The organism is Streptomyces sp. CMB-StM0423 (assembly GCF_002847285.1).
Lineage (GTDB): Bacteria > Actinomycetota > Actinomycetes > Streptomycetales > Streptomycetaceae > Streptomyces.
The window spans coordinates 920014-1381386 of the sequence record NZ_CP025407.1 but is presented as its reverse complement, the minus strand read 5'-3'; the positions used below and the strand labels follow the sequence as shown (position 1 = coordinate 1381386).

Below are 461373 nucleotides of genomic sequence, written 5' to 3'. Positions count from 1 at the left end.
GAGCACGCACACCCCCGCGACCCCGCCCTCCGGCGTCTCCGCCACCCGCACGAGGAAGTCGCGCGCGTACTCCTCCATCTGCGCCACCCGCTCGGGCAGGCCGGAGAACGGCTCCGTGCCCCACTGGTCGGTCCGCCCCTGCCCGGTCAGCCACGCCACCGCACCGTCGAGCAGCGCGAGCATGGCGGGGACGTCGGCGGGGCCTCCTGTACGTATCCTCATACCCGGAATCTAACCGGGCCCTGCCCCGCGCGACCAAGGCGTTTTCCCACCCGAACCAGGCGTTCCGCACCGCGCCGCAGGCGTTCCGCACCGCGCCGCAGGCGTTCCGCACCGCGCCGCGGGCGTTCCGCCCCGCGTTTCAGGCGTTCCCCCGCCAACGGCCCCTACGCCGTCTCCCCCTGCAGCCCCAGCGCCGGCCGCAGCCCCGCCAGGTTCTCCCGCGTCACCTTCCACAGCACCCGCTGCCGGTCCAGCACGTCCGCCACCGCCGCGCCGTGGTCGTCCAGCACCGCCTCCGCCCGCTCCAGCAGCACCTCCGCCAGCCGCTCGTCGTCCACCCGCACACCCCACTCCGGGCGGTCGATGTCGGCCAGGAAGTACGCCAGCTTCGGGTGCGACACCAGGCTCAGCACCGGCGTGCCGCAGCCGAACGGGACCATCCCCGCGTGCCCGCGCATCCCGATCACCAAGCGCGTCCGCCGGTACGCGGCGCGGATCTCGTCGTTCCCGAGGTCGTACAGCGCGTCCACGGGCAGCGCGATCCCGTGCTCCCGGCGCAGGTCGTGCGCGAACTGCTCGTCCGCCGTCATGTGCGCCGCCACCCGCACGTCCACCCGCTCGCGCAGCGCGCGCACCGTCCGCGCCATCGCGTCCAGGAACCGCGGATAGCCGTCGCCGAAGCGCATCCCCGCCCTGTCGTACGCGCAGTTGACCAGCACGGTGTCCGCGCGCTCCACCTCGGCGTCGTCCCAGCCCGGCTGCAGCAGCCGGGTCAGGGTGGTGGGGCAGGGCTGGTACGCGACCCGGTCGCGCAGCCGCTCCGGCAGCAGCTCGCGCACCCGCTCCACCGAGCCGCGGTTGCGAAGACCGAAGAACGCCGACCGCTCCACCAGCGCCGCGAGGCTCTCCCGGAAGCGGCTGCGGCGGTAGGACTGGCCGGGGAAGACGTTGTAGCCGACGGCGAAGACGGCCAGCGGCACGTCGATACGGGCCAGCAGTTCGTCCGGTACGTTCCACTGCCACGCGCTGTTGCCGTTCGGCCAGGTGTCGGGCAGGAAGAGGCCGCCGCCGCCGACGATCAGCCCGCGGCGCGCGTTGACCTCCGCCAGCGCCTCCTCGTCGAACAGCCGGTGCACGGGGACCGGGTGCCACCGGCGCGCGGAGGCGTCCTGGCCGAAACAGAGCCGGACGGCCTCGGGGAGGATCTTGTCGCCGGCGTTCTCCTGGCCGGTGGCGTACGCGGCGGCGTGCGCGAGCTGTGTGGAGACGACCGACGCCTCCCCGCGGTGCGCCGCGAACTCCGGCAGCCCGTAGCCGCCCCGGAGCAGCGCCTTGCAGGTGCGGTTGGCCGGTTCCGCGTCCAGGCCCTCGCGCGCGTACGCCTTCGACCGCTCCTCGTCGCCGCGCAGCCAGGCCAGCCGGGCGAGCTGGCTGAACGCCTTGGGCGCCAGCTCGGGGGTCGCGGCGGCGAGCAGCAGGTGGGTCTCGGCCTCGTCGTAGCGGGAGACGGCCATGAGCGCGGTGCCCATCGCGTCATGGAAGCGCGGCTGGTTGGCCTGCGAGCGGGCGGCGGACAGGGCCTCCACGGCCTCCTCGTACGCGCCGACCGCGCGCAGCCCGAGGGCGGTGCGGCGGGCGAGGTCGGTGGTGGGGCGCAGCCGCAGCAGGGGCGGGCCGTAGTGGAGGAGCAGGTCGGGGTGCTGGCGGTGGGCGGGAAGGGTGCAGTACGCGCGCCAGAACCGCTCGTCGGTCAGCTCGTAGCGGGCGCGGGTCTCGTCGGACGGGTCGCGCAGGACGGCGAGGTCGGCCGCCACCAGCCAGCGGGGGTGCAGTTCTACGAGGTCGTCGTACGCGCCGGTGAGGTCGTCGTACGTGCCGGGGGCGGCCCCCGCGTCGCCGCCCTCGGCGGGGATTTCGACGATCCGGGGGTGCAGCCGGCGGGCCGCGGCCAGGACGTCGTCCGGCAGGCCGTCGTGGCGGAGCAGGAAGTCCTCGCAGACGCCGGGGTTGGCGAGGGCGAGGCTGCGGAGCAGGGCGGGCAGCCCGGCGGCGTGCCCGGGGTCGGCGGCGTCGGCCCGGCAGACGAAGGCGACGCGGGGCGCGCGGCGCGCGGCCGCCGCCGCGGCCGGTGCGGGGCGGGCGGCCCCGGCGGCGGGCGGGGGCGGGACGGGGCCGGGTATCTCGCGGGGGGCGAAGGACGCCGGGGCGGCGGGGGAGCGGGGGGCGGAAGGGATCATCGCAGGGCGGTCCTCGTCTTCGTACGGTCCTTCGCCCGGGACGTGATCCAGCGGCGCTCCTCCGGCCGCAGCCGGCCGGCGCCGTGGACGTCGAGCCGCGGGCTGACGTCGAGGTGGTCCAGCAGCCGCAGCACGGTGAACGCTGCGCTGGTCTCCGGCCCCCAGCCGTCGTCGCCGAGCAGCGCCGGGTCCTGCAGCGGGCGGCGCAGCGACGTGTCGCCGAGCCCGTCCTGCGCGCCGGGCACCGCGCGCCTGACCGTCTCCCGCCAGGTCTCGCCGGGGTCGGCGAAGAGCAGCCGGACGCCGGCGGGCCGGTGCCACGACTCGCAGGCCGGATCGGCGACGGCGTGCACGTCGGCGCGCTCGCCGCTGCGGAAGTCGTCGCAGCGGACGACGAGTTCGTAGTCGCCGGCCTCCTCGAACCGGCCGGGCCCGACGACGACGCAGGCGGTCTTCCCGGCGACGAGGCCGCGGAAGTCGGCCACGCCGACGGGGCGGGCGCCCGCGAGCAGCGGATCGGCCATGCGGCCCTGGTCGAGGATCCGGCAGTACGTCCCGTACGCCCCGGCCAGCTCGCGCACCCGCGCGTCCCCGGCCCCGTACCGGCTCATCTGCTCGGTGACGTACGCGGTGAACGCCTCCCGCACGACCCCGGGCATCGCCTCGGCGCCGACGGCCGCGGCGAACGTGGGCCCTGCGACGGGGGTGGCCGACGCGGCTCCGGCTTCCGCACCGCCGGTCTCCAGGTCCCCGGCCGTCTCCCGGCCCCCGGCCGTGTCCGCCGGGAACAGCCCCACCGCCGTGGCCAGGCACTCCCGCTTCTCGCGGGCGATCGACAGCAGCACCGGTGTCTCGGGGTGCGTGCTGCCCAGCGCCAGCGTCCGTTCGTACGCCTCCGTCGCCGCCGCCGCGTGCCCCAGCGCGTCCAGGGCCTGCGCGCGCAGCCGCCACGCGGCGCGGGACTTCGCGCGCAGCGAGAGGCCCGTGTCCGCCAGCTCCACCGCCAGCAGCAACTCCCGCTTGCCGGCCGTCTCCACCGCCCGGTCGCCGGCCCGCAGCAGGGTGTCGAACAGCTCCGCGCCGACCGGCTCGCGGCGCGGCGGCGGGGCGGTGCCGAGCAGCTCGCCGAGCGCCGCCACCAGGGCCGTACGGGCGGGCCCCGGGCCCACGCTGGGCGGCGGCGGGTCTGCGGCGTCCTCCTCGGCCGTCAGCCCGGCCAGGTATCCGGTGCACACGCGGGCGCACTCCGCGAGCGCGAGCGCCTGTTCTGCCCGCGCCCGGCGGGACGGTCTGGATCGCGGACTCTTCATCGTGCTCCCGGTTCGTGCGAACAGGGTGCGACTGTTCCGCAGCCGCCGACGCCCGGTTTGGCCACGTGGCAGACGTGAGATGAACACTGCGCGAAGCTCGGGTCGCGGGCGCAGAATCCGGCACCCGGTGGCCGCCGCGGGGGTACGGGTAGGGTCGGACGGTGCCTGAGCGGTACGCGCCCGCCCGCGGCCGGCGCGGGCGGACGGGCCCGAACGGCCGGACGGATCGAAGAGTCGACGAAGGGAACCGCCGTGGAGCACCTGCCGCCCGAATTCCTCACCCCCGGCTCGTCGTCGTTCGTGGACTTCCTCGCCGCCCACGCCCCGGAACAGCTCCCCGCCAACCGCCGGCTCCCCGGCACCACCGGCACCGAGGCGGTCGCGGTCGACATCCCCCACGGCACCACCATCGTCGCCGCCTCCTACGCCGACGGCGTCCTCCTCGCCGCCGACCGCCGCGTCACGCTGGGCAACGGCATGATCGCGCACCGGGACTTCGAAAAGGTCTTCCCGGCCGACGAGTTCTCCGCGGTCGGCATCGCGGGATCCACCGGCATGGCCGAGGAGATGGTCCGGCTGCTGCGCCTGGAGCTGGAGCACTACGAGAAGATCGAGACCGTGCCGCTCTCCCTGGAGGGCAAGGCCAACCGCCTCGGCACCCTCATCCGCGACAACCTCGGCCCCGCCATGCAGGGCCTCGCCGTCGTGCCGCTCTTCGCCGGGTACGACCCGCGCAGCGGGACCGCGCGGATCTACTCGTACGACATCACCGGCGGGCGCGCGGAGGAGAAGGGCTTCGGCGGGACCGGCTCGGGCTCCGTGTACGCGCGCGGGGCGCTGAAGAAGCTGTACCGCGAGGGCATGAGCCGGGACGACGCCGTGACGATGGCCGTGCAGGCGCTCTACGACGCGGCCGAGGACGACAGCGCCACCGGCGGCCCCGACGCCACCCGCCGGATCTACCCGCTCGTCTACACCGTCACCGCGGAGGGCTGCCGGCGGCTGGACGGCGACCGGGCCGCCGAGCTGTCGCTCGCCGTGCTGGAGGGCCGCCGCGGCCGCCCGGACGGGCCGAACGCACCGCTGGCGTAGGGCGGTCACGGCCCCGCGGGCCCGGCGGGTCCGCGGCGTCACGCGGATCGGGGTCCGCCGCTACGGGCCTGCCCTACGCGGCGATGCACCTCGGGCCCGTACCGACTACACCCCCGCGACCTCCGCCAGCAGCCGCGCCTCGCCCAGCACCCCCGCCCCGCCCGCCGCGTCCCCGTGCTCCGCGCTCCACAGCGCCGCCTCCACCCGCCGGGCCACCGCCCACGCCGCGAGCCGCCCGCTGTCCTCGCCCAACTCGCCGGCGAGCAGCGCCAGCCGGCCGGCGACCGTACGCGCCGGGTCGGCGGTGGCGAAGGGGTCGTCGATCTGCTCCAGCAGGGGGAAGGGGTCGTAGCCCGGGTCGCCCGTCATCGGCTTGGCGTCGATGGCCAGCCAGGGGCGGCGGCCCGCGGCGAGGATGTTGCCGGGGTTGAAGTCGCCGTGGACGACCACCTCGCGCCGGGCGCCGCCCGGCAGTTCGCGCAGCAGCCGGGCGCCGTGCGCGACGAGCCCCGCGTCGTAGCCGGGGCGCAGCCGCTCCATCCGCTCCTCCAGGAGGTCCGCCCACTCGGCGCACACGTCCGCGACCCGCTCCAGACCGCAGTCCTGCGGCACCGGGGCGCTCCACAGCTCGCGCAGCACCTCGGCGCCGAGCCGCAGCCGGTGTCCGGCGCCCAGCTCGTCGGCCGTGCCGAGTTCGGTGCCCGGCTTGCAGCGCTCCAGGAGCAGGGCGTAGTGACCGGGGTCGTGCGCCAGGAGGCGTACGGCACCGCGGCCGTCCCAGATCCGCAGGCCCTCGGCCTCGCCGGCGGCCTCGCGGTGCGGCCACGTCACCTTGAACACCGCGTCGGTGCCGTCCGGCAGCCGCGCCGGGGCCACCCAGGAGCAGCTTCCGCCCGTGAAGGGGGCGCCGAACCGCAGCGACCAGCGCGCACGCAACTTCTCCACCAGGTCCGGCAGTTCCGCAAGCCAGGCGCGTCCGGAGGCGTGCACGCGCATCTCGCTGAGGACCGGCAGGCCGGGCGGGAAGAGGGCCGGGGGGAGATCGCGTGGGAGATCGGGGGAGCGCGCGGAGTCGTTCACCGTACGCACGCTACCTGCCGCGCTACGCCTCGAAGTCCCCCGACTTCACGCCGTGCACGAACGCCTCCCAGGCGGTCGCGGTGAAGACCAGCGCCGGGCCGTGCGGGTCCTTGCTGTCGCGCACCGGGACCAGAGCGGGGTGGAAGCCGTCCGCGACCTCCAGGCAGGCGGTCCCCGTACGGTCGCTGTAACTCGTCTTGCGCCACCTGGCGTCACCCAGGTCGAACCGGTCGTTCCATGCGGTCATGCCGTCCAGTCTTTCGTCCGGGACCGGAACGCGGCAAGAGATCGGCAGTTGGACAAAGCGGCACCTCGCCGCGGCCGGGATGTCCGCGGCGGAGCGCCGCACGGTGGGGGGGGCCGGGGAGGAGGTGGCCGTCCCCACGAAGGGGTCCGCCCACCCGCCCCGCGCGCAGTCAGGCGGGACAGGCGGGGCAGGTGGGCGGGGAGTGGACGGATGCACCCGGTCCGGGCGTGCCGGCGTACGGACCGGGTGCATCCGCCCGGCTTCAGGTGCCGTGCGGCGGGTGGGCCTCAGACACCGGCGATGGACTGGATCCAGGAGCGGTACCGCGTGACGTTCGTGTACGCGGTGGTGGTCTGCCGGTCGCTGGTGGACGCGACGCCGACCTGGGCGCCGTTCGCCATCATCGGACCGCCGGAGTCGCCGCCGGCCGTGATGCCGTCGCCGCGCCGGGCGCAGATGGCGTTGCCGCCGTAGGCGTCACTGCAGCCGCCGGTGACCGTGACGTTGGCGACCTTCAGGTACTGGGACTGGCAGTTGATCTCGGAGCCGCACTGCGAGGTGGCGCCCCAGCCGTAGACCTGGACGTTCTGGCCGACCGTCACGGAACCGGGCTGGCCGAGCGTGGCGTACGTGGTGGAGACGGACCGGTCGAGCCGGACCAGCGCCAGGTCGGAGGAGTGGGTGTAGGTCTGCACGCCGTTGGCGAGGGTGCCGCCGCTGGTCTGGTCGAGGCTGCCGATGCGGAAGGAGAGCCCGCCGCCGCTGACGCAGTGCTTGGCGGTGAGGATCCAGGTGGGCGCGATGATCGACGCGCTGCACGTCTGGCGGCCGTTGGAGAACAGCCGCGCGGCCCAGGGGCCGCTCTGGGCGTAGCCGCCGCCGATGATCTTTGTGGACGGCGGCCCTTCGGGCGTACGGGCCTGGGCGGCCGCAGGGGCGTCGGCGCCGCGGGCGGACGTGTGGTCCGCGGCGACTGCGGTGGTGCCGAAAGCGAGGGCGGCCAGCAGCGCGGCGACGAGTGTGGGGAGTGTCCTGGTTATTCGCAAGGTTCCTCGTTTCCGATGGCACGCGGGTTGGGTGGGCCCGCGCGTGGAGGGCCAGGGAAGTACCAGGCGTCAGGATTCCGGAAACCGGGAGTTCGCGGTAATCACAACTTCCCATAACGCGCCGCGATGGAAGCGGCGGCGGCGCTCTCTCACGCCGCTCCCGCCGCCCGAAAAGGCCGCGCGGCGCACGGGCGCCGCGTGCTTGGCTGGTCCGCATGACCACGCAACTCCTCGACCGCGTCCTCGTCGTCGACGTCGAAGCCACCTGCTGGGAGGGCCAGCCGCCGGCCGGGATGAGCCCGGAGATCATCGAGATCGGGCTCTGCGAGCTGGATGTGCAGACCGGGCAGCGGCTCTCGCGGCGGTCGGTGCTGGTACGGCCCGAGCACTCCGAGGTGAGCGACTTCTGCACCCGGCTGACCACGCTCACCCCCGGACAGGTCGCGGCCGGCGTCCCGTTCGCCGAGGCGTGCGCGCTGCTGCGGCGCGAGCACGGCGCGCGGCAGCGGGTGTGGGCGAGCTGGGGGGACTACGACCGGCGGCAGTTCGAGCGGCAGTGCGCGGCCGCGGAGGTCGCGTACCCCTTCGGCAGGCGGCACGTGAACGCCAAGACGCTCTACTCGCTCGCCCACGGGCTCGGCCGCGAGCTGGGCATGGCCGAGGCGCTGGCCCACGCCGGCCGGGCGCTGGAGGGCACCCACCACCGCGGCGTGGACGACGCCTGGAACATCGCCGGGCTGCTCGCCGGCGTCCTGTGGGGCGGGCATCCGGCGACCGCCCAAGTACCGCCCGGCGGCGGGGCGTAAGCGGCGCGACGGACCGCCTGAGGGTCGTCCGCGGGCCGTCCCGGGGGCACTTGGCGGTCGTCCGCGGGCCGTTCGCGAGTCGTTCGCCGCCCGCCCGCCGCCCGCCCGGGTGACAACCGCGGAACCCGGCGCGGCAGTTGGGTTACCCCTGGCTCGATCAGGATGCGCCCCGGGGATCGTGGCAGTACGCTGCCGTGATCGTGGAGCTGGGCGCGGAAGGCGGTACGGGCGTGGGTGCGGGCGGTCTTGAGCTGCCCCCGGCAGGCGGTCCCGAGGGTGAGGGCCGCGGGGGCGGCGGCTCGACCGAGCCGCCACCGGGCGCGCCACCGCCGCCCGGGACGGTGTCGCTGGCCCGGCCGATGGAGATCGGCGCGGAGATCGGCTGGGGCCAGGACGACTGGGACGAGGTACGCACCCGCGCGGCGCGCGCGGGCCGGGCGTACATCTGGCTGAACGTGGTCGAGCAGCGGCTGCGCTCCGTCGTCGCCTCGGTGCTGCGCCCCGTCTACGAGCCGGTCCACGGCGACGAGTGGGTCGTCGCCGCGGCGGGGCCCGCGGGCCAGGAGTGGGTGCAGCGGGCGGTCGCGGTGCGGGAGGTCAGCCGGCGCAAGGGCTACCTGCTGGATCCCGCCGACGACAACGTCATCAGCTTCCTGACGCTGCCGCAGTTGCGCGAGCTGATGGTGCAGCACTGGCCGTGCTTCGAGCCGTACCTCGACGACCGCCGCGACCTGGAACTGGCGCTCGACGAGCTGGAGGTCGCCCGCAACGTCGTCTCCCGCAACCGCGCGCTGTCCGGCACCGTGCTGGCCCAGGCCGAGCGCGCGGCGGGCCGGCTGCTGCGCCTCCTCGGCGCCGACGACCAGCCGCCGTCCGCGGACCGGCTGCCGGTGGACGCGGTGGAGGACCTGGTCGGCGACCGGTACGCGGACGTGGTCGGTGTCCACCCCGACCGGGTCGGGCTCCAGCGCGCGCTGCCCGCCGAGGACCTCTTCGGCGGCGCCCGGCGGCTCGACGCGATCGGCATCGGGCTCAATTTGCTCGTGCAGAACTACTCCGGCCGCCGGCTGGGCCGGCTCGCCGAGGGCGGCTGCCGGATCCGGCTGCTGTTCCTCAACCCGGCGAGCAGCACGGTGCGCCGGCGGGAGCGCGAACTGGGCATGAAGCGGGGCGAGCTGGCGCGGGCGGTGGAGACGAACATCATCCACATGCGCCGCGTGCGTTCCCGGCTGCGCCCGCAGAGCGGCGGGGACGTGGCAGGGTCGTTCGACATCCGGGTCTTCGACGAGACCCCGCGGTTCACGGCGTACCTGATCAACGGCGACCGGCCGGACGGGGTCGGCGTGGTGCAGACGTACCTGCGGCGGGCACGCGGCGCGGAGGCGCCTGCGCTGGTCCTGCGGGCGGCGCGGCGGGAGCTGGTGCACGGGGAGGGCGGCGGCGAGCCGGGGCTCTTCGAGGTGTACCGGGAGGAGTTCGAGAGCTTCTGGACGGACGCGCGCCCGGTCTCCTGACGGCCGCCACGCGCCCCTCCGCGCCCTTCCGCACGTCCCTTGTCTACGCGCCTTGAGCGCTCCGCGATATCCGGAATCTGCAGGTCCGGTATGTCAGTGGCGGGTGAGAGTGTGGAGTCACTGGCCACGGAGCAGGGAGGGCGCCCATGGGGTGGTACGGGGAGCTGCTGGTCGGCTTCGACCTGGAAACGACCGGGACGGACCCGGGGGAGGCGCGGATCGTCTCCGCCGCCGTCGTGGAGGCCGTTCGCGGCGTCCCGGCGCGCAGGCGGGAGTGGCTGGCCGACCCGGGTGTTCCGGTGCCGCCGGAGACGACCGCGATCCACGGGATCACCGACGAGCGGGCGACGGCCCACGGCCGCCCTGCGGCGGAGGTCGCGGACGAGGTGGCGGACGCGCTGGCGGCGCACTGGAAGCGCGGCGTGCCGGTCGTCGCGTACAACGCCACATTCGATCTGACGTTGCTGGCAGCGGAGTTGCGCCGCCACGGGCTCGCGTCGATGCGCGAGCGGCTGGGCGGCGGGGAGGAGGGCCCGGTGATCGATCCGTACGCGATGGACCGGACGGTGGACCCGTTCCGGGAGGGCAAGAGGACGCTGGAGGCGGTCTGTGTGGAGTACGGGGTGGTGCTCGGCCGCGCGCACGACGCCGCGGAGGACGCGCTGGCGGCGGTCCGGCTGGCGGTGGCGATAGCGGAGCGGTACGGGGACGTGGCGTCGGCCGGCGCGTGGGACCTGCACCGCGGCCAGGCGGGCTGGCACGCGGAGCGCGCGGAGGGCTACCGCCAGTGGCTCGCCCGCCAGACCCGCGACGCGGGTGGGGCCCCGGCGCCGGACGCGGCGGCGGAGCCGGTGCCGAAGAGGGGCTACGGCCCGGACGGGGCGGTGGCGTAGCGGAGGGGTAGCGGCGGGAGTTGACGCCCGGCCCGCCGGGGGCGGGGGAGTGACAGCATTGCGCGGTTACTCCCGCAGGACACCAGGCAGCGGCCCCCGCCCACCTCGCGGACGGAGGCCGCTGCCGCGCGTTGCCCGGGAACCCGGGTTCCGTTCAGCCCCGGGCGTCAGTGCAGGGTCTTGTGCAGGGTCAGCCACTGGGACGGGGTGGCGTAGGCCACCACCGTGGTATTCGGGAGGTCCGCCGTGCGGAAGGCCGTTGTCAGGCGGGGCGTCGAGTAGCCCGCGCGGCGCAGGGATGCGTACAGGGTGCCGCCCGCGCCGCCGAAGCCCGTCTCGACCATGCGGCGGTACGCCGCCTCCTCGGTCCGCGGCAGCAGCGGCTCCCCGCGGCGGTCGAGCCGCAGCACCGCCGAGTCCACCCGCGGCACCGGCCGGAAGGACTCCCGCGGCACCCGCCCGCGCAGCCGCCACTCGTGCCACGGCCAGGTGCGCACGGTCAGCAGGCTCCAACGCCCGTAGTCCCCGGTCCGCTTGCGGGCGTACTCGAGCTGGGTGACGAACGTCGCCGACTCCAGCCGCGGCGCGCGCAGGCACCAGTCGACGATCTCGGAGGTCCGCGCGTACGGGACGTTGCCCACCACCGCGAACGGCTCCCGCGGCGGCCGGGAGGCGAGGAAGTCCTGCCCCACGACGCGGACATGGGGGTGGGCGGCCAGCCGGGTGCGGAGGCCGGGGAGCAGCCGGCGGTCGATCTCGTAGGCGATCAGCTCCCGGCAGTGCGGCGCCAGCGCCTCGGTCAGCGTCCCGGTGCCGGCGCCGATCTCGACGACGAGCCCGCAGCCGGCCTCCGGCGCCGCGAGCCGCACCACACGCCGCGCGACGGCGGGTCCTGCAAGGAAGTTCTGGGAGAGGGAGAGGGATCGGGGGAGGGACCGGGAACGGCCGGTGTCCCGGGCCCCCTCCGGGGAGCCGCGGCGGCGGTTCGTCCGGGCGTTGCCGCCCGTGGTCGCGCGGGCGTCGGCGCGACGGTTCGTATCGGAATCCGCGCGTGCGGACATGCGTCGGTGAGAGCGGGCCACAGCCTGCCGTCCTTCCGGAAAGAAGTGCGTTCCTGGACTGGCGGATGGCCCTGGCCGGGCAGCGCGACGTCGGCCCTCGGCGGGGCACGTGAACGTGACGGGAAAAGCCCGGCGGGCGCGCTCAGCGCGCGCGGATCGCGGGGCCTGCGACGGGGTCGCTCAGCGGGAAAGCCGTCCCGGGCTGCCGGTCAGGGCGCCGGGACCACGCGCGGGCGATACGGCACGAGGGAGAAGGACGCGCGCCGCGCACCTGCGTGGCCACCGGTGCACAGACGGGTCATCCCGCCGGTGCCCGCGAAGCAGCAGCCCGCCACGCCGTCTCCTTGCCTCGGATTGCCTCAGATGCACTTCCGCCCTCACCCTAACCGCCCAACCGCCGCCCGCGCACATCCCTTTCCCGCCCCGGCCCCGCACGCTCGGTGCAGGGGCTGCTACGCTCCCGCCTGGGCCGGACCCGGGAGCGAGATGACCACCGCTGCCTTTCCCACTCCCCTGCACCGCACGGTGCTGGAGGTGGTGCTGACGGAACTGCGCGCGGACCCCGACGTCCGCGGCGTCCTGCTGTCCGGATCCCTCGCCCGCGGCACCGGCCGCCCCGACTCCGATCTCGACGTCCTCGTGGTCACCGCCCTCGACCCGGTACGCCGCGCCCCCTGGCGGTCCCGCCGCCGCCCGCTGCCCGTCGACCTCGTGCCCCGCACCGCCGAGCAGTGGCGCTCCTGCTTCGCCCCGGACCGCGTCGGCGACGAGTCCTGGGGTTACGCCTTCCTCGACGGCGTCCCGCTGCACGACCCCGACGGCGCCGTCGCCGGGCTCATGGCCGACGCCGCGACCATCCACGCCGGCTACCGCACCCCCGCACCCGTCAAAGCGCACTACGCCGAGCTGTGGGCCCACGTCGTACCCAAGATGCAGGCCGTCCGCCAGCGCGGCGACCCCGTGGAGACCGGCTGGGCGGCGGCCGTGCTGACCAACGAGCTGATGCGCACCCTCTGGGCGGCCAACGACCTGCCCAACCCCTCGCTCGACCTCGGCACCTGCCAGCGCCACCTGGACGACCTCAAGGCCCCCGCCGGCGCCACCGACCTGATGCGCGCCGTGCTGCGCGCCGCCCCGCGGGACGCGCTGCGGCTGCAGTTGGAGCTGGTCGCGGACGTCCTGCCGCTGCTGGCCGCGCGCGAGGCCGTACCCCCGCCGCCGGGCGCGAAGGGCGGAGCATACCGGTAGCGGGGCCCCCTGGGCGGGACGAACGCGCTCCGTTTTCCCCGCGCCCCGGCGGCACGGCAAGCTCCCCCCATGGCATCCGCATCCCCCTGGCGCGTGCCCGCCTTCCGACGGCTGTACGCCGCCACCGCCGCCGATCAGATCGGCATCCAGGTCGGCCATCTGGCCCTTCCGCTGGTGGCGCTCGGTCTCGGCGCGAGCCCCGGTCAGATCGGCCTGCTGGCCGCGCTCGGCACCTCCGCGTACCTGCTGATCGGCCTGCCCTCCGGAGTGTGGGTCGACCGGCTCGGCTGCGTGCCGGTGCTGGTGACCGCCGCCCTGGCGCGGGTCGTGCTGCTCACCGCCGTGCCGCTGGCCTGGTGGTTCGGCACGCTCACGCTGCCGCACCTGTACACGGCCGTGCTGCTGGCGGGCTGCGCCACGGTCTTCTTCGACGTCGCGTCGCACAGTTGCCTGCCCGCGGTGGTCGGGCGGGAGGCACTGGTGCGGGCGAACGCGGGCGTCGTCAGTCTGTACGCGGTCGGCAGCGTCGCCGGGCGCGGGGCGGGCGGGCTGCTCGTGGAGGTGCTGACGGCACCGGTCGCGGTCGCGGCGCAGGCCGTCAGCCACCTCGCCGCGGCCGTCTCGCTCACCGGTATCCGCGGCGGCACCTCGCGCCGCACCCGGTCGGCGCCTGCCGCCTCGCGCCGGCTGGCCGCCGAGATGCGCGACGGGCTGCGGCACGTGCTGGGCAGCCGCGAACTGCGCCCGCTCGCGCTCGGCGCGGCGCTCGCCAACCTCGGGGCGCAGACCGTCAACACGATGGTCCCGGTGCTCTTCGTCGGCCAACTCGGGCTGCCCGCCTGGATCCTGGGCGGCTACTGGGTGCTCTGCGGCGTCGCCACCTTCGTCGGCGCCCGGCTCGCCCGGCCGCTCTCCGCCCGGCGGGGGTGCGGGTGGACGCTGGCCACCGCGGGGCTGTGCGTGGCGCCGGCGGCGCTGCTCGTACCGCTGCTGAGCAGGCCGCCGTGGCTGTGCGTGGCGGGGGCCGCGGGGATGGCGCTGGTGTCGGTGAAGATCGGCGTCGACAACGTGCTGGGGCTGAGCCTGCGGCAGGGGCTGACGCCCGACGCGCTGCTCGGCCGGATGAACGCCACCTTCCGGTTCCTGCTGATGGGTTCCGTCGCGCTGGGCTCGGCGCTGTCCGGGGTGATCGGGGAGTTCGCGGGGGTACGGGCGGCGCTGTGGACGGGGGCGGTGATCCTGATGGTGGCGGCGCTGCCGCTGTACTTCTCGCCCGTACGCGCCCGCCGCCACCTGCCGGGCACGCCGGTCCCGGAGCCGGACCCGGTCGCCTGACGCCACCCCACCGCCGCCGCCGCCGCGCCCGCGGGGCCCGTACGCCGCGCGCCGGTACGGGCCCGCGCCCCCGTCCCCGTACGCCTCCGTCCTACGCCTCCTGCGCCACCAGTTCCCCGGCCCCGCCGTCCTCCGCGAACTGCGTCCGGTACAGCTCCTCGTACCGCCCGCCGGCCGCCAGCAGTTCCGCGTGCGTGCCCCGCTCCACGATCCGGCCCTCCTCCACGACCAGGATCTGGTCCGCGGCCCGCACCGTGGACAGCCGGTGCGCGATGACCACCGCCGTGCGCCCGGCCAGCGCCTCCGCCAGCGCCTCCTGCACCGCCGCCTCCGACGTGGAGTCCAGGTGCGCCGTGGCCTCGTCCAGCACCACCACGCGCGGCTCCGCGAGCAGCAGCCGGGCGATCGTCAGCCGCTGCCGCTCGCCGCCCGACAGCCGGTAGCCCCGCTCGCCGACGACGGTGTCCAGGCCCTCCGGCAGCCCCGCCATCAACTCGTCCAGCCGCGCCTTGCGCAGCGCGTCCCACAGGTCGGCGTCGCTCGCGTCCGGCCGCGCCAGCAGCAGGTTCTCGCGGACCGACTCGTGGAAGAGGTGCCCGTCCTGGGTGACCATGCCCAGCGTCGCCCGCACCGAGGCGGCCGACAGGTCGCGGACGTCCACGCCGCCGAGCCGGACCGTGCCGCCGTCCGTGTCGTACAGCCGCGGGATGAGCTGCGCGATCGTCGACTTGCCCGCGCCCGAGGAGCCGACGAGGGCGACCATCCGGCCGGGCTCCGCGCGGAACGACACCCCGTGCAGCACCTGCGCCCCGGCCTTGGTGTCCAGCACGGCGACGTCCTCCAGCGAGGCCAGCGACACCTTGTCGGCGGCCGGGTAGCCGAATTCCACGCCGTCGAACTCCACCGCCACCGGGCCCTCCGGCACCTGCCGCGCGTCCGGCTTCTCGGCGACCAGCGGCTTGAGGTCCAGCACCTCGAAGACCCGCTCGAAGCTGACGAGCGCGCTCATCACCTCCACCCGCGCCCCGGCCAGCGAGGTCAGCGGGGCGTACAGGCGGGTGATGAGCAGCGCGAGGGCGACGACGGAGCCCGCGTCCAGGGTGCCGCGCAGCGCGAACCAGCCGCCGAGGCCGTAGACGAGCGCGAGGGCCAGCGCGGAGACCAGGGTGAGGGCGGTGATGAAGAGCGTCTGCACCATCGCCGTGCGGATCCCGATGTCCCGTACGCGCGCCGCCCGGTCGCGGAACTCCGCCGACTCCCGCTCCGGCCGCCCGTACAGCTTGACCAGCGTGGCGCCGGCCGCCGAGAACCGCTCGGTCATCTGGGTGCCCATCGCGGCGTTGTGGCCCGCGGCCTCGCGCTGCAGCCGGGCGAGCCGGGCGCCCATGCGGCGGGCGGGCAGCACGAAGACGGGCAGCAGCACGAGTGCGAGGAGGGTGATCTGCCAGGAGAGCCGCAGCATGACGGCGAGCGTGAGCAGCAGGGTCACCAGGTTGCCGACGACGCCGGAGAGGGTGTTGCTGAACGCGCGCTGGGCGCCGAGGACGTCGTTGTTGAGCCGGCTGACGAGGGCACCGGTGCGGGTGCGGGTGAAGAACGCGACGGGCATGCGCTGCACGTGGTCGTAGACCTCGGTGCGCAGTTGGAGGATGAGCCCTTCGCCGATACGGGCCGACAGCCACCGCGCCACCAGCCCGAACCCCGCCTCGGCGACGGCGATGGCGGCGATCAGCAGCGCCAGGGAGACGACCCGGCCCCGGTCGGCGTCGCTGATGATGGCGTCCACGACCTGGCCGGCGAGCAGCGGCGTGGCCACAGCCAGTGCCGCGGTCACCACGCTGAGCAGCAGGAACCACTTCAGCAGGCGCCGGTGCGGCTGGGCGAACCGCCAGATCCGCCCGAGCCCGGCCCGCGACAGCGGGCGCTTGTCCCGCTGCGCGGTGACCGTGCTGTGGAGCGACTGCCAGGCGGTGGCCTGCATGTCCATCGGGTTCTCCCGTCTCGTGGTGCGCGGCCGGGTGCGGCGGCCTGCTCCGTAAAGCTAGAACTTCAACCTTGGTTCAGTGCAACCGCGGAGTGTCGGAGGCCGCGGGTAGAGTCGTGGGCGGCCCGGGGGAGGGGCCTCGACGGCAGGGGGACGCGCATGCGAACCGGAGCCAAAGCAGTTTTATGCCTGGTGCTCGCCGGGATGGCCGCACTGGCCGTGTTCGGCGTCACCCACATCTACCAGGCCGTCGCCGGCGGCGGCGACGGTCCCGACGTGCCGACGGGACCGCCCACCGCGGCGGAAGTGCGTACCACCGCCCGTGACTTCCTCGCCGCCTGGGCCGACCGGCGCCCCGGCGAGGCCGCCCGGCTGACGGACTACGCCGCCGAGGCCCGGCCGGTGCTCGGGGCGTACTTCACGGACGCCCTGGTGCGGAAGGTCACCCTGGAGCCGGGCACGGCCCGGGGCGCCACCGTGCCGTTTCCGGCAGCCGGTGCTGCTCCCGCGCTCGTTCAACGACCGCGAGGTCGCCACCGCCGAGCCGCTGCCGGCGCCGGTGGCGGCGGACCTGCGGCGGATGATGGAGCTGACCGCGGCCGAGGGCACGGCCGCGGGCCTGGGCCTGGGCGCCGGGGCGGGCGCGAAGACCGGCTCCGCGGAGGTCGGCGGGCAGGAGCAGCCGGACAGTTGGTTCACGGCGTACCGCGGCGACGTGGCCGCGGCGGCGGTGGTGCCGGAGGGCGGCCACGGCAGCGAGGCGGCGGGCCCGGTGGTGAGCGCGGTGCTGGCGGCGGGGTGAGGACGGGGGCACGGCCCGTACGGCATCGGCTCCGGTGCTACGCGCCCGCGCCCCCCGGTTCACCCCCGCGGTCGGAGCGGTCAGCGGGCCGTCAGCAGGTACCGGGTGTGCCCGAAGCCCAACTGGTCGCCCGGCCGGACCGGCGCCTCGCCCGTCAGCCGGCGGCCGTTGATGAACGTCCCGTTCGTCGAACCGAGGTCCCGCAGCAGCCACACCCCGCTCGCGCACCGCAGCTCCGCGTGCATCCGCGAGACCGTCTCCTCCATCAGCCGCAGCCCGTTGCGCGGATCCCGGCCTATCCGCAGCGGGATCGTGCCCGGCGCCGGGAGCATCAGCGGCGGTAGCCGCTCCGCCTGCCACGCCTGCTTCACCCGCACCCCGAGCGACGACGCCTTGGCGACCGTGCCGAGGATCGCCCGCGTCAACCGCCCCTCGCGCGGCGGCAGATCGGCGGTCAGCGCCGCCAACTGCTCGTGGGAGTGGGCGGCGAAGGCCAGGTCCACGCGGGCCAGGAACGTGTCCTGGGACAGCCGGCCGTCGGCCGCGCCGTCGCGCAGCAACTCGATCGCGCTGTCCCGCTCTTCGTCGGAGACGCGCGGGATCCCCGCCGGGTACATGGGGAACGAGGAAGACGTGGGGTGGTCGGAGCCTGACACCTTCGAATTGTCGGGCTGGGCGGCGGCGGGTGTCCAGTACGCTTCCGTTCCCGTACGTACCCGTGACAAATGATCGGCGCACAGGCCACAGCGGTTAGGCTCGGCCGCATGCGCACACCCCGCCGCGCCGCCCGCCTCGCGCTCCTCGACCCGGACGGCGCGATCTTCATGTTCCGCTACGACGACGTGGAGGCCGGCATCCACTGGGCCACCCCCGGCGGCGGCCTCGACCCCGGCGAGAGCCCGCGCGCGGGCGCGGTGCGCGAACTGCACGAGGAGACCGGCTGGACGGACGTCGCGGCCGGCGAGCTGCTGTGCACCTGGGAGCACGACTTCACCCGGCAGGGCGTGCCGGTGCGCCAGCACGAGCACATCTACCTGGCCGCCGGGCGGCGCCGCGAGCCCACCGCCGAGGCGGTCGCGCGGCACCCGGAGGACCGCATCCTCGGCTGGCGGTGGTGGTCTCCTGCGGAGGTGGCGGAGCCGTACGAGCCGCTGTGGCCGCCGCCGTTGTCCCGCCTGCTCACCGCGCCGCGCGGCGGTCCTGTGGACCTGGGCTACCTCCCCGTCGCTCCTTCGCACCGCGCGTAGCACCGGCTACGGGCCATCCGGCGTCCTCGGTCGTGACGAAGTCGCGGTCCGCCACCGACATGCCTTCCGGCGTGCCCCGGAAGATCCAGTAGCCGGACTCCTCCGGCGGGTCGCCCGCGCGGAACGTGCCGACGACCGTCCCCGCCTCCGCAGCCCGCCGCCGGCAGGGCGGCCGGGAGCACGACGGCCCCGAGTAGCCGTCCCGATGCGGCGACGGCGCCGCCTGAGCGCACGTACATGGCGCATGAGTCTGCGGCGTGCGGCGCACGGGCGCGTAACGTTCCGGTCAGGGTCGCATTCCGTCCCGTACGCCTCCCACGCACCAACACGCCCTCGCAGCAACGCGCCCCCGCGCCCCGCTCAGTGCTCCACCGCCAGCCGGATCCCCAGCGCCACCAGCACCGTCCCGGACACCTGCTCCAGCCGCTTGCGCACGCCCGCGCGCGACAGCAGCCCCTTCAGCCGCCCCACGAACCACACGTACACCGCGTACCAGCCGACCTCGTACACCGCCCACAGCGCCGCGAACGCGACCGTCGTGGCCAACTGCGGTGCCGACACGGGCACGAACTGCGGCAGGAACGACATCGCGAAGATGCCCACCTTCGGATTCGCCAGGTTCAGCAGCAGCCCCGAGCGGTACGCCCGCCACGACGTGACCTCGGGCCCCGCCCGGTCCGCGAACTCCGCCACCGCCCCCCGCCGTGCCGCCCGCAGCGCCTGCACCCCGAACCAGATCAGCACCGCCGCGCCGACCCAGCGCATCACGTCGTACGCCATCTGCGAGGCCGCCAGCAGCGCCGTGAGGCCGAACGCGGCGACCGCGCCCCACAGGAAGACCCCCGTCTCGTTGCCCAGGACGGTCATCATCCCGGCGCGGCGGCTGTGCATCGAGTTGCGGATGATCAGGACCGTGCTGGGTCCCGGCGTCGCGGCGATCAGCGTGCAGGCCCCGAGGAAGGCGAGGAGTGTCGTGAGCATGCGCCATCCTGGGCCGGGCCCAAGCGGAGGCGCCATCGAATTAACGAGACCTCTCCGGCATGGACAGCGCGCCGCGCGCCCCGGCAGGCTGGTGCGCGTGAACTCCCCGGTGGTCACTGTCATGATGCCCGTCGTCCTCGCCGTCATCATGTACGGCCTCGGGCTGGGCCTCACGCTCGCCGACTTCCGGCGGGTGAAGCACCACCCCCGGGCCGTCGCCGCCGCGCTGGTGTGCCAGGTGCTGCTGCTGCCCGCCGCCTGCTTCGGGCTGGTGCTGGCCTTCGACCTGGCGCCCGCGTACGCGGTGGGGATGATGCTGCTCGCCGCGTCGCCCGGCGGGGCCGTCGCGAACTACTACAGCCGGCTCTTCGGCGGCGACGTGGCCCTCAACATCACGCTCACCGCCGTCAATTCGGCGCTCTCCCTCTTCTCCCTGCCGCTGATCGTCAACTTCTCGCTGGAGTACTTCGACGTCGGCCGCGACGACCTCGGGCTGAACTACGACAAGATCCTCCAGGTGTTCGCGATCGTGCTGATCCCCGTCGGGCTCGGCATGCTGACCAGGGCCCGCGCGCCGCGGGTCAGGGAGCGCATCGACCGGCCGGTGCGGGTCGCGTCCCTCTTCGGGCTCTTCCTGGTGATCGTGGGCGTGGCCTGGGTGGAACGGGACCGGATCGCCGACTCGTTCGTGGACCTCGGGCCGATCACGTTCCTCTTCACGCTGGTCTCGCTGGCCGTCGGCTACGGCGCCACCCGGCTGGTGCGCGCCGCGCACCCGCAGGCCGTGGCGTGCTGCTTCGAGATCGGCATGCACAACGTCGGCCTGGCCATGACCATCGCGGTCAGCCCCACCCTGCTCGACAGCACCGCGATGGCCATGCCGGGTGCCGTGTACGCCGTCCTCAGCTACGTCGCCGCCACCGCCGCGGGCTACGTGCTGCGGGCGATCAGCCCGGAAGCCGCCGCACGTCGCCGGGGCCCAGCTCGCGCACCGAGCGGTGACCGGACAGCCCCAGGGTGAGGTCGAGGTCGGCGAGCAGGCTGCGCAGCACGTGCGTGACGCCCGCCTCGCCGCCGTGCGCGAGGCCGTAGGCGTACGGCCTGCCGTACAGCACCGCACGCGCGCCCAGCGCCAGGGCCTTGAGCACGTCGGCCCCGGTCCGTACGCCCGAGTCGAAGAGCACCTCGACCCGGTCGCCGACCGCCGCGGCGACCTCCGGCAGCACGTCGAGCGACGCGACCGCGCCGTCGACCTGCCGGCCGCCGTGGTTGGAGACGACGACGCCGTCCATCCCCGCGTCCGCGGCCCGGCGGGCGTCGTCCGGGTGCTGGACGCCCTTCAGCAGGATCGGCCCGTCCCAGTGCTCCCGCAGGAACGGCAGCCGGTCCCAGGTCCGGTCCGTACCGGTGAACATCGGCACCCAGCGCAGCACCGCCGCGCCCAGGTCCTCCTCCGGCGGCTTCTCCAGACCCGCGCGGAACGCCGGGTCGGAGAAGGCGACGGCGGTGCCGACGCCGCGGATGAACGGCAGGTAGGCGGCGTCGAGATCGCGCGGCCGCCAGGCCAGCGTCCAGGTGTCGAGGGTGACGACGAGGGCGGTGAAGCCCGCCGCGCGGGCGCGCGCCAGGATGCTGGCGCACACCTCGTCGTCGTTCGGCCAGTAGAGCTGGTACCAGCGCGGGCCCGCGCCGCTCGCCTCCGCGACCTCCTCGATGGTGTACGAGGAGGCCGTGGACATCACCATCGGGATGCCGAGGGCGGCGGCGGCGCGGGCCGTGGCCGGTTCGCCGTCGGGGTGCACGATCGACTGCACCCCGACGGGCGCAAGCAGTACGGGCGCGGGGAGTTCGGTGCCCAGCACGGTGGTGGCCGGGCTCCGCCCGGTGGCGCCGGTCAGCATGCGCGGGACGAGGCGGACCCGGTCGAACGCCGACCGGTTGGCCCGGGCGGTGGCGCCCGAGCCGGCCGCGCCCGCGACGTACCAGAACGGACCGTCCGCCAGCCGCTCGCGCGCGGACTGCTCCAGCGCGGTGAGGTCGGTGGTGAACGGCGGCAGCTCGTCCGCCAGCCCGTTCAGATAGATCTCGTTCTGGTAGTTGCCGAACGGCAGGTTCATCGGCGGCTCCCTTCGACCAACGGAGAGTCTGCGGGAACCGGCGGCGGAACGCTACCCATCGGTACCGGCTGCGGCTCGGCGTGCTCCAGGTCGGGCAGCCGGCGCAGCGCCTTCGGGAAGTACCAGTTGCGCTCGCCGAGCAGCGCCATCACCGCAGGCAGCAGCACGCCGCGGATGATCGTCGCGTCGATCAGCACGGCCGTCGCCAGGCCCACGCCCATCTGCTTCATGGACTGCATCGACAGCGTGCCGAAGATCGAGAACACCGCGACCATGATGACGGCCGCGCTGGTCACCACGCCCGCGGTGGTGATCACCCCGTGCGAGATGGCGTCGGCGGTGCTCCGCCCCTGCGCCCGCGCCTCCTTGATCCGCGAGACCACGAACACGTGGTAGTCCATGCTCAGCCCGAAGAGGATGACGAAGAGGAACAGCGGCAGCCAGGCGACGATCGCCCCGACGCCCTCGGCGCCGACCAGGCCCGCGCCCCAGCCGTGCTGGAAGACCATCGTCAGCACGCCGTACGCGGCGCCCACCGACAGCAGGTTGAGCAGGATCGAGGTGACGGCGATCGTGAGCGACCTGAAGGCCATCAGCATCAGGAGGAAGGCGAAGGCCACCACGAAGAGGAAGACCGGCACCACCGCGCCGACGAGCTGGTCGTTGAAGTCCTTGCTCCCCGCGACCTGGCCGCCGACCGGCGCCTCCACGCCGTCGACCGCCTCCAGCGTCACCGGCCGGATCTCGTCGCGCAGCAGCGCGAGGCTCTTCTCCGCCTTGTCCTGGTCGGAGCCGCCGACGAGGGGCACCTCGATGATGGCGACGTTCTTCTCGTCGTAGACCTGGATGTCGATCGGGCCCTTGGACGCGCCCGTGTCCAGCGCCTGCTCCTCGAAGTCGACGATGGCCTTGCGGACTTCGGGCGCGTTGATGTCGTCGGCCTTGACGACCACCTCGGCGGGGTCGGAGCCGCCGGGGAACGCCTCGTTGATCCGGTCGTAGGTCTGCACGATCGGCAGCGAGTCGCCGAACTCCTGGTCCAGCGTGAGGTTCGCGGTGTTCATGCCCACGGCCGGCAGCGCGATGGCCGCCAGCGCGCCGGTGGCCACGATCACCGCGGCCTTCGGCCGGCGCAGGACGCGCGTCAGCACGGCCCGCCACACCCGGCTTTCGCCGCCGGCGTTGGTCTTGCCGCGCTTGAGCCGCGCCAGGAACGGCACCCTGCCCTTCTCGACCCGCTCGCCGAGCAGCGACAGCATCGCCGGCAGCACGGTCACCGAGCCGACCATGGCCACCGCGACCACCATCAGCGAAGCGACGCCCATCGCGGCGAAGTCGGCGAGGCCGGTGAAGAGCATGCCGCACATCGCGACGATGACCGTGATGCCGGAGACCAGCACCGCGCGCCCGGAGGTGGCGGCGGCGATCTCCAGCGCCGTCCGCGCGTCGCGGCCCTTGGCCCGCTCCTCGCGCTCGCGGCGCAGGTAGAACAGGCAGTAGTCGACGCCGACGGCCAGCCCCACCAGCAGCATCACCGAGTCGGCGACGTCGCTCATCGGCTGCACGTGGCTGACCACGCCCATCAGGCCCATCGTCGCCACGATCGCGGTGATCGCCAGCACCATCGGCAGCAGCGCGGCCACGAACGCGCCGAAGACGATCAGCAGGATGCCGAACGCGATCGGCACCGCCGAGTACTCCGCCTTCTTGAAGTCCTCGCCGAAGGCGTCGTCGAAGGTCTTCTCCATGCTGGCGCCGCCGATCTCCTCGATCAGCAGCCCCCGCGACTCGTGCGCGTCCTGGACCTCCGCGACCGCGTCGGTCACCGGCTCCACCCGGTCCGCCGCGGTCTCCGGGTCGCCCTTCATCCGGAACTGGACCAGCGCCGAGCGCCCGTCCGCGGAGATCGTGTCGCTCTCGTACGGCGAGACGACGTCCGTCACCTCGCCGGTGCCCTCGACGGCCCGTACGACATCCCCGACGGCCGTACGGAACTCGCTCGCCGTCGCCTTCGGCCCGCCCTTCTGCGACTGGACGAGCACGCTCTCCCCGACCGGCTCGTCCACGCCCGCGTCTTCCAGGATCTTCGCGGACCGCCCGGTCTCGCCCGGGACCTCCTCGCTGTCGCTGACCTGGGCCCGCCCCGCCGCGGAGCCGGCGACCGTCGCCAGCACCACGAACAACACCCAGATACCCACCGCTGCCCAGCGGTGGGTGACGCTCCAGCCGCCGACGGCCGCGGCGACGCCCTGACGCCGCTTCGTATGCCTCGGCGCCCTCGGTGCCCCCATCGTCCTTCTCCCTCGTGCGCGGCGGCGGCACACTGCCCCCACCTGCCGATACGACGTTAGAGAAGGGCGGGTGCGGTCCCCATCGTGCTGGCTGGTGAACCCGAAGGTGCTCAGCTCCACCGAAAGAAGGGGGGATAACCCCACCCCGGAGGAGTCATGTCCCTTACACGCATCACGCCGGCGACCGGTCCGGGCCTTGAGCTACGGCCCGGAGCGGTCCCCGGCGGGTTCTCAGGGGAGCAGGCTCGCGGTCAGCGCGTCACGAGCAGCCCCCGGTTGCGCAGCACCCGGCGCTCCAGTGGGCCGAACACCAGCAGCTCGATGGCGACGCCGACGATCAGGATCAGCAGGATCGCGTTGAGCACGATCGCCATGTCCTGGTAGCCGCGGCCGGTCTCCAGCAACTGGCCCAGGCCCACCCCGAGATCGGGGGAGGTGGCGATGATCTCGGCGGCCATCAGCGACCGCCAGGAGAACGCCCAGCCCTGCTTGAGCCCGGCCAGATAGCCGGGCAGCGCCGCCGGCAGCAGCACGTGCCGTACGCCGTGCAGGCCGGTGGCGCCGATGACCTGGCCGGCGCGCAGATACAGCGGCGGGATCTGGCCGATGCCGGAGACCAGTCCGTTGGCGATCGACGGGACGGCGCCGAGCAGCACCACCGCGTAGATCATCGACGGGGTGAGGCCGAACCAGATGATCGCCGCCGGCACCCAGGCCACCGACGGCAGCGACTGCAGCCCGGTGAGGATCGGGCCGATCGCGGCGCGCACGAACGGCACCTTGGCGACGATCAGTCCGAGCGGGGTGCCGATGGCGATGGCGATGAGGAAGCCGAGCACGCCGCGGGACAGGCTCGTCCAGATGACGTCGAAGAGCGTGCCCTCGTACCACTGGTCGGCGAGCGCGTCCCAGACCTGGCCGGGGCCCGGCAGTTGGTAGTCGGGCTTGACCTCCAGCACGTACAGCAACTGCCAGACGGCCACGACGAGGGCGACCGCGATGATCGGCGGCAACACCTTCTGCAGCAGCACCTGGCGCAGCGGGGTGCGCGCCGCGGTCCGCGTATCGAGGGCGTCGAGGCCGGCTTCGAGCCCGGCGAGGCCGGCGGCGGAGTCCTCACCGGACTTCGCGCCAGTCTTACTACCGGACGCACCGGACGTGCCGGTGGTGTCAGTGCTTGCCATGGCGGCGGATCTCCCCTCGCAGCTCTTCGGTGATCTCCAGCGAGAGGTTGGCCACCTCGGTGTCCTCGATCCGGCGCGGCTGCGGGATGTCGATGGTCCACTCCCGGGCGATGCGCCCGGGGCGGGAGGACATGAGGATCACGCGCTCGGCGAGCTTGACCGCCTCGCGCACGTTGTGGGTGACGAAGAGCACGGAGACCTTCGTCTCCGCCCAGATGCGGGTCAGCTCGTCGTGCAGGACGTCGCGGGTGATGGCGTCGAGCGCGGCGAACGGCTCGTCCATCAGCAGCAGCCTGCTGTCCTGCGCGAGCGAGCGGGCCAGCGCGACGCGCTGGCGCATGCCGCCGGACAGCTCGTGCACCCGCTTGCCGTACGCGCCGCCCAGCCGGACGAGTTCGAGCAGGCGCTCCGCCTCGGTGCGGCGCTCGGCCTTGGCCAGGCCGCGCATCTTCAACGCCAGCTCGACGTTCCTGCCCGCGGTCAGCCACGGGAAGAGGGCGTGCTCCTGGAACATCAGCGCGGGGCGCTGGCCGCCGGGTATCTCGATGGTCCCGGCGGTCGGCGCGTCCAGGCCGGCGACCAGGTTGAGCAGGGTGGACTTGCCGCATCCTGACGCGCCGAGCAGCGTGACGAACTCGCCCGGCGCGACGTCGACGGTGACGTCGTCGAGCACCAGGAGCTGTGCCCCCGGGCGCCCGAACGTCTTGGACACGTGCGTGATGCGGGCCGCGGGCCCGTCCCCGGCCTGCGCGGAGCCGGCCGGGGCGTCGTCGGTGATGGCGGTGGACATCTCTTGCACCTCCCGGAGGTGAGGCGGGCAGAGCTACTCGACGCCGAGGCCGGCGTCCTCGACGGCGGGCCGGCCCTCGCTCTTGAGCACCTTGTTGAGGATGGACAGGTCGTAGATGCCGTCGGTCTTCGCCTCGTCGAGGAGGCCCGACTTGACGCTGTGGTCGGCCTGGTCGCCGAGGGTGGAGGCGAGCGGGTCGTCGGTGACCTCGATGTCGTCGAAGGCGCGGTCGAGCACGTCGCCGGGCAGCGGCTTGCCCGAGTACTCCTCGATCCCCTCGTTGACCAGGGTCTTGGCCTCGTCGGGGTTGTCCTTGATCCAGGCGTTGGTCTTCACCGAGCCGCGCACGACGGCCTCGACCACGTCGGGGTGGTCCTTGAGGAACGCCTGCGAGACGATCAGGTGGGTGGTGACGAACTTGCCGTCGTCCCACAACTCCTTCTCGTTCAGCAGCACCTCGCCGCCCTTGGCGACCAGGTTGGAGGCGGTGGGCTCCGGCACCCAGGCGCCGTCGAGGCCGCCCTGCTGGAAGGTGGTCGGGATCTCCTTGTTGTCCTGGCGGATGACGAGCACGTCGCCCTTGCCGGACTGCGGGTCGACCTCCAGGCCCTCGCCGGCGAGGTAGTTGAGCAGGGCCACGTCCTGGGTGTTGCCGATCTGGGGCGTGGCGATCCGCTTGCCCTCCAGATCGTCCAGCGACTTGATCTTGTCGGGGTTGACGACCAGCGAGGCGCCGCCGGAGGTGGCGCCCGCGACGATGCGCAGGTTGCGGCCGTCCGCCTGGGTGTAGCCGTTGATGGCGGGGGAGGGGCCGATCCAGGTCATGTCGACGGAGCCGGCGTTGAGCGCCTCGATGGCGGACGGTCCTGCGTTGAAGATCTGCGGCTTGACGGCGGTGCCGCCCAGCTCCTTGGTGATCAGGCCGTCGTCGCCGAGGCCGACCAGGGGGGTCGCGTGGGTCACGTTGCCGAAGAAGCCGATGTTGATCTCGTCGAGACCGCCGATCTTCTCGCCCTGGGCGGCGGGGGCCGCGTCGTCGCCCTTGTCGTCGCTGTCGGAGCCGTAACCGCAGGCGGTCAGGGCGAGCAGGGGGAGGGCGGCGGTGCCGGCGAGCAGGCGTATGGCCGCGCGGCGGCGGCGTGGTGCAGACACGGGAGGGTCATCCTCTCGGGGGTGTTCCGGGAATCAACATCGTCTTTCCGAGTATCCCTATTGACTTAGTAGGGATAAGCCCATCGGGGCGGCTCGGTCAAGGGGGTTCTTGAGGCGTGGACGAATCGTCCGGCATACGGGCCGGGTTTTCGTACGCCTTTGCACGTCTTTGTGCAGGTGAGGCGTTACGGGAGCGTGACCGGCAGCCCGGCCGCCCGCCACGCCTGGAAGCCGCCGGTCAGATCGGTCGCCCGGGTCAGCCCGAGGGACCTGAGCGAGGCGGCGGCCAGCGACGAGGCGTATCCCTCGTCACACATGACGATCCAGTGCACCCCCGTGCCGGTGGCCTCGGCCACCGATGCGCCGCTGGCCGGGTCGCAGCGCCATTCCAGATGGTTGCGCTCCACCAGCAGGGCCCCGGGCACGGTGCCGGAGGCGCGCCGCTGGAACTCGGGCCGGGTGTCCACGAGGACGGCACCATCGGCGAGGGCGGCGTACGCCTGCCGGGGGGTGAGGCGGTCCAGCGTGGCGCGTACGGCGGCGAGCGCCGCGTCGATCCCGGGGGCCTCCGCGGCGGCCATCAGCCGGTCACCGGGTCGGTACGGACCGGGCGCAGGCCGCCGCCGGGCACCTCGGCGTAGTACGACATGGCCGACAGCGCGGGCGCGTAGGCGTGGATGCTGACGGCCGGTGCCGTCCCGGCGTTGACCACCTCGTGGACGTACCGCGGGCCGAACGAGCGCAGCCCGCCCACGGCCAGCTCCCGCGCCCGCGGCGCGGCGGGCGGCGCGGGGAAGCTGCGCTCGGTGAGCACCCCCGACACGACCGTGAACGCGCCCGCGGCGCCGCCGTGGTCGTGGATCTCGGTGCCCTGCCCCGGCAGCCAGGTCAGCAGCCAGACCTCGTGGCCGCCGGTCACCTCCAGCCGGGTGTGGAAGCGGGCCGCGGCGTCGAACCGGACCGCGGGCCGCCAGCGGCCGGGCCGGCCGGCGAAGGCGCGGACCAGCTCGGCGAGCGCGGCGGGCGTCGGGCCGGCGGGTGCGCCGGGCGCGGCGGCGGGCGCAGCGGGGGAGAGCGTCGGCGGGGTGGACATGGAGACCTCGTTCCGGGGTGTGTACGGGGCGGGCTGCATGAGCGGGCGTAAAGGGCCCGTTCGGAATCGAGCACCCGCGGCGTACACCCGGGTGCGGCCGTCTACGGACGGCCGCACGGACACAGCGCGCTCGCCACGCGCACCAAGTCCACGTGGTGGCGGGCGAAGAAGCGCTGGTCGGTGGGCATGCACGCACCATCGCAGAGATACGGTCGCGCATGCAATTCCCTTGCCCGGAAACGGAATTGCCGACGTAATTCCGAAACAATATGAAGCGTTTGTTAAATCTGCCGCGAGCGCGGATACGCCGCCGCCCGGTGCCCCGTGACGGGCGGGCCCCGGGCGGCGGCGTACTACCGGCGGCGGGCTAGTGGGCGCCGCCCAGGAGGCCGCGGATGTGGGCCGCCAGGGTCTCGAACTCCGGCGCCGACATGACCTTCCCGTAGTCCCGGGCCGCCGGCAGGTCCACCGGCATGGTCTCGATGATCCGGCCCGGGCGGGCGCTCATGACCTCGACCCGGGTGCCGAGGTAGACGGCCTCCGAGATGGAGTGGGTGACCAGCACGATGGTCGTGCCCGTCTCCCGCCAGATGCGGTTCAGCTCGACGTTCAGGTGCTCCCGCGTCAGCGCGTCCAGCGCGCCGAACGGCTCGTCGAGCAGCAGCACCGGCGGCTCGTGCAGCAGCGCGCGACACAGCGCCACCCGCTGCTGCATGCCGCCGGACAGCTCGTGCGGCAGGGCGTCCTCGAAGCCCTTCAGGCCCGTCAGCTCGATCAGCTCGTCGGCCCGGCGGGCCGCGGTCTGCTTGTCCATGCCGCGCATCTCGGCCTGGAGCAGGATGTTCTTCCGCGCCCCGCGCCACTGCAGCAGCGCGGCCCGCTGGAAGGCGAAGCCGATGTTGCGCTGCGGCCCGGTCACCTGCCGGCCCAGCAGGCTGACCTGGCCCGTCGTCGGCAGCACCAGGCCGGCGATCATCTTCAGCAGGGTCGACTTGCCGCAGCCGGAAGGGCCGAGGATGGAGACGAACTCACCGGGCTCGATCCGCATCGAGACCCCGTCGACCGCCGTGGTGCGACTGCGCTTCGTCGTGAAGGTGCACGTCACATCGCGGATGTCGATGCTTGCGGACGCCGCCGCGTCGGTCGCGGCGGTCTTCTTCTGTTCGAGCTGCGGCACTGCTCACCCCTTAGCGGCGTACGACGCGTCCCAGTAGTCGGCGGGCTTCTTTGCCTCCTTCAGCATCCCGCCGTCCGACAGCAGGTCGATAGTCTCCTGCCACGACTCCTCGGAGTTGACGCCGATGCCGCCGCCGTCGCCCTGCAGCAGCGGCAGCGTGTCCTTGAGCTGGTTGGCGAGCACGTTGTCCGGCGGCGGCTCGGTCGCGGCCTCGGACATGATCTTCACGGCCTCTTCCTGGTTGGCTTCGACCTCCTGCCAGGACTTCGTGGTGGCCCGGACGAACGCCTTGGCCAGCTCCGGGTCGTCGGCCAGCATCTTGTCGGAGGCGACGATGCCGGTGCCGAGGACGTTCATGCCGAAGTCGGAGAAGAGGATGTAGTCGACGGTCTTGCCCGTGGTGTTCTCGATCGTCGGGCCCTGGTCGTGGAAGAAGCCCATGATGGCGTCGACCTTGCCGGCGGCGAGCTGCGAGATCTTGTCCGCGGGCTGGACGTTGACGACCTTGACCTTGGACGGGTCGACGTCGTTGGCCTCCAGCCAGCCGGGGAAGGTGGCGTACATCGCGTCGCCGGGCGTGCCCGCGACGGTCTTGCCCTCCAGGTCGGCCGGCTCCTTGATGTTCTCGTCGGAGACGAACTGCACGGAGGACGGGCCCTTCTGGAGGTAGACCCCGAGGCTCTTGACCCCCATGCCCTCGCCTATGCCGGCCATCAGCGGCGGGGTGTCGGCCCAGCCGAAGTCGGTCTTGTTCTGCGCGACCTGCTGGATGGTGGCCGCGGAGCCGTTGCCGGGCTTGATCTCCAGGTCGATGCCCTCGTCGGCGTAGAAGCCCTTCTCCACGCCGTAGTAGAAGGCGGCGTGCTCCCCGTACGGAACCCAGTTGAGCGTCAGCGTGACCTTCTTGCCGTTGCCGTCGCCGCCTGAGTCCCCGCCGTCGTCGTCCGACGTGTCGGGGGCGCAGCCGGCGGCGGCGAGCAGCGCGCTCAGCAGGGTGAGTGTCGCCGCGGTGCGTTTCATGTCGTTGCCTTCCTGGGTGGTCCGGTACTGCGGGATACGGGCTGCGGCGCCATGGACGCGAACGGGCGGGAAGGGGCCCCGCTCAGGTCGTCGCCATGGTCACGCTGGAGCCCTCGCGGCGGCTGGCGTGCCACGGGATGAGGAGGGACTCGGCGACCTCGATGACGACGAACAGCACCACGCCGATCGCCGACATGAGGATCAGGTCCGCGAAGAGCAGCGCGGAGTTCAGATTGCCGCTGGCGAGCAGCAGGATGTAGCCGAGCCCTTCGCTGGCGCCGACGAACTCGCCGACGACCGCGCCGACCACGGCGAGGGTCACCGCGACCTTCAGCCCGGCCATGAGCTGCGGCAACGCGCCGGGGAAGCGCACCTTGACGAAGACGCTCCACCGGCTCGCGCCCATCGTCGCGGAGAGGTCCAGCAGTTCGGGGTCGGTGTCGCGCAGCCCGGCGACGCCGGAGACGACGACGGGGAAGAAGGCGATCAGCACCGCCAGGATGATCTTCGGGGAGAGCCCGGTGCCGAACCACACGATGAGGATCGGCGCGATGGCGATCTTCGGGATGACCTGGGCGAAGAGGATGATCGGGTAGAGGGAGCGCTCGGCGGTCTTGGAGTAGACGATGAGCACGGCCGAGCCGATGCCGATGAGGGCCGCCAGCAGGAAGCCGATGACCGTCTCGTACAGCGTCACGTAGGTGTGCTCCGCCAGCATCGAGCGGTCTTCCCACATGACCTCGAAGACCGAGCCGGGGGTGGGGACGAGGTAGCGCTCGACCATCTCCCGCGCGGTGACGAACCACCAGACGAGGCCGATCACGGCGAGCACGATGAGGGGCCGCCACACGGCGGAGCCGAAGGCGGCGAGCTGGTTGCCGAGGCGCGCGCCGCGCCGCCCCGTCCGCTCGGGAGCGGTCGGGACGGCGGCGGGCGCCTTGATGTCGTCCTGTGCCGTTGTCACTCGAGATGCATCCAATCGAGGTTGAACACGTGGCCGTCGCCGGTGCGGTCTTGCGGACGGTGGAGCGGCTCCCGGCACCGGCCCGGGTGGCGTCCGGGCGGTGACCGTGGCGGCCTGTTCCGAAGGTCGTCCTGCGGTCGTGCAGTGAGGGTGGTGCCAGGTGGTGCCGAGTGGTGCCTGGTGCGGTGCTACGACAGTGGCCAAGGCCACAGAAAGCGCTTGCCATAAGCTACGGGCGGCGCCCACCCGCGGGCAAGGGGTCGTGAGGCAGATTCCTGCACCGCACCCGGCTCCGCAAGGCACCGTGCGCCGTGGTCTGATTCCCCTATGGAGAGCACCGCCCTCACCACCTGGTCACTGGAGCAGACCGCCGCGGACGATCTCACCCCGGCGGCCGCGCCGGCGACCGTCGCGGCCGGGGAACTGACCGTCGTGCGCGCCGCTATCCCTTCCCCGGGTTTCAACCGTTATCTCTACGGGGCCGTCGGCGCCGACGTGTCGTGGACGGACCGGCTGGTCTGGGACGAGGAGCGCTGGCGCGCCTTCGTCGAGCAGCCGGGGACCGAGACGTGGGTGGCGTACGAGCGCGGGACGCCCGCCGGCTACCTGGAGTTGGAGGGGCAGCCGGACGGGGTGGTGGAGATCACGTACTTCGGACTGCTGCCCGCGTTCCGCGGCCGGCGCGTCGGCGGGCACCTGCTCTCCGTCGGCACGGCGCGCGCCTGGGACCTGGCGGAGCGGTGGCCCGGGCGGCCGCCCACGCGCCGGGTGTGGGTGCACACCTGCAGCGATGACGGCCCGCACGCCCTGGACAACTACCGGCGCCGCGGCTTCCGGATCTTCGACGTCCGCACCGAGGACACGGCGGCCGGCGGACCGCAGAAATAGGGTCCTCCTAAACCCCGGTGTCCAAATAGCAAGACCTGACTGTCCGCATGGCGGAATACTGTGGACGATCCGCGGCACCCCATGCCACGCTCTCTCCATGGATCGAGCTGGAGTCGCCCTGGTGAGTCGGCGTCACGTCGATCTCGGCCGTATGTCCAGCGCCATCTGTCCGGCGGGCTGAAAGTCACAGCACCGCCGACCTCCCGCCGCCGCCCAGCCGTCCCCACCGTCGCGGACGCACGCGCGCGCCCCTGTACAGCCGCCCTGTCGAAGAACCGTTTGCGCAGGTCATCAGGGTCGTACGCGCCCATGGCCGGCTCCTCCGCTTGCCTTAAGGACACCCCTGTCATGGCTAACTCCTCCTCGCGCCCCACGGCGGCCGGTCGCCGCAAGGCGGGCCGCCACCGCGGCGAAGGCCAGTGGGCCGCCGGCCACTTCACGCCGCTCAACGGCAACGAGCAGATCAAGAAGGACGACGACGGTCTCAATGTGCGGACACGCATTGAGACGATCTACTCCAAGCGCGGCTTCGACTCCATCGACCCCGCCGACCTGCGCGGCCGGATGCGGTGGTGGGGGCTGTACACCCAGCGCAAGCCCGGTATCGACGGCGGCAAGACGGCGATCCTTGAGCCCCACGAGCTGGACGACGAGCACTTCATGCTCCGGGTCCGCGTCGACGGCGGCCGGCTCACGGTCACCCAGTTGCGGACGATCGGCGAGATCTCGCAGGAGTTCGCCCGCGGCACCGCGGACCTCACCGACCGGCAGAACATCCAGTTGCACTGGATCCGGATCGAGGACGTCCCGGAGATCTGGCGCCGGCTGGAGTCCGTGGGTCTTTCCACCACCGAGGCGTGCGGCGACGTCCCGCGCGTCGTCCTCGGCTCCCCGGTCGCCGGCATCGCGGCGGACGAGATCATCGACGGCACCCCGGCGCTGGAGGAGATCCAGCGGCGCGTGGTGGGCAATCCCGCGTACTCGAACCTGCCCCGGAAGTTCAAGGGCGCGATCTCCGGCTCGCGGCAGCTCGACATCGTGCACGAGATCAACGACGTCGCCTTCGTCGGCGTCGAACACCCGGAGCTGGGCCCGGGCTTCGACGTCTGGGTGGGCGGCGGCCTGTCGACCAACCCCAAGCTGGGGGTGCGGATCGGCGCCTGGGCGTCGCTGGAGGACGTACCGGACGTCTTCGAGGGCGTCGTCGCCGTCTTCCGCGACTACGGCTACCGCCGGCTGCGCAACCGGGCCCGGCTGAAGTACCTGCTCGCGGACTGGGGCCCTTCGAGGTTCCGCCAGGTGCTCCAGGACGAGTACCTGCTGCGCACGCTCCCCGACGGCCCGCCGCCCGCGGTGCCCGCCGAGCGCTGGCGCGACCACATCGGGGTGCACCGGCAGCACGACGGCCGCTACTACCTGGGCTTCGCGGCCCGCGTCGGCCGCGTCGACGGCGGCACGCTGACGAAGATCGCCGAGCTGGCGGCGCAGCACGGCTCCGACCGGCTGCGTACCACCGTCGAGCAGAAGATGCTCATCCTCGACGTCGAGGAGGACCAGGTCGAGCCGCTGCGCGAGGCGCTGGCGGCGCTGGACCTCCAGGTCGAGCCGTCGGCGTTCCGGCGGGGCACGATGGCCTGCACCGGCATCGAGTTCTGCAAGCTGGCGATCGTCGAGACCAAGGCCCGCGGCGCCTCGCTCGTCGACGAGCTGGAGCGGCGGCTGCCCGGCTTCGACGAGCCGATCACCATCAACCTCAACGGCTGCCCCAACTCCTGTGCCCGTATCCAGGTGGCGGACATCGGTCTCAAGGGGCAGCTCGTCACCGACGACGACGGCCGGCAGGTCGAGGGCTACCAGGTCCACCTCGGCGGCAGCCTCGGCATGGACCCGGGCTTCGGCCGCAAGGTACGCGGCCTGAAGGTCACCGCCGCACAGCTCCCGGAGTACGTCGAGCGGGTGCTCACCCGCTACACCGCCGGGCGCGAGGAGGGCGAGCGGTTCGCCCAGTGGGCCGCGCGGGCCGGCGAGGAGGACCTCAAGTGAGCGGGCGGGCGGCGCCGTTCTACTGCCCGTACTGCGGCGACGAGGACCTGCGCCCGTCCGAAGAGGGGACCTCCCGCGGAGAAGGCACAGCGTGGGAGTGCAGGGCCTGCAATCGCGCTTTCAAGCTCTCGTTCCTCGGGCTGCTGGCCGACGGCCTGCGTCCCGACAGCGATGGAGGGAACCACAACCGATGACGGTCATCGAAGACGCGGACACCGATACCGCGGCGCTTGCCGAGCGGGCCGGCCGCGAGCTGGAGGACGCCCCGGCGCTGGAGATCCTGCGCTGGACGGCGGACACGTTCGGCAAGCGCTTCTGTGTCACCTCGTCCATGCAGGACATGGTCGTCGCCCATCTGGCGTCCCGTGCCATGCCGGGCGTGGACGTCCTGTTCCTCGACACCGGCTACCACTTCCCCGAGACCATCGGCACCCGTGACGCGGTCGCCGCCGTGATGGACGTGAACGTCGTCTCGCTCACGCCCCGGCTGACGGTCGCCGAGCAGGACGCCGAGTACGGCCCGCGGCTGTACGAGCGCAACCCCGACCTGTGCTGCGCGCTGCGCAAGATGCAGCCGCTGGAGGACGGCCTCGCCGCGTACGGCGCCTGGGCCACGGGCCTGCGCCGCGACGAGTCGCCGACGCGCGCGAACACCCCGGTCGTCGGCTGGGACGCCAAGCGGCGCAAGGTGAAGGTCTCGCCGATCGCCCGCTGGTCCGAGGCGGACGTGCAGGCGTACGTCGCCGAGCACGGCGTGCTGACCAACCCGCTGCTGGCCGACGGCTACCCCTCCATCGGCTGCGCGCCCTGCACCCGCCGCGTCGCCCCCGGCGAGGACGCCCGTGCGGGCCGCTGGGCCGGCTTCGCCAAGACCGAGTGCGGCATCAACGGCTGATCCCGCCGCGACCCAACCGAGCCCCAACCGGACCGTCCTAGCGTTGCGAGCCATGCATCCCGTACTGCTGATCGTCGCCCACGGCAGCCGCGACCCGCGGCACGCCGCCACCGTCACCGCGCTCGCGGCGCGGGTGGCGGCGGCGCGGCCGCATGCGCGGGTGGAGACCTGTTACCTGGACCACTGCGCCCCGCGGGTGCCGCGGGCGCTGCGGCGGCTGTACGACGGGGGCGTACGGGACGTCGTGGCGCTGCCGCTGCTGCTGGCCCGCGCCTTCCACGCCAAGTCCGACATCCCCGCCGTCCTGGACGAGGTACGGGCCGCGCTGCCGCGGCTGCGCGTCGTGCAGGGCGGCGTGCTGGGCCCTGACGCGCTGCTGACGGCGGCGCTGGACCGCCGGATGGCGGCGGCCGGGCTGCACCTGCCCGCGGAGCGGGCCCGCACGGGCGTCGTGCTGGCCGCGGCGGGCTCCTCCGACCCGGAGGCGATCGCGAGCGTCGCCGAGACCGCGCGGGAGTGGCGGCGTACCGCTGGATGGTGCGCCGTGCGGCCCGCGTTCGCCTCCGCGGCCCCACCCCGTACGGCCGACGCCGTCCGCGCGCTGCGCGCGGACGGCGCCGAGCGGGTGGCGGTGGCGCCGTACGTCATCGCCCCGGGCTTCCTGCCCGACCGCATCGTGCGGGGCGCCACCGAGGCGCGGGCGGACGTGCTCGCACCGGTGCTGGGGGCGGCGCCGGAGCTGGCGCTGCTGCTGGCCCGGCGGTACGACGAGGCGTGCGCGGCGGAGCCGCTGCCGCTGTCCGCGTAACGCGCCGGAGCGCCGGCCGCCGGTACGGGGCCGGGCGGCGTTGTCAGTGGCGGGTGTGAGGATGCCTGGCATGACGCCGTTGCTTCTCACCGACATCGAGCGGGCCGTGCGCAGCAGTTGGGGCCCGGACACGTGCACCCCCGAGTTCCGGGAGTACTGGACGCCCGGGAATCCCGCCCGGGACCAGTGCGGCGTGACCGCGATGGTCGTCAACGACCTGCTGGGCGGCGAGCTGCTGCGCGGCGAGGTGCTGGTGGACGGGCGGCGCACGGACTACCACTGGTGGAACCGCCTGGGCCCGGGCGTGGAGATAGACCTCACCCGCGAGCAGTTCGGCCCGGAGGAGACGGTCACGGAGGGCACGGTCGTCGCCCGCCCGCCGCAGATAGTCCGCCTGCGCGAGGAGTACGAGCTTCTCCGCGACCGGGTCGCGGAGAAGCTCACGGCCGCGCCCTAGGCACTGCCCCCCGGGTCAGCCCGGCACCCGGCGCCACTTGCGGAGGCTGATCAGCTCGCGGGGCGGGGTCAGTTTGCTGCCGACCTCGACGTACGAGACCTCAGCCGCGTAGACGTCGCCCGCCGAGTCGACGGCGATGCTGTGCAGCCAGTTGAAGCTTGTCGGGGACTCGCCGGGGAGGTCCGCGCCGAAGCGGGTGATCTCGTGGCCCGCGGTGTCGAAGACGCGGATCTTGTGGCCGATGCCGGGGACGCCGTGCTGGATCGGGGGCGGGCCCTGTTCCGCCACGTAGAGGCGGGTGTCGGGCCCCGTGCCCGTGGTGCAGACGGCGACCGCCTTGTGGGCGTGCCAGGTGGTGCGGAAGTCGCCGGTGCGGGAGAAGACCTGGACGCGGTGGTTCTCGCGGTCGCAGACGACCACCGCGTCGTCGTCCGCGAGCGTCAGCGCGTGCGGGAGGCTGAAGCTGCCCGGGTCGGTGCCGGGTGTGCCCCAGGAGGCGAGGTGGCGGCCGGCGGCGTCGTAGTGGTGGACGCGGGAGTTGCCGTAGCCGTCGGTGACGAAGACGTCGCCGGTGCGCGGGCATATCGCCACGTCCGTGGGGCGGTTGAAGGGCTCGCCGCTCTGGAAGCCGCTGGGCTCGCCGGTGCCGAGGGTCAGCAGGGCGGTGCCGGCGCGGTCGGTCTTGGTGATCGTGTTGCCGACGTCGTCGACGAGCCAGAGATGGTCCTCGTGGTCGACGGTGACCGCGTGCGGCCGGGTGAAGCGGCAGCCGCGCCAGCGCGGCTGGATGTTGCCGTACGGGTCCTCGTACAGCTCGGTGCCGAGGTACGGGGTGTCGTTGCCCCACATGTCGACAACGTTGCCATCGGGGTCGAAGACGAGCACCGGCATGTTGCCGCGGTTGAAGACGTAGACGCGGTCGGCCGAGTCGACGGCCACCGAGGTTGCTTCCCTGAGCCAGATCCCGTGCGGGATCTTCGCCCAGAGGGGGACGGGTTCGTAGACGGTGTCACCGGTCGCGGGCCCGACGGGCATCGCTTCCTCCCCTGCAGACGCGTGGGCCGGTGATCATAGCCCGCGCGGGCGAACTCAGCGGCGGGCGGCCAGCACCGCGGGGGCCGTGGACCGGGGGAGCAGGTCGGCGGGGCGGCTGGGGAGCAGGAGCTGGACGTCGAGTTCGTCGGAGAAACGATACGGCCGGTGCGCCAGCAGCCCGCCCAATTTCCGGCGCAGCCGGGACAGTTCCGCCCGTACGGTCACGGTGCGCTCCGGATCGCCGAAGAGCGCGTCTGCCAGCGCTGTGGAGCTGAACCCGTCGCGGTGCACCGCCAGCAGGTACAGCAACTCCGCGTGCCGCGGGCTCACCTGCTGCGACCACCGTCCCGCGCCGCCCAGCACCGCCAGGCTCGGCGACGCCGGCCGGGTCAGGTCCAGCACCACCCGCGTCGGCGCGGTCGCGGATCCCTCCGGCTCGACCCGTACCAGCCACCCGCCACCCGGCAGCGGCTCCAGCGCACACCGCCCGAGCCCCGGCAGCACGCACTCGCCCGCCGCCGGCGACTTCGGCAGCGCCACCCGCTCCGGCGGCACCATCCCGGTGGCCGCCGCCGCCCAGCCGTGCTCGTCGACGGCCAGCGCCCGGCCGCCTATGCCGGCGAGTACGGGCGCCGCGACGGCCCGCAGCCGCCCCATCGACGTCCAGTGCCGGTCGCGCAACTCGCCCTCCGCGACCCGGCCGACGGCGGTGACGAACGCCAGCGAGATCGTCGGCATCGTGCGCGCCGGGCCGGTGACGTTGACCACGCCCAGCAGCCGCCCGTCGCGCGGGTCCGTCAGCGGCGCGGCGGCGCAGCTCCACCTGCGGCAGTTGCGCAGGAAGTGCTCGTCGCCGTAGACGCCGACGGGGCGGCCGGTCGCCAGCGCGGTGCCGATGCCGTTGGTGCCCGCGGAGTCCTCGCTCCACGCCGCGCCCTCCGCGAGGCCGATGCGGCTCACCGCCTTGAGCATCGCGCGCTCGCCCTCCCGCCACAGCACCACGCCGTCGGCGTCGGTGACCACGACGACGTGCTCGGGCACGCTCTCCTCGGCCGGGATCAGCCCGTCGCGCAGCACCTCGCGCAGGACGCCGACGCCCGCCGTACGCCGCCGCCACTCCAGCTCCGCGACACCCACCCGCCGGGGCCTGCCGTCCTCGCGGTCCAGGCCGCGCTCCTCCGCGCGGCGCCAGGAGTCGCCGATCAGCTCGCGCGGCACGTGGGCGGCCGGCGCCAGTCCGGGCAGGGGGACCGCGTACGCCTCGGCGGCCCGGCCGCCGGTCCGCCCGCCGCCCGCGCCGCCGCCCGTCAGCGCCCGCCCCCAGGCGGCCCGCGGGCCACGCGCCCGGCTCCGCTGCCGGTGCCCCCGCCCGCTGCCGCCCGCATCCGCACTTTCCGGCACAACACCCCCCGCTGGCCCGTCCGTTCAGCCGGTCCGGGGTCAATGGTGCACGCGCCACCGCCCCTCCGCCCACCTCTTGGACCAAACCGATCATGTCGCCACAGCAAGCTGCAACGGTGTGCAACCTTTGCGTACGCGCGTGCGCGCGGAGTTGAGTGGGAGCCGGGTTGACGAGTGGTAGGGGGTGCCGAGTCGGCGCGGCACCGCTTCCCGACGCCCTGACACAGCGGAAGGTCTCCTCCCCACCCTGCGGGAGGGACCTTCCGCTGTCGCGTGCCCTAGACCGCGGGCACCGGCCGGGCCCGGTCCACCACCGCCCGCAGGTCCAGCCCGTGCGGCAGTGTCCCCAGCTCCGCGCCCCACTCGCCGCCCAGCCGCGAGGCGCAGAAGGCGTCCGCGACCGCCGCGGGCGCGTGCCGTACGAGCAGCGCCCCCTGCAGCACCAGCGCCAGCCGCTCCGCCAGCCGGCGCGCCCGGGTCTCGACGCCCGCCAGGTCCGCCAGCTCGGTCAGCAGGTCCTTCACCGCCCGGTCCAGCCGGTGGTCCGCGCCGCGCGCCCGGCCGATCTCGGTGAGCACGGCGTCCACCGCCCGCGGCTCCCGTTGCAGCGCGCGCAGCAGGTCGAGCGCCTGGACGTTGCCCGAGCCCTCCCAGATCGAGTTCAGCGGCGCCTCGCGCAGCAGCCGGGGCATCCCCGACTCCTCCACGTACCCGTTGCCGCCCAGGCACTCCAGCGCCTCCACCGCCACCGGCGTGCACCGCTTCGTCACCCAGTACTTCGCCGCCGGCACCGCCAGCCGCAGGAACGCCAGCTCCTCGTCCGTGCCCGCGTCGTACGCCGCCGCCAGCCGCAGTGCCAGCGCCGTCGCGGCCTCCGACTCCAGCGCCAGATCCGCCAGCACGTTGCGCATCAGCGGCTTGTCGGCGAGGACCCCGCCGAACGCCGCGCGGTACGTGCAGTGGTGCACCGCCTGCGCCACCGCCTGCCGCATCACGGCCGCCGCGGCGGTCGCGCAGTCGACCCGGGTGGCGGCGACCATCTCGATGATCGCCGGGATCCCGCGGCCCTCCTCGCCGACCCGCCAGGCGAGCGTCGTGCCGTCGAACTCGACCTCCGCGGAGGCGTTCGAGCGGTTGCCGAGCTTGTCCTTGAGCCGCTGGAGCAGGAAGGTGTTGCGGCTGCCGTCCGGCAGCACGCGCGGCAGCAGGAAGCAGGTCGGCCCGCCGGACCCGGCGCCGTCCGGCACCTGCGCGAGCACCAGGAAGGCGTCCGACATCGGCGCCGAGCAGAACCACTTGTGGCCCGTCAGAGCGTACGCGCCGTCCCCGGCCGGCTCCGCCCGGGTGGTGTTGGCCCGTACGTCCGAGCCGCCCTGCTTCTCCGTCATCCCCATGCCCGCGAGCGCACCCGCCTTCCCGGCGGCGGGCACCAGGCCCGGCTCGTACACCCGTGAGGTCAGCAGCGGCTCCCACACCGCCGCCAGCTCCGGCTGCGCCCGCAGCGCCGGGACCGCGGCGTGCGTCATCGACAGCGGGCAGCCGTGCCCCGCCTCGGCCTGCGTCCACACCAGGAAGCCGGCCGCCCGCCGCACGTGCCCGTCCGGCCGTCCCCAGGCGTCCGTCAGCCCGGCGGCCACGCCGTGCGCCAGCAGCCGGTGCCAGGAGGGGTGGAAGGCGACCTCGTCGATGCGGTGGCCGTAGCGGTCGTGGGTGTGCAGCACGGGCGGCGAGGCGTTCGCCTCCACGCCCCACCGCTGCGCCTCGGCGGCGCCCGCCGCCCGGCCGAGAGCGGTCAGCTCCGCGTCCGCCTCGGCGTGCCGCTCGGGCGCGACGTACCGCTCGACCGCCTCGGTGAGGGCCGCGTCGGCGGCGTAGACGTCGTAGCCGACCAGGGGTGGTGCCTGATTCGTCACCGTATGAGTACCTGCTGCCATGACAGCTACGGTAGGCAGGTGGGCGCAGAACGGGAAACGGGTGCGGAACAGGGCGGACGCGGCGAACCCCGCGGCCGGCTGGGCCGGGCCCGCGCCCTGTACCAGAACCTGCCCAAGCGCCGGGTGGCCTGGCTGCTGCTGAAGGACACCGTCAATTCCTGCATGCAGCACCGCGTCATAGGGCTCGCCGCCGAGGCCGCGTTCTTCAGCCTGCTGTCGCTGCCGCCGCTGCTCCTCGGGCTCCTCGGCCTGCTGGGCTACTTCGACCAGTGGCTCATCGACGTCGAGACCATCCGGCACAACATCATCGACGCCTCCGACACGGTCCTCACGGCCAAGGGCGTCGACCAGATCGTCCGCCCGCTGCTCGACGACGTCACCCGCGGCGGGCGCCCCGACCTGATCTCCTTCGGCTTCGCGCTGGCGCTCTGGTCGGGCTCGCGCGCCGTGAACGTCTTCATCGACACCATCACGATCATGTACGGGCTCGAAGGCCACCGCGGCATCGTCAGGACGCGGCTGCTGGCGTTCGTGCTGTACCTCGTGGCGCTGGTCATCGGCGTGGTCGCGCTGCCGCTGATGGTGGCGGGGCCGGACGCGGTGGTGAAGCTGCTGCCGTGGAGCGAGACGGCCGTACGGGTGCTGTACTGGCCCGTCGTCGTGGTGCTGTCCGTCGCCTTCCTCACCACGCTCTACCACGCGGCCGTCCCGGTGCGCTCGCCCTGGCGGGAGGATCTGCCGGGGGCGCTGGTGGCGCTCGGCATGTGGCTGCTGGGCAGCGTGCTGCTCCGGCTCTACCTGCTGAACGCGGTGGAGGGCCCGACGATCTACGGGTCGCTGGCCGCGCCGGTCGCGGTGCTGCTCTGGTTCGGTGTGTCGGCGTTCGCCGTGCTGGTCGGCGCGGCGGTCAACGCCGCGTTCGACCGCGTCTGGCCGTCCGTCGCCACCGCCACCGGCCGCGCCGAGACCGCCCGCGCCCGGGAGGAGGCGGCGGCCCGGCTGGTCGCGGCGGCCTCGGCGGAGCGGCAGGCGCGCCTGCGGGGGCTCGACGGGGACGCCTCGGCGGAGGAGCGGGCGCGCGAGCCCGAGCCGGAGTGGGCGGAGGACGAGGAGGAGGCGGCGGAGGAGGACCGCAGGTCCCGGGCGAAGGACCAGCCGCTGGAACCACCTGAGCCGCCCGAGCCGCCGGAGCGGCGGCGTTGGGGCGGGCCGGGTGCGTCCGCGGCGCATGACGGGAGCGAGCGGCACGAGGTGAAGTGAGCGCGCGGAGCGCCGCCCGTCACGTCCCCTTCGCCCGTAGGAAGCGGCGCAGCTTCGCCAGCGGCCAGGTGTTGATCACGTCCGCGGTCGTCAGCCAGCCGCGCTGCGCCATACCCACCCCGTAGCGCATGTTCCCCAGGTCCGGCACCGAGTGCGCGTCGCTGTCCACGGCGAACTTCACGCCGTGGCCGCGCGCCCGCAGGATCAGCTCGTCCGGCAGGTCGAGCCGGTTGGGGTGGGCGTTGACCTCCAGCGCCGTGCCCGTACGGGCGCAGGCCGCGAAGACCGCGTCCCAGTCCGCCTCGACCGCCGGCCGCTTGCCCGCCTTGCGGGTGGTGGGGTGGCCGATGACGTGTACGTGCGGGTTCTCGACCGCGGCGAGGAAGCGGCGGGTCATCTCGTCCTTCGGCTGGGTGAAGTGCGAGTGCACCGAGGCCACGCAGATGTCGAACGTCTCCAGGAACTCACCCGGCCAGTCGACCGAGCCGTCCGGCGCGATGTTCAGCTCCGTGCCGTGCAGCAGCCGCAGCCCGCCCGAGCGCCGCCGGTGGCGCGCGTCCAGCTCCGCCACCGTCTCGCGCTGGGCGAGCATCTTCTCCTTCGTCATGCGCTGCATACGCAGCTCGGGGGCGTGGTCGGTGATCGCGTAGTACGCGTAGCCGCGCTCCCTGGCCGCCTCGACCATCGCCTCCAGCGTGTCGATGCCGTCGGTGAGGTCGGTGTGGGTGTGCAGATCGCCGCGCAGGTCGTCCTCCGCCACCAGCTCCGGCAGCTCGCCGGCGGCCGCGGCCTCGATCTCGCCGCGGTCCTCGCGCAGCGGCGGCGGGATCCAGGGCAGGCCGAGGCGGGCGTAGACGTCCTCTTCGGTGGTGACCCGGATGCGGCGTTCGCTGCGGGCGTGGAAGAGCCCGTACTCCGACAGCTTCAGCTTCTTGCGCACGGCGATCTCGCGGAGGCGGATGTTGTGCTGCTTGGAGCCGGTGAAGTACTGGAGCGCCGCGCCCCACGCGCCGGGTGGCACCACCCGCAGGTCGACCTGGACGCCGCCGGTGGTGCGGATGCTCGTCTTCGTCTCGCCGGTGCCGATGACCTCCCCGACGAGCGCCAGCCCGGTGAACGCCGCCATCAGCGGCGCGGAGTCGGCCGCGGCGGCGAGCACGTCGAGGTCGCCCACGGTCCCGCGGCGGCGGCGCAGCGAGCCCGCGTACGCGCAGCGCTCGCAACCGGTCACCGCGGACAGCCGCGCGACGATGTCGTCGGCGAGCGCGAGCGCCGTGTCGACGGGGATCCGGCCGGTGGCCGAGCGCAGCAGGTCGATGCCGTGGAGCAGCTTCTCCTCGCTCTTGGGCCCGAAGCCCTTGAGGCCGCGCAGCCGGTGCTCGCCGATGACCGTCGCCAGTTCGTCGACGGAGGACACGCCCAGCTCCTCGTACAGGACCAGCGCGCGCTTCGGGCCGAGCGCGGGGATCGCGATCAGCTCGCGGACCCCGGCCGGGATCCGCTCGCGGGCTTCGTCGATCGCCGCGATGTGGCCCGTACGCAGGTACTCGCCGACCTTGCCCGCGATGGAGGCGCCCACTCCGGGGATCTCCTTGAGCTCCTTGGCGTTCAGCCCGGCCACGTCCGCGGAGTGGTTGGCCACCGCGCGGGCGGCGCGCTCGTAGGCGCGCGCCTTGAAGGCGTCGCCGCCGGTGATGGACAGCAGGTCGGCGTACTCCTGAAGGAGCGCGGCGACCTCCTCGTTGGACGCCACGTCGGTCACCTCGGTCCACGTCGCGGAGGCTGCGGGGGTACGGGAGCGGAGCCGCGCGCGGCGACGCTCCCCTGCGCACAAGCATGCCGCCGATCGCCGCGCGCCGCCGGACGAGCGCGGCGGGGGCACCGCGGCGGCGGGGAAAACCCGTGGCGTGATACGTGCGCGGCTGCATACGCTTTCAGCGCACCACGTGACCGGTATCGACCAGGGAGGTGAGGGCCATGACCGAAGCCGTCAGGGGCGCAGTCCCCGCACGACAGCCGCACGCCCGCTCCTTTCTGAAGGGTCGCTCTGTTGACACACCTCCCCGCACCTCACCGGCTGATCGCCTACGGCTGGGATGAGGCCGCCGCCGACGCCTTCGCGCCGTACGAGTCCGAAGGGCTGATCCCGGCCCGTATCGCGCGGGTGGACCGCGGCTCGTGCATCGCCCTCACCGAGGCGGGCCCCGTCCGCGCCACCACCGCCCGTCTCGCCGCCGCCGACCGTGCCGCCGGCCGGACAGCCGACCTCACCCGGCTGCCCTGCACCGGCGACTGGGCGGCGCTCGAACCGGGCGAGCGGTTCGCCGTACAGGCCCTGCTGCCGCGCCGCACGGCCTTCCTGCGCTCGGCGTCGTCCAAACGCTCCGAGGGCCAGGTCATCGCCGCCAACGTCGACCACGCCGTCATCGCCGTCTCGCTCGCGGAGGCGAGCGCCGCCGACATCGAACCGGCCCGCCTGGAACGGCTGCTGTCCCTCGCCTGGTCCAGCGGCGCGCAACCGCTGGTCGCGCTCACCAAGGCCGACCTGGTCGAGGACCCCGTGGTCCTCGGGCACCTGGTCGCCGACACCGAGGAACTCGCGCCCGGCACCGCCGTCCTCGCGGTCAGCGCCGCCACCGGGGCGGGCGTTCCGCAGTTGGCCGCCGCGCTGTCCACCGGCACCTCCGTGCTGCTCGGCGCCTCAGGCGCCGGGAAGTCCACGCTGGCCAACGCCCTGCTGGGGGCGGACACGCAGCGGGTCCACGAGGTGCGCGACGCCGACGGCAAGGGCCGGCACACCACGGTCTCCCGCGACCTGCTGCCGCTGCCCGGCGGCGGCGTCCTCATCGACACCCCGGGCCTGCGCGGCGTCGGCCTGTGGGAGGCCGACGCCGGGCTCGGCCAGGTCTTCGCCGAGATCGGGGAACTGGCCGCCCGCTGCCGCTTCCACGACTGCACGCACACCGCGGAACCCGGCTGCGCGGTGCTCGCGGCGCTCGAGGACGGCGAGCTGCACCCGCGCCGCCTGGACAGCTACCGCAAGCTCCAGCGCGAGAACGCCCGCATCGCCGCCCGCACGGACCTGCGGGTGCAGGCGGACCGGCGGCGGGACTGGAAGCGCCGCGACGCGGCGGAGCGCGAGGCGCGGGCACGCAAGGGGAGAGGCTGAGGCAGGGGCGCGGGCGGGCACGGCAACCGGGGCCTCGCCCCGGCCCGCGGGCGGGTGCCTGCCGCCGTACGTCAGCGGCGTGAGCCGCCGCGGCGGCTCACCCGGCGGCGGCGTCCAGCGCCGGGGCCAGCGTGGCGAAGGCCCGGTCCGTCAGCTCGGCGGGGTCCTCGGCGCCGCCGCTGCCGCTCCACCGCCGCAGCACGGTGTCGAAGGCGCCGAGCGCCATCCCGGCGGCCAGTTGGGGGTACAGGCCGGTGCCGGAGCCGAGCCCCGGGCGCCGCGCCAGCTCCGCCGCCAGGTCGTCGCGCCACCGGTCCTGGTGCTCCAGGAAACGCGCCCGCAGGGCCGGCGTGCCGAGGATCAGCCGGACCACCCGCAGCGTCCTGTCGGACCGGTCGGCACAGGTGGTCAGCGCGGCCCGGACGGTCTGCCGCAGCGCCGCCGACGGCCGCTCGTCGCCCGGACGGGCCGCCAGCGCCGCGCGCATGCCGGTGCCCGGCCCGGCCAGGAACTCGACGACCACGTCCTCCTTGGAGGCGAAGTACCGGAAGAACGTGCGCTTGGAGACGCCGGCGGTGGCCGCGATCTCGTCGACGGTGACCGCGTCGAATCCCTTCGACGCCAGCAACTGCAGCGCCGCCTCGCTCAGCTCGTCTGCGACGAGCCGGCGCTTGCGCTGGGCCATGGAGACGTCGGGGCGGGAGCTCACCCGGCAACCTTACCGCGATGCCGCGCATGGCACCCGGTAGCGCGTTGACGCCGGGTGTCATCAGTCGACGGCTGCACCGAATCGGGCGGCGGCGGCTCAGGACGGCTGCTCGGCGCACCAGCCGCGTTCGTGCGCGTACCAGCCCAACTGCAGCCGCGTGTGCACCCCGGCGATCTCCATCAGCCGCTTCACGCGCCGCTGTACGGTCCGCAGCCCCAGGTCAAGTTGCTTGGCGGCGCTCGCGTCGGTGAGCCCCGCCAGCAGCAGGCCGAGGATCTGCAGGTCCACCGCGTCGGGCCCGTCCGCCGCCTGCTCCACCACCGCCGCGCCGCCGGTGGTCAGCCGAAGCGGCAGCGCCTGCCGCCACAGGCTCTCGAAGAGGCCCGTCAGCGACTCCAGCAGCCCGCTCGCGTGCACCACCAGCGCGGCGGGCTCGCCGGCCCCGGCGAACATCGGCACCATCGCCGTCGCGCCGTCGGCGATCACCAGCTTCGTCGGCACCACGTCCGCGACCCGCAGCTCCTCGTTCCGGCGCAGCGCCTCCGCCGCCTCGGCCACCGTGCCGGGGGCGAGCAGCCGGGATCGCTCCAGCACCACCCGGAACCGCACGCCGCGGCCCGCGGCCTTCTCCTCCGCGGTGTTGTCCTGGCTGCGTACGGCCAGCGGCTCCCGCGTGACGAGCGCGCACACCTCCTGCTCGGCGCCTAGCTGCAGTTGGAGGAACCGGTGCGCCACCGCGCCGGCGCCGGTCACCACCTCGACCAGGTCGTGTACGTCGGCGGGCTCGCCGGCCTCCGCGCGGTACTCCTCGGCGAGCAGGGCGGCGGCCAGCTCGGCGCGCTCCAGCTCGTGCCGCTGCTGGATCAGCAGCGCCCCCAGCGCGACCGACGGCGGCGCCGCCACCCAGCGCCCCGGCCGCGCCGACGACTGCGCCGCCAGCCCGTGCTGCTCCAGCCGCCGCAGCGTCCGCACCGCTTCCGGTTCGGGCAGCGTCAACCGCCGCGCCAGCTCGGGGACGTCGGCGGCGCCGAGTGCGACAAGCGCGCGGTAGGCCGACTCCTGTACGTCGTCGAGTCCGATGGCACCGAGCACCTGCACATCCTGACCGTACCGGTGGGTCGGGTGGAAGGCCCTTGCCGTGATCTTGCCGGTCCGGGCCATGCGGCGAGGAGCGGCGGGGAACAATAGGAGCATGGATCGCCAGGGGGAGACGGCGGGGGATCGCCGCACCGAGGACGAGTGGTGGCACGACCTGTACGAGGAGGGGGTACCGGACACGGGCGCGCAGCGCGCGGGGGACACCCTCGACGACCGCTTCGCGTCGGTGACGCGGGCGGTGGACGAGGAGGTGGACCCGGCTCCGCGGGGAGCGGCTCCGCGCGGGGCGGCTCCGCCGGGGGCGGCGGGGTCGCCGCGTCCGGCACGCCCGTCGCGGCCGTCGGCTGCGGAGCCGTACGACCAGATGCAGGACCCCGACTACCCGCCGCCGCCTGCCTCTTCGACCCCGGCGCCGTCGGTGGCGGGGGTCCCGGGCTTCACGGAGCGCGAGGAGCCGGCGGGCCGCGGCTGGACGGACGACGTGTTCGCGGGCCTGCGGGAGGACGACGGGCCGGCCCCGCAACCGCCCGAGCGCGTCCCGGACCCGGAGCCGGACCCGGACCCGGACCCGGACCCGGAGCCGGAACCGGAACCGGAACCGGTGGAGCCTCCCGGGCCGGCGGCGGGAGAGGCCGCCCCGTGGTGGGACTCGGTGGACCGGGACCGCGCGGCGAGCGCGTCTGCGCCACCGGCCCCGTGGGAAACGGTCGAACGCGCCGCGGCGGATGAGGCATTGCCGAACCAGGAGGAGCCGACGGCAGACCTGCGCGACACACCCGCCCCGGCGGACGCGGCGCAGTCCGGCACGGACGAGGCCGCCGAACCTGCCCCGGCCGACGCGGCGTTGCCGGGCCCGGTGGATGCCGCAGAGCCCGCGCCGGTGGATCCCGCGCCGCCGGGCCGAAGCCGGCCGGTGCAGCCCGCCTCCGCGGAGCTGGGGCTACCCGGCCGCGGGGAGGCAGGCGAATCCGCCCCGGCGGACGCCGTGTCGGCCGCCCGGTGGGACGCCCCGGCGGATGCTGCGTCGCCCGGTCCCCGCGAGGCTGCCGGGTCGGATGCTGCGTCGCCGGACTCGGCGAACGCCGTAGAGCCTGCCCGCGCCGAAGCAGCGCCCGCCGGGCATCGGGAACCCGCGGAGCCGGCCTCGGCGGCGCCGGTGCCGCCCGCGACGGCGCCCCGCGCGTCCGCCCGGCCGGAGGTGGCGGAGGCCGGCTTCGCTGAGGCCGCAGCTCCCGTTCCGGGGCAACGGGCCTCCGGGGCGCCGGAGTCGTCCGCGCCGGCTCCGTTCCCTGCCCCGCAGGAGCCCGTCGCCGACGGGCAACCGGCACCGCCCGCCGTTCCGGTGGCGGAGGCCGGCTTCGGTGAGGCCTCAGCTCCCGCTCCGGGGCAACGGGCCTCCGGGGCGCCGGAGTCGTCCGCGCCGGCCCCGCCGCCTGCCCGACCGGAGCGCGCCGGCTCGGAGCAACCGGCACCGCCCGCCGTGCCTGCGGCGGGGGCCGGATTCGGTGAGGCTCCTGCGCCCGTGCCGGGGCAACGGGCCTCCGGGGCACCGGAGTCGCCCGCGCCGGCTCCGCTCCCTGCCCCGCAGGAGCCCGTCGCCGACGAGCGACCGGCGCCGCGCCCCGCGTACACCGCGCCGCCCGCCTCCGGGCCACCCGCTCCCGTGCCACCGGCCGCGCCCGCGCCCCTGCCCTCCGTCTCGGCGCCCGCCCCGGCACGACGCGCCGCCCCCGCGCCGGAGCCTGACGCCGACGAACCCCCGGCCTCCACCATGCGGCTGCGGCAGGTGTCCGTCACCGACACGCTCACCGACGCCGACTGGGCCCGCCGCGGCGGGGAGTTCGTCGGTGGGGGGCCGCCCTCCTACGAGGCCGAGCCGACCGCGTTGCCCGAGGTGGCGCCAGGGGCGCTGGGGGATCTGGTGCCCGACACCGTGCTCGACGGGGCGCGGTACGGGTCGTTCACGCTACGGGCCGTCTCCACCCGGGGCGACAGCCCCCGCTACCGCGGCGAGCAGCGCCGTGACGCGCTCCTCACCGCCCGGTTCGGCGGCGGCGAGGACGCGCTCGTGTTCGTCGCCGCCGCGACCGGGGCGCGCGGCGTGCCCCGTACCGACCGGGCCGCCGACTCGCTCGTGCGGTGGATGGGCGAGGCCGTCGGCAGAAGCCGGGCGCGGCTGTCCGAGGACATAAGGACCGGGCGCCGCGCCGCCCTGAAGGGCGGGCTGCACCGGCTGACCGGGCGGACGTACGGGCTGATGCGCGCGCAGGCCGAGGAGTTCGGGGTGGACCCCGCCGGGTACACCGCCGGGCTGCGCTGCCTGCTGCTCTCCGCCGACCCCGGCTGCCGCACCCGGGTGTTCTTCGGCACCGGACCCGGCGGTCTCTTCCGGCTGCGCGGCGACGAGTGGCAGGACCTGGAGCCCGCCCCGCCGGAGGAGGAGACCCCGCAGGCCCAGCCTCCGGCCCCGCAGCCCCCCGCCGACCCCCGGCTCACCGTCGACCTCGGCGTCCAGCCGCAGCGCCCCGCCCCCGCGGGCCCGCCGCCGCCCGGGTTCGGCGCGCTCGTGGACACCCCCGACCCTGGCGAGCCCGCCCCGTTCGCCTTCCGCGCCTCGGAGGGCAGGCCCGGCGACGTACTGCTGCTGTGCAGTCCCGGGTTCGCCGAGCCGCTGCGCGGCGCGCCCGGGCTGGCGGCCGAGTTGGGGGAGCGGTGGCGCGGCGAGGAGGCGCCGCCCGGGCTCGCGGCGTTCCTCGGGGACGTCCAACTGCGCGCCAAGGGCTTCGCCGACGACCGCACCGCCGCCGCCCTCTGGGAGAGCTGAGCACGGGGGCCCGGCGCGGGCCGGGCCCCCTCAGCTCACCGTACGGGCCGCATCCTCAGCGTCAGGATCTGGAAGGGGCGCAGCCGCAGCGAGACTCCGCTGCCCTCCGCCCGCTCCGCGTCGGACGAGTCGAGCGGGCGCTCCAGCAGGTCCGTCACCTGTACGTCGCCGACCGCGAACGACGTCGTCAGCGTCCCCGACGCCCGCCCCCCGCGCGACTCGTACACCCGGACCACCACGTCCCCGCTCCGGTCCTCCGCCGGCTTCACCGACTCCACCGTGATCGCCGGGTCGGTCACCGACACCAGGGGCGCCCGCGCCGCCGTACGCGCCGTGCGCAGCGGCAGATTCAGCGCCAGGCCCTGTTCCACCGCGGCGCCGACGTCCGCGCCCGGCAGCAGCGCGTACCGGTAGCGGTGGACGCCGAGGTCCGTCTCCGGGTCCGGGAACTTCGGCGCCCGGAGGATCGTCAGCCGCACCGTCGTGCCGAGGCCCGCCTCGTGCGCCTCGCGCGTCACGTCGTGGCCGTACGTGGCGTCGTTGAGCACCGCTACGCCGTACCCCGGCTCGCCCACGTGCAGCCAGCGGTGCGCGCAGATCTCGAACTTCGCCGCGTCCCAGCTCGTGTTGGCGTGCGTCGGCCGGTGTACGTGCCCGAACTGGATCTCGGACGTGGACCGGTCCGCGTGCACGTCCAGCGGGAACGCGGCCTTGAGGACCTTCTCCTCCTCCCGCCAGTCGACCTCGGTGGTGAAGTCCACCCGCCCGCTGTCCGCCGCCAGGCTGATGTCCTGCACGATCCGCGACCTGCCGGTGGTACGCACCACGCGCACGGCCGCGCGCAGCGGCCCCGACTCGGTGACCTCCACCGACTCGGCGTCCACCAGGTCCGTGCGGGTGCGCCGGTAGAACTTGTCGATGTCCCAGGCATCCCACTGGTTGGGGTGGTCCGGGTGGAGCTGGAGCAGGTTGGCGCGGGCGCCCGGCGCCAGCACCTCGCGGCCCGCGGTCAGGTCGCGTACGGAGGTCAGCAGGCCGTCGCCGTCCACGACGACCCGCAGCAGCCCGTTGCCGAGCACGACCTGCGCGCCGTCCTGCACCGCGGACACCTCGGCCCCGGCCGCCGCGCCCGCCGTACCCGCGCCCAGCGCGGGCGCGTTCACGTGCGCCAGCGACCGGCCGTCGCCCAGCGGCTGCGTCACCGCCTCGGGCGGCAGCGCCGTGGCCTCCCCCGCGGCCAGCTCCACGACCTCCCCGCGGTCGTACGGCGACGCGTTCAGCACCGCGAACCCGTCCCCGTCCGCGGCGCCCAGTGCGGCCACCGCCGCGGCCGTGATCCCCGCCAGTTCCTCCGCCACCGCCGCGTACGTCTGCGCCGCCTCGCGGTGCACCCACGCGATCGACGAGCCCGGCAGGATGTCGTGGAACTGGTGCAGCAGCACCGTCTTCCAGATCCGGTCCAGCTCCTCGTACGGGTACGCGTACGCCGGGTCCGCCAGCGCCGCCGCCGTCGCCCACAGCTCCGCCTCGCGCAGCAGGTGCTCGCTGCGCCGGTTGCCGCTCTTGGTGTCGGCCTGGCTGGTGTACGTGCCGCGGTGGAACTCCAGGTACAGCTCGCCGGACCACACCGGCGCCGCCGCCCCGTACTCCTCCTCGGCCGCCGCGAAGAACGCCGCCGGGTTGGCCACCTCCACCCGCGGCGAGCCCTCCAGCGACCGCAGCCGGCGCGCCTTCTCCAGCATCTCGCGCGTCGGCCCGCCGCCCCCGTCGCCGTAGCCGAAGGGCACCAGCGACATGCTCGCGCGCCCCTTGTCGGCGAAGTTGCGCTCGGCGAGCGACAGTTCGGCGGCGTGCATGGTGGCGTTGTACGTGTCCACCGGCGGGAAGTGGGTGAAGACCCGGGTGCCGTCGATGCCCTCCCACCAGAAGGTGTGGTGCGGCATCTTGTTGGTCTGGTTCCACGACAGCTTCTGGGTGAGGAACCACCGGATCCCCGCCAGGTGCGCGAGCTGCGGGAACGCCGCGGTGTAGCCGAAGGAGTCCGGCAGCCACACCTCCTGGGTGTCCACGCCGAACTCCTCGGCGAAGAACCGCTTGCCGTGGATCAGTTGCCGCGCCAGCGCCTCGCCGCCCGGCATGTTGGCGTCCGACTCCACCCACATCGAGCCGACCGGCACGAACTGGCCCGTCTGCACGGCGGCGCGGATGCGCTCGTAGATCTGCGGCTGGTGCTGCTTGACCCAGGCGTACTGCTGCGCCTGCGAGCAGGCGAAGACCAGCTCCGGGTAGTCCCCGGACAGCGCCAGCTCGGTGACGTTCGCGAAGGTCCGCGACGCCTTGCGCACCGTCTCGCGCAGCGGCCACAGCCAGGCGGAGTCGATGTGCGCGTGGCCCGTGGCGTACGCGCGGTGGGCGCTGGCCGCCGCGGGCTGCGCCAGCGCCGGGGCCAGCACCTCGCGGGCGGCGGCGGCCGTGCCGGGCACGTCGTGCAGGTCGAGCACGTCCAGCATGCGGTCCAGGGTGTGCAGGATGTCGTGCCGGCGGCCGCGGTCCACCGGCAGCTCATGCATCAGCTCCGACAGCACCTCGATGTCGAGGATCAGATGCCAGACGTCCTCGTTCAGCACGGCGAGGTCGGCGGAGCGGAAGGTGTACAGCGGCGCGTCGCCCGCGGTGCGCAGCTCGCCGAGCAGGGTGGGGGTGAAGTCCTGGAGCACCGCGGGGTTCGCGGCGGCCTCCAGCAGCAGCCGTACGGGCTCGCCGCCGGCCGCGGGGGAGGCGATCGGCACATGGCGGTTGCGCGGGTGCACGCCCTTGACGGGTGCCCCGGCCGCGTCGTACACCAGCCCCTCGGCCTGGAACCCTGGCATCTCGGTGCCGAACCCCGGGTCGATCACCGCCTCGACGCGCCGCCCCGCCCAGCCCGCGGGCACGGTGCCGGTCAGCCGGAACCAACTGGTCGACCACGGCGGCCCCCAGGCGGTGCCGACGGTGAAGGGCTCGTACTCCTCCGGGGGGATCTTCAGTGCCTCGTCCGCCGGCACCGGCTCACCCGGCCGGTGCCACACCGACAGCTCCAGGGGGACGCGTTCGGTGTACTGGGCGGGTCGGATGAACTGGCGCAGCGCGCGGTCCAGCCGGCCCTCTGCCAGCAGTCGGTCGTCGTGCATCGCGGCTCCTCACAGTCGTCGCTGTGATCTGCCTAGCCTGCGCGCGGCCGACTGGGCAAGAGGACCCACCACCTCGATCGTCACCGGAGCACCGTCAGCGGTACTGGTTCTCCATTGCCGTGAGCTTCTGCTCCAGGGTGTCCAGCGGGGCCGCCAGCGCGTCGTCCTGGCCCCCCGCCGCGGCGACGGACTTCGCCGGAGCCGGGGCGCCCGGCTGCCCGCCGGCCACCGCCGGCCGGCTCTCCGGCGCCGCGCGCGACCGCAGCGGGAACCGCGCCGCCTCCGTAACCGGCTCCGGCGTCAGCGCCACCTGCGGCTCGGCGCGCGCCGCGGTCAGCTCGCCGGGGGCCAGCGCGCGCTGGTGCTTGCCGAGGGCCTTCAGCCGGGCCCGCTCCAGCCGGGCCTGCTCGCGCTCCTCGGCCCGCCTGCGCGCCTCGTCCCTGCTGTCCTGGCGCACCTCGTCGACGGCCTCGTCCAGCGTGCGTACGCCTTCGAGCAGCATCAGCGACCACGCGTGGAACGTCTCCCGCGGCGCCCGCAGCCACCGTACGAACCGGATCTGCGGCAGCGGCCGCGGCACCAGCCCCTGCTCGCGCAGCGCCGCCCTGCGGGTCTGCTTCAGCGCCCGGTCGAAGAGCACCGCGGCCGAGAGCGACATGCCGGCGAAGAACTGCGGCGCGCCCGCGTGGCCCGTACCGCGCGGCGCGTGCACCCAGTTGAACCAGGCCGCCGCGCCCGCGAACGTCCACACCAGCAGCCGGGAGCCGAGCGCCGCGTCGCCGTTGCTCGCCTCGCGTACGGCGATGACGGAGCAGAACATCGCGGCGCCGTCGAGCCCGAACGGCACCAGGTACTCCCAGCCGCCGGACAGGCCCAGGTTCTGCCGGCCGAAGCCGACCAGGCCGTGGAAGGAGAGCGCGGCGGCGACCGCGGCGCAGCAGAAGAGCAGGACGTACGCGAGCGTGCCGTACATCGCCTCCTTGCGCCGCCGGCGCTGCTCGCCGGCTTCCCAGGAGTCCGCGGGCTCGTCGGCCTTCTGCCGGCCGCGGACCACCACGGCAATGGCCGCGAGCACGCCGAGCAGCAGCACGGCGGCCGGGAGGGCCCAGCTCAGCGGTATCCCGTTGAATCCCATCGGATGTCCCTTGCCTCGCCAGATGACGGGTGACTCGGGGACCGATACTTGCGGAATTCCAGCGCGATTCCGGAGGAAACGAAATCAGCCACTCAATGGGATGGCTTCTGTGCTAAGAGCTTGCGACGAGACGGGCGACGCGCTCCGTGTCGCAGGTGCGCGGGCAGGTCACGCAGGTGTCCTCGGGCCGCAGCGTGTAGTACATGCAGCAGCTCGCGCGGTCCCGGGTGGCGAGGGACTGCCCGGCGGGCCCGGTGAGGGTGCGGAAGGCGGCGCCGCCGGCGTACGGGGCCGTGGCCGGTCCGCTGCCGGGCAGGAGCTGCCCGGTCTCGGCCATCGCCCGCTCCTCCTCGCCCAGCAGGTCCCCCAGGTACCACAGGCCCTCGACGATCTCGTCCGTCGCCATCCCCCACAGCGCCCGCGGCCCGCGGCGCATCCGCGGCCCGAACGCGGCGAGCACCGGCTCCAGATGCTCGGCCACGGCCGCCCGCACCTCGGCGCGCAGCGCCTCCTCGCCGCCGACGACGCGGGCGCCGGGCAGGCCGGCGGCCGGGTCGTCCGGCAGGCAGGCGAAGGCGCCGCCGTGGACGGCCAGGCGCATGCGGCTGCCGTCGGCGTTGCGGTGCAGGGCCACGGCGTCCAGCGGGACGCGGGGCACGCGGCGGAGCAGGAACCAGGGGAGGGTGACCAGCAGGCAGGCGGACCAGGCGTAGCGGTGCAGGCCGAAGCTGGCGACCACGTCGGGGCGGGCGTCCTCGCCGTACGTGCGGCGGACCTGCTCGGCGTCCCAGGCGAGGAAGTCGTCGAGGGCGGGACCGCCGGCGGCGAGGTCGGCGGCGGCCACCCAGCCGGGTCCCGCGGGCAGCGGGTCCGCGGGGCCGAGTTCGGTGACGGCCAGGAACGGCAGGACCTCGGTGAGCCGTGCGTACGCCGCGGTGACCGGGGTGCCGGCGGGCCGCACGGGCGGGGCTCCGGTGTCGGCGACCGGCTGGGGCACTGCGGGTGCGGACATCGTGCGGTGACCACCCTGGGCTCGGCGGGGCGTGACGTGTTCTCGACCCGTCGGCGGGTTGAGGTAAGGCTAACCTTAACCCGCTTGATCGGGGAAGGGGCAAGGGGCGCCGGGTTACCGTGGGGCGCGAGCGCCGCCCAGTGGGCGTACTTCTGTCGCGAATCGGGGGAACCAGTGGAGGACGTGCCGCATCCGCCGGCGGTACCCGGCCGGCGCCGCACCCCGGCCGGGGTGCGCCGGCACTCCGTACGCGGCCAGGTGCTCGACGCGCTGCGCGCCGCGGTGGCGGACGGCGAACTGCGGCCCGGCGAGGTGTACTCCGCGCCCGCGCTGGGCGAGCGGTTCGGCGTCTCGGCGACCCCGGTGCGCGAGGCCATGCAGCAACTCGCCGCGGAGGGTGCGGTGGAGATACTGCCGAACCGCGGCTTCCGGATCCTCGCGCCCAGCGCCCGCGACCTGGCCGAGCTGGCGGAGGTGCGCGCGCTGCTCCTCGTGCCGCTGCTGCACCGGCTGGCGGCCGGGCTGCCGGCCGAGCGCCGGCTGACGCTGAGCCGGCTGACCGGCGACGACGCGGAGTTCCACGAGGCACTGGTGGCGCTCTCCGGCAACCGCCAGTTGGCCCGCGTCGCGGGCCAACTGCGGGCCAGGGCGCGGCCCCCGGCGGCCGCGCCCGCCCGCCGGCAGGCGCTGGTCGACGCGCTCGCGGCGGGCGACGCGGCGGCGGCCGAGGCGGTGCTGCGCGAGCTGCTGGGCGCCCCGGACCGCTACGTCTGAAGCCAGGCCAGCGAGGTCACCCGGTGGTCGTTCCCGCCGCCCTCGTGGCCGTTCCACCGGTAGACCTCGATGCCCTTGGGCCCGCCCCAGTGGTTGTACGACGCGAAGACCGTCGACGGCGGGCACACCTCGTCCATCAGCGCCACCGAGTACAGCGCCGGCACGGTGGCGCGGGCCGCGAAGTTGAGCCCGTCGAAGTACGAGAGGGTCCGGAACACCCGCTCGTCCGCGTCCCGTTGCGTCGCCAGGAAGAGGACCAGTTCCTGGTACGGGTTCTTGTCGGTGATCGCGACCGCCCGGCGGAAGTGGTTGAGGAACGGCACGTCGATCATCGCCGCCCGTACCCCCGGGTGCAGCCCCGCGACCGCGGTGGCGATCGCCCCGCCCTGGCTGCCGCCGCCGACCGCGATCCGGTCGCCGTCCACCGCCGGGTGCGCGGCGGCGGCGTCCACGGCGCGTACGGCGTCGGTGAAGACGCGGCGGTAGTAGTACTCCTCCGGGTCGAGCACGCCGCGGGTCATGAAACCGGGGGTCTGGGCGTTGCCCGTGCCGTACGGGTCGGGGGTGGAGCCGGCGTTGTTGCGGTGGGCGGCGCCCTGGCCGCGGGTGTCGACGACGAAGACGGCGCGGCCGGCGGCGGGCCAGAACAGGTGGTCGTGCGGGAGTCCGCGGCCGCCGCCGTAGCCGATGTAGTGCATGACGCACGGCACGGGCCCGTCGGCGCCGCGCGGCAGGACGAGCCAGGCGGAGATCCGGTGGCCGCCCCAGCCGGCGAAGGACACGTCGTGCACGTCGACCGCCGTCAGCCCCGTCGGGTACGGGCGGAACTCCGGTGCCAGGCCGCCCGCCGCCACCTCTGCCTCGGCGAGGGTGCGGCTCCAGAAGTCGTCGAAGTCGGCGGGCTCCTCGCGCTCGGGGCGGTAGTCGCGCAGCTCGGCGAGGGGCAGATCGAACAGGGCCATGCGGATGCTCCAGTCGGTCGTGACGGCGGTGCGGGTTTGCGGGTGCGGGCGGGGGAGCGGGGGAGCCGTGCGGCGCGTACGGAACGAATCCGGCGGCGGACGCCGGGGCGCGTGCGCTCCGGGCTCAGCGGGCCGGCGGCGGGCCCGTGGACGCCCGTACCGTCAGCGTGGTCGCCAGCTCCACCTGCTCGGGCTGCGCCGCCCCGCCCTCGCCGTGCAGCCGCAGCATCCGGAACGCGGTGGCCGCCATCGCCTCCAGCGGCTGGACGACGGTGGTCAGCGGCGGTGCCGCCCACGCGGCGACCGGGGTGTCGTCGAAGCCGGTGACGCTCATGTCCGCCGGCGCCCGCAGCCCCCGTTCCGCCAGGGCCTGGAGCACGCCGAACGCCTGCCCGTCGTTCGCCGCGACCACCGCCGTGGGCGGCTCGGGCAGGTCGAGCAGCGCCAGCGCCCCGGCGCGGCCGTCGGGCGCGAAGAAGTCGGCGTTGCGGATCAGCTCCTCCTCGACCGGCAGCCCGGCCTCCAGCAGCGCGGCGCGGTAGCCGTCGAAGCGGGCGCGGGCGGACCAGATCGTCAGCGGCCCGGTGAGGGTGGCGATGCGGCGGTGGCCCAGCTCGATGAGGTGGCGGGTCGCGGCGAGGCCGCCTTGCCAGTTCGTACAGCCCACGGAGCGTACGCCCGCGCCCGGTTCTGCCGGCGGGTCGATGGCGACCAGCGGGATGCGCTTGGCCGCCAGCCGCGCGCGGGTCTCCGGCGCGGGTACCTGGTGAACGAGCAGGACGCCGTCGCTGCCGCGCGCCATGATGCGCTCCAGGGTGTGGCGCAGGATGTCGGCGCTGTCGGGCACGCTGTCGATGACGATCCGGCAGTCGGCCTCGGCGCCGGCCTCGACGGCGCCGGTGACCAGGGCGTCCGCCCACGGGCTGTTGAGGCTGCCGATGACGAGGTCGACGACGCCGGCGCCGCGGGAGGGCCGGTAGCCGTGGTCGGCGAGCAGTCTCGCGATGCGCTCGCGGGTGGCGGGGGCGACGTCGGAGCGGGCGTGCAGGACCTTGGAGACGGTCGACACCGAGACGCCGGCGCGGGCGGCGATGTCGCTGAGGGTGGCCTGTTCGGGCGGCATGGCGGAGTCCTTTTCGAAAACTTTGGCCAGCCTGACCTTCGACTTCCGACCCTGTCAAGGGTGTTGACGGAGGTCCGCCCGGCTCCTAGCGTCAACTGGCGAGCGAAAAATTGTCGAAAACGATCGCCGGAGGAGACCATGAGCCCGTCCCTGGGCGTGCAGCTCTACACCGTTCGCGACGAGATCGCCGCCGACCGGCCCGGCACGTTCGCCGCGCTGGCCGGCTTCGGCTACCGCCAGGTCGAGTGCTACGACGTGCTGACCGACCCCGAGGCGCTCCGCGCCGACCTGGACACCGCCGGCCTCGCGGCCGGCTCCGTGCACGCGCACCTGCTCGCCGGGCCGGAGCAGGCCGACGCCGCCTTCCGGGGCGCGCGCACGGTCGGCGCCGACACCGTCTTCGTGCCGTATCTGCCGCCGGAGCGGTTCGCCGACGCCGAGGGGGTGCGCGCGGTGGCCGGTGAACTGGCCGAGGCCGCGAAGCGCGCCGCCGGGCAGGGCCTCGCGCTCGGCTACCACAACCACGAGTTCGAGCTGTCCCAGCACGTCGGCGGCGTCCCCGCGCTGGAGGTGCTGGCCGACCTGCTCGCCGGGCTCGACGCCCCGGTGCAGTTCGAGGTGGACACGTACTGGGCGGCGGTCGGCGGCCAGGACGTACCCGCGCTGCTCGGCCGCCTCGGCGAGCGCGTCACCCACCTGCACATCAAGGACGGGCCCGTCACCAAGGACGACCCGATGACCGCCGTCGGCGCCGGCCGGATGCCCGTGGAGGCCGTGCTCGCCGCCGGCGCGGGCGCCCGCCGCCACATCGTCGAACTCGACGCCTGCGCCACCGACATGCTCACCGCCGTCCGCGAGAGCTTCGACTGGCTGGAAGGGAAGCGCCGATGACCGCCGGAGAACCCCTGGGCGTCGCCGTCGTCGGCTGCGGCACGATCAGCGACCAGTACCTGACGAACCTCACCGCCTTCCCCGACCTGCGCGTGCTGTTCTGCGCCGACCTCGACGCCGAACGCGCCGCCGCGCAGGCCGCCGCGTACGACGTACCGGCGCACGGCAGCGCTCGGGACGCCCTCGCCCACCCCGGCGTCGAACTGGTCGTCAACCTCACCGTCCCCGCCGCCCACCACGAGGTGGCCGCGGCGGCGATCGACGCCGGCAAGCACGTGTGGAACGAGAAGCCGCTGACCCTGGACCCCGTCTCCGGTGCCGAGCTGGTCACCCGGGCCGCCGGGGCGGGCGTGCGGCTCGGCTGCGCCCCGGACACGTTCCTCGGGGCCGGGCTGCAGACGGCGCGCCGGCTCGTCGACGACGGGGCGATAGGGGTGCCGCTGAGCGGCCTCGCGCTGATGCAGACCCCGGGCCCGGAGTCGTGGCATCCCAGCCCCGAGTTCCTCTTCCGGCGCGGCGCGGGGCCGCTGTTCGACGTGGGCCCGTACTACCTGACATGTCTGGCCACGCTCTTCGGCCCGGCCGAGCGGGTCGCGGCGGTGGCCCGCAGGGCGCGCGAGACACGGATGATCGGGTCAGGGCCCAAGGCGGGCACGGAGTTCGCGGTCGAGGTGCCCACGCATGTCGCGGCGCTCCTCGACTACGCGGCGGGTCAGACCGCCTCGCTGGTGGTCAGCTTCGACTCCCCGCTGAACCGGCAGGGGTTCGTGGAGATCACCGGCACCGAGGCCACGCTCGCGCTGCCCGACCCGAACCGCTTCGACGGCTCGCTGCGGCTGCGGCCCGCGGGCTCGGCGGAGTGGACGGAGATCGAGGCGGCGGGCGCGACCGCGGGGCGCGGCATGGGCGCGCTCGACATGGCCAGGGCGCTGGCCGCGGGCGAGCCGCACCGCGCGTCGGGCGAGCTGGCGCAGCACGTGCTGGAGACCATGGCGGCGGTCGAGAAGTCGGCGCGGGACGGGGAGTTCGTGCCCGTCCCGGGCGCCGGCTTCGCCGTGCCGGCGGCGCTGCCGGCCGACTGGGATCCGGGCGTACGGATGCGTTGACGTCCCTCCGGGGCGCGGGCACACTCCGGAACCATGGCAGAGAAAGCGCTTTCTCGACGTGGTTTGCTCGCCGCGGGCGGCGCGGGTCTCGCGCTGCCCGCCCTGGGCCCGAGGGCGTACGCCGGGGGCCGCGGCCCCTTCCGGGCCGACCTGGTGGTCTACGGCGGCACCTCGGCCGGGGTGATCGCCGCCGTGCAGATGCGCCGGATGGGCGGCACCGCCGTGGTGCTGGAGCCCACCCGGCACATCGGCGGCCTCACCACCAGCGGCCTCGGCGCCACCGACACCGGCAACACCTCGGCCATCGGCGGTCTGGCCCTGGAGTTCTACCGCCGGGTGTACGCCAAGTACCACGGCACGCCCGTCACCGACGACTCCCCGGCCCGCTACACCTTCGAACCGCACGTCGCCTCCGAGGTCTTCGCCGACCTCCTCGCCGAGCACGACGTGCCCGTGGTGCTCGGTGCCCGGCTGCGCTCCGCCGACCGCCGCGGCGACCGCATCCGCCTGCTCGTCACCGACGACGGCCGCGCGTACGAGGGCGGGGTGTTCGTGGACGCGACGTACGAGGGCGACCTGATGGCCCGCGCCGGCGTCGACTTCACCACCGGACGCGAGGGCAACGCCGCGTACGACGAGACGCTCAACGGCGTCCAGCACCGCGACAAGCACCAGTTCGTCCACCCCGTCGACCCCTACGTCACCCCCGGCAGCCCCGCCAGCGGCCTGCTGCCCGGCGTCGCCGCCGACGCGCTCGCGCCCGACGGCACCGCGGACGAGGCGATCCAGGCGTACTGCTTCCGGATGTGCCTCACCCAGGCCGCCGACCGCATCCCCTTCCCCAAGCCCGCCGGCTACGACCCCATGCGCTACGAACTCCTCCTGCGCTACGTCCAGGCGGGCTGGCGCGGCCCGTTCTACACCACCCACCAGATGGGCGGCGGCAAGACCGACTCCAACAACAACGGCGCGTTCTCCACCGACAACATCGGCTTCAACTTCGGCTATCCGACGGGCACGTACGCCGAGCGCGCCCGCATCCACGCCGAACACGTCGACTACCAGCAGGGCCTGATGTGGTTCCTCGCCAACGACGCGCGGCTGCCGGAGTCCGTGCGCGCCCAGACCGCCGCCTGGGGCCTGCCGCGAGACGAGTTCACCGGCTCAGGCGGCTGGCCGCCGCTGCTCTACATCCGCGAGGCGCGCCGCATGGTCTCCGCGTACGTCATGACCGAGCACGACTGCCGCGGCGCGGTGCGCGCCGCGGACTCCGTCGGGCTCGCCTCGTACACGATGGACTCGCACAACTGCCGCCGCCTGGTCGTGGACGGCGTCGCGCGCAACGAGGGCGATGTGCAGGTCGGGGTGCGGGCGCCGTACGGGATCAGCTACCGCTCGCTGACGCCGAAGCGCGCGCAGTGCACCAACCTGCTGGTGCCCGTCGCGCTGTCCGCCTCGCACATCGCGTACGGCTCGATCCGGATGGAGCCGGTCTTCATGATCCTCGCGCAGTCCGCGGCGACCGCCGCGCGGATGGCGCTCGACCGCGGCGGCGCGGTGCAGCAGGTGCCGGTCGCGGCGCTGCAGGCGCGGCTGCGCGCGGACGGGCAGTTCCTGGAGTGGCCGCCGAGCGAGCCCGGCGAGATCGTCGTCGACAACGTCTCCGCCACCGGCGTCACCTCCGCCGGCACCTGGAAGAGCAGCACCGCGATCTCGAACTACTACGGCTCCGACTACGTGCACGACGACAACACCGGCAAGGGCACGGTCTGGATGCGCTTCCGGCCGGAGCTGCCGGCCGCCGGCGCGTGGGACGTCGCGCTGTGGTGGACCGCCGACGCCAACCGCGCGACGAACGTGCCGGTGGACGTGGAACACGCCGGGGGCACGCAGACGTACACCGTCGACCAGCGCTCGCGCGGCGGGCAGTGGGTGGTGCTGGGCCGGCACACCTTCGCGGCGGGGACGGCGGCGGCCGTACGGGTACGCAACGACGCCACCGACGGCTACGTGGTCGCGGACGCGGTGCGCTTCACACCGGCGGCGGGCGCGTCCTGACGGAGGCCCCGCCGTCGCCCCGCGGCGGCTCCCTACCCTTCCGCGACGAGGTGGTAGCGCACGTCGACCTCGGCGAAGGGCTGTGCACCCTGGGCGTGCCGCAGCCTTACCGGCGTGCCGCCGGGGTTGTCGAAGAGCCGGATGCCGTCACCGAGCAGGACGGGCGCGATGTGCAGGCCGATCTCGTCGACCAGGCCGCGTTCGAGCAGTTGGCGGCCGATGGTCGGGGAGAGGACTTCGAGGTTCTTGCCGTCGGCGGCCGCCAGCCCGATCCGCACCGCCTCGGCCACGTCGCAGTTGAGGAACGTGACGCCGTCGGCGGGTGTGGCGCTTTCCGGATGATGGGTGAGGACGAAGATCCGGCCCTTCCAGTCCTCGGTGTAGGGCCGGGCGGTCGGGTCGCGGTCCCAGCCGTTCCGCCCGCCCAGGACCGCGCCGGTGGTCTCGACGTACTCCTCCACCACGCCGTCGCGGCCGGTGACGCCGGCCAGCCAGCCCATGGAGTGGCCGGGGCCCGCGACGAAGCCGTCGAGCGACATGCTGAAGTGGAGGAGGACCTTGCCGGCGGCCCGTTGCGGTTCGAGGTCGAACATGTGCTGCTCCTTGGCTCGTCACGCCGGTGCGAACGCACCCGCTGCACGTCAGACCAGCCGGCGGCCGGAAACTCATCGCCGCCTCCCGCCGCGACGGTGCCGACCTCCGAGGATGGGCGGGCGAGACGCCCGGCGACTCCTGGGAGGGGGCGGCCGGGCAGTGCGGACCGCCGGACCGGCGACCCGGCGCCTACTCCCCGGGTTCTCCCGGGCGGAAACGATGGCTCGCGGCCGGGCGGCCGGAGGCTCGTGCACCCCTCGCGGGCCGACGTCCGGCTACCGCTGCCACCGCGGCAGGCCGACCGGTCCGCGGGCCGGTCAGCGGGCCGGTCAGCGGGACCATGCCGGGGCCCAGGTCCCGGTAGTGTCCGCGGCTGCGTGGCGCGGGCTGCGGGCGGCGGCGTAGTCGCGCAGCAGGGCGAGGCCGGGGTGCGCGTTGTGGGTGTGCCAGTGCAGCAGGTGCGGGTAGACGGGGGTCGGGTCGAGCAGGGGGATGCGGCACAGGTCGTAGTCGACGGGCCAGACGAGCGGGGTCCGCTCGCTGAGGAAGGTGCCCACCGCGGCGGATTCGGCGATCGTGTCGAGCAGGCTCTCGACGCCGAAGTTCGGGCCCACCGCGTCGATGACGAAGCCGAACTCCGCGGCCATGTCCTCGTAGTACGCGGCCCACTCGGTGCCCGGATCGTTGCCCGGCATCCAGATCCGGTGCCCGGCGAGCTGCGCGGGGCTGACGGAACGGGCGCCGGCGAACTCGTGCGCCGGGCCGGTGACGAGCTGCAGCGGCTCGTACATCACGTACCCGACGGCGATGTCGTCGGGCAGCTTCCGGCCGGGCGGCGGTAGCGTGCGGAACGTCGCGTCGATCGTGCCGTCGCGCACCGCGTCGACGGCCGGGCCGCCGCCGTAGACCGTGACGACGTCCAGCTCCACCTCGGGGTGCGCGCGGTGGAAGTCGCGCAGCAGCCCGGCGGTTGCGACCCGGCGCCCGACCACGTCCACGCGCAGCGCCCGGCTCCCGGGCCGTACGGAGGCCGCGGCCCGCTCCGCGGCCTGCAGCAGCGCGCGGGCGTGCGGCAGGAACGCCTGGCCGTCGATGGTGAGCTTCGCGCCGCGCGCGGTACGGGTGAACAGCCGCACCCCGAGGCCCTTCTCCAGCCCGGCGATCCGTTTGGAGACGGCCTGCTGGGTGAGCATCAGCTCGGCCGCCGCCTCCTGGAACTGGCCGGTGTCGGCGGCGGCGACGAAGGTGCGTACGGCATCGAGGTCCACGCCCGGCAACCCTAGCCGCAGCCGCTACGGAACCCGCCCCCGCGCACCGCCGCCGCCCCCGGCTCCCGTCCCGCCGTCCTCCTCCGCGTAGGCGCCGAGCCCCGGCGTCCGCGGCGGCACCGCCGTCGACTGGACGATCGACGTCGTCGTCTGCCCGTGCAGCAGGAAGCGGTCGAGCACCTCCTCGAAGGTGTCGAGGTCCGTCGCGTGCACCTTGAGCAGGAAGCAGTCCTCGCCGGTGATCCGGTGGCACTCGCTGACCTGCGGCAGGCTCCGCGCCAGCGCCGCGATCCGCGGCAACTGCCCCGGCCCGGGACGCACCCGGACGAACGCCGCCACCGGGTAGCCCAGGGCGGCCGGGTCGACGTCCAGGCGGTAGCCGCGGATCACCCGGGACTCCTCCAGCCGCCGCACCCGCTCGCGGGCGGTGGGCACGGAGACGCCGGTGCGCCGGGCCAGCTCGGCCATGGACAGCCGGGGGTCGGCGTCGAGTTCGGTCAGGATCGAGCGGTCGAGTGCGTCCACCGTTTCACCTTGGCACGGGGGACGCCCGTTTCGTACCCCTGAGTGCAAAGCGATCCGCCGCCGGGCTTTCCGGTTCGCCATGGCCCGCGGAGGCGTGCGTTGCGACGATTCCTGCGTGGCCGACTCCCTGCCCCGCAGCCCCGCCGCCGCCTCCGGCGGCCGGCTCGCCCTGGCCGCCGAGCGGGTGCCGCCGCCGGCGTTCCTCGTCTCCTCCGCGGTCTTCCACTACCTCGGCCCGGCGTGCGCCGTCCTGCTCTTCGCCCGCCTCGACGTCCTCGGCGTCGCCTGGCTGCGGATCGCCTCGGCGGCGCTGGTCTTCGCCGTCTGGCGGCGGCCGTGGCGCGACTGGCGCGCGGCGACGCCGTACCAGCGGCGGCTTCTGGTGGCGATGGGCGCCGTGCTCGCCACCATGAACTGCACGTTCTATCTGGCCCTTGAGCGGCTGCCGCTGGGGACGGTCGGGGCGGTGGAGTTCCTGGGGCCCGTGGTGCTGGCCGCGGCGGGGGTGCGGACCCGGCGGAACGTCGCCGCGCTGGCGCTGGTCCTCGCGGGCGTCGCGCTGCTGACCGACGTGCACCTGGTCGCGGAACCGCTCGGGCTCGCGCTGGCGTTCGGCAACTGCGCGCTGTTCGTGCTCTACGTCGTCCTCGGCCACCGGCTCGCGGCGGACGGCGGCGCGTCCGGGGTGGGGCGGCTCGGCGCGGCGATGCTGGTGGCGGCGGTGGTCGCGGCGCCGGCGGGGCTCGCGCAGGGTGCGGCGGCCGTGACGTCGCCGGTGCTGCTGGCGGCGGCGTTCGGGGTGGGGGTGTGCTCGTCGGTGATCCCGTACGTGTGCGACCAGCTCGCCATGGCGCGGGTGCCGCGGGCGACGTTCGCGCTGATGCTGTCGCTGCTGCCGGCGACGGCGGCGCTCATGGGCGTGGCCGTCCTCGGCCAGGTGCCGGGCGCGGCGGAGGCGGCGGGCATCGCGCTGGTCGTCGCGGGCGTCGCGGTGCACCGGGAGCGGGACGCGGCGGCGGGCGCGTAGCCGCGGATACGGGCGGTGAAGACGGCCGGAAATGGACTGTCCTTACGGCCGAACTCCTCTCCGCACTGCGTCGGCCCGGCCGCTCGCCGGGACCCCGCGGGCCGCGTCAGTCCGCCGCCGCCACCCGCCGGGGCTCCTCACCCAACTGCTCCGCCAGCCACGACGGCACCCCGTCCAGCAGCCGCACGAGCCGCGTCGCCTCCGCCCGCAGCCGGCCCGCCTCCGGCTCCGACTCCACGTCGGCCAGCGCCATCAGCGCCGGCGCCGTACCGATCAGGTAGCCCACCTCCTCGCGCAGCCGCAGCGACTCGCGGAAGCCGTGCCGCGCCTCCGCGAGGTCGCCGGCGTCGGCCGCGAGCGAGGCGAGGTGGCGCCAGGTGAACGAGCACAGCAGCAGGTCGCCCTGCTCCTCCGCACCCGCGTGGGCGCGGCGGAACGCCGCCAGCGCCGCCGTCGCGTTCTTCGTCAGGTGCTGGGCGACGAGACCGCGCCGGAAGTCCAGCATCGGCCGGTACGGCGACGTCGGAGCCAGCAGCGCCGCGGCGCGGCCGAGCGCCGCGCGGGCCTCGTCGGAGCGGTCGCGCTCCTGGAACAGCGTCGAGGCGTACGCGAGATAGCCCCGCTCGCACGCCGTGACGCCGCGGTTCTCCCCGTCGATCGACAGCGCCTCCGCGTTGCGCACCGCGTCCTCCGCGCGCTCCCAGCCGGCGGCCGTGAACATGCACTGCTCCACCAGCAGCGCCGCGCGCTGCCGCGCCGCCTCGGCGTCGGTCCCGGCGGTGTCGTCGAGGAGCGCCGCGGCGTCGTCCCAGCAGCCGCGCGAGCGCAGCCGCCAGATCGCCCGCTCCAGCGGATCCTCCGACATCACCGATTCCGACCGTGCCATGGCGGTATCCGCCACTTTTGCCTCCCCAACGCGCCGTCGAGCCAAGGAACAACAAGAATCAACGCAGCCCAGTGTGAGTCGAATCTCAGCACGAAGTCTGCCCTGGGCCAAGAGCTTGCGTGAACGACTTCACAAGATCTTGGCCAACGGATTGCCCGCGACACGGGAACGACGCGCCCGAACGTTCGGCGCGGACGGCGACGTTCAGCGCGCGGAGCCGCAGCACGTGCGGGGCCGGCTCCTCGTGGCCTCCGGCGGACACGCCGCCCGGCCGGGCGGCGGCGGTCAGCGCATGCGCAGGGCGAGGAAGAAGTCGAGTTTGTCCTCCAGCCGGGCCAGGTCCCGGCCGGTGAGCTGCTCGATGCGGCCCACCCGGTAGCGCAGCGTGTTGACGTGCAGGTGGAGGCGGGCCGCGCAGCGGGTCCAGGAGCCGTCGCAGTCCAGGAACGCCTCCAGGGTCGCCACCAGCTCCGCCCGGTGGCGGTGGTCGTACGCGCGCAGCGGGTCCAGCAGCCGGGCGGTGAACGCGCGGCGTACGTCGTCGGGGACGAAGGGCAGCAGCAGCACGTGCGAGGCCAGCTCCTCGTGGCCCGCGGCGCACACGCTGCCCGGCCGGGCGGCGGCGACCCGGCGCGCGTGCCGGGCCTCCTCCAGGGCGCCGCGCAGCCCCTCCGAGGAGTGCACCGCGGCGCTGATGCCGAGCGTGAGCCGGCCGTCGTCGGCCAGCGCGCGGGCCAGCGGCTCCCGTACGGCGGCGAGCAGCACCGCGGCGCGCAGCCCGGCGCCGGCCACCGCGCCGCTCGCCGCCCCGGGGCCGCCGGTGCGCCCGCGGCCCGGCCCGGCACCCCCGGCGGCGCCCTTCCGGGACCGGCCGCCCGCCGCGCCGGGGTCCGCGCCGCCCTCCTCCGGCCGTCCGTCCGCCGCCGCCCGCGCCGGGACCGCGGGCAGCGGCACCAGCGCCACCGCCTCGTCGCCGGTGTGCGCCACCGCGATCCGCTCGGCCGGGTCCCGGTCCGCGCCCGCGAGCATCTCCTCCAGCATCGCCTGCGCCACCGGACCACCCGCGATCCCCGGCTGCCCGTACGGAACCTCCCACTCGACCCGCGCCACCACCACCTGCCACTGCGGTGCCGCCCCGATCCCCGGCAGCAGCACCGGCACCGCCACCCGCAGCCGGGCCGCGATCTCCGCGGGCTGCGCCCCGGCCTGCACCAGCTCCAGCACCTCCTGCGCCAGCCGCCGCCGCACCGACCGCGCGGCGTCGCGCCGCTCCCGCTCCACGGCGATCAACTGCGTGACGCCGTGCACCAGGTCCAGCCGCTCCGGCGGCCACTCCCCGGCATCCGCCTCCACCGCCAGCAGCCAGTCGGAGAGCACCGTCTCGCGCAGGTCCCGCCCGCCGCCGACGGGGAAGAGCGAGTACGTCACGCCCCCGCCCGCCGCCGGCAGCGTCACCCGGTGCGGCCCCGGCCGGCCGCCGCGCAGCGCCCCGAGGTGCTCGCCGGCCAACTGCGCCCGCAACTGCGCCGGCAGCCGCCCCCCGGCCGCACCGGCCGCGGTGCCGGCGATCTGCCGGCCGGTGGGGGACAGCACCCAGGCGCGCAGGTCCAGATCGGAGCCGAGGAGGTCGAGCACCACGTCGGGGCCGCCGCCCGCGGGTCCGGACGACATCAGCCGGCGGTGCCGCTCGACCACGGCCGCCAGATCGCCGGCCCGCTCGCCGGAGACCTGGCGGACGACGTGCTCGGTGATGGCGGCGAACGCGACGTCCTCGTCCACCGCGAAGAGCGGCAGCCGGTGCCGCGCGCACGCGCGCACCAGGTCCTCCGGCACCCCCGCGCCCGACAGCTCCGCCTCGCCCGCCGCGAGCCCCGCGACACCGGCCGCGGCCAGGATCCGTACGAAGGGCTCGGAGTCCTGCGGCCCGTGCCGCCAGGCGAGCCCGGTGAGGACCAGTTCGCCGCCGGACAGATAGCGGCTCGGGTCCGTCAGGTCGGTGGTCATCACGCCCCGCACCGTGCGGTCCAGCTCGTCCGCGCCGCCGAGGAGCCGCAGGCCCAGCGCCTCGGAGTCCAGGAGTGCCCGCAGCCTCATGCGCGTCCCCTTGCTGTCGGTCGTGCGTCGGCCCGCCCGCCCGTGCGCGCGGGGCGCCGGGCGGTCGTCGTGGGATGTCCCGCAGGGGAAGGATGCCCCGGACTTCGTTCGAATCTACAAGAACCGGGTTCTGGCCTGCCCCTTGCTTCATGTTTTCCGTGACTGCACCCGGACGGCGGCGTTTCTGTGTACTTGGGCCACGTTCCGTCAACAGCTCAAGCACGCACCCGCACTTTCGAGGGAAAGCCGAGAGGACCCATGGACTTCCTGCGCCCCCCAAGCTGGGCGGAAGCGCTCGCCGCCAAGGCCGAGCACCCGGAGGCCGTACCGATCGCGGGCGGCACGGACCTCATGGTCGAGATCAACTTCGACCACCGCCGCCCGGAGTACCTGCTCGACCTCAACCGCATCGGCGAGTTGGAGGAGTGGGAGACGGGCGCCGACACCGTGCGGCTCGGGGCCTCCGTGCCGTACGCGCGCATCATGGCGGAGCTGGGCGGGGCGCTGCCGGGTCTGGCGCGGGCGGCGCACACCGTGGCGTCCCCGCAGATCCGCAACCGCGGCGGCGTCGGCGGCAACCTCGGCACCGCCTCCCCGGCCGGCGACGCGCACCCGGCGCTGCTGGCCGCGGGCGCCGAGGTGGAGGCGGAGTCCGTACGGGGCAGCAGGCGGATCCCGATCGACGAGTTCTTCACCGGCGTCAAGCGCAATGCGCTCGCGCCCGACGAGCTGATCAAGTGGGTGCACGTCAAGAAGGCCACGGGGCCGCAGGAGTTCTCCAAGGTCGGCACCCGCAACGCCATGGTGATCGCCGTGTGCGCGTTCGGCATCGCGCTGCATCCCGGCACCCGCACGGTCCGTACCGGCATCGGCTCGGCCGCGCCGACGCCCGTGCGCGCCACCGCCGCCGAGGAGTTCCTGAACGCCGCGCTGGCCGAGGGCGGCTACTGGGACAGCGGCAGGACGCTGCCCCCGGCGCTCGCCCGGCAGTTCGCCGAGCTGGCGGCGGGCGCCTGCAACCCCATCGACGACGTGCGCGGCAGCGCGCGCTACCGCCGGCACGCGGTCGGCGTCATGGCGCGCCGCACGCTCGGCTGGACCTGGGAGTCGTACCGCCGGGGCGCGGCGGGAGCCACACGAGCCGAAGGAGCCGCGTGATGCGGGTGACGTTCACCGTCAACGGCCGCGAGCAGCAGGCCGACGACGTCTGGGAGGGCGAGAGCCTGCTGTACGTGCTGCGCGAGCGGATGGGCCTGCCGGGCTCGAAGAACGCCTGCGAACAGGGGGAGTGCGGCTCCTGCACGGTACGGCTCGACGGCGTGCCGGTGTGCGCCTGCCTGGTCGCCGCCGGGCAGGCCGAGGGCCGCGAGGTCGTCACGGTCGAGGGGCTGGCGGGGGACGGCCTCTCCGCGGTCCAGCAGGCGTTCGTCGACGCCGGCGCCGTGCAGTGCGGCTTCTGCACCCCCGGTCTGCTGGTCGCCGCGGACGACCTCCTGGAGCGCTGCCCCTGGCCGATGTCGCCGTCGGACGCCGACATCCGCGAGGGCCTGTCGGGCAACCTGTGCCGCTGCACCGGCTACGAGAAGATCCTCGACGCGGTCCGGCTCGCCGCCGCCCGCAGGGGCGAGGGGGCCTGATGTCCGACGTCACCCGCATCCCGACCAGCCTCACCCAGGGTTCGCAGACCGCCGGCGGCATCGGCGAGTCCAAGCTGCGCCCCGACGGCACGCTGAAGGTCACCGGGGAGTTCGCGTACTCCTCCGACCTGTGGCACGAGGACATGGTCTGGGGCCACACGCTGCGCTCGCCGTACGCGCACGCCGAGATCGTCGCCGTCGACACCTCCGCCGCCCTCGCCCAGGCCGGGGTCTACGCCGTGCTCACGTACGACGACCTGCCCGCCGCGCAGAAGAACTACGGCCTGGAGATCGCCGACACCCCCGCGCTCGCCGCCGGCCGGGTGCGCCACCACGGCGAGCCGGTCGCGCTGGTCGCCGCCGACCACCCCGAGACCGCCCGCCGGGCCGCGGCGAAGATCCGCATCGAGTGGCGGGAGTTGCCGCTGGTCACGGACGAGGAGTCCGCGCTCGCCCCCGGCGCGCCCGTGCTGCACCCCGACCGCGCCGACGGCCACGCGCGGCACGTACCGCACCCGAACATCGTCCACCGCCAGCCGGTCGTCCGCGGCGACGCCGCCGCGGCGGCCCGCAGGGCGGACCACATCGTCACCGGCGAGTACGAGTTCGGCATGCAGGACCAGGCGTTCCTCGGCCCGGAGTCAGGGCTCGCGGTGCCGGCGGAGGACGGCGGCGTCGATCTGTACGTCGCCACCCAGTGGCTGCACGCCGACCGGCGGCAGATCGCGCCGGTGCTCGGGCTGCCGGAGGAGAAGGTGCGCATGACGCTCTCCGGCGTCGGCGGCGCGTTCGGCGGGCGCGAGGACCTGTCGATGCAGATCCACGCCTGCCTGCTGGCGCTGCGCACCGGCAAGCCGGTCAAGATGGTCTACGACCGCTTCGAGTCCTTCTTCGGCCACGTGCACCGCCACCCGGCCAGGATCCGCTACGAGCACGGCGTCACCGCCGAAGGACGGATCACTCACGCCCGCTGCCGCATCGTCCTCGACGGCGGCGCGTACGCCTCCTCCACCCCGGCCGTCGTCGGCAACGCGGCGTCCCTGTCCATGGGCCCGTACGTCGTGGAGGACGTCGAGATCGAGGCCGTCGGGCTCTACACCAACAACCCGCCCTGCGGCGCGATGCGCGGCTTCGGCGCCGTCCAGGCGTGCTTCGCGTACGAGGCGCAGATGGACCGGCTGGCCGCGGCGGTCGGCATGGACCCGGTGGCGTTCCGGCAGTTGAACGCCATGTCGCAGGGCTCGCGGCTGCCGACCGGGCAGCAGGTCGACTCCCCGGCGCCCGTGGCGGAGATCCTGCGCCGCGTGCAGGCCAGGCCGCTGCCGCCGGAGCGGCAGTGGGAGAGCGCCGGCGGCGCCGCGGACGTACGGGCGCTGCCCGGCGGGCTGTCCAACACCACCCACGGCGAGGGCGTCGTACGCGGCGTCGGCTACGCGGTCGGCATCAAGAACGTCGGCTTCTCCGAGGGCTTCGACGACTTCTCCACCGCCCGGGTGCGGCTGGAGGCCGTCGGCGGCGAGCCGGTGGTCACCGTGCACACCGCGGCGGCCGAGGTCGGCCAGGGCGGCATCACCGTGCAGGCACAGATCGCCCGCACCGAACTCGGCGTCGCCCGGGTCGTCATTGCCCCGGCCGACACCCGGGTCGGCTCCGCCGGCTCCACCTCCGCCTCCCGCCAGACGTACATGACGGGCGGCGCGGTACGGAACGCCTGCGCGGCGGTGCGCGAGCAGGTCCTCGCCCTCGGCCGGCGCAAGCTCGGCACGTACCACCCCGCGTGGGCGACGGCAGAACTGCTGCTGGAGGGCGGCAAGGTCGTCACGGACGGCGGCGAGGTCCTCGCCGCCCTGGCGGACGTGCTCGACGGCGAGCCGGCCGTGGACGTCGAACTGCCCTTCAGGCACCGGCCCACCGAGCCCTTCGACATCGAGACGGGGCAGGGCTTCGGCCACGTCCAGTACTCCTTCGCCGCGCACCGCGCGGTCGTCGAGGTCGACACCGAACTCGGCCTGGTCAAGGTCGTCGAGCTGGCCTGCGCCCAGGACGTCGGCAAGGCGCTCAACCCGCTGTCCGTCGTCGGGCAGATCCAGGGCGGCACGACGCAGGGCCTGGGCGTGGCGGTGATGGAGGAGATCGTGGTCGACCCGGCGACCGGGCGGGTGCGCAACCCCTCGTTCACCGACTACCTGATCCCGACCATCCTCGACACCCCGGCCATCCCCGTCGACGTGCTCGAACTGGCCGACCCGCACGCGCCGTACGGGCTGCGCGGCGTCGGCGAGGCGTCCACGCTCTCGGCGACCCCGGCGGTGCTCGCCGCCATCCGCCAGGCCACAGGACTGGCCCTGACCAAGGCCCCTGTACGGCCGGAGCACCTCACCGGCACCTGATCCGCACCCGAACCCCACTGAACCCCACTGAACCCCACTGAACCCCACTGAACCCCACTGAACCCCACCTGAAACGGCACCACCGCACCAGCAGTTCCCTTCGCCTCGGGCCGTCCCCCGGGTCGTGCAGCACCACCCATCCCAAATCCCGCAACCGCGGGTGCCCCTGTGAACCTTGGGAGAACGCATGACCCAGTCCTCCGTCGACCGGCGCGCGGAAGCGCCGGCCGGGCATTCCGGCACCGCCGCCTCCGGCCGCACCTCGTGGCTCGACCGCCACTTCGGGATATCCCGGCGCGGCTCCACGGTCGCGCGCGAGGTGCGCGGCGGGCTCACCACCTTCATGGCGATGGCCTACATCCTGCTGCTCAACCCGCTGATCCTGGGCGGCGAGGACGCGGCGGGCAACGTCCTCGCCCAGTCCGGACTGATCACCGCCACCGCGCTGGCCGCCGCGGTCACCACCCTGCTGCTGGGCTTCTTCGGCAAGGTGCCGCTGGCCGCGGCCGCCGGGCTCAGCGTCTCGGGCGTGCTCGCCAGCCAGGTCGCGCCGCAGATGACGTGGCCGCAGGCGATGGGCATGTGCGTCGCGTACGGCGTCGTGATCATGCTGCTGGCCGTCACCGGGCTGCGCGAGATGATCATGAATGCGATCCCGCTGGCCCTCAAGCACGCCATCACCATGGGCATCGGCATGTTCATCGCGCTGATCGGCCTGGTGAACGCCGGCTTCGTGCAGGCCGGCGAGGCGAAGATCGTCACGCTCGGCGTGAACGACCAGCTCCGCGGCTGGCCCGTGCTCGTCTTCTGCCTCACCCTGCTGCTGATCTTCATGCTCCAGGCGCGCAACGTACCCGGCGCCATCCTCATCGGCATCGTCGCCGGCACGGTCGCGGCGGTCGTCGTCAACGCGGTCGCCGACCTCAAGCCGGAGGCGTGGGCGAACGGCCGGGCGCCGGAGCTGCCGGCCGGCGGGGTCACGTCCACGCCGGACTTCGGCCTCCTCGGCGAGGTGTCGTTCCGCGGCTGGGGCGACGTCGGCGTGATGACCGTGAGCATGATCGTCTTCACGCTGGTGCTGGCCGGGTTCTTCGACGCGATGGCCACCATCATCGGCGTCGGTACGGAGGCGAAGCTCACCGACGAGCGGGGCCGGATGCCGGGGCTGTCGCGGGCGCTGTTCATCGACGGCGCCGGCGGCGCCGTCGGCGGCGCCGCGGGGGCCTCCGGGCAGACGGTGTTCGTGGAGTCCGCGACCGGCGTCGGCGAGGGTGCCCGCACCGGTCTTTCGAGCGTCGTCGTCGGGCTGCTGTTCGCGCTGGGGCTGCTGTTCACCCCGCTGGCGCAGATCGTGCCCGGCAACGTGGCCGCCGCGGCGCTGGTCGTCATCGGCGCCATGATGATGGCGAACGCGCGGCACGTGGACTGGGCCGACCGGGGCGTGGCCGTGCCGGTGTTCCTGACGGTCGTGCTGATGCCGTTCACGTACTCCATCACGGCGGGCGTCGCCGCCGGCGTCATCTCGTACACGGCGATCAGGGCCGCCCAGGGCAAGTGGCGCGAGCCCGGCCCCTTCATGTGGGTGCTGACCGCCGTGTTCGTCGTCTTCTTCGCGCTCCATCCGATCGAGCAGTGGATGGGTGTCAAATAGGACCAGCGGCCTTGTGAGGAGCTGATCAGCATGCTGGACATCGCTGCCGACCTCGCCCGGTGGTGCGCGGAGGGCCGCCCCTTCGCCGTCGCCACCGTCGTGGGCACCAGCGGCTCCGCGCCGCGCGGCCCGGGCGCCGCGCTGGCGGTGGACGCCGCGGGCACGGCGGTCGGCAGCGTGTCCGGCGGCTGCGTCGAGGGCGCGGTGTACGAGCTGTGCCGGGAGGTCCTCGAAACCGGCGAGGTGGTGCTGGAGTCCTTCGGCTACTCCGACGAGGACGCGTTCGCGGTGGGGCTCACCTGCGGCGGGGAGATCGACATCCTCGTCACGCCGGTCACGGCCGGCGGCGTGCTCCGTACGGCGCTCGCCGCCGCCGCGCAGGGCGAGGCCGCGGCGGTCGCGCGGGTCGTCGGCGGGCCGGCCGCGCTGGTCGGGCAGGCGCTGCTGGTACGCCCCGATGGCACGTACGACGGCCGCTTCGCGGGTCCGCTGCCCGGCCTGCCGGACTGGGACGGCGCCGCGCTGGAGCGCACCGCCGCCGCCGAGGCCGCCGCGCTGCTCGACGCGGGGCGTACGGACACGGTGCCGGTCGGCGCGGCGGGCGCGCGCTGCGGGGAGCCGGTGACACTGCTGGTGGAAGTGAGCGTGCCGGCGCCGCGGATGGTGGTCTTCGGCGCGATCGACTTCGCGCACGCGCTGGTCCGCATCGGCAAGTTCCTCGGCTACCGCGTCACCCTCTGCGACGCCCGCCCCGTCTTCGCCACGGCCCGCCGGTTCCCGGAGGCCGACGAGGTGGCGGTGCGCTGGCCGCACGAGTACCTGGCGGACGCGCTGGCCGCGGGGGAGCTGGACGGGCGCACGGTGCTGTGCGTGCTCACCCACGACCCCAAGTTCGACGTGCCGCTGCTGACCGCCGCGCTGCGGCTGCCCGTGGCGTACGTCGGCGCGATGGGCTCGCGCCGCACGCACCTGGACCGCAACCGGCGGCTGCGCGAGGCGGGCGTCACCGACCTCGAACTCGCCCGGCTGCGCTCGCCGATCGGCCTCGACCTCGGCGCCCGCTCGCCGGAGGAGGTCGCGGTCTCCATCGCCGGGGAGATCGTCGCGGCCCGCCGGGGCGGCACGGGCGTGCCGCTGACGGGCGCGCACACGCCGATCCACCGGGAGCGGGGGGCGGCGGGCCGGATCGGCGACGTGGCCTGAGATCCCTCAGCCGGACGGGGTCCTGGCCGTGACGTAGCCGCTCTCGACGGCCTCGTCGTGGCCGTCGGCGGTCACGTCGAGCCCGCCCGCGGTCAGCGTCCGCGCCGCGCGCGCGGCGACCTCGCGGTGGGTCGCGGCGCTCCAGGAGGGCAACTGGAAGAACACGGAGAGCCGCCCGCCGGGCCGCAGCAGCACGCTGGCCGCGCGGGCGGCGGCGGGCTCCGTCCACAGCAGCCGTACGTTGAACGCGTACGCCAGGTCGAAGGGCTGCCCGGCGGCGAGGTCCGCGGGGAAGCCGCCGGTCCTGAACTCCGCGAGCCCGGCGGCGACGTGGGCGGCGTTCCGGCGCCCGGCCGCGGCGGTCATCTTCGCGGACCGGTCCAGGCCGACGAACCGCGGCGCCCCGTCCCGCGGCCCCGCGGCCAGCTCCGCGCACACGTGCGACGCGGTCACCCCGTGCCCGGCGCCGATCTCCAGCACCCTGTCGCCCGGCCGTACGGACAGCGTCCGCGCGGCCCACTCGTGACGGTCCATGCGGGCAGTATCGGCCACGGCTCAGCGCAACTGCAGCTCCACGAGCACCGCGCGGTGGTCGGTCCCGGCCAGCTCGGGGAACTCGATGTCCGCGGGGCTCAGCCGGTCGCTCACCAGCACGTGGTCGATCTGGGCGCCGAAGAGGGGCGTCGTCGACGCCGGCCAGGTGGGGGTGCGCGAGCGGCCGAGCAGCATGGCGCTGTCCCGCAGGCCGGTGTCCAGGATGTCGCGGAACGCCTCGTGGTCCTGGGAGGAGTTGAAGTCGCCGCCGAAGACCGTGGGCACCTCCCCGCGCGCCGCCGCGGCGTCCCGCAGGCGCCCCAGCTCGGTGCGCCAGGCGTCCATCGCCCCGGGCGTCGGCGGCATCGGGTGCACGACCTGGAGCCGCACCCGCTCGCCCGCGACGCGCGCGGTGGCCGCGGGCATCGACAGCGTGCCGGGCACGCCGGGCTCCTCGGTCAGCGGGTACCTGCTGAGGATGGCGGAGCCCTCGGCGGGATCGCCGCCGTCGATGACGCGGTACGGGTACGCGGCCCGCAGCGCCGGGGCGTGCAGGGCCTCGACGCAGCGGCTGTCGCACTCCTGGACCAGGGCGACGTCCGGCTCGTACGCCCGCAGCGCGGTGCGCAGGGCGGGGGTGGCGTCGCCGAACTTGAGGTTGGCGGAGAGCAGCCGGAACTCCTCCCTGGGCGGAGTGGACGGCGGCTCGGCGGCGGACTCGTAGGGCCGTACGGACCAGGCGGTCCCGGCGACCGCGACGAGCGCCCACACGACACCGGCCCGGCTGCGGGCGAGCCCCATCAGCAGCAGCCCGAAACCTCCGGGCACGAGCAGCCAGGGGAGGAAGGCGGCGAGCTGCGGCAGGGGAGTCACGCCGTCGCCGCCGGCGACGCGGAACGCGAGCACGCAGGAGACGACGAGCAGGGGCAGCCCGCCGGCGACACCGAGAACGACGCGGAGGCGACGCCCAGGCCGCCGGGCGAGAACGCGACCGCGCTCCGCGCGGGCGGCGGTGTCCTCCGGGCGAGCGGGACCGGTGTCCGCCACCGCAACGCCCGCACCTCCGCCCCCGGCGGCCACGCCCCCGCCGCCGCCCAGCGGAAGGCCGGCCCCGGCGTCGGCGGCCGGGTCCGCGCGACTGGCCCCCGCGCCCCCTGCGTGGCCGTCGCGCTCCGCCGGCCCCTGCCCGTCACCGTCCCCGCCCCCGGCGCTGCCCCGCTGTCCGTCGAGCGTCCCCACCGTCTCCCCTGTCGTCGCCGCCGTACCCGCCGATCCTCTCAGCCCGCCCGGCGTCCCGGGCTTGCGGACAGGATCTGTCCGCAACGGCCCGTAGCGTGGGCGCCATGCCGACGACCAGCGGGACCGCCACCCTCTCCACCCGCGGGCTCAACCGCGCCCTCCTCGCCCGGCAACTGCTCCTCGACCGCGTCGGCATGCCCCTGACCGACGCCGTGGAGCATCTGCTCGGGCTCCAGGCGCAGGCGCCCCGGCCGCCGTACCACGCGCTCGCCGCCCGGCTGCGCGGTTTCGACCCCGCCGCGCTGTCCGGCCTGCTGGAGAGCCGCGAGGTCGTGCGGCTCGTCACCCTGCGCTCCACCGTCCACCTGCACACCCCCGCCGACGCCCTGACCCTCCGCACCTTCAGCACCCCCGCCCTGGAGCGCGAACTCAAGACCTTCCGGGGGCGGCTCGAAGGCGTCGACCTCGACCGGCTCGTGGTGCGGACCCGGGAGCTGGCCGAGCCCGGGCCCGTCCCGCTGCGCGAGATCGGCGAGGAACTGCGGCGCGAGTGGCCGGCGCACGACCCGCTCGCGCTGAAGGTCGCCGCGCGCATCCGGGTGCCGCTCGTGCAGGCGCCGCCGCGCGGGCTGTGGGGGAGGGGCGGGCAGGTCACGCACGCCACCGTCCGGTCCTGGCTGGGCGCCGAGCCGGTCGCGGACCCGGACGCGGGCCGGCTCGTGCTGCGCTATCTCGCCGCCTTCGGGCCCGCGTCCGTACGGGACATGCAGGCGTGGTGCGGGGTGACGCGGCTGCGGCCGCACTTCGAGGAGCTGCGGCCCCGGCTGCGCACGTTCCGGGACGAGCGCGGGACCGAGCTGTTCGACCTGCCCGAGGCACCGCGGCCGGCCGCGGACACCCCGGCGCCCGCGCGGTTCCTCGGGGAGTTCGACAACCTCACGCTCGGGCACGCGGACCGCACCCGCGTCGTGTCGGACGAGTTCCGCCGCCGCAGCTACCGGCGGGACCGCATCTTCGGCAGCTTCCTCGTCGACGGCTTCGTCCGCGGGCTGTGGCGGGTGACGCAGGACGACGGCACGGCGACGATGCACCTGGAGACGTTCGCCCCGCTGACGCGCGCCGAGCGGCCGGAGGCCGAGGCGGAGGCGGCGGGGGTGCTGGAGATGCTGGCACCCGGCAGCCGGCAGGAGTTGCGGACCGGCGAAGCGCGCGGGTAGCGGCCGGGGCCCGTCAGTGGGTCGCCGGCTGCGGCGGCGTCGGCGCGCCCGGGGGCGCGGGGCGCTGCTGGGCGCGCGGCTCGCCCTGCGACCGCGGCGGGGTGAAGTGGGCGTACGGCCGGCGGGCGGTGAGCAGCGGGTCCACGGTGATCCGCTCGGCGCCCAGCGGCGCGGTCAGCGCGCGCAGCGCAGGCTCCCCGAGGCGTACCCACTTCTGCTCGGGACCCAGCGCGCGCACCAGCGCGGCCTGGCTCGTGAACGCCACCGCCGTGCGCGTGCCCAGCGGCGTGCGGAACATCCGCAGCCGCATCCCGCTCCTTCCGTCCTCCACGGGAACGTACAACTGAGGTCGGCGTCGGGGAGCGAGGGCGTGTCCGGAGGTGTCCACACCACGACGGTACGGGGCCCTGCTCCCGCTGGCACCTGTGTTCCGCGATGCGAGACCACCCCACGGGAACCTCCCGGAACAACCGCCGGTCAGAGGCGTCGAGACGGCGGGGCGGCGGGAGGCGCCGTGCCCACATGCCGGACGCCTGCCGCGCGCGGCCCCCCGTTCGCGCCCCGCCGCACCCCCTCACTCCGCCCCCTCGGCCGGCCCCTCTCGTTCGGTCCCGGTCATTCCGCCACCGTCAGCCGCCACAGTGACGTCACCTCCGCCGCCCGCGCCGCGTGCAGCGGGTCCGACGGGTCCGTCGCCTTGCGGTGCCGGGGACGGGTCTCGTGGCGGGCCGCCACCCGCAGCCCCGCCGCCTCGATCGCCGCGAGCAGCTCCCCCCGGCCGCGCAGCCCCAGGTGCTCGGCCAGGTCGGACAGCACCAGCCAGCCCTCGCCGCCCGGCTCCAGATGCGCCGCGAGCCCGGCGAGGAAGCCGTGCAGCATGCCGCCGCCCGGGTCGTAGACGGCGTGCTCCAGCGCGGAGGTCGGCTTGGCGGGCAGCCACGGCGGGTTGCAGACGACCAGCGGCGCGCGCCCCGGCGGGAACAGGTTCCCCTCCACCACCTCGACCTGGTCGGCCAGGCCGAGCCGGTCGACGTTGTCGCGGGCGCAGGCCAGCGCGCGCGGGTCGGTGTCGGTCGCGACGACCCGTTCCACCCCCCGGCGCGCCAGCACCGCCGCGAGCACCCCGGTCCCGGTGCCCACGTCGAAGGCCAGCGACTTCGCCGGCAAAGGGGCCTCGGCCACGAGGTCGACGTACTCGCCGCGCACCGGCGAGAACACCCCGTAGTGCGGGTGCACCCGGGCACCCAGCGCCGGTATGTCCACGCCCTTGCGGCGCCACTCGTGAGCCCCCACCGCGCCGAGCAGCTCGCGCAGCGCCACCGCGCCGGGCTCGGTCACGGGCCCGTACGCCGCGGTCGCCGCCTCGGCCACGTCGGGCGCCCGGCGCAGCGGCACGGCCGGGCCCCGCGGGCCGGGTTCGAGCGGGACGAGCAGCATGCCGAGCACCCGCGCCCGGTGGCCCTGGGCCTGCCGGTGCCGGTGGAAGGCGTCCGCCGGGCCGGTCGCCCGGCCGCCCGCCGGTGCGGCCGGGCGCCGGCCCCGGCGGGCGGAGCGACGGTCGATGCGGCGGCCCAGCGCGGCGAGGAGCTGACGCCCGCCGTGGTAGTCGCCCTGCCACAGCACGGCCGTGCCCTCGCACACCAGCCGGTACGCGATGTCGGCGCACATCCGGTCGTCCGCGGGCACCACGCGCCGCGGCGGCGGGGTGCCGCCCGCGGCGTACCAGCGGGCGGTCTGCGCGCGCCCGTCCGCGTTCCAGCTCAGGATGGAGTGTTCGGCCACGGGTCCATTTTCCCGCCTGGCCGCCGTGGCGTCGCCCTCGGGGAGGCACGTGCTGCCGTGCGCCCCTGACGCACGCGGTCCGCCGCCCCCGCACGGGGGTGCGCGGTATGCCCGGACGTGTGCGCCCCCGACGCCCGTCCGGCGCCCCCGACCGCCCACCGGACGCTCCCCCCCCGGCGCTGTCACCGCCGGCGGGTAGCCTCCGCGGCATGAGCATCAGGAGGGTCGTACCCGACATCAAGACCGAGTCCTTCGAGACCAGCCGCGCGTTCTACGAGCGTCTCGGCTTCGAGGAGGTGATGAACCTGGGGTGGGTGATGGCGCTCGCCGCGCCCGGCAACCCAACCGCGCAGTTGATCTTCATGGAGCGGGACGCCTCCGCGCCCGTGGAGCCGGACATGAGCATCGAGGTCTCGGACGTCGACGCGGCGCACGAGGCGATGCGCGCCGCGGGCGCCGAGATCGTGCACCCGCTGACCGACGAGGAGTGGGGCGTGCGGCGGTTCTTCGTCCGCGACCCCAACGGGCAGGTGGTGAACGTCGTGGCGCACCAGGGGTGACCTGCCCCGGGAGTCCTCGGGGGCTACGGGAGCAGCCCCGCCCGGCGGGCGGCCGTGACCGCCTCCAGCCGGGTGTGCGCCCCGAGCTTGCGCATCGCCGAGCGCAGGTAGCTCTTCACCGTCTCGGGCCGCAGCCCGAGCCGTTCGCCCGCCGCCGCGTTCGTCGCGCCCGTCGCGACGCACGCCAGTACGTCCAGCTCCCGCGGCGCCAGCACCGTCCGGTCCGGCCCGGCGCCGGCGGGCGGGACGACGGTGACGGCCGCCGAGGCCAGCCGGTCGCAGAGCGCCAGCAGTTCCGCGCGCAGCTCCTCGTCGGCTATACGCGGCGCCAGCGTGCGCAGGTCGCGGTGCGCGGTGCGGACGTTCTCCCAGGCGGCGGGGTCCGCCGCCCGCTGCGCGGTGGGCGTGGCGACGGCGAGGAGCCGGCGGGCCTCGTCGCGTACGGCGAGGGTCTGCTCCAGGTGGCGCGCCGTCTCCACCGCCGCGGTCAGCGACCGGTCGCCCAGCGGCAGCGAGTCCCGCAGCGCGCCGTAGAGCACGGCCCGCACCCGGCCGCGTACGACCACGGGCACCGCCAGCACCGAGCGCAGGCCCTCGGCGCCCACCGGGCCGTCGTACTCGTGGCTGATGGCGCGGGACGAGGTGTAGTCGGTGACCGCGCAGGGGCGGGAGAAGGCGATGGCCTTGCCCCCGAGCCCGTTGCCCGTGGCCACCCCGAGCCCCTGGAGGGACAGCGTCACCGTCCCGCTCAGCTCGCTGATCCGCAGCTTGCGCCCGCCGTCCGTGAGCAGCCCGCCGAAGGCGACGGGCACGCCGCCGAACCGGCGCAGCCGGGCCAGCGCGCCGCGCACCTCCGCTGCGTCCGCGGTCTCCGGCATGTCGCTCGCTCCCTGGTGCTGACGGGTGCCGCCGGCGTGGCCGGCGGCAGGGCACCCCCGTATGGGGGTAGTGAGGCGTAGGTCACTCGCAGCACGATGCTAGCGAGCCGCCGCCGTACGAGGAGGACATGTGACGGCATCGAATCCGACCGCGGACTTCCGGTCCGCGCGGGACTTTCTGCTGGCGCGGAGGGAGGACTACGCCGCCGCCCGCGCGGGCTTCTCCTGGCCCAGGCCGGAGCGCTTCAACTGGGCACTCGACTGGTTCGACGCCATCGCCGAGGGCAACGAGCGCACGGCCCTCCACATCGTGGAGGAAGACGGCCGCGAGACGCGCTTGAGCTTCACTCGAATGAGTGAGCGCTCGAACCGGGTGGCGAACTGGCTGCGCGCCCAGGGCGTACGGGCCGGCGACCGGATCGTCGTCATGCTGGGCAACCAGGCCGAGTTGTGGGAGACCGCGCTCGCCGCGATGAAGCTGCGCGCCGTCGTCATCCCCGCCACGCCCCTCCTCGGCCCTGCCGACCTCGCCGACCGCATCGAGCGCGGCCGGGCCGCCCACGTGCTCGTACGGGCAGCCGACGAGGCCAAGTTCGCCGAGGTGCCCGGCGACTACACCCGCATCTCGGTCGGCGGCAGCGGGGCCGGCTGGCTCCCGTACGAGGACGCGTACGAGGCCCCCGCGAGCTTCACGCCGGACGGGGCGACGGCCGCGGACGACACCCTGATGTTGTACTTCACCTCGGGCACCACCGCGCTCCCCAAGCTCGTCGAGCACACCCATGTCTCGTACCCCGTGGGCCATCTGGCGACGATGTACTGGATCGGCATCCGCCCCGGCGACGTCCACCTGAACATCTCCTCACCCGGCTGGGCCAAGCACGCCTGGTCCAACCTCTTCGCGCCGTGGAACGCGGAGGCGACGGTCTTCCTGTACAACTACACGCGCTTCGACGCCGGGGCGCTGCTGGGCGCCATGGCCCGCGGGGGCGTGACAACTTTCTGCGCCCCGCCCACCGTCTGGCGGATGCTCGTGCAGTCGGATCTGAGCGCTCTCGCGACCCCGCCGCGCGAGGCCGTCGCCGCAGGTGAACCCCTCAACCCGGAGGTCATCGAGGCCGTCAGGCGGGCCTGGAAGCTGACCATCAGGGACGGCTTCGGCCAGACCGAGACCGCGGTGCAGATCGCCAATTCCCCCGGGCAGCCCGTCAAGCTGGGATCCATGGGCCGTCCCACTCCCGGATACGACGTCGTGCTCCTGGACCCCGTCAGCGGCAAGCCCGCCGACGAGGGCGAGATCTGCCTCGACCTGACCGCGCGCCCCGTCGGCCTGATGACCGGCTACGAGGGCGCCCCGGCCCGCACCGCCGAGGCCATGGCCGACGGCTACTACCGCACCGGCGACATCGGCGCCCGCGACGCCGAGGGCTACATCACGTACATCGGGCGCAGCGACGACGTCTTCAAGGCGAGCGACTACAAGATCAGCCCCTTCGAGCTGGAGAGCGCGCTGCTGGAGCACGAGGCGGTCGCCGAGGCCGCCGTCGTGCCCGCGCCCGACCCGGTGCGGCTCGCCGTGCCCAAGGCGTACGTCGTGCTCGCCGCCGGCTGGGAGCCGGGCGCCGCCGCCGCGGAGGCGATCTTCGCGCACTCCCGCGCCGTGCTGGCCCCGTACAAGCGCGTCCGGCGGCTGGAGTTCGCCGACCTGCCCAAGACCGTCTCCGGCAAGATCCGCCGCGTGCAACTGCGCGAGGCGACCGCAGCCGGATCCGCCGACGAGTACCGCGAGGAGGACCACACATGACCGCAGAGCCGTCCTACACCGGCGGCACCGGCACCACCGCGCTGCTGGGCGACACCATCGGTGCCAACCTGGACCGCGCCATCGCCGCCCACCCCGACCGCGAGGCCCTGGTCGACCTGGCCTCCGGGCGCCGCTGGACCTACGCCGAGTTCGGCGCCGCCGTCGACGAGGTGGCGCGCGGGCTGCTCGCCCGCGGCGTCGCCAAGGGCGAGCGCGTCGGCGTCTGGGCGGTCAACTGCCCGGAGTGGGTGCTGGTGCAGTACGCCTCGGCCCGTATCGGCGCGGTGATGGTCACCATCAACCCCGCCTACCGGGTGCACGAGCTGGAGTACGTACTCAACCAGTCCGGCATCTCCCTGCTGATCGCCTCGCTGGCGCACAGGACCAGCGACTACCGCCGGATGGTCGAGCAGGTGCGCGGCAGTTGCCCGGCCCTGCGCAACGTCTTCTACATCGGCCACGCAGGCTGGGGCCGGCTGATCGAGGCCGGCCGCGCGGTGCCCCCGGAGCGGGTCCGCGAGCGCGAGGCGCTGCTGTCCTGCGACGACCCGGTCAACATCCAGTACACCTCCGGCACCACCGGCTTCGCCAAGGGCGCGACCCTGTCGCACCACAGCATCCTCAACAACGGCTTCTTCGTCGGCGAGACGCTGGGCTACACCGAGCAGGACCGGGTCTGCATCCCCGTCCCGTACTACCACTGCTTCGGCATGGTCATGGGCAACCTCGCGGCCACCAGCCATGGCGCCTGCATCGTCATCCCCGGGCCCTCCTTCGACCCCGCCGCCACCCTCGCGGCCGTCGAGCAGGAACGCTGCACCTCGCTCTACGGGGTGCCCACCATGTTCGTCGCCGAGCTGGCCCTGCCGGACTTCGCCCTCTACGACCTCACGTCGCTGCGCACCGGGATCATGGCCGGCTCGCCGTGCCCCGTCGAGGTGATGAAGCGGGTGGTCAACGAGATGCACATGGCGGAGGTGACCATCTGCTACGGCATGACCGAGACCTCCCCGGTCGCCACCCAGACCCGGCGCGAGGACGACCTGGAGCGCCGCACCGCCACCGTCGGCCGCGTGCTGCCGCACATCGAGGTCAAGGTCGTCGACCCGGTCACGGGCGTCACCATGCCCCGCGGTACCACCGGCGAGCTGTGCACCCGCGGCTACAGCGTCATGCAGGGCTACTGGGAGCAGCCCGAGCGCACCGCCGAGGTCATCGACGCCGGCCGCTGGATGCACACCGGCGACCTGGCGCGGATGCGCACGGACGGCTGCGTGGAGATCGTCGGCCGGATCAAGGACATGATCATAAGGGGCGGCGAGAACGTCTACCCGCGCGAGATCGAGGAGTTCCTGCACACCCACCCCAAGATCGCCGACGTGCAGGTGGTGGGCGTGCCGGACGAGACGTACGGGGAGGAGATCCTCGCCTGCGTGATCCTCAGCGATCCGGGGCACGCGCTCTCCCGGCGCGAGCTGGCCCACTACTGCGAGAACCGGCTCGCGCACTACAAGATCCCGCGGCATCTGCGGATCGTGGAGGAGTTCCCGATGACGGTCAGCGGGAAGGTGCGGAAGGTCGAGCTGCGGGAGCAGTTCAGTGCTGCGGAATAGCGGCGGCCCGCGGGTACTTGGGACTGCCATGACGATCTTGCACTACGTCGGCGGTCCCACCGCGCTTCTCCAACTCGGCGGGGTCCGGCTGCTGACCGACCCGACGTTCGACCCGCCCGGCGAGTATCCCGTGGGCGGGCGGCGGCTGGTGAAGACCGCGGGCCCGGCGATACCACCGGCCGGCCTCGGCCCGGTCGACGCGGTGCTGCTCTCGCACGACCAGCACCCCGACAACCTCGACCGGGCCGGGCGCGAGTGCGCCGCCGCCGCTCCGCTGGTGCTCTCCACGGCGTCGGCGGCGGAGCGGCTGCGCGGCCCGGTGCGGGGGCTGCCGGCGTGGGAGTCGTACGCCGTCGGGCCGGTCCGCGTCACCGCCGTGCCCGCGCTGCACGGCCCGCCCGGCACCGAGCATCTGACCGGCGAGGTCACCGGGTTCGTGCTCACCGGGGACGGGCTGCCCACGGTCTACGTCAGCGGCGACAACGCCTCGCTCGACGTGGTCCGCACGATCGCCGCCCGCCTCGGCCCCGTCGACATCGCCGTGCTCTTCGCCGGTGCCGCGCAGACCCCGCTGCTCGGCGCCGCGCACCTCACGCTCACCAGCGAGCACGCCGCCGCCGCGGCCGCGGTGCTCGGGGCGCACGACGTGGTGCCGCTGCACTTCGAGCACTGGGGGCACGTCACGCAGGGTGCCGACTCGCTGGTCGCCGCCTTCGACGCGGCCGGGCTCGGCCACCGGCTCCGGCTGCCGCGGCCGGGGGAGGCGGTGGAGCTGTAGCCGCCCGTCAACCCGCCGCGGGCGCCGCGATCTTCAGCTCCGCCAGCCGCCGGAAGGACTCCAGCCGGGCGGCCTCGTCGGGGGTGTGCAGGGAGACCAGCAACTCGTCGGCGCCGCTGCGGGCGACGAGGTCGCCGAGGGCGGCGGCCACCTGCGCGCCGGTGCCGGACACCTGGGACTCGCGGGCCTCGTCGAGATAGCGGGCCTCGCGCTCGGTGAGCGTACGGGCCCGTATCTCCTCCGCAGGCGTCAGCGGCGGGAACTCCCCGCGGGTGCGCGACCAGACCGTCGCCCACGCCTCGGGCAGCAGCAGATCGGCGGCCTGCTCCGCCGAGTCGGCGACCGCGGCGGCGACCGCCACGACGACGTACGGCGCGGCCTGCTGCGCCGAGGGCGTGAACGCCTCGCGGTAGCGCTCGACGGCCCGCAGCAGCTTCTCCGGGCGCCGGCCCGCGCCGATCACCAGCGGCAGCCCGCGCGCGGCGGCGATGTCGGCGCCGCCGTCGATGGCCAGCACGTACGCCGGCACCCGCAGCCCCTCCGCCGGTACCGCGTGCACCCCCGGATACGCCGGCTGCGTGCCCTCGAACCAGCGCAGCAGCTCAGCCAGCGCCGCCCCGAAGTCCCCCGCGTCCGCCATCCCGTGGCCCAGCGCGCGCCGGATGCCGTCGGTGAAGCCCAGCGAGCGGCCGAGGCCCATGTCGATCCGGTCGGGGAAGAGCGAGCCCAGCACCCCGAACTGCTCGGCGACGACCAGCGGCCGGTGGTTGGGCAGCATCACGCCGCCGGTGCCGACCCGGATCCGGGAGGTGGCGGCGGCGACGGCGGCGGCCAGCACCGTCGGTGCGGAGCCGGCGACGCCGGGGACGCTGTGGTGCTCGGAGACCCAGAAGCGGCGGAAGCCGTACCCCTCCACCTGCTGCGCCAAGCGGACGGTGCGGCGCAGCGCGTCGGCCGGGTCCTGGCCCTTGCACCGCAGTGACCGGTCGAGCACGGAGAGAGGGATGTCCATGATCCGTACAACACCACGGACCGCTCAGGATTCCCTTGCGTCGTGGACGAGAAGGGCGATCTGGACGCGGTTGTTGAGGTCGAGCTTGGTGAGGATGCGCGAGACGTGGGTCTTCACGGTCGGCACGCTCATGTACAGCTCGGCGGCGATCTCCGCGTTCGACCGGCCGCGGCCGACCGCCACGGCGACCTCCCGCTCACGCTCGCCGAGCGCGGCGAGACGGCGGCGGGCGTGCTCCTCGGCCCGCGCTGGTCCTTCGGTGCCGGCGCCGGAGACCTGGGCGATGAGCTGCTGGAGCACGGCGGGCGACAGCGCGGGCTCGCCGGCGGCGACCTTGCGTACGGCCGCGACGATCTCCCGGGGCGGGGTGTCCTTGAGCACGAACCCCGCGGCGCCCGCGCGCAGGGCCCGCAGCACGTGCTCGTCGGTGTGGAACGTCGTCAGCACCAGCACCTCCGGCGGCTCCGCGAGCCGCCGCAGCGCCTCGGTGGCGGCGAGGCCGTCGAGGTGCGGCATGCGGATGTCCATGAGCACGACGTCGGGTGTGTGGGCGGCCACGAGCGCCGGGACCTCGCCGCCGTCCGCGGCCTCGCCCACGACGTCGATGTCGCCCGCCCCGCCGAGCATCAGCCGCAGCCCGGCCCGGACGAGGGGGTCGTCGTCGACGAGGAGGACGGCGATACGGGGAGCATGATCTGCGGAGTCCGCGGGATCGGCGGTCTGGTCGGGCACGCGCCCACCCTAGCGGGAGCGCCGGAGGCTCATTCCGTACGGGACGGGCGGCCCCACGGGAGCCAGGCGCGCAGGTGGAAGCCGTCGCCGTCGGCCGTGTGCACCAGCCGCCCGCCGGCCAGCGCGGCCCGCTCGGCGAGCCCGACGAGGCCCTGCCCGGCCCCGGGGATGGGGCCGGTGGCACCCGCGCCGGGGCGGACAGCGGAGCCGTTGCTCCGGCCGCCGGGTCCCGGCACCGTCACGGGCGCGCCGGCGAGGCCGCCGGGCCCGCCCCGCGGCTTCGCCGCGAGGGCGGCAACCGCGGCCCTGTCGGTGCCGGCGCCCCGCCCGGCACCCGGGCGCGCGCCCGCCGCCGCGCGGCCGTACTCGTCCCGCCCGGCGGCAGCCTGCCCGCCCGTCAGGACCGCGGCGGTCCGCGGCCCGTCCGCCACCCCGGCCGCGCCCGGCAGCGGGTTGCCCACCTCCACCGTCAGGCCCTTCTCCGGGCTGCCCGTCAGCGTCACCGTCACCTTCGTGCCCGCCGCGTGCTTGCGGGCGTTCGTCAGGCCCTCCTGCACGATCCGGTACGCCGTGCGCCCCGTCGCCGCCGGGACCGCCTCCGGAGCGGCGACGTCCGGTGCGTACGCGATACGCATGCCCGCCTCGCCGGCCTCCGCCACCAGCCGGTCCACGTCCCCGAGCGTCGGCTGCGGACGCCCGGCGCCCGCGGCGGCGTCGGCCGGTGCGCGCAGCACGCCGATCACGTCCCGCAGGTCCTGCAGCGCCTCGTGCGCGCTGTCGCGGATCACGCCCGCCGCGCGGGCGACCTCCGCCGGCGGGGCGCCGGGGTGGAACTCCAGCGCCCCCGCGTGCACGCTCAGCAGCGACAGCCGGTGCGCCAGCACGTCGTGCATCTCCCGCGCGATCTCCTCCCGGGCCCGCCGCTGCGCCTGCTCCGCACGCAGCGCCGCGTCGGCCTCCGCCTGCTCGGCCCGCTCGCGCAGCGAGGCGACGAGCTGGCGGCGGGAGCGGCGGTAGAGGCCCCAGACCAGGGCCGCCGTGACCAGTGAGAAGTACGCCACCCCCGCGCCGGTCCGCGGATCCTCCGGGTCGGGGACGCTGGCGAGGAAGCCCACGAGCCGGGCGAAGACGAGGGCCGTGATCCAGCCGGTGGCGCGCAGCGGGCGGTGCGCCGCGACGGTGAAGACCGCCACCAGCGTCGGCCCGATGAAGAAGTGGCCGAAGGAGTCGGCGACGAGCATCGCCACCGCGAGCGGCACCGGCCAGCGGCGCCGCAGCAGCAGCGCCAGGCAGGCCACGCCGGCGGCCAGGGCCTCGGCGAAGAGCACGTTCTCCGAGACGGCGCCGTCCTCCGGCAGCACCGAGCCGGCGGACAGGAACGAGAAGGCCCCGGCGAAGAGGACGAGGCCGGCGTCGGCGAGCCGGTCCCGCCGGGTGCTGCCGGCGGCGCGGGTCTCGGAGGCGGTACGGGGCATACCGGCCAATCTACGGTCGTCCGCCCGCCGCGGCGCCCCCCGAGGACGGCGTCGAGACCTTCGTACGACCGCGGCGGCCCGCCCGCATACTTTGGTCGCCGCCCCCGACCGCCCCGTCAGCCGCGCTGGGCGGCGCCCGTGCGGATCAGCTCGTCCCCCGGGTCGTTGACCGGCTGCGGGGTGCCCGTGAGGTCCATCACGTACAGCGGGAGCCGCAGCTCGTCGGCCCGGGTACGGGCCTCGCGGGTGTAGCCGGCGAGGGAGAAGAAGACGGCGAGCGCCGAGGCGTTCAGACCGCTGAGCCACACGCACTCGACGTGCCGCAGCGCCGTGGGCGTCGTCGTCGGGTCGACGTGGGCGACCACGCCCGCGCCGCGCACGTCGATGCCGGAGGCGGGCCGGTCCTCGTTCTTCACCAGGTCCGTGAAGCCCAGCCAGCGCAGGTACTGCGCGGCGGCCGTCACCGCGTCGCCGGTGTTGCGGATGGTCACGGGGCGGAACGCGGGCCGCCGCGGCGCCGCCGCCGGCCGGGGCGGGGGTCCTGGCGGGGCCGGCGCGGGAGGCGCGGCCGCCGGTGCGGGCGGGACCGGCGGCGCCGCGGGCCGGGGGCGGGACTGCACCGGGGCCACCGGCAGCCGTACCACCGCGCCGCAGTCGCAGGCCAGTTCCGGCCGCGGCCACTCGTCGCGCCGGTCGCAGACGGGACAGCGCACCGTCACCCACGAGTCCTGCCACGTGCGGTGCTTGAGCTCCACCGGCACCCCGCCGCGCAGCAGCGGCAGCGTCAGCGGGGCGCCGCAGGCGCAGGGGAACGTGCTCGGGGTGTACGCGTGCTCGCGCCGGCAGGCCGGGCAGCGCACCGGCACGCTCTCTGGCATGGGAAGTGCTCCTGGTTCTGGGCCCCGTGGTGGGTTCCGCACTCCAGCATCCCTTACGAATCGGGCTCTTGACGCCGACTTGACCCGCTTCTAGATTGCTTCCATATAGCAAAACTCATATTCCGTAATACGGAAAAACTTAGGGAAGAAGCAGGTGCACGCGATGCCTCGTATGACAGCCGCGCGCGCGGCGGTGGAGATCCTCAAGAAGGAAGGCGTCCAGGTCGCGTTCGGCGTCCCGGGAGCGGCGATCAACCCGTTCTACGCGGCCCTCAGGGCGGCCGGCGGCATCGGCCACGTGCTCGCGCGGCACGTCGAGGGCGCCTCGCACATGGCCGAGGGCTACACCCGCGCCCGGGCGGGCAACATCGGCGTGTGCATCGGCACCTCGGGCCCCGCCGGCACCGACATGATCACCGGGCTCTACTCGGCGACCGGCGACTCGATCCCGATCCTGTGCATCACGGGACAGGCGCCGACGCCGGTGCTGCACAAGGAGGACTTCCAGGCCGTCGACATCGCGGCGATCGCCGCCCCCGTCACCAAGAAGGCCACCACCGTGCTCCAGGCCGCACAGGTGCCCGGCGTCCTCCAGCAGGCGTTCCACCTGATGCGCTCCGGCCGCCCCGGGCCCGTGCTCGTCGACCTGCCCACCGATGTCCAGCTCACCGAGATCGAGTTCGACCCGGACACGTACGAGCCGCTGCCCGTGCACCGGCCCGCCGCCACCCGGGCGCAGGCGGAGAAGGCCGTCGCGATGCTGTGCGCCGCCGAGCGGCCGCTGATCGTCGCGGGCGGCGGCGTCATCGGCGCCGACGCCTGCGCGGAGCTGGTGGAGTTCGCGGAGCTGACCGGCACCCCCGTCGTACCGACCCTGATGGGCTGGGGCGCCCTCCCCGACGACCACCCGCTCAACGCGGGCATGGTGGGGCTCCAGACCTCCCACCGCTACGGCAACGAGAACTTCCTCGCCGCCGACTTCGTCCTCGGCATCGGCAACCGCTGGGCCAACCGCCACACCGGCTACCGGCTCGACGTCTACACCGAGGGCCGCACCTTCGTCCACGTCGACGTCGAACCCACCCAGATCGGCCGGATCTTCGCCCCCGACTACGGCATCGCCTCCGACGCCGGCGCCGCGCTGCGGCAGTTCACCGAGGTCGCCCGCGAACGGCAGGCCGCCGGCCGGCTGCCGGACCGCGCCGCGTGGGCCGCGGCCACCCAGGAGCGCCGGGCGCGGCTCCAGCGCCGTACCCACTTCGACGACGTGCCGATGAAGCCGCAACGGGTCTACGAGGAGATGAACAAGGCGTTCGGCCCCGGCACCCGTTACGTCACCGCCATCGGCCTCTCCCAGATCGCCGGCGCCCAGATGCTCCACGTCTACAGGCCGCGGCACTGGATCAACTGCGGCCAGGCGGGACCCCTCGGCTGGACGGTGCCCGCCGCCCTCGGCGTCGCCACCGCCGACCCGGAGGCGCTGGTCGTCGGGCTCTCCGGGGACTACGACTTCCAGTTCCTGGTGGAGGAGCTGGCGGTGGGCGCGCAGCACCGCATCCCGTACGTGCAGGTGCTCGTCAACAACTCCTATCTCGGCCTGATCCGGCAGGCCCAGTTGGGCCTGGACATGAACTTCCAGGTCAACCTGGAGTTCGAGAACGTCAACTCGCCGGAGCTGGGCGGCTACGGCGTCGACCACGTCAAGGTCGCCGAGGGGCTGGGCTGCAAGGCGATCCGGGTCACCGAACCGGGCGAACTGGGCGCCGCGTTCGCCCAGGCGCGGAAGCTGGCGGCGGAGTACCGGGTGCCGGTCGTGGTGGAGGCGATCCTGGAGCGGATCACCAACATCTCCATGAGCACCACGGCGGACATCAGCGACGTCCGCGAGTGGGAGGACCTGGCCACCGAGCCGTGGCACGCCCCCACGTCGATCCTGCCGCTGAAGAGCTGACGGCGGCCACCCGCGAGCGGACGGCCCTCGCCCCGGACGGGGGGCGAGGGCCGTCCTCTGCCGTCTGCTGTCTGCCGTTTGCGTCTGTGCCTGCGTCTTCGTACGGGGTACGCGTCAGACCTCGCCGCCGGAGAGGCGCTCCACGCCGCGCAGCAGCGCGGAGTGGTCCAGGCCGCCGTCGCCCTGTGCGCGCAGCGCGGCGACGAGCTGGGTGACGACCGCGCCGACCGGCAGCGCGGCGCCGACGTTCCGGGCGGCGTCGGTGACGATGCCCATGTCCTTGTGGTGCAGGTCGATGCGGAAGCCCGGCCGGAAGTCGCGGCCCAGGAAGTTGTCCTTCTTGCGGGCCAGCACGGTGGAGCCGGCCAGGCCGCCGCCGAGGACGTCGAGCGCGGCCGCCAGGTCCACGCCGGACTTCTCCAGGAACACCACGGCCTCGGCGCACGCCTGGATGTTGACCGCGACGATCAACTGGTTGGCGGCCTTGACCGTCTGGCCCGCGCCGTGCGCGCCGCAGTGCACGATCGTCCGGCCCAGCGTCTCGAAGACCGGCCGGGCCCGCTCGAAGTCGGCCTGCTCGCCGCCGACCATGATGGACAGCACCGCCTCGACCGCCCCGGCCTCGCCGCCCGAGACGGGGGCGTCGAGCACCCGGATCCCGCGCTCGGCGGCGTTCTTCGCCAGGTCCACGGAGGTCTGCGGGGTGATGGAGGACATGTCGACGAGCAGCGCGCCGCTCCTGGCGTGCGCCAGGATGCCGTCCGGCCCGTACGCGACGGCCTCCACCTGCGGCGACGCGGGGACCATCGTGATGATCACCTCCGCGTCCGCGACCGCCTCGGCGATCGACCCCGCGGCCGTGCCGCCGGCCTTGGCCAGCCGGTCGAGCTTGTCCTGCTCCAGGGTGTAGCCGGTGACCGGGTAGCCCGCCGCGATCAGGTTCTCGGACATGGGCGAGCCCATGATGCCGAGGCCGATCCAGGCGATCGCGGGCAGACCGGCCCCGGGGGCCGCGGAGTTGGTGGTCATGGGGTGGTGCCTTTCTGCTCTGGCCGCAGGCGCGGGGGTACGGGACGCGCGGGCGGCGGTCGGCGGGTCAGCGGGGGAGCCAGCCGAAGGACTCGGCGCTCGGCCGGTCGCCCGGCTTGTACTCCAGGCCCACGTGCCCGTCGTACCCGGCGGCGGCGAGCCGGTCCAGCAGCGCGGCCAGCGGCAGCGTGCCGGTGCCGGGGGCGCCGCGGCCGGGGTTGTCGGCGATCTGGACGTGTCCGGTGCGGCCCGCGTGGGCGTCGATGACCTGCTCCAGTTCCGCGCCGTTCATGGACAGGTGGTAAAGGTCCATCAGGAAGCGGGCGTTGCCCAGGCCCGAGGCGGCGTCGACCTTGTCGGCCACCGCGACCGCCGCGGCCGCGTCGAGCAGCGGGTAGTGCGGGGATTCGGGCTCGTTCAGCGCCTCGATCAGCAGGACGGCGCCGGCCCGGTCGGCCGCGCGGGCGGCGAGCACCAGGTTCTCCAGCGCGAGCAGGTCCTGCTCGGCGGCGGTGACGCCCTCGACGCGGTTGCCGTAGAGGGCGTTGAGCGCGGTGCAGCCGGTGGCGGCGGCGAAGCCGGCGGCCACGTCGAGGTTCGCGCGGAACCGCTCGGACTCCGCGCCGGGTACGGAGAGCGCGCCGCGGTCGGGTCCCGGCAGCCGGCCGGCGTAGAAGTTGAGCCCGGTCAGCCGGGTGCCGGCCGAGTCCAGCGCGGTGCGCAGGGCGTCCAGCTCCGCCTGCTCCGGGACGGGCGCGCCGGGCCAGGGCCACCACAGCTCGACGGCGTCGAAGCCGGCCGCGGCGGCCGCGGCCGGGCGTTCGAGCAGCGGAAGCTCGGTGAACAGGAGGGAGAGGTTCACTGTGAAGCGCTGGTCGCCGAAGCCCATGAGGGGTCCGCGCTCCTTCCGCATCTCGGAAGTATCCTTCTGAATAACGGAAACTCTGCCGGTTCGGTGCGAGCACTGTCAAGGTGACGGCGGCCTACGCGAGGGGAAAGTCGAAGTAGGTGTCCGGGTAGGGCTCGTCGTTCAGGGTGTAGTGCCACCACTCGCACGCGTAGGAGCTGAAGCCGCACGTCTCCATGAGGGAACGGAGCTGGGCGCGGTTTCCCGCCTCGCGTTGCGTGATCCCCGGGGCGCCGTGGTGCGAGCGGGGATCCATCAAGTCGTGGTCGCCGCCCATGGGGGCGAGTTCACCGGTGCCGAGAAGGTAGAGCGTGAGGTCGACGGTGCTGCCCCGGCTGTGGCCCGACCTGGCGGCGACGTAGCCCCGCTCGAACATCTCGGCCCGCTCGATGTTCGGGTAGTGCCGTTGCTTGGTGCGTCCGTCCTCCGGCTGCTCCGACCAGCGCAGGAAGCAGTCCACGGCCCGTTGCGGGCGGTAGCCGTCCCAGAGCAGCAGGCCGAAGCCGCGGGACGCCGCCTTTTCCCGCACCCGGCCCAGGGCCGTGCCCAGGGCCCTGGTGCCGGCGATGCGGTTGACCAGGTATCCGTCCACCGGCTTCCCGGTGAAGTTGTCCCAGGTGGCGTACTTGGCGTCCCATCGCAGCCCCGGTACGAGGTCGTCGAGAAAGGCGAAATCGTCGTTCACCGTGCATGTCCCGTCAGGGCGAGCGCTATCAACCGGTCGATCACCTGGGAGAGCGGCAGTCCCGCGGCCGCCATCATCCTCGGATACCGGCTGTAGGAGGTCATGCCCGGAAGGGTGTTGACCTCGTTGAGGACCACCTCTCCCTCGTTGGTGAGGAACAGGTCGACCCGCGCCAGCCCCCTGCACCCCAAGGCGCGGTACACGGTCTTCGCCGTTTCCCGGACGAGCGCACGCGACTCCGCCGGGATATCGGCGGGCACGACGGGGGTGGAGTTCTCGGAACCGCTCTCCGGGTCCGCCTCCTGATGGATCTTGAAGAAGCCGTGCGACAGGGCGATCCGGTCCACCTCGCCCGCGATCAGATCACGATCGTTGCCCAGGATCGCGCACCCCACCTCGCTGCCGGCCACCGCCTCCTCGATCAGTACCTTCGAGTCGTACTGCCGAGCCGTCTTCACCGCACTCGGCAGCTCCGCGGGACCGGACACCTTGCTGACGCCGAAGGACGAGCCGGAACGGGCCGGTTTGACGAAGACGGGATACGTCAGCCGGCCGGGGTCGACGGCGTCGTCCGCGGTGACGGTCCAGAAACTCGGCGTGGCGACTCCCGCGCTCCTGACGACGCGGTAGGCAAGTGATTTGTCCATGCACACAGCGGAACTCTGGACGTCACAGCCGACGTAGGGGATGCCGGTGAGTTCCAGCAGGCCCTGGATCGCACCGTCCTCGCCGAGCCTGCCGTGCAGCACGGGCAGGACGACGTCCAGGCCGATCGTGCCGTAGCGTCCCTGCTCCAGTACGAGAAGTCCGCCCACGCTGCGGTCGGGTGACAGCAGCGCCGGCCGGCAATTGCCCTTCTCCCAGTCCGGGCCGGGGCCGTCGCAGAGCTTCCAGGCGCCGCTCTCCGTGATCCCGACGTAGAACGGCTGGTACTTTTCGAGATCGAGGTTCCGGGCGACCTGCTGCGCGGATTTCACGGAGACGGGGTGCTCTTCCGAGCTGCCGCCGAAGACGATGGCGACCTTCAGTCTAGCCACGCTGATTCCTGCTTTCGAAGGAAAGGCAATTGGTGAGGGAGTTTTCGACCGTGTCGCTCAGGGCGTGGTCGGTGTAGTAAGCGGTGTGCGGGCTGATGAGCACGTTCGGAAGCTCCTGGAGCCGCGGCAGCGGACCGGTCGCCACGGGTGTGTCCCGGCGGTCGGCGTAGAAGATTCCTTCCTCGCCTTCGAGGACGTCCAGCGCGGCACCGCCCAGCCTGCCGTCCTCCAGCGCGGCCAGCAGGGCCCCGGTTTCCAGCAGTGAACCCCGTCCGGTGTTGACGACGACGGCGCCGTGCTTCATCGACTTGATGCGCCGGTGGTCGAGAAGGTGGTGGGTATCCGGTGTGAGCGGGGTATGGAGCGTCACCATGTCGCTCAGCCGCAGCAGTTCGTCGAGCGGAACGTAGTCCGCGGCGGTGCCGACGCGGGTGTCGTGGGCCAGGATCCGGCAGCCGAAGCCCCGCAGCCGGTCGATGACCGCGGCGCCGATGCGTCCCGTGCCCACGACCCCGACGGTCAGATCGCGGAGTTCCCTCCCGCGCACGTCGGGCAGCCTGTAGTCGTGGGCATCCGTGCGACGGATGGTGGATTTCGCGTGCCGCACCGCCATCAGCATGAGCATCAGGGTGTAGTCGGCCACGCTGTCGGGCGAATAGGCGACGTTTTCCACGGAGATGCCGACGCTCTTCGCATACTCGACATCGATGTGGTTGCACCCGATGCTTCTGGTCGAGATGTAGGCGACGCCGGCCCGGCCGAGCGCACGAAGAGTGGAACCGGTGATGCGGGTCTTGTGGTCGACGCTGATGCACCGGTTTCCGTGGGCAAGTTCTGCGTTGGCCTCCGAGAGCGCCGCCGCGGTGAGGGTCGGCACCACGCCCAGGCGCGGCGCCAGCTCCCGGACCAGCATTTCCTCGTCGCGCCCGCAGCCGTAGAGGGTGATACCCGCCGTTGGGACGGCCGGCGGTTCGCTGTAGGTCATGCCTGCAGCAAACGGGACGCGGTGTTGCCGGGGCGTATCCTCTTTCCCATATCCCGGCGATATGTGGCCGGTTGGTGTTGGTCAGGGCGTATCGTCGGCATATCGAAATCCGCATACGCGCCCGCAACACCGTGCTTCCTTGACTGGAGGCGTGACCCACAGCGAACGAGCCTCTTCCTACCTCTATCTCTCCGGCCTCGCTCCCGCTGCCCGGCTCCCGCGCCGCGCGGGCATCGTCCCGCTCGGCCTCCGCGAGATCGCCGCGGTCGTCGGCGGGACGGTCGAGGGCGACGGTGCCGTGACGGTGACCGCCCCGGCCGTGCTCGACGGGCGGCAGGCCGAGCCGGGCGGCCTCTTCGTCGCCGTCGCCGGGGAGCGCGTCGATGGCCATGACTACGCCGGGCAGGCCGGGCGGGCCGGCGTGGTGGCCGTGCTCGGCTCCCGGCCCACGCCGCTGCCCACCGTCGTCGTCGAGGACGTCCAGGCGGCGCTGCAGCGGCTGGCCGCCCACGTCGTGGCCCGGCTGCGCCGCGGGCTGACCGTGTTCGGGCTGACCGGCTCTCAGGGCAAGACCGGCACCAAGGACCTGCTGGCCGCCGTGCTGTCGGGCACCGCGCCGACGACCGCCACGATCGGCTCGCTCAACAACGAGCTGGGGGTGCCGCTGACCATGCTGCGCGCCGACCTGGGCACCCGGTTCCTCGTCCTGGAGATGGGGGCCCGCCGCATCGGCGACATCGCCGCGCTCACCGGCCTGGTCGCGCCCGACGTCGCCGTCGTCCTCAACGTCGGCCAGGCGCACCTCGGCGAGTTCGGCTCGCGCGGGGCCATCGCCACGGCCAAGGGCGAGCTGGTGCAGGGGCTGGCGCCCGGCGGCACGGCCGTCCTCAACGCCGACGATCCGCGGGTCGTCGCGATGCGCGCGCTCACCGACGGCCCGGTGCTCACCTTCGGCCGGGCGGAGCACGCCGACGTGCGGGTGCTCGACCTGGTGCTGGACGCGTCCGGGCGGCCGTCCTTCACGCTGCGGACCGCCGACGCCTCGGCGCGCGTCGCGCTGCCGCTCGTGGGCGCCCACCAGGCGGTGAACGCGTCCGCCGCCGCGGCGGCGGGACTGGCGGCGGGAGTTCCCCTCGACGTGGCCGCGCAGGGGCTGGCCACCGCCTCGTTGTCGAAATGGCGCATGGAACTGCGCGACCTCCCCGGCGGCGTGACCCTGCTCAACGACTCGTACAACGCCAACCCCGATTCCGTCCGCGCGGCCCTGGACGCGCTCTCGGCGATCGAGGGCGGGCGCCGCATCGCCGTCCTCGGCGAGATGCTGGAGCTGGGCGAGGAGAGCCGGGCCGCGCACCGGGCCGTCGGCGCATACGCCGCCTCCCGGGCCGACCTGGTGCTCGCGGTCGGCGAGGCCGCCCGGCCGATCGCCGACGGTGCCGGGGAGCGGGCGGTGGCGCTGGCCGGCAACGCCGCCGCCGTCGACTGGCTGCGCGGCAACCTCGCCGCCGGCGACGTGGTGCTCGTCAAGGCGTCCCGCGGGGCGGGACTCGACGAGGTCGCCGCCGCACTCGCGTAGCGGGTGGGGCGAGCCGGGAGATCGGTGCCGCCCCGCCGCCGCCCTGCGGACGGCCGGGTCACGGCAGGTCGCGAGCCGGACCCGGGCCCGGGACTACCCCGGACCTCACGACCGCCCCCGCCGCCTGCGGGACTCGCGCCGCTTCAGATAGAGGTCGAAAGCGCGGTAGACCATCGGCCGCAGCGGCAGATCCCACTCGCCGACGTACCGTACGGCCTGGCCGCCGGTGCCGGCCTTGAACTGGATCAGCCCGAGGTGCGGGTCGTCGGCGTCCAGGGTCGGGGTGATGCCGCGCAGGTCGTAGACGTCGCAGCCGGCCGCCAGCGAGTCGCGGATCATCGCCCACTGGCAGGCGTTGGAGCCGCGCACGTCGCGGTGCGCCGTGGAGGAGGCGCCGTAGGCGTACACCGCGTGGGCGCCGACGCGGACCAGGACGGCGGCGGCGACCAGGTCGCCCCGGTGCCGGGCCAGATAGAGCTTGATGCGCTCGGGGTCCTCGGCGTTCAGCGCGGCGAACATGGTCTCGAAGTAGCCCGGCGGCCGCGGCGTGAAGCGGTCGCGCTCGGCGGTGTGGGCGTACAGGCCGTGGAACGCCCCGAGGTCCGCGGGGCTCTCGGGGTTCCCGCCGACCGTGACCTCGACACCCGCCTTGGCCGCCTTCTTGATGTTGCGGCGCCAGAGCTGGTTCATGCCCGCGAGCAGGTCGTCCTCGGTCCTCCCGGCCAGCGGGATCTCGAACTTGAACTGCGGATGCCCGGTTCCGAACCCGTCCTCGGGGCTCTGCGGCAGCCAGCCGGCGTCCCGAAGCCGGCCGGCGACGCGGGTGCCGACCGGGTCGGCCCAGTGCCCGGACACGTCGGTGAGGCGCTTGACGCCCGGGTCGGCGATGCCCTCCTTGACCTGGCCCGCGTGCCAGGTGGCGGTACGCACCGGAGGGCCGAGCCGGATCGCGAACGCGCCGTCCGCCTTGAGCCGGGCGGCCAGCGGGTCGAGCCACGCGCCGATCTCGCCGGTCCAGTCGACGGCCGGGCCCTCGGGCAGGTAGGCCAGCGTGAAGCGGTCGAGCCGCGGCACCGGGCGGTGCAGGACGAGCCCGGCGCCGACCAGCTCCCGGCCGTCGTACCAGCCGAGGGACTCGCTGCGCCACTCGGTCTTGACGCGGCCCCACGCCGGGGTCTGCAGGAAGCTGACCGACCGCTGCCGCCGTACGAACGCCAGGTGCTCGGCGGCGGTGATCGGCCGGACGGTCAGGCTCGGGCCCGGGACTCCCGGCCCTTGTCGGTGCGCGGTTCGGCCCGGCTCACTGGAGGACATGCGGCCAGCCAAGACGGCCCGGTGTTGTCCGCACGTATGGGGTTTTCGATACGCCGACGACATGCTCCGGCAGGTAGGGTCACCGGCCCTCGTCCGGATGCGGGCGGTTTTCGATATCTGGACGATATGCCCCGACTCCTAGCATGAGTGCCATGCACGTTGTGACAGGCGAGGGCCGGCCCGGTCCGGCCGCCGGTGCGGCGCCCGGCACCGGACGGGAGAGGCGCGGCCGTGAATAGGCGGTCGGGGCTGAGCGTTCGCGTCAAGCTCACCCTCAGCTACGCCGGATTCCTCATGCTCGCGGGTGCCCTGCTGCTCGCCGCCATAGGACTGTTCCTCGTGCGGGAGGGGTGGCTGCAGACCAACCCGGAGGGGGCATGGAGGGCGACCCCCGGCACCACCTTCGTACGCGGGTTCGCCCCCACCGCCGCCGCGGTCATGCTGTTCCTCCTGGGGTTCGGCCTCCTGGGCGGATGGATCCTCGCCGGCCGCATGCTCGCCCCGCTGACGCGCATCACCGACGCCACCCGCATGGCCACGAACGGCTCGCTCTCCCACCGGATCCGGCTGCCGGGCCGCAGGGACGAGTTCCGCGAACTCGCCGACGCCTTCGACACGATGCTCGCCCGGCTCGAAGCCCACGTCGCCGAGCAGCGGAGATTCGCGGCCAACGCCTCACACGAGCTGCGTACGCCGCTCGCGATCTCGAAGTCGCTCCTCGACGTGGCCCACAACGATCCGACGCACGAGCCCGGCAAGCTCGTCGACCGGCTGCGCACCGTCAACGCCCGCGCGATCGACCTCACCGAGGCGCTGCTCCTGCTCAGCCGTGCCGAACAGCGGTCCTTCACCCGGGAGCGCGTCGACCTGTCCCTGCTCGCGGAAGAGGCCACCGAGGTGCTGCTCCCGCTCGCCGAGAAGCGCGGTGTCACCATCGAGACCTCCGGCGACATCACACCGGCGCTCGGGTCGCCGGCGCTCCTGCTGCAGTTGACCACGAACCTCGTGCACAACGCGATCGTCCACAACGTGCCGGAACGGGGAGTCGTCCGGGTGCGTACCCGCGTCCACCACACCGGTGCGGTGCTCACCGTCGAGAACACCGGCGAGCACGTCCCCCCCGAGCTGGTCCCGACGCTCACCGAGCCGTTCCAGCGCGGCACCGAGCGCGTCCACAGCGACCGCGCCGGCGTCGGCCTCGGCCTGGCCATCGTCGAAACCCTCACCCACGCGCACGACGGAACGCTCACCCTCACCCCGCGCCCCGCCGGCGGGCTCCGCGTCACCGTGGAACTGCCGCCGGCAGCCCCGCACTCCCGCACCTGACGAACCGGGAGTTTCCGGTGCCCCGGGATGTCACCGACCGTGCTGCTTCGCCTATCGTGCGTGAGGATGACCTACTCGGGAAGGAGGCGCATGGCACCCCGTGCCCTCTATGGTCCTCCCGTGCAGAGCGACGGAAGCGACGGAGGCACAGCCCGGCACCACCGACCGCGGCGGCGCGGCCGGGTGGTGCCGCTGGACCTGCTCGCCGCCGCCGGCTTCGCGGGCCTGGCGGTGCTCACCGCGCTCGCGCCGCTGCCCGTACGCTCGCACCCGCCCGGCTGGCTCGTCGCCGCCGTCGCCGCGGCCACCGCCGTCGCGCCCGCGCTGCGCCGCTTATACCCGCTGCCCGCCTGCTGCGCGAGCCTCGCCACCGCGGTGGCGGCGTGGCCGCTGGGCTGGGGCGCCGCGGGGTTCGCCGCCGTCGCGTACACGCTCTACCCGGTGGCGCTCACCCAGCCGCGCCGCGACGTGGACGCCCGCGTCGTGGCCGCCGTGCTCGCCGGCGGGCCGCTCTGCCTGGCCGCCGCCGGGCTGTTCGGCGACGTACCCGTGCACCCCCAGACGCTCGGCTTCGCCGTGCTGCTCCCTGCCACCGCCTGGGTCGCCGGGCGGGTGGTACGGGACCGGCGGCTGGCCGCGGCCCGGGCCGCGGAGGAGCTGGCGCTGCGCGCCGTCGCCGGCGAACGGCTGCGCGTGGCCCGCGAGCTGCACGACGTCGTGACGCACAGCATCGGGCTCATCGCCGTCAAGGCGTCGGTGGCCAACCACGTGGCCGCCGAACGGCCCGCCGAGGTCGTCGAGTCGCTGCGGGCCATCGAGTCCATCAGCCGCGAGGCGCTGGCCGAACTCCGCAGCATGCTGCGGGTGCTGCGCGTCGACACCGGTGCCCCCACCGGCCCCTGCTCTGGCCCGCCCGACCTCGACCCGCGCAACCTGGACCCGACGCCGGGCGTCGCGGGACTCGGCGCGCTCGCCGACCGGGTGCGCGCCGCGGGCGTCGCGGTGGAGCTGACGACCAGCGGACTCGACGACGTGCCCGCGGGCGTGGGCCTGTCGGTCTACCGCATCGCGCAGGAGTCGCTGACCAACGTGGTCAAGCACGCCGGGGTGGCGACCTGCCGCGTCGACGTCGAGGCCGACGGCAAGGACGTACGGATCGAGGTGACCGACGACGGCCGCGCCGCACACGACCGGGAGGCGTGGCCCGACGGCGGCCACGGGCTCGTCGGCATGCGCGAGCGCGCCGCCATGTACGGCGGCGTGCTCGACGCGGGTCCGGCGGCCGCCGGCGGCTACCGGGTGGTGGCCCGGCTGCCGTACGAGCCGGCGCCGGGAAGCGGAGTCCGGTCGGGCGTGCCGGGACCCTGAGCCCGGGGCACGGTGACACGCACAGGCAGCGGGGGGGAAGCGATGGTGACACGGTGGAGACCCATGCCGTGGTGAAGGAGCGCCCCGAGCGGGGCGTCCAGGCCGCGTTGCGGTTACTCGCCGCACGGATACGCGACGACGTGCGGCCGGCGGAGGCGGTCACGCTGGCCTGCGAGCTGGCGGTCGCCCACCTCGGCGTCGCAGGCGCCGCCCTGCGCACGCTGCGCCGCGGCGCAGCGGCCGGCTGCCGGGCCCGGGCCGGCGAGCCCGCGGCCCCCGCGGTGCGCCGGCCGCTGGTCCACCAGGGCGAGGTCTACGGGGTGTTCAGCTTCTACGCGCCGCCGCGCGGCTGCGGCCTCGATACGTACGTGGACCAACTGGCCCCGATGGTCGCCGCGCTGGTGCTGCGCGAGGAGCTGCGCCGCCGCGGCGACCAGGTCGTCGCCGCCCGCGAGGCCGAGCGGCACCGGCTCCGCCGCGACCTGCACGACGGCCTCGGCGGCAACCTCGCCAGCATCCGGCTGCGCCTGGAGACCGCGGCCGACCTGCTCGTGCACGAGCCCCGGGGCCGCCGCCTCGTCGCCGACGCCGCCCGCACCGCCGCCGGCATCAACGCCGAGATCCGCTCGGTCATCGACGACCTGCGGCCCCCCGACCTGGCCGAGGCGGGGCTCGCCGGCGCGCTCGTCCGGCTCGCCGCCCGCCACGACGGCAGCGGCACGGAGGTACGGGCCCGGGTGCCGCGGCGGCTGCGCGCGCTGCACCCGGCGGTGGAGGTGGCCGCGTACCGGATCGCCGCCGAGGGGCTGACCAACGCGCTGCGGCACGCCGCGGCCCGTACCGTCCAGCTCGGGGTCTGGACGTCGGCCACGGCGCTGCGCCTGGACATCGCGGACGACGGCCAGGGCCGCCCGCCGCGGCGCCCGCTGGGCCTGGGCATCGCGTCGATGGCGCGGCGCGCGGAGGAGGTGGGCGGCACGCTGCGGATACTGCCGCGGACGGACCTGCCGCACGGGACGCTGGTGCGCGCGCTGCTGCCGGGAGGGACGGTATGACCGCGGTGCGGGTGTACGTCGTGGACGACCACCCGGTGTTCAGGGACGGGGTGCGGGTGGCGCTGGAGAACGTGCCGGACCTGGAGATCGCGGGCGAGTCGGGGGCGGGCGAGGACGCGCTGACGGCGCTGGCGGAGCCGGACGCGCGGGTGGACGTGGTGCTGATGGACCTCCATCTGCCGGGCTGTTCTGGGGTGGAGGCGACGCGGCAGCTCAACTCCCCGCGCCGCGGAGGTCCTTCGCCGCGGGTGCTGGTGATGTCGGCGTCGGTGGAGGACGACGCGGTGGTGGCGGCGCTGCGTGCGGGCGCGTACGGGTACCTCGACAAGGCGGCGTCGCGGGCGGAGCTGCTGGGGGCGGTGCGGTGTGTGGCGGCGGGCGGCGCGGTCTTCAGCCCGGCGGTGGCGGAGCGGCTGAGCCGGTACTTCTCGGCGCTGCACACGGTGCCGGCGGGGCGGGCGTTCCCGCAGTTGACGCAGCGGGAGCGGGAGGTGCTGGACCTGATCGCGCGCAGCTACAACAACCGGCGGATCGCGCGGGAGCTGGTGCTGTCGGAGAAGACGGTGCGCAACCACATCTCGAACATCTTCACGAAGCTGGGCGTCCAGGACCGGATAGCGGCGATGCTGCGGGCGCGGGAGGCGGGGTTGGGGGAGTGACCCTGCGGAGTGACCTGCGGTCGGCGGCGGGTGGGAGGGGTTTCGTGGGAGTCCAGGACCGGATCGCGGTGACGTTGCGGGCGCGGGAGGCGGGGTTGGGGGAGTAATCGGTTACCGGCGGGAGGGGGTTACCAGGCCGGTTTCGTAGGCGGTGATGACCAGTTGGATGCGGTCGCGGGCGTCCAGCTTCGTCAGGAGGTGGCTCACGTGGGACTTCACCGTCGGCAGGCTCAGCCCCAGCCGGTCCGCGATCTCCCCGTTCGCCAGCCCGCGCGCCACCAGCACCAGCACCTCCTGCTCCCGCACCGTCACCCGCGTCAGATCCCGCGGTAGGTCCGGCAGCGGCTCCGGCAGCCGGCTGAAGTGGCGGATCAGGCGCTGCGTCACCGACGGCGCCAGCAGCGCCTGCCCCCGGGCCACGACCCGGATCGCGCGCAGCAGTTCCGCCGGCGGGGTGTCCTTGAGCAGGAAGCCGCTCGCGCCCGCGCGCAGCGCCCCGTACACGTACTCGTCGAGGTCGAACATCGTCAGGATCAGCACCCGCACCCCGGCCGTCGCGGACGAGCCGCAGATCTGCCGCGTCGCCTCGATGCCGTCGACCCCCGGCATCCGTACGTCCATCAGCACCACGTCCGGCAGCTCCGCCGCCGCCAGTCCCACCGCCTCCGCCCCGGTCGCCGCCTCGCCCACCACGCTGAGCCCGGGCGCCGTCTCGACCAGCACCCGGAAGCTCCCGCGCAGCAGCGCCTGGTCGTCGGCGACCACGACTCGGATCGACATGTGTACACGCCCCGTCCCCGGCCCCCTGCGGGCGTGACGATACCCGGCGGTGCGTCACCGCTTCGTCACGGGGGGTGCAACTCCGGTCGGCGGCGGGCCCCTTCCCCCGCCACGCGAAACGGGGGAAGGGACCCTGACGGCCCGCGAGTTCCGCGGGGCCGCGCGCCGTCTCGGACCGGCGTGCGGGCCCGCGCGACATGGCCGGGGGCGGGCGGGGGAGCCGGTGCGAGGCCCAGTCGCACCGCTTGCCGTGCCCGCCGCCTGCCGGCCGCTCGCGGCCGTGCGGCCCGGTGCCGACCGCCGGGCCGTCCTTCCCGGCGCCCCGCCCCCAAGACGGGGCGCCGGAGTTCTCGTCCGCCGTCAGTCCGGCAGGTGTTCCTCGATGTCGTAGACCTGCGCCCAGGCGACGTCCGGTACGGCGGCGGGGCGGAAGGCGTTGGCGCGCGAGCCGAGCTGCACCCGGGCGGTGTGCGGCAGCCGCAGCGCCTCGTACCGGCGCAGCGCCTGCGCCGGCGTGGGGGCCGTGGCCAGGTGGTGGGCGAGGGCCACGGCGTCCTCCAGGCACTGGCTGACACCCTGCCCGTGGTACGGCAGCATCGGGTGCGCGGCGTCGCCGAGGAGCGTGACGCGGCCGCTGCCCCACCGCCTGAGCGGGGCGTGGTCGTACGGCGTCCACGACCGGATGCCGCCCGCCGCGGCCGTGATCGCCTTGACGTCCGGCGCCCAGCCGCCGAAGTCCGCCGCCAGCGCGGCGGGTTGGCCGCGTACCGGGTGCTGTCCTGCGGTCCGGCTCCGGAACGGCACCACGGCGACGAAGCCGATCTGCTCGCCCTCCGACACCGGCGCGGCCACCATGCGGGCCTCCGGGCCGAGCCACACCGTGATCCGGTCGCGGGCAAGCCCCGGCACCTCGCCGGCCTGGAGCGCACCGCTGTAGGCGGTGGTGCCGTGGTAGACGCGCCGGGGCGTGCCGATCAGCCGGGAGCGCACCAGCGAGCGCACGCCGTCGGCGCCCACCAGCACGTCGGCCGTCGCGCTGCCCCCGTCCGCGAACTCCAGCTCCACGCCGTCCGCCGTTTCCCTGAAGCCGGACAGCCGGCGGCCCAGCCGGATGCGCTCCTGCGGCAGCCGGGCGAGGAGCAGGTCGTACAACTCGTCGGTGAGCAGGGTGCAGTACGGAGCCGCGAAGGCGCCCGGGCCCATGCCGCCGAGCGGCTGCCGCCAGGTCAGCGAGCCGTCGCTCCACTCGCGGAACTCCAGCGCGACCGGCTGTACGGCGAGCGCGAGCAACTGCGTGCCCAGGCCCCAGCGCTGGAGGACGCGGGTGCCGTTGGGCGCGAGGTGCAGTGCCGTCTCGTCCTCCGGCAGCCGGGGCCGCTGTTCGTAGACGGCGACCTCCAGGCCCTGCCGGACGAGCGCCGCCGCGGCGGCGAGCCCGCCGAGCCCGGCGCCTGCGACAGCCACCCGCAGGTTCCTTGTCATGGGTTACCTCCCGGAATCACGCGGCTACGCTAGGCAACCCGCTGTCCCGGGCACCTGGGAGCGGCGCCCCGCCGCCGCCCGGCCGCCGCCGGAGCCGTGACCGGGCACGTATGCTGCTCGGATGCGACTCAGGGTGGAGTTCACGACCGAGCCGTTCGACCTGGAGGAGCCGCCGCCGCACGCGGTGGCGGCCCGGGATCTGGTGGAGTCGGCGGATCTCGACGCCGTCGACGTCGGCCCGTTCGGCAACAGCGCGGAGGGTGGCGCGGAGGTCGTGCTCGACGCGGTGGACGAACTGCTGCGCAGGTCGCTGGCGTCCGGCGCCACCCGGATCTCGCTGCAGGTGAGCGTCGTCGGGGGCACGCTGGAGGAGCCGGGGAAGGCCGGCGCATGACGGTGCCCGCGGACCACCCGTTCGTCGCCGCGGTCAAGCCGCTGGTCGACGCGATGGGCGGGGAGATGGTCCCGCCGGAGGCGGCGGAGGGCGACGACGTCGTGCTGTCCTGGGAGGGCCGGCCGACGGTGGCGGTGCGGCTGCCCCATCTGGCGGACTCGCTCGACCACATGCTCGCGGAGCTGGAGCGCCGCCACGGAGTGCCGCTCGCACGGCTCGACCGCAAGGCGAAGCAGCAGGTCGTACGGGTGCTGGAGACCCGCGGCGCGTTCTCCGTACGGCACGGGGTGGAGACGGTGGCCGGCGCGCTGGGCGTCAGCAGGTTCACCATCTACAACTACCTGAACAGGGAAGCCGCGCAGGGCCCGCCGCCGGGGGACGGCTGACCCGGAAAATTCAACAAACTGTTGACGCAAGGCGCCGGGGCTCATAGCTTGCGGCTGTGACTTCGCGCGTTCCGCCGGGCCTCGCCCGGCTCAACTCCGCCGGTGAGCAGGCCGTTGCCGCGCTGCTGCACGAGGTGTGCGCCGCGGGCCCCTGGATGGCGGCCGTGGCCGCGGGCCGCCCCTACCGGGACCCCGCGCACCTGTACGCCGCCGCCGAGGCGGCGCTCGCCGCACTCGACGACGCCGGGCTGGCCGAGGCGATGGCCGGGCATCCGCCCATCGGCAGGCCGGCGCCGGGCGACCCGGTGTCGGCGCGCGAGCAGCGGGGCGTGGCGGGGGCGCCGGAGGAGCTGCGGGCGGAGCTGCGGGAGCTGAACCTCGCGTACCAGGAGCGGTTCGGGCACGTCTTCCTGATCTGCGCGACCGGCCTCGGCGCCGTGCGGATGCGCGACGCGCTGCGCGCGCGCCTCGGCAACGCGCCGGAGCGGGAGCGGGAGATCGCGCGCGGCGAGCTGGGCAAGATCAACCGTATCCGGCTGACCCGCCTCGTCGAAGCAGAAGGAGCCTGACCATGAGTGTCGGCGCCACGTCCGTCTCCACGCACATCCTGGACACCAGCGTCGGCCGCCCCGCGGCCGGGGTCGCCGTCGAACTCTCCGTCACAACCGGCGGTACGGGCGACGGGGACGCCGGCGGCTGGACCGCCCACGCCGCCTCCGCCACCGACGCCGACGGCCGCGTCCGGGACCTCCCGGCGCTGCCGGCGGGCACCACCCGCGTACGGCTGGTCTTCGCCACCGGCCCGTACCTCAGCGAACCAGCAGCCGAGGACCGGCAGGACGCCCCCGCGCACCGGGACAGCGGCGCCTTCTTCCCGGAGGTGGCGGTGGTCTTCGCCGTTGCCCCCGGCGAGCACTACCACGTGCCGCTGCTGCTCACCCCGTTCGGCTACTCCGTATACCGAGGGAGCTAGCAGATGGCAGACCGCCCCCAGCCCGCGCGCGCCGCGGTGCTCGGCCGCAACCAGTACGGCAAGGCCGAGACCCGCGTCGTCAAGGTCACCCGCGACGGCGACACCCACCATGTCCGCGACCTCAACGTCTCGGTCGCGCTGGCCGGCGACATGGACGAGGTCCACTACTCCGGCACCAACACCCACGTGCTCCCCACCGACACCACCAAGAACACCGTCTACGCCTTCGCCAAGCGCCACGGCATCGAGTCCCCCGAGGCGTTCGCGATCCACCTCGCCCGGCACTTCACCGGCACCCAGGAGGCGATCCACCGCGCCCGCATCCGCGTCGAGGAGTACGCCTGGGAGCGGATCGACGCCCCCAGCCGGCACTCCTTCGTACGCGGCGGCCGGGAGACCCGCGTCGCCCAGGTGACCTACGACGGCGAGCGCTTCGAAGTCCTCGGCGGGCTCAAGGACCTGGTGGTCATGAACACCACGGCCTCGGAGTTCTGGGGCTACGCCAAGGACGCGTACACGACGCTCCAGGAGGACTACGACCGCATCCTCGCCACCGAGGTCTCCGCCTGGTGGCGGCACGGCTGGACCGGCGCCGCCGATGCCGCCGGCACCGAGCCGCCGGTGTGGGACGAGTCGTACGAGCAGACCGCGAGGCACCTCCTGGCCGCCTTCGCCGGCACCTACTCGCTCTCGCTCCAGCAGAGCCTGTACGCCATGGGCGCGCGGGTCGTCGAACACCGCCCGGAGATCGAGGAGATCCGCTTCTCCCTGCCCAACAAGCACCACTTCCGGGTCGACCTGGAGCCCTTCGGGCTGAAGAACGACGCCGGGGACGGCGCCGTCTACTTCGCCGCCGACCGCCCGTACGGTCTGATCGAGGCGACCGTCCTGCGCGCCGGCGCGGACGCCCGGATCCCCGACGACATGACCAACCTCTGACCGCCGGCCACCCGCCGCCGGTGAAGGAAGCCGAGGAACCCATGGCAGCACGCCGCACCGTCGTCGAGAACTGCGCGATCGCCACCGTGGACGCGGCGGGCACGGAGTACGCCTCCGGGTACGTCGTCGTCGCGGACAACCGGATCGAGTCGGTGGGCGCGGGCCCGGCGCCGGCCGGGCTCGCCGGCGTCACGCGCCGGATCGACGCCGCCGGGCACCTGGCCACGCCCGGACTCGTCAACACCCACCACCACTTCTACCAGTGGCTCACCCGCGGACTCGCCCAGGACGCCAACCTCTTCGACTGGCTCGTCGCCCTCTACCCCACCTGGGCGCGCATCGACGAGCCGATGTGCCACGCGGCGGCGCAGGGGTCGCTGGCGGTGCTCGCGCGCGGCGGCGTGACCACGGCGATGGACCACCACTACGTCTACCCGCGCGGCGCGGGCGACCTCTCCGGCGCGATCATCCGCGCCGCGGGCGAGACGGGCCTGCGCTTCACCTTCGCCCGCGGCTCGATGGACCTCGGCGAGTCGTCCGGCGGCCTGCCGCCGGACTTCGCGGTCGAGACCCTGGACGGCGCGCTGGCGGGCACGGAGGCGGTCATCGACGCGTACCACGACGCGTCGTACGACGCGATGGTGCAGGTCGCGGCGGCGCCGTGCTCGCCGTTCTCCATCTCCACGGAACTGCTGCGCGAGGGCGCGGAACTGGGCCGCCGCAAGGGGGTACGGCTGCACACGCACGGCAGCGAGACGGTGGAGGAGGAGAAGTTCTGCCACGAGCGGTTCGGGATGGGCCCGACGGCCTACTTCGAGTCCACGGGGTGGCTGGGCGACGACGTGTGGATGGCCCACTGCGTCCACATGACCGACGCCGACATCGCCGCCTTCGCCCGTACGCGCACGGGCGTCGCCCACTGCCCCTCGTCCAACGCCCGCCTGGCGGCGGGCATCGCCCGGGTCCCGGACATGCTGGCGGCGGGCATCCCGGTGGGCCTGGGGGTGGACGGCAGCGCGTCGAACGAGTCCGGCGAACTCCACACGGAGCTGCGCAACGCGCTGCTGATCAACAGGCTGGGCGCACACCGGGAGAAGGCCCTGACGGCCCGCCAGGCTCTGCGCCTGGCCACGTACGGCGGCGCCGAAGTCCTGGGCCGAGCAGACGCGATCGGCTCGCTGGAGCCCGGCAAGCTGGCGGACCTGGTGCTGTGGAAACTCGACGGCCTGGCCCACGCGTCGATCGCGGACCCGGTGGCGGCCCTGGTCCTGGGCGCGCCCGCGCCGGTGACGCTGTCGCTGGTCGACGGAAAGCCGGTGGTGGAGGGGGGCCGCCTGGTGACGGTCGACGAGGAGGCGGTGGCGGGGACGACGGGGAAAGAGGCGAGGAGGCTGGCCCGGCTGGCGAGGGGCGTCTGAGGGGAACCACGGACTCCCGGCCGGGGGGACGGCCCCGGCCGGGACCGGCGGCGGGGGCCCGCCCCCGCCCACCGCTACAGCTCCGGGATGCGGTCTCCGTAGTGGGTGAGGTTGCGGCGGTTCGCCTCGTCGCCGCCCGGGACGTTCGCGCTCACCCACCGCGGCAGCTCCACCCCCCGCTCCGCCGCCCGCTCGTCCAGCTCCGCCAGCAGCAGCGCCCACGTGTACGCCCCCAGCACCGTCGACACCGCCGCCGTGCGCGGCGACTCCTGCGGGTGCACCACGTCGCCCGGCGGCACCCGCGTGTCCAGCACCACCGTCGCGTGGTCCGCCAGTCGCGTGCTCGACCGCGCCGTCGCGCTCGCCGACGCCGGCATCGACGTCACCGCCACCACCGGCACTCCCCGCGCCATGCACTCCTGCGCGATCTCCACCGGATACGGGTTCCGGCCGCTGGTGGAGAAGACCACCACCACGTCCTGCGGACCCGGCTGCACCCGCTCCACCGTCGCCCGCCCCGAACCCGGCCGCCGCTCCGCGGCGGTGCTCGCCGTCGCGCCGTTCAGCGGCAGGATCTCCGGGTCCCACACGGGCCGTACGCAGGCCAGCCCGCCCGCCCGGTAGAACGTCTCGCAGACCATCGCCAGCGAGTGCCCGGCCCCGGCCGCGTACACCAGGCCGCCCGCGGCGACGGCGTCCAGGATCAGCGTGGCGGCGTCCGCGACCGCCGTCCCCGAGGTCCGGTCGAGGTCGTCGAGCAGGCCGCGGAAGCGGCCGGCGACGGCGGCGCGGGCGGCGGCGGAGGCACCGCCGGGGCCGGGGGAGTCGGGGGAGTCGTGTGTCTCGTCGGTCATGGCAGCATGCGACCACGTACCGCCCCCGCTCCGCCAGAGGGGACCCGGCCGTCGCCCGGCCCGCGTCAGTCCAGCAGTTCGTACGCCGGCAGCGTCAGGAAGTCCGCGTAGTCCGCGTCCAGCGACACCTGCAGCAGCAGGTCGTGCGCCTGCTGCCACCGCCCCGCCGCGAACGCCTCCGCCCCCAGCTCCGCGCGGATGCCCGCGAGTTCGTCCGCCGCGATCCGCCGCACCATCTCCTCCGTCACCGCCCGGCCGTCGTCGAAGACGACGCCCGCGTTGATCCACTGCCAGATCTGCGACCGCGAGATCTCCGCGGTGGCGGCGTCCTCCATGAGGTTGAAGATGGCCACGGCGCCCATGCCCCGCAGCCACGCCTCGATGTAACGGATGCCCACCTGCACGGCGTTGACAAGACCCGGGTACGTCGGCCGCGCGTCCAGGGAGTCGACGGCGATCAGGTCGGCGGCGGCCACGGAGACGTCCTCGCGCAGCCGGTCCTTCTGGTGCGGCCGCTCCCCGAGCACCGCGTCGAACGACTCCATGGCGATGGGCACCAGGTCCGGGTGCGCGACCCAGGAGCCGTCGAAGCCGTCGTGCGCCTCGCGGTCCTTGTCCGCCTTGACCTTCTCGAACGCCACCTTGTTGACCTCGGGGTCCCGCCGGGAGGGGATGAAGGCGGCCATGCCGCCGATGGCGTGGGCGCCGCGCTTGTGGCAGGTGCGGACGAGGAGTTCGGTGTACGCGCGCATGAACGGGGCCGTCATCGTGACCGCGTTGCGGTCGGGGAGCACGAACTTCGCGCCGCCGTCGCGGAAGTTCTTCACGATCGAGAAGAGGTAGTCCCAGCGGCCGGCGTTGAGGCCGGAGGCGTGGTCGCGCAGCTCGTAGAGGATCTCCTCCATCTCGTACGCCGCGGTGATGGTCTCGATCAGGACGGTGGCCCGCACGGTGCCCTGCGGGATGCCGCAGTAGTCCTGGGCGAAGACGAACACCTCGTTCCACAGGCGCGCTTCGAGGTGCGACTCGGTCTTCGGCAGGTAGAAGTACGGGCCCTTGCCGAGGTCGAGCAGCCGCCGGGCGTTGTGGAAGAAGTAGAGCCCGAAGTCGACCAGCGCGCCGGGCACGGGGCGGCCGTCGACGGTCAGGTGGCGCTCGTCCAGGTGCCAGCCGCGGGGCCGGGTGACGACGGTCGCCAGCTCCGCGGCGGGCCTGAGGGCGTAGGACTTGCCGGAGGCGGGGTCGGTGAAGTCGATGCGGCGCTCGTAGGCGTCGGTGAGGTTGGCCTGGCCGCCGATGACGTTCTCCCACGTGGGCGCGGAGGCGTCCTCGAAGTCGGCGAGCCACACCCTGGCGCCGGAGTTGAGGGCGTTGATCGTCATCTTGCGGTCGGTGGGGCCGGTGATCTCCACCCGGCGGTCCGCCAGCGCGGCCGGGGCGGGGGCGACGCGCCAGGTGCGGTCGGCGCGGACGGCCGCGGTCCCGGGGAGGAAGTCGAGGGCGGCGGTGCGCGCGATGCCGGCGCGGCGCTCGGCGCGGCGGACGAGGAGTTCGTCGCGGCGGGGGGTGAACCGGCGGTGGAGTTCGCCGAGGAAGGCGAGGGCGGCGCCGGTGAGGACCTCGTCCTGGCGGGGCGCGGGCTCGGCGGCGGCGACGACTGCGGACATGGCGGTCACTCCTTGGCGGCACGGGGTGCCGGGCGCAGCGGAACGTGGCGTGGGCGGCCGGAAGCGAATTCCGAACCCTTCTGGCCTGTGGAGAATAGTTTCCTTATCCCGGAAGTTCAACGGTCTGTTGACGTCGAGAGGCTTTGCGGTACGGGGCGAGCGGCGCTCAGTGCCAGCCTGCCCGCGGCTCGTCGAGCAACGCCAGATCCGCGGGCGTGTCCACGTCGTCGGGCGCCGCGACGTCGCCGCACTCCACCAGCGCCAGCTCGCCCCGGCGCGCAGCACGGGCCAGCGCGTCGCGGGCGCCCCGGTCGCCGGTGGCGCTCGCCGTGGCTTCCGGCCAGCGCGGGCGGCCCAGCAGCACCGGGTGGCCGCGCACTCCGTCGTACGTCGCCGCGGCCAACTCGGCACCCCCGGCGGCGTACGCGGCGACCACGCGTGCGACCGCCGCGGGCCCGACGCGCGGCTGGTCGACCAGCAGCACCACCGCCGCCGCGGCGGCCGTCGGCTCCAGCGATGCCAGACCGGCGCGCAGCGACGAGCCCATGCCCGACTCCCAGTCCGGGTTCGACACCGGTACGCAGCCGGGCAGCCGCGCCCCGGCCCGTACCGCCTCCTCCGCCGCGCCCAGCACCACGTGCACCGGCGCGCAGCCCGCCGCCCGCAGCACTCCGGCCGCCCGCTCCACCAGCGGCCGCCCGTCAGGAGCGGCCGGCAGCAGCGCCTTGGGCCGCCCGCCGAGCCGCCGCCCGCCGCCCGCGGCGAGCAGCAGGCCGGCGACGGCGGGAGCGCTGCCGGGGGATCCGGCGGTCGCGTTCATCCGAAGTGCCCGTTCCCGGTGGTGTGTCGCGTCATCGGCCATTCCGCCGCCGCGGTCAGTCCGCGCTCGCGGTCGCGTCCGTGAGGCCCGCCGACAGCTCCCGCGCGACCTCCTGGAGCACCGGCACGATCCGCTCGGTCGCCGCCTCGGTCACCCGGCCCGCGGGCCCGGAGATCGAGACCGCCGCCGCCGTGGGCGCGTCCGGCACCGCGACGGCCAGACAGCGCACGCCCATCTCCTGCTCGTTGTCGTCCACCGCGTAGCCGTCCGCGCGGACGGCGGCCAGTGCCTTGAGGAAGACGTCCGGCGAGGTGATCGTCTTCTCGGTCGCCGCCGGCATGCCGGTACGGGCCAGCAGGGCCCGTACCTCCTCGTCCGGCAGGTGCGCCAGCAGCGCCTTGCCGACCCCGGTCGAGTGCGGCAGCACCCGCCGCCCGACCTCGGTGAACATCCGCATCGAGTGCCGCGACGGCACCTGCGCGACGTACACGGCCTCGTCGCCGTCGAGCAGCGCCATGTTCGCGGTCTCGCCGGTCTCCTCCACCAGCCGCGCCAGATGCGGCCGCGCCCAGGTGCCGAGCAGCCGGGACGCGCTCTCGCCGAGCCGGATCAGCCGCGGGCCCAGCGCGTAGCGGCGGTTGGGCTGCTGGCGTACGCAGCCGGTGGCGACCAGGGTGCGCATGAGGCGGTGGATGGTCGGCAGCGGCAGCCCGCTGCTGCCCGCCAGTTCGCTCAGCCCCACCTCGCCGCCCGCGTCGGCCATCCGTTCCAGCAGGTCGAAGGCGCGCTCCAGGGACTGGACGCCGCCGCCTGCGGGCGGCCTTGGCTCATCGGTGCTGCGGGGCACGTTCGCGGTTCCTCTCGTACGGGTGCGACCGCAGCTTAACGGTCCGGAATCCGGCTTTCAGCATGTGGAATCCGCCAAACCGCCCGCGAACCGGCCCTTGACGAGGGCGGGCACCCGCGACGACAGTGCAATTCAACAGAACGTTGAAGCTGTGGGCCGCCGAGAGGAGACCGGGTGCCGGACGCCGAACTGGTGCTGCGCTCACGCCGGGTCGTCACCTCCGGGGGTGAGCGGCCCGCCGCCGTCGCGGTCGCCGGCGGCCGCATCACCGCCGTGCTGCCGTACGACACGGCCCCGCCGCCCGGCGCCCGCGCCGAGGACTGCGGCGACGACGCGCTGCTCCCCGGCCTCGTCGACACCCACGTGCACGTCAACGACCCAGGCCGCACCGAGTGGGAGGGCTTCGCCACCGCCACCCGGGCCGCCGCCGCGGGCGGGATCACCACCCTGATCGACATGCCGCTCAACAGCCTGCCGCCGACCACCGACGCCGAGGCGCTCGCGGTCAAGCAGGCCGTGGCCCGCCCCCGGGCGCACGTCGACGTCGGCTTCTGGGGTGGGGCGATCCCCGGCAACGCCGCCGACCTCGCGCCGCTGTACGCCGCCGGCGTCTTCGGCTTCAAGTGCTTCCTCTCCCCGTCCGGCGTGGAGGAGTTCCCGCGCCTCGCCGGTACGGACCTGGAGCGGGCCGCCGCCGAGGCCGCCCGCCTCGGCGCGCTGCTCGTCGTGCACGCCGAGGACCCCGACGTGCTCGACGGCGCCCCGCAGGTCCCCGGCCCCGGCTACGCCGGCTTCCTCGCCTCCCGCCCGCGCGCCGCCGAGAACCGGGCCGTCGCCCGGGTCGTCGCGCTCGCCGAGCGGCACGGCACCCGCGTCCACGTCCTGCACCTCTCCTCCGCCGACGCGCTGCCCGCCCTGGCCGCCGCCCGCCGCGCCGGGCTGCCGGTCACCGCCGAGACCTGCCCGCACTTCCTCACCCTCACCGCGGAGGAGATCCCGGACGGGGCCACCGAGTTCAAGTGCTGCCCGCCCATACGGGAGGCCGGCAACCGGGACCTGCTGTGGGCGGGCCTCGCCGACGGCACGATCGACTGCGTCGTCTCCGACCACTCCCCGGCCACCGCCGAGCTGAAGACCGGCGACTTCGCCACCGCCTGGGGCGGCATCTCCTCCCTCCAACTCGGCCTGCCCGCCGTGTGGACCGAGGCGCGCCGCCGCGGCCACGGGCTCGCCGACGTCGCCCGCTGGATGGCCGCGGGCCCCGCCCGGCTCGCCGGGCTCACCGCCAAGGGCGTCATCGAGCCGGGCCGCGACGCGGACTTCGCCGTCCTCGACCCCGACGCCGCCTTCACCGTCGACCCCGCGGGCCTGGAGCACAGGAACCGCGTCACCGCGTACGCGGGCCGCAGGCTCCACGGCGTCGTACGCGCCACCTGGCTCCGCGGCCGCCGCATCCACCACGGCGGCGTGCACACCGAACCCCGCGGCCGGCTCCTCGGCCGTACCGACCGGGACGAAAGGCAGCAGCAGGCATGACCGCCCAGATCACCCGCTTCACCGGCGCCGCCGCCCCGTACGGCGGCGGCGACCCCTACGCCGACTACCGCACCGCCGGCTTCGCCTTCGCCGCCCTGCCCGACCTGGCCGACCGACGCCTCGGCGGCGCGGTGATCGCCGCGAACGACGAGTTCTTCGCCCCGCGCGAGAACCTGCTGCGGCCGGAGCGGGCGGAGTTCGACCCGGCGGCGTTCGGGCACAAGGGCAAGGTCATGGACGGCTGGGAGACCAGACGCCGCCGCGGCGCCACCGCCGAGACCCCGCACCCGGCCGCCGGCGACCACGACTGGGCGCTGGTACGCCTCGGCGCCCCCGGCGTCGTACGCGGCATCGTCGTCGACACCGCCCACTTCCGCGGCAACCACCCGCAGTCCGTGAGCGTCGAGGGCGCGGAGGTCCCCGGTGCGCCGTCGCCCGATGCGCTGCTCGCGGCCGGTGTCCGGTGGACGGAGCTGGTGCCCCGCACGGCGGTCGGCGGCCACGCCGCGAACGGCTTCGAGGTCGCCGGGGGGCGGCGGTTCACGCATCTGCGGCTGCGCCAGCACCCCGACGGGGGTATCGCGCGGCTGCGCGTCCACGGCGAGGTCGTCCCGGACCCGGCGTGGCTGGCGGCGCTCGGCACCTTCGACCTCGTCGCGCTGGAGCACGGCGGCCGCGTCGAGGACGCCTCGGACCGCTTCTACTCCCCGCCCGTCAACACCATCCGGCCGGGGCGCTCGCGGCAGATGGACGACGGCTGGGAGACGCGGCGCCGCCGCGACACCGGCCACGACTGGATCCGCTACGCGCTCGCGGGCCGCGGGGAGATCCGCGCGGTGGAGATAGACACGGCGTATCTGAAGGGCAACGCGGCGGGCTGGGCGGCGGTGTCGGTACGGGACGGTTCCGCGGGGGAGTGGGCCGAGATCCTGCCGCGCACACGCCTCCAGCCGGACACCAACCACCGCTTCGTGCTGGCCGCGACGGCGGTCGGCACCCACGCGCGCATCGACATCCATCCGGACGGGGGGATTTCACGGCTGCGGCTGCACGGGAGCCTGACGCCTGCGGCGGACGGGGACGGGTGAGGGGACGGGCGCCCTCGGAGCGCGGCGGCGGTCGTGGGAGACGCGCCGGGGCGCCGGGCGGCCCTGCGGTCGCGGCCCTGCGGTCACTCGACCGACCCGCGCGCGCACCTGCGGCCGTGTGCCGGCCGGTGAGCGGACCCGGTGACCGCCGCGGCCCGGCTGCTGTATCGGCTCGCAGCCGGGCCACCGCCGTCCTTCAGCTTCCGATCACCCCCACGTCCGTGATCTGCGGCACGGCCCCGCCGCCCGACCAGCGCAGCCTGACCTCCGCCACCGCCCCGGCCGGTACCCGGAGTTCGGTGTACGCGCCGGCCAGCGTGCCCGCCGTACGCCACGGACCGTCCGGCTCGTTGCGTACCTGAACCGTCGCGCCCGCGTCCGGCGCGCTCTGCGGGCGGAGCACGACCAGGGACTCCGCCGCGCGCGGCTCCGCGAAGCGGATGTCCAGCGACTCGCCCGCCTGCGGCGCCCGCGCGGCGCGGTAGACGGAGGCGGTGTTGCCGTCCGCCGCGGCGGCCAGGGAGCTGCCCTCGGCCGCCGGCGGGCCGCCCGCCGTCGTGGCCGGGCCGCCGCCGGCGACGGTGAACTCCCGTACCACAAGCCAGTTGCCCTGCCCCGCCGTCGACCTGGCGCGCACGTACCGCGCCCTCGTGCCCTCGGGCGCCGTCGCCTCGACGTCCGGCTTACCGGAGAACGCCGCCAGCTCCTTCCAGGTCTCGCCGTCCGCCGAGTACTCCAGCACGCCCTGCTGGATGTAGTCGTTCGGGCTGCCGGACTTGGCCATCGCCAGCGTGACCCCGCCGATCTCGCGCTCGCCGTGCAGGTCCACGCTCACCCACGAGCCGGCGCCCGGCGCCCCGTCGCTCCAGAAGAACGTCGAGTCGTCGCCGTCCGTCATCCGGTCGACGGTGTTGCCCTGGTACGTGCCGAGGTTCGTCGCGCCCTTCGGCCGCGGGGGCAGCCCCAGCGAGCGGTCGTGCGCCGCCGCGGCGTCCGCGACGAAGGCGTCCAGCACGCCCTCGCCGACGACGACCTTCACCTCGCGCCCGCCGAGCCCGGTGTAGATGTGCGACTTGGCCTGGTCCACCAGCTCCGGCAGCCGCTGCCGCAGCCGCCAGGCGCGGTCGCCGTCGCCGTCGCGGGCGGCCTCGACCATCCGCAGGGCGGTGCGGGTCGCGGTGCCCCAGTCCCGGGTGGCGTCCAGCCAGGGGCCCGACTCCTCGACGAACGCCCGGTCGGGCAGCCGGTCGCGGAGCACGCCGGGCGCGGTCTCCAGGGCGGCCAGCGCGTCGTCCAGGGCGTCTTCCCCGCCGCGGTCCCAGTACGCGGCGATGGCCGCCGACAGCTCCGGCGCCTGCCCGGGGTTGAGCGCCGAGCCGTACGAGGCGTCGGCGAAGGCCCGGAGCGCGGCGGTCGTGAGCCTGTCGCCGCCCGCCAGTTCGGCGAGCGCCCCGGCCCAGGACTCCCGCGCGTCGTACGCGGCGTCGTTCCAGGCGAAGTCGGCGACCGTGTACAACGCGATCTTCGACGCGGCGGCCTGGTTCATCGGGTTGGCGGTGATCCCGGCCAGCTCGCCCGGCAGCCCCTTCTCCCGGCCGTTGAACGGGCCGAGCAGCAGCCGCTGCTGCGCGTAGTCGTTGACCGGGTAGTTGTCCCAGGTCAGGATCGGGTGGCCGAAGACCTCACGGGCGTCGCGCGCCTGCGCGACGGTCATCACGGGCGCGACGACGCCGATGCCGGTCCACTCCACCAGCACGTCCTCGTCCAACTGCTCGGCGAGCGCCTTCTTGTACGGGGACGGGGTGGTGTCGTAGTACTCCGTCGGCACCATCTGCAGCGGCTCGGCGCCGTCGTGGGCGCGGATGAACTCGCGGTTGACGCGGTTGAGCAGATGCGCCTGGGCCGCGCCCGCGGCGCCGCCGCCGGTGCCGAAGCGCTCCTCGTCGGCGGCGCAGTTCCAGTCGGTGTAGCTGATGTCGTCCAGCGGCACGGCGAAGGTGCGGACGCCGATGTCCCACAAGGTCTGGAACTTGTGGTTCAGCGCCTGCACGTCCGCGTCGGAGCTGTAGCAGACCGACAGGCCGGGGGAGAGGGCGTAGGTGAACTCGACGTGGTTGGCGCGGGCGCGCCCGACCAGCTCGGCGATGCGGGCGAGTTCGTCCGCAGGGTACGGCTCGCGCCAGCGCTCGCGCAGGTACGGGTCGTCCTTCGGCGAGTAGACGTAGATGTTCATCTTGTGCTCGCCGTAGAACGAGAGCTGGTCCAGGCGCGATTCGTGGGACCAGGGGACGCCGTAGAAGCCCTCGATGGCGCCGCGCCAGCCGGTGCCGGGCCAGTCGCGGACGGCGGTGCCGGCGACGCGGGTGCCGGGGGAGTCGCGGTGGGGGAGGAGCTGGCGCAGGCTCTGGGCGGCGTAGTACGTGCCGGTGGCGTCGGTGCCGGCCAGCACGATGCCGTCGCCGCCGGGGGTGCCGCCGGCCGGCTCCGCGGTGCCGGCGGCCAGGACGTAGCCGTCGGCGGGCAGCCCGGCGGGGCCCTCGACGCCGAGGGCGCCGAGCGCGGCGGCGGAGGCGGGGTTGGCGCCGGGGCCGCCGAGGTAGACGGTGAGCCCGCGGCTCTCGTCCGGCGCGGTCGCCGTACGCCGTACGTCCTCGGCCCCCGCGTCGCGCAGCGCCTTCTCGGCGACGGCGAGCGCGGGTCCGTCGGGCTCGGAACCGGTGACGAGGGTGACGGTGCGGGTCACGGTGACGCTGTCGGCGCGCGCCTCGACGGAGCGCGGGGTCGGGCTGATGTCGCCGGCCCTGGCCGGCGGCGGTGGCGCGCCGGTGGCCGGCGGGACGGCGAGCGGGCTCAAGCCCAGGGCCAGGAGTACGGCGCCGACGACGGCCGGGCGGGGGACGGGCATCCGGAACCTCCGGGATCTCGGGGGTGTAGTGCACACGTCACTCAGCGTCGAGCCTCACCCCGACCCGCCCCGGAGGCAATGGACTTACCCGCGCTCCGGCATGGACTCACGTCGTCCCCGGCGCCCGAACGGGCCGCTTGCCGGGGCCGCCGCTGTGCCCCCCGCCATACCGGCGCGGGCGCCGCCCGGGATAGCGTTCGGAGCACGAATCGGAGCACGAAGGTGCCCGACCACCGTGGAGGAACTGATGGCGGAACCGGCACCGGAGGTGCTGACCTGCGGCGAGGCTATGCTGCTGATGCTGGCCGAGCCCGGGATGCCGCTGGCGCGCGCCGTGAACTTCCGCCGCGCCATCGGCGGCGCCGAGTCGAACGTCGCCGCCGGGCTCGCCCGGCTCGGGCACCGGGCCCGCTGGTTCGGCCGCGTCGGCGCGGACCCCGCGGGGGAGGCCGTCCTCGCCCAACTCCGCGCGGACGGCGTGGACGTGTCGTACGCGGACGTCGACCCGGACGCGCCCACCGGCATGCTGCTCCGCGACAGCCACCCGCAGCGCGCCATCGACGTGCAGTACTACCGCGCCGGCTCCGCCGCCTCCCGCCTCGCCCCCGAGCACATCAGCCCCGAGGTCGTCGAGGGCGTGCGGGTGCTGCACATCTCCGGCATCACGCCGATCCTGTCGCCGTCCGCCGCCGAGGCGACGGTCAAGCTGATCGAACTCGCCCACGCGGCCGGCGCCCTGGTCTCCTTCGACCCCAACGTCCGCCGCAAGCTCGCCGGACCCGGGCGCTGGGCCGAGGTCGTAGGACCGCTGCTCGCCGAGGCCGACCTGCTGCTCACCGGCGACGACGAGCTGGAGATGCTGACCGGCGAGCCAGCCGACACCGCCGCCGCGCGGCTGCTGCGCGGCCGTACGGACACCGTCGTGATCAAGCGCGCCGACCACACCGCCACCGCGCTCACCGCCGCCGGCGAGCGCGTCGACCAGCCGCCGTACGACGTGCAGCTCGCCGACCCCGTCGGCGCCGGCGACGCCTTCGCCACCGGGTTCCTCTCCGCCCGGCTGCGGGACCTGCCGCTGGACCGCGCGCTCGCCGAGGGCGCCTGCGTCGCCGCCCTCGTCATCCAGACCGTCACCGACACCGACGGGCTGCCGACCGCGGCCGCCCGGGACCGCGCGCTCGCCGCGTTCACCGCGGGCGGCGACCCGGTCCACCGCTGAGCGCCGGGACCGTACGAGACGTACGGCCGCACCCGCACCGCAGCACCGCGTACCGCCCAGAGAGAACAGCCGGAGGAAACACCGTGTACCGCTGGGAGATCACCCGGGCCGCGCTGGAACAGCGGGTCGTCGCCATCGTCCGCAGCGACACCTACGACGGTGCCGCCGCCACCGCCGACTCGCTGCTGTCCGCCGGGATCAGCAGTCTGGAGATCTCGCTGACCACGCCCTTCGCGCTGGAGCTGGTCAGCTCGCTGCGCCGCGAGGTCGGCACGGAAGCGGTCATCGGCGCCGGTACGGTCCTGGACGCCGCCTCGGCGCGGCTGGCCGTCGACGCCGGCGCCCGTTACCTCGTCGCCCCCAACCTCGACGCCGGCGTGGTCGCCACCGCGCACCGCTACGGCATCCCGGTCTTCGCCGGCGTCGCCACGCCCACCGAGATGGTGCGCGCGCTGGAGCTGGGCGTGGACGTCATGAAGCTCTTCCCGGCCTCGGCGCACGAGCCGGGCTGGGTCAAGGACGTACGGGCCGCGCTGCCGCAGGCCGCGGTGCTGCCCACCGGCGGCATCTCGATCGCCGAGGCACCCGACTGGATCGCCGCGGGCGCGGTGGCCGTCGGCATGGGCTCGGCCCTCTCCGGCGGCGACCGCGAAGAGGTGGCCAAGCGCGCCACCGACCTCCTCTCCCGCCTCACCCCGGCCTGACCGGCCGGCCGCGGCGCCGCGGTAGGGAGACCGACGATGGGTGACCGGGCCAACTACGTGCTGGTGCGCGACGGCGGGTGGCGGCTGTACTACTCGCACTGGGGCGCCTCCGGTCTCGACGTGCAGCTCCTCGACGGCCCCGGCAGCGCGACCCGCTTCGTCACCGCCCAGCGGGAGATGGAGCGCGATGCCTGGCTCGACGACGTGTGGTGCGAAGGCGCCGCGCTGGTCGATCACGACGCGCGGGAGCTGCTGTTCTTCACCTGGCACCTGGAGGACTACGTCCACCGGCTGGCCCTGTTCACCGTGCTGGGCCGGACGTGGCCGGGGTGGCGGATCCGCTGGGCGTACGACGGGCTGGAGGACTTCGCGGCGTATGTGGGGGCGGACCCCGGGCTGGTGCGCAGCGCCCGGTCGCGGGCGGAGCCGGAGCCGCCCGCGACGGCCGAGCTGCGCCCCGCCGACCCGTGGGACGACTCGGCGCTCGCCGTCACGGTCGCCGACGGCGGCGGAATCCGCGCGTACGCCGTCTTCGAAGAGGACTTGCAGGACCTGCTGGACCGCGGCCCCGCGGTGGCCGGGCAGTTGCCGCGTGCCGCGCTGACGGACCGGCTGGACACGATCCCGGCAGGCGGCCTGCACGTCGACACGGTGCGGCGCCGCGTCTGCGCCTGGACCCTGCAGTACTTCGCGGGGACGGCCGGGGCGGCCGGGCTGCGCCGGTGGCCGGGCTGGGAGTGGACCTTCTGGGCGGACCGGTACGAGGAGCACGAGCGCGCCGCCGCAGGCGCGCTCGGCTTCGCCGGGCCCGACCTGCGCCCCGGCTCCGCCCTGCTGGCCGAGCGGCTGGAACGGCTGCGGGAACGCGACCCGGTCGGCGACTTCGCCCGGTTGACGGAGCGGCTGGCGGCGCAGGAAGGACGCGGTGAGATCCGCGTCTCCCCCTGGACCGAGGCGCACACCCCCACGACCCCGCTCCCGGAGGAACGCGCCCGTCTCCGTGCGGCTCTCGCGGACCTGGCCGCGGGCTGAACCCGGCCCGCTCCGGAGCCGGAAGCCCGGCGACGTCACATCACGTGCGGCGCCCTACGGCGCGTCCGCGATCTCCGCGACCCGGACCGGGCGGCGTTCGCGGCGGGAGCGTTCGCATGCCTCCACCACGTGCAGCGCCGCCAGCGCCTCCGCGCCGTCGCACGGGTTGGCCAGCTCGCCGCGGGCCACCCGGACGAACGCCGCCAACTCCGCTTCGTACGCCGGGCCGAAGCGCTCCAGAAAGCCCTGCCAGGGCTTGCCTGTCTGCGCGGGCGCGCCCGGTTCGACGGAGGTGAGCGGCGTCCGCTCGTCCAGGCCCACCGCGATCTGGTCGTGCTCGCCCGCCAGTTCCATCCGCACGTCGTAGCCCGCCCCGTTGACGCGGGTCGCCGTCGCGGTGGCCAGCGTGCCGTCGTCCAGGGTGAGCAGCGCCGCCGCGGTGTCGACGTCGCCGGCCTCGCGGAACATCGCCGGGCCCGCGTCCGAGCCCGCCGCGTACACCTCGGTGACCTCACGGCCCGTCACCCACCGCAGCGCGTCGACGTCGTGGATCACGCAGTCCCGGTACAGCCCGCCGGACAGCGGCAGGTACGCGGCCGGCGGCGGCGCCGGGTCGGAGGTGGCGGTCCGTACGGTGTGCAGCCGCCCCAGGTGCCCGCCCCGCACCGCCTCCCGGGCCGCGGTGTACCCCGCGTCGAAACGGCGCATGAAGCCCATCTGCAGCACGATCCCGGCCGCCTCGACCTCCGCGAGCGCCGCCCGGGTGCCCGCCAGGTCGACGGCGATCGGCTTCTCGCAGAACACCGGGAGACCGGCCCGTGCCGCCGCCCCCAGCAGCTCCGCGTGCGCGGCGGTGGCGGCGGCGATCACCACCGCGTCCACCCCCGCGGCCAGCGCGTCGGCGGGCGTGGCGACCGCCTCGGCGTCCGTACGGGCCGCGACCTCGGCGGCCCGCGCCGGGTCCGCGTCGGTCACGACGAGGGAGGTGACGTCGGGGTGCCGCCGCAGCGCGGCCGCGTGGAAGGCGCCGATCCTGCCGGTGCCGAGGAGTCCGATGCGCATGGCCTCAAAATCTCCCGTGGCCAGCGGGATTGTCAATTGTCAGGACAACCTGACGTGAAGCCTTCCGGTCGCCCGGCCCGGCCGTTACGCTCCGGAGCGTGACGAAGCGCGGCACAGGCCCCGTCCCGGCCCTCCGGCTCGGTGTGGACCGCAGCAGCCCGGTCCCGCTGTACTTCCAGTTGTCCCAGCAACTGGAGGCGGCGATCGAGCAGGGGGCGCTGACCCCCGGCAGCCTGCTCGGGAACGAGATCGAGCTGGCGGCCCGGCTCGGCCTGTCCCGGCCCACCGTGCGGCAGGCCATCCAGTCGCTGGTCGACAAGGGGCTGCTCGTACGCAAGAGGGGCATCGGCACCCAGGTCGTGCACAGCCAGGTGCGCCGCCCGCTCGGCCTGACCAGCCTCTACGACGACCTGGAGGCCGCCGGGCAGCGCCCCGCCACCCGGGTGCTGGGGGTGGCCGAGGTCAAGGCGACCGCGGACGTCGCCGCGGCCCTCGGCATCGCCGAGGGCACCGACGTCGTCCGGGTGGACCGGCTGCGGCTGACCCACGGCGAGCCGGTCGCCATGCTCTGCAACCACCTGCCCGCCGAACTGGTCGGGCTGCGCGCGGACGAGCTGGAGTCGACGGGGCTCTACCGGGTGCTGCGCGCCGCCGGCATCGCGCTGCACAGCGCCCGCCAGCGGGTCGGCGCCCGGCCCGCGACGGCCGCGGAGGCGGAGCGGCTGGGCGAGGAGGAGGGCGCGGCGGTGCTGACGATGGAGCGGTTCACGTACGACGACACGGGGCGTGGGGTGGAGTTCGGCTCGCATCTCTACCGGGCCTCGCGCTACAGCTTCGAGTTCCAGTTGCTCGACCGGGGCTGACCTGGCGGGGACCCACGGGGTGACTCGCGGGTAGCCGCGGGTCAGAATGATCGGACAAGGCATTGACTCGGCCCCCGCCCCCGGCTAGAACACCTCCAGCCGCCACGCGGGCGGCGGGGGACGACCAGGGAAGAAAGGCGGGTACCCAGATGGCGCGCAGCCGTATGGCCCGTAGCACGCGCGTGTTCGCGGCGGTGGCGACGGCCACCCTGCTGGCGGTCGCCGCGGCGGGCTGCAGCGACTCCGGCGGCAAGGACGCCGAGGAGAACGACGGCGGCGGGGGCGGCGGCGGGGGCGTGAACACGCCCCGCATGGAGATAGCCATGGTGACCCACTCCGCGCCCGGCGACACCTTCTGGGACATCGTCCAGAGCGGCTCCAAGCAGGCCGCCGCCAAGGACAACGTCGAGTTCCTCTACGCCAACAGCGAGAAGGACGACGAGCAGGCGCGGCTGGTCCAGACGTTCGTCGACAAGAAGGTCGACGGCATCGTCGTCACGCTCGCCAAGCCGGAGGCGATGAAGAGCGCGGTGCAGGCCGCCGTGGACGCCGGCATCCCGGTGGTGACGATCAACTCCGGCGCGGAGTTCTCCAAGGAGTACGGGGCCCTGAGCCACATCGGCCAGGAGGAGTCGGTCGCCGGCGAGGCGGTCGGCGAGGAGCTGAACGAGCGCGGCCGCAAGAACGCCGTCTGCGTCATCCACGAGCAGGGCAACGTCGGCCTGGAGCAGCGCTGCGCCGGCGTGAAGAAGACCTTCTCGGGCTCGGTGGAGAACCTGACCGTGGACGGCGCGAGCAAGCCCGCGGTGCTCTCGGGGATCCAGGCCAAGCTGGAGGCCGACGGCGGCATCGACTCGGTCGTCACCCTCAACGCGGACGTCGCCGCCTCCGCCGTCGAGGCGAAGGACGCCTCCGGCAGCAAGGCGGAGGTCGCGACCTTCGACCTGAACGCGGCCGTGGCGGCGTCGCTGGAGAGCAAGCAGCTCAGCTTCGCCGTGGACCAGCAGCCCTATCTGCAGGGCTACCTCGCGGTCGACGAGCTGTGGCTGTACGAGACGAACGGCAACGTGATCGGCGGCGGCCAGACCGTGCTGACCGGTCCCGCCATCGTCACCGAGGAGGACGCACCGGACCTGAAGAAGTTCACGGAGCGCGGCACCCGATGACCGCCACCCTCCCGGCGGACCCGGCGCCGAAGGCGGCGGACGAACGCCTGCTGGACGCCTCCCCGCTGCACCGGCTCCTCGGCCGGCCCGAGCTGGGCTCGGTGATCGGCGCCGTCGCGGTCTTCCTCTTCTTCGCCGTGCTCGCGGACAGCTTCCTGTCCAGCCTGGACACCGTGCTGTACGCCGCCTCCACCATCGGCATCATGGCGGTGCCGGTGGCGCTGCTGATGATCGGCGGCGAGTTCGACCTGTCGGCGGGGGTGCTGGTCACCTCCGCGGCGCTGACGTCGACGATGGTCGCGTACGAGATGACCGCCAACGTCTGGGTGGGCGTCTTCGTCTCCCTGCTGGTCACCCTCGCCATCGGCTTCTTCAACGGCTACATGCTCGTCCGCACCGGGCTGCCCAGCTTCATCATCACGCTGGGCACGTACCTGATGCTGTGGGGCGCCAACATCGGCATCACCAAGAGGATCCAGGGCACGGTCTCGACGAAGTCCATCTCGGACATGCAGGGCTTCGAGTCGGCGCGGGTGCTCTTCGCCTCGTCGATCGACGTCGGCTCGTTCAAGGTGCGGGTGACGATCCTGTGGTGGATCGGGCTGGTCGCGCTGGCCACCTGGATCCTGCTGCGCACCCGCTGGGGCAACTGGATCTTCGCGGTCGGCGGCGGCAAGGACGCGGCCCGCGCGGTCGGCGTCCCCGTGCAGCGCACCAAGATCGGGCTCTACCTCGGGGTCGCGGTGGCGGCCTGGATCTCCGGGCAGCACCTGCTGTTCTCGTTCTCCGGCGTGGTGCAGTCCGCGGAGGGCCGCGGTCTTGAGCTGCACTACATCGCCGCGGCCGTGATCGGCGGCTGCCTGCTGACCGGCGGCTACGGCTCGGCGATCGGCGCCGCGATCGGGGCGCTGATCTTCGGCATGGCCAAGCAGGGCATCGTCTACGCGCAGTGGGACTCGGACTGGTTCTGGTTCTTCCTCGGCGCGATGCTGCTGCTGGCCACGATCCTCAACTCCTGGGTACGCAAGCGCGCGGAGGCGGCCAGATGACCAAGGCCACGGACGACACGGCCGGGGGCGGCCCGGCCGCGGGCGACGCCGCCGCGGGCGACGCCGCCGCGGGCGGGGAGGCCGCCGGGTCCGCCGTGGCCCGGCCGCTGGTGGAGCTGGCGGACGTCAGCAAGTACTACGGCAACATCCGCGCGCTCGAAGGGGTCACCCTCCAGGTGCACCCCGGCGAGATCACCTGCGTGCTCGGCGACAACGGCGCGGGCAAGTCCACCCTCATCAAGATCATCTCCGGGCTGCACCGGCACGACGCCGGCAGCTTCCGCATCGACGGCCGGGACTCCCGGCTTTCGAACCCGCGCGAGGCGCTGGACCGGGGGATCGCCACCGTCTACCAGGACCTCGCGGTGGTGCCGCTGATGCCCGTGTGGCGCAATTTCTTCCTCGGCTCCGAGCCGACGCTGGGCCGCGGCCCGCTGCGCCGGCTCGACGTGCGGAAGATGCGCGCCACCACCCACGCCGAGCTGCTGCGCATGGGCATCGACCTGCGGGACGTGGACCAGCCCATCGGCACCCTGTCCGGCGGCGAGCGGCAGTCGGTGGCGATCGCCCGGGCGATCTACTTCGGCGCCAAGGTGCTGGTCCTGGACGAGCCCACGGCGGCGCTGGGCGTCAAGCAGTCCGGCGTGGTGCTGAAGTACGTCGCCGCCGCCCGCGACCACGGCCTGGGCGTCGTGCTGATCACCCACAACCCGCACCACGCCTACCTCGTCGGCGACCGGTTCATCCTGCTCAAGCGCGGGGCCATGGCAGGCAGCCACGCCCGCGCCGGCATCACCCTGGACGAGCTGACCCGGCAGATGGCGGGCGGCAGCGAGCTGGAGCAGCTCAGCCACGAGCTGCAGCGGGAAAGACCCTAGCCGGAGCGGGGAGAACCCGGGCCGCAGCCGGGAAAACGGGCCTGACCACGCCCGATCCCGTACGCCGAGGCCGCCGCCGCACCCCGCGGCGGCGGCACGCGGCCCCGCCGCCGCCCGCTGTCCACTCCGCCGTGCGGGGGAGGGGGCCCGTGAGGCAGAATCGGCACACGTCAGCGACTCCCGACAGGGGAAGGGGCCACCCCTTGCGATCACCCGCACCCACCGAGCCGCATCCCCGGCCCGGGCGAGGGGAGCGCCCGTGACGGCCGCCGAGAGGACACCGCACGGCAGCACCGCCCGCGCCACCGTGCTGCGCAGCGTGAGCCACCGCGAGCGGCGCTCGCACCTGACCGCGCCCCGGGTGCCCACCGTGGGCATCGACATCGGCGGCACCAAGGTCGCCGCCGGCGTCGTCGACGCCGACGGGCACATCCTGGAGCGCGCGACCACCGAGACACCCGACAAGTCCAAGAGCCCCAAGGTCGTCGAGGACGTGATCGTCGAGCTGGTCCTCGACCTCTCCGAGCGCCACGACGTGCACGCCGTCGGCATCGGCGCGGCCGGCTGGATCGACGCCGACCGCAGCCGGGTGCTCTTCGCCCCGCACCTGTCCTGGCGGAACGAGCCGCTGCGCGACGCGCTCTCCGAGCGGCTGCGGGTCCCCGTGATGGTCGACAACGACGCCAACGCCGCCGCCTGGGCGGAGTGGCGCTTCGGCGCCGGCCGCGGCGAGGACTACCTCGTCATGATCACCCTGGGCACCGGCATCGGCGGCGCCATCCTGGAGGACGGCCAGGTCAAGCGCGGCAAGTACGGGGTGGCGGGCGAGTTCGGCCATATGCAGGTGGTGCCCGGCGGGCACCGCTGCCCGTGCGGCAACCGCGGCTGCTGGGAGCAGTACAGCTCCGGCAACGCGCTGGTCCGCGAGGCCCGCGAGCTGGCGGCGGCCGAGTCCCCGGTCGCGTACGGGATCATCGACCGCGTCAAGGGCAACGTCGGCGACATCACGGGCCCGCTCATCACCGAGCTGGCCCGCGAGGGCGACGCGATGTGCATAGAGCTGCTCCAGGACATCGGCCAGTGGCTCGGCGTCGGCATCGCCAACCTCGCCGCCGCCCTCGACCCCGGCTGCTTCGTCATCGGCGGCGGCGTCAGCGCCGCCGACGACCTGCTCATCAAGCCCGCCCAGGACGCGTTCGGCCGCAGCCTCACCGGCCGCGGCTACCGGCCCGAGGCCCGGATAGTACGCGCCCGCCTCGGCAACGACGCCGGGCTGGTCGGTGCCGCCGACCTGGCCCGTCTGGTGGCCCGCAGGTTCCGCCGCACCAACCGGCGGCGGGTCGAGCGCTACGAGCGGTTCGCACAGGTGGTCGGCAAGTGACCCTGCAGGACTCCGGCGAGCGTCCCGTGTACCGCCACGACCCCGAGCCCGCCCAGAATGGGCACATGCCCCACCGCCCCCCGCGCCGCGTCACCCGCTCCTGGAAGGCGTACCTCGCCATCGCCCTGCTCGTCGGCATCCCGCTGGTCTACGGCTGGATCTCCACCCAGCAGAGCCGCGAGAGCGGCCGCGACAAGGCCGAGCGCGCCGCCTTCACCGAGATGGAGCCCGGCTGGCCGCCGCGCCTGCTGCGCCGCATCTACCAGGTGCCCGTCCCGGGCGGCGCCGAGTACATCCGCTACTACGAGCAGAACGCGCTGCACGACAGCGCCCTGTACGTCGACTTCACCGCCCCGCAGGAGTCCGTGGACGAGTACCTGGAGACGACGTTCTCGCGCTCGGACGTCCGGCCCCTGCCGCGGCTGAAGGACGGGCTCAACCCCATCACCCCGGCGCAGGCGGACAGCGTCGGCTGGGACTTCACCGAGGGGGACTGGTCGGGGCTGAAGCTCAAGCAGCCCGGCGCGCGCCCGGACGTGTCCATCGTCGTCAACACCGCGGACCCCGAGAACCTCGTGGTGCGTACCGTGTCCACGACGGAGTACTGACGAGGAGTTGTCACCCGCATCATGGAATTGACGAAGAAGGGGCACTCCTGTGTCCGGCTGGCCAAGGACGGCGCGGTGCTCGTCATCGACCCCGGCGGGTACAGCGAGCCGGACGCGGCGGTCGGCGCGGACGCCCTCCTCGTCACGCACGAGCACCCCGACCACTTCGACGAGGGCCGGCTGCGCGCCGCGCTCGACGCCAACCCGGCGGCGCAGTTGTGGACGCTGCGCAGCGTGGCGGAGCAGGTCTCCGCGGCGTTCCCCGGGCGGGTGCACACCGTCGGCGAGGGTGACGTGGTCACCGCCGCCGGCTTCGAGGTCGAGGTGCACGGCCAACTGCACGCCGTGATCCACCCGGACATCCCGCGGGTCACCAACGTCGGTTACGTCCTGGACGGCGCCGTCTTCCACCCGGGCGACGCGCTGACCGTGCCGGACCGGGAGGTCGAGACGCTGCTGCTGCCGGTGATGGCGCCGTGGAACAAGGTCGCCGAGGTCATCGACTACGTCCGCGCCGTCGCCCCCCGCCGCGCCGTCGACGTCCACGACGCACTCCTCTCCGACCTCGCACCCCAGCTCTACGGCCGCATGCTGGGTCCGGACGGCCCCGGCGTGGGCGGCGCGGAGCACATCCGGCTCGAACGCAGCGCGACCCTCACGGTGTAGCCCTCCCCGCGCCCGAGGACTGCGGGGTCAGGGCCGGGCGACGGGATCCCCGGGCCCGGTGTCAGAGGTGCGGGGTAGGTTGTGGAACATGGCTGTGCGCATCGCTACGTGGAACGTCAACGGCATCAATCCCCGGCTGCCCCGCATCCTGCAGTGGCTTGAGGAGACCGCGCCCGACGTGGTGTGTTTCCAGGAGCTGAAGTGCACGGAGGAGGCGTTCCCCGGCGCCGCCCTGGCCGGCCTGGGGTACGAGGCGGCGATCCGCGCCGACGGCCGGTGGAACGGGGTGGCGGTCGTCTCCAAGGCCGGCCTGGCCGACGTCACCCTGGACCTGCCGGACCAGCCGCAGTACGAGGATGCGACCGAGCCGCGCGCCCTGGGCGCGACGTGCGGTCCGGTGCGCGTCTGGTCGCTGTACGTGCCGAACGGCCGCGATGTCGGGCACGCCCACTACGCGTACAAGCTCCGCTGGCTGGAGGCCCTGCGCGCGATGGCCGTGCAAGAGGCCCCGGGCGAGCGGCCGTACGCCCTCCTCGGGGACTACAACGTGGCGCCGAAGGACGAGGACGTCTGGGACATCTCGCTCTTCGGCGGGCACACGCACGTCAGCGAGGCGGAGCGCACGGCCCTCGACGAGCTGCAGAAGTCCGCGGGCCTCAGCGAGACCTACCCGCGCGCGCTGAAGTACGACATCCCCTTCACCTTCTGGGACTACCGCCAGCTCGGCTTCCAGAAGAACAAGGGCATGCGCATCGACCACGTCTACGGCAACGCGGCGTTCACCGCCGCCGTCACCGACTCGTACGTCGACCGGGAGGCGCGGCGGCCGGGCAAGGACAAGAACCCGTCCGACCACGCCCCCGTCGTCGTCGACCTCGACCTCTAGGCCGTCACCGGCCGCCGCGCGCCGGGTGTGACGTGCGGCGCTACGAGCGCGGCACGAGCAGCCCCAGGTCGATCGAGTCCGCCGCCGCCTTCAGCCCCGCGGGCCCGGGGTGGAGGTGGTCGCCGCTGTCGTACGCCGGCAGCAGCCGCTGCGGCCGCTCCGGGTCGCGCAGCACGGCGTCGAAGTCGAGCATCGCGTCGAACTCGGCGTCCGGCCCGGCGGCGTTGGCGCGGATGTACTCGTTGACCGCGGTGCGCCGCGCGTCGACCGCGGGGCTGCAGTCGCCGTAGCCCTCGCACGGCGCGATGGTCGCGGCCACCACCCGCAGCCCGCGCGCCTGCGCCCGCTCGGAGATGCTGCGCAGCCCGGCGATCACCTGGTCCGCGCTGGTGCCCGCGCGGACGTCGTTGATGCCCTCGAAGACCACGACGGTACGGGCCGAGGTCTGGGCCAGCACGTCGCGCTCCAGCCGGTGCTGGGCGCTGACGCCGCCGACGTCGCTGCTCACGCCGTCGCCCTTGTACCGGTCGGTGACGATGCGGTTGGCGGAGATGCCCTGGTTGAGGACGCCGTAGCGGGGCACGTCGTCCTGCGCGCGCAGCCGGCCGGCGAGCACGTCGGGCCAGCGCTGGTTGGTGCCGGTGCCGGAGCTGTGCCCGTCGGTGATGGAGTCGCCGAGCGTGACGACGGAGCCGGGGCCGCCGCTGACGTCGATGCCGGTGAGGAACGGCCAGGTGCCGATGGTGCCGGTGAAGGCACCGGCGCCGGTGTCGGCCGCGCGGTTGCCGCTGCCGTCGCCGCTGATGTACGAGGTCTGCATGGCCAGCGCGTGCACCGGGGCGGCGCTGACGGTCTCCGGCAGGTGGATGCTCACGAGCAGGTTCGACCCGGGCGGCACGGTGAAGCGGGCCGGGTCGCTGACCGCCTCGGCGCCGGCGGCGACCGTGGTGCCGGTCTTGCCGCCGAACGTCAGCGGCACCGGCCGGCCCGCGGTCGCGGCGCCCTCGCCCTGCACGGCGACGGTCGCCTGCCCGAACCGCACCGGGGACGCGGCGAAGGTGTTGGCCAGCCGCACGCGGGTGCGGTCGCCGCCCGCGCCGGCGTGCACCACGAGCCGCAGCGTCCGGTCCTGCCACGGGCCCACGGCGGTGTAGCCGGAGGTGCTGGCGGCCCAGCTCCCGGTCCAGCCGGTGGCCTCCGCCCGTACGGAGGCGGCGAAGACGTGCAGGTCGGACTCGGGGCCCGGGTCGTCGGGCAGGGTGACCGAGGCGATCCGCTTGCCGCGGGTGACCGGCACGGTCACCGCGTACAGCCGGGTCGCCTCGGCCCGCGGCCCCCCGGGGGTGTTGAGCCCCGGCAGGGCCAGCGCCTTGGTGGTCAGCGGCCCGGCGCGCCAGTCCGGCGCGGTCAGGGTGTACGGGCTGGAGCTGCCGTCCGCGTACCGCACGGTGCCGGTGCCGGAGACCCCGGTGCCCGGGCCGCCCGTGGTGGAGCCGGCGACGAGCAGGGACACGGCGTTGCCCGTGCCGCGCAGCGCGACCGACTGGCCGTCGGCGACGACGTTGTCGGGTGCGCCGCGGCCGTAGCGCGGCAGCCGCAGCCCGGCGGCGTCGATGTCCAGCTTGCGCCCGGGTGTCCAGCCGGCGGCGGCCAGGTCCCGGGCGGACAGGGAGCTGCCCGCGCCGTCGAAGTCCGCGGCGCCGGGGTCGGCGTCGTCGCTGACGGCGGTGTTGTCGAACAGCTCCGCCAACGGCTGCGGGCCGCTGGGCCGTTCGGCGGCCTGGGCGGCCACCGGCACGGCGGTGGCGGCGAGTGTGAGCAGGGTGGCGGTGGTGACGAGGCGAATCCGCAAGGTGGCCCTCCGGGTCCCGGTTCGGCGTCTCGACATGACCAGTTATCTCAGGGGGGCGCAATGAAGCTAAAGAGACACGAGTGAACGGTCAAGACGGCGTTCCGGGAAACACCTGGTGAGCGAATCGGATCCGCGCGCCTGTGGTGCTCCCGCCTGCCCGGATGCGAGGGTGGGGGCATGAACATCTCCTTCCTCGACAACTGGCGTAGACGGCACGGTTCCGGGCGTGAGCAGCGGACGTCGCACCCGGACACGTCGGTCGACCAGGAGGGCGTCACCGAGCTGCTGAGCGAATGCGAACTGCTGCGCGTCCAGGCGGAGTCGGCGGGCGTCGAGCTGGACGACACCCCGCGCTCGCTGGAGGAGCTGGACCAACTGCTGCCGCGCTGGCGGGACGACCCGGAGATCACGCCCTGGCTGGGCAGCGACGCGGGTCTCTACCTGGGCACGGTGATCGTACGGACGATCGCGGGCGCGCAGTGGGTGATCGACGCGCAGGACGGCGCGCCGGTGGTGCGGCTGTCCTCGGGGCGGGAGATGGACGTGCTGGAGATCGGCGCGGAGTGGGCGGCGACCGGGGCGCCGGAGCTGTCCCAGATGTACGCGGAGGTCGCGGAGGGCTGACGCGCGCGGCGGGCCGGCCCGTCAGCCGGTGAAGGCGATGTCGTACTCCAGCCGCCAGCGGTCGGCCCGCACCACCGCCTCGGAGGTCTCCACCGCCCGGCCGCGCTCGTCGTAGTGCGTGCGCTCCACCGTCGTCACGCACTGCCCGGGCGCGCAGCCCAGGGCCTCCGCCTCCGCCGTCGTCGCCGACCGCGAGCCGACCAGCTCCGTGGCCCGTACCACCCGGATCCCGATGGCCGCGAACCGGCCGCGGACGCCCCGCCTGGCGTACGGGCCGCGCTCGGGGAAGACCACGTCGGTGCCCTCGGTGAGCGCCAGCGGCTCCCAGCTCACGGCCAACTGCACCGGCTTGCGGTCGGCCAGGTACTCGTACTGCGTGCACATCACCCGGTCGCCGGCCGGGATCCCGAGCCGGCGCGCGGCCTCCCGCGGCGCGGGCGCGGGCGTGGAGACCGCCTCCCAGGTCAGCGCCACCCCTTCGGGCACCAGCCGGGCGGCGAAGGGGGAGTCGACCGCGCCCGTGCTGCGCAGCAGGCTGCCCACGGGCCTGCGGTCGGCGACGAACACGCCGCGGCCGAACTGCCCCTGGGCGTAGCCGGCGGCCTTCAGCACCCGCACGGCCCGGTCGACGGTCTGGTCGCTCGCCGCGTACGCGCGCTTGAGCTGGGAGCGCGATGGGATCTGCGCCCCCACGGACAGCTCGCCGCCGTCGATCCGCTCGCGCAGATCGTCGGCGATGCGCTGGTACACCGGCTTGGCATCGCCCATACCCGGGGGCTCCTCTCCCGCAACTCGCCCGACAGGCTAGGTACTCAGGGAGCGAATGCGTACCTAGGTGTTCTGTCCGGGGAGGTTGTGGACGGGTGGGCGAGGTCTCGGCTGTGGGATCTTGAAGAGGTGAGGGCCTTCCTGTTCGGTGTGGATTGCGACATCTACACCAACAGAAAGACCCTCATGCCACACCGTAATGCACCCCTGACCGAGACTGGCCGGCTGCGTCTGGCCCGCTGCGTGGTCGAGGACGGCTGGCCCCTGCGCCGTGCTGCCGAGCGCTTCCAGGTATCGCCGACCACCGCACAGCGGTGGGCCGACCGCTACCGCGCGTGTGGTGAGGCGGGCATGGCCGACCGCTCCAGCCGCCCCCGCCGCTGCCCGCGCCGGACCCCGACCCGCACCGAGCGCCGGATCATCAAGGTCCGCGTCCTGCGCCGCTGGGGACCAGCCCGCATCGCCCACCTGCTCGGTCTGATCCCCTCGACCGTGCACCGCGTACTGACCCGCTACCGCCTGGCCCGCCTGACCCACCTGGACCGGGCCACCGGCCGCGTCATCCGCCGCTACGAACGCGACCGCCCCGGCGAACTGGTGCACGTCGACATCAAGAAGCTCGGCAACATCCCCGACGGCGGCGGCCACAAGGTCCTGGGCCGGCAAGCCGGCCGCAAGACCCGCAAGAACGCCGGCTACAGCTACCTCCACACCGCCGTCGACGACCACTCCCGCCTCGCCTACAGCGAAATCCACACCGACGAGAAGAAGGAGACCGCCACCGCCTTCTGGACCCGCGCCCACGCCTTCTTCACCGACTGCGGCATCACCGTCGAGCGCGTACTGACCGACAACGGCGCCTGCTACAAGTCGCACACCTGGCGCGATGCACTCGCCGACGCAGGGATCACTCACAAGCGAACCCGGCCCTACCGGCCACAGACCAACGGCAAGGTCGAACGCCTCAACCGCACCCTGCTCGACGAGTGGGCCTACGCAAAGCCCTACCGATCAGAACAGGAACGACGCGACGCCTTCCCCACATGGCTGCACACCTACAATCACCACCGCGGACACACCGCGCTGAAGGGCCAACCACCCGCCACCCGCGTCCCCAACCTCTCCGGGCAATACACCTAGGTCCTGTCTGGCACATGGCGCCGTCCGCCCTCCGGGCGGCACAGGCGCGATGTGCCAGACAGGACCTAGGGTCGGCACCATCGCCGCGGCGGCCGCCGGGCGTGCGCTCCGGCCGCGCGGGCGCGGCGGGGCGGGGTCACGACTTGCCGTGCTTCCCGTTCGGCTGGGCCGGCGGCGTCTGCGCCTGCTTGGTCACGTCCCCGACGAGTTCCACCACATCGGGTCCGTACGACTGCGAGTTGACGACCTTCAGCAGCAGGACGAAGGAGCTGCCGCCGTACTTCCGGTGCAGCCGGCTCTCGTTCTTCACCAGATAGCGCATCGCCGCCTGGTTGGTGATGGAGCGCTGGCCGCAGGAGAGGAAGACCGGCCTGGCCTCCTGGCCCGCGGACAGCCGGGCCAGCAGCACGTGCTCGCTGACCCCGTTGTCCAGCCGGTAGCGCTCCGTGCCCACCGCGAACGCACCGCGGTCGGGGCCCGGCTCGGGGTCTGTGTTGATCCGTACCCCCGGCAGCAGGGACTGCATGTGTGCGGCCATACGGCGGTTGGATATCGGGGTGCCGACGCAGAACTCGGTGCGGTCGCCGAACGCCTGCTGCGCGGTGTCCTGCGCCACGACCTGCGCGTGCGCCCCGCAGGACTTGATCACCGCGGACAGCTCCAGCAGGGCGAGCGCGTCGTGCTTGGCCACGCTCCAGTCCCCGCCGCCGGCGTCCCGGTTCACCACCACCAAAGCCTCCGAGTTGCGCGGCAGCCCGAAGAAGCGCTCCCGGCGTCGGTGGCGGCGCCCGAGGAGGGAGCCGCGCGCGTACCACCCGAGCGCGGCGCCGACCACGAGACCGGCGACGGCCGAGACGAGGACGAGGATGGGTTCGCTCATGACGGGGCATGCTAGCGGTCGTCCGCAACATTGTTCGAGGCCGCTGCCCTCGGGTTCCGTTTACCGCCGTCGCAAAGCCCCCGTAGCGCGGACGAAATAAAGCGGGTGTCGAATGCCCGCCGTGGCGGAACAATCGCAGCCGCCGGAAATGGCGGAATTCGCACGATTCTTACGGCAGATCACGGGATGGCTGGACGAACGGTCCGGCTGGTACGGAGTCTTTCGCCGCGGCGATCCCGACGGGCTGCGAGCCTGCCTGGACGGCTCCGTTTTGCCCCCGTGGGATGTCGTCGAGTCGCTCCTGCACGACCTGGCCGGGCACGCCGGCCGGCGCACGGCGGACGCGGCGCTGCCGCGCGCCCGCGACCTGCACCGCGCCGCGGTCGCCGCCCACGACGCCCGCCGCCCCGACCGCGCCGCCCTGACCGCGGTGCTCCGCGCCCGGCTCGCGGAGCACCGCGCGGCGGAAGACGGCGCCGAGCGGCTGCGCGACCGGCTGGCGGTGGAGCGCGACCCCTGGACGGCGCAGCAACTGGAGGACGAGCTGGCCTGGGTGCGCGACGACGCCGCCCGCGCGTCCGCCCGCTGTACGGAGCTGCGCGGCCGGATCGAGGCGCTGACGCGGCAGGCGGCGGGGCGGGAGCCCGTGCCACCGCCCCCGGCGGTACTCCGGGGCGCCCGCTTCGCGGGAGCCGCTTCGGCGCCGCCGCCGGTGCTGCCCGTCGTGGGTGGCACGTACGAGGGCGTGCTGCCGGGCGCCGCCGGGAGCGGTGCCGGGCCTGCCGCGGGTGCGGCCGGTGCCGGTCCGCTGCCCGGTTCCGGCGGTGCCGACGGGTCCGGCGCCGAGTCCGGCGCAGCCGTGCCGCCCCCGCCCGGGAGCGCCCGGTTCCCGGGCCCCGGCGCCGAGTGGGCGGGCCCGCCCGCGGTCGGGGCCCCGGAGCCCGCCGCCGGTGCCGCCGCCGTGCCTGCCGTACCGCCGCCCCGTGGCGCCCGGTTCGCCGGCGCCGGCTCCGGGGGCGGCGGGCGGCGCCGGCAGGACGCCGCGGAAGCCGACCGCGCCGCCGCCCGGCGCGCCGCGGCTCGCCGGCTCGCCGGCGAAACCGCCGCCGCCGTGGCCGCCCTGCGCGACGCGGGCCGTACCGGCGAGGCGTACGCCCGGCTCAGCGCCGCCGCGGCGGGCCCGCCGGAGGCGCTGCCCGACCTCGCCGCCGAGCTGGAGCGCACCGCCGGTCCCGCCGAGGTGGCGACCCTGCTGTGGGAGGCAGCCGCGCTGCCCCCCGAGCGGCTGACCGGAGCCGCGGACGCGTTCGCCGCCGCCGGCCGTTCACGCGAGGCGCTGCAACTCGTCCGGCACGCCGCCGCCCGGCCCGTACCCGAGCTGGCCGCGATCCTCTCCGCCCTCCACCGCGCGGGCCGCGACCGGGAGTCGGAGGAACTGCTCGCCGCCTTCACCGGCGCCCGCAGCACCGACGAGGCCGTCGAGCTGGCCGGGGCCGATCCCGGGCGGCTCGTGCCGCAGTTGCTGCGCGCCGCCCGCCGCGGGCCCGCCCAGCGGCACCGCCGGCTCGCCCATGCGATGCGCTCCGCGGGACTGCCCGGTGCGCCCGAATCCGCCTGACCCGGGCCGTTCCGGCCTCCCGGCGTACGGTGCGCCGCTCTTGCCAGCGCCACCGCGGCGACTTACGTTCAGAGATCCGCCCGGCTTCTACGTGCGTAGAGCCTCCGGCGTCCCGTCCGAGGAGCAGCCATGGCCAACGTTGTACGCGCCGCACTCGTCCAGGCGACGTGGACCGGCGACACCGAGTCGATGATCGCGAAGCACGAGGAGCACGCGAGAGCCGCCGCCGCCCGCGGCGCCCGCATCATCGGCTTCCAGGAGGTCTTCAACGCCCCCTACTTCTGCCAGGTGCAGGAGCCCGAGCACTACCGCTGGGCCGAGCCCGTACCGGACGGGCCCACCGTCGTACGGATGCAGGCGCTCGCCCGCGAGACCGGCATGGTCGTGGTCGTCCCCGTCTTCGAGATCGAGCAGGAGGGCTTCTACTACAACACCGCGGTCGTCATCGACGCCGACGGCACGGTCCTCGGCAAGTACCGCAAGCACCACATCCCGCAGGTCAAGGGCTTCTGGGAGAAGTACTACTTCAAGCCGGGCAATGCCGGCTGGCCGGTCTTCGACACCGCCGTCGGCAAGGTCGGCGTCTACATCTGCTACGACCGGCACTTCCCCGAGGGCTGGCGCGCCCTCGGCCTCGGCGGCGCCCAGCTCGTCTACAACCCGTCGGCGACCTCCCGGGGCCTGTCGGCGTACCTGTGGCAACTGGAGCAGCCCGCGGCGGCCGTCGCCAACGAGTACTTCATCGCCGCCATCAACCGCGTCGGCGTCGAGGAGTACGGCGACAACGACTTCTACGGCACGAGCTACTTCGTCGACCCGCGCGGCCGGTTCGTCGGCGACGTCGCGAGCGACAAGGAGGAGGAACTGGTGGTGCGCGACCTGGACTTCGGCATGATCGAGGAGGTCCGCCAGCAGTGGGCCTTCTACCGGGACCGACGCCCGGACGCGTACGGGGACCTGGTGCAGCCGTGAGCGCGGCGAACGGCGGCGGCGTACACCGCGATCTGCTCGCCCGGCACCGGGCCGTCCTGCCCGACTGGATGGCGCTCTACTACGCCGAGCCCATCGAGATCACCCACGGCGAGGGCCGGCACGTCTGGGACGCCGAGGGCAACCGCTACCTCGACTTCTTCGGCGGCATCCTCACCACCATGACCGCCCACGCCCTCCCCGAGGTCACCAAGGCGGTCGCCGAGCAGGCCGGCCGCATCCTGCACACCTCCACCCTCTACCTCAACCGCCCCATGGTGGAGCTGGCCGAGCGCATCGCGCAGTTGTCCGGCATCCCCGACGCGCGGGTGTTCTTCACCACCTCCGGCACCGAGGCCACCGACACCGCGCTGCTGCTGGCGAGCACGTACCGCGGCTCCAACCAGGTGCTGGCCATGCGCAACAGCTACCACGGCCGCTCCTTCACCGCGGTCGGCATCACCGGCAACCGCGCCTGGTCGCCCACCAGCCTCTCGCCGCTGCAGACCCTCTACGTCCACGGCGGCATCCGCACCGCGGGCCCCTTCGCCGACCTCGACGACGCCGCGTTCATCGACGCCTGCGTCGCCGACCTGCGCGACATGCTCTCCCAGACCCGCGGCGTCGCCGCCCTCATCGCCGAGCCCATCCAGGGCGTCGGTGGCTTCACCTCCCCGCCCGACGGCCTGTACGCCGCCTTCCGCGAGGTGCTCGCCGAGGAGGGGATCCTGTGGATCACCGACGAGGTGCAGTCCGGCTGGGGCCGTACCGGCGACCACTTCTGGGGCTGGCAGGCGCACGCGGGCAACGGCCCGCCGGACATGCTCACCTTCGCCAAGGGGATCGGCAACGGCACCTCCATCGGCGGCGTCGTCGCCCGCGCCGAGATCATGAACTGCCTGGACGCCAACTCCCTGTCCACGTTCGGCGGCAGCCCGGTCACCATGGCCGCGGGCCTGGCCAACCTCGGCTACGTCCTGGAGCACGACCTCCAGGGCAACGCCCGCCGCGTCGGCGGCCTGCTCATCGAGCGGCTGCGGGCCGCGGCCGCGGGCGTCGCCTCGGTGCGCGAGGTACGCGGCCGGGGCCTGATGATCGGCATCGAGCTGGCCACCCCCGCGCACGCCGCGGCGGTGCTGGAACACGCCCGCGCGGGCGGCCTGCTCGTCGGCCGCGGCAAGGCCGGCGAGACCCTGCGCATCGCGCCGCCGCTGTCCCTGACCGTCGCGGAGGCGGAGGAGGGCGCGGCCGTTCTCGAACGGGCCCTGCACGCCGCCGCCGCGGAGACCGGCGGCTGACGGGGAGTTCGCACGCACGAGGGCCGGCCGCGGCGCGGGAGCGCGCGGCCGGCCTTCGGCTTTCGAGGTTCGGGCTTCGGGTTTTCGGTTTTCGGTTTTCGGTTTTCGCGCTTCTGGTTTCGGGTTTCGCGGGCTGACGGCTGTCAAGGGCCCGGAGGGGGGCGCGCGGTCGGTCTATCCACCGGGTTGTGCGCCCTTCTCGCACCACGATGTCCGGAACTACGCGCACAAACCGGCGGTGTCTCCGTGTATTCATAAGCGGACCGACCGTGACCCCGTCGGGCTCGGTTGCGGGTGACGAGGGGGGCGCTCAGTGATCCGCGTGCTTCTGATACACGACACGATGCTCATCAGGTCGGCGCTGGCCGCCTTGCTGGGGGGAGAACAGGATCTCGACGTACTCACGACGGCGTGCCGCCACGAGCGAAGACCGGCGGACGACTGGCAGGCGCAGGTGTGCGTGGTGGACGGCGACGGCGCGTGGTCCGGGCTGCCGGACACCGCCGCGGAAAGGGTGGTGATCCTCACCGAGGCGGGCCGGCCGGGGCTGCTGCGGCGGGCCTCGCAGGCCGACGTGCGGGGCTTCGTCAGCAAGGACTCGGCGCCGGAGCGGCTGATCGCAGGCATCCGGCGGGTGGCGACCGGTGAGCGGTACGTCGACGAGGCCCTGGCCTGGGACTTCCTCAGGGCGGCGGACATGCCGCTGACCGGCAGGGAGCAGGCGGTGCTGGCGGCCGCGGCGGAGGGGGCCCCGGTCGCGGAGATAGCGGCGGCGCTGCACCTGGCGGGCGGCACGGTCCGCAACTACCTCGCCGCGGCGATCCGGAAGACGGGCGCGCGCAACCGCGTCGACGCCATCCGCATCGCGGACAGTGCGGGCTGGCTCTGACCGCCTTCCCGTCCGCCCGGGGCAGTCGACACGGGCGGACGGGAAGGTCAGCTTCGGGGTGGCGTGTGTACGAGCCGGGGGGCGCCGGTCAGTTCGCGGTAGAAGGGCGAGCGTTCCAGCAGTTCGCCGTGCGTGCCCGCCGTCGCCGACCGGCCGTCCAGGACCAGCACCCGGTCCGCCCGCGCCGCCGACGCGACGCGGTGTGCGACGACCACGAGCGTGCCGCCGGGCCGCCGCGCGAACGCCCGCTCCGCGACCGCCTCCGCGGCCGGGTCGAGATGGCACGTCGCCTCGTCGAGCAGTGCGAGCGGCGGCGGCGCCAGGTGCGCGCGGGCGAGCGCGAGGAGCTGCCGCTCCCCGGCCGACAGCTCCGCGGGCCGCAGCAGCGCGTCCAGCCCGCCGAGCCGGGCCACGAGCGGCGCCGCGCCGACGGCGTGCACGGAGCGGTCGAGTTCCGTGTCGCACACGGGGGAGGGGCACAGATAGGCGAGGTTGTCGCGGAGGCTGCCGCCGAACACGTACGCCTCCTGCGGCAGCAGCACCGGGCGGCAGGCCCTCAGCACCTCGCCGTCCCCGGGCACCACGAGCCCGGCCGCGAGGCTCGCCAGCGTCGACTTCCCGATGCCGCTGGGTCCCACGACGGCGAGGTGCTCCCCGTCCCGTACGACGAGGTCGAGCCCGCGGAGGACGGCGCCGGAGCGGGGCCCGTACCGGAAGGACACCCGCCGCAATTCGAGCGCCACACCGGGGGCGAGGGGGCGGCGGGTGCCGGGCGGGGTGCCGGGTGCCGCGCCGGTACGGGGCCGGGGGAGCCCGGTCCCGTCGCCGGCCCCGGTGCCCTCGTCCCCGCCGTCCCCGCCGGCCGGGCGCGGGGGGCCCGCGGCGTACAGCCTGCCCGCCACCACCGTCAGCCGGGCGCCCGTGCCGCCGAGGCCGAAGACCAGCGACTGCAGCGCCGGGAGCAGCGCCTGCGTCAGGTACGCCAGCGCGCCCACCAGCGCGCCCGCCGTCACCCCGCGGGCCAGCAGCCACGGCGCGGCCAGCAGCAGGGCCAGCACCGGGAGCCGGCCGCCGACGCCCACGGCGACATCGCGCATCGTGCCCCAGCGCGCGAGCGCCGTCGCGGCGGCCAGTTCGGCGTCCACCCGGGCCCGTACGGCGTCGCCCGCGCGCTGCTCGCCGCCGCAGGCGACCACGTCGCGCAGGCCGTCCACGACCGACCCCAGCCCGGCGGCCAGCGCCTCGTCGGCGGCGAGGAAGTCCCGCTGGCAGCGGGACAGCGGACGCAACGACCAGCAGAAGACCGCCAGTCCCGCCGCCAGCGGCGGCAGCACCACGAGCAGCAGCGGCGGCGCCAGCGTCAGCAGTCCCAGCAGCGCGGCGGCGGCGGTGACGACGAAGGACCGGGTCACCATCACGAGCCCCGCGAAGCCGTCGCGGGCGATCTCCACCTGGTGCGTGAGCCGCGACACCGCCGCCGGCCCCTCGGCCCGCGCGCGGGCCGCCGCGCGCTCCAGCGCCCCGGTGACGACGCGCCGCACGAGGGTGTCCCGCAGATCCTCGGTCAGCCGGGCGACGGCCCCGTACACCCGCAGCGTCCCGAAGGCCCCCACCGCGACGCCCACCGCGGCGGCGGCGAGCCAGGCGAGCCCCACCCCGGGACGGTCGGCCAGGAACCCGCGGTCGACGGCCCGCGCGAGGGCGTGCCCGAGCAGGAAGGTCTGGAGCGCCTCGACGGCGGACCACCCGGCCACCGCGCAGACGACCCGCCGCCTGCGGCGCAGGAACCGCAGCCCGGCGGGCACGAGCACCCGCAGCCCGGGCGCGGAATCGGAGGGGCCGGTCCGGGGGGCGACTTGGCCCCGGCCGGCGGGGCGGTGCTCGGTGTCGCTGTCACGCATGGGCGGGCTCCTCGTGCGGCCGGGCACGGTACGCGGGGGTGCGGGCACCCGTTGCCCGGGAAGTGCGGTCACGCATCGGGCGGCTCCTGCGACCACAGGGCGCGGTACGCCGGGTCGGCGCACAGCTCCGCGTGCGGGCGCAACGCCCGGACCCGGCCGCCGTCCAGCCACGCGACGAGGTCGGCGCGCGCCGCGGTGCCCGCCCGGTGCGCCACGACCAGCCGGCTCCGGCCCGTGCCGGTGCGGAGGGCGGCGCCACCCCCCTCGGCTTCGCCCTCCGCACCGCCCCCGCCGTGCCGGTCACCCGCGCCTCCCGCCGAACCGGGCACGGCACCCGGCCCCGCACCGGCCCCCGCCAGCAGCGCCCGCTCGATGCGGAGTTCCGTGGCCGCGTCGAGTCCGGAGAGCGCGTCATCCATGATCAGCAGCCGCGCGTCGCGGGCGAACGCGCGTGCAAGACCCAGGCGTTGCAGCTCGCCGCCGGACAGCGGCGCGTCCGCCGCGGGAGTGGCGTAGCCGGCGGGGAGTGCGCGTACGAAGGTGTCGGCGTCGGCGGCCTGCGCCGCCGCGGCCACGCGGCCGGCCGCGACCGGGGTGCGTGGGTCGGCGTACGCGAGGGCCTCCGCGACCGTGCCGCCGAGCAGCGCGGGGCGCGCGAACGCGTAGGACACCGCCGCCCGCAGCTCCGTGCGCGCCAGCGCGGCCAGCGGCACGCCGTCGAGCCGGACGTCGCCCGCGTCCGGGTCGGTGAGCCGCCCCGCCACCGCGGCGAGCAGCGACTTGCCGGCGCCCGAGCGCCCCACCACCGCGACCGTCGCGCCCGCCGGCACCGTCAGCTCCAGCTCGTGCAGCACGGTCCGCCCGCCGCGCCGCACCGTGACCCCGCGCAGCTCCAGCCGGCCGCCGCCGTCCGCCGGTGCGGCGTCGTGCCCGTACGGGACCGGGGGCAGCCGCAGCACCGGCGTCAGCCGCCGCGCGGCCGCCCGGCTGCGTACGAGAGTGTTGACGTGGCCGACGAGGACGCCGATGCCGCCGGCGAGCATCGCGTACCGGCCCGCCGCCAGCAGCTCGCCCACGCTCAGCCGGCCGGCGCCGAGCCGCAGCCCGGCGACGGCCACGACGGCGAGCTGCAGCAGCGGCACGACGACGGCCGCCTGCGCGGTGGCGCGGCCCTGCACGTGCCACATCCGGTGGCCGTGCCGGCTCAGCTCCGGCAACGGGCCCAGCGCGCGGCGCCGTTCGCGGCCCACGGTGCCGGCGGCGGCGATGGTCCGCGCCCCGGCCAGGGCCTCGGCCAGCCGGGCCGCGATGGCGGCCTGCGCCTCCTGGTAGCGCGTCACGCAGTCGCCCGCGCTGCGGACGAACGCGCGCAGCAGGAGGACGAGTACGGGGGTGCCGACGCCGAGGACGACGGCGAGCCAGGGGTCGATGACGGCCAGCGCGACGAGCGCGCCGACCGGGGTCAGCAGGGCGCCGAGGGTGGACGCGGCCGCGGCGGGCGCGGCGCCGGCGTGGGCGGCGTTGCCGGTGGCGCGGGTCACGAGGTCGCCGGTGGCCAGTTGGGCGGCGCGGTGCGGCTCGGTGGCCAGCGCGGCGCCGAGCAGGCGGCGGCGCAGCCAGGCGGTGGTCCGGGCGGTGGTGACGCCGTTGAGCACGGTCTCGGCGGCGTCGAGGAGGATGGTCGCGGCGGTCAGCGCGGCGCACAGGGCGAGGGCGCGGGGGGCGTCTTGGGAGTCGGCGAGCAGCCGGTCCAGGGCGACGCCGAGCGCCGCGGGCAGGGCGAGCGCCGCGCCCGCGGCGGCGGTGGTGACCAGGCAGAGCGCGGCGGTGTACGCACCGCTGTGCCGCCCGGCCCGCAGCAGCAGCCGCCGCGTCCCGTCCGCGGCCGTCTCCGGCCCGCCGTCCACCGGATCCGCTCGCCGGCCGCCGGCGCCGTCCGACGGGCCTCCGGCCGCCCGGGAACCGTCCACGAGTTCCGTCCCTTCCCCGCCGGACTCCGGTGGCCGCGGCCCAGCCCGTACGGCCCTTGCGCGCTCCGGTGTGCTCGGCCCTGTTTCTCCGCCCGCTGCTTCCCCGTGCCGCCGGCTGCCGTGCCGCCGACTGCCGTTCCCCCGTCCGCCGTTCCGCTCCTCCCGCCGTCCGCCGCCCCGGCAAGGCGACCGCGCGGCCCCGGGCGCCGTCGTGTGCGCCCGGGGCCTCTTCGGTGCGGGAAGGTCAGAGGCAGAGCAGCACGCTGTGCGAGCTGTGCTTGCCGCACAGCAGGCTCAGGCTGCTGTCGCCGCCGCCGGTCTGCTCGGAAGCTTCCAGGGCCTGAAGGTCGAGAAGCGCCATGATGTCTCCTTGGTTCACTCGGTTACTGCCGGGACTTGCCGGATGGTGCTGGTACTCCGGCCCCGTCGTGGGGCCGGTCCGCCCGTCGTCCGCGCCGGTGCGCGGGCGACAGGAAGGGCAGGCCGGCGTCGCTCCCGGGCTGCGCCGCGGCGAGCGCGAGCAGGCAGCCGGCGGTGCCGGTGGCCAGGTCCATGGACAGCCGCATCATCTGGTCGCCGGGGAAGGCGAGCCCGCCGCCGTACGGCAGGGCGTACCAGGAGAGCGCGGCGGCCTGGGCGCCGAGGTCCGCGGCGCGGACGCCGGGGGTCGCGGTGCGGCCGAGGTGCAGCAGCATCCCGGCCCGCCCCTGGAACAGGCCGGGTTGGGCGTAGTAGCGCATCCGGACGGCGGGCAGGACCGCCGCGCGCGCCGCGGCGAAGTCCTCGTCGTCGCGGTGCCCGAGGTAGTCGTCGAGCACGGTCGCGATGCCCGCGCTGCCGTCGCCGAGGTACGGCATGGTGCGGTGGCCCTCGTCGACGACGAGGCCGCCGGTGCGGTCGGTGCGGCAGCGGTCGAGGTCGCGGCGGAGCGCGGTGGCGGCGGCGTCCAGCAGCGCGGGGTCGCCGGTGCGCTCGTACAGCCGGACGAAGAACAGCGCGGGCCCGGTCCAGCCGCGCAGCAGCCCGGCGCGCTCGCCGCCGCGGGCGGCGGGGGTACGGGCGGCGCCGCCGTCGTACGCCGGGCCCGCCGCGGCGAGCCGGTCGGTCAGCAGCGTGGCCGCGCGCAGGGCGTGGTCGTGGAGGGACGGCTCGCCGCAGGCGGTCGCGAGGTGGCCGAGCACCAGCCCGGCGCCGGCGAGCCCGCCGTGCAGATGGGAGGCGAGCGCCTGCCAGTTCTCGGCGAGCACCTGCTCGACGAGGTCGAGCGCCCGTTTGCCGTGCCCGAGCCGCTCCAGCACGTACGCCACCCCGAGCAGGCCGTCGTACAGCCCGAACGGCGTGCCGCGGGGCGGTGCGGCGGTCCGCTTCAGCAGCCATTCCTCGCCGGTCTCGCTGCGCGGCGCGCCGGCCTCGGCGAGCGCGTACAGCACGCCCGCGGCGCCGAACGAGATCCCGAGGCCGCCGCCGTCGTCGAACTGGGCGACGTCACCGGGGAAGACGCGGTCGTCGCGCTCGGGGGTCGCGGAGGCGGCCAGCGCCCGGGCCATGGCCGCGCGGCTGCTCGGCCAGTCGTCGGGCTCGACCGGCAGCAGCGGCCCCCCGCCGGCCGCCGCGCCGGGTCTCGCGGCCGGGACCGCCGCCGAGTCGGGCGCCGGGGCCGCCGTACCGTCGGCACCGCCGGCCCCCGCCTTCCCGGTACGCGCCCCCGCCCCCGTTCCCCCGGTGATCTCCTCGACCGCCTCCCGCAGGAATTCCTCCGGCAGCTCGGGGAACTGCTCCGCCGCCACCCGCGCCAGATGCGCCGCCTTGCGCCGGTCGACGGCCAGCAGCGTCGTCATCGGCAGGAACAGCGCGATCCGCAGGCAGGCCAGCGCGTAGCGGTCGATCGCGAAGCCCTCGCGGTCCGCCGGTGCCACGTACCCGGGGTGCGCGACGATCTGCCGCGGCCCGTCCGCCACCGGCGCCGCCGCCTCGAAGTCGACCAGCGCCACCGACACCTCGGCCGCCCCCGCCGCGCCCGCGTCCGCCTCGCCCGCCGCCGCGTCCGCCTCCGGCGCGACCATGATGTTGAACATGTGCAGGTCGTTGAAGCCCAGACCGCGCCCGTGCACCGCCGCGACCGCCCGCTCCACCGCCCCGTGCACCCGTACCGCCCAGCGGGTGTACGACGCCACCTCCGCCGGGTCCGGCCGCGCGGCCAGCAGCGGGTGGCGCTCCGCGAAGAAGGAGTTGAGGGTGCGGCCCGGCAGGAAGTCCATGACCAGGAAGCGGTGCCCGCCCAGCTCGAACCAGTCGCGTACGCCCGGCGCGACGCCGAGACCGGCCAGCCGCTCCAGCGCGGCCCGCTCCCGCTCCAGCCGGGCCACCGCGTCGGCCCCGTCGGCGGCGAGGCCGGCGTGCGGCCTGGCCTCCTTGAGCACGACCTGTGCGCCGTCGCGCAGGTCGGTGCCCGCGTAGACGCCGCCGCCGTTGGAGAAGTGCAGGGCGCGCTCGATGCGGTACGGCAGGCCGGTGGTGGTCGTGGCGTTGCGCGCGGCCAACTCGGGGGCCAGGAAGCCGGGCAGCGTCACCCAGTCGGGCACGCTGAACGCCGGGTCCTTGCGGTCCGGGACGAGCGTGCCGTCGGGCCCCTCGACGGCCGGGACCAGCGTCCCGTCGGCGCCGACGCAGTAGCGCGGGGCGAAGCCCCCGTAGCGCACGTGCAGCGGGCCGTCCTGCCAGCGCAGGTCGGTGAGGATGTACGGGCCGTCCTCCGCGCCCAGTTGCCCGCCCAGTTCGCGCAGGAGCGTGTGCAGCATGGCGTCGTCGCGCGGATAGATCGTGGCGAACTTGCCGCTGATCGTGCGGCTCGCGTATTTGGAGTTCCGGAGATAGAGGAGTTGCTTTCCCGGCACGAATTTGAACGGAATACTCCGCGGCACGCAGTAGTCCCAGATGCGCGTGCCGATGCGGTCCGCGTTGTCGAGGCGGGCCGAGACGTGCACCTTCCAGCCCTGCTCCGGCCAGTCGCGATCGGCCAGGGGCTGCAACTGCCGCCAGTCCCCCGACCAGGCGTCGACCCATCCGTCCGGCGTGTCCCGGCGGGCGACGGAGAAGAGCGCGACCGAGGCGCCGGCGCCGCCGGACAATCGGTCCGGAGTTTCGTAGAAATACTCGTCGGCCAGGCAGAACGCCTCGTATCGCTTGTCCATTTCCCCCCAAGGCCGTCTCCTTGACTGCGCCTGTGAAGGATTTCAGCCGGGCGGGCACCGGCAGTAGTCACCGCTGTCACGAAGAAGGCGTGCAGAACGCACGGGTACGGCGTGCCGCGGGCACGGCCGGGGCGTCCGGCGCGCGCCACGCGGTGGCGAAGGGCGGCTGCCGCGGTATTGCCGAGCGCGGTGCCATGCTTCTACGGTCTTCGCACGCAGCTCGACTCTACGGGTGTAGACCCCTGGTGACGTCGCGTCGCCGGAAGGGAGCAGAGGCCGTGAGCCGTACAGTCATCACCGGCGGACTTGTCATCACCGCCGCCGACGAGATCCACGCCGACGTGCTCGTCGAGGACGGCCGCGTCACCGCCCTCGCCGCACACGGCAGCGACGCCGCCGCCGGCTGGCACGAGGGCGCCGCGGTGCTCGACGCCACCGGCAAGTACGTCATCCCGGGCGGCGTGGACGCCCACACCCACATGGAACTGCCCTTCGGCGGCACGTTCGCCTCGGACACCTTCGAGACGGGCACGCGCGCCGCCGCCTGGGGCGGCACGACGACCATCGTGGACTTCGCCGTACAGAAGCAGGGCAGCGCGCTGCGCGAGGGCCTGGACGCCTGGCACGCCAAGGCCGACGCCCAGTGCAGCATCGACTACGCCTTCCACATGATCCTCTCCGACGTCAACGAGCACACGCTCAAGGAGATGGACGGCCTGGTCGAGGAGGGCGTGACCTCCTTCAAGCTGTTCATGGCCTACCCCGGCGTCTTCTACAGCGACGACGGCCAGATCCTGCGCGCCATGCAGCGCGCCGCCGGCAACGGCGGGCTGATCATGATGCACGCCGAGAACGGCATCGCCATCGACGTCCTCGTCGAACAGGCCCTCAAGGCAGGCAGGACCGACCCGCGTTACCACGGCGAGGTGCGCAAGGTGCTGCTGGAGGCCGAGGCCACGCACCGCGCCATCCAGCTCGCCCGGGTCGCCGGCAGCCCGCTGTACGTCGTGCACGTCTCCGCCGAGGAGGCCGTCGCCGAGCTGGCGCAGGCCCGCGACGCCGGCCTGCCGGTCTTCGGCGAGACCTGCCCGCAGTACCTCTTCCTGTCCACCGACAACCTCGCGGAGCCGGACTTCGAGGGCGCGAAGTACGTCTGCTCCACGCCGCTGCGCCCCCGCGAGCACCAAGCCGCCCTCTGGCGCGGGCTGCGCACCGACGACCTCCAGGTCGTCTCCACCGACCACTGCCCGTTCTGCTTCGCGGACCAGAAGGAACTGGGCCGCGGCGACTTCTCCCGGATCCCCAACGGGCTGCCGGGCGTGGAGAACCGGATGGACCTGCTCCACCAGGCCGTGCTCGACGGCCACCTCACGCGCCGCCGCTGGATCGACATCGCCTGCGCCACCCCGGCGCGGATGTTCGGCCTCTACCCCCGCAAGGGCACCATCGCCCCCGGCTCCGACGCCGACATCGTCATCTACGACCCCGGGGCCCGCCAGACGCTCTCCGCCGCCACGCACCACATGAACGTCGACTACTCGGCGTACGAGGGCAAGGAGATCACCGGCCGGGTCGAGACCGTGCTCTCCCGCGGCGAGACCGTCCTCAACGCACGGGAGTTCACCGGCCACGCGGGACACGGCCAGTACATCCCGCGCGGCACCTGCCAGTTCCTGTAGAACCAGCCACCAGACCCACACCTCCGGCATCGCGACCAAAGGGGGCCGAAGTGGATTTCGGACTCGTGCTGCAGACAGACCCGCCCGCATCCGCCGTCGTCGGCCTCATGCGCCGCGCGGAGAACAACGGCTTCCGCTACGGCTGGACGTTCGACTCCACCGTCCTGTGGCAGGAGCCGTACGTCATCTACAGCCGCATCCTGGAGCACACCGACCGGCTCACCGTCGGCCCCATGGTCACCAACCCCGGCACCCGCGCCTGGGAGGTCACCGCCTCCGCCTTCGCCACCCTCAACGAGATGTACGGCAACCGCACCGTCTGCGGCATCGGCCGCGGCGACTCCGCCATGCGCGTCGCCGGCCGCCCGCCCAACACCCTGGCCCGCCTCGGCGACGCCATCCGCGTCATCCGCGACCTCGCCGAGGGCCGCGAGGCCGTCGTCGACCGCGAGTCCGGCACGACGCTGCGGCTGCCGTGGGTCGAGAACGGCCGGCTGCCGGTCTGGATGGCGGCGTACGGGCCGAAGGCGCTGGCGCTCGCCGGGCAGGTCGCGGACGGCTTCATCCTCCAGCTCTCGGACGTCTACCTCACCGAGTTCATGGTCAAGGCCGTACGCACCGCCGCCGCCCAGGCGGGCCGCGACCCGGACGACCTGTCGATCTGCGTCGCCGCCCCCGCGTACGTCACGGACGGCACCCCCGAGGCGCTGGCGCACGCGCGCGAGCAGTGCCGCTGGTTCGGCGGCATGGTCGGCAACCACGTCGCCGACCTCGTCGACCGCTACGGCGAGCACTCCGATGTCGTCCCCGAGGCGCTCACGGCGTACGTCAAGCAGCGCCAGGGCTACGACTACTCCCACCACGGCCGCGCCGGAAACCCCTCCACCGACTTCGTCCCGGACGACATCGTGGACCGCTTCTGCATCCTGGGCCCCGTCGAGGCCCACCTGGAGAAGCTGCGCCGGCTTCGGGAGCTGGGCGTGCACCAGTTCGCGATCTACGCGATGCACGACGCGAAGGAGTCCACCATCGACGCGTACGGGAAGTACGTCATCCCGGCGCTGGCCTGAGGGGGCACCATGACCGCGGACGCCGCGTCACCGTCCCACCCGCAGCCGCCGGCCAACGGCAGGGTGGAACTCGCCCCCGCCGACGACCTCGGCACCAGCCGCTACGCCAACGCCGACCTGCTCCCCGTCCCGGCCGCGCAGCGCACCTGGACCACGTACAACTTCGCCGCGCTGTGGGTCGGCATGGCGGTCAACGTACCGACCTGGACGCTGGCCGCGGGCCTCATCGCGCTGGGCATGGACTGGAAGCAGGCCGTCCTCACCATCGCCCTGGCGAACGTCATCGTGCTGCTGCCGATGCTGCTGACCGGCCACGCGGGCCCCAAGTACGGCATCCCCTTCCCGGTCCTGGCCCGCTCGTCGTTCGGCGTGGTCGGCGCCAACCTGCCGGCGCTGCTGCGGGGTGTCGTCGCCTGCGCATGGTTCGGCATCCAGACGTGGATCGGCGGCCAGGCGATCTACTTCCTGGCCGGGAAGATCATCGGGGCCGGGAGCTGGTGGGCAGAGGCCGGCTCGTGGGGCGGCTATCCGTGGCCGCAGTGGCTCTGCTTCGTGCTGTTCTGGCTGATCGAGGTCGGCATCATCCTCTTCGGCATGGAGGGGGTGAAGAAGCTGGAGAACTGGGCCGCGCCGCTGATGCTCGCGGGCGCGGTCGCGCTGCTGATATGGATAGCCGACCAGGCCGGCGGCTTCGGCCCGCTGCTGGACGAGCCGTCCGAGCTGGGCTGGGGCACCGAGTTCTGGAAGGTGTTCTTCCCCGCGCTCATGGGCATGATCGGCTTCTGGTCGACGCTGTCGCTGAACATCCCGGACTTCACCCGCTTCGGCGCCGGCCAGCGCGCGCAGATCTGGGGCCAGTCGCTCGGACTGCCCACCACGATGGCCGCGTTCGCGCTGCTGTCCGTGCTGGTCACGTCGGGCTCGCAGGCGGTCTACGGCAAGCCGGTCTGGGAGCCGGCGGAACTGGCGGCCCGGATGGACACCAAACTGGGCGTCGCCTTCGCCCTGTTCGTCATCCTGCTCGCCACCCTGACGACGAACGTCGCGGCCAACCTGGTCAGTCCGGCGTACGACCTGTCCCACCTGGCGCCGAAGGCCATCAGCTTCCGCACCGGCTCGCTGATCGCCTGCGCGGCGGGGATGCTGATGTTCCCCTGGGAGCTGATCGCCAACCCGGACATCTACATCTTCGTCTGGCTCGGCACCTACGGCGGCCTCCTGGGCGCGGTCGCCGGCGTCCTGATCGCCGACTACTGGCTGGTCCGCCGCACCGCGCTCGCCCTCCCGGACCTGTACCGCCGCGAGGGCGCGTACTGGTACCGGGGCGGCTGGAACTGGCGCGGCATCCTGGCCTTCGCGGTCGGCGCCCTCCTGGCGGTAGGCGGCTCCCACACGGACGAGGGCACGTCAGGCCCGTACCCGGAAGACGGCCTGATCCCCTTCCTGAAGCCGCTGGCGGACTACGGCTGGGCGGTGGGCCTGGGCGCGTCGCTGATCCTCTACACCCTGCTGATGCGAGGAACACCCGCGAAGCCGGCCACCACACCACCGGCAACAGCGGCTCCGCACTGACGCCGCCACGTTCACAGACCGGCGGCCATGAGGATCCGGCTCATCCGGGACACCCGGAGCACGGGGTTGGCGGCGGCTTCGTCGGCGACCTCGGGCTCCGGGTCGGAGAGCAGTTGCGCCAGCAGCGCGTCCGTGACGTTGGGGTGACGGGCGACACCGCCGCGCAGGAAGGACTCGCCGGCCGAGGCGAGTCGCCGGAGGGCGGCCACGGGCAGCTCGGGGTCCTGCAGGGCGACGTCACGCACGTGCGGGTCCTCCTCGTCGGCGAGCGTGCGCAGCGTGTGACGGGGGTAGTTGGGGTGGTCGACGAGTAACGGCCGGAGGCGGAAGACGTCACCGTCGGCGCGGACGAGCCGTTCCAGCACATCCGGTGGTGTGTCCGGGCGCCGGGCGGCCGCGCGGCGGACGGAGAGCTCCGGGTCGTCGTCCAGCCGCTGCCACGCCTCGGCGGGCAGGTCGTGGCAGGACGCCAGGACGCGCCGGAACGGTGTGTGCGGGCTTTCCAGATAGCGCATCCGTTCGCTGAAGGGCGCTTCCCGCAGCCAGTCCGGGTCGCCGAGGCCCCAGTCCGGCATCATACGGACCTCGATGTCTCCCTTCAGGTCCTCGGCTGCCACGAGCGCGTAGATCCCGGCCCGGGTTTCCTCGTCGACGTGACGGCTCTGGGCCACCGCGACCCGCACCTGCAGGTCGTCGACCTCCAGGAGCTGCGCAACCATCGCCGCCGGGAGCTGCGGGTTCCTGGCGACAGCCCCGAAGACCTCCTCGTCCCCGCTCCGCAGGAGCCGCGCGAACTGGTCCGGCGAGAGCGGCACGTGGCGCGCCACGTTGACGCGCACGGCGGGGTCGGCGAGGCAGCGGTCCCGCCACTCCGGCGGGACGCCCGGCTGCTTCCGCAGCGTGGCGGCGGCGCGGACCGCCGGATCCGGGTCGGCGAGCAGGCTCACCTGCACGGCGAGCGGACGGTCGGGCCACGCCTGCGCCACCACTGCGCGCAGCCTCGCGTCCGGCGCGCCGGCAAGTGCGGTCCGCGGACTGCCGTAAGCCTCTTCGAGATCCTCGATGCCCAGGGCCACCCCGCGATCCACCATGTCGCGGACGAAGTTCACGTACGCGTCCCGGATCGCCGGATCGGGATGCTCCGCGATCCTGCGGCGCATCGCCGGGGAGACCCGGTCCCCGTGCAGGCGCACGGCGCTGTCCTCGTCGCCGTACGTCAGCAGTGCCTCGACAACGGCGTCCGCCAGCATTCCGCGGCGCCGTCCAATCCCGTGCCGGCCCGCCCGGTGTGCGGCCAGGCGCACCAGCACGTCCTGCGGGGCCGCCGGATTCCGGCCCAGTCCGGACAGCCGCGGATGCGTGAGGCTCGTCATGCGCTCAACCTGGCCAAGCTGTCTCGTGGCGGCCCCCGGTCGCGCCGCGCGGGTCCTACGCGCTCTCCGCCGTCAGGCGGGTCAGCAGCGGCGGCAGGGCGGTGCCGATGGGCTCGCGGACGACTTCCGCCGCGCGGTCGTCGTACGGGGTCGGCTCGGCGTTGACGACGATCAGGCGGGCGCCGTGGTCGGCGGCCAGGCCCGCCAGCCCGGCGGCGGGCTGGACCTGGAGGCTGGTGCCCACGGCGAGGAAGACCTCGCACGCCTCCGCGATGGCGGCGGCCTCGCCCAGTACGGCGGGGTCGAGGCGCTCGCCGAACATCACGGTGGCGGACTTGAGGATGCCGCCGCACTCCAGGCACGGCGGATCGGCCTCGCCCGCCTCCACCCGGGCCAGCGCGTCCGCCATCGGCCCCCGGGCGGCGCACTTCGTGCACACGAAGCTCCGGGCGGAGCCGTGCAGTTCGAGGACCTTGCGGGCCGGTGTCCCCGCGAGCTGGTGCAGTCCGTCCACGTTCTGCGTGAGGACCCGTACCGGCACACCCTCCCGCTCCAGATCCGCGATGGCCAGATGCGCCGCGTTGGGCTCGGCGGCCAACGTGCGGTTCGTGCGCCGCATCTGCCAGGAGCGCCGCCGGATCTCCGGGTCCGCCATGTAGTAGTCGTACGTGACGAGCTTCTGCGCCTCCGGGTCCCGGCGCCAGACCCCGTTCGGGCCGCGGTAGTCGGGGATGCCGGAGTCGGTGGAGACGCCGGCGCCGCTGAGGATCGCCACCAGGGGGCGCCGCCCCGTACTCTCCGTCGTCGCAGACATGCGGACAGGGTACGGGCGCCCACCCCCGGTCGCGCCACGGCGTTTCCTAGTTCGCGAAGCCGCCCTTCGGCTCGATGATCTCCAGGTTCGTGCCGTCCGGGTCGTTGAAGTACGCGACCCTCGTGCCGAGCGCCGCCTCCGGCGTCACCTCGCCCGCGCGGAACGTGTAGTCCTCGCCCAGGAACGCATACCCGGCCGCCCGCATCCGCCCGTACACCGCCCCCAGGTCGTCCACCTTCAGGCACAGGTGCATCGAGCCCGGCCGGTTCGCCATCCCGTTCGTGCGCTCCCCGACCGGGTCCTGGAACTGGATGAGGTCGATGCCCAGGCCGTCGAGGTTGATCGTCGCGTAGCGCAGGGTCGCGACCGGCAGCCCCTGCGACCGCCCGAACGGGACGCTGTCCATCGTCCCCGCCGCGGCGGGCTCCCGGCCGGTGAGGGCGGCGTAGAACGCGATCGAGGCGTCCAGGTCCGAGACCGAGATGCCGACGTGGGCGGCGCGGGTGAGGTTCATCGGGGTGGCGGCGACAGCCATGGGGGAGACCCTCTCGAACGAAGCCCCCGACCCTTTGGAGCAGATTCTTCAGGAATCTACGGAATCACGCATCCTCTCCGCATTCCGTGTCCGGGGCCACCGCATGGTTCGATGGACATATGATCGACGATTTCCTGGCCTCCGCCGACGCCCTCGACCGGGTCGAGGACGCCCTGCGCAAGGCGTCGGCCGAGGAGGTCATGCCCCGCTTCCGGCAGCTCCGCGCCGACGAGATCGTGCAGAAGGACGGCCCCCACGACCTGGTCACCGTCGCCGACCGGAACGCCGAGCTGCACCTGGAGCGCAGCCTGACCGCGCTGCTGCCCGGTTCTGTGCTCGTCGGCGAGGAGGGGACGCATGCCGACCCCGGCCGGCTCGCCGCGCTGCGCGAGGACGCGCCGGTGTGGATCGTGGACCCCGTCGACGGCACCCGGCAGTTCGTCCGCGGCGAGCCCGGCTTCTGCATGCTCGTCACCCTCGCCCACCGCGGCGAGGTGCTGGCCTCCTGGACGTACCTGCCGGCGAAGGACGTCATGGCCGTCGCCCGCCGCGGCGGCGGCGCGCACCTCGTCGGCGGCGAGGAACTGCACGCCGGCGTGCCCGAGCCCGGGCAGGAGCTGCACGTCGCGGTCTCCCACCACGACTTCACCACCGACGCCGAGAAGCGCGCCCTCGCCCGCCTCGACGTCCCCGGGGTACGGGCCAGGCCCTGCGGCTCCGCCGGCCACGACTACCTGTCCGTGGCCCGCGGCGAGATCGACGCGGTGGCGTTCTCCTGGGAGAAGCCCTGGGACCACGCCGCGGGCCTGCTGCTCGTCGCCGAGGCGGGCGGCGCCAGCGGTACGGTCGCGGGGGAGCCGTTCCGCGTGGCCGGCGGCAACGCGCTTCCGTTCACCGCGGCGCGGGACGCGGAAACGGCACGTCATATCCTTGCCCTGCTGGCCGGACCCGGCCGAGGCGTACCGGGGGCGGCGCCCTAGGGTCCTGCTGCCGGATCAGGCCGGCGCGGGGCGGCAAGGACCGGGATTGTTCCACCGGAAGAGCCCTGACCCCAGTCAGCGACGACGGGAGTGGCGAGGCGGATGACGACGCTGGTCGACGTGGTGGTCGTAGGCGCGGGGCCCAACGGGCTGACCGCCGCCGTCGAACTCGCCAGACGCGGCTTCACGGTCGAGGTCTTCGAGGCCCGCGACAACATCGGCGGCGGGGCGAGCACCGCCGAGCTGACCCTGCCGGGCTTCCGGCACGACCCCTGCTCCGCCGCCCACCCCTTCGGCATCGGCTCCCCGGTCTTCGGCGAACTGCCGCTGGCGGAACACGGCCTGGCGTGGGTGCACAGTGAACTGGCCATGGCGCACCCGTTCCCCGACGGCTCCGCGGCCGTGCTCTCCCGCTCCGTGGGCGAGACGGCGATGTCGCTCGGCACCCGCGACGCCGGTGTCTACCGGCGGCTGGTCGAGCCCTTCCTCGGCAAGTGGGACACCCTGTCGTGGGACTTCTTCACCGCCTCGCTGCGCTCGGTGCCCCGCGACCCGGTCACCCTCCTGCGGCTCGGCCAGCTCGCCATGCCCGCGTCGCTGCTGAACCGCCGCTTCCGGGGCGCGCACGCCCGCGGCATGATGGCCGGCCTCGCCGCGCACGCCATCGCGCCGCTGCACACGCCGATCACCGCGGCCATGGCGCTGACCTTCGCGCTCGCCGGCCACGCCGTCGGCTGGCCGGTGGCCCGCGGCGGCTCGCAGGCCATCTCCGACGCGCTCGCGGCGTACCTGCGCGAGCTGGGCGGCGAGATCCACACCGGGATCGAGGTCAAGCGGCTGGACGAGCTGCCGCCGGCGCGCGCGTACGTCTTCGACACCTCGCCGACCGCGCTGGCACGCATTGCCGGGCTCGGCGGCGCGTACGACGGCTTCCGGTACGGACCGTCCGTATTCAAGATCGACTACGCCCTGGACGGGCCGATGCCGTGGACCTCGGCGGAGGCGCGGCGCGCCACGACGGTGCACGTCGGGCCCACCGAGGGCGAGATCGGCGCGGCCCTCGACGCCGCCGTGAACGGCGTCGCGCCCGCCGTGCCGTTCCTCATCACCTGCCAGCCCACCATCGTCGACCCCACCCGCGCGCCCGAGGGCAAGCACACCTTCTGGGTCTACGGGCACGTGCCCAACGGCTGGGAGGGCGACGCCACCGACGCCATCGAGCGGCAGTTGGAGCGCTTCGCGCCCGGCTTCCGCGATCTGGTGCTGGCCCGCGCCACCGCGGGACCGCCGCAACTGGCCGCGCGCAACGCCAACTACGTCGGCGGCGACATCGCCTCCGGCGCGTTCTCCGGCATGCAGACCCTCATGCGCCCGCGGCTCGCCCGGGTGCCGTGGGCCACGGTCCACCCGCGCGTCTTCCTGTGCTCCTCGTCCACGTACCCGGGGCCCGGGGTGCACGGGATGGGCGGCCACAACGCGGCCCGCGCGGTCTTCCGCACCCTGACGCGGTCCCGCTGACGGGCGGCGCTCCCGGGCCGGCGGAGGCGTACCGCCGCCGTACCGTCATGTCGGATTCCCGCTAGCTTTCGTCCCCGCGGTGGACGACGCTGGAGACATGTTCACCGATACGGAGCGCTGCGTACGGGCCGTCCAGTCCAAGGACGCCCGCTTCGACGGCTGGTTCTTCACCGGGGTGCTGACCACCGGCATCTACTGCCGGCCCAGTTGCCCCGTCGTCCCGCCCAAGCCCCGGAACATGCGGTTCTACCCCAGCGCCGCCGCCGCCCAGCAGGCCGGCTTCCGCGCCTGCAAGCGGTGCCGCCCCGACACCAGCCCCGGCTCCCCGGAGTGGAACCACCGGGCCGACCTCACCGCCCGCGCCATGCGGCTCATCGCCGACGGCGTCGTCGACCGCGACGGCGTCGAGGGCCTCGCCGCCCGGCTCGGCTACAGCGCCCGGCAGATCGAGCGCCAGCTCCGCGCCGAGCTGGGCGCGGGACCGCTCGCGCTCGCCCGCGCCCAGCGCGCCCAGACCGCGCGCGTCCTCATCGAGACCTCCCCGCTGCCCATGGGCGACATCGCCTTCGCCGCGGGCTTCTCCTCCATCCGCACCTTCAACGACACCGTCCAGGAGGTCTTCGCCCTCGCCCCCACCGAACTGCGCCGCCGCGCCGCCCGCTCCCGCGCAGGCACAGGCGGTACGCGCGGCGCGACCGGCACCGGCGGCGGCGCGCCCGGTGTCATCAGCCTCCGGCTGCCCTTCCGGCAGCCGCTCACCCCCGACAACCTCTTCGGCCACCTCGTCGCCACCGCCGTCCCCGGCGTGGAGGAGTGGCGCGGCGGCGCGTACCGGCGCACACTGCGGCTCCCGTACGGGCACGGCATCGCCTCGCTCACCCCCGGGCCGGACCACATCGCCGCCCGCCTCGCCCTCACCGACCAGCGCGACCTGGCCATCGCCATCAGCCGCTGCCGCCGGCTGCTCGACCTCGACGCCGACCCCGTTGCCGTCGACGAGCAGCTCGCCCGCGACCCCCAGCTCGCCGAGCTGATCGCCAAGGCGCCCGGACGGCGGGTGCCGCGTACGGCGGACGGCGCCGAGTTCGCCGTACGGGCCGTCCTCGGCCAGCAGGTCTCCACCGCCGCGGCCCGCACCCACGCGGGCCGGCTGGTCACCGCGTACGGCACGGAGATCGAGGACGCGGAGGGCGGCCTCACCCACCTCTTCCCCGAACCCGGCGCCCTCGCCGGACTCGACCCCGCCGCCCTGGCGATGCCGCAGACCCGGCGCACCACCCTCACCGCGCTCGTCGCCGCCCTCGCCGCCGGCGACCTCGACCTCGGCGGCGGCAGCGACTGGGAACGGGCCCGCCGGCAGCTCGCCGAGCTGCCCGGCATCGGCCCCTGGACCGTCGAGGTCGTCGCCATGCGCGCCCTCGGCGACCCCGACGCCTTCCCGGCCACCGACCTCGGCGTCCGCAAGGCCGCCGCCGGACTCGGCCTGCCCGGCAGCCCCGCGGCCCTCGTCCGCCACTCGGCCGCCTGGCGGCCCTGGCGTGCGTACGCCGTGCAGTACCTCTGGGCGGCGCCGCCCGCAGGCGACCACCCGATCAACCTGATGCCCACGGAGTGAAGGACATGCGAACCCACACCACAGTCGACAGCCCCGTAGGACCCCTCGCCCTCGTCGCCGAGGACGACAGCCTCACCGGGCTCTACATGACCGACCAGCGCCACCGCCCCGCCGACGAGACCTTCGGCACCCCCGCCGACCCGGAGGACCCGCCGTTCGCGGCGGCGGCCGCGCAGCTCGCGGCGTACTTCGCGGGCGAGCGCACCGACTTCGACCTGCCGCTGCACCTGTCCGGCACGCCGTTCCAGCAGCGGGTGTGGGAGCAACTGCGGCAGATCCCGTACGGCGAGACGATCTCCTACGGCGAACTCGCCGAGCGCGTCGGCAACCCCGCCGCCTCCCGCGCCGTCGGCATGGCCAACGGGCGCAACCCCGTCGGGATCGTCGTCCCCTGCCACCGCGTCGTCGGCGCCAACGGCAGCCTCACCGGATACGGGGGCGGGATCGACCGCAAGAAGCAGTTGCTCGCGCTGGAGCGGCGGGAGGGCTGAGCACCCCTGCCGTCGCCGCGCCGTACGGGCCCGGGGCCGGCGCCAAGCGCCGGTCCCGGGCCCGATGGGCAACCGGGCGGGCTTGCGGATAGGGTCGCAGCGGCGTGACCAGGACCAGAGCGAGGGGTGGCAAGTGACGCACGGATCGGTGACCCGGGTGCTGATCGCGGCCGACAAGTTCAAGGGCTCCCTCACCGCAGAAGAGGTCGCCCAGCGGGTGACCGCGGGGCTGCGGAAGGTCGCGCCCGGCCTCGCCGTCGAGGCCCTGCCCGTCGCTGACGGCGGCGACGGCACGGTGGCCGCGGCGCTGGCGGCGGGCTTCGAGCGCCGCGAGGCGCGGGTCACGGGGCCGCTCGGCGATCCGGTCACCGCGGCGTACGCGCTGCGCGACGGCACCGCCGTCGTCGAGATGGCCGAGGCGTCGGGGCTGCAACTGCTGCCCCCCGGCCGCTTCGCGCCGCGCACCGCCACCACGTACGGCAGCGGCGAACTCCTGCGCGCGGCGCTCGACGCCGGGGCGCGGAGCATCGTCTTCGGCGTCGGCGGCAGCGCGACCTCGGACGGCGGCGCGGGCATGCTCGCGGCCCTGGGCGGGGACTTCCTGGACGCGGAGGGTGCGCCGGTGGGCCCCGGGGGCGGACCCCTGGCGGACCTTGCGCGGGCGGACCTGAGCGGGATCGACCCGCGGTTCGCGTCGGTGGAGCTGATCCTCGCCAGCGACGTCGACAACCCGCTGACGGGTCCGACCGGCGCGCCGGCGGTCTACGGCCCGCAGAAGGGTGCGAGCGCGGCGGACGTCGAGGCGCTGGACGCGGCGCTGGGACACTACGTGCGGGTGCTGGAGGAGGCCGTGGGGCCGCGGGCGGCCGCGCTGGCGCGGGAGCCGGGCGCGGGGGCGGCGGGAGGCATCGGCTACGGGGCGCTGATCGGCCTCGGCGCGGTCTTCCGGCCCGGGATCGAGGTGCTGCTCGACGTCCTGGGCTTCGGAGCGGCGGTCGCGCGGGCGGACCTCGTGATCACGGGCGAGGGCTCGCTGGACCGCCAGACGCTGCACGGCAAGGCCCCGGCGGGCGTGGCGTCGGCGGCCCGCGCGGCGGGAAAGCGGGTGGTGGCGGTGTGCGGGGGCCTGTCGATCGACGAGGCGGCGCTACGGGGTGCGGGGATCGAGCGCGCGTACGCGCTGTCGACGCTGGAGCCGGACGTAAACCGCTCGATGCGCAACGCGGGCCCCCTGCTGGAGTCACTGGCGGAGTCCCTGGCCCACGACTACCTCTGACGGGGGCCCGGCCCCCGGGACTCCGCCCCGACCGTCCCTCACGTGCGTTCCGGGTGGATCTCCGGGTGCTCCTTCCACCACGTCCCATACCGCGGGTTGTTCGCCAATCCCGCCTCGTACGCCCGGGACGCCGCCCGGTACAGCAGGTTCGCCTGTTCCGCCGGGACCGCGCGGCGTTGCCAGGCCAGGGTCAGGCGGCCCCTGATCGGGTCGCCTGACAGGGGGCGCAGGGCCACGCCTGCCGTGGCCGGGGCCGTGGGCTGGAAGACGGCTACCGCGCGGCCGGCCGCTATCAGGCGGCGGTTCAGGGCCGTGTCGCCGATGCGGTAGCGCAGCGACGGGGTGAAGCCCGCGGTCGTGCAGGCGGCGTGGAGCGCTTCCGGGCCGCCGTCGTCCTGGCTCGTCATCGCCATCCACTGCTCGTCCGCCAGGTCGCCCAGCTCCACCCGCTCCCGCTCCGCGAGCCGGTGGCGGGCCGACAGGGCGATCCAGAACGGCTCGCCCGCGACCAGCGTGCGGGCCGTGACGCCGGAAGGGAGCGGCGTGCGGTGGTCGTTGACCTCGCCGTAGAGGATCGCGTCGTAGTGGCCGGAGCCCAGCAGCCGGGTCAGCGCCGTGACGGAGTCCTCGCTGTCGACCGTCGTCTGCCGCCCCGGCAGCAGTTCGTCCAGCTCCGTGACCAGCGCGCCGAGCATCACCAGCACGATGCTCCCCAGCCGCAGCGGCCCCGCCGCCGCGGCGCGGGCGCCGGCCGCCAGCGCCTCCATCTCGCCGAGCACCCGGTGCGCCTTGGACAGTACGAACTCGCCCAGCGGCGTGGGCAGTACGCCCCGCGGGGTGCGCGTGAACAGCTCGCCGCCCGCCACCCGCTCGATGCGGCGGAGCTGGGCCGACAGCGCCGGCTGGGAGACGCCGAGGAGGCGGGCGGCGCCCGCGAGGCTGCCGGTCTCGGCGATCCGGCAGACAGCCTGCAGGTGCCGTAACTCCAGCTCCATTCCAGCAGCGTATAACCCGGGTATGGGGGCGGGTGGGATATCCCGAAGCGCCATGTCCATGTCGATACTCGCGTCACCGGTTTCCCTAGAGGGGAGCAACAGACGTGAAGTCCACAAGACTTGGCGCGGTCGTGGCGGCACTCGCCCTGACCGCCGGCCTGACCGGTGCCTTCACCGGCACCACCAGCGCCGCGCCGCCGCCACCCGAGCAGCCGGGCGGCAAGGCCCGCGCCCTCGCCGCCGCCGACCGCGCCGCGGACAGCGGGCTCGACGGGCTGCGCCACAGCCCCGGCGAGGAACTCGTCCGCACCAAGGTGACCCCCTGGGACGACGGGCTCTACTACGCCGCGTACGAACGCACCTACCTCGGGCTGCCGGTCACCGGCGGCGACGCCGTCGTGCTCGCCGACAGCCGCGGGCGCGTCCTCGACGTGGCCGCCGCGCCCGCGCCCGAGCTGTCGCTCTCCCCGCGCGCCACGGTCTCCGCGGCCGCCGCCGAGCGGACCGCCACCGCGCGGGTCGCGCACCCGGAGAAGGCCACGGCGCCTGAACTCGGCGTGCTGCTCAAGGGCGGCAACGGCGGCAACGGCGGCAAGGGCGTGCTGACCTGGCAGTCCACCGTCACCGGAACCACCGCCGCCGGCGCCCCCAGCGTGCGCGAGGTGTACGTCGACGCCCGTACCGGCAAGGTCGTCGAGACCCGCGAGCAGGTCCGCGACGCCTCCGGGCAGGGCTACCACTACGGCACCGTCGAGATCGACACCGCCGCCAACTCCATGACCGACCCGCTGCGCACCGGCTTCCAGTGCGGCGGCCAGAACGGCGCCCCGTACACCACCCCGCCCTGGGGCAACGGCGGCGCGAACGACCTGGAGACGGCCTGCGTCGACATCATGTACGCGGCCCAGCAGGAGTTCGACATGCTCAAGGAGTGGACGGGCTACAACGGCCAGAACGGCCGCGGCGGCCTCGTCCCCGCCCGCGCCGGACTCAGCGTCGTCAACGCCTACTACGACGGCTCCAAGACCACCTACGGCCGCAACCAGACCGGTACCAACCAGCTCACGTCCATCGACGTCGTCGCGCACGAGTACGGGCACGAGATCTTCGACCGCACCCCCGGATCAAGCGGCTCGGGCAGCGAGAACGGCGGCATGAACGAGTCCACCGGCGACATCTTCGGCGCCATCACCGAGGCGTACGTCAACAGCCCCGCCGATCCGCCCGACTACACCGTCGGCGAGAAGGCCCGCTTCTACGGCGACACCCGCCCCATCCGCAACATGTACAACCCGTCGCTGGTCAACAACGACCCCAACTGCTACACCCAGCTCGGCTCCGGCACCGAGGTGCACGCCGCGGCCGGCCCGCAGAACCACTGGTTCTACCTGCTCGCCGAGGGCTCCAGTCCGGGCGGCGGCAAGCCGGACAGCCCGATCTGCGCCGGCGGCCCCTCCGCCGTCACCGGCGTCGGCGTGCAGAAGGCCGCGAAGATCTTCATGGGCGGGCTGCTGCTGAAGACCTCCGGCTGGAACCACCGCGCCGCCCGCGCGGCGACCGTCACCGCCGCCAAGGCCACCTACGGCGCCACCGAGTGCAACGCCGTCAAGGCGGCCTGGAGCGCCATCGCCGTGCCCGCGGCGGCCGGCGAGGCCGACTGCGGCGGCAGCCAGACGCCGGACTTCTCCCTCGCGCTGGCGCCGAACTCCGGGAGCGCCGAGGCCGGCGGCTCCGCCACCGCCACCGTGAGCACCACGACGACCGGCGGGAACCCGCAGAGCGTCGCGCTCACCGCCTCCGGCGTGCCCGCCGGCGTCACGGCGTCCTTCTCCCCGGCGACGGTGACCTCGGGCAACTCCGCGACCCTGACGCTCGACGTCGCCGCCGGGACCGCCGACGGCACGTACCCGATCACGGTGACCGGCACCGGCAGCGCCACCCACACGGTGACGTACACCCTGACCGTCGGCTCCGACCCGGGCCCCGGCACCTGGGCGGCCGGCACCTCCTACCGGGCCGGTGACACCGTCACGTACGGCGGCCAGGGCTACCGCTGCCTCCAGGCCCACACGGCCCTGCCGGGCTGGGAGCCGCCGAACGTGCCCGCGCTCTGGCAGCCCGTCTGACCCCGATCCAGGGCGGGCAGGCCGGAAAAGCCGCCGCGCCCGGGGGAGCGATCCCCCGGGCGCGGCGGTGCGGTCGTTCTCGTACGCTACGGGCCCGCGGCGTGCCCTGCCGGACGTGCGGGCCCTGCCAGGCCCCGCTCAGCCCTGCGCGGCGGCGCGCGCCTCGCGGCGGCCGACGCGGAAGGTGTTCACCCGGCGGGCGGTGGCGAACAGCGGGATGGTCGCGGCCGTCACTATCTGCAGCGCGCAGCCGGTCTGGAGCAGCAACTGCCCGTTCGGCGCGTCGAACGCCCACGCGCCCAGGCAGGTCATGCTGATGAAGATCCACACGAGCGTGGCCACCGCGAGCCGGCCGCGCGGCTTGGGGTACTCCACGCGGCTCACCATCAGCCAGGCCACCCCGACGATCGCCAGCAGCGTCGGCACGAACGGCAGCTCCAGCAGCACCACCGAGATCACCGTCAGCGCCCCGAAGGGGCTCGGCATGCCCTGGAAGACGCCGTCCCGCACGGTGACGCAGGAGAACCGGGCAAGCCGCAGCACCACCGCCAGCACCACCGCGACCGCGGCCACCGTGGAGACCCGCTGGTACGCGTCGTCGGCGACCATGCCGTAGACCAGCACGAAGTAGGCGGGCGCCAGCCCGAAGCTGATCAGGTCGGAGAGGTTGTCCAGCTCCGCGCCCATCGCCGAGCTGCGCAGCTTGCGCGCCACCAGGCCGTCGAAGAGGTCGAAGACCGAGGCGAGCAGCATGAGGATCACGGCGGTGGCGGCGCTGTGCCGGGCGATGCCGCCGGCGTCCTCGCCCGCCAGGTGCGGGACGAGCACGCCGGTGGTGGTGAAGTAGACGGCGAGGAAGCCGCAGGTCGCGTTGGCCAGGGTGAGGGTGTCCGCGATCGACAGCCGCGTGGACAGCGGCATGTCGTCGTCGTCCTCGTCGACCTCGGGGACCCAGCCGGCCTTCGTCTCCGGATCAATCACGGTCAAGGCGCGTCACCCCCGCCGTGGTGGCCTGGCCGACGTCCACGCCGGGGTCGATGCCCTGCGGCAGGTACACGTCGACGCGGGAGCCGAAGCGGATCAGCCCGACGCGCTCGCCCTGCTCGACCTTGGTGCCGCCGGTCACGTACGGCACGATGCGGCGGGCGACCGCGCCGGCGATCTGGACCATCTCGACGTCGCCGAGCTCGGTGTCCAGGTGCCACACGACGCGCTCGTTGTTCTCGCTCTCCTTGTTGAACGCCGGGACGTAGCCGCCGGGGACGTGCTCCACGGAGCGGACGGTGCCGGCCAGCGGCGCGCGGTTCACGTGCACGTTCAGCGGGCTCATGAAGATCGCGACCCGGGTGCGGCCGTCGGGCCACGGCATGATGCTCTGCACCACGCCGTCCGCGGGGGAGATGACCCGGCCCTCGGCGATCTCGCGGTCGGGGTCGCGGAAGAACCACAGCATGCCCGCCGCCAGCGCGGCGGGGGGCACGGCGGCCAGCCGGTCGGGCCAGCGCCCGCTGCGGCGGGCGCGGACGGCGGTGACGGCGGCGGTGGCCAAGGTCGGCAGGAGCCACGGCGATGCGCCGCGCGCCAGGCGGATCCGGCGGCGCGGAACGTTATCTGGGCTGTGGGGCATGTTTGACCTTCGTAGCGGGAGGGGGCCGCGGTGATGGGGGACGGCGGCTTGTCGGGGATGTTATCGGTTGGCACCGGCAACTCGGCAAGCCGAAGCGAGCTTTCGCCCGCCGGGGCCGCGTGACCGGCTGCCACGCCACCCCTGCCGCCTGCCCCTGAAGCAGTCCTTCAACCCTGGGACCCGTACTCCTCGAGCAGTCGCCGTCCAATGATCATTTTCTGGATCTCGGCGGTGCCTTCGCCAATGAGAAGCATCGGCGCCTCCCGGTAGAGGCGCTCGATCTCGTACTCCTTGGAGAAGCCGTAGCCGCCGTGGATGCGGAACGCGTCTTCCACGACTTCCTTGCAGTACTCGGAAGCGAGATATTTGGCCATTCCCGCTTCTAGGTCGTTACGTTCTCCCGTGTCCTTTTTGCGTGCCGCTCGCACCATCATCGCATGCGCCGCCTCGACCTTGGTAGCCATCTCGGCCAGTTTGAACTGGATCGCCTGGTGCCGGGCGATCTGGCGGCCGAAGGCGTGCCGCTGCTGTGCGTAGCCGATGCCCAGCTCGAAGGCGCGCTGGGCGACGCCGCAGCCGCGCGCGGCGACGTTCACACGGCCCACCTCGACGCCGTCCATCATCTGGTAGAAGCCCCGGCCCGCCCCCTCCGGGCCGCCGAGCACCCGGCCGGCGGGGACGCGCAGCCCGTCCATGATCAGCTCGGTGGTGTCGACGCCCTTGTAGCCCATCTTGTCGATCTTGCCGGGAATGGTCAGCCCCGGCTTCACGGTGCCGAACCCCGGCTCCTTCTCCACCAGGAACGTCGTCATCGACCGGTGCGCGGGCGCGTCGGGGCCCAGCCCCTCGTCCGTCCGGCACAACACCGCGACCAGCGACGACGTGCCGCCGTTGGTCAGCCACATCTTCTGTCCGGTGAGCAGGTAGTCACCGCTCTCCGCGTCCCGTACGCCCTTGGACGTGATCGCGGCGACGTCCGAGCCGAGCCCGGGCTCCGACATCGAGAACGCGCCGCGCACCTCGCCCGCGGCCATCAGGGGCAGGAAGTGCTCCCGCTGCTCGGCCGTGCCGTGCTGCTTGATCATGTACGCCACGATGAAGTGCGTGTTGATGATCCCCGACACGCTCATCCAGCCGCGGGCGATCTCCTCCACGCACAGCGCGTAGGTGAGCAGCGACTCGCCGAGACCGCCGTACTCCTCCGGGACCATGAGGCCGAAAATGCCCAGTTCCTTCAGGCCCTCGACGATCTGCGCGGGATACTCGTCGCGGTGCTCCAGGCCGGTGGCCACCGGCAGGATCTCTTTGTCGACGAAGCCGCGGACCGTGGCGACGATCTCGCGCTGGACCTCCGTCAGCCCCTCCGTCTGCGCCAGCCGTCCCATCACCGCTCCCCGCCGCGCTCGGCCGGCTCCGGGCGGCCCGGCTGCTCGCCGCCGCGCGCCCGGACGTACGCCTCCGTGGGCACCATCACCTTGCGCCGGAAGACGCAGACCAGGGTGCCGTCCTGCTTGTGGCCGCGGGTCTCGACGTGCACGATGCCGCGGTCGTCCTTCGACTTCGACGGCCACTTGTCCAGCACGGTCGTCTCGCCGTAGACCGTGTCGCCGTGGAAGGTGGGCGCCACGTGCTTCAGCGACTCGACCTCCAGGTTGGCGATCGCCTTGCCGGAGACGTCCGGCACGGACATGCCGAGCAGCAGGGAGTACACGTAGTTGCCGACGACGACGTTGCGGCCGAAGTCGGTGGTCCCGCCGGCGTAGTGCGCGTCGAGGTGCAGCGGGTGGTGGTTCATGGTCAGCAGGCAGAAGAGATGGTCGTCGTACTCGGTGACGGTCTTGCCCGGCCAGTGCTTGTACACCGCGCCCGGCTCGAACTCCTCGTAGGTGCGTCCGAACTGCATGTCAGCCCTCCGGCGGGGTGAAGGCGGTGGTGCGGGTCATACCGGCGGCGCGGCCCTTGCCCGAGATGACGAGGGCCATCTTGCGGCTCGCCTCGTCGATCATCTCGTCGCCGAGCATCGCGGAGCCCTTCCTGCCGCCCTCGTCCGAGGTGTAGTAGTCGTACGCGTCGAGGATCAGCTCGGCGTGGTCGTAGTCCTCCTGGGACGGCGAGAAGACCTCGTTGGCGGCCTCGACCTGCCCCGGGTGCAGCACCCACTTGCCGTCGAAGCCGAGCGCGGCGGCGCGGCCCGCGACCTCGCGGAAGCCGTCGACGTCGCGGATCTGGAGGTACGGGCCGTCGATGGCCTGGAGGTCGTGGCTGCGGGCGGCCATGAGGATGCGCATGAGGATGTAGTGGTAGGCGTCGGCCGGGTAGCCGGGCGGCTGCTGCCCGACGACCAGGGACTTCATGTTGATCGACGCCATGAAGTCGGCGGGCCCGAAGACGATGGTCTCCAGCCGGGGCGAGGCGGCGGCGATGGCGTCGACGTTCACGAGCCCCTTCGCGTTCTCGATCTGCGCCTCGATGCCGATGCGGCCGACCTCGAAGCCCATCGTCTTCTCGATCTGGGTGAGCAGCAGGTCCAGCGCGGTGATCTGCTCCGCGTCCTGGACCTTCGGCAGCATGAGGCAGTCCAGGTTCGGCCCGGCGCCCTCGACGACGGTGATGACGTCGCGGTACGTCCAGTGCGTGGTCCAGTCGTTGACCCGCACCACCCGTGTCTTGCCGCTCCAGTCGCCCTCGTTGAGGAACTTCACGATGGTGTGCCGCGCGTCCGGCTTCGCCAGCGGCGCGCAGGCGTCCTCCAGGTCCAGGAACACCTGGTCGGCGGGCAGCCCCTGCGCCTTCTCCAGGAACCGGGGGCTGGACCCCGGCACGGCGAGGCAGGAACGCCGCGGCCGCAGCCGGTCGGCGGACGGGGTGTCGGCGGGGCTCATGCGGGGACCTCCTGGTCCAGCTTGTTCGCCAGTCTGATCTCGTCGACGATACGAAGGCCCGCTGCGCGGGGCGCGTACGGTCGTGCCGCCGGTGCGCAGGTGTCCTCCGGGTCCTGGCACCTCCGGCCGGCCGCCCGCCCCTGGGTCCTTCCCCGTGGTCGCGGGTTCGGTCCCGGTGTGGCGCCGCGGGGATGCCGTCGGGGCGTGTCGGCGGGGCTCATGCGGGGACTTCCTGGTCCAGCTTGTTCGCCAGTCTGATCTCGTCGACGATACGGCCGATGATCTGCGTGATTCCGAAGTCCTTCGGGGTGAACACGGCCGCCACCCCGGCGGCGCGCAGCGCCTCGGCGTCCGCCGCCGGGATGATGCCGCCGACGACCACGGGCACGTCGCCCGCGCCCGCCCGGCGCAGCCGGTCCAGGACGTCGGGCACGAGTTCCGCGTGCGAGCCGGAGAGGATGGACAGGCCGACGCAGTGCACGTCCTCGGCGACCGCGGCGGCCGCGATCTGCTCGGGCGTCAGCCGGATGCCCTGGTAGACGACCTCGAAGCCGGCGTCCCTGGCGCGTACGGCGATCTGCTCGGCGCCGTTGCTGTGCCCGTCCAGGCCCGGCTTGCCGACCAGCAGCCGCAGCCGGCCGCTGCCCAGCTCCGCTGCGGTGGCCGCGGCCCGGTCCCGTACGGCGGTGAGCGCGGCCTCGCCCCCCGTCTCCGCCGCCGGGACGGCGACCGGCGCACCGCCGACGCCCGTCGGGGCCCGGAACTCGCCGAAGACGTCGCGCAGCGCCCAGGCCCACTCGCCGGTGGTGGCGCCGGCGCGGGCGCACTCCAGGGAGGCGGGCATCAGGTTGGCCGTACCCGCCGCGGCGGCCTTCAGCGCCGTCAGCGCGCGCTGCACGCGCGGCTCGTCGCGGGACAGCCGCCACTCGTGCATCGCGGCGACGACCCGCGCCTCCACGTCCGCGTCGACGGTCATGATCGCGGCGTCCAGGTCCGCGGTGAGCGGGCTGGGCTCGGTCTCCGTATGGCAGTTGACGCCGACGATCCTCTCCTCGCCCGACTCGATCCGGGCCCGCCGCTCGGCGTGCGAGGCCACGAGCCGCGCCTTGAGATAGCCGGACTCCACCGCCGCGACGGCGCCGCCGAGCCGCTCGATGTGCGCCATCTCGGCGGTCGCGCCCTCGACCAGCTCGGCCACCCGCGCCTCCACCACATGGCTGCCGTCGAAGAGGTCGGGGTGCTCCAGCAGGTCGCTCTCGTACGCCAGCACCTGCTGGATGCGCAGGCTCCACTGCTGGTCCCACGGGCGCGGCAGGCCCAGCGCCTCGTTCCAGGCGGGCAACTGCACGGCGCGGGCGCGGGCGTCCTTCGACAGCGTCACGGCCAGCATCTCCAGCACGATGCGCTGGACGTTGTTCTCCGGCTGCGCTTCGGTCAGGCCGAGGGAGTTGACCTGCACGCCGTAGCGGAAGCGGCGCTGCCGGGGGTCCTCGATGCCGTAGCGCTCGCGGGTGAGGGTGTCCCAGATGCGGGTGAACGCCCGCATCTTGCACATCTCCTCGACGAACCGGACCCCGGCGTTGACGAAGAAGGAGATCCGGCCGACGACGTCGCCCAGCTTCGCCGGCGGCACCTGGCCGGAGTCGCGGACCGCGTCCAGGACGGCGGTCGCGGTGGCCATCGCGTACGCGATCTCCTGCACCGGCGTCGCGCCCGCCTCCTGGAGGTGGTAGCTGCAGATGTTGATGGGGTTCCACTTCGGCATCTTCCCGACGGTGTACGCGATGGTGTCGGTGGTCAGCCGCAGCGAGGGCCCGGGCGGGAAGACGTATGTGCCGCGGGAGAGGTACTCCTTGACGATGTCGTTCTGCGTGGTGCCCGCGAGCTTCGCGACGCCCGCCTCGTCCAGGCCCTGCTCCTCGGCGACCACCTGGTAGAGCGCCAGCAGCCACATCGCGGTGGCGTTGATGGTCATGGAGGTGTTCGTGCGCTCCAGCGGGATGCCCGCGAAGAGGCGGCGCATGTCGCCCAGGTGCGAGACGGGCACGCCGACGCGGCCGACCTCGCCGCGGGCGAGCACGTGGTCGGGGTCGTAGCCGGTCTGGGTGGGCAGGTCGAAGGCGACCGACAGGCCGGTCTGGCCCTTGGCGAGGTTGCGCCGGTACAGCTCGTTGGACGCCTCGGCGGTGGAGTGGCCCGCGTAGGTACGCATCAGCCAGGGCCGGTCCTTGGCCGCCATCACACGTTCCCGGCGTGCTCGACGGCCCGCTCGGGCGCGGCCGGGCGGCCGGGCGCCGCGGCGGGCTGCCTCCCGGGCGGGGGGTCGCTGCGGAAGAGGTGGATGGCGTCGATGTGCGCGGCGCGCTTCTCCTCGTCCCGTACGCCCAGGCCCTCGGCCGGGGCGAGGCAGAGCACGCCGACCTTGCCCTGGTGCAGGTTGCGGTGGACGTCGTACGCCGCCTGGCCGGTCCGGGTCAGCGGGTAGGTCTTCGACAGGGTGGGGTGGATCCTGCCCTTGTCGACGAGGCGGTTGGCCTCCCACGCCTCGCGGTAGTTGGCGAAGTGTGAGCCGATGATCCGCTTCAGCGACATCCACAGGTAGCGGTTGTCGTACTCGTGCACGAAGCCGGAGGTCGACGCGCAGGTGACGATGGTGCCGCCGCGGCGGGTGACGTAGACGGAGGCGCCGAAGGTCTCCCGGCCGGGGTGCTCGAAGACGATGTCGACGTCCTCGCCCCCGGTCAGCTCGCGGATGCGTGCGCCGAAGCGCTTCCACTCGCGCGGGTCCTGCTCGTGCTCGTCGCGCCAGAAGCGGTAGTCCTCGCCGCGCCGGTCGATGATCGCCTCGGCGCCCATCCGGCGGCAGATGTCCGCCTTCTCGGGGCTGGAGACGACGCAGATGGGCGTGGCGCCGCCGGCGAGCGCGAACTGCGTGGCGTACGAGCCGAGTCCGCCGCTCGCGCCCCAGATGAGCACGTTGTCGCCCTGCTTCATGGCGGCGCCGTTGCGGGAGACGAGCTGGCGGTACGCGGTGGAGTTGACCAGCCCGGGGGCGGCGGCCTCCTCCCAGGACAGGTGGTCCGGCTTGGGCATGAGCTGGTTGGACTTCACCAGCGCGATCTCCGCCAGGCCGCCGAAGTTGGTCTCGAAGCCCCAGATGCGCTGCTCGGGGTCGAGCATGGTGTCGTTGTGGCCGTCGGCGCTCTCCAGCTCCACCGACAGGCAGTGCGCCACCACCTCGTCGCCCGGCCGCCAGGCGACGACGCCGGGTCCGGTGCGCAGCACGACGCCGGCGAGGTCGGAGCCGATGACGTGGTACGGCAGGTCGTGGCGGCGGGCGAGCGGGGAGAGGCGGCCGTAGCGCTCCAGGAAGGCGAAGGTGGACAGCGGCTCGAAGATCGAGGTCCACACCGAGTTGTAGTTCACGGAGCTGGCCATGACCGCCACCAGGGCCTCGCCGGGGCCGAGTTCCGGCACCGGCACCTCGTCCAGGTGCAGCGACTTGCGCGGGTCCTTCTGCCGGGTGGTGAGCCCTGCGAACATCTCCGCCTCGTCCTTGTGCACCGTCACGGCCCGGTAGGACTCGGGCAGGGGCAGGGAGGCGAAGTCGGCGGCGGTGCTGTCGGGTGCCTGAATCGCGGCGAGTATCTCGTTCATGGTGCTGCCTCCGGCGAAGCGTGTCGGGGACGCTTGAGGGACGTCGGGGGTGAGAGCTGTGCGGCGTTCGCGAGGCGGTTCGGCTCCGGCGGTGCCGGTGTGCGCGGTACGGGCGCGGTGGCGCCCCCGCGCCTGTGACGGGGCGCGGGCCGGGTGCGCGAGCCGGGGGCTTGCGGGGACAGCCGGCGCGCGCTGTGGTCGCGTACGCCGGTCACCCGGACACCTCGTACGGTATGGCACGGCGTGCCAAGCTGCAAGACACTCGGTGCCAATAATCTCTCTCAAGTGTTCGCGGCGGTGCACGGATGAGCATGCGAAGGCTCCCCGGCCGGAGCGGCCGGGGAGCCCTGGATGGGGGTGAAACCCCTGGTCAGCTTTTCTTCAGCGCCTTCTCGATGGTGCGCATGACCTCGCTCAGCGGCGCGTCCGTACGGGCCACCGCGACCAGCACGTCCGAGCCCTCGCCGCCCGCCGTGACGACCGCCGGCGCGCCCGCCGCGCCGCCCAGGCCCGCGGGGCCCTGCGGCTGGCCGACGCCGGTGAACCTGGCCCGTACCACCGCGAAGGCGCGGTCGAGCTGGCCCTCCACGTCCCCCTCCGCGCCCGCGCGCAGCCAGCGGCGGAGCACGTGGTTGTGCGCGGTGACCACCGCCGAGGCGGCGACCTCGGCGAGCAGCGGGCCGTCGTCGCCGTCCTGGTGGGCGCCCTCGTCGTAGTGGCCCAGCAGATAGCGGGTGAACAGCCGCTCGTAGCGGGAGACCGAGGCGATCTCGCGCTCGCGCAGCGTGGGCACCTCGCGGGTCAGCCGGTAGCGCTCGACGGAGACCGCGGGCTGGGCCGCGTACATCCGCATGACCTCCCGGATGCCGCGGCAGACGGTGTCCAGCGGGTACTCGTGCGGCGGCGCGGCGTCCAGGACGGCCTTCACACGCTCCAGCGTGTCGTCGTGGTCGGGGAAGATCGCCTCCTCTTTGGAGCGGAAGTGCCGGAAGAAGGTGCGGCGGGCCACGCCCGCCGCGGCGGCGATCTCGTCCACTGTCGTCGCCTCGTAGCCCTTGGTCGCGAACAGCTCCATGGCGGCGGCCGCGATGTCGCGGCGCATCTTCAGGCGCTGGGTGCTGGAGTTCGAACGGCTGGGCTTCGCAGGCTGGGACATGTAAGGAACGTACTCCATGCGTGGCCCCCGGATCGCCGTCAATTCGGGGAGCGGCAGGCGGCGGCCGGGCGGCGGGCGATCAGCGCCGGGCGGCGGCGTACTCGCGGAAGCCGCGGCCCGTCTTGCGGCCGAGGCAGCCCGCGGCGACCAGGTGCTCCAGCAGCGGCGCGGGCGCCAGGCCGGGGTCACGGAACTCGCGGTGCAGCACGCGCTCGATGGCCAGCGAGACGTCCAGGCCGACGACGTCGAGCAGTTCGAAGGGGCCCATGGGGTAGCCGCCGCCGAGCTTCATCGCGGCGTCGATGTCGTCGGGCGAGGCGTAGTGCTCCTGGACCATCTTCACGGCGTTGTTGAGATACGGGAACAGCAGCGCGTTGACGATGAAGCCGGCCCGGTCGCCGCAGTCCACCGCGTGCTTGCCCAGCCCGGCGCAGACCGCGCGGACGGTGGCGTGCGCGTCGTCCGCGGTACGGACCGTGCGCACCACCTCGACGAGCTTCATGACCTGCGCCGGGTTGAAGAAGTGCATGCCGACCACGTCCTCGGGGCGCGAGGTGGCGGCGGCGCAGGCGATGACGGGCAGCGAGGACGTGGTGGTCGCCAGCACGGCGCCGGGCCGCGCCACCTCGTCCAGCGCGGCGAACAACTGCCGCTTGACCGCCAGGTCCTCGGCGACGGCCTCCACCACCAGGCCGGCGCCGGCCAGCGCGTCCAGGGTGCCGGCGGGGGAGATCCGGGCCAGCGCGGCGTCGCGTTCTGCGGCGCCGAGGCGGCCCTTGGCCACGGAGCGGTCCAGCGACGCGGCGACCCGGGCCTTGGCCCCTGCCGCCTTCCCGGCGCTGCGGGCGGCGAGCGTGACCGCGTACCCGGCCCGGGCGCAGACCTCCGCGATGCCGCTCGCCATCGTGCCGGAGCCGGCCACGCCGATCTCCTCGACGGGCCGCGGCGGCGCGCCCGGTGCCGCCGCGGCGGCGGGCGCGGCGTCCGGCACGACGGTGCCGCTGCCGGAGGCGTCGTAGGCGTAGAAGCCGCGGCCCGCCTTGCGGCCGGTAAGACCGGCGGCGGTCAACTGGCCGAGGACGGGCGCGGGGGCGTGCAGCCGGTCCTGCGACGCGGCGTACATGGCCTCCAGTACCGTGCGCGCGGTGTCGACGCCGATCAGGTCGAGCAGTTCCAGCGGGCCCATGGGCAGGCCGCAGCCGAGCTTCATCGCCGCGTCGATGTCCTCGCGGGTGGCGTACCGCGACTCGTACATCGCCGCGGCCTGGTTGAGATAGCCGAAGAGCAGCCCGTCGGCGATGAACCCGGGCCGGTCCCCGACCGCGACGGGCTCCTTGCCCAACTCCCGCACCAGCGCGGTGACCTGCACCACCGCGGCCGGTTCGGTGAGCACGGACGAGACCACCTCCACCAGCCGCATCGCCTGGACCGGGGTGAAGAAGTGCAGGCCGAGGACGCGCTCGGGGCGGGCGGAGGAGGCGGCGAGGCGGGTCACGGACAGCGCGTTGGTGCCGGTGGCGAGCACCGTGCCGGGGCGGACGATGCCGTCCAGCTCCGCGATGACCTGCTGCTTGATCTCGTACAACTCGGGCACCACCTCGATGACCAGGTCCGCCTCCGCGGCGGCGCGCAGGTCGGGGAAGGTACGCAGCCGGGCCAGGACGCCGGCGCGATCGCCCTCGGCGAGCCGGCCGCGGGCCACGGCGCGCTCCGTGGCGCGTTCCAGCGCGGCGACGCAGCCGCGGGCGGCGGCCGGGCTGACGTCGATGCCGACGACCTCGCGGCCGGCGCGGGCCAGCACCTCGCACAGGCCGGTGCCCATCGTGCCGAGGCCGACGACGGCCACGGTGGGGAAAGGAACCGGGGGGAACTCGGGGGACTCGGGGACAGGGCTGCGGTCCATCGCGGGACTCCAGTCGTGACGCGGGAGATGAGGGTCCGGGGCCGCACGCGCACGGTGTACCTGGCCGGGGCGCAGGGGCCGCGGCGGGAACCGCGCGGGGCGGCGGGGCGCGCGCGGCGAGATCCGCGGCCGGCCCTGTCCCGGGGCCGGGCGTCCTCGCCACGGGCACCGGGGCGCCCGTCGCGCGTGCTGTCAGTTGCCGAACCGACTTCAGCTCTCGGCGGCTGCGTCACCAGACCGCCCGAGCAGGGGTGCTGCTCGTCCCGCGAGCTTAACTCGTGAGTAACCATGGGCGCCAGAGGGCGAATCAGGGAATGTACCCGTCAGCCGGGGCACACATGGAGTGAACCCCGATCGACGAGCCCGTCACCGACCGGTGGCGGGTACGTACCCTGAGTGCCGGCGAGGCAGGGGGCCGAGGCATGGACCAGGAGTATCTGGCGCTCACCGAACGGATCCGCGGCAGGCTGGAGGACCCGCCGGCGCGGGCCCGGTTCGAGCACATGACCGCGCTCGCGCGGCAGCACACGACCACCGCCCACGAGGAGCTGGCGCGCGTGCTGGAACTGCCGGGCGAGCCGCTGTGGGCCCGGGAGCTGGCGGCCTTCGCGCTGGGCACGGCGGGGGACCGGCGGGCGTTCGAGACGCTGGTGCTGCTGCTCAACTACCGCGATCCGGTACGGGCGGAGAGCGCGGCGTGCGCGCTGGCCCGGCTCGGCGACCCGCGCACCGCGCGGGCGGCGGCGGCCCTGGCGACGAACCCGCTGCGCACCGCGTACGCGCTGCACGCCATCCGGCTGCTGGTCAGGCTGCGCGCGCCGGAGTCGGCGCCCGCGCTGATCAGCACGCTGCACCGGCTGGTGCGCGAGCCGCAGCACCACTGGCCGATCGCCACCGCCTGCGTCGAAGGGCTGGGCGAGCTGGGCGACCCGCGCGCGATCCCGGCGCTCTCCGAGGCGCTCGGCTTCCCGCAGTTGTGGCGCGCGGCCACGGCGGCGATCACCCGGATCGGCCCGCGCACCCCCTCACAGTGAGGCGGCGCGCGCCAGGGATGGCGCGGCCCGCGACCGGGCCGGCGCGCGCCTCCGGCGGGCCGCCGCGGGCCGCGGGGGCGGTACGGGCCGGGCTCGCGGCGTAGCGCGGCGGACCGGCGTCAGAGCAGCGTCAACTGCGTGTTCTCCGGGCCGTCCGGCGGCGCGCCCGGCCCCTCCTCGGGCTCGATGCGGCGCGCGATGCCGGGGGCCGACGGGCCTATGCCCAGCTCCGTCGCGTACTCGTGGACCTGGCGGGTGATCTGGCGCTGATACCACTTCGGTGCGTAGGACCCGCCCGCGTACATCGTGCGGTAGCGGCGGACCAGGTGCGGGTGGTGGCGCTCCAGCCAGGCCATGAACCACTCCCGCGCGCCCGGCCGCAGATGCAGCACCAGCGGCGTCACCGACGTGGCGCCCGCCTCCGCCACCGCCCGCACCGTGGCACGCAGTTGCCCGGGGGAGTCGCTGAGGAACGGGATCACCGGCGCCATCAGCACCCCGCAGCCGATGCCGTGCTCCGCGAGCGTGCGCACCACGTCGAGCCGGCGCTGCGGCGCGGGCGTGCCCGGCTCCACGGTCCGCCACAGCTCCTCGTCCAGAAAGCCCACCGAGACCGCGACGCCGACCTGCGTGACCTCGGCCGACTGCTTGAGCAGCGGCAGGTCGCGGAGGATGAGCGTGCCCTTGGTGAGGATCGAGTACGGGTTGGCGAAGTCCCGCAGCGCCGCGAGGATGCCGGGCATCAGCCGGTAGCGCCCCTCGGCCCGCTGGTAGCAGTCGACGTTCGTGCCCATGGCGATGTGCTCGCCGCGCCACCGGCGGCCCGCCAGCTCGCGGCGCAGCAGTTCCGGGGCGTTGATCTTCACCACGATCTGCGAGTCGAAGCCGCGGCCGGTGTCGAGGTCCAGATAGTCGTGGGTCTTTCTGGCGAAGCAGTAGACGCAGGCGTGGCTGCAGCCCCGGTACGGGTTCACGGTCCAGTCGAAGGCCATCCGCGACGCTCCCGGCACCCTGTTCACGATCGAGCGGGCCCGCACCTCGTGGAACGTGATGCCGCGGAACTCCGGGGTGTCGAACGTGCGGGTCACGACGGCCGCCGTGCCGAAGAGGGCGGGCGGCGCGGCCCCCGCGGCCGCGCCGCCGTCGGCGGCCTCGTCGGTCAGATTCTCCCAGCGCATCGGCACCTCCTGTTGATCTGCTGCCGAGAATAGAACACATGTTCCCTTCACGTCGAGTCCCCGATCGGGTGATCCCGGTCAACGCCGCGCCGGAGGCGGCGCCGCGCGGCTCGCCGGTTCGAGTGGATTCCTGCCGCGCACCCGTACGCTCCCTGCTCCCCGGCCCCGTCGCGAAAGCCGCTGATGGGCGCCCCGCGCACCTGAGTTGGCGCGGTGCCGCGGCGCCGCACGGGGGAGTGAATCCCGTTTGCCCCCGGATCTTGGGCGGTGCGAAAAATGGTCCGGCGCAGGCGGACGATGGGGAGCTGGTACGTGGGGACGACCCTGGTGAACGACGAGCCGGTCACCGTGCCCGCGGCCGGCCCGGCGGCGGTACCGGCGGAGCCGGCGCAACGGCCCGGACGTACCGGGAAGGGCGGACCGCCGGCCGGGCGCGGCGCGGCGGCCGGCCCCGGCGACGGCGGGGAGCTGAGCCCCCGGCGCGTCCGGCTGGTGTTCCCGGCCCTGATGCTCGCGCTGCTCCTCGCCGCGCTGGAGCAGATGATCGTCGCCACCGCGCTGCCGAAGATCGTCGGCGAACTCCACGGCCTGGACCGGATGTCCTGGGCGATCACCGCCTACCTGCTCACGTCCACCATCAGCCTGCCGATCTACGGCAAGCTCGGCGACCTCTTCGGCCGCAAGGGCGTCTTCCAGTTCGCGATCGTGGTGTTCGTCATCGGCTCCGGGCTCGCCGGTGCCTCCGGCAGCATGGACCAGCTCATCGCGTTCCGCGCCGTCCAGGGACTGGGCGCGGGCGGCCTCATGATCGGCGTGCAGGCGATCATCGCGGACATCGTCCCGTCCCGCGAACGCGGCCGGTACATGGGTCTGATCGGTGCCGCCTTCGGGCTCGCCTCGGTCGCGGGACCGCTGCTCGGCGGGTTCTTCACCGACGAGCTGTCCTGGCGCTGGTGCTTCTACTTCAACGTGCCCTTCGGCCTGGTCACCCTGCTGGTGACCGGGCTGGTGCTGAAGCTGCCCAAGCCGACGGCCCGGCCCCGGCTCGACGTCCTCGGCGGGCTGTTCCTCGCCGGGGCCTCCACCTGCCTGGTGCTGCTGACCAGTTGGGGCGGCCTGGAGTACGAGTGGACCTCCGACGTCATCCTCGGCCTCGGCGCGGGCGCCATCGCCGCCACCGTCCTGCTGCTCGTCGTCGAGCACTTCGCCGTCGAACCCGTCATGCCGCTGCGGCTCTTCCGCGACAGCATCTTCAACGTCACCTCCCTGGTCGGGGTGGTGACGGGGGTGGCGATGTTCGGCGCCGCCAGCTATCTGCCGACCTTCCTGCAGATGGTCGACGGCGCCAGCGCCACCGAGTCGGGACTGCTCATGCTGCCGATGATGATCGGCACCGTCGCCGCCTCCATCACCTCCGGCCAGCTCATCACCCGCACCGGCCGCTACCGCCCCTACCCGGTGGCCGGCTGCGCCGTCGCCGCCGTCGGCATGTGGCTGCTCTCCCGGCTGGACGAGGACACCTCGCAGCTCTCGTACAGCATCTGGATGGCCGTCCTCGGCATCGGACTCGGGCTCGTCCTGCCCGTGCTCATCCTCGCCGTGCAGAACGCGGTGCGCCCCGCCGACCTGGGCGTCGCGACCAGCGCGCACAACTACTTCCGGCAGATCGGCGGCTCGGTCGGCACGGCCGTCTTCGGCACCCTCTTCTTCGACCGCCTCGCCGACGAACTGGCCGGCACCCTGCCCCCGCCGCCCCCCGGCGCCACGCTGCCGGACGCGGAGTCGATCACCCCAGAGGCCGTCCACGCGCTCGACGCCGAGCTGCGCGACGGCTACATCCGCGCCTACGCCGAGGCGATGCCGGGCATCTTCCTGTACCTGGTGCCCGTGCTCGTCCTCGGCGTGGTGTTCGCGTTCCTGCTGAAGGAGAGACCACTGGTGTCCCAGAACCACTCGGGGCCCGGCCCCGCCACGGACGAGTACCCGGCGGTCGACACCACCGTGCCCGCGGCCCGCGGCACAGTCCCGGCGGGCGCAGGCGTGCCGGTGTGCGGCAGCGTGCAGCACCAGGACGGCACCACCGTGCCGCGCGCGGCGCTCACGCTCATCGACGGTGCCGGCCGCCAGGTGGGCCGCGACGCCAGCCGCGACGACGGCCGGTACGTGCTGCCCACCCCGGGCGCCGGCTCGTACGTCCTGGTGGCCGCGGCCGGCGGGCACCAGCCGCAGGCCGTCACGGTCACCGTCGGGGACCGGCCGGTCGAACTGGACCTCGTGCTGGGCGGCGCGGGCCGCATCTGCGGCACCGTCGCGGCGGCCGACGGCACGCCGCTGGGGAACGTCGTCGTGACGCTCACCGACGCGCGCGGGGAGGTCGTCGCCTCGGCGCGCAGCAGCCACGACGGCTCGTACGCGATCGGCGAACTGGTCGCCGGCGAGTACACCCTGGCGGCCACCGCGCCGGGCTTCCGGCCCGCGGCGCTGCCGGTCTCGGTGCAGGCGGCGCGGGAGACCCGGCAGGACGTCGAGCTGGCCGGCGGTGCGGTGCTGCGCGGCACCGTACGCGCGTACGGCGGCCGGCCGGTGGAGGACGCCAGGGTCACGCTCCTGGACGCGGCGGGCAACGTCGTCGACACCGGCACCACGGGCCCGGACGGCGCGTTCCGCTTCGTCGACCTGTCGGCGGGCGAGTACACCGTCATCGCCGCGGGGTACCCGCCGGTGGCCACGGTGCTGCGCGTGGAGGGCGGCGGCCGCACGGAACGGGACCTCCAGCTCGGCCACGGCGACTAGCCGCCGCTCCGGCCGGGCGGAGGGCTCGGGTCCGGAGGCGTTCGCCGGTTTCGGCGCGGGTCGCCGTGGGGGTGCTTCCTCCGGCTGGCGGAGGGCCGGGGCGGTTGTCGAAGTGGCTGGTCGCGAGGCGTTCCGGGGGAGTTGAGGTGGTCTAGACCTCTGTACGTATCCACAGGGGTTTCACCGCTTCGTCCGACCGCGTACCGTGGCTCGGCATGAAGGTCTTGATCAGCGCCGACATGGAGGGGGCCACCGGCGTCACGTGGCCCGCCGACGTGCTTCCCGGCGGCCCGCAGTGGGAGCGCTGCCGGCCCATGTTCACATCCGACGTCAACGCCGCCATCGAGGGCTTCTTCGCCGGCGGCGCCGACGAGGTGCTGGTCAACGAGGCGCATTGGACGATGCGCAATCTGCTGCTGGAACGGATCGACGACCGCGCCCAGATGCTCACCGGGCGGCACAAGTCGCTGTCCATGGTCGAGGGCGTCCAGCACGGCGACGTCGACGGCATCGCCTTCGTCGGCTATCACACGGGCGCGGGCGCCGAAGGGGTCCTCGCGCACACCTACCTGGCCAACTCCATCACGGGCGTCTGGCTCAACGGCGTGCGGGCCAGCGAGGGCCTGCTGAACGCGCACGTGGTCGCCGAGTTCGGCGTCCCCGTCGTGCTCGTCACCGGCGACGACAAGACCATCGAGGACGCCAAGGGGTACGCGCCCGCGGCCCCCGGCGTCGCCGTCAAGGACTACGTCTCGCGGTACGCCGCGGTGTGCCGCACCCCGGCGCGTACCGCGGCGGACATCCGGGCCGCGGCCACCGAGGGCGCGGCGCTCGCGGTGCGTGCCGAGCCGGTGCGCGGCGGCCCGTTCACGGTGGAGCTGGAGTTCGACGCGGAACATCTGGCCGGCGCGGCCACGGTGGTGCCGGGCGTGGCGCCGACCGGCGAGCGGCGCGTGGCGTACACGACGGAGACCATGTACGAGGGCATCCGCTGCTTCAAGGCGGTCACCACGCTCGTCTCGGCCGCGGTGGAGGAGCAGTATGGCTGACGCGACCCCGCACGCCCCGGCCGCCCCGCACCCGGGCCCGGACGACGCGGCGCTGGACGAGGTGGTGGGCTTCACCTCCGACCTGATCCGCATCGACACCACGAACCACGGCGGCGGCGACGGCGTGGAGCGCCAGGCCGCGGAGTACGTCGCGGAGCGCCTCGCCGGCGCCGGCATCGAGCCCACCCTGCTGGAGAAGGCCCCCGACCGGACGAACGTCGTGGCCCGCATCGAGGGCACCGACCCCGGCGCCGACGCGCTGCTCGTCCACGGCCACCTCGACGTGGTGCCCGCCGAGCCCGCCGACTGGAGCGTCCACCCCTTCTCCGGCGAGATCCGCGACGGTGTGGTCTGGGGCCGCGGCGCCATCGACATGAAGAACATGGACGCGATGGTCCTCGCGGTCGTACGGGCCTGGGCCCGCGCCGGCGTCCGCCCCCGCCGCGACATCGTGCTCGCCTTCACCGCCGACGAGGAGGCCAGCGCCGAGTACGGCTCCGGCTATCTCGCCGAGGAGCACGCCGCGCTCTTCGACGGCTGCACCCAGGGCATCAGCGAGTCCGGCGCCTTCACCTTCCACGCCGGCGACGGCCTGCGCCTCTACCCCGTCGCCGCCGGCGAGCGCGGCACGGCCTGGCTGCGGCTCACCGCCCGCGGCCGCGCGGGCCACGGCTCGAAGGTCAACGCGGACAACGCCGTCTCCCGGCTGGCCGCCGCCGTCGGCCGCATCGGCGAGCACCGCTGGCCCGTGCGCCTCACCCCCACCGTCCGCGCGGCGCTCGTCGAGACGGCCGCCGCCTACGGCGTCGAGGTCGCCCCCGGGGAACTGGACGACCCCGCCTTCGACGTGGACGCGCTGCTGGCCAAGCTCGGCCCGGCCGCCGCCCTCGTCGCGCCCACCGTGCGCAACAGCTCCAACCCCACGGTCCTCGAAGCCGGCTACAAGGTGAACGTCATCCCCGGCAGCGCCACCGCCCAGATCGACGGCCGGATGGTGGCCGGCGGCGAGGAGGAGTTCGCGCGCACGCTCGACGAGCTGACCGGACCGTATGTGGACTGGGAGTTCAGCCACCGCGAGGTGCCGCTCACCGCCCCCGTCGACGCGCCCCTCTACGCCGCGATGCGCGCCTCCCTGGAGCGCTTCGACCCCGGCGCGCACGTCGTGCCGTACTGCATGTCGGGCGGCACCGACGCCAAGCAGTTCTCCCGCCTGGGCATCACCGGCTACGGGTTCTCGCCGCTGAAGCTCCCCGCCGGGTTCGACTACCAGGAGCTGTTCCACGGCGTGGACGAGCGGGTGCCGGTGGACGCGCTGCACTTCGGCGTGCGGGTGCTGGACGACTTCCTCAGATCGGCCTGACGGCACACCGCCCCCGGGCAGCCGCGCGGGAAGCGGCCAATGACCAGCGAGCGCGCCGGCAGAGCGGCCGGCGCCTCGACCACCAGCGGAAAGAGACGACGCCGCCCGTGACCACCGCCCCGTACGGCTCCTGGCCCTCCCCCCTGACCGCCGCCCTCGCCGCGACCCACGACGGCCGCCCGGAGTATCTGGACACCGTCGGCGACGAGGTGTGGTGGACCGCACCGCGGCCGCGCGAGGGCGGGCGCCGGGCGCTGGTGCGGCTGCGCCCGGACGGCACCGAGGAGTCGGTGCTGCCCCCGCCGTGGAACGTGCGCAACAGGGTCATCGAGTACGGCGGCCGGCCCTGGGCCGGTGCCCCGCGCGCCACCGGCGGCCCGCTGATCGTCTTCACCCACTTCCCCGACCAGCGGCTGTACGCGTACGAGCCGGACGGCGGCGGCGAGCCGCGCCCGCTCACCCCCGTCTCCGCCGTCGGCGGCGGGCTGCGCTGGTGCGACGCCGTCGTGCTGCCGCAGCGGGGCGAGGTCTGGTGCGTGCTGGAGGAGTTCACCGGGCAGGCCCCCACCGACGTACGCCGCGTGCTCGCCGCCGTGCCGCTGGACGGTTCGGCGGCGAGGGACCGCGCCGCCGTGCGCGAGCTGACCGACGACCGGCACCGCTTCGTCACCGGCCCCCGCCTCTCCCCGGACGGCCGGCAGGCCGCCTGGATCGCCTGGGACCACCCGCAGATGCCCTGGGACGGCACGGAGCTGCGCGTCGCCGACGTCACCGGCGACGGCCGGCTTGCCGGGGTCACCACCGTCCTCGGCGCCCAGACCGGCTCCGAGGCGGAGTCCGTCGCGCAGGCCGAGTGGCTGCCGGACGGCACGCTGGTGGCCGCCACCGACCGCAGCGGCTGGTGGAACCTGCACCGGGTCGACCCCGCCACCGCCGTGACCACTGAACTCTGCCCGCTGCCCGAGGAGTTCGCCGACGCGCTGTGGAAGGTCGGGCTGCGCTGGTTCGCCGTCCTCGGCAGCGGCCTCGTCGCCACCCTGCACGGCACCGGCGGCACCCGCCTCGGCGTCCTCGACCCCGCCACCGGCGAGCTGGCCGACGTGCCGGGCCCCTGGTCGAACTGGGCCGCGGCCCTCGCCGTCGCCGGCGAGCGGATCTTCGGCACGGCCGCGAGCCCCGTCACCGGGTACGAGGTCGTGGAGCTGGACACCGCCACCGGCTACGCCCGCGTCGCGGGCAACGCCCACCGCGACGCCGTCGACCCGGCCTATCTGCCGCGGCCGGTGTCCCGCACCTTCGCGGGCCCCGGGGCCCGCGAGGTGCACGCCCACGTCTACCCGCCGCAGCACCCGGAGCTGACCGGCCCCGAGGACGAGCTGCCGCCGTACGTGATCTGGGCGCACGGCGGCCCCACCGGGCACGTACCGCTGGTGCTCGACCTGGAGATCGCCTACTTCACCTCGCGCGGCATCGGCGTCGCCGAGGTCAACTACGGCGGCTCCACCGGCTACGGCCGCGCCTACCGCGAGCGGCTGCGCGAGCAGTGGGGCGTCGTGGACGTCGAGGACTGCGCCGCCGTCGCCCGCGCGCTGGCCGACGAGGGCACCGCCGACCCGGCCCGGCTGGCGATCCGCGGCGGCAGCGCGGGCGGCTGGACGACCGCCGCGTCCCTCACCTCGCCGCTGGCCGAGGGGCTGTACGCGTGCGGCACGATCGTCTACCCCATCCTCGATCTCGCCGGCTGGGCCACCGACGAGACCCACGACTTCGAGTCGCGCTATCTGGAGTCGCTGGTCGGCCCGCTCGCCGAGGTGCCCGAGCGGTACCGCGACCGCTCCCCGGTCCACCACGCCGACCGGATCACCGTGCCGTTCCTGCTGCTCCAGGGGCTGGACGACGTGATCTGCCCGCCGGTGCAGTCCGAGCGGTTCCTGACCGCGCTCGCCGGCCGGGGCGTGCCGCACGCGTACGTCACCTTCGAGGGCGAGGGCCACGGCTTCCGCCGCGCCGACACCCTGATCCGGGCGCTGGAGGCCGAGCTGTCGCTGTACGCGCAGACGTTCGGCTTCGCGGCGCCGGACGTGCCCGCCGTGGACCTGGGCGCACCCGTGCCCCCCGCCGCCGCGGCCGCCCGCCCGGCCGCCCCGGGCACCGGGTCCGCCGCCGCGCTCGTCCGCCCCCGCCGGCTGCGCCCCGGCGACCGCGTCGCGGTCGTCGCCCCCAGCGGCGGGTTCCCGCGCAAGGAACTGGACGCCGGCGTCGAGGTGCTGCGCGGCTGGGGCCTGGACGTCGTCGTCCACCCCACCGCGTACGGCGAGCACGACGCGCTGCCCTACCTGTCCGCCGACGACGCCGCCCGCGCCCGCGACTTCGAGCGCGCCTGGCTCGACCCGGAGGTCGCCGCGGTCTTCTCCGGCAGGGGCGGCTACGGCGCCCACCGCATGCTCGACCACGTCGACTGGGCCGCGCTGCGCGCCGCGGATCCGAAGGTCTACGTCGGCTTCAGCGACGCCACCGCCCTGCACGAGGCCATCGCCACCCACCTCGGCGTGGCCACCCTGCACGGGCCGATGCCCGCCTGGGCGCCGTTCGTCGCGGATGACACCACCCGCGAGCACCTGCGCCGCACCCTCTTCGAGCCGGCCGCCGTGCAGCGCCTGACCAGCCCCGGCGCCCGCGCCCTCGTCCCGGGCCGGGCCCGCGGCGTCACGCTCGGCGGCTGCGTCAGCCTGCTGGCCGCCGGCCTCGGCACCCCGGGTGCCCGCGCCGGTGCCGCCGGCGGCATCCTGCTCATCGAGGACGTCGAGGAGGAGGACTACCGGCTCGACCGCATCCTCACCCAGCTCCGCCGCAGCGGCTGGCTGACCGGCGTCGCCGGCGTCGTCTGCGGCACCTGGGAGGACTCCGGCCCGTACGAGGCCGTCCGCGCCGTGCTCGCCAACCGGCTCGGCGACCTCGGCGTGCCGGTGCTGGAGGGCCTGGACTTCGGCCACGGCGTCCCCGCCCTCACCGTCCCCCTCGGCATCCCCGCCGTCCTCGACGCGGACGCCGGCACCCTCACCCTCGACGCCCCCGGGCTCGCCTGAGCCGGCGGGCGGCGTTCGCCCGAACGGGCCCTGCCGCCGGGCGCGATCCCGGCCGCGGGGCGCAGGCTGGGCTCATGGCTCATACCTCGGTACGGACGGGTGGCCCCCGGCAGGCGTTCACGGCCCGCCGGGTGGCCGCGCTCGTGCTGGCCGCCCTCGGCCTGGCGTTCATCTTCCAGAACACCCGGCGCACCCGCATCCAACTGCTGTTCTGGGAGGTCACCACGCCGCTGTGGCTGGCGCTGCTGGCGGTGGCGGTGATCGGCATGATCGTGGGCTGGATGCTCCAGCGCCGCAGGTGACGCGGGCGCCCCGCGGCCTCAGCCGGCGCCGAGCAGCGCCGCGCGCAGCGCCCGTACGGGGGCGGTGTCGGCGTCCTGCGCGCGGTGGGCCAGGGCGAGGGTCAGCTCCCAGCGCGGCAGGTCGGTGACGGGCAGCTCGACGAGCGCGCCGGCGGCCAGATCCGGGCCCACCGTGGAGCGGGTCAGCACCCCGGCGTGGCTGCCGCGCCGGGCCAGGCTCGCGACGGTCTCGGCGGGGGAGACGGGGTGGAGCCCGGTCGCCGGCACGGGGGCCGCGCGCAGCAGGTCGAGGAAGCGCTCCGCGCCGTCGCCCCACGTCGTACAGGCCACCGGATACGCGGCCAGGTCCCGGATCCGCAGGGGTCCTCCGGTGTCGAGCGGGTGCCCGGGGCGGGCGACGCAGACGACCGGGTCGGTCAGGAACGGCTCCACGGTCAGCGTGTGCGGGTACGGTCCCGGCACCACGAACCCGATGTCCACGGTGTGGTCGGCCAGGCCGCGCACCACCTCCTCACTGTGCGCGTCCGTGCACGCGACCTCGACGTCCAGCGCCGCGAGCGCGTCGAGCACCCGCGGCACCACGCTCGGCGCGAACGTGGCGTGCAGGGCGACCCGCACCCGCGGCCGGCCGGGCTCGGCCCGTACCACCGCGACCGCCTCCTCGGCGAGGGCCAGGCACCGCTCGGCGTAGGGCAGCAGCCGCTCCCCGGCCGCGGTGAGCCGCACCCCCCGGCCACCGCGCAGGAACAGCGGGCGGCCCAGGTCGCGTTCGAGCCGGGCCATCCGCTCGCTGACCGCCGGCTGGCTCAGCCGCAGCCGCGCGGCGCCCCGGCCGAAGCTGCCTGCCGTGGCCACCGACCGGAACACCCGCAGATCCTCCAACGACACCGCCATAGGAAAACCCTATGTCTCCTCATCGGAAAGATGCCTCTTCCCTGTCGCGGGGCCCCTTGTGAAGATCGGCTGCATGGACGTATCCATGCACGACGACGACCTCACCGCGGCGGCGCTCGCCGCCGAGCACCGGCGCCTGGGGAGTGCCGCGACGCAACTGGTCGCCGACTACGCCGCCGCGCTGGACGGCCTCCCCGTCTGCTCCGGCGCCACCGCGGCGGAACTCCGCGAGCGCTTCGCCGGGCCGCTGCCGGAGCGGGGGACGGACCCGCTGGAGCTGCTCGACGCGCTCGCCCGCGACGTCGTCGCCGACGCCACGCACAGCTCCAGCCCGCGCTACTTCGGCCTGTTCAACCCCGCGCCGCTGCCCGTCGCCGTCTGGACCGACGCACTGTGCTCCGCGCTCAACCAGAACGCCGCCGCCTGGCGGCAGTCGCCGACCGCGACCGCGCTGGAGGAACGCGTCCTGCGCTGGCTGTGCGACCTGCTCGGCTACGGCGACGGCGCGTTCGGCACGCTCACCAGCGGCGGGTCCGAGGCGAACCTCATCGGGCTGAAGTGCGCCCGGGACGCGGCGGCCGGCACCGCGGCCGCGGCGGGGCCCGGCGGCGCGCAGCTTCGCGTGTACGCCTCGGAGCAGGCCCACTTCTCGCTGGTCAAGGGCGTGGACGTGCTCGGGATCGGCCGGGACAACCTGCGCCGCATCGGCACCGACGCGCGCTTCCGCATCCGCGTCGGCGAGCTGCGCGCCGCGATCGAGGCGGACCTCGCCGCCGGGCTGCGGCCCGCCTGCGTCGTCGGCGTGGCCGGCACCACCTCCTCCGGCGCCGTCGACCCGCTGGACGAACTCGCGGACGTGGCCGCGGAGTACGGGCTGTGGTTCCACGCCGATGCGGCGTACGGCGGGGCGCTGGCGTTCTCCGCGGCGCACGGCGGGCTGCTGCGGGGCGTGGCGCGGGCGGACTCGGCGACGCTGGACCCGCACAAGTGGATGTCCGTGCCGTTCTCCTGCGGTGTGCTGCTGACCCGCGACGGCGCGCGGGTGCTGCGCGACGCCTTCGACACCGATCCGGCGTACCTGGACGACCGGCGGGGCGGGGACCGCGGATCGGCGGACGGCACCCCGGACGAAGAACCGCTCGACTTCTTCCGCCTCGGCCAGCTCGGCACCCGGCGCGCCAACGCGCTCAAGCTGTGGGCCGCGCTCGCGGGCCTCGGCCGGGACGGCTACCGGCGCATCGTGGAACGGCAGTTGGACCTCACCCGGTACCTCGCCGCGGAGCTGGCCGCCGCGGAGGACTTCGAGCCGGTGGGCGACGTGCAGACCGCCGTGTGCTGCGTGCGCTATCTGCCCGCGGCGGTACGGGACGCGCCGGCCGCAACGCGGGACGCGGTGCAGCGCACGCTCCAGCAGCGCGTCGAGCGCGGCGGCCGGGCGTGGGTGGCGACCACGGTGCTCGACGGGTGGCGGGCGCTGCGGATCAACGTCAACGGGTTCCTCACCCGCCGCGCGCACGTGGACGAACTCGTCGCGCTGCTGCGGGCGGAGGGGCCGCGGGCGGCGGCCGATGTCAGTGCCGGGCCGTAGCGTCGGCACCATGGACAGCACGCCAGGGCGGGGCCCCGAGGTCCCCGCCTGCCACGAGTGGACGCCGCCCGGCGCGCCGGGCGGCGCGACCCGCGCACCCGCGTCCGCCGCCGCCCCACCCGCGCCCGTGCCCGCGGCCGGTCCGGGCGGGGCGCTCGCGGCGATACGGCGGTGGCAGGACGGCCGGTGCGCGGTCTGCGGGCTGCGCCCGGCCCGGCTGGTCGTCGACCACCACCACGTCTCCGGGCTGGTCCGCGGCCTGCTCTGCGAGTCGTGCAACGTCGCCGAGGGCCGCCGCACCTCGTACTACGCCGAGCCGTACGCCTCGTACCGCCGCCGTCCGCCCGCGCTGATCGTCGGCCTCACCGAGCGCTATCCCCACTGGCGCCCGAACGCCTACCACTACGTCCTCGGCGACCCGCCCGACGACCCCGCACTCGCCGCCCGCGTCCTCGGCCACCTCATCCGCCACCCGCCCCGGCGCCCCACCGGACGCCCCGTCGAGATCCCCGGGCTGCCCGGCCACTACCTGGTCGGAGACGAGATGCGCCGTCTCGCCGAGCGGCTGGCGGCGGAGGCATAGTGGAGACATGACTGTCCTCTTCCGGCGTACCGCACCGATCCTCCGCATCTTCGACATCGCCAAGGCCCGCGAGTTCTACGTCGACTACCTGGGCTTCACGGTCGACTGGGAGCACAGGTTCGCCGACGGCTTCCCGCTCTACATGCAGGTCTCCCGCGGAGACCTCACCCTCCACCTGAGCGAGCACCACGGCGACGCCAGCCCCGGCGCCACGGTCTACGTCGAGATCGACGGCGCGGGCGAGCTGCACGCCGAGCTGAAGGCCAAGGACTACCCGTACCTGAAGCCGGGACTCGAAGAGGACGCCGGGATCGGCACGATCCTGGAGCTGACCGACCCGTTCGGCAACCGGCTGCGGTTCGTCCAGCCGAACCCCTGACCGGCGGCGGGGCGTACACTCGCCCGGTGCCCGAGAACGACGTCATCGCGGCCGGCGCCCGCACCGCGATCCGCACCCCGCGCGCCGCGGACGAGGAGGAGTTCCTCGCCCGCGCCCGGGCCAGCGCCGAACTCCACCACCCGTGGCTGTCCCCGCCCGCCACCCCCGCCGACTACCGCGCCTACCTGGAGCGGCTCACCGAGCCGCAGACCGAGGGTTTCCTCGTCTGCGAGCGGGAGTCGGGCGCCCTCGCCGGCTTCGTCAACATCAACGCCATCGTGCGCCGGGCCTTCCTCTCCGGCGCCCTCGGGTACGCGGCCTTCGTCCCGTACGCGGGCCGCGGCCTCATGTCCGAGGGCATCGGCCTCGTCGTCCGGCACGCCTTCACCCACCTCGGCCTGCACCGCCTGGAGATCAACGTCCAGCCGGGCAACGCCGCCTCCATCGCGCTGGCCCAGCGCGCCGGCTTCCGGCTGGAGGGCTTCTCGCCCGACTACCTGTTCATCGGCGGCGCCTGGCGCGACCACGAACGCTGGGCCCTGACCGTCGAGATGACCGACGTCGGCGGCGCCCCGCGGTAGCGGTCGGCGGCGCGGGTCAGCGGCGGCGGTCGACGTACTCGAAGATGCTGCCGTCGGGGTGGCGCGCCACCATGTTGCGCCCGATCGGCGTCTCCGACGGGCCCGCGACGATCTCCGCGCCGACCGACCGGAGCGTCGCGTACGCCTCGGCGACGTCCTTGACCGCCAGTGTCGCGGTGATTCGGCGCAGCACGTCGAGTGTTTCCGGCGGACCGGACATCAGCAGGAAGCAGCCGACCGCGGCGACGGAGACGCCCGCCTGCGAGAAGTGCTGGGCCTGTTCGCCGGTCAGCCTCTCGTACGTGTCGACGGCGGACTCCAGGTCGTCCACGCAGATGCGCAGTGAGGTGCCGAGGATCTCCATGGGGAAGAGTCTAGGGGCGGCGAAGTCCGCCCGGACGCCGGGCCGTTGGCACCGGTACGCGCCGGGCCCGGCGCGCCGTCACGGCACCCGGCACAGCACCTCGCCGTGCAGCACCGCGAACCACGCGCCCGCCGCCGCGCCCCACTCCCGCCAGCCCGCCGCGATCCGCGCCAGCGCCGCGGCGTCCGCGTGCCCGCCGTCGACCGCGAGGCGGGCGTACGACGAGGAAACCGTGCGGTCCGCCCACGACTCGCTCCACCACGCGCGCTCCTCCGCCGTCGCGAAGCACCACGCGCCCGCCGAGGCCGTGACGTCCTCGAACCCCGCCTCGCGGGCCCAGCCCAGCAGCCGCCGCCCCGCGTCCGGCTCGCCGCCCGAGGCGCGGGCCACCCGGCGGTAGGTGTCCAGCCAGTCGTCCAGGGCGGGCACGTCGGGGTACCAGGTCATCGCCGCGTAGTCCGCGTCCCGCGCGGCGACGAGCCCGCCGGGGCGGCACACCCGGCGCATCTCCTCAAGCGCCCGCACGGGGTGCGCGAGGTGCTGGAGCACCTGGTGGGCGTGGACCACGTCGAACGAGTCGGCCGGGAAGTCCAGCGCCTCGGCGTCGGCGACGGCGAACTCCACGTTCGCCACGCCCCGTTCCGCCGCCGCCGCGCGCGTCTGCGCCAGGATCCCCGCCTCGGCGTCCACCGCCGTCACCCGGCCCCGGGGCACGAGGGCGGCGAGGTCGGCGGTGATCGTGCCGGGGCCGCAGCCGAGGTCGAGGACGTGCATGTCCGGGCGCAGTTCGCCGGTCAGGTACGCCGCCGAGTTGGCGGCCGTGCGCCAGCGGTGCGAGCGCAGCACCGAGTCGTGGTGTCCATGCGTGTAAACGGCCATGGCGGCAGCGTAACTCCGGTCTCGTATGACGAGAAGTATCGTCTCGCTATCCGGGCAGCAGAAGCAGTCCCCGCGAACCTGAGCGCGTCCCCCGGGTAGCAGCGGGACCCGGATTGCCCGATCCTGGAAGACGGAGACCGCCGGCGCGAAGGAGAGCCGCAGATGGGCGAGAGCGACCGGCGCCGGGGCGGCATCGCCCCCGCGCGGCTGACCGACCAGCAACTGATAAGGGAGCTGGAGACCATCCACCGCACCCGCCACGACACGCTGCTGCACGGTTCCGCGGCGGCGCTCGCCATGCACAACACCCGCATGGCGCAGCTCGAAGGCGAGTACCTGAGCCGGCACCCCGAGCGCTCCGTCGCGCTCGGCCGCACCCGCGAGGGCGCGCGCGAGCGCGGCTGAGGACCGTGCGGACGGAAAGCGGGCCGGACGGGACGTCCAGGGCGTACGGGCCGGGCAGCACGGCGTACGGGCCGGGCACAGGGCCGTACGCGCCCCGCGCGCCCCGCCGCCCCCGCCCGGCCGCACCTCACCTGACCAGGCGCGCAGCGCACCGCCCCGGTGGCCGCCCGATCTGGGACAGTGGGAGAGATTCGCACTCTTGTGAGCGCCCGACGGGCGCGTGACGGCGGGAGGTGGCGCATGCAGCAGGCCGTCCCCGACGCCGGTCTGCCACCTCCCGCGGAGCTCGTCGACGGCTTCGCCGGCGCCGCCACCGCCGCCCCCGGGCCGCCGGGCGGCGGGCCGGAGCTGCGCGCCGCCGCCGCGGGCTACTGGCACCGCCGCGGCCTGGCCACGGACCCCGGGCAGACCGCCGCCGCACCCGGCGGCCCGGCGCTGCTCCTCGCCCTGGTCGCCGCGGTCGGGGGCGAGGTACTGCTGCCCCGCCCCTCCGCGTCCTGGTACGCGGCGCAGCCGGCGATCCTCGGCCGCGCCGTGCACCGCGTGCCCACCACCGCCGAGTCCGGCGGCGCCCCCGACCCGGTCGCGCTGCTGGAGACCGTCCGGCGGGTACGGGCCGAGGGCGGCGACCCGCGGCTGCTCGTCCTCTCCGTCGCCGACGACCCCACCGGCACCGTGCCGCCGCCGGAGCTGGTGCACGAGGCGTGCGAGGCGGCGGCCCGGGAGGGGCTGCTCGTCGTCAGCGACGAGACGTACCGCGACACCCTGCACGACCCGCATGCCACCGTCCTCGTCAGCCCCGCCGAGATGCTGCCCGACGACGTCGTCGTCCTCGCCGACCTCGGCGGCACGCTCACCCCGCCCGGCTGGCCCGCCGCCGTCGCCCGCTTCCCCGCCACCCGCGCGGGCGCCGTGCTGCACGCCGCCGCGCTGGCCGTGCTCGGCACCGCCGTGCCGCCGTTGCCCCCGCCCGTCGAGGCCGCCGCCGCGGCGGCGCTGGCCGAGCCGCCCGCGGTCACCGGCCGGCTGGCCGCGGGCGTCCGGCTGCACACGGCGCTCACCGCGGCCGTACGGGACGTGCTCACCGCCGCCGGCGCGCTGGTCCGTCCGCCGCAGGCCGGCTACCACGTGTACGCGGACCTCGAAGCCCTGCGCCGGGACCTGGCCCGCGGCGGCGTCGTGGACGCCGTGGACCTGGAGACGGCCGTCGTCCGGGCGCTGGGCCCCGGGACCCGCGCCCGCGCGGTCGCCGGCGCGCAGCGCTTCGGCGACGATCTGACCGCGCTGCGGCTGCGGGTGACGACGGCGCCGCTGCTCGGCGGCGCCGGGGGCGCGCACGCCGCCGCCCTCGCCCCGGCGCGGGCCCGGCCGCCCGCCGCCGCGGCGACTACCCTGACCCCCGCCGCCGCGCCCGTCCCGGCAGCTTCCGGCGCCCCCGCCGCCCCCGGAACCGCGGGGGAGGAGCAGCCGGATCCCGCGGAATGGCCGCAGGTGGCCGAGGCGTTGAGGTCCCTCGGATCGGCCCTCACCGAGCTGACAGGAGTCCGCCGTTGACCAGCCAGTCACAGCGGACGGGAGCCACCAGCCCCGCCGCACCGACCGAGCGCTCCACCGCGGAACCGCGTCCCCTCGGCGAGATCCGCCGCTGGCCGCGGTCCTTCACCGACCGCCTCAACGCCCCCCTCCCCGGCATCGGCATGCTCGCCCGGCTGGCCCGCACCGGCCAGTTCCGCCCGTCGGCCAGGACCCTCGAAGAGATCCCGGAGCTGCCCTACGAGCCGGGGCCGCTGCCCGCCGCGGACCCCGCCACCGTCGCCGTCACCTGGGCCGGGCACGCCAGTTGGGTGCTGCGCATCGGCGGCCTGACCGTGCTCACCGACCCGCTGTGGTCCCGGCGGATCCTCGGCACCCCCGCCCGCGTCACCCCCGTCGGGGTGCGCTGGGAGGACCTGCCGCCCGTCGACGCCGTCGTCGTCTCCCACAACCACTACGACCACCTCGACCGCCCCACCCTCAAGCGGCTGCCGCGCACCACCCCGCTGTTCGTGCCCGCCGGGCTCGCCCGCTGGTGCCGCCGCCGCGGCTTCACCCGGGTCACCGAGCTGGACTGGTGGGAGGCCGCAGAACTGCCCGCGCCCGGCGGCCCGGTGCGCTTCGACTTCGTACCGGCGCACCACTGGAGCAAGCGCACCCTCACCGACACCTGCCGCTCGCTGTGGGGCGGCTGGGTGCTCACCGACGGCGCGGGCCGGCGGGTCTACTTCGCCGGCGACACCGGCTACGGCCACTTCTTCGAGGAGATCGGCCGCCGGCTGCCCGGCATCGCCCTCGCGCTGCTGCCCATCGGCGCGTACTCGCCGCGCTGGATGCTGGGCCCGGTGCACATGGACCCCGAACAGGCCGTGCGCGCCTGCGGCGACGTCGGCGCGCGGCGGATGGCGCCGATGCACTTCGGCACCTTCCTGCTCTCGGCGGAGCCGCCGCTGGAGCCGCTGCGGCGGGTGCGGGCGGCCTGGGAGCGCACGGGCCGGCCGCGGGCGGAGCTGTGGGACCTGCCGGTGGGATCGTCGCGGGTGCTGTGACGGCGGCGCGGAGGGCACGGCGCGTACGCGCGGCGCATGGCCGCGTACGCGCTACGTGCCCTGCCCCCGGCCGCCGTGGCCGCGCAGCCGGCGCCACACCGGCGGCACCACGCTGATCAGCACCGTCAGCGCCACCGCCGCCGCCACGCCCTGCCACGGCTCGGGAAAGAGCGAGCCGCCGAGGATGCCGATCAACTGGTACGTGGCCGCCCACGCCAGACAGGCGGGGAAGTTGCCGCGGACGAAGGTGCGCAGCGGCATCCGCGCCAGCAGGCACGCCAGCATCACCGGGATCCGCCCGGCCGGCAGCAGCCGCGACAGCACGAGCACCGAGATCCGGTGCTCCTCCAGCTTCCGCTGGGCGTGGGCGAGTTGCTCGGGGGCGACCCGGTCGCGCAGCCGGTCCAGCCAGCGCGAGCCGTTGCGCGAGCGCACGCCGCGGCTGCCCAGCCAGTAGAGCGCGACGTCGCCGAGGAAGGCGGCGATCGAGGCGGTGCCGAAGACCAGCAGCAGCGTGTACGCGGCCTCGTGGTGGAAGGCGACGACGGCGGCCGAGCTGACCACGGCACCCGTCGGCACCACGGGCACCAGCGACCCGACGAGCACGAGCAGGAACAGCGACGGGTAGCCCACCGCCTGTTGCGCGGGGGCCACGTCCCGGGCGGCGGCGAGCAGCGCGGGCGGCGGGTTGGGCACCCTCAACGGGCCGCCTCCAGCCGCATGCCCTCGCCGTGCCCCAGCCGGTGCACCGCCACGTCGGGGGCCAGCGCCGCGGCCCGGCGGACGAAGTCGTGGCCGGGGGCGTGGAACTCGTGCGGCCTGACGGCGTCCATGCCGATCGGCCAGTACGTGCCGTAGTGCACCGGCACGGCCGCGCGCGGCGCCAGCTCCGCCAGCGCCTCGGCGGCGCGGCCGGGGTCGAGGTGCCCGTGGCCGAGGAACGGACCCCAGCCGCCGACGGGCAGCAGCGCCACGTCGCACGCGCCCACGGCGCGGGCCATGCCGTCGAAGAGGCCGGTGTCGCCGGCGAAGTAGGTGCGGGCCTCGCCCTCGAAGACGTAGCCGAGCGCGGGCGCGGTGCGCGACCCGTACGGCCAGCGGCGGCCGTCGTGGGCGGCCGGCACGGCGCGTATCGTCAGCGGCCCGGCGGCGACCTCGTCGCCCGGGCGCACCTCGGTCACCGGCAGCCCGCGCGACCCGGCGAGCCGCCCCAGCCCGGGGACGGCGCCCCGGGCGCCGTGCGGCACCACGAGCCGGGTGCCGGGCGCGATCCTGGCCAGGGACGGCAGGTGCAGGTGGTCGGAGTGCAGGTGGGAGACGACCACGACGTCCGCGATCGCGGCCGAGGGCGGCGGCAGCGCGCCGCGGCGCCGGCGCAGGTGCATCAGCCGCGGCACGAACAGCGGGTCGGTCAGCACCCGCACCCCCGAGTCCCGCACGGTCGCGGTGGCATGTCCCCACCACGTGATCTCGACCGGCAACGCCCGCTCCCTCCGCCGCCACCACCAGCTCCGGCCCCACCGAGGGTACGGCGTCCCGCGTGCCCCGCGCGGCCCCGCGGCGCCGGGCGGAACGGGTTGCCGCCCGGCTGTGGAAGGCTGGTACGACAGGAGCGGAGGTGAGACAGCGCATGACAGAGCCGCGGAAGGCGCCCGGCGGGTACTCCGGACCGGGTGAGGAGCCCGCGTCCGGGGAGGGCGCGGGGGAGGGCACCAGACCCGGCCCGGACCCCGGGTCCGGGCCGCATACCGGGTCCCCCGCGGACCCGGATCACCAGTCCCGCACGGAGCCGGACCCCGAGTCCGGTACGCGGCCTGGTCCCGGGTCCGGTACGGAGCGGGACCCCCGGTCCCGCGCGGAGCCCGGCCCCGGGTCCGGTGCCGAGCCGGACGACCGGTTCCGTACGAACACAGACAGCCTGTTCCGTACGGACGCGGACGACCAGTCCCGTACGGACGAGGACCACCCCTCCCGCTCCGCTCCCGGCACCGACTCCCGCGCCGGTCTCACCGCTCTGCGGGCGGCCGCCACCCGCAAGGGCCGCCGCGCCGCCGCCCGCGGCCTCGGCCGGATCGTCGTCGTGTGGGCCGTCGGCACGGTGACGATGCTCATCCTCGCCGGTGCCCTGCCCGACTTCCGGCTCCAGTCGCCCGACGGGGACAGCGCCACCCACATCGCCGTCACCGCCGCCGTCGGCGCCGGCGTCTTCGGCGTGCTCTCCGCGCTGGTGTGGCCCGTGCTCGTCCGGGCCCTGCTGCTGGTGCCCGCGTTCGTGCTCGGTCTGCTCGTCTTCTTCCTCAACGGCTCCCTGCTGCTGATCGCGCTCAGCCTCAACCCCACAGGACGCGGCGAGGCCAACCCGGAGACCGCCGTCGTCGTCGCCGCGGTGATGTCCGCCGCGTCCTCCGCCACCAGCACCGCGCTCACCGTCCGCGACGACGGCGCGTACCGCCGCCGGCTCGCCCGGCTCGCGTACCGCCGCGGCGCCCCCGCGGTGTCCCCTGACGCCGCCCCCGGCATCGTCTTCCTCCAGCTCGACGGCGTCGGCCACGACGTGCTGCACGCCGCGCTGCAGGAGCGCGAGCGGGCCGGCGGGCGCAGCCTCGGCGGGCAGCGGCTGCTCGCGCACCGGCTGCCGCCGGTGATGGAGACCGTCGCCTCCTGGCACGGCACCAGCCATCGGCTCATCCCCTGGCGCACGGACTGGTCCAGCCAGACGGGCGCCAGCCAGCTCGGCATCCTGCACGGCACCAACGAGGACGTGCCCGCCTTCCGCTGGTACGAGAAGGAGACCGGCGAGGTGATGGTCTGCAGCCATCCCTCCACCGCGCAGGAGCTGGAGCGCCGGGTCGCCGCGCGTGCCGAGGACCCGGCCGCGCCCCGCGGGCTGCTGGCCACCGGCGAGCCCGGTGACACCGCCAGCCGCGGCAACCTGTTCACCGGCGGCGCCACCCAGCTCGCCCTGGTGCTCTCGGTCGCCGTCCGGCGGAACAAGAAGACCCGCTCCCGCGCCGGGTACTTCGCCTACTTCTCCGACCCCGCCAACGCCTCCCGCACCTTCGCCTCCTTCGTCGCCGAGGCCGGCCGCGAGGTGTTCCAGTCGCTGCGCTCCCGGCTGCGCCGGGAGACGCCGCGCGTCGGCCGCGGCGGGCTGTACCCGTTCATCCGCGCCTTCGCCACCGTCGTCTCCCGGGACGTCGTCGTGACCGCCGTCATAGGGGACATGCTCGCGGGCCGCACGGCGGTCTACGCCGACCTCGTCGCGTACGACGAGGTGGCGCACTACGCGGGGCCGCAGCACCGCGACACCCAGCAGGTGCTGCGCCGCATCGACCGCTCCATAGCGCTCATCGCCAAGGCCGCCGAGCACGCCCCGCGCCCGTACCGCATCGTGCTGCTGTCGGACCACGGCCAGAGCCACGGCCCGACGTTCGCCGCCGCGTACGGCCTCACACTGCAGGACCTGGTACGCGCCGGCTGCGGGCTGCCCGTCTCGCGGCGGGCCGGCAAGTCCAGGAGCGGCGCCGAGGCGCGCACCGCCGCCCGCGCCGCGCTGCGCCGGCCCGAGCGCCCGGAGGACGGGCACGACGGCGAGGGGCGCCGCGGCCTGGAGCCCGTGGTGCTCGGCTCCGGGAACCTGGGCCTGGTGTCCTTCCCCGAACTGCCCGGCGTGGCCAGCCGGGAGACGATCGAGCGCCGCCACCCGGCGCTGCTGCCGGCGCTGACGGAGCACCCCGGGGTGGGCTTCGTGCTGGTGCGCTCCGAGGAGCACGGTCCGGTGGTCCTCGGCGCCGACGGCGCGGAGCACCACCTGGAGACCGGCAAGGTCGTCGGCATCGACCCGCTGCTGCCCTTCGGGCCCGGCGCCGCCGGGACGGTGCTGCGCACCGCGCGCTTCCCGCACGCCGCGGACATCATGGTCAACTCCTCGTACGACCCGCAGACCGGCACCGTGCACGCCTTCGAGGACCAGATCGGCTCGCACGGCGGCCTCGGCGGCGAGCAGAGCCGGGCGTTCCTGTTCTGGCCCGAGGGGCTGACGCCGCCGGTGCCCGCGGGGGAGACGCTGGCGGGCGCCGAGTCGGTGCACCGGGTGCTGCGCCGGTGGATCGGCGAGTGCGGCGGCCCGGTCGTGCGCCGGGCGGCGGCGGCCGGGGTGCGCGCGGAGCCGGTGGCGGAGGACCAGCACGCGGGGTGACCGCGGCCGGGCGGCCCGTCAGCCGGCGGTGCCGTACTCGGGGTGGGTGGCGAGCCACTTCGCGTAGACCGGGTTGCGCCGCGCCGCCTCCGCGTGCGCCGCGCGCGCGTACATCAGCACGGCGGGCGCCGTGCCCGCCGCCGGCGACTCCGGGTGCCAGCCGATGAGGTGCCGCCAGCTCAGCGGCGTCCCCGTGATCGGCACGGTGGCGATCCCCGGCGTCGGCGGCATGGTCGCCCGGCACAGCCCCACCGCGCGGCCGACCTGCACCAGGTGCGCGCACGAGACGGTATCGGTCTCCAGGATCGGCGTCGGCGTGAACCCGGCCCGCGCGCACGCCGCCGAGAAGCAGTCCCCGAAGCACCCCTCGCCGGGCACCGTCGTCCACCGCTCCTCGCGGAACCGCCCCAGCTCCAGCTCCGGTTCGTCCGCCGCCGGATGGTCCCCGGCCAGCATGAGGTACACCGGGTCCGTGCCCACGAGCCGCCACTCCAGGTCCTCGGCGGGCGGCGGGCTCTCGCCGCAGACGCCGATCAGCGCGAAGTCCAGCCGCCCCGAGGACGCCATCTCGCTGATCTCCTGTACCGACCAGGAGGTGTACGTGCTCACCGGCTCGTCCGGGTGGAGCGCCGCCAGCCGGTCCACCAGCGCCCCCAGCAGCGGCCCGTGCGTACCGCCGAGCCGGAACCGGTGCATGTCCTCCCAAGCGTTGGCGAACCGCACCGCCTCCTCCTGCAGCTCCCGTACCGCGGGCAGCAGCACCTGCGCCCGGTCGAGCACCAGCTCGCCGAGGGCCGTGGGCCTGGCGCCCGCCCGGTCGCGTACGAACAACGGGCCGCCCAGGGCCCGTTCGATGCGCTTGAGCTGCGCGCTGATCGCCGACTGCGCGAGGCCGAGGCGGCCGGCGGCCCGGGTGAGGCTCCCCGTCTCCGCGATGGCGCGCACGAGCTTGAGATGCCGCAGTTCCAGTTCCATCGCCGTCTCATCTCAGGCCGGGCACGGGCCGCTTCCGGAAACGTAGGGCCACGGACGCGGCACCGCAACAGCGCAGAAACCGGCTGGTCGACCGCCCGGGATCCGGACCGTGGGGAGCCGGACATTACCTCGCCGGTAATCGACGTGCGGAGCGGGGGCGGGCACCGTAGGGGCATCGGAGCCCGGACCGGCGCACTCCGGCCCGGGTTCCGGCTCTGACCAGTACCTACGTCGTCCGGAGGGTGATCCGTCATGTCCGCAGCCGTCTCCCCGACCGCCGCCTCCACCCCGCAGATCACGCTCCGCCGCTGGCTCGGCCTCGACGCCGTCGTCACCGGCGGCAACGGGCTGGCCTACCTGGCCCTCTCCGGGCCCGTCTCCGACCTCCTGGGCGTGGGCCGCGGGCTGCTGCTCGTGCTCGGCGCGGTGCTCGTCGTCTACGCCGCCGACGTCGCCTGGCTCGCCCGCAAGCCCGTGCCGCCGGCGCGGCTGGTGGCGCTGGTGGTCGACATCAACATCGCGTGGGCGGTGGCCAGCATCGTCGTCCTCGCCACCGGGGTGCTCGACCCGACCACCGCGGGGTACGTGTGGATCCCGCTGCAGGCGGCGGTGGTGCTGGGCTTCGCCGTCGTGCAGTACGGGCTGCTGCGCGGCATCCGGGCCGCCACCGGGCGCTGACCCGCCCGGACGTACGGCCCGCCGCCCCGGCGCTCGCCGGGGCAGCGGCCCGCGGCCGGGTCAGCGCACCAGCAGCGCCACGATCTTCCAGTTCGAGGTGTCCGGCGCGCCGACGCGCAATTCGGTCACCCGCCCCGACGCCCCGCCGTCGAGGACGAACTCCTCCCACTGGTACGCGCCCGCCGGCACCTGCGGTCCCGGCGCGAGCACCTCCGTCCCGTCCGCCGCGACGACGATCCCGGGCGTGGCGAAGCCGTCGTCGCCGCGCAGCACGGAGACCGTGCTCCGCCCTGCCGGCAGGCGCAGCCGCAGCAGCGCCGCGGGCTGGTTGTTGACCATGTCGCGGCGCAGCACGTCGGGAGCGCCGCGGTCGCGGGACATGGGTGCCGGCGCTCCGCCCGTCCAGCCGTAGTCCGCTTCCTCCGTCCAGGAGGAGTCGGGGGTCAGGGCGCGGTAGGAGGGGGTGACCGGGGAACCGGCCGGGCCCGCGTCGAGCGCGAGGGCCACGTCGTCGCCGTGGGGCACGGCGTAGCCGCGAACCGGCTCGCCGGTCACGGTCCGCCCGTCGATCTCGACGCCGGGCGTCAGTTCGTACGTCGCCAGCCGCCCCGCGGGGGCGGCGACGGCGGCGGGCGGGGTGACCTCGACGTCGAGCACCGGGTCGGTGTCGAGGTCCACGACCTCCCGTACGGTCGTCGTCGCCCAGCCGGCTGGCGCCCCGAGCGAGACCGTCACTTCCGCGACGGGCTCGCCGCCGGGGCGCAGCGCGCGGGTCAGCCGCACCCGTACGGCATTGGGGCGGTCCGCGAACAGCGGCAGGTCCGCGGTGAGTTCCACCGGCGGGCGCTGCTCCCGCGCGATGTCCTCCTCCAGTGCCGTCAGGAACTCCCGGAGCCGCGCGGTCACCTCCGGCTGCCGCGCCGTCAGGTTCACCGACTCCCGCGGGTCCGCGTCGAGGTCGTACAGCTCCGGCAGATAGCGCTGGTCCGAGCCGCGCCGCCGGACGTGCAGCTTCCACCGGCCGTCCCGTACGGCCGCGGCCCGCGCGCTGAGGAAGAACGGCACCGGCGCGCGCTCGCGCAGCCGCGCGCCGCGCAGCGTCGCCGTCAGGTCGGTGCCGTCCAGGGGCACGCCGGGATCCGGCTCGACGGCCGCCAGCGAGCACACCGTCGGCAGCAGGTCGAGGAAGGAGACCACGTCGTCCGACTCCCGGCCGCGCGGCACGGTGCCCGTCCAGCGGGCGATGAACGGCACCCGCACGCCGCCCTCGAAGACCTCGAACTTCCGGGACCTCAGCCCGCCCGACGAGCCCTCGAACCAGGGGCCGTTGTCCCCGGCGACGACGATCAGCGTCTCCCGGTCGAGACCGCGCTCGGCGAGCGCGTCGAAGAGGCGGCCGAGGTGGTGGTCGACGGATTCGATGGCGTCGCCGTAGAGGCCGCCGCGGGAGACGCCGTCGAACTCGGGCTCGACGGCGAGCGGGAGGTGGGGCATGGTCTCGGCGAGATAGATGAAGAACGGCCGGTCGCCGGCCCGGTCGATGACGTCGATCGCCTCGTCGGTGAAGCGCCGGGTGAGCGTCGCCAGATCGGCGTCGCTGTTCAGGGTCTCCACGGGTTGCTCGTCGCGCCAGACCTCGGTGGGGTACGTGTCCGCCGTGTACATCGCGTCGACGCCGAAGAAGGAGTCGAAGCCGTGCCGCGCCGGGTGGTGGGCGTCGAGCCGGCCGAGGTGCCACTTGCCGATCGCCGCGGTGACGTAGCCCGCGGTGCGCAGGTACTCGGGCAGGGTCCGCTCCGCCGTGCCGAGACCGTGCGCGTCGTCGCGGCTGAGCACGTCCGGTATGCCCGTGCGCGGCGGTACGCGGCCGGTGAGCAGCGCGGCGCGCGAGGGGCTGCACACGGGGGCGGCGCAGTAGCCCTGAGTGAAGCGGGTGCCCTGGCGGGCGAGCCGGTCCAGCCGCGGGGTGCGGATCAGCGGATGGCCGTAGCAGCCGAGGTCGCCGTAGCCGAGGTCGTCCAGGAGGACCATGATGACGTTCGGGCCGCCGCCCGCGGGCCGGGCGGGCTGTGCGGCCGCGGTCTGCAGGCGGGGCCCGCCGACCGAGACGGATAACGCGCTCGTACCGAGCGTCGCTGCCGATCCTGCGAGGACATCGCGACGGCTGACCAAGACGGACTCCCTTCGGACGCCGGCGCGTAGGGAGACCGGCAGGTGCCGCCGATCCTCGGACTTCGGCGGCCCCTGCGTCAAATAAGAGCGTATTACAGGTTTATGAAGGCGTGCGGGAGGGGATTTCCCGGCGCCATTCGGGCAAGTCAGCGGCGGGGCGGCCGCGTTGAGCCGCCACGGGATGCGCCGGGGTACGGGCCGCGGCGCGGCCGGGTCAGTGCACCACCAGCGCCACGAGCGTCCACCGGTTGCCCCCGGTGCCGGTCAGCCCCAGCTCGATCGTCCGCCCTTCGGGGCCGCCGTCGAGGATGAACTCCTCCCAGCGGTACGCCCCCGCGGGCAGCCGCGGGCCGGGCTCGATCACCGTCTCGCCGTCCGCCGCCACCGAGAAACCGTGCGTGGGCCGCTTGTCGTCGCCGCGCAGCAGCGAGATCCGCCGCCGGCCCGCGGCCAGCCGCAGCCGCAGCACCGCCGCCGACCGGTCGCGGACCACGCCGCGGCGCAGCGGGTCGGGTCCCGCGTGGGCGCGGGACTGCGGCGGCGCGGAGACCCAGCCGAACCCGGCGGCCCGGTCCCAGGCGGTGGCGGGGGTCAGATGGCGGTACGAGGGCAGCGCCGGGCGTCCTTCGGGTCCCGCGTCGAGCGCGAGGGCCGCGTCGCGGCCGTGCGGCACGGCGTGCACCTGCACGTCGGCGCCGGTCACGGTCCGGCCGTCGACGACGACCCGGGGCGTGAGCCGGTGGCCGCGCAGCCGCCCGGCGGGGGCGCCGGCGGAGGGCGGCGGGGTGACGTCGATCCCGACCACCGGGGCGGCGGTCAGGTCGACGGCCTTCCGCACGGTCGTCGCCGTCCAGCCCTCCGGCACCGCGACCGTCACCGAGACCTTGACCTTGCCGCCGCCGTCCGGCCGCAGCGCGCGCGACAGCCGTACCCGCAGCGTGTTGGCCCGGCCCGCGAACAGCGGGGGTTTCGCGGTGAGCGCCACCGCCGGGCGGCGCTCGGAAGCCACCTCCTCCTCCAGCGCGGCCAGGTACTTGCGCAGCCGCTCGGTGACCTCGGGCCGGCGCGCGGCCACGTTCGCCACCTCGCGCGGATCTGCCTCCAGGTCGAACAGCTCGGGCAGGAAGCGCTGGTTCCGCCCGGCCCGGCGGACGTGCAGCTTCCAGCGGCCGTCGCGTACCGCCGCCGCGTGCCGGCCGAGGAAGAACGGTACCGGCGGGCGCTCGCGCAGCCGCTCGCCGCGCAGCACCGTGCGCAGGTCGGTGCCGTCGAGCCGCACCCCGGGGTCCGGCACCACGCCGGCGAGGCCGCAGAGCGTCGGCAGCACGTCGAGGAACGAGACCACCTGGTGCGACTCCCGGCCGCGCGGGACGGTGCCCGTCCAGCGCATGAGGAACGGCACCCGCACCCCGCCCTCGTAGCAGCCGGACTTGCGGCCGCGCAGCCCGCCCGTGGAGCCCTCGAACCAGGGGCCGTTGTCGCTGGCGACGATGACCAGCGTGTCCCGCTCCAGCCCGCGGTCCGCCAGGGCGCGGAAGAGGCGGCCGAGGTGGTGGTCGACGGATTCGATGGCGTCGCCGTAGAGCCCGCCGCGGGAGCGGCCCTCGAACTCGGGCTCGACGGCGAGCGGGAGGTGGGGCATGGTCTCGGCGAGGTAGATGAAGAACGGCCGCTTCCCGGCGCGGTCGATCACGTCGATCGCCTCGTCGGTGAACCGCCGCGTCAGCGTCGCCAGGCCGGCGTCGTCGCGCAGGGTCCCCACCGGGGCGCCGTCGCGCCAGATCTCGGTGGGGTACGAGTCCTCGGAGAACATCGCGTCGACGCCGAAGTACGAGTCGAAGCCGTGCCGCGACGGGTGGTTCTCGTCGAGCCGGCCGAGGTGCCACTTGCCGATGGCGGCCGTGTGGTAGCCCGCGGCCCGCAGATAGCCGGGGAGCGTCTTCTCCGCGGCCCGCAGGCCCTGCGAGTCGTCCCGGCTGAGCACCTTGCGCACGCCGGTGCGCGGCGGCACGCGGCCGGTGAGCAGCGCGGCGCGGGACGGGCTGCACACGGGGGCGCCGGAGTAGCCCTGGGTGAAGCGGGTGCCCTGGCGGGCGAGCCGGTCCAGGTGCGGGGTGTCGATCAACTCCGAGCCGTAGCAGCCGAGATCGCCGTACCCCAGGTCGTCGAGGACGATCAGGACGACGTTCGGGCCGCGGCCCGGCGGCCGGGTCGGGTCGGGGTCGGCGACCGCAGCGCGGGCGTTGGGGGCGCCGGCGGACAGCGGTAAGGCGGTCGCGCCGACCGCGACCGCGGAGGTGGCAAGGACTTCGCGACGGCTGGCCATGACGGGGGCTCCCTTCGGGCGCCGGCGCGCTGGAAGGGACCGGCAGTTCACGCCGATCTTGCGTGACGGCGGACCTTCCGTCAAATAAAGCCCTACTAAAGGTTTATGAAAGCTTGTGGGTGGGAACCGCCCGGAGCCGATCGGGTAAGTCAGGAGCCGAGCTGCTGGCGCAGGTACTTCGTCGTCTCCGGATCCGCGGGCAGCAGCGTCTCCAGCGCCAGCTCCGAAACCGTCACGTCCATGGGCGTGTTGAAGGTCGAGATGGTGGAGACGAACGACAGCAGATGGCCGTCGTGCGCGACCCGCAGCGGCAGCGCGAACGGGGCCCGGCCGCCGACTTCCCCGACCTCCTCGTCGCCCGCCTCCGGCGGGAGCGGATAGGCCGCCACCTCGTCGTACAGCTCCTTCAGCGCGGGCGAGCGCACCAGCGAGAGCTGGCGGTCCATCTGGTGCAGCAGATGGGCGCGCCACTGCGGCAGGTTGCGGATCTTCTTCGCCAGCCCGTCGGGGTGCAGCGTCAGCCGCATCGCGTTCAGCGGCGGGCGCAGCAGTTCCTCCGGCACCTCGTCCAGGACCAGCAGGATGCCGCGGTTGGCGGCCACCACGTTGTACGCGCCGTCCACCACCACCGCGGGGAACGGCTCGTGCGCGGCGACGAGCTGCTCGACGCCCTGGCGCAGCTCGGCCATCGCCGGGTCGTCCAGCGGCGTCTCGGGGTAGTGCGGCGCGTAGCCGGCGGCGAGCAGCAGCGCGTTCCGTTCGCGTACGGGCATGTCCAGGTGCTCGGCGAGCTTGAGCACCATCGCCCGGCTCGGCCGCGACCTGCCGGTCTCGACGAAGCTGATGTGGCGCGCCGAGGAGTCCGCGCGCAGCGCCAGCTCCAATTGGCTCAGCCCGCGGCGCTCCCGCCAGTTGCGCAGCAGGGCGCCCGCGGTGGCGGCGCCGTCGTCGGGGCCGCCCGTACGGGGCGTGCCGCCGGCCGGCGTACCTGGGGTGACGGGGAGACCGGGGGTCGTCATGTCATCGACGGTAACCGAGCCCCGCGGGGTACTGTCGGCCGGGAACCGCCCCGCCGCGAACGGAGCCCCTCGCATGGCCGTCGAACCGCTTTCCCCGCAGGACACCGAGGACCGGCTCGCCCGGCTGCCTGGCTGGTCGGTGGCCGAGGGGGAGCTGCTGTCGCGCACGTACCGCTTCGACGCGCACCCGCCCGCCGCGGCGATGGTCGCGGACGTCTCCCGCATCCAGGAGGAGCTGGGGCACCACGCGATGCTCACGCTCGGGTACAACACCCTCGATGTCGCCGTCAACACCCACAGCGTGGGCGGCCGGGTCACCGAGCTGGACTTCGACCTCGCCCGCCGGATCGAGGCCGTCGCCCCGGAGCACGGCGCGAGCTGACGCGCCCGGCCACCGCCTCACCCCGGGGCGAGCAGCCGCTCCCGGGCCGCGGCGACCGCCGAATCCGGCAGCCCGGCCTTGGTGAGGTACGCCGCCGCGTCGAAGGTCGCGTGCGTGTCGGTGACGACCTGCGTGGCGGTACGGCCCGAGCGGGTCTGGATCTCGGCGATCTCCAGCGTCTGGTCCGGGTGGCCCAGGGCGGCCGCGGCCCGCCGGTGGTTGGGCCCGCTGAGCAGGTAGTCGGCGGCGATGTCGGCCGCCGCCACCCCGGCGAGCGTCAGCAGCACGAACGAGGCGAAGCCGGTGCGGTCCCGGCCGGCGGTGCAGTGCACCACGACGCCGCCCGGCGGGGCCGCCGCGACTTCGCGGACGACGGACGCCGCCACCTTCGGGACGTACTCCAGATAGGCCGCCCAGGTCAGCGGGGTCCCTTCGAGGTGGCCCCACTCGCGCCACCAGCGCACGTTCCCCGCCAGCTCGTCCACGGGCACCCGGACCAGCCCGATGCCCTCCGGGCGCGGCAGCCGGGGCCGGTGGTCGATGGCGTTGCGCAGGTCGATCACCGTGCGGACCCCGTGGTCCGCGACGGCGGCCCAGCCCGCCTCGGTCAGCCCGTCCAGGTTGTCGGCGCGCACCAGCGCGCCGGGCCGGGTGCGGCGGCCGCCGGCCGCGGGCAGCCCGCCGAGGTCGCGTACGTTGAAACAGCCGTCCCAGTCGAGCTCACGTCCGGCCCGTGCAGCCATCTGAGTCCCCCTCGATGATCGACTTCCGGTCGCCCCCTCAGACGCGGTTGCGGGTGCAACGGTTCCGAGCGGGACGACCGGCGGCCTGCGGGCGGGGCGCGTCAGTTCACGTCGTCGGGGTTGTCGCCGATGCGGTTGCCCGCGTCCAGGCCCGCGACGGCGGCCATGTCGGCGTCGTCCAGCTCGAAGCCGAAGACGTCGATGTTCTCCCGGATCCGCGACGGGGTGACGGACTTGGGGATGACCACGTTGCCCAGTTGCAGATGCCAGCGCAGCGCGACCTGCGCCGGGCTGCGGCCGTGCTTCTCGCCCAGCTCCCGCAGCACCGGCTCGTCCAGCAGCCCCTTGCCCTGGCCCAGCGGCGACCACGCCTCGGTGGCGATGCCGTGCGCGGCGTGGAAGGCGCGCACGTCGGCCTGGGCGAAGTCCGGGTGCAGCTCGACCTGGTTCAGCACCGGCACGACGGTGCCCTCGTCCAGGATCCGCTGCAGATGGGCGGGCTGGAAGTTGGAGACGCCGATGGCGCGGGCCCGCCCGTCCGCGTAGATCTTCTCCAGGGCCCGCCAGGTCTCCGGGTACTTGTCCTTGGCCGGCGCCGGCCAGTGGATCAGGTACAGGTCGACGTGGTCCAGGCCCAGCCGGCGCAGCGAGTCGTCGAACGCGCGCAGGGCGGCGTCGTAGCCCTGGTCGGAGTTCCACAGCTTGGTGGTGACGAACAGCTCCTCGCGCGGGAGACCGGACCCGGTCAGGGCCTTGCCCGTGCCCGCCTCGTTCCCGTAGACGGCGGCGGTGTCGATGCTCCGGTAACCGGCGTCGAGCGCGGTGCGCACCGCGGTCTCGGCCTCCGCGTCGGGCACCTGCCAGACGCCGAAGCCGAGTTGCGGCATCGCGACGCCGTTGTTGAGGGTGATGGTCGGAACGTTGCTCACGTGGGATGTATCCCTCTTCGTCGAAAAGTTCGTACAGGCGGTTCGCCCTCCCGACGCTAACCGCGATCGGCCGCCGTGGCATTCCCTCGATCAGCATCCGGACCGGGCCTACGTCTGGTAAAGAGCCTCGACCTCGTTCGCGTACGCCTTCTCGATCGCCCTCCGCTTCAGCTTCAGCGACGGCGTCACCAGCCCGTGCTCCTCGGTGAACTGCACGGCCAGGATCCGGAACGTCCGGATCGACTCCGGCGGTGACACCTGGGTGTTGGCCGCGACCACCGCCCGCCGGATCTCGGCCTCCAGCTCCCCGTCCCTGACCAGCTCGGACGGGGTCATCGACGGCCGGCCGCGCATGAGCTGCCAGTGCGCCACGCCGTCCGGGTCCAGGGTGACCAGCGCCGCGACGTACGGCCGGTCGTTGCCGACCGCCAGGCACTGCGAGACCAGCGGGTGCGCCCGCACCCGCTCCTCCAGCGGCACCGGCGAGACGCTCTTGCCGTTCGACGTCACCAGCAGTTCCTTCTTCCTGCCGGTGATGGTCAGGTAGCCGTCCTCGTCGAGGCTGCCCAGGTCGCCGGTGGCCAGCCAGCCGTCGCGCAGCGCGTGCGCGGCGCCCGGCCGGTCGCCGATGTAGCCGCTGAAGACCTGCGGGCCGTGCAGCCAGACCTCGTCGTCGGGGGCGATGTAGACGGTGATGCCGGGGATGGGGATGCCGACGGTGCCGTAGCGGGGGCGCTCGGGCGGGTTGGCGACCGCGGCGGCGGTGGTCTCCGTCAGGCCGTAGCCCTCGATGACCGTGATGCCCGCGCCGGCGAAGAACAGCCCGAGCCGGCGCTGCATCGCCGAGCCGCCGGAGAACACGAAGCGGGTCCGGCCGCCGAGTGCCGCGCGCATCTTGGCGTACACCAGCTTGTCGAACACCTGGTGCTCCACCCGCAGCGCCGGGCTGGGCCCCCGGCCCGCGTCGAAGGAGGAATCCTCGCGGGCCCGGGCGTGCCGGACGGCGACGTCGGCGGCCTTGTCGAAGACCGCCAGCCGGCCCTCGGTCTCGGCCTTGCGGCGGGCGGCGGCGTAGATCTTCTCGAAGATGTGCGGTACGGCCAGGATGAGGCTGGGCCGGAACGCCTTGAGGTCCGCGAGCAGCACCGGCGCCGACGGGTCCGGCTGGTGGCCGAGCTTGACCCCGCCGCGGACCGCGGTGACCTGGATCATCCGGCCGAAGACGTGCGCGAGGGGGAGGAAGAGCAGGGTCGCGGCGGGCTCGCCCTGGTACGGGCGGAAGAGGGCCTCGTAGCGCAGCAGGATGTTGTCGGCCTCGGCCATGAAGTTGGCGTGGGTCAGCTCGCAGCCGCGCGGCCGGCCGGTGGTGCCGGAGGTGTAGATCACGGTGGCGGGGGAGTCCGGGGTGACGGCGAGGCGGTGCCGCTCCACCACGTCGTCGTCGAGGTGCGCACCGGCGGCGGTCAGCTCGTCGATGGCGCCCTCGTCGATCTGCCAGAGCAGCTTGAGCCCGGGCAGCTTGTCGATCACCGAGCCGACGGTCATCGCGTGGTCCGCGCTCTCGACCACGCAGGCCACGGCGCCGGCGTCGTGCAGCATCCAGTACGCCTGGTCGGGGGCGGAGGTCGGGTAGACGGGCACGGCCTGGGCACCGATCGACCAGAGGGCGAAGTCCAGTTGGGTCCACTCGTACCGGGTCCTGCACATGATCCCCACCCGGTCGCCGAACCGCAGCCCCGCTGCCAGCAGCCCCTTGGCGAGGCCGAGCACCTCGTCGCGGAAGGCCCCTATCGTCACGTCCCGCCACTCGCCGTCGACCTTGCGGGCGAAGGCGATCTGCCCGGGATCCTGCGCGGCCCGCTGGAAGACCGCGTCCGCCAGCCCCCCCGACTTCTGTGCGTCTGCCAGGGGAGGCACGGTGAACTCGCGCAACGCTTTTCTCTCCTCAGACGGTGGGGCGCCCGGCGCGGCGACCGTACCCGAGGAGGCCGCTGATCTGCGGTCCTCCATCACCTCTGCACGGAACCTCTGCGAGGGGCGCACGTCGCCCGGCCGGCGGGAAAGGGGTGGCGAGTCCAGCATGGCGCGGCGCGCGCGGGCGCGGGGCGGGGACGGGGAAAGTGTGCGGGCCCGGTCCGTACGCCGCGGGTGGCGGCGGCGTACGGACCGGGCCCCGCTGCTCTCGCGGCGCCCTCTACAGCGCCCCGGCGTCAAGGGCCGTCCACAGCGACGGATACACCGGCCGGAAGCCCAGCTCCGCGCGGATCCGCGCGTTCGAGACCACCCCGTGCCACGGGTCGTCCGATGTCCGCTCCGCCATCCCCTCCGGCACCGGCGCGCCGACCAGGTGCAGCAGCTCCAGCGCGCTGACCGGCGCGTCGTCGGCGACGTTGTAGACCCGCCCGGCGAGGCCGGGAGCGCTCAGCACCCGCCACAGCGCCCGGGCGACGTCCGCCTGGTGCACCATCTGGACCCGCTGGTGCGCGGCCATGTGCGGGGTCCAGCGCAGCGACGCCTCCAGGTGGCCGTCGCCCTCGCCGTAGACGAACGCCAGCCGGGCGATGCGCACGTCGAGGCCGCGGTCCCGGTGGAGTTCGAGCAGGCCCTGCTCGGCGGCGGTCTTCGACCGCGGGTACGCGCCGGCCAGCGGGCCGTCCCCGCGGGGCTCGTCGGTCTCCACGGCGGGGCGGCCGCGGCCGGCGCCGTAGACGAGATTGGTGCTGGTGAAGACGAAGCGGCGCACGCCCGCCGCGGCCGCCTCGGCGCCGAGTGCGAGCGTCGCGTCGCGGTTCACGGCGTACGCCTCCTCGTCCGGCACGTCCCGGAACGCCGCGGCGACGTGCACCACGTCCCGTACCCCGGCCAGCGCCCGGCGCAGGTCGCCGGGGTCGCGCAGATCGCCGACGACGAGGCGGGCGCCGCGCCCGGCGAGCGGCGCGGCCCGCCCGGCGTCGCGCACCAGGAGCCGCACCTCCTCGCCGCCCGCCCACTGCAGCAGCCGCGGTACGAACCGCTGCCCGACCGCCCCCGTCGCTCCCGTCACCAGCACGCTCATGGTCACTCCGCTCCTCGTACGCCGATGTCCCCGCCACCCTGCGGCCGGCGTGCCCGCGGCGGGAGAGACGGCTTCATCCGGGGACGGGCGGTCCCTGGCTGCGGGCGCACCGCTGCGGCACCCTTGGTGGGCATGGACAGAACGGAGCTGGCCGACTTCCTGCGCCGCAGCCGCGCGCGGCTCACCCCCGCGGACGTCGGCCTGCCGCCCGGGGCGCGGCGCCGCACGCCGGGCCTGCGGCGCGAGGAGGTCGCGCAGCTCGCCGGGATGTCCGCCGACCACTACACCCGGCTCGAACAGGCCCGCGGCTCCCGCCCGTCGCGCCAGATGCTCGCCGCCGTCGCCCGCGGGCTGCGCCTCGGCGACGACGAGCGCGACCACCTCTTCCACCTGGCGGGCGAGGAGCCGCCGCGCGCCCGCGGCGCGGGGGCGCACGTCCGCCCGGGGCTGCTGCTGATCCTCGACCGGCTCACCGACACCCCGGCGCAGGTGCTCGCCGACTGCGGCGACGTGCTGGCGCAGAACGCCCTGTCGCGGGCGCTGTCCGGGGACACCGCCGACCGCGCCGGGGACGGGCGCAACATCGTCTGGCGGTTCTTCACGGAGCCGGAAGGACGCGCGCTGATCCCGCCGGAGGACCGCGACGACGTCGCCCGCCGCGCCGTCGCCGACCTGCGGGCCACCGTCGCCCGGCGGCCGGACGACGCCCGGGTGGCCGGGCTGGTACGGCGGCTGCGGGCGCGCAGCGCGGAGTTCGCGGCGCTGTGGGAGGCGCACGACGTGGCGGTGCGGCGCCGGGAGGTCAAGCGGTTCGTGCACCCGGTGGTGGGGCTGCTGGAGCTGGACTGCGAGGTGCTGCTGAACCCGGAGCACGACCAGCGGCTGGTGGTCTACACGGCGCGGCCGGGCAGCGAGTCGTACCAGCGGCTGGAGCTGCTGCGGGTGGTGGGGCTGCAGCGGCTCACGGGCTGAGGCCGCTCCGCTCCCGGGCGGTCACGGGCGGGGCGTACTCGCGTACGAACTCCCGCCGCCACCACGCCCGGGTGCGGCGCAGCTCTTCCCAGTCGGTGTACTCGTACCGGAACAGCCGCGCGCGGACGCTGCCGGGCGGGGTGTCGGGGAAGGGGTTGTGGGCCAGCAGCCGCAGGGTGTCGCGGTCGCCGTCGAGCAGGCGCAGCAGGAAGGGGCCGAACCACCGCTCCGCGTACGCGGGGGAGAGCGCCGCGAACCACATCAGCCAGTCGAGCCGCAGATGGTACGGCGCGAACTGCCGCGGCAGCCGCCGCGGATCGCCGGGCTTGCCCTTGAACCCGTACTCCCGCCACTCGCTCGCCTCGGTGGGCCGGGGGTCCGCCGTGCCCTCGATGACGATCTCGTGCCGTACGCGGGTGATGCTGCCGAAGGCGCCGTAGGTGTTGACGAGGTGGAGGGAGTTGAACGAGGCGTTCATGCGCTGCCGCCGGGAGATCAGGTTGCGGGCGGGCCACCAGCTCAGCGCGAGCACGAGGGCGGTCGCGGCGAAGACGACGACGTTGAACCAGATGGGCGTGGCGCCGAACTCGGGCGGGCCGGGCAGCGGGGTGTGGTCGGCGACGAGCTGCCCGTCGATCGCGGTGAGGGCGATGAGGATGGTGATCCAGTTGAGCCAGGCGAAGTTGCCGGAGAGCACCAGCCAGAGCTGGGTGACGACGATGGCGGCGGCGGCGAAGCCGGCGACCGGCTGCGGCGTGAACAGCAGTACGGGCAGCCCGAGTTGGGCGACGTGGTTGGCGGCGGCCTCGACGCGGTGCAGGGGCCGGGGCAGATGGTGGAAGAACCAGCTCAGCGGCCCGGGCATCGGCTGGGTCTCGTGGTGGTAGTAGAGGCAGGTCAGCTTGCGCCAGCACCGGTCGCCGCGCATCTTGATCAGCCCGGCGCCGAACTCGACCCGGAAGAGCAGCCAGCGCAGCAGGAAGAGCACCAGCACGGGCGGCCCGACGGTGTCGTTGCCGAGGAAGACCGCGAGGAACCCGGCCTCCAGCAGCAGTGACTCCCAGCCGAAGGAATACCACGTCTGCCCGACGTTGACGATCGACAGGTACAGCGCCCACAGCACCGCCCACAGCAGCATCGACCCCCACAACGGCACCGCATCCGCCGCCCCACCGGCCACGGCGGCCGCCACGACGGCGCCGCCCCAGGCGACCCCGGCGAAAAGCCGGTCGGAGTACCGCACCTGAAACAGACTCGGCGCCTGCCGGAACGGCACCCGCGCGGTGAACCGCGGCACGGGCAGCATGCCGCGGGCACCGATGAGCGGCCGGAACTGCCGCGCCGCGGCGACGAAGGCGACGACGTACAGCAGGGCGAGCCCACGCTGGAAAACCAGCCGGCTCAGCCAGTACCCCTCAAACGAAAACCACGCCACGACGCCATCCGTACCACCACCCCCACACCCCCCACACCCCGCCGCGCCGGATCGGCGGGGGCGGCGGGCGGATCCGGCGCGCCACGGCCGCGAGGGTCTCAGCCCGGCGAATCACCGGCCGAAATGTTCCGGGCGAACACGACGAGCGGCGGATACGACATCCCCGCCGCCCCGGCCAACTGCGGGTGCCGAGCGGCAACCGGTTCCCGGACGGCGAATGTCCCGGCCCTTCGCCGATGCGCTCGTTGCTCCCGGGAACGACTCCGTCCCAGTCCGTTTCCTCGCTGCGCCCGTCGCGGTCGACGACATAGCCCACCACTGCAAACAGGCGTTCGGTGACGCTCGGCGCGCCTGGGCGCCACGCTTGTCCGTCAGGACTGCCGGGGGAAGCGGGCCAGTTGGCGGGACTGGGCTACCAGGCGGTCGGTGGAGTCCCAGATTTCGGCGTCCTCCTCCATGTGGCCGCCCGCGACGTTGCGGGTCGTGTGGATCACCCGGAGCCAGCCCGGTGCCGGGCTTGCGCGTAGGTGGGCCGTCAGTTCCAGCGTCGGGGCCCAGCCGATCACGCCCAGGTCGAAGCTCACCGGGGGGAGGACGTCCACCGCCATCAGCAGCAGCATCGCGTCCGGGTCCCGGTCCTCCGGCAGGCGGAACCAGCCCTTCATCTCGCCTCGGCCCGACGGCGCGCCGACCGCCCAGCCCACGCAGGACGGGTCCAGGCGCAGGTCGGCGCGGGTGAGCATCGGGGACTCCGCCAGGAACTCCGGCGGGGCCGCGCCACTGCCTATGCACTGCTCCACCGGCGCCAGCGCCGGGGGCTTCGCGGAGGTCCTGACGTCGTCGGGCTGGTCGGCGAGGCTGCCGTAGGCCGCCAGGACGCGCAGCCGGGGGCCGGGGCGGCGGGATCCTCCTGCTGGAGGAGTTCCGCGCCGCCGTGGGAGACGGAGTTGCCGCGCCGGATGGTCTCGGTGCGGACGACCGCAGGACCCGCGGTGGCCGTGGAGAGGTAGTACGCGGAGACCGACAGCGGGTCCGGGTGGCCGGGGCGGTCGTCGCGGGGGGTGCCGAGTTCGGCCGCCAGCGCGCGGGCGGTGACCGCGAGCAGCACGCCGCCGTTGATGCCCTGGCCGACCTTCCACGCGCCGGGCAGGTCCGCGTCGTACGTACCGGGCTCGCCCGGGCGCGCGTGGACGGCGGTCTCCCGGTCGAAGTCCGGGGGAGGGGTGGTGGTCATGGCGTGGTTCGCTTTCGTCGTGCGGTGGGTGGGCCGATCTCGAACGCCTCGCAGAGGCCGTCGAGTACGTCGTCGATGGTCGCCGCGCCGGTGGCCAGCGGCAGGGAGCCCCAGGACCACAGCTCGGCGGTGCCGTGCATGGCGGACCACAGCGCGCCGGTGAGCAGCCGCGGGTCCGCGTCCGCCCGCCAGCCCTCGGACTGCCGGGCCTCGACGAGGCGGACGAGGTTCTCGAAGCCGCCGAGGGAGGCGCGGCCCAGCTCGCGGTCGTGCGGGTCGAGCAGGTCGCGGCGGAACATCAGCGCGAACATCCCGGGCCGGGCCACGGCGTACTCCACGTACGCGCGCGTGCCCGTACGCAGCCGCCGGGCCGGGCTCGCGTCCGGCGGCAGCTTCGCCAGCGCCTCGCCCGCCCAGTCCTGCAACTCGCGGAAGCCCTGGGTGGCGACGGCCGACAGCAGCGCCGCGCGGTGCGGGAAGTGCTTGAGCGGGGCGCCGTGCGAGACGCCGCAGCGCCGGGCGATGGCGCGCAGGGTGAGGGCGTCGACGCCTCGCTCGTCGAGCAGTTCGAGCGCGGCCTCCAGGAGGCGCGCGCGGGTGTCCGCGGTCATGGTGGACAGTGTCTACCACGGAGGTGGACACTGTCTACCCGCCGCCGCCTCTGCGCGTCAGAGTGCGATGCGGTGTTCGCCTGCGTACACGTTCATGGTGTCCCCGCGCAGGAAGCCGACCAGGGTCATGCCGGTTTCGGCGGCGAGGTCGACGGCCAGGGAGGAGGGTGCGGAAACGGCGGCCAGGACGGGGATGCCGGCCATCGCGGCTTTCTGTGCCAGCTCGAAGGAGGCCCTGCCCGAGACCATCAGCACGGTGCCGGAGAGCGGGAGGCGGTCCTGTTGCAGGGCGCGGCCGACCAGCTTGTCGACGGCGTTGTGGCGGCCCACGTCCTCGCGCAGGTCGATCAGGTCACCGTCAGAGGTGAACAGCGCGGCGGCGTGCAGCCCTCCGGTGCGGTCGAAGACCCGCTGCCCCGCCCGCAGTCGACCGGGCAGCGCGGCCAGGGTCTCCGGCGTGAGTCGCATACCGCCGCCGGCGAGGGGCCAGCGTGCCGTCGTACGGACCGCGTCCAGGCTCGCCTTCCCGCACAGCCCGCACGACGACGTCGTATAGACGTTCCGCTCCAGCGAGACGTCCGGCACCGCCACTCCCGCGGCCAGCCGCACATCCACGATGTTGTACGTGTTCCCGCCCTCCGCACCGTCCACCGCCCCCGCGCAGTACGTGATCCCGGCCAGTTCCCCGCCCCCGGCCACCACCCCCTCGCTCACGAGGAACCCCGCCGCCAGCGCGAAGTCGTCACCCGGCGTCCGCATCGTGATCGCCAGCGCCCGGCCCCCCAGCCGGATCTCCAGCGGCTCCTCCGCCACCAGCGTGTCCACCCGCCGGTCCACCCGCCCCCCACGCACCCGCACCACCGGACGCCGCACCGTCACCCGACCCATGCCGGTCAGCGTACGCGGCCGACCGCGACCTCATCTTTGTCCTGATGATGGAGAAAGTAGATACCGATTCCTGCAGAACTTCTTCCCTCAGTGGCGAAGCACTGCTACGTTCCCCCTGGAATGCCGACAACGGCGTACGAGAACGACGTACGCGAGGCCGGGGAGGAGTGGCGTGAGGCGCATGACAGCTCGGCCCGCGAACGCGCACCAGGCGCGACTGCTCCGTCTGCTGCGTGACGGCGGGCCGAACTCCCGGGCGCAGCTCGGCGACCAGGTGGAACTGTCCAGGTCCAAGCTGGCGGTCGAGATCGACCGGCTGCTGCAGACCGGGCTCGTGGTCGCCGACGGCCTCGCCGCCTCCCGGGGCGGACGCAGGTCGCACAACATCCGCCTCGCGCCCTCGCTGCGCTTCCTCGGCGTCGACATCGGCGCCACCTCCATCGACGTGGCGGTCACCAACGCGGAGCTGGAGGTGCTCGGTCATCTGACCCAGCCCATGGACGTGCGCGAGGGCCCGGTCGCGGTCTTCGAGCAGGCGCTGGCGATGGCGGCCAAGCTCCGCGCCTCCGGGGTGGCGGAGGGCTTCGACGGCGCCGGCATCGGCGTCCCGGGTCCCGTCCGCTTCCCCGAGGGTGTGCCGGTCGCGCCGCCGATCATGCCCGGCTGGGACGGCTTCCCGGTCCGTGAGGCGCTCAGCCAGGAGCTGGGCTGCCCGGTCATGGTCGACAACGACGTGAACATCATGGCCCAGGGCGAGCAGCACGCCGGTGTCGCCCGTGCCGTACGGGACTTCCTCTACGTCAAGATCGGCACCGGCATCGGCTGCGGCATCCTCGTCGGCGGCGAGGTCTACCGCGGGACGAACGGCAGCGCCGGCGACATCGGCCACATCCAGGTGGAGGTGGACGGGCGCCCGTGCGCCTGCGGTAACCGCGGCTGCCTGGAGGCGTACTTCGGCGGTTCCGCCCTCGCCCGGGACGCCGAGAACGCCGCCCGCGAGGGCCGTTCCGCGCAATTGGCCGCCAGGCTGGAGGAGACCGGCGGGCTGGAGGCCAGGGACGTCGCCGTGGCGGCGACTGCGGGCGACGCGGTCGCGCTCGACCTCATCCGCGAGGGTGGCACCCGTACCGGCCAGGTCATCGCAGGACTGGTCAGCTTCTTCAACCCCGGGCTCGTGGTCATCGGCGGCGGCGTCACCGGCCTCGGTCACACGCTCCTCGCCGCCATCCGCACCCAGGTCTACCGCCAGTCGCTGCCCCTGGCGACCGGCAACCTGCCCATCGTGCTCGGCGAACTGGGCCCCACCGCGGGCGTGATCGGCGCCGCCCGGCTCACCAGCGACCACCTGTTCTCGCCCGCCTGACGCCGGGCGCGGACATCCGCGTACCACCCGTAAGGCCCGCACCACCCCAGGCCCAACCCACGCACCACCCGCGCATCACCCGGTACGACCCACGCACCGCTCCAGCACCACAGGCACCAGCAGCACCACCCGCACCACCGCGCAACTCCCGCAGCACCCCCGGCCGACCGCGGCACCACCCGCTGAGGCCCCCGCACCACGCCGCTGCCCTCCGACCACCCGCACCGCATCACCCGCACCGCCCGGTGAACCCGCCCGTTTGCGCTCCGCCCTGCCCAACCTGCCCCTGCGCAGCCGCAGTCGGAGCACCGCCGAGGAGATCCGTACATGGCGCCTACGTCAGATACGCCGCCCACCCCCGCCACACCCCTGCTCACCATGACGGGGATCACCAAGTCCTTCCCCGGCGTCCGCGCGCTCGACGGCGTCGACCTCGACGTCGTGGCCGGCGAGGTGCACTGCCTGCTCGGCCAGAACGGCGCCGGCAAGTCCACCCTCATCAAGGTCCTGGCCGGCGCCCACCAGCCCGACGAGGGCACCATCGTCTGGCAGGGCGACGAGACCGCGCTGAAGTCGCCCGTCGCCGCCATGCGGCTGGGCATCGCCACCATCTACCAGGAACTCGACCTGGTGATGCACCTGTCGGTGGCGGAGAACGTCTTCCTCGGCCACGAGCGCTCCTCCGGCGGGTTCATCAAGGCCCGCGAGGCGCACACCGCCGCCCAGGACCTGCTGGCCCGGCTCGGCCACCCGGAGATCTCCGCGTCCACCATCGTCGGCGACCTCTCCGCCGCCGGCCAGCAGGTCGTCTCCATGGCCCGGGCGCTCTCCCACGACGTGAAGCTCATCGTCATGGACGAGCCGTCCGCCGCGCTCGACCCCGACGAGGTCGACAACCTCTTCCGGATCGTCGCCGACCTCACCGGGCAGGGCGTCGCCGTCATCTACATCTCCCACCGGCTGGAGGAGATCCGCCGGATAGGCGACCGCGTCACCGTGCTCAAGGACGGCCGCGCCGTCGCCCGCGGGCTGCCCGCGCAGAGCACGTCGACCAACGAGATCGTCACCCTGATGACCGGCCGCAACGTCGCGCACGTCTTCCCCCAGCGGCCCGAGGCGCCGGTCGCGGGCAAGGATCCCGTCCTCACCCTCGAAGGGCTCGCCAGGGAGGGCGAGTTCGCACCCGTGGACCTCAGGCTGGCCCCCGGCGAGATCGTCGGGCTCGCGGGCCTGGTCGGCTCCGGCCGCTCGGAGATCCTGGAGACCGTCTTCGGCGCCCGCAAGCCGACCGCCGGCCGGGTGCTGGTCGACGGCCGCCCGCTGCGCCCCGGGAGCGTCACCGCCGCCGTCAAGGCGGGCATCGGGCTGGCTCCCGAGGAGCGCAAGTCGCAGGCGCTGCTGATGACGGAGTCCGTCAGCCGCAACGTCTCCATCTCCTCGCTCACCCGCTTCTCCACCGGCGGCTGGCTGGACCGGTCGGGGGAGCGGTCCGCGGCGCGGCAGGCCGTACGCGACCTCTCGCTGCGTCCCGACAACCCCGACGCCCCCGTCCGCACGCTCTCCGGCGGCAACCAGCAGAAGGCCGTGCTCGCGCGCTGGCTGCTGCGCGACTGCCGGGTGCTGCTGCTGGACGAGCCCACCCGCGGCGTGGACGTCGGCGCCCGCGCCGAGTTGTACGCGCTCATCCGCAGGCTCGCCGACGAAGGCGTCGCGGTCCTGCTCGTCTCCAGCGAACTCCCCGAGGTCCTCGGCCTCGCCGACCGGGTCCTCGTACTCCGCGAGGGCCAGGTCGTGCACACCGCCCCGGCCCGGGATCTCGACGAGCACCGGGTGCTCGACCTCGTCATGGAAGGGACCTCGTAAGTGTTGAGCAAATCGGACTCGCTCTCCGCCCCGGCGCCGGAGAAGCCGAGGGGGAACGGCAACGCCGCCGCCTGGCACAGCCGTCTGGACTTCAGACTCCTGGCGCTGGTCGGCGTGCTCGGCCTGCTGGTCGTGGTCGGCGCCCTCACCAAACCCGACCAGTTCCTGGACGTCGACAACTTCCGGCTGATCCTCACCCAGTCGTCGGCGATCGGCGTGGTGACCATCGGCGTGACGCTGGTCATCATCGGCGGCGGCATCGACCTGTCGGTCGGCGCCATCGTCGCCCTCGCCTCGGTCTGGGCGACGACGCAGGCCACGCAGGACTACGGCCTGACGGGCATGCTCTTCTGCGCCATAGCCGTGGGCATAGGCTGCGGCCTGGTCAACGGCGTGCTCATCGCGTACGGCAGCCTCGTGCCGTTCATCGCCACGCTGGCCATGCTCGCCTCCGCGCGCGGCTTCGCCGAGCAGATGAGCGACGGCCAGACGCAGATCGTCGAGGTACAGGGGGTGCTGGACCTCGGGAACGCGGACGCCCGCATCCTCGGCATCCCGTACCTGGTGCTCATTTTCCTCGGCGTCTCCGCCCTGGGCTGGGTGCTGCTCAACCGCACCACCTTCGGCCGCCGCACCGTGGCGGTCGGCGGCAACCCCGAGGCCGCCCGGCTCGCCGGCATCGACATCAAGCGGCAGCGCCTGCTGCTGTACGCCCTGTCCGGGCTCTGCTGCGGCATCGCGGCGTTCATGCTCATCGTGCTCGCGGGCTCCGGCCAGAACACGAACGGCAACCTGTACGAACTGGACGCCATCGCGGCCGCGATCATCGGCGGCACCCTGCTCAGCGGCGGCCGGGGCACCATCATCGGCTCCGTGCTGGGCGTGGTCGTCTTCACCACCATTACCAACCTCTTCGCGCTCAACAACGTGCAAAGCGACGTACAGAAGATCGCCAAGGGCGCGATCATCGTCGCCGCCGTCCTTATCCAGCACCACACTTCGCGTAAATCCTCGACGCAATGAAGGGTCGTACTCACATGCCAGAATCGCCTTTCAGCCGTAGAAACATGCTCTTCGGTGCCGCCGGTGTCTCGGCTGCCGCGTTCCTCACCAGTTGCACCAGCAATGACGACAGTGACGACGACGGCGGCTCCGAGCAGCAGCAGGCCAACGTCTCCGAGGACAAGCCCGGCAAGCCGGTCACCATCGGCTTCGCGGGCCCGGAGGCCGACCACGGCTGGCTCAACGCCATCAACGACAACGCGCGCTCGCGCGCGGAGAAGTACGAGGACGTCACCCTCGACATCACCGAGGGCTCGAACGACACGGCCACCCAGATAGGCCAGGTCGACTCCCTGATCAACAAGAAGGTCGACGTCCTGGTCATCCTGCCGGCCGACGGCAAGGCGATGACGCAGGCGGGGCTGAAGGCCATGCGGGCCGGCATCCCCGTCGTCAACCTGGACCGGATCTTCAACAGCCCGCAGGCGTACCGCTGCTGGATCGGCGGCGACAACTACGGCATGGGCCTGAACGCCGGCCGGTTCATCGGCGAGCAGCTCAAGGGCAAGGAGAACGCGAAGGTCGTCGAGCTGGCCGGGCTCGACAACCTGGAGCTGACCCAGCAGCGCACGAAGGGCTTCGACGACGCGCTGAAGAACTACCCCAACATCGAGAAGGTGGCCCGGCAGGCCGCCGAGTTCACCGTCGAGTCGGGCCAGCGCAAGATGTCCGACCTGCTCCAGGCCGTGCCGGAGTTCGACGCCATGTGGAACCACGACGACGACCAGGGCGTCGGCGTCAAGCGCGCCATCGACCAGTCCGGCCGCGACGAGTTCATCATGGTCGGCGGCGCCGGTTCCAAGGCCGTGATGGACTCCATCAAGGCCGACGACTCGGTGATCAAGGCCACCGTCCTCTACCCGCCGACGATGGCCGCGTCCGCGATCGACCTCGCGCGCGCCCTCGGCCAGCAGAAGGGCGTCTCGGGCATGGCCGAGTTCGAGATCCCGGCGTCGATCACGCTGTACTCCGCCGTCGTGAGCAAGGACAACATCGACCAGTACCTGCCGACCGGCTTCAACTGACGGGAATCCAGCGCCAGGAGCCGCACGCCCGGAGATCCCGGAACGACCGCTGCGGCGCGCCGGAAGCAGCCTACTGACAAGGAGTTCTATGTCCCACGACACGACCGCACCCGCGCTCGGCGTCGGCATGGTCGGCTACGCGTTCATGGGGGCGGCCCATTCGCAGGGCTGGCGGACCGCCGCCCGGGTCTTCGACCTTCCGCTGACTCCCGTCATGGCCGCGATCTGCGGCCGCGACGAGGACAAGGTGGCCACGGCGGCCCGCAAGATGGGCTGGGCCGCCGCGGAGACCGACTGGCGCCGGCTCATCACCCGGGACGACGTGCAGCTCGTCGACGTCTGCACGCCGGGCGACAGCCACGCGGAGATCGCCATCGCCGCGCTGGAGGCGGGCAAGCACGTGCTGTGCGAGAAGCCGCTCGCCAACACCGTCGCCGAGGCCGAGGCGATGGCCGACGCCGCGGCGCGGGCGCGGGAGCGCGGGCAGCTCGCGATGGTCGGCTTCAACTACCGCCGGGTGCCGGCCCTGGCGTACGCGCGCGAGCTGATCGCCCGCGGCCGGCTGGGTGCGCTGCGGCACGTGCGTGTGACGTACCTGCAGGACTGGCTCGTCGACCCGGAGTTTCCGCTCGCCTGGCGGATGCAGCGGGAGAAGGCGGGCTCCGGGGCGCTCGGCGACCTCGGCGCGCACATCGTCGACCTGGCGCAGTTCCTCACCGGCGAGCCGCTGGTGGGCGTCTCGGCGCAGACCGAGACGTTCGTGAAGGAGCGGCCGCTGCCGTCCGCGGCGGAAGGGCTCTCCGGCGCGGCGGCCGGCGGCGGCGAGCGCGGTCCGGTCACGGTGGACGACGCCGCCCTGTTCACCGGCCGGTTGGCCTCGGGCGCGCTGGCGTCCTTCGAGGTCAGCCGGATGGCCGCGGGCCGCAAGAACGCCCTGTCGGTGGAGCTGAACGGCGAGCACGGCTCGCTCTCCTTCGACCTGGAGCGGCTGAACGAGCTGCAGTTGCACGACCACGCGGAGCCGGCCGAGACCGCCGGCTTCCGGCGGGTCCTGGTCACCGAGCCGGAGCACCCGTACCTGGAGGCGTGGTGGCCGCCGGGCCACGGCCTCGGGTACGAGCACACCTTCGTGCACCAGGCCCGCGACCTCGTCCACGCCATCGCCACCGGCGCGCAGCCCGCGCCGTCCTTCGCCGACGGGCTGCAGGTCCAGCGGGTGCTGGCGGCCGTGGAGGAGAGCGCGGAGAAGAACGCCGTCTTCACGCCCGTGGTGCAAGCCGGCCAAGCCACCTGACCCCACCCGGATCAGCCGACCACCCCGGAGGCACTCCGGAGAAAGAGGCAGCACACGATGCCCCGGTCCTTCACCCTGTTCACCGGCCAGTGGGCGGATCTCCCCCTGGAGGAGGTCTGCCGGCTGGCCCGCGACTTCGGCTACGACGGCCTCGAACTCGCCTGCTGGGGCGACCACTTCGAGGTGGACAAGGCCCTGAACGAGCCCGGCTACCTCGACGGCCGCCACCAGTTGCTGGAGAAGTACGGCCTGAAGTGCTGGGCGATCTCCAACCACCTGGTGGGCCAGGCGGTCTGCGACCACCCCATCGACGAGCGCCACCAGGCCATCCTCCCGGCCCGGATCTGGGGCGACGGCGAGCCCGAGGGCGTCCGGCAGCGGGCCGCCGCCGAGATCGCCGACACCGCGCGGGCGGCGGCGGCCTTCGGCGTCGACACCGTCGTCGGCTTCACCGGCTCGTCGATCTGGCATCTGGTGGCGATGTTCCCGCCGGTCCCGCCGCACATGATCGAGCGCGGCTACCAGGACTTCGCCGACCGCTGGAACCCCATCCTCGACGTGTTCGACGCCGAGGGCGTGCGCTTCGCGCACGAGGTGCACCCGTCCGAGATCGCGTACGACTACTGGACGACGCACCGGGCGATGGAGGCGGTCGGCCACCGGCCCGCCTTCGGGCTGAACTTCGACCCCAGCCACTTCGTCTGGCAGGACCTCGACCCGGTCGGGTTCCTGTGGGACTTCAAGGACCGCATCTACCACGTGGACTGCAAGGAGGCCCGCAAGCGGCTCGACGGCCGCAACGGCCGGCTCGGCTCGCACCTGCCCTGGGGCGACCCGCGCCGCGGCTGGGACTTCGTCTCGGCAGGCCACGGCGACGTGCCGTGGGAGGACGTCTTCCGGATGCTCCGCTCGATCGATTACGCGGGGCCCATCTCGGTGGAGTGGGAGGACGCCGGCATGGACCGGCTGCAGGGTGCGCCGGAGGCGCTGCGGGCGCTCAAGGCGCTCGACTTCGAGCCTCCGCAGGCGTCGTTCGACGCCGCTTTCGGGGGCGACTGACCGCCGCAGCGGCGCGGAGCGCAGCCCGGCGGCGGCACCTGCCGCCGGGCCGCTCCGGTGTGTCCGGGGGGCACTTTGTCCTTATCAAGGATGAAGATAACTGAAGTCCTGTCAAAGGGCTTCTCTATCCCGCAAAAGGCGGTTACGTTCCTGTGATGTCCCTGACATAAACCCCCCACTCTCGGCAGGAGAGATCAGGTGCACACCAGAAAGATCCGGAGAACGCTCATGAGGACGGTGGCGGCCCTGCTGGCCGTGCCGGCCCTCGTGCTGAGCACGTCCGCCACCGGCGCCGCGCACCCGGGCGAGGACCACGAGGCCCCGGCCGCGGCGGAGTTCCAGCAGGTGACGCTGGCCAAGGGCGAGCCCGAGATGGGCGAGCCGATGACCATGGCGGTGCTGCCCGACCGGTCCGTGCTGCACACCTCGCGCGACGGCACGGTACGGCTCACGGACGCCGCCGGTACGACCAAGGTCGCCGGCCAGCTCGCCGTGTACAACCACGACGAGGAGGGCCTGCAAGGCGTCGGGGTCGACCCGGGCTTCGCGCAGAACCGGTTCGTCTACCTCTACTACGCCCCGCCCCTGGACACCCCCGCGGGCGACGCCCCCTCGGACGGCAGCGCCGCCGACTTCGCGCCGTTCGACGGCGTCAACCGGCTCTCCCGCTTCGTCCTGAAGGACGACGGCACCCTCGACACCGGCAGCGAGAAGGCGGTCCTGGACGTGCCCGCCTCGCGCGGCCTGTGCTGCCACGTCGGCGGCGACATCGACTTCGACGCCGAGGGCAACCTCTATCTCTCCACCGGCGACGACACCAACCCGTTCGCCTCCGACGGCTACACGCCCATCGACGAACGCGCCACGCGCAACCCCGCGTTCGACGCCCAGCGCTCCGCCGGCAACACCAACGACCTGCGCGGCAAGGTCCTGCGGATCAAGGTCAACGCGGACGGTTCGTACGACATCCCGGACGGCAACCTCTTCGCGCCCGGCACCGACAAGACGCGCCCCGAGATCTACGCCATGGGCTTCCGGAACCCGTTCCGGCTCAGCGTCGACAAGCCCACCGGCACCGTCTACGTCGGCGACTACGGCCCCGACGCCGGCACCGCGAGCGACGCCCGCGGGCCGGCCGGACAGGTCGAGTTCGCCCGTATCACCAAGGCGGGCAACTTCGGCTGGCCGTACTGCACCGGCGACAACGACGCGTACAAGGACTACGACTTCGGCTCCGGCGCCTCCGGCGCGGCCTTCGACTGCGGCGCGCCCGTCAACAACTCGCCGCACAACACCGGCCTGACCGAACTGCCCCCGGCCCAGGCGGCGTGGATTCCGTACGACGGCAACTCCGTCCCCGAGTTCGGCAACGGCTCCGAGTCCCCGATGGGCGGCCCGGTCTACCGCCAGGACGAGGTCGCCGACGGCTCCGCCGTGGCCTTCCCCGCCGAGTACGAAGGGAACTTCTTCGCCGGCGAGTTCGGCCGCAAGTGGATCAAGCGGATCGAGCAGGGCGACGACGGCACCGTCTCGGCCATCAACGACTTCCCCTGGTCCGGCACCCAGGTCATGGACATGGACTTCGGCCCCGACGGCGCCCTCTACGTCCTCGACTACGGCACCGGCTACTTCGGCGGCGACGAGAACTCCGCCCTCTACCGCATCGAGAACATGACCGGCGGCGCCTCCCCGGTCGCGGAGGCGAGCGCCGACAAGACCTCCGGACAGGCGCCCCTGGCCGTGCAGTTCTCCTCCGCCGGCACCACCGACCCGGACAGCACCGAGCTGACGTACTCCTGGGACTTCGGCGACGGCGCCACCTCCGACCAGGCCGACCCCGCGCACACGTACGCGGAGAACGGCACGTACAACGTCACCCTCACCGCCACCGACCCCGACGGCCTCACCGGCAGCGCCAACGTGCAGATAACCGTCGGCAACACCGCGCCCACCGTGACCCTGGACCTGCCTCAGGACGGCCAGTCCTTCTCCTTCGGCGACGACGTGCCCTTCGAGGTCACCGTCGCCGACCCGGAGGACGAGACCGTCGACTGCACCAAGGTCCGGGTCGCCTACATCCTCGGCCACGACTCCCACGGCCACGAGATGACCAGCGCCAACGGCTGCAGCGGCACCCTGAAGACCGCCGCGGACGGCGAGCACGACCCCAACGCCAACCTCTACGGCGGCCTCACCGCCACGTACACCGACGGCGGAGGCGGCGGCCAGGGCGCCCTGACCGGAACCGACCAGGCCAAGCTGCAGCCCAAGCACCGCCAGGCGGAACACTACGACAGCGCCCAGGGCGTCGCACCGCAGAACAAGCCGGCGGCCAACGGCGGCAAGACGGTCGGCGACATCCACGCCGGCGACTGGATCGCGTTCGAGCCCTGGGTCCTGTCGGACGTGACCCAGGTGACCGCCCGGATCTCCTCCGCCGGCGCCGGCGGCACCCTGGAGGTGCGCGCGGGCGCCCCCGACGGGACGCTCCTCGGCTCCACCGAGGTGCCGGTCACCGGCGGATGGGACACGTTCCAGGACGTCACGGCGACCCTGTCGGGCGCCCCGGACGGCACCACGAAGCTCTACCTCGTCTTCGCCGGCAGCGGTACGGACGCGCTGTACGACGTCGACGACTTCACCCTCACCACCGGATAGCTCCCCCCACCGCCCCGCCGGCTCCGGCCGGCGGGGCGTCCCACCCGACGAGACCCTCAAGGAGCGCCCCATGAAAGCTCCCGGACGCCTCGCCCTGGCGACGGCGGCGGTCGTGCTCACCACCATGGCCATGAACACGTCCGCCGTCGCGGAGAAGCCGGCGAAGAAGGCGGAGGACGAGCACGTGCTCGTCTTCTCCAAGACCGCCGGCTTCCGCCACGACTCCATCCCCGACGGGATCGCGACCATCCAGCAGCTCGGCGCCGACAACGGCTTCACCGTCGACACCACCGAGAACGCCGGCGTGTTCACGCCCGGCACCCTCCAGCAGTACGACGCCGTCGTCTTCCTCTCCACCACCGGTGACGTGCTCGACGCCAAGCAGCAGCGGGCGTTCGAGAACTACGTGCGCGCCGGCGGCGGCTACGTCGGCGTGCACGCCGCAGCCGACACCGAGTACGACTGGCCGTTCTACGGCGGCCTCGTCGGCGCGTACTTCGACTCGCACCCGCAGATCCAGCAGGCGACGGTCGAGGTCGAGGACCACGACCACCCCGCCACCGCGCACCTGGGCGACCAGTGGGTGCGTACCGACGAGTGGTACAACTACCGCACCAACCCGCGCGAGCAGGCCCGCGTCCTGGCGACCCTCGACGAAGGCTCGTACAGCGGCGGCAACATGGGCGGCGACCACCCCATCTCCTGGTGCCAGACCTACGAGAGCGGCCGGTCCTTCTACACGGGCCTCGGCCACACCAAGGAGTCGTACGCGGAGCCCGAGTTCCGCACCCATCTGCTCGGCGGCATCCAGTACGCCGCCGGGGCCGTCGAATCGGACTGCAGTTCTGCCGAGAGCGACTACACTCCGATCTTCGACGGCACTTCCACCGAGGGCTGGAAGCAGGCCGGGCCGGGCTCGTTCCGCCTGGAGGACGGCACCCTGACCTCGGAGGGCGGCATGGGCATGCTGTGGTACGAGGCCAGGCAGTTCGGCTCGTACTCCCTCAAGCTCGACTGGCGCATGGAGGGCGACGACAACTCCGGCGTCTTCATCGGGTTCCCGCCCTCCGACGATCCCTGGTCGGCCGTGAACAACGGCTACGAGATCCAGATCGACGCCACCGACTCCCCGGACCGGACCACGGGCGCCGTCTACGGCTTCCAGTCCGCCGACATCGCCGCGCGCGACGGGGCGCTCAACCCGCCCGGCGAGTGGAACACCTTCGAACTGCGCGTCGAGGGTGAGCACCTGCAGATCTGGCTCAACGACGTGAAGATCAACGACTTCACGAACACCGACCCCGCCCGCAGCCTTGCGGACGGACACATCGGGATCCAGAACCACGGTGCGGACGACCAGGTGTCGTTCCGCAACATCCTGGTGAAGGATCTCCCGTGAACGCCGTGGGCGGGAGGTCACGACGCCTCCCGCCCACGGGCGCACCGTGTATCTGAACTGAACACACGTGGGAGGCAGCAGCCGTGACGGTCCATCCACAAGACACAGCGCCGCAACCGGCGAACCCGGCGACGGCCGATACCGGCGTCTGGCTCATCGGCGCCCGCGGCTCCGTCGCCACGACCGTGATCACCGGCTGCGCCGCCCTGGCCGCCGGACTCCACCCCGCGGCCGGCATGGTCACCGAGACCGCGCCGTTCGCCGACTGCGGGCTGCCGGCGCCCGGCCGGCTGGTCTTCGGCGGCCACGACGTGGCCTGCACCCCGCTGCCCAAGCGCGCGGACGAACTCGCCGCCGGCGGCGTGCTCCCGCACGGGCTGCCCGCCGCCGTCGCCGCCGAACTGGCCGCCGCCGACGAGGAGATACGGAACGGCGGCCCGGAGCCCGGCGAGCCGTACGACGAGGAGGCGCTGATCGACTCCTACGCGGCCGACCTCACCGACTTCGTCCGCCGCCGCAACCTCGCCCGCGCCGTCGTCGTCAACGTCGCCTCCACCGAGCCGGTCGCCGAGGGCGACGCGCTGCCCGCCTCGTCCTGCTACGCCGCGGCGGCCCTGAAGGCCGGCTGCGCGTACGTCAACTTCACCCCCTCCACCGGAATGCACCACCCGCGGCTGCGCGAGCTCGCCGCCGCCTCCGGCCTGCCGTACGCGGGCCGCGACGGCAAGACCGGCCAGACGCTGCTGCGTTCCGTGCTGGCGCCGATGTTCCTCCAGCGCGCGCTGGAGGTACGGGCCTGGTCCGGCACCAACCTCCTCGGCGGCGGCGACGGCGCCAACCTCGCCGGCGACCCGGCCGCCGCGGCGGCCAAGAACGTCGGCAAGGAGCGGGTGCTCGTCGACTCGCTCGGCGCCGGCGTCGACGGCGAGGTGCACATCGACGACGTCCCGGCCCTCGGCGACTGGAAGACCGCCTGGGACCACGTCGTCTTCGACGGCTTCCTCGGCACCCGCATGGTGCTCCAGACCATCTGGCAGGGCTGCGACTCCGCGCTCGCCGCGCCGCTGGTCCTCGACCTCGTCCGGATCGTCGCCCGCGCCCACGAGACCGGGATGTCGGGTCCCGTGCCGGGCCTCGGCTTCTTCTTCAAGGACCCGGACGGCGGCCCGCCCGGGCTCGCCGACCAGTGGCGCGAGCTGCTGTCGGTCGCGGAGCGCCTGCGGGTCGCGCGATGAGCGCGGCGCAGCGGACGCGGGTGCGGCGACGGGGCGGCATGCGGCTGCTCGCGCTGGGCGCGGGCGCCGGTGCGGCCGGGGCAGGCGTCCTGGGCGCCGTCGCCGCCGCACGAGGCCGCGGGGCGGCACCCGCCGCCGCGGTGGCGGGTGCCGCCGGGCTGCTCGCGCTGGGCGCGGGCGCCGCGGTCCGGCGCCGGCGGGCCGTGCCGGTCGCCGCCGCCGTCTCCGGGGCCGTGCTGGGCGCGGCCGCCGCGGGGGTGGCCGCGCGGGTACGGCGGGACGGTGGTGCGGCACCGGCGGGCCGCGGGCCCGCCGCCGCCGTGGCCGGGGGAGTGGCGCTGCTCGCCGCCGCCGTCCCGGGCGCCGTGCTGCGCCGGCCGCGTACCGCCGGGCCGATCGAGCCGGAGGCGCGCAGCGCCCAGGGGCGCAAGCAGTCCGCGCCGCCCGCCGCGCAGGTGCGCGCCTGGGTCGAACTGCTCCGCGTCTCCGCGCTGTTCACCGTCCCCGGCGACGCCCTCGCCGGCGCCGCCGCCGCCGGGCTGCGGCCCAACCGCGGCACCGCGCTGGCCATCGGCTCCTCCCTCTGCCTCTACGAGGCGGGCATGGCGCTCAACGACTACGCCGACCGCGACGTCGACGCCGTCGAGCGCCCGCACCGCCCGCTGCCCTCCGGCCGGATCACCCCCCGCGCCGCGCTGACCGCCGCCGCCGCCCTGACCGCGGCGAGCCTCGGTCTGGCCGCGGCCGCGGGCCGCCGGCCGCTCGCGCTCGCCACCGCGCTCGCGGGGGCGGTGTGGGCGTACGACCTGAAGCTGAAGAACACCCCCGCGGGCCCCGCCGCGATGGCCGCCGCCCGCACCCTGGACCTGCTTCTCGGCGCCGCGGCCACGGAGGCCCGCGCGGCCCGCAAGGCCGCCCCGCCGGCCGCCGCGGGCGGGTACGCCACCGCGCCGCCGGCCGGCGCCGCCTCGTCCGCCCTGCGCCACCTCCAGGGCGGCGACGGCACCGGCTGGGCGGACGGACCGCTCGCCGCCGCCGTCCTCCTCGGCGTCCACACCTACGCGGTCACCGTCGTCTCCCGCCGCGAGGTCGAGGGCGGGTCGACGGCCGTCCCGCTCGTCGGCCTCGCCGTCACCACCGCCGTCGCCGCCACCCTGCGCCGCGGCAACGACCCGTACCCGCAAGCAGAGCCGCACCCCCGGGCGGACGGCGCCCCGCCACCCGGCGGACCCCGGCTGGCGCTCACCCCCGGTGACCTGCTCGCCGGCGCGTACGCCGCCACCGCCGTCCGCCCGTACCTGCACGCCGCGCTCAACCCCAGCCCGCAGCTCACCCAGCGCGCCGTCGGCGGCGGCATCCGCGCCATGATCCCGCTGCAGTCCGCCCTCGCCGCCCGCGCCGGCGCGCCCGGCAGCGCCGCCGCGCTGCTGGCCCTCGTGCCCGTCGCCCGCCGGCTCGCGCGGAAGGTGAGTCCCACATGAGCCGGCTGCGCCTGGCCTACGGCACCAACGGCCTCACCGACCTGCGGCTGACCGACGCCGTCGCGCTCCTCGCCGACCTCGGCTACGACGGCATCGCGCTCACCCTCGACCACATGCACCTCGACCCGCTCGCGCCCGACCTGCCCGCCCGCACGGCCACCGTGCGGCGGCTGCTGGCCCGGCACGGGCTCGCGGTGACCATCGAGACCGGCGCCCGCTACGTCCTCGACCCGCGCCGCAAGCACCACCCCACTCTGCTCGACCCCGACCCCGAGGCCCGCGCAGTACGCTCCCGGCTGCTGCGTACCGCCGTGAACGTCGCCGCCGAGCTGGGCGCCAACGCCGTGCACTGCTTCAGCGGTACACGCCCGTACGGGGTGTCGGAGCCGGACGCCTGGAAGCGGCTGGGCGAGGAGCTGACCCCGGTGCTCCAGGCCGCGGACGCCGCCGGCGTGCCGCTGGCCATCGAGCCGGAGCCCGGCCACCTGCTGTACGACCTCGCCGGGTTCCGCCGGCTGCGCGAAGGGCTGGACGACCCGCCGGCGCTGGCGCTGACCCTCGACATCGGGCACTGCCAGTGCCTGGAGGAGGCGCTGCCCGCCGACTGCGTACGGGCCGCCGCGCCCTGGCTCGCGCACGTCCAGATCGAGGACATGTGCCGGGGCGTGCACGAGCATCTGCCGTTCGGCGAGGGCGAGATCGGCTTCCCCTCCGTGCTCGAAGCCCTGCAGACCACCGGCTACCAGGGCCTGATCAGCGTCGAGCTGCCCCGGCACTCGCACGCGGGGCCCGAGCTGGCGAGCAGCTCCATCCGCTTCCTGCGCGCGGCGGAGGAAGAGGCGCGGGCGAGGGGGTCGGTGCCGTGCTGAGCCTCCCGTACGCACCCGCCACCGCCGTCGCGCGGCCGCCCGGGGTCCGCCGGTCCGCAGGGGCCGCGCGGTACGCCGGGACCCGCGCGCCGCGTGCCGCATCCGTGACCCGAGTGAGAGGAGCCGCGCAGTGGTGACCCCCGACCCCGCCGTACCCGCACCGGCCGCCGCACCCGCCGCGACGGTCGCCGCCCTGCGTGCGTCCGTCGAGGCCGGTCTCGCGCCCGAGGCCCGCGAGTGGCTCGCCGCCGCGCTCGCCGACGCCGCCGCCGGCACCCCCGGGCCCAGCGCGGGACTGCTCGCCTGGGAGGCCCACTTCGCCGCCGCGCGCCGCCGCGCCGGCGCCGGGGCCGCCGACGCCGTGCGCGTGCTGATCCTGCACGCCGCCCGCGCCGACGAGCAGGTCGCCACCCGCGTCTACGACCGCGGCGACGCCGCCGAACGCCGGGCCGTGCTGCGCGCGCTGCCGCACCTCGGCCCCGGCCCCGGCGCCGTACCGCTGATCGAGGACGCGCTGCGGACCAACGACACCCGCCTGGTCGCCGCCGCCCTCGGCCCGTACGCCGCCGAGCACCTGGGCGACCACGCCTGGCGGCAGGCCGTCCTCAAGTGCCTCTTCACCGGCGTACCCGCCGACGAGATCGCGGGCCTCGCCGACCGCGCCGCGGGCGACGGCGAACTCGCCCGCATGCTCGACGACTACGCCCGCGAGCGGACGGCCGCCGGCCGCGCCGTGCCGGCGGACCTCGACCGGATCCTCGCCCTGACCCGCCAGGAGGTGTGATGCGCATCTTCGACCCGCACATCCACATGACGTCCCGCACGACCGATGACTACGCCGCCATGTACGACGCGGGCGTGCGTGCCCTCGTCGAGCCCTCCTTCTGGCTGGGGCAGCCCCGCACCTCCCCGGAGAGCTTCTACGACTACTTCGACTCGCTGCTCGGCTGGGAGCCCTTCCGCGCCGCCCAGTACGGCATCGCGCACCACTGCACGCTCGCCCTCAACCCCAAGGAGGCCAACGACCCGCGCCTCCTGCCGGTCCTGGACGAGCTGCCGCGCTACCTGCTGAAGGACCACGTCGTCGCCGTCGGCGAGATCGGCTACGACTCCATGACCCCCGAGGAGGACCACGCGCTGGCCGCCCAGTTGGAGCTGGCCGCCGACCACGGGCTGCCCGCCATGGTGCACACGCCGCACCGCGACAAGGCCGCGGGCCTGGCCCGAACGCTCGACGTCGTCCGCGAGTCCAGGCTGGCGCCCGAGCGCGTGATCCTCGACCACCTCAACGAGACGACGGTGGCCGCCGCCCGGGACAGCGGCTGCTGGGCGGCCTTCTCCATCTACCCCGACACCAAGATGGACGAGGACCGCATGGTCCGCATCCTGCGCGAGTACGGCACCGAGCGGATGCTCGTCAACTCCGCCGCCGACTGGGGCAGGAGCGACCCGCTCAAGACCCGCAAGACCGCCGACGCCATGCTCGCCGCCGGCTTCACCGACGCCGACGTCGACAAGGTGCTCTGGCAGAACCCGGTGGAGTTCTACGGCCAGAGCGGCCGGCTGGAGCTGGAGCCGGAGAAGCCGGAGGCCGGCGGCGCCACGTACGAAGGGAACTCCATCTTGCGAGGGGGAAGCTGACCCATGCGCTTCCGACACCCCGACGGCTCCCTCGTCCATCTCGCGTACTGCACCAACGTGCACCCCGCCGAGGATCTCGACGGGGTGATGGCGCAACTGCGCGACCACGCCGAACCGGTGCGCCGCCGGCTCGGCCGCGACCGGCTGGGCATCGGCCTGTGGCTCGCGCGCGACGCCGTCCGCACCCTCGGCTCCGACCCCGCCGCGCTGCGCCGGCTGAAGAAGGCGCTCGACGAACGCGGCCTGGAGGCCGTGACCCTCAACGGCTTCCCGTACCAGGGGTTCGGCGACGAGGTCGTCAAGTACCGCGTCTACCGCCCCGACTGGACCGAGCCCGAGCGCCTGGACCACACCGTGGAGCTGGCCCGGCTGCTCGCCGCGCTGCTGCCCGACGACGTCACCGAGGGCACCATCTCCACCCTCCCGCTCGCCTGGCGCACCGACTTCGACGCCGCCGCCCGCAAGGCGTCGCTGACGGCGCTCGGCACCCTGGCCGCGCGCCTCGACGCCATCGAGGAGCTGACCGGCCGCTCCATCCGCGTCGGCCTGGAGCCGGAGCCCGGCTGCACCGTCGAGACCACCGCCGACGCGGTCGCGGCGCTCACCGCGGAGGGCGCGCCGCCGCCGGAGCGTATCGGCGTCTGCGTCGACACCTGCCATCTGGCCACGTCCTTCGAGGACCCGGCCACCGCCATCGCCGGCATCACGGGCGCGGGCCTGCCCATCGTCAAGTCCCAACTGTCGGCCGCCCTGGTGGCCGACCGGCCCGCGGATCCCGGGGTACGGACCGCGCTGGCCGCCTTCGCGGAGCCGCGGTTCCTGCACCAGACCCGGATCCGCGCCGCCGACGGCACCCTGCGGGCCACCGACGACCTCGACGAGGCCCTGGCCGGCGGCCTCCCCGACGACGGCCCGTGGCGCGCCCACTTCCACGTACCGCTGCACGCGCCGCTGGAGCCGCCGCTGACGGCGACGACGCCGGTGCTCGAAGAGACGCTGGCGCGCCTCGTCGGCGGTCCCGCGCCGCTGACGAGACACCTGGAAGTGGAGACGTACACCTGGCAGGCTCTGCCCGCACACCTGCGGCCGCGCAGCCGCGCACAGCTCGCCGACGGCATCGCCGCCGAGCTGTCCGTCGCCCGCGACCTGCTCACCTCGCTCGGCCTGAAGGAGCTGCCATGACGCCCCCGAAGCGGCTGGTCGTCGTCGACGTCGTCGGCCTCACGCCGCGTCTCCTCGACCACATGCCGAACCTGCGCGCGCTGGCCGACGCCGGCTCGAACAGCGCGCTGACGCCGCCGCTGCCCGCCGTCACCTGCACCGTGCAGTCGACGATCCTCACCGGCGCGCCGCCGGCGGAGCACGGGATCGTCGCCAACGGCTGGTACTTCCGCGAGCTGGGCGAGGTCTTCCTGTGGCGCCAGCACAACGCCCTCGTCGGCGGCGACAAGCTGTGGGAGGCGGCCCGGCGCGCGTACCCCGGCTACACCGTGGCCAACGTCGGCTGGTGGTACGCGATGGGCATGGACACCGACTACATCGTCACCCCGCGCCCCATCTACTACGCCGACGGCCGCAAGGAGCCCGACTGCTACACCCGGCCGCCTGAGCTGCACGACGAACTGACCGCCGCCTTCGGCACGTTCCCCCTCTTCAACTACTGGGGCCCGACGGCGAGCATCGTCTCCTCGCAGTGGATCATCGACGCCTCGCGGCACATCCTCGACGCGTACAGCCCCGACCTCACCCTCGTCTACCTCCCGCACCTCGACTACGACCTCCAGCGCTACGGCCCCGACGACCCGCGCTCGCACGCCGCCGCGCGCGAGCTGGACGACGCGCTGGCGCCGCTGCTGGCGGACACGCGGGCGGCAGACGCGGAGACCGTGGTGCTCTCGGAGTACGGCATCACGCAGGCGGCCACGCCCGTGGACGTCAACCGCGCGCTGCGCAAGGCCGGGCTGCTGGAGGTCTACACCCAGGACGGGATGGAGTACCTGGACCCGTGGGCGTCGCGCGCCTTCGCGGTCTCGGACCACCAGATCGCGCACGTCTACGTCCGCGACCCGGCCGACATCGAGGCCACCCGGGAGATCCTCACCAAGCTGCCCGGCGTCGCCGACGTGCTCTCCGACTCCGGCAAGAAGGCCCACGGCCTGGACCACCCGCGCGCCGGCGAGCTGGTCGCGGTGGCGGAGCCGGACGCCTGGTTCACGTACTACTACTGGCTCGACGACGACCGTGCCCCGGACTTCGCCCAGCTCGTCGAGATCCACCGCAAGCCCGGCTACGACCCCGCCGAGCTCTTCATGGACCCCACCGACCCGTACGTACGTCTGCGGGCCGTCTCCGCGATCGCCCGCAAGAAGGCCGGCATGCGCTACCGCCTGGCCGTCGTCCCGCTCGACCCCGCCCCGGTACGCGGCACCCACGGCCGCCTCCCGGACGACGAGCGCGACGGCCCCGTGCTGCTCACCACCCGGCCGGGGGCGACCTCGGGACCCGTACCGGCGACCGACGTGAAGTCACTGCTGCTGTCGCTCGCCGGTCTCGACTGAATCCCCGTCAAGGAGCGTTGCCATGTCCACCAAGAACAGAGACGAACTCGACCACGCCGTCAACAGACGCAGATTCCTCGGTGTCGCGGCCGGCACCACGGCGGCGGCCATCGCCGGCGCCGCGGGCGCCGCGGGCGCCGCCGCGCAGCCGCAGGGCAGCAGCCACAGCCGCCCGGCCGTCCCCCGGGGCAACCTGGGCATCCAGCTCTACACCCTTCGCGACCAGATCGGCACGGCCGGCTTCGCCGAGGTCTTCGACGCCCTGGAGCGCTACGGCTACGACCAGGTCGAATACGCCGGCTACACCCAGGGCAACGGCCCCCTCACCCTGCCCCAGCTCCGCCGCCTGGCCCGCAACCACGGCCTGCGCGGCATCGGCAGCCACGTCGCGTACCACGTCGGCGACCCCGCGGGCTACTCCTTCGCCACCAGCCTGGAGCAGGTCCTCGACGACGCCGAGGCCCTGGACCTGCCGTACGTCGGCACCTGGGACGGCCCGTTCCGCTACGGCACCACGGTGGCCGGGGTGAAGCGCGCCTCGGCGGAGTTCAACGCCTACGGCGCAGCGGCCCGCCGCCGCGGCCTGCGGTTCTACCAGCACAACCACGGCAACGAGTTCGGCTTCTGCAGCGACGACCCGACGGTGCGCATCTACGACCTCATGCTGGCCGAGACGGACCCGGACCTGGTGTTCATGGAGATGGACATCTACTGGGCCTACACCGGCGTCCACCGCTTCAGCGTCCGCCCGGACGGTACCCCGGCGCCGTTCGACCCGCTGGACTACGTCACGGGCGCCCCGCAGCGCTTCCCGCTGTTCCACGTCAAGGACGGCGAGCACGACACGGCGTCCCAGGACGGCTACCACATGACCGACGTGGGCGACGGCGACATCGACTACCAGCGCTTCATCGGCACGGTCACCAAGGGCCGGTACCGCAAGTACCACAACTGGCTGGTCGAGCGCGACGACGCGGTGAGCCCCGACACGAACCCGGCCGGCTCCCTGTCCACGGCCCGCCGCTCCGCCGCCCACCTCCGCCACCTCCGCGCCTGACGGCCGGGGGCCCGGCCCGGCCGTCCCGCCCGGCCCGGGCCCCCTATCCCCGCCTCGCCCGAACCCCCCGGCCCGCCGCCCCACCGGCGGGCCGGGGCCCGGACCGGTCACCACCCGCAACCGGCGGCCACGTACCGTAACCAAATACCGGTGCGAACGGCCCCGGAATCCTTGGTATCGTTGGCCGTGCCCCGCGGCCCTCTGCCGCGGCATGGCAACCCGGTCCGGGTGGCGGAATGGCAGACGCGCTAGCTTGAGGTGCTAGTGCCCGTTAAGGGCGTGGGGGTTCAAGTCCCCCCTCGGACACACTATTTGTACATATCTGCCGAATTTTTGGCATGCCGGATTGGCGCCCGTGTCTCGCCCAGGCGAGGGACGGGGCAACGGGCCCAGGTCGTCCAAGCGGATAGCCTGGCGTCGATCATGTAGGGGCTGAGTTCGGCGGTGAGGTCGGCATCGAGTTCAGGAGCGCGGTGACGACCGAGTCCTACCGGCTCACCTACAGCGGATCATGCTGAACAAACGTGTGGGACCGTCTCCGCACCAACTGGTGGAGGAGGCCGGGACGTTAGAAGCGGTCGAGGCGACAGCCCGCCAGGGCCGGCTCGACGGTGCCGTCGACCAGTTCCCTCGCGACCAGTCGGCCCACGCCTGGGGCGAGCGTGACTGCCGCGTGCATCACTGCCACGTACAGGCCAGGAACCTCGGCGACCGGGCCGACGATGGGCTCACCATCGGCCGGCATGGGGCGTGCGCCGACCCGGGTGCTGAGCAGCTCGACGCTCGCGGCGCCGCGGAAGGTGGACCGGATGGCCGCCAGAGTCTGTTCCGGCGAATCCGCAGCGGCGATGATCCGGTCTGTGGCGACCTGCCGGAGATCAAAGTCCTGAGTGTTGACTACCGTGCGGACCAGACCGGCCGGCGCGCGGAACCGGAAGAGCGTCGCTGGTGACGGGTCGACCGGGACACGTAGGTCCAGCGGCGCTGCCAGCGCCGCCGTCGCCACTCCGGCCGCAAGCACCACAGTCGCGCCCGATAGGGGCCCTGCGGCCGTCTCGGTCCCGACGACCCGACCCGCGGCGTCTCGCCGGACAGCGGTGACCGGGACGTCCGGATGTACTTGTGCGCCGTGAGCGCGGGCGCCCTCGATCAGCCGCTCCGTCACACCTACCGGGTCGACAGCGCCTTCGCCGGGTGCCCAGACGGCCCAGTCCGGGGGCTGCAGCAGGTTGGGCTCGAGCGTCGCCGCGGTGACCGCGTCGACGACCTCCTGCCCGGGCCCGGCTTCCGGCGCACTCTCCCCCGCGCGCCACGACAGTGAACCGGACCAGGTCACGGGAAGTCCCGGTAGCTCGGCCTCGAGCCGACGGTACTCGTCTGTCGCCGCCACCCGCAGCCCGGCGGCGCAACCGGTGCGGATGCTGGCGGCGATCCAGGCGAAGGAGTCCACCGTCACCCCACGGGCCGGCCGGCCGGCATCGAGAAGGGTCACGACAGCGCCCGCCTTGGCGGCGTGATAGGCCACCGAAGCACCGACGATGCCGGCGCCGACAACCACGAGGTCCCTGCTCACTGACTGGCTCGACATTCTGAGGAGGCTACCTTCGCCGACGCTCCGCATCCGGAACTTTCCACGCCGGCTCAAAGAAGGCGCCACAGGTGCTGTCAGTTCCTGCGTCGGCTGGCGCCGGGGCCGGCTGGGGGTGGCTCCCTTCCGGGCTAGACGCCCGGTCATGAGAGTGATGGACGCCCAGGTGATCAGCGTCTCGGGGTGCTGGATGAGGCGTTCGCAGTCCCTCGCGTGGCGGCGGGCGTGCCGAGTGCGGTACCCGACCGCCGACACGCCCCCGACGCCGGTCGCGGCCCGCACGCAGTCCAGGGACGCACCGTCCGCGGTCCCCCTGCTCCCGTCCATCCGCCCTGCGGGAAGCCATGCCTCAAGTATGGGACGGGCAGCGGAGGCCGTCCCGGTAGGCACCTGAGGCACTCTCGATACCGGCATGGCGCTTGCGTAGCGTAGGACACCGCATGCAGGTCCCCGATCGAAGGTGGCGCTCGTGAAGTTCAGCTACGCCATGCTCCCCGACTACCCCGTGGCCGAGTCCTTGGATTCCATTCGGTTAGCGGACGACCTGGGCTTTTACGCCTGTTACGCGGCCGACGAGACCTGGCACAAAGATCTGTGGCTGCTGTTCGCGGCGGCAGCCGGCCGTACCGAGCGGATTCGGCTCGGGCCGAGTGTGTCACCGGTGACCTTGCGGGAGCCGACGCTGATCGCGCAGGCACTCGCCACCCTGGACGAGCTCACCGGTGGCCGCGCCGAAGGCGTGCTGTCCAGCGGCAACTTCGGACTGCTCGCCCAGTACCGGATCGACTGGACTCGTACGAAACCGCTGTCGCGCGTGAAGGAAGCACTGCAGGTGATGCGTACCTTCCTGGACGAGGGCGCCCTCACCTACGACGGCGAGTTCTTCTCCTACGACGGGCTCTTCACCTTCGCGCGGCCCGTGCAGGAACGCGTTCCGCTCAAGCTCGGCGCGATGCGGGGGCCCAAGTCCTTCGAGGCGGCCGGGGAGTTGTCGGACGGCTGCCATCACGCGCTGAGCTACACCCGCGAGGCGTACGAGTACGCGGTACGGCACATCCGTACCGGGGCCGAGCGTGCAGGCAAGGACTGGCGATCGCTCGACATCGGGGCCTGGGTGGTCTTCGCGACCGGGCCCGACCCGGCGGTCGCCAAGGAGGCGGCGCGCAGCATGGTCGGCATCTACGCCTCTTCCATGCCCGAGGAGCAGTTGCTCCGCAACGGAGTCGACCCGGCGGAGTTGAAGCCGGTCATCGAGGCGATCGCCGCCGGCGACCTGGCCCGAGGCATCGAACTGACCTCGCCGCAGGTCGCCGAGCGGCTCTCCATCGCAGGTACGCCCGAGGAGTGCCTGGAGAAGATCCAGCGGGACATCGCACCCAGCGGTGTCAACCACATGATCTGCGCCATCACCGACCGCACCATGGTCAAAGCCTTCACCGGCCGCGACCTCACCGAGGCGGCCGACGTGAACACGCAACTGCGGCTGATCAAGGAGCGGATCATGCCCGCCTTCACCTGACCCAGGATGCGAACCACACCCGCCAAGTTCGCCCGACGTCCCGGACCTGCGACGTACGGGCTCCTCAAGCTTCGGAGGGGCCCGCCTTGCGGAGGGCCGACGAGGCCGGCGGTGATGGCTTCGTGGAGGTTCTCCAGACGGCGGACCATATCGTCCTCGTAGAAGTCGCCGACGTCGTCGGGAGTCAGTTCCTCGAAGACCTTGGTGGCCTTGTCCAGGCTGGAGCAGAACCTGCTGCTGCGTTCCTGGACCCGCAGCTCGGGGTTCGACTCGACGGCCTGCTCGACCGCCTTGGCCGCGAGGTCCTTCATGGTGTCGAACGCTTCCGTGGTCCACTCGGCGGCGTCCTCGCCGTCGTCGAGTTCGTCGATACGCCCCGGACGAACGGGAAAGTCGAGCGCTTCAACGGCACTCTGGCCCGGGAGTGGGCATACGTCCGCGACTACCTCTCCGAACGCGACCGCCAGGCCGCGCTGGCGGACTTCCTGAACTACTACAACCACGAGCGTCCCCACACCGCCCTCGGCGGACGGCCGCCCGTCAGCCGGACCGACGGCAGCGACTACCGCGTCACCTTCGACCGCCCGCCCGAGCCGCTGGAGACCTTCCCCCAGCAGCTCGCGCTCGACGAAGCCGTGGAACCAACGTCCTGAGACACCACAGCTAGTGTGGTGACCGGGAACGTTCACCGGGGTGGGATCGTGCTGGTGGATGATGTCGCTTGTCGTGGGGTGGTTGCCGGACTGCTTTCGAAATCGTTGGACACCTTCGGGTTTAGTCAGCAAGTATCCGCAGGTGACAGATGATGCCGATCACCAGGGACCGTTCATGCGGAGCCCGAAACGTGTCCGTTTTGTCGAGCTGTCCGGCGGGGCGATGTCCGCTTTGGTCGATGGAGACCTGTCCGAAGCCAGCAGGATGACCGGGGTTTCGCTGACCGAGTACTTCGTGACTGACGGAGCACGGTGGCTGTGGCAGTTCCGGCTCGACCAGATGGTCACCGATCCCGACCATGCGCGGTGGATGGTGCGGCAAGCGGTCGTCGGTGACAAGGGTCTCGTCGTCGGACATGCCGGGTTCCATGGACCGCCCGATGAGGTCGGCATGGTCGAGATCGGCTACTCCGTCGCTCCTGACTTCCGTCGCCAGGGATACGCCCGGTCCACGCTGATCGAGTTGCTCCGCCGGGCTGCAGCCGAACCCGCGGTCGCGACCGTGCGGGCGACGATCAGCCCCGACAACGTGGCATCCCTGGCCACGATCTCGGGCTTCGGCTTCGTTGAGGTCGGAGAGCAGTGGGATGAGGAGGACGGTCTCGAACTCGTCTTCGAGGTGCCTGCCCGCCGGGTTCTACCCGCTTGATGGGAAGGTTCGCGGCAGAACGCTGAGCTGTGACCGAGGTGTCCGGCGCGGTGGTCAGACCGCGGCAGCGAGTGGGCGTCCGCCCCAGCAGGTGCCTTCTCGCTGCGGATGCGGACGCGGAGCTGCAGGTCGCGGAGTTCTCGCGGGGGAAAGCCCACGGTGCGGGCGCTGTCGACAGTGGACGTGCAGCGGGAGCGGACGGGGCAGGGGCGGCACTGGCTCTTGGCGAACCGGGCCACGATCAGCGGGGCCGGCGGTGGGTGAGGAGGTCAGGCAGGGGCCGTGCCAGCCCTGGCTGACCTGGCCCTGGGGGCAGGTGACCTGCTGATGGTCGTAGTGGACGAAGTCCCTCACCGGATGCGGTGGGCACTGGCCCGCCGCAGCGTCTGAAAGCCCGACGAGATCGCCTACTACCTCGCCTATGCCCCGTTGGAGACCACCGTCCGGGAGCTGGTGCGGATCGCCGGGACACGCTGGGCGATCGAGGAGTGCTTCCAGGCCGCGAAGAACGAGTGCGGCCTGGACCAGTATGAAGTCCGCCGCTACGTCGGCTGGTACGACGGCGATGCTTCGGGGGACGCCCTCGCGGGTCAGGCCCGTGACCGGGCGGCGGGCTGGTGAGGGCAAGCAAGGCCGTGACGCCGGTCGCGTACAGCGGGCAAGCGCAGAGGCGGTTCCTGGCACGGGCGAGCATGAGGCGGCGTCGATCTGCGTGTTTCAGACAGCGGTATCCAGGAGTACGAAGCCGCCGTCGCTGTGCGCGAGCACAGCGTCCTCGTCGCCCTCTCTGCCGAGGAGCGATGTCCGGTCGCAGCGGATCCGCAACGGCCGGTCTGGCCTGCCGGCTTTCTGCCGCCGGCCCCGCGACGAGCACGGGGAGCACGAGCAGTGCGCCGGCCAGCCGTCGGCTCACCGAACGGATGGGAGCTGAGGGAGTCGTCCCTCCGAGCCCGTTATGGGCCCCAGCGCAGATTGAACGATACATTTTCCACCTCAGGCATCGACTGGAATGTAAATGTGCATGACAGTATTTGTTTTCTCGAAACCTCGGCATTCATGTGGGTTTTTAGCTCGCTCACGAGGGTTGACTCAGGGGGTGGACGACCTCATATTTATCGATACACAGCCGCCTCTGGAGCCGCTGAGAGGATCTCCGGTGCGGTCTGCACGCATGGAGAGGCGGAAGAACATGGGCACGACGGCGCAGGCGAGTTGGACGGTGAGGACAGGCACGACGACCGGACCCGGAGGGCTGGGGGCACGTCGCGTCGCGGCGGTCGCCGTCTCCGCCCTCTTGGCGACGGCGCTCGCCGGATGCGGCTCGGACTCGTCGGAGGACGACGGACCGGGCACGGACGCGGCCGCGGAGCGCGGACCGATCACGCTGGCCACCGGCAAGGACACGACCGGCACCATCCAGGCGCAGCTGGACCGGTGGAACAAGGAGCACCCCGACGAGAAGGTCACCCTCGTCGAACTGCCGGAGAGCGCCGACCAGCAGCGCCAGCAGTTCATTCAGAACGCCCGGACCGAGTCGGACACCTACAGCGTGCTGAATCTGGACCCGATCTGGGTCGCCGAGTTCGCGGCGAACCAGTGGATCGACGAACTGCCCGCAGAGGAGTTCCCGCTGGATCGCATGCTCCCGGCCGTCGTGAAGACCGGTGAGTACTTCGGCAAGCAGTACGCCATCCCGTTCAACACCAACGCCGGGCTGCTGTTCTACCGCGAGGACCTGCTCGACGAGGTCGGCGCGGAACCGCCCGGGACCTGGGCGGAGATGAAGCAGATCTGTGCCGAGGTGCAGAAGCTCCCCGAGGCCCGGCAGATCGGCTGCTACGCGGGACAGTTCGACAAGTACGAGGGGCTCACGGTCAACTTCGTCGAGGCCGTCGCATCGGCCGGCGGCAGCATCCTCGACCAGGAGGGCAACCCCACGGTCGACACCGAGGAGGCCCGTGCGGGCCTGCAGTTCCTGGCCGACGGCTTCGAGGACGGCACGTTCCCCAAGGAGTCCGCCACCTTCCAGGAGGAGGACGGGCGCCGCGCCTTCCAGGCGGGCAAGCTGCTCTTCCACCGGCAGTGGCCGTACCAGTGGACCCTGGCCAACGCCGAGGACGGCTCCAGCAAGGTCGCCGGCGAGTTCGGCGTGGCGCCGTTGCCCGGCGCGGAGGGCCCCGGTGCCTCCACACTCGGCGGGCTCGACCTGGCCGTCAGCAAGTTCGCCGAGAACAAGGCCACCGCCATCGACTTCATCAAGTACTTCGCCGGCGAGCAGAACGCGCGGGCCAACCTGACGGCGATCTCCACCGCCCCGCCCTACACCGACCTGTACAGCGACCCGGAGCTGCGAAAGAAGTTCCCCTACCTCGCCACTTTGGAGAAGTCCCTGACCGGCGCCGTCCCGAGGCCCGCGATTGTGCAGTACGGGGACGCCACCGCAGCCATCCAGGAAAGGGTCTCGGCCGCGGTCGAGGGCACCACGCCGGTGGACGAGGCCCTGACCGGGCTGCAGCAGGACCTCACCGGCATCGGTGCCGAGAAGTAGCCGCAGCGAAAGTGAATGCGGTTCCCGTCAAGTCCGCCGCCCCACAGCGGTCCGGCGCTACGCCCCGGCCCGTGCGCATGTCACGCACGCGCCGGGCCGGCACCGGCCGCCTCGCGGCCATGCTGCTCTCCCCCACGATCCTGGTCCTCGCGCTGGTCATCGGCTATCCGGTACTGGCGGCTCTACGCCTGTCCTTCGTGGTCACCACCGACACCATCAACCCCCGGACCGGCTTCAAGGAGACCACCTCCGGCTACGGCCTGGACAACTACGAGAAGGTGCTCAGCGGCGAGTCCTTCCTGCGCCCGTTCTGGAACACCACCTCCTTCGCGCTGGTGTCCGTGACGGCCGAGGTTCTGATCGGCGTCGCCATGGCGCTGGTCATGCACCGTGCCTTCCGGGGTCGCGCACTGGTCCGGGCCGCGGTGCTCGTGCCGTGGGCGATTCCCACCGCGATCTCCGGCCTGCTGTGGAAGTGGATCTTCAACAGCCAGGGTGCCGCCAACGGGATCCTCCGCGCCGAAGTGCTGTGGAGCGCGGACGGCTTCCCGGCCTGGCTCTCAGTGGTCATCGCCGACACCTGGAAGACCGCTCCGTTCGTGGGCCTGCTGGTGCTGGCCGGGCTGCAGGTGATCCCCACCGAGCTGTACGAGGCGGCCAAGGTCGACGGTGCTTCACCGTGGCGCGCCTTCTGGCGGATCACTCTGCCACTCGTGCGGCCCGCACTGGCCGTCGCCGTGCTCTTCCGGCTGCTGGACGTCCTGCGCATGTTCGACCTGCCCTACGTTCTCGTCGGCCCGCGCAAGCACTCCGTCGAGACGCTGTCCATGGTCGCCTTCGAGGAGATGACCAACCTGCGCTTCGGCACCGCCGCGGCGTACGCCACCGCGCTGTTCCTGTACGTCGCGGTGGTCGCGTTCGCCTTCGTCAAGCTGTTCGGCGCCGACCTGGTCGGCCGCGGTACCGGGAGCCCACGATGAGCACCAGGACGAGCCCACGCACCGCCCGCGGCAGAGGCGCCCGGGCCCGCGGCTTGGCCCGGCGGGCCGGCATCGCCGTCGTGGTGCTGTACTGCCTGGCGCCCTTCTACTGGATGGTCGTCTCCAGCCTGCGCCGGCCCTCCGACCAGTTCTCCAACGATCCGCTGCCGGCGCCGGTCTCGTTCGACAACTACGAGGCGGCTCTCGAAGGCCGCAACGGCTTCGTCCGCGCGCTGGTCAACAGCCTGGTGGTCAGCGGCGTCACCACGGCCGTCACCCTGCTCGTGGCGATCTTCGCCGGGTACGCACTCGCCCGGCTGCACTTCCGGGGCAAGACGCTGATCCTCACGCTGATCGTCGCAGCGTCGATGTTCCCGCCCATCACGCTCGTCGTGCCGCTGCTGCGGCTGTTCACGGACGTGGGCTGGATCAACACCTACCAGGCGATGATCCTGCCGAGCATGAGCTTCGCGCTGCCGCTGGCGGTGTGGAACCTCACCGCGTTCTTCCGTCAGATGCCGGTCGACCTGGAGAAGGCCGCGCAGGTCGATGGATGTACCCCCGGTCAGGCGTTCCGCAAGGTCGTGCTTCCGCTGGCCGCACCCGGGGTGTTCACCACCGCCATCCTCGTGTTCATCTGCGCCTGGAACGAGTTCCTGATCGCGGTCAGCGTGGTGAACGACAAGCAGATGATGACCGCCAACGTGATCGTTTCGCTGTTCACCGGACAGTACAAGTACGACCAGCCGTTCGGCACCCAGATGGCAGCCGGCGTCGTGGTGACGCTGCCCCTGGTCGTGACCGTGCTCTTCTTCCAACGACGGATCGTCGATGGACTCACCGCAGGAGGACTCAAGTAGTGACACCGTCGACCTCCGTCCCGCCGGTATCCACCCCGTCGGGGGCGTCCGCGGGCTGGGTACTCACCACCGATGACCCGGAAACCGGCTACCACCCCACGTTCACCGGCAACGGCTATCTGGCTGCGCGCGTGCCGGCTGCCGGCAACGGCTTCGCGGAGGCGCCGGTGCGCACCCAGTTCCAAGTGGCCGGCTTCTATGCGGACCACGAGGGCGAATGGTCGCGCAAGGCCGGCCTGCCGGCGTGGACGACCCTCGACGTGGGCGACGGCAGTGGAACGTTCAACGGCGCCTTCTCCGCCGAGCGGGGCGGCGAGTACCTGGTGGGCGGCGACTGGTCCGCCCTCTCCTCCCCGGTCGCCACCACGGTCCGCGGCATCACCCGGTACCGGCAGGCGCTGGACCTGCGCACCGGCGTGGTCACCACGGAAGCCCGCTGGACCTCGCCCGCGGGACGGGTCGCGGACGTGCGGTACAAGGTACTCACCGACCGGTCACGGCCCCACGTCGCGGCCGTGACGGTGACCGTGACCCCGCTGTGGTCGGGACGGCTGGAGATCACCGACACCGTGGACCTTTCGGCCGCCTCCTGGACCGGCCGTAGCAGGACCACGTGCCGACAAGGGCGGATCGACACCTCAGTCACCGCCCTCGGCAGCGGCCTCGTGGCCGCCGTCGCCACCACTCTGAGCGTTCCGGCGCCCGCGTCGTACCGGCTACTGGGCGACGATGGCGAGCTGGTCACCCTGGACGTCGTCGCCGGCACCGCGTACGCCTTCACCAAGTACGTGGGGATCGCCACCGGCCACGACACGAAGGACCCGCGCGCCTTCGCCCGTTCCGCCGCGGTGAAAGCGTCGGATGCGGGTTATCGGCGGTTGGCAGAGGACAACCGGCGGGCCTGGCGCCGCGAGTGGGCCGGAGACATCGTCGTCCACGGCGACGACCGGCTCCAACGGCAGGTCAGAGCATCGAAGTACTACCTGCTCACCAGCGCGCGCGAGGGTTCGCCCTGGGCACCGTCGCCCGCCGGGCTCTCCAGCGACGGGTACAACGGCCACGTCTTCTGGGACACCGAGACCTGGATCTGGCCGAGCCTGCTCGCCCAGCACCCGGATATCGCCGCCAGCGTGCTCGACTACCGGGTCCGGCGCCTCGACGATGCCATGAACTACGCCGCCGGGCACGGGCAGTGCGGCGCGCGCTTCCCGTGGGAGAGTGGCCTGCACGGTCGGGAGGACACTCCGGTGTGGGCGCCCTTCGGGCGCTACGAACAGCACATCACCGCGGACGTGGCGCTGGCCTTCTGGCAGTACTGGCTGGCCACCGGCGACCGGCGGTGGCTGGCGGAGAAAGGCTGGCCCGTACTGCGCTCGGTCGCCGAGTTCTGGTGCAGCCGGGCGACTGAGGACGCGGAGGGCAGCATCCACATCACGGGCGTGATACCGCCCGACGAATACACCGAAACCCCGGTCGACGACTCCGTCTACACCAACGTGGCGGCGCGCGCCACGCTCCGCTTCGCCGCCGCTGCCGCGGCCGAACTCGGCCACCCCTCCGACCCCGCCTGGATTCGCACCGCCGACGGACTCATCGAGCTGTTCGACGAGGAGCTCGGCCGCCACCCGCAGTTCGCCGGCTACGACGGCCGGCAGATCAAGCAGGCAGACGTGGTGATGCTGAGTTACCCGTGGGAGAACGAGCAGAGCACCGAGGTGACCCGCGCTGATCTGGAGTACTACGTACCGCGGACACATGAGTACGGGCCGTCCATGACGGACTCGGTGCACGCCATCGTCTATGCCTCGCTCGGCGACGCGAAGACCGCGTTCACGCACACCCGGCGCAGCATCGAGCCGTTTCTGCGGGACCCGTTCGAGCAGTTCGCCGAGGCTCGGCGCGGCGGCGCCTTCACCTTCCTCACCGGGCACGGCGGGTTCCTGCAGGAGTTCCTGTACGGCTACTCGGGCCTGCGGTGGCGGGCCGACCAGGTGCTCGTCGCGCCGGTGCTGCCCGAGCAGCTCGACGGCCTTACGCTGTGCGCGCTCCGCTGGCGCGGGCGGGTGTTCGACATCGATGTGCGCCACACCGGCACCACGGTGTGGCTGCGCTCGGGCGAGCCGCTTCCCGTCGAAGTCTCCGGCACACGGCACGTCGTTCCCGAAGGCAGGCGCATCAGTGTCCCCACCGGCGGGCCCTCAGTGGAGGCGTCGCCCACGGCCGACTGACGGCCGGCGCGCAACGGCCGGGCGTCGAGGCCGTCACCGCGCAGCGGGAGTGCTGCTGGACCGGACCACCAGCTCAGGCTCCAGGAGCAGTTGCAGCGGTCCGGACGACTCATCCGGACCGCTCGCCCGCTCCTTGGCCTCGTTCTTCCCCCTCGCCTCCGCCCGCTGCGACGCCTCCGTCTCCTTCTTGGTCCCCGTGGTGAGCCTCAGCAGCTCGGCCATGATCGTGCGGCCCACCTCCTGAATCGGCTGCCGCACACTGGACAGCCCGAGCGCCGCGGCAGCCGCCGTGTCGTCGAACCCGACCACCCCCACGTCCTGCCCCGGGCGCACGCCACGGTCCCGCAGCGCCTGCAGTGCTCCGACGGCGAGCGTGTCCGTCGCGGCGACCACGGCGGTGGGCGGCTTGGGCCGGTCCAGCAACTCCGCCATGAGCCGCGTACCGTCGGCCATCGTGTCCGGGCCCCGTACGTCGAGGCGGTGGCTGTCCGCGAGCAGGCCGTTGCGGTCCATGGCTGTGACCCAGCCCTGCGCCCGAGCGTCGCCCACACTCGTACCCTCCGGCCAGCCGAGGAAGCCGATCCGTCCGTGGCCGCCGGACACCAGATGATCGACGGCCGCCGAGACGCCGGCGGCGTTGTCCACGTCCACCCAGCTATACGCCTCCGTCCCGGCCGCGGTGCGCCCGAACGCCGCGAAGGGCACCCCGGCGGCTGCCAGCCGGCCAGGCCGCTCATCGTGGGGCGCGATGTCGTAGAGCACCACGCTGCTCACCGTTCCGGACCGCCACAGAGACTGGCAGTACTCACTCTCGTCTTCGGGACCGTCGGCCGTGAAGAGCAGCACATGCCGGTCACTGGCCCGGCCGGCCTCGGCCAGGGCGTGCAGGAAGCCGTCCTGCACGCTGGCCACCGAACCGCTGACCACCGGCTGAATGCGGTAGCCGACCATCCCCGGAGAGCTGGCCCGCAGTGAGCGTGCGAGCCGATTGGGCCGGTAGTCGAGTTCCGCGATGACTCGCTGCACCCGCTCACGCGTCTCGGCCCCTACCCGCTCGGGCACGTTGACGACGTTGGAGACGGTCTGCCGCGACACGCCCGCCGCCGCGGCGACATCCGAGATCGTCGCAGGTGCACCGGCAGCAGAGCGCCCCTGTCCGGGATTACGTGCCACGTCACCGTCCACTTCCTCGATACCGTCCGGCCCCCTGGGGGCCACGCCACCCGAGAATGTCATGATGCACCACCGGCGAGAACTCGAATATTATCGTTCAACAAGCCCCTTCGACTCCACCGGCCGCCGTACGCGGCCCTGGTACTGCAGCGGTCTTTGTGGCGGCTCTGCATGATCGGTTCGTGCACCGTTTCGCCAGGTCGGAGCCGCTTGAGTCGGCTCTTGCCTCGGTGTGAGGGCTGAATCGCCCCGCTTGAGCGCAAGAACAGCCGGACACTCGGGCAGTCGGCCTGCCCGGCATCAGCCACCGAAAGCGAAACAGTCCGCCAACTCCGTCGGCAGACTGTCAAGAAAGATCGAGGCCGGGAATGCCTTGCCAAGGAGCTGAGCAGGAGACTGGCGATCTCGCCGGACAGGCCCATGACGGTCTCTGGCATCCCCGGTGTGGGGAAGACTGCGCTCGCGGTGCACGTGGCATACGCGGCGCGTGAGTCGTTCCCCGATGGTCAGCTGTATACGGACCTGCAGGGCTCGGGCCCGTCGCCCGCGGAGCCGGCGGCTGTCCTGGGCACGTTCCTGCGGGCCTTGGGTATCCCGGAGGCGGACATTCCCGAGCCGGTCGACGAGCGTGCGGCGCTGTACCGCTCGGCGCTCGCCGGACGCCGAGTACTGACTCTCCTGGACAACGCCCGTGATGCCGCGCAGATCCGTCGGCTGCTGCCGGGCCCGGAGGGCGGCACCGCACTGGTCACGTCGCGGGCGCGGATGACGGATCTGGCCGGCGCACCTCATGTCGACCTGGATGTGATGGTCCCGGACGAGGCGTTGCTGCTCTTCACCCGCGTTGCCGGCCCGGACCGTGTCGACTCCGAGCGCGACGCGGCGATGGACGTCGCCGCCTGCGGCCGCCATCCCCTGGCCATCCGCATCACGGCGTCACGCCTGGCAGCACGGTCAACGTGGACAGTCTCGGAGCTGGCCCGCAGATTGTCTGACGAGTACCGGCGTTTGGACGAGCTACGGGTGGGCGACTTGGCGGTGTCATGGTGGACGGTGGCGTCCGCCTTCACGGATTGCGAGTCCACGACCGCCGCGGTCGGCCCCGGGCTTCGACCCTGCGAACGGCGGACGGCCTCACGGAGCCGGTCGTGCAGGGCGCTCATCTCCCGTCCGTTCACCAGGTACGGCTCGGGCACGTCGCCCGTGTGAACGCTCGCGCTCACACGGGCGGCGGTGCATGTGGACGTGTTCAGCGTGACGCTGATCCTCCGTCGCGGCTTGCCCGGCTCACTGCTTGACGTCGATCACGCAGTCGCGCTGCGCCGGCGGCTGACCGGAACTCTGGTACGCCGTGATCGTGAACTGCGCGGTGCCCGCCTTGACCGGGGTGCCCACGATCCCTCCGGTGTCGGCGTTGAGTGCGAGCCCCGCGGGCAGGGCCCCCGAGGTCACCGCGTATCGCGTGGTCGCCGGCGTATTGGTCTTCACGACCGCCTCGTACAGGGAGCCCTCGGTCGCCGCGGGCAGCGAGCCGGGGCCGAGTTCCGGGGTCGGCGCGATGACGGCCTGGGGGTCGCCGACCGGGTTCCCGGCGGTGTCCAGCTCCTGCAGAGACCATCGCAGGCCCGGCTTGACCACGGTCAGGTGCCAGTTCGTCGTCAGATCGCGGAAGCGCTCCCGCTGCTCCGCGGTGAACGCACCCAGGTTGCGTGCCGTCTCCCATTGCTGGATGGCCTCAAGCAGCCGCTTGGTGTTCTCCCCGCCCGACACGAGGCTGGAAACCGAGGACTGGAATCCTGCTCCGGCGTTCAGCCCCGCGCCTCGGGCCAGCTTCCACTCCATGGTGAGCAGGCTGTCCGAGCCTGTGAGGCTGATCCAACCGAGCATTCCGGGGAGGTAGTTCGCCCGGAGGTAGGTGTTGTTCTTCAGGACCTGCTCCATGGAGGTGCTGCCGACTTCACCCCAGCTCGCCCGGGTCAGCGTGTCCCAGGTGTTCGAGGTCATCCGGCTGGTCTCGGAGATCAACCGGTCCTTGGCATCGGTTCGTGCATACGTCGTGTTCACCAGGTGAGCGATGCCGTAAGCGCCCCAGCCGGACTCCGATGCCGACTCCAGACCGTCCCAGGACATCCCGGTGATACCGGTTGCGTTCCATGCGGTGGACAGCCTGTCGATGATCTCGTCAAGGATGGCATGGTTACCGATCGCGCCGCCGTAGCTGTTGGCCACGGTTCGGGCGGCGCGGTCGCCCGCAGCGTGTGAGGCCGCGACCGATCCCCAACGCGCGCGACGCAGGCCGGTCAACTTCCACTCCTTCCCCACCTGCTCGGCCGCTTCGTAGCTGACGAATTCGTCCCCGATGCGCAATATGCTGTGGTATACGCCCGCAGCAAGCAGTGTGCCGGAGTCGAGGTACACGGTGGTGTCGCCGGCCGGCAACGGACGAGTGAGCGAGGCGCTGCCCCCGGTCACGAGCCGGTCGTCGGCGGGTGCCGTGACGTAGTCGTCTCGCGGGCTCCAGGCCCAGTCGTAGGCTTCATCGCCGGTGCCGATGAAGTCCGACAGGGTGTGCACGCCGAGTTGTACACCGTCGGTCCTGGCGATGTCCACGGCTGCCGCGGCCCCGGCGTCGCTCCCGCCCAGGCTCGCGTCGAACCTGTAGTGACCGCTCGACGCCCACGGGCCGTAGTTGGTGGTAAGTGAGTAGATGCGCCCCATGCCGGCCGCCTGGGCGAATCCTGCGGCCGCCGGAATGTTGTCGGTCCGCAGGTCGCCGAGCACCAACCATGACTGGTTGCTCGCCTGGGAGGTCTTCTGCCACTGACCGTTCAGCCTTGGGTACGGCAGCTTCTCGCCCGCCGCGATGTTGGACAGGATCGTCGGCGTCGCCTCAGGCGAGGCTCCGAAGAGTGCCATCTTGGAGCCTGCGATCTTGCCGTCGCGGCCGGGCAGCGGCCCGACCGCGATCGGGTATCCGTGTACCTTGCGGTGGCGTTCCTTGGTGTAGTCGAAGGTGAAGGCGCGCAGTACGGAACCCCAGGGAGTCACGCCCGCCGCGCTCCACTCCTCCAGAGAACCCACGCTCACGTGGTCCGGGTCGTGGTCGACTTCGCTCTCCCAGCCCATGTCCTGGTATTCCTGCGGCCAGGCGCCTTCGGTGCGGTCGGTCAGCGGGCGGAGCCCGATGGCGAAATCGTCGTCGCGGACCACGCCCACCGCTGTGCCGATCACCGCGGAGACCGACGTGGCCAGGGGGCCCCAGAGCAGGGTCTGCACATCGACGTTCCGCGGCGCGTCGACGGCGACCGCCTCGAACGTGGTGTATCCCCGCTTGCCGGTCAACTTAACCTGGATCGTCCAGTTCGCCGCCCCGTTTCGGAACGAGAGTATCTGGCCGCCGGGTCCGGAGCGGTCCACCTTGGCGGGTCGTTGCTGCTCGCCGTCGACAACCAGGCTGACCAGGGGCGCTGCGTGATCGGGCGCGAGATAGTCGACCCCGGTCCTGCTGTCCACCAGGCCCACGACCGTCCCGGCCTGGTCGAGTTCGAGGTCCAAATAGCCGGCCCGAATCCTGATCGACGGAGTCGTTCCACGAGACCCTGCCAGCGCCGGTTGCGCGCCGACCGCGGAGAGGGTTCCCGCGGGCAGCATCGTGACTGCCAGCGCTCCGGCTGTGCGGCGGAGTACGGTTCTTCGCGGGGTGTGCTGGGGAACGTGTGTCGGCTTCGGCGATTGCATGGCGGTTCTCCTGTCACATCTCGATTGGTAGTGCACGGACCGGACGGTCGTGCCGGTCATCCCTTCGTGGCACCGCCGGTCAGTCCGCGGACGAAGTGCTTCTGAAGCGCGAGGTAGAAGACGAGGACGGGCAGTGTGGCCAGCAGCATGAAGGCGAACACCGCCCCGAAGTCCTGCTGGTAGGGGCCGATCGAGCGGAAGATCCCGACCGTCACGGTGTTCCCGGCTCCCGGGCCCAGGACGAGCAGTGGTGTCAGGAAGTCGTTCCAGACCCAGACTCCGAGGAAGATGAGCACGCTGGCCGAGGCCGGCCGCAGGAGCGGGAAGACCACCTGCCAGAAGATCCGGAACCGGCCGGCGCCGTCGACCGCCGCTGCCTCTTCGAGTTCGCGGGGGACCGAGCGGACGAAGCCCATGAAGACGAACACCGCGAACGGCAGGTAGTAGCCGACGTCGACCAGCACCGCGCCCGGCATCGTGTGCATCAAACCGATGGCGTCCAGGATCCGTGTGATCGGAAGTATGATCACCGCGGGCGGGATCATCAGGCCGGCCAGCATGACGCCGAGAATGGCGCGGCTCCACCAGCGTCCCGACCGGACCAGGTGATACGCCGACATCGCGGCCAGCACGGTGGTGATGAGGATCGTCAGGGTGGTCAGGATGACGGAGTTGGCGAGGCCGTACCAGAACAGCCCGTCCGGCCGGCTGAGCACGTGCTCGATGTTGTCGAGGGTAGGCGGAGCCGGGAGCGCCAGCGGCGATGCGACGACGTCGGTGCTGGGTTTGAAGACGTTGACCAGAGCCACGTAGAGCGGCAGGCAGAAAACGGCCGCCACGGCGATGGCCAGCAGTGGGCGGACCCATGACGTTCGGGACTTCACAGGTTCACCTCTCGTCGTTGCAGGAGTTTCAGCGTGGTCACGCTCGCGGCCGAAACCACGACGAGCATGATCCCGGCCATCGCGGACGCCACTCCCGGGCGTTGCTCGGAGAAGGCGGTGCGGATCACCTCGAAGGCGACGGTGGCCGTGCCGTTGGTCCCCGGGCCGCCGTTGGTGAGCACGGCGATCTGGTCGTAGACCTTGAACGTGCTGATCATCAGCATCACGGTGTTGATCGTCAGCGCGGGTGCGAGCATCGGCCAGGTGATCGCGCGGAACTGCTGCCAGGGGCCGGCGCCGTCGAGGCTCGCCGCCTCCTCCAACTCGGCGGGGATTCCCGCGAGCCCGGCGAGGTAGACCACGACGGCGAAGCCGAGCATCTGCCAGACCATGATTCCGGAGACGGAGTAGATCGCGTACGACGGATCCGTGAGCCACCCCGGCGGGCTCTCGACCCCCATCGAGACGAGCGTGCTGTTCAGCAGGCCGTCGTCCGCCAGGACCGAGCGCCCGATCACCGACACCACCACGGCGGAGAGGATCACCGGTGTGAAGTAGACGCCTCGCAGCAAGCTGTAGAGCCGGCCCTGCCGGCGCAGCAGCAGGGCGATCGCGAGGCCGAGCAGGTTCGTCAGCAGCACCACGATCACGGTGATGACCACGGTGTTCCACATGGAGTGCCGGAACTCCTCGTCCTCCAGGAGGAAGCCGTAGTTGTCCAGGCCCACGAACGAGGTCTCCGGGCGGGTGGCGCGCTCGTCGGTCATCCCGATGTCGAGCGTCCACAGGATGGGGGCGAGGACCATCGCGGTGAAGAGCGTGAGGGTCGGCAGGACGAAGACGGCGAAGGCTCCCGCGGACGACCACGTCCGGGAGCGGCGCCCGCGCGGTCCGCCCGCGCGCCTGGACGGGGCCGGATCGGGCCGTGGCCGACCGGGCCGCGGGATCCCTCCGGTAGCGACGGTTCCCGTCCGGGAGCGCACGGAGTTCGTCACTGCGAGAGCTCCTCGAACTTCTCGTTCAGCGTCGTGACGAACTGGTCTACGTCCGCACGGCCGTTGAGGAGGTCGTTCAGTGCGGCGTCGGCTTTGGGTATGAAGCCCGAGGGCAGGGCCGGGATGCCGGCTTCGTTGCCGAAGCTCGGCGTCACCGTTCCGCTGGACTGGGCCTTGTCGTAGAGGTCGAGGGTCTCGTTGTACAGGGGCGAGAGGCCGGCGGGCGGTTTGTAGCCCTTGAGGGCGACGAACAAGCCGTCGTACCGTGCCCCGCCGTCGGCGTTGAGCTTGGAGAACTCGATGGCCCACTTCTTTGCCTTGTCGACGTCGGCGGCCTCGTCGCTCACGGACAGTCCGCCGCCGGTGTACACGGGCAGGACTCGCGAGCCGTCCTGCGTGGGCATGGGGAAGACGCCGATCTGTTTCTGCTGGGCCTTGTCCGGGGCTGCGGGGAACCACGAGCCCATCGGGTACATGGCGCCTTTGCCGGCGAGGAAGTCGTCCTGGGCCTGTGCGTAGGTGGCCGAGAGGTTGTCGACGTTGTCCTTGTTGGCCAGCGCCTCCATCTTGGTCGCCGCGTTGACGAACAGCGGGTCGCTGAAGTCGGTCTTGCCCGCGATGAGTTTGCCGAGCCACTGGGGGTCCTGGGCGTAGACCTCGTTGGCGACGAGCTGTGCGAAGGTCCAGCGTGGGCCGAGGCCGTCCGGTGCACCGCCGCCGATGACGAACGGTGTGATCCCCTCTGCCTTGAGCTTGTCGACCGCGGTGAGGAGGTCGTCCCACCGCTTCGGCGGCGTGGTGATGCCCGCCTTGTCGAAGGCCGCCTTGCGGTAGTAGATCTGCCAGGTTTGCGAGTTGGTGGGCAACTGGTAGATCTTGCCGTCGAAGCTGCTGGCGGTCGGGCTGACCCAGTCCGCCAGTTCCTTCTCGCCGAACTGGGCGAGCTTGCCCGACTCCGCCAGCCCGGCGGGGTCGATGGCGACCATGATGTCGGGCAGGGCGCCGGTCGAGTCGAGCTGGCGCGCGTACTCGTTGCGCTGCTCGGCGCTCGGCGCGACGAGCTTCTTGATCTTCACTCCCGGGACCTCGGCGCTGGTCCTGGCGATGATGTCGTCCCAGTACTCGGCCGTCAGGTTCGGTGTCTCGAAGGTGAGCAGGCTAAGCGTCACCTCACCCCCCGACTCCTTCCCGCCCTCGTCCCCGCCGCCGACGGCACAGCCTGCCAGTGCGACGAGGCCCAGTGCCGTGGCCATCGCGACACGGTCGGTCCGCTTGCCCATCGGGCGCCTCCTGCCTTTCTTGCTGGTCGAACCCATCGGGGATGCCGTTCGGCCCAGAATTTATATAAGTAAGTTGCTTAGCAATATTGCTGTCGGGGCGACAATGTAGATAGCGTGAGGTGGTGAGTCAAGACACACGGCAAGGCCGGCCCAGTGCGACCCCCTCCGGCCGTGCGGGGGATGCCCCCCTGTTGCGCAAGCTCAACCTCGCAGCCGCGGTGCGGGCTTTCCTCGAGCACACGTCGCTGACGGTGAGTGAGGTGTGCTCGATCGTCGGGGTCTCCCGGCCCACCGCCGATGAGCTGCTGGCGACGCTGCTGAGCGAGGGCTTCGTCCGTGAGGTGCGCGGGCGTCCGGACGGTGAGCGGTCCGCGGGAAGGCCGGCCCGGCGCTTCGAGGTCGTGGCCGAGGACTTCGCCGTCGTCGGAGTCGACATCGGCGCCCACAAGGTGGCCGTCGCCATCTGCGATCTGCGTGGAAACGTCGTGGCGATGCGCAGACGCAGCGTCGACTCTGGCCTGGGGCCGGCCGGACGCATCGGGGCCGCGGCACGTCTGGTGAAGACGGCCGTCCGGCAGTCCGGGAAGAGCTGGGAACAGATCCGCTCGGTGGCCTGCGGCATCACCGGGGTGATCGCCAACGGCTCGGAGGTCAGGGACCTCCGCACCGTTCCCGCGGGTCAGGACCTCGACGTCTACTCGCTCCCGGGCTTCGACGACATCGACGTGGCGTCGGAGGTGTCGGAGCGCTTCAAGCGCGACGTGCTGATCTCCAACGACATTTTCCTCGCGGCGGCGGCCGAGCAGTGGCAGGGCGCCGCCACCCAGGCACGCGACCTCGTCTACATGCACGCCGGCCGCCGCCTCGGGGCCGCGATAGTCATCAACGGGCAGATCCACAACGGACGCCGCGGCCTCGCGGCGTCCGTCGGCGCCATGAAGATCCTGGGGTGGGCCGACGCGATGGCGCAGCTCGACCACGAGAGCCGCAAGCTCGCGGGCTCGACCGCCGGGGAGTCCACCGGTCAGGATCTCCGGGCCCTCTTCGAGGCGGCGGCAAACGGCGACCGCACCGCGGTGCGCACCGTCGACCGCGTCGCCGAGGCACTCGCCCTGGGCGCGTCAACCCTGGTCCATGCCGTCGACCCCGACCTCGTCGTGCTCGGCGGCGGTTTGTCACGCACGGGGAACGTGCTTGCCGGCCCGTTCCAGCGGCACTTGGCCGCGACCTCACTCGACTTGCCGGAGTTCCGCGTGTCCCTGCTCGGCGACGAGTCCGTCGCCCTCGGTGCCGCCCGGCTGGCCCTCGACGATTTCAAGGCGCGCCTACTCGCCGTGCAGGCCTGATGCACCCCTCTTACGGAACCAAGGAGTCACCGACATGATCGAGCCGGGACACGTGGCCGTGCCCGCGCCCACCGCCCCCGTGTCCCTCTCCGGTTTCGGAGGGGCCGAGACCACGGCGATGGTCCTGCTGCCGCGGGCGGACGGCCTGCCCGACTTCGGGTGGATGGGGCTCGCTCTGGCATCGACGGACGTCCGATCCCTGACGAGCCCGGCCTCGGTCGAGACCACGGCCTGGAACTCCTGGCTGCTCGGCTCACCGGTCAGCGTGTTCCCGGAGCACGCACGCGGCTACCTCGGACGGCCTGCGCTGCTCGGCCACCGCATCGGCCCCGAAGGGCCCGGGAGTGCCTGGTCCACCGCCTTCGGCGTCGGCGTAGTGCGGGGTGACGACGGCTCGCTCGTGATCCAGGCCACCGACGAGTCGGCGGGACTCGGGCTGCGTTTCGAGGCCGAAGCCGTCGTCGGGGGAGGTCTCCGCCTCCGGCACCTGCTGACCAACGTTGGCACCGGTCCCTACGTGGTCGACGCGCTCGACGTGGTCATCCCCCTTCCGCCCGGCGCGGGCGAGATCCTGGACTTCACTGGGCGGTGGGCCCGCGAGCGGCAGCCCCAGCGCCATGCCCTCGGGGACGGGCAGTGGGTCCGGGAGCACCGCCGCGGCATGCGCAGCCTCGACGGCACCGGCCTGGTGGTGGTCGGTACGCCAGGCTTCGGCTACGGCGCCGGTGAGGTGCTCGGCGTCCACCTCGCCTGGAGCGGCAACCACCGGTACGCCGTCGAGCAGCTCAGCTCCGGTGCCGCCGTCGTCCGGACCGGCGAGTTGCTGCACCCGGGCGAGCTGGTCCTCGATGAGGGCGAGACGTACACGATGCCCTGGGTGCATGTGGCCGCGTCCGCGTGCGGACTCGACGGCCTGGCGGACGCGACCCATCGATACGTCCGGTCGCTCGCGGCACATCCGCCCTCGCCGGCACCCGTGATGTTCAACCCGTGGGAGGCGGTCTACCTCGATCACGACCCCGACAAGCTGACCGCACTGGTCGATATCTCGGCCGGGCTGGGCGCCGAGCGATTCGTGCTCGATGACGGGTGGTTCGCGGGCCGGGAGTCCCTCGACGACGGACTGGGCGACTGGACCCCGGACCCGGCGGTGTGGCCGGACGGGCTGGCACGGCTTGCGGACCGGGTGCACGGGAAGGGAATGGAGTTCGGGCTCTGGTGGGAGCCGGAGGCCGTCAATCCGAACTCCGCGGTCTACCGCGACCACCCCGACTGGATCCTGCGCACGGGTGACCGGTCGCCCGTGCTGGAACGCAACTGCTACCTGCTCGATCTCGGCCGGGAGGACGTGCGGGCACACCTGGTCCGCGCGTTCGACCGCCTGGCGGCGGCGCACCGGATCGACTTCGTCAAGTGGGACCACAACCGCGACCAGATCGACGGCGGTGACTCGCGCGGCTCCGGGCGGCCCGCGTCACGGCGGCAGACCCTTGCCTTCCGCGAACTTCTCGACGAGCTGGCCCGCCGCCATCCCGGCATCTCGTGGGAGAGCTGTGCCTCGGGAGGCGGCCGGATCGACCTGGACGTGCTCGAACGGGTCCAGAGCGTCTGGGCCTCCGACGTCACCGATCCGTTGTCCCGCCAGCCGATCCAGCACTGGACCGCGCAGCTTGCCCCGTTGGAGTACCTGGGCGCGCATGTCGCCGCGCCGGTCTCCCATCAGACCGGTCGGACTAGCAGCTTGGACCTGCGCGCGGCCACGGCGTTCTTCGGCCAGTTCGGCGTCCAGTGGGACCTCACGAAGGTGCCCACTCCCGAACTGGACCGCCTCGCGTGCTGGATCGGCCTCTACAAGCGGCACCGTGCGCTCCTGCACACGGGCCGGTTGACGCGCGTCGAGCTGCCCGACGGGCTGCTCGCGCACGGGGTGGTCGCTCGGGACCGGTCGGAGGCGCTCTTCTCGTACGCCCAGCTCGACGAAATCGTGCCCGTGCCACCGCGGCTCCGCGTCCCGGGACTCGACCCCGGCCGGACCTATCGTGTCTCGCTCGTCTCTCCGGCGGAACCGTCGGCGGCCTGGAAGGTCACCGGCATCCAAGCTTCCGGTGCGGCGCTGGGAGCCCTGGGGCTGCCGGGCCCTGCGCGGGCACCCCAGAGCGCGGCAGTGGTCCACTTGCACGCGGACTGATCCGGCGGCACCGCGGTCGGCAGGCGCTCCATGCAACGCGCTGCTCGCTCGCGCTCCACGCGGGGGCCGGGCCGGGTGCGCCGGGCCTCTTGACGTGGACACGGGAGCATCCTAGATTTCAGATCTATCGCGCATGTTATCGATACCAAGAGTACGGAATATCTCGCTGGCAGCCCACGCCCGGGTCCATGGCGTAGCGGACATCGGCGCCGCGTCGCTGCTTCTTCTTTCAGTCGGCCGGTAACCCGTTCGGCATGCTGTCGTGCACCGTGGCAGACCGGCTGCCGGCTGAGCGAGAACGAGGTCAAGCGTTTCAGATGTGGCGAAGTTGCAAGGCAGCGAGGGCCGGCAGTCGCAAACCTGGAGGCGAAGTCGCCGGGCCGGGATTCCGAGTCGGTGCAGCATGCCTCTCGGCGACGTACGACAACCGCGAGAGCGCCACCGCGAAATGCGCCACACCGCACCGCGTCAGTCGATCGGAGTCAACATGCCTGAGATCAACCGCCGCTCCTTCATCGCCCGGTCGGCCGCAGTGGGCGCGGCAGCATTCGCCACCCCCATGTTCGGAGAGGGGCTGGCCGCGGCGGCGCCCGGTCGGCCGCCCGGCCTGGACGCGCTGACCAGCGCCTGGCTGCCCCGGCGGGAAGTCGTGCACTGGCCCGCGGTCAGCAACTTCTGGGGCGCGGTGGGAACCGGTGGCAACGTGCTGGCCATCCGCAACTTCACCCTCGCGCCCTACCTCGATGACGGTGGTGACTCATGCGTGCTGAGCATCGATGGAGTGCCGGTTCCCACCGGTAGCGCCCGATGGTCGGCTCATGAGATCACCCGCAAAGCGGCTACCGCGTCCGGCGTGGAGGTTTACACCGCCACCCGGCTGGCCTTCGAACGCAACACGCTGCTGCAGCGCATCACCGTGTCCAATCCCACGGCGACATCCCTGGTGGTGTCGGTCGAAGCCAACCCCCGCATCGCCAGGGGAGCGATGCCGGCCACCTGGGCTTGGGACCCCCCGCGGCCGGGCGGCGACCACACCTTCACCGCGCGCCAGGTATCCGGAGCGAACCTGCTGATATCCGACAGCGGTTCATCCGCGGTAACGGCGTTCGCATTCGCTCCGGCACCGACGCTTGCCGTGGGACCGACCGGCGGGACCGCCCGGTGGTCCGTCGCAGCGGGGCAGTCGATGACGATCGACACCGTCATGGAGGTGGGCCAGACCTCGACGGGCGCCCCGCTCGTGGACATCACCGACGCCACGGAGACGCTGGCCGCTTGCAACGCCACGATCCGCAGGTTCCAGGCGACCTTCTCCGCAGCGGCGGAGGAGTGGAGGAGCCGTTGGTACGAGGCATTCACCCCCGACAACGGCCATTACTCGGGTTTCCTGCCGGTCCTGCGTACGGACGAGACCGACATCGCCCGCCTGTACTACATGGCCATCCTGTCGGTGCTCGTATGTGAGCGCACCAATCTCTCGCCTGCCTTCTCCGACGTACTGGGCCGCCCTTCGGAGGGCTTCCGAGGACTCGACCGCGTCTACGTCACCGGCTCGCCGGAGTGGGCGTCCACGGTCAGCTACTTCTGGGACACCTCCTACTGTTCGGTCATCCTTGCCATGCTCGACCCGCAGATGATGAAGGCGAAAACCGCCTACTGGATCACCAAAGACATCTATGCCGGCTACGCGATCGACTGGGTGTCTGGCAACACGGTCGGACCGTGGTACAGCGCCAACGACCTGAGCGTCTTCACCACGACCCTCAACTACGTCAACCACAGTGGGAACCTGGCCTTCCTCGACACCACGATCCCCGGCACCGGGAAGACCGTCCAGGAACATCTGAGATCCATCGCAACGCACTGGGAGAGCCTGGTGCCGCAAGGCCAGTCCCTGGCCGACTACGGTGAGAACCACAACCTGTTGGAGGTTCTGCCGAAGTACACCCATCAAGTGGCATCGTTCAACGCGGGCAACGTCTGGATGATGGAGCAGGCCGCGGATCTCCACCGCCGCACAGGCGACCAGGCGGCCGCCAATGACCTCACCGACAAAGCGGATCACCTGCGACGAGAGGTCCTCGCACTGTACGACCCCGAGAACAACGGGGTCTGGAACTGCAGAAACAATGACGGCGCAACCGTTGCGGTGCGTACGGTCCTCGACTTCGCCATCGCGGGACGGCTGCTCGCTCCGTCTCTGTCCGAAGAGCAGAAGGCCGCCATGAAGCGCTTCGCGGCCACCGAACTGCTCGTGGGGGACTGGATGCGGGCCTTGTCCCTGTCCGACTCCCAGGCGCCGGTCAGCCGTACCGACCACGGCACCACGGGCGCCTACGACTCCTGGCCCGCGCTCACCGCCCAGACCTTCGCGCGGTTCGGCGACTACCCGAAGCTCCTGGCTCAGTTGAAGGGTTTCGCGGGGGTGACCCGCCGGGGCCCGTTCAGCCAGTCCCACCAGCTCCTCCAGATCGTGGGCGTATCCGTCGCCGACAGGCCGGCGCTGAACCCCGCCGGAGCCGTGACGGTCTCCGCATGGATCTGCCCGTCCCAGTGGCCCACCGAGGTCTGGCAGGGCAGCATCCTCGCCAAGGACTCCTGGGGCAACCGCGACGGCGGCTACGTACTTCGCGGCGGCGCCGGCGGTGAGATCTCGTTCGTCGTCGCCCTCGACGGCCGCTTCACCGAAGTGCGGACGACCGCCACGATCCCCACCTCGGGGTGGCATCACGTGGCGGGTGTCTACGACGGTGAAGGGATGCAGATCTTCATCGACGGCGTAGTCCGGGCCACGCGCTCGGCCACTGGCACACCGACCCCCTCCACCGGAACTCACCTGGTCGTGGGGAACTGCCCGAGCGACCTCAGCCGCCGTTTCACCGGCAGCGTCGACGAAGCCCGTGTCTACGCCCGGGCGCTGTCGGCCGCCGAGATCCACGCCCAGTACGCCGCGACCTCCCCCACGACCGGCGCCGACGACAGCTCCCTGGCGCTCCGGCTGCCCTTCGACGAAGGCCAGGGCACCACGACCACCGAAGCAGTCACGGATCAGGAATTCGACGTCGACGGCGCGACATGGGGCAGCGGCCGGGACGGCTTCGGCGCAGCGTTGACCTTCTCCGAGGAGGCCGGCTCCTTTCACGCGGTCATCGCCTCACCCAGCGGCCTTCAGTGTTTCAACAACCTCGCCGGCGGCGCCTTCGCCGATGTGATCATCACCGACCTCTTCGGCTACACCCCCGACGGCACCACCGCCGAACTTCGGGACGCCACGACCCCCAGAGGTATCAACGCGACCCTGTCCGGAGTCGTCTTCAACGGCAGACGCCATTCGATCACCAGCGGACCCGAAGGACTGTCACTGACCTGAACACGTGTGACCGTCCAGGCTGCGCCTGGACGGTTCCGCGCGGGTTTCGAAGTCTGCCGATCACACGGCGAGGGCGCGGTTGGGTGCCCCTGACCAGCAAGAATGAGGATTGTTGAGGTCCTTGTTCCTGCCGCAGCCGGAGGCACTTCCGGGCGCGGAGGCGGGCGCGGGCGATCTCCCGCTTGGACAGGATCCCCCGCAGGATCATCAGCTCCTCGTGCCCGCCGGGCTCGGGTCGACCCGGCCGCCCGGCTCGGATAGCCACAACCGGACGCCGTGGTGTTCGAAGAGCGGGGCCATGGCGGCGAACTGGCTGCCGTAGAAGGCCCGCAGGTCGGAGATTTCTCACCTCGCAAGATCCATCTCACCGCTCATGTCTGATCGCGGGTTCCTCAACCCCGACCTCGGCGCGGTACATGTCCGCTGCGCTCCGGCCGAACGCCGGGGAGGGCCGCCGCGAGCAGCGCGCCGGCGCCCGCGATGACACAGACAAGATCGATATTTCCCACGCCTTACCGGCTGCCCCCGTCACTGCGGGAGAATCATCTGTCCCCCGCCGAGTGTCCTAGGGGTGATCAATAATGGCGCGCCATGGGATGGATCGGGATCGCGACGGGCCACGAGCTCACCGTCGAGGGGACGCGGCGGCCGGTGCTCGCCTGCCGGACGGCTGCGGGCCGCGTGCTGGCCAAGGTGCCCGCCAACGTCAGAAAGGATCCGACCGCGGTACGACTCGCCGCCCTCTGCGACCGGCTCGGCGAGCACGCGCGGGCGGTGCACGACCGGGTCGAGTCCTGGATGGTGCGGTCGCTGCCCGTCCCGGCCGCGGTGTTCGCAGCCGTGTGGGACGACCCGGTGTGGCGCGAGACGGTCACTGACCTGGTCATCGCCCCGATCGTCGACGGCGCGCCCGCCCTCGGCCGCTGCGAGCTCCTGCGCGAGGGCGCGTGGAGGGGCGCGGACGCCTTCGCGATCCCGCACCCGCTGCTGCTCGGCGACGAACTGCCTATCTGGCGGGGGCGGAACCTTACGCAGGTTGTTGAGCAGGTACGCCGCGAGGTGTGGACGCGTCCCGCGAGCATGGACCGTAGGTTCGGCGTGGTCGGCACCTTCGGATACATGGACGCCCGCTACGAGAGCGGCGCCGGGTTCGAGCGCCGCGTGCATGAGCTGGGCGGGCGCATCAAGGGGGACAGGGCGCGGTTCACCGTGCACGCGCCCGAGCCGCTCGGCATCGAGATCGACCTCGACTGGAGCGGGCCGATGAGCCCGGCCTACATGGCCGAGCTGTGCTTCACCGCGGGCGGCCGGGAGATTGACGACATCGCCTGGTCCGAGGGCGTCCGCATTCTCATGGCTCTGTACGCGGGCCGCACCGTGGACAAGACGGAGCCGGTGATGGAGGCAGCCGAGGCGTACTCGCACTACTGCGATGCCCACCAAGGCGAGCCCGGCACCGTGGTGCCTTCCGGCAGCACCACCCCGGCGCGCCACGTACTGCTGCGCGCCGGGGCGGTGCTGCCGGGCACGCCCGCCGGCTCCGACGAGGACACGTGCGTCGCCGTCCGCTACGAGCACTCCGTCCTGGACGAGCCGGTCGTCGAACTCGTCCGGCGCGCGGCCGTCGGGGGAGACAAGGCCGAGAAGTCGCTGTACGACCTGGACCCGGTGGCGGAGACCGACGGCGGCACCGTGCACGCGGGCCCGCTCGGCTTCCTCGCGTCCGCCCTGCACCGGTACCCGGCGCACCGCGCCCACATCCTGGCCACGCACACCGGCCTGCGGGCCGCCCGCGGCCTGGCCGCCCGCAAGCCCGGCCTCGCGCGCACCGCGCTCACCCGTACCGGCGCCGACCTGGAGACGCACGCGCCCGAACTGCTGCCGCCGTTCTACGAGGAGTGCGCGGGGATCCTGGCCGACGCGGGCAGCGCCCGCTTCGCCGCCGCCTTCTTCGAGAAGGCCCGCGCCGCCGAGGACGCGCACGCGCTGCCGGTCGACGAGGGTGCGCTCGTCGCGGCGCACCTCGCCGCGGGACCGGACGCCGCCGGAACGGCCACGCTCAAGAAGCACGGCAAGCGGCTCGCCGCCCGGCATCCCGCCCCCGGCGCGTACCGCTGGCACCGCAGCCTGCTTACCGAGTGGTGCGAGGAAGTCCCGGACGGCGCGGACCACGCGCTGGCCCTGGCCGACGGCTGGGCGGCGCTGGCGAAGGCCGCCTGGCACGCGCTCGGCGGGCCCGAGGACGAACGCGCTGTACGGGCCCTGCTGGCGAGCGGCTGCATGGAGTCGGCACCGCAGGCCCTGTGGAAGTTCGTCCTTCCGTTGCTCGGCCCGATGGCACGGGCGGACGCGGGCATCGGCCGCGCGCTCCTCGGCATCCTGCCGCTGCCCGCCAAGGACACCCCCAAGGCGAAGAGCGCGGCAGTGTCGCTCCTCCTCGGCAACCTCGCGGGCGCGGGCCTGACCGCCCCGTTCACCACGTCCCCCGGGCTGGCGGGAGCGGCGGCGAAGGACTGGCTCGGCCGCTTACTGAAGCTGTACGCGGGGCTCGCACTCCCCATCGCCGGTCTCGGCGACCTCCTGCACGACGCCGGTACGCGGCTGCGCGCGGAGGGCCTCACCTGCGACGCCCATGAGGCGGTACTGGGAGTGGACGAGGACGAGGTCAACAGATGGGAGGAGACCGCCGCCGACCTCCCGCTCCTCGATCTCCTCCTGGACCGCGGCGTCCCGCTCGCGCGGCCCCGGCTGCTGCACACGTTCAAGCTGTACGACCGGCTCGCCGCCGGAACGGGCACCGACCTGGCCGCCGTTGCGGCCGACCCGCACTGGGCTCCGCTGCTGCGCGACGCGATCGTGGGCAACGTGACCAATCAGCTCAACGTCACCGAGCCCACCGTCCCGAAGCAGACCGCCCCCGAGACCGTACGGGCCCTGACCGCGACACCCGGAACCGCGCAGATCGTCGCCGCCATCCTGGCCGAGCATGCCGAACGGGTCCCACATCAAGGGCTTCCGGACGCGCACGCCGCCCTGTGCGACGCCGAACGGTTCACCCTCGCCGGAGTCCCCGGCCCCCTCCTGGACAGCGTGTGGACGATCGCGACCGGGACGGACCCGGCCCGCGCCCTCGCCGCCACGCTGAGCGGCGGCATCCTCGACGAACTGGAGCTGCCGGCCTTCGTCCCCGGCCACGTCCACACCATCACCGACTACCTGGAAGAGAGCGGCACCGACCTGCTGCTGATCGAGTCCGGCCGGCTCTGGGAGCACAAGTTCCGCGCCTGCGTCGTCACACCGCAGGGAGTCGGTCCGGCCCACGGCTTCGGCACGTACGAGCCCATCTCCAGCCGTTCCCACGAACGGACCGAGGCGCGCGACCTCTACGACCGCTGCCTGATCGCCGTGAACGGCCGGGTGACCGTACTGGACCACGGCGGCCCGCACTGCCCGCACGGCAGCGCGCACCCCGCCGCCCGCCCCGTCGTACCGGCCGACGGCGAACGGGTCGCCTTCCCCGGCGGCGCCGAGGCCACCGTGTGGCGCGGCCCGGGCCGGATCATCGAGCTGCGGGACCCGGCCGGGCGGACCATCGGCCGCTACGTCCGCGGCCGGGGCCGGGTGCCCGAGCACGACGGTGCCAGGAACATCGGCGTCGTCGCGCACCACCGCTACGCGGCCGGGACCCGCCTGGTCGCGCCCCCCGGCCGGTGGTCGGCGATGCGGCCGCGCGACCCCGAAGGATCCGGGGCGCTGCGCGCCGTCGACGAGAAGAAGGCGCAGGCCCTGATCGGCGTGGCGGACGCCGCGCTCGCCGCCGACCTCATGCGGGTGCTGGACCCCGAGAGCAGGTACGCGGAGCAGGACGCCGCCCGCGACGAGTTGGCGGGACGGCTCCGCCCGCTCCTGCCGGAGATCACCGACGACTCGCTCCGGCAGGGCGTCACGTTCCTGGTGTGGACGGCCGTCGAATGCCGCGAGCGCGCGTTCGCCCTGCTGGAACGCCTGGCGCTGACCCCGCCGCCCCACCTGCGGCCGGCGCCCGCCTCCGCGGCACCCGCGGTCCGGTCCGAGAAGTCCCACGAGCCGGACGATCCGGGGCCTGAGTCCGCGTACGAGAGGATCGTCCACTTCACCCGTGCCGCCGCCGATGTGCCGTACGACAGGAAGATCGCGATATTCAACGCCCCCGCCGTCAAGGGGGTCGAGAACACCCTGGGCCGCCTCGGCGCCGCCGTTCTGAAGGCCGCGTGGGGCAACGGCGGCGGGCGCGCGCTACTTCTGAAACTGGCCGCCGTCCCCGAACTCCTCCGTACCGACGGCACCTGGCACGTTGCCCGGCTGCGCCCGGAGTACGACCTCATGCAGATCCACTCAGGCCGCGGCCCCATCGCGGCCGCCGCCGTTGCCGACTACGAGAAGGCGGGGCACGGATACGCCGTCACGGCGCTCCTCTACACCCCGGACGGCCCCGACCCGCTCCTGTTCACTCGCAACCGCGTCGTCGAGCTGCGGACCTGCCGCGGCTGGGGCGACCAGGACCGGCTCCGGCGGGCACTCCGCCTGATCGCCGAGAACGGACCGCCGCCGGTCGACCGGGAGGCGACCGTGCGGGCGTTCGCCCAGGCCACCGGCCTGTCACCGGCCCAGTGCCTGATCCTGCTGTCCACCTCGGCCCGCACGCTCTCCTGGCCGGACGGCTGGGCCCGAGGCCGCGTCGCCGCCTTCCACAGGGACGACGCCGCCCGCGCCCGCGAACTCGACCTGACCGAGATCGAACTGCGCATCGCCGCGCTCTCCCTGGAGGCGCTCACTACCACCGACGAGGCCGTCGAAGTCGTGGAGCTGCTCATGCCCGACGACCCCGCCGACCTCTGGCGTACGGGCCCCGACCTGGACCGGGCGCTCGCGTATTGGACGGAACGCCACCCGAGGCTCACCCCGCTCACCACCGAGCAGTGGGTTACCCTCGCCTGCGGCGCCGAGGACGCCCTGGAGGCGCTGATCGCCCTGCTCGGCGAGCGTCCGTCCGTACTGCCGCTGGGTCACATCGCCCGCGCTGCGAGGCTTCTGGCCGACCGTCTGCCCAAGGACCACCTCGCCCGTACGACCGCTGCCACCCGTCTGCGTGACCTGCACGCACACGTCACCAGCCCGGACACGACCCTGCCCATCGCCGCCGGGGTCACCTCGGTCACCGCCCTGGAACGAGCCGCCGGAGCGGTCGCGGCCCATCTCCCGCAGAGCAGGCTCGCCATCGGCGAAGCCCTCACCCTGGAGCCCGCCGGAGACGGCTACCGCGTCCACCTCCGCCCGTCCCGCTGGTCCGACCTGTCCGCGTTGGCCCCGGCCCTCCGCCACGGCGGCACCACCGATGTCGCCCTGGCCATGGACGACCTGCGCTTCCTCCGTTCCTCCGAGCCACTGGAGGCCGCGGCCCGGCTGGAGTGACGTCCCCAGAGGTGTGCGGGTGGTGACAGGCGATCCAGTGGTCCGGGGCTGAGGAGGCCGCTCTGCGCGTAGTCGTGAACGGGTAGGCACCGCCCGGCGCGGCCCGACCGGCTTCCACCGCGGCACCTCACCCGTCACCTCGGCGGGTGCATCCTGATCGGCCAGCGCCTCCAGAAACTGTTCCAAGCCGATCACCCGCAGCGTTCCGACAGGTCACGCCAGGCGATCCCGGTTCGGAGCCTGTCGACCATGCCGTTGATGACCAACCGGTCCTCCGCACGATGCTGCTCTGTGACAGCCCGCGGTATCAGCGGAACGAGCAACTCCCACTCCGATCCGTGAGTTCCTCGGGCCCCGACACGCGACGCCCTTTACCTGGGAGGTAATTGAAGGTGCATGCCCTTCGGCGGCAGGTTCTTCGGTATGTCTTCCCTCTGGATAACTGTCGTCGCCCTCCTCTTCCTTGGTATGGGGTTGTTCGGCCTCATTGCGCCCGCTGCGCTCATGCAACCCTTTGGTATCGAGCTCAGCTCCCCGGAAGCACGCGGCGAGGTCCGCGCTGTCTACGGTGGGTTCGGTCTCGCTTTCGGAAGCCTGCTCGGCTGGGTGGCTCTCGATGGTTCCGGTGAGCTGCAACGGGGGATCGTGCTCGCGGCCGCGGTGGCGCTTGGGGGTATGGCCCTGGGGAGACTAGTGGCCCGGGCGGTGGAGCGCCCATCGGCGTTCTATCCTGCCTGGTTCTATTTCTGGGTCGAGATGCTGGGTGCTGGGCTGCTGGTCGCACTTGTTTTCGGGTGACCTCCCCCCTTCCCCGTCCAGAGGATCGTCTCAGCTTGACTCTGTCGGGGATGCTCGGGTCCGTTCCGCAGGCCGATGCAGTTGTCGAGGTGCTCGTTGTCACTCCGTCCCCGTTCCGGTGAGCAAGTCCCTTCTCTGACCGTGCAGATCGCGCGGGCGGGCATTCCGGTGGTGCGACGGCGATATGGGTGCGGGATCGGCTGGACGGGCTGTGGCACGAGCCCGAAGCGCGCCTTCGTCTCCACGATCACGCCGCGCTGGGCGGCCTGCCGGATCACCTGGGCCGTACATCGAGACCGAATACGACGAACGTGGCCCGCCGGTGGAGCAGCGCGTCCCGTACACGGACACCACGACGCGCACCACGAAGTTCACCTATGACCAGGCCGGCAACCGCACCAAGGTCGAAACCCCCCGCGGCGTCGCCACCGCAACCGCCGGCGACTTCACCGACCGCACCACTTATGACGAGTTGAACCGCCCGGCGCGGCCGTTGACGGGGATCATCCTGATCGTGTTGATACGCAGCGGCTCGGCCAAGGCGGGGCCTGCGATCGTCGCAGTGCTCTTCGGCTTCCTGCCGGGGTCGACGGGCTCGGGACCGGAATTACAGGACTTCCTCGACGAGATGGCCGAGAGCATCAGCGCGCTCGGCACCTGACAGGCCGGGTTGGCGGTGAGGCGTCGATCACCCCAAGGGGAGTGGTGTCCGGCGGGTGAGGTCGTGGGTGGAGTGGTCAACTCGCTCGGACACACAATTACCCCACGACCGCGGGTTCGCGGGCAGGTGCTGCTTGCCCTGGCCGGATCGTTCAGGCGGGGAGGGTGTCTCCGGGGAAGCCGTGGCAGGGGTGAACCTCGCAGCGCATCATCCCGGCTCGCACGCAGGGGTCCCCGGCCATGATCTCCGCGGCTTCCCCGGCCGGTACGGTCATGATCGCAACGCCGGCCGCGGTGTCGGAGGCGACTGGGCACAGGATCGCGATCACGCCCTCAGCGCGCAGCGACACCATGCGTCGCTGGTGTTCGAGTTCGATTGCCTCCGCGCCGTCCATGGTCCGCTCCGGGCCCCAGTGAAGGAGCGCCAGGCTGTAAGGCTTCGCGGTCGCGGCCAGGGCCCGAATCTGTTCGTCGGTCACGGTCGTGCTCATGATGTCTCCCTACTTCTCGATGCGCTCGGCCAGCGAGACGATGATTCCTTCGGGTCCGCGGACGTAGGCCATCCGCCACCTGCCCTCGTATGCGCCGATGCCTCCCACCAGGTCGTAGCCGTCGGCTGCGGCCTGGTCGACCGCGGCCTGGAGGTCGTGCACCTCGAAGGCGACGTTGCGCAGGCCCAACTCGTTGGCAGGCGCGGCAGGCGTACCCGGGAGGTGGTCCGGCCGTGTGAAGCTCGACAGTTCCAGCGTCGTACCTCCGCCGGGCGGTCGCAGCATGACGATCTCGGTGCGGGCGTCGGTCATGCCGATCACCGTGTCGAGGAACTCGCCTTCGACGGCCATCTTCCGATCGGCCTCCAGACCGAGGCTGACGAAGAACGCCGTCACGGCGTCGAGATCGGCGACGGTGATGCCGACGTGGTCGAACCGCCTGATGAATGTCACCGGCCCTCCCTTCGAGGTTTCTTCAAGAGACGCTGAGGAAGGTAGCACCCTGGGTTCCGTAAGGGAACCCTGCTTGATAGATTGCCGCCATGCAGAGAACGCGGTTCGGGGAGATGGCGTGTTCCATCGCGCGTACCTTGGACGTGATCGGCGAGCCCTGGTCGCCGCTGATCCTGCGTGACGTGTGGGCCGGGGTGCACCGCTTCGACCACATCCAGGCCGACCTCGGGATTTCCCGCAAGGTACTCACCGAACGGCTCAACCACCTGGTCGAGCAAGGGGTGCTCGAACGGCAGCCCTACGACGCCCGCCCCCGCTACGAGTACCACCTCACCGGCAAGGGCGCCGACCTCGTCGAGATGCTCATGGTGATGGCGCGGTGGGGCGACCGCTGGCTCGCCGGCGAGGCCGGGCCTCCCGTCCTGTACCGCCACCATGCCTGCGGGCAGATCGGCCACGTCGACCCGCGCTGCAGTCATTGTGGCCGGCCGATGCACGCCGACGACGTCGACCTCCTCCCAGGCCCGGGTTCGGCCTGACGGCCAAAGGCCGTACACGCCGCAGACAGACAGCGAAATCCTGCCGGAGCGCTGGAAGCCGTTTGCGTCGTTGACCTCGGCATCCGAGGGCTGACTCGGCGCTCTCTCACACCCGGGCCGGCGCCTTCGGAGCCGGCCCACGGCAACGGCTGATCGCCTGATCGGCTGAACGTACAGCCGGGCGGTGGCCGTCGAATGGTGCGATGGCAGGCGTCGGCCCACAGTGGCTGCATGCGCCCTCTGTGCGCATGACCACCGACGCTGACCAAGGGAGGCCGACATGCCCCGCGCGGTGAGGTTCGATGGCTACGGCGGCGTGGACGTCCTCCGGGTCGTGGATGTCGAACGTCCGGTCCCCGGGCCGGACGAGGTACTGGTCCGGGTGCGGGCCGCCGGCATCAACCCGGGGGAGAGCGCGATCCGGGAGGGCCTGCTCGACGCGATGTGGCCGGCAACGTTCCCCTCCGGCCAGGGCAGCGACCTGGCCGGCGTCGTCGAGGAACGGGGTGAGCGGGTACGGAATGTGGCAGTCGGAGAAGAGGTGATCGGGTACACCGACCGCCGTGCCAGTCACGCCGAGTACGTGGCGGTGCCGGCCGCCAACGTCACGCCGCGGCCTCCGGGCGTTCCGTGGGAGGCCGCCGGCGCCCTGCCTGTCGTCGGCACCACCGCCTACGCCGCGGTGCGGGCGGTGGGAGCCGGACCGGGCGACACCGTCGTGGTCGCCGGCGCGGCCGGCGGCGTCGGCACGCTCGCCGCGCAACTGGCCCGCAGCGCCGGCGCCACCGTGATCGGCCTGGCCGGCCCGCACCACGACGACTGGCTCGCGGCGCACGGCATCACCCCGGTCGCGTACGGCGAGGGCGTCGCCGACCGCGTCCGCCGGGCCGCGGGGGACGGCGTCCCGAACGCGTTCATCGACACCTTCGGCGCCGACTACGTCCGGATGGCCGTCGAGGACCTGGGCGTCCGGCCCGAACGGGTGGATACCCTCATCAACCACACCGATGCCGAGCGTTACGGCACCAGGACCGACGGCAATGCCCAGGGTGCCAGCGCCGATGTGCTGGCGGAGCTGGCCGCCCGGATCGCCGACGGTGATCTTGAGGTCCCCGTCGCCCGCACCTACCCTCTGGAGCAGGTTCGCGACGCCTACCGGGAACTCGAGCGCCGCCACACCCTCGGCAAGATCGTGCTGGTGCCCTGACCGACCGCCTGAGCCAGTGCATTCTTGTCGGCAGTCAGAGCGAACAAGAGCCTGGGAGGCCGCCGACTACGGCGCGATGACCCTTCCCTCGCAGCTCGGCACCGTCGAGTACCACGTCTAGGAGGCCGTGACCGCGGGAGCCCGCACACCCCTGGGCGGACCCGAGTCCGTTCAGTCGCCCTACGTCCGCCCCGTCGTGCTCCTCGACGTGCCGGAAGAATCGCCCGCCATGCGCGAGGAGACCTTCGGCCCGGTCGTCGCGGTCAACGCCGTGGCGGACCTGGACGAGGCGGTCCGGCGCGCCAACGCCTCCCCGTACGCTCTCGGCGCCGCCGTCTTCACGCGCACCCGCCGCGACGGCCTGGCGGTGGCCGCCCGGCTGCGCGCCGGCGCGGTCTCGGTCGGCTCGGTACTCGGCTACGCCGCCGTCCCCGCGCTGCCCTTCGGCGGCAGCGGGCTGTCCGGGTACGGGCGCGTCCACGGCGCGGAAGGGCTGCGCGCGTTCGCCGCACCCGCGTCGGTCACGTGCGCCGCTTCCGCCCGTACGCGGACCCCACCTCGTTCGCCACCCCGCGGACCCGGGCGGCACGCGCCGTGGAGTTCGCCCGGCGGCTGCACGCGCTGCGCTGACGAAGGGCATGCATCACCGGCCTGGCAACGGGCGACAAGGCCGCGTGCCCCGGTGTCGCCGCCGGTGCGGAGGCGGCGTACGACCTCCTGCTGCGTATCGCCTCCGCCGCCCACGGCATGGCGCTCTTCCTGCGCCAGGGGCTGATGGGGGTCTCCCCGGGCGCACTCGACCGGACCGCCGACCGCGCGGCCAGGACCGCCCGCGACATCGCCCGGAACTGCCCCGGACCCGCGTAGCACCGCCGTCTGCCCGGGCGGGTCTAGCCCAGTGTGCGGTCGAGGTTGACGGCGGCGCTGATCAGGGCGAGGTGGGTGAATGCCTGGGGGAAGTTCCCGAGTTGCTCCCCGGTGTGGCCGATTTCCTCGGCGTAGAGGCCGAGGTGGTTGGCGTACGTGAGCATCTTCTCGAACGCGAGCCGGCCCTCGTCGAGGCGGCCCGCCCGGGTCAGTGCCTCGACGTACCAGAACGAGCAGATCGAGAACGTGCCTTCCTCGCCTGGCAGCCCGTCCGCGCTGATCTGCGGGTCGTAGCGGTAGACCAGCGAGTCGGACACCAGGTCCTCGCTCAGGGCGTCGAGCGTGGAGAGCCACTTCGGGTCGGTGGGGGAGACGAACTTCGCGAGCGGCATCATCAGGAGGGATGCGTCGAGGAGGTGGCTGTCCTCGTACTGGACGAAGGCGTTCCGCTCGGTGGACCAGCCGTGGTGCATGATCCGGCGGTAGATCGCGTCCCGGGCGCGTCCCCACCGCACCAGGTCGGCGGGCAGTCCGCGGTGCTGAGCCATGCGCATGGCCCGTTCGATCGCCACCCAGCACATCAGCCGTGAGTAGAGGAAGTTCCTGGGACCGCCGCGGCTCTCCCAGATCCCCTGGTCGGGCTGGTCCCAGTTGTCGCAGACCCAGTCGGCCAGCGCGCTGATCGCGTCCCAGTAGGCGCTGGAGACGGGTTGCCCCCACTTGTCGTAGAGGTAGAGGGAGTCGACGAGCGCCCCGTAGATGTCGAGTTGGAGCTGGTTGACGGCGCCGTTGCCGACGCGTACGGGGGCCGAGCCCCGGTAGCCCTCCAGGTGCGGAAGTTCGCGTTCGGACAGGGCATGGCGCCCGTCGATGCCGTACATGATCTGCAGTGGTCCCGGCCCCTGGGCTGATTCGAGGCGGACGTGCTCGGAGAGGAAACCCATGAACGCCTCGGCCTCGTCGGTGAAGCCGAGCCTGAGCAGTGCGTACACGCAGAACGCCGCATCACGGATCCACACGTAGCGGTAGTCCCAGTTGCGCTCTCCGCCGATGTGCTCGGGCAGGCTGGTGGTCGGCGCGGCGATGATGGCGCCCGTCGGGGCGTAGGTCAGCAGCTTCAGGGTGAGGGCGGAGCGGTGCACCACCTCCCGCCAACGGCCCCGGTAGCGCGACTGGGACAGCCACCGCCGCCAGTAGCCGACGGTGGCGTTGAACTGCTCCTCGGCCTCGGTCACGGGGCAGTGGCGGGGCAGGACGTCGCCGCCGACCTGGTCGAGCGCGAAGACGGCTGACTGGCCCTCGTGCAGCTTGAACACCGACCAGGCATCCGGGCCGGCGACTTCGAGCGGCACACTCGACGTCAGCGCCAGGGTCAGTGACGGGGACTCGAAGACCACCTGACGGAGCTGCGCGTGCACCGTGTGCGGCTCCGTCCCGTACGCGAAGCGGGGTGCCACCCGGGCACGAAAAGGCAGCGATCCGCGGACGCACACCACGCGGCGGATCAGCCGGTGCCGGTCGGCCTCACGCGAATCGTCGACGATCGGCATGAAGTCCTGGATCTCCCCCACCCCGTCGTCCGCCGAGAAGCGGGTGATCAGCACATTCGTATCGGGGAAGTAGAACTGCTTCCTCCGGGTCGGGACATCCGCCGCAAGTTCGAAGGACCCGCCCCGCTCGGCGTCGAGAAGCGAGGCGAACACACTGGGTGCGTCAAAGCGCGGACAGCAGTACCAGTCGATCGTGCCGTTCGTGCCCACGAGCGCCGCGCTGCGCAGATCACCGATCAGGCCATGCTCGGCGACGGGCAGATAGCGGGACCCGTCGAGGTCGGAATCTCCCCAGGGCGCTTCGGCTTCACTCGTCATTTCCGGACCTCCCAGCACCTGCCACCCGGGGACCCACAGCTTGAGTCGCCGAAGAAGGGCGAGATTCCCCGACCGGCGGAAGAACCGGCTCGGCCGGCCCGATCTGGACGGACGCCGCACCGGGCGTTCACGATATGGCCGCAGCGCTTGGCCGGATCCACACACCGTCGTCCAAACCACGCTAATACGGCGTACCGCCGGCAGCAACAGGAGATTCACTCGCCCCGGATCGAGCAGCGCAAAAGCGGGCCGGGCCGGGGCGCAGCCTGCATGCCGCAGACGCGTCTCCGTGAAGGCCAGCCGATGGTGATCCTCTCTCTCGTCGGGTGCCGGCGGTCAGCGAACGTCCGCTGGGGAGTCGTCCCCGGTGCGAGGGTCGCCGGGGCGCAGTAGCAGGGCCGGCGGGAGGGCCGGGACACGGTCCTCGCGGCGGCCCCGGCTCGATCGCCCGCTTGATGCGAACACACTGGATCGTCCGCCGAGGGACAGCCGCGCACGGCCCGTCGCGTCGTGATGGTTGCCAGGAAGGGGAGGGTTGATGAAGGCGTCGAGTCACGACGGGTTCCGGGAGTTCGTAGCGATGCGCTCCACCGCGTTGCTGCAGCTCGCGGTGCTGCTCACCGGCGGGGACCGGCATGCCGCGGAGGATCTGCTGCAGATCGCGCTGATGAAGTCCTACGGGCGCTGGGCGCACATCGAGCAGCCTGAGGCGTACATTCGCCAGGTCATGTACCGCCAGCAGGTCAACCCTGGCGGCTGCGCAGGTACCGCGCCGAGACCACCGTGGCCGTACTGCCCGAGTCCGCCGCGGACGCCGGGGCGGACTCCGAGCTGCGGATTGCGCTGTGGGCGGCGCTCGGCCGGCTGAACAAGCGGCAGCGGACCGTGGTCGTGCTGCGCTATTCCGAGGACCTGCCCGAGGCCGAGGTCGCGGCGCTGCTGGGGTGTCCGGTCGGCACCGTGCGCAGTACGGCGCACCGCGCGCTGGCCAAGCTCCGGGCGCTCGTGCCGGAGCTCGGGCCCCAAGAAGCCACGGAACAGGTGCAGTCGTTCAGTTACACGTCGAAGCAGGATGCCCGGCAAGGACACGATGACCGGCATGGCGTCTCCCGCGGTGTCCGTGAGGCAGGGGACCGTGTACTTCTTCGGCCCGACGGGCGACCTTTCCGGCCTCGATCTGCGTACGGGCGAGCAGGTCTGGCGCGACCACGTCGACACCGGCAAGCCGGGCGGCCCGGCCCCCGGCCCTGGGGACTCGCCGCAACTGCTGCTCTACGAGGACGTGCTGGTGGCCAGGACCAGCAGCAAGACCTTCTCCCTGCTGCCGCGCATCGGAGACTCACGGAGGGGCCCTGGGCCGGGGCAGCACCACCCCTGCTGGCCCAGGGCACGGCCGCCTTCCGCTCCGGGGCCGCGCATCCGCCGTACGACTGGTAGACGTACCCCATGTGGCCCTGGCCTGCGCGTCTCTTCGCGGCGGTCACGGCTGGGCCGGAGAATGCGGGACCGCAGCGGCATTTCCGGAGACCAGACGAGCGAGGCGGTCATGGCGGGTTCCATCACTCCGAAAGCGGCCTCGGTCCTCCGGGGGGAGGCCGCGAGAGAGCTGTCGAAGGTGTTCAGGCTCAACGCCGCGGGGCTCAACTGGCCACGGGCGATCGTGTTCCTGGACGCCGCGCTGGTGCCGATGCTGGTCTTCTGGGCGATCGGGCACGAGCAGTACCTGCTGAGCGCGCTGTTCGGCCTGCTGTTCGCCGCGCTGGACGACCCCGGCGGCAGCTACGGGCACCGCGCCGTGCGTGTCTCCGCCTTCGCGCTGGTCGGCGCGGGGGTGACCGCGTTGGGGTTCGGCATCGGCGGAGAAGCCTGGGGCTGGCTGGTGCTCGCGGCCTTCGCGGTCACGCTCGTGGCCGGCCTGGCGGTCGCGTTCGGGGTACGCAGCCTCGTCACCGCCCTGCTCCTCAACATCTGGTTCATCGTCGCCCTCGCGCTTTCGTTCCAGCTCCACCACCACGCTCACCTCACCAGCCACACCTGGGCCCAGGTGGTCGCCTGGGCGGGAGGAGCGGCGCTGTGGCTCGCGGTGACGTTCGTCGAGTGGCTCGCCCGCGGCCGCGGGGACCGGCCCCAGCCGGTCCCGGAGCTGCCCGGTGACACCGCGCGGCAGCGTCTGACCTGGCCGGTGATCACGTTCGCGGTGATCCGCGCCGCGGCCGTGGCCGCGGCCTGCGCGCTCGCCTTCGGGCTGGACCTCTCGTACGGCTACTGGATCCCGGTCGCGACCGCCATCGCGATGAAGCCGAGTCTGGAGCAGTCCACGCTCGTCGCCGCGCAGCGCCTCGTCGGCGCTCTGGTCGGCGCCGCCGCGGCTTCGCTGCTGATCCTGCTCCCCGCCAGTGAGACCGGGACCAAGCTGTTCGCGGTGACCCGCGGGCTCGAAGTGGTCGCGCTCGTCCTGCTGATGCACGCCGTGGCGGTCCGCTTCTGGAACTACGCGCTCTACTGCGCGGCCGTCGCCGCCGGAGTGCTCATCCTGGTCAGCCTTCCGCAGCCCACCAACTACGACGTCGAGGGCTACCGGGTGCTGTGGACGGTATGCGGCGTGGCGATCGGCCTGGGCCTCATGCTGCTGGCGAGCAGGCTCGCCGGCGACGACGACGAATCCTGACCCCGGCCCCCCACGGGATCGGAGACCCGAACCCGGCACCACAGACATCCGATCTCATCCGGACGCCGGGGGTGTTCGATTCGCTGACTGCTGGCTACACTCCCGAAACACCTCCGATGTATCCAGGTGTGGGGAGCAGCCAGATGGGCAGACGCACCGTGACCGGACTGAGCATGCTTGCACTGTGCGCGGGACTCACCGTCCCCTCAGCCGCAGTCGATCCCTCCCCGTTATCCGTTGTCCCTGCCGCGCAGGCCGCGGCGGCCGGGTCCGACCCCGGGTCCGTTCTCTGGTACGACGAGCCCGCCCCCGATTCGCATGACGGCTGGGAGCAGCGGTCATTGCCGATCGGCAACGGTGCGATGGGCGCGTCCGTGTTCGGCGGCGTCGAGGCCGAACGCCTGCAGTTCAACGAGAAGACGCTGTGGACCGGCGGGCCGGGCGTGTCCGGCTACAACTTCGGCAACTGGGACGAGCCCCGGCCCGGCGCGCTGGAAGAGGTCCGGCAGCGGATCCAGGACGAGGGGCAGGTGTCCCCGGAGTACGTGCGGGACAAGCTCGGCCACGCGTCCGACTCGCCCCGGCACCGCCGCTTCGGGGCGTACCAGAGCTTCGGCGACCTGCGGCTCGACTTCCCCGGGCAGGCGGTGCCCGCCACCGATTACCGCCGGGAGCTGGACATCGGCCGGGGCGTCGCCGGGGTCTCCTACCGGTCGGGCGACGTGCGGTTCACCCGTGAGTACTTCGCCACCGCGGCAGACGGCGTCATCGTCGCCCGCATCAGCGCCGACCGGCCGGGGCAGGTGGACCTGACCTCCAGGATCGGCGTCCCGCCCAACCGCACGAGCGCGGCCCGGGCCCACGACGGGCGGATCACCGTCAGCGGCGCGCTCGACAGCAACGGCCTGGCGTACGAGGCCCAGCTCCAGGTGCTCAACGAGGGCGGCTCGCGCACCGACGGGGCGGACGGCACGGTGAGCGTGCGGGATGCCGACGAGGTGACGCTCGTCCTGGCGGCCGGGACCGACTACGCCGCCGACTACCCCGACTACCGGGGCGAGGACCCGCACGCCCGGGTGACCGCGGTGGCCGACGACGCGGCGGCCAAGGGCTACGGTGCACTGCTGCGCGACCACGAGGCCGACCACACCGAGCTGTTCGACCGGGTCGCGCTCGACCTCGGCGGGGAGATGCCCGACGTGCCGACCGACGAGTTGCTGAGCCGGTACGGCGAAGGGCCCGAGCCGGCCGACCGCGCGCTGGAGGAGCTGTTCTTCCGGTACGGCCGCTATCTGCTGGCCGCCTCCTCCCGCCCTGGCTCGCTGCCGGCGAACCTCCAGGGGGTGTGGAACGACATGGAGGTCCCGCCCTGGCAGGCGGACTACCACCTCAACATCAACCTGCAGATGAACTACTGGCCGGCCGACGTCGCCAACCTGGCCGAGACGGCCGAGCCGTTGTCCGCGTACGTCGACGGGCTGCGGGAGCCCGGGCGGGTGACGGCGAAGCAGATGTTCGGGGTCGGGCAGGGGTGGGTCGCCCACCACGCCTCCAACATCTACGGGCACACCGGCGCCTGGGACCACCCGGCGTACTTCTTCCCCGAGTCCGGCGCCTGGCTCGCGGACCAGCTCTACGACCGCTACCGCTTCAGCCTCGACGAGGACTACCTCAACGAGGTCGCCTACCCGGTGATGAAGGAGGCGGCACAGTTCTGGATCGGCAACCTGCGCACCGACCCGTTCGACGGCACTCTGGTCGCCACCCCCAGCCGCTCTCCGGAGATCGGCCCTGCGACCGCCGGCACGTCGATGTCCCAGCAGATCCTCTGGCACCTCTTCACGGACACCGCGGAAGCCGCCGCCAAGACCGGCGACAGGGCTTTCGCCAAGCGGGCGACCGCCGTGCTGGACAAGCTGGACCCGGGTCTGCGGGTCGGCTCCTGGGGGCAGTTGCAGGAGTGGAAGGCCGACCTGGACGACCCGGACGAGCACCACCGGCACGTCTCGCACCTGTTCTCCGTCCACCCCGGCCGGCAGATCTCTCCGGCCACCACGCCGAAGCTCGCCGAAGCCGCCAAGGTCTCGCTGAACGCCCGCGGAGACGACGGCACGGGATGGAGCAAGGCGTGGAAGATCAACTTCTGGGCGCGGCTCCTCGACGGCGACCGCGCGCACAAGCTGCTCACCCAGCAGCTCGGGCAGAGCACTCTCCCCAACCTCTGGGATACGCATCCGCCGTACCAGATCGACGGCAACTTCGGCGCCACCGCCGGGATCGCCGAAATGCTGCTGCAGAGCCACCTCGGCACGATCGACGTCCTGCCCGCGCTGCCGAGCGCGTGGGCGAACGGGAGCGTGGACGGGCTGAAGGCCCGGGGCGCGTTCACCGTGGGTACGACATGGCGGGCGGGCAACCCCACGGAGATCCGGCTCGCCTCGGCCGAGGGCGGGAGAGCAGTGCTGCGGCACGAGGCGTTCCGCGGACAGGTCCGGGTCTACGGCGACAACGGCAGGCCCGCCGGCTTCTCCACCGACGGCGACACCCTCAGGCTGCCGACGAGGGCGGGGGCGACCTACCGCATCGTCCCGCAGTCCGAAGTGACACTCGACGTCACCGGCGAGGCGCAGCGCCCCGGTCCCCCGTAACAGCCGTGCCCTCGGCAAGCCGGCGACCCGCTGGCCGGGGGAGGCTCGCGGACCTGCACGCCGGCCACCGCCGCCTGCTCCCGGCGGGCGGCGGTGGCCGGCCGTACCTCCGACAGGGGTTTCATAAGGCAGCGGTCCGCCGCAATGTGGGCATGGCGAAACTCCTGAGGCGGCACATATGTCAATTACCCGATAAGGCCCGCTAGTTCAGACATGTTTGCCGTGCCCGACCCGGGACGGTTCGGTTTGCTGACGGTGAATGCATTATCACCTAACGTGACGTTCCCCCCGGGTGCACCACTGCCGATGCGTTTCCACACGCAAGAAATTGCGCGGGAAGTTTGGAGAAGTTGTCAACCCAGGGCTTTGCGCTCATTCGACGATTTGCTCAGGGGCCTCGCCGGGAGGTCGCAGCCTTCGGAGGGCAGGGCAGACTCATGAGTGCGGTCAAGGTCAAGGTCCGGGTCGGAGCGGGCAGTTCCACGGATGACGGCCCGGAGGCCAGGGCGGTCCAGAGACGGTCAGCGGTGCCCTTGCTGCTGCAAGCGCTGCTGGTACCGACCGCCGCGGCCCGGGACCGTCCGGCCGTCGCCGAGCCCGGGTCCGCCGCGCCGCCCGGCGAGTCCGCGGCGACGCTCGCCGAGCGCAGGGCGCTCGCCCACACCTACGCCGTCTGCTACGCCCGGGCCGGCAAGCAGGAGAAGACCCTCATCCTCGACAAGGTGTGTGCGGCGACCGGCTGGCACCGCAGCCACGCCCGCAACACACTTCTGAACGCCGCACGTCCCAAGCTGGGCCGGAGGACCCCGCAGCGCCGGAAGTACGACGCGGAGGTCGTCGCCGCACTGACGCTCTGCTGGACCATCCTCGACCGGCCGGCGGGCAAGCGGCTGGCGCCGATGCTGCCCGAGCTGGTGCCGGTGCTGCGCCGCCACCGCGAGCTGGCCATCGACGACGAGTCCGCCGAGCTGCTCATGTCGATGTCCGCGGCGACGATCTCCCGCCGTCTCGCCCCGTACCGGCAGTCCTCCGGGACCGCCCCGCGGCTGCGGCCCGGTTCCCGGCCGCGCGGTGAACTCCCGCTGGTCACCTGGACGGAGTGGGACCACGGCCACCCCGGGTTCTTCGAGATCGCGGTCGTACGCCACGACGGCGGTACGGCAAGCGGCAGTTGCCTGCTGACCGTGGCCGCCACCGACATCGCCACCGGCTGGACCGAGATCCGGACGGTCCGGGGTGCCGGCCAGATACCCCTGGCCCTCGACGGGGTCGCGAAGAACCTGCCCTTCCCGGTGCTCGGGCTCGACTGCGGGAGCCACGGTGCAGAGATCGACGAGGCCCTGCTCCGCTGGTGCCGGCAGCGGCGGGTGACGTTCACCCATGCCCGCCCGGTCGGCCGGGGCAGCAACCACGTCGGCCAGCAGAGCTGGCGGATGCTGCACGAACTCGCGGGCGGCCACCACTACGACTCCCCGGGTGAACAGGCCCTCCTCAACGAGATCTGGGCCGCGCTCTCCCGGCTGACGAACTACTTCTACCCGCAGCAGCGTTCGCTCTCCGGCGGCGGGCAGGGCGGCGGCCGCAAGGAGTTCGAGACGGCGACCCCGTACCGCCGCACCGAGCGCCACCGCTGCGTGACCCCGGAGGACCGGGCGATCCTCGCCGACGTCTATCCGTGCCTCAACCCGGCCGAACTGCACCGCCAGGTCGAGCGCCTGGTGAACAGGCTGCACCTCATCGCCCAGAGCCGGGCGGCGCTGCGGCGCTGCCGCACCTTCGGCCCCGGCTTCGCCTGATGACGGCACGGCGAACGGCTCGCCCCCCGGCGATGCCGTAGGGGCGAGCCGTTCCGTCAGCCGGCGCGGGCCGCCGGTGCCCGCCGTGTGCGCTGTCAGTGCCGGGTGGCCGACGAGCGGTCGACGACATCCTGGTAGTCGGTCGTGATGGTCTCCAGACCTGCGGCCATCTCGTCGACGGAGCTTTCCGCCAGGGTGCGTTCGGAGTGGTCCATGCTGCGGTTGGCCTCGACGATCGCGTTGGCGGCCGGGAGCCGGACGCTCTCGTACCGCTTGAACGCGCCCGGCACGTCCTCGCCGGCGTCGGCGAGTTCTGCCGCCAGGGCGACGCCGTCGAGAATGGCCTGGGTGCCGCCGTTGGCCCCGATCGGGTACATCGGGTGGGCGGCGTCGCCGAGGAGGGTGACCCGGTTCTCGCCCCAGGAGGGCAGCGGGTCGCGGTCGGCCATCACGTGGTGCATGAGCTGCCCGCTCGACTCCAGCGCCGCGCGGATGTCGAGCCAGCCGAAGTCCCAGTCGGCGAAATGCGGCAGCAGGTCCTCGAACTTGCCGGGGCTGAGCTGCACTTCGCCCTGCCACTCCGGGTCCGCGGCCAGGCACACCCAGTTCAGGAGCACCTTGCCGCGCTCGGCGTGCGGCCGCGAACACGGGTACGCGACCATCCGGTTGCTCCGGTCGTCCGAGGCGATGATCATCGTCCTGCCGTCGATGAACTCGGGTATCTCGGTCAGGCCGCGCCACATCCGTACCGGCGTCCGGCGCAGCGGAGAGCCGTCGGGGTGCAGTTGCGCGCGGATGACCGAGTGCATGCCGTCCCCGGCGACCAGGGCGTCGGCTTCGAGAGTGGACTCGCCGCCGGAGCGGGAACTGACCTGGACGCGTACGCCGTCCGCGTCCTGCTCGAAGCCCCGCACGCGGGTCGCCGTACGGATGGCGTCGACTCCGAGGCGCGAGTGCACCGCGTCGAGCAGCATCATCTGCAATTCGCCGCGGTGGATCGAGTACTGCGGAAAGTCGTTGCCCGCGGCGATGCCGCGGGCCTCGGTCCACACGGTCGTGCCCTTGTGGTCGAGGTAGCGGTGCTCGCGGGTGGCGATGCCGGTGGCCGCCAGCTTCCCGCCCAGCCCGAGGGCGGTCAGTTCGCCGATCGCCGCGGGCTGGATGTTGATGCCGACGCCGAGCGGCCGGATCTCCTCGGCCTCCTCCACCAGGGTGACGCGCAGGCCGCGGGCGTGCAGAGCCAGCGCGGCGGCCAGTCCTCCGATCCCGGCCCCGGCGATGACGATGCCGGGGGAAGCTGTTCCGGTCATGACGGCTGCCACCTTTCTCTACGGATGAGCGTCTGTGCGATTTCTGTGGGGGAGGTCAGGGAGCGGTGAGGACCGGGACGGTGGCCTGGACGTCCGCAGGGCTGCGCCGCTGCGCGTAGCTCACGACATGTGGGGGATAGCCGGGTGGTCACCGTCCGATGACGACGAAGACCGCCAGGAGCACCGTGGCCCAGCCCATCAGCGCGGCGTGGTACGGACCGATGAGCGACTTCTTGTGCAGCGCCTCGATCGCCGCCTCGTGCGTGTTGTCGCTGACGTCCCTGATGACGGTGTACAGGAGCCGCTGGCTCAGCAGCCAGGCGGCGATCCACGGCACGAACGCCCAGGAGAACCCGAAGGTCACCCACACCGAGCCGAGGAACAGCGGGGCGCCCACGAGCAGCATCGAGGACTGGATGTACATCGTCTTGGTGAGTCCCCAGGCGACGGTGTAGGTCCTGATCCCGAACTTCTCGTCCTCGATGTAGTCCTCGGCGTGGCTGGTGACGAAGAGGGACACCAGGAGGAGCGCGAAACCCGCCAGGGCCACGACGCTGCCCCATTCCACGGCGTACTCGGAGGAGCGCAGGACGAACAGGCCGGGCAGGAAGACCAGGCTGAGCTGCAGGGTGGGGAGCTGCCAGGCGCCGGCGCCCTTCAGCTTCAGCGGGGGCACCGAGTACTGGAAGCCGAGGAGCCCGACGAAGACGGCCAGCGGCAGCAGGTCCCAGTGCCCTGTCCTGATGGCGAGGAATACGGCCAGCGCGCAGTTGATCGCCGTCGATACGCCGATGTGGGCGACGACCCGCGAGACCCCCAGCCCGTAGATGGCCTCGGACTGCCGGGACTTGTACAGCGCGTCCTGCTCACGGTCCGCCAGGGCATTGGTCATGTTCCCGATCTGCATGCCGGAGACCGAGAAGAGCACGCCCAGCAGCGTGTTGAGCGAGTAGACGTCCGACCATTCGTGCGCGCCCAGCAGGGCGGGGGCGAAGGAGACGGTGAGGATGACCGGCAGGAACTCGAATCGCCGGATGACACATGCGTACCGCACGCGAGTGGCCAGCGGAGGGCGTTGGCCGGGTGCGCCGTCGGAGTCGGTGAGCAGGGCGTCGAGTTGTGCCCTCAGCGGAGGAGCGTCGGCTTTCGGCATGGTCTGTTTCTCTCGTTCTCGGAGTGGGTCTTGCGGGTGTGTGGTGGGCGTAACCGGGGGGTGGGGCCGGGTGGGGCGCCCCGGGTGAGCGGGAGCGCCCGTCGACTCGCGTACGCCGCGCGGAGGCGGGTCGACGCCGGACGCCCACCCGGAAACCCGGTCGGCTGACGGGCTGCCCGCCCGTCAGGGCGCGGTCAGCGAGACTTCGCCGTCGAGCGTGAAGCCCTCGTAGTCCGCGGCGACGATCTCTCCCAGCTTCTCCCGGTACGCGGCGATGCCGCCGAAGTAGAAGAGCGTGCGCCGCTTCTTTCCGGGGATGTTGGAGCCGAAGATCCAGGAGTCCGTCTGCGCGAACAGGCTGTGCTCCGCCATCTCCCGGCACATGGCGGTCCACTCCTTCTCCGCGGCGGCGGTGGCCTCGACCGTGCCGGCCCCGCGCCCCCGGGCGGCGTCGATGGTCTCCGCGATCCACTCGACCTGCGTCTGGAGGGCGGGCGGCAGGTTGGAGAAGACGCTGTTGGGGCCGAAGACCGTGAAGAGGTTGGGGAATCCGTTGACGGCCATGCCGAGGTAGCTGCTCGGCTCCTCGCCCCAGTACTCCTTGAGCGAGACGCCGTCGCGGCCCCGGATGTCGATCCGGTTGTAACTGCCCTGCATGGCCTCGTAGCCCGTCGCGAAGACCAGTACGTCCAGCTCGTGCTCGGTGCCGTCCTCGGTCACCACGCCGGCCGGGGTGATCCGGACGATCGGGTTCTCCTGGGTGGAGACCAGCGTGACGTTGTCGCGGTTGTAGGTCTCGTAGTAGTCGGTGTTGCAGATCGGTCGCTTCGCGTAGAAGTCGGTCGGCATGAGCTTGCGCGCGGTCTCCGGATCCCGCACGATCTCCTTGATCTTCGACCTGATGAACGAGGCGGCGGCGTCGTTCGACTCCGGGTTGAACGCGATGTCGGCGAAGGTGCCGAACATGAAATAGAACCCGTTGCCCGCATCCCAGCTCTCCTGGAACTTGCGCTCGCGTTCCTCGGCGGAGACGCTCATCGCGGAGATCTGGCTCTCCTGGAAACCGCAGGCGACACGGGAGTTGAAAGCCTTCTTCCAGAACTCCTCGTGGTTCTCCCGGTAGTCCTCGATGAACTCGTCGCTGAGCGGCCCGTCGGCGGCCGGGACGACGTACTGCGCGGAGCGCTGGAAGACCGTGAGGTGTTCGGCCATCCTGGCGGCGGCGCCGATGAACTGGGTTCCGGTCGAGCCGGTGCCGATGACGCCGACCTTCTTGCCGGTGATGTCCAGGTCCTCCGGCCAGGCGCCGGTGTGCACCTGCGTGCCCGTGAAGCCGTCCCGGCCCTCGATGTCGGGGAACGCCGCGGTCGACAGCGGACCGAGGGCGCCGACGACGTAGCGGGCGGTGAACTCCTCGCCGTCGTCGGTCCGTACGGTCCACAGCCCGGAGGTCTCGTCGTAGGCCAGGGACTCGACGGTGGTATTGAGCTGGATGTCCCCGCGCAGGTCGTACCGGTCGACCACGTGCTCCAGATAGGCCAGGATCTCCGGCTGGGGCGCGTAGCGGGTCTTCCAGTTCCACTCCCGCAGCAGGTCGGAGTCGAAGGAGTAGCGGTACGCGATGCTGTCGACATCGGCGGCCGCGCCCGGATAGCGGTTCCAGTGCCAGGTGCCCCCGATACCGGTACCCCGCTCGAAGGCCCGCACGTTCATGCCGAGCGTGTTGCGGAGCTTGTGCAGCATGTAGATACCGGCGAATCCGGCGCCTATGACGATCGAGTCGAGGTGGGTCGGTTTCCTGGGCATGTTGGCCTTTCGGCTCGTGCTGGACAAGGGAACGGCGTGCTTCACCGGTGGAGCTCGACGACCTGCCGTCCGGCGGCGGTCATCCCGTACCGCAGCCGACGGCGCGGTCGCGTCCCGGCGGCGGACGGAATTCGGCGGCCTCCGGCGTGCGCCGGTATCCGGCGAGTCGCCGAGTGCGGGGTAAGGGAGCGCGCTCTGCCGGGACGCCGGGGTCGGGACCGGCCGTTCCGGGCAGGCGTTCGCGGATGCTGCGCATGGTGCTCCCTCAGACGTGGATGGTGCCTTCGGCGGCGACCGTGGCGTGGCCGCTGACCCGCACGCGGTCGATCTCGCCGCTGCCCGCGACGGTGGCCTCGGCGAACATGACCGAGTGGCGGCCGCCGAGCCGGCTGCCCTGGTGGATCTCCACCGTCTTCCCGTACGTCACGAGGCCGTACCGGGCGAGGTGGACGGCGAGCGCGCCGGCGGCTGAACCCGGGGCCGCGTCCTCGGCGGCGCCGTCGGCGGGCGAGAACATCCGCGCGTGCCACCGCTCGCCCTCGGGGGCGAAGCACGTGGCGGCCATGCCGGGGAAGGCGGCGAGCGCCGGGTGGCCTGGGCGCAGCCCGGCCAGCGCCGCCGCGTCGGGAAGTCCGACGAACACGTGCCGGGGACCGCTGCGGTAGACGTCCACCGGCAGGGTGGAGGCGGTGATACCGAGTGCCGTGAGCAGCGCCTCGGCGTGCTCGTACGGCTCCCAGACCGGGATCGGCTGCTCCATGGAGACGTACGCCACGCCCCCGCCGGACTGGGCCGCGGGAGTGCGGTCGACGGTGAACGGCACGACACCCGTCTGCGTCTCGAAGCGCAGCCGGTCCGTGCCCAGGTCGAGCGCGACCGCGGCCGCCGCGGCGAGCAGCGGATGCCCGGCGAAGGGGATCTCGTCGCCGGGGGTGAAGATCCGGACCCGTACCTCCGCGTCCGCGGCCTTCGGCGGCAGCAGGAACACCGCTTCTGACAGGTTCATCGCCTCGGTGATGCGCTGCATCTGCTCGTCCGTCAGGTCCGCCGCGTCGAAGAACACGGCGACCGGATTGCCGGAGAGCGGCCGGGTGGCGAACGCGTCGACGACGACGTACCGGTGCGCGGAGTCAGGGGTACGGACCGCGCCCGCGCCCCGGGCCGTGGCCTGGACCTCGAACCGGTCCCGGTGGGTGATCGGGGAACCGACCAGGGAGGCGGCCAGGTTCTCGGGGAGCGAGGCGGGCTGCTCGCCGTCCCACACCATGACCGCACCCCAGCGCTGGCCGTCCGGGTCGGCGATCCAGAACTTCTCCCGCAGCCCCTCGACGGCCTGCCAGTTGTGGACGACACCGTCCTCGTTCAGATGCCGCCTGAGGCTCTCGACCGTGGCGGGGGAGCCCTTGAGGTCCCACCACGCGATCTCCATCTTCATCGTGTCGGAACCCCTTCGCGCACGTCGGTGAGGGATGCGCGGCCCGAGACGATGTGCCCTGCCGGAGTGCTGGGGCCTCTACGGGGGGCGATCAGGGGGTCGATGACCGAGGGGACATTGCGGACCCGGGCGGGTTGACGAGGGTTATCCCATTTCGGCTGCCGGGCCACCGGAAGCCGCAGGTCCGGAAAGCCTGAATCGTTCACGTAATATCTCCCCCGTGGATTTACGAATGATGGACCGCTCAACTACCGGCCCGGCTCATGCCGCTCCACGGGTGTTCCTGTACTGCGTTGCGCTCATATCCGTTACCCCGACAGCTCTTGGAACAAGTTGCAATGTACGCACGTTCAGCCACGGATAGGTTGGGTGAGGTGCCGAGAATTTACCGACGCGACCCGGCGGTTGCAAACGTCTGTTGCCTCATGAAGATCCGCGCGTTGCCGTCGTGGTGCAGCTTTCCGGATGAAAACATTCCGATTTCCGTCACGGGCTGCGACGGCACAATTGCACGCGGTGCAAGTGTGGCTGCGCCTCGTCTCGGCGAATAAAAGAACGGAGCAATGCGGCGGGCCCTACCCGCGCAGGGTCAGCACCGCCCAGGCCGCCGTCGCGACCGCCGCGGCACCGAATTTGAGGAGGGTGAGGCGGGTCAGCAGCCGGTCGTCCCACTCCTCGCCGGTGCCGGAGGCGAACCGCAGGGCCGGGGTGGCCGCGCGGCCGAGCGCGAAGCCCGGACCGGCCGCCAGCGCCACGCCCGCGTCGTTGGCCAGCAGTACCCCCAGCGCGAGCGCGTACGGCAGGCTCGCCGACACGTAGGTCCGCACCCCGGTGCCCATCTCGAACCCGAACTGGAGTGCGCCGCGCGCCAGATGGCGTTGCAGCACGTCCTGCGGCACCTGCCGCGCGTTCTGCGGCAGCCGCAGGCGCAGCACCCCGGCGTCGCGTGCGACGGCGAGCAGCCCCAGGGCGACGGTCGTGCCCGCGCGCCAGTCCGCCGGGACCGGTGCGACCAGCCCGGACGCAAGCCACAGCACGGTGGCGGAGAGCAGGGCGCCGAGCAGCAGCCCGGTGGAGAAGACCCCCAGCACGGTGGTCTGTCGGTGAACGGCCCGCCAACCTGGCGAGGCAAGCGCGTGCGCGCTGTTCCGTGTTCAAACGGAGCCGGAGAGCGAGTAGCCGGCCAGGCCGCCGAGGATCGCCCAGGTGAGCAGGGGAGCGTACCAACAGGCCGCCACCGCACCGCCGCTGAGCACGAGCATCGGCACCGCCGGGTCGGTCAGCCGGCCGCGCCACGCCGGTCTGGCCGGTCCCGCGCCGATCCGGCCCAAGTCACGCCCCGCCGACGAGGGTGCGCCAGGTCTGCTGGCCGACGATCCCGTCGCTGGTCAGTCCGGCGCCGCGCTGGAACTCCAGGGTCGCGGTCGCCGTGAGCGCGCCGAACTTGCCGTCCACCGTCAGCGGGTAGCCGTGCTTCACGAGCTGGCGCTGGGCGGCGCTGACGGCGGCGCCGGAGTCGCCCTGCCGGACGGTGACCACCAGGTGGGTCCAGGTGGTCGCGGTGACCGTGCCCGTCGGCCGCAGCCCCTTGGCCTCCTGGAAGCCGCTGACCGCGGTCGCCGTGTCGGGCCCGAAGATCCCGTCCGGCTCGGTGGCGAACTGGTGGAAGCCCAGGAGGTGCTGGGCCGTGTACACGTCCGGGCCGCGCGAACCGTCCCGCAGCGTGGGCCAGGTGATAGCCCCCTCGCAGCCGCAGTCGGTGGTCCAGCGGCAGATGGAGCGCACCCAGCCGGAGCCGGAGTTGAAGTAGCCGTCGTGGCAACGCCGTTCGATGCCGCAGCCGCAGGCGCCGCACGCGCCGCTGAACGCCCACAGCCAGCCGTCGTACGAGCCGGAGTAGCACTGGTTGGGCCGCAGGGTCCAGGTCACGCCGTCGTTGCGGTGGAAGCCCGTGTGCGGGCCGCTCGTCTCACAGGCCGCGGCGTGCACGGTGCTCGGGCCGCAGCCGGGGGAGCAGTCGTGCGTTGACGCGTAGGAGGGGCACGCGCCCTCCCAGATGTCGTAGCCGTCCGCGTACGCCTCCCTGGCCGCCCCGAAGACGCCGAGGGCGGCGAAGCCGACGACCGTCGCCGATTGGAGCACCGTGCGCCGCCGGGGCGCCAGGCTCGGCAGCGAGGAGGTGCTGCGGCGGCGGGCCGGCCGGTCGGCGGCGCCGGAACGGCGCAGTTGGGGAACCTCGTCGAGGGTGGTCATCACGCGCTCCTCGGCTGACTGGTGTGGTGGGGGGCTGCGGCGAGAAGGTCGCCCAGCGCGTCGGCGGAGCCGAGCGGCTCGCTGCGCACGACGCGCCCGGAGGTGCCGACGAGCACGGCGAAGGGGGTCGCGATCGCGTCGTAGGCGGTGAAGAGGTCGGGCCGGTTCCCGGTGACCGGCACGCCGGCCTCCGTGGCGGGAGGTGCGTCGCCGGCGTAGACGGCGCGTACCGCGGTCGGCCCGTCGAGGCGGCCGGCCGCCGCCAGCACCTCGGCGCAGGTGCGGCATTCGGCGCTGAGGAAGAGCAGCAGCGTCTCGCGGTCCGTGGCCAGCAGCTCGTCCGCGTGCGGCGCGGTGCTGCCCGGCGTGACGCCCAGCCGCCCGGGGGAGCGGACCACCGCGCCCCGTGAGAGCTGGTGGACCTGCCGTACCAGCCCGGACACCACGAGGGCGAGCAGGGCGATGGCGACCCACGACAGGATCAGGGCGCTGGTGGTGAAGTCCACGGTCAGTGGCCTCCTTCGACGGCGGCGGCGGTGCCGCTGCGGGCCGGTGTACGTGCGCTCGGGATGGGTCGGACCATGGCGGCCGGCAGCACCCAGAGCAGGCTTGCCAGGGTGACGGCGGCCAGCGCCGCCGTGGTCCACTCGGCCGCTCCCCCGGGCGGGTCGCCGGTCCCCGCGGCCAGCGCGGCGCCGACGGCGGCCAGTCCCGCGAACGCCCAGGCCCGGCCGGCGACCCAGGAACTCAAGGGGACGTCCGAGCGGGAGCAGCCGCAGGGGCCGCCGCGCCCGGCCGCCAGGGCGTACCCGGTGTAGAGGGCGTAGCAGACGAAGATCAGCGCGGCGGCGCCGAGCACGGCGGCGAGCGCGGCGCGGTGGCCGGCGAGCAGAGCGGTGACGCCGGCGACGGCGAGCAGGCTCTCGGCCGCCGTGGCCGCCCGCGCGGCCGGCACCACGGCCCGGCGCGGCAGCAGCCGGTGGGCGGTCAGCGCGCCGGGCAGCGCGGCGGGCCGGCTCAGGTGCGCGGCGCCGCCCGCGAGCAGGGCCAGCAGCACCACACCGGTTGCCGTGGCGGCGATCAGGGACGTCACCCCACGGCCCGCAGGTCGAGCGCTTCGACCAGCGTGGGAACGCGGTCGGCGGTGGTGTCGGCCAGCGGCACGATGGTTGCCCACACCTCCTCGCCGGAGAGCACGAAGAACGGGCGCCCGTCCGAGAGCGAGTCGCGGAACAGCTCGCCCGAGGTCACCGACGCGCCTTTCCAGGGCGGGAGTTGCACGGTGTGCTCGCGGGTGGGCCGGCTCATCTCGACCAGGCCGAGCGTCGGCACCTCCTTGAGCACCGTCGCCGGCCGGGCCAGGCGGGTGCCGGCGGAGGCGTCCGGGGTGAGCGTGATGCCGTCGGAGTGCTCGGCGATGCCGAGGGTGCGCAGGAGCAGCAGCACGTCGCTGAGGGCGGCCCGGTAGAGCCGGGTGATCAGGCTGAACCGCCGGCCCTGCCAGACCACCAGCGTCGGGTTCTCCACCTGCTGCGACTGGGCGTCGTACTCGCTGGTGGTGGCGGTACGCAGCGTGCCGCCCTGGAAGGAGAGCTCGCTGTCGAACTCGGTGATCCCCAGCGACGCGGCCACCGACTCGGCCAAGTCGGCTGGTCCGGCGGTGAGTTCGTGGAGGCGGCCGTCGGCGATCACCTCGACGACGGAGGTCGCGGGCCGAGTCAGGTCGAGGTCGGCGGCGAGGCGGTACGCGATACCGTCCAACGCGCGGTGCTCGACGGCAGTGGATGACGCCACGTGGTCCTCCCGTAGAACGGTGTCCCGAACCTGCTGCGCTGACCGGTGGTCGACTCTACCCGCATAGAATGACGGTGTACATACAAGCCAGGCCGTTCGCTTCCCGGAGCCGCGCCTTTCAGCCGCGTACCACCACCGGCGACTCGCCGGCCGGCAGCACCTCGCCGATCACCGGGTGCCCCGGCACCTCGCCGGCCAGCAGCAGTCCTCCCGAGGTCTGCGCGTCGGCCAGCAACAGCCGCTCCACCTCGGGGAGTTTGCCGAAGTCCACCCAGGGCTCGACCCACGCCAGATTCCGCCGGGTGCCGCCGCTGACGAAGCCGTCCGCCGCCGCCGGCCCGGCCGCCGCCAGCAGCGGAACGGCCGCCGCGTGGATCGCCAGCGTCACGCCGGAGGCGCGCGCCAGTTTGTACGCGTGGCCCAGCAGCCCGAACCCCGTGACATCCGTGCCCGCCCGGATGCCCGCGGCCACCGCCGCGGTCGCCGCGTCCCGGTTGAGCGCCGCCATCACGGCCACCGCCTCGGGAAAGATCTCTCCGGTCGCCTTGTGCCGGGCGTTGAGCACCCCGCTGCCCAGCGGTTTCGTGAGGGTCAGCGCCCGCCCCGGCTCGGCCGCGTCCAGCCGCAGCATCCGCCCGGGGTGGACCATCCCCACCACCGACATCCCGTACTTGGGCTCCGGGTCGGTCACGCTGTGGCCGCCCGAGACCTGGCAGCCCGCCGCGTGCGCCACGTCACGGCCGCCCCGCAGCACCTCGGCGGCCAGCTCCATCGGCAGCGTGTCCCTCGGCCAGGCGAGGAGGTTGATCGCCGCCCACGGGGTGCCGCCCATCGCGTAGACGTCGGAGAGCGCGTTGGCCGCCGCGATCCTGCCCCAGTCGTAGGCGTCGTCGACCACCGGCGTGAAGAAGTCGGCCGTGGTGACGACGGCCCGCTCGGCGTCGAGGCGGACCACGGCGGCGTCGTCCCCGCCGCCCTCCAGGCCCACGAGCAGCTCTGCGGCCGGATCCTTCGGGCGGCTGCCCGTCCGGTTCAGGGAGGAGACCAGGGCGTCGAGTTCGCCGGGCGGAATCTTGCAGGCGCAGCCACCGCCGCCCGCGTACTGGGTCAGTCGAACGGTCACCCGCCGGACGTTACGCCCCAACGCCCCTGCGTGGACAGGGGGATGGGAGGGGCGTACGGGGACGTAGACTCCCTGCCGGAGGCGGGCGGGTGCCTGGTGGCCCTCACGGTCTTCAACACCGATGCGGTCGGGCACCCCGGCCGGGTGGGTTCGATTCCCATACGCCTCCGCCAGGAAGCTCCGACGCTGTCGGGACGCCACCGGGGAGGCCGGCGTTGACGGACACCAGACGCCGCGTGCCGCGTACCGACGCCCTGCTCGCCGACCCCCGGCTCGCCGACGCCGTACGGCGGCTGGGGCGCACCCTGGTCCGTCGCGCGGTCGCGGAGGCCCAGCAGCGGGTGCGGAACGGCGGGCTGGCCCCCGAAGAGGCCGCCGACGCGGCCGTCGCCGCCCTGCCCAGGAACGCCACCTCGCTGCGCCCGGTGGTGAACGCAACCGGCGTCGTCGTGCACACCAACCTCGGCCGCGCGCCGCTCTCCCCGGCCGCCACCGAGGCGCTACGGGCCGCGTCCGGCCCCACCGACGTCGAGTTCGACCTGGGCGACGGGCGCCGCGCCCGGCGGGGGAGGGGTGCGCTGGCCGCCCTCGCCGACGCCGTTCCGAACGCGGAGGCAGTCCATCTGGTCAACAACAACGCCGCCGCACTGGCGCTCGCCGCCACCGCCCTCGCCGGGGGCCGCGAGATCGTCATCAGCCGGGGTGAGCTGGTCGAGATCGGCGACGGCTTCCGCCTCCCCGAGCTGCTGGAGAGCACCGGCGCCCGGCTGGTCGAGGTCGGCACCACCAACCGCACCCACTTCGACGACTACGCGCGCGCCGTCGGACCCGGCACCGGGCTCGTCCTCAAGGTGCACCCGTCCAACTTCCTGACCACCGGCTTCGTCTCCTCCGTTCCCGTCGCCCGGCTCGCCACGCTGGGCGTACCGCTGGTCCACGACATCGGCTCCGGGCTGCTGCGGCCACACCCCGCACTGCCGGACGAGCCCGACGCCGCGACCTCCCTCGACCAGGGCGCAGGGCTGGTCACCGCCAGCGCGGACAAGCTGCTCGGCGGTCCCCAGGCGGGCCTGCTGCTCGGCCGGCGCGACCTCGTCGAACGGCTCCGCACCCATCCGCTGGCCCGCGCGCTCCGCGTCGACAAACTGACACTCGCCGCCCTGGAGGCCACCGTTCTCGGCCCCCGGCCCCCGGTCGTACGGGCCCTGGCCGCCAGCGAGGCCGAACTCGGCGCCCGCGCCGTGACGCTGGCGGCCGGGCTCGCCGAACGGGGCGTCGCCGCCGAGGCGGTGCCCAGCGAGGCCCGGGTCGGCGGCGGGGGCGCGCCCGGCGTCACCCTGCCCAGCGCCGCCGTCGCGCTGCCCGCCGCCCTCGCCGGGGCGCTGCGCGCCGGCGACCCGGCCGTCGTCGGCCGCGTCCACGGCGACCGGCTGCTGCTCGACCTGCGGACCGTTCCCGAGGAGGACGACGCGACGCTGCTCGCCGCCGTTCTCGCCGCGGCGGCCCCGCCGCCGGAGGAGGCGTGACCGCGGCCCCCGGCCTGGTGATCGCGACGGCCGGCCACGTCGACCACGGCAAGTCGACGCTGGTACGCGCCCTCACCGGCACCGACCCCGACCGGCTCGCCGAGGAGCGGCGGCGCGGCCGCACCCTCGACCTCGGCTTCGCCTGGACCACCGCGCCCGGCGGGCGCGCCCTCGCCTTCGTCGACGTGCCCGGCCACCACCGCTATCTGGCCACCACCTTCGCCGGGATCGCCACCGCGCCCGCCGTGCTGCTCGTGGTCTCCGCCGACGAGGGCTGGCGCCCGCAGACCGCGGAACACCTCGCCGCGCTCGACGCGTTCGGCGTACGCACCGGGCTGCTGGCCGTCACCCGCGCCGACCTCGCCGACCCCGCGCCGGCCCTCGCCGAAGCGGTGGAACGGACCGCCGGCACCGGCCTCGCCGGCGCGCCCGCCGTCGCCGTCAGCGCCCGCACCGGCGAGGGGCTCGACCGGCTTCGCCGCGAACTCGGCGCGCTGGCCGCCGCCCGGCCGCCGCCCGATCCGGCGGCCCCCGTACGCCTGTGGCTCGACCGGGCGTTCACCATGGCGGGCGCCGGCACGGTCGTCACCGGCACCCTGGCCGCCGGCACCCTCGCCGGGGGCGACACCCTGCACCTCGCCCCCGCCGGCCGCACCGTGCAGGTACGCGGCCTGCACAGCCTCGGCCACGCCGTTCCCCGGGTGACCGGCCCCGCCCGCGTCGCCGTCAACCTCCGCCGCATCGCCGCCGACCAGGTCCGCAGGGGCAACGCGCTGCTCACCCCCGGGCGTTGGTGGACCACGGACCTCGTGGACATCCGCTACGAACCGAGGTGCGGGACGGACGACGGCGGTGCGCCTCCCCGGCTGCCCGCCGAACCCCTGGTCCACTGCGGCACCACCGCGACCAGCGCGCGGCTGCGGCTGCTCGGCCCGGCCGCCGCCCGCCTCGCGCTCCGCACCCCGCTGCCGCTCCACGTCGGCGACCGGCTGCTGCTACGCGACCCGGGCTCCCGGCTGCTGCTCGGCGCCACGGTGCTGGACCCGGAGCCGCCCCCGCTGACCGGCCGGGGAGCCGCCGCCACCCGCGCGCGCCTGCTGGCCGGCATCGCCGAGCCGACCGACCCCGCGGGCCGGCTGGCCGCCGTCGGCCTGGGCGAACGCGGCCGGCTCGCCATGCAGGGCTACGCCGTGGCCGCAGACGGCGAACGCTGGCTGCTCGACCGAGGGCACGCGGAACGGCTGGCTGCCGCCCTGGCCGCGGCGGTGAAGGAACACGCCGAGGCCCACCCCGCCGACCCCGGACTGCCGGTCGCCCGGGCCCGTCGGCTCCTCGCGCTGCCGCCGGACACCGCCTGGGACGCCCTGGCCGCCGTGTCCGGTGCCGCACTGATCCTGCGCGACGGCAGGCTGTACCGCGCGGACGAGGCGGACCGGCTGCCCGCGGCGGTCGCCGCCGGGTTGCAGGGGCTGCTCGCCGAGCTGCGGTCCGCCCCGTTCCAGGCCCCCACCCGGCGGCGTCTGAACGAACTGGGCCTCGACGCCGAAGCGTTGAGCCTGCTCGTACGCCGCGGCGCGCTGGAGCGCGTGGGCGCGGTCTACCTCCCCGCCGGGTCCGTGGGCCGTGCGGCCCGCGAACTCGCGGGGCTGCCCCAGCCGTTCACGGTCGGCGAGGCCGCCCGCGCCCTCGCCGTCAGCCGCCGCGTCGCGATCCCCCTCCTGGAGACCCTCGACGAGACCGGCCACACCCACCGCCACCCGGACGGCCGCCGCGTCCTCACGGACGACGGCTGAGGGTTGCCGCCACGCTGCCGAGGCGGCCCCACCGAGCAACTGCCGGACCAGGTCGCGGATGCGGTCTCCTTTTCCAGGCGGGGGCCTTCCCCGGCGAAGGACAGCTCCCGGCCGTCCCGGAGGCCGGACACCCCGATGAGGGAGAGCACGCACATGAAGATCATCAGCGTGGCCAGTACCCAGGAGGTCGAAGCCCGCCCCCGCGCGGGCGGCGACGTCCCACCATGAAGCCCGAGTACGGGCTGCCGGAACGGGTCTCGGAGTGGTGCACCGCACCGCCCACCCGGACCATGCGCCGTACGAACTCGTCGAAGATCCCGCGGACGAGCTGGGCCGTGCCGTCGAGCGAGAAGGAGGTCATGCAGGGGCCGACGAGACCGGCGGTCGGATTGCCCCCGAGGAACCCGAACCGCTTCCCGCAACCGCCGCTCCACCACGCTCACCCGGGGCTGGGGACGGTGAATGTGGATCTCGACCAGCCCGGTGTCCCTGGCGTAGCTCAGCAGCCTGGACACCGTGGAACGCGAGGTCCCCAGTTCCTTGGCGATCGCGCCCATGGTCGCGCGCTGAAGGTAGTACTGCTGGGCGACGCGAAGGGCGGTCTCGACCCTGCCGTCCGCCGGGACTCCCGGCGTCTCCGGCTCGTACCGGTCGGGATCCCGATCCTGGTGCAGCGGCCGACGAGGCGAATCCCCGGGCATCTCCGCCACCGTGCCGGCCGCGGCCGAAGATCCGGCCGCCTGTTACGCGGCGGGCCGTTCTGCATAGCGGCCCGCCGCGGCCGGATTGTGCGGAGAGGCGGGGCACACGCCGCGTCACGCCGGAGTACCTCAGCCGGGGCCGGCGCCGGTCGCGGGCTGCGCTTCCGGCGGGGGCACGGGGGCGGTCCTGGTGAGTGCCGCGTGCCGGTAGTCGCGTGGCGTCAGGCCGCAGGCGGCGCAGAACGCGCGGGTGAAGACTTCGTGGTGCCCGAACCGACGCGGCTCGCCACCCGGTGGACAGGGACGGCCCGTTGCGCCGGATCGCCGAGTATCAGCCGGGCCCGTTCCAGGCGCTGACGGCGGATCCGGCCGCCGACCGCGGCTCCGGGTACGTGCGTCCGGAAGAGGCGGTGCAGGTAGCTCGGCGAGATGTGCGGTTCAGCGAGAAGTGGCTGGACATGATTAAGTCCCTGCTGCCTGTCTACGCCCGGGAAATCGACAGCGGTGACTACAGCGATGCCGCCTCCTCGGTCGGCCTCTTCGTCGCGGGCGCGGCCCACGACGAGGAACTGACCAAGGAGACGAACGTCGACACCACCTGGCTCGCCCCGCTGCACGACCTGGTGGAGAGGGCGGCCGCGGCCGGCCACGCCGAGCACAGCATCTCGGCCCTGACCGAAGTGCTCAGGGGCCGGGCGCGGAAGGCGTAGCACAAGGGCCGTCGCCCCGGCCGGCCGCGAGCGGGCCGGCGGGCTCCCGGGCAGGGTTCGCGAGGGGCTACGCGTCCGGGGCGCGGGACGCGTCGGCCCCGTCGAGCTGCCGCATCAGCGTCTCCGTGTCCGAGTAGATCCACTCCTCGGCGATCCTGCCGGCCGCGACGCGGTACAACTCCGCACTCGTGTACTCCACCCGCCGGCCGGTGGCCGGGATGCCCCGGAACTCGCCCTCGTGCGTGCCCTGCATCGTGAGCAGGACCGCGACGCGGTCGTCCGAGCCGAAGATGTCCTCGATCCGGACCTGGAAGTCGGGGAAGGCCGCGTGCATCACCGACACGTTCCGCCGCCAGGCGTCACGGCCGTGCATCTGGAACGGCATCCCCGCGATGTTGATCACGAAGTCCTCGGTGAGCATCTCGGTGCCCGCATCGAGGTCCTTCCGGTTGAGGGCGGCGAACGCGTCGCGCAGCAGCTCGACGGCGGCCTGGCCGGACCGGTGACTCGCAGACGTACCCATGAAGTTCCTCCTCGGAGGCGGTGGCCGGCCGCGCCGGCCGCGTGTCACCAGGAGAAACGCTGACGTCGCGACAAGGTCAAACGCGCCGGCCGTCTATGGGGCGGCGCCCTGCGAGCCGCGGACGTCCGCGACCGCCTGGGCCAGGCCGGCGATGCCGCCCGCGATGGCGCGCTCGGAGAGCGTCGCGTAGCCGAAGATCAGGCCGCCGGGGCCGGCCGGGTCGAGGCGGTAGCGGGCGACGCCGCGCAGCGCGACGCCGCGGCGGGCGGCCGCGGCGACGACCGCCGCCTCGTTGAGGTCCGGCGGCAGCCACGCCACCACGTGCTGCCCTGCCGCGACGCCGGTGGGGGTCAGCTCCGGCAGACGGGCGCCGAGCGCCGCCAGCAGGGCGTCGCGGCGGCGGCGGTAGACGGGCCGCATGCGGCGCAGATGGCGGTCGAACTCGCCGCGGGCGAGGAAGTCGGCGAACGTCAACTGGTCGATGACCGACGAGCCGCGGTCGGCGAGCAGCTTGGCCCGTGCCACGTCGTCCACGAGGTGCGGCGGCACCAGCATCCAGCCGAGGCGCAGCCCGGGTACGAGGGTCTTGCTGGCCGTACCGCAGTAGACGACGTGGTCGGGCGCGAGGCCCTGGATGGCGCCGACCGGCGCGCGGTCGTAGCGGTACTCGGCGTCGTAGTCGTCCTCGATCACCAGCGCCCCGCGCCGCTGCGCCCAGCGGATCACCCGCGCGCGGGCCGCCGCCGACAGCACCCCGCCGGTGGGCCACTGGTGCGAGGGCGTCAGCACCACGGCGTCGGCATCGGCCTTCTCCAGCTCCTCGACGCGGATGCCGTCGGGACCGACCGGGATGCCCACGACGTCCAGCCCGGACGCGGCAGCGAGCGGGCGCGCGTCGTCGTCCGGCGACGGATCCTCGACGGCCAGCCGGCGGGCGCCCCGGGCGGCGAGGACCTGGACGAGCAGCGAGACGCCCTGGCCGAACCCGCTGCAGATCACGGTGTGCCGGGGCCGGGCCGAGGTGCCGCGGACGCGGTTGAGGTAGTCGGCCAGCGCCTGGTGCAGCTCGGGGACGCCGCGGCCGTCGAGATAGGCGAACCGCTCGTTGGGCGTGGCGGCGAAGACGGTACGCACCGAGCGCAGCCACGCGGCGCGGGGGAACGTGGAGACGTCGGTGTGCCCGTACCCGAAGTCGACGGCCGGCGCCGCGCCTTGGGCCCGCGCGGGGGCAGCGGGTGCGGCGCCGCCCGCGGTCCCGCCCTGCTCCAGCGCGACCTGGGTGTAGCCGCCGGCCCGGCTGGTCAGATAGCCCTCGGCGACGAGCTGCTGGTACGCCTCGACCACCACCCCGCGCGACACCCCGAGGCCGGCGGCCAGCGTGCGGGTGGGCGGCAGCGACGCGCCGTGCCGCAGCCGGCCGGCCCGCACGCTCTCCCGGATCGACGCCGCGACCTGCCGGTGCAGCGGCTCGGCGCGGGTGCGGTCCCGGTCCAGCTCGATGAGCAGGTCCTCGGCGGTGCTGGAATTGGTCCGTATTCGGGGCATGGAATCGGACCTTACCGTGGGTACCGATCCGCGTCAGGCTCGGAGCATGACGACAGCGACACACGCCCGTACCGGCACAGGCCACTCCCTCTCCCGTTTCGCCGCCCGCCTCGACGGCCGGCTCCTCGCCCCCGGCGACGCCGGGTACGACTCCGCCCGTACCGTCTGGAACGCCATGGTCGACCGCCGCCCCCGGAGAATCGTCCAGGCCGCGAGCGCCGCCGACGTGCAGGCCGCGGTGCGCTTCGCCCGCGACCACGACCTGGAGATCGGCGTCCGCTGCGGCGGGCACAACGTGGCCGGCTTCGCCGTTCCGGACGACGGCCTGATGATCGACCTGACCCCCATGGGCGGCGTGCGCGTCGACCCGGTGCGGCGGCGGGCCCGTGTCCAGGGCGGCGCGCTGCTCGGCGCGCTGGACCGGGCCACGCAGCCGTACGGCCTCGCCACCACCGCGGGGAACGTCTCGCACACCGGCGTCGGCGGGCTCACGCTCGGCGGCGGCATGGGATGGCTGGCCAGGCAGTACGGGCTCGCGTGCGACAACGTCGAGTCGTACACCGTGGTCACCGCGGACGGCGGGATCGTGACGGCGGGCAGGACGGAGCACCCGGAGCTGTTCTGGGGGCTGCGCGGGGGCGGAGGCAACTTCGGCATCGTGACCGGGTTCGAGTTCCGGCTGCACCGGACGGGCACGCGGACGCTGGTCGCCGAGTTCGACTTCCCCGCGGAGGACGCCGTGCCGGTGCTGGAGGGCTGGCGGGACCTGAACGCCGGGGCGCCGCGCGAGGCGAGTTTCTCGGCCTCCGTCGCCGACGGTCCGGCGGGCGCCGGTCCGGTGGCCACCGTCGGGTTCGTGTGGGTCGGCGACCCGGAGCGGGGGCGGGCGCTGCTGCCGGCGCTGCGCGCGCTCGGCCGGCCGGCCGCGACGCGGATCACCACGCCGTCGTACCTGGAGCTGCAGACCAGCATGGACTCCAGCGGCGGCCACGCCTACCGCCGCTACTCCTCCGCCCACTACCTGCGCGACTTCCCCACCTCGGCGATCGAGCGGTTCCTGCTGCGCGGGGCGGTGGACCTGCGGGGCGCCGGCTCCGGTGCCGGCCTGCCCGGGGTCGGGCTGCAGGCGCACGGCGGGGCCATCGCCGACGTCCCCGACGCGGACGCGGCGTTCAGCCACCGCGGCACGATGTTCGAGTTCGGCGCCGGGTCGCGCTGGACGGACGAGGCCGAGGACGACGCCCGGATGGCCGCCGCCCGCGCCGCGGGCTCGGCGCTCGCGCCGTACGCGAACGGCGTCTACGTCAACTCCCTCACCGCCGACGACGGCCACCGCGGCATCCGCCGTGCCTTCCCGGCCGCCAAGCTGGCCCGGCTGACCGCACTGAAGGGGGTCTGGGACCCGCACAACGTCTTCCACCTCAACCAGAACATCCCGCCGGCCGCCCCGTGAGCCCGCGCCGGGCCGCGTCGCGGGACGGCGAGGACGGCGAGGACGGCGAGGAAGGGGCAGGCCCCGGCGGAGACCGCGGCGTTCGCGGGACCCCGCGGCCGCGGCTCACCGCGCCGGGGCCTCCGCGTGCAGCACCACCACGGCGAGGTCGTCCTCCACCGGCTCGGGGCTGAAGTCGTGGGTGGCCTGGCGGACCCGTTCTGCCACCGCTATCGCGCCCATGCCCGCGCAGTCGCGGAGGATCGCGGCGAGGCCGTTCCCGTCATCGAGGAGCCGCTGGCCGTCGCGGCGCTCGGTGACCCCGTCGGTGACGCACAGCAGGGTCTCGCCGGGGGCGAGCCGGAAGGTGTCGGCGCTGAACTCGGCGTCCTCGTCGATGCCGAGCAGCAGTTGGGAGCGGACCACGGAGCCCACTTCCCCCTCGGCGGTCATCCGCAGCGGCAGCGGATGACCTGCGCTGGCGAGGCGGCACTGGGCGCCGCCCGCACTCGGGTCGGGGGTCAGCTCCCCGTAGACCATGCTGAGGAAGCGGGGCCGGGCCGCCTCGCCCCTGGCGCTCACCGCCTCCGCGGCGTCCTCGGCCATCATCGCGTTCAGCCAGCGCAGCACGGACTCCACGCCGTGGCCCTCGCGGGCGAGCAGCCTCACCAGGTGGCGCGTCAGGCCGGTGACCGACATCGCCTCGACGTCCTTGCCCTGCACATCGCCCAGGAGGAAGCACCAGCGGCCGTCGCCCGTGGGGAAGAGGTCGTAGAAGTCGCCGCCGACGGTCTGCCCGCTGGCGTGGGGCTCGTAGACGATGGCCGACTCCATGCCGGGGAGCCTGCCCAGCGTGGACGGGAGCTGGCGGCGCTGGAGGGCGCGGCTGATGCTCGTCTGGCGCGTGTACTGGCGGGCGGTGACCAGGGCCTGCGCGACCTGGCGGGAGACGTCCTCCACGATGTGGGCCACGGAGTCGGTGATCTCGGGCGGTCCCGCCTGCCCGATCAGCAGGGTGCCGCGGTACGTCCCGCCGGAGACCAGCGAGAACGCCAGCGCAGAGCCGCCGTCCTCGGTGCCGGCGCTCTGCGGCCAGGGCCAGGGGGTGCCCGTGGTCCACAGTTTCGGCGGCGGTGCCTCCGGCTCCAGGTCGCCGCGGAGCGGGGCGATGCGCTGCTCGTCCGCGTGCCAGACGCTGGTGAGCCGCATCCCGCCGTCCTCTTCGAGCAGCCACACGGCGCACCAGTCGGCGAGCCTGGGCACCATGAGCTGGGTGGCCAGGGCGGCGACCATGTTCTCGTCGAGCTGCCCGGCCAGCAGTTCGCTGGCTTCGGCGAGCAGTGTCCCGCCGCGGCCGCCCCCACCGCCCCCGGCCTGGCCGCGGTATTCGGTACGGGCGAGGGGGTGGGCCAGCTCCGTGGCCTGGAGCTGCTGGTAGAGCACCGGGCTGAGCGGGCCGACCGGCACCTTCGTCTCGCCCGGGGTGGGGAGGGCGAGCCGGCACCACACCGCCTTCTCGGTGTGCCGGTAGGTGACCCCCCACGCGTCGGCGAGGGTCGACACGATCTGGAGTCCCAGGCCGCGGCCGGTGCCCGTGCCGTCGGTGGCGCCCGGCACGGTGGCGGTCGGCTGCCGGTCGTACACGTCGATCCTGGCGCCGGTCAGCGCGTCGTCCGCCTCCGGGTCCGTCTCCACCCGGCAGAACAGTTCCATCGGGGTGCCGGCGTGGATCAGCGCGTTGGTGACCAGCTCGCCGACGAGCAGCGCGGCGTCGTCCGCGAGCTCCTCGGTGCGCGGACCGAGGGAGGAGGTCGCCAGCGCCCGCTCGGTGATCACCGCGCGTACGAACGCACGGGCCCGGGCCGGCGACCGCCGGTCGGCCGGGAGTTCCGTACGAACGCCGGACCCGTCCTGCGCGCCCGGCCCGCCCGAAGAGACGGCCTGCACAAATGGCTCCTGTCTGATACCTCATCGTGACAAAATCTAATATAGTAGACAAAAGTCCCTTGAGGTGAGGGGCAGGACCCGAACGGTCCGGCCGGCCGCAGGCCATGCAGAAACGTGCAGGGATGGGGCGTATGGAGGACCGTGAGAAGCAGTCGGCGGCCACCGCCGAGCTGCGACCGCTGCTGAGCGCGCTCAGGTCGCTGCGCGACGGCGACTTCTCGGCGCGGGTGCCGGAGGACGGCGAGGGCGTGCTGGGCGAGGTGGCCGAGGCGTTCAACCGGGTGGCCGTCCGCAACGAGCACCTGGCGTCCGAGGTGAGCCGGGTGCGGGGGGTGGTGGCACGGAAGGGCGTACTGGACGAGCGGATCTCCGCGAGCACCGGGCAGGGCGACTGGGCCCAGATCGTGCACGACGCGAACGACCTGCTCGACGCCCTGGCCGTGCCGATGACGCACGCCACCCGGGTGCTGGAGGCGGTGGCCGAGGGGGACCTGAACCAGCACATGGAGCTACGGGTCGGTACCCGCCAGCTCCACGGCGACCTGCGCAGCCTCGGGGTCGGGCTCAACCGCGTGGTGGACCACCTGTCCACCTTCACCGGCGAGGTGATGCGGGTGGCGCACGAGGTGGGCACCGAGGGCCGGCTCGGCGGCCGCGCCAGCGTGCGCGGGCTGTCCGGCTCGTGGCGCGCGGTGACCGAGGCGGTCAACACCATGGCCTCCCGGCTGACCCAGCAGGTGCGCGACATCGCCGCCGTGACCACCGCGGTGGCCAGCGGCGACCTGACCCGCAAGGTGACGGTGGAGACCGCGGGTGAGCTGCTGGAGCTGAAGCTCACGGTGAACACCATGGTGGACCAGTTGTCGGCGTTCGCCGACGAGGTGACCCGCGTCGCCCGCGAGGTCGGCACCGACGGCATGCTCGGCGGTCAGGCGCACGTCAGGGACGTGTCGGGGGTGTGGAAGGACCTGACGAACAACGTCAACCTGATGGCGTCCAACCTGACCTCCCAGGTCCGCAACATCGCCCAGGTGACCACGGCGGTGGTGCGCGGCGACCTCAGCCAGAAGATCACGGCGGACGCCCGCGGCGAGATCCGCCAGCTCATGAGCACGGTGAACGCGATGGTGGACCAGTTGTCCGCGTTCGCCGACGAGGTCACGCGCGTGGCCCGCGAGGTCGGCACCGACGGCATGCTCGGCGGCCAGGCGCAGGTGAAGAACGTGTCGGGGGTGTGGAAGGACCTGACGGACAACGTCAACTTCATGGCGTCGAACCTGACGTCGCAGGTGCGGAACATCGCCCAGGTCGCCACCGCGGTCGCGAACGGCGACCTGTCGAAGAAGATCGACGTCGACGCGCGCGGCGAGATCCTCGAACTCAAGACGACCCTCAACACCATGGTGGATCAGTTGTCGGCCTTCTCCTCCGAGGTGACCCGCGTGGCCCGCGAAGTCGGCACCGACGGGAACCTCGGTGGCCAGGCGCAGGTCAGGGACGTGTCGGGGGTGTGGAAGGACCTGACGGACAACGTCAACTTCATGGCGTCGAATCTGACGTCGCAGGTGCGGAACATCGCCCTGGTGACGACCGCGGTCGCGAACGGCGACCTGTCGAAGAAGATCGACGTCGACGCGCGCGGCGAGATCCTGGAACTCAAGACCACCGTGAACAGCATGGTGCAGCAGTTGCGCGACTTCGCGGACGAGGTCACCCGGGTGGCCCGCGAGGTCGGCACGGAGGGGAAGCTGGGCGGGCGGGCCCAGGTGCACGGGGTGTCGGGGGTGTGGAAGGACCTGACGGACAACGTCAACTTCATGGCGTCGAATCTGACGTCGCAGGTGCGGAACATCGCCCAGGTCGCCACCGCGGTCGCGAACGGCGACCTGTCGAAGAAGATCGACGTCGATGCCCGCGGGGAGATCCTCGAACTCAAGACGACCCTCAACACCATGGTGGACACGCTGTCGTCGTTCTCCTCCGAGGTGACCCGCGTGGCGCGCGAGGTGGGCAGCGAGGGCCGCCTAGGCGGTCAGGCGCGCGTCGAGGGCGTGTCCGGCAACTGGAAGCGGCTGACGAGGAGCGTCAACGAACTGGCCCTGAACCTCACCACGCAGGTGCGCGCCATCGGCGAGGTGGCCAGTTCGGTCGCCAAGGGCGACATGTCGCGCTCCATCACCGTGGAGGCGCAGGGCGAGGTCGCCGACCTGAAGAACAACGTCAACCGCATGGTGTCCAACCTGCGCGAGACCACCCGCACCAAGGACTGGCTGGAGTCCAACCTGACCCGCATCGCGGGACTGATGCAGGGCCACCGCGACATGGTGGAGGTCGCCGACCTGATCCTGCGCGAGCTGGCACCGCTGGTCAACGCGCACTCCGAGCTGTTCTTCCGGGTCGACTCCGCGGCCGCGGACAGCGAGGGCCTGGAGCTCATCGCGGACTACGGGGTCGGCGGCCGGGGGCGGGAGGACCTCCAGTCGGAGTCCCCGATCCGCGGGCTGATCGCCCAGGCCGTACAGCAGAAGAAGCGGATCCTGATCGAGGACGCCCCGCAGCACTACGTGACCGTCGAGTCCGGCCTGGGCTCGGCCCCGGCCTCCAGCATCCTCATCCTGCCGATCCTGTTCGAGGACCGGCTGCTGGGCGTGATCGAGCTGGCGTCGTTCAGCAAGTTCAACGAGATCCAACTGACGTTCGTCGACCAGTTCGCGCACACCATCGGCGTCTCGTTCAACACCATCCTCGCCAACGCCCGCACCGAGGCGCTGCTGTCGCAGTCGCAGCGGCTGACCTCCGAGCTGCGCACCCGCTCCGAGGAACTGCAGCGGTCCAACGCGGAGCTGGAGGAGAAGGCGTCGCTGCTGGCCACGTCGTCCCAGTACAAGTCGGACTTCCTGGCGAACATGTCGCACGAGCTGCGCACCCCGCTGAACTCCCTGCTGATTCTGGCCCAGTTGCTCGCCGACAACGCCGACGGGCGGCTGTCCGACCAGGAGGTGGAGTTCGCGGGCACCATCTACCAGGCGGGCTCCGACCTGCTCCAGCTCATCAACGACATCCTGGACCTGTCCAAGGTGGAGGCGGGCCGGATCGACGTACGCCCGCAGCGCATCCCGCTCGCCAAACTGCTCGACTACGTACGCGCCACGTTCCGGCCGCTGACGGTCGACCGGGGGCTGGGATTCGAGGTGACCGTCGGCGACGACGTGCCGGCCGAGCTCCACACCGACCAGCAGCGCATCCAGCAGGTGCTGCGCAACCTCCTGTCCAACGCGGTGAAGTTCACCAGTAGGGGCGGGGTGGAGCTGCGGGTGGAGCGGGTCCCGGCGGAGGAGTTCGCGGAGGACACGCTGCGCGACGCGGAGACGGTGCTCGCGTTCTCCGTGAAGGACACCGGCATCGGCATCCCGGCGGAGAAGCTGGACGTGGTCTTCGAGGCGTTCCAGCAGTCCGACGGCACCACCAACCGCAAGTACGGCGGCACCGGGCTCGGCCTGTCCATCAGCCGGGAGATCGCCGGCCTCCTCGGCGGGCGGATCGACGCGGAGAGCGAGGAGGGCGTGGGCTCGCGGTTCACCCTGTACGTACCGGCACAACTGCCCGGCAAGGCGCTCGCGGCCGCCTCGGGGAGCGCGACGCCGGCCCTCGAACCGGCGGAGCCGCGCCGGCCGGGGAAGCGGCAGACGGGCGCGGACCGCCGCGAACCGCGGGACGGCCGGGGCGAAAGGCCGGGCGGCCCTGGCGAGACGCAGCCGGCGGCGCCCGCGGTCCGCGCCCCCGCCGCCGGCGCGGAGGGCGAAGCGGCCCGTACCACGGCGCGGACACCGGGGCCGGAAGCGGCGGGCGCCGAGGCGGTGGCTCCCGAAGCGGCGGGTACGGAAGCCCCCGCGGACCGCGAACGGGTGGACACCTGGCCCGAGACGACGCGGCTGAGGCAGTGGCTCAGCGGCCGACCCGGCCGGGTGCTCACCGGACGGCACGTGCTCATCGTGGACGACGACATCCGCAACGTGTTCGCCCTGACGCACATGCTGGGCCGGGTCGGGATCTCCGTGAAGTACGCCGAGAACGGCCGCGAGGGCTTCGACGTCCTGGACCGCTCCCCGGAGATCTCGCTGGTGCTGATGGACATCATGATGCCGGAGGTCGACGGCTACGAGGTGATCAGGACCATCCGCGCCACGCCGCGCCTGGCAGGGGTGCCGATCATCGCCCTCACCGCCAAGGCCATGCCGGGCGACCGGGAGAAGGCCATTGAGGCCGGTGCGGACGGCTACGTCCCGAAGCCGGTCAACGTCGACCGGCTGCTGACGGCGATCTACGAGCAACTGGAGTCGCACGACCGGCGGGCGGGCGGCGGCCGGGCCCGGGACGGCGGCCCTGCCGGCGATTCGGCCGGCGACTCGCGGGGCGACGACCCGACGGCACCGGGACGGGCCGCATGACGACCGCCGCCTCCCCGCCCACACCGCCGCCCGCGCCGGACCCGGCCAGCATCCTCATCGTCGACGACATGGAGGAGAACCTGGTCGCGCTGGCCGCGGTGCTCGGTCCGCTCGGCCAGCGCGTGGTGTTCGCCCACTCCGGCGAGGAGGCCCTGAAGGCGATGCTGCGCCAGCAGTTCGCCGTCGTCCTGCTCGACATACTGATGCCGGGGATGGACGGCTTCGAGACCGCCGCGAACATCAAGCGCATCGACCAGACCAAGGACGTCCCGATCATCCTGCTCACCGGGCAGGGCATCGACCCCGACTACGCCTACCGCGGCTACGCGGTGGGCGCCGCCGACTTCCTCGCCAAGCCCATCGAGCCCTGGATCCTGCGCACCAAGGTCAACGTCTTCCTGGAGCTGCACCGCAAGAACCGGCAACTCGCCGTGCAGGCAGACCAGTTGCAGCGGCTGCTGCTCGCCGAGCAGGGCGGCGACGCGGGGTTCGGGGAACGGCTCAGCGACGTCACCTGGCGGCTGGTGCAGGTCGAGTCGCTGCTGCGGGAGAGGGCGACTCCCACCGGGCCCGCCCTCGCCGACCAGGTCAGGAGCCTGGAGGCGTCGGTACGCAACCTCACCCGGCACGGCGGCACGGACACCCGCGAAGGCGCCGCACCGGATCCGGGCGGACAGCCCCCGGGTGCCGCGCCGTCACCGGACCCCGACGCCGGCCGCGACCGTACCGAAGAGGACGACGGGACCGCCCGGCAGGAGCGGCCATGACGGCGGGCCGGGGGACGGGTGTCACGTACCCGGGCCCTTCCGTACGGCGGCAGGCCGCTGGGCGCTAAGCCGCCGGGCGGTAGCGGGAGAAGAACGGCACCGCCTTGGCCACCTGGACCCGGGTGTCCTCCCGCGCGTCCGCGAAGCCCCGCACCTCGTTCTCCCCGTCCACGTACGCCCACGGAAGCTCCCGTACGTCCGTGCCGATCAGCTCGAACTGCCGCAGCGCCTCCTCCCAGCGCCCGCAGCGGGTCAGCGCCAGGGCCAGGTGGTTGCGGACGCCGGCGGCCGCCGGGTCGCCCGGCTCGTAGCCGGCGCTGACCTCCAGCGTGCGGTCCACGGCCGCGTGCACCCGCTGCCGGGGCACCGGGCCGCGGCCGAGGGGGTGTTCGGTGAGGTACTCGGTCACCGCTTCCACCGGCAGCGCGGCCAGCAGCCGTCCCGGCCGGGCCCGGGCCGCCGCGGTCTCCGCGAAGTCGAACATCTCCTCGTGCGAGCCGTACCACTTGGCGCAGAGGAACTGCAGGGCGTTGGCGTGGCAGCGGTAGTTGTCGGGGTCGGTGTCCATGACGTTCAGCAGCAGCCGGTCGAAGACCGCGCGGGGGGCCTGCGCGCCGCGGGCGTGCTGCAGGGCGACGCGCCAGGGCACCGGGTCACCGGGGTTGAGCTCCGCCGCCCTGGCGATGACCGGGGTGGCCTCCTCCAGGATCCGGAAGAACTCGGCGAACCGCTCGCGGGAGACGTGCTTGGCCCGCGCGGCGGTCCGCGCCTCCCAGGCGCGGCAGATCTGCAGGTCCGCCGAGACCAGGGCGGCATCCGGGTCGTCCCCCTCCTTCTCCAGCCAGACCTCCAGCCACCGGGGCCGCGCCAGGGCGACGTCGGCGAGTTCGCCCACGCACGTGTCCCGCCGCTCCCACGCCCGGCGCCGGCGGGTGTCGGCGAGCAGTTCGCGCGCCGGGCCGTGATCGCCCTCCCACGCCGCGGCCAGCACCGGCCGCAGTACGGGATCGGGGCGGCCGAGGCTCAGTTGGGTCACCGGCGGCAGCGAGGCGCCCACGGAGCGCAGGTGGCGGAGCACGCGGGGAAAGGCAAGCACCATGGGGAGACGCGACATGCACATATGACCGCGCGGATACGGTCAGGGTTGTCCGTGACAGGTCACGGCTGCACAACGCTCGGGGCCGGTGGCCTTGGCACGGTCCCCCGCCGGTGAAGCGGGGGTCCGTTCACCATCGGTCGCGGAGTTGCGACAGGTAATGGGCCTGCTTCTCCGGCGGCATCCGCCGGATGATCTGCTGGATGGACGGGGGGAGGTCGTCCAGCCGGTGGTCCGCATACGTGGCGAGGGACGCGACGCTGTTCCTCATGATGAGCGCGCGCGTCTTCCGCTTCCTGGCCACTCCGTGCGCGACGGACAGGAGCCGCCTGCTCTCCTCCGGGGACGTCCCGACCGGGTCGAGCGCCAGGGCGCAGTTGTTGAGCAGGATCGCCGTCTGGTCGGCGAGCCTGGCCGCGGGCCGCCGGACCTTGCGGACCCTGCACTCGGCCAGCTTGTCGGTGTGCGGCACCACATGGCTCTCGATCTCCGCGGCGGCGCGGCCCGGCCGGTTGTCGCGCAGCAGCCGCTGGGCGCGCTCCAGGCCGGACACGGCGAGCCTGAACGCGTCGGAGTACGGGGCGATGCGGGCGTGCCTGGCGGCCTGGCGGCGGTTCTTCCTGACGAGCTTGCGGGTCCTGCGGGTCTCCGCCAGCTCCAGCGCCTGGTCGAGGAAGTCGGCACGCGTGCGCACGGCGGAGGGCGAGCTGTCGCCGGCGAGCGCCAGGGCGCAGTTGTTGAGCAGGATCGCGGCTCCGTCGGTGAACTTGGCCGCGTTGTCCCGCGCCTCCTTGTCGTCGCTCGTACGAAGCTCGGCGAGCAGCGGCAGGACCTCCTTCTGCAGCGCCGCCGCTGCCTGCCAGGGCTGGTCCTCCTCCAGGAGCGTGTGCGCCCTGTCCATGGCCGGCAGGAGCGCCAGGTACTCCACATGCGCCCGGTTGTCCGCGACGAGTTCGCGCGTCTCCTCCGTCTCGGCCAGTTCGATGGCCAGGTCGAGCAGCCGGGCCGCTTCCGCCGCGGGCAGCGGTGTGCCGCCGTCGGTCGAGACGGCGCAGTTGTTGAGCAGCAGGGCCGTGCGTTCCCTCACCTTGGCGATGGAGCGCCGTACGCCCTCGCTGTCGAAGGCGCACAGGCCGTCCAGCCGCGGCAGGACCTCCCGCTCGACGATCGAGGCCGCGGCCGCGGGGTTCTCGGTGTGCAGGTCGCGGGCGCGCTCCAGCGCGGTCCTCACGGCCTCCAGCACCGGCTCCACCCGGCCCTCGACCGCCTGGCCGAGCAGGTTTCCCCCGGCCCACGACCAGGCGCCGAAGAGGGCGGTCACCCGGTGCGGTGCGCTGCCCCCGGTGGCGAGCTCGGCCATGGGGGCGACCAGGGTGCGGCGCACCTCGCCTTCGAGGACGGGCACGGCCGCGGGGCCGATCCTGACGTCGTCGAGCGCGGTGATGCGGTGCGTCACGTGGCCCCAGAAGCCCGGGTGTGCGAGCGCGCGCTGCCAGCCCGCGGCGGCGGCCCCCCAGCTCGGCTCGCCCGCGGGAGGCGCCGCACGGCCGCCCAGCTCCTCGTCCAGGGCCCAGGCGTGGGCCCGTACCGCGGAGTCGTGCGCCTCGTGCAGCGCGGGGTCGCAGCCGCAGGCGCCGTCCGGGGCGTCCCAGATCCAGAACAGCTCGTCGACTATCCGGCGCTGGGGATGGTCGAGGACGTCGAACACCGCACCGTACTGCTCCGCGCTCCGCCGGCCGGGCACGGGAAGCTCGCCCGCGGCGGGGATGTCCACCCCGGCGCGTACGGCCGTGTTGATCTGCTGCCTGCACCGGCGGATCGCCTGGCGCGTCGCGGTGGTCGGGAGGCCGGTCAGCCTGAACGCGTTGCGCTGGTAGAGCTCCGGGCCGGTGAGCTCACGCAGGCGCTCCATGGCCACCGGTGCGGTGCCGCTCTGCAAGGCAACCTCCTTGGGCTGCTGGGTCGACGGCGCGTGCGCCGTGTCACGAGGCGGTGCGGGGGGTGAGGACGACCGTGACGGTGCGGTTCTGCGCGTCGGTCCCGTACGGGGCGTCCCGCTGCTCGGCGCTGGCGATGGAGAAGGCCGTGAGCGGCCGGCCGCTGGCGTCGCTGAGCGCGCGGGCGGCGACCATGGCCCGCCACACGGAGGTGTCGGAACCGCCGCTCGCGGGCGCCTCGCTGACGTCGGCGATGTGGCCGAGCACCTCGATGCGCAGGTCCTCCCGCCCGCCGAGGACCTTGCCGAGCCGCGCCAGATCCGCGGCCCCGGCGTCCGTCAGCTCCGCCGCCCGGGAGAACAGGCCCTGCTCGAAGACCACTTCGACCGAGTCCTCGTGCCGCACCGTCCGGATCCCGGGCGTACGGACCGCATCCGCCAGGGCGTCGAGCGCCTCCTCCCGGCGGGCGTCGGCGGCGGCCGCGGTGCGCTCCCGCTCCGCGGTCAGCTCCTGCCGTGCGTCCTTCTCCGCGCGCTGCTCCGCCCCGGCCACCGACGCCGAGACGTCGGCCGGCCGGTCCCCGGAGTCGTCGGCAGAGTCCCCGGGGAGCACCCAGGCCGCCGCCGTGACCGCTCCGGCGCACAGGACGACGGCCGCGGCGGGCAGGAGCCGGTGGCGCCTGCGGTCGAACGCGGCCATCGGACCCGTCCGGCGGAACCGCCGGATCCGGTCCAGTCCCGCCGTGGCGGACGGGTCGTCCGGATGGCCGTCGAGCAGGTGCCGCCAGCAGCGCTCCGCTTCGTCCCACTCGCCGCGCTGGGCGTGGATACGGGCCCGCAGGTCCGCCACCTCCCGGTGGCCGGTGACCGCCGGGTCGTCGTTCCGGGCCAGCTCCCGCAGCGCCGCGTCCAGATCGCCGGCCCGGGCCGCCGCGGCGGCCCTGGCCACGGTCAGCTCGACCCGCAGCGCCGTGTCGCCGGCCGGCTCCGGCCGGGACCCGGGAAGCGGCTGCCGGGCAGGTTCCGTCGATGTCACCGGAGCCCCCCGGGGTCGCGGAGCCCTCCGCCTGGGGGTTCCTGCCGTTTATCAGCGTGCTCCTCCTTGGCGTGCGCGGGCAGCATCGCGTAGAGCCGCCTGTTCACGTCTGCCAGCGCGAACCGGTCCTTCGCGGCATAGGCGCGCGCTCCCTCGGCGAGCGCGGCATCCGCCTCGGCACGCGGCGTCATCATGCCGCGGCTGTTCGACAGCTCCTCGAAGAACCTGTAATCCAACTGGCCGGTGCTGTTGAGGATCTCCAGGTACAGCTCCCGCGCCCGCTTCAGCAGCCGCTCCAGCTCGGCGACGCGGTGGCTGCCGTCCTGCATGGCCCGGTTCACCAGGCCGCGCAGCCGCTCCAGCTCCTGCCGCTCGGCCGCGCCGCCGCCGCGCCGGAGCAGTCCTTCGCACTCCTTGAGCGCGTCTCCCAGCTCCAGCATCAGCCGCGGGACCTCGATGGCCTCCCGCTCGACATCGTCGAGCTGCGCGTGCAGTTTCCGCAGGCGCTGCTCGCACTCCAGCGCCGTGCCCGGGTCGGTGCGCGCGTTGTCGACCTGCTTGCGGAGCCGCCCCATGTCGTCGGCGATCTCCCGGAGGACGGCGTCGGCGCCCGAGGACCCGGACTCCCGGGCCCGTACCCCGAGTTCGGCTACCCGCTGCTCCAGCCGGTGCAGGCCGGCCACCAGTTCCCCGTGCTCCGGCTGGGCGCCCTGGAGCCGCACGTCGGCCTCGAACTCCGTGTCCATCGTCTCGACGATGGCCTTGGCCTGTCCGATGGTTTTGACCTCGTAGGTCACCTCGACCTCGCTGCCCTCCGGGAGGTCGTACCGCAGGTCGCCGCGGCGGAACGAGACCTCGCCGACCTCCTTGTTGTTCTTGGCGTCGGGCTCCTCGCCCTCCAGGAGGGGGATGCGGATGACCGCGTCGGGATCCGTACGGGTCAGGGCGATGGTCGTGCGGTACTTGCTGCTGCCGTGGACCGGCAGGGTCGCCCCCTTCCGCACGATCGGGCCGTAGGTGCCGTCGTACTTGCCGATGCCGAGCGAGTGCGTGAGGACGGGACCCGCCGGCAGGGTGCGGGTGTGGGTCAGCGACAGCGTGTCCGGCGTGAGCTTCTGGCGGACTCCGGCGGCGTCGGTCAGCTCCACGGTGAAGCGGGTCGTGGTCTCCGCCCCGATGGCGACGGTGGTGTAGAAGCCGCCGTTCGCGTCCAGGGTGACCTGCGGGCTCTGGAAGTTCCCTCCCGGGCTGTGCAGGGAGACGCTGTACCGGGTCCAGTCCACCGGGTCGGCGCTGTGCAGCTTGCCGGCGACGGGGATCCCGGTGGTGTCCAGCGACTGCGGTTCGTAGATCAGCTCGGCGGTGAACGTGCCGGCGGTGGGGCGCTGCGGCGGTGCCGGGAGGCGTACGCTGCCCGCGAAGATCGCCGCGCCGCGGGCGACCACGGTGGTGGGGTCCTGGCTGTGGTCGATGCTGATGCCGAGGCCCTCGCGCGGGTCGGCCAGCAGCTCGCGCAGTCCGGGGGAGAGCGTGGCGCCGCCGACGAGGAGCAGTTGGTCGATGTGGTCGGGCCGCAGCGAGCCCTGGGCCAGCGCCTCCCGGCAGAGCTTGACGGCCTGGGCGTAGAAGGGGAGGGCGAGGTCGTCCAGGGCGCCGCGGGTCAGGGTGTACGAGAACGTCTCCTCGCCGCCGTCGGTCCTGAGGTCGACGAACAGCTCGGTCTCCCCGGCCCGGGACAGCTCGATCTTGGCCGCCTCCGCGGCCGCCTTCAGCTTGGCGAAGTTCGTCCGCCACTGCTCGTTGCCGCGGGCGAAGTCCCGCAGCCCGAACTCGCGTACGACGGCGGGCGCGAGCAACTCCTCGACGATGGCCCAGTCGATGTTCTTGCCGCCCAGGTGCGGGTCGCCGGCATGCTGCAGCAGTTGCAGCTCCCCGTCCCGCTTGCTCATCACCGCCGCGTCGAAGGTGCCTCCGCCCAGGTCGAAGACCATCCAGTACGCGGACTCCGCGGCGTTGTCCACGCCGTAGGCGAGCGCGGCGGCGTTCGGCTCGTGGATGAGCGGGCACTCCTCGCCGAGCCCGGCCAGCGCCGCCGCCTTGCCGGTGGCGTTGGACTGGTTCAGCGCGAACGACGCGGGAACGGTGATCACGGCCGCGGTCGGCGGCTCGCCCACGTCGTGGGCGGCGTCCCGGCGCAGCGACTTCAGCACCTCGGCGGAGAGCTGCTCGGGCGTCAGGGAGACGCCCGCCCGGCGGAAGGCGAACGCGGCGTCCTCAAGGCCCATCTGGAGCTTGAACTCGGCGCACGCGTCGTCCGGATCGGCCTCCACCCGCTCGCGGGCCCGCCGGCCGACGTGGATCATCCCCGGCTTGGGCATCCAGACCGCGGACGGCGTGTAGTCCCAGTTCTCGTTGTTCTTGATGATCCGGGATCTGCCGTTCGCGAAGACCGCGATCTCACTGTTCGTGGTCCCGAGGTCGATTCCGAAGTCGATGGTTTCACGCATCTGGTCTCCCTGCCGGTCCGGCGGCCGGCGGCGCATGCGAGTCAGTCAGTGACGAGGCGGCCTGCCCACGACGACCTCGCCCATCTGGATGCGGTCGCCGCGGAAGTGGATCGTGGGCTTGAAGGTTTCGAGGACGACCTCGCGGGTGAGCGACGGGTCGTCCTCGAAGGAGAGGACCTTCAGCGGAAGACCGGGATCGTAGTCCTCCCCGTCGTGGTCCTTGATCTTGAGCTCGATGCCGTCCTGCAGCGCCTCGCGCGCCGTCCGCACGCTCTTGCTGATCTGCCTGGAGGTCTTCTGCGGCACGGCGTCCTGCTGGTCCAGCTTGCGCTGCGCCTTCCACACCCCGGTGGCCGCCTCCGCGAGCCGGCCGGTGTCGAACTCCGCCGCGGGGTCCGGTGCGGCGGCGGCCTCGCGGGCGGCGGTTCTGGCGGCGGCGAGATCGGCGAGCGCGGCGTCGAGCGACGTCAGGTGGGAGGCGACCTGCTCACGCTGGTCCGCGTCCAGCCGTTCCGGGGCGACGCGGAACTCCCGCGGATGCTTCCACTGCCGCCACCAGTCGGCCACGCGATCCCGCGATAGGCGCTGCTGCACGATCCTCACCCACTCGTGTCGGCTGAAGGGGCCCGTCGGTCGGTCGGGGCATGACTATGGCAGGGCCGGTCCGGGACCGGTCCCAAGGGGCGCCGGTCTCCGGCTCTTCCCACCGGCGTCCCCGGTCAGCGCGCCGTGGAGCTCCCCCAGCCGGTCCCGGAGCCGGCGCAGCAGGGCGAGGGCACGGGTGCGGGAGCGGGGAGAGGTGTGCCATCCGGCCGCGCCGCCGCGGCGGAGGCCGTCGTCGAGCCGGCCGACGGTCTCCCGCAACAGGGCCACCGCGGTGCGGAGCCGGCCGGGCGCGCCGGTCCCGGCCTGGTCGAGCAGGCTCGTGCAGCGGCCGAGCGCGGCCCGGGTCTCGCGCAGCAGGCCCGCGATCTCGTCCCGGGCGGGAGCCGGCGAAGCCGCGGGCAGGGGTACGGTGCCGGCGCGGAGGGCGGCGCCGCGGACGACCACGGTGGTGGGGTCCTGGCTGTGGTCGACCCGGATGCCGAGGCCCTCGCGCGGATCGGCCAGCACCTCGCGCACCCCGGGGGCGAGGGTGGCGCCGCCGGCGAGCAGCAGCCGGTCGATGTCCTCGGGGCGCAGCGAGTGCTCGGCCAGCAGGTGCCGGCAGAGCTTGACGGCCTGGGCGTAGAAGGGGAGGGCGAGGTCGTCCAGGGCGCCGCGGGTCAGGGTGTACGAGAACATCTCCTCGCGGCCGTCGACCTTGAGGTCGACGAAGAGCTCCGTCTCCCCGGCTCGCGACAACTCGATCCTGGCTTCCTCCGCGGCCCAGGTGAGCACGGCGAGGTTCCGCCGCGACCGCCCCTTCGCGAGGGCGGAGTCCGGCAGCGCGAGATCGCGTACGACGGCGGGCATGAGCAGTTCGTCGACGATGGCATGGTCGATGTTCCTGCCGCCCAGGTGCGGGGCGGCCACGTGCCCCAGCAGCCGGGGCTCCCCGCCCGCCTCCGCGACCAGGGCGGCGGTGAAGCCGCTGCCGCCCAGGCTGAACACGATCCGGTGGCCGCTGCGCGGGGCGGTGCCGTCCGCACCGTAGGCGAGTGCGACCGCGACCGGCTCGGGGAGCAGGGGGCAGGTCTCACCGAGCCCGGCCAGCGCCGCCGCCCTGCGGGTGGCGTCGTGCTGCTCCGGCGTGAACGACGCGGGGACGCTGATCACGGCCGCGGCCGGCGGCTCTCCCCGTTCGTGGGCGGCGTCCCGGCACAGCGACTTGAGCACTTCGGCGGCCAGTTGCTCGGCGGTGCGGGTGACGTCTGCCCGGTGGAAGCGGTACGCGTCGCCCGCCGTGCCCAGCTTGAGCACGAACCCGGTGTACGCGTCCTCCGGCGCCGCCTTCAACCGCTGGCGGGCCACGCTGCCGACGAGGACGCTTCCCGGACGCGGCATGGACACCGCGGACGGCGTCCGGTCCCGGCCCTCGCTGTTCCTCAGGACGCGGGCACCGCCGTCCTCGGCCACGGCGATGGCGCTGCCGGTGTCGCCTAACTCGATCCCGATATCGATGGTTTCGCGCATCCCACCCGCCCTGACTCGTTTGGTGCTCCGACCGGACTACCGGGTCCGCTTCGGGAAGGGTCCCGAGATGGCGTAGGTATAACTAGGTGTAGCTAGATATAACACTGTCGGGGGGGCTGATCGGGCCGTACGGGCGAGGCGCTTCACTCGGGTAAGTGCTCTGGGAAGGCGTGGCGTTGGAGAACCTGGGGATCGACCGGCTGGATCCGGCGCTGCTGGCGGCGGCCGACGGCCTCGCCGGTGCCGTCGCCGCGGCCGTCGAGACCGGTGCCGCCCGGGTCGAGCCGTCCCACCTGGTGATCACGCTCGCCCGGTTGCCGGGAAGCGAAGCCGCGCGGCTCTTCGACCGGAGCGGGATCCCCGTGGAGGCGTTCGTCGAGGCGCTGCGCGCGAAGAGCCCGCCCCGCACCGGCCTGCCGCCGACGGCGCTGACCGCGGGGACCGCCGCCCCGGCGACCCGGGAACTCCTCGCCGCGCTGCCGGCCGGGGCCGGCGAGCGGCACCTGCTGGCCGCCGCCCTCGCCCGCCTGGAGCCCGCCGCCGCCGAACTGCTCGTCGAGTACGGCCGGGTGGACCTCGACCGTGCGATCGGCGAGCTGTGTGCGGAACCGGCCGCGCCGCGCGAGGTGTTCGGCGACGACGGCCGGCTGCTGCCCGACCGCTTCAGCCCGGGAACTCGGCGGGTGCTGACCGAACTGGCCGGACTGGCCGCGCGGGGCGGCGGGGCGGAGGCCGCCCCGCTGCCCACCACGCTCCTGCTGCGGGCCATGGCCGCCGTGCCCAACGGCCTGGTCGAGCAGGGGTGCGGCTTCCTGGGCCACGACGTACGCGCGCTGCGCACGCAGCTCGTGTCCCTCACCGGCAACGGCGCCCCTCCCTCCGGCGCGCCCGGCCCGTCCGGCGCCCGGGTGGCGCTGTCCCGCGAGGGCGTCCACGAACCGCTCGCGCGCACGCTGGAGAAGGCCGCCGCGGTCACCGCGCAGCGCCGCGGCGAACTGATCGCCGAACGCGACCTGCTCGCCGCGCTGCTCGACACCCCCGTCGGGCTGGCCGCGGGGTTCCTGCGCGGCACCCGTATCGACATCACCCGGCTGCGCCGCTTCGCCGACACCCTCTACCAGGAGCACGTGCCGCAGGAGCCGGATGCGGACTCCCGGGCGGACATGCCGCCCCTGCACGAATCGCTCGCCTGGATGCACGAGCGCCTCGTCGGGCGGGAGTCGGTCATCGAGCGCCTCACCCCGTCCCTCGAAATGATCACCCGGTCGCTCAGACGCGGCCTGCGGCTCCAGGACCGGCCCCTGGCCAGGTTCCTGTTCTGCGGCCGGAGCGGCACCGGCAAGACCCTGGCCGCCCGCGTGCTCGCCAAGGTCGTGTACGGGTCGGAGGACGACGTGCTCTTCTTCGAGATGGGCCAGTTCAACACCAAGGAGTCGATGAACAACTTCATCGGCGCCGCGCCCGGCTACGTCGGCTTCGGCGAGGGCAAGCTCACCAACGGACTCCGCGACAACCCCCGCCGGGTGCTGCTCTTCGACGAGGTCGAGAAGGCGGACGGCAGGGTGCTCGACGCGCTCCTGCGGCTGCTGGACGAGGGGCAGATCAGCGACCCGGCGGGACCCGTGCGCGACGCCCGGGACTCGGTCATCGTGCTCACCTCGAACCTCGGCAGCACCGGCCCGGCGGGCGGCCCGGAGCCGTACGGCGCGGGCGAAGGCCCTGACGACGCCGCCCACATGCGGCGGATCATGGAGGGGTTCTTCCGGCCCGAGTTCCTCAACCGGATCGACGAGGTGATCCTCTTCGAGGCGTTCCGGCAGGACCAGCTCGAAGCCATCGCGCTCGGCGGGCTGCGCCGCCAGGCCGCCCAGGTGGGGACCCAGCTCGGCGTCGAGCTGTACTGGCAGCAGGACGTGCCGGCGCGGATCGCGGAACTGGCGGTCACCCGGCGCGGCCAGGAGGCCGCCCGCGGCGTGAACCGCTACATCGACGGCGTCTTCCCCCCGCTGCTGCGGCTGCTGGACGAGGCCGACGCCCGCGGCGAGTCCGTCGAACGGGCGCGGATCGTGGTGGACGGCGAGCGGCTGTCGGTGGTGAACGCCGGTGGCTGAGCTGCTCGACGGTCGCTACCTGCTGCACGAGAAGCTCGGCCGGGGCATGTTCGGCACGGTCCACCGGGCCGAACTCCGCGTGCTCGGGCACACGCTCCGGCAGGTGGGCGTCAAGCTCTTCCACGCCGAGCGGGCGGTACCGGTGCCCGAACTGCTCGGCGAGGCACTGCAGTTGATCGAGGTGGTGGAGAAGTGCCCGGATCCGGTGGTCCGCGACCGCTTCCTCACCTGCCACGACGCCGGCGTCGAGGGCGGCGCCACCGGACGGCCGTACATGGTGACGGAGCTGGCCAGGGGCGACCTGGCCTGGCGGCTGCGCGGCGGCCAGCTCCCGGTCGAGACCGTGCGCGACTACGCCCGCCAGCTCTGCCAGGGGCTCGCCTTCCTGCACGGGCGGGGCGTCGTCCACCTGGACCTGAAACCGGGCAACATCCTCGTCTCGGCGTCGGGATCGCTGAAGATCGGCGACTTCGGGCTCGCCCGCCGCGTCAGCTCGCTGCTGCGCCGCGCGCCCGCCGCCACCGGAACGGTGTGGTACGTACCGGCCGAGGTGCTGCAGTTGCAGGAGGCGGGCCCCGAGGCCGACGTCTACGCGCTCGGCCTCATCTGCTACCAGATGCTCACCGGCCGCCTCCCGCACCAGGACCAGCTCCGCGCCGCCGCACCGGACGAGGTCACCGCCCCCGACACCGACACCCTCGTACGGCTGAAGCTGCGCGACGCGGAGCCGCCGGGCACCCGCAACCCGGAGGTGCGGGACCACCCCTTCGAGGCGGTCGTCATGCGTGCGCTCAGCCCGCTGGCCACCGACCGGTACCCGGACGCCGGCGCCCTCCTGCGCGCGCTGGACGCTCCGGCCGGGGCGCCCCCGCCCCGTACCCCGACGCCGAGGCAGCGGCTGGAGACGCTGACGGAACACCTCCGCGGGGCGCTGCGGCGCGGCGACCTCGACCTCGCGGACGAACTGCGCCGGGAGGCGCTCGACCTCAACCGGGCGCTGCCGGATACCGCGATGGTCCCCGAGGTCTACGCCCTCGCGACCGAGGCGGCGCTGCGCCGTGACGACGGCGGCGGGGCCCGCGCGCTGGCGATGGAGGGTCTGGGCAGGCGCCGGTGCCCGGAGACCTTCCGGGCGATGGCGGCGGCCTTCGCCGGCACCGAGCTGGGACGCGGCTTCGCCCGCCGGAGCGGGGAGGGGGCCGGCGGATGACGGCGGGGCCCGAGCTGGAGCGGCTGGCCGGCGAACTGGAGCGGTTGCAGGAGGAGTTGTCCGGGCTGGTCACCGCCGCGGCGCCCACGTCCGCGTCGGCGTACGAGGCGCTGTGGCAGGACGGGGAGCTGCAGCCCTGGACGAGCGCGGCCGTCCGGCTCTGGGAGGAGGCGCCGGCGGCCGGGGCGGACGCCGAGGTCGTCCACCACCTCGCCATCGCGCACCACGCCCGCGCGTACGACCTGGAGGCGGCCGGCGACGACGCCGCTTTCGGCCATTTCGAGGAGGCCCTGCGACACTGGGCCTCGCTGCACGCGGACCCGGACTTCTGGCGACGGGCGCACGAGCGGCTCACCGGTGCCATGGGAGTCCCGGTGCCCGGCGAGGTCGTGGAGGAGGCACGTGCCCGGCTGCCGCGCAACCTGCTGGAGCCCCATCTGACCCTCGCCGCCCGGTTCCGGCTCACCGACCCGCGCCGCGCACGCGGGCACGTGCGGCTCGTGACCGGCTCCGGGTTCCCCGCCGCGATCGTGGCGGAGGCCCGCGCGGACCTGGTGCGCGACGTGCTCGGCGGCGTCCCCCGGGCCGTCGCCGAGGGCAGGTTCGCGGAGATGCTCGACACCCTGGAGACCTGGCTGCTCCTGGACCCGGAAGGCCACGACCTCCTGCGCGCCGTGCTCTTCACCGGCAGGAGCTGGATGGAGCGGCTGCGGGAGGAGTCGTACGCGACGCGGCGGATGGACGAATTGCTCGGCCGCGTGGACCGGCTCGTCCGGCCCGGACTCGCCTCCGCCGGCCCGCCCTCGGGAGAGCTGGCGAAGGAGCTGGCGCGGCACGAATTCCTGCTGGCGCTCCGGTCGTTCGGAGCACTCGGTACGGCCCCGCCGTCGCCGGACTCGCTGGGGTCGCGGGCCGAGGTGGAAGAGGCCGGGCGCGCCGCCGGGCGGGCGAGCCGGCACCTGGAGACGGCGCTGGAGCTGTACCCGGAGATGGCCGACGACCCCCGCTACGCGGAGGTCGGGGAGCTGTGGAACACCGTGCTGCCGCGGTACCGGGCGTGGCTGAGCGCGCTGTCGGCGCAGTTCCTGCTCACCGCCTCCGGCATCGGCGACCGGGAGCTGGCCGGAGCCCGTCGGCTCCTCGGCGAGGCGGCGGAGTACACGGCCGATCCGGAGCTGGAGAGTTTCGTCCGCTCGCTCGAGAACCTGCTCTCGATCCGGGGACCCCAGCCGACCAGGGGAGATGAGGCATGACCGACAATCCGTGGGCATGGCGCGACGGGTACAACCCCTATCGCGCCACCCCGTTCCAGGTACTCGCGCTCAGCCCGGAGGTGAGCGGGCGGGCGGAGATCCGCAACCACATCAGGAAGCGGCGGCAGCGCATCGAGCGCCGCGCCGACCGCTACCCCCTCTTCGGCCGCACCCTGCGGGTCGCCGAGGTGAACGCCGCGGAGGAGCGCATCAAGGACCCGGCGGCGCGCCTCCTCGCCGAGCTGTGCACGCACCGGCCCGAGCGGCCGGCGGAGCGGGAGCGGGCCGATGACGCAGCCCGCTGACCCCATGCGCATCGACGAGCAGGAGCGCCTCCTCGCCGCCCGGCCCGAGCCCCCGCAGGGCGTCGTGTGGCGGCTGCTGCGGGAGCGGGCACAGGCCGCCGACGCGGCCGTGGCGGACACCCACCGGCAGGTCGGCGAGCACAAGAACGTGTTCGAGCACTTCGCGCGGGACGTCGCCAACGCGCTGCACGGGCTGCACGGCGTCACCCCGGCGAATGCGGCCGACGCGCTGCCGTCCCTCACGGCCAAGCTGGCGAAGGCCCTGGAGGGATCGGGCGCGCGTTTCCTCGACCCGGCGGGCGAGCCCTACGAGGACGTCGAGATGTGGGCCGACGTGGTGGGTTCCGAGCAGCAGGCGGGCCTGGAGCGGGCGGTGGTGGCCGAGACGCTGCAGCCGGGACTGCTGATGGCCGACGGAAAGCTGGCCCAGCGGGCGCGCGTGTACCTGGCCGTCCCCGAACGGCAGGACGAGCGGCAGGACTTGCAGGGCGAGCGGACAGAACAGGAAGAGCAGGAGAGGGAGGGGGAGCAGGAGTGAGCCTCACCATCGGGATCGACCTCGGCACCACGAACAGCCTCGTCGCCGTGCCCGCCGACGCGGACATCCCGGGCAAGCAGGAGCTGATCAGGACCGGGCGGCTGAAGCCGGTCGGCGGCGCGCTGATCGTCACCGACGCGTACCAGGCGCCCCTCATCCCGTCGGTGGTGTGGCTGGAGGAGGACGGCACGCCGGTCGTCGGCAGCCTGGCCAAGAGCAAGGTCAAGTACGACGGGCAGCCGCCGCCCGCGATGTTCTTCAAGCGCACGATGGGCACCGACCAGCGGGTGACCGCGGGCCACGCCTCCCTGACGCCGCAGCAGGCGTCCACGCACGTGCTGCGCCGGCTCAAGGACCTCGCGGAGGAGGTCCTTCAGGTCCCGGTGGACCAGGCGGTCGTCACCGTGCCCGCGTACTTCGAGATGCGGGCGAAGAACGAGACGGTGCAGGCCGGCCTCGACGCCGGCCTGGCGAAGGTGGAGACCCTCATCGAGCCGTTCGCGGCCGCCCTGATGTCCACCCACGGGCAGCAGCCGGACGGGCCGCGGACCTTCCTCGTGTACGACCTGGGCGGCGGGACGTTCGACGTGTCCGTCGTGACCTGGAGCCCGGAGGCCGGTTTCGAGCACCTCGCCTTCGAGGGCGACCGCTACCTGGGCGGGTACGAGTTCGACAAGGCCGTCGTGCGCTGGATGGCCGAGCAGCGGCCCGCGTACGACCTCCGGCTCGACCCGGAGGAACCGGAGGAGGCCAGGCTGCTCGCCCGGCTGCTGGTCCGGGTCGAGTCAGAGAAGCACTTCCTCTCCCGGGAGACGCAGACCGAGATCTACGTGGAGGGGGAGGCGGACCGCGCCGGCATCCCCATGACCATCAAGCTGCCCTTCTCCCGTGCCGAGTTCGAGGACCTGATCCGGCAGGACGTGCAGCGCACCTTCGACCACTGCGACGCCGCGCTGCAGCGGGCGGGCCTCGGCCCCGCGGACCTTGACGAGATCGTCCTGGTCGGCGGCTCGTCGCGGGTGCCGGTGATCAGCCGGCTGCTGCGGGAGAGGTTCGGCCGCGAGCCGCGGCTGATCGACCCCGACCTGTGCGTCGCGGTCGGCGCGGGCATCAAGGCCGGCGCCGCCGGCATCCGGCAGGGAGTCCTCGAAATCGACCAGGTGACGGCCACCCTGCCCGCGACCGACATCACCGGCCGGGTCCACCCGGGCGAGCGCATCCCCGCGGCGGGGGACCTGCACGTCCTGCTGCGCTCCGGAGACGGCGTCCAGAACCACCGGCAGGAGACCGACGCCGAGGGCAGGTTCGTCTTCGACGACGTCGCGCTGCACGACGGGGACAACGAGCTGACGGTCACGGTCGTCGCGGGCGGGAAGGAGATCGAGAGCCGGCAGATCACCGTCTCGCCCGGCCACGAGCCGCCGCCCACCGACGAGGGCGACGTGCTGGCGCACGACTTCTTCGTGGAGCTGGCGGAGGGCCCGTACCGGATCGCCGAGGCGGGGACCAAGCTGCCCCACCACACCGACTTCCTGCTGGAGACCGCGGGCCAGGGGGTGCTGCTGCGCGTCCGGCTGCACGAAGGGCTCATCCCCATCGGGCAGGTGGACGTCGACGGCCTGCCCAGCACGCTGCCCGCAGGCACCCCGCTGGAACTGGAGCTGGAGTTCCGGCCCGACTGGTCGATCGAGGCGGAGGTACGGATCCCCTCGGTGGGCGCGCAGGGCCGCGCGGTGATCTCCGTACCGCGGGAGCACGTGCCCTCCTGGGACGAACTCCAGCAGCAGTTCCTGGAGGTCAGGTCCGGCTGGCAGGAGCGGCGGGCGGTCGCCAGACCGGAGGACGCCATGCGGTACGGGCCACGGCTGGACGCGCTCCTCCAGGAGTGCACGGCGCTGCTCAACCAGCGCCAGGACCGGGCCAAGAGCCACCACAAGCTGCGCGAGGCCGAGACCCTGCTCGGCAACATCCGGCTCCCGGGCGCGGACCCGATGCACCCGCCGATGCCGGAGTTCGAGAACAAGCTGGTCGAGCTGGCCGCGCTCTGCGACGACCTGGCGCGTGTCGATGCCAGGGAGGCGCAGCAGCACCGGGAGAGCATCCCCGGGCTGCGCGCCGCCGGACTCGCGGCGTACCAGTCGGGCAACAGCATGGACTGGCACAGCATCAACCAGGCGGTCGAGGACCGGTGCGCGGCGGTACGCGCGAGGTTCCAGGCCGACCAGCCGCCCCCGAGCCCGGCGAACATCCAGCTCATGCTCTACCGGGAGCTGGAGGAGCTGGACCGCGCGCTCCAGGACATCGACCAGCTCACCGAGGGGCGTTACCGGGGCCGGACCGAGGAGTTCCGCGCCGAGGTGGCCGGGGTCGTCGCGGCGGTGGGCAGCGTCGGTACGGAGGACCCGCAGGCAGCCGGCCGCTTCGCGGGGATCTACCGCAGCCAACTGCAGCCGCTGGCCGCCCGGATCGAGCGCTGGATGGAAGAGATCAAGGTCGGCGAACCCGGAGTGATCTGGCCCCGGCTGCCCCAGGCCGGCGGGAGGTAGCCGGTGGCCGTGATCGACTGCCCCCTGTGCGGCCGGGCGCTGGCCGCGCCGGCGCCCGAGTGCCCGGCGTGCCGCGGCGACCTGCGTCCGCTGGCGCAGGTCGCCGCCCTCGCCGACGAGTACTTCAACCGGGCGGTCGCGCTGGCCCGTGCGCAGCAGTGGCAGAGTGCCGCCGAGCACCTGGCGGTCACCCGCGCGCTCCGCCCGAACGACGTGGACGCCATCGTCCTGCTCGCGAAGATTCGCTACCGTCAGCGGGGCGGGCAACGCACCGAGGCCACGGGGCTGCTGCGGCGTGCGCTCGAACTGGCCCCGGACCGCGAAGATGTCCGCTCGGCGCTTGAGCAGTCCGCCAGAACCCGGAGGCAGCCCCGCCAGGCGCGGCAGCGGCGCCGCCGATGAACCGTGTGAGGCAGGTGAACACGCGTGCGCGACGCGCCTTCTTCCGGGGACGGCTACGAGCGTCTCCACGACCGAGGCACCGGCGCCCTGGCGGCGGGAAACGTCCAGGAGGCGATCGAGGTCCTCGGTGAGGCCGTGCGCCTGCGCCCGGAGCTGGTGGCCGCGCACCTCGCGCTGGGCGAGTGCTTCCAGCAGACCGGCAGGCCCGAGGTCGCCCGCCGCATCTACGAGTACGCCGGCCGGCTCGACCCGACCTCGCCGCTGGCCACGGCCGCGCTCGCCGGCCTGCCCGCCAGACCGGCGTTACGGCACGCCTTCGAGCTGGGGCAGGTCGTGCGCAGCGCGGACAACACCTACCGCGTGCTGGAGCGCAGGATGGGCGCGCACGGTGCGGTGTCGATCGTGGAGCCGGCCGGGCGCAGCAGCTTCTTCGACCGCGTCGGGTACCGGCGTTACGTACTCAAGACCTTCAACATCCCGCGGCCGTGGAGCGAGGAGGACCGGGAGCGCTTCGCCAACGAGGCGAAGACCTGGATGATGCTGGACCGGCACCCCCACATCGTCACCGCGCTGTGGGTCGAACGGGTCGAGCGCCACCACTGCCTGCTGCTGGAGTACGTCTCGGGCGGCGACCTGGGCGCCGCTCTCGCCGCGGGACCGCTCGACCTGGCGCGGGCGCTCCGCTTCGGTCTGCAGTTCTGCGACGCCATGGAGTACGCGGGCCGCACCCTCGGCATCGTGCACGGGGACGTGAAGGCCGCCAACTGCCTCGTCACCGCCGACGACACGCTGAAGGTCACGGACTTCGGGCTGGCCCAGGTGTTCGGCCCCGCGCAGGCGATGGGCGGCCGGCTGCCGGAGCTGAAGCCGGCGGTGCGGGCCATCTACATGGTGCCGGGCGGCACCCGCAACTACCGGGCGCCCGAGCAGTCCAGGTACGGCGCGCGGGTGGACGTGCGCACCGACGTCTACGGGTTCGGCGTGCTGCTCTACCAGATGGTCACCGGCGACCTGCCCGTCAGCGGCAGCGTCGCGGCCGAGCACATCAGGGCGCGGTCGGACACGGACGACCTCCCGGCGGGGCTGCGGGAGCTGGTGCTCGCCTGCGTGGAGCCGGAACCGCAGCGCCGGCCGCGCAGCTTCCGCAGCGTGCGGGGCGAGCTGCAGGCCGTGTACGAGATCGTCACGCGCCGGGTGGCGCCGGAGCCGGCGAAGCCCCGGCCCGGCGACCGGGACCTGTACATCCGCCGAGGTGTGGTGCTGGACGAACTCGACCGGCACGAGGAGGCGCTGACGTGGTTCGACAAGGCGCTGACCGTGGCCCCGGGCGACGGCTGGGCGCTGCTCAACAAGGCGCTGACGCTGAGCTCGCTCGGCCGCAGGGAGGAGGCGCTGGCCTGCCTGGACGAGGCCCTCGAACGGTACCCGGGCTACCACCAGGCGCTCACCGCCAAGGCGAGGGTACTCACCACCCTGGGCCGGTATCAGGAGGCGCTGGAGTGCGCGGCCCAGATCCAGAAGGGCCCCCTGCCGGGTCCCGGCTACCTCGCGGACGCGCTGGGCGGCCTCGCGGGCGCGCCGGGCGGCCTCGGGGAGCGCCCGAAGGATGCCGCGCGCCGACCGGGCGAGAGGCCCGACGCCCGCCCCGGCCATGGGGACGGCGGGCGCAGGCGCCCGCGGGACTCCGCGCGCCCGGGCGGCCCGGCCGGCGAACGCCGCACGGCGGCGGCGGGACCCGCCCCCCTGCATTCGCCCGGGGTCATGCTCGCCTGGCAGCTCGCCGCCGCCGAGGCCGCGTGGGGACACGCGCCCGGGATCGAGCCGGCGCACCTGCTGCTCGGCGTGTGCAAGCTGGGTGACGGGGAGCTGCCGGGACCCGCCGCCGCCCTGATCCGTACACTGCCGCCGCTGCTCGCCGAACTCGACGAGCTGCGCGGCCGATTCCGCCGGGCCGGGCTGGAGGTCACCCGCTTCCGCCGCCGGCTGCGTACGAGCCTCGCCCGCCCTGCGGCGCGCCGCACCGGCTCCGGCGACGGCGTCATGCACCGGACCCCGGCCGCGCGCGAGGTCTTCCGCCGGGCAGAGGAGCTGGGGGCGCGGGCCCCGGGCGCGGACGCGGTGGTGGGCCTGACCGAACTCCTGCGGGCCCTGCTGGAGTTGCCCGCCCCGCCCTGGCGTGAGCTGGCCGCCGAGCTGGGTGTGGCCGGCGGCCTCAGGGCGCTGGCGTACGACGACGGGAGTGCCCGGTGACCACTGCGCCCTACAGCGGCGGCGTCGGCCTGGCCCTGATGCTCGCCCTGAGCGAAGCCGCCCTGGGCGGTGCGGACGAGGCGGAGCCGGTGCACTTCCTGCTGGGGATCTGCAAGGCGTGCGAGATGCCGGTGGCCGACGCCGAGCCCGATCCCGCCGCGGACCTGGCCGCGGAACTGGCGGGACTCAGGGCCACCTTCGAGCGGGCCGGGCTGGACACCGCGGCCTTCCGGCGCCGGCTCCGCGCCCTGGTGGCGCGGCCGGACCTGAGCCCCCGGGGCGACGGCATGCCGGACAGCGGTGCCGCCGCCCGCGAACTGTTCTACCGGGCGGAGGAACTGGCGGAGGAGCAGCGCGACGATGCGGTGCGTCTGCCCCACCTCCTGGCGGCCGTCCTGGAGACCCCGTCCCCGCCGTGGGCGGCGCTCGCCGCCGAGATGGGGGTCGCCGACCTGCCCGGCGCGCTGCTGCCGGACCGGCCGCCGGCCGGTGAGGACCGGGGCGGCGGTTCCGCCCGGGTGGCCTTCACGGTGCTCCAGGGACCGCTCCAGGGCAAGACGTACGAGTTCCACGAGCGTACGACGTGCATCGTCGGCCGGGCGGACGGCTGCACGCTCCAGCTTCCCGAGGACGACGAGTACTCGGGGATCTCCCGGCACCACTGCCTGCTGGACATCAACCCGCCCGATGTACGGGTGCGGGACCTCGGCAGCGCCAACGGCACCTATGTGAACGGCGAGAAGATCGGCCAGCGGGACGCCGGCCGCCCGCCGCCCGGTGCGGACCGGCTGCTGTCCTCCGAGCGGGCGCTGAAGGACGAGGACGAGATCGGGCTCGGCGACATCCGGCTGCGCGTCGGCATCCGCGTCCCCGCCCGCTGCGCCACCTGCGGCAAGGAGATCGGCGCGGAGCAGGACGGCGACCGCTGCGTGATGTGCCGTACGACACGGCCGACATCGGTGCACGAAACCACGTCGGGACCGGGACCGGGACCGGAGCCGGAGCCCGGTCCGGCGTCGCGGTCTGCGCCGGAACCGCAGCCGCGGCCGGGCGGGGACGGGAACTGCGCGGCCTGCGGCAGCCGGCTCGCGGCCGAGCGCACCGCCCAGCCCGCCGTGGACGAGCTGTGCGGCGCGTGCCAGGGCGACCCGGAGCGGGTCATGGAGCAGCTTCTCCAGGTCGCAGACGACGGCACCAGGAGGCTGCACCTGTTCGGCGGCTACACCGTCCAGCGGCAACTCGGCCGGGGCGGTATGGGCGCCGTGTACCTCGCCAGGGACCACCAGACCGACGAGCTGTGCGCGCTCAAGGTGATGCTGCCGCGGGCCGCGGGCAGCGAGACGGCCAGGGCGCGGTTCCTGCGCGAGATGTCGACGGTCGGGATGCTGCGCCACCCCCATCTCGTACGGCTGCAGGACCACGGCTGCTGGAACGGGATCTACTTCTTCGTCATGGACTACTGCGACGGCGGCGACGTCGCCGGGCTCGTCCACCGGCGGGGCGGCCGGCTGCCGGACTACCAGGCGGTCGGGATCACCCTCCAGGTGCTGGACGGCCTGGCGTACGCGCACCAGGCGGATGTCCGCGCGTACGACCGGGAGGGCCGCCCGCTCGCGGTCCGCGGGCTCGTCCACCGGGACCTGAGCCTGCGCAACATCTTCCTCGACGGCGGCGTCGCGAAGGTCGGCGACTTCGGACTGGCGAAGGCGTTCGACGCCGCCGGGCTGAGCGGGCTGACGCACACGGGCACCAGCGCGGGCAGCCCGTCGTTCGTCTCCCGGCAGCAGGTGCTCCAGTTCAAGCGCGCCCGCCCCGAGGTCGACGTCTGGTCCGCGGCGGCCTGCCTCTACTACATGCTCACCGGCTCCACCCCGCGCGACTTCCCGGCGGGCGCCGACAGGTGGCGGGTGGTCCTGGACAGCCCCGCCGTCCCGATCCGCCGCCGGAGCCCCGAGGTGCCCGAGCGGCTGGCGAAGGTGATCGACCACGCCCTCACCGAGGACCCGGCGATCGGCTTCGGCACCGCGGCGGAGTTCCGCGGTGCGCTCCTGGAAGCCCGGGCCTGAGCGCGTACGCACCCGCGCCGCGGGCCGATCGGCACGCGCCCGGACGGTTGTCAGAGGCGGCTGGCACGATGCGGGGCATGTCGACTCCACTCGTGTGGCATCCCGCCACCCACGACCACGAACTGGCTCTGGACGGAACCACCCTCAGATGCCGCAAGTCCGACGGCCGCCTGCTGCCGTCGGTACCCAGAGCCGTACGCGGCAGCTCGACGGGCGGCAAACTGTCCGAGTTGCGCGACCGGTTGGTGCGGCACGAGGAGGAGTGCGGGGCGACCGTGGAGTCCTGGCTGCTGGCCGGCATACCGGTGCCCGCCGCCCTGCTGGCCCGCGTGTGGCCCGACCCGGGCTGGCGGTCCGCGCTGGCGCACCTCGTGGTGGCCGTCGGCGGGCGGACGGGCCTGCTGACGGAGGTGGACGAGGACGGACGTACCGGCTTAGTGGCCGCGGACGGTACGCCGCACACCCCGCCCGTGGGCCCCGTGTCCCTGCCGCATCCGGTGCTGCTGTCCGAAGCGGAGCGGTGGCGGCGACTGCTCGACGAGCGCGAGGAAGCCCAGGGCGTCCCGCAGCTCGCCCGCGAGATCCACCGCCGGCCGGACGGCGCGGAGCCCGGCGCCACCGGCCTCGACGACTACGCCGGGGGCGAGTTCGCGGAGCTGCGGCACGCCACCGCCCGCGCCGCCCGGTACGGCTTCGTCATGCGCGGCGGGTTCGCGTCGGTGCGTATCGCCGAGGACGGCGTCGGTCTCCAGGCCCGCTACTGGCTGGGGGCGGACGACCCCGGCCTGCCCGCGAACACCGGCCGCCTGCTGTGGGTGGACGCCTCGGAACGGCCCGTCCCGCTGGCCGAAGTCGGCCCCGTGGCCTGGTCGGAAGGCGTACGTATGGCAGAGCTGATCCACGCGGGAAGGACGACCGATGAGCGCTGACCCGATCGCGCTGGACACCGGCCTGGCGCCCGCCGGCACCCCCGGCGGCGAGCCGGTCACCGCCCGCCGCTACACCCACCCGCTCCTCGGCGCCCGCCCCGTGGTCCGGCTGAGCGGTCAGGCCGCCGCGCCCGGCGAGGACCGGGTGCTGGCCGCCGCCGGTTTCTCCGCACCCGACGCCGGCCCACCGGTGTCGGCCGGATACCGCCGCGAGCCCGGCTACCCGGCGTGGGCCGTGCTCCACGACCCCGCCCACGCCGGCGCGGCCCTCGCCGCGGCGCCCGGGATGGCCCGCGCAGAGCGGCTCGCCCGGCCCAAGCCGGGCCCCGCGCTCGACCTGTACGGCGAGATCGCCACCACGCTGCCGGACTCCCACCTCCCGGCCTACTGGGAGCAGGTCGGCCGGGCGTTCGTCGCCGCCGGCCGGCACCGGCAGGCCGCGATGATGTTCGGCCGGGCCCGCCAGGCCGACCGGCACCTGCCGGCCGTCGACCCGGCCCGACAGCGCGCGGTCTTCCTGGAGTTCGCCCTCGCCGGGGCGCTGTCGGTCAAGGACATCAAGACGTACGTCGCGGACCTCGGCAAGCGCCCGGGCGACCCCGTCGCCGCCTACCGGGAGCTGCGCGAACTCGCCGTACGCCGCACCCTCGGCGGCCTGCCGCCCTGGCCCGACATGCTCAAGCAGCTCACCAAACTCGCCAGGGCCGCCGGCCTCGACGCGGCGGCGGAACACGGGTCCGTCCTGGAGGCCCTCGTGGAGGCGCCCGCGCTCTGGCGCGCCTCGGACGGCTTCTGGACCTCGCAGCGCAAGGCGTGGCTGGCCGCCGTCGCCACGTCGGAGGCGGTGCAGCGGCGGCTCGTGTGGCAACTGGCCGGCCTCCCGTACTCGGAGATGGACGCCTGGTGGATCGCCTTCCTCGACGAGGCGGACGCCTTCGGCCACCTCGGTGAGGACACCGGCCGGTGGCTGACCGCCATGCTCCGCCGCTACCGCGGATCCGACGAACGTCCCCCCAGGGCACCGGAGGAGCTGCTGGACCTGCTGCCCCGCCTGGCCGCGCGGCTCGGCCCGGACGAGGGCCCGCTGCGCCTCGGCGACGGCACCGCCGCGGAGTACCGCATCGACGCCGCGGTCATCGGCGGCTGCCTGGCGGCCGGGATCCCGGTGCCGGACCCGGATCCGAAGCTGCTGCTGGGGCACTGGTGGGAGCACGGCCGCGTCGACCTGGCGGCGCTGACCGCCGACGGCCGGTTCGACGGCCCGCTGGTCCGCTCCCTCCTCCAGGACAGGTGGTCCGACGAACGCTGGCAGCGGGCCTGGACGATCGAGCCGCTGCGGCCCTTCCTGCGCAGGATCGTCGACGACCGGCTGGACTGCGCCGCGTCCGGCGCCCTGCAGAGCGCCCTCGACGCGTTCGACTGGCTCTACGGCACGCTGTCCCGGCGGGCGGTGGCGGAAGTGCCGGGCCTGCTGGACCGGCTCGCCGCCGTCGACCTCGTGGCGCCGCTGACCAGGACGCTCCGCGCGGGCATCCTCGACGAACTGGGCTGGGACGCCCTGGACATCGCCGCCGCCGAGCTGAAGGGCGAGGACAACTGGTGCCGGGCGAGCTGGCCCATCCTGTCCGTGCACGACCGCCGCAAGGCCATCGCGATCGGCCCCGGCGGCAGGATCGCCGAGCACCGGCTGGTGGTGCCGAAGGGCGCCGCCCAGTTCAGCTACGACGTCCGGGCGCTCTTCTCCCAGGGCGAGTTCCAGGTCTTCCACGCCGTCAACCAGGAGCAGAGCCTGTACTGGTCGGGCGCGCCGGCCGAGATCCACACGGAGCAGGAAACCTCGTGGAAGTGGCGGTACGGCGAGAAGACCCGCTCCGGCTACACGTTCCTGGGGCCCCGCGCCCGCCGGTTCACCGGTTACCGGCCGCTGACCGTGGGCGAACGCCGGGTCGGCCCCGAGGGGCACATGTTCCACGACGGCCGCACGTACTGGTGGTACACCGGCGTGGACAAGGAGTCCCGGGTGGTGCGCCCCATCGACCCGGCCACCGGGGAACTGGGCGAGCCCGGCCTGCCCGCGTTCCTCGATCCGTCCCTGCTGGGCGGGAACGAGGGCTGGCTGATCGAGCACTCGTCGCTGGCCCCGGTCGCCACCGGCACCGCCACCACCCCGCTCGGCACGGACGGCACCCACCTGGGCTTCCGGGTCGCCTACGACCGCGTGACGGGACAGGTCCGCTACCACCGCGTCGACGGCCCCCACGGCACCGCGCTCCCGATGACCGGTTCGCTGCCGCACGGCCGCTGGTCCTCCACGCCGCCCTTCCCCTGGGGGCTCCTCGACGTGCCGGGCTCCGACCGGCGGCTGCTGCTGGACGGCGGTTACGACGTCACCGCGCGCGACCCGGAGACCGGCACGGCCCACTGGCGGGTCTACATGATGGACCAGGACTGGATCGTCAACAGCCCGTCCCCGATGGCCGCGGGCACGCGGCGCATGCCGCCGAAGGCGTTCTGGCACTTCCTGACGCCCCGTGACCTGCCGGGCTCGCGGGCGCTGCGGGACATCTCCGAGGACACCGTACGGGCCCTGCTGGCGGCGACCGCCACCTCCGCGGCGGAACTGCGGAAGGCCCTCGGCGCCCTGCTGCCCGAGGTCCGCCACGAGCTGCTCCTGGACGGCCTCACCGGGTTCTTCCAGGAGACCGACCGCCGGATACAGCACCGCGACCGGCTGCTGACAGTGCTCGACCGGCAGACCCCCCGGCTGCTGGAGGTGCCCGAACCCGACCTGGAGGGCGCCCTGGACGGGCTGGTCAGCTACTACCACGAGGGCACCGGCGGTACGGTCCGGCAGATCGAGCTGGCCGCGGCCTTCCTCGCCGGCTCGATCGACGGCGAGACGGCCATGGCCCACTGGGCGGTGCACGGCAGTCACTACGACTGGACGGAGCTGGCCGGCCGCATCGGCGGCCTCGGCGTCCGCGCCGCCAGCGCCGTCACCCCGGCCGCGTACCGCGCGGCGGTGATCGCGCTGCTGCGCTTCTGGGCCGCCTCGCCGCTGACCGATCCGGCGCTGCACCGCGGCCTGCTGGACCCGGGGGAGGACGGGGACGAGGCTCCCCCGGTGGCGCAGTCCACCGCGGAGGGCAAGGTGCTGCCGCTGGACATCGCCATGCACTTCGGCGAGTGGTCCAGGACCGAGGCGGGCAGGAACTACCGGATCAAGGCGTTCCTGCAGCGGGGCGACATGCCCCGGCCGGAGGGGTTCGTCGGTATCCGGCCGGTGACCAGGGGCTGGGGCACGGTCAAGCGGCTGCGCCGGCTGGCCGACGAGCTGGAGCGGCGCGAACCGCTGCCGTTCGACCCCGACGCGGCGGCCCATCTCGCCAAGGCCGCCGGCATCGACCGGGCGGAGGCGGCCCTGTGGCTGACCGGCCTGCCCGGAGTCGACACCAGAGGTGTCCGCACCGGGAAGAGCCTGTCGCCGGAGACCCGCGCCGTCCTGGGGCTGAAGGTGACCGAGGCGGCCGACGCCTGCGACAGGCTGTGGCGGGTGCCCACGGAGGCCCGTCTGGCGCTGTACGACGCGGCGATGCCCAACGACGCGGGACAGCTCTGGAACCAGCACCTGATGGCCGAGCGGCTGGCGGAGGCGTACCGCCGGCAGCCGTCCGGCTGACGGCTCCGGCGTGATCACGGGGCCGGGTGGTCCGGCGGCAGGGACCTTCGGCCCTGTGATCGGTGCGGCCACCGGCACACGGTGGAGGAAGAGGTGCTTTGCCAGCGGAGGCGAGAGCACGAGCGGAGCGCGCTCCGATTCCGCGCTCCGCGCCGAGACGCGGAGGGAAGACGATGACGCACAGCGTGAAATGGAACGTCGGCCTCCACCTCTTCGAGGAGGCGGGGACGACGAGGGCGCGCGTGGTGCTGGACACCTCGACCGGGCGGTTCACCGGGCACGGGGACGCGCACAGGAATCCCGCGGACCCCGACGTGCCCGAGATCGGTGACGAACTGGCCGCCGGCCGGGCGCTGGACGACCTCGGCAGGCAACTGGTGGACGTCGCCCGGCGCGACGTCGAGGCGGTCGAGGCTTCCGGGCGGGATGCGCGCCCGGGCGACGGCTGGCCGTCCCCGGACCGGATGTGAGGAGACCGGCCGGCGGCGTAGCCAGTCCGTCGTAGCAGCGGGGCCTTGAGACGTGGGATCCGTTCGGCCGCCATGTCGGGGAGTTCGACTACCACGCCATTCTGCCGTCGAACTCGGACACCGGTCACGTCAGCGCGGAACCGACCAACGGCGTCCTCACCATCCGCGTTCCGAAGGCAGAGAAGACCGGGTCGCGGCGTATCGAGATCGGGGGCTGACCGCCGGCCCCGGCAGCATGACGAGGAGGCAATGGCGATCATGAGAGCCGAACCAGGCGATCAACTCGTGGTGGAGAGTCCTGCTACCGGAGCCGCCGGACGCGATGGCGAGATCGTCGGAGTCCGCCATGCGGATGGCACGCCTCCCTACGAGGTGCGCTGGTCGGACACGGACGAGGTGACGCTCGTCTGTCCCGGGCCCGACGCACACGTCCGCGGCCCCGGGCACCCGCCCCGGGGCGAAGCCGAGTCCGGCCGGTCGCGTACGGACCGCACGGGGGAGCGGGCAAGCGCCGAGCCGCACGCAACCACGCAGGTCAGGCCGCCCCATCCCGGTGACATCGGCCGTCGCGTGTCCGCGGAGCGCAGACGCCGGGGGCTGAGCCGGGAAGAGACGGCCCACCGGGCCGGAATGGCGCCGGAATACCTGGCATACCTCGAAGAACAGGCCGCCGACCCGACGGCGACCTGCCTCGCCCGCCTGGCCGGTGTGCTGGGCACGACCCCCGTCGCGCTGCGGGGCGGCGGCGGCATCGACCGGCCGCCCGGCCAGGGGCAGGCGCTCCGGCACCCCCGGATACGGGATCTCGGCCCGGACGAGTGCCGCAGGCTGCTGTCCGCCTCCGGTGTAGGGCGGGTAGCGGTCTCGACACCGCAGGGCCCGGCGGTGGTTCCGGTCAACTACGAGGTCGTCGACGAGTCGATCGCCTATCGGACCGTGCCGGACTCGGCTCCGGCGGCAGCCGTGGGATCGGAGGTCGCTTTCGAGGTCGACCACCTGGACGAGGACATGGGCCAGGGCTGGAGCGTGCTGGTCGTCGGACCTGCGCGAGTGGTGACCGACCCCGGCGCCGTAAGGAGACTGGCCGAGGGCGCCCACTCCGCACCGTGGGCCGGGGGCGAACGGGAGATGTGGGTCTCGATCCGGCCCAGGCGCATCACCGGACGCCGCGTCACGGAGGACGGACAGTAGCCTGGAGCGCCGGGCTGGTGACGCGCCGCCGCCGGCCGGCTCTGCCGGGAGCCCGCGGCGCGGCTTGCCCGCCACGGGCCCAACGAGATCCCCGCGGAGCCGCGAACCCCGGTGGTACGGCGCGTGCTGCAGCAGTTGCGCGACCCGCTGATCCTCGTGCTGCTCGTGGCCGCCGCCCTGACGCTGGCCACCGGCGATCTCTCGGACGCGACCGTGACCCTCTTCGTGATCACCGTGGTCGGTGTCGCACAGGAGATGCGGGCGGAACAGGCGGTCATGGCCCTGTCCGCCATGAGCGCCCCCGCCGCCCGGGTGGTGCGGGACGGTACCGAACGCTCCGTGCCGGCAGCCGAGGTCGTGCCCGGCGACCTGGTCCTCCCGAACCTCGAAGTCCATCGCACCCCTTGAGCTGGGGTGTTGCAACGACCACTAGAACGGAAGCGTACGGCGGGGGCCTTCATCGCCGTCGTGACCCTGGTGGTCGGCGTCTGGGCCCGGGAGACCGGCCGGTCCTGGCAGTCCATGATGTTCCTGATCCTCGGCGCCACGCAGCTCGGCGTGGCGCTCGGCTCCCGGGCCCGTCCGGGCAGTATGGCCAATCCGTTTCTGCTGGTCGCGGTCGGCGCAGCCCTGGGCCTCCAGGTCGCCGGCGTGTACCTGCCGCCCCTGCGGGAGCTGCTGGGCACGGAGCCGCTTCCGCTCACCGACCTGGTGATCGTCTGCGCGGTGTCCGGCCTCGGCCACGTCGCCATGCGCCTCCAGGCCCGGCTCTGGCCGGAACGGCCACCGAGCGGCGGCCCGCCGCGTCCGCAACGGCGTTGAGGCCGGCACCCGGCACGCTCCTCGCACATACCGCCGCGATCCCGAACGCGGAGCGGGACGTACCGGCGCCCGGCCGACGGCATCCGGGTGCTGTCTGACGCCGGCAGTCGGCCGCTCCCGGGCAGGTCCCCGCCGTGGTGCCGGACGGCCGTACGGTTACCCGCGAGAGGAGGCGGTGCCGATGCCCGCTGCCGCACCCGGTGAACCGGCCGGCACCCACCCTGCACGGCTCGGGCCGCGGCTGGACGGTCTGCACGCCGTGGTGTTCGACACCGACGGTGTCATCACCGACTCGGCCCGGATCCACGCCGCGGCCTGGCAGCTCGCCTTCGACGCGGCCCTGCGCGCCCGCCCGCCCGCCGACCCGGCGCTGCGCGGGCCGTTCGACCCGGTCGAGGACTACCGGCGGCATGTCGACGGCAAGTCCCGCATCGACGGTGCGCAGGACTTCCTTGCGGCACGCGGGATGGCTCTGCCCCTCGGCGGGCCCGCAGACCCCCCGGGCACCGGCAGCGTGTGGGCGGTGGCCGCGGCCAAGGAGAGGGCCTTCACCACCTGCCTTGCGGAACACGGAGTGGCGGCGTTCCCGGGCAGCGTACAGCTGCTGGACCGGCTGCGCCGGGCCGGGCTGCCGTGCGCGGCCGTCTCCGCCTCCCGGCACGCCCGGGACCTGCTGCTCCGCGCCGGTGCAGGGGACTACTTCGCCTGTCTGGTCGACGGCACGGACAGCGCCCGGCTGGGCCTGAAGGGCAAGCCCGCGCCGGACCTCTTCCTCGAAGCCGCCCGCCGGCTGGGGACGGAGCCGCACGACGCCGCCGTCGTCGAGGACGCCCTCGCCGGCGTCGAAGCGGGCCGGGCCGGTGGCTTCGCCCTGGTGATCGGGGTGGACCGCACCGGCACCGGGGCGGGCGCCGCGGACCTGGAACGTCGCGGCGCGCACCTGGTGATCCGCGACCTGTCGGAGCTGCTCGACCCGTGAGCGACGACTGGACCTGGACGTACGAGGGTTACGACCCGCGGCAGGAACGGCTGCGGGAGGCGCTGTGCACGCTGGGCAACGGCAACTTCGCCACCCGCGGGGCCGCTCCCGAGTCCGGTGCCGACGAAGCCCACTACCCGGGCACGTACGCCGCCGGCGTCTACAACCGTCTCACCTCCACCGTCTCCGGCCGTCAGGTCGAGAACGAGGACATGGTCAACCTGCCGAACTGGCTGCCGCTGCGCTTCCGCGCCCGCCCGCGCGGCGCGGCCCCCGGCCGCTGGCTGACCACCGCTGACGCCGACCCCGTCGCGTACCGGCAGCGTCTGCGGCTGCGAACCGGCGTACTGGAGCGCAGCGCGGTCTTCACCGACGCCGAAGGGCGCCGGATCGGGCTGGCCGAGACCCGCCTGGTCCACATGGGCGTACCGCACCTGGCAGCCCTGCGCACCATACTGACCCCGCTCGGCTGGTCGGGAGAGCTGGAGGTCGAAGCGGCGCTCGACGGCTCCGTGACCAACTCCGGCGTCGCGCGGTACCGCTCGTTCGCCGGCCGCCACCTCACCCGCGTCCACACCGGCTCCGACGGTCCCGACACCGTGTGGCTGTGCTGCCGTACGAGCGCCTCCGGCGTGCGTATCGCCGTGGCGGCCCGCACCCGCGTCGTGGCGGGTGACGTCACCGGCTCCCGGCCCGTACGCCACGGCGACTGCGGCATCGCCCGACTCCTGTTCGTACGGGCCGTGGCCGGCGAGCCGGTCACCGTGGAGAAGACCGTGGCGCTGTCCACCTCGCGGGACCCCGCGATCGCCGACCCGCTCCGGACCGCCCGTGAACATGCCTCCCGGAGCCCGGACTTCACCGCTCTCCTGGCCTCCCACACCGCCGCCTGGGATCACCTGTGGCAGCGCACCGGTCTCTGCGTACCCGGGGAGGCCGGGACCATTCTGCGGCTGCACCTCTTCCACCTGCTGCAGAGCCTCTCCCCGCACATCACCCACCTCGACGCCGGGGTGCCCGCGCGCGGCCTGCACGGCGAGGCGTACCGCGGGCACGTCTTCTGGGACGAGCTGTTCGTGCTGCCCTATCTGAATCTCCACCTGCCGGAGGTCTCCCGCGCCCTGCTCGACTACCGCCACCGGCGCCTGCCCGTGGCCCGCCGGGCCGCCGCGGCGGCCGGGTACCGCGGCGCCATGTATCCCTGGCAGAGCGGCAGCGACGGCCGCGAGGAGGCCCAGGAGGTGCATCTCAACCCGCGCTCGGGCCGCTGGCTCCCGGATCACAGCCGACTGCAGCACCACGTGGGCCTGGCCGTCGCCTACAACGTCTGGCAGTACGGGCAGGCCACCGGTGACACCGCGTACCTGTACGGCAGAGGCGCCGAGACGGTACTGGAGGTGGCGCGCTTCTTCGCGGACCTCACCGTCTGGGACCCGGCGTACGGCCGCCACCGCATCCGCGGGGTGCTCGGCCCCGACGAGTTCCACGACGCCTACCCGGATGCCGGCCGGCCGGGCCTCGACGACAACGCATACACCAACGTCCTCGCGGCCTGGGTGCTGGCGCGCGCGCTCGAACTCCTCGCCGTGCTGCCCGAGGCGCGCCGGCGCGAGCTGGCCGGGCGGATGCGGCTGGGGGAGGAGGAGACGACGCGCTGGGAGGAGGTCTCCCGCACCCTCCACGTGCCCTTCCACCGCGACGTGATCAGCCAGTTCGAGGGCTACGGCGAGCTCACCGAGTTCGACTGGGCCGGCTACCGCAGCCGCTACGACGACATCCGCCGCCTCGACCGGATCCTCGAATCCGAAGGCGACTCGGTCAACCGCTATCAGGCATCGAAGCAGGCTGACGTCCTCATACTCGGCTACCTCTTCTCCCCGGCCGAACTCGGGGATCTCTTCGGCAGGCTGGGTCACCGTTTCGACGACGAGCTCTGGCGCCGCACGGTCGACTACTACCTGGCCCGCACCAGTCACGGCTCGACCCTCTCCAGCCTCGTGCACGGCTGGGTGCTGGCCCGGGCCCGTCGCAGCACGGCCTGGACCTACTGCCTGGAGGCGCTCTCCAGCGACGTGGCCGACATCCAGGGCGGCACCACCGGCGAGGGCATTCACCTCGGGGCCATGGCAGGCACACTCGACATGGTCCAGCGCGGCCTGACGGGACTGGTGATCCGTGAGGACGCGCTGTGGCTCGACCCCGTGCCGGTGCCGCAGATGTCCGAGTACGTGCTGCGCTTGCGCTACCGGGGCCACCGCGGCATCGAACTGCGCCTGCGCGCCGGCCGGCTCCATGTCGACGTCCCGCAGTCAGCAGAGCCGCCGCTGACCCTCGTCCTGCCGGACCGCACCGTCACCGTCGGGCCGGGCGAGTCCCGCCGGCTCCGGCTTCCCGATGCCTGAACGGTTCCGTACGGCAGCGAATCCCCGGAGCGCCGCAGCCAGCGGCTCCTACGCGGGCTCAGGCGGCCCGGAGCGGAGTGCGGCCGACATCGTCCACCCGGAAGGACAGGCGGTCCGTGACGCCGACCACGCCGTCCACGGAGTTGCAGAGCCGCACGATGATCGGGATCAGGCTCCTGCTCTCCACCAGTCCCTGCAGCGTCACCCGACCGCCTTCCACACCGACCGACACCTGGTCGGGTGCCAGGCCGACGGTGTCATGCAGGACGTCGTGCTCGATCTCCTCCCGGACGGCGTCGTCCTTGCGGAGGAATATCTGTAGGAGGTCCCGCCGGCTGATGATGCCGAGCAGCCGGTCGACGTCGTCCACCACCGGCAGTCGCTTGATGTGCTGCACCTCCATGAGCTGAGCGGCTTCGACGACGTTCCAGTCGGGGCGGGCGCAGACGGCGGGGGCGGACATCAGCTCCTCGGCACGGGCACCTTCCGCCTTGGCGCGTTCCCACGCTTCGAGAGGGGGCAGGGGGACCCGTCCGCCGGTTCCGGGCCGGTCACTGGCTTTACGCAGCAGATCGGCTTCCGACACCACGCCGACGGGCCGGCCACCGCTGTCGACCACGGGGAGCGCGGCGATCTCGTTCTCCGTCAGCAGGCGGGCGACTTCTTGGAACGGCGTGTCGTAACGGGCGCTGACGACATCCCGCGTCATCAGATCGCTGACCTTGCGGTGCTGCATCTTCCCTCCCACGTTCGGGGTGGTCACTCGTGCGGGACGACGGCGACGGGTGCGGTGGCGTGGTGCATCAGGGCGTGCGTCACCGGGCCGATCAGCGTCGGGAACATCCGGTGCTTGTGTGCACGGCGTCCCCCGACGAGCAGTTGAGCGCCGGCGCTCTCTTCCAGCAGACGCGGCGCCACCTCGCCGTCCAGCAGGACGCGCTCCGCCTCCACCTCCGGATAGCGTGCCCGCCAGCCGGCGAGGGCGGAGTCGAGGTTCTCCTGCGCCACGGTCCTGAGATCCGAGCCGACCTTCGGGTCGGGCAGTGCCGACGGGTAGGCGTAGATGGACGAGCGCCGCCACATGTGGACGACGCGGAGCAGGCTGCCGGTCCGGTGGGCGGTGGCGAATGCGAACTCCAGCACGGGGTCGAACCCGTGGTCGAGATCCACCCCCACCACCACGGGGAGCTCGCCGTCCGCGGTGTCCGGGTGCCAGTCCTCCCGTACGAGGACGGTGGGCCCGGTGGCGTGCGCAACCACCGGCAACGCCACACTTCCGGTGAAGAAGCCCGAGGCCGCACCGATGCCCCGCGACCCCAGGACGAGAAGTTCTCCGTCCTGCGCCTCGTCCAGAAGTGCCTTCACCGCCGTCTCCGACGTCGCGCCACCGCTGATCTCCACTTCCGGATACCGTTCCGCCGTCTCCCGGCACGCGGTGGCGATCCGGTCCCGGACCCACTCCTCGTGCAGTGAGCCGCCCGGGGCGGCCTGCCGGCTACTCATGGACGACGCCTCGGCGTGGACGATACGCAGGGAGCTGCGGCGCGCGGCCGCTTCCGCCGCCGCCCACCGGACCGCCGCCATGCTCGGATCCGAGCCGTCTACGCCGACCACCACGTGCCGCGTTGTCATTGCTGCCTCCCCGGGGGGAACCGACCGGGCGGCGTGGTCACGACCGCAGCCCGGTCACGGAAGAGCGTCACGGCATTGGACATGCCGCTCCTTCAGCGTGCCGCGGCGGCGGCAGGCTGCACGAGGGCCGTACGGGTTCATCGCCGGGACCATCGGGCACACCGATCCTCCCGGCGGTGGGCGGACCGACCGGAGGCGGCGCGGGCATGACGCATCGTGACATTCCTGCTCCGGAAGCAGGCCGCGAAAACTGGCGTTAACCTGAGAAAAGTGCACGAGTGACGTGCCACGGAGGGTCGGTGAATGAACAGAGCGTGAGCCCTTACAGGCGTCGGCCGGGCGAGCTGATACGTCGGCGGGAACCGCCGCGGTTCACCGAACGCTGGCTTGAGGCCACCGCGGACGTCACTGCCGGCCTGCTCTCCGGGCTGGAGGAACCCGCCGTCCTGGAGATGATCGTCGAGCGCGCCCGCCGCATTCTGCGGACGGATCTCGGAGTCCTCGCCCTGGCCGAGGGCGGCTCAGGGCGTCTGCGGGTGGCGCTGGCCTCGGGCGCGGAGGCGGAGACGTACCAGGGCGTGCTCCTGCCCCGCCGCGGATCGTTCGCCGGAGCTGCCGCCGAGGCCGGGAGACCGATCACGAGCACCGACCTCTCCCGTGATCCGCGGATCACCGCGGGGTCGCCCGGTGTGCGGAGACCGGGACCGGCGGTGGCCGTCCCCATGGTCGCCGAGGAGGGGGTCAGGGGCGTGCTCCTGCTCGCGCGCAGCGATCCGCTCGATGTGTTCACCGAGGTGGAGACCGGTCCGCTGCTCGCCTTCGCGGGGCAGGCCGCAATCGCCATGGAACTCGCCGATCGCCGGCGCGACGCCGAACAAGTCGCTCTGCTGAAGGACCGCGACCGCATTGCACGGGACCTGCACGACCTTGCGATCCAGCGGCTGTTCGCCACCGGCATCTCGGTGCAGAGCGCGCTGCGCTTCGTCGAGCACGAGGAAGCCCGGGCCCGCCTGATGCGTGCCGTGGACGATCTGGACGAGACCACCCGGATCATCCGCTCGACGATCTTCGGCCTCCGCACCGGGCGGGAGACGGCGGGCGGCGGCCTGCGTGCCCACGTCGTCCGGGCCGTGGAGGACGCCGTGCCGGTGCTCGGGTTCACCCCCTCCCTCCGCCTGGAGGGCCTCATCGACACGGACGTGCCCGCGGACGTCGCCGACGAGGTCCGGGCGGTGCTGGGGGAGGCGCTCACCAACGTCGGCCGGCACGCCCGGGCGACCGCCGCCGAGGTGGTGCTGACCGTGACCGACGGCACGGCCACTCTGTCTGTACGGGACGACGGGGTGGGCATGCCGCGCGGCGGTCGGCGCAGCGGACTCGCGAACCTCGCCGATCGCGCGGAGAAGCTGGGCGGACGGTTCTCCGTCACCGCTCCGCGGGAGGGCGGCACGTGCGTCACCTGGTCAGTGCCCCTCACCCGTCGATGACCGGCCGGCGCCTCCGGGTTCTGGTCAGCCCTCCCGGGTACCGTCGCCGTCCGGCCGCACGCCCGCCTCCGAGGCGATGACGGCGGCCTGGATGCGGCGCTCCACGCCGAGCTTGCTCAGCAGCCGGGAGATGTTGTTCTTGACCGTTTTCTCCGAGAGGTAGAGCCGCTCGCCGATCTCGCGGTTGGTGAGTCCTTCGCCGATCAGGCCGAGGATCTCCCGCTCCCGGGGCGCGAGGCCGGAAAGCGCCCCTTCCTCCCCGGACTCCTCGGGCTCGCCCCGGAGGTTGTCCAGCAGCCGGCCTGTCGTGGCCGGATCCAGCATCGACTGCCCCGAGGCGACCGTGCGCACGGCCGCAACCAGGTCGGAGTCCTTGATCTGCTTGAGTACGTAGCCCGCGGCCCCCGCCAGAATCGCGTCCAGCAGCGCCTCGTCGTCGTCGAAGGAGGTGAGCATCAGGCAGGGGAGGTCCGGCATCCGGGAGCGCAGCTCCCGGCACACCGCGATGCCGTCGCCGTCCGGGAGCCTGACGTCGAGGACCGCCACGTCGGGCCGGAGCGCGGGGCCGCGGGCCACGGCCTCCTCGGCCGTCGACGCCTCTCCCGCCACCCGGATGTCGGGCTCGTCCTCCAGCAGGTCCCGCAGCCCGCGCCGCACCACGTCGTGATCGTCCAGTAGGAAGACCCGGATCGGTGCCGCGGCGGAGGCGGCGAACCCGTCCGGTCCGGTCACGTCGGCTCCGCCGGCGGTGGGGCGGTTGCGTCTCCGGGGCCGTCGTCCCCTTCGTACCCCGGAGAGGTCGCCTCCCGCCGGCGTTCCTGCGCGTCTTCGCCGGGCGCGCCGTCGGGTCGCTCCAGCCGGAACCCGACGTCCACGACGCCTTCGACCGCCCGCGCCATCCGCGCCGCCAGCGGCACGAGCGAGGTGTTGCGAAACCAGCCCGTGAGCGTCACGACACCCTTGTCGACCTGCGCGTGCACGGTGGCCCCGCCGAGGGGGAACAGGGGGTCGAGGACCTGCCGCTGCACGTCCTCCGCGATGTCCTGATCGGACCGGAGGAAGACCTTCAGCAGGTCGCCGCGGCTGACGACGCCGGTCAGGTGCCCCTCACCGTCAACGACCGGCAGCCGCTTCAAGCGCCGCAGCGCCATCGCCCGCGCGGCCTCCGCGAGGGTGGCGTCGGCCCGTACCGAGACGGCGGGTGTGGTCATGAGGTCACGCGCGACGACCGCACCGGCCTTCACGATGCCCTCCGGCCGCCGGTCCCGGTCCGCCACGGACAGCGCGCTGTCGCGGTACTCCTCCTTGGGCAGCAGATCGGCCTCCGACACCACGCCCGTGACCCGGCCGTCGCCCTCCAGCACGGGCAGCGCGCTGACCCGCCACTTCCGCATCGTTTCTGCGATCTCCTTGAAAGAAGCCTCCGGCCCGACCGCCACGACCGTCTGCGTCATGACGTCACTGACCAGATACGGCGAATGATTCACGACGATCCTTCCGGGGCCGGGACAGGGTGCGGGCCACGCGCCGGTGAGCAAGTTCGAGCTACCACTCCGGCGGGGCAACCTGCTTGTGCGCGCCGGACTTTCACCCGGACGGCGCACAGACCGCACCCGCTCGGGCGGCACCCGCCCGGTGGCTCCCCCGGGCGTCGTGGCGCGGCACCGGCACGGGCGGGCCCGGCCGGGACCCTTGGTTCGCAGCCGGGACGAGCGGCCCCTCCACCGGCCACCCGCCGCGGCGGACGCTGGAGAGGAACGCTGCGGCGCCCGCCCGCCACCGGCAGGCCCCGAAGAAAGGATGTGAGGGCGATGGCACATCCCGTGGTCGTCGGCACCGACGGCTCGCACCACAGTTCGCAAGCCATCGACCTGGCGGCCGACGAGGCGGCGCGGCACGGTGTTCCGCTGCGGGTCGTGTTCGCCTCACTCTGGGAGAGGTACGAATCGGTGGTCCCCGACATCACCGAGGTTGAGCGCCCGCCCTTCGAGGTTCTCGCCGAGAACATCGTCGCGTCCGGTGCGGAGCGGGCGGAGAGGCGTCAACCGGACCTGAAGGTGACCAGCCGGGTACTGTCCGACGAGCCGGCCACCGCGCTCACGGAGGAGAGCCACCAGGCGTTCGCCGTCGTGACGGGCTCCCGCGGCCGGGGCGGTGCCGCAGCGCTGCTGCTCGGCTCGGTGAGCCTCGCGGTGGCCGCCCGGGCCACCTGCCCCGTCATCGTGGTGCGCGGCGACGAGAAGACGTGGGACGACCGCTCCCGTCCCGTCGTCCTGGGCGTGAGCGAGCTGGCCGAAGGCCAGGCCGCCACCGATTTCGCCTTCCGCGAGGCGGCCGCACGGCACAGTCCCCTGCTGGCGGTACGGGCCTGGCGGTGCCCCGTGTTCGAGCCGGGAGGCCATCTCGGGCACGGCTCGGTAGCGCTCTACGAGGAGAATGCCTCGACGACCGTCACCGATGTCCTGGACGAGCCACGACGCGCTCACCCGGAGGTCGGGATACAGCGCCGCGTCGCCGAGGGCCCGGCTCACCACGTGCTCATGGGCGCCTCAGCGGAAGCCGGGCTGGTCGTACTCGGCGCGCCGCGCCGACGGGGGCACGCGGGGCTCCGGTTGGGGCGTGTGACGCACGCGCTCCTGCACAGCTCCACGTGCCCGGTCGCCGTGGTCCCCGAGAGGCACTGACGACACAGCGGTCAGGTGAACGGCGGCTCCTCAGGCGCCTCCGTCGGCGCCCCCGAGGCGGGCGTGGCTGCCGGGAGCCCGCTGCGCCCGGCCCTTTGCCTTCTTGCTTCCGGCCCGTCCGCCGTCCTTCTTGACCAGCACTTTCGCCTTGCTCTGCACCTGGGCCGCCGCCTTTCTGAGGGTGGGCAGCAGCCGTACGAGCGATTCCCCCGGGCACTTCGTCTCGTACGCGTCGATATGGCCGAGGACGGCCGGCACCGAGACGGAGCCCTCCTCGGCGAACCGGCTGTTGCTGTTGGTGGAGACGACCTGGCTGCGGGCGGTGGGGGAGATCCCGGTGAGACCGAGCTTCCAGGCGATGAGCACCGCGAGGGACTTCTGCAGCGGCTTCGGTACGGGCACGCCCTCCGGGTACGTGCCGATGACGGCGATTCCGGTCGTGCCCCGGTTGAGGCCGAGGGTGTGCGCCCCGACCACCGCGCGGCCCGCACCGCCCAGCCGGCCCTCATAGACCGTGCCGCACCGGTCGACCAGGAAGTTGTAGCCGAGGTCTCCCCAGCCCTTGCCGACGGCGTGTTCCTCGTACATGTCGCGTACGAAGCCAGGGCTTTCCGCGCAGTCGTAGTCGTTGAAGTGGCCGGTGTGGTGGATGACCACGGCGTGCACGGAGTCCGCGTAGCGCGGCTTCTGGTCGAGGAGCCGCGGATCGGCGCCCCACTGCTTGCGGCCGACGATGGCGGGCCGCAGCGCCTTGGCCGGGGCGTACGGATCGGCCGCGGCCTTCGGCTTCCGCTCGCCGGCATCCGGGGCGGCGGCGAAGGGCAGCGTCCCGGTGAGGGCCAGCACGGCGAGGACGGCAGCGACCACGGCTCCGGCGCCGGTGACCGCCCAGCGCAGGGGGCGCCGGGGGGTGTGGGAACCGCACACGCCTCTCATATTCTTCCAGCCTGGCGGCTCCCCGCCCGGCGCGCCCGCTGGACTGCTCTGTACGGAGGCTCCCGCCCCGCGGGCCGCGGCCGGGGTGACGAAGGTCTGGCTCGACGGCCGGCTCGAAGCCGACGCACTCGACTGGAACCTCGGCATGATCGGCGCCCCCGAGGCGTGGGGCGCCGGGCTGAGCGGCGCGGGTGTCGACGTCGCCGTGCTCGACTCCGGCGTCGACGCCGGCCACCGCGACCTGCGCGGACAGGTCGCCGCCGCCGCGGACTTCACCGGCAGCGGCGCCACCGGCGACCCCCACGGCCACGGCACCCACGTGGCCTCCATCGCCGCCGCCCCCGGGGTGTGGCTGCGCGCGGGTGACGCCGTGTCCGTACGGGCCGAGGGGTCGGTCGCCGGGGGCCGGGCGATCGACCAGACGATCATCGACGCCTACCCCGTGCGCTGAGGCGCAACGGGTACGGCGACGGTGGCGGGGGCCGCTGCGTGACCGGTGGGGCGCAGCGGCCCCCGGACGCCCCGTGGGCGTCCGCGTGGCGGCGTTTGCCCGGATCGCCCGCGGAAATTCGGTGCGCTGCCCGCCCCGTGAGGACGCAAGATGGTCCGCATGACTCTGGCCACTCCCACCCTGCACACCGCCCGGCTGCGCCTGCGCCCCTTCACCGGCGCCGACGCGGATCCCCTCTTCGCGCTGCACAGCAGCACCCACGTGATGCGCTACTGGGACTCCCCGCCGTGGACCGAACCCGCCCGCGCCGGGGTCTTCCTCGCGAGGTGCCGGACGATAGCGGAGGAAGGCACCGGGGCGCGGCTGGCCATCGACCGCGCTGCCGACGGCGCCTTCGTCGGCTGGTGCGGTCTGACCGCATTCGACGCGGACCACCGCAGCGCGTCGTTGGGCTACTGCCTCGACCCGGCGATGTGGGGCCACGGCTACGCGACGGAAGCGGCACACGCCGTGCTGCGGTGGGCGTTCGACACCCTGGACCTGAACCGGGTCCAGGCCGAGGCCGATACGCGCAACGACGCTTCCGCCCGGGTGCTGGAGAAGGTCGGATTCGTCCGTGAGGGGACCCTGCGGGAGGACTGCGTCGTGAACGGCGAGGTCTCCGACTCGTGGGTGTTCGGCCTGATCAGACGAGACTGGCGGCCGTCGGCCGGGCCGGCCGCGGCCGGCTGAGAGGGCGCCGCAGAACTCGTCCCCGTGGCCGGGCAACGCGGATCGGGCGCCGTGCACCCGGGCCGAGTCCGCGCCGAGCAGCCCGTACGCCTCCACCCAGGTCCACTCCGCCCCGGCGGGCAGCGGCACGTGCTCCAACTGCGTACGGGCCAGGCCGGCCTGGATCTCCAGAGCACGGAGGAGAGCCTGCCGCAGCGGCATCGGCCCGCGCGAGGACGGCACTGGCTTTGTTCACGAGAAGGGACAGCAGATGTCCACCAGCTCGGGAGGCACTTGAGGGCTCACCAAATCGAACACCAACTGGTCCCGGAAGTCACTTCGCGTAAACAGGTGCCTGGCCGCTCGAACGGGTCCGGAGCCAGTATGAGCGGGCTGCGACGGCCAGTGCGACCCCGTACACAGCGAACGCCATCATGCCGGCCCAGCCAACCAGCAGCGCGTCCCCCGAGGTCGGGAAGTCACCCTTCCGCATCGTTACCACGCCAGCCGTGGCCAGGACGCAGTAGGCGAGCCCGAGCACCCCGTATGGAGCGAGGGTGGCAGCACCGACCAGGGCCGGGGCCAGCGGGAGCCAGCGCGGAACTCGTCGACCGTGCAGGAGTGGCAACCAGCGTGGAAAGACCTGGCCCCAGGGGCGGAGCAGGCCCCAGAGCAGGAAGACGCCGAGAACGGCCAACAATACGGTGGCGTCCAGGCCCCAGGACTCAAGGGTGAGCCAGATTTCCGAAGCACCGTTGCGCTCGGAGATCGCGAGCATCTCATCCTTGCTTACCCCGGCGAAGGTGCCTCCCCATGCCCAGTACAACTTCATCGCGGCGTATGGGAGGAAGGCCACGGTCCCCGCGCAGGCCACGAGCTGTGTGCGTGGGGTGGCACAGGACGATGCCGGCGCGATGGCCCCGCGGGACGGTTGACGGTGTGAGCGGGCGGTTGCCATGAGCAACAGTGCCCCTACGGCTGCGAACAACCGGTTCGTGGCGGCTGCCCAACTGTCTACGCCTTCACCGAACATCAGTGTGATGACGTCCATGAGGAGGCTGAATGCGCCGACGACAGCCAGTCCACAGGCCACCCACACCAGCGCCCGCAGCACCGGCCGGGGCCCATACCGCACCACCGCCCCACTGGCAAGGGCCGCTAGTCCTCCCAAGCCCACATTCGCCCAGTCGAGCGCGGGCGACACCCTGCCGCTGCCGCCGTACAGCGGCAGCCCGCTGAGCAGGCACACGAGGCCGAACGCGGCGTACGCCACCCCCCAGAGCGCCGAGACGGAGGCCACCCAGCGCGGCCATCCGTGTAACCCCTTGCGCCACAGCATCTTCAGTGTCCGTCCGTCATCGGCCATGCTGCGAGCATCGCGCGGACCGCGGCAACGCGGCATCGACCGCCGGACCGATCCGTATCCCCTTGCAGGGGGAGTGATCGTAGGACTCAGGTCGCAGTCACCGAGCGCCACAGCAAAACGAACCGTCCATAGGAGATCCTGCCGATCAGTGAGTTCGTGTTCCGGGTACGCGGCAACAGTGCTGTCTCTTGTCGTGAACTCGAACAGACACCGACCGCAGTGCCTCCCGACGTGGTGAACATCTGCTGTCCGTTCTCCTGAACAGAGCCAACGGCACCATCCCCGAGGAGGAGGTGGCGCGGCTGGAAGGGCTCGGCGCCTGGATCACCAGGCACGAGGAAGCGGTGTACGGCACGACCGCGGGCCTGCCGGCCGGTCACCACTACGGGGCGAGCACCGTGTCGGCGGACCGGCGCACGCTCTACCTCTTCTGCTACGACCCGCCGCGCGAGGCGGTCGCCGTCCGGGGCCTGCGGACGGCGGTCGAGCGGGTACGCGTCGTGGGCAGCGGGGCCGAACTGGCCCACGAGGCCGTCGGGGGACCCGGCGCGCCGGGCATCACGTGGATCAGCGCCCCGGCCGCCGCCGACACCGACGCGTCCGCGACCGTCCTGGCCGTGGAACTCGCGGGCGAACTCGACCTCTACCGGGGGCCGGGACGGGACTGACGGCCCGTCATCCGCCCCCGGCCGGCGGCGCCGGCGATGTCAGTGCCCCCTCCTAATATGCGCAGTGGTGGGCCCGCTGGAACGGGGCGGGCCCAGCTCGCGGAGGGGACTGCCATGGCTGCCGGTTCTGGGGTGTCGACGACGTATCTGGAGCTGTCGCAAGACGGCGGCGGGGCGCACAAGTTCTACGAGGTGCGTGTCGACGGCCTGACCGTGATGGTGCGTTACGGGCGCATAGGGGCCGCCGGGCAGACGCAGCGGACGACCTTCGCCACGGAGGGGAAGGCGAAGGCGGCCGCCGCGAAGAAGGTGGGGGAGAAGGTCCGCAAGGGGTACGCGCCCGCTGTGCGGGGGCAGCGGGCCCCGCGCGCGGTGACCCGGCGCTCGGTGGCCTCGGCGCCGTCCACGGCGCGCGCGGTGGCCCCCGTGCTGTGGCGGTTCCGCACGGGCTCCTCGGCCTTCGGTATCCATGTCGACGACGAGCGCTGCTGGGTGGGCAACCAGGCGGGCGATGTCTACACGCTGGACCACGACGGCGGCGTCCTCGCCAGGTTCGGGCTGCCGGACGGTGTGAAGTGCCTGGTCGCCGACGACTTCTGGATCTACGCGGGGTGCGACGACGGCCGGGTCTACGACCTGTCGTCGAAGCTGCCGTTCGCCGCGTACGACATCGCGGCGGACGTCGACATCTTCTGGCTGGACATCCACGAGGGCGTGCTGAACGTCTCGGACCGGGCGGGACAGCTCACGGTCATCGACCACGAGGACGAGCACCAGTGGGCCCGCCGGAGCCGGGGGGAGCACGCCTGGCTCGTCCGCGCCGACGAGCGGGCCGTCTACCACGGCCACCACCGGGGCGTCACCGCCTACGCGCCCGACGGCAGCGGCGAGTTGTGGCACACGGCCACCCGGGGCGGCGTCCTGTTCGGCTGGCAGGAGGACGACGCCGTGTACGCGGGCACCGCGCACCACGCCGTGCAGCGGCTGTCGAAGACCACCGGCGCGATCGAGGCCACGTACCCCTGCGACAGCGCGGTGTACTCGTGTGCCACCTCGCCCGGCGGGCGGTTCGTCTTCGCGGGGGACTCGCAGTCCTCCGTCTACTGCTTCGACCGGGACGGCGCCCGGCTCTGGAAGCTCGGCACGGGCGGCGGCTCCGCGCTGTCGATGCAGTACCGCGACGAGCGGCTGTACCTGGTGACCACGGACGGCTCGCTGGTGTGCGTGGACGCGAGCGAGGCGGCCGTCTCCGCGGCGGAGCAGGGGACGGTGCCGGTGGCCCGGGACGTCAAGCTCGACGCGGCGCTGCCGACGTACGCACCGGCCACGGCCGTGGCCGCGGTGGACACCGTCGCCCACGCCCCCGCCGGCACCGTCGTCGTGGAGTGCGTACGGGACAGTGGCCGGGTGCGGGTGCACGTGGTGTCCGAGGGCTACCACCCGTCCTGGAACGTCCAGTTCCCGCGCGCGATACGCGAGCCCGGCGCGCGCTACGTCGTGGACGCCCTGCACGCGGCGGCCGGCGGCTTCTACCGGGTCCGGGGTGAGATCCGCCGGCTGCTGTGACGCGGGCGGGCGCCGCCTCCTTGCGGACCGGACCCGGAAAGCATTCGGCGTCCGGCCAGCCTTGAGCCGTTCGCCGGCGGGGACTTGCCGAATCGGTCCGCGCGAATTGGCGCGCGCGGGGCCGGGCCTGGGCGGCCGGAGGCTGTACCCGTGGCCTGAATACGCTGGCAATGGCGCCGTACGAGTGGACGGGCGCTGGATGTGACATGAGCAAGCGATTACCGGCCCGAGTTTGGGCAGGAATTTGCCCGGACTTTGCCCTGTCCTGGCCGGGTGAGCGCGGTGCGCGGTGCCGCCCGCTGGACCGGCGTACGGGCCGGTCCCGGTCAGTTGAGGACAAGCGGCCACGTTTGTGACCGGTCCGTGTGGGATGATCGGAACTCTTCCCGCAACGGGCGGCGGGCTCGCGGCAATCGTGGATGTGCGTTCTGGGGCGTAGGCGCGAATCCCTGGTTCCGGCGGCGTCGTCCCCGGTCCCGGACGTGTCCGGGCCAACGACCCCCCCAGGAGGTCCTCGTGGCGCGCCAGGAGCGAGCGATCCGCACCCGGGCTCAGATCCTCACTGCGGCCGCGTCCGTCTTCGGAGAGCGTGGGTACGAAGCCGCGACCGTCAGTGAGATATTGGCCAGGGCCGGCGTCACGAAAGGCGCCCTGTACTTTCACTTTCCGTCGAAGCGCGCGCTCGCCGAGGGCGTGCTGGCCGAGCAGTTGAACGACATAGACACGCCGGCCACGGAGTACCGCACCCAGGAAGTCATCGATACGGGCCTGGCGCTCGCCTATCGCGTACGCCGGGATCCGGTCATCAGCGCGCGTGCCTGGCTGTCCCTCGGTCAGGAGATGCAGCGGCTGTTCGGCGGCGGCGTCATCCCCGCGTGGCTGGCGGAAACGCGCCGCCTCCTGGAACAGGCCAAGGAGGAAGGCGAATTGCTTCCCCACATCACGCCTGCCGAAACCGCCTGGGTCGTCTCCGCCTGCTGGACCGGAGTGCAGGTCTATTCGGCCACCCTGTCGAACGGCGACGACCTGGAGGAGAAGGTGTCGCTGCTCTTCGCCCATCTGCTGCCGTTCATCGCCGCCCCGCACGTCCTCGGGAAGCTCGACTACCGGGCCGAGCGGGCGGGGGAGGTCGTCGCCGAGATGAACCGCCGCTACGCGGAGCTGGCCGCCAGGGAGGCGGCGGGCGACACCGGGGCCGTCCAGCGCCTCCGGGGTCGCGGGGAGGCCGGGGAGCCGGGGGACGGCCTCGCCGCGGGTGCGTGAGCGACCGGTGGCGCGGTAGCGGCGCGCCCGTCCGCTGGACCCGCGCTCGTGTCCCGTTGGAGGCCCGGTGCGTCCGAGGCGGCGTCGAGCGGGAGCCCACCCGTGCTGCACCGACGGCACCGAACGTGGCGGGAGGACCTCAAGGAGGTGGCCCGTGCGTGACCGGGACGCGGTGACGGTCGAGCGGGGCTCGGCGGACGCGGCGGAACTCGCCGCGCTCACGGTCGCCCTGCTGTCGAGACTGTGCACCGGGGCCGGGCTCTCCGGCGAGTACGTGCCGCACTCCGCGGCCGGCTGGCGCCGGTGGGAGCGCGCCGCCGCCTATCGCGCTCCGCACAGTTGGCAGTGAGGGGACATCTGATGACGACCGTCCAGGAACCGGTGCCGGCGCGACTCGGTACCGAGACCGGAGTCGCCTGCGAACGGATGCAGCAGTACCGCCGGATCCGTGCCCAGGCCCATGCGGGGCCGAGTGAGCGGGCGACTGCGGCGCAGAGGGCGAAGGGGAAGCTCACTGCGCGGGAGCGGATCGACCTGTTGCTGGATGAGGGGTCGTTCAATGAGGTGGAGCCGTTGCGGCGGCACCGTGCTTCGGGTTTCGGGCTGGAGGCGAAGCGGCCGTACACGGATGGTGTGATCACGGGTTGGGGGGCGGTGCACGGGCGGACGGTGTTCGTCTATGCGCATGACTTCCGGATCTTCGGTGGTGCGTTGGGTGAGGCGCATGCGGAGAAGATCCACAAGATCATGGACAAGGCGATTTCTGCGGGTGCGCCGCTGGTGTCGTTGAATGATGGTGCGGGTGCGCGTATTCAGGAGGGTGTCTCGGCGCTGGCCGGCTATGGGGGGATTTTCCAGCGCAACACCCGTGCGTCGGGTGTGATTCCGCAGATTTCGGTGATGCTGGGGCCGTGTGCGGGTGGTGCTGCGTACAGTCCGGCGTTGACGGATTTCGTGTTCATGGTGCGTGAGACGTCGCAGATGTTCATCACGGGTCCGGATGTGGTCAAGGCGGTGACGGGTGAGGAGATCACTCAGAACGGTCTGGGTGGTGCGGATGTGCATGCGGGGACTTCGGGGGTGTGTCACTTCGCGTATGACGACGAGGTGACGTGTCTGGAGGAGGTGCGGTACCTGCTGTCGATGCTGCCGCAGAACAACCGGGAGAACCCGCCGGGGGTCACTGCCGAGGATCCGGCGGACAGGTCCGGCGATGTGCTGCTGGATCTGGTGCCGGCGGATGGGAACCGGCCGTATGACATGCGCAGGGTGATCGAGGAGCTCGTCGATGACGGTGAGTACCTTGAGGTGCATGAGTGCTGGGCGACGAATCTGATCTGTGCGCTCACCCGGCTGGACGGTCAGGTGGTGGGTATCGTCGCCAGCCAGCCGCAGTCCCTCGCGGGTGTGCTGGATATCGAGGCGTCCGAGAAGGGTGCCCGCTTTGTCCAGATGTGCGATGCTTTCAATATTCCGATCGTCACCCTGCTCGACGTCCCGGGCTTCCTGCCCGGGGTGGACCAGGAGCACGGCGGGATCATCAGGCACGGGGCGAAGCTGCTGTACGCGTACTGCAACGCCACCGTGCCGCGGATCTCGGTGGTGCTGCGGAAGGCGTACGGCGGCGCGTACATCGTGATGGACAGCCAGTCCATCGGTGCTGACCTGACGTATGCCTGGCCGACCAACGAGATCGCGGTGATGGGTGCGGAGGGCGCGGCGAACGTGATCTTCCGGCGCGACATCGCGGCCGCGGACGACCCCGACGCCAAGCGGGCGGACATGGTCAAGCAGTACAAGGCCGAGCTGATGCACCCGTACTACGCGGCCGAACGCGGCCTCGTCGACGACGTCATCGACCCCGCCGACACCCGCCGGGTGCTGATCCGCTCATTGGCCATGTTGCGTACGAAACATGCGAATCTCTCCGCACGTAAACACGGCAACCCGCCCATGTAGTGCGGAACATCACATGTCACCAAAGAGCGGCGCCTTCCCCGGGCGCCGCAGCTCAACGCGGCTATCGCCAAGGGTGACAGTTTTGTCGACACGGTGATGCATTGACAAACAGACCGCTCCGTATCTTTAATCGAGTGATTCGCGTCACGGTGCACACTGTGATCAGGGGCAGCAGTGGACACGGGGCACGTCAAGCGTGGTCCGCTGCACAAATGGGGGAGCGATGAACATCGAAGTGCTTGGTCCGTTAACAGTGCACATACGGGGGAAAGTCGTTCTCCCGACGGCACCCAAACCGAGGAAGCTGCTCGCCATGCTGGCGCTGCGGGCCGACCGGATGGTGCCGATACCGGTCCTGATCGATGAGCTCTGGGGCGAGAACCCGCCGCGGAGCGCCCGCACCACCATGCAGACGTACGTCCTTCAGCTTCGCGAACTCATCGGGGAGGCGCTGGAGCTGGGCGGCCGCGACCGTGCGGCCGCCAAGGACGTCCTGGTCACCCTGCCGGGCGGGTACCGGCTGGAGACCGGCGGCGGAAGCGTCGACTTCCGCGAGTTCGACCGCCGGGTGGTCGCCGGCTACCGCGCGTTCGACGCGGAGGACTTCCACGCAGCCGCGCGGCTGCTGCGCAGCGCGCTCTCGCTGTGGACGGCGCCCGCCCTCGCGGACGTCCAGTCGGGCCCGTACATCCGGATGGAGATCAACCGCCTGGAGGAGGCGCGCCTGTGCGCGCTCGACCGGCGGATGGAGGTCGACCTGCGCCTCGGCCGGCACCGGGAGGTCCTCTCGGAGCTGACGCTGCTCGTCAACCAGCACCGCACGCACGAGAGCCTGCACCGGCAGTTCATGCTGGCGCTCCACCGCTGCGGGCGGCGCGGCGAGGCGCTCAGCGCCTACCAGCGGCTGCGCGCCACGCTCGTGGAGGAGCTGGGCCTGGAGCCCTCGCCCCAACTGCAGCGGCTGCAGCGGGCCATCCTCACCTCGCGGGGGACGCAGTCCCCGGGGCGCGGGATGGTCAAGAAGCCGGTGGCGCCGGCCCGGCACGGATGACCAATGGTGTCCGCGAGCCGCTCGTCGCGCCTGCGGGCCGCGGCGGGCGGCCGTCGGTCAACGGCTGCCTGCGGGGCGGGCGGCGAGCTGGTCGAAGCGCTGGAGCAGCGCCTGATGGTCGCGGGTGAGCCGGTCGAGGTGACGCCGCAGGCGGGCGATCTCACCGTGCAGGGCGCGGTCACCGCCGTCCGCCGGCGCCGCGGCGTCCGTACGCGCACCGGGGTCCCGCGCGTCGAGGAGGGGCCCCATCGCGACGGCGAGCCGCCCCGGGTGCCCGGCGCAGTCCGGCAGATCGAGCGCCGGGTCGTGGTCGAGCACCGCGCTGAGCCGGCCGCGGAGCGCGGGCCCCGGCTCGATGCCCAGTTCCTGGGCGAGCCGGGCGCGTGCCCTGTCGTACACGCTCAGCGCGTCGGCCTGCCGGCCGCAGCGGTAGAGCGCCACCATCAGCAGGTCGTAGAAGCGTTCCCGCAGCGGGTGGTGGACCGTCAGCTCGGTCAGCTCGCCCGTGATCTCGTGGTGCCGCCTGGTCCGCAGGCACGCCTCGTACAGCGCCTCCAGCGCCACGAGCCGCGCCTCCTCCAACTGCGCCACCTCGCCTGCGCACATGTCGAGCGGCGCCCCCTCCAGTACGGGACCCCGCCAGAGCGCCAGCGCCCGCCGCAGCAGCCGGGCGGCCCGTTCGGGATCGCGGTCCAGGAGTGAGCGACCCTCCAGCGCGGCCCGCCGGAAGCGGCCCGCGTCCGTCGCCGCCCCGCCGAGGCGCAGCGCGTAGCCCGCCGCGCAGGTGGTGATCCACTCCTGCTGCGGCTCGTCGGGGCGGGAGGGGGGCAGGAGCCGGCGCAGCCGGCGGATGTGGGCCTGGAGGGCGTTGGCCTTGTTGGCGGGCGGGGTCTGGGCCCAGAGCTCTTCGATGAGCCGGCGGGCCCCCACCGTCCGGTTCGCCTTCGTGATGAGCGCACCGAGCAGCGCGCGCTGCTTGGCTCCGCTCGGCACGATGCGCAGACCGGTGCGCTCGTCGTGGACCTCCACGGAGCCCAGGATGCGAAACTCCATCGCTTTTACTCCTTGCCCCTTGGGCTCGAACCGGAACGGATGCTCCTGCGAAAACGCTCTGGTGGCAGAACTGATCGAGTTCTTCGCGGTGTTTATCCAACGAGGATCTTAGAGCCCCGAGAAGGCCGCGGCTTGTCTGCTCAAGCGGCTTCCAGGGTGTTGTGTAATGAGGCTCAAGTCTGCGGAGGTGATGATTCCTGAGTTCTGGGCCAAGGGAATTGGAGAGCCGCTTGAAGAGCGATCCAGGGGCAATGGGGGGAAGCCGGGATGGTTGTTAACGTGCTTCCTGCCATGGCTCGGGCGGAAGAGCGTCGGAGTCCCACGATGCGACAAAATCGACATCAACGGCCGGCTGCCTGTCCGGAAACGGCGGCGGCCGGGTGAGGTACGGAGGCAACCGTGCGCATGAAGGTTTTGGGTCCGCTGAACGCCGAGGTCAACGGGTCATCCGTGGTACCCACGGCCAGCAAGCCTCGTCAGATCCTGGCACTGCTCGCCCTTTATCCGGGGCGGGTTGTTCCGGTATCGACACTCATGGAGGAGATCTGGGGTACGAAACTGCCGGCGAGCGCGATGACGACACTGCAGACCTACATCCTCCAGCTCCGCAGACGCCTCGGCACCGCGATGGGCCCCGATGCTCCCGGGACGGCGAAGGACATCCTCGCCACCCGGTACGGGGGTTACGTCCTGCAGATACCGCCTGAACGGGTCGACTTCTACGAGTACGAACGCCTCGTGGCGGCCGGCCAGCGGGCCGTCGAGGAGCACGGCGACGACCGGGAGGCGGCCGAGCTGTTCCGGCGCGGCCTGGACCTGTGGGACGGCTCCGCCCTCGTCGACATCCGGGTGGGCCCGGTCCTGGAGATCGAGGTGACCCGGCTGGAGGAGAGCCGGCTGGTGACGCGGGAGCGGTGCATCGACGCCGACCTGCGGCTGGGCCGGCATATCGAGCTGATCGCCGAACTCACCGATCTGGTCGCCCGCTACCCGCAGCACGAGGGGCTGCACTCCCAGGCGATGGTTGCCCTCTACCGATCGGGCCGCCAGGCATCCGCGCTGGAGATCTACCGCCGGCTGCGCCGCCGGCTGATCGAGGACCTGGGCGTCGAGCCGTCACCCCAGCTCCAGCGCCTGCACCACGCCATGCTGTCCGTCGACCCGCAGCTCGACGTCGCCGCGGGTCCCCGCCGGACATCCACCTTCGACCTGTACGCCGTCTGACGTCCGTACGCCGTCCGAAGTCACCCGCCGCCCCGGCCCGTACGAGCCGCCGCGCCGGTGCCGCCGTGAGCGCACCGCACGGCGAGCCGCCCGGCCACCGGGGCCTCCGAGACCCCCCACCCGCCGCTGCCGCTAGGGCCGCCGGTTCAGCTCGTGCTCGATGGCCTGCTCCAGCGGGGTGAGGGCCATGCCGGGGCAGAGCCGTTCCGGATGGCCCGCCGGTGGCCCTTCCGGCTCCGCCGGCCGCTGCTCCGGGGCGGTTCCGGGCTGCCGGATCGCGCCCGTGTAGTGCGTGCCGAAGGCCACCAGGCAGCGGTACAGCTCCCGCGCCACGCACTTCCCGAGGGCTCGCACGAAGGCTCGCATGGCGGCGCCCACCCCTCCTTCCCTCGTCGGCCGGGCCGGTCGTCCTTATGTACCCGTCCGTACGTACCCGTCATCGGCACGTACACCCTCGGCGAGCCGGGTCGAGCGCCCTTCGAAGCCGCCTCAAGCGCCGCGCCGCAGGCTGGGCCGACGACGCGAGCGGAACCCGAGCCGGGCGAGAGCTGGTCGCCGGCCCAGGAAAGGGGCACCAGATGCCGACGAGCGGCGTGCACCGCACCTGCCAGCGGATGGAGGTGGCGTCTCCCGCGGGCGTGGTCTACGGCCTCATCGCCGACGCGGGGCGGTGGCCGATCTTCTTCCCGCACCACATCCACGTGGAGCAACTCGCCTTCGACGGCGGCGTGCAGCGGCTGCGGATGTGGGTGAGCGCCGCGGGCGAGATCAGGTCGTGGCACCTCGTCCGCTCGCTCGACGCGGTACGCAGGCGGGTCGAGTTCCGGCTGGAGTTGCAGGCGGAGCCGGTCAGCGCGGTCGTCGGAAGCTGGAGCGTCGAGCCGCTCGGCTCCGGGCGGGCCCGGGTGGCGCTGCGGCACCACTTCTTCGTCGCCGGGGACGCGGCCGACGACATCGCCTGGGTGGTGCGGGCGATGGACGACACCAGCAGGGTCGAGCTGGCGCAGCTCAAGTCGCTCGCCGCCCGCTGGACCCGCCTCGACGACCTCGTGCTCACCTGCGAGGACTCCGTCCACGTCAACGGCCCGGTGGAGCGCGTCTACGACTTCTTCTACCGCGTGGGGCACTGGCCGCGGCGGGTCCCGCACATCTCCCAGGTGCGGTTGCGGGAGCGGCAGCCCGGCATCCAGACGATGGCCATGGACATCCGCGCGCCGGACGGCAGGATGCGCCGCTCGCAGTCGGTGCGCCTCGGCTTCCCGCACGCGGGGCGGATCGTCTACAAGGACACCGCGATGCCGTCGCTGATGGCCGCGCACACCGGCGAGTGGTCGATCGAGCCGGAGATCCACGGCGTACGGGTCGTCTCCCACCACAAGGTGGTGCTCCAGGAGGACGTCGCCCGCTCCCTCGACGGCACCAGGACCGGACTCGCGGCCGTCAGACGGCGCGTGAGGGAACGGCTGGGGCGCAGCAGCGTCGCCGCGATGAACCTGGCGAAGAGGCACGCGGAGAGCGCGGTCCGGCCTCGGTGACCGGCAGCCCGTCCACCCCGACCCCGCCGGCCGGCCCGGCGGCGGACCGCGCCGCCCGGCTGGAGGCGCTGCTCGGCGACCCCCGGGAGCCGGACAACCCGCACGCGCGCGCCGCGCTGCTGCGGGCGGACGAGTCCGGCGAACTCCCGGCCGCCACCGAGTCGCTGCTCGGTGCGGTGTCGCTGGCCGCGGAGCTGGTGCCGCGCGCCCTCGGCGGCCGCCTCGACGGGCTCGACGGGCTCGCCGCCGTGCTCCGCCCCCTGGGGCGGCGGCACTTCGGGCTCGGCTGGACCCGGGGCGTGGCGCCGTTCGCCGCCGCGGCGGCGGTGTGGGCGGACGGCACCGAGGCGCAGCGTGCGGCGACGGCGCAACTGCTGCTCGGCGGCGGCCGGATCGCCTCGCTGGCCCGTGTGCCCGCGACCGGTGCGGCGGCGGTACGCGGCGGGCTGCGGGCCCGCCCGGCGGCCGGCGGCTTCGTGCTCAGCGGGCACGGCCCCGCCGTGCCGGAGGCGGACCGGGCTGAGGCGCTCCTCGCGTACGCCCGCACCGGCGGCTCCGCCTCACCCCGGAGCCACTCGGCGCTGCTGCTCGACGTCCGCCGGCTGCCCGCCGAGCGGCTGCGCCGCGGCCCGCGGACGGCGGCGCCGCACGGCCGCTTCGCCCGCGTCGAGCTGGACGCCTGTCCCGTACCGCGGTCGCAGCTCGTCGGGGAGGTGGGCCGCTGCGCGGCGCTGCCCGGCGTCGGCACCGCCGCCCCCGCGCTGCCCGAGGCGCGGCTGCTCGCCGACCGCTACGCCTGGCTGCTCGCCGCCGCGGCCTGCGTGGCCGTGCGGCAGGAGCACGCGGGCCGCTCCTGGCCTGGCGAACCGGCCTGGGCCGTCGTCGCGCTCGGGCGCATCGGCCGCAGGCTGGCTCTGGACGTGCCGCCGCCCGGGGCGCGGACCGTGGAGGCGGTCGTCGCCGAACTGCTGCGGCGCCACCGCCGGTTCCGCAGCTTCGACCTGTACGGCCTCCGCCTCGCCGGCGAGGGCGCGGCGTACGGGAGGCGATAGCCGTGGGCACGGCCGCGATCGCGGCACCGGTGCACCTGCCGGTGCCGGAGTACGCGGACCGCGCGGTCACCCGGCGGCTGGCCCGGGACGGCAGCGTCGTCGTCTTCGCCACCTGGGGCGAGTGGCTGCCCACGGTGCTGACGGTGCCGGGGCTGCGCGGCCTGCTCGGCAGCGACTGGCAGCGCTACCGGCAGCGCCCGCACGGCGCGGTGCGCTACCGGTTCGCCGCGGCCGGGCTGCTGCTGCGGTTCGCGGCCGCCGCCGCGCTGCGCACCGAGCCGGGGGCGCTCGACCTCGCCCGCCGCCCCGGCGGCCGCCCGTACCTGCGCGGTCTGGAGGAGCTGGAGGTGACGATCACGCACTCCGGCGAACTGGTGGCGGCCGGGCTGAGCCGGGTCGGCCGCATCGGCGTGGACGCCGAACCGGTGGACCGGCGGCCGGCCCTGGAGGCCGTACGCTCGCGGATCCTCACCCCGGCGGAGTCCGCGGACCTCGACCGGATGCCGGCGGGCCGGCGGGCCGCGCACCTCCTGCGGCTGTGGACGCTGAAGGAGGCGTACGCGAAGGCCATGGGCCAGGGGCTGCGCATGGACTTCACCGCCTTCGGGTTCGGGCCGCGGGGGGAGTCGCTGCGCCGCCGGAACGGCACCCCCGCGCCGGGCGGCGGCGACTGGGCGTTCGCGACCCACCGGGTGCTGGGACGCTGTCTGCTGAGCGTGGCCAGGCAGGACACCGGCCCCGGCGACGGGCCCGGTGGCGCGGCGGGCACCGGGCTCGACCCGGCCGCGCTGGCCGTCGAGTCGGCGTCCGAGCCGCCTGGGCCGGGGCCCGCGGGGCTGCCCGAGCCCGGTTCCACGGCGCGTCGAGCCGGTTTTCAGGCGCCTCTCCAGCCAGCCCTTAGCGCGGCGCGTGAAGCTGCTGTGACGGCGCGACCGCCGACGGACTCCGAGGAGGGGACCATGGACGAAGAGGATTCCGTGATCCGTCCGACCGACATCCCGCAGCCCGCCCCGATGCTCAGGCTGCCGGGCTGCGACGACGACGATCCGACGGAACCGAACGTGGTACGGGGGATCGACTGACGATGACGCTGTCCCACCGCCCCGAGGCGGCGCGCGGCCAGGAAGGACCCGAGGCCGTGTCGGCGGCCCTGCCCGAGGTCACGCCGGGGGTCGCCGCCTTCCTGACCGCGCCGCACGCCGCCGTGCTCACCACCCTCAGGCAGGACGGGTCCCCGCACCTCGCGCCGGTGCGCTTCACCTGGGACCCCGCCGCGGGCCTCGTCCGGGTGCTCACGGTGCGGACGGCGCGCAAGGCCCGCAACCTGCTGGCCAGTCCGGGGGCGGCGACCGCGCTGTGCCAGGTCGACGGCTTCCGGTGGGTGACCCTGGAGGGCCCGGCCGAGGTCTCGGACCACCCCGCGCGGGTCGGGGAAGGCGTGCGCCGGTACGCCGAGCGCTACTGGTCGGCGCCGCCGAACCCGCCCGGGCGTGTGGTCGTGGAACTGCGGGTCGCGCGGGTGATGAGCCTCAACTGCTAGGCCGGGCCCGGCAGCCAGCGGCCCCCGCCGGCACCGCGAGGGCCGGCCCTCCCGGTGAGGTCAGCTCCCGGGCGGCGTCCCCTCCAGCCAGATGACGGTGAACTCCAGCAGCGTGAGCCGCCACCGGCCGTCGTCCGTGCGCCGGGCCTCGCCGCTCACCCCGGTGCCGGTGACGAAGAGCGGCGGCCGGTCGCCGCCCGGGTGGTGCACGTGGGTGGAGACGAGGTTCGCGCGCAGTCCCGCCACGTTTCCGCGGACGTCCGTCACCACGGGCGAGTGCAGATGCTGGGTGCGCGCGAACGCGGCGAGCGACGCACGGTGCCATTCCGCCATGCCCGGGATGCCCTCGTGCCGGCTCATCGGAAACACCACCGCGGCGTCCTCCGTGAAAAGCCCGCGGACCCAGTCGTCGTCCAGTTCCCCGGTGTCGAGACCGATCAGATAGGCATCCACGAGTCCGGCCACGGCGGTGGCGTCGAGAAATTCGAGAACGGCAGGTGATTCGGTGGAAGTCATGGCACGAGGATGCTGGAGGGAGCCTCTTCGGCCAAGCGTGGATGTGCTTCCTCTGACATTCTTGACGTTCTTCTGTAATTTACTGTCAGAGTTCTGTACTGATTCGTCTTTACCGCTCCCGGGCCGCCTGCCCATACTCGTCTCGACACCAGTGGGAACGACGACAGTTGGGCGACGATGGATAATCATGACGCAGATGTGATCATCGTGGGCGCCGGGCCCACCGGACTCATGCTCGCGGGCGAACTGAGCCTGCACGGAATATCGGTCGCGGTGCTGGAGAAGCTCACCGAGCCCATGCGGCAGTCCCGCGCCCTGGGCTTCTCCGCCCGCACCATCGAGGAATTCGCGCAGCGCGGTCTGCTCGGCCGGCTCGGCGACGTGGACGTCATTCCCGTCGGGCACTTCGGCGGCGTACCGCTCGATTACCGCGTGCTCTCCGGTGGTTCCTACGGCGCCCGCGGAATTCCGCAGTCGCGCACCGAGGCCATGCTGGCGGGCTGGATCGGCGAACGCGGCGTCGAGGTGCGCCGCGGCGTCGAGGCGAGCGGCCTGGCGCAGGACGCGGACGGGGTCACCCTCACCCTCGCGGACGGCGGCAGCCTGCGGGCGCGGTACGTCATCGGCTGCGACGGCGCGCGCAGCGTCGTGCGCACCGCCGCGGGCATCGACTTCCCCGGTACGGAGCCCGCCGTCGAGCTGCGCTTCGCCGACATCTCCGGGGTGCAACTGCGGCCCAGGTTCAGCGGCGAGGCCGTGCCCGGCGGCATGGTGATGGTGCTGCCGCTCGGCCCCGACCGCTGCCGCATCATCTACTACGACCGCCGCGAGCCGCTGCGCACGAGCACCGAGCCCATCACCTTCGCGGAGGTCACCGAGGCGTTCGGGCGGCTGGCCGGTGAGGACATCTCCGGCGCCACCCCGCACTGGGTCAGCTCCACCACCGACGTGAGCCGGCAGGCCGCCGAGTACCGGCGCGGCCGGGTCTTCGTCGCCGGCGACGCCGCCCACATCCACCTGCCGATCGGCGCGCAGGGCATGAGCGCGGGCGTCCAGGACGCCGTCAACCTGGGCTGGAAGCTCGCCCTGGTGCTCCAGGACCGGGCCCCCGACGCGCTGCTCGACACGTACCACGCGGAGCGCCACCCGGTCGGCGCGCGCATCCTCGCCAACACCCTCGCGCAGCGCATCCTCTACCTCGGCGACGACGAAGTCACGCCGCTGCGCGACGTGTTCGCCGAGCTGACCCGGCACGACGAGGTGCAGCGGCACCTGGTCGGCATGGTCACGGGCCTGGACATCAGGCACGACATGGGTCCCGGCGAGCACCCGCTGCTCGGCCGCCGTCTTGAGGACGCCGAGCTGGTCACGGACGGCTCGAAGACCACGGTGTACGAGCTGCTGCGGACCGGCCGCGGCGTGCTGATCGACCTCTCCGGCGGCCCGCGGCTGCGGGCGGCGGCCGGGGCTGGGGCGACCGGGTCGACGTGGTGGCGGCGGAGCCCGGCGAGGGGCTGCCGGAGAGCACCGCGATCCTCGTCCGCCCCGACGGCTACGTCGCCTGGATCGCCGGGACCCGGGAGGGCGCGGGGGGACTCGACGAGGCGCTCGCGCGCTGGTTCGGCCCCGCGGCCTGACCCCCGGGACGTACGGAAACCCACTTCTCCACCGACTCAAGGAGACACGCATGCCCATCCTCTCCCCCGAGGACAAGCACCTGACGGTCCTCAACCTGTTCACCACCGACAAGCCCGAGAACCAGGACCGGCTCATCACGGAGATGCGGAAGATCGTCGACACCGCCGCCTTCGAGGGCTGGCTCTCCTCCACCGTGCACGCCGGCCAGGAGAGCCCGGGCACCGCCAACTTCATCCAGTGGCGCAGCGGCGAGGACCTGGAGGCACGGTACGCGGGCGAGGAGTTCAAGCACCGCACGCTGCCCGTCTTCGGCGAGATCACCACCTCGATCCGGCTGCTGCAGAACGAGATCGTCTACACCCAGCGCCACCCCTCCCAGGGAAGCGTCACCGAGGTGTCCGCCGACCGCGACGACTTCACCGTCATCGAGGTCTTCAAGACCACCGAGGAGAACCAGGCGCCGCTCGTCGAGGCGCTGAGCGAGGGCCAGAAGTGGCTGGTCGACGTGCCGGGTTACCGCTCCCACACGGTCTTCCGCGGCCTGCGCGCCCGCTTCCTCGAGGGCGCCTTCGCGGTCGTCTACTCGCAGTGGGAGAGCAAGGAGGCGCACGACGCCTACCGCACCCGGCCGGAGGCCGACATGCCGGAGACCCGCCGCAACTCGGAGGCGACCCTCAAGTCGCTGGCCACCGAGCGGGACTGGAACTCCTACCGCGTGGTGCACAGCCGCAAAGCCGGTGAGTGACCGCCCGCGAGCAGCACGAGGAGACAGAGCCATGCACCGCAGCACCCTGATCGTGGCCCGGATGGCGCCGGACTCGGCCGCCGACGTGGCCCGGCTGTTCGAGCGGTTCGACGGGACCGACATGCCCGGGCGCATGGGCACCACGCGCCGGCAGCTCTTCAGCTTCCACGGGCTCTACTTCCACCTCCAGGACTTCGCGTCCGGCGAGGGCGAAGAGCGCATCGAGGGGGCCAAGGACGACCCCCGCTTCGTGCGCATCAGCGACGACCTCAAGCCGTACATCGAGCCGTACGACCCCGTGACCTGGCGCTCGCCGCGCGACGCCATGGCCACCCGCTTCTACGCCTGGGAGGCGGGCGCATGACCGGGCGTCGCGTCGTGATCACCGGGATGGAGGTGATAGCGCCCGGCGGGGTCGGCCGGGAGGAGTTCTGGGAGGAGATCAGCGAGGGCCGAACGGCGACCCGGGGCATCACGTTCTTCGACCCCGCCCCGTTCCGGTCCCGCGTCGCGGCGCAGATCGACTTCTGCGGGCTCGACCACGGGCTGAGCCCGCAGGAGGTACGCCGCATGGACCGCGCGGCCCAGCTCGCGGTGGTCGCCGCGCGCAACGCGGTCGCCGACAGCGGCCTCGACCCGTCGGGGCTCGATCCCTTCCGGGTCGGGGTGACGGTCGGCAGCGCCGTCGGGGCCACGATGAGCCTCGACAGCGAGTACCGGGTCGTCAGCGACGGGGGCCGGCTGGACCTCGTCGACCACCACTACGCCGTCCCGCACCTCTACAACCACCTCGTTCCCAGCTCCTTCGCGACCGAGGTGGCCTGGGCGGTCGGCGGCCAGGGGCCCACCGCCGTGGTGTCCACCGGCTGCACCTCCGGCATCGACGCCGTCGGCTACGGCGTCGACCTGCTGCGCGAGGGCTCCGTGGACGTCATGGTGGCGGGGGCCTCGGACGCGCCGATCTCGCCGATCACCATGGCCTGCTTCGACGCGATCAAGGCCACCACACCCCGCCATGACGAGCCGGAGCGGGCCTCCCGGCCCTTCGACGGCACCCGCAACGGCTTCGTCCTGGGCGAGGGCAGCGCCTTCTTCGTCCTGGAGGAGCTGGAGAGCGCGAAGAAGCGGGGCGCGCGCGTCTACGCCGAGATCGCCGGCTACGCCACCCGCTCGAACGCCTACCACATGACCGGACTGCGCCGCGACGGCGCCGAGATGGCCGAGGCGATCAGGATCGCGATCGACGAGGCCAGGCTCAACCCCGAGGACGTCGACTACATCAACGCGCACGGCTCGGGCACCAAGCAGAACGACCGCCACGAGACCGAGGCGTTCAAGAAGAGCCTCGGCGACCACGCCTACCGCACGCCGGTCAGCTCGATCAAGTCGATGGTGGGGCACTCGCTCGGCGCCATCGGCTCCATCGAGATCGCCGCGTCCGCCCTGGCGATGCAGCACGACGTCGTGCCGCCCACCGCCAACCTGCACACCCCCGACCCCGAGTGCGACCTCGACTACGTGCCCCTGACCGCCCGCGAGCACCGGGTGGACACCGTGCTGACCGTCGGCAGCGGTTTCGGCGGCTTCCAGAGCGCCATGGTGCTCGCTTCCCCGGAGAGGAGCCCCCTATGACCGCGGTCGCGGTCACCGGCCTGGGCATCGCCGCGCCCAACGGCCTGGGCACCGCCGACTACTGGGCGGCCACCCGCGGCGGCAAGAGCGGCATCGGCCGCATCACCCGGTTCGACCCGTCCGGCTATCCGGCGCGGCTGGCGGGGGAGATCCCCGGCTTCGTGGACGCCGACCACCTGCCCAGCAGGCTGCTGCCGCAGACGGACCGCGTCACGCGGCTCGCGCTGACCGCGGCCGACTGGGCGCTGGCCGACGCGGGCGTCGACACCGGGGCGTTCGACCCGCTGGACATGGGCGTGATCACCGCGAGCCACGCGGGCGGCTTCGAGTTCGGCCAGTACGAGCTGCAGAGCCTGTGGTCCAAGGGCAGCCAGTACGTGTCCGCGTACCAGTCCTTCGCCTGGTTCTACGCGGTCAACAGCGGCCAGATCTCCATCCGGCACGGCATGAAGGGGCCCAGCGGCGTCGTCGTCACCGACGAGGCCGGCGGTCTCGACGCGCTGGCGCAGGCCCGCCGGCAGATCCGCAAGGGCACGCCCCTGGTGGTCTCCGGCGCCGTCGACGCCTCGATCTGCCCGTGGGGCTGGGTGGCGCAGTTGGCCGCCGGGCGGATGAGCGAACGGGACGAGCCGACGCGCGCGTACGTGCCCTTCGACCGCGACGCCACCGGCTACGTGCCGGGGGAGGGCGGCGCGATCCTCGTCCTGGAGGACGCCGCCGCCGCCCGCGCCCGCGGCGCCCGGAGCTACGGGGAGATCGCCGGCTACGGCGCCACCCTGGAGCCCGGACCCGAGGCCGGCCCCGGGCACGTACACCGGCGGGCGCTGCGCCGGTCGATCGAGATCGCCCTGGCCGACGCCGGGCTGGACACCGGCGACGTGGACGTCGTCTTCGCCGACGGCGCGGGCGTGCCCGAGGAGGACGCGGCCGAGGCCGAGACGCTGTGCCAGGTCTTCGGGCCGCGCGCGGTGCCGGTCACCGTGCCCAAGTCGATGACCGGCCGGCTCTACTCGGGCGCCGCGGCGCTGGACGTGGCGGCCGCGCTGCTGGCCATGTGCGACGGCGTCATCCCGCCCACCGTGCACGTCGACCCCTGCCCCGAGTACGACCTCGACCTCGTGCTGCACCAGGCCAGGCCGGCCGCGGCGCTGCGGCACGCGCTCGTACTCGCGCGCGGCCACGGCGGCTTCAACGCCGCCATGGTGCTGCGCGCCCACCCGACCACCACCGGCTGAGACGGACGGACGGATACCGATGACCGACAAACCCTTCACCCTCGACGACCTCAAGCGGGTCCTGCTCCAGGCCGCCGGCGCCGACGAGTCCACGGACCTGGACGGCGACATCCTCGACGCCACCTTCGAGGTCCTGGGCTACGAGTCGCTGGCGCTGCTGGAGACCGCGGGCCAGATCGAGCGCGAGTACGGGATCTCCCTCGACGACGACGCGCTGGCGGACGACCTGACCCCGCGCACCCTGATCGACCTCGTCAACGGCCACCTGGCCGCGGCCCGCGCCACCACCGCCTGAGCGAACAGTGAGGAAGAAGCCATGACACACCAGCCGGCACGCGTCGCCCTCGTCACCGGCGCGACCAGCGGCATCGGCCTGTCCGTCGCCACGCTGCTCGCCTCGCAGGGCTACCAGGTGTTCCTCGGCGCCCGTACCGAGGACGGCGTCGTCGCCACCGTGAAGTCCCTGAAGGACAAGGGGTACGACGTCGAGGGCCAGGTGCTCGACGTGCGCGACACCGACTCGATCGAGAGCTTCGTCCGGGCCGCCGTCGAGACCTTCGGCGACGTCGCCGTCCTCGTCAACAACGCCGGCAGGTCCGGCGGCGGCGTCACCGCCGACATCGCCGACGAGCTGTGGGACGACGTCATCGACACCAACCTCAACAGCGTCTTCCGCATGACCCGTGCCGTGCTGACGCTCGGCGGGATGCGCAACCGCGACACCGGCCGCATCATCAACATCGCCTCGACCGCGGGCAAGCAGGGCGTCGTGCTCGGCGCCCCCTACTCGGCCTCCAAGCACGGCGTCGTCGGCTTCACCAAGGCGCTCGGCAACGAGCTGGCGCCCACCGGCATCACCGTGAACGCCGTCTGCCCCGGCTATGTCGAGACCCCGATGGCGCAGCGGGTGCGGCAGGGCTACGCCGCCGCGTACGAGACGACCGAGGCCGCGATCCTCACCAAGTTCCAGGCGAAGATCCCGCTCGGCCGCTACAGCACCCCCGACGAGGTCGCCGGCATGGTCGGCTACCTCGCCTCCGACACCGCCGCTTCCGTCACCTCCCAGGCGCTGAACGTCTGCGGCGGCCTCGGCAACTTCTGACCCCGGCAAGGAGCAGCCGTCATGACAACTCGCGAGGTCGAGCACACGATCGAGATCAGTGCTCCCGCCGGCACCATCTACACCCTGCTGGCCGACGTCGGCCACTGGCCGCGGATCTTCCCGCCGACGATCTACGCCGACCGGGAGGAGACCGGCCCGGACGAGGAGCGCATCAGGATCTGGGCCACCGCCAACGGCGCGGCCAAGAACTGGATGTCGCGCCGCTTCCTGTACCCGGCGGAACGGCGCATCCGGTTCCGCCAGGAGGTCAGCACCCCGCCGGTCGCCGAGATGGGCGGCACCTGGATCATCGAGGAACTCGGCGCGGGCGGGTCGCGGGTGCGGCTGCTGCACGACTACCGGGCGATCGGTGACGACCCGGACGACCTGGCCTGGATCGACCGGGCCGTGGACACCAACAGCACCACCGAGCTGGCCTCGCTGAAGGAGAACGTCGAGCGGGCGCACGCCGCCGACCGGGACGAGCTGACCTTCTCCTTCTCCGACGAGGTACGGATCGAGGGCACCGCCAAGGACGCCTTCGACTTCATCAACGAGGCCGGCCAGTGGCCCGAGCGGCTGCCGCACGTGGCGACCGTGCGCTTCAGCGAGGACACCCCGGGGCTGCAGTCCCTGGAGATGGACACCCGGGCGAAGGACGGCTCGACGCACACCACCAAGTCCTACCGGGTGGCCTTCGCACCGCACCGGATCGCCTACAAGCAGGTGACGCTGCCCGCGCTGATGACCCTGCACACGGGGATCTGGACCTTCGAGGAGGACGGCGACGGCGGCGCGGTCACCGCCACCTCCCAGCACACCGTCACCCTCAACACCGACAACATCGCCCGCGTCCTGGGCGAGCAGGCCACCGTGGCGGACGCCCGTGCGTACGTCCAGGGCGCGCTCAGCGCCAACAGCAGCGCCACTCTGGGGCACGCCAAGGACTACGCGGAGCGGATGGCCTGAGATGAGCGCGCAGGACGGCGTCCCGGGCGTACCGGCCGGAGGTTCCCCGCGGACCACCCGGCTCGACGCCCAGGTGATCATCGTGGGGGCGGGGCCCGTGGGGCTGATGCTTGCGGGCGAACTCAGCCTGCGCGGCGTCCGCGTGGTGGTCGTCGAGCAGCGGCACGGGCCGACGACGGAGTCGCGGGCCTCCACCCTGCACGCCAGGACCATGGAGATCTTCGACTCGCGCGGGCTTCTCCCCGATGTCGGCAACCCGCCGAACGCCACCCGCGGCCACTTCGGCGGCATCCCCCTCGACCTGACACTGCCCGGCGCGCACCCGGGGCAGTGGAAGGTGCCGCAGGCCAAGACGGAGTCGGTGCTGGAGGAGTGGGCGCTGTCGCTGGGCGCCGACATCCACTGCGGCACCCGGCTGCGGGTGCTGGGCGTCACCCAGGAGGGCGACTCCGTCGAGGCCGAGGCCGTCGGCAGGGACGGCGAGGTGGTGCGGCTGCGGGCCGCGTACCTCGTCGCCTGCGACGGCCAGGACTCGACGGTACGCAGGCTGACCTCGGCCCCGTTCCCCGGCCACGGTGCCGCCCGCGAGCTGCTGCGCGCCGACGTCGCGGGCATCGAGGTGCCGGACCGCAGGTTCGAGCGGCTGCCCCGCGGGCTCGCGATCGCCGCCCGCCGCGAGGACGGCGTGACCCGCGTGATGGTGCACGAGTTCGGCGCCCCCGTACGCGCCTCGGGCGAGCCGGACTTCGCCGGATTCTGCGCCACCTGGCGGCGGGTGACGGGCGAGGACATCAGCGGCGGCACCCCGCTGTGGGTCAACAGCTTCCACGACGCCAACCGCCAGCTCGCCTCGTACCGGCAGGGCCGCATCCTCTACGCGGGGGACGCCGCCCACCAGCAACTGCCCATCGGCGGCCAGGCGCTGAACCTCGGCGTGCAGGACGCCTTCAACCTGGGCTGGAAGCTGGCCGCCACGGTCCTCGGCCGGGCTCCGGCGGGGCTGCTCGACTCGTACCACACCGAACGGCACGCGGTCGGCCGCGCGGTGCTCGGCAACATCCGCGCGCAGGCGCTGCTCCTGCTGGGCGGGCACGACAACGACCCGCTGCGCACCGTGCTGACCGAACTCATCGGCCACGAGACGGTACGTACCACCCTCGCCGGCGCCGTCAGCGGACTCGGCATCCGCTACGACGCCGGCGGCCCCCCGCACCCCCTGCTCGGCGCGCGGCTGCCGCACGCCCGGCTCCTGGTCGCCGGCGCCCCGCGGACCACGGCGGAGCTGCTGCGCTCCGGCCGCGGCCTGCTGCTCGGCCTCGGCGGCGCGCCGCCGGCCGGCGCGGACGACTGGGGGGACCGGGTCGACGTGGTCACGGCGGAGCCGGAGACCGCGGGCGCAGACGCCGCGGCCGGGCAACTCGACGGCGCCGGCGCCCTGCTCGTACGCCCCGACGGCTACGTGGCCTGGGCCGGCGACCGGCGCGGCGACGGTCTGGCGGAGGCGCTCGGGCGGTGGTTCGGCGCACCCGGCGGGGCACGCGGCCGCGCCACCGCGCCCGGCACCGCGCGGCAGACGGAACGCACCCACACCCCGGCCCCCGTGCACCACGGGCCGGCCTGACGGACACGAGAGGGACGACGTGGATACAGATGTGATCGTCGTCGGCGCCGGCCCGACCGGGCTGATGCTGGCGGGAGAGCTGCGGCTCGGCGGGGCCCGCGTGGTGGTGCTGGAGCGCCTCGCGCGGCCGACGGGACAGTCGCGCGGACTCGGCTTCACCGCGCGCGCGATGGAGACCTTCGACCAGCGCGGGCTGCTGCCCCGCTTCGGGCAGGGCGAGACGCTGGAGATCAGCCCGATGGGGCACTTCGGCGGCGTGCAGTTCGACTACACGGTGCTCGCGGACGGCCACTTCGGCGCCCGCGGCATCCCGCAGAACGAGACCGAGGCGGTGCTGGAGGAGTGGGCCGCGGAGCTGGGCGCGGACATCCGCCGCGGCACCGAACTGGTCGAGATCGCCGACGGGTTCGCCGACGGCGACCACGTGGAGGTGGCGGTCGCCACGGCCGGCGGCGTGGAGCGGCTGCGGGCCGCGTACCTCGTCGGCTGCGACGGCGGCCAGAGCCGCACCCGCAAGCTCGCCGGTTTCGACTTCCCGGGGCTGCCCGCGACCCGCACGATGTTCCTCGCCGACGTGCTCGGCTGCCACCTCAAGCCCCGCTTCCTCGGTGAGCGGCTGCCCAACGGCATGGTGATGGCGGCGCCGCTCCGCGAGGGCGTGGACCGCATCATCGTCTGCCCGCATGGCGCGCCCGCCCGCGACCGCGACGACGACGTGACCTTCGCCGAGGTGGCGCGCGCCTGGCAGCACATCACCGGCGAGGACATCAGCGGCGGCACCGCCGACTGGGTCAGCTCGTTCAGCGACGCCACCCGGCAGGTCGGCGAGTACCGCAGGGGCCGGGTGCTGCTGGCGGGCGACGCCGCCCACATCCACCTGCCGGCCGGCGGCCAGGGGTTGAGCACCGGCGTGCAGGACGCGGCGAACCTCGGCTGGAAGCTGGCCGCGGAGATCCGCGGCACGGCCCCGGCCGGGCTGCTCGACAGCTACCACGCGGAGCGGCACGCGGTCGGGCGGCGGCTGCTGATGAACACCCGCGCGCAGGGCATCGTGTTCCTCGGCGGGGAGCAGTCGGACCCGCTGCGGGAGCTGTTCACCGAGCTGATCGGCGGCTACGACGACGTCAAGCGGCACCTGGCGGGCATCGTGAGCCACCTCGACATCCGCTACGACCTCACCGCGGCGGACGCGACGGACGGCACGGACACCCCCGGCTCCGCCGCCCCGGTGCACCCGCTGCTCGGCCGCCGGATCGGCATGCGCCCGCTGACCGGCGCCGGCGGCGACACCGACACCGTACGGCTGTTGCGCGGCGGCCGCGGCGTGCTGCTCGACCTTGCCGACGACGCCGCCCTCAGGTCCGCCGCGGCGCCGTGGGCGGACCGGGTCGACGTGGTGACCGCGGTGGCCAAGCCGCCCGAGGACGGCGACGACCTGCTCGCCGGCGCCGGCGCCGTGCTCGTCCGCCCCGACGGCTACGTGGCGTGGGCCGGCGGGGACACGGAGAAGGACCTCTCGGCCGCCCTCGGCCGCTGGTTCGGCGCCGGCCGGAGCGCGTGACCACCGACCCGCGGCCCGTCGTCCTGGAGGCGGCCGGCACCCGGCTGTCGGCTCTGCTCAGCGAGCCGGCCGGGGACCGGCCGCCCCTGGCGACGGTCGTCGCCCTGCACGGCGGCGGCATGACGGCCTCGTACTTCGACGCCCGCGCCCGCCCCGGCCTGTCGCTGTTGGAGCTGGGCGCCACGCTCGGCTTCGCCGTGCTGGCCGTGGACCGCCCCGGCTACGGCCGCTCGGCGGCCGAACTGCCGGAGGGCGTCAGCCTGTCGCGGCAGACCCGGCTGCTGCGGGCCGGGCTCGCCGACTTCGCCGGGCGGCACAGGACCGGTGCCGGGATGTTCCTGCTGGCACACTCGTACGGCGGGAAGCTGGCCCTGTCCCTGGCCGCCGCGGCGGGCGCCGGTGACCGGCTGCTGGGCCTGGACGTCTCCGGCTGCGGCCACCGGTACGCGGCCCTGCCGGGCGCCCCCGCGGCGGCGGGCCCGTCGCGGCGCGACACCCTGCGGCACTGGGGACCGCTGCGGCTCTACCCGCCGGGTACCTTCCGCGCCGGCCGCGGCATGACGACGCCGATGCCGGGACGGGAGGCGGCGGGACTGCCGCGCTGGCCGCGGCTCTTCACCCGGCTGGCGCCCCGGGTCCGGGTGCCGGTGCGGCTCACCTTCGCCGAGCACGAACGCTGGTGGCGGCACGGGGAGCCGGATCTCGCCGACCTGGCGGGCCGGTTCACCGCGAGCCCGCGCGTCCAGGTGGACCGGCAGCCCGGCGCGGGACACAACATCAGCCTCGGCTGGACGGCCCGCGCCTACCACCTGCGGGCGCTGGCGTTCCTCACCGAGTGCCTGGACCCTGCCTGACGGATCCCGCCCGCCCCCCGACGCCCGCGGGGCGCGGCGGACCGACGCCTTCCGGCGGCCCGTCAGCCCGCGAGCACCACGAGGTCGGGCCCGTCCAGTCGCTCCCTCTCCGCCACCAGGTCTATCGCCGTGATGACGTCGTCCTCGACGGTGAAGCGGAAGACCACCGCGGGCCGCCCGCCCGTCTCCCACACCGCGCCGGCCATGCCGTCGACGAGCGCGGGGCGGGCGAGCAGCGCCCGGCCGGAGAAGCTCTTCGCGACGTCGTGCGCGCCCCGTACGACCGCGGTGGCGCCGATGTCGACGGACGTCCTGTCGGCGTTCATCACCACCCCGGGGGCGAGCAGTTGCAGCAGGCGGTCGAACTCGCCGTCGCGGGAGGCGGCGAGGAAGGCGTCTACGATCTCGCGCTGCCGGCGCAGGTCGGGCAGCGGCACCGCGCCCCGCACCCGGCGCCGGGCCCGGCTCGCCAACTGCCTTGCCGCGGCCGGGCTGCGGTCCACGATCGGGGCGATGCCGGCGAAGGGCACGGCGAACATGTCGTGCAGGACGAAGACGAGCCGCTCCACCGGGTCCAGTGTGTCGAGCACCACCAGCAGGGCGAGCCCCACCGAGTCGGCGACGACGGCGGCCTGTTCCGGGTCGGCGGCCTCGGTGTCCGCGGCCGCGGCCGGCGCGCGGAACTGCTCCTCCAGCATCTCCTCCCGCCGCGCGCGGGCGCGCAGCATGTCGAGGCAGACCCGGCCCACGACGGTGGTCAGCCAGCCGTCGAGGTTCTCCACCGCCTCCGGGTCGCTGCGGTGCAGCCGGATCCACGCCTCCTGGACCGCGTCCTCCGCCTCGCCGGCGGAGCCCAGGATGCGGTGGGCCACCGCGTGCAGCCGCGGCCGCTTCCGCTCGAACTGCCGCGCCAGCCGCTCGCGCTCCGCCATGTGCCTCCTCCGTCCGGGCGCCGCCCGCGGGGTGTGCGCGCTGCACCTGTCACATCTTCACGGTGCGGTGCGTCATAGCAGTGACGATCCGAAGAGCAGGCGTGGCGGGAGCGGGGGCACACACCGACCCCCCTGCCACGACCGCGGCGGCCGGCGAGCCCGGGCCCGGCTCCGCCGTCCGCGGTCGATCCCTTCCACCTGAGCGGCGACGACGCGTCGTCGTTCCTTCCAATCCGGACGAGCCGCGGCATCGGCTCTCGACACCCGAGCGAGCGTATATGGCAACCCACCAAGCGGCACCCGGTGAACGCGCCGGCCTGAACACCCGTTCCCGCCTGAAGGACCGGTACGCGGGGCTGGTCTCCGGCCGCCGGACGAAATGGGCCGTGCTCCTGCTCTGGCTGCTGCTCGTCGGCGTGGGCGGCTCGCTGGCGGGCAAGCTGGGCGACGTACAGGACAACGACCCGGCGACCTGGCTGCCTGCAAGCGCCCAGTCCACGCAGGCCGTGGAGCTGGCCGAGGAGCACTTCGCGGACAAGGACAGCAGTTCCGCCGTCGTGGTCTACGCCCGCGGCGACGGCCTGACGGACGCGGACCTCGGCAAGATCGACGCCGACCGGACCGCGCTGGCCGGCGAGTCCGGCGTGGGCGAGGTGGCGGCGCCCGCGGTCTCGGAGGACGGCAAGGCCGCCTTCCTGACCGTGCCGCTGCGCACGCACCCGAGCGACAACAAGGTGCTGGCCGACGGCGTGGACGAGACCCGGGCGACAGCCGAGGACGGCGCCGCCGAAGGGCTGGACGTCCGGATCGCCGGCGAGGCCGGCAACATCGCCGACTACGACGAGATCTACGCCGGCATGGACGGCGCGCTGCTCGGCGCCGCGCTGGCCGTCGTCACGATCCTGCTGCTCCTCACCTACCGCAGCCCCGTGCTCTGGCTGATCCCGCTGACCGCCGTCTTCCTCGCCAGCCAGGTGGCCAGCGGCGTCGTCTACCTCCTCGCCGAGTACGCCGGGCTCGTGGTCAACGGGCAGAGCGCGTACATCCTGCTGATCCTCTCGGTCGGCGTGGGCACGGACTACGCGCTGCTGCTCATCGCCCGCTACCGCGAGGAGCTGTACCGGCACGAGGACCGGCACGAGGCGATGGCCGTCGCCGTACGCCGCTCGCTGCCCGCCATCGCCGCGTCCGCCGCGACCGTCGGCATCGCCACCCTCTGCCTCGTCTTCGGCAGCATGAACTCCACCCAGGGCCTCGGCCCGGTCGTGGCCATCGGCGTCGTCGTGGTCTTCCTCGCCATGACGTCGATGCTGCCCGCGCTGCTGGTGATCCTCGGCCGCTGGCCGTTCTGGCCCTACGTGCCGCGCCACGAGCCCGGCGCCGATGCCGCCGCGCCCGCCAAGGCCGGGGTGTGGACCCGGGTCGCCGGGCTCGTCGGGCGCCGGCCCCGGGCGGTGTGGGCGGTCGCCGCCGCCGCGCTCGCCGCGCTGGCCCTGGGGACGATGACCGTGGAGACCGGCCAGACCCAGGAGGAGCAGTTCACCAAGACCGTCGACTCCGTCGAGGGCCAGGAGCTGCTGGCGGCGCACTTCCCGGCCGGCTCGTCCGCGCCCGCCGAGGTGTACGTACGGGACGGCGGGGCGGACGACGCCCTGCGGGCCGTACAGGACGTCTCCGGCGTGCAGTCCGCCGAGGCCGCCGGATCCCGGGGCGGCTGGACCCGCGTCACCGCCGTCCTCGGCGACGCCCCGGACACCTCGGCCGCCAAGGACACGGTCGAGCGGATGCGCGACGCGCTCGACGGCGCCGGCGGCGAGGCCGCGGACGCGGTCGTCGGCGGCCGCACCGCCGTGCTGCTCGACACCGCCGACGCCCAGGCCGACGAGGAGATGCTGCTCATCCCGCTGATCCTCGGGGTGGTGCTGGTCATGCTCGTGCTGCTGCTGCGGGCCCTGGTCGCGCCGCTCGTGCTGCTGGCGTCCGTGGTGCTCTCGTACGCCGCCGCGGTCGGCGCCGCCGCGCTGCTCTTCCAGGCGCTCGGATACCCGCGCATCGACCGGGGCCTGCTGCTCTTCGGCTTCCTGTTCCTGGTCGCACTGGGCGTCGACTACACGATCTTCCTGATGACCCGGGTGCGCGAGGAGGTCCGCGCCCGCGGGCACCGCGAGGGCGTCCTCACCGGACTCACCGTCACCGGCGGGGTCATCACGTCCGCCGGCGTCGTGCTGGCCGCGACGTTCTGCGTGCTGGCGCTGGTCCCCACGGTGACGTCGCTCCAGCAGGGCCTGCTGGTGGCGGTCGGCGTACTCCTGGACACCTTCCTGGTCCGCAGCCTCCTCGTGCCCGCGCTGGCACTCCACCTCGGCCCCCGCGTCTGGTGGCCGGGACGCCTCGAAGCCGCGGCGGAGCGGCCGGCCGGGGATCCGGTCAGCCCCGCCAGGGCCGACGTCGGCGTGTGACCACAGACCCCCTCCGGGCGCGGGAGCCGATTCCCCCGTCCGTCACCCACCACCCACGGATGTGAGGACAACAGATGTCAGAACCGATATTGGTCACCGGCGGCACGGGCACACTCGGCCGCCAGGTGGTCTGGCGACTCCGGGACGCCGGGCGTGACGTGCGGGTCCTCAGCCGCCGCGCCCAGGAGGGCGCGGCGAAGGTCCCGGGCGTCGAGTACGTCCAGGGCGACCTGCTGAAGGACCAGGGCATCGCCGAGGCGCTGGACGGCGTACGCACCGTCATGCACTGCGCCAGCGACAAGAAGGGCGACGAGAAGGCGACCGCCAACCTGGTGCGTGCCGCCGGGGCCCTCCCGGAGGCACCGCACCTGCTGTACGTCTCCATCGTCGGCGTCGACGACGTGACGTTCGGCTACTTCAAGTCCAAGCGGGACTCCGAGCGCGTGATCACGGATTCCGCGCTGCCGTGGACGATCATGCGCGCCACGCAGTTCTACGACCTGATCCTCAAGGGCGCCAAGTCCGGCGCCCGGTTCCCCGTGGTGCCGGTGCCCGCCGGCTTCCTGGTGCAGCCCATCGACCCGGACGAGGTCGCGGCCCGGCTGGTCGAGCTGGCGCTCGGGGAGCCGGCCGGGCGGGTGCCCGACATGGCCGGGCCCGAGGTGACCAGCGCCGCCGACCTGATCAAGCGTTACCTGCACGCCAACAGCCGGCGCAAGAAGGTGCTCCAGCTCTGGATGCCGGGGCTCGGCAAGATCAAGGAAGGCAAGCTCCTCGTGCAGGACGGCGAGGGCCAGGACGGGCGCAGGACCTGGGAGGAATTCCTCGCCGCCAAGGCGGGGGCGTAGCGGCAGGTGCGGGCCGCGGCCGGGTATGCGGGCATTCCTGTCACATGTCCCGGCCGCCGGACGTCATAGCTGTGGGCACGGGACGTGGGACGTCCCGGCCGGCAGCAATCCATGCATCTTCGGAGGAGGAGAATTCCGATGGAATCCCGTATCAAGAATCCCGCAGTGATTCTTCCTGACGCCATGCAGCCCATTCAGGACGCTTTCAAGGCGGCGTTCGGCGGCAGTGTGCCGAAGGCCACCCTCGATCTCGTCCATCTGCGGGCGAGCCAGATCAACGGCTGCAGCACCTGCGTGGATTCGGGTTCCCGCAACGCGCGCAAGAGCGGCGAGACCGACGAGCGGCTCGCCGCCGTCGCCGCCTGGCGGGAGGCGCCCTACTTCACGGACGCGGAGCGCGCCGCGCTGGCGCTGACCGAGGCCGCCACCCGGCTCGCCGACCGCAGCGACCCGGTGCCGGACGAGCTGTGGGACGAGGTCGCGGAGCACTACGACGAAAAGGGGCTCGCCGCGCTCGTCCTGATGATCGGTGTGACCAACCTGTTCAACCGGCTGAACGTCGCCACCCGCCAGGTGGCAGGCGCGTGGGGCGCCTGACGCAGGCTTCCCCATCTGATCCCGGCCTCCGCGCACGACCCCCGTGGTGCGCGGGGGCCGGACGGCTGTCGCCGCCCGGCCCCGTGCCCTCCCCCCGGACCGCGCCCGCCGGGCGCCCGGTCCTTCAGCCCGCCGCGCCGGCCCCGCCGTTGCCGCGGGTCCCGCGGGTCCCGCGGTGGTGCCGCGCGGCCTCCGCGAGGGCGAGGAACGGCCGGTCGTCGTCGCTCTCCTCGGCGTGCCACTGCACCGTGACCCCGAAGGGGTGGTCCGGCACCTCGACGGCCTCGACGATCCCGTCCGCCACCGACCACGCCGTGGCCCGCAGGCCCTTGCCCAGCACGTCGACCACCTGGTGGTGGTGGCAGGGCACCGTGGCCGCGTCCGACCCGAAGACCTTCGCGATCCGGCTGCCGCCCTCCAGCGACACCCGCTGGTCCCCGTAGTCGCGCAGCCCGGGGGAGTGCCCGGTGTGCCCGATCAGGTCGGGAAGGTGCTGGTGGAGGGTGCCCCCGCGGAGCACGTTGAGCAGTTGCAGGGCGCGGCAGATGCCGAGGAACGGCACGCCCAGGCGCAGCGCCTCGGCGATGACCGCAAGCTCCGCCTCGTCCCGTACGGGGTCGACCGACCTGGTCTCCGGATGCCGCTCGGCGCCGTAGCGCGCCGGCTCCACGTCCGGGCCCGCGAGCAGCAGCAGCCCGTCGAGTCCCGCGACCGCGCTCGCGGCCTCCGGCAGCGGCGGCAGCAGCACGGGCGTGCCGCCGGCCCGCGCGACGCGGTCGACGAACTGCTGCGGGGTGAAGGTGGCCCGCATGTCGAAGATGGCCACCTTGATGGCCGACGTGGCCGCGGTGATGCCGATGACGGGCCGCCCGGCGCCGGCCGGACGCTCGCTCGCTGTCGTCATGGGCCGGGCCACCTACGCGCGGCCGTTCGGGGCGGACTCGGACAGGTTGATGCGCCACGACACCCCGAACCGGTCGTTCACCCATGCGAACTTGGCACTGAAGCCGTACGTCCCGATCGGCATGATCACCTCGCCGCCCTCGGCGAGCGCCGTGAAGACCCGGTCGAACTCGGCGGCGGAGTCGCACTGGACGTACACGGCCGTGGCGGGCGTGAACGCGTAGGAGTCCCAGGGCGCGTGGTCGTGCCCGCGGGCCGGCGGCCTGGGCATGTTGATGCACATGAACGCCTGGCCCGCGAGCGTGAATACGGCGTGCTGGAGCGTGCCCTCTTTCCAGCCGGTTTCGTCGGCGCCGGCGCGTATGACCCGTACCACCTCGGAATCGTCGAACAGCGACGTATAGAGTTCCACCGCCTCTTCCGCGGCCTCTTTGAAAGCCAGAAAAGTAGTGAGCTTCTGCCGGGCGTGTGCGGCCATGGACGGCTCCTGTTCTTGTCGGGCGCGCGTGGGAGTTCCCCTGCCGGGATCGCACGTTAACCCGCCGCCGCGGGCGTTCAACTGCTCAATTCGCCACTTGAACAAAGCGGTACAGGAGTCATGCTCTGGGCGGTGAAAGGCAGTGGCCTGCACAGGATCTCGGCTTGGAGGCAGTAATGACAGAAGTGGTGATCGCGGGCGCGGGGCCGGTCGGGCTCATGCTCGCGGGCGAACTGCGGCTGTGGGGCGTGGACGTCGTCGTGTACGAGCGGCTGGGCGAGCCCAGCGGCGAGTCCCGCGGGGTGGGCTTCACCCGCCGGGCGGCCGAGACCTTCGACCAGCGCGGGCTGATGGAGCGGCTGGGCGAGGTGGAGATCGGCACCCAGGGCCACTTCGGCGGCGTACGGATCGACTTCCACGCGCTCGACGACGTCCACTTCGGCACCCGCGGCGTGCCGCAGTACCGCATCGAGGACATGCTCGACGCCTGGGTGCGCTCCCTCGGCGGGCGGATCGAGCGCGGCTACGAGGTCACCGGCTTCCGGGAGACCGCGGACGGCATCGCGGTGGCGACCGAGGGACCCGGGGGGCCGACGGAGACCCACGCGCAGTACCTGGTCGGCTGCGACGGCGGGCGCAGCGTCGTCCGCAAGCTCGCCGGCATCGACTTCCCCGGACTGGAGGCCACCCGGGGGATGTTCGTGGCCGACATCGCGGGCTGCGACATCCGGCCGCGGCCCATCGGCGAGCGCGTCGAGGGCGGCATGGTGATGGCCATCAGCCTGGAGGACGGCGTGGACCGCATCATCATCCACCCCGACGGCCAGCCGCCGCACGACCACAGCACGGGCGAGGCGACGTTCCAGGAGGTCGCCGACTCCTGGGAGCGGCTGACCGGGCAGTCCGTCCACCACGGCGACGTCCGCTGGGTGAGCGCGTTCACCAACACCACCCGGCAGGCAGCCGAGTACCGGCGCGGCCGGGTGCTGCTCTCCGGCGACTCCACCCACGTGCACGTCCCCGCGGGCGCGCAGGGGCTCAGCGTCGGCGTCCAGGACGCCGTCAACCTGGGCTGGAAGCTGGCCGGTTCGGTCCTCGGCTGGGCGCCAGAAGGGCTGCTGGACACGTACCACGCGGAGCGGCACCCGGTCGGGCAGCGGCTGCTGCGCAGCACCCTCGCGCAGTCGCAGCTCTACCTCACCGGACCCGAGATGGAGCCGATCCGGCAGGTGATGCGGGAGCTGGCGGCCCTCCCCGCGGCGGCGACCGCGCTCGCCGGCATGGTCAGCGGCCTGGAGGTGAACTACGACGTGGGCGCCACCGGGCACCCGCTGCTCGGCGTCCGCCTGCGGCCCGACCTGAAGCTGGAACGGGCCGACGGCAGCCGCACCACCGCCGTGGAACTCCTGCACGCGGGCCGGGGCGTACTGGTCGACACCGATCCGTCGGGCCGGCACGCCGCGGTCGCCGCCGGGTGGGGGGACCGGGTGGACGTCGTCCGCGGCTCGTGGCAGCCCGGCGCCTGGGCGGAGAGCCGGCAGCTCGGCTCCGTCCTGGTCCGGCCCGACGGGTACGTCGCGTGGGCGGAGCCGGAGGGGGGCGACCTCGCGGAGTCGCTGCGGCGCTGGTTCGGGGCCGCGGGCACCTCCGCCACGGAGCCGGCGCGGGCCGGCAGCGCGGGCGCGCACGGCTGAGGACGGCCGCGCGCACGTACGCCCCGGGCCTCGTACGTCACCCCCCCGGGCCCGGGGCGCCGGCGCGGAGTCCAGCAGACCACCAGCCGCGCTCAGCGAGTGGTCGAGACCGTCCGGCGAGCATCGGCACCGCGGCACCTCACGTGCCCCGTACCACCTCTCAGATTCCCCGGGCCGGCAGTGCCGCCGGCGACATCCGGACTGCGGAGCCTCCCGCCGCGGTCGCACCCCGCTGACTCGAAGGGTGACCACCCGTGAACGACGACAACGCACCGGCAGCCAACGCCGAGCGCACCGAGCGGATCGCCACGCGGTCCCGCGCCGCCAACTGGAAGAAGCCCCCGCGGCGTATCGAGACGTCGGAGTGCATCACCTGCGACAGTTGCCTGCGGAGCTGCCCCGAGGAGTTCGGCGCCATCTTCGACCGCGGTCTCGACGTCGTGATCGTCCCGGAGCTGTGCTCCGGCTGCCCCGTGTGCGTACTGGAGTGCCCGGTCGACTGCATCTACGTCGACGAGGACTGGGCCCCGACGGACGAATCCATGTGGAGCCACATCGAGGTCACCCCGGTGAGCGCCCCGTGACCGCCCCCGCACCCCGCGACGAGTCGCGCGAAACGCGCCGGGCCGCCAACGCCCGCAAGCGCATCAGCCGCCGGCCCAGCCGCCTCGGCAGCCAGGCCGGCGCCACGCCCAAGCCCGACCGCGAACGGGAGCCGGGCGCCGGCTTCACCGGGCTGCTGGAGCGCGCCTGGGCACGGGCGCGGCAGGCCGGGGGACCGCGCGCCGCGGTCGGCGTCCTGCTCACCCTCGACGGACACGTGCCCGCCGAGGTGCAGTTGCGGGCGCTCGGCACGGTGGAAGAGGCCGCGTTCAAGGCGCTGTGGGGCCTCACCTGGCGTACGGGCGAGCCCGCCGCGGACGCGGCCGCCGACGGCGCGGCGGACGGAGACGAGGACGACGAGCCCGTCTTCACCGGCGAGCTGGCGCTCGCCCGCAGCGGCCGGGTGGTCGTACGGGCCCCCTCGCAGCCCCCGCTCCGCCAGCGGGACCTGGTCGGCGGCTCCCTGCGGGTGCCGTGGTCCGGCCGGGCCGTGCGGACCTACCGGCGCGAGCTGGCCGCCGCCAACGCCCGGCGCGCCGACGAGGTCGCGCACTGCCGTGACTGGCTCGCGGAGCAGGGCGACGCGGGCCGCGACGAACTGCTCGACCTGGCCACGGAAGCGGCCCTGCGCACGGCGCCGTTCGTCCTGTACCAGGAGGAGAAGCAGTACACGAACTTCCGCGACCAGAACAACATCACCGGCAAGACCCTCTTCCCCGGACACCCCGACTGCGCGCTGAGCAGCCTCCGGGGCCTACCGCTCGACCTCTGGTCCGACCACGACGTCCAGCTCCTGGTCTGCCTCGTCCTCCTCATCCGCTCGGCGGGCCCGGGCCGGGTCGAGGAGGCCAACGGCACGCAGCTCGGCCTCGACCACGTCGCCGCCATGCTGGAGCGGGTCAGGCGCGGCTACGCCGCCGCCCCCGGCGGCCCCGCCATCCCGCGCGCCGCGGCGCCGGACGTCGCCGCGCTCGACACGCTCGCCACGACGCTCGGCACCGTCCGCAAGGCGTTCCCCGGCCGGGTCCAGCTCTACCGCGAGATCCACGGCGCCCTCATGCACAAGATCGAGCGCGTCGCCGCCCCGCCGGCGGCCCGGGCGCACCGCTACGAGCAGGACATCTGCGCCCGCCTCAGCGAGCGGCTGCCGCTCGCCGGCGGCACGTTCGAGGCGCTGGCGGACGCCGCCGCCGAGGCGCCGCAGTGGCTGGCCCGGCCGCACGGCGCGTTCGGCAGCGGTCTTGAGTCGCTGGTGTACGAGACCGTCGCGGCCAGCGCGGACGTGTTCCGTACGGACTTCGCGATGAGCCGCGGGATGCGGTCGCTGCCCACGCTCGTCGCGAGGCTGCGGGCGGAGAGCTGGGCGGAGATCTGCGGCTGGGACATCACCAGGTACTTCTGCTGCGTGGTGCCCGCGCCGGAGGCGCGCCGGCACTTCGGCGACTCCGCCACCGCGATGGCGGACGCGGCGTGGGCGATGTCGTCGCGCATGCAGTACAACTCCTGGCACTTCATCGCCGGCAACCTGCCCCGTACCGAGGAGGTCCTGGCCCGCGACCACTTCGTGCCGCCCACCATCCCCGACATCGCCTTCTTCTCCGACCAGCACCACCACGGCCACGTCACCAACAAGGTCCGCTTCTCCATCCGTTCGCCGCAGGCCGTCGAGGTCGCCGGGCGGCGGTTCAACGGGTTCGTGGACCTGCGGCTGCTGCGCTGCGACGGGACGCCCTTCGACGAGCAGGACCTGCTCGCCGCGCACCGGGTGTCCGGCCTCGTCGGCCGGGTGACCGGGCTCGCCGCGGAACTGGCCGCCGCCGGGGAACCGGTGGAGGTCACGGCGTTCGACGCGGGCTGGCACCGGGCCACCATCGCGGGGGCTCCGGCCGCGGCGCAGGCCGCCGGAGCCGCCGGAGCCGCCGGCAGAGCGAACGGCCGCTCGTGACCGCGGGGCAGAGCGCGGGGCCCGCTCCGGGGCCCGCCCGGCTCAGGGAACTGCTGGCCGCCGGCGAACTCACCGCGGAGCGGCACGTACGGACTGTGCTGGACGCCATCCGCGCCGACACCACCGGCGCGTACGTCGCCGTCGCCGGCGAGGGCGCGCTGCGCGCGGCCCGGGAGGCGGACGCGCTGATCCGCGAGCGGGGCGCCGCCGCCTGGCTGGAGCAGCCCCTGCTCGGGGTGACGGTGTCCGTGAAGGACCTGCTGCAGACCGGCGACCTGCCCACCGGCCGCGGCTCGCTGCTCCCCAACACCCGCCCGCCGGAGGACACTCCCGCGGTGGCGCGGCTGCGCGCGGCCGGTGCGGTCGTCGTCGGCAAGACCGCCACGTCGGAGTACGGCTGGAGCGCGAGCACCGTCGGCCGCGTCGGCCCGCCCGTGCGCAATCCGTACGACCCCCGGCGCACCGCGGGCGGCTCCAGCGGCGGCGCCGCCGTGGCGGTGGCGACGGGGCTGTGCGACGGGGGGCTCGGCACGGACGGCGCGGGCTCGGTCCGTATCCCCGCGGCGTTCTGCGGCGTCGTCGGCTATAAGCCCTCGTACGGCCGCATCCCCTACGTCCCCGGCAGCATCGAGCGGCTGTCCCACCAGGGCACGCTGGCCCGCCGCGTCGAGGACGCCGCCGCGCTGGCCGCCGTCGCGGCAGGACCGCACCCGTACGACCCGGACTCGGCCCTCGGCTCCCTCGACCCGGAGCGCTCCCCGCGGCGCCTGCGCGTCGGGTGGGTGGAGTACGAGCGGACAAGCGCCGGCGTCCGCGCGGTCACCGAACGGGCGCTGGCGGCGTTCGCCGGCCGCGGGCACCGGGTGGAGCGGATCGAGGTGCGCTGCGCCGGGCTGTACCCGGCGCTGGTCGACATCCTCGCCGCCGCCGAGGCGGCCTCCACCGGGCCGGAGGACGAGGAACTGTGCGACCCGGGCCGCCTGGAGGTGGTCCGCCACGGCCGCACCCTCAGCGGCACCGCGGTGATCCGCGCCGAGGAGGTGCGCCACGCGCTGCGCACGAAGCTGCGCTCGGTGATGGACCGCTACGACGTCCTGGCGATGGCCACCGTGCCGGTCGAGCCGTTCGACGCCGGGGCCATCGCGCCCGAGTGGGCCGCCGACCCGCGCGACCTGCTGTGGCTCGCCTGGTCCCCGGCCACCTACCCGTTCAACATGACCGGCCAGCCGGCCGTCTCGGTCCCGGCGGGTCTGACCCCCGCGGGACTGCCCGCCGGGGTACAGGTGGTCGGGCCCGTGGGCGCCGACGCGCTGGTGCTCGCCACCGCCGCGCGGCTGGAGACCGACCTCGGCGTACTGCGGGCCCCGTGGGCGGCGCAGCCGCCACCCGCACCCGCCGCCCTGCCCGTCGTCGAAAGGATCTGAGCCGTGTACTCCAGAAAGTGGCGTTCGCCGTCGGGCGAGGAGAGCGTGGGGCGGCCGTCGTTCGTCGCCGACCACGACCTGTGGACCGACGACCAGCGCGCCGTCGCCGAACGGATCGAGGCCGAGCTGGGACAGCTCGAACTGGTCCGCCTGGTCTACGGCGACCCGCACGGGCTCGTCAGGTCCAAGACCCTGACCGTGCCGGCGTTCCGCTCCGTGCTCCGCCACGGCATGAACTTCAGCCCCGGCCCCTTCCTCTTCGACACCGGCCACGCCGTCGCCGTCGACTTCCTCGGCGACCCCGGCATCGGCGTCGAGGAGATCGCGGGCGCCGGGAACTTCATCCTGGTCCCCGACCCGCTGACGTTCCAGGTGCTGCCCGGCACCGAACCGCGCACCGCCTGGGTCATCGGCGACGAGTACCTGCGCGAGGGCACCCCGCACCCGCTGTCGTCCCGCGCCGTGCTGCGCGCCGTCGAGAGGCGGTACGCGGCCCGCGGCCTCGACCCGCTGCTCGGGCTGGAGGCGGAGTGGTACCTCACCCGGCGGCTCGACGACGAGCCCGGCAACGAGGGCAACGGGTTCGGCACCCAGGGCCGGGCGCCGCGGGTCGCGGCCGTCAACGCCGGCTACCAGTTCAACCTGGACTTCCGCTACGACTCCGTCGCCGCCGTCGCCGACCCGCTGGCGCAGTGCCTCACCGCGCTCGGCCTGCCGCTGCGCTCGATGGAGCACGAGTCGGGACCCGGCCAGGTCGAGACGACCTTCGCGCCGATGTCGCCGCTCGACACCGCCGACGCCATGCTGCTGTTCCGTACGGTCACCAAGCGGCTCGCCGCCCGCCGCGGCTACCACGCCTCGTTCATGTCGCTGCCGAAGCTGCCCTCCTTCGACCCCAGCGGCTGGCATCTGCACCAGTCCGTACGGGAGTCGGCCACCGGCCGCAATCTGTTCGGCGCCGAGGGGCTCTCCGGCGGGCTGTCCCCGGAGGGCAAGGCGTACACCGACGGGCTGCTGTCCTGGGCGCGGGAGCTGCTCCTGCTCTCGGTGCCCACCGTCAACGGCTACCGCCGCCTCCACTCCGCCCACACCCTGGCCCCGACCCGGATCGGGCTGAGCGTGGAGGACCGCACCGCGATGCTGCGGGTGGCGGGCGGCGGCGCCAACGCCCGGATCGAGAACCGTATGGGCGAGCCGTGCGCCAACCCGTACCTGAACATCGCGGCGCAGCTCTTCGCCGGACTCGACGGGCTGGAGGGCGGCACCGGCGGCATGCCCGCGGACCCCGGCGCCGGGCTCGTGCCGCAGTCGCTGCGCGAGTCGTTCGAGGCGTTCCGCGCGGGCCGGGCCGAGCAGTTGCTCGGCGCACCGCTGACGGCCTGTCTGACGCGGCTGAAGGAGAGCGAACTCGACCGCTTCGAGACCTGGTGCGCGGCGACCGGCGCGCCGGCCGGCGAGGTCACCGACTGGGAGCAGCGCGAGTACTTCGAGGCGTACTGAATCCGGGCGTACCGAATCCGGGCGTACCGAATCCGAGGCGTACGACGAACGACGACGGGACGGGTGGCACAGATGATTCCCCGCTACACGCTGCCGGACATGGGGCGGCTCTTCTCCGATCAGGCACGGTACGAGACCTGGGTACGGGTCGAGATCCTCGCCTCCGAGGCGCAGGAGCGGCTCGGCCGCGTCCCCGCCGGGGTGGTCGACGACATGCGCGGAGCGCCGGTGCCCGCCGCCGCGCGGGTCGCGGAGCTGGAGCAGGAGCGCGACCACGAGGTGCTCTCCTTCCTCGCCGCCTACTGCGAGGGCCTGCCCGACGCCTCGGCTCGCTGGGTGCACCTCGGCATGACCAGCTACGACCTGGTGGACACCGCCCTCGGCCACACCCTGGCCACCGCATGCGACCTGCTCAGCGGGGCCGCCCGGGAGCTGCGGCGCACGCTGGTCGGCCGGGCGCTGGAGCACTGGGACACGGTGATGATCGGCCGCACCCACGGCGTGCACGCCGAGCCCACCACCTTCGGGCACAAGCTGGCCGGCTTCGCGTTCGGCGTCGACCGGTCGCTGCGCCGGCTGGCGGCGGCGCGCGACGCGGTGGCGGTCGGCACGGTCTCGGGCTCCGTCGGTACGTACGCGCTCATCGACCCGGCGGTGGAGGCGCACGTCTGCGCGGCCCTCGGGCTCGGCGTGGAGGACTGCCCCAGCCAGGTCGTCGCCCGCGACCGGCACGCCCAGTTGCTCCAGGCCGTCGCCGCCCTCGGCGCGTGCGTGGAGCAACTCGCCCTGGAGCTGCGGCTGCTCCAGCGCACGGAGGTCGCGGAGGTGGAGGAGGGCAGGTCCGCGGCGTACCAGGGCTCCAGTGCCATGCCGCACAAGCGCAACCCGACCACCAGCGAGCGGCTGTGCGGCCTCTCGCGGCTGCTGCGCGGCCACGCCACCGCTGCGCTGGAGAACGTCCCGCTCTGGCACGAGCGGGACCTCGCCCACCAGTCGGTCGAGCGGGTGATCCTCCCCGACAGCCTGACCGTGGCGCACTTCCAGGCGACGAAGGCCGCCGAACTCGTCGCCTCGCTGCGGGTCCACCCCGAGCGGATGCGCGCCCACATCGACCAGACCGCGGGCCTCGTGCACAGCTCCGCGGTCCTCGCCGGGCTGCTGACCGGCGACGGCGCGGAGCGCGAGCGCGCGTACCGCGCCGTGCAGCGGGCCGCCGACCGTACGGTGGCCACCGGGGAGCACTTCGGCGCCACCCTCGCGGGCGAGGGCATCACTGCCGGCGAGCTGCGCCCGGAGCGCTTCCTGACCCGTCACGACGTGATCCGCGACCGATTGGAGAAGCTCGGTGCACTGGAAGACTGAACGCGCCGCCGGCGCCTCGCTGGACCTCGACGAAGTACTGGCGGTCTACCGGGACTCGGGGCTCGGCGAGCGGCGGCCGGTCGACGACCGGGAGCGGATGGCCACGATGGTGCGCGAGGCCAACCTCGTGGTCGTCGCGCGCGACGAGGGCGGCGCGCTCATCGGCCTCGCGCGCAGCGTCTCGGACTTCGCCTACGTCACGTACCTCTCCGACATCGCCGTCGTCCGCGCCCACCAGCGTGCGGGCGTGGGCCGCGCGCTCATCGACGCCACCATGGCGGAGGCCCCGGCGGCCAAGCTCGTCCTGCTGTCCGCGCCCGCCGCCCGGGACTACTACCCGCACATCGGCTTCACCCGGCACGACTCCGCATGGGTGCGCAGCACGTAACCACCGCGTGCGGTGCCGCGGCCCGCGGCCCGTCCGCCCACCTGCCGAGCACACCACACGGGGGAGGCATGACTCAGATGACGTCGCAGGTGCTGCCCGGCCTACGCCCGCCGGTCACCGGGACCACCGCGCCCGGGGTCCCGGCGGACGACGGGTCCCCGGTCACGGCAGCCACCGCAGTCACGGCAGCCGCGGGGGCGGGCGCCGGGGGAGCCGCGCCGGCCGCGGGGCCCGCGGGCCGGCGCATCCTGGTGGTCGACGGGGACCCCGACACGGGCGAGTCGCTGATGGCCCAGCTCCGCCGCTACGGGCACGAGCCGGTCGGGGCGAAGCAGGGCGGCGCCGCGCTGCGGGCGCACCAGGACACGGAGATGGTGCTCCTCGACCTCGAACTCCCCGACCTCGACGGCCTGGAGGTGTGCCGGGGGATCCGCGCGGTGAGCCATGTGCCGATCATCATCGTCACCGGCCGGGAGTCCGAACTCGACTGCGTGCTCGGCCTCCAGGCCGGCGCGGACGACTACGTCACCAAGCCGTACGGGATGCGCGAGCTGATGGCCCGTATCGAAGCCGTGCTGCGCCGCTCCCGGCCGCCGCAGCCCGCGGCGGGCCGGCACCTCAGGCACGGCCGGCTGCACATCGACGTGGCCTCCCGCCGGGTCACCGTCGGCGGTACGGAAGTCGCGCTCACCCGCAAGGAGTTCGACCTGCTCTGCCTGCTCGCCTCCCACCCGGACACGGTGATCCCGCGCAAGCAGCTCCTGCAGCGGGTCTGGGGCGACTCGTGGTCGCGGCGCACCGTCGACACGCACGTCAGCAGCCTGCGCGGCAAGCTCGGCGGCAGCGGCTGGGTCGTGACCGTCCGGGGGGTGGGGTTCAAGCTGGGCCACGCGTGACGGCACGCGCCGGGCGGCGCGTGCCGTCGGTATCCCCGGGGGCGGTCAGCGTACGGCGCCGACCGCCCCCGGTGAGCGTCCCGCGCCCAGCTCGCCGGCCAGGTCGCGCCACAGCCCCGCATAACCCCGCAGCAGCTCGGCCAACTGCTCCTTGCAGTGCGGCGGCAGGTTCACGGTGATCTTCTCGCGGTCCCGCGCGATGAGGTGGCAGGCGTCGAGCATGCGCAGGACCGTACGGCCCGTCTCCGTCATCCGGAGCGAGGGGTCGCGGCAGAGCGAGTCGAAGATGACGAACAGCTCCCCGGGCGACAGCGCGGGGACGGGCGGCGGCGCCGGCTCGCGGGCCGGCCGCTCCGCCGCGGGCTCCTCCCGCTGCCCCACCGGTACGGGGTCGTCGCCGCGGCGCAGCCGGTCCCGTACGTCGGCGACGGTGGCCGGCGAGATCCCGGCGCGCCGGGCGATCGACCGCAGCGACGCCCCCGGCTCCTCGCCCAGCAGCTTCGCCGCCAGCTCCCGGCCCTGCGCGGAACGGAACGGCCTGCGCCTGCCGTCGAGCCCGATCCGCGGCGCGTCGTGCGCCTGCCCCCGGGCGCGCCCGCGGATCTCGGCGACCGTCCGCGCGGACAGCCCGGCGACGGCCGCCACGGAGCGGTCCGACCACTGCGGCCTGGCGGTGAGGATGCGCAGCGCGGAGGCGATGCGGTCGTCCCGCGACAGGGGCAGCCCCTGGGCCACGTTCAGCGCCACGGCCAGCAGCCGCGCGTCGCCCTCCGAGCCGTCGAAGAACCGCGCGCCGATGGACGCGGCGCCGTTGAGCCGGGCGGCCCGCAGCCGGTGCCGGCCGTCGATCACGGCCATCCGCCCGCGGTGCACCAGGATCGGCGGCAGCTCCGCCTCCACCTCGGAGAGCGCCAGCGCGTAGCCGGCGTCCACGCCCGCGGCGCGGGGGCTGAACGTGACCACCAGACTGGCGACGGGCACTTTCTCGACGGGCAGGTCGCGGACCGCCTCGCGCAGCGCGAGCAGGGTGTCGGAGCCGCCCGCCCGCTCGGCGCGCACGATCTGGTTGATGAGCACAGACTCCTCCAGTGGCAGTCGGGGTCCGGCGGCGCGGCCCGCGCACGACACCGGGACCGCTGTCCGGCTCGAAGGCTCCCAGGGCGATCTGACGGCCCGCTGACACGCCGCTGACACGGCGCCGGGGCCCTGCCGGGGACCGGCCGCCGCGCGACCCGTACGCGAGTCGGCCCTGCTGGACTGCGGCTGCTCCCGGTCCGGGGAACGCACGTCCAGAGCTGGAGGAGACCATGGTCACCCGCCGCAGGGCCCTCGCCGTCGGCGTCGCCGCCGGGAGCACCGCGCTCACGGGCGCGGGGCTGATCCCGCTCGCGAACGCGGCGCACCGGGCCGCGTCCGACGCCCCGGACACCGCCCCCGGCGGCACCGCGACCGCGGGCGCCGCGGTCGCGAAGTTCGCCGTCCCGATGCCGGTCCCGCCCGTCCTCGCGCCCACGTACACCGTCGGCAGCGCGTCCGTGTACCACGTCACGATGAAGAAGGTGCGGAAGGAGATCCTGCCGGGCCTGCCCACCGACGTCCTCACCTACAACGGCCACTTCCCCGGACCGACCATCCGGGCCCGCCGCGGCGGGCCCGTCGTCATCAGGCAGCGCAACACCCTCGGCATGCCGACCGCCGTCCACCTGCACGGCGCCGCCGTGCACCCGGTCAACGACGGCCACCCCATGGACACCATCGCCCCCGGCGCCGAGCGGCTGTACTTCTATCCCAACCAGCAGCCGCACGCCCCGCTCTGGTACCACGACCACGCGCATCACATGGAGGCGGAGCACGTCTACCGCGGTCTTTCCGGCTCCTACCTGCTGACCGACGACACCGAGTCCGCGCTGCCCCTGCCCGGCGGGCAGTACGAGGTCGTCATCGCCGTGCGCGACGCCCGCTTCGACGACACCGGCGCGCTCGTCTACGCGATGGGCGACCGCGCCCGCAACACCCTCCTGGCCAACGGCGTCCCGTACCCGTACTTCCCGGTCGCCGCCCGCAAGTACCGGCTGCGGCTGCTCAACAGCGCCAACGTGCGCTCCTTCGACCTGCGGCTCGCCGACGGCGGCACCTTCCAGCAGATCGGCTCCGACGGAGGGCTGCTCACCGCGCCGTACCCCACCGACAGGGTCTTCCTCTCCGCGGGCGAACGCGCCGACGTCGTCGTGGACTTCTCCCGCTACCCCGTCGGCAGCAGCGTCGTGCTGCGCAACGCCGTCGGCCCCGGCACGCCTGAGGAGACCGGCGAGGTGCTGCGCTTCGACATCGTGCGCACCGCCGCCGACCCCAGCTCCGTGCCCGCCCGGCTGCGCGCCCTGCCCGACCGCCCCGAGCCGACCGCCGGCCGCACCGTCGACCTCAGCATGACGGAGGACGGCAGCACCCCGCCCGCCGCGTACATCGACGGGAAGGTCTACGACCCGGGGCGGGTGGACGCCGCCGTCACCTACGGCGCCCACGAGGTGTGGACCGTCACCAACTCCAACCGCGTCGCCGCGCACAACTTCCACCTGCACCTGGTGCAGTTCCGGGTGCTGGAGCGCGGCGGGCGGCCGCCGTCGCCGGCCGAGTCGGGGCTCAAGGACACCGTGTTCCTCGCCCCCGGCGAGACGGTCAGGCTCCAGGCGTCCTTCGACACCTACCGCGGCGACTTCCCGTACCACTGCCACATGCTCGACCACTCCGCCATGGGCATGATGGCGACGATGAGGATCGGCTAGGCCGTGGCCGCCACGACGGACCGCGCCGCGCCCGAACCGCGGGCCCGCCTCCGGGCCGGCATCCGCGTCACGCTGCTGCCGCTGTTGCTCGCGCTGCTGCTGTCGTCCCTGGACACCATGGTGATCGGCACGGCCATGCCGACGATCGTCGGGGACCTGGGCGGCGCCGGGCAGTTGGCGTGGACGGTCACCGCGTACACGCTCGCCGCCGCCGCGACGACCGCCGTGTGGGGCAAGCTGGGCGACCTGCACGGCCACCGCGGGGTGCTGCTGGCCGCGCTGGGCGTGTTCGCCGCCGGCTCCGCGCTCTGCGCGGCCGCCCAGGACATGCCCCAGCTCATCGCGTTCCGGGCGTTCCAGGGCCTGGGGGCGGGCGGCATCGCGGTGGGCGCCATGTCCGTGCTCGGCGAGCTGGTGCCCCCGCGCGAACGCGCCCGCTACGCGGGCATGATCACCGGCGTGCTGGCGGTGTCGATGATCGGCGGCCCGCCCGCCGGCGGCCTCGTCACCGACCACCTCGGCTGGCGCTGGGTGTTCCTGCTCAACCTGCCGCTGGCGGCCCTGGCCATGGGCCTCGCCGTCCTGCTGATACGGGTTCCGGCGCGGCCGCCGCGGGCCGGCGCGCCCTTACGCGCCGACTACGCCGGGGCCGCCCTGCTGGCCGCCGGGGTCACCGCCCTCGTGCTGGCCACCACCTGGGGCGGCGGCGAGTACGCCTGGGGCTCCCCGGTGATCCTCGGCCTCGCCGGGGGCGCGGTCGTCGCGCTCGCGGGCTTCCTCGCCGCCGAGCGCCGGGCCGCGGAACCGGTGCTGCCGCTGCGCCTGTTCCGTATCCGCAACTTCGCGCTGATGTCGGTGCTCGCCTTCCTCACCGGATTCGTGATGTTCGGCGCCGTGCTCTACCTGCCGCTCTACCAGCAGGCGGCGCAGGGCCTGTCCGCCACCGGGTCAGGGCTCCTGCTGCTGCCGATGCTCGCCACGCTGCTGCTCGTCTCCCAGCTCTCCGGCAGGTACACGGCGCGCACCGGGGGCTATCGGTCCGCGCAGGTGGCGGGCGGCGCCTTCATGCTGGCCGGCACCCTCCTGCTCACCCGGCTCGGCACCGGCACCTCCCGGCTGACCACGGGCGTGTTCATGGCGGTGCTCGGCATCGGCATGGGCTTCCTGACCCAGATCGTCGTCACCGTCGCGCAGAGCAGCGTCCAGGTACGGGAGATGGGCGCCGCCTCGTCGGCCGTCACCCTCTGCCGCACGCTGGGCAGTTCCCTCGGGGTCGCCGTCATGGGCGCGCTCTCCGGCGGCCTCGGCGAGCACGGCACGCCCGCCGTCGCGGCGGCCGCGGAGGGCGTGCGCCCGGCCTTCTGGGCGGCGGTCGTCGCGGCCGCGCTGACGCTGCTCGCCGCGCTGTGCGTACGCGAAGTGCCCCTCGGCGGCGCCGGGCCGAAGAGGTGAAGGGGGACCGCCGATACGTACGGGAGCCGCGGATTGTGACACCCCGGCAGGACCGGACCTCCACTCGCGATCAACCGCGGCTCCTCCGTCACGGCCGACGCTGGAGCCGTCAATCGCACCACCCCGCGAAGTCGACACCTGAGAGGCAGGGAGATCACATGCCCGCACGCCGTACCCGTCTGGCCACCGCCGGAGTCCTCGGCGCCACCGCCGCGTTAGGTGCCCTGGCGGCCAGCCCGGCCGCGGCCGCCGCCCCGGCCGTCACGGTGACGCCGAGCACCGGGCTCGCCGACGGCCAGACGGTGTCCGTGAGCGGCTCCGGCTACGTCGCCGGCAGCGCGATCGGCGTCAGCGAGTGCGTCCGCGACACCGTGTGCGCGGACGACACCGTCCACACCACCGCCGCCGCGGACGGCACCTTCTCGGCCCAGTACGTGGCGCGCAAGCAGTTCCAGGCCACGGACTGGAGCACCGGCCAGACCATCACGGTGGACTGCGCCGTGGAGCAGTGCCAGATCGTGGCCTGGGAGCAGGAGATAGGCCCCATCGCCCAGCCCATCTCCTTCGGCTGACGAAACGCGCCGGCGCCCGGCCGGTGAGCCCGCAGGGATGACGGCGCCGCGTTCCGCCCGGGCCCGGGCGGAACGCGGCGCGCGTCGCCCGTACCGCACGGCCGGCGCGCTGCCCCCGTCAGCTCCCCGGCTTCTCGCCGCCCAGTTCCGCCAGCACCCTGGCCACGCGCCGCTCCCGGGTCGCCGCCGTCTTCGCGCCCTCCACCGCGCGGACATGGCGGCGCTTGTGGGTCGGCGCCAGCCGGTCGTACGCGGCCCTCGCCCCCGGGTCGGCGTCCAGCGCGGCGGTCAGCTCGGGCGGTTCCACGATCTCCCGCGGCTCGGTGTCCAGCGTCACCTCCGCCTCGACCTCCTCGCCCTGCACCACCCCGCTCGCCTTCCGGTGGGCCGCGCTGACCCCGACGACGTACCGGCCGCCCATCGGGGCGATCCGCGTCCGCCAGGAGTGGCCGTTGATCTCGACGACCACCGGCGGCCGCCGGCCCGCCCCGAAACCGTCGACCACCTCGCCGGGCACCTCGAACCCGGTCGAGTTGCCGGCGGGTTCGATCATCGTGCGGAACCTCATCGTTGCTCTCCGTCCTGGGGGTGAAGGTGTCAGGGGCGGTGTCCGCCGTCACACTCTTCCGCTGCCGAGCGTCATGGAGATGACGGATGGCACCCGGCCGACGTGACAGCGCCGCGGCGCGCCCGGCCCCCGGCCGTCCCGACCTTACGTGCGACAGCGAGGAGTGAGATGCAGGCGCGAATAGCCAGTCCCACGGCCGCGGTACCCGGTGCCGTACCGGCGCTGCGGGCGCTGGGCGAGGCACTGAAGCGGTCCGGGGTCCCCGAGAGCACCCTGCTCCTCGTCTATCTGCGCACCAGCCAGATCAACGGGGCGAGCTGGAACGTCGACCGGCACGCCGCCGAGATGCGCGCCGCGGGGGAGCCGCCCGAGCGGATCGCCGCCGTCGCCGCCTGGCGCGACGCCCCGTACTACAGCGACGCCGAACGGGCGGCGCTGCTCCTGGCGGAGAGCGCCGCCCGGCTCGGCGACCGGCCGGACGCCGTCCCCGACGCCGTCTGGCACGAGGCCGCCCGCCACTTCGACGAGAGCCAGCTCGCCACCCTCGTCCTGGCCTCGGGCTTCTGCAACCTGTGGCACCGGGTCGTCGCCACCACCCGGCGGCCGGCCGGGCAGCCGCCGGGATGAGCACCGGCACCCCGCCGGCGCACCGGGCGGGCTCAGATCCGGCTCGCCTCCACGACGGAGATGGCCGCGGGCGTCTGCACCACCCGCTCCACTTTCAGCCCCGCCTGCGCCAGCAGCTCCCCGTACAGCGCCTCGGTCCGCTCCCGGCCGCCGACGAGCAGCATCAGCCACAGGTCGACGAGCTTGCCCGAGTGCGGCGCGTTGCGCTTGTCCGGCAGCACCATCTCCATGATGAGGACCCGGCCGCCGGGGTTCATCGCCTTGCGCACGTTGGTGAGGATCTCCACGGCCTGCGGCTCCGGCCAGTCGTGCACGATGTGCTTCAGGACGTACGCGTCCCCGCCCTCCGGCACCGGGTCGAAGAGCCCGCCGTCCGCGATCGTGCACCGGTCGGCGACGCCCTCCTTCTCCAGGAAGGCCGCCGCGCCGTTCTCCCCGACCCGGGGGTCGGACAGCACCCCGCGGGCCTTCGGCGACTTGCGCAGCACTCCGGCGAGGAAGTCGCCGCGGCCGCCGCAGAAGTCGACGACGGTGCGGAAGCGGGAGAAGTCGTACGCGGAGAGCAGCGGATCCGTCTCCGTCGCCGACATCGAGCCCATGCCGCGGATGAACACGCCCCCGTACTCGGGGTTCTCCTCCAGGTACTCGAACGCGCCCATGCCGCGGAGCTTCGGCAGGCTCGGCTCTCCGGTGCGCACCGCCTCGGCGAAGTGCGCCCAGTCCTCCCAGTGCGTGGGATGTCCCATCAGCAGGGCGATGCCGTTCATCGACATCGGCGCGTCCGGCAGCAGCGCCCGGGCCATCGGGGTGAGCGCGAACCGGCCGTCCTTCCGCTCGGTGAAGATCCCGTACGTCGCGAGGAGGCGCAGTAGCCGGCGCAGCGACTCGGCGTCGGTCTCCGTCTTCTCGGCGAGCCGCGCCACCGGCAGCGGCCCGTCCGCCAGCGCCTCCGCGACCCGCAGTTCTGCGGCCGCGTAGATCGCCTGGGAGACCATGGCGCCCTGCGCCAGCTCCAGCAGCGCGAACGGCGGCGGCGCCATCTTGCGGGTCAGTGACTGCAGTGCGGAGCGAATCCCTTCGACGACGCGGACGAGACGAGCGGGGGGCAGCGGTGGCATCGGATTCCTCCGTAAGGCGAGTTCCGTTTTTCCCGGATTCGCCGACGGTAGGCCAGCGCACCGCGGACTTCCACGTGTCCAATTCCGGCGCGAAAACGGAGTCCGACTCGAATACCACTTGAATACGAGGGGGTTGTCCAACTGCGCCCGCTGCGCAGTCGAACAGCGCACGACGTAATACCGCGGCAGTGTTTATGGTGTCGCGGATTGCCCATATCAAGCCCGCTCCGTGCGGCGGCAAGAAGGAGTGAGATGTCGAGCAAGAACAGGAAGTGGAAGAGGGCTGTCCTGTCCGCCGGCGTGCTGGGCGGTGTCACCGCGGTGACGCTGCCGGCGCCCGCGGTCGCCGACGAGACCGAGCCGGCGATCGAGGTCGTGGCCGGTGAGCTGAACAACCCGCGCGGGCTGCACGTGGACCGCCACGGGCGGATACTCGTCGCCGAGTCCGGCAAGGGCAAGGCGGGCTGCGAGGCCGGCAAGGCGTGCGTCGGCGCCACCGGTTCCGTCTACCGCATCGACGGCCGGAAGCAGGGCCGCGTCGTCAACGGCCTGCCGTCCCTCGCCGCCGGCGTGGCCAACCCGCAGCAGCCCATCTCGGCCACCGGGCCCGTCGACGTGGAGCCCAGCGCCTTCGGTTACGTCGTCCTCAACGGCGGTGGCAACACCAACGAGTTCCGCGCGGGCCTCGGCGCCGGGGCCGAGCACCTCGGCACCCTGCGGCACTCCGCCGGCCACACCGTGGCCGACCTGGTCGACTACGAGACGCGGATGGACCCCGACTGGGTGCTCGGCGAGCCGCCCACGCCGAACGAGCCCTCGTCGGTGCAGAGCAACGCCTGGCGGCTGGCCAAGACCGGCAAGGGCGGCTACCTGGCGACCGACGCGGCGGGCAACGACCTGCTGGGCATCTCCGCGTTCGGCTCGATCCGCGCCGAGGCCGTCTTCCCCGGCAACACCGTCAACGGCCAGCTCTCCGAGGCCGTACCCGGCGGTGTCGTCGAGACCCGCGACGGCACCGTCTACGTCTCCGACATGGGCGCCCTCAAGCCCGGCGCGGCCCGGATCTGGAAGATCGCACCCGGCCACCGCCCGGTGGTCTTCGCCGAGGGCCTGACGGCCGTCAGCGACCTCGCCCTGGACAAGTCCGGCGACCTCGTCGCGCTCACGATCACCGGCGGCTACGCGGCCGAAGGCCCCAAGCCGGGCGCGATCAACGTGGTCGACACCGACACCGGCGACGTGACCCCGGTCGGGACCGGCGACCGGCTGACGATGTCCTCGGGGGTCGCCGTCGGCCCGGACGACGAGATCTACGTGACCAACAACTCGGTCGGGACCAGCGGCGAGGTACTCAAGATCACCCGCTGACCACCGCCGGCGTCCGTCACCGGCCGACCGGCCGGTGACGGACACCCCCGCCCCCTGGCTACTAGCATGGGCGGCTTCCGAGAGCACCTGTTCGAGTCGGAGAGGTCCATGGCGGGAGTGCGGCAGGCGCGGGCGATGCGGACCCGCCAGGCGATCATCACGGTGGCCGCCGAGGTCTTCGACGAATACGGCTACGACAGCGCCAGCCTCAGCCGGATCGTGCAGCGTGCCGGCACCACCATGGGCGGTCTCTACTTCCACTTCGAGTCCAAGCAGGCGCTGGCGAAGGCGGTACTCGCGGAGCAGGGCCCGGAGCAGTGGCTGCTCCCGCCCGGAGCAAACGGGCTGCAGCAGCTCATCGACGTCACCATGCGCCTCGCCCACGAACTCCGCACCAACGTCGTGCTCAGCGCCGGCCTGCGGCTGACGTTCGAGCGCAGCGGCCTGGAGAGGGACGGAGCGACCCTCCACCACCTCTGGACCGACCACCTCCGCAGCCAGATGGCCGCCGCCCGCGCGGCGTCCGAACTGCTGCCGGAGGTCGACGAGGCGGAGTGCGCCCACATGCTGATGGGCGCGTACTTCGGCATCCAGGTGCTGTCGCAGGCGACGACGGGCCGCGCGGATCTGCCGGAGCGGGTGGCGGCGCTGTGGCGGTACCTGCTGCCGGGGACGGCGACGGCGGAGGCGCGCGAGCGGCTGGAGATCCGCCCGTACGAGGACCCGGCCGCCGCCGCGTCCGCGCCGGTACCGCCGACCCGCGGGGAAGCCGAGGCGGACGGATGAGGCTCACGGTCCTGGGGGCCACGGGCGCCACCGGGCAACTGGTGGTGCGCCGCGCCCTGGCCGACGGCCACCGGGTCACCGCGGCGGTCCGCGACCCCGCGCGGCTGCCGGTGACCGGCGAAGACCTGGACGTCGCCACCGTCGCGGACGTCACCGACCCGGAACCCCTGGCCGAAGTGTGCCGGGACCGCGACGCGGTGCTGTCCTGCCTGGGCCCCACCACCCGCCGCGCCCCGCGCATCCTCGCCCCGGCCGCCCACGCGCTGGTCCGCGCGGCGGAGGCGGTCGGCCTGACCCGTACGGTCGTCGTCAGCGCGGCCCCGGTCGGCCCGCCGGCACCGGACGACGGGGTGCTGGGCAGGCGGATCGTCTTCCCGCTGGTACGGGCCGTGTTCAGGGACGTGTACGCGGACTCGGCGGCGATGGAGGAGGAGTTGGCCCGCAGCCCCCTGGACTGGACGGCCCTGCGCCCGGGCCGCCTGACCAACACCCCCGCCACAGGCCACTACCACCACCGCATCGGCACCAACGTCCCCACCACGGGCGCCCTGCCCCGCGCCGACCTGGCCCACGCGATGCTGGACCTGCTCCCACAGGAGGCGACGAGGCGCCAGGTGGTGGGCGTAGGCCCCGCACCGAGGAGAAAAGGGCACCATGGAGAACCCGCCGCTTGAATACCCGGAGCTACGGGCGATTTTCCTGGAGTACCTGCGGGACCTGGGCGATGCTGCCTGGCAGTTTTCATGGTGGGTCGAGCGAGCGTCGGAACCGGAAGCACACAGCTACCACTTTGATCATTTCCTCGACTTCTTCGACGATACCGGCGTTCTGGACGTTCCGGAGCAGAAGATCGGTGGGATGCTCAGGAACGAAGACGAGGTCTCCCTTTGCCGCTCGCTCGGGAAGGCTCTCGATGACGTTCTGGACACCCCGGCTGAGACCACCCGCGAGCTACTGGATCTGCCGGTCTGGCACGAACTGATGCGGGTCGCGAGAGAGACTCATGAGACCTTGACACGGGCCGGTTCCGTTTGATGCCGCCCTTTGCGGAAGCGGTCTCTGTGCCGGCTGCCGCCTGACCGGCCCCCCAGGCGTATTGATCGCGACCGTCAACAACGCTCGTGATCAATACACCTGGCGCTCCGCACGGGAAGTGAAGCGGTGTACCGATGGGCGAGCCAGGGCGAGCCGGAGGGCCGTGGGGGGTGGCGGGGGGTACGGTCCGGACGTAGTGACGCAGATGCTCCCTGATCGGCAGGGTAGCCGGCACCTACCGCGCGGATAACCCGACATGCTCGTTCTCGCCGTAGCCTTCGCGGTCCTCGGTGCCGCCAGCAACGCCGCCGGCACCGCGTTCCAGCGCAAAGCCGCCGCCGCCGTGCCCCAGGGCGGCGGTCTGCGGCTGCTCCTCGCACTCGCGCGCAAGCCGGCATGGCTCATCGGCATCGCCGGGGTCACCGTGGCGGCCGTCAGCCAGGCGGTGGCCCTGGCCAACGGGCCGCTGTCCCTGGTGCAGCCGGTCTTCATCCTGGAGCTGCCCTTCGCCCTGCTGTTCGGTACCTTCCTGCTGCACCGCCGGCTGCCGGAGAAAGGCTGGTGGGCCGTGGCCGCCGTGGTCGCGGGACTCGCGCTGGCGCTCGGCGCCGCCGCCCCGACCGGGGCCCGCGACCTGGCACCGATGACCCGCTGGATCCCGGCGCTGATCGCCTGCCTGGGCGCGATGGCCGCCGCGGCGGCCGTCAGCGTCCGCAGCCCCTCCGGCCTGCTGCGCGCCGTCGTCCTCGGCGCCGCGGCCGCCGTGGGCAACGCCCTGACCGCCGCCCTGCTCAAGACCGCCACCTTCACCCTGATCCACGACGGCCTGCTCGCCTTCCTGACGACCTGGCAGACCTACGGCTTCGTCGTGTGCGGCATCGGCGCCGTGCTCCTCCTGGAGAACGCCCTCCAAGCCGGCTCCCTCGCCGCCTCCCAGCCGGCCCTCACCATCGGCGACGCCACGGTGAGCCTCGCCCTCGGCATCTTCCTCTTCGGCGAGAGCATCCGCCTGGGCTGGTGGCTGCTCCCCGCCTGCATCGGCGTCGCCATCGTCCTCGCCGGCGTCCTCGTCCTGGCCCGAGCCGTCCCCAACGTCCGCGCCGTAACCGGCTGACCCCCCGCCGGCCGGTGGGCACCGCCGTCCGGCGCCTCCGATGCGGCCATTCTTGCCAACCGGCAAGCCGCGGTGCGGTGATGTGCGCGCGACCCGTGTCGTCCCGGGGCACGTCTGATCATGCTGATGACCACATCCATCACGGCCGGTGACAGGAGCCCGGGGCAAGCCCGCGGCTCTCTCCTGCTGCGGTGTCCGGGTCGTGCCCTACCCGCGCGTCTCACGTTCTGCTGCCATGGCGGAAGTGGCGGGGAGGACGGCGTACCGGATCGAGGGGGCCCGGTGGGTACATCGACGCGGTGGGAAGGTCCGTACGGTCAGCGGTGGACGGCCGCGGCGAGTCGATTGCGCCGATGGCGGCCCTGTCAGCAGGGCGCGGACGGGCGGCTTGAGGAGATCGCCCGAGACCACCTGCATGCGCTCCACCGGACCATGCGGGCCGACAAGTCGGCCTTCGGTCTGCACGACGCCACATGTCGGCCGCGGCCGCGCTGGGCGTGCTGGCGCGGCCCGACACGGGCGCGGCCGTGCACGGGGATCCCGCGGGGGGCGGCTGCGCCTGGGACGTCTTGTGCGATCTCTACCGGGTGTTCTTCGCCGGCGTGGCGGCGGAATTCCTCCGGGCCGAGCGGTCTGCCGGACCGTACCCGTTACCAGTGGTGTCCGTGGGCGGACGGCGTCTCCTCCTCCCGGACGGAAGACCTGCGCCCCCTCCAGCGCCGGCTGCTCGAACCGTTCGACTTCACCGGCCTTCTCAGCGACACACCGCTGCCTTCGGATACGGACACCGCCGCTGCGCTGGATGTGGTCGATCAGGGGCGGGCCGAGCTCGCGCGCATGATCAAGGCGGGCGCCGCCGCCGCGCAGGCGTACCGGGTTTCTGAGAGTTCCCTGTGAATGGCGGCTTCGGCCGCCGACGGCCGGGTCGGGTCCTAGGCTGAGCTTTTTCGATCAACTCCTGTGGGAGCGAGGGGCGTTCGCGTTGGGCGATTTGGTTATCCGGGGCACCGTCATGGAGGACCTCAGAAAGACATTCAGCACGATCACCCGCCGCATGGAGAACGTCCGGAAGGTGATCGGCGGCGCCGATGGGGACGCCGTGGGGGACGGGAAGCTGGTCGACGAGGTGCACGACTTCGCCGACGAGTGGAAGTACGGCATCACGCAGATCGGTGAGACCACCGCCGCCACCGTGGACATGATCGACGAGATCGCCACGAAGTTCGACGAGCTCGACAAGGACCTCATGGAGACCCTGACCGAAGCGAAGGCCGGCTGACCGTGGCACCACCCGACCCCGCGCGCAGCTTCCCCACCCTCGGCTTCGACCCGACCCCCGGCGACGTGCACCGCACCAGGAGTCTCGCCAAGCGGATCGGGGGCGTCGCCGGTGAACTGCGCGACACCGTTGCCGATCTGGAGCGAATATCGTGCGGTGCGTGGAAGGGGAAGGCCGCCGTCGCCTTCTCCGGCTACGTGTCGGACGACGTCACGCCCAAGCTGCGGGAGGCCCGGGACTCCTTCCTTCGGAGGGAGGCTGACGGCATGGACTGGTATCCCGACGGGGACGAGACCCTGCAGTACCGGACGGGGGTGCACTTCGCCGCCGGCGTGGCGCCGCGTGTCGCGCGCGCACGCTGGTTCCGGGACACCGGGCGCCGCGACATCCAGCGCGAGCTGCAGGAGCAGGCGGGCTGGCCGGAGGGTCCGGAGTTCACCGTACGCCCGGCGGCCGAGCGGGCGGCGCGGCGTACGGGCCGGGTGCTGGGCGTCGGAATCCCGGCCGTCCTGAACGTCGTCGCGAACGCGCTCGGCGGCGGCGGCTCCCCCTTCGGCAGCCCGTCCGTGCGGGGCCGCCCGGACGAGCCGGAGAACGAGGTCGACGACTTCCCCGTCCTGTGGGCCGACCCGGGCACCCTGGCGCGCGGCGCACCCTGGCAGCTCGACCCGTCGCGCCGGCCGGACACGTACCGCACGCACGTGGCGCTCACCGAACGGCGCCTGGTGTTCCTCGGCACCACCGTGGGCTCGATCGGCCGCGCGGACGTCCTGTGGGAGGTGCCGCGCGACGCCGTCGCGGAGCTGCGGCGGATGCCGTACAGCGAACTGGAGTCCGACGTACGCCTCACCTTCGCCGACTCCTCCTGGATCCGGCTGACCGCGATGAACCCCGACGACGCGGCCCTGCTGATCCGGCATGTGCAGGGGGCGGTCGGCAGTCTGCAGCAGTCGGACCTGACGGAGGGGCAGCGGATCCGCGTCGACCGGTTCGTACGCGACCTGCCGGAGAACGCGGAGCCGCCGACGTTCACGGTGCTGCCGAGCGGCATCGTCCAGGTCTGCTGCCAGGTCCCGGCGAAGGCGGCGCCGGGACTCTACAACACGCACGCGATCCTGATGGACTCCGCCGGCGCCCCCGCCGAGCCCCGCCCCGGCGACCTCTGACCCGTCCCGGCCGGTCACCCGATCGCGCCTCCGGGGGCGGTGGTGCGGCGCCCGCGTCCCTAGCGTGGGGTGCGGGCAGGACCGCCCGCCGAGGGAGCCGGGACATGAGCAGCGATCCCATCCACGCCGAGGTCGACCGGCGGTGCGCCGCGATCGAACCGCAGGTCGTCCGGTGGCGGCACCACCTCCACCGGAACCCGGAGCTGCCCAACCGCGAGGCCGGGACCGCCGGACTGATCGCGGACCACCTCGCCTCGCTGGACCTCGACGCGGTCCGCACCGGTGTCTCCGGACATGGCGTCGTCGGCGTCCTGAGGGGCGGCGCGCCCGGTGACGGCCGGGTGGTCGCGCTGCGCGCCGACATCGACGCGCTGCCCGTACGGGAGGAGAGCGGCGAGAGCTTCGCCGCCACCGTCGTGGACGAGGACTACCCCGGCGGGCCGTTCCCCGTCGCGCACGCCTGCGGCCACGACGGGCACACCGCGATGCTCCTCGGCGCCGCCACCGTCCTGGCCGGGCTGCGCGACCGGCTGCCCGGCACCGTGCTCTTCGTCTTCCAGCCGGCCGAGGAGGGCGCGCCGGCGGGCGAGAAGTCCGGCGCGAAGGAGATGCTCGCCCAGGGTGCGTGCGACGACCCGGTGCCGACGATGGCCTTCGGCATGCACCTGGGCCCGCTGCCCGACAAGCACGTCGGCTACCGGGTCGGCAACCAGTTCGCCGCCTCCTGCATGGTCAGGATCGTGCTCACCGGGCGGCAGGTGCACGGTTCCACCCCGTGGGAGGGCGTCGACCCGGTGCCCGCGGCCGGCGCCGTCCAGGTGGGCATCGGCCAGATGTACCGGCAGGTCTCGGCCTTCGACCCGATCACGGTCACCATCGGGCACATCGAGGACGTCGGCAGGTTCAACATCGTGCCCGGCGAGATCACGCTGTGGGGGACGATCAGATGCGTGGCCGGGGCCGGCATGGGTGATGTCCGGAGGCGGCTCACCACGCTCGCGGAACAGACGGCGGCCGCGTACGGCTGCACGGCCTCCGTGGAGTATCTGCAGGACGTGCCGGCCGTGCACAACCGCGGGGAGTGGATCGACGCGGTCCTGCCGACCGTCGCGCGTGTGGTCGGCGAGGATGCGGTCTTCGAGACCCCGCCGACCCTCGGGTACGACGACGTCTCCGAGTTCGTCAACAGATTCGGGGGCGTGTACCTGATGCTCGGCGCGCAGGACGGCCGGCTGGCCGACGACGGCGGGCTGGAGCCCGTACCGGGCGGGCGGGGGCTGGTCTCCAACCACAACCCGCGGTTCTACGTCGACGACGACGCCCTGCTGTCCGGGGTGCGTCTGCACTGCCACGTGGCCTACGACCACCTGACCGGCGCGCTCCTGCCCCGGAAGTGACCGCGGCCGGAGCGAGGGCCGGCGGGTCGCGGCGCATCGCTGACTCCGCTTCCCGTGATGTCCGAATAGTCTGAAGTCTCCTGCGCGAGAGCCTGCGCGCACGGCGCCGCCGGAGAGATCGGACGGGACGATGGACCAGACCGCATCACCACCGGACACGGTCGTACTCATCCACGGCCTCTGGATGACGCCCCTGTCGTGGGAGCACTGGGTCACCCGCTACGAGCAGCGCGGCATGAAGGTGATCACGCCCGGCTACCCGGGGATCGAGCAGGGCGAGGCCGGCGTCGAGGCGCTGCGCCGTGACCCCTCGCCGCTGGCGGGGCTCGGCGTGCGCGAGGTCTTCGACCACCTGGCCGGGGTCGTGGCGGCACTGGACACGAAGCCGGCCCTGATCGGCCACTCGTTCGGCGGCACCTTCGTGCAGCTTCTCCTCGGCGCCGGGTACGGCGCGGTCGGCGTGTCCATCGACGGTGCGCCCGTCAAGGGGATCAGGGCCCTGCCGGTCAGCGAGATCAGGGCCACCTTCCCGGTCCTGCACAACCCGGCCAACAAGAACCGTGCGGTGCCGATCACCGAGAAGCAGTTCCACCACGCGTTCACGAACAACCTGAGCGAGGAGGAGTCGAAGGCCGTCTACGACCGCTACGCGGTCCCCGTCTCCGGCCGGATCCTCTTCCAGGGCGGCTTCGCCAACGTCACGCCGCACGCCGCGACGGCCTACGACTTCGCCGACCGCGACCGGGCGCCCCTGCTGTTCATCGCCGGCGGCAACGACCGCATCCTGCCGCCGGCCGTGCAGCACGCGAACTACCGGAAGAACGAGAAGCACGGCGGGGCCATCGTGGCGTACCGGATGTTCCCCGGCCGCAGCCACTACACCTGCGGTGAGGACGGCTGGGAAGAGGTCGCCGACTTCGCGCTCGACTGGGCGATCGAGCCCGCGCCCCTGCACATCGACGCGAACTGAGTGCGACGGAGCGGGACGCCGCCGGCGGCCGGGCTGTCAGTGCCGCGTGGCAGTATCCCGGGCATGAGCGGCGACGGGTTCGACTGGCACGGGTTCCTTGGGCGTTGGCAGGACGAGTGGGTTCCGCGTGCGGACGAGGAGGAGGACGACGAGGGCGGTGAGGAGGCCCGCTTCGTGCTGGGGCGGGCCGGGGCGGCGGAGGCGGTGATCGTCGCGGCCGAGGCGCGGCTGGGGCTGCGGCTGCCGGACTCGTACCGGGAGTTCCTGGCCGTCAGCGACGGGTGGCACGTCGATCAGACGGCCGGGGTCTATCAGCTCGGGGGCGCCGCGGACATCGACTGGTTCCGGGATCCGTACGACCAGAGTTCCGTGTACGAGGAGCACCTCGGCGACGATCCGCGCGCGGAGGACGTGCTGCTGTCCGGGATGTGGCGGCGGGCGGTGCGTCTGGAGACGGACTCCGACATGTCGCACGCGCTGCTCGATCCCGGTGACGCCGGCCGGGACGGCGAGTGGGCGCTCTACCTCTACCACGGCTGGAGCGGCGAACAGCCCGACCGCTACCCGTCGTTCCGCGCATACATGGAGGCCATGTACCGCGGCTTCCACCGCGACCGGGCCGAGCGCGCCGACTTCGTGAACGCGACGACCCGTGCCCAGGACGCCCGCGTGGCGGACGCCCGCCGGCTGGCACTGCGCGGGCGGTACGAGGAGGCGGTGTCCCTGCTCGAAGAGACGGCGTCCTACGGCCGGCCCGGGAGCGCCGTCCTGCTGAACCAGCTCCAGTACCTGGGGGCGCCGGGGAGTCCGCGGGCCTACGGCGACCTGGTGGCCGACCCCCGCTACCAGCCGGAGTTGCTGCCCGTGGAGGCCGCGACGCAGGGAAGGGACGGACGGCCGGACGGGGACGACCAGTGGCTCCGGATGATGGTCGCCCGCGGCGTCGACCGGGAGACCGCCGAGGCGGTACTGAACGCGATGCGGAACGGGACCTACGTCTACGCGCCCCCCGGCCCCTGGGGCCGGGCCGTCGCCGAGGCCCGGGAGGCGGCCCGCTGGGGCCTCACCGACGACGCGTGGCGGATCCTGCGCGGCGCGCTGCCGTCGTGGGAGGCGCCCGGGCCCTCGCTGATCACCCCGCTCGGCCTGCTCGCCGACCCGGTGCTGGGCCCGCTGGTCACCCCCGAGCGCGGGCGGGAGATCCTGGCGACCCCGCGGGCCGGGGAGAGCGGACCCGCCCCCGAGCCGGTGCCCGACCTCGACCCGCCGGGCCTCGCCTGGCTGGCGGAGCGGGCGGCGACCCGGCAGCCGTGGGACGGATACCGCGCTGTCTGGATCGAGGGGGCGGACCCCGCCGGGCTGCCCGCCCTGATCGGCGAAGAGGGTGCCGGGCTGAGTGCGCCCACGGATCCGCGCACGGCGTCCTGGGGGGCACCTGGTCCCCACGAGCGGGAGGGCGTGGAACTCTGGGAGGACCGGCCCGTGGTCGCCGTCGGCCGCACCGCGGAAGGCTGGGCGTTCGCCGTCGACGTCAACTCCCACCGCCATCTGACCGGCCTGTTCCGCTCGCCGGCCGCGGCCGCCTCCGCGGCCGGCCGCGCGGCGGTGGTCTGGCGCGAACCGACGAGCCGGTCCCCGGCCGACCACCCGACCGCGTTCCACCTGTCCGTGGCCGAACAGGGCGAGGAGCTTTGGGCGTTCACCGTACGAGGCACGAAGGCCGAGCGCTCCGGCGCGATACCCGACGCCCTGGACCCCGCCCGGCTGTTCCGCCCGGAGGACACCGAGCAGGAGCAGGAAGTGCGGGTCCTGGCGGCACTCCACACCGAACTCGGGCTCTCGCTCCCGCGCTTCGCGCTCACCCAGGGCAGACTCCCCGTCCTCACCACCCGGTCCTGGACCCGCGAGCCCCGCGAGGGCGAGGGGTTCGGCTACGCCTACATTACGATGGGCCCGCACCGGACCTGAACGCCCGCCTCGGCGGGACCGTTGTGCCTATCCGTTGAGATGACGGCGCATCACCCTCCGTTGTCGGCCGTGGCGTCCCGCCGTGACGGTGTGTGTCGGGCATGATGCTCGGCGTGGCGGTATGGGAGCCGGTGGCGGTGCTGCTCGGCGTGGTGGTCGGCGGGGTCGCGGCGCTGCACGGGCTGGGCGCGTGGCTGCGGGGCGGGCTGGGGGCGCTGGAATCGGGGCCGTTCAGCGGTGGACTGCCGCCCGCGGAGCACGCGTCGTCCCGGTTCCACGTGCGCTGGTATCCCGTGACGATGATCTTCCTGGCATTCGACATGGAGATGCTCTTCATGTACCCGTGGGTGCGCGTCGTCAGCGAGGTGGGCACGCCGGCGGTGGTCGAGATGTTCCTCTTTCTGAGCATCCTCTTCGCGGCCGTCGTCTACGCCCGGCGCGAAGGCGCGCTGCGGTGGGCCTGAGGGAAGCGCTGCGCCGCATCGGCACCCGGCATCCCGCCGTCCTGCTGGCCGTCCACCCCGGAGGTACGAAGACGCGGCTGGCGGTGGAGGCGGGGCTACGGCGACGTGGCTGGCCGGTGGCCGCGAGCCCGGCTGCGGCGAGCGGGCTGCTGGTCGTCGGGTCGGGCGGCGCCGGGGCGGGGGAGTGGACGGACGCGCTCTGGCGGCAGCTCCCGTATCCCAAGTCCCGGTCCGCGGTGACCGAAGCGGAGGGCGTCGAGACGGCGCTCGACGGACTGCTGCGGACGCTGACCGCACCCGCAGGTGCGGGTGTGGCGGGCCACGTGGGCCCGGGGGAGGGCGAGGCACGCGGGCGGCTCCGTGCGGGGCCTGGCGGCCACGGCGCGCACGATGCACACGCCGCGCATCTCCCTCACGCCGGGCCCGTCGCCGGGTTGCCCATGGCCGAACGTGCCGACGACCGCGACGGGCTCCGTCTCGACCGGCTGCATCTGCCGCTCGGGCCCGGGCTCGCCGACTGGCCCGCCGGACTCGTGCTCGACGTCGCCCTGCAAGGGGACGTCGTGCAGCACGCCGAGGTACGTATCACCGCGCCCGCCGCGGAGGAACTGCCGTACTGGGACGAGCCGTGGCTGCGGGCCGCCCGCGGCGAGGAGGTCGGGCGCGGCGCCGCCCACCGGCGGTGCTGCGCCGCGCACCTGGACAGCATCGCGCGGCTGCTCGCCGTCTCCGGGTGGCCCGATCCCGCCGCCCGCGCCCGCCGGTTGCGCGACGCCGTGCTCGACGGGGCGCCGGGCCAGGAGTGGGGTGCGGAACTGGGGCGGCTCGGGCGGCGCGTGCGGCGGTCGCGCTTGCTGCGGGAGCTGACGGCCGGGCTCGGCGCGTTGCCCGGCGCGCGGGCGCGGCGGTTCGGGGTGACCGGTCCCGCGCTGGCCGCGGACGGCGACGCGTACGACCGGCTGCTCACCTGGCTCGACGAGGCCGCGCTCTGCGCCGCCGGCGTCGACGACGACCGGCCCCTCGCCCCGCATGGCCAGCATGACAAGCAGGGCCCGCGCGGCCGCCTCGACGGCCCGCGGCCGCCGTCGCAGGCGCTCCTGGACGCCCTGCCCGGCCTGCTGCGCGGCGCCGAGTTCACGTCCGCCCGCGTGATCGTGGCCAGCCTCGACCCCGATCTCGACGAACTGGCGGTGGCCGCGCATGGCTGACACCGCGCCCGTGTGGGCCGTCGTGCTGCTGCCGTTCGCCCTCGCCGCCGCGGCGGTCCTCGTCGCCGGCTTCGACGCCGTGCTGGCCGCCGCGGCCGAAGGCGGCCGCCCGGGCCGCCCCCTGCGCGCCGCGCCGGCGCCGCTGCGCGCGGGGCTGCGGCTGCTGGGCCAGCAGCCGCGGCGTACGACCGCGGGCGACCCGTGGCTCGGCCGCATCGGGATCGCGCTCGTCCCCGTTGCCGCCGTGCTCGCCGGCGCCGTGCTCCCGTGGGGGTTCCGGGCCGTCACGGATCCGGTCGTGGGCGTGGTGTGGTTCAACGCGATGGAGGCGCTGGCCTGGGCCGCGGTGTGGCTGGCCGGCTGGGGGCCGAACTCGGCGCTGTCACTGGTCGGCGGCTACCGCTTCCTCGCCCAGGGCCTGGCGTACGAGCTGCCGCACATGCTCGCCCTCACCACCGCGGCGCTCGGCGCGGAGTCGCTGCGGGTCGGCGAGGTGGTGGCGGGGCAGCGCGGGCTGTGGTTCGCGGTGTGGATGCCGGTGGCGTTCGCCGTGTTCCTCCTGAGCGCGCTGGCGATGGCCTTCTGGGGCCCGTTCGACCACCCCCTCGGCCGGGACGCCGCGGGCGGTGCGGCCGCCGAGTACGCGGGCGTGGACCGGCTCGTGCTGCTGGCCGGGCGCTGGCTGCTGCTGGTGGTCACCGCCGGGTTCAGCGTGCCGCTGTTCCTCGGCGGCGGGCACGGGCCGTGGCTGCCGGCGTGGGCGTGGACGCTGCTGAAGACGGCCGCGGTGCTCGGCCTGCTGGTGGCCGGCCGGCGGCTGCTGCCGACGCTGCGGATGGAGCGCTATGTGGAGTTCGCGTGGACGGTGCTCGTGCCGCTGACCCTGCTCCAGGCTCTGGCCGTCGCCATCGTCGTGCTCGAACGGTGAAGGCGCGACCGGTGAACGCGCGATCCATGACGGAGGGAGACCGGAAAGATGCCCGATGACGTGGTGTTCTGGGTGCTCGCCGTGCCCGCAGTGGCGAGCGGGGCCATGGTCTTCCGCTACGACTCCATGGCCCGCGCGACGTACGCGCTGCTGCTCTCCCTCCTCTGCGTCGGCGGCCTGGTCATCCGGCTCGGCCTCGACTACCTGGGCGTCGTCGTCATCCTCATGATGACGATCGAGATGGCCCTCATGGCCGTGTTCATGGTGATGTTCATGATGAACCCGGCCGGGCTGCTGCCCATGTCGATGGTGCACAACAAGCGGGGCGCGGCCGCGGTCAGCGCCGCCGTCTTCGTCCTGCTGGCCGCCGGCATCGTGCTGGCCCCCTGGCCGGGGCGGCGCGGGAAGCCCGACGCCGACCCGACGATGGCCCTGGGCGAGTCGCTGATGGGCCCGCACATGCTGACGATGATGACGCTGGGCCTCGCCCTCTTCACCACCATCGTCGCCACCGTCGTGCTCGCCACCGGCCGCGGCCGCTACGACCGCTTCGGCGACGACCTGTGCGCCCGCCGCCCCGCCGATCCCGTACGCCCGGGGGCGCGCCGGTGACGCTGGAGCCGCTCCTGCTCGTGGCCGCCGCGCTGTTCTGCGTCGGGCTGTTCGGCGCGCTCTCGCAGCAGTCCGTCGTGATGCTGATGATGGGCCTGGAGCTGATGCTCGGCGGCGTCATCCTCGCCGCCGCCGCGGTCTGGCACTTCGTCGCGCCCGCCGCCACCGACGGGCAGGTGCTCGTCGTGCTGGCCGTCACCGTGATGGCGGTGGAGATGGCCGTCGGCTTCGCCGTGGTCACGGCCCTGTTCAGGACCCGCGAGGTCGACATGACCGACGACGCCGCGGAGTTGAAGGGGTGAGCGCGGCGCTGTGGGCGCTGGTCGCCGTGCCGCTCGCCGCCGGGACGCTGCTCGCCGCGATCGGGCGCAGGGCCGACCGGTACGCGCCCGCCGTCGCCGTCGGAGCCTCCGCCGCCGCCCTCGCCCTGGCCGGCTACGCCGCCGCGGCCCCGGCGGCGGTGCGGGCGCCGCTGCTGGCGGGGCTGCCGTTCGGGCTCGGCGCGCACGGGCTGTCCGGGCTGATGGCGGTGACCGTCGCCGCCGTCACCCTGGCCGTGCTCGTCCACAGCGCCGGCGACGCCGGCGCCGGGCAGCCGCGCGCCCGCTTCTTCGGCCTCATGCTGCTGTTCGGCGGCGCCATGCTGATCACCGTCACCGCCACGACCCTGCCGGCGCTGCTGATGGGCTGGGAGTTCATGGGCGCCACCTCCTGGGCCCTGATCGGCTTCCGGTGGCACGATCCGGTACGGACCGAGGCGGCCGGTGTCGCCTTCCTGACCACCCGGGCCGCCGACCTGGGGCTCTACCTCGCCGCCGGCGCGGCCCTCGCCACCGGCCAGGCGTCCGGTCTCACGCTCGACCGGCTGCACGAGGTGCCCGCCCCCTGGCTGCACCTGCTGACCGCGGGCGTCGTCGCCGCGGCGCTGGGCAAGTCCGCCCAACTCCCGTTCAGCTTCTGGCTGTCACGCGCCATGCAGGGCCCGAGCCCCGTCTCGGCGCTGCTGCACTCCGCGACGATGGTCGTCGCCGGCGCGTACCTGCTGCTGCGGTTGCAGCCGCTGCTCGCCGCCTCCGGCTGGGGTGACGACACGGTGGCCTGGACCGGCGCGGCCACCGCGCTCGCCCTCGGCCTGGTCGCGGTGGCGCAGCGCGACCTCAAGCAGCTCCTCGCCGCGTCCAGTTGCGCCCAGATCGGCTTCATGGTGCTCGCCGCGGGTGCGAGCGGGACCACCGGCGGCACCCTGCAACTCATGGCGCACGCCGCGGCGAAGAGCCTGGCGTTCCTCGTGGCCGGCTTCTGGCTGACGGCCTTCGGCGCCGGTACGCTGCCCGCGCTGCGCGGCGCCGCCCGGCGGAACCGGGTCGCGGGAGCGGCGTTCACCGTGGCCGCCCTGAGCCTCGCCGGGGTGCCGCCGCTGTCGCTGTGGGCGGCGAAGGACGTGCTGCTGGCCGGGGCGCTGGAGCACAGCCCTGCGCTGTACGCGGCGGGCCTGGCGGCGGCCGTCGTCTCGGCGGTCTACGCCGTCAAGGCCCTCTGGTACGTATGGCGCCCGCCCGAACCCGCACAACTCCCGGCCCCGGCACCGCCCGCGGCTGCGGCCGGACGAAGCGGAGCCGGGCCACCGGACCGCGGCCCCCGTACCCTCCCCGCGCCCGGGACAGTGGCGTGCGCCGCGCTCGCCCTCGCCGTCGCGGCCCTGGCGGTCCTCGCCCTGCCCGGGCCGCGCGCCGCCCTCGCCGACCGGATCGGCGCGGGCGGCGAAGCCGCCCCGTACGCCTGGGAGTTCGTCCTCCCCGCCGCCCTCGCCCTCGCCGCGTCCGCCGCCGCCTGGGCATGGGGCGACCGCCGCAGCCCCCTGCCCGCCCGGCTCACGGCAGCCGCGTCCGCCTGGCTCGGCCTGGAGGCCGCGGTCCGCGCCGTTCTCGTACGCCCCGTGCACCGCCTCGCCGCCACACTGGCCGCCTTCGACGACCGGGTGCTCGACCGCGGCGTCGACGGCCTCGCCCGCGGCACCCTCCGGCTCGCCGGCGGCGTCAACCGCGGTGCGGAGGCGGCCGTCGACGGCGCCGTCGAGGGCATCGGCGCCCTGAGCCGCGCGCTGGGCCGGCTCGCCCGCCGCCCGCAGACCGGCCAGGTGCACACCTATCTCGCCCAGGCCGTCGCGGCCTTCACCGTCCTCGCCGCCGTCTTCGTCCTCGTGAGGTGACTGCCCCCGTGCTCACGGCCATCGTCTTCCTCCCCGCCGCCGCGGCCGGCGCGTTGCTGTGCGTGCCGCGCGCCGCCGGCCGCCGGGTCTTCCTCCTCGCCTGGGCCGCCGTGTCCGCCGCCGTCCTCGCGCTGACCGTCGCGCTGTGGCTCGGCTACGACCACGGCGGCGGCATCCAGTACGAGACGAACGCCCGCTGGATCCCCAGCGCAGGCATCGGCTACCACACCGGCGTCGACGGCCTGTCGCTCCCGCTGCTGGCCCTGACCGCCCTCCTCTTCCCGGCCTGCGCGCTGTACGCGCTGCGCGAGACCCGCCGGGTACGGGAGTTCGCCGCCCTCTTCCTCTTCCTGGAGACCACCTGCCTCGGCCTCTTCGCCTCGCTCGACCTCATCCTCTTCTTCGTCTTCTTCGACCTGTCGATCGTCGCCATGTACTTCGTCATCGCCGGCTGGGGCCACCCGGGTGCCGCGCGCGCCGCGCAGAAGTTCTTCCTCTACACCTTCCTCGGCTCGCTCGCGCTGCTCCTCGGCTTCATCGGCCTCTCTCTCGCCGCCACCCCGCACACGTTCGACATCGTCACCCTGGCCGAGGAGAACCCGCTGGCCGGGCGGTCCGGCTACGGCGCCCTGGTGCTGCTGGCGATCGGCCTCGGGCTGGCCGTCAAGACGCCGACGGTGCCGTTCCACACCTGGCTGCCGCCGGCCCACACCGAGGCCCCCGCGGCCGGTTCGGCGATCCTGGCCGGGGTGCTGCTGAAGATGGGCACCTACGGGTTCCTGCGCATCGCGATGCCGCTGCTGCCGGGGTCGTGGCGCACGTACGCGGCCGTCTTCGTGGTCGTCGGCGTCGTCTCGGTGCTCTACGGGGCGCTGGTGGCCCTGGCGCAGACGGACTTCAAGCGCATGATCGCGTACACCTCGGTCAACCACATGGGTTACATCCTCCTGGCCCTCGGCGCGGCCGCCGCGCTGGGCGAGGACACCGCGGCCGCCCGCCGGCTCGCCGTGACGGGGGCGACGTACCAGATGGTCAGCCACGGGCTGCTGACCGGCGCGCTGTTCCTGCTCGCCGGCGTCCTCCACGAGCGCGGCCGCACGTACGCCATGGGCGCCTACTCCGGCGTCGCCTCCCGCGCCCCGGTCTTCGCCGCGCTCACCGGAGTCGCCGTCTTCGCCTCCCTCGGGCTGCCCGGGTTCTCCGGCTTCATCGCCGAGTTCCAGATCCTCGCCGGCAGCCTCGGGCCGCGCCCGGTGGCGACCGCGCTTGCCGTGCTCGGCATCCTGCTGACCGCCGCGCTGCTGGTGCGGGCGCTGCAGCGGATCTTCCTCGGCCCGCTGCGGCTGCCCGACTCGCCCGGCACCCCGCGGCCGTTCCCCGACCTGCGCGCCCACGAGGCGGCGGCGATCGTCCCGCTGCTGGCGCTCGCCGTCCTGCTCGGCGTCTTCCCGCGCTTCGTCCTCGACGTCATCGAGCCGTTCTCGCGCGGCGTCCTGGAGCTCGTCGCCCGGTGAGCGGGACGGCGAACGGCATGCATGAGAACCCGCTCGACCTGCTGCCCGAGGTGCTCCTCGCCGGCTCCGCCGTGCTCGGCCTGCTGCTCGGCGCCTGGCTGCCGCGGCACCGGCAGTGGCTGGTCGGCGCACTGGGCCTGGCGGCGTGTACGGCGGGGATCGCCGCGGCTGCCGTGGCGGCGGGCGGCGGGCCCATGGCCGCCTTCAACGGTGCCTTCGCCGTCGACACCGTGACGTCGGCGAGCCGCGTCGTCATCCTCGCCGGCACCGTGATCGTGCTGCTGCTCGGCTTCGCCCCCTTCGGCGGGGACGCGCGCGAGAGCGAGTTCCACGTGCTCGTCCAACTTGCCGCCCTCGGCGCCCTGATGCTCGCGGGCGCCCAGGACCTGCTGCTGCTCGCCGCCGCGTACCTGCTGGCGAGCGTGCCCTCGTACACCCTGGCCGGCTTCCGCAAGGACGCCCCCGGCACCGAGGCGGCGCTGAAGTACTTCGTCACCGGCGCCCTGCTCGGCGTCGTCATGCTCGCGGGCATCACCGTGCTGTACGCGGCCGGGCGCGCCAGCGCGTACCCCGCGCTCGGCGACGCACTGCCCGGCGCCCCGGTCGTCCTCGTGATCGCCGGCACCGTCGGGCTGCTGGCCGGGCTGCTCTTCAAGACCGGCGCCGTGCCAGGACACTTCTGGGTGCCCGACGCCGTCGAGGGCAGCAGCCCGCCGGCCGCCGCGCTGCTCACCACCCTGCCCAAGGTCGGCGCGCTCGCCGCGCTCTACCGGCTGGCCGCCGTGCCGCTCGCCGGCACCGGGGTGCCCTGGGACGAACTGCTCGCGGTGCTCGCCGCCGCGTCCATGACGCTCGGCAACCTCGCCGCCTTCTTCCAGACCGACGTCAAACGGCTGCTCGCCTACTCCACCGTCAGCCAGGTCGGCTACCTGCTCCTGCCCGTCGCCGTGGCCACCCGCGCCGACGAGGCCCAGCGGGCGCTGCTGTTCTACCTCGCCGGCTACGCGGTGACGAACCTCGGCGCCTTCGCCGTCGTCTGCGCCCTGCCGCACGCCCGCACCCTGGCCGACTACCGCGGTCTGCTGCGCGCCCACCCCGGCCTCGCCCTCAGCCTCGCCGTGTGCCTGCTCGGGCTCCTGGGCACCCCGCCCACCGCGGTCTTCCTCGGCAAGCTGGAGGTCTTCACCGCGGCCGTCGACGGCGGTTACCTCTGGCTCGCCGTCCTCGCCGCGGTCAACACCGTGGCGTCCCTCTTCTACTACCTGCGCTGGATCCGCCCGGCGTTCGCCGGCGCCGCAGGACCGGGGCCGCAGCCGCTCGTCCGGCCTGCCGCCCTGACCGCGTACGCCACGGCCGCAGTCTCCGTCGCCCTCGGCGTGGCCGCAGGCCCGGTCCTGGACCTCCTCGGCGGACCGCTCACCCGCTGACCGGCCACCCGCCGACCGGCCGCGCGCTCACTCGCAGGTGACGCTGTCGCGCGGGGTGTACGTCGTCGTGAACGTCTCCCGGTCGACCTCCCGGCCGCCGGACCTGAATATCCGCTCCACCTCGACGTCGAAGCCCTCCAGCGGGGTCTGCGGCTCGCAGGCTTCCGCGTCGCCCGTGCGGGTGCCCGCCTCCACCACGTTGGTCCGCGGCCCCTTGACCGACTCGATCTCGTCGTACTTCCTGGTGCCGAGGAAGGAGATCGTCACGGAGTCCTCCGTGGCGCTCGCCTCGACGTAGATCGCGTTGCCCGAGTCGTTCCGGAACTTGAGGTCGAGGCTGCCCCAGGCGACGGTCGCCTCCCGCCCCTCCGGGTAGCGCTCGATGTAGAACGAGTGGGCCCCGTACTCCTCGAAGTCGACGCCCGCGAAGAAGGCGGCGTTGAAGACGGTGGTCGCGACCGCCGAGACCCCGCCGCCGGTGGCCCGCGTGTACTTGCCGTCCAGGATCATGATCCCCTCGACGAACCCGTTGGCCTCCGTCCGCTCGCCCACGGTGTCGTTGAAGCTCCAGGTCCCGTCCGGGAGCACGACCGAGCCGTCGATCAGCTTGGCGGCCTGGCCGACGTTCTGCGTGCGGTACGGGGCCGGGGGGAACTCGACGGTGAAGCTGGACATCTGCTCCTTGATGCCCAGCCGGCCGGCGTTCTCGCCGGTGAGCTGCGGCTGGTCGACCCGGGCGCCCACGGGCCCCGTACGGGCGTCCCCACCCTCCTCGGGCAGCAGCTCCAGCACGGCCTTCGCCAGCGCCTTTTGGGTGATCTCGCGGCCCTCGGTGGCCTCGGAGGCGACCACGACCTGCTCGCCGTCCCAGCGCAGCCGGGCGTTCTCGGCCTCGCCGCCGACCTGCTCGACCTGGGCCGCGACCTCGGGCGCGCGGAAGAGCCCGCGGCCGTCGAGCCGGGGCGTCAGCCGGTCCGACTCGTCCGGCTCCATCGCGAGGTGCTCGCCCAGCACCTCCGGGGCGATCTCGATCTCCCCGCCGCCCGGGACGGTGAGCGTGACGGGCCCGGACATGGCCGGAGCGGCGAACCGGGCCATGGCGCGGTCGACTTCCGCCGCGCCGACCGCGGGCTCGGTCTCGCGCACCGGGAGCACCAGCGGGTCGTCCTCCCGGTCCGGGGCGGCGTCCTCCAGCTCCGCCAGCGCCCCGTCCACGTCGAGCGACCTGCCGGCGCGCGGCTGCACCGCCGCGGGCTCGCCGTCGTGGAAGGCGACGGACCCGTCGCGCACCTTGCGGTCGTACGACTCGGCGAGGCCGGCGAGCGCCGCGCGGCCCTTCTCCCCGTCCACGCGGATCACCGGCGCGACATCGCCGCCGCCCCCGGAGAAGAGCCGGCCTATGACGGTCAGCGGGCCGGAGCCGGACTGCGCGGCGTCGTCCACGGTCGCCTCGGCGTCCAGCGTGACGCCCGCCGCCCGGGAGTCGAGCTCGCCTGCCTCGTCGCCCATGCGCACGGGCAGGCGGTCCGGTACGAACTCCGCCCGGTTCCGCTCCAGCTTCTCCTGGGCCTCCGTACGGCTCATGCCCCCTATGTCGAGGTCGAGCACGCGGGTCCCGGAGGGTATGTCGTCACCGTCCACCAGCAGGCCGAGGACGTAGAGGAAGCCGAAGACGACCGCGACGGCTGCGGCCGCGACGCCCGCCACCAGAGGGGGGCGGAAACGGCCGGCGGGCGGGCTGTCGGGCGCCTCGCGACCCGGGGAACGGAGCACGAACTCTCCTCTGCGTGGCTCGACCTCTGGCCGTCGGCTGTTTTCCGCTAAGTACCTTAGCGGACGTCTCCGACAGCCCGGCCGGGCGGGGTGGCGGTGGTGGACGGGGCCCGGCTGCCGCTGTCCGCGCTCAGCCCAGCGCCGGGCCGCAGGCCAGCAGCAGCGGCGGTAACGGCGCGGCGAGGGAGGCGGCGACCAGGCTCCAGCCGGTGACGCGGCGCGGCTTGTGCTGCGGCGCCAGCATCCGGCGCAGCCGGATCAGCGCCCCCGGGCCGCCGGCGCCGAACGCCGCCTCCGGGGCCTGGCCCGCCGCGACCTCGTACATCGCGGTCGCCAGCACGTCGCGCGGGTGCGAGGACATCGCGCGGTCGTCCGCGATCATCTCCAGCAGCAGCGCGGTCTGTTCGCGGCCGAGCCGGGCCAGCGGCAGGCCGGGGAAGGCGCGCTGGAACGCCCGGGTGGTGGCGTGCAGCAGGTGGTGACGGCCGTCGAGGTGCGCGCGCTCGTGCGCCAGCACGGCCCGCAACTGCGCGTCGGTCAGCGCGTCGAGCGCCCCCTGCGTCACCACGATGCGCCGGGACCTGCCGGGCAGGCAGTAGACGGCCGCCGCGGGGTGGTCCACCACCGTCACCCCGTACTCGGGGGCCGGGCGGCCGACGGGCGCGAGCATGTCGAGGGAGCGGCGCCGCGCACGCGCCGTCTGCCGGAGGCAGTGCAGCAGCCAGCCGGTCGGTACGAGGACGACGACGAGCGGCGGCAGCAGGGGCAGGGCGTCCGCCGCGGTCGGCGCGGCGCCGCCGGTGGCGGCCCGGGACAGGCCGCAGACGCCGAGCAGCCCGGTGAGGCCGCCGTGCATGTGCTGCTCGGCGAGGGCCAGTTGGTAGACCGCCGACGCGGCGGTGACGACGAACGCCGCCATCAGCCCCTGCCAGACGACCACCGCGGCCTTCGGCGCCCGGTACGCCCACCGCGCCCCGGCCAGCGCATACGGTGCCACCGCCCCGGCGAGGGCGGCGTACGCGGCCAGCGCGAGGACGGTGGTCACGGGCCGGTCCGCCGCTTCGCCGACCGCAGGGCGGAGCGCAGCGCGTCGACGTCCGCCGTGGACATCTGCGCCACGAAGCTCATCAGGGCGCCGGCCGGGTCGGGGTTGCTGCCGAGCGCGTCCTGCATCAGCGCGGCGGTGTACTCCTGGCGGGTCAGGGTCGGCTCGTACAACCAGGCCCTGCCGTCCTTCGCGCGCCGGAGGACCCCCTTGCGGTGGAGGATGTCGGCGACGGTCTTGACCGTGCTGTAGGCGAGGGGCCGCGTCTTGTTCAGGTCCGCGAGGACGTCGCGCGCCGTCGCGGGCCGCCCCCAGCCCCAGAGGCGTTCCATGATCTCCGCCTCCAGCTCACCCAGACGTCGCACGCTCGCTCCCTTCGGGCCCGGCCCGGCGGTGGGCCGCGGCATCGGCGCGGCCTCATCGTAGTCGCGGCTCCGGCCGGGAAGCGGGCCGGGGCGACGGTGGTCGTTAAGGAAGTTAGCGTTTCGCGAGCGGGAGGCCGCGTCAAGCGGGGGCTCGCGCCCAGGGGTTGGGGAAAAGGCCGCGGGCCGGGCGGTGGGATCACAGCCCGGCCCGGGGTGCGGATCAGGCCTGGCCCACCAGCTCGTAGCCCGCCTCCTCGACCGCGCCGCGCACCTGCGCGTCGTCGAGCGCCGCGCCCGCCTGGACGGAGACCGTCCCGGTGGCGGCGTCGGCCTTGACGGAGGTCACGCCGGGGAGGGCGGAGATCTCCTTGGTGACGGACGCCTCGCAGTGCGCGCACGTCATGCCGCTGACGGTGAAGACGGTGCCGGTCTGCGGGGCGGCGGCCTCGGTGGTGGCGCCGCCGCCGCAACTGCCGTCGGTGGAGCAGCAGGAGTTGCCTTCGCTCATGGTTCTTCCTCCGGAATGACAGGTGGAACGCGAGGGGCGTGTGCCGCACTCACTCGCACGACCCTAATACCCCTAGGGGGTATTGGCAAGTCGCTGTCCGGTCTCCGCCGGCAGCCGGGGACGGCCCGGCGCCGGGGCATCATCCGCCCCACGGGCACCGGTGGGCGGTCTACAACACCTGCGTTCCGCGGCGTACAACTGACAGACGGGCGTTCCGCAGGATCGCCCGCTCGATCGGTCTGTATTGCCCTGAACTCCTCCGTATCGTCCCGTACTGCTCCTGTACCGTACGAGTCCCGGGAGGACCCTTGGACGCCGAGCTCTTCGACCTCTCCCGCCGCCGCTTCCTCCAGGCCACGGCCGCCGCCACCGCGGTCACCGCCGGCGCCGTCCTCGACACCCCGGCCGCCGCCGCACCGCGCGCCGCCGCCGGCACCCTCTCCTTCACCGCCGCCACCAACGGCTCCGCCACCCTCGCCCCGGCCGGCGACCGCCTGGTCGCCGAAGTACAGAACGTCCTGTGGTCGATCCCTCGAAAGGGTGGCAAGGCGACCGCCCTGACCACCGCGGGACTGGAGCCCAACCGCCCGCAGTTCGCGCCCGACGGCAGCCGCCTGGTCGTGTGCGCCTACCGCGGCGGCGGCTTCCACCTGTGGACCCTGCGGCCCGACGGCTCCGGGCTCACCCAGCTCACCGACGGGCCCCACGACGACCGCGCGCCCGCCTGGTCGCCCGACGGCAGCCGCATCGCGTTCTGCTCGGAGCGCGGCGGCGACCCGGTGGCCGGCAGCCCGTACCGCATCTGGATCCTCACGGTCGCCAGCGGCGAACTCGCCCAGGTCACCGGGCTTCCCGACCAGCAGGGTCCCCACCAGGGCGGCGCCTGGGAGGACTTCGACCCGGCCTGGTCGCCGGACGGCGCGCGGGTGTTCTTCGTCCGCGCCGCGGTTGGCGCCGGCGGCACGCTCGCGGCCCGCACCGTCGCCTCCGTGGCCGCGGACGGCCCGGGCGAGGTGCGTACCGAGCACACGGAGACCACCGAGGCGCAGGTGATGACGCCGGCGGTCGGTCCCGGCGGCCGGCTCGCGTATCTCCGTACGACCGCGGCGCCTTCGGCGTCGTGCACGCTCGTCGTCGACGGCACGCCCGTCGACCTCGGGGACGCGGACGTGTCGCCCGTACCGCCCCGCTGGATCTCCGGCGACGCGCTGCTGCTCACCGCAGGCGGCCAGTTCCGCATCGTGAACCCCGAGGCCCCCGCCAGGCCGGAGACGATCCCCTTCGCCGCCGCGCTGCCCGTCGACCGCCCGCGGTACCGCACCAAGGCGTACGACTTCGCCGACGGCGGCGTCCGCCGGGTACGCGCCGTCCACCTGCCCGCGCTGTCGCCCGACGCCAGCAGCCTGGCGTTCTGTGCCCTCGGCGCGCTCTGGACCGCGGACGTCACCGGCGGCGGCAAGCCGCGCAAGGTCCTCCAGGCGGAGAAGACCCGCTACGTGCTCGCCCCCGGCTGGACCTCCGACGGCCGCGGCCTGGTCTACGCCGACGACCGCGATGGACTCTTCGCCGTCCGCCGCCGCGACCTAGGCTCCGGCGAGGAGACCGTACTCGCCGAGGGCGGCCGGGTCTTCCCCGCCCTCTCCCCGGACGGGACGCGGCTCGCCTCCGTCGACATGACCGGCAACCTCGTCGTCACCGACCTCGACTCCGGTACCGAGAAGGTGCTCGCCGCGCCGCTGGGCGCGGGCGGGCTGCCGGGCCGGCCGAGCTGGTCGCCGGACGGGCGCTACCTCGCGCTCTGCGACCGCAACCGGCTCAACCAGCGCTTCCGCGAGGGCTACAACCTCATCCGCCTCGTCGACGCCGCCACCGGCGCCGCCCGCCTCCACCCCGTCGCCCCGCACACCTCGATCTCCGACCGCTACGACTCGGGACCCGTCTGGTCGCCGGACGGCCGGTGGCTGGCGGTGGTCGCGGAGTCCGCGCTGTGGCTGCTGCCCGTACGGCCCGACGGCACCCCGGACGGCGCTCCGCGGCAACTGACCGACGAGGCCGCCGACCACCCGTCCTTCTCCGGCGACGGCCGGCAGGTGGCGTACCTGTCGGCGGGGCGCGTCCGCATCGCCGACGTCGCCTCCGGCGCCGCCCGCACGGTCCGTATCCCGCTCGACTACCGCCGCCCCGTCGCCCCCGACACCGTCGTGCACGCCGGGCGGCTCTGGGACGGCACCTCCGACGCCGTACGCGACGACGCCGACATCGTCATCCGCCGCGGCCGCGTCACGGCCGTCGAACCCCACCGCGCCGGCCGCCCCGCGGAGCGCCGCGTCGACGCCTCCGCGCGGACCGTCATCCCCGGGCTCTGGGACGCCCACATCCACCCCTGGCAGTCCACCTACGGCGGCAGGCAGACCGCGCTGCAACTCGCGTACGGCATCACCACCGCCGTGTCGCTGGGCGGCTTCGCCTACGAACAGGCCCGTATCCGCGAGGCCGCCGACGCCGGCGAGCTGGCGGGCCCCCGGCTGCTGGCCACCGGCGAACTGCTCGACGGCGCGCGCGTCGCGTACAGCATGGGCCGCGCCCACGGCACCCGGGCCGGGCTGCGGCGTTCGCTGGCGCGGGCGGAGGGGCTGGACTGGGACTTCGTCAAGACGTATGTGCGCGCGCCCGGTTGGGTGATGGCGGAGGCGGCGGCGTTCGCGCACGAGCGGCTGGGGGTGCGCAGCGGCAGCCACCTGTGTTCGCCGGGCATCCAGCTCGGCCAGGACCTGACGACGCATCTGCAGGCCACGCAGCGGCTGGAGTTCGGCCACGCGACGACGGCCTCGGGACGCGCGCACGCCGATCTCGTCGACATCTACACCGCCACCGGCGACTTCCACCTCATCGCCACCCCCTTCACCGCGCTCCCGCTGCTCGGCGCCGACCCGGCGCTGGCCGCGGACCCGCGGGTGACGGTCCTGATGCCGCCGTGGGACACCGCGGCCGTCGTCCAGCGCGCCGGGCAGCCGCCCAGCGAGGGGGAGTTGCGGACCCTGGCCACCGAGACGGACGTCTACCGCCGGATCCTGGCCGCGGACGGCACCGTCGCCCTCGGCACCGACCAGCCGCTCGTCCCCGTGGGCCTCCACCTCCACCTCGCCCTGCGCGCCCTGCACCGCGCCGGCCTCTCCCCGGCCGAGGCGCTCCGCACCGCCACGGTGCTCCCGGCCCGCGCCTTCGGCGCGGCGAAGGACCTCGGCACGCTGGAGCCGGGCAAGTACGCCGACGTGACGGTGATCGACGGCGACCCGTTCACGGACTTCGCCACGCTGGTGCGCACCGAGTCGGTCCTGCGCGGCGGCAGGCCGTTCGCACAGGAGGACCTGGTGCGCTCCTTCGAACCGCGGGCGACCCCGCGCGCGGATGCGGACGTGGACTGGCTGGACGTCGGCCGCCTCATGCGCCGAGACGGCTGCTGCGACACGGGCCTGTAGACCGCGCCCGATCCGGGCCCGGCTCTCTCCGCGGGGAGGGCCGGGCCCATCCTGGTGTCGGAGGCCGACGCGGGGGGCCGGGGACAGGGGAGGGAGTGGGCCGTGGGTGAACTGCCGGGGTCCGTCGGGGAGTTGCGTGCCGCGGCGGAGGAGGGGCGCAGGCTGAAGTACCTGTACTTCTGGGGGCACCGTCCCCAGCGCCAGGGCGTGGTGGACGCGGCCTGCTTCAGTCAGTGGTGGCCGGTGGAGTTCGAGGTGGACGGCGTCGCGTACGCGACCGCCGAGCACTGGATGATGGCGGCCAAGGCGCGGCTGTTCGGCGACGAGGCGGCGGTGGCGCGGATACTCGCGACCCGCCACCCCGGGGCGGCGAAGGCCGAGGGGCGGAAGGTGCGGGGGTTCGACGAGGCGGTGTGGGAGGAGCACCGGTTCGCGGCGGTGGTGCGCGGCAACCTGGCCAAGTTCGGCCGGCACCCCGACCTCGGCGTGTACCTCCTCGGCACCGGCGGCCGGATCCTGGTGGAGGCGAGCCCGGTCGACCGCGTCTGGGGCATCGGCCTGGCCGCCACCGACGACCGGGCGCAGGATCCCGGTGCGTGGCGTGGGCTGAACCTGCTGGGCTTCGCGCTCATGGAGGTACGGGCCACGCTCGGTGGGCGGGCGGCGGCAGGCACCTCATAGGGCGCCCTGACCGGGCTCTTTCCCGCCGTCGGCAGGCCGCGGGTCCGGGCGGGCGTGTTCTAATGAGTGCGCCCCCGACCCTGAGGACGACCAGCATGACCGCCACCCTCCCGCGCGCGGCCGTCCGTGCGCTCGTGGTGGTGCTGGCGGCGCTGATCTCCCTGGCCTGCGCCCCGGTGGCGCAGTCCGCCGCCGGTGCGTCCGCGGCGGACTCCCGCGGGAGTGTGAGCGCGCCGCGGGACGCCGCTTCCGAGCAGGTCTCCGCGGGCGAGGAGCGGGACGCTCCCGGGTGCCGGAAGTCCGGCAAGGCCGTGCAGCAGTCGGTGCCGAGCGTCCGGGCCGGCGGCGATCAGGGAGTCGTCTCGTACGCGGTACGGACCCCGCGGGCGGCCGGTGCGGCCGCGGACCCCGGTACGGCGGCGGCCCAGGGCCGTACACCGCCGGGGCCGGACATAGCGCGACTCACGGTGCTGCGGCTGTAGGAGGCGCCGCCGGCTCGGTGCGGGAAGGATCCCGTACCGCGAGCCGCCGCCGCCTTGCCGCCTGCGCGCCGCCGGCCCTCTCCGCTCGAAGGACGACGGGCCCGCGCGCACGCGGATCTTCCGCGTATCCCCGACTCGACCGCAGGACACCTCATGCCCTTCTTCCGTAACCGCGTGCGCCTCGCGCTGCGCGCGCTCGCCCTGTGGGGCGCCGCCCGCACGCTCACCGCCGCCGTCGCGGCGACGGCCACCACCCTGGCGATCGGGCTGCCGACCGCCCTCGTCCCCAACCCCGTCTTCGGCCGCGAGATCGCACCTGAGTGGTGGAGCTACCCGGTGCTGGCCGCCACCGCCCTGCTCGCCGGGGTGGTGCTGGCCACGTACGTCCGCCGGCCGGAGGCGCCGCCCGGGCCCGAACGCGGCTCCCGGCCGGCGGCGGCCGGCGGCGTGCTGTCGTTCCTGGCCGTCGGCTGCCCGGTCTGCAACAAGCTCGTCCTCGTCGCCCTGGGCACGTCCGGCGCGCTGTCCTACTGGGCCCCGCTGCAGCCGCTGATCGGCGTGGGCTCCGTGCTGCTCCTCGCGGTCGCCGCGGTGCAGCGGCTGGCCGGCGAGGCGGCGTGCGCCACCGCCACCGCGCCGACCGCACGCCCCGCGGAACCCACCGCCACCGCGCCGAGCACAGCCGCCGCCGAGACCACCGCCACCCCCTCCGACCCCACGCGCTGACCCGGGAGCCACCCCATGAACACCGACACCAGCAAGCGCACCCGCAAGGCGTCCACCCTCGTCGTCGCCCTGATCCTCGCCGCCGCCCTGGGCCTCGGCACCCTCTCCCTCTTCGCCGGATCCGGCTCCGACTCCGGCTCCGGCGGCGGCCGTACGGCGGACGCCGATCGCGGGGGCAGCGCCGGGAAGGACGCGCCGTCCGCGCAGGACCAGGCGCTGCTCGCCCTCCAGCGGCGTGCCGCCGGCGACCCGATGGCCCTGGGGAAGAAGGACGCGCCGGTGGTCCTCATCGAGTACTCCGACTTCCAGTGCCCGTTCTGCGGCAAGTTCGCCCGCGACACCAAGCCCGAGCTGGTCGAGAAGTACGTGGCCGCGGGCGTGCTGCGGATCGAGTGGCGCCACTTCCCGATCTTCGGCGACGAGTCGCAGGCCGCCGCCCGGGCCGGCTGGGCGGCCGGGCAGCAGGGACGGTTCTGGGAGTTCCACGACGTGGCCTACGGCGAGGAGCGGAAGAAGAACAGCGGCGAGTTCGCCGGCGACGAGCTGATCGCCATGGCGAAGGAGGCCGGGGTGAGGGACCTGGCGCGCTTCGAGCGGGACATGGCAGGCACGGCCGCCGAGGAGGCCGTGAACGGTGACGCCGCCGAGGGCCAGAACCTCGGCGTGACCAGCACCCCCGCCTTCCTCGTCAACACCACGCCCGTGCTGGGCGCCCAGCCCACCGAGGTCTTCGAAGAAGCCATCGACGAGGCCCGCAAGGCGGCGGGGGAGGCGGAGTGAGCGCGGACATCGGCTATCTCACCGCCTTCCTCGGCGGCCTGCTCGCCCTCCTCAGCCCGTGCAGCGCGCTGCTGCTGCCCTCCTTCTTCGCCTATTCGATCAGCGGCGCCGGCCGCCTCCTGGCCCGTACCGCGATCTTCTACGCCGGACTGTGCACCACCCTGGTGCCGCTCGGCGTGGCCGGCTCGTTCGCCAGCAGGCTCTTCTACGGCCACCGCGAGCTGCTGATCGCCGTCGGCGGCTGGACGGTCGTCGCGCTGGGCGTGGCCCAGTTCTTCGGCTTCGGCTTCGGCTCGCGGCGGATGCAGCAGGCCGCGGGGCGGATCAGGCCGGAGTCGGCGGTGAGCGTGTACGTGCTGGGCGCGGTGTACGGCTTCGCCGGGTTCTGTGCCGGGCCGATCCTGGGGTCGGTGCTGACGGTGTCGGCGCTCGGCGGCGACACCGTGTACGGCGGGGTGCTCCTCGCCTGCTACGCCCTGGGCATGGCGGCGCCGCTGTTCGTGCTCGCCGTCCTGTGGCACCGGTTCGACCTGGGCCGCCGGCGCTGGCTGCGCGGGCGCCCGGTCCGCGTCGGGAAGCTGGAGCTGCACTCGACGCAGATGCTCTCCGGCGCCCTGTTCGTCGTCCTGGGCGCGGTGTTCCTGGCGTTCGACGGCACCGGTGCGCTGCCGGGCGCGGTCGGGGTGGAGGACGAGTTCGCGCTGGAGCAGTGGACCCGGGACGTCGGTTCCGCCGTACCCGACGTGGTGCTCGTCGCCGTCGCGGCGGCGGTCGCCCTCGCCGCCGCCGCCGCGGCCGGCCGGCGCCGGAGCCGCGCGGCGCGGAACCCCCCTGACGTGCAAGGGGAGTTGCCCGCGGCGGAGGGAGAGACGCGGGCCGGCAACGCGGGTGGCACGGGGGTCCGGAGCTGAACGACGCCGCCGCCGGTGCCCGGGCGCCGGCGGCGGCGGGTCCCAGAACTCATTGCTATCAATCTATTGATTGCAATGTTTTCTTGTCCCATACTCAGGGACCAACGCGCACCGAGTTGATCGATGCGGCCGTTCCCACGGCCGCGAGTCCGGGAGGGAGGCGGGGCCCATGAGCGTATGGACGGTCGAGCGCACCGTCGACGAACTGCTCCGCCGCGAGCGGGAGCGTCGCGACGGCGGGCGGATCACCGACGAGTGGCCCGGCCTCGACCTGGGCACCGCCTACCGGGCGCAGGACGAGCTGCTGGCCCGCAAGGTCGCCGCGGGGGAGCGGGTCATCGGCGTCAAGCTGGGGCTGACATCCGCCGCGAAGCAGCGGCGGATGGGCATCGACGCCCCGCTGACCGGCTGGCTCACGGACGCGATGGTGCTGCCGGCGGGCGCGCCCGTACCGCTGGCGGAGACCATCCACCCGCGCGTCGAGCCCGAGATCGTCTTCACCCTGGGCCGGCGGCTCGCGGGGCCCGGGGTGACGGAGGCGAGCGCGCTCGCCGCCGTCGCGGAGGTACGCGCCGGGTTCGAGGTCATCGACAGCCGCTACCGCGACTTCAGCTTCGCCCTCCCCGACGTCGTCGCCGACAACGCCTCGTCCTGCCGGTTCGCCGTCTCCGCGGACCCCGTGGACCCGGCGGGACTCGACCTCGCCGCCGAGACCTGCCGGCTCACCGTCGACGGCGAGGTCGTCGACACCGCCACCGGCGCGGCCGTCCAGGGCCATCCGGCCCGGGCGCTCGCCCTCGCCGCCAACGCCCTGTCCCGGCGCGGTATCGCCCTCGAAGCAGGGTGGACCGTGCTCACCGGCGGGCTCACCGACGCCGTGTTCGTCGAACCCGGGCGGACGATCTCCGCCGAGTTCGCGACGCTCGGCACCGTCACCGCCGTCGGCGGCTGAGGCGCCGCACCACCCACCGCGCCCCGCCCCGACCCCGTTCTTCCCTTACGGGCCCCGCCCCCGCCGCCGTACGCGGCGCCCGGCCCGTCCGCACGCCTACGTCATTCCCCCTCGCCCGCCGTCCCCGCCGTGCCCGCAGCGCGGCAGCCGACGGCCACCCCATCGATCGTTCACGCAGCAGGGAGTCCGGTATGCCGTCATTGTGCCGTCGTCACAGAGCCCTCTCCATAGCGGCCGGAGCCGCTCTCCTCCTCACCGCCGCGACCGCCTGCGGCTCGGACGGCGGGGGAGAGGACACCGGCTCGGGACCCACGGACATCACCCTCGGGGTCATCCCCATCATCGACATCGCACCCGTCAAGCTCGGCATCGAGAAGGGCTTCTTCAAGGAGCAGGACCTCAACCCGAAGCTGCAGAACTCCCAGGGCGGCGCCGCGATCACCCCCGCGGTCGTCAGCGGCGACTACCAGTTCGGCTACTCCAACATCGTCAGCCTCCTCATCGCCAAGAGCGAGGGGGTGCCGGTCACGATGCTCTCGGTCGGGGCGCGCGCCTCCGACGACGTGCTGGACGACGGCTCCGGCCAGCTCATGACCAAGGACGACGGCATCGAGGACGTCGCCGGCCTGGAGGGCAAGACCATCGCCGTCAACACCCTCCTCGGCATCAACGAGGTCGCCGTACGCGCCAGCCTGGAGGACGCAGGACTGGACCGGGACGCCGCCAAGCTCGTCGAGGTGCCCATCCCCGACATGCCCGCCGCGCTCGACAAGGGCAACGTCGACGCCGCCATGCTGAGCGAGCCGTTCATCAGCATCGTGGAGAAGGACGGCGGGCACGCGCTGCCCGTCAGCTACGCCGGCATGGGCAAGCAGCTCCCGTTCGCGGGCTGGTTCGCCTCCGAGTCGTACGCGGGCGAGAACCCCGAGGTCGTCGAGCGGTTCACGAAGGCGCTGCAGAAGTCCCTGCGCTACGCCGAGGAGCACCCGGACGAGGCGCGCGCCGTACTCAACACCTACCTCGACCTCGACGAGGGCCTCACCGACGACCTGACGCTCCCCGGCTGGAACCCCGAGTCCGACCGCGACGAGATCGCCGGGCTGGCCCAACTGACCGCCGACGCCGGTCTGATCGACAACCTCGACCCGCTGGACGACCTGCTCGCCGACTGAGCGCCGCGCCCCCGCCGGCCGCGAGCCGCCGGCCGGGCCGCCGCCGGCCCCTGCTCTGCCCCGAGGAGCACCGACCCACCAGCCCCAGAGATGCCGGAGAAGACGTGAGAGTTCACCAGAGCGCCGACACCGGGCAGCCGCCCGCGCTGTCGCCGGCGGCGGACCGGCCCCCGGACCCGCCCACCGCGGTCGTCCCCGTCCCCGCCGCACCCTCGCCCGCGGCCCGGCTGAAGGCCGTGCCCGACGCCGCGCTCGGCGTCCTCGGCATCGTCCTGTTCGCCGGCGTGCTGGAACTGCTGCCGCGTGCGGGCGCGGTGCCCGCGAAGTACCTGCCGCCGTTCAGCGAGATGGTCCGCGCGCTCGGCGACGAGCTGGGCACGCCGGTCTTCTGGACCGCCCTGCTCGACACCGTCGAGGGCTGGGCGTACGGCCTGGCCATCGCCCTGGTCGCGGGCACGGTGCTGGGGCTGGTGATCGGCGGCGTCGAGGTGCTGCGCAAGGCCACCGCGTCCACCATCGAGTTCCTGCGGCCGATCCCCTCGGTGGCGCTGATACCCCTGGCGGTGCTCGTGCTGGGCACCGGCCTCGGCTCGACGCTGCTGCTGGTGGTCTACGCGGCCTTCTGGCCCGTGCTCCTCCAGGTGCTCAGCGGCGTCCGCGACGTCGACCCGGTCGCCCGCGACACCGCCGTCGGCTACGGCTTCTCGCCCTGGGCGCGGCTGCGTTACGTGGTGTGGCCGACCACGCTGCCGTACCTGATGACAGGGCTGCGGCTGGCCGCCTCCGTGGCGCTGATCCTGGCCGTCAGCTCCCAGCTCATCATCGGCAGCCCCGGGCTCGGCAGCGAGATCGCCCGCGCCCAGTCCAGCAACGCGATCCCGCGGATGTACGCGCTGGTGCTGGTGGCCGGCGCGCTCGGGGTCTGCGTGAACGTGCTGGCCCGGCTGCTGGAGCGGCGCGTGCTGTCCTGGCACACCTCGGTACGGACGGAGGCCGGCGCGTGAGCGGCGTCCCCGGTACGAAGACCGCGAAGAGCGAACAGCCCGTGAAATCCGTGAAACCCGTGAAGGCAGCAGCGGAAGCGGAGAGCCGCGGGGGCCGGGGGCTGCGGCTGCTGAAGCGCGGCGCGGTCCACCTGGCGTACCTCCTCGGGCTGCCCGCCGCGCTGCTGGCGCTGTGGTGGGTGCTCGCCGCGCGCAGCACCAACTTCTACTACCCGACGCTGGACGAGATCCTGGCCGCGTTCGCCGAGACCTGGTTCTCCGACCGGATCGTCGACGACGTGCTGCCCAGCCTCGGCCGGCTGGCCGCCGGCTATCTGGGCGCCGCCGTCATCGGCATCGCCCTGGGCGTGCTCCTCGGCACCCGGCCGCGGATCCGGGCACTGCTGGAACCGGTCCTGGAGTTCTTCCGCGCCGTGCCGCCGCCGGTGCTCATCCCCGTCCTCATGCTGGTCGCCGGGATCGGCGACACCATGAAGATCGTGGTGATCATCTCCGGTGCCCTGTGGCCGGTGCTGCTCAACACCGTCGAAGGGGTCCGCGCGATCGACGAGGTGCTCTCCGACACCGCGCGCTGCTACGGCCTGACCGGCACCGCCCGGCTGCGCCGCCTGGTGCTGCCGGGCGCGGCACCGCAGATCGTCGCCGGGCTGCGGCAGGCGCTCTCGATCTCGATCATCCTCATGGTGATCAGCGAGATGTTCGCCAGCTCCAGCGGCCTGGGCTTCACCGTCGTGCAGTTCCAGCGGTCGTTCGCCATCCCGGAGATGTGGAGCGGCATCCTGCTCCTCGGTCTCCTCGGCTTCGCCCTGTCGCTGCTGTTCGCCCTGTTCGAGTCCCGAGTCCTCGGCTGGTACCGCGGCCTGAGGCAGTCGCAGCGAGGTGAGAAATGACCGGCACGAGGGTGGCTCCGGCCACCGAGGACAGCGCGGGTGCGCTGGCCGTCCGCGGGGTGCGGAAGGTCTACCAGGGCTCTGGGCGGACCGTCGAGGCCGTCCGCGACCTGACGTTCACCGTCGGCGCGGGCGATCTGACCTGCATCGTCGGCCCGTCGGGCGCCGGCAAGACGACGCTGCTGAAGTGCGTCGCGGGGCTGCTCGCGCCCACGTCGGGCGAGGTGCGGCTCGGCGGCGCGCGGGTGCAGGGCCCGCCGCCCGGCATGGCGGTGGTTTTCCAGGAGTACGGGCGCAGCCTGTTCCCGTGGATGACGGTCGGCGCGAACGTCGAACTGCCGCTGAAACAGAAGAAGATCGCCAAGGCGGAGCGGGCGGTGCTCGTGGCGCAGGCGCTGGAGTCCGTCGGGCTCGCCGACGCCCCGGCCGCGTACCCCTGGCAGCTCTCCGGCGGCATGCAGCAGCGCGTGGCCATCGCGCGCGCCATCGCGTACGAGCCGAAGGTGCTGCTCATGGACGAGCCGTTCGCCGCCGTGGACGCGCAGACCCGGGCGGAGCTGGAGGACCTGACCCGCTCGCTGTGGCGGAAGCTGGGCATGACGGTGCTGTTCGTGACCCACGACATCGACGAGGCGGTCTACCTGGGCGAACGGGTGCTCGTGCTGTCCGCCTCGCCGACCGTGGTCATGGAGGACATCGCCGTCGACCTGCCTGCCGAGCGCGAGCAGTTGACGACCCGCGCGCTGCCCCGCTTCGCCGAGCTGCGCGCGGCGGTCTACGGCCAGGTGCAGCGCGCCAAGACCTTCCACTCCGCCGCCCCCGCGGCCGGTGCGGGGGACCGGCCGTGACGGGCGGCGGAGTGGAGGGCACGGCCGCCGGGGCTGCCGTGTCCGGCGGGGCTGCCGGGACGGACCCGGCCACGGACGTGTTCGCGGACACGATCGCCGAGCTGACCTGGTACGAGGTCGAGCGCGCCGCCCGTGGCGGGGCGGTGCTGCTCTGGGCCTTCGGCGTCATCGAGCAGCACGGCCCGCACCTGCCCGCCGGCACCGACGTCTACCTGCCCGGCGCCCGGCTGCGCGAGGTGCGGCGGCTGCTGGCGGCACGCGGCATCGAGGCGCTCATCGTGCCGCCGTACTACTGGGGCATCAACGTCGTCTCCGGCAGCTTCCCGGCCTCGTACGGGATCCGCCCCGAGCTGATGGAGCAGGTCATGGCCGACCTGTTCGCCGGCATGGCGGGCGACGGCTTCCGGCACGTCTTCTGCTTCTCCGGCCACGGCGACGCGCTACACAACCGCACCGTGCACGCCGGGGTGCGGGCGGGCCGGGAGCGTACCGGCGCCGACATCAGCTTCGTCATGGAGCCGGAGCTGGCGCAGCGGCTGGGCCTCGACCCGGACGACCCGGCGCTGACCGTGCACGCCTCCGCCGCGCCTGCCGGCGAGGCGCGGGGCGGCCGGGTGGCCGTCTCCTCGCCGGGATCCGCCGCGGGCGGCGCGGGGGCGGGAGGGATCGACGTGCACGCCGGGCGGTGGGAGACGTCGGTGATGCTGCACACCCACCCCGGCCTGGTCCGCGACGAGGTACGCGCCACCCTGCCCGCCACCGGGCACGGGCTGTCCGAACTCGCCGTGTGGCGGCGCGGATACGACGACGCCCGGCGCGTCACCCCGCGCGGCTACTTCGGCGACCCCGCCGCGGCCACCGCAGACGAGGGCCGGCGGCTGCACGCCACCGCCGCCGAACTGGCCGCCGACGCCATCGAGGAGCGGCTCGCCACCGGCTGACCCGCCGCCCGGCCGGCGGCCCCGGGCGCGTACCGCACGCGCACAGCATGACAGTTCAGCGACACACGACAGGAGCAGAGGAGCAATGGCAGAGATATGCCTGGCCCTGGCCGCGAGCCACACGCCCGGCCTGACCGGCTGGTTCGACAAGGCGCCCGAGCCCGAGCGCCGGGTGGTCTCCGAGGCGTACGGCGCCGTGCACGACGCCGTCGTCGCCTCGGGCGCGGACGTGCTGCTCGTCGTCGGCAACGACCACGTCGCCAACGCCCGGGTGAGCGACTACGCCGACTTCACCTTCGGCCTCGCGGCGGAACACCGCGGCCCCGACGAGTGGTTCAAGCCCTGGCTGCGCGTCGAGGACTACGCGCTGCCCGGCGACCCCGGCGTCGCGGCGAGCCTCTTCGAGGCCGTCAGGGACAGCGGCCCCGGCGTCCGCGCCGAGCCGGGCGACCTGCGCTTCGACGACAACCTCTCGGTGCCCACCGCCATGGCCCGGCTCGTCGAGACGGGCGTCCGGGTCGTGCCCGTCCTGCAGAACTGCACCGTCCCCCCGGTCCCCGACGAGCGCGCCTGCTACGCCTTCGGCGAGGCGCTGGGCGAGGCGATCCGCGCCCTGCCCGACGGGCTGCGCGTCGGCCTGCTCGGCTCCGGCGGCCTCAGCCACGAGCCCGGCGGGCCCCGCTACCTGGACATCGACGAGAAGTTCGACCGCTGGTGGCTCGACCTGCTCCAGGAGGGCGACCACGAGCGGATCCTGACCGAGGCGACGTTCGACCGCATGGAGCAGGCCGGCTCGGGCGGCACCGCGGAGCTGCTGTCGTGGGTGGTCGTCATGGGCGCCGTCGGCCCGCGCCCGTGCACCTCGCTGGGGTACGTCGCGGTCGAGCAGTGGCGCTGCGGCGTCGGCGCCGTGCAGTGGCACCTGGACTGACCGCCGGCACCCGTCACGACGCCCGTTCACTACAGAAGGACACCTGATGGCACTCGACCATTTCGATCCGCGGCTGCGGACGAACGACCTGGTGCAGGAGCTGAAGTGGGACCGCGAGCTGCGCGCCCGCTTCGAGACGTCCGAGGCGGAGGTCCTGGCCGCGTACCCCCTCACCGGGGAGGAGCGCACCGCGATCGCCGCGCGCGACTTCCGCCGCCTCTACCACCTGGGGCTGCACCCCTATCTGCTGTCGCAGCTCGCCCGGCTGATCTACGGCACGGGCGAGAAGGCCGGCACCTCGGAGGCGGCGACGGCGCTGATCCGCTCGCTGCTGGGGGACCAGTACGAGACCTACATGGCGGCGCGCGGTGACTGACACGCCGACCGGCACGGGGACCGCACCCCCCGCGCCCGTGGTCGACATCCATACGCACGCCATGCCTCTGCCGCTGCTGCGCGCGCTGGAGCGGGAGGGCCGCGCGGACCTGTCCGGGGCCGCGGACCACGTGCTGACCCTGGACCCGGCGCTGTGCGGGCTGCCCGCGGGGGCGCCGGTGCCGCTGCCGCCCGAGCAGTACGCCATGGACCGCAGGATCGCGCTGCTCGACGCGTCCGGCGTCGACCACCACGTGGTGGCCGCGCCGCCGTTCCTCTTCGCCTCGCAGGCGGCGGACGACGCGCTGGCGCTGGAGCTGGCCCGGCGCTCGAACGACGCGCTGGCGGAGTTCGCCGCGGGCTCCGGCGGCCGGCTGCACGGGCTGGCGACCGTACCCGTCGGCCACCCCGGGGCCGCCGCGGAGCTGACCCGGGCGCTGGACGAACTCGGCCTGGTGGGCGCCACGATGGGCACCTTCGGTGCCGGCCGCGAGCTGGACGACCCGGTCAACGAGGACCTCTGGTCGGTGCTGGCGGCGCGCCGCTGCTTCACCCTGCTGCACCCCAGCCGGGTCTCCGAGCGCGACCGGCTCGCCGACTACCACCTCGTCCAGCTCCTCGGCTATCCGCTGGAGACCGCCCTCGCCGTCTCCCGGCTGATCTTCGGCGGCGTACTCGAACGGCACGAGCTGACCCTCTGCCTCGCCCACGGCGGCGGCTGCGCGCACGCCGTCGGCGCGCGGCTCGACCTGGGCTGGCACCGCAAGCCGGTGGCGCGCGTGGTCGGCAGCGAGCCGACGGAGTTCCTGCGCCGGCTGCTGTACGACACGGCGGTCTTCGACGTGCGGACCATCGCCCGGCTCGTCGAGGACGTCACCGCCCGCAACGTCCTGCTCGGCACCGACACCCCGTTCGACCTCATGGACGACCGGCCGCTGGAGACCGTGCGCCGCATCGGCCTCGACGCCGCCGACGAGGCCGCGATCCTCGGCGGCAACGCCGCCGCGCTGCTGCCGGGCCTCGGCCTCGGCACCGGGCCCGCGTCGGCCGCCGGCGGGCGCTCGCTACCCTCGCCATCCCATTCCATCCAGTCGAAGGGCCGAGGACATTGAGCAGCGAAGCAGGGACGGACGAGCTGCGCCGGTCATCCCGCGCCGAGGCGGTCGCCAAGCGGATCGAGGGGCGGATCGCCGAGCAGTCCCTGCCCAGCGGTCACAAGCTGGGCACCAAGGAGAGCCTGCGGCGTGAATACGACGTGGCCGCGGCCACGTTCAGCGAGGCCGTCCGGCTGCTGGTCTCCCGCGGCACCGTCTCCGTACGCCCCGGCGTCAAGGGCGGCATCTTCGTCGCCTCGCCGCCCGCGCTGGTCCGGCTGGGCCGCAAGATGCTGGAGCTGAGCGGCGATTCGGTGTCGGTCTCCGACTGCCTGGTGGTACGGGACAACCTGGAGCCGCTCGTCGCGCAGGAGGCGATGCGCCACCGCACCGACGCCGACCTGGCGGAACTGCGCAGGCTCGCCGACGAGATGGCCGTCGAGGGGCTGTCCGCCGCGGACTACCTCGCGGCCAACTGGGCGCTGCACCGCAGGATCGCCGAGATCACGCCCAACCAGATCCTGCGCCACACCTACGTCTCGCTGCTGGAGTTCGTCGCCAGCAGGCTGCGCGGCGTCACCGCCGACGAGCCGAGCCGGATCAACCCCGAAGGCCCCGCCGTCCACCGCGAGCTGGTCGAGGCCATCGCCTCCGGCAGCAGGCAGCGGCTCGACGCCGCCATGGAGGCCCACGCCGGCCTCACCGTCACCCCCGGGGAGCCCGGATGAGCACACCGACCTCGCCTGCCACGACGGCGCTCGTGGTGATAGACGTCCAGAACGACTACTGCCACCCCGACGGCGTCTTCGCCGCGGCCGGGCTGCGGGTCGCGGACCTCGACGGCCTCGTGGCGCGGATCAACGCCCTGGTGGCGGCGGCCCGCAGCGGCGGCCGGCCGGTGGTGTGGGTGCGGATGGAGTGGCCCGACGACGCCGCCGTCGGGCTGCTCGCCGAGCGCAGCCCGTTCCTGCGCGAGCGGGGCCTGCGGCGCGGTACCTGGGGCGCGGAGCCGGTCGCGGGACTCGACCGGCGGCCCGGGGACCACGAGGTGGTCAAGCCGCGGTTCAGCGCCTTCCACCGCACCTCGCTCGACGGCCTGCTCGCAGGGCTCGGTGTCGACACCCTCGTCATGGCGGGCGTACGCACCGACTTCTGCGTGGAGTCGACCGTGCGCGATGCCTTCTTCCGGGACCTGCGGGTGGTCGTCGCCCGTGACGCCGTCGCCGGGTACGTCGAGGAGCTGCACGCCGCCAGCCTGCGGCTGATGGGCACCGTCTTCGCCGAGGTCGTCGGGGGCGGGGAGGCCGCCGCGCTGCTCGCCGGCGGGGCCGGCGGGGCGGCCGGGGAGGCGGCGTACCCGGAGACGTACGAGGAGACGGGCGGGGGGACCCACGGGAGGTCGCACGAGGGGACGCACGAGAGGAGCAGGACCGGTGCCGCTGGTCGAAGTGACGCTCGTTGAGGGCCGCTCGCCGAGCCAACTGCGCGCGCTGATCGGCGAGGTGACCCGGGCCGTGGCCAGGACCGCGGACGCGCCGCCCGAGGCCGTCCGCGTGATCGTCCGCGAGGTGCCCGCCTCGCACTGGGCCGCGGGCGACGTGACCATCCAGGAGCAGCAGGAGAAGCAGCAGCAGAAAGGCGAGGACCATGGACCTCATTCCGCACATCGTTGACGGCCGGGAGACCCGGTCGGCCTCCGGCGAGACCTTCGCCACCGTCGACCCGTGGACCCGCGAGCCGTGGGCGGAGGTGTCCCTCGGCGGTGCGGAGGAGGCAGGGCTCGCCGTCGCCGCCGCCCGGCGTGCGTTCGACGACGGGCCGTGGCCCCGGATGGGCTTCGCCGAGCGCGGCGCGATCCTGCACCGGCTCGCCGACCTGATCGACGAGCACCGCGGCGAACTCGCCCTCGCCGACACCACCGACATGGGCAAGCCGATCGCGGACAGCACCGCCAAGGACGTCCCCCGCTCGGCCCTGAACTTCCGCTTCTTCGCCGACCACGCCCGGCTCTCGGCCGGCGACGCGCTGCCCATGGACAGCGGGCACCACGCCTACAGCCGGTTCGAGCCCGCCGGGGTGGTGGCGGCGATCGCGCCGTGGAACTTCCCGCTGATGCTGGAGACCTGGAAGGTCGCGCCCGCGCTGGCCTGGGGCAACACCGTCGTGCTCAAGCCCGCCGAGGACACCCCGGCCTCCGCGACGCTGCTCGCCGGGCTCGCGCTCCAGGCGGGCATGCCGCCCGGCGTCCTCAACGTCGTGCACGGCTACGGGCCCGCGGCCGCGGGCGAGGCGCTGACCACCGACCCGCGCGTGGACCGCATCACCTTCACCGGCGAGTCCGGCACCGGCCGCGCCATCGCCCGCGCCGCCGCGGCCAACCTCACCCCCGTCAGCCTCGAACTCGGCGGCAAGGGTGCCAACGTGGTCTTCGCCGACGCCGACCTGGACTCCGCCGTCTCCTGGTCGATCAAGGCGATCTTCAGCAACGCAGGGCAGGTCTGCCTCGCCGGCAGCCGGCTGTACGTCCAGCGCGAGGTCTACGACGAGTTCCTGGCCCGCTTCACCGCCGCCGCCGAGGGGCTGGTGACCGGCGATCCCAAGGACCCGGCCACCCAGCTCGGCCCGCTCGCCTCGGCGGAACACCACGCCAAGGTCACCTCCTACCTCGACGGCGTGCCCGCCGACGGCGGCACCATCGTCACCGGCGGCCGCGGCGACGGCTGGACCGTCCGCCCGACCGTCGTCACCGGCGCGCCGCCGGAGGCGCGGATCCACCGCGAGGAGGTCTTCGGCCCGGTCGTCGTCGTCACCCCCTTCGACACCGAGGCGGAGGCCGTGGCCGCCGCCAACGACAGCCCGTACGGGCTGAACGCGATGGTCTTCACCGAGAACCTGTCCCGGGCGCACCGCGTGGCGGCGGCGCTGAAGGCGGGCACGGTCTGGGCCAACTGCTTCTTCATCCGCGACCTGCGCGCGCCGTTCGGCGGGGTCGGGGACTCGGGGGTCGGGCGCGAAGGGGGGAACTTCAGCAGGGAGTTCTTCACCGAGCCGAAGGCCGTGGTGATGGCCGTGGCGCCCGCCTGAGACACACCCTCCCTGCCCCCCTGCTCGCACCGTCCCTCTCTCACGTCAGGAGTGCCCGCATGCCTGCTCCCTCCCGGGCCACAGGCGGCGCCCCGCCGTCCGACGCGGTGGCCGCGGCCGCCGGCGCGCTCGCCGCCGCCGCCCGAACCGGCGTCCCCTGTCCGCCCGTACGCGGCCTGATCGGCGCCGCCGATACGGCCGCGGCGTACGCGGTGCAGCGGCTGAACACCGAGCGGCTGCTCGGCGGCGGGCGCCGCGTCGTCGGCCGCAAGATCGGCCTGACGTCGCCCGCCGTGCAGCGGCAACTGGGGGTCGACCGGCCCGACTTCGGCGCGCTGCTGTCCGACATGGCGGTCCCGGACGGCGGCACCGTACCCGTCGGCAGGCTGCTCCAGCCCAAGGTGGAGGCGGAGGTCGCGCTCGTCCTGGGCGCCGGGCTGCCGTACGAGCAGAGCACCGTCGCCGACGTGCTGCGGGCCGTGGAATTCGCGCTGCCCGCGCTGGAGATCGTCGACAGCCGGATCGCCGACTGGGACATCACGTACGCCGACACCGTCGCCGACAACGCCTCCAGCGGGCTGTTCGTACTCGGCGGCACGCCGGTCCCGCTGTCCGGCGTCGACCTGCGGGCGGTGGAGATGGTGCTCAGCCGCGACGGCGAGCAGACCTCCGCGGGCCGCGGCACCGACTGTCTCGGCGGCCCGCTCAACGCCGCCGTCTGGCTGGCCTCCACGCTCGCCGCCGCCGGCGATCCGCTGCGCGCGGGCGACGTCGTGCTGACCGGTGCGCTCGGGCCGATGGTGCCGGCGGCGCCGGGCGACGAGTTCGAGGCCCGTATCACCGGACTGGGTTCGGTCCGGGTCACCTTCGGGAAGGGAGAGGCGCGATGAGCGACGGGACATCCGGCGGTACGTCCGGCGGTACCTCCGGCCGGACGAGGGTCGCCGTCATCGGCTCCGGCAACATCGGCACGGACCTCATGATCAAGGTGCTCCGGCTCTCCGGCAGCCTGGAGATGGCCGCCATGGCGGGCATCGACCCCGCCTCCGACGGCCTGGCCCGCGCCCGCCGCCTCGGCGTGGCCACCACGCACGACGGGGTGGACGGGCTGCTGGAGCTGGACGAGTTCGCGGACGTGGCGATCGTCTTCGACGCCACCTCTGCGGGCGCCCACCGCAGGCACGACGAGGTGCTGCGGGCCGCCGGCCGCCGGGTCATCGACCTGACGCCGGCCGCCCTCGGCCCGTACGTCGTACCACCGGTGAACCTCGACGCCCATCTGGACGCCCCCAACGTCAACATGGTCACCTGCGGCGGCCAGGCCACCGTCCCGGTCGTCGCAGCCGTCAGCCGGGTCACCCCGGTGCACTACGCCGAGATCGTCGCCTCCATCGCCTCCCGCTCCGCGGGTCCCGGCACCCGCGCCAACATCGACGAGTTCACCGAGACCACCGCCGCCGCGCTGGCGCAGGTCGGGGGCGCGGCCAGGGGCAAGGCGATCATCGTGCTGAACCCGGCGGACCCGCCGCTGATCATGCGCGACACCGTGTACTGCCTCGTAGGACCGTGCGACGAGGACGCGGTCGCGGACTCGGTGGCCGGGATGGTCGCCTCCGTGCAGGCGTACGTGCCGGGCTACCGGCTCAAGCAGCGCGTCCAGTTCGACCGCGTCGCCGCCGACGACCCGCTCGGCGCCCTCGCGCCGGAGCCCGGCGGCGCCGTGCGGGTCTCGGTCTTCCTGGAGGTCGAGGGCGCCGCCCACTACCTGCCGTCGTACGCCGGGAACCTCGACATCATGACCTCCGCCGCGCTGCGCACCGCGGAGCGGATGGCCACCGACCGAACCGCGAAGGTGAGCACCCCGTGACCGACACCCCCGCCGCCGCCCCGCTGTACGTCCAGGACGTGACCCTGCGGGACGGCATGCACGCCCTGCGGCACCGCTACACCGCCGAGCAGGCCCGTACCATCGCCGCCGCGCTGGACGCCGCGGGTGTCGGCGCGATCGAGATCGCCCACGGCGACGGCCTGTCCGGCTCCAGCATCACGTACGGCATCGGGGCCCACACCGACTGGGAGTGGATCGAGGCCGTCACCGACGCCGCCCGCACCGCCGTCCCCACCACCCTGCTGCTGCCCGGCATCGGCACCCTGGCCGACCTGAGGCTCGCCCACCGCCTCGGCATCCGCTCGGTGCGCGTCGCCACCCACTGCACCGAGGCGGACATCTCCGCCCAGCACATCTCGGCGGCCCGCGACCTGGGCATGGACGTGGCCGGCTTCCTGATGATGTCCCACATGGCGGAACCGGGGGAACTCGCCCGCCAGGCGAAGCTGATGGAGTCCTACGGCGCCCACTGCGTCTACGTCACCGACTCCGGTGGCCGGCTGACGATGGACGGCGTCCGCGCCCGCTTCCGCGCGTACCGCGACGCCCTCGACCCCGCCACGGAACTCGGCATCCACGCCCACCACAACCTGGCCCTCGGCGTGGCCAACACCGTCGTCGCCGTCGAGAGCGGCGCCGTCCGCGTCGACGCCTCCCTGGCCGGCCAGGGGGCGGGCGCGGGCAACTGCCCGCTGGAGGCGTTCGTCGCGGTCGCGGACCTGATGGGCTGGCAGCACGGCTGCGACCTGTTCCCCCTGATGGACGCCGCCGACGACGTGGTCCGCCCGCTCCAGGACCGCGAGGTCCGCGTCGACCGCGAAACCCTGACCCTGGGCTACGCGGGCGTCTACTCCAGCTTCCTCCGCCATGCGGAGTCGGCGGCGGCCCGCTACGGCCTGGACACCCGCACGATCCTGGTGGAGGTAGGCCGCAGGGGGATGGTCGGGGGCCAGGAGGACATGATCACCGACATCGCCCTCGACCTGGCCGGGGCGTAGGGCCGGGGCGCGCTCAGGCCCCGTCGTCCGCCCCGAAGTCGCCCAGCCCCGCGACGAGCCGGGCGCGGGCGGCGTCGAGGTCTTCCTGGTACGAGGGGCTGAAGATCTGCGGCAGCCGGGTCTCCAGGGAACCGCTGACCGTGAGCAGCGCCGACCAGACCGCGCGGTCGTCGACGACGGCCTTGAAGTCCCGGCGGTGCATCATCCGGTCGAGCCAGTCGGAGAGAACCAGCGCCTCGTCATCGCCGAGTTCGATCTGCATGTCACCCCTCCGACCATCTTACGGGACGCCGTCTCGCAGCAGGTAGGTGAGCCGGTCTTCCCCGCCCGGCGGAGAAGCGCATCCTCACCGGCCATGCCCTTGATCTGCCGCAACGCATCCGCCACGTCATCGGCGAAGCCGTGAAGTTCCCGGGCCGGTTGCCTGACCCGGTGCCGCGCGCCGGGGCGAGGCCGGGCGGAGCTTGCCGAACCCGTGGACGGCAAGGACGCAGGACGCCCCGCCGGTGGTCCCGGCGGGGCGTCCCCGGGGGTGGTGGTGGTCAGTTCGGGTAGAGCTGTTGTTGGGGGATGATCTGCTGGTCCTGGCCCGGGCTGGACCAGAGGAGCTTCATGTGGGCGTCGCCCGTCTGCTCCGCGTACTCGACCTTGAGGGAGTGGCGGGTGCCCGCCTCAAGGTCGACCTGGGCCTTGTCGACGCTGGTGTTGTGCGGCGTCCAGTTGTCGATGACCAGCTTGCCGTCCAGCCAGACGCGCACGTTGTCGTCCGAGACCGTGGTCAGGGTGTACGTCTCGGAGCGGCGCGGTTCGACGCTGCCGGTCCAGCGGACGCTGAAGCCGTCGGCCGGGATGTTCTTCGCCGGTGAACCGGTGTACTTCCAGGAGTGGTTGATGTCCGCGTCCGTGCGGGTGACCTTCGGCGTGCCGGTCAGCGCGGGGTTGTCGTAGACCTCCTGCTTCAGGCCGGTGCCGCCGCCCGGTGCGGCCGTCGGGCCGGGGTCGGCGGTCAGTTCGATGACGGTGGCGGCGTCGTTGGTGGCGCTGCCGGCGGGGGTGAGGTCGTAGCCGTCGCCGGCCTCGGTGACGGTGACCTGCTGGTCGGAGCCGAGCACGCGGGCCCCGGTCACCTCGATGTCCGTACGGGCCTTGAGGTGCAGGGAGCCGCCGGCGGCGGGCCACGTGGTGACGGCCGCGTAGAGCTTGTCGCCCTTGCGGCTGACGAAGCCCCAGTCGGGCTGCTCGACCAGCCCGCCGAACCCGGCGCCGTAGACCGCGTTGCCCTGGCCCGCGGTACGCAGCCAGTCGCCCATCTCGCCGAGCCGCTGCACCGAGGGCTCCGGGACGCGGCCGCGGGCGTCGGGGCCGACGTTGAGGAGGTAGTTGCCGCTGCGGGAGGCGGTGGAGAGCAGGTTGCGTACGAGCGAGGCGCTGGACTTCCAGTTCTCGTCGTAACGCGCGTACCCCCAGTGGCCGTTGAGGGTCATGCAGGACTCCCAGAGCTGCCCGTCGACCGGTGCGCCGGGGATCTCCTGCTCGGGGGTGCCGTAGTCGCCGTCGGTCACCCGGCGCTTGCCGACCCGGTTGTTGACGACGAGGTCGGGGTCGAGCCCGCGCAGGTACGTCTCCAGCCGCTCGCCGTCCTGCGCGGTCCAGGGGTTGTGCGGCCGGTCCGTCGCCCACTCGCCGTCGAACCACAGCAGCGCCGGGTCGTAATTGTCGACCAGCTCCTTGAGCTGGGCGTACATGCGCTTCTCGTACTGCGGGAAGGTCGCCGGATCGGCGAAGTCCGGGTCGTGCCAGTCCCAGATCGAGTAGTAGAAGCCGAGCTTGATGCCGGCCTTCTTCGCGGCCTTCTTCAGCTCGGCCATGATGTCGCGGCGCTTGTCGAACGCCGAGTGGTCGCGCAGGTTCCACGAGTTGACCTTCGTCGGCCACATCGCGTAGCCGTCGTGGTGCTTCGACGTGATGACGATGTACCGCATGCCGGCGTCCTTGGCCGCCCCGACCACGGCCTCGGCGTCGAAGTCGGCGGGGTTGAAGGTCGCGGCCTGCTTCTCGTACTCCTCGTCCGGGATGTTGCACTGCCGCTTGATCCACTCGGCGTCGCGGCAGACGGTGCCGTCGGGGCGGGTGTACTCGCCCTCCAGGTTGGAGTACGCGCCGAAGTGGATGAACATCCCGAACCGGTCCTGCCGGAACCAGCTCGTCCGCTCGGACGTGAAGGGGTCGTCCACGGCGTGATCGGTCCCGGACCCGCTGGCGGGCGGCGCTGCGGCGGGTGCGGCTGCGGCGGGTGTGGCTGCCGCGCCGGCGGGCAGCGCTGCGGCGGCGAGTGCGGCGGCGACGAGCAGGGGCAGTGCGGCGACTCTCCGCGTGGTGCGGGGGCGAGGGGTGTGCATCGCAGCTCCAATTCATCGGATGACCCGGAAGGTAGGAACGGATACATCGGATGTCAATGGGCAGCGCATCGGTAAGTTTCGCTGTGTAGCGGCGAGGTGTGGGTGATAGCTCCGATGTATGGGCCTGCGGGGGCCCGTTCAGACCCCCGCAGCGCCCGAGCTACGTGAAGCGGAGCTTGTCCTTTCTGGCGAGGTGGAGGGTCAGGAACGCCTGGCCCGCCATCGCGCCGATGCGGTGTTCGCGGCCGTAGTACGTGTTCTCGCCGGACGCCCCGTACGTGCGGCCGTCGTCGAACCGGGCCATCATGGCGAGCTGCTCCTCGTTGTGGTGGCGCTCCCAGGAGGCGGCGGCCGGGTCGATGCCGGTGTCCTGGGCGGTGAGGGAGACCAGCAGGTCGAAGTTGCCGAAGTAGAAGGGGAAGTGGGTGCCCCAGTCGTTGCCCTCGGGGTAGTAGATCTCGCCGCTGCGCGGCTGGTAGATGGTCTTCATGGTGCCGTCGGGGGCCTGGAAGGGCAGGTCGACGAGGGCGGAGTAGACGCGGGTGATGTTGTGCAGGGCGGCGCGCGGTGCGGCGCGGCCCGCGAGGCCGTAGACGAAGCCCTCGTAGAGGCTCTGGTCGAACGCGACCATGTAGAGCGGGTGCAGGATGTGGTGGTTGTCCAGGGTGCCGTCGTCGGCGATGTTCGTGCCCCGCAGCCAGGTGGACAGCTCGATGCCGTTGATCGTCTCACCGCCGGTGAGGTCCGCGGGGCAGGCGGCGGCCGCCAGCAGGAGTTCGACGTTGCGCCGGGCCCAGACGGGGGCGCGCGGGTGACCGGGCATCATGGCCTCGGCCAGCGAGAGGACGGCGGCGCTCCAGTTGTCCTCCTCCGCCTTGCTGTCGCCGGGGGTGACGGCGGTGCCGTCGCGGCGCTTCTCGTAGAGCTGTTCGCCGGAGGTACCGATGAGGTAGACGTCGTTGCCGGTGGTGAGCCGGTCCGCCTCCCAGGCCGTCATCGCGGCGAGGTGGCCGCGCTCCCGGTCGTCCAGCTCGTCCCAGAAGAGCCAGCCGGCGAGGGCGGTGTAGTACGCCCACAGGGCGCTCTGCCAGGTGTTGCCCCAGCGGGTGGCGGGATTGGTGTTGTTGGCCAGGTGGCGGGCCGCGATGGTGCGGATGAGGTTGCGGGTGCGGATGGTGGCGTTGGCGGCGGAGAGGGTGCGCGGGTCGTAGACGCCGGTGACCAGGGCGGTGGTGGCGGCGACGGCGGCCATGGCGGGCAGGCGGATGGCACGCTCGTCGGTGCCGCGGAGGTCGATGTAGCCGTCGGGGAGGTACGAGCGGTAAGTCCCGGCGTACCAGGGGCCGATGAGATAGCGCGCGCTGCCCGCCAGGATCGCCTTGACCCGACGTCCGGCGGCGTCGTTGGCGCCGTACGAGCCGAGCCGGGCCCAGTCGATGGGCACCACCCCGCCGGGGGCTGCGGCCGTTCCGGCGGCCCGGGCTGCGGCCGGCAGCCCGAGGGCCGAGGCGGCGCCGACGGCGGCGGAGGCGCCGATGAGGTGGCGGCGGGACAGACGGTGCGAAGAGGTCATACGGCGCTCCTGCGGTCTGTGAGGAAAGTGTCTCTGTGGATTCTCACGTGGGAATGGCATCTGACAAGGGGCGGCGTCGATACGCTGCGCACCACTCGGGGCCGTCGGCGCAGCGCCGGCGGCCGCGCCGCGCCGCTTCGGGAGGAGATCCGTGGAGGACGAGTCGCAGTCAGGGGAAGCGAGCCCGAAGGTGCGGGAGCGGGTGCGGGAGAGCTTCGACCGGCAGGGCCTGATGCGCCATCTCGGCGCCCGGATCTCCCTGGTCGCGCCGGGCCGCGTGCACATCGTGCTGCCGGCCAGGCCCGAAGTCACCCAGCAGCACGGCTACTTCCACGCGGGCGCCACGAGCGCGATCGCGGACAGCGCGGGCGGGTACGCCGGGTACACGCTCTTCCCCGAGGACGCAGACGTCCTCACCGTCGAGTACAAGATCAACCTCCTGGCGCCCGCGGTGGGCGAACACCTGGAGGCGGTGGGCACGGTGCTGAAGTCCGGGCGCACCCTGACGGTGTGCGGTCTTGAGGTCTTCGGGCACCGTGCCGACGGCGTACGCAAGCTCGTCGCCAACGGCCAGCAGACGCTGATCCGCGTGCCGCGGGAGCGATGACTCCGCGTAGAGTGGCCGTGACCTTGTGGGGGGTTTCCGATGCGCCGACTGCTTGCGTGCTGTGCCGTTCCGATCGCTCTGCTGGCCGGATGCTCCGGGTCCGATGAACTCGACCCGGTCACCGGTGAGTGGGCGGCCGACGGCGCGCAGCCCGCGGGCTTCGCGCACTTCGCGGACAACGCGACGATCAGCGTCGACGGCGGCAAGGCCACGCTCGGTACGCCGCCTTCGAGCCTGTGCGGCGGGGCCACCGTGGAGGCCACCGGCGACGACCGCTTCCGGATCGCCTTCGCCGGCTCCGACTCGTGTATCACTGTCAACGTGCCGGTGAGCCTGGACGTCCGGGTCGACGGCGACACCCTCCGGGCAACCCCGACCGGCGCCCCCGGCGACGCGGTGTACCGCTTCCGCCGCGCGGACTGAACGGCGCGGGCGAACGCCCGCCCGGTCCGCGTCAGTCGACGCGGCGGGCGAGGAGGGCCGCCTGGGCGCGGTCGCGGCAGCCGGTCTTGGCGAGGAGGCGGCTGACGTGGCTCTTCACCGTGTGCTCCGAGACGACCAGGCGGGCCGCGATCTCCGCGTTGCTCAACCCCTCGCCGATCAGGGTGAGTACGTCGCGCTCCCGCGGGGTGAGACCGGCGACGCGGTCCAGTCCCGTACGCCGGGTGCGGCGGCCGGCGGCGTAGCTGCGGATGAGGCGGCGGGCGACGCTGGGGCTCAGCGCGCCGTCGCCGGCGGCCGTGGCCTCGACGGCGGCGGTGATCTGTTCGTACGACGCGCTCTTGAGCAGGAAGCCGCCGGCGCCGCCGGTGAGGGCCTCGTCCACGTACTCGTCCATGTCGAAGGTCGTGAGCATCAGCACCCTCGTACGGTCCAGAAGCCCGCCCTCCGCCAGCCGGGCCAGCACCCACAGCCCGTCGTGGCCCGGCATGCGCACGTCGAGCATGAGGACGTCGGGCGCGAGATCGCGGGCCAGCCGCAGGGCGTGGTCGCCGTCGCCCGCGGTGCCGACGACGGTGAAGCCGGGGCGGGTTTCGAGCATCAGGCGCAGCCCGTCGCGTACGACGCGCTCGTCGTCGGCGATGACGACGCGGACGGCGGCGGCCCCGGGGTCAGCGTTCGGCACCGACGGGCCCTCCCTTCGGGGACGTCGACGGGGAGACCGGCGAGGATGCCACCGAAGAATCCGCCGGGATCGTGGCCGTGACGGCGAAGCGGCCGTCCGGCGCCGGGCCCGCGGTGAGGTCGCCGCCGAGCGCCGCGATGCGCTCGCGCAGCCCGGTGAGCCCCACGCCGCTGCCGGGGGAGGGGACGTGGCCGGGCGGCGGCGGGCCGCAGTCGACCCGGACCCGGGTGCCGCGCGCGTCGGCGCCGACCCGGATCTCGACCTCCGCCCCCGGCGCGTGGCGGCGGGCGTTGGCCAGCGACTCCTGGACCAGCCGGTACGCCGCGAGCTGCACGGGGCGCGGCAGCGCGGCGGCCGGCTCGCCCATCTCCAGGCGCACCCGGCCACCCGCCCGCTCGGCGGCCGCGACCAGGCGCGGCACGTCGGCGAGTTGGGGCGCCGGGCTGCGCGGGGCGGCCTCGCCGGTCTGGTCGCGCAGGACGCCCAGCATGTCGCGCATCTCCGTGGTCGCCTGCCGGCCCGCGCTCGCGACGGCGTCGATGCCCTCGCGCGCCCAGTCCGGCAGTTCGCCGGAGCGCGCCCGCAGCGTCTCGGCGTGCAGCACCAGCAGCGTGAGGGAGTGGGCCGCGACGTCGTGCATGTCGCGGGCGATCCGCACCCGCTCGGCCGCCGCCGCCCGCTCCGCGCGCAGCGCCTGCGCGCGCTGGGCGTCCGCCGCGCGCCGCTCGGCGGCGGCCAGTTCCTCGCGCCGGCCGCGCGCGGCCAGCCCCAGCGCCCAGGCGGCGGGCAGCGGCGCGAGCACGGCCAGCACGTCGGAGCCGCCGCGCCAGTCGTCGGCCGCCGTGGCGTGGTTGACCACCACGGCGACGGCGACGAGTGCCGCGCCGCAGGACAGGGCGAGCGCGGAGTGCCGGGGCGGCGCGTGGGCCCCGGCCGCATACAGCGCGAACGCCAGCGGCAGGACGGCCAGCGGCGTCAGGCCCACCTCGGCCCACGCGCAGGCCAGCTCGGTGACGACCAGCGCGACCAGCACGGCGGCCAGCGCTGCCAGCGGGTGGCGCCTGCGTACGGCGAGGCCCAGGGCGGCGGCGAGGCCGTAGCCGGCGAGGGCGAGCCAGCCTGCGGCGGAGCTGTCGGTGGTGGCCTGGTCGAGGAACGCCGGCGCCAGCGCCGCCGCCACCACGGCGATCTCCAGCGCCGCCACCGACCCCGGGCGGGCGGCGGTGAGCAGGGCGGGGGTGCCGGGCGTCGCGGTCATCGTGCCGAGCGTACGGGGACGGAACGCCGTCCGGCGCCGTCCGCGGGAGCGATCCGCGGCGGCGGCGACTGGTCCCTGAGAGTGAGACGGGCGCCGGGCGATGCGCTCGCGGCGGCGATGCCCGCGCGGGCCCGCCTCGCGCTCAATGGCCTCATGGCAGCGAACGCGAAGATCCCGAACGACCCCGCCCCGCCCCCGGGTCCGCACCCCGGGCCGCCTCCAGGTCCCACCCGCCTGGGCCGGACACTGCGGCGGACGAAGTGGCTGGTGGTGCTCGTGTGGCTGGCGCTGGCCGCCGCCGGCACCGTCCTGGCCGCCGGGCTCGGCGACGTCCAGCGCGACGACGCCGCCGCGTACCTGCCCGGCGGCTACGAGTCCAGCGTCGTCGCCGAGTTGACCGAACCCGATGCCGGCCACCCGCGGGCCGAGACCGCCCTCGTCGTCTTCAGCCGCGAGCAGGGACCGCTCACCGACGCCGACCGTGCGGCCGTCACCGCCGGCCGCACGGCGCTGGCCGCCGTCGACGCCCCGGGCGTCGGGCAGCCCGGCGCGCCGGTGGTCTCCGACGACGGCCGGGCCGCGCTCGTCCCCGTACGCATCCAGCCCGGACACGCCGACGACGAGCGGCTGGAGAACGGCGTGGCGGCGCTGCGGACCGCGCTCGACGGCGTCGGCGGCTCCGGCCTGCGCGTCCAGGTCGCCGGCGAGGCCGCCCTCGGCGTCGACAACAGCGGGGGCGACGTGGACGCGGCGCTGATGCTCACCTCCATGGTGATCGTGGCGGTCCTGCTGCTGCTCACCTACCGCAGCCCGGTGCTGTGGCTCGTGCCGCTGCTCGCCGCGCTGGCCGCCGTGCTGACCGCCCGCGGGGCGGCGTACGGGCTCGCCAGGGCCGGCCTGTCGGTCACCGACCTGTCGTCCGCCATCCTCATCGTCCTGGTCTTCGGGGCCGCCACCGACTACGCGCTGCTCCTCCTGGCCCGCTACCGCGAGGAACTCGCCCGCCACCCCGACCGGCACGAGGCCATGGCCGAGGCGCTGCGCCGCACCACCCCCGCCATCGTCGCCAGCGCCGGCACCGTCGTCGCGGGACTGCTGTGCCTGCTGGTCGCCGACCTCGCCGGGCTGCGCGGCCTCGGCCCGGTGGCCGCGTCCGGCATCGCGGTCGCGCTGCTCGCCATGCTCACGCTGCTGCCGGCGCTGCTGGTGTGCGCGGGCCGCTGGCTGCTGTGGCCGCGCAGCCCGTACCCCGGGAAGCCGCGCGGCGCGGACAGCCACCGCATGTGGAGCGCGCTCGGCAGCCGTGTCGTCCGACGGCCCCTGCGCTACGCGGTCCTGACCACCCTGGCCCTGGCCGCAGGCGCGGTCGGGCTGACCGGGCTGCACACCTCCGCCGACCCGCTGGACAAGGTGCCGCCGTCCGCCGAGTCCGCCGCCGGGCAGCGGGTGCTCACCGGCCACTTCCCCGACGGGGTCTCCGCACCCCTGACCGTCGTCCTGCCCGCCGACGCCGCGCCGCGCACCCTCCGCGCCGCCGAACGCACCGCCGCCGCCCTGCCCGGGGTCGCCGCCGCAGAACGCGGTGATCCGGTCGCCGGGCGGCCCACCGTGCGCGTGGAGCTGGACGTCGACCCGTACGGCGACGCCGCCCGCGACACCATCCGCCGACTCCGCGCCGACCTCGCCCGCGTCACCGACGGCGCCCTCGTCGGCGGCACCCCCGCCGTCCAGCTCGACTACCGCAGCGCGGCGCTCGACGACACCCGGCGCATCGTCCCGCTCGTGCTCCTTGCCGTCGCCGCCATCCTCACCCTGCTGCTGCGTTCCCTGGTCGCCCCGCTGGTGCTGATGGCCGCGAACGTCCTGTCGTTCGCCGCCTCCCTGGGGCTGGCGACGCTGGTCTTTGACCACGTGATGGGCTTCGGCGGCGTGGCCGCGGACCTGTTCGTCTACATCTTCGTGTTCCTGGTCGCCCTGGGCGTCGACTACACGATCTTCCTGATGGAGCGCGTCCGCGAGGAACGCCGCCACGCCCCCACCCGCGAGGCCGTCCACCGCGGCCTCACGGCCACCGGCGGCGTCATCACCGCGGCGGGCCTGGTCCTGGCCGGCACGTTCGCCGCCCTGGGCCAGATCCCGGACGTGACGGTCGCCGAGGTCGGCATAGCGGTGGCGATCGGCGTCCTGATCGACACCTTCCTCGTCCGCTCCCTGCTGATCCCGGCCGCGGTCACCCTCCTCGGCGAGAAGACCTGGTGGCCGTCCCGGCCCCCGAGGCGGTAGGCCGGGTCGTCAGCGGCCGTACCGGATGACTCCGTCGACCGGGGGCCGCCGGTCCGCGGCCCGTTCGAGCAGCGGGCTGTCCCGGAGGGGCGACTCCAGCTCGTAGTCGGCCCAGGTGACACCGCCCGCGATGACGTATGTCTCCACCGACCCGGCCTCCAGCAGGTAGATCTCGTGTCCCGCCCGGATCTCCCCGAGCCTGCCCTCCAGTTCCGCCCGCTCCGGCGGCGCGGCCCGGCGCAGATGCACGGGACCGAGGTCGTTCCAACTGGAGATCCGCCACAGGTCGGAGAAGAGGATGTCCCGTACGACGAGGGTGTCGTCCACGTCGAGGTCTTCCAGCGGCGGAGTGCCGCGGAAGACCGCGGCCGCGGAGGCGGGCCGGTAGACCAGCAGCCCGAAGTGACGCTCGTCCCGGAACTCGGGCTCCGCTTCTTCCCGCCGTTCGGTCGTCACGTCACGGGCCTCCATTCGTCGAATTTCCTGTCCCAGCGGTAGAAGTCGACCTTATCCATCAGACCGGCCTTGTGGACTTGGATCAGTTCCCACTGGGTCGCGAAGATGCGCCCGTTGGCGAACGCGTCGTCCGCCAGGTGCAGGCCGCCGGCGTCGTTGAGCGCGCGGTTCAGCGCGCGCGCAGGGCCGCCGCCCGCGGCGGGCAGGCCGTCGAGCATGAAGGAGACGCGGCCCTCGCCGCGGCCCACCCTGGCGATCGCGTTGACCACCTCGTCCTGCCAGGTGGCCGCGAACGCCGGATCCATGAAGTGCCGGGCCTGTACGACCTCGGCGAAGTCCTGCACCTGGAGCCCGCCGCGCGTACTGCGGCCGAGGGCCACGTGGTCGAGCGGGCCGATGAAGCACGGGGTGAGCCCCAGCGGGTCGAACCACGTGTGGGGGTTGTGGACGTAGGCGTACGGGTTGGGGGCCGGGGTGAGCCCGAGGGGGTCGGGGCTCGCGTAACGCGCCGTGTCCGGGTCGTAGTAGCGCTGGCAGTTGTAGTGGAGACCGGTCTCCGGATCGAAGTACTGGCCCGGGAAGCGCAGTGGGGTGTAGGCGGCGGAGTCGGCGGCCCAGCGCGTGTGGCCCCAGAGGGTGCGCCGCGCCCGCCACGCGACCGTCCCCTGCGGGTCGACCAGTTCGGTCGGGGCGCCGACGAGGTCGGTGACGATGGCGAAGAAGCGCGAGTCGACTTCCTCCTGGGTGGCGGCCGCCGTGAGCCGCTCCGCCTGCGCGACGGGCTGCAGCCCGTCGTACTCCCAGGTCAAGGTGGCGTGACGGGGCTGCCCCGCGGTCACCGTGGTCTGCTCCACCAGGGTGTTCCCGTCCCAGGTGAACAGGGTCTCCTCGGCGACGGCGGAGCCGTCGGGCGTCATCCGGCGCTTGGCGAGGCGGCGGCCGAACGGGTCGTAGAGGTAGCGCCAGACGGTGCCGTCGGGGGTGGTGACGGCGGTGATCCTGTCCTCGGCGTCCCACTCGTAGCGCCAGACCTCCGGCTTGCGCGACAGCCGGGTCCTGGTGCGTACGGTGACACGTCCTGCGGCGTCGTACGTGTAGCGGACCCGGCCCGCGCCGACGAGCCGGCCGCCGTCCAGCTCACGGGCCCCTTGGGCGTCCGGCGCCCACCGCTCGGGCCAGGACGCCCGCGTCTGGTTCCCGGCGGGGTCGTAGGCGTACTCCTCGCGCCAGTCGGCCGCCTCGACGCCGGTGACCCGGCCCACCGGGTCGAGCCGGAAGCGGCGCGAACCGCGGTCGTCCTCGACCTGGACGAGGTGGCCGTCGCCGCGGTAGCCGTAGCGGCGCCGCAGTACGTCGTCGGCGGGGGTGTGCACCCGCTGCTCGGCGAGGCGGCCGGCCGCGTCCCAGGCGCTGTCCAGAAGGAGGCCGTCGTCGATCACCCGCGTCGTTTCGCGGCCCGCGGCGTCGAAGGCCGAGCGGACGACGTGGCCGGCGAAGTCCACGGCGGTGCGCTGCCCCGTCTCGTCGTAGCCGTAGCGGGTACGGCTGCCGCCGGGCGTCACGCGCTCCGTGGGCCGTCCGATCGCGTCGTGCGCGAGGGTCAGCGTGCGGCCGTTGACCGTCTCGGCGGTCAGCCGGCCGAGGACGTCATGGGTGCGCCGCAGGTCGCAGCCGGGGGCGGTGGCGCGCAGCAGCCTGCCGAGCGGGTCGTGCGCGAACGTCGTGGCCGCGCCGTCGACGAGCTTGGCCACGATCTGGCCGGTCCAGTCCCGCTCGAACTCCACGGTCTGGCCGAGCGGGTTGGTCCGCGAGGACATCCGGCCCGCGGCGTCGTGGCCGTAGCCGATGCGGACGCCGTGGAAGTCGGTCTCGGCGGTGAGGTTTCCGGCCGGATCGTACTCGTACGTCCACTCCCGGCCCTCGGGGTCGGCCACGGCGGTCAGCCGCAGCAGCGGGTCGTAGGCGTAGCGGTACGTCGCCCCGTCGGGGTTGGTGCGCGCGGCGAGGAGGTCGAAGTGGGTGTACTCGTAGCGGGTGGCACCGTCCTGCGCGTCGCGGTGGCCGACGCAGTTGCCCTCGCCGTCGTACTCCCAGGTCTCCCGAGCACCGTCGGGCCCGGTGCGGGCGGCGAGTCTGCCCTCCACCGTCCAGCGCAGCCGGGTGAGCCCGCCGTGCTGGTCCGTCACCTCGGCCACCCGGCCGAACGCATCGTGACGGCGGACGATGCGCCGGCCGGCGGAGGTGGCTATGGTCAGGGGCAGCCCCGCGGCGTCGCACTTCACGTGCGTCGCCTGGCCCAGCGGATCGGTGATCCCGGCGAGATGGCCGAACTCGTCGTACGCGTAGCGCGTGAAGGACCCGGCGGGGTCGGTGACCGACACGACGTGGCCCCGGGAGTCGTACTCCCAGAACCAGCTTGCGCCGTCGGAGAGCCGGAGTGAGGTGAGCCTGCCGAGGCCGGAGTACGTCAGCTCCGACTCGGTGCCGTCCGGGTGGACCACCCGGGTCGGCTGGCCGGCCGGGTTGTTGGTGTAGCGGGTGGTGTGGCCGAGGGGGTCCGTCTCGGAAACGACGTGGTGATGCGCGTCGTACGCGGTGCGGGAGACCGCCCCGAGCGCGTTGATCTCGGCGACGACCTGGGTGTTCTCGTTGATCACGAAGCGGGTGGCGGCGCCCTCCGGGGTGGTCAGAGTGGTGATGCGCGCGCCCGGCCACGCGGGGTCGGTGCCGTCGTACGCGAGGACGAGGGCGAGGACGCCGGACTCGCCGCGCTGCGCGACGCAGCGGTCGTGCTCGTCGTACGTATACGTGTAGCGGCGGCTGTTGCGGTCCGTCCACGAGGTGATGCGCAGCCGCTCGTCGTAGGTGAAGCGCAGCGGGAGACCGGAGGAGTTGACGTCCTCGGTCAGGCTGCCGTCCTCGTCGTAGGCGAAGCTCTTGAGGGTGACGTCGGTGCCGTCGTCGGCGGCGCCGGCGAGGGCCAGGGCGGTGATGCGTTCCCCGGCCGTGGTGACCTTGAGGTGGTAGCCGCCGGAGTGCCGGATGCCGGCCAGGGCGCCGCCCTCGTCGTAGCCGAAGTCGAGGGTGTGGCCGTCCCGGTCCGACACCTGCTCGATACGGGCGACGCCGGCGCCGAGGACGTCGTCGTCCGCGGGCGGCGCGAAGCGGCGGGTGATGCCGCTGACGGGGTCGGTGACGCGGTAGCGGCCGTCCTCCAGGCGCCGCAGGGGCCAGCGGGGTCCCTCCTCGGGCAGGACGTCCTCGTCCGTACCGGCGGGATGCGGGTACTTCAGCAGCAGCCCGTCCTCCGAGACGAGGACCACGCCGTCGTCCTCGACCTCCACCCGCTGGTCGGCGGTGGAGGTCCAGGTGGGGCCGAACCAGCGGCCGGCCAGGTAACCCGACTCCGCCCGGCGGGTGAACACCAGCGGCAGCGCACCCGGCAGTTCGACGTCGGTCTGCGTCAGGAACATCTTTCCCGTCGCCATGTCCACCGGGTCGCCGCAGCCGCGGATGACGTTCTTGAGGCGGTTGTAGGCGCCCTTGGCCCCGCTCGCGAGCAGGTCACCGCCGCGCTTGGCCAGCCCCAGGACGGCGGACTTCATGGACTTCAGACCCTTGAGGGCGTTCAGCCCGCCCTTCAGGCCCTTGGCCAGTCCGCCGAGGGTGGTGAGGCCCTTCATGCCGGGGATGCAGTCGAGGGCGGCGAAGGCGACGTCCCAGAGGGAGGCTTCGCCGTTCATGTACTTGTAGAGCGTGTCGGCGAGGACGACGAGGGCGGCGGCGAGGACGACCCAGGCGAGGGGTCCGCCGATGATGAGGACGACGATGCCGAGGACGGCGACGATGACCTTGCAGACGGTGACGATGGTGTCCCAGTTGTCCTTGACCCAGTCGACCGCCTTCTCCCACCACTTGCGGTTCTGGATCCCGGCGTCGGAGGCGTCCTCCAGCTTGTCCTTCGCCTCGGACGCGGCATCCTCACGCATCTTCTTGGCGTCGGCGGCCATCTTCTTGGCCGCTTCGAGGCCGCCTTGCGCGTTGTCGACGGCGCTCTGCGCGCTGGCGCGGGCGGACTTGGCGTCGGTGGCGTTGCGGGTGGCGGCGCGTACCTCGGACTCGTCGGGCTTCTCCTTGCCCTCCTTCTCGTCGTACTCGTCGGTCTTCTTCGTCGCCCGGTCCACCCAGGAGTTCGCCGAATCAAGGCGCCCGCTGGCGGCGCTCAGATCACTCTGCGCCTCCCGGCCCTTGGCCAGCGCCTTGTCCGCCAGCGACTGGGCCCGCTCCAGCTTCGGCCAGTACGCCGCGAGCGCATCACCCGCCAGGTCGTACGACCGCTGAAGCTTCTTCAGGTTCTTGGGGACCTCCTCGAACTCGTCCTGGAACGCCTTCGCCGTCTTCCCCGCCCACCGCAGCAGCGCATCCTCACCGGCCATGCCCTTGATCTGCCGCAACGCATCCGCCACGTCATCGGCGAAATCGTGCAGCTCACGCGCCAACTGCTTGACCCGCTCCGGATCCCCCGGCGTGGGATCGTCATCCAGATCCAGGACATGCCAGTCCGTCGGGCGATTCCCCATACGTGTTCACCAACCCCCCGTGGCCACCGCCCTGTTGTGAGCTGTGAGCCTCTTTACGAAGGTACACCGGTCGTGTCCACGCAGGGCTTTCCGGCGCGGCGGCGGCCTCCCGGGCCTGATCGGCGGACCGCGGGCCCGGTGACGGCCCGCGCTCGCAGCTGCGCGAGATGTGCGCGTCGCGGCGGTAGCGTCGCTGTTCGGCAAGTCACGACGGGATCGGTGCCGGATCCGGGCGGCGGCGTTCGTGGGAGAGGCGAGAGGGCGCCCGCCGGGGCGTCCGGAGAAGGGAACGATGATGAAGCTGACGAGCGTCACCAACGTCTCCGTCGACGGAGTGATGCAGGGGCTCGGCCGGGCGGACGAGGACCGCAGGGACGGGTTCGAGCGCGGCGGGTGGGCGCTGCCGCTGTTCGGGCAGGAGGCGGAGACTTCGGCGACCTCTGCGGCGAGGTGGGGTGAGGAGGCGGGGCGGTCAGCGGTCGCCGGTGTCCGCGAAGGTCTCGCTGATCATGCGGGTGGCGAAGTCGGGGTCGTCGGTGAGGCGGTTGATGTACTCGGCGAGCAGCAGGGCGGTCGCCTCCAGGGGGTTCATCTCGTCCCGCGACCAGTCGCCGAACTGCCGCCGCCACAGGCTGGGGCTGAGCCCCGTGCCCGCGGCGACGAGCAGCCCCGCCATGGTCGGGATCGTCTCGGCGCGGATGCTCGCGGGCATCATGCGCAGCGACGCCACGAGGTTGGGCACCACGTACTCCACGACGTCCTTCTGCTGCGCCTCGTGGGCCATCCGCAGCCACTTCATGAACATGAAGATGAGCGTGCACGTGCCGTCCAGCACGTCGTCGACGCCCTGCGGGCCCATGCCGCCGGTGAGCTGCCCGACCAGCGCCCGCTGCTCGGCGTCCGTCCCGGTTCTGCCGTCGCGGATGCCCTTGAGCTGGGAGTCGATCAGCATGAGCGCGGCGCCCACATCGCCGGCGGACGCGTACCTGGGGTCGCAGGGCGATGTCATGGGGCTCCTCACGGGATGATGAGCATATGTAGCTCTACGTAGTTGTACCGCAGACCCTGCGTGAGGTGGGACTTCGGGGTTCACTCGTCGGGGTGGCGCACCGGGGCGGGGTGGGGCGCCAACGGCGGTGTCAGCGCGCCTCGTTGAGCGCGCGAAGCTGCCGGCGGTAGGAGAGCACCGAGGTCACCGCGAACACCAGCGGCAGCCCGGCGCCCATGACGGTGTACGGCGCGAGGACCGTCTCCAGGGTGCCGGGCAGGCTCACGAACAGCGGCAGCAGCATCAGTACGACCAGCGGGATGAACGACAGGCAGGTCCAGGCGAAGCCCGCCATCATCGCGATCTGCCGTGCTGCGTGCCGGTCGATACGTGCGGCGGCCGCCGGACTGTGCGCCCAGCCTGCCCCGCGCAGCCGCTCCCAGTGTGCGCGCAGCGCGGCGACCTCGCGGTCGACGTCGACGTGGCGGTCGTCGAGGTACGGCAGTTGCAGCCTGCTGCCGTCCGGCCCGTACGCGTAGGTGAGCACCTGCGGCGCGTGGTTCTGCATGCCGGCGCCGGGGTTGGGCTCGACCCGCAGGTCCTGGATGTCCGCCCAGCCCAGGGAGCGCTGCCGGACGACCCCGCGGACCCTGATCCCTTCCTCGTCGGCGGTGGTCGCGCAGCGCAGGGCGCCGCGGACGAGGAAGACCACGAGCAGCAGGATGGCCCCGCCGGCGGCCACGCGGATCTGCCAGGGGATGTCCTTGACGAGCAGCACGGGAATGATGCCGACGACCGACGCGAGACTCACGGCCGTGATCATCGCCCCGGCCTGGGCCGCGCTGATCCGGTACGTCCGCGGTAACCCGTCCCGGCTCATACGCCGTTCCCCCCGTCGCCCGGGCTCCGGCCGCTCTCCGCCGGACGCACGGCACATGGTGCCCCGGCGGGCCCGTCCGCGTCGAGGACCCGATCGGCCCTAGGTGTTCTGTCCGGGGAGGTTGTGGACGGGTGGGCGAGGTCTCGGCTGTGGGATCTTGAAGAGGTGAGGGCCTTCCTGTTCGGTGTGGATTGCGACATCTACACCAACAGAAAGACCCTCATGCCACACCGTAATGCACCCCTGACCGAGACTGGCCGGCTGCGTCTGGCCCGCTGCGTGGTCGAGGACGGCTGGCCCCTGCGCCGTGCTGCCGAGCGCTTCCAGGTATCGCCGACCACCGCACAGCGGTGGGCCGACCGCTACCGCGCGTGTGGTGAGGCGGGCATGGCCGACCGCTCCAGCCGCCCCCGCCGCTGCCCGCGCCGGACCCCGACCCGCACCGAGCGCCGGATCATCAAGGTCCGCGTCCTGCGCCGCTGGGGACCAGCCCGCATCGCCCACCTGCTCGGTCTGATCCCCTCGACCGTGCACCGCGTACTGACCCGCTACCGCCTGGCCCGCCTGACCCACCTGGACCGGGCCACCGGCCGCGTCATCCGCCGCTACGAACGCGACCGCCCCGGCGAACTGGTGCACGTCGACATCAAGAAGCTCGGCAACATCCCCGACGGCGGCGGCCACAAGGTCCTGGGCCGGCAAGCCGGCCGCAAGACCCGCAAGAACGCCGGCTACAGCTACCTCCACACCGCCGTCGACGACCACTCCCGCCTCGCCTACAGCGAAATCCACACCGACGAGAAGAAGGAGACCGCCACCGCCTTCTGGACCCGCGCCCACGCCTTCTTCACCGACTGCGGCATCACCGTCGAGCGCGTACTGACCGACAACGGCGCCTGCTACAAGTCGCACACCTGGCGCGATGCACTCGCCGACGCAGGGATCACTCACAAGCGAACCCGGCCCTACCGGCCACAGACCAACGGCAAGGTCGAACGCCTCAACCGCACCCTGCTCGACGAGTGGGCCTACGCAAAGCCCTACCGATCAGAACAGGAACGACGCGACGCCTTCCCCACATGGCTGCACACCTACAATCACCACCGCGGACACACCGCGCTGAAGGGCCAACCACCCGCCACCCGCGTCCCCAACCTCTCCGGGCAATACACCTAGCGCGCGACCTTGCCGCCCTCGATACGGGTCTGGCCGAGCGGCGTCGCGTCGCGGAACTCCGGCAGGGTCATCGGCTTGTCGTAGAGGAAGAAGCTCTGGTTGCTGCCGATGGTGAACTCCATGTACGCGCCGGTGGTGGCGTCGAAGCCGTAGTACGCGCTGCACTGGCCGCCCGAGTAGTAGACGCCGTCCATGCCGGGCGCCGTCCTCGTCACCATGCCGCTGTTGGAGGAGTCGACGTCCTCCGGCGGGGTGAGCATGGCGCAGTACGAGACCGGCAGCCCTTCGAGGACGAAGTAGCCGTACTCGCCGTTGGCGTTCTGCAGGTAGACGTACGACAGCTTCCCGGGCTTCTCCCAGTTGTCGACCCACTTGTTGATGGTCTCCCGGGTCGGGGAGTACCGCATCGCGTCCGCCGGCTGGCGCTGGACGAGCCGGTCGTAGCCGGACTGCTTGGTCCGCGACTCCTGGGCCTGGGAGGAGTCGTCCGTGCAGGCCGCGGCGGTGAACGCGAGGGCGGCGGTCGCGGCGAGGGCGGTGAGGATACGGATCAGGCGGCGCACGAGGTCTCCTTCGCGTCGGTGCTCAGCTCGGCGGGCAGCCCGGCGTCCTTGAACGCCTTGCGGTGCTCCTGCCGGGACTTGGCGTTGTAGTCGTTGACCAGCTCGGACCGGGCGGCGCGCAGCGCGGTGAGGGAGGTGGTGATCTGGTCGGTGCGGTACTCGGACGGCTTGGTGTCCAGCTCGTCCCGGAGCGCGCCGATCTCGTCCTCCTTCGTCTGCACCGCCGCGCACAGGTCGAAGAACTCCTCGTAGGTGGAGATACGGAACTCGCCCGAGCCCACGGTGCGCTCGCGCGCTTCCGCCGCGCCGCGGAAGGGCGCGGTGGACCAGGCCGCCCCGCCCCAGGCGAAGACGCCGGCGACGTAGACGAGGGCGAGCAGCACGATCCCGGCGAGCGTGTAGCGCAGGGCGCGGCTGCCTTCGGCGAACACTCGTGAGTCGGTGGGCACGGGTCCTCCTCGCGGTCGGGGCGCGGCCGGGCCGGATGCCCGGTTACGCCTGCGGCTGGCGCGGCTCGTCCCCCGCCGGTGCGGGTGGAGGGAGCCGGCCGGTACGGTCCGTGTCCGTCCGGTCACCGCCGCCTGCTCAGTTGTACTGCGCCGGTCCCGGGACTCCTCCCGGGCACGTGTGCGGGGTACGGGCCACGGCCCCGCCGTGCGGCGGTGAACCGTGACCCGTACCCCGGTGGCGCGGTGCGGCGGCCGCCGTCAGAGGCGTACCGCCTCGGCACCCGCACCCGCACCCGCGTCCGCTCCGGCCCCGGCGGCACCCGCCGCCGGACGGCTGCCGCGGCGGCCCATGAACAGCGCGGTCAGCAGCGCGCCCGCGGCCGCCACCCCGGCGGCTCCGGTGAACGCGGCGCTGAACCCGTCGGTGAGCGCCGGCAGGTCGCCGAGTCGGCCGGCGCCCTGCGAGGTGGCCAGCGCGGTCAGCGCCGCGAGGCCGAGGGCGGAGCCCACCTGGTACGTGGTGTTGACGATGCCGGACGCCAGTCCGGCCTGCTCCTGCGGGACGCCGGACATCGCGGCCATCAGCCCCGGGATGTACGCCAGCGACATGCCCAGCGCCGCGACCAGCGAGGCGGGCAGGACGTCGACCGCGAACGACCCGGTGGGCTCGACCGCCGACAGCCACAGCAGCCCGGCCGCCAGCGTCAGCAGCCCGCCGGCCAGCAGCGGCTTGGACCCGAACCGGCCGAGCAGCCGGGCGGACAGCAGGGTCATGACGACCATCAGCAGCCCGGTCATGGGCAGCAGCGCGGCGCCGGAGGCGAAGGCCCCGTAGCCGAGGACCTGCTGGAGGTAGAGGTTGAGGAAGTACCACATCGGGATCCAGGCGGCGCCGAGCAGCACCATGGCCAGGTTCGCGGACGCCAGCCGCGGCGTACGCCACACGCCCAGCGGCATGAGCGGCGAGCGGGCGGTGCGCTGGATCACCAGGAAGAGCGCCAGCAGCGCGGCGGCGCCGGCCAGTTGGACGACCGTGGCCGCGGCGCCCCAGCCCACCTCGGGGGCCCGGACGACGGCGAAGACCGCGAGCGCGAGCCCGGCGGTGACGGCGCCGGCGCCGAGCACGTCCACGCCGCCGCGGCGGGGCTGGACGGACGGCAGCAGGCCGGTGGCGAGCAGGGTGGCGATGCCGATGGGCACGTAGATGATGAAGATCCACGGCCAGCTCAGCCACTCGGTGAACACGCCGCCGAGGAACACCCCGGCGGTGCCGCCGGCCGGGGCCGCGGCGCCGTAGAGGGCGAGCGCCTTGCCCAGCTCCCGCG

At 73.6% G+C, this 461373-nt stretch carries 384 protein-coding genes, 2 tRNA genes and 14 pseudogenes (2 of these 400 cut by a window edge); 240 read left to right on the top strand and 160 right to left on the bottom strand.

The genetic code is table 11. The annotated features are described in order from the left end of the window. From CXR04_RS05835 to CXR04_RS05825, 3 genes are all read right to left on the bottom strand, one after another. Positions 1-159 carry the 5' end (the start) of a GNAT family N-acetyltransferase gene (locus tag CXR04_RS05835; RefSeq protein ID WP_101426213.1) on the bottom strand. It extends 297 nt beyond the left edge of the window, so 159 of the gene's 456 nt are visible here — the first part of the coding sequence; it begins with the start codon at positions 157-159; its stop codon lies off the left edge, out of view. 227 nt (positions 160-386) lie between these two features. After that, positions 387-2459, bottom strand: coding sequence for a polysaccharide pyruvyl transferase family protein (locus CXR04_RS05830; protein ID WP_234380080.1), 2073 nt, complete (start codon positions 2457-2459; stop codon positions 387-389). Further along, positions 2456-3769, bottom strand: coding sequence for a hypothetical protein (locus tag CXR04_RS05825; protein ID WP_234380079.1), 1314 nt, complete (start codon positions 3767-3769; stop codon positions 2456-2458). Before CXR04_RS05825 ends, CXR04_RS05830 begins: the two co-directional genes overlap by 4 nt. Before the next feature lie 225 nt (positions 3770-3994). Between CXR04_RS05825 and prcB the strand changes: the two genes are divergently transcribed. Beyond that, positions 3995-4861: a proteasome subunit beta gene (gene prcB, locus CXR04_RS05820; RefSeq protein WP_199850606.1), complete on the top strand. Its 867-nt coding sequence runs from the start codon at positions 3995-3997 to the stop codon at positions 4859-4861. Positions 4862-4966: 105 nt separating this feature from the next. On the opposite strand, the gene CXR04_RS05815 is transcribed toward prcB, so the two are convergent. From CXR04_RS05815 to CXR04_RS05805, 3 genes are all read right to left on the bottom strand, one after another. Continuing rightward, positions 4967-5857 carry an aminoglycoside phosphotransferase family protein gene (locus CXR04_RS05815; protein ID WP_101426212.1) on the bottom strand — a complete coding sequence of 297 codons (891 nt, stop codon included), beginning with the start codon at positions 5855-5857 and terminating at the stop codon, positions 4967-4969. Positions 5858-5963: 106 nt separating this feature from the next. After that, the gene (locus CXR04_RS05810) at positions 5964-6188 is read right to left on the bottom strand and encodes a DUF397 domain-containing protein (RefSeq protein WP_101420815.1); all 225 of its coding nucleotides are present in this window, start codon (positions 6186-6188) and stop codon (positions 5964-5966) included. 287 nt (positions 6189-6475) lie between these two features. Next, a complete protein-coding gene (locus CXR04_RS05805) occupies positions 6476-7195 on the bottom strand; it encodes a S1 family peptidase (RefSeq protein ID WP_101426211.1) in 720 nt (239 codons plus the stop codon). Between the two features lie 254 nt (positions 7196-7449). Here CXR04_RS05805 and CXR04_RS05800 point away from each other — a divergent pair, with 254 nt between their 5' ends. From CXR04_RS05800 to CXR04_RS05790, 3 genes are all read left to right on the top strand, one after another. Beyond that, on the top strand, positions 7450-8040 hold the full coding sequence (locus CXR04_RS05800; protein ID WP_101420814.1) for a 3'-5' exonuclease: 591 nt from the start codon (positions 7450-7452) through the stop codon (positions 8038-8040). 230 nt (positions 8041-8270) lie between these two features. Next, complete coding sequence (locus tag CXR04_RS05795) at positions 8271-9554, top strand: SAV2148 family HEPN domain-containing protein (RefSeq protein WP_159072433.1); 1284 nt, start codon at positions 8271-8273, stop codon at positions 9552-9554. A gap of 146 nt (positions 9555-9700) precedes the next feature. After that, the gene (locus tag CXR04_RS05790; protein WP_101420813.1) at positions 9701-10447 is read left to right on the top strand and encodes an exonuclease domain-containing protein; all 747 of its coding nucleotides are present in this window, start codon (positions 9701-9703) and stop codon (positions 10445-10447) included. A gap of 167 nt (positions 10448-10614) precedes the next feature. On the opposite strand, the gene erm is transcribed toward CXR04_RS05790, so the two are convergent. Continuing rightward, on the bottom strand, positions 10615-11508 hold the full coding sequence (erm, locus tag CXR04_RS05785; protein WP_101420812.1) for an ErmE/ErmH/ErmO/ErmR family 23S rRNA (adenine(2058)-N(6))-methyltransferase: 894 nt from the start codon (positions 11506-11508) through the stop codon (positions 10615-10617). A gap of 486 nt (positions 11509-11994) precedes the next feature. Here erm and CXR04_RS05780 point away from each other — a divergent pair, with 486 nt between their 5' ends. Beyond that, positions 11995-12756, top strand: coding sequence for a nucleotidyltransferase domain-containing protein (locus CXR04_RS05780; protein ID WP_101420811.1), 762 nt, complete (start codon positions 11995-11997; stop codon positions 12754-12756). A 69-nt stretch (positions 12757-12825) separates the two neighbouring features. After that, positions 12826-14091, top strand: coding sequence for an MFS transporter (locus CXR04_RS05775; RefSeq protein WP_101420810.1), 1266 nt, complete (start codon positions 12826-12828; stop codon positions 14089-14091). 91 nt (positions 14092-14182) lie between these two features. On the opposite strand, the gene CXR04_RS05770 is transcribed toward CXR04_RS05775, so the two are convergent. After that, complete coding sequence (locus CXR04_RS05770; RefSeq protein WP_101420809.1) at positions 14183-16078, bottom strand: ABC transporter ATP-binding protein; 1896 nt, start codon at positions 16076-16078, stop codon at positions 14183-14185. Between the two features lie 481 nt (positions 16079-16559). Here CXR04_RS05770 and CXR04_RS35585 point away from each other — a divergent pair. Beyond that, positions 16560-16877 (top strand): annotated as a pseudogene (locus CXR04_RS35585) (penicillin-binding transpeptidase domain-containing protein); the annotation flags it as partial. An 80-nt stretch (positions 16878-16957) separates the two neighbouring features. On the opposite strand, the gene CXR04_RS05760 reads toward CXR04_RS35585, so the two are convergent. Next, complete coding sequence (locus CXR04_RS05760) at positions 16958-17494, bottom strand: DUF1707 and FHA domain-containing protein (RefSeq protein WP_101420807.1); 537 nt, start codon at positions 17492-17494, stop codon at positions 16958-16960. Between the two features lie 147 nt (positions 17495-17641). Here CXR04_RS05760 and CXR04_RS05755 point away from each other — a divergent pair, with 147 nt between their 5' ends. After that, complete coding sequence (locus tag CXR04_RS05755) at positions 17642-18124, top strand: NUDIX hydrolase (protein WP_101420806.1); 483 nt, start codon at positions 17642-17644, stop codon at positions 18122-18124. Between the two features lie 360 nt (positions 18125-18484). Here CXR04_RS05755 and CXR04_RS05745 read toward each other — a convergent pair whose 3' ends face one another. Next, entirely contained in the window at positions 18485-19105 is a 621-nt protein-coding gene (locus CXR04_RS05745) for a LysE family translocator (protein ID WP_101420804.1), read from the bottom strand. Positions 19106-19202: 97 nt separating this feature from the next. Here CXR04_RS05745 and CXR04_RS05740 point away from each other — a divergent pair, with 97 nt between their 5' ends. Continuing rightward, positions 19203-20126: a bile acid:sodium symporter family protein gene (locus CXR04_RS05740; RefSeq protein ID WP_234380078.1), complete on the top strand. Its 924-nt coding sequence runs from the start codon at positions 19203-19205 to the stop codon at positions 20124-20126. On the opposite strand, the gene CXR04_RS05735 is transcribed toward CXR04_RS05740, so the two are convergent. The 10 genes from CXR04_RS05735 to CXR04_RS05690 all read right to left on the bottom strand — a co-directional run bounded on the left by CXR04_RS05735 (position 20053) and on the right by CXR04_RS05690 (position 30893). Beyond that, positions 20053-21222, bottom strand: coding sequence for a lactate 2-monooxygenase (locus CXR04_RS05735; RefSeq protein WP_101420802.1), 1170 nt, complete (start codon positions 21220-21222; stop codon positions 20053-20055). The two genes, CXR04_RS05740 and CXR04_RS05735, sit on opposite strands and share 74 nt — an antisense overlap. Continuing rightward, on the bottom strand, positions 21219-23513 hold the full coding sequence (locus CXR04_RS05730) for an MMPL family transporter (protein ID WP_101420801.1): 2295 nt from the start codon (positions 23511-23513) through the stop codon (positions 21219-21221). The genes CXR04_RS05735 and CXR04_RS05730 overlap by 4 nt, the downstream gene beginning before the upstream one ends. Positions 23514-23764: 251 nt before the next feature. After that, complete coding sequence (locus CXR04_RS05725) at positions 23765-24697, bottom strand: ABC transporter permease (protein ID WP_101420800.1); 933 nt, start codon at positions 24695-24697, stop codon at positions 23765-23767. Continuing rightward, positions 24684-25487 carry an ABC transporter ATP-binding protein gene (locus CXR04_RS05720; RefSeq protein WP_101420799.1) on the bottom strand — a complete coding sequence of 268 codons (804 nt, stop codon included), beginning with the start codon at positions 25485-25487 and terminating at the stop codon, positions 24684-24686. Before CXR04_RS05720 ends, CXR04_RS05725 begins: the two co-directional genes overlap by 14 nt. Positions 25488-25520: 33 nt before the next feature. Continuing rightward, positions 25521-26639 (bottom strand): ABC transporter substrate-binding protein, encoded by a 1119-nt coding sequence (locus CXR04_RS05715; protein WP_101420798.1) that lies wholly within the window; start codon positions 26637-26639, stop codon positions 25521-25523. Positions 26640-26824: 185 nt separating this feature from the next. Continuing rightward, positions 26825-27220, bottom strand: a complete 396-nt coding sequence (locus tag CXR04_RS05710; protein WP_101420797.1) for a rhodanese-like domain-containing protein — start codon at positions 27218-27220, stop codon at positions 26825-26827. Continuing rightward, complete coding sequence (locus CXR04_RS05705) at positions 27220-27732, bottom strand: cysteine dioxygenase (RefSeq protein WP_101420796.1); 513 nt, start codon at positions 27730-27732, stop codon at positions 27220-27222. The genes CXR04_RS05710 and CXR04_RS05705 overlap by 1 nt, the downstream gene beginning before the upstream one ends. 367 nt (positions 27733-28099) lie before the next feature. Then, a complete protein-coding gene (locus CXR04_RS05700; RefSeq protein ID WP_101420795.1) occupies positions 28100-28909 on the bottom strand; it encodes an ABC transporter ATP-binding protein in 810 nt (269 codons plus the stop codon). Between the two features lie 3 nt (positions 28910-28912). Then, positions 28913-29929 (bottom strand): ABC transporter substrate-binding protein, encoded by a 1017-nt coding sequence (locus CXR04_RS05695; RefSeq protein WP_101420794.1) that lies wholly within the window; start codon positions 29927-29929, stop codon positions 28913-28915. An 82-nt stretch (positions 29930-30011) separates the two neighbouring features. Then, the gene (locus CXR04_RS05690) at positions 30012-30893 is read right to left on the bottom strand and encodes an ABC transporter permease (protein WP_101420793.1); all 882 of its coding nucleotides are present in this window, start codon (positions 30891-30893) and stop codon (positions 30012-30014) included. A 327-nt stretch (positions 30894-31220) separates the two neighbouring features. On the opposite strand from CXR04_RS05690, the gene CXR04_RS05685 reads away from it, so the two are divergent. The 7 genes from CXR04_RS05685 to CXR04_RS05660 all read left to right on the top strand — a co-directional run bounded on the left by CXR04_RS05685 (position 31221) and on the right by CXR04_RS05660 (position 35984). Continuing rightward, the gene (locus CXR04_RS05685) at positions 31221-31781 is read left to right on the top strand and encodes a GNAT family N-acetyltransferase (protein ID WP_101420792.1); all 561 of its coding nucleotides are present in this window, start codon (positions 31221-31223) and stop codon (positions 31779-31781) included. Beyond that, positions 31684-31962 carry a putative leader peptide gene (locus CXR04_RS36835; protein WP_442802356.1) on the top strand — a complete coding sequence of 93 codons (279 nt, stop codon included), beginning with the start codon at positions 31684-31686 and terminating at the stop codon, positions 31960-31962. Before CXR04_RS05685 ends, CXR04_RS36835 begins: the two co-directional genes overlap by 98 nt. 167 nt (positions 31963-32129) lie before the next feature. Next, a complete protein-coding gene (locus tag CXR04_RS05680) occupies positions 32130-33824 on the top strand; it encodes a nitrite/sulfite reductase (protein ID WP_101420791.1) in 1695 nt (564 codons plus the stop codon). Then, positions 33821-34018 (top strand): hypothetical protein, encoded by a 198-nt coding sequence (locus tag CXR04_RS35580; RefSeq protein ID WP_078898490.1) that lies wholly within the window; start codon positions 33821-33823, stop codon positions 34016-34018. Before CXR04_RS05680 ends, CXR04_RS35580 begins: the two co-directional genes overlap by 4 nt. After that, positions 34015-34719, top strand: a complete 705-nt coding sequence (locus CXR04_RS05670) for a phosphoadenylyl-sulfate reductase (protein WP_101420790.1) — start codon at positions 34015-34017, stop codon at positions 34717-34719. Before CXR04_RS35580 ends, CXR04_RS05670 begins: the two co-directional genes overlap by 4 nt. Before the next feature lie 52 nt (positions 34720-34771). Beyond that, positions 34772-35527: a sirohydrochlorin chelatase gene (locus tag CXR04_RS05665; RefSeq protein ID WP_101420789.1), complete on the top strand. Its 756-nt coding sequence runs from the start codon at positions 34772-34774 to the stop codon at positions 35525-35527. A 70-nt stretch (positions 35528-35597) separates the two neighbouring features. Then, positions 35598-35984, top strand: a complete 387-nt coding sequence (locus tag CXR04_RS05660; RefSeq protein ID WP_101420788.1) for a YunG family protein — start codon at positions 35598-35600, stop codon at positions 35982-35984. A 15-nt stretch (positions 35985-35999) separates the two neighbouring features. Here CXR04_RS05660 and CXR04_RS05655 read toward each other — a convergent pair whose 3' ends face one another. The 3 genes from CXR04_RS05655 to CXR04_RS05645 form a co-directional block, all read right to left on the bottom strand. Beyond that, on the bottom strand, positions 36000-37019 hold the full coding sequence (locus CXR04_RS05655) for a peptidyl-alpha-hydroxyglycine alpha-amidating lyase family protein (RefSeq protein ID WP_101420787.1): 1020 nt from the start codon (positions 37017-37019) through the stop codon (positions 36000-36002). Between the two features lie 54 nt (positions 37020-37073). Next, positions 37074-38420 carry a helix-turn-helix domain-containing protein gene (locus CXR04_RS05650; protein ID WP_101420786.1) on the bottom strand — a complete coding sequence of 449 codons (1347 nt, stop codon included), beginning with the start codon at positions 38418-38420 and terminating at the stop codon, positions 37074-37076. 278 nt (positions 38421-38698) lie between these two features. After that, on the bottom strand, positions 38699-40354 hold the full coding sequence (locus tag CXR04_RS05645; protein ID WP_101420785.1) for an acyl-CoA dehydrogenase family protein: 1656 nt from the start codon (positions 40352-40354) through the stop codon (positions 38699-38701). On the opposite strand from CXR04_RS05645, the gene CXR04_RS05640 reads away from it, so the two are divergent. After that, positions 40337-41614 (top strand): YihY/virulence factor BrkB family protein, encoded by a 1278-nt coding sequence (locus CXR04_RS05640; RefSeq protein WP_234380077.1) that lies wholly within the window; start codon positions 40337-40339, stop codon positions 41612-41614. The two genes, CXR04_RS05645 and CXR04_RS05640, sit on opposite strands and share 18 nt — an antisense overlap. A gap of 19 nt (positions 41615-41633) precedes the next feature. Here CXR04_RS05640 and polX read toward each other — a convergent pair whose 3' ends face one another. After that, entirely contained in the window at positions 41634-43376 is a 1743-nt protein-coding gene (polX, locus tag CXR04_RS05635; RefSeq protein WP_199850396.1) for a DNA polymerase/3'-5' exonuclease PolX, read from the bottom strand. 288 nt (positions 43377-43664) lie between these two features. Here polX and rsgA point away from each other — a divergent pair, with 288 nt between their 5' ends. After that, positions 43665-44783 (top strand): ribosome small subunit-dependent GTPase A, encoded by a 1119-nt coding sequence (gene rsgA, locus CXR04_RS05630; protein ID WP_101420783.1) that lies wholly within the window; start codon positions 43665-43667, stop codon positions 44781-44783. 97 nt (positions 44784-44880) lie between these two features. Here rsgA and CXR04_RS05625 read toward each other — a convergent pair whose 3' ends face one another. Beyond that, positions 44881-45468 carry a TetR family transcriptional regulator gene (locus CXR04_RS05625; RefSeq protein WP_101426209.1) on the bottom strand — a complete coding sequence of 196 codons (588 nt, stop codon included), beginning with the start codon at positions 45466-45468 and terminating at the stop codon, positions 44881-44883. 120 nt (positions 45469-45588) lie between these two features. Continuing rightward, positions 45589-46584, bottom strand: a complete 996-nt coding sequence (locus CXR04_RS05620; protein WP_101420782.1) for a helix-turn-helix transcriptional regulator — start codon at positions 46582-46584, stop codon at positions 45589-45591. A 1792-nt stretch (positions 46585-48376) separates the two neighbouring features. Between CXR04_RS05620 and CXR04_RS35575 the strand changes: the two genes are divergently transcribed. Then, positions 48377-49414, top strand: a complete 1038-nt coding sequence (locus tag CXR04_RS35575) for a protein phosphatase 2C domain-containing protein (protein WP_234380076.1) — start codon at positions 48377-48379, stop codon at positions 49412-49414. 35 nt (positions 49415-49449) lie between these two features. Here the strand turns inward: CXR04_RS35575 and CXR04_RS05610 are convergent, their stop codons facing one another. The 3 genes from CXR04_RS05610 to CXR04_RS05600 all read right to left on the bottom strand — a co-directional run bounded on the left by CXR04_RS05610 (position 49450) and on the right by CXR04_RS05600 (position 54731). After that, positions 49450-52584, bottom strand: a complete 3135-nt coding sequence (locus CXR04_RS05610; protein WP_101420780.1) for an alpha-mannosidase — start codon at positions 52582-52584, stop codon at positions 49450-49452. 94 nt (positions 52585-52678) lie between these two features. Further along, a complete protein-coding gene (locus CXR04_RS05605; RefSeq protein ID WP_101420779.1) occupies positions 52679-53719 on the bottom strand; it encodes a DUF2637 domain-containing protein in 1041 nt (346 codons plus the stop codon). Positions 53720-53831: 112 nt separating this feature from the next. Continuing rightward, on the bottom strand, positions 53832-54731 hold the full coding sequence (locus CXR04_RS05600; RefSeq protein ID WP_101420778.1) for a (2Fe-2S)-binding protein: 900 nt from the start codon (positions 54729-54731) through the stop codon (positions 53832-53834). Between the two features lie 183 nt (positions 54732-54914). On the opposite strand from CXR04_RS05600, the gene CXR04_RS05595 reads away from it, so the two are divergent. Beyond that, positions 54915-55505 carry a GntR family transcriptional regulator gene (locus tag CXR04_RS05595; RefSeq protein WP_324840903.1) on the top strand — a complete coding sequence of 197 codons (591 nt, stop codon included), beginning with the start codon at positions 54915-54917 and terminating at the stop codon, positions 55503-55505. Here the strand turns inward: CXR04_RS05595 and CXR04_RS05590 are convergent. Beyond that, entirely contained in the window at positions 55496-56467 is a 972-nt protein-coding gene (locus tag CXR04_RS05590; protein WP_101420776.1) for an acetylxylan esterase, read from the bottom strand. The genes CXR04_RS05595 and CXR04_RS05590 overlap by 10 nt on opposite strands. Before the next feature lie 124 nt (positions 56468-56591). Further along, a complete protein-coding gene (locus CXR04_RS05585; RefSeq protein WP_101420775.1) occupies positions 56592-57590 on the bottom strand; it encodes a LacI family DNA-binding transcriptional regulator in 999 nt (332 codons plus the stop codon). A gap of 138 nt (positions 57591-57728) precedes the next feature. On the opposite strand from CXR04_RS05585, the gene CXR04_RS05580 reads away from it, so the two are divergent. The 3 genes from CXR04_RS05580 to CXR04_RS05570 are packed head-to-tail and all read left to right on the top strand — an operon-like array spanning position 57729 to position 61645. Continuing rightward, the gene (locus tag CXR04_RS05580) at positions 57729-58481 is read left to right on the top strand and encodes a sugar phosphate isomerase/epimerase family protein (RefSeq protein WP_101420774.1); all 753 of its coding nucleotides are present in this window, start codon (positions 57729-57731) and stop codon (positions 58479-58481) included. Continuing rightward, complete coding sequence (locus CXR04_RS05575; RefSeq protein WP_101420773.1) at positions 58478-59587, top strand: Gfo/Idh/MocA family protein; 1110 nt, start codon at positions 58478-58480, stop codon at positions 59585-59587. Before CXR04_RS05580 ends, CXR04_RS05575 begins: the two co-directional genes overlap by 4 nt. A 33-nt stretch (positions 59588-59620) precedes the next feature. Then, positions 59621-61645: an FAD-dependent oxidoreductase gene (locus CXR04_RS05570; RefSeq protein WP_234380075.1), complete on the top strand. Its 2025-nt coding sequence runs from the start codon at positions 59621-59623 to the stop codon at positions 61643-61645. 32 nt (positions 61646-61677) lie between these two features. On the opposite strand, the gene CXR04_RS05565 is transcribed toward CXR04_RS05570, so the two are convergent. The 3 genes from CXR04_RS05565 to CXR04_RS05555 all read right to left on the bottom strand — a co-directional run bounded on the left by CXR04_RS05565 (position 61678) and on the right by CXR04_RS05555 (position 64032). Beyond that, the gene (locus tag CXR04_RS05565) at positions 61678-62238 is read right to left on the bottom strand and encodes a dihydrofolate reductase family protein (RefSeq protein WP_101420771.1); all 561 of its coding nucleotides are present in this window, start codon (positions 62236-62238) and stop codon (positions 61678-61680) included. A gap of 330 nt (positions 62239-62568) precedes the next feature. Further along, a complete protein-coding gene (locus CXR04_RS05560) occupies positions 62569-63507 on the bottom strand; it encodes a LysR family transcriptional regulator (RefSeq protein ID WP_101420770.1) in 939 nt (312 codons plus the stop codon). Between the two features lie 24 nt (positions 63508-63531). Next, positions 63532-64032 carry an Lrp/AsnC family transcriptional regulator gene (locus tag CXR04_RS05555; protein WP_101420769.1) on the bottom strand — a complete coding sequence of 167 codons (501 nt, stop codon included), beginning with the start codon at positions 64030-64032 and terminating at the stop codon, positions 63532-63534. A gap of 115 nt (positions 64033-64147) precedes the next feature. Here CXR04_RS05555 and CXR04_RS05550 point away from each other — a divergent pair, with 115 nt between their 5' ends. After that, positions 64148-65059 (top strand): EamA family transporter, encoded by a 912-nt coding sequence (locus CXR04_RS05550; protein WP_234380074.1) that lies wholly within the window; start codon positions 64148-64150, stop codon positions 65057-65059. 106 nt (positions 65060-65165) lie between these two features. On the opposite strand, the gene CXR04_RS05545 is transcribed toward CXR04_RS05550, so the two are convergent. Both CXR04_RS05545 and CXR04_RS05540 read right to left on the bottom strand, forming a co-directional pair. Then, entirely contained in the window at positions 65166-65945 is a 780-nt protein-coding gene (locus CXR04_RS05545; protein WP_101420767.1) for a hypothetical protein, read from the bottom strand. A gap of 285 nt (positions 65946-66230) precedes the next feature. Next, entirely contained in the window at positions 66231-68039 is a 1809-nt protein-coding gene (locus CXR04_RS05540; protein ID WP_101420766.1) for a PucR family transcriptional regulator, read from the bottom strand. Positions 68040-68297: 258 nt separating this feature from the next. Here CXR04_RS05540 and CXR04_RS05535 point away from each other — a divergent pair, with 258 nt between their 5' ends. The 5 genes from CXR04_RS05535 to CXR04_RS05515 all read left to right on the top strand — a co-directional run bounded on the left by CXR04_RS05535 (position 68298) and on the right by CXR04_RS05515 (position 74920). Further along, the gene (locus CXR04_RS05535) at positions 68298-69197 is read left to right on the top strand and encodes an FAD binding domain-containing protein (RefSeq protein ID WP_101420765.1); all 900 of its coding nucleotides are present in this window, start codon (positions 68298-68300) and stop codon (positions 69195-69197) included. Then, positions 69197-69676, top strand: a complete 480-nt coding sequence (locus CXR04_RS05530; protein ID WP_101420764.1) for a (2Fe-2S)-binding protein — start codon at positions 69197-69199, stop codon at positions 69674-69676. The genes CXR04_RS05535 and CXR04_RS05530 overlap by 1 nt, the downstream gene beginning before the upstream one ends. Further along, positions 69676-72066, top strand: a complete 2391-nt coding sequence (gene pucD, locus CXR04_RS05525; protein WP_101420763.1) for a xanthine dehydrogenase subunit D — start codon at positions 69676-69678, stop codon at positions 72064-72066. The genes CXR04_RS05530 and pucD overlap by 1 nt, the downstream gene beginning before the upstream one ends. A gap of 187 nt (positions 72067-72253) precedes the next feature. Next, the gene (locus tag CXR04_RS05520) at positions 72254-73717 is read left to right on the top strand and encodes an NCS2 family permease (RefSeq protein WP_101420762.1); all 1464 of its coding nucleotides are present in this window, start codon (positions 72254-72256) and stop codon (positions 73715-73717) included. A gap of 30 nt (positions 73718-73747) precedes the next feature. Further along, entirely contained in the window at positions 73748-74920 is a 1173-nt protein-coding gene (locus CXR04_RS05515) for an XdhC family protein (RefSeq protein WP_101420761.1), read from the top strand. 6 nt (positions 74921-74926) lie between these two features. Here the strand turns inward: CXR04_RS05515 and CXR04_RS05510 are convergent, their stop codons facing one another. After that, positions 74927-75454 (bottom strand): SAM-dependent methyltransferase, encoded by a 528-nt coding sequence (locus CXR04_RS05510; protein WP_234380073.1) that lies wholly within the window; start codon positions 75452-75454, stop codon positions 74927-74929. A 21-nt stretch (positions 75455-75475) separates the two neighbouring features. Continuing rightward, the gene (locus tag CXR04_RS05505; RefSeq protein WP_101420759.1) at positions 75476-76693 is read right to left on the bottom strand and encodes an endonuclease/exonuclease/phosphatase family protein; all 1218 of its coding nucleotides are present in this window, start codon (positions 76691-76693) and stop codon (positions 75476-75478) included. Positions 76694-76797: 104 nt separating this feature from the next. On the opposite strand from CXR04_RS05505, the gene CXR04_RS05500 reads away from it, so the two are divergent. Further along, the gene (locus tag CXR04_RS05500; RefSeq protein WP_199850395.1) at positions 76798-77910 is read left to right on the top strand and encodes a winged helix DNA-binding domain-containing protein; all 1113 of its coding nucleotides are present in this window, start codon (positions 76798-76800) and stop codon (positions 77908-77910) included. Positions 77911-77923: 13 nt separating this feature from the next. Here CXR04_RS05500 and CXR04_RS05495 read toward each other — a convergent pair whose 3' ends face one another. Beyond that, positions 77924-78241 (bottom strand): SAV_915 family protein, encoded by a 318-nt coding sequence (locus tag CXR04_RS05495; protein ID WP_324840889.1) that lies wholly within the window; start codon positions 78239-78241, stop codon positions 77924-77926. A 284-nt stretch (positions 78242-78525) separates the two neighbouring features. Next, the gene (locus tag CXR04_RS05490; RefSeq protein ID WP_101420757.1) at positions 78526-79692 is read right to left on the bottom strand and encodes a methyltransferase; all 1167 of its coding nucleotides are present in this window, start codon (positions 79690-79692) and stop codon (positions 78526-78528) included. A 209-nt stretch (positions 79693-79901) separates the two neighbouring features. On the opposite strand from CXR04_RS05490, the gene CXR04_RS05485 reads away from it, so the two are divergent. Next, entirely contained in the window at positions 79902-80252 is a 351-nt protein-coding gene (locus tag CXR04_RS05485; protein ID WP_101420756.1) for a VOC family protein, read from the top strand. A gap of 23 nt (positions 80253-80275) precedes the next feature. On the opposite strand, the gene CXR04_RS05480 is transcribed toward CXR04_RS05485, so the two are convergent. After that, on the bottom strand, positions 80276-81130 hold the full coding sequence (locus CXR04_RS05480) for a helix-turn-helix transcriptional regulator (RefSeq protein WP_101420755.1): 855 nt from the start codon (positions 81128-81130) through the stop codon (positions 80276-80278). Between the two features lie 130 nt (positions 81131-81260). Between CXR04_RS05480 and CXR04_RS05475 the strand changes: the two genes are divergently transcribed. Genes CXR04_RS05475 through CXR04_RS05465 form a run of 3 tightly spaced genes read left to right on the top strand, consistent with a single transcriptional unit; the run spans position 81261 to position 85325 of the window. After that, positions 81261-82934, top strand: coding sequence for an AMP-binding protein (locus CXR04_RS05475; protein WP_101420754.1), 1674 nt, complete (start codon positions 81261-81263; stop codon positions 82932-82934). After that, complete coding sequence (locus CXR04_RS05470) at positions 82931-84547, top strand: AMP-binding protein (protein ID WP_101420753.1); 1617 nt, start codon at positions 82931-82933, stop codon at positions 84545-84547. Before CXR04_RS05475 ends, CXR04_RS05470 begins: the two co-directional genes overlap by 4 nt. Before the next feature lie 28 nt (positions 84548-84575). Next, positions 84576-85325: an MBL fold metallo-hydrolase gene (locus tag CXR04_RS05465; protein ID WP_101420752.1), complete on the top strand. Its 750-nt coding sequence runs from the start codon at positions 84576-84578 to the stop codon at positions 85323-85325. A 7-nt stretch (positions 85326-85332) separates the two neighbouring features. On the opposite strand, the gene CXR04_RS05460 is transcribed toward CXR04_RS05465, so the two are convergent. From CXR04_RS05460 to CXR04_RS05445, 4 genes are all read right to left on the bottom strand, one after another. Further along, positions 85333-86337, bottom strand: a complete 1005-nt coding sequence (locus tag CXR04_RS05460) for an MsnO8 family LLM class oxidoreductase (RefSeq protein ID WP_101420751.1) — start codon at positions 86335-86337, stop codon at positions 85333-85335. A 24-nt stretch (positions 86338-86361) separates the two neighbouring features. Then, positions 86362-87069, bottom strand: a complete 708-nt coding sequence (locus CXR04_RS05455) for a response regulator transcription factor (protein WP_101420750.1) — start codon at positions 87067-87069, stop codon at positions 86362-86364. 29 nt (positions 87070-87098) lie between these two features. Next, positions 87099-88544, bottom strand: coding sequence for a sensor histidine kinase (locus tag CXR04_RS05450; protein ID WP_101420749.1), 1446 nt, complete (start codon positions 88542-88544; stop codon positions 87099-87101). A gap of 116 nt (positions 88545-88660) precedes the next feature. Further along, on the bottom strand, positions 88661-89422 hold the full coding sequence (locus CXR04_RS05445; RefSeq protein ID WP_101420748.1) for a hypothetical protein: 762 nt from the start codon (positions 89420-89422) through the stop codon (positions 88661-88663). A gap of 172 nt (positions 89423-89594) precedes the next feature. Here CXR04_RS05445 and gcl point away from each other — a divergent pair, with 172 nt between their 5' ends. Next, positions 89595-91373 carry a glyoxylate carboligase gene (gene gcl, locus CXR04_RS05440; RefSeq protein WP_101420747.1) on the top strand — a complete coding sequence of 593 codons (1779 nt, stop codon included), beginning with the start codon at positions 89595-89597 and terminating at the stop codon, positions 91371-91373. Between the two features lie 114 nt (positions 91374-91487). Here gcl and CXR04_RS05435 read toward each other — a convergent pair whose 3' ends face one another. From CXR04_RS05435 to CXR04_RS05415, 5 genes are all read right to left on the bottom strand, one after another. Then, positions 91488-92402: a 2-hydroxy-3-oxopropionate reductase gene (locus CXR04_RS05435; protein ID WP_101420746.1), complete on the bottom strand. Its 915-nt coding sequence runs from the start codon at positions 92400-92402 to the stop codon at positions 91488-91490. A 67-nt stretch (positions 92403-92469) separates the two neighbouring features. After that, positions 92470-93291, bottom strand: a complete 822-nt coding sequence (locus tag CXR04_RS05430; RefSeq protein WP_101426207.1) for a TIM barrel protein — start codon at positions 93289-93291, stop codon at positions 92470-92472. Positions 93292-93385: 94 nt separating this feature from the next. Then, entirely contained in the window at positions 93386-93994 is a 609-nt protein-coding gene (vanX, locus tag CXR04_RS05425) for a D-Ala-D-Ala dipeptidase VanX (RefSeq protein ID WP_101420745.1), read from the bottom strand. Further along, the gene (vanA-Sc, locus tag CXR04_RS05420) at positions 93991-95031 is read right to left on the bottom strand and encodes a D-alanine--(R)-lactate ligase VanA-Sc (protein ID WP_101420744.1); all 1041 of its coding nucleotides are present in this window, start codon (positions 95029-95031) and stop codon (positions 93991-93993) included. The genes vanX and vanA-Sc overlap by 4 nt, the downstream gene beginning before the upstream one ends. Then, positions 95024-96016, bottom strand: a complete 993-nt coding sequence (locus tag CXR04_RS05415; protein WP_101420743.1) for a D-isomer specific 2-hydroxyacid dehydrogenase family protein — start codon at positions 96014-96016, stop codon at positions 95024-95026. The genes vanA-Sc and CXR04_RS05415 overlap by 8 nt, the downstream gene beginning before the upstream one ends. A 232-nt stretch (positions 96017-96248) precedes the next feature. Between CXR04_RS05415 and CXR04_RS05410 the strand changes: the two genes are divergently transcribed. After that, positions 96249-97592 (top strand): UDP-N-acetylmuramoyl-tripeptide--D-alanyl-D-alanine ligase, encoded by a 1344-nt coding sequence (locus tag CXR04_RS05410; RefSeq protein WP_101426206.1) that lies wholly within the window; start codon positions 96249-96251, stop codon positions 97590-97592. Positions 97593-97697: 105 nt separating this feature from the next. On the opposite strand, the gene CXR04_RS05405 is transcribed toward CXR04_RS05410, so the two are convergent. Beyond that, positions 97698-98906: a lipid II:glycine glycyltransferase FemX gene (locus CXR04_RS05405; RefSeq protein ID WP_101420742.1), complete on the bottom strand. Its 1209-nt coding sequence runs from the start codon at positions 98904-98906 to the stop codon at positions 97698-97700. A 231-nt stretch (positions 98907-99137) separates the two neighbouring features. Here CXR04_RS05405 and CXR04_RS05400 point away from each other — a divergent pair, with 231 nt between their 5' ends. The 4 genes from CXR04_RS05400 (at position 99138) to CXR04_RS05380 (ending at position 103314) form a co-directional block, all read left to right on the top strand. Next, complete coding sequence (locus CXR04_RS05400) at positions 99138-100232, top strand: sensor histidine kinase (protein ID WP_101420741.1); 1095 nt, start codon at positions 99138-99140, stop codon at positions 100230-100232. 120 nt (positions 100233-100352) lie between these two features. After that, complete coding sequence (locus tag CXR04_RS05390) at positions 100353-101600, top strand: sensor histidine kinase (protein WP_234380071.1); 1248 nt, start codon at positions 100353-100355, stop codon at positions 101598-101600. Between the two features lie 53 nt (positions 101601-101653). Further along, positions 101654-102655, top strand: a complete 1002-nt coding sequence (locus tag CXR04_RS05385) for a sensor histidine kinase (protein ID WP_234380070.1) — start codon at positions 101654-101656, stop codon at positions 102653-102655. Then, positions 102652-103314: a response regulator gene (locus CXR04_RS05380; RefSeq protein ID WP_101420740.1), complete on the top strand. Its 663-nt coding sequence runs from the start codon at positions 102652-102654 to the stop codon at positions 103312-103314. Before CXR04_RS05385 ends, CXR04_RS05380 begins: the two co-directional genes overlap by 4 nt. Before the next feature lie 111 nt (positions 103315-103425). Here CXR04_RS05380 and CXR04_RS05375 read toward each other — a convergent pair whose 3' ends face one another. Continuing rightward, positions 103426-104094 carry a response regulator gene (locus CXR04_RS05375; protein ID WP_101420739.1) on the bottom strand — a complete coding sequence of 223 codons (669 nt, stop codon included), beginning with the start codon at positions 104092-104094 and terminating at the stop codon, positions 103426-103428. A 360-nt stretch (positions 104095-104454) separates the two neighbouring features. Beyond that, on the bottom strand, positions 104455-105558 hold the full coding sequence (locus tag CXR04_RS05370) for an FAD-dependent monooxygenase (protein WP_234380069.1): 1104 nt from the start codon (positions 105556-105558) through the stop codon (positions 104455-104457). 139 nt (positions 105559-105697) lie between these two features. On the opposite strand from CXR04_RS05370, the gene CXR04_RS05365 reads away from it, so the two are divergent. The 6 genes from CXR04_RS05365 to CXR04_RS05340 are packed head-to-tail and all read left to right on the top strand — an operon-like array spanning position 105698 to position 109686. Continuing rightward, positions 105698-105970: a hypothetical protein gene (locus CXR04_RS05365; RefSeq protein WP_199850394.1), complete on the top strand. Its 273-nt coding sequence runs from the start codon at positions 105698-105700 to the stop codon at positions 105968-105970. Then, positions 105967-106356: a helix-turn-helix domain-containing protein gene (locus CXR04_RS05360; protein ID WP_101420736.1), complete on the top strand. Its 390-nt coding sequence runs from the start codon at positions 105967-105969 to the stop codon at positions 106354-106356. The genes CXR04_RS05365 and CXR04_RS05360 overlap by 4 nt, the downstream gene beginning before the upstream one ends. Before the next feature lie 56 nt (positions 106357-106412). Continuing rightward, on the top strand, positions 106413-106925 hold the full coding sequence (uraD, locus tag CXR04_RS05355) for a 2-oxo-4-hydroxy-4-carboxy-5-ureidoimidazoline decarboxylase (protein WP_101420735.1): 513 nt from the start codon (positions 106413-106415) through the stop codon (positions 106923-106925). A 2-nt stretch (positions 106926-106927) separates the two neighbouring features. Next, positions 106928-107329: a hydroxyisourate hydrolase gene (uraH, locus tag CXR04_RS05350; protein ID WP_101420734.1), complete on the top strand. Its 402-nt coding sequence runs from the start codon at positions 106928-106930 to the stop codon at positions 107327-107329. Between the two features lie 3 nt (positions 107330-107332). Further along, positions 107333-108268, top strand: coding sequence for a factor-independent urate hydroxylase (gene pucL / locus CXR04_RS05345; protein ID WP_101420733.1), 936 nt, complete (start codon positions 107333-107335; stop codon positions 108266-108268). A gap of 41 nt (positions 108269-108309) precedes the next feature. Beyond that, entirely contained in the window at positions 108310-109686 is a 1377-nt protein-coding gene (locus CXR04_RS05340; protein WP_101420732.1) for an 8-oxoguanine deaminase, read from the top strand. 74 nt (positions 109687-109760) lie between these two features. On the opposite strand, the gene CXR04_RS05335 is transcribed toward CXR04_RS05340, so the two are convergent. From CXR04_RS05335 to CXR04_RS05320, 4 genes are all read right to left on the bottom strand, one after another. Then, positions 109761-110540: an SIS domain-containing protein gene (locus CXR04_RS05335; protein ID WP_101420731.1), complete on the bottom strand. Its 780-nt coding sequence runs from the start codon at positions 110538-110540 to the stop codon at positions 109761-109763. A gap of 65 nt (positions 110541-110605) precedes the next feature. After that, positions 110606-112207: a malate synthase A gene (gene aceB / locus CXR04_RS05330; RefSeq protein ID WP_101420730.1), complete on the bottom strand. Its 1602-nt coding sequence runs from the start codon at positions 112205-112207 to the stop codon at positions 110606-110608. A 166-nt stretch (positions 112208-112373) separates the two neighbouring features. Beyond that, positions 112374-113027 carry a nucleotidyltransferase family protein gene (locus CXR04_RS05325; protein ID WP_101420729.1) on the bottom strand — a complete coding sequence of 218 codons (654 nt, stop codon included), beginning with the start codon at positions 113025-113027 and terminating at the stop codon, positions 112374-112376. 55 nt (positions 113028-113082) lie between these two features. Beyond that, positions 113083-113874: an IclR family transcriptional regulator gene (locus CXR04_RS05320; protein ID WP_101420728.1), complete on the bottom strand. Its 792-nt coding sequence runs from the start codon at positions 113872-113874 to the stop codon at positions 113083-113085. A gap of 174 nt (positions 113875-114048) precedes the next feature. On the opposite strand from CXR04_RS05320, the gene allB reads away from it, so the two are divergent. Next, positions 114049-115410 carry an allantoinase AllB gene (gene allB, locus CXR04_RS05315; RefSeq protein WP_101420727.1) on the top strand — a complete coding sequence of 454 codons (1362 nt, stop codon included), beginning with the start codon at positions 114049-114051 and terminating at the stop codon, positions 115408-115410. Further along, a complete protein-coding gene (gene alc, locus CXR04_RS05310; protein WP_101420726.1) occupies positions 115407-116498 on the top strand; it encodes an allantoicase in 1092 nt (363 codons plus the stop codon). Before allB ends, alc begins: the two co-directional genes overlap by 4 nt. Positions 116499-116694: 196 nt before the next feature. Here the strand turns inward: alc and CXR04_RS05305 are convergent, their stop codons facing one another. Beyond that, on the bottom strand, positions 116695-119403 hold the full coding sequence (locus CXR04_RS05305) for a beta-N-acetylglucosaminidase domain-containing protein (protein ID WP_101420725.1): 2709 nt from the start codon (positions 119401-119403) through the stop codon (positions 116695-116697). 247 nt (positions 119404-119650) lie between these two features. On the opposite strand from CXR04_RS05305, the gene CXR04_RS05300 reads away from it, so the two are divergent. The 3 genes from CXR04_RS05300 to CXR04_RS34745 all read left to right on the top strand — a co-directional run bounded on the left by CXR04_RS05300 (position 119651) and on the right by CXR04_RS34745 (position 122358). Further along, entirely contained in the window at positions 119651-120622 is a 972-nt protein-coding gene (locus CXR04_RS05300; RefSeq protein ID WP_101426204.1) for a sugar kinase, read from the top strand. Positions 120623-120705: 83 nt separating this feature from the next. After that, a complete protein-coding gene (locus CXR04_RS05295) occupies positions 120706-121326 on the top strand; it encodes a bifunctional 4-hydroxy-2-oxoglutarate aldolase/2-dehydro-3-deoxy-phosphogluconate aldolase (RefSeq protein ID WP_101420724.1) in 621 nt (206 codons plus the stop codon). A gap of 36 nt (positions 121327-121362) precedes the next feature. Beyond that, positions 121363-122358: a hypothetical protein gene (locus tag CXR04_RS34745; RefSeq protein WP_159072263.1), complete on the top strand. Its 996-nt coding sequence runs from the start codon at positions 121363-121365 to the stop codon at positions 122356-122358. Positions 122359-122412: 54 nt separating this feature from the next. Here the strand turns inward: CXR04_RS34745 and CXR04_RS05285 are convergent, their stop codons facing one another. After that, positions 122413-123420 (bottom strand): Gfo/Idh/MocA family protein, encoded by a 1008-nt coding sequence (locus CXR04_RS05285; protein ID WP_101420723.1) that lies wholly within the window; start codon positions 123418-123420, stop codon positions 122413-122415. Between the two features lie 98 nt (positions 123421-123518). On the opposite strand from CXR04_RS05285, the gene CXR04_RS05280 reads away from it, so the two are divergent. The 8 genes from CXR04_RS05280 to CXR04_RS05245 all read left to right on the top strand — a co-directional run bounded on the left by CXR04_RS05280 (position 123519) and on the right by CXR04_RS05245 (position 130917). Beyond that, positions 123519-124283, top strand: coding sequence for a GntR family transcriptional regulator (locus CXR04_RS05280; protein WP_101420722.1), 765 nt, complete (start codon positions 123519-123521; stop codon positions 124281-124283). Between the two features lie 164 nt (positions 124284-124447). After that, on the top strand, positions 124448-125449 hold the full coding sequence (locus CXR04_RS05275) for a sugar ABC transporter substrate-binding protein (protein WP_101420721.1): 1002 nt from the start codon (positions 124448-124450) through the stop codon (positions 125447-125449). Next, on the top strand, positions 125446-126498 hold the full coding sequence (locus CXR04_RS05270) for an ABC transporter permease (protein ID WP_101420720.1): 1053 nt from the start codon (positions 125446-125448) through the stop codon (positions 126496-126498). Before CXR04_RS05275 ends, CXR04_RS05270 begins: the two co-directional genes overlap by 4 nt. Beyond that, positions 126495-127376, top strand: coding sequence for an ATP-binding cassette domain-containing protein (locus CXR04_RS05265; protein ID WP_101420719.1), 882 nt, complete (start codon positions 126495-126497; stop codon positions 127374-127376). The genes CXR04_RS05270 and CXR04_RS05265 overlap by 4 nt, the downstream gene beginning before the upstream one ends. A 259-nt stretch (positions 127377-127635) precedes the next feature. After that, entirely contained in the window at positions 127636-128757 is a 1122-nt protein-coding gene (locus CXR04_RS05260; protein WP_101420718.1) for an ROK family glucokinase, read from the top strand. A 65-nt stretch (positions 128758-128822) separates the two neighbouring features. Further along, positions 128823-129365 (top strand): hypothetical protein, encoded by a 543-nt coding sequence (locus CXR04_RS05255; RefSeq protein WP_101426203.1) that lies wholly within the window; start codon positions 128823-128825, stop codon positions 129363-129365. 21 nt (positions 129366-129386) lie between these two features. Continuing rightward, positions 129387-130031, top strand: a complete 645-nt coding sequence (locus CXR04_RS05250; RefSeq protein ID WP_101420717.1) for an MBL fold metallo-hydrolase — start codon at positions 129387-129389, stop codon at positions 130029-130031. Between the two features lie 94 nt (positions 130032-130125). Beyond that, positions 130126-130917, top strand: a complete 792-nt coding sequence (locus CXR04_RS05245; RefSeq protein WP_199850604.1) for an exodeoxyribonuclease III — start codon at positions 130126-130128, stop codon at positions 130915-130917. A 40-nt stretch (positions 130918-130957) separates the two neighbouring features. On the opposite strand, the gene CXR04_RS05240 is transcribed toward CXR04_RS05245, so the two are convergent. Then, positions 130958-132769 (bottom strand): SGNH/GDSL hydrolase family protein, encoded by a 1812-nt coding sequence (locus CXR04_RS05240; protein ID WP_101420715.1) that lies wholly within the window; start codon positions 132767-132769, stop codon positions 130958-130960. Positions 132770-132946: 177 nt separating this feature from the next. On the opposite strand from CXR04_RS05240, the gene CXR04_RS05235 reads away from it, so the two are divergent. Continuing rightward, complete coding sequence (locus CXR04_RS05235; RefSeq protein WP_101420714.1) at positions 132947-133393, top strand: DUF6278 family protein; 447 nt, start codon at positions 132947-132949, stop codon at positions 133391-133393. Between the two features lie 21 nt (positions 133394-133414). Here CXR04_RS05235 and CXR04_RS05230 read toward each other — a convergent pair whose 3' ends face one another. Next, positions 133415-134161, bottom strand: a complete 747-nt coding sequence (locus CXR04_RS05230; protein ID WP_101420713.1) for a GntR family transcriptional regulator — start codon at positions 134159-134161, stop codon at positions 133415-133417. Between the two features lie 186 nt (positions 134162-134347). Between CXR04_RS05230 and CXR04_RS05225 the strand changes: the two genes are divergently transcribed. Beyond that, on the top strand, positions 134348-135301 hold the full coding sequence (locus CXR04_RS05225) for an IS481 family transposase (RefSeq protein ID WP_101420045.1): 954 nt from the start codon (positions 134348-134350) through the stop codon (positions 135299-135301). Between the two features lie 136 nt (positions 135302-135437). Here CXR04_RS05225 and CXR04_RS05220 read toward each other — a convergent pair whose 3' ends face one another. After that, positions 135438-136181 (bottom strand): hypothetical protein, encoded by a 744-nt coding sequence (locus CXR04_RS05220; RefSeq protein WP_101420712.1) that lies wholly within the window; start codon positions 136179-136181, stop codon positions 135438-135440. 148 nt (positions 136182-136329) lie between these two features. Here CXR04_RS05220 and CXR04_RS05215 point away from each other — a divergent pair, with 148 nt between their 5' ends. From CXR04_RS05215 to CXR04_RS05200, 4 genes are all read left to right on the top strand, one after another. Beyond that, positions 136330-137799 (top strand): hypothetical protein, encoded by a 1470-nt coding sequence (locus tag CXR04_RS05215; RefSeq protein WP_101420711.1) that lies wholly within the window; start codon positions 136330-136332, stop codon positions 137797-137799. Positions 137800-137928: 129 nt separating this feature from the next. Further along, positions 137929-138771, top strand: a complete 843-nt coding sequence (locus CXR04_RS05210; protein ID WP_101420710.1) for a nitrilase-related carbon-nitrogen hydrolase — start codon at positions 137929-137931, stop codon at positions 138769-138771. A 68-nt stretch (positions 138772-138839) separates the two neighbouring features. Next, positions 138840-140066 (top strand): aspartate aminotransferase family protein, encoded by a 1227-nt coding sequence (locus CXR04_RS05205; protein ID WP_101426202.1) that lies wholly within the window; start codon positions 138840-138842, stop codon positions 140064-140066. Between the two features lie 313 nt (positions 140067-140379). Next, entirely contained in the window at positions 140380-140955 is a 576-nt protein-coding gene (locus tag CXR04_RS05200; RefSeq protein WP_324840856.1) for a response regulator transcription factor, read from the top strand. Between the two features lie 47 nt (positions 140956-141002). On the opposite strand, the gene CXR04_RS05195 is transcribed toward CXR04_RS05200, so the two are convergent. The 4 genes from CXR04_RS05195 to lanKC all read right to left on the bottom strand — a co-directional run bounded on the left by CXR04_RS05195 (position 141003) and on the right by lanKC (position 148017). After that, on the bottom strand, positions 141003-142766 hold the full coding sequence (locus CXR04_RS05195; protein ID WP_101426201.1) for an ATP-binding cassette domain-containing protein: 1764 nt from the start codon (positions 142764-142766) through the stop codon (positions 141003-141005). Between the two features lie 158 nt (positions 142767-142924). After that, positions 142925-144826, bottom strand: coding sequence for an ATP-binding cassette domain-containing protein (locus CXR04_RS05190; RefSeq protein WP_442802355.1), 1902 nt, complete (start codon positions 144824-144826; stop codon positions 142925-142927). Between the two features lie 244 nt (positions 144827-145070). Then, positions 145071-145187, bottom strand: coding sequence for a SapB/AmfS family lanthipeptide (locus CXR04_RS05185; protein WP_018837057.1), 117 nt, complete (start codon positions 145185-145187; stop codon positions 145071-145073). Between the two features lie 22 nt (positions 145188-145209). Beyond that, positions 145210-148017: a class III lanthionine synthetase LanKC gene (lanKC, locus tag CXR04_RS05180; protein WP_101420709.1), complete on the bottom strand. Its 2808-nt coding sequence runs from the start codon at positions 148015-148017 to the stop codon at positions 145210-145212. A 278-nt stretch (positions 148018-148295) separates the two neighbouring features. Here lanKC and hydA point away from each other — a divergent pair, with 278 nt between their 5' ends. Genes hydA through CXR04_RS05165 form a run of 3 tightly spaced genes read left to right on the top strand, consistent with a single transcriptional unit; the run spans position 148296 to position 152338 of the window. After that, positions 148296-149696, top strand: coding sequence for a dihydropyrimidinase (gene hydA / locus CXR04_RS05175; protein WP_101420708.1), 1401 nt, complete (start codon positions 148296-148298; stop codon positions 149694-149696). A gap of 50 nt (positions 149697-149746) precedes the next feature. Next, entirely contained in the window at positions 149747-150766 is a 1020-nt protein-coding gene (locus CXR04_RS05170; RefSeq protein WP_101420707.1) for a TIGR03842 family LLM class F420-dependent oxidoreductase, read from the top strand. 9 nt (positions 150767-150775) lie between these two features. Then, the gene (locus CXR04_RS05165; protein WP_101420706.1) at positions 150776-152338 is read left to right on the top strand and encodes an NCS1 family nucleobase:cation symporter-1; all 1563 of its coding nucleotides are present in this window, start codon (positions 150776-150778) and stop codon (positions 152336-152338) included. Positions 152339-152349: 11 nt separating this feature from the next. Here CXR04_RS05165 and CXR04_RS05160 read toward each other — a convergent pair whose 3' ends face one another. The 3 genes from CXR04_RS05160 to CXR04_RS05150 are packed head-to-tail and all read right to left on the bottom strand — an operon-like array spanning position 152350 to position 155060. Beyond that, entirely contained in the window at positions 152350-153711 is a 1362-nt protein-coding gene (locus CXR04_RS05160) for a hypothetical protein (RefSeq protein WP_101420705.1), read from the bottom strand. Between the two features lie 55 nt (positions 153712-153766). Beyond that, entirely contained in the window at positions 153767-154525 is a 759-nt protein-coding gene (locus tag CXR04_RS05155; RefSeq protein ID WP_101420704.1) for an SIR2 family NAD-dependent protein deacylase, read from the bottom strand. A 46-nt stretch (positions 154526-154571) separates the two neighbouring features. Then, positions 154572-155060: a VOC family protein gene (locus CXR04_RS05150; RefSeq protein ID WP_101420703.1), complete on the bottom strand. Its 489-nt coding sequence runs from the start codon at positions 155058-155060 to the stop codon at positions 154572-154574. A 119-nt stretch (positions 155061-155179) separates the two neighbouring features. Between CXR04_RS05150 and CXR04_RS05145 the strand changes: the two genes are divergently transcribed. From CXR04_RS05145 to CXR04_RS05125, 5 genes are all read left to right on the top strand, one after another. Then, complete coding sequence (locus CXR04_RS05145) at positions 155180-156040, top strand: inositol monophosphatase family protein (protein WP_101420702.1); 861 nt, start codon at positions 155180-155182, stop codon at positions 156038-156040. A 102-nt stretch (positions 156041-156142) separates the two neighbouring features. Then, positions 156143-157558, top strand: coding sequence for a phytoene desaturase family protein (locus CXR04_RS05140; protein WP_101420701.1), 1416 nt, complete (start codon positions 156143-156145; stop codon positions 157556-157558). Positions 157559-157655: 97 nt separating this feature from the next. Continuing rightward, positions 157656-159173 carry an AlkA N-terminal domain-containing protein gene (locus tag CXR04_RS05135; RefSeq protein ID WP_101420700.1) on the top strand — a complete coding sequence of 506 codons (1518 nt, stop codon included), beginning with the start codon at positions 157656-157658 and terminating at the stop codon, positions 159171-159173. A gap of 5 nt (positions 159174-159178) precedes the next feature. Then, the gene (locus tag CXR04_RS05130; RefSeq protein WP_101420699.1) at positions 159179-159664 is read left to right on the top strand and encodes a methylated-DNA--[protein]-cysteine S-methyltransferase; all 486 of its coding nucleotides are present in this window, start codon (positions 159179-159181) and stop codon (positions 159662-159664) included. 148 nt (positions 159665-159812) lie between these two features. After that, complete coding sequence (locus CXR04_RS05125) at positions 159813-160940, top strand: glycerate kinase (protein ID WP_101420698.1); 1128 nt, start codon at positions 159813-159815, stop codon at positions 160938-160940. A 38-nt stretch (positions 160941-160978) separates the two neighbouring features. On the opposite strand, the gene CXR04_RS05120 is transcribed toward CXR04_RS05125, so the two are convergent. Beyond that, entirely contained in the window at positions 160979-161935 is a 957-nt protein-coding gene (locus tag CXR04_RS05120; protein WP_101420697.1) for a LysR family transcriptional regulator, read from the bottom strand. 104 nt (positions 161936-162039) lie between these two features. Between CXR04_RS05120 and CXR04_RS05115 the strand changes: the two genes are divergently transcribed. After that, positions 162040-164061, top strand: coding sequence for a M4 family metallopeptidase (locus CXR04_RS05115; protein WP_234380068.1), 2022 nt, complete (start codon positions 162040-162042; stop codon positions 164059-164061). A 138-nt stretch (positions 164062-164199) separates the two neighbouring features. Here CXR04_RS05115 and pssA read toward each other — a convergent pair whose 3' ends face one another. The 9 genes from pssA to CXR04_RS05070 all read right to left on the bottom strand — a co-directional run bounded on the left by pssA (position 164200) and on the right by CXR04_RS05070 (position 175286). After that, complete coding sequence (gene pssA, locus CXR04_RS05110; RefSeq protein ID WP_199850393.1) at positions 164200-165048, bottom strand: CDP-diacylglycerol--serine O-phosphatidyltransferase; 849 nt, start codon at positions 165046-165048, stop codon at positions 164200-164202. Then, positions 165035-165688 (bottom strand): phosphatidylserine decarboxylase, encoded by a 654-nt coding sequence (locus tag CXR04_RS05105; RefSeq protein WP_101420695.1) that lies wholly within the window; start codon positions 165686-165688, stop codon positions 165035-165037. Before CXR04_RS05105 ends, pssA begins: the two co-directional genes overlap by 14 nt. Positions 165689-165855: 167 nt before the next feature. Beyond that, positions 165856-167073, bottom strand: coding sequence for an acyl-CoA dehydrogenase family protein (locus tag CXR04_RS05100; RefSeq protein WP_101420694.1), 1218 nt, complete (start codon positions 167071-167073; stop codon positions 165856-165858). Further along, complete coding sequence (locus tag CXR04_RS05095) at positions 167073-167591, bottom strand: MaoC family dehydratase (protein ID WP_101420693.1); 519 nt, start codon at positions 167589-167591, stop codon at positions 167073-167075. The genes CXR04_RS05100 and CXR04_RS05095 overlap by 1 nt, the downstream gene beginning before the upstream one ends. A 1-nt stretch (position 167592) precedes the next feature. Continuing rightward, positions 167593-168570, bottom strand: coding sequence for an HpcH/HpaI aldolase/citrate lyase family protein (locus CXR04_RS05090; RefSeq protein WP_101420692.1), 978 nt, complete (start codon positions 168568-168570; stop codon positions 167593-167595). A 217-nt stretch (positions 168571-168787) separates the two neighbouring features. Next, the gene (locus CXR04_RS05085; protein ID WP_101420691.1) at positions 168788-170809 is read right to left on the bottom strand and encodes a protein meaA; all 2022 of its coding nucleotides are present in this window, start codon (positions 170807-170809) and stop codon (positions 168788-168790) included. After that, positions 170809-172227 (bottom strand): crotonyl-CoA carboxylase/reductase, encoded by a 1419-nt coding sequence (gene ccrA, locus CXR04_RS05080; protein WP_101420690.1) that lies wholly within the window; start codon positions 172225-172227, stop codon positions 170809-170811. Before ccrA ends, CXR04_RS05085 begins: the two co-directional genes overlap by 1 nt. A gap of 370 nt (positions 172228-172597) precedes the next feature. Further along, positions 172598-173383 carry a TetR family transcriptional regulator gene (locus CXR04_RS05075; RefSeq protein ID WP_101420689.1) on the bottom strand — a complete coding sequence of 262 codons (786 nt, stop codon included), beginning with the start codon at positions 173381-173383 and terminating at the stop codon, positions 172598-172600. Between the two features lie 79 nt (positions 173384-173462). Beyond that, positions 173463-175286 (bottom strand): 3-hydroxyacyl-CoA dehydrogenase family protein, encoded by a 1824-nt coding sequence (locus tag CXR04_RS05070; RefSeq protein WP_101420688.1) that lies wholly within the window; start codon positions 175284-175286, stop codon positions 173463-173465. A 422-nt stretch (positions 175287-175708) separates the two neighbouring features. On the opposite strand from CXR04_RS05070, the gene CXR04_RS05065 reads away from it, so the two are divergent. After that, positions 175709-176320, top strand: a complete 612-nt coding sequence (locus tag CXR04_RS05065) for a HEAT repeat domain-containing protein (protein ID WP_101420687.1) — start codon at positions 175709-175711, stop codon at positions 176318-176320. A 119-nt stretch (positions 176321-176439) separates the two neighbouring features. Here CXR04_RS05065 and CXR04_RS05060 read toward each other — a convergent pair whose 3' ends face one another. Further along, positions 176440-177498 (bottom strand): Rv2578c family radical SAM protein, encoded by a 1059-nt coding sequence (locus tag CXR04_RS05060; RefSeq protein WP_101420686.1) that lies wholly within the window; start codon positions 177496-177498, stop codon positions 176440-176442. A gap of 297 nt (positions 177499-177795) precedes the next feature. Between CXR04_RS05060 and CXR04_RS05055 the strand changes: the two genes are divergently transcribed. The 5 genes from CXR04_RS05055 (at position 177796) to CXR04_RS05035 (ending at position 186088) form a co-directional block, all read left to right on the top strand. After that, positions 177796-180291 (top strand): MFS transporter, encoded by a 2496-nt coding sequence (locus CXR04_RS05055; protein ID WP_101426198.1) that lies wholly within the window; start codon positions 177796-177798, stop codon positions 180289-180291. Positions 180292-180506: 215 nt separating this feature from the next. After that, on the top strand, positions 180507-181340 hold the full coding sequence (locus CXR04_RS05050; RefSeq protein WP_101420685.1) for a M55 family metallopeptidase: 834 nt from the start codon (positions 180507-180509) through the stop codon (positions 181338-181340). Next, entirely contained in the window at positions 181333-182700 is a 1368-nt protein-coding gene (locus CXR04_RS05045; protein ID WP_101420684.1) for a M20/M25/M40 family metallo-hydrolase, read from the top strand. Before CXR04_RS05050 ends, CXR04_RS05045 begins: the two co-directional genes overlap by 8 nt. Before the next feature lie 107 nt (positions 182701-182807). Next, on the top strand, positions 182808-185786 hold the full coding sequence (locus tag CXR04_RS05040; RefSeq protein WP_101420683.1) for a prolyl oligopeptidase family serine peptidase: 2979 nt from the start codon (positions 182808-182810) through the stop codon (positions 185784-185786). Between the two features lie 74 nt (positions 185787-185860). Continuing rightward, positions 185861-186088, top strand: a complete 228-nt coding sequence (locus CXR04_RS05035; protein WP_101420682.1) for a lipopolysaccharide assembly protein LapA domain-containing protein — start codon at positions 185861-185863, stop codon at positions 186086-186088. Between the two features lie 18 nt (positions 186089-186106). On the opposite strand, the gene CXR04_RS05030 is transcribed toward CXR04_RS05035, so the two are convergent. Next, a complete protein-coding gene (locus CXR04_RS05030) occupies positions 186107-186982 on the bottom strand; it encodes a LysR family transcriptional regulator (protein WP_101420681.1) in 876 nt (291 codons plus the stop codon). A gap of 73 nt (positions 186983-187055) precedes the next feature. Between CXR04_RS05030 and CXR04_RS05025 the strand changes: the two genes are divergently transcribed. Genes CXR04_RS05025 through CXR04_RS05010 form a run of 4 tightly spaced genes read left to right on the top strand, consistent with a single transcriptional unit; the run spans position 187056 to position 190113 of the window. Beyond that, on the top strand, positions 187056-188570 hold the full coding sequence (locus CXR04_RS05025; RefSeq protein ID WP_159072262.1) for a pyridoxal phosphate-dependent decarboxylase family protein: 1515 nt from the start codon (positions 187056-187058) through the stop codon (positions 188568-188570). 10 nt (positions 188571-188580) lie between these two features. After that, positions 188581-189153: an endonuclease domain-containing protein gene (locus CXR04_RS05020; RefSeq protein WP_101426197.1), complete on the top strand. Its 573-nt coding sequence runs from the start codon at positions 188581-188583 to the stop codon at positions 189151-189153. Between the two features lie 7 nt (positions 189154-189160). Continuing rightward, positions 189161-189532, top strand: a complete 372-nt coding sequence (locus tag CXR04_RS05015) for a glyoxalase superfamily protein (protein ID WP_101420679.1) — start codon at positions 189161-189163, stop codon at positions 189530-189532. A 26-nt stretch (positions 189533-189558) separates the two neighbouring features. Further along, the gene (locus CXR04_RS05010) at positions 189559-190113 is read left to right on the top strand and encodes a GNAT family N-acetyltransferase (protein ID WP_101420678.1); all 555 of its coding nucleotides are present in this window, start codon (positions 189559-189561) and stop codon (positions 190111-190113) included. A 16-nt stretch (positions 190114-190129) separates the two neighbouring features. Here CXR04_RS05010 and CXR04_RS05005 read toward each other — a convergent pair whose 3' ends face one another. Both CXR04_RS05005 and CXR04_RS05000 read right to left on the bottom strand, forming a co-directional pair. Next, entirely contained in the window at positions 190130-190477 is a 348-nt protein-coding gene (locus CXR04_RS05005; RefSeq protein WP_101420677.1) for a VOC family protein, read from the bottom strand. Positions 190478-190555: 78 nt separating this feature from the next. After that, positions 190556-191356, bottom strand: a complete 801-nt coding sequence (locus CXR04_RS05000; protein ID WP_101420676.1) for a methyltransferase domain-containing protein — start codon at positions 191354-191356, stop codon at positions 190556-190558. 162 nt (positions 191357-191518) lie between these two features. Between CXR04_RS05000 and CXR04_RS04995 the strand changes: the two genes are divergently transcribed. The 3 genes from CXR04_RS04995 to CXR04_RS04985 all read left to right on the top strand — a co-directional run bounded on the left by CXR04_RS04995 (position 191519) and on the right by CXR04_RS04985 (position 194343). Next, positions 191519-191761: a DUF6158 family protein gene (locus tag CXR04_RS04995; protein ID WP_101420675.1), complete on the top strand. Its 243-nt coding sequence runs from the start codon at positions 191519-191521 to the stop codon at positions 191759-191761. A 240-nt stretch (positions 191762-192001) separates the two neighbouring features. Then, a complete protein-coding gene (locus tag CXR04_RS04990) occupies positions 192002-193315 on the top strand; it encodes an aminotransferase class I/II-fold pyridoxal phosphate-dependent enzyme (RefSeq protein WP_101420674.1) in 1314 nt (437 codons plus the stop codon). Continuing rightward, positions 193312-194343, top strand: a complete 1032-nt coding sequence (locus tag CXR04_RS04985) for an MBL fold metallo-hydrolase (protein ID WP_101420673.1) — start codon at positions 193312-193314, stop codon at positions 194341-194343. Before CXR04_RS04990 ends, CXR04_RS04985 begins: the two co-directional genes overlap by 4 nt. Positions 194344-194394: 51 nt before the next feature. Here CXR04_RS04985 and CXR04_RS04980 read toward each other — a convergent pair whose 3' ends face one another. Both CXR04_RS04980 and CXR04_RS04975 read right to left on the bottom strand, forming a co-directional pair. Next, positions 194395-195039: a DedA family protein gene (locus CXR04_RS04980; protein ID WP_101420672.1), complete on the bottom strand. Its 645-nt coding sequence runs from the start codon at positions 195037-195039 to the stop codon at positions 194395-194397. Positions 195040-195041: 2 nt separating this feature from the next. Further along, positions 195042-195824 carry an MBL fold metallo-hydrolase gene (locus CXR04_RS04975; protein WP_101420671.1) on the bottom strand — a complete coding sequence of 261 codons (783 nt, stop codon included), beginning with the start codon at positions 195822-195824 and terminating at the stop codon, positions 195042-195044. 149 nt (positions 195825-195973) lie between these two features. Here CXR04_RS04975 and CXR04_RS04970 point away from each other — a divergent pair, with 149 nt between their 5' ends. Further along, positions 195974-198541, top strand: a complete 2568-nt coding sequence (locus CXR04_RS04970) for a phage holin family protein (RefSeq protein ID WP_101420670.1) — start codon at positions 195974-195976, stop codon at positions 198539-198541. Positions 198542-198559: 18 nt separating this feature from the next. Here the strand turns inward: CXR04_RS04970 and CXR04_RS04965 are convergent, their stop codons facing one another. Further along, the gene (locus CXR04_RS04965) at positions 198560-199516 is read right to left on the bottom strand and encodes a LysR family transcriptional regulator (protein ID WP_101420669.1); all 957 of its coding nucleotides are present in this window, start codon (positions 199514-199516) and stop codon (positions 198560-198562) included. A gap of 252 nt (positions 199517-199768) precedes the next feature. Between CXR04_RS04965 and CXR04_RS04960 the strand changes: the two genes are divergently transcribed. Continuing rightward, positions 199769-200194 (top strand): hypothetical protein, encoded by a 426-nt coding sequence (locus tag CXR04_RS04960; protein ID WP_101420668.1) that lies wholly within the window; start codon positions 199769-199771, stop codon positions 200192-200194. 60 nt (positions 200195-200254) lie between these two features. Here CXR04_RS04960 and CXR04_RS04955 read toward each other — a convergent pair whose 3' ends face one another. The 3 genes from CXR04_RS04955 to CXR04_RS04945 all read right to left on the bottom strand — a co-directional run bounded on the left by CXR04_RS04955 (position 200255) and on the right by CXR04_RS04945 (position 205711). Then, positions 200255-202366 (bottom strand): sulfatase family protein, encoded by a 2112-nt coding sequence (locus CXR04_RS04955; protein WP_234380067.1) that lies wholly within the window; start codon positions 202364-202366, stop codon positions 200255-200257. Between the two features lie 214 nt (positions 202367-202580). Then, on the bottom strand, positions 202581-204692 hold the full coding sequence (locus tag CXR04_RS04950) for a sulfatase family protein (protein WP_101420667.1): 2112 nt from the start codon (positions 204690-204692) through the stop codon (positions 202581-202583). A gap of 149 nt (positions 204693-204841) precedes the next feature. Beyond that, a complete protein-coding gene (locus tag CXR04_RS04945) occupies positions 204842-205711 on the bottom strand; it encodes a helix-turn-helix domain-containing protein (RefSeq protein ID WP_101420666.1) in 870 nt (289 codons plus the stop codon). A 73-nt stretch (positions 205712-205784) separates the two neighbouring features. On the opposite strand from CXR04_RS04945, the gene CXR04_RS04940 reads away from it, so the two are divergent. Next, complete coding sequence (locus CXR04_RS04940; protein ID WP_101420665.1) at positions 205785-206093, top strand: 4a-hydroxytetrahydrobiopterin dehydratase; 309 nt, start codon at positions 205785-205787, stop codon at positions 206091-206093. 17 nt (positions 206094-206110) lie between these two features. Here CXR04_RS04940 and CXR04_RS04935 read toward each other — a convergent pair whose 3' ends face one another. The 4 genes from CXR04_RS04935 to CXR04_RS04920 all read right to left on the bottom strand — a co-directional run bounded on the left by CXR04_RS04935 (position 206111) and on the right by CXR04_RS04920 (position 210820). Beyond that, a complete protein-coding gene (locus CXR04_RS04935; RefSeq protein ID WP_101420664.1) occupies positions 206111-206836 on the bottom strand; it encodes a tyrosine-protein phosphatase in 726 nt (241 codons plus the stop codon). 101 nt (positions 206837-206937) lie between these two features. Further along, the gene (locus CXR04_RS04930; protein ID WP_101420663.1) at positions 206938-207765 is read right to left on the bottom strand and encodes an aldo/keto reductase; all 828 of its coding nucleotides are present in this window, start codon (positions 207763-207765) and stop codon (positions 206938-206940) included. Between the two features lie 108 nt (positions 207766-207873). Further along, positions 207874-209697 (bottom strand): AMP-dependent synthetase/ligase, encoded by a 1824-nt coding sequence (locus CXR04_RS04925; RefSeq protein ID WP_101420662.1) that lies wholly within the window; start codon positions 209695-209697, stop codon positions 207874-207876. 262 nt (positions 209698-209959) lie between these two features. After that, complete coding sequence (locus CXR04_RS04920; RefSeq protein ID WP_101426195.1) at positions 209960-210820, bottom strand: NAD-dependent epimerase/dehydratase family protein; 861 nt, start codon at positions 210818-210820, stop codon at positions 209960-209962. A 132-nt stretch (positions 210821-210952) separates the two neighbouring features. On the opposite strand from CXR04_RS04920, the gene CXR04_RS04915 reads away from it, so the two are divergent. Then, a complete protein-coding gene (locus tag CXR04_RS04915; protein ID WP_101426194.1) occupies positions 210953-211792 on the top strand; it encodes a helix-turn-helix transcriptional regulator in 840 nt (279 codons plus the stop codon). Here CXR04_RS04915 and CXR04_RS04910 read toward each other — a convergent pair. From CXR04_RS04910 to fdhD, 4 genes and pseudogenes are all read right to left on the bottom strand, one after another. Beyond that, positions 211782-213227 carry a lipase maturation factor family protein gene (locus CXR04_RS04910; RefSeq protein WP_101420661.1) on the bottom strand — a complete coding sequence of 482 codons (1446 nt, stop codon included), beginning with the start codon at positions 213225-213227 and terminating at the stop codon, positions 211782-211784. The genes CXR04_RS04915 and CXR04_RS04910 overlap by 11 nt on opposite strands. Positions 213228-213598: 371 nt before the next feature. Then, positions 213599-214461 (bottom strand): annotated as a pseudogene (locus CXR04_RS04905) (thioesterase family protein). Continuing rightward, positions 214458-215072, bottom strand: a complete 615-nt coding sequence (locus CXR04_RS04900; RefSeq protein WP_101420660.1) for a TetR/AcrR family transcriptional regulator — start codon at positions 215070-215072, stop codon at positions 214458-214460. The pseudogene CXR04_RS04905 and the gene CXR04_RS04900 overlap by 4 nt, the downstream one beginning before the upstream one ends. Before the next feature lie 57 nt (positions 215073-215129). Continuing rightward, positions 215130-215960 carry a formate dehydrogenase accessory sulfurtransferase FdhD gene (gene fdhD / locus CXR04_RS04895; protein ID WP_101420659.1) on the bottom strand — a complete coding sequence of 277 codons (831 nt, stop codon included), beginning with the start codon at positions 215958-215960 and terminating at the stop codon, positions 215130-215132. Positions 215961-216141: 181 nt separating this feature from the next. On the opposite strand from fdhD, the gene CXR04_RS04890 reads away from it, so the two are divergent. The 17 genes from CXR04_RS04890 (at position 216142) to CXR04_RS04810 (ending at position 236830) form a co-directional block, all read left to right on the top strand. Beyond that, positions 216142-217323: an ROK family transcriptional regulator gene (locus CXR04_RS04890; RefSeq protein WP_101420658.1), complete on the top strand. Its 1182-nt coding sequence runs from the start codon at positions 216142-216144 to the stop codon at positions 217321-217323. Between the two features lie 327 nt (positions 217324-217650). After that, on the top strand, positions 217651-219186 hold the full coding sequence (locus CXR04_RS04885; RefSeq protein WP_101420657.1) for a sugar ABC transporter ATP-binding protein: 1536 nt from the start codon (positions 217651-217653) through the stop codon (positions 219184-219186). Then, positions 219187-220209, top strand: a complete 1023-nt coding sequence (locus tag CXR04_RS04880) for an ABC transporter permease (protein WP_101420656.1) — start codon at positions 219187-219189, stop codon at positions 220207-220209. Positions 220210-220253: 44 nt separating this feature from the next. Further along, positions 220254-221273, top strand: a complete 1020-nt coding sequence (locus tag CXR04_RS04875; protein ID WP_101420655.1) for a substrate-binding domain-containing protein — start codon at positions 220254-220256, stop codon at positions 221271-221273. Positions 221274-221361: 88 nt separating this feature from the next. Then, positions 221362-222567: a Gfo/Idh/MocA family protein gene (locus CXR04_RS04870; RefSeq protein WP_101420654.1), complete on the top strand. Its 1206-nt coding sequence runs from the start codon at positions 221362-221364 to the stop codon at positions 222565-222567. 57 nt (positions 222568-222624) lie between these two features. Beyond that, entirely contained in the window at positions 222625-223626 is a 1002-nt protein-coding gene (locus CXR04_RS04865) for a sugar phosphate isomerase/epimerase family protein (protein WP_101420653.1), read from the top strand. Positions 223627-223854: 228 nt separating this feature from the next. Further along, positions 223855-226284: a PQQ-dependent sugar dehydrogenase gene (locus CXR04_RS04860; protein WP_234380066.1), complete on the top strand. Its 2430-nt coding sequence runs from the start codon at positions 223855-223857 to the stop codon at positions 226282-226284. 70 nt (positions 226285-226354) lie between these two features. Continuing rightward, positions 226355-227683, top strand: a complete 1329-nt coding sequence (locus CXR04_RS04855) for a ThuA domain-containing protein (RefSeq protein ID WP_101420651.1) — start codon at positions 226355-226357, stop codon at positions 227681-227683. A gap of 83 nt (positions 227684-227766) precedes the next feature. Further along, on the top strand, positions 227767-228918 hold the full coding sequence (locus CXR04_RS04850; protein ID WP_101420650.1) for an inositol-3-phosphate synthase: 1152 nt from the start codon (positions 227767-227769) through the stop codon (positions 228916-228918). Continuing rightward, a complete protein-coding gene (locus tag CXR04_RS04845) occupies positions 228915-230399 on the top strand; it encodes an SCO3242 family prenyltransferase (RefSeq protein WP_101420649.1) in 1485 nt (494 codons plus the stop codon). Before CXR04_RS04850 ends, CXR04_RS04845 begins: the two co-directional genes overlap by 4 nt. Next, on the top strand, positions 230396-231268 hold the full coding sequence (locus CXR04_RS04840) for a sugar phosphate isomerase/epimerase family protein (RefSeq protein WP_101420648.1): 873 nt from the start codon (positions 230396-230398) through the stop codon (positions 231266-231268). The genes CXR04_RS04845 and CXR04_RS04840 overlap by 4 nt, the downstream gene beginning before the upstream one ends. Positions 231269-231398: 130 nt before the next feature. Then, positions 231399-232052: an EboA domain-containing protein gene (locus tag CXR04_RS04835; RefSeq protein ID WP_101420647.1), complete on the top strand. Its 654-nt coding sequence runs from the start codon at positions 231399-231401 to the stop codon at positions 232050-232052. After that, the gene (locus CXR04_RS04830; protein ID WP_101420646.1) at positions 232052-232909 is read left to right on the top strand and encodes a TatD family hydrolase; all 858 of its coding nucleotides are present in this window, start codon (positions 232052-232054) and stop codon (positions 232907-232909) included. The genes CXR04_RS04835 and CXR04_RS04830 overlap by 1 nt, the downstream gene beginning before the upstream one ends. 3 nt (positions 232910-232912) lie before the next feature. Further along, a complete protein-coding gene (gene eboE / locus CXR04_RS04825) occupies positions 232913-234091 on the top strand; it encodes a metabolite traffic protein EboE (RefSeq protein ID WP_101420645.1) in 1179 nt (392 codons plus the stop codon). Beyond that, a complete protein-coding gene (locus CXR04_RS04820; RefSeq protein WP_101420644.1) occupies positions 234088-235467 on the top strand; it encodes an alkaline phosphatase family protein in 1380 nt (459 codons plus the stop codon). Before eboE ends, CXR04_RS04820 begins: the two co-directional genes overlap by 4 nt. Before the next feature lie 22 nt (positions 235468-235489). Next, complete coding sequence (locus tag CXR04_RS04815; protein ID WP_101420643.1) at positions 235490-236524, top strand: sugar phosphate isomerase/epimerase family protein; 1035 nt, start codon at positions 235490-235492, stop codon at positions 236522-236524. Positions 236525-236746: 222 nt separating this feature from the next. Next, a tRNA-Leu gene (locus CXR04_RS04810) sits at positions 236747-236830 on the top strand. A 262-nt stretch (positions 236831-237092) separates the two neighbouring features. Here CXR04_RS04810 and CXR04_RS04805 read toward each other — a convergent pair. After that, complete coding sequence (locus CXR04_RS04805) at positions 237093-238112, bottom strand: NAD(P)/FAD-dependent oxidoreductase (protein ID WP_101426193.1); 1020 nt, start codon at positions 238110-238112, stop codon at positions 237093-237095. 469 nt (positions 238113-238581) lie between these two features. Here CXR04_RS04805 and CXR04_RS04800 point away from each other — a divergent pair, with 469 nt between their 5' ends. After that, complete coding sequence (locus CXR04_RS04800) at positions 238582-239631, top strand: LLM class flavin-dependent oxidoreductase (RefSeq protein ID WP_101420642.1); 1050 nt, start codon at positions 238582-238584, stop codon at positions 239629-239631. A gap of 64 nt (positions 239632-239695) precedes the next feature. Here the strand turns inward: CXR04_RS04800 and CXR04_RS35565 are convergent. Then, positions 239696-240002 (bottom strand): annotated as a pseudogene (locus CXR04_RS35565) (hypothetical protein); the annotation flags it as partial. Between the two features lie 3 nt (positions 240003-240005). Between CXR04_RS35565 and CXR04_RS35560 the strand changes: the two are divergent. The 7 genes and pseudogenes from CXR04_RS35560 to CXR04_RS04760 form a co-directional block, all read left to right on the top strand. After that, positions 240006-240179 (top strand): annotated as a pseudogene (locus tag CXR04_RS35560) (integrase core domain-containing protein); the annotation flags it as partial. 280 nt (positions 240180-240459) lie between these two features. Next, complete coding sequence (locus tag CXR04_RS04790) at positions 240460-240993, top strand: GNAT family N-acetyltransferase (protein ID WP_101420640.1); 534 nt, start codon at positions 240460-240462, stop codon at positions 240991-240993. 354 nt (positions 240994-241347) lie between these two features. Next, positions 241348-241614, top strand: a pseudogene (locus CXR04_RS04780) (IS701 family transposase); the annotation flags it as partial. A 535-nt stretch (positions 241615-242149) separates the two neighbouring features. Beyond that, a complete protein-coding gene (locus tag CXR04_RS04775; protein ID WP_234380065.1) occupies positions 242150-243541 on the top strand; it encodes an ABC transporter substrate-binding protein in 1392 nt (463 codons plus the stop codon). Between the two features lie 77 nt (positions 243542-243618). Beyond that, on the top strand, positions 243619-244521 hold the full coding sequence (locus CXR04_RS04770) for a carbohydrate ABC transporter permease (protein WP_101420639.1): 903 nt from the start codon (positions 243619-243621) through the stop codon (positions 244519-244521). After that, positions 244518-245381, top strand: coding sequence for a carbohydrate ABC transporter permease (locus tag CXR04_RS04765; RefSeq protein ID WP_101420638.1), 864 nt, complete (start codon positions 244518-244520; stop codon positions 245379-245381). The genes CXR04_RS04770 and CXR04_RS04765 overlap by 4 nt, the downstream gene beginning before the upstream one ends. Continuing rightward, positions 245381-247609, top strand: coding sequence for a glycosyl hydrolase family 65 protein (locus CXR04_RS04760; protein WP_101420637.1), 2229 nt, complete (start codon positions 245381-245383; stop codon positions 247607-247609). Before CXR04_RS04765 ends, CXR04_RS04760 begins: the two co-directional genes overlap by 1 nt. A gap of 33 nt (positions 247610-247642) precedes the next feature. Here CXR04_RS04760 and CXR04_RS04755 read toward each other — a convergent pair whose 3' ends face one another. Then, positions 247643-248782, bottom strand: a complete 1140-nt coding sequence (locus tag CXR04_RS04755; protein ID WP_199850392.1) for a LacI family DNA-binding transcriptional regulator — start codon at positions 248780-248782, stop codon at positions 247643-247645. Between the two features lie 396 nt (positions 248783-249178). Here CXR04_RS04755 and CXR04_RS04750 point away from each other — a divergent pair. Next, a pseudogene (locus CXR04_RS04750) lies at positions 249179-249823 on the top strand (NB-ARC domain-containing protein); the annotation flags it as partial. A 246-nt stretch (positions 249824-250069) separates the two neighbouring features. Here the strand turns inward: CXR04_RS04750 and CXR04_RS04745 are convergent. The 4 genes from CXR04_RS04745 to CXR04_RS04730 form a co-directional block, all read right to left on the bottom strand. After that, positions 250070-252337, bottom strand: coding sequence for an Ig domain-containing protein (locus CXR04_RS04745; RefSeq protein ID WP_234380064.1), 2268 nt, complete (start codon positions 252335-252337; stop codon positions 250070-250072). Positions 252338-252576: 239 nt separating this feature from the next. Then, positions 252577-253404 carry a carbohydrate ABC transporter permease gene (locus CXR04_RS04740; RefSeq protein WP_101420634.1) on the bottom strand — a complete coding sequence of 276 codons (828 nt, stop codon included), beginning with the start codon at positions 253402-253404 and terminating at the stop codon, positions 252577-252579. Beyond that, on the bottom strand, positions 253401-254210 hold the full coding sequence (locus CXR04_RS04735) for a carbohydrate ABC transporter permease (RefSeq protein ID WP_101426191.1): 810 nt from the start codon (positions 254208-254210) through the stop codon (positions 253401-253403). The genes CXR04_RS04740 and CXR04_RS04735 overlap by 4 nt, the downstream gene beginning before the upstream one ends. A 185-nt stretch (positions 254211-254395) precedes the next feature. Next, a complete protein-coding gene (locus CXR04_RS04730) occupies positions 254396-255679 on the bottom strand; it encodes an ABC transporter substrate-binding protein (RefSeq protein WP_101420633.1) in 1284 nt (427 codons plus the stop codon). Between the two features lie 191 nt (positions 255680-255870). Here CXR04_RS04730 and CXR04_RS04725 point away from each other — a divergent pair, with 191 nt between their 5' ends. From CXR04_RS04725 to CXR04_RS04705, 4 genes are all read left to right on the top strand, one after another. Beyond that, positions 255871-257025, top strand: coding sequence for an ROK family transcriptional regulator (locus tag CXR04_RS04725; protein ID WP_234380063.1), 1155 nt, complete (start codon positions 255871-255873; stop codon positions 257023-257025). A 34-nt stretch (positions 257026-257059) separates the two neighbouring features. Then, complete coding sequence (locus CXR04_RS04720; RefSeq protein ID WP_101420632.1) at positions 257060-259213, top strand: alpha-galactosidase; 2154 nt, start codon at positions 257060-257062, stop codon at positions 259211-259213. Between the two features lie 487 nt (positions 259214-259700). Beyond that, a complete protein-coding gene (locus tag CXR04_RS04715) occupies positions 259701-262583 on the top strand; it encodes a LamG domain-containing protein (RefSeq protein ID WP_159072261.1) in 2883 nt (960 codons plus the stop codon). A 591-nt stretch (positions 262584-263174) separates the two neighbouring features. Further along, positions 263175-268034, top strand: a complete 4860-nt coding sequence (locus tag CXR04_RS04705; protein ID WP_101420630.1) for a DUF4132 domain-containing protein — start codon at positions 263175-263177, stop codon at positions 268032-268034. Positions 268035-268225: 191 nt separating this feature from the next. Here CXR04_RS04705 and CXR04_RS36830 read toward each other — a convergent pair whose 3' ends face one another. After that, positions 268226-268357: a transposase gene (locus CXR04_RS36830; RefSeq protein ID WP_101420629.1), complete on the bottom strand. Its 132-nt coding sequence runs from the start codon at positions 268355-268357 to the stop codon at positions 268226-268228. 73 nt (positions 268358-268430) lie between these two features. On the opposite strand from CXR04_RS36830, the gene CXR04_RS04695 reads away from it, so the two are divergent. Both CXR04_RS04695 and CXR04_RS35550 read left to right on the top strand, forming a co-directional pair. Continuing rightward, complete coding sequence (locus CXR04_RS04695; RefSeq protein ID WP_234380062.1) at positions 268431-268832, top strand: DUF4345 family protein; 402 nt, start codon at positions 268431-268433, stop codon at positions 268830-268832. A 472-nt stretch (positions 268833-269304) separates the two neighbouring features. Continuing rightward, positions 269305-269493, top strand: a complete 189-nt coding sequence (locus CXR04_RS35550; protein WP_234380692.1) for a hypothetical protein — start codon at positions 269305-269307, stop codon at positions 269491-269493. 151 nt (positions 269494-269644) lie between these two features. On the opposite strand, the gene CXR04_RS04685 is transcribed toward CXR04_RS35550, so the two are convergent. Continuing rightward, on the bottom strand, positions 269645-269983 hold the full coding sequence (locus CXR04_RS04685; protein ID WP_101420627.1) for a hypothetical protein: 339 nt from the start codon (positions 269981-269983) through the stop codon (positions 269645-269647). Between the two features lie 9 nt (positions 269984-269992). Then, positions 269993-270436 (bottom strand): VOC family protein, encoded by a 444-nt coding sequence (locus tag CXR04_RS04680; protein WP_101420626.1) that lies wholly within the window; start codon positions 270434-270436, stop codon positions 269993-269995. Between the two features lie 89 nt (positions 270437-270525). On the opposite strand from CXR04_RS04680, the gene CXR04_RS04675 reads away from it, so the two are divergent. The 3 genes and pseudogenes from CXR04_RS04675 to CXR04_RS04665 form a co-directional block, all read left to right on the top strand. Next, positions 270526-270975, top strand: a complete 450-nt coding sequence (locus CXR04_RS04675; protein ID WP_101420625.1) for a winged helix-turn-helix transcriptional regulator — start codon at positions 270526-270528, stop codon at positions 270973-270975. A 280-nt stretch (positions 270976-271255) separates the two neighbouring features. Further along, positions 271256-272182, top strand: coding sequence for an NADP-dependent oxidoreductase (locus CXR04_RS04670; protein WP_101420624.1), 927 nt, complete (start codon positions 271256-271258; stop codon positions 272180-272182). 55 nt (positions 272183-272237) lie between these two features. Next, a pseudogene (locus CXR04_RS04665) lies at positions 272238-272812 on the top strand (aldehyde dehydrogenase family protein); the annotation flags it as partial. A gap of 260 nt (positions 272813-273072) precedes the next feature. Here the strand turns inward: CXR04_RS04665 and CXR04_RS04655 are convergent. Further along, a complete protein-coding gene (locus CXR04_RS04655; protein ID WP_101420623.1) occupies positions 273073-274917 on the bottom strand; it encodes a glycoside hydrolase family 15 protein in 1845 nt (614 codons plus the stop codon). A gap of 538 nt (positions 274918-275455) precedes the next feature. Here CXR04_RS04655 and CXR04_RS04650 point away from each other — a divergent pair. From CXR04_RS04650 to CXR04_RS04630, 4 genes and pseudogenes are all read left to right on the top strand, one after another. Next, positions 275456-275979: pseudogene (locus CXR04_RS04650) on the top strand (SigE family RNA polymerase sigma factor); the annotation flags it as partial. 553 nt (positions 275980-276532) lie between these two features. Continuing rightward, on the top strand, positions 276533-277585 hold the full coding sequence (locus CXR04_RS04645) for an FUSC family protein (protein WP_234380061.1): 1053 nt from the start codon (positions 276533-276535) through the stop codon (positions 277583-277585). 143 nt (positions 277586-277728) lie between these two features. Further along, complete coding sequence (locus CXR04_RS04640; RefSeq protein ID WP_101420622.1) at positions 277729-280233, top strand: glycoside hydrolase family 95 protein; 2505 nt, start codon at positions 277729-277731, stop codon at positions 280231-280233. 533 nt (positions 280234-280766) lie between these two features. Then, entirely contained in the window at positions 280767-282029 is a 1263-nt protein-coding gene (locus CXR04_RS04630) for a hypothetical protein (protein ID WP_159072259.1), read from the top strand. A gap of 95 nt (positions 282030-282124) precedes the next feature. Here CXR04_RS04630 and CXR04_RS04625 read toward each other — a convergent pair whose 3' ends face one another. The 11 genes from CXR04_RS04625 to selD form a co-directional block, all read right to left on the bottom strand. Further along, the gene (locus CXR04_RS04625; protein ID WP_101420619.1) at positions 282125-283339 is read right to left on the bottom strand and encodes an FAD-dependent monooxygenase; all 1215 of its coding nucleotides are present in this window, start codon (positions 283337-283339) and stop codon (positions 282125-282127) included. 148 nt (positions 283340-283487) lie between these two features. Further along, complete coding sequence (locus tag CXR04_RS04620; protein ID WP_101420618.1) at positions 283488-284492, bottom strand: UbiA family prenyltransferase; 1005 nt, start codon at positions 284490-284492, stop codon at positions 283488-283490. Between the two features lie 183 nt (positions 284493-284675). Then, positions 284676-286298: a flavin-containing monooxygenase gene (locus CXR04_RS04615; protein WP_101420617.1), complete on the bottom strand. Its 1623-nt coding sequence runs from the start codon at positions 286296-286298 to the stop codon at positions 284676-284678. A gap of 265 nt (positions 286299-286563) precedes the next feature. Beyond that, positions 286564-287733 carry a PhzF family phenazine biosynthesis protein gene (locus CXR04_RS04610; protein ID WP_101420616.1) on the bottom strand — a complete coding sequence of 390 codons (1170 nt, stop codon included), beginning with the start codon at positions 287731-287733 and terminating at the stop codon, positions 286564-286566. A 575-nt stretch (positions 287734-288308) separates the two neighbouring features. After that, positions 288309-288824, bottom strand: a complete 516-nt coding sequence (locus tag CXR04_RS04605; protein ID WP_101420615.1) for a hypothetical protein — start codon at positions 288822-288824, stop codon at positions 288309-288311. Positions 288825-288887: 63 nt separating this feature from the next. Beyond that, complete coding sequence (locus CXR04_RS34740) at positions 288888-289064, bottom strand: hypothetical protein (protein ID WP_159072258.1); 177 nt, start codon at positions 289062-289064, stop codon at positions 288888-288890. Position 289065: 1 nt separating this feature from the next. Further along, positions 289066-289986 carry a peptidoglycan-binding domain-containing protein gene (locus tag CXR04_RS04600; RefSeq protein ID WP_101420614.1) on the bottom strand — a complete coding sequence of 307 codons (921 nt, stop codon included), beginning with the start codon at positions 289984-289986 and terminating at the stop codon, positions 289066-289068. Further along, the gene (locus CXR04_RS04595; protein ID WP_101420613.1) at positions 289986-290492 is read right to left on the bottom strand and encodes a hypothetical protein; all 507 of its coding nucleotides are present in this window, start codon (positions 290490-290492) and stop codon (positions 289986-289988) included. The genes CXR04_RS04600 and CXR04_RS04595 overlap by 1 nt, the downstream gene beginning before the upstream one ends. A 2-nt stretch (positions 290493-290494) precedes the next feature. Then, the gene (locus tag CXR04_RS04590; protein ID WP_101420612.1) at positions 290495-291079 is read right to left on the bottom strand and encodes a MauE/DoxX family redox-associated membrane protein; all 585 of its coding nucleotides are present in this window, start codon (positions 291077-291079) and stop codon (positions 290495-290497) included. Then, positions 291076-291780: a hypothetical protein gene (locus CXR04_RS04585; RefSeq protein ID WP_101420611.1), complete on the bottom strand. Its 705-nt coding sequence runs from the start codon at positions 291778-291780 to the stop codon at positions 291076-291078. Before CXR04_RS04585 ends, CXR04_RS04590 begins: the two co-directional genes overlap by 4 nt. Before the next feature lie 118 nt (positions 291781-291898). Further along, positions 291899-292903: a selenide, water dikinase SelD gene (selD, locus tag CXR04_RS04580; protein ID WP_101420610.1), complete on the bottom strand. Its 1005-nt coding sequence runs from the start codon at positions 292901-292903 to the stop codon at positions 291899-291901. A gap of 77 nt (positions 292904-292980) precedes the next feature. Between selD and CXR04_RS34735 the strand changes: the two genes are divergently transcribed. The 3 genes from CXR04_RS34735 to CXR04_RS04570 all read left to right on the top strand — a co-directional run bounded on the left by CXR04_RS34735 (position 292981) and on the right by CXR04_RS04570 (position 296222). Next, positions 292981-293076, top strand: a tRNA-Sec gene (locus CXR04_RS34735). A 42-nt stretch (positions 293077-293118) separates the two neighbouring features. Next, on the top strand, positions 293119-294429 hold the full coding sequence (gene selA / locus CXR04_RS04575) for an L-seryl-tRNA(Sec) selenium transferase (protein WP_101420609.1): 1311 nt from the start codon (positions 293119-293121) through the stop codon (positions 294427-294429). After that, the gene (locus CXR04_RS04570) at positions 294426-296222 is read left to right on the top strand and encodes a SelB domain-containing protein (RefSeq protein ID WP_267898177.1); all 1797 of its coding nucleotides are present in this window, start codon (positions 294426-294428) and stop codon (positions 296220-296222) included. The genes selA and CXR04_RS04570 overlap by 4 nt, the downstream gene beginning before the upstream one ends. A gap of 163 nt (positions 296223-296385) precedes the next feature. Here CXR04_RS04570 and CXR04_RS04565 read toward each other — a convergent pair. Further along, positions 296386-296622, bottom strand: a pseudogene (locus CXR04_RS04565) (hypothetical protein); the annotation flags it as partial. Between the two features lie 612 nt (positions 296623-297234). Here CXR04_RS04565 and CXR04_RS04555 point away from each other — a divergent pair. Then, positions 297235-297633: an imine reductase family protein gene (locus tag CXR04_RS04555; protein ID WP_199850391.1), complete on the top strand. Its 399-nt coding sequence runs from the start codon at positions 297235-297237 to the stop codon at positions 297631-297633. A 67-nt stretch (positions 297634-297700) separates the two neighbouring features. On the opposite strand, the gene CXR04_RS04550 is transcribed toward CXR04_RS04555, so the two are convergent. Both CXR04_RS04550 and pdxR read right to left on the bottom strand, forming a co-directional pair. Next, the gene (locus tag CXR04_RS04550) at positions 297701-298156 is read right to left on the bottom strand and encodes an ester cyclase (RefSeq protein ID WP_101420608.1); all 456 of its coding nucleotides are present in this window, start codon (positions 298154-298156) and stop codon (positions 297701-297703) included. A 93-nt stretch (positions 298157-298249) separates the two neighbouring features. Continuing rightward, on the bottom strand, positions 298250-299701 hold the full coding sequence (gene pdxR, locus CXR04_RS04545; protein WP_101420607.1) for a MocR-like pyridoxine biosynthesis transcription factor PdxR: 1452 nt from the start codon (positions 299699-299701) through the stop codon (positions 298250-298252). A 46-nt stretch (positions 299702-299747) separates the two neighbouring features. Between pdxR and CXR04_RS04540 the strand changes: the two genes are divergently transcribed. Continuing rightward, the gene (locus CXR04_RS04540; RefSeq protein WP_101420606.1) at positions 299748-301154 is read left to right on the top strand and encodes an FAD-binding oxidoreductase; all 1407 of its coding nucleotides are present in this window, start codon (positions 299748-299750) and stop codon (positions 301152-301154) included. 105 nt (positions 301155-301259) lie between these two features. On the opposite strand, the gene CXR04_RS04535 is transcribed toward CXR04_RS04540, so the two are convergent. Beyond that, complete coding sequence (locus CXR04_RS04535) at positions 301260-303080, bottom strand: SpoIIE family protein phosphatase (RefSeq protein ID WP_101420605.1); 1821 nt, start codon at positions 303078-303080, stop codon at positions 301260-301262. A gap of 131 nt (positions 303081-303211) precedes the next feature. Here CXR04_RS04535 and CXR04_RS04530 point away from each other — a divergent pair, with 131 nt between their 5' ends. After that, positions 303212-307528 (top strand): HAMP domain-containing protein, encoded by a 4317-nt coding sequence (locus CXR04_RS04530; protein WP_101420604.1) that lies wholly within the window; start codon positions 303212-303214, stop codon positions 307526-307528. Beyond that, positions 307525-308211: pseudogene (locus CXR04_RS04525) on the top strand (response regulator); the annotation flags it as partial. The gene CXR04_RS04530 and the pseudogene CXR04_RS04525, both read left to right, overlap by 4 nt. Before the next feature lie 148 nt (positions 308212-308359). Here the strand turns inward: CXR04_RS04525 and CXR04_RS04520 are convergent. The 6 genes from CXR04_RS04520 to CXR04_RS04495 all read right to left on the bottom strand — a co-directional run bounded on the left by CXR04_RS04520 (position 308360) and on the right by CXR04_RS04495 (position 316985). Continuing rightward, positions 308360-309409: a hypothetical protein gene (locus tag CXR04_RS04520; RefSeq protein ID WP_234380059.1), complete on the bottom strand. Its 1050-nt coding sequence runs from the start codon at positions 309407-309409 to the stop codon at positions 308360-308362. Between the two features lie 112 nt (positions 309410-309521). After that, complete coding sequence (locus tag CXR04_RS04515; RefSeq protein WP_101420601.1) at positions 309522-311330, bottom strand: hypothetical protein; 1809 nt, start codon at positions 311328-311330, stop codon at positions 309522-309524. Positions 311331-311373: 43 nt separating this feature from the next. Next, positions 311374-312363 (bottom strand): hypothetical protein, encoded by a 990-nt coding sequence (locus CXR04_RS04510; RefSeq protein ID WP_101420600.1) that lies wholly within the window; start codon positions 312361-312363, stop codon positions 311374-311376. Beyond that, positions 312360-314870 (bottom strand): Hsp70 family protein, encoded by a 2511-nt coding sequence (locus tag CXR04_RS04505; RefSeq protein ID WP_101420599.1) that lies wholly within the window; start codon positions 314868-314870, stop codon positions 312360-312362. The genes CXR04_RS04510 and CXR04_RS04505 overlap by 4 nt, the downstream gene beginning before the upstream one ends. Positions 314871-314915: 45 nt before the next feature. Next, the gene (locus CXR04_RS04500; RefSeq protein ID WP_234380058.1) at positions 314916-315464 is read right to left on the bottom strand and encodes a hypothetical protein; all 549 of its coding nucleotides are present in this window, start codon (positions 315462-315464) and stop codon (positions 314916-314918) included. A 54-nt stretch (positions 315465-315518) separates the two neighbouring features. Further along, on the bottom strand, positions 315519-316985 hold the full coding sequence (locus tag CXR04_RS04495) for an Hsp70 family protein (protein ID WP_101420597.1): 1467 nt from the start codon (positions 316983-316985) through the stop codon (positions 315519-315521). Positions 316986-317140: 155 nt separating this feature from the next. Here CXR04_RS04495 and CXR04_RS04490 point away from each other — a divergent pair, with 155 nt between their 5' ends. The 18 genes and pseudogenes from CXR04_RS04490 (at position 317141) to CXR04_RS04405 (ending at position 340138) form a co-directional block, all read left to right on the top strand. Beyond that, entirely contained in the window at positions 317141-319096 is a 1956-nt protein-coding gene (locus CXR04_RS04490; protein WP_101420596.1) for an AAA family ATPase, read from the top strand. Continuing rightward, entirely contained in the window at positions 319089-320306 is a 1218-nt protein-coding gene (locus CXR04_RS04485; RefSeq protein WP_101420595.1) for a serine/threonine-protein kinase, read from the top strand. Before CXR04_RS04490 ends, CXR04_RS04485 begins: the two co-directional genes overlap by 8 nt. Further along, complete coding sequence (locus CXR04_RS04480) at positions 320303-321559, top strand: hypothetical protein (RefSeq protein ID WP_101420594.1); 1257 nt, start codon at positions 320303-320305, stop codon at positions 321557-321559. The genes CXR04_RS04485 and CXR04_RS04480 overlap by 4 nt, the downstream gene beginning before the upstream one ends. Further along, on the top strand, positions 321556-321864 hold the full coding sequence (locus CXR04_RS04475; protein ID WP_101420593.1) for a hypothetical protein: 309 nt from the start codon (positions 321556-321558) through the stop codon (positions 321862-321864). The genes CXR04_RS04480 and CXR04_RS04475 overlap by 4 nt, the downstream gene beginning before the upstream one ends. Further along, positions 321848-322402: a hypothetical protein gene (locus CXR04_RS04470; protein ID WP_101420592.1), complete on the top strand. Its 555-nt coding sequence runs from the start codon at positions 321848-321850 to the stop codon at positions 322400-322402. Before CXR04_RS04475 ends, CXR04_RS04470 begins: the two co-directional genes overlap by 17 nt. Continuing rightward, positions 322399-324948 (top strand): Hsp70 family protein, encoded by a 2550-nt coding sequence (locus CXR04_RS04465; RefSeq protein ID WP_101420591.1) that lies wholly within the window; start codon positions 322399-322401, stop codon positions 324946-324948. Before CXR04_RS04470 ends, CXR04_RS04465 begins: the two co-directional genes overlap by 4 nt. A gap of 3 nt (positions 324949-324951) precedes the next feature. Beyond that, positions 324952-325350 carry a tetratricopeptide repeat protein gene (locus CXR04_RS04460; protein WP_101420590.1) on the top strand — a complete coding sequence of 133 codons (399 nt, stop codon included), beginning with the start codon at positions 324952-324954 and terminating at the stop codon, positions 325348-325350. Positions 325351-325374: 24 nt separating this feature from the next. Further along, the gene (locus CXR04_RS04455; protein WP_101420589.1) at positions 325375-327600 is read left to right on the top strand and encodes a protein kinase domain-containing protein; all 2226 of its coding nucleotides are present in this window, start codon (positions 325375-325377) and stop codon (positions 327598-327600) included. Next, positions 327597-329666: a protein kinase domain-containing protein gene (locus CXR04_RS04450; protein ID WP_199850390.1), complete on the top strand. Its 2070-nt coding sequence runs from the start codon at positions 327597-327599 to the stop codon at positions 329664-329666. The genes CXR04_RS04455 and CXR04_RS04450 overlap by 4 nt, the downstream gene beginning before the upstream one ends. A 77-nt stretch (positions 329667-329743) precedes the next feature. Continuing rightward, the gene (locus CXR04_RS04445) at positions 329744-330595 is read left to right on the top strand and encodes a DUF4132 domain-containing protein (protein ID WP_234380057.1); all 852 of its coding nucleotides are present in this window, start codon (positions 329744-329746) and stop codon (positions 330593-330595) included. Next, positions 330585-334274 carry a hypothetical protein gene (locus CXR04_RS04440; protein WP_101420588.1) on the top strand — a complete coding sequence of 1230 codons (3690 nt, stop codon included), beginning with the start codon at positions 330585-330587 and terminating at the stop codon, positions 334272-334274. The genes CXR04_RS04445 and CXR04_RS04440 overlap by 11 nt, the downstream gene beginning before the upstream one ends. Before the next feature lie 173 nt (positions 334275-334447). Then, complete coding sequence (locus CXR04_RS04435; protein WP_101420587.1) at positions 334448-334744, top strand: DUF1876 domain-containing protein; 297 nt, start codon at positions 334448-334450, stop codon at positions 334742-334744. A 77-nt stretch (positions 334745-334821) separates the two neighbouring features. After that, positions 334822-334962 (top strand): annotated as a pseudogene (locus CXR04_RS04430) (Hsp20/alpha crystallin family protein); the annotation flags it as partial. A 40-nt stretch (positions 334963-335002) separates the two neighbouring features. After that, positions 335003-335935 carry a pyridoxamine 5'-phosphate oxidase family protein gene (locus CXR04_RS04425; protein WP_199850389.1) on the top strand — a complete coding sequence of 311 codons (933 nt, stop codon included), beginning with the start codon at positions 335003-335005 and terminating at the stop codon, positions 335933-335935. 66 nt (positions 335936-336001) lie between these two features. Then, positions 336002-336343, top strand: a pseudogene (locus CXR04_RS04420) (cation-transporting P-type ATPase); the annotation flags it as partial. A 6-nt stretch (positions 336344-336349) separates the two neighbouring features. Next, entirely contained in the window at positions 336350-336757 is a 408-nt protein-coding gene (locus CXR04_RS04415) for a cation-translocating P-type ATPase C-terminal domain-containing protein (RefSeq protein WP_267898176.1), read from the top strand. Between the two features lie 181 nt (positions 336758-336938). Beyond that, positions 336939-337736 (top strand): HAD family hydrolase, encoded by a 798-nt coding sequence (locus CXR04_RS04410; protein ID WP_101420584.1) that lies wholly within the window; start codon positions 336939-336941, stop codon positions 337734-337736. Further along, positions 337733-340138 (top strand): glycoside hydrolase family 65 protein, encoded by a 2406-nt coding sequence (locus tag CXR04_RS04405; RefSeq protein ID WP_101420583.1) that lies wholly within the window; start codon positions 337733-337735, stop codon positions 340136-340138. The genes CXR04_RS04410 and CXR04_RS04405 overlap by 4 nt, the downstream gene beginning before the upstream one ends. Before the next feature lie 58 nt (positions 340139-340196). Here the strand turns inward: CXR04_RS04405 and CXR04_RS04400 are convergent, their stop codons facing one another. After that, complete coding sequence (locus tag CXR04_RS04400) at positions 340197-340874, bottom strand: CBS domain-containing protein (protein WP_101420582.1); 678 nt, start codon at positions 340872-340874, stop codon at positions 340197-340199. A 23-nt stretch (positions 340875-340897) separates the two neighbouring features. Beyond that, positions 340898-341770 carry a universal stress protein gene (locus CXR04_RS04395; RefSeq protein ID WP_101420581.1) on the bottom strand — a complete coding sequence of 291 codons (873 nt, stop codon included), beginning with the start codon at positions 341768-341770 and terminating at the stop codon, positions 340898-340900. A 314-nt stretch (positions 341771-342084) separates the two neighbouring features. Between CXR04_RS04395 and CXR04_RS04390 the strand changes: the two genes are divergently transcribed. Next, positions 342085-343257, top strand: coding sequence for a GAF domain-containing sensor histidine kinase (locus tag CXR04_RS04390; RefSeq protein ID WP_101420580.1), 1173 nt, complete (start codon positions 342085-342087; stop codon positions 343255-343257). A gap of 24 nt (positions 343258-343281) precedes the next feature. Here CXR04_RS04390 and CXR04_RS04385 read toward each other — a convergent pair whose 3' ends face one another. Both CXR04_RS04385 and CXR04_RS04380 read right to left on the bottom strand, forming a co-directional pair. Next, complete coding sequence (locus CXR04_RS04385; RefSeq protein ID WP_101420579.1) at positions 343282-343989, bottom strand: response regulator; 708 nt, start codon at positions 343987-343989, stop codon at positions 343282-343284. Next, the gene (locus CXR04_RS04380) at positions 343986-344744 is read right to left on the bottom strand and encodes a CBS domain-containing protein (RefSeq protein ID WP_101420578.1); all 759 of its coding nucleotides are present in this window, start codon (positions 344742-344744) and stop codon (positions 343986-343988) included. The genes CXR04_RS04385 and CXR04_RS04380 overlap by 4 nt, the downstream gene beginning before the upstream one ends. 324 nt (positions 344745-345068) lie before the next feature. Between CXR04_RS04380 and CXR04_RS04375 the strand changes: the two genes are divergently transcribed. After that, complete coding sequence (locus CXR04_RS04375; protein WP_101420577.1) at positions 345069-345941, top strand: universal stress protein; 873 nt, start codon at positions 345069-345071, stop codon at positions 345939-345941. A 30-nt stretch (positions 345942-345971) separates the two neighbouring features. Here the strand turns inward: CXR04_RS04375 and CXR04_RS04370 are convergent, their stop codons facing one another. Further along, on the bottom strand, positions 345972-346877 hold the full coding sequence (locus CXR04_RS04370; protein WP_101420576.1) for a peptidoglycan recognition protein family protein: 906 nt from the start codon (positions 346875-346877) through the stop codon (positions 345972-345974). An 85-nt stretch (positions 346878-346962) separates the two neighbouring features. On the opposite strand from CXR04_RS04370, the gene CXR04_RS04365 reads away from it, so the two are divergent. Both CXR04_RS04365 and CXR04_RS04360 read left to right on the top strand, forming a co-directional pair. Continuing rightward, on the top strand, positions 346963-347328 hold the full coding sequence (locus tag CXR04_RS04365) for a S8 family serine peptidase (RefSeq protein WP_442802354.1): 366 nt from the start codon (positions 346963-346965) through the stop codon (positions 347326-347328). Between the two features lie 159 nt (positions 347329-347487). Next, on the top strand, positions 347488-348060 hold the full coding sequence (locus tag CXR04_RS04360) for a GNAT family N-acetyltransferase (protein WP_199850388.1): 573 nt from the start codon (positions 347488-347490) through the stop codon (positions 348058-348060). A 313-nt stretch (positions 348061-348373) separates the two neighbouring features. On the opposite strand, the gene CXR04_RS35540 is transcribed toward CXR04_RS04360, so the two are convergent. Continuing rightward, positions 348374-349405: a hypothetical protein gene (locus CXR04_RS35540; protein WP_234380054.1), complete on the bottom strand. Its 1032-nt coding sequence runs from the start codon at positions 349403-349405 to the stop codon at positions 348374-348376. 263 nt (positions 349406-349668) lie between these two features. Here CXR04_RS35540 and CXR04_RS04350 point away from each other — a divergent pair. The 6 genes and pseudogenes from CXR04_RS04350 to CXR04_RS04325 form a co-directional block, all read left to right on the top strand. Further along, a pseudogene (locus CXR04_RS04350) lies at positions 349669-350073 on the top strand (alpha-L-fucosidase); the annotation flags it as partial. A 114-nt stretch (positions 350074-350187) separates the two neighbouring features. Next, positions 350188-351639, top strand: coding sequence for a WGR domain-containing protein (locus tag CXR04_RS04345; protein ID WP_101420574.1), 1452 nt, complete (start codon positions 350188-350190; stop codon positions 351637-351639). A 516-nt stretch (positions 351640-352155) separates the two neighbouring features. Continuing rightward, positions 352156-352902 carry a ScbR family autoregulator-binding transcription factor gene (locus CXR04_RS04340; protein WP_101420573.1) on the top strand — a complete coding sequence of 249 codons (747 nt, stop codon included), beginning with the start codon at positions 352156-352158 and terminating at the stop codon, positions 352900-352902. A 154-nt stretch (positions 352903-353056) separates the two neighbouring features. Beyond that, positions 353057-353251 (top strand): acyl-CoA carboxylase subunit epsilon, encoded by a 195-nt coding sequence (locus CXR04_RS04335; RefSeq protein WP_101420572.1) that lies wholly within the window; start codon positions 353057-353059, stop codon positions 353249-353251. 11 nt (positions 353252-353262) lie between these two features. Beyond that, complete coding sequence (locus tag CXR04_RS04330; RefSeq protein ID WP_442802353.1) at positions 353263-354861, top strand: acyl-CoA carboxylase subunit beta; 1599 nt, start codon at positions 353263-353265, stop codon at positions 354859-354861. 223 nt (positions 354862-355084) lie between these two features. Further along, entirely contained in the window at positions 355085-355912 is an 828-nt protein-coding gene (locus CXR04_RS04325; protein WP_101420571.1) for an AfsR/SARP family transcriptional regulator, read from the top strand. 57 nt (positions 355913-355969) lie between these two features. Here the strand turns inward: CXR04_RS04325 and CXR04_RS04320 are convergent, their stop codons facing one another. Further along, positions 355970-356965 (bottom strand): AfsR/SARP family transcriptional regulator, encoded by a 996-nt coding sequence (locus CXR04_RS04320; protein ID WP_101420570.1) that lies wholly within the window; start codon positions 356963-356965, stop codon positions 355970-355972. Positions 356966-357364: 399 nt separating this feature from the next. On the opposite strand from CXR04_RS04320, the gene CXR04_RS04315 reads away from it, so the two are divergent. Then, the gene (locus CXR04_RS04315; RefSeq protein WP_101420569.1) at positions 357365-358189 is read left to right on the top strand and encodes an AfsR/SARP family transcriptional regulator; all 825 of its coding nucleotides are present in this window, start codon (positions 357365-357367) and stop codon (positions 358187-358189) included. Between the two features lie 132 nt (positions 358190-358321). Here the strand turns inward: CXR04_RS04315 and CXR04_RS04310 are convergent, their stop codons facing one another. Next, positions 358322-358555, bottom strand: a complete 234-nt coding sequence (locus tag CXR04_RS04310) for a DUF6059 family protein (RefSeq protein ID WP_159072257.1) — start codon at positions 358553-358555, stop codon at positions 358322-358324. A 212-nt stretch (positions 358556-358767) separates the two neighbouring features. Between CXR04_RS04310 and CXR04_RS04305 the strand changes: the two genes are divergently transcribed. From CXR04_RS04305 to CXR04_RS04290, 4 genes are read left to right on the top strand one after another with little or no spacing between them, the layout of a single operon-like run. After that, the gene (locus CXR04_RS04305) at positions 358768-359724 is read left to right on the top strand and encodes an aromatase/cyclase (protein ID WP_101420567.1); all 957 of its coding nucleotides are present in this window, start codon (positions 358768-358770) and stop codon (positions 359722-359724) included. Further along, entirely contained in the window at positions 359721-360776 is a 1056-nt protein-coding gene (locus CXR04_RS04300) for an acyl-CoA dehydrogenase family protein (protein ID WP_101420566.1), read from the top strand. Before CXR04_RS04305 ends, CXR04_RS04300 begins: the two co-directional genes overlap by 4 nt. A 2-nt stretch (positions 360777-360778) precedes the next feature. Beyond that, entirely contained in the window at positions 360779-361858 is a 1080-nt protein-coding gene (locus CXR04_RS04295; protein WP_101420565.1) for a 4'-phosphopantetheinyl transferase family protein, read from the top strand. A 2-nt stretch (positions 361859-361860) separates the two neighbouring features. Beyond that, on the top strand, positions 361861-362316 hold the full coding sequence (locus CXR04_RS04290) for a pyridoxamine 5'-phosphate oxidase family protein (RefSeq protein ID WP_101420564.1): 456 nt from the start codon (positions 361861-361863) through the stop codon (positions 362314-362316). Between the two features lie 60 nt (positions 362317-362376). Here the strand turns inward: CXR04_RS04290 and CXR04_RS04285 are convergent, their stop codons facing one another. Beyond that, a complete protein-coding gene (locus CXR04_RS04285; RefSeq protein WP_101420563.1) occupies positions 362377-362832 on the bottom strand; it encodes a nuclear transport factor 2 family protein in 456 nt (151 codons plus the stop codon). Positions 362833-363009: 177 nt separating this feature from the next. Here CXR04_RS04285 and CXR04_RS04280 point away from each other — a divergent pair. The 11 genes and pseudogenes from CXR04_RS04280 to CXR04_RS04230 all read left to right on the top strand — a co-directional run bounded on the left by CXR04_RS04280 (position 363010) and on the right by CXR04_RS04230 (position 374189). Further along, positions 363010-364469: pseudogene (locus CXR04_RS04280) on the top strand (FAD-dependent monooxygenase). A gap of 50 nt (positions 364470-364519) precedes the next feature. Beyond that, positions 364520-365215: an antibiotic biosynthesis monooxygenase family protein gene (locus CXR04_RS04275; protein WP_101420562.1), complete on the top strand. Its 696-nt coding sequence runs from the start codon at positions 364520-364522 to the stop codon at positions 365213-365215. 31 nt (positions 365216-365246) lie between these two features. Next, on the top strand, positions 365247-365579 hold the full coding sequence (locus CXR04_RS04270; protein WP_047019018.1) for a TcmI family type II polyketide cyclase: 333 nt from the start codon (positions 365247-365249) through the stop codon (positions 365577-365579). Beyond that, a complete protein-coding gene (locus CXR04_RS04265) occupies positions 365576-366847 on the top strand; it encodes a beta-ketoacyl-[acyl-carrier-protein] synthase family protein (protein WP_101420561.1) in 1272 nt (423 codons plus the stop codon). Before CXR04_RS04270 ends, CXR04_RS04265 begins: the two co-directional genes overlap by 4 nt. After that, entirely contained in the window at positions 366844-368082 is a 1239-nt protein-coding gene (locus CXR04_RS04260; RefSeq protein WP_101420560.1) for a ketosynthase chain-length factor, read from the top strand. The genes CXR04_RS04265 and CXR04_RS04260 overlap by 4 nt, the downstream gene beginning before the upstream one ends. Positions 368083-368101: 19 nt before the next feature. Then, positions 368102-368377 (top strand): phosphopantetheine-binding protein, encoded by a 276-nt coding sequence (locus tag CXR04_RS04255; protein WP_101420559.1) that lies wholly within the window; start codon positions 368102-368104, stop codon positions 368375-368377. Between the two features lie 21 nt (positions 368378-368398). Then, the gene (fabG, locus tag CXR04_RS04250; protein WP_101420558.1) at positions 368399-369184 is read left to right on the top strand and encodes a 3-oxoacyl-ACP reductase FabG; all 786 of its coding nucleotides are present in this window, start codon (positions 368399-368401) and stop codon (positions 369182-369184) included. Positions 369185-369205: 21 nt separating this feature from the next. Then, entirely contained in the window at positions 369206-370153 is a 948-nt protein-coding gene (locus tag CXR04_RS04245) for an aromatase/cyclase (protein WP_101420557.1), read from the top strand. A gap of 1 nt (position 370154) precedes the next feature. Then, positions 370155-371774 (top strand): FAD-dependent monooxygenase, encoded by a 1620-nt coding sequence (locus CXR04_RS04240; RefSeq protein ID WP_101420556.1) that lies wholly within the window; start codon positions 370155-370157, stop codon positions 371772-371774. Between the two features lie 19 nt (positions 371775-371793). Next, the gene (locus tag CXR04_RS04235) at positions 371794-373335 is read left to right on the top strand and encodes an FAD-dependent monooxygenase (protein WP_101420555.1); all 1542 of its coding nucleotides are present in this window, start codon (positions 371794-371796) and stop codon (positions 373333-373335) included. Then, complete coding sequence (locus CXR04_RS04230) at positions 373332-374189, top strand: alpha/beta fold hydrolase (RefSeq protein WP_234380053.1); 858 nt, start codon at positions 373332-373334, stop codon at positions 374187-374189. Before CXR04_RS04235 ends, CXR04_RS04230 begins: the two co-directional genes overlap by 4 nt. A gap of 62 nt (positions 374190-374251) precedes the next feature. Here CXR04_RS04230 and CXR04_RS04225 read toward each other — a convergent pair whose 3' ends face one another. Next, positions 374252-375121 (bottom strand): sigma-70 family RNA polymerase sigma factor, encoded by an 870-nt coding sequence (locus CXR04_RS04225; protein ID WP_101420554.1) that lies wholly within the window; start codon positions 375119-375121, stop codon positions 374252-374254. Between the two features lie 278 nt (positions 375122-375399). On the opposite strand from CXR04_RS04225, the gene CXR04_RS04220 reads away from it, so the two are divergent. The 3 genes from CXR04_RS04220 (at position 375400) to CXR04_RS04210 (ending at position 379025) form a co-directional block, all read left to right on the top strand. Beyond that, entirely contained in the window at positions 375400-377580 is a 2181-nt protein-coding gene (locus CXR04_RS04220) for an MMPL family transporter (protein ID WP_101420553.1), read from the top strand. Positions 377581-377654: 74 nt separating this feature from the next. After that, a complete protein-coding gene (locus tag CXR04_RS04215; RefSeq protein WP_101420552.1) occupies positions 377655-378428 on the top strand; it encodes an SDR family oxidoreductase in 774 nt (257 codons plus the stop codon). A gap of 138 nt (positions 378429-378566) precedes the next feature. Further along, on the top strand, positions 378567-379025 hold the full coding sequence (locus CXR04_RS04210) for a carboxymuconolactone decarboxylase family protein (RefSeq protein WP_101420551.1): 459 nt from the start codon (positions 378567-378569) through the stop codon (positions 379023-379025). Between the two features lie 124 nt (positions 379026-379149). On the opposite strand, the gene CXR04_RS04205 is transcribed toward CXR04_RS04210, so the two are convergent. Then, a complete protein-coding gene (locus CXR04_RS04205) occupies positions 379150-379929 on the bottom strand; it encodes a gamma-glutamyl-gamma-aminobutyrate hydrolase family protein (protein WP_101420550.1) in 780 nt (259 codons plus the stop codon). Positions 379930-379941: 12 nt separating this feature from the next. Beyond that, entirely contained in the window at positions 379942-380406 is a 465-nt protein-coding gene (locus tag CXR04_RS04200) for a VOC family protein (protein ID WP_101420549.1), read from the bottom strand. Positions 380407-380582: 176 nt separating this feature from the next. Here CXR04_RS04200 and CXR04_RS04195 point away from each other — a divergent pair, with 176 nt between their 5' ends. The 8 genes from CXR04_RS04195 to CXR04_RS04160 all read left to right on the top strand — a co-directional run bounded on the left by CXR04_RS04195 (position 380583) and on the right by CXR04_RS04160 (position 390218). Next, entirely contained in the window at positions 380583-382100 is a 1518-nt protein-coding gene (locus CXR04_RS04195) for an FAD-dependent monooxygenase (protein WP_101420548.1), read from the top strand. A 254-nt stretch (positions 382101-382354) separates the two neighbouring features. Next, on the top strand, positions 382355-382684 hold the full coding sequence (locus CXR04_RS04190; RefSeq protein ID WP_101420547.1) for a 4Fe-4S dicluster-binding protein: 330 nt from the start codon (positions 382355-382357) through the stop codon (positions 382682-382684). After that, on the top strand, positions 382681-384648 hold the full coding sequence (locus CXR04_RS04185) for a hypothetical protein (protein WP_199850386.1): 1968 nt from the start codon (positions 382681-382683) through the stop codon (positions 384646-384648). Before CXR04_RS04190 ends, CXR04_RS04185 begins: the two co-directional genes overlap by 4 nt. After that, entirely contained in the window at positions 384645-386072 is a 1428-nt protein-coding gene (locus tag CXR04_RS04180) for an amidase (protein WP_101420546.1), read from the top strand. Before CXR04_RS04185 ends, CXR04_RS04180 begins: the two co-directional genes overlap by 4 nt. A gap of 3 nt (positions 386073-386075) precedes the next feature. Continuing rightward, positions 386076-387572 (top strand): glutamine synthetase family protein, encoded by a 1497-nt coding sequence (locus tag CXR04_RS04175; protein WP_101420545.1) that lies wholly within the window; start codon positions 386076-386078, stop codon positions 387570-387572. Positions 387573-387644: 72 nt separating this feature from the next. Further along, complete coding sequence (gene purB, locus CXR04_RS04170; protein ID WP_101420544.1) at positions 387645-388934, top strand: adenylosuccinate lyase; 1290 nt, start codon at positions 387645-387647, stop codon at positions 388932-388934. Beyond that, positions 388918-389322 (top strand): GNAT family N-acetyltransferase, encoded by a 405-nt coding sequence (locus CXR04_RS04165; RefSeq protein WP_199850385.1) that lies wholly within the window; start codon positions 388918-388920, stop codon positions 389320-389322. The genes purB and CXR04_RS04165 overlap by 17 nt, the downstream gene beginning before the upstream one ends. A gap of 68 nt (positions 389323-389390) precedes the next feature. Further along, positions 389391-390218, top strand: a complete 828-nt coding sequence (locus CXR04_RS04160; RefSeq protein WP_234380052.1) for a response regulator transcription factor — start codon at positions 389391-389393, stop codon at positions 390216-390218. Positions 390219-390263: 45 nt separating this feature from the next. Here the strand turns inward: CXR04_RS04160 and CXR04_RS04155 are convergent, their stop codons facing one another. Next, positions 390264-391295 (bottom strand): ParB/RepB/Spo0J family partition protein, encoded by a 1032-nt coding sequence (locus CXR04_RS04155; protein ID WP_101420542.1) that lies wholly within the window; start codon positions 391293-391295, stop codon positions 390264-390266. 230 nt (positions 391296-391525) lie between these two features. Between CXR04_RS04155 and CXR04_RS04150 the strand changes: the two genes are divergently transcribed. From CXR04_RS04150 to CXR04_RS04140, 3 genes are all read left to right on the top strand, one after another. Further along, on the top strand, positions 391526-393001 hold the full coding sequence (locus CXR04_RS04150) for a multicopper oxidase family protein (RefSeq protein WP_101420541.1): 1476 nt from the start codon (positions 391526-391528) through the stop codon (positions 392999-393001). Positions 393002-393004: 3 nt separating this feature from the next. Next, positions 393005-394453, top strand: coding sequence for an MFS transporter (locus tag CXR04_RS04145; RefSeq protein ID WP_234380051.1), 1449 nt, complete (start codon positions 393005-393007; stop codon positions 394451-394453). 158 nt (positions 394454-394611) lie between these two features. Then, positions 394612-395025 carry an enediyne antibiotic chromoprotein gene (locus CXR04_RS04140; protein WP_101420540.1) on the top strand — a complete coding sequence of 138 codons (414 nt, stop codon included), beginning with the start codon at positions 394612-394614 and terminating at the stop codon, positions 395023-395025. Between the two features lie 118 nt (positions 395026-395143). On the opposite strand, the gene CXR04_RS04135 is transcribed toward CXR04_RS04140, so the two are convergent. Continuing rightward, a complete protein-coding gene (locus tag CXR04_RS04135) occupies positions 395144-395593 on the bottom strand; it encodes a YdeI/OmpD-associated family protein (RefSeq protein ID WP_101420539.1) in 450 nt (149 codons plus the stop codon). Positions 395594-395761: 168 nt separating this feature from the next. Here CXR04_RS04135 and CXR04_RS04130 point away from each other — a divergent pair, with 168 nt between their 5' ends. Further along, positions 395762-396220: a carboxymuconolactone decarboxylase family protein gene (locus CXR04_RS04130; RefSeq protein WP_101420538.1), complete on the top strand. Its 459-nt coding sequence runs from the start codon at positions 395762-395764 to the stop codon at positions 396218-396220. Between the two features lie 32 nt (positions 396221-396252). Here CXR04_RS04130 and CXR04_RS04125 read toward each other — a convergent pair whose 3' ends face one another. After that, positions 396253-397338 (bottom strand): methyltransferase, encoded by a 1086-nt coding sequence (locus CXR04_RS04125; protein ID WP_101420537.1) that lies wholly within the window; start codon positions 397336-397338, stop codon positions 396253-396255. 252 nt (positions 397339-397590) lie between these two features. On the opposite strand from CXR04_RS04125, the gene CXR04_RS04120 reads away from it, so the two are divergent. From CXR04_RS04120 to CXR04_RS04030, 18 genes are all read left to right on the top strand, one after another. Then, positions 397591-398706, top strand: coding sequence for a ScyD/ScyE family protein (locus CXR04_RS04120; protein WP_101420536.1), 1116 nt, complete (start codon positions 397591-397593; stop codon positions 398704-398706). 66 nt (positions 398707-398772) lie between these two features. Continuing rightward, complete coding sequence (locus tag CXR04_RS04115) at positions 398773-399492, top strand: ScbR family autoregulator-binding transcription factor (protein WP_234380050.1); 720 nt, start codon at positions 398773-398775, stop codon at positions 399490-399492. After that, positions 399489-400166: an NAD(P)-dependent oxidoreductase gene (locus tag CXR04_RS04110; RefSeq protein WP_101420535.1), complete on the top strand. Its 678-nt coding sequence runs from the start codon at positions 399489-399491 to the stop codon at positions 400164-400166. The genes CXR04_RS04115 and CXR04_RS04110 overlap by 4 nt, the downstream gene beginning before the upstream one ends. Beyond that, positions 400147-400527, top strand: coding sequence for an SCO4402 family protein (locus CXR04_RS04105; protein ID WP_101420534.1), 381 nt, complete (start codon positions 400147-400149; stop codon positions 400525-400527). The genes CXR04_RS04110 and CXR04_RS04105 overlap by 20 nt, the downstream gene beginning before the upstream one ends. 256 nt (positions 400528-400783) lie before the next feature. After that, positions 400784-401641: a DMT family transporter gene (locus CXR04_RS04100; RefSeq protein WP_101420533.1), complete on the top strand. Its 858-nt coding sequence runs from the start codon at positions 400784-400786 to the stop codon at positions 401639-401641. Between the two features lie 1012 nt (positions 401642-402653). After that, positions 402654-402920 (top strand): hypothetical protein, encoded by a 267-nt coding sequence (locus CXR04_RS04095; protein ID WP_101420532.1) that lies wholly within the window; start codon positions 402654-402656, stop codon positions 402918-402920. Positions 402921-402922: 2 nt separating this feature from the next. Then, complete coding sequence (locus tag CXR04_RS04085; RefSeq protein WP_234380049.1) at positions 402923-404086, top strand: hypothetical protein; 1164 nt, start codon at positions 402923-402925, stop codon at positions 404084-404086. A 104-nt stretch (positions 404087-404190) separates the two neighbouring features. Further along, positions 404191-405483 carry a M20 metallopeptidase family protein gene (locus tag CXR04_RS04080; protein WP_101420531.1) on the top strand — a complete coding sequence of 431 codons (1293 nt, stop codon included), beginning with the start codon at positions 404191-404193 and terminating at the stop codon, positions 405481-405483. Positions 405484-405613: 130 nt separating this feature from the next. Beyond that, on the top strand, positions 405614-406453 hold the full coding sequence (locus CXR04_RS04075; protein ID WP_101420530.1) for an alpha/beta hydrolase: 840 nt from the start codon (positions 405614-405616) through the stop codon (positions 406451-406453). A gap of 63 nt (positions 406454-406516) precedes the next feature. Next, on the top strand, positions 406517-408421 hold the full coding sequence (locus CXR04_RS04070) for an SMI1/KNR4 family protein (protein ID WP_101420529.1): 1905 nt from the start codon (positions 406517-406519) through the stop codon (positions 408419-408421). Positions 408422-408522: 101 nt separating this feature from the next. After that, on the top strand, positions 408523-408885 hold the full coding sequence (locus CXR04_RS04065) for an NADH-quinone oxidoreductase subunit A (protein ID WP_101420528.1): 363 nt from the start codon (positions 408523-408525) through the stop codon (positions 408883-408885). Continuing rightward, positions 408876-410093 (top strand): hypothetical protein, encoded by a 1218-nt coding sequence (locus CXR04_RS04060; protein ID WP_101420527.1) that lies wholly within the window; start codon positions 408876-408878, stop codon positions 410091-410093. The genes CXR04_RS04065 and CXR04_RS04060 overlap by 10 nt, the downstream gene beginning before the upstream one ends. Continuing rightward, a complete protein-coding gene (locus CXR04_RS04055; protein WP_101420526.1) occupies positions 410086-411021 on the top strand; it encodes a complex I subunit 1 family protein in 936 nt (311 codons plus the stop codon). Before CXR04_RS04060 ends, CXR04_RS04055 begins: the two co-directional genes overlap by 8 nt. A 48-nt stretch (positions 411022-411069) precedes the next feature. Beyond that, complete coding sequence (locus CXR04_RS04050) at positions 411070-411633, top strand: NADH-quinone oxidoreductase subunit J (RefSeq protein WP_101420525.1); 564 nt, start codon at positions 411070-411072, stop codon at positions 411631-411633. Continuing rightward, positions 411630-411935 (top strand): NADH-quinone oxidoreductase subunit NuoK, encoded by a 306-nt coding sequence (gene nuoK, locus CXR04_RS04045; protein WP_101420524.1) that lies wholly within the window; start codon positions 411630-411632, stop codon positions 411933-411935. Before CXR04_RS04050 ends, nuoK begins: the two co-directional genes overlap by 4 nt. After that, a complete protein-coding gene (locus CXR04_RS04040) occupies positions 411932-413842 on the top strand; it encodes a proton-conducting transporter transmembrane domain-containing protein (RefSeq protein ID WP_101420523.1) in 1911 nt (636 codons plus the stop codon). The genes nuoK and CXR04_RS04040 overlap by 4 nt, the downstream gene beginning before the upstream one ends. 8 nt (positions 413843-413850) lie before the next feature. Continuing rightward, positions 413851-415356, top strand: a complete 1506-nt coding sequence (locus tag CXR04_RS04035; RefSeq protein WP_101420522.1) for a complex I subunit 4 family protein — start codon at positions 413851-413853, stop codon at positions 415354-415356. 17 nt (positions 415357-415373) lie between these two features. Further along, complete coding sequence (locus CXR04_RS04030; protein ID WP_199850384.1) at positions 415374-416783, top strand: NADH-quinone oxidoreductase subunit N; 1410 nt, start codon at positions 415374-415376, stop codon at positions 416781-416783. 27 nt (positions 416784-416810) lie between these two features. On the opposite strand, the gene CXR04_RS04025 is transcribed toward CXR04_RS04030, so the two are convergent. From CXR04_RS04025 to CXR04_RS04010, 4 genes are all read right to left on the bottom strand, one after another. Then, the gene (locus CXR04_RS04025; protein WP_101420520.1) at positions 416811-418556 is read right to left on the bottom strand and encodes a VanW family protein; all 1746 of its coding nucleotides are present in this window, start codon (positions 418554-418556) and stop codon (positions 416811-416813) included. Between the two features lie 130 nt (positions 418557-418686). Next, on the bottom strand, positions 418687-419601 hold the full coding sequence (locus CXR04_RS04020; protein ID WP_101420519.1) for a M56 family metallopeptidase: 915 nt from the start codon (positions 419599-419601) through the stop codon (positions 418687-418689). Continuing rightward, a complete protein-coding gene (locus CXR04_RS04015) occupies positions 419598-419966 on the bottom strand; it encodes a BlaI/MecI/CopY family transcriptional regulator (RefSeq protein ID WP_101426177.1) in 369 nt (122 codons plus the stop codon). Before CXR04_RS04015 ends, CXR04_RS04020 begins: the two co-directional genes overlap by 4 nt. A gap of 220 nt (positions 419967-420186) precedes the next feature. Continuing rightward, positions 420187-420474 (bottom strand): heavy-metal-associated domain-containing protein, encoded by a 288-nt coding sequence (locus CXR04_RS04010; RefSeq protein WP_101420518.1) that lies wholly within the window; start codon positions 420472-420474, stop codon positions 420187-420189. 308 nt (positions 420475-420782) lie between these two features. On the opposite strand from CXR04_RS04010, the gene CXR04_RS04005 reads away from it, so the two are divergent. The 22 genes from CXR04_RS04005 to dmpG all read left to right on the top strand — a co-directional run bounded on the left by CXR04_RS04005 (position 420783) and on the right by dmpG (position 441710). After that, positions 420783-423953, top strand: coding sequence for an amidohydrolase family protein (locus tag CXR04_RS04005; protein ID WP_101420517.1), 3171 nt, complete (start codon positions 420783-420785; stop codon positions 423951-423953). Between the two features lie 102 nt (positions 423954-424055). Next, entirely contained in the window at positions 424056-424634 is a 579-nt protein-coding gene (locus tag CXR04_RS04000; protein WP_234380048.1) for an NADAR family protein, read from the top strand. A 95-nt stretch (positions 424635-424729) separates the two neighbouring features. Next, positions 424730-425116: a hypothetical protein gene (locus CXR04_RS03995; protein ID WP_101420516.1), complete on the top strand. Its 387-nt coding sequence runs from the start codon at positions 424730-424732 to the stop codon at positions 425114-425116. A gap of 153 nt (positions 425117-425269) precedes the next feature. After that, complete coding sequence (locus CXR04_RS03990) at positions 425270-425842, top strand: hypothetical protein (RefSeq protein ID WP_234380047.1); 573 nt, start codon at positions 425270-425272, stop codon at positions 425840-425842. Between the two features lie 15 nt (positions 425843-425857). Then, positions 425858-426622: a DsbA family protein gene (locus CXR04_RS03985; RefSeq protein WP_101420515.1), complete on the top strand. Its 765-nt coding sequence runs from the start codon at positions 425858-425860 to the stop codon at positions 426620-426622. Then, positions 426619-427533, top strand: coding sequence for a cytochrome c biogenesis CcdA family protein (locus tag CXR04_RS03980; RefSeq protein WP_101420514.1), 915 nt, complete (start codon positions 426619-426621; stop codon positions 427531-427533). Before CXR04_RS03985 ends, CXR04_RS03980 begins: the two co-directional genes overlap by 4 nt. A 169-nt stretch (positions 427534-427702) precedes the next feature. Continuing rightward, the gene (locus CXR04_RS03975; protein ID WP_101420513.1) at positions 427703-428485 is read left to right on the top strand and encodes a 2-keto-4-pentenoate hydratase; all 783 of its coding nucleotides are present in this window, start codon (positions 427703-427705) and stop codon (positions 428483-428485) included. 191 nt (positions 428486-428676) lie between these two features. Further along, positions 428677-429657, top strand: a complete 981-nt coding sequence (locus CXR04_RS03970) for an ABC transporter substrate-binding protein (protein WP_101420512.1) — start codon at positions 428677-428679, stop codon at positions 429655-429657. Between the two features lie 104 nt (positions 429658-429761). Next, complete coding sequence (locus CXR04_RS03965; protein WP_101420511.1) at positions 429762-430661, top strand: ABC transporter permease; 900 nt, start codon at positions 429762-429764, stop codon at positions 430659-430661. Then, positions 430658-431551, top strand: a complete 894-nt coding sequence (locus CXR04_RS03960; protein ID WP_442802352.1) for an ABC transporter permease — start codon at positions 430658-430660, stop codon at positions 431549-431551. The genes CXR04_RS03965 and CXR04_RS03960 overlap by 4 nt, the downstream gene beginning before the upstream one ends. Next, complete coding sequence (locus CXR04_RS03955; RefSeq protein WP_101420510.1) at positions 431548-432399, top strand: ABC transporter ATP-binding protein; 852 nt, start codon at positions 431548-431550, stop codon at positions 432397-432399. Before CXR04_RS03960 ends, CXR04_RS03955 begins: the two co-directional genes overlap by 4 nt. Beyond that, positions 432396-433340, top strand: a complete 945-nt coding sequence (locus CXR04_RS03950; protein WP_267898175.1) for a creatininase family protein — start codon at positions 432396-432398, stop codon at positions 433338-433340. The genes CXR04_RS03955 and CXR04_RS03950 overlap by 4 nt, the downstream gene beginning before the upstream one ends. Before the next feature lie 85 nt (positions 433341-433425). Continuing rightward, positions 433426-434271, top strand: a complete 846-nt coding sequence (locus tag CXR04_RS03945; RefSeq protein ID WP_101420509.1) for a hypothetical protein — start codon at positions 433426-433428, stop codon at positions 434269-434271. A gap of 46 nt (positions 434272-434317) precedes the next feature. Then, positions 434318-434647 carry an extradiol ring-cleavage dioxygenase gene (locus CXR04_RS03940; protein ID WP_101420508.1) on the top strand — a complete coding sequence of 110 codons (330 nt, stop codon included), beginning with the start codon at positions 434318-434320 and terminating at the stop codon, positions 434645-434647. Further along, positions 434640-435758: an amidohydrolase family protein gene (locus CXR04_RS03935; RefSeq protein WP_234380046.1), complete on the top strand. Its 1119-nt coding sequence runs from the start codon at positions 434640-434642 to the stop codon at positions 435756-435758. Before CXR04_RS03940 ends, CXR04_RS03935 begins: the two co-directional genes overlap by 8 nt. After that, complete coding sequence (locus tag CXR04_RS03930; protein ID WP_101420506.1) at positions 435755-436468, top strand: FadR/GntR family transcriptional regulator; 714 nt, start codon at positions 435755-435757, stop codon at positions 436466-436468. Before CXR04_RS03935 ends, CXR04_RS03930 begins: the two co-directional genes overlap by 4 nt. After that, the gene (locus tag CXR04_RS03925) at positions 436465-437202 is read left to right on the top strand and encodes a cysteine hydrolase family protein (RefSeq protein WP_101420505.1); all 738 of its coding nucleotides are present in this window, start codon (positions 436465-436467) and stop codon (positions 437200-437202) included. Before CXR04_RS03930 ends, CXR04_RS03925 begins: the two co-directional genes overlap by 4 nt. After that, positions 437174-437413, top strand: a complete 240-nt coding sequence (locus CXR04_RS03920; protein ID WP_234380045.1) for a 2-hydroxymuconate tautomerase — start codon at positions 437174-437176, stop codon at positions 437411-437413. The genes CXR04_RS03925 and CXR04_RS03920 overlap by 29 nt, the downstream gene beginning before the upstream one ends. Continuing rightward, positions 437388-438824, top strand: coding sequence for an aldehyde dehydrogenase (locus CXR04_RS03915; RefSeq protein WP_101420504.1), 1437 nt, complete (start codon positions 437388-437390; stop codon positions 438822-438824). Before CXR04_RS03920 ends, CXR04_RS03915 begins: the two co-directional genes overlap by 26 nt. A gap of 59 nt (positions 438825-438883) precedes the next feature. Then, complete coding sequence (locus tag CXR04_RS03910) at positions 438884-439714, top strand: 2-keto-4-pentenoate hydratase (RefSeq protein WP_101420503.1); 831 nt, start codon at positions 438884-438886, stop codon at positions 439712-439714. After that, positions 439711-440691: an acetaldehyde dehydrogenase (acetylating) gene (locus tag CXR04_RS03905; protein WP_101420502.1), complete on the top strand. Its 981-nt coding sequence runs from the start codon at positions 439711-439713 to the stop codon at positions 440689-440691. Before CXR04_RS03910 ends, CXR04_RS03905 begins: the two co-directional genes overlap by 4 nt. Then, a complete protein-coding gene (dmpG, locus tag CXR04_RS03900; protein WP_101420501.1) occupies positions 440688-441710 on the top strand; it encodes a 4-hydroxy-2-oxovalerate aldolase in 1023 nt (340 codons plus the stop codon). Before CXR04_RS03905 ends, dmpG begins: the two co-directional genes overlap by 4 nt. A 13-nt stretch (positions 441711-441723) precedes the next feature. Here the strand turns inward: dmpG and CXR04_RS03895 are convergent, their stop codons facing one another. The 3 genes from CXR04_RS03895 to CXR04_RS03885 all read right to left on the bottom strand — a co-directional run bounded on the left by CXR04_RS03895 (position 441724) and on the right by CXR04_RS03885 (position 445682). Then, positions 441724-441972, bottom strand: a complete 249-nt coding sequence (locus tag CXR04_RS03895) for a hypothetical protein (RefSeq protein ID WP_101420500.1) — start codon at positions 441970-441972, stop codon at positions 441724-441726. Between the two features lie 280 nt (positions 441973-442252). Beyond that, the gene (locus CXR04_RS03890; protein WP_101420499.1) at positions 442253-444109 is read right to left on the bottom strand and encodes an alpha-L-fucosidase; all 1857 of its coding nucleotides are present in this window, start codon (positions 444107-444109) and stop codon (positions 442253-442255) included. Positions 444110-444269: 160 nt separating this feature from the next. Continuing rightward, entirely contained in the window at positions 444270-445682 is a 1413-nt protein-coding gene (locus tag CXR04_RS03885; protein ID WP_101420498.1) for a hypothetical protein, read from the bottom strand. A gap of 151 nt (positions 445683-445833) precedes the next feature. On the opposite strand from CXR04_RS03885, the gene CXR04_RS03880 reads away from it, so the two are divergent. Then, positions 445834-446289, top strand: a complete 456-nt coding sequence (locus CXR04_RS03880) for a PaaI family thioesterase (RefSeq protein ID WP_101420497.1) — start codon at positions 445834-445836, stop codon at positions 446287-446289. A 39-nt stretch (positions 446290-446328) separates the two neighbouring features. Then, positions 446329-446712 (top strand): hypothetical protein, encoded by a 384-nt coding sequence (locus CXR04_RS03875; protein ID WP_101420496.1) that lies wholly within the window; start codon positions 446329-446331, stop codon positions 446710-446712. Between the two features lie 31 nt (positions 446713-446743). On the opposite strand, the gene CXR04_RS03870 is transcribed toward CXR04_RS03875, so the two are convergent. Together CXR04_RS03870 and CXR04_RS03865 are read right to left on the bottom strand one after the other, a co-directional pair. Next, a complete protein-coding gene (locus CXR04_RS03870) occupies positions 446744-447415 on the bottom strand; it encodes a response regulator (RefSeq protein WP_267898174.1) in 672 nt (223 codons plus the stop codon). Then, a complete protein-coding gene (locus tag CXR04_RS03865) occupies positions 447402-448673 on the bottom strand; it encodes a sensor histidine kinase (RefSeq protein ID WP_101420495.1) in 1272 nt (423 codons plus the stop codon). The genes CXR04_RS03870 and CXR04_RS03865 overlap by 14 nt, the downstream gene beginning before the upstream one ends. 153 nt (positions 448674-448826) lie before the next feature. Here CXR04_RS03865 and CXR04_RS36365 point away from each other — a divergent pair, with 153 nt between their 5' ends. Beyond that, positions 448827-450956, top strand: coding sequence for an MMPL family transporter (locus tag CXR04_RS36365; protein WP_159072256.1), 2130 nt, complete (start codon positions 448827-448829; stop codon positions 450954-450956). Between the two features lie 9 nt (positions 450957-450965). Here CXR04_RS36365 and CXR04_RS03855 read toward each other — a convergent pair whose 3' ends face one another. From CXR04_RS03855 to CXR04_RS03835, 4 genes are all read right to left on the bottom strand, one after another. After that, a complete protein-coding gene (locus CXR04_RS03855) occupies positions 450966-451412 on the bottom strand; it encodes a hypothetical protein (RefSeq protein WP_234380044.1) in 447 nt (148 codons plus the stop codon). Continuing rightward, complete coding sequence (locus CXR04_RS03850) at positions 451409-455992, bottom strand: RHS repeat-associated core domain-containing protein (protein WP_101420492.1); 4584 nt, start codon at positions 455990-455992, stop codon at positions 451409-451411. The genes CXR04_RS03855 and CXR04_RS03850 overlap by 4 nt, the downstream gene beginning before the upstream one ends. Before the next feature lie 472 nt (positions 455993-456464). Further along, on the bottom strand, positions 456465-457001 hold the full coding sequence (locus CXR04_RS03840; RefSeq protein ID WP_101420491.1) for a hypothetical protein: 537 nt from the start codon (positions 456999-457001) through the stop codon (positions 456465-456467). A 130-nt stretch (positions 457002-457131) separates the two neighbouring features. Beyond that, positions 457132-457791 carry a PH domain-containing protein gene (locus tag CXR04_RS03835; protein ID WP_159072255.1) on the bottom strand — a complete coding sequence of 220 codons (660 nt, stop codon included), beginning with the start codon at positions 457789-457791 and terminating at the stop codon, positions 457132-457134. Between the two features lie 291 nt (positions 457792-458082). Here CXR04_RS03835 and CXR04_RS03830 point away from each other — a divergent pair, with 291 nt between their 5' ends. Continuing rightward, a complete protein-coding gene (locus CXR04_RS03830) occupies positions 458083-459036 on the top strand; it encodes an IS481 family transposase (RefSeq protein WP_101420045.1) in 954 nt (317 codons plus the stop codon). On the opposite strand, the gene CXR04_RS03825 is transcribed toward CXR04_RS03830, so the two are convergent. The 3 genes from CXR04_RS03825 to CXR04_RS03815 form a co-directional block, all read right to left on the bottom strand. Further along, complete coding sequence (locus CXR04_RS03825) at positions 459033-459599, bottom strand: hypothetical protein (protein WP_101420489.1); 567 nt, start codon at positions 459597-459599, stop codon at positions 459033-459035. The genes CXR04_RS03830 and CXR04_RS03825 overlap by 4 nt on opposite strands. Next, positions 459587-460048: a hypothetical protein gene (locus CXR04_RS03820; protein WP_101420488.1), complete on the bottom strand. Its 462-nt coding sequence runs from the start codon at positions 460046-460048 to the stop codon at positions 459587-459589. The genes CXR04_RS03825 and CXR04_RS03820 overlap by 13 nt, the downstream gene beginning before the upstream one ends. A 258-nt stretch (positions 460049-460306) precedes the next feature. Next, positions 460307-461373, bottom strand: the 3' portion of a protein-coding gene (locus CXR04_RS03815) for an MFS transporter (RefSeq protein ID WP_101420487.1). Its footprint extends 391 nt past the window's final position; 1067 of the gene's 1458 nt are visible here — the last part of the coding sequence; its start codon lies beyond the right edge, outside the window — the gene reads right to left on this strand; its stop codon occupies positions 460307-460309.

Bases quoted from the DNA above. Each gene is read 5' to 3' on its own strand.
- CXR04_RS04890 (WP_101420658.1), top strand. From the start codon at position 216,142: ATGACAGCTCGGCCCGCGAACGCGCACCAGGCGCGACTGCTCCGTCTG.
- CXR04_RS04330 (WP_442802353.1), top strand. From the start codon at position 353,263: ATGACGACCGTCCAGGAACCGGTGCCGGCGCGACTCGGTACCGAGACC.
- CXR04_RS05215 (WP_101420711.1), top strand. From the start codon at position 136,330: ATGGCGGAATTCGCACGATTCTTACGGCAGATCACGGGATGGCTGGAC.
- CXR04_RS03890 (WP_101420499.1), bottom strand. From the start codon at position 444,109: ATGCACACCCCTCGCCCCCGCACCACGCGGAGAGTCGCCGCACTGCCC.
- CXR04_RS05285 (WP_101420723.1), bottom strand. From the start codon at position 123,420: ATGCGCATCGGACTCCTCGGCACCGGCAGGATCGGCGCCTTCCACGCG.
- CXR04_RS05625 (WP_101426209.1), bottom strand. From the start codon at position 45,468: ATGGCCCAGCGCAAGCGCCGGCTCGTCGCAGACGAGCTGAGCGAGGCG.
- CXR04_RS05005 (WP_101420677.1), bottom strand. From the start codon at position 190,477: ATGGAGATCCTCGGCACCTCACTGCGCATCTGCGTGGACGACCTGGAG.
- CXR04_RS05430 (WP_101426207.1), bottom strand. From the start codon at position 93,291: ATGGGCTTCGGCGACCAGCGCTTCACAGTGAACCTCTCCCTCCTGTTC.
- CXR04_RS04395 (WP_101420581.1), bottom strand. From the start codon at position 341,770: ATGACAACGCGGCACGTGGTGGTCGGCGTAGACGGCTCGGATCCGAGC.
- CXR04_RS04310 (WP_159072257.1), bottom strand. From the start codon at position 358,555: ATGCGAGCCTTCGTGCGAGCCCTCGGGAAGTGCGTGGCGCGGGAGCTG.
- CXR04_RS05460 (WP_101420751.1), bottom strand. From the start codon at position 86,337: ATGGACATCCCTCTCTCCGTGCTCGACCGGTCACTGCGGTGCAAGGGC.
- CXR04_RS05050 (WP_101420685.1), top strand. From the start codon at position 180,507: ATGAAGGTCTTGATCAGCGCCGACATGGAGGGGGCCACCGGCGTCACG.
- CXR04_RS04970 (WP_101420670.1), top strand. From the start codon at position 195,974: ATGACAGAGCCGCGGAAGGCGCCCGGCGGGTACTCCGGACCGGGTGAG.
- uraH (WP_101420734.1), top strand. From the start codon at position 106,928: ATGAGTGTCGGCGCCACGTCCGTCTCCACGCACATCCTGGACACCAGC.
- CXR04_RS05360 (WP_101420736.1), top strand. From the start codon at position 105,967: ATGACGGTGCCCGCGGACCACCCGTTCGTCGCCGCGGTCAAGCCGCTG.
- CXR04_RS05730 (WP_101420801.1), bottom strand. From the start codon at position 23,513: ATGGGGGCACCGAGGGCGCCGAGGCATACGAAGCGGCGTCAGGGCGTC.
- CXR04_RS05445 (WP_101420748.1), bottom strand. From the start codon at position 89,422: ATGCCAGAGAGCGTGCCGGTGCGCTGCCCGGCCTGCCGGCGCGAGCAC.
- CXR04_RS05815 (WP_101426212.1), bottom strand. From the start codon at position 5,857: ATGCGCGTGCACGCCTCCGGACGCGCCTGGCTTGCGGAACTGCCGGAC.
- CXR04_RS05735 (WP_101420802.1), bottom strand. From the start codon at position 21,222: ATGAACCTGCCGTTCGGCAACTACCAGAACGAGATCTATCTGAACGGG.
- CXR04_RS04550 (WP_101420608.1), bottom strand. From the start codon at position 298,156: ATGGGTACGTCTGCGAGTCACCGGTCCGGCCAGGCCGCCGTCGAGCTG.
- CXR04_RS05130 (WP_101420699.1), top strand. From the start codon at position 159,179: ATGCGAACCCACACCACAGTCGACAGCCCCGTAGGACCCCTCGCCCTC.
- erm (WP_101420812.1), bottom strand. From the start codon at position 11,508: ATGTCCGCACGCGCGGATTCCGATACGAACCGTCGCGCCGACGCCCGC.
- CXR04_RS05275 (WP_101420721.1), top strand. From the start codon at position 124,448: ATGGCCCGTAGCACGCGCGTGTTCGCGGCGGTGGCGACGGCCACCCTG.
- CXR04_RS05250 (WP_101420717.1), top strand. From the start codon at position 129,387: ATGGAATTGACGAAGAAGGGGCACTCCTGTGTCCGGCTGGCCAAGGAC.
- CXR04_RS04915 (WP_101426194.1), top strand. From the start codon at position 210,953: ATGGACAGAACGGAGCTGGCCGACTTCCTGCGCCGCAGCCGCGCGCGG.
- CXR04_RS04610 (WP_101420616.1), bottom strand. From the start codon at position 287,733: ATGAAGATGGAGATCGCGTGGTGGGACCTCAAGGGCTCCCCCGCCACG.
- CXR04_RS03975 (WP_101420513.1), top strand. From the start codon at position 427,703: ATGAGCGTATGGACGGTCGAGCGCACCGTCGACGAACTGCTCCGCCGC.
- CXR04_RS05205 (WP_101426202.1), top strand. From the start codon at position 138,840: ATGGCGCTCTACTACGCCGAGCCCATCGAGATCACCCACGGCGAGGGC.
- CXR04_RS04075 (WP_101420530.1), top strand. From the start codon at position 405,614: ATGGACCAGACCGCATCACCACCGGACACGGTCGTACTCATCCACGGC.
- CXR04_RS05230 (WP_101420713.1), bottom strand. From the start codon at position 134,161: ATGGGCGATGCCAAGCCGGTGTACCAGCGCATCGCCGACGATCTGCGC.
- CXR04_RS05235 (WP_101420714.1), top strand. From the start codon at position 132,947: ATGAACATCTCCTTCCTCGACAACTGGCGTAGACGGCACGGTTCCGGG.
- CXR04_RS04640 (WP_101420622.1), top strand. From the start codon at position 277,729: ATGGGCAGACGCACCGTGACCGGACTGAGCATGCTTGCACTGTGCGCG.
- CXR04_RS05545 (WP_101420767.1), bottom strand. From the start codon at position 65,945: ATGGCACGGTCGGAATCGGTGATGTCGGAGGATCCGCTGGAGCGGGCG.
- CXR04_RS05035 (WP_101420682.1), top strand. From the start codon at position 185,861: ATGGCTCATACCTCGGTACGGACGGGTGGCCCCCGGCAGGCGTTCACG.
- CXR04_RS36835 (WP_442802356.1), top strand. From the start codon at position 31,684: ATGACGGCCCGCACGCCCTGGACAACTACCGGCGCCGCGGCTTCCGGA.
- CXR04_RS05680 (WP_101420791.1), top strand. From the start codon at position 32,130: ATGGCTAACTCCTCCTCGCGCCCCACGGCGGCCGGTCGCCGCAAGGCG.
- CXR04_RS04600 (WP_101420614.1), bottom strand. From the start codon at position 289,986: ATGACCACCCTCGACGAGGTTCCCCAACTGCGCCGTTCCGGCGCCGCC.
- CXR04_RS05085 (WP_101420691.1), bottom strand. From the start codon at position 170,809: ATGGCGGCCAAGGACCGGCCCTGGCTGATGCGTACCTACGCGGGCCAC.
- CXR04_RS04830 (WP_101420646.1), top strand. From the start codon at position 232,052: ATGCGCATCTTCGACCCGCACATCCACATGACGTCCCGCACGACCGAT.
- CXR04_RS05760 (WP_101420807.1), bottom strand. From the start codon at position 17,494: ATGTACCCGGCGGGGATCCCGCGCGTCTCCGACGAAGAGCGGGACAGC.
- CXR04_RS05120 (WP_101420697.1), bottom strand. From the start codon at position 161,935: ATGGAGCTGGAGTTACGGCACCTGCAGGCTGTCTGCCGGATCGCCGAG.
- CXR04_RS04050 (WP_101420525.1), top strand. From the start codon at position 411,070: ATGCCCGATGACGTGGTGTTCTGGGTGCTCGCCGTGCCCGCAGTGGCG.
- CXR04_RS04920 (WP_101426195.1), bottom strand. From the start codon at position 210,820: ATGAGCGTGCTGGTGACGGGAGCGACGGGGGCGGTCGGGCAGCGGTTC.
- CXR04_RS04265 (WP_101420561.1), top strand. From the start codon at position 365,576: ATGACCGGGCGTCGCGTCGTGATCACCGGGATGGAGGTGATAGCGCCC.
- CXR04_RS04245 (WP_101420557.1), top strand. From the start codon at position 369,206: ATGACAACTCGCGAGGTCGAGCACACGATCGAGATCAGTGCTCCCGCC.
- CXR04_RS04110 (WP_101420535.1), top strand. From the start codon at position 399,489: ATGAGGCTCACGGTCCTGGGGGCCACGGGCGCCACCGGGCAACTGGTG.
- CXR04_RS05095 (WP_101420693.1), bottom strand. From the start codon at position 167,591: ATGCAGTTCGGACGCACCTACGAGGAGTTCGAGCCGGGCGCGGTGTAC.
- CXR04_RS04790 (WP_101420640.1), top strand. From the start codon at position 240,460: ATGCGGAGCCCGAAACGTGTCCGTTTTGTCGAGCTGTCCGGCGGGGCG.
- eboE (WP_101420645.1), top strand. From the start codon at position 232,913: ATGCGCTTCCGACACCCCGACGGCTCCCTCGTCCATCTCGCGTACTGC.
- CXR04_RS04410 (WP_101420584.1), top strand. From the start codon at position 336,939: ATGCCCGCTGCCGCACCCGGTGAACCGGCCGGCACCCACCCTGCACGG.
- CXR04_RS04940 (WP_101420665.1), top strand. From the start codon at position 205,785: ATGGCCGTCGAACCGCTTTCCCCGCAGGACACCGAGGACCGGCTCGCC.
- CXR04_RS03850 (WP_101420492.1), bottom strand. From the start codon at position 455,992: ATGGGGAATCGCCCGACGGACTGGCATGTCCTGGATCTGGATGACGAT.
- CXR04_RS04695 (WP_234380062.1), top strand. From the start codon at position 268,431: ATGCCCTTCGGCGGCAGGTTCTTCGGTATGTCTTCCCTCTGGATAACT.
- CXR04_RS04210 (WP_101420551.1), top strand. From the start codon at position 378,567: ATGGAATCCCGTATCAAGAATCCCGCAGTGATTCTTCCTGACGCCATG.
- CXR04_RS03840 (WP_101420491.1), bottom strand. From the start codon at position 457,001: ATGACATCGCCCTGCGACCCCAGGTACGCGTCCGCCGGCGATGTGGGC.
- CXR04_RS04220 (WP_101420553.1), top strand. From the start codon at position 375,400: ATGGCAACCCACCAAGCGGCACCCGGTGAACGCGCCGGCCTGAACACC.
- CXR04_RS05155 (WP_101420704.1), bottom strand. From the start codon at position 154,525: ATGTCTGCGACGACGGAGAGTACGGGGCGGCGCCCCCTGGTGGCGATC.
- CXR04_RS04615 (WP_101420617.1), bottom strand. From the start codon at position 286,298: ATGCCCAGGAAACCGACCCACCTCGACTCGATCGTCATAGGCGCCGGA.
- CXR04_RS05685 (WP_101420792.1), top strand. From the start codon at position 31,221: ATGGAGAGCACCGCCCTCACCACCTGGTCACTGGAGCAGACCGCCGCG.
- CXR04_RS04120 (WP_101420536.1), top strand. From the start codon at position 397,591: ATGTCGAGCAAGAACAGGAAGTGGAAGAGGGCTGTCCTGTCCGCCGGC.
- CXR04_RS05165 (WP_101420706.1), top strand. From the start codon at position 150,776: ATGACCGCGGACGCCGCGTCACCGTCCCACCCGCAGCCGCCGGCCAAC.
- CXR04_RS05755 (WP_101420806.1), top strand. From the start codon at position 17,642: ATGCGCACACCCCGCCGCGCCGCCCGCCTCGCGCTCCTCGACCCGGAC.
- CXR04_RS04495 (WP_101420597.1), bottom strand. From the start codon at position 316,985: ATGCGCGAAACCATCGATATCGGGATCGAGTTAGGCGACACCGGCAGC.
- CXR04_RS05480 (WP_101420755.1), bottom strand. From the start codon at position 81,130: ATGCCGGAGACCGCGGACGCAGCGGAGGTGCGCGGCGCGCTGGCCCGG.
- CXR04_RS04470 (WP_101420592.1), top strand. From the start codon at position 321,848: ATGACGCAGCCCGCTGACCCCATGCGCATCGACGAGCAGGAGCGCCTC.
- CXR04_RS04715 (WP_159072261.1), top strand. From the start codon at position 259,701: ATGCCTGAGATCAACCGCCGCTCCTTCATCGCCCGGTCGGCCGCAGTG.
- CXR04_RS04375 (WP_101420577.1), top strand. From the start codon at position 345,069: ATGGCACATCCCGTGGTCGTCGGCACCGACGGCTCGCACCACAGTTCG.
- CXR04_RS05065 (WP_101420687.1), top strand. From the start codon at position 175,709: ATGGACCAGGAGTATCTGGCGCTCACCGAACGGATCCGCGGCAGGCTG.
- CXR04_RS04150 (WP_101420541.1), top strand. From the start codon at position 391,526: ATGGTCACCCGCCGCAGGGCCCTCGCCGTCGGCGTCGCCGCCGGGAGC.
- CXR04_RS04960 (WP_101420668.1), top strand. From the start codon at position 199,769: ATGTCCGCAGCCGTCTCCCCGACCGCCGCCTCCACCCCGCAGATCACG.
- CXR04_RS04620 (WP_101420618.1), bottom strand. From the start codon at position 284,492: ATGCCGAAAGCCGACGCTCCTCCGCTGAGGGCACAACTCGACGCCCTG.
- CXR04_RS04270 (WP_047019018.1), top strand. From the start codon at position 365,247: ATGCACCGCAGCACCCTGATCGTGGCCCGGATGGCGCCGGACTCGGCC.
- pdxR (WP_101420607.1), bottom strand. From the start codon at position 299,701: ATGCCCCGAATACGGACCAATTCCAGCACCGCCGAGGACCTGCTCATC.
- CXR04_RS04440 (WP_101420588.1), top strand. From the start codon at position 330,585: ATGAGCGCTGACCCGATCGCGCTGGACACCGGCCTGGCGCCCGCCGGC.
- CXR04_RS05540 (WP_101420766.1), bottom strand. From the start codon at position 68,039: ATGAGGCTGCGGGCACTCCTGGACTCCGAGGCGCTGGGCCTGCGGCTC.
- CXR04_RS04425 (WP_199850389.1), top strand. From the start codon at position 335,003: ATGAGAGCCGAACCAGGCGATCAACTCGTGGTGGAGAGTCCTGCTACC.
- CXR04_RS04675 (WP_101420625.1), top strand. From the start codon at position 270,526: ATGCAGAGAACGCGGTTCGGGGAGATGGCGTGTTCCATCGCGCGTACC.
- CXR04_RS04095 (WP_101420532.1), top strand. From the start codon at position 402,654: ATGGAGGACCTCAGAAAGACATTCAGCACGATCACCCGCCGCATGGAG.
- CXR04_RS04160 (WP_234380052.1), top strand. From the start codon at position 389,391: ATGACTCAGATGACGTCGCAGGTGCTGCCCGGCCTACGCCCGCCGGTC.
- CXR04_RS04080 (WP_101420531.1), top strand. From the start codon at position 404,191: ATGAGCAGCGATCCCATCCACGCCGAGGTCGACCGGCGGTGCGCCGCG.
- CXR04_RS05725 (WP_101420800.1), bottom strand. From the start codon at position 24,697: ATGGCAAGCACTGACACCACCGGCACGTCCGGTGCGTCCGGTAGTAAG.
- CXR04_RS04670 (WP_101420624.1), top strand. From the start codon at position 271,256: ATGCCCCGCGCGGTGAGGTTCGATGGCTACGGCGGCGTGGACGTCCTC.
- CXR04_RS04255 (WP_101420559.1), top strand. From the start codon at position 368,102: ATGACCGACAAACCCTTCACCCTCGACGACCTCAAGCGGGTCCTGCTC.
- CXR04_RS05415 (WP_101420743.1), bottom strand. From the start codon at position 96,016: ATGACCTACAGCGAACCGCCGGCCGTCCCAACGGCGGGTATCACCCTC.
- CXR04_RS04260 (WP_101420560.1), top strand. From the start codon at position 366,844: ATGACCGCGGTCGCGGTCACCGGCCTGGGCATCGCCGCGCCCAACGGC.
- CXR04_RS04530 (WP_101420604.1), top strand. From the start codon at position 303,212: ATGGAGGACCGTGAGAAGCAGTCGGCGGCCACCGCCGAGCTGCGACCG.
- CXR04_RS04885 (WP_101420657.1), top strand. From the start codon at position 217,651: ATGGCGCCTACGTCAGATACGCCGCCCACCCCCGCCACACCCCTGCTC.
- CXR04_RS04010 (WP_101420518.1), bottom strand. From the start codon at position 420,474: ATGAGCGAAGGCAACTCCTGCTGCTCCACCGACGGCAGTTGCGGCGGC.
- CXR04_RS04345 (WP_101420574.1), top strand. From the start codon at position 350,188: ATGGCTGCCGGTTCTGGGGTGTCGACGACGTATCTGGAGCTGTCGCAA.
- CXR04_RS05380 (WP_101420740.1), top strand. From the start codon at position 102,652: ATGACCGCGGTGCGGGTGTACGTCGTGGACGACCACCCGGTGTTCAGG.
- CXR04_RS05670 (WP_101420790.1), top strand. From the start codon at position 34,015: ATGACGGTCATCGAAGACGCGGACACCGATACCGCGGCGCTTGCCGAG.
- CXR04_RS03990 (WP_234380047.1), top strand. From the start codon at position 425,270: ATGCCCTTCTTCCGTAACCGCGTGCGCCTCGCGCTGCGCGCGCTCGCC.
- CXR04_RS04950 (WP_101420667.1), bottom strand. From the start codon at position 204,692: ATGGCCAGCCGTCGCGAAGTCCTTGCCACCTCCGCGGTCGCGGTCGGC.
- CXR04_RS04735 (WP_101426191.1), bottom strand. From the start codon at position 254,210: ATGGTCCTCGCCCCCATCCTGTGGACGCTCGACATCGGGATGACCGAC.
- CXR04_RS03955 (WP_101420510.1), top strand. From the start codon at position 431,548: ATGACCGGCACGAGGGTGGCTCCGGCCACCGAGGACAGCGCGGGTGCG.
- CXR04_RS05565 (WP_101420771.1), bottom strand. From the start codon at position 62,238: ATGTTCGACCTCGAACCGCAACGGGCCGCCGGCAAGGTCCTCCTCCAC.
- CXR04_RS03925 (WP_101420505.1), top strand. From the start codon at position 436,465: ATGAGCACACCGACCTCGCCTGCCACGACGGCGCTCGTGGTGATAGAC.
- CXR04_RS05270 (WP_101420720.1), top strand. From the start codon at position 125,446: ATGACCGCCACCCTCCCGGCGGACCCGGCGCCGAAGGCGGCGGACGAA.
- CXR04_RS03940 (WP_101420508.1), top strand. From the start codon at position 434,318: ATGGCACTCGACCATTTCGATCCGCGGCTGCGGACGAACGACCTGGTG.
- CXR04_RS04130 (WP_101420538.1), top strand. From the start codon at position 395,762: ATGCAGGCGCGAATAGCCAGTCCCACGGCCGCGGTACCCGGTGCCGTA.
- CXR04_RS04435 (WP_101420587.1), top strand. From the start codon at position 334,448: ATGACGCACAGCGTGAAATGGAACGTCGGCCTCCACCTCTTCGAGGAG.
- CXR04_RS04820 (WP_101420644.1), top strand. From the start codon at position 234,088: ATGACGCCCCCGAAGCGGCTGGTCGTCGTCGACGTCGTCGGCCTCACG.
- CXR04_RS04225 (WP_101420554.1), bottom strand. From the start codon at position 375,121: ATGGCGGAGCGCGAGCGGCTGGCGCGGCAGTTCGAGCGGAAGCGGCCG.
- CXR04_RS05535 (WP_101420765.1), top strand. From the start codon at position 68,298: ATGGACTTCCTGCGCCCCCCAAGCTGGGCGGAAGCGCTCGCCGCCAAG.
- CXR04_RS04200 (WP_101420549.1), bottom strand. From the start codon at position 380,406: ATGGCCGCACACGCCCGGCAGAAGCTCACTACTTTTCTGGCTTTCAAA.
- CXR04_RS04325 (WP_101420571.1), top strand. From the start codon at position 355,085: ATGAACATCGAAGTGCTTGGTCCGTTAACAGTGCACATACGGGGGAAA.
- CXR04_RS05450 (WP_101420749.1), bottom strand. From the start codon at position 88,544: ATGCCCCGTACCGCCTCCGAGACCCGCGCCGCCGGCAGCACCCGGCGG.
- CXR04_RS05830 (WP_234380080.1), bottom strand. From the start codon at position 2,459: ATGATCCCTTCCGCCCCCCGCTCCCCCGCCGCCCCGGCGTCCTTCGCC.
- CXR04_RS04655 (WP_101420623.1), bottom strand. From the start codon at position 274,917: ATGACGAGTGAAGCCGAAGCGCCCTGGGGAGATTCCGACCTCGACGGG.
- CXR04_RS05325 (WP_101420729.1), bottom strand. From the start codon at position 113,027: ATGAACGCGACCGCCGGATCCCCCGGCAGCGCTCCCGCCGTCGCCGGC.
- CXR04_RS04240 (WP_101420556.1), top strand. From the start codon at position 370,155: ATGAGCGCGCAGGACGGCGTCCCGGGCGTACCGGCCGGAGGTTCCCCG.
- CXR04_RS04845 (WP_101420649.1), top strand. From the start codon at position 228,915: ATGAGCGCGGCGCAGCGGACGCGGGTGCGGCGACGGGGCGGCATGCGG.
- CXR04_RS05705 (WP_101420796.1), bottom strand. From the start codon at position 27,732: ATGTCCACCCCGCCGACGCTCTCCCCCGCTGCGCCCGCCGCCGCGCCC.
- CXR04_RS04855 (WP_101420651.1), top strand. From the start codon at position 226,355: ATGAAAGCTCCCGGACGCCTCGCCCTGGCGACGGCGGCGGTCGTGCTC.
- CXR04_RS04100 (WP_101420533.1), top strand. From the start codon at position 400,784: ATGCTCGTTCTCGCCGTAGCCTTCGCGGTCCTCGGTGCCGCCAGCAAC.
- CXR04_RS05655 (WP_101420787.1), bottom strand. From the start codon at position 37,019: ATGCCCGTCGGGCCCGCGACCGGTGACACCGTCTACGAACCCGTCCCC.
- gcl (WP_101420747.1), top strand. From the start codon at position 89,595: ATGACAGCCGCGCGCGCGGCGGTGGAGATCCTCAAGAAGGAAGGCGTC.
- CXR04_RS05485 (WP_101420756.1), top strand. From the start codon at position 79,902: ATGAGCATCAGGAGGGTCGTACCCGACATCAAGACCGAGTCCTTCGAG.
- alc (WP_101420726.1), top strand. From the start codon at position 115,407: ATGACCGCCCAGATCACCCGCTTCACCGGCGCCGCCGCCCCGTACGGC.
- CXR04_RS04945 (WP_101420666.1), bottom strand. From the start codon at position 205,711: ATGACGACCCCCGGTCTCCCCGTCACCCCAGGTACGCCGGCCGGCGGC.
- CXR04_RS04870 (WP_101420654.1), top strand. From the start codon at position 221,362: ATGTCCCACGACACGACCGCACCCGCGCTCGGCGTCGGCATGGTCGGC.
- CXR04_RS04840 (WP_101420648.1), top strand. From the start codon at position 230,396: ATGAGCCGGCTGCGCCTGGCCTACGGCACCAACGGCCTCACCGACCTG.
- CXR04_RS35540 (WP_234380054.1), bottom strand. From the start codon at position 349,405: ATGGCCGATGACGGACGGACACTGAAGATGCTGTGGCGCAAGGGGTTA.
- CXR04_RS04505 (WP_101420599.1), bottom strand. From the start codon at position 314,870: ATGCGTGAAACCATCGACTTCGGAATCGACCTCGGGACCACGAACAGT.
- CXR04_RS04445 (WP_234380057.1), top strand. From the start codon at position 329,744: ATGTCGACTCCACTCGTGTGGCATCCCGCCACCCACGACCACGAACTG.
- CXR04_RS04875 (WP_101420655.1), top strand. From the start codon at position 220,254: ATGCTCTTCGGTGCCGCCGGTGTCTCGGCTGCCGCGTTCCTCACCAGT.
- CXR04_RS05220 (WP_101420712.1), bottom strand. From the start codon at position 136,181: ATGAGCGAACCCATCCTCGTCCTCGTCTCGGCCGTCGCCGGTCTCGTG.
- fdhD (WP_101420659.1), bottom strand. From the start codon at position 215,960: ATGGGTCGGGTGACGGTGCGGCGTCCGGTGGTGCGGGTGCGTGGGGGG.
- CXR04_RS04480 (WP_101420594.1), top strand. From the start codon at position 320,303: ATGACGGCGGGGCCCGAGCTGGAGCGGCTGGCCGGCGAACTGGAGCGG.
- lanKC (WP_101420709.1), bottom strand. From the start codon at position 148,017: ATGGACAAGCGATACGAGGCGTTCTGCCTGGCCGACGAGTATTTCTAC.
- CXR04_RS04070 (WP_101420529.1), top strand. From the start codon at position 406,517: ATGAGCGGCGACGGGTTCGACTGGCACGGGTTCCTTGGGCGTTGGCAG.
- CXR04_RS04520 (WP_234380059.1), bottom strand. From the start codon at position 309,409: ATGTCGCGTCTCCCCATGGTGCTTGCCTTTCCCCGCGTGCTCCGCCAC.
- CXR04_RS05020 (WP_101426197.1), top strand. From the start codon at position 188,581: ATGGACAGCACGCCAGGGCGGGGCCCCGAGGTCCCCGCCTGCCACGAG.
- CXR04_RS04135 (WP_101420539.1), bottom strand. From the start codon at position 395,593: ATGAGGTTCCGCACGATGATCGAACCCGCCGGCAACTCGACCGGGTTC.
- CXR04_RS03865 (WP_101420495.1), bottom strand. From the start codon at position 448,673: ATGACCGCGACGCCCGGCACCCCCGCCCTGCTCACCGCCGCCCGCCCG.
- CXR04_RS04765 (WP_101420638.1), top strand. From the start codon at position 244,518: ATGAGCACCAGGACGAGCCCACGCACCGCCCGCGGCAGAGGCGCCCGG.
- CXR04_RS05640 (WP_234380077.1), top strand. From the start codon at position 40,337: ATGAGTACCTGCTGCCATGACAGCTACGGTAGGCAGGTGGGCGCAGAA.
- CXR04_RS05590 (WP_101420776.1), bottom strand. From the start codon at position 56,467: ATGGCCCTGTTCGATCTGCCCCTCGCCGAGCTGCGCGACTACCGCCCC.
- CXR04_RS05145 (WP_101420702.1), top strand. From the start codon at position 155,180: ATGATCGACGATTTCCTGGCCTCCGCCGACGCCCTCGACCGGGTCGAG.
- CXR04_RS04105 (WP_101420534.1), top strand. From the start codon at position 400,147: ATGGAGAACCCGCCGCTTGAATACCCGGAGCTACGGGCGATTTTCCTG.
- CXR04_RS05570 (WP_234380075.1), top strand. From the start codon at position 59,621: ATGGCAGAGAAAGCGCTTTCTCGACGTGGTTTGCTCGCCGCGGGCGGC.
- CXR04_RS05340 (WP_101420732.1), top strand. From the start codon at position 108,310: ATGGCAGCACGCCGCACCGTCGTCGAGAACTGCGCGATCGCCACCGTG.
- CXR04_RS03910 (WP_101420503.1), top strand. From the start codon at position 438,884: ATGCCTGCTCCCTCCCGGGCCACAGGCGGCGCCCCGCCGTCCGACGCG.
- CXR04_RS05135 (WP_101420700.1), top strand. From the start codon at position 157,656: ATGTTCACCGATACGGAGCGCTGCGTACGGGCCGTCCAGTCCAAGGAC.
- CXR04_RS04285 (WP_101420563.1), bottom strand. From the start codon at position 362,832: ATGACTTCCACCGAATCACCTGCCGTTCTCGAATTTCTCGACGCCACC.
- CXR04_RS05185 (WP_018837057.1), bottom strand. From the start codon at position 145,187: ATGGCGCTTCTCGACCTTCAGGCCCTGGAAGCTTCCGAGCAGACCGGC.
- CXR04_RS04205 (WP_101420550.1), bottom strand. From the start codon at position 379,929: ATGACGACAGCGAGCGAGCGTCCGGCCGGCGCCGGGCGGCCCGTCATC.
- CXR04_RS05405 (WP_101420742.1), bottom strand. From the start codon at position 98,906: ATGTCCTCCAGTGAGCCGGGCCGAACCGCGCACCGACAAGGGCCGGGA.
- CXR04_RS05520 (WP_101420762.1), top strand. From the start codon at position 72,254: ATGACCCAGTCCTCCGTCGACCGGCGCGCGGAAGCGCCGGCCGGGCAT.
- CXR04_RS05470 (WP_101420753.1), top strand. From the start codon at position 82,931: ATGACCGCAGAGCCGTCCTACACCGGCGGCACCGGCACCACCGCGCTG.
- CXR04_RS05585 (WP_101420775.1), bottom strand. From the start codon at position 57,590: ATGCCGCCCGAACAGGCCACCCTCAGCGACATCGCCGCCCGCGCCGGC.
- CXR04_RS05070 (WP_101420688.1), bottom strand. From the start codon at position 175,286: ATGGACCGCAGCCCTGTCCCCGAGTCCCCCGAGTTCCCCCCGGTTCCT.
- CXR04_RS04770 (WP_101420639.1), top strand. From the start codon at position 243,619: ATGTCACGCACGCGCCGGGCCGGCACCGGCCGCCTCGCGGCCATGCTG.
- CXR04_RS05790 (WP_101420813.1), top strand. From the start codon at position 9,701: ATGGGGTGGTACGGGGAGCTGCTGGTCGGCTTCGACCTGGAAACGACC.
- CXR04_RS05665 (WP_101420789.1), top strand. From the start codon at position 34,772: ATGCATCCCGTACTGCTGATCGTCGCCCACGGCAGCCGCGACCCGCGG.
- CXR04_RS05775 (WP_101420810.1), top strand. From the start codon at position 12,826: ATGGCATCCGCATCCCCCTGGCGCGTGCCCGCCTTCCGACGGCTGTAC.
- CXR04_RS04055 (WP_101420526.1), top strand. From the start codon at position 410,086: ATGGCTGACACCGCGCCCGTGTGGGCCGTCGTGCTGCTGCCGTTCGCC.
- CXR04_RS05300 (WP_101426204.1), top strand. From the start codon at position 119,651: ATGGCGGAACCGGCACCGGAGGTGCTGACCTGCGGCGAGGCTATGCTG.
- CXR04_RS04115 (WP_234380050.1), top strand. From the start codon at position 398,773: ATGGGCGGCTTCCGAGAGCACCTGTTCGAGTCGGAGAGGTCCATGGCG.
- CXR04_RS05800 (WP_101420814.1), top strand. From the start codon at position 7,450: ATGACCACGCAACTCCTCGACCGCGTCCTCGTCGTCGACGTCGAAGCC.
- CXR04_RS05160 (WP_101420705.1), bottom strand. From the start codon at position 153,711: ATGACGAGCCTCACGCATCCGCGGCTGTCCGGACTGGGCCGGAATCCG.
- pucL (WP_101420733.1), top strand. From the start codon at position 107,333: ATGGCAGACCGCCCCCAGCCCGCGCGCGCCGCGGTGCTCGGCCGCAAC.
- CXR04_RS05055 (WP_101426198.1), top strand. From the start codon at position 177,796: ATGGGGAGCTGGTACGTGGGGACGACCCTGGTGAACGACGAGCCGGTC.
- CXR04_RS05060 (WP_101420686.1), bottom strand. From the start codon at position 177,498: ATGCGCTGGGAGAATCTGACCGACGAGGCCGCCGACGGCGGCGCGGCC.
- CXR04_RS03970 (WP_101420512.1), top strand. From the start codon at position 428,677: ATGCCGTCATTGTGCCGTCGTCACAGAGCCCTCTCCATAGCGGCCGGA.
- CXR04_RS05530 (WP_101420764.1), top strand. From the start codon at position 69,197: ATGCGGGTGACGTTCACCGTCAACGGCCGCGAGCAGCAGGCCGACGAC.
- CXR04_RS05645 (WP_101420785.1), bottom strand. From the start codon at position 40,354: ATGGCAGCAGGTACTCATACGGTGACGAATCAGGCACCACCCCTGGTC.
- CXR04_RS05515 (WP_101420761.1), top strand. From the start codon at position 73,748: ATGCTGGACATCGCTGCCGACCTCGCCCGGTGGTGCGCGGAGGGCCGC.
- CXR04_RS04360 (WP_199850388.1), top strand. From the start codon at position 347,488: ATGACTCTGGCCACTCCCACCCTGCACACCGCCCGGCTGCGCCTGCGC.
- CXR04_RS03885 (WP_101420498.1), bottom strand. From the start codon at position 445,682: ATGACCTCTTCGCACCGTCTGTCCCGCCGCCACCTCATCGGCGCCTCC.
- CXR04_RS04965 (WP_101420669.1), bottom strand. From the start codon at position 199,516: ATGGAACTGGAACTGCGGCATCTCAAGCTCGTGCGCGCCATCGCGGAG.
- CXR04_RS05770 (WP_101420809.1), bottom strand. From the start codon at position 16,078: ATGGACATGCAGGCCACCGCCTGGCAGTCGCTCCACAGCACGGTCACC.
- CXR04_RS04935 (WP_101420664.1), bottom strand. From the start codon at position 206,836: ATGGCTGCACGGGCCGGACGTGAGCTCGACTGGGACGGCTGTTTCAAC.
- CXR04_RS05375 (WP_101420739.1), bottom strand. From the start codon at position 104,094: ATGTCGATCCGAGTCGTGGTCGCCGACGACCAGGCGCTGCTGCGCGGG.
- CXR04_RS04625 (WP_101420619.1), bottom strand. From the start codon at position 283,339: ATGACCGGAACAGCTTCCCCCGGCATCGTCATCGCCGGGGCCGGGATC.
- CXR04_RS04805 (WP_101426193.1), bottom strand. From the start codon at position 238,112: ATGTCGAGCCAGTCAGTGAGCAGGGACCTCGTGGTTGTCGGCGCCGGC.
- fabG (WP_101420558.1), top strand. From the start codon at position 368,399: ATGACACACCAGCCGGCACGCGTCGCCCTCGTCACCGGCGCGACCAGC.
- CXR04_RS05745 (WP_101420804.1), bottom strand. From the start codon at position 19,105: ATGCTCACGACACTCCTCGCCTTCCTCGGGGCCTGCACGCTGATCGCC.
- CXR04_RS05580 (WP_101420774.1), top strand. From the start codon at position 57,729: ATGAGCCCGTCCCTGGGCGTGCAGCTCTACACCGTTCGCGACGAGATC.
- CXR04_RS04305 (WP_101420567.1), top strand. From the start codon at position 358,768: ATGCCGACGAGCGGCGTGCACCGCACCTGCCAGCGGATGGAGGTGGCG.
- CXR04_RS04065 (WP_101420528.1), top strand. From the start codon at position 408,523: ATGATGCTCGGCGTGGCGGTATGGGAGCCGGTGGCGGTGCTGCTCGGC.
- CXR04_RS05365 (WP_199850394.1), top strand. From the start codon at position 105,698: ATGCGACTCAGGGTGGAGTTCACGACCGAGCCGTTCGACCTGGAGGAG.
- CXR04_RS05600 (WP_101420778.1), bottom strand. From the start codon at position 54,731: ATGTCCGCACCCGCAGTGCCCCAGCCGGTCGCCGACACCGGAGCCCCG.
- CXR04_RS05100 (WP_101420694.1), bottom strand. From the start codon at position 167,073: ATGGGACGGCTGGCGCAGACGGAGGGGCTGACGGAGGTCCAGCGCGAG.
- CXR04_RS03895 (WP_101420500.1), bottom strand. From the start codon at position 441,972: ATGCAGATCGAACTCGGCGATGACGAGGCGCTGGTTCTCTCCGACTGG.
- CXR04_RS03995 (WP_101420516.1), top strand. From the start codon at position 424,730: ATGACCGCCACCCTCCCGCGCGCGGCCGTCCGTGCGCTCGTGGTGGTG.
- CXR04_RS05025 (WP_159072262.1), top strand. From the start codon at position 187,056: ATGGACGTATCCATGCACGACGACGACCTCACCGCGGCGGCGCTCGCC.
- CXR04_RS04720 (WP_101420632.1), top strand. From the start codon at position 257,060: ATGATCGAGCCGGGACACGTGGCCGTGCCCGCGCCCACCGCCCCCGTG.
- CXR04_RS05780 (WP_101420811.1), top strand. From the start codon at position 11,995: ATGACCACCGCTGCCTTTCCCACTCCCCTGCACCGCACGGTGCTGGAG.
- CXR04_RS03915 (WP_101420504.1), top strand. From the start codon at position 437,388: ATGGACCTCATTCCGCACATCGTTGACGGCCGGGAGACCCGGTCGGCC.
- CXR04_RS04685 (WP_101420627.1), bottom strand. From the start codon at position 269,983: ATGAGCACGACCGTGACCGACGAACAGATTCGGGCCCTGGCCGCGACC.
- CXR04_RS05695 (WP_101420794.1), bottom strand. From the start codon at position 29,929: ATGAAACGCACCGCGGCGACACTCACCCTGCTGAGCGCGCTGCTCGCC.
- aceB (WP_101420730.1), bottom strand. From the start codon at position 112,207: ATGTCCGCAGTCGTCGCCGCCGCCGAGCCCGCGCCCCGCCAGGACGAG.
- CXR04_RS04730 (WP_101420633.1), bottom strand. From the start codon at position 255,679: ATGGGCAAGCGGACCGACCGTGTCGCGATGGCCACGGCACTGGGCCTC.
- CXR04_RS05305 (WP_101420725.1), bottom strand. From the start codon at position 119,403: ATGCCCGTCCCCCGCCCGGCCGTCGTCGGCGCCGTACTCCTGGCCCTG.
- CXR04_RS03875 (WP_101420496.1), top strand. From the start codon at position 446,329: ATGCGCCGACTGCTTGCGTGCTGTGCCGTTCCGATCGCTCTGCTGGCC.
- CXR04_RS05575 (WP_101420773.1), top strand. From the start codon at position 58,478: ATGACCGCCGGAGAACCCCTGGGCGTCGCCGTCGTCGGCTGCGGCACG.
- CXR04_RS04275 (WP_101420562.1), top strand. From the start codon at position 364,520: ATGCCCATCCTCTCCCCCGAGGACAAGCACCTGACGGTCCTCAACCTG.
- CXR04_RS05610 (WP_101420780.1), bottom strand. From the start codon at position 52,584: ATGCACGACGACCGACTGCTGGCAGAGGGCCGGCTGGACCGCGCGCTG.
- CXR04_RS04990 (WP_101420674.1), top strand. From the start codon at position 192,002: ATGCAGCAGGCCGTCCCCGACGCCGGTCTGCCACCTCCCGCGGAGCTC.
- CXR04_RS04140 (WP_101420540.1), top strand. From the start codon at position 394,612: ATGCCCGCACGCCGTACCCGTCTGGCCACCGCCGGAGTCCTCGGCGCC.
- ccrA (WP_101420690.1), bottom strand. From the start codon at position 172,227: ATGAACGAGATACTCGCCGCGATTCAGGCACCCGACAGCACCGCCGCC.
- CXR04_RS05255 (WP_101426203.1), top strand. From the start codon at position 128,823: ATGCCCCACCGCCCCCCGCGCCGCGTCACCCGCTCCTGGAAGGCGTAC.
- CXR04_RS05810 (WP_101420815.1), bottom strand. From the start codon at position 6,188: ATGACCGCATGGAACGACCGGTTCGACCTGGGTGACGCCAGGTGGCGC.
- CXR04_RS04540 (WP_101420606.1), top strand. From the start codon at position 299,748: ATGACGACAGCGACACACGCCCGTACCGGCACAGGCCACTCCCTCTCC.
- purB (WP_101420544.1), top strand. From the start codon at position 387,645: ATGATTCCCCGCTACACGCTGCCGGACATGGGGCGGCTCTTCTCCGAT.
- CXR04_RS05720 (WP_101420799.1), bottom strand. From the start codon at position 25,487: ATGTCCACCGCCATCACCGACGACGCCCCGGCCGGCTCCGCGCAGGCC.
- CXR04_RS04705 (WP_101420630.1), top strand. From the start codon at position 263,175: ATGGGATGGATCGGGATCGCGACGGGCCACGAGCTCACCGTCGAGGGG.
- CXR04_RS34745 (WP_159072263.1), top strand. From the start codon at position 121,363: ATGGGTGACCGGGCCAACTACGTGCTGGTGCGCGACGGCGGGTGGCGG.
- CXR04_RS05465 (WP_101420752.1), top strand. From the start codon at position 84,576: ATGACGATCTTGCACTACGTCGGCGGTCCCACCGCGCTTCTCCAACTC.
- CXR04_RS36365 (WP_159072256.1), top strand. From the start codon at position 448,827: ATGGCAGCGAACGCGAAGATCCCGAACGACCCCGCCCCGCCCCCGGGT.
- CXR04_RS04320 (WP_101420570.1), bottom strand. From the start codon at position 356,965: ATGGAGTTTCGCATCCTGGGCTCCGTGGAGGTCCACGACGAGCGCACC.
- CXR04_RS03830 (WP_101420045.1), top strand. From the start codon at position 458,083: ATGCCACACCGTAATGCACCCCTGACCGAGACTGGCCGGCTGCGTCTG.
- CXR04_RS05075 (WP_101420689.1), bottom strand. From the start codon at position 173,383: ATGTCCCAGCCTGCGAAGCCCAGCCGTTCGAACTCCAGCACCCAGCGC.
- CXR04_RS05105 (WP_101420695.1), bottom strand. From the start codon at position 165,688: ATGCCCCACAGCCCAGATAACGTTCCGCGCCGCCGGATCCGCCTGGCG.
- CXR04_RS04475 (WP_101420593.1), top strand. From the start codon at position 321,556: ATGACCGACAATCCGTGGGCATGGCGCGACGGGTACAACCCCTATCGC.
- CXR04_RS03945 (WP_101420509.1), top strand. From the start codon at position 433,426: ATGGCAGAGATATGCCTGGCCCTGGCCGCGAGCCACACGCCCGGCCTG.
- CXR04_RS05335 (WP_101420731.1), bottom strand. From the start codon at position 110,540: ATGACCGACGAGACACACGACTCCCCCGACTCCCCCGGCCCCGGCGGT.
- CXR04_RS05140 (WP_101420701.1), top strand. From the start codon at position 156,143: ATGACGACGCTGGTCGACGTGGTGGTCGTAGGCGCGGGGCCCAACGGG.
- pucD (WP_101420763.1), top strand. From the start codon at position 69,676: ATGTCCGACGTCACCCGCATCCCGACCAGCCTCACCCAGGGTTCGCAG.
- CXR04_RS04400 (WP_101420582.1), bottom strand. From the start codon at position 340,874: ATGCAGCACCGCAAGGTCAGCGATCTGATGACGCGGGATGTCGTCAGC.
- CXR04_RS05150 (WP_101420703.1), bottom strand. From the start codon at position 155,060: ATGGCTGTCGCCGCCACCCCGATGAACCTCACCCGCGCCGCCCACGTC.
- CXR04_RS05500 (WP_199850395.1), top strand. From the start codon at position 76,798: ATGCCGACGACCAGCGGGACCGCCACCCTCTCCACCCGCGGGCTCAAC.
- CXR04_RS04995 (WP_101420675.1), top strand. From the start codon at position 191,519: ATGGGCGAGAGCGACCGGCGCCGGGGCGGCATCGCCCCCGCGCGGCTG.
- CXR04_RS04030 (WP_199850384.1), top strand. From the start codon at position 415,374: ATGCATGAGAACCCGCTCGACCTGCTGCCCGAGGTGCTCCTCGCCGGC.
- CXR04_RS04290 (WP_101420564.1), top strand. From the start codon at position 361,861: ATGACGCTGTCCCACCGCCCCGAGGCGGCGCGCGGCCAGGAAGGACCC.
- CXR04_RS04125 (WP_101420537.1), bottom strand. From the start codon at position 397,338: ATGCCACCGCTGCCCCCCGCTCGTCTCGTCCGCGTCGTCGAAGGGATT.
- CXR04_RS05510 (WP_234380073.1), bottom strand. From the start codon at position 75,454: ATGGACCGTCACGAGTGGGCCGCGCGGACGCTGTCCGTACGGCCGGGC.
- CXR04_RS05030 (WP_101420681.1), bottom strand. From the start codon at position 186,982: ATGGCGGTGTCGTTGGAGGATCTGCGGGTGTTCCGGTCGGTGGCCACG.
- CXR04_RS05015 (WP_101420679.1), top strand. From the start codon at position 189,161: ATGACTGTCCTCTTCCGGCGTACCGCACCGATCCTCCGCATCTTCGAC.
- CXR04_RS05605 (WP_101420779.1), bottom strand. From the start codon at position 53,719: ATGGGATTCAACGGGATACCGCTGAGCTGGGCCCTCCCGGCCGCCGTG.
- CXR04_RS04215 (WP_101420552.1), top strand. From the start codon at position 377,655: ATGTCAGAACCGATATTGGTCACCGGCGGCACGGGCACACTCGGCCGC.
- CXR04_RS03905 (WP_101420502.1), top strand. From the start codon at position 439,711: ATGAGCGACGGGACATCCGGCGGTACGTCCGGCGGTACCTCCGGCCGG.
- CXR04_RS05825 (WP_234380079.1), bottom strand. From the start codon at position 3,769: ATGAAGAGTCCGCGATCCAGACCGTCCCGCCGGGCGCGGGCAGAACAG.
- CXR04_RS05435 (WP_101420746.1), bottom strand. From the start codon at position 92,402: ATGACCACCAACTCCGCGGCCCCCGGGGCCGGTCTGCCCGCGATCGCC.
- CXR04_RS04900 (WP_101420660.1), bottom strand. From the start codon at position 215,072: ATGACCGCGGACACCCGCGCGCGCCTCCTGGAGGCCGCGCTCGAACTG.
- CXR04_RS05090 (WP_101420692.1), bottom strand. From the start codon at position 168,570: ATGAGCCCCGCCGACACCCCGTCCGCCGACCGGCTGCGGCCGCGGCGT.
- CXR04_RS04195 (WP_101420548.1), top strand. From the start codon at position 380,583: ATGACAGAAGTGGTGATCGCGGGCGCGGGGCCGGTCGGGCTCATGCTC.
- CXR04_RS05660 (WP_101420788.1), top strand. From the start codon at position 35,598: ATGACGCCGTTGCTTCTCACCGACATCGAGCGGGCCGTGCGCAGCAGT.
- CXR04_RS03985 (WP_101420515.1), top strand. From the start codon at position 425,858: ATGAACACCGACACCAGCAAGCGCACCCGCAAGGCGTCCACCCTCGTC.
- CXR04_RS04815 (WP_101420643.1), top strand. From the start codon at position 235,490: ATGTCCACCAAGAACAGAGACGAACTCGACCACGCCGTCAACAGACGC.
- CXR04_RS05710 (WP_101420797.1), bottom strand. From the start codon at position 27,220: ATGGCCGCCGCGGAGGCCCCCGGGATCGACGCGGCGCTCGCCGCCGTA.
- CXR04_RS05210 (WP_101420710.1), top strand. From the start codon at position 137,929: ATGGCCAACGTTGTACGCGCCGCACTCGTCCAGGCGACGTGGACCGGC.
- CXR04_RS04370 (WP_101420576.1), bottom strand. From the start codon at position 346,877: ATGAGAGGCGTGTGCGGTTCCCACACCCCCCGGCGCCCCCTGCGCTGG.
- CXR04_RS05045 (WP_101420684.1), top strand. From the start codon at position 181,333: ATGGCTGACGCGACCCCGCACGCCCCGGCCGCCCCGCACCCGGGCCCG.
- CXR04_RS05225 (WP_101420045.1), top strand. From the start codon at position 134,348: ATGCCACACCGTAATGCACCCCTGACCGAGACTGGCCGGCTGCGTCTG.
- CXR04_RS05000 (WP_101420676.1), bottom strand. From the start codon at position 191,356: ATGGCCGTTTACACGCATGGACACCACGACTCGGTGCTGCGCTCGCAC.
- CXR04_RS05265 (WP_101420719.1), top strand. From the start codon at position 126,495: ATGACCAAGGCCACGGACGACACGGCCGGGGGCGGCCCGGCCGCGGGC.
- CXR04_RS04860 (WP_234380066.1), top strand. From the start codon at position 223,855: ATGAGGACGGTGGCGGCCCTGCTGGCCGTGCCGGCCCTCGTGCTGAGC.
- CXR04_RS04865 (WP_101420653.1), top strand. From the start codon at position 222,625: ATGCCCCGGTCCTTCACCCTGTTCACCGGCCAGTGGGCGGATCTCCCC.